General features: G+C 66.1%; 289 protein-coding genes, 9 tRNA genes, 1 other RNA gene and 2 pseudogenes. 205 read left to right on the forward strand and 96 right to left on the reverse strand.

Translation table 11 applies throughout. The features are described from left to right. Positions 1-27: 27 nt before the first annotated feature. From KA712_21075 to KA712_21090, 4 genes are all read left to right on the forward strand, one after another. Positions 28-1,386 carry a hypothetical protein gene (locus KA712_21075; protein ID MCG5055465.1) on the forward strand — a complete coding sequence of 453 codons (1,359 nt, stop codon included), beginning with the start codon at positions 28-30 and terminating at the stop codon, positions 1,384-1,386. A gap of 117 nt (positions 1,387-1,503) precedes the next feature. Then, complete coding sequence (gene mtnP, locus KA712_21080; GenBank protein MCG5055466.1) at positions 1,504-2,382, forward strand: S-methyl-5'-thioadenosine phosphorylase; 879 nt, start codon at positions 1,504-1,506, stop codon at positions 2,380-2,382. A gap of 197 nt (positions 2,383-2,579) precedes the next feature. Continuing rightward, positions 2,580-3,059, forward strand: coding sequence for a peptidylprolyl isomerase (locus KA712_21085; GenBank protein ID MCG5055467.1), 480 nt, complete (start codon positions 2,580-2,582; stop codon positions 3,057-3,059). Between the two features lie 64 nt (positions 3,060-3,123). After that, entirely contained in the window at positions 3,124-4,524 is a 1,401-nt protein-coding gene (locus tag KA712_21090; GenBank protein ID MCG5055468.1) for an HD domain-containing protein, read from the forward strand. Between the two features lie 23 nt (positions 4,525-4,547). On the opposite strand, the gene KA712_21095 is transcribed toward KA712_21090, so the two are convergent. Beyond that, positions 4,548-5,222, reverse strand: a complete 675-nt coding sequence (locus tag KA712_21095) for a hypothetical protein (protein ID MCG5055469.1) — start codon at positions 5,220-5,222, stop codon at positions 4,548-4,550. After that, complete coding sequence (locus KA712_21100) at positions 5,219-6,193, reverse strand: hypothetical protein (protein MCG5055470.1); 975 nt, start codon at positions 6,191-6,193, stop codon at positions 5,219-5,221. The genes KA712_21095 and KA712_21100 overlap by 4 nt, the downstream gene beginning before the upstream one ends. Positions 6,194-6,350: 157 nt before the next feature. Here KA712_21100 and KA712_21105 point away from each other — a divergent pair, with 157 nt between their 5' ends. From KA712_21105 to KA712_21115, 3 genes are all read left to right on the forward strand, one after another. Then, positions 6,351-11,222, forward strand: coding sequence for a hypothetical protein (locus KA712_21105; protein ID MCG5055471.1), 4,872 nt, complete (start codon positions 6,351-6,353; stop codon positions 11,220-11,222). After that, entirely contained in the window at positions 11,209-16,257 is a 5,049-nt protein-coding gene (locus KA712_21110) for a hypothetical protein (GenBank protein MCG5055472.1), read from the forward strand. The genes KA712_21105 and KA712_21110 overlap by 14 nt, the downstream gene beginning before the upstream one ends. Before the next feature lie 87 nt (positions 16,258-16,344). Then, positions 16,345-17,811, forward strand: coding sequence for a protein kinase (locus tag KA712_21115; protein MCG5055473.1), 1,467 nt, complete (start codon positions 16,345-16,347; stop codon positions 17,809-17,811). An 11-nt stretch (positions 17,812-17,822) separates the two neighbouring features. Here KA712_21115 and KA712_21120 read toward each other — a convergent pair whose 3' ends face one another. The 6 genes from KA712_21120 to KA712_21145 form a co-directional block, all read right to left on the reverse strand. Further along, positions 17,823-19,964 carry a DEAD/DEAH box helicase gene (locus KA712_21120; protein ID MCG5055474.1) on the reverse strand — a complete coding sequence of 714 codons (2,142 nt, stop codon included), beginning with the start codon at positions 19,962-19,964 and terminating at the stop codon, positions 17,823-17,825. A 57-nt stretch (positions 19,965-20,021) separates the two neighbouring features. After that, entirely contained in the window at positions 20,022-20,507 is a 486-nt protein-coding gene (locus KA712_21125; protein MCG5055475.1) for a hypothetical protein, read from the reverse strand. A 196-nt stretch (positions 20,508-20,703) separates the two neighbouring features. Then, positions 20,704-22,323, reverse strand: coding sequence for a protein kinase (locus KA712_21130; protein ID MCG5055476.1), 1,620 nt, complete (start codon positions 22,321-22,323; stop codon positions 20,704-20,706). A gap of 269 nt (positions 22,324-22,592) precedes the next feature. Then, positions 22,593-23,444, reverse strand: coding sequence for an acyltransferase family protein (locus KA712_21135; protein MCG5055477.1), 852 nt, complete (start codon positions 23,442-23,444; stop codon positions 22,593-22,595). A gap of 15 nt (positions 23,445-23,459) precedes the next feature. Then, positions 23,460-26,156, reverse strand: a complete 2,697-nt coding sequence (gene alaS / locus KA712_21140; protein ID MCG5055478.1) for an alanine--tRNA ligase — start codon at positions 26,154-26,156, stop codon at positions 23,460-23,462. Positions 26,157-26,298: 142 nt separating this feature from the next. Next, complete coding sequence (locus KA712_21145) at positions 26,299-27,558, reverse strand: type IV pilus twitching motility protein PilT (GenBank protein ID MCG5055479.1); 1,260 nt, start codon at positions 27,556-27,558, stop codon at positions 26,299-26,301. A 223-nt stretch (positions 27,559-27,781) separates the two neighbouring features. Between KA712_21145 and KA712_21150 the strand changes: the two genes are divergently transcribed. Continuing rightward, on the forward strand, positions 27,782-28,822 hold the full coding sequence (locus KA712_21150; GenBank protein MCG5055480.1) for a response regulator: 1,041 nt from the start codon (positions 27,782-27,784) through the stop codon (positions 28,820-28,822). 33 nt (positions 28,823-28,855) lie between these two features. On the opposite strand, the gene hpt is transcribed toward KA712_21150, so the two are convergent. Beyond that, positions 28,856-29,395 (reverse strand): hypoxanthine phosphoribosyltransferase, encoded by a 540-nt coding sequence (gene hpt, locus KA712_21155; GenBank protein MCG5055481.1) that lies wholly within the window; start codon positions 29,393-29,395, stop codon positions 28,856-28,858. Positions 29,396-29,503: 108 nt separating this feature from the next. On the opposite strand from hpt, the gene KA712_21160 reads away from it, so the two are divergent. From KA712_21160 to KA712_21430, 55 genes and pseudogenes are all read left to right on the forward strand, one after another. After that, the gene (locus tag KA712_21160; protein ID MCG5055482.1) at positions 29,504-30,853 is read left to right on the forward strand and encodes a tetratricopeptide repeat protein; all 1,350 of its coding nucleotides are present in this window, start codon (positions 29,504-29,506) and stop codon (positions 30,851-30,853) included. Positions 30,854-31,223: 370 nt separating this feature from the next. Beyond that, positions 31,224-31,296 (forward strand) — tRNA-Thr (locus KA712_21165). 56 nt (positions 31,297-31,352) lie between these two features. Next, positions 31,353-31,434 (forward strand) — tRNA-Tyr (locus tag KA712_21170). An 81-nt stretch (positions 31,435-31,515) separates the two neighbouring features. After that, a tRNA-Gly gene (locus tag KA712_21175) sits at positions 31,516-31,588 on the forward strand. Between the two features lie 45 nt (positions 31,589-31,633). Beyond that, positions 31,634-31,706: transfer RNA gene (locus tag KA712_21180), tRNA-Thr, on the forward strand. 51 nt (positions 31,707-31,757) lie between these two features. Next, positions 31,758-32,962: pseudogene (gene tuf / locus KA712_21185) on the forward strand (elongation factor Tu). A 126-nt stretch (positions 32,963-33,088) separates the two neighbouring features. Next, positions 33,089-33,161: transfer RNA gene (locus tag KA712_21190), tRNA-Trp, on the forward strand. A gap of 68 nt (positions 33,162-33,229) precedes the next feature. Then, on the forward strand, positions 33,230-33,586 hold the full coding sequence (gene secE / locus KA712_21195; protein ID MCG5055483.1) for a preprotein translocase subunit SecE: 357 nt from the start codon (positions 33,230-33,232) through the stop codon (positions 33,584-33,586). Positions 33,587-33,633: 47 nt separating this feature from the next. Further along, a complete protein-coding gene (gene nusG, locus KA712_21200; protein ID MCG5055484.1) occupies positions 33,634-34,176 on the forward strand; it encodes a transcription termination/antitermination protein NusG in 543 nt (180 codons plus the stop codon). A gap of 27 nt (positions 34,177-34,203) precedes the next feature. Beyond that, entirely contained in the window at positions 34,204-34,650 is a 447-nt protein-coding gene (gene rplK, locus KA712_21205) for a 50S ribosomal protein L11 (GenBank protein ID MCG5055485.1), read from the forward strand. Positions 34,651-34,684: 34 nt separating this feature from the next. Continuing rightward, positions 34,685-35,401, forward strand: a complete 717-nt coding sequence (gene rplA / locus KA712_21210) for a 50S ribosomal protein L1 (GenBank protein ID MCG5055486.1) — start codon at positions 34,685-34,687, stop codon at positions 35,399-35,401. A gap of 15 nt (positions 35,402-35,416) precedes the next feature. After that, complete coding sequence (gene rplJ, locus KA712_21215) at positions 35,417-35,932, forward strand: 50S ribosomal protein L10 (protein MCG5055487.1); 516 nt, start codon at positions 35,417-35,419, stop codon at positions 35,930-35,932. Between the two features lie 88 nt (positions 35,933-36,020). Next, positions 36,021-36,410: a 50S ribosomal protein L7/L12 gene (gene rplL / locus KA712_21220; protein MCG5055488.1), complete on the forward strand. Its 390-nt coding sequence runs from the start codon at positions 36,021-36,023 to the stop codon at positions 36,408-36,410. Between the two features lie 181 nt (positions 36,411-36,591). Continuing rightward, positions 36,592-40,806, forward strand: a complete 4,215-nt coding sequence (rpoB, locus tag KA712_21225) for a DNA-directed RNA polymerase subunit beta (GenBank protein ID MCG5055489.1) — start codon at positions 36,592-36,594, stop codon at positions 40,804-40,806. A gap of 48 nt (positions 40,807-40,854) precedes the next feature. Further along, positions 40,855-45,060: a DNA-directed RNA polymerase subunit beta' gene (gene rpoC, locus KA712_21230; protein ID MCG5055490.1), complete on the forward strand. Its 4,206-nt coding sequence runs from the start codon at positions 40,855-40,857 to the stop codon at positions 45,058-45,060. A gap of 354 nt (positions 45,061-45,414) precedes the next feature. Beyond that, positions 45,415-45,786 (forward strand): 30S ribosomal protein S12, encoded by a 372-nt coding sequence (gene rpsL, locus KA712_21235; GenBank protein MCG5055491.1) that lies wholly within the window; start codon positions 45,415-45,417, stop codon positions 45,784-45,786. A gap of 35 nt (positions 45,787-45,821) precedes the next feature. After that, entirely contained in the window at positions 45,822-46,313 is a 492-nt protein-coding gene (gene rpsG / locus KA712_21240; protein MCG5055492.1) for a 30S ribosomal protein S7, read from the forward strand. A 299-nt stretch (positions 46,314-46,612) separates the two neighbouring features. Next, positions 46,613-48,697 carry an elongation factor G gene (gene fusA, locus KA712_21245; protein ID MCG5055493.1) on the forward strand — a complete coding sequence of 695 codons (2,085 nt, stop codon included), beginning with the start codon at positions 46,613-46,615 and terminating at the stop codon, positions 48,695-48,697. 68 nt (positions 48,698-48,765) lie between these two features. Beyond that, a complete protein-coding gene (gene tuf, locus KA712_21250) occupies positions 48,766-49,962 on the forward strand; it encodes an elongation factor Tu (protein ID MCG5055494.1) in 1,197 nt (398 codons plus the stop codon). 30 nt (positions 49,963-49,992) lie between these two features. Then, positions 49,993-50,298 (forward strand): 30S ribosomal protein S10, encoded by a 306-nt coding sequence (gene rpsJ, locus KA712_21255; GenBank protein ID MCG5055495.1) that lies wholly within the window; start codon positions 49,993-49,995, stop codon positions 50,296-50,298. Positions 50,299-50,330: 32 nt separating this feature from the next. Continuing rightward, a complete protein-coding gene (gene rplD, locus KA712_21260) occupies positions 50,331-50,975 on the forward strand; it encodes a 50S ribosomal protein L4 (GenBank protein MCG5055496.1) in 645 nt (214 codons plus the stop codon). Between the two features lie 24 nt (positions 50,976-50,999). Then, positions 51,000-51,329 (forward strand): 50S ribosomal protein L23, encoded by a 330-nt coding sequence (gene rplW / locus KA712_21265; protein ID MCG5055497.1) that lies wholly within the window; start codon positions 51,000-51,002, stop codon positions 51,327-51,329. Between the two features lie 12 nt (positions 51,330-51,341). Beyond that, positions 51,342-52,175 (forward strand): 50S ribosomal protein L2, encoded by an 834-nt coding sequence (gene rplB, locus KA712_21270; protein ID MCG5055498.1) that lies wholly within the window; start codon positions 51,342-51,344, stop codon positions 52,173-52,175. 9 nt (positions 52,176-52,184) lie between these two features. Further along, positions 52,185-52,460 (forward strand): 30S ribosomal protein S19, encoded by a 276-nt coding sequence (gene rpsS, locus KA712_21275; protein ID MCG5055499.1) that lies wholly within the window; start codon positions 52,185-52,187, stop codon positions 52,458-52,460. Positions 52,461-52,534: 74 nt separating this feature from the next. Next, positions 52,535-52,870, forward strand: a complete 336-nt coding sequence (rplV, locus tag KA712_21280) for a 50S ribosomal protein L22 (GenBank protein ID MCG5055500.1) — start codon at positions 52,535-52,537, stop codon at positions 52,868-52,870. Positions 52,871-52,881: 11 nt separating this feature from the next. Next, positions 52,882-53,529, forward strand: a complete 648-nt coding sequence (rpsC, locus tag KA712_21285) for a 30S ribosomal protein S3 (protein MCG5055501.1) — start codon at positions 52,882-52,884, stop codon at positions 53,527-53,529. A 33-nt stretch (positions 53,530-53,562) separates the two neighbouring features. Then, positions 53,563-53,979, forward strand: coding sequence for a 50S ribosomal protein L16 (gene rplP, locus KA712_21290; GenBank protein ID MCG5055502.1), 417 nt, complete (start codon positions 53,563-53,565; stop codon positions 53,977-53,979). Beyond that, positions 53,976-54,197, forward strand: a complete 222-nt coding sequence (gene rpmC / locus KA712_21295; GenBank protein MCG5055503.1) for a 50S ribosomal protein L29 — start codon at positions 53,976-53,978, stop codon at positions 54,195-54,197. Before rplP ends, rpmC begins: the two co-directional genes overlap by 4 nt. 95 nt (positions 54,198-54,292) lie before the next feature. Next, positions 54,293-54,502: a 30S ribosomal protein S17 gene (gene rpsQ, locus KA712_21300; GenBank protein ID MCG5055504.1), complete on the forward strand. Its 210-nt coding sequence runs from the start codon at positions 54,293-54,295 to the stop codon at positions 54,500-54,502. A gap of 11 nt (positions 54,503-54,513) precedes the next feature. Continuing rightward, positions 54,514-54,882 (forward strand): 50S ribosomal protein L14, encoded by a 369-nt coding sequence (gene rplN / locus KA712_21305; protein MCG5055505.1) that lies wholly within the window; start codon positions 54,514-54,516, stop codon positions 54,880-54,882. Then, a complete protein-coding gene (rplE, locus tag KA712_21310; GenBank protein ID MCG5055506.1) occupies positions 54,882-55,541 on the forward strand; it encodes a 50S ribosomal protein L5 in 660 nt (219 codons plus the stop codon). Before rplN ends, rplE begins: the two co-directional genes overlap by 1 nt. A 21-nt stretch (positions 55,542-55,562) precedes the next feature. Further along, positions 55,563-55,961: a 30S ribosomal protein S8 gene (gene rpsH, locus KA712_21315; protein MCG5055507.1), complete on the forward strand. Its 399-nt coding sequence runs from the start codon at positions 55,563-55,565 to the stop codon at positions 55,959-55,961. 48 nt (positions 55,962-56,009) lie between these two features. After that, positions 56,010-56,546: a 50S ribosomal protein L6 gene (gene rplF / locus KA712_21320; GenBank protein ID MCG5055508.1), complete on the forward strand. Its 537-nt coding sequence runs from the start codon at positions 56,010-56,012 to the stop codon at positions 56,544-56,546. Positions 56,547-56,564: 18 nt separating this feature from the next. Then, on the forward strand, positions 56,565-56,930 hold the full coding sequence (gene rplR, locus KA712_21325; GenBank protein MCG5055509.1) for a 50S ribosomal protein L18: 366 nt from the start codon (positions 56,565-56,567) through the stop codon (positions 56,928-56,930). A 62-nt stretch (positions 56,931-56,992) separates the two neighbouring features. Next, positions 56,993-57,493, forward strand: coding sequence for a 30S ribosomal protein S5 (rpsE, locus tag KA712_21330; GenBank protein ID MCG5055510.1), 501 nt, complete (start codon positions 56,993-56,995; stop codon positions 57,491-57,493). A 35-nt stretch (positions 57,494-57,528) separates the two neighbouring features. Next, positions 57,529-57,714 (forward strand): 50S ribosomal protein L30, encoded by a 186-nt coding sequence (gene rpmD / locus KA712_21335; protein MCG5055511.1) that lies wholly within the window; start codon positions 57,529-57,531, stop codon positions 57,712-57,714. A 54-nt stretch (positions 57,715-57,768) separates the two neighbouring features. Next, positions 57,769-58,236: a 50S ribosomal protein L15 gene (rplO, locus tag KA712_21340; GenBank protein ID MCG5055512.1), complete on the forward strand. Its 468-nt coding sequence runs from the start codon at positions 57,769-57,771 to the stop codon at positions 58,234-58,236. Positions 58,237-58,280: 44 nt separating this feature from the next. Further along, on the forward strand, positions 58,281-59,627 hold the full coding sequence (gene secY / locus KA712_21345; protein MCG5055513.1) for a preprotein translocase subunit SecY: 1,347 nt from the start codon (positions 58,281-58,283) through the stop codon (positions 59,625-59,627). Between the two features lie 235 nt (positions 59,628-59,862). Beyond that, on the forward strand, positions 59,863-59,976 hold the full coding sequence (rpmJ, locus tag KA712_21350; GenBank protein ID MCG5055514.1) for a 50S ribosomal protein L36: 114 nt from the start codon (positions 59,863-59,865) through the stop codon (positions 59,974-59,976). 24 nt (positions 59,977-60,000) lie between these two features. Further along, positions 60,001-60,378 (forward strand): 30S ribosomal protein S13, encoded by a 378-nt coding sequence (rpsM, locus tag KA712_21355; protein ID MCG5055515.1) that lies wholly within the window; start codon positions 60,001-60,003, stop codon positions 60,376-60,378. A 24-nt stretch (positions 60,379-60,402) separates the two neighbouring features. Beyond that, positions 60,403-60,786 carry a 30S ribosomal protein S11 gene (gene rpsK, locus KA712_21360; GenBank protein ID MCG5055516.1) on the forward strand — a complete coding sequence of 128 codons (384 nt, stop codon included), beginning with the start codon at positions 60,403-60,405 and terminating at the stop codon, positions 60,784-60,786. A gap of 39 nt (positions 60,787-60,825) precedes the next feature. After that, the gene (gene rpsD / locus KA712_21365; GenBank protein ID MCG5055517.1) at positions 60,826-61,455 is read left to right on the forward strand and encodes a 30S ribosomal protein S4; all 630 of its coding nucleotides are present in this window, start codon (positions 60,826-60,828) and stop codon (positions 61,453-61,455) included. A 69-nt stretch (positions 61,456-61,524) separates the two neighbouring features. Continuing rightward, complete coding sequence (locus tag KA712_21370; protein MCG5055518.1) at positions 61,525-62,544, forward strand: DNA-directed RNA polymerase subunit alpha; 1,020 nt, start codon at positions 61,525-61,527, stop codon at positions 62,542-62,544. Between the two features lie 135 nt (positions 62,545-62,679). Further along, positions 62,680-63,177, forward strand: coding sequence for a 50S ribosomal protein L17 (rplQ, locus tag KA712_21375; protein ID MCG5055519.1), 498 nt, complete (start codon positions 62,680-62,682; stop codon positions 63,175-63,177). A 174-nt stretch (positions 63,178-63,351) separates the two neighbouring features. Further along, on the forward strand, positions 63,352-63,756 hold the full coding sequence (locus KA712_21380; protein ID MCG5055520.1) for a flagellar biosynthetic protein FliO: 405 nt from the start codon (positions 63,352-63,354) through the stop codon (positions 63,754-63,756). Then, positions 63,753-64,457 carry an EscR/YscR/HrcR family type III secretion system export apparatus protein gene (locus KA712_21385; protein MCG5055521.1) on the forward strand — a complete coding sequence of 235 codons (705 nt, stop codon included), beginning with the start codon at positions 63,753-63,755 and terminating at the stop codon, positions 64,455-64,457. Before KA712_21380 ends, KA712_21385 begins: the two co-directional genes overlap by 4 nt. Further along, positions 64,450-64,728, forward strand: coding sequence for a flagellar biosynthetic protein FliQ (locus KA712_21390; protein MCG5055522.1), 279 nt, complete (start codon positions 64,450-64,452; stop codon positions 64,726-64,728). The genes KA712_21385 and KA712_21390 overlap by 8 nt, the downstream gene beginning before the upstream one ends. 16 nt (positions 64,729-64,744) lie before the next feature. Then, on the forward strand, positions 64,745-65,563 hold the full coding sequence (locus KA712_21395; GenBank protein MCG5055523.1) for a flagellar biosynthetic protein FliR: 819 nt from the start codon (positions 64,745-64,747) through the stop codon (positions 65,561-65,563). After that, a complete protein-coding gene (locus KA712_21400) occupies positions 65,556-66,272 on the forward strand; it encodes an EscU/YscU/HrcU family type III secretion system export apparatus switch protein (GenBank protein MCG5055524.1) in 717 nt (238 codons plus the stop codon). Before KA712_21395 ends, KA712_21400 begins: the two co-directional genes overlap by 8 nt. A gap of 118 nt (positions 66,273-66,390) precedes the next feature. Next, positions 66,391-67,269 carry a UTP--glucose-1-phosphate uridylyltransferase gene (locus tag KA712_21405; protein MCG5055525.1) on the forward strand — a complete coding sequence of 293 codons (879 nt, stop codon included), beginning with the start codon at positions 66,391-66,393 and terminating at the stop codon, positions 67,267-67,269. A 25-nt stretch (positions 67,270-67,294) separates the two neighbouring features. Beyond that, positions 67,295-69,769: a primosomal protein N' gene (gene priA / locus KA712_21410; protein MCG5055526.1), complete on the forward strand. Its 2,475-nt coding sequence runs from the start codon at positions 67,295-67,297 to the stop codon at positions 69,767-69,769. Between the two features lie 10 nt (positions 69,770-69,779). Continuing rightward, positions 69,780-71,633, forward strand: a complete 1,854-nt coding sequence (locus KA712_21415) for a DUF4388 domain-containing protein (GenBank protein ID MCG5055527.1) — start codon at positions 69,780-69,782, stop codon at positions 71,631-71,633. 43 nt (positions 71,634-71,676) lie between these two features. Next, positions 71,677-72,615: a methionyl-tRNA formyltransferase gene (gene fmt, locus KA712_21420; GenBank protein MCG5055528.1), complete on the forward strand. Its 939-nt coding sequence runs from the start codon at positions 71,677-71,679 to the stop codon at positions 72,613-72,615. Positions 72,616-72,696: 81 nt separating this feature from the next. Then, positions 72,697-73,353 carry a ribulose-phosphate 3-epimerase gene (rpe, locus tag KA712_21425; GenBank protein ID MCG5055529.1) on the forward strand — a complete coding sequence of 219 codons (657 nt, stop codon included), beginning with the start codon at positions 72,697-72,699 and terminating at the stop codon, positions 73,351-73,353. A gap of 105 nt (positions 73,354-73,458) precedes the next feature. Next, positions 73,459-74,145, forward strand: coding sequence for a hypothetical protein (locus tag KA712_21430; protein ID MCG5055530.1), 687 nt, complete (start codon positions 73,459-73,461; stop codon positions 74,143-74,145). Positions 74,146-74,220: 75 nt separating this feature from the next. On the opposite strand, the gene KA712_21435 is transcribed toward KA712_21430, so the two are convergent. The 3 genes from KA712_21435 to KA712_21445 form a co-directional block, all read right to left on the reverse strand. Next, positions 74,221-74,294: transfer RNA gene (locus KA712_21435), tRNA-Pro, on the reverse strand. Between the two features lie 167 nt (positions 74,295-74,461). Beyond that, entirely contained in the window at positions 74,462-75,280 is an 819-nt protein-coding gene (locus KA712_21440; protein MCG5055531.1) for a uracil phosphoribosyltransferase, read from the reverse strand. 46 nt (positions 75,281-75,326) lie between these two features. Further along, a complete protein-coding gene (locus KA712_21445) occupies positions 75,327-76,223 on the reverse strand; it encodes a carbon-nitrogen hydrolase family protein (GenBank protein ID MCG5055532.1) in 897 nt (298 codons plus the stop codon). A 246-nt stretch (positions 76,224-76,469) separates the two neighbouring features. On the opposite strand from KA712_21445, the gene KA712_21450 reads away from it, so the two are divergent. The 13 genes from KA712_21450 (at position 76,470) to KA712_21510 (ending at position 89,950) form a co-directional block, all read left to right on the forward strand. Beyond that, positions 76,470-77,111 carry a ribosome maturation factor RimP gene (locus KA712_21450; protein MCG5055533.1) on the forward strand — a complete coding sequence of 214 codons (642 nt, stop codon included), beginning with the start codon at positions 76,470-76,472 and terminating at the stop codon, positions 77,109-77,111. After that, positions 77,108-78,562, forward strand: coding sequence for a transcription termination factor NusA (nusA, locus tag KA712_21455; protein ID MCG5055534.1), 1,455 nt, complete (start codon positions 77,108-77,110; stop codon positions 78,560-78,562). Before KA712_21450 ends, nusA begins: the two co-directional genes overlap by 4 nt. 104 nt (positions 78,563-78,666) lie before the next feature. Next, the gene (locus tag KA712_21460) at positions 78,667-78,891 is read left to right on the forward strand and encodes a YlxR family protein (GenBank protein ID MCG5055535.1); all 225 of its coding nucleotides are present in this window, start codon (positions 78,667-78,669) and stop codon (positions 78,889-78,891) included. A gap of 97 nt (positions 78,892-78,988) precedes the next feature. Continuing rightward, positions 78,989-81,814 (forward strand): translation initiation factor IF-2, encoded by a 2,826-nt coding sequence (gene infB, locus KA712_21465; protein ID MCG5055536.1) that lies wholly within the window; start codon positions 78,989-78,991, stop codon positions 81,812-81,814. A 2-nt stretch (positions 81,815-81,816) separates the two neighbouring features. Beyond that, the gene (locus KA712_21470; GenBank protein ID MCG5055537.1) at positions 81,817-82,140 is read left to right on the forward strand and encodes a DUF503 domain-containing protein; all 324 of its coding nucleotides are present in this window, start codon (positions 81,817-81,819) and stop codon (positions 82,138-82,140) included. 3 nt (positions 82,141-82,143) lie between these two features. Then, entirely contained in the window at positions 82,144-82,614 is a 471-nt protein-coding gene (gene rbfA, locus KA712_21475; protein MCG5055538.1) for a 30S ribosome-binding factor RbfA, read from the forward strand. 20 nt (positions 82,615-82,634) lie between these two features. Further along, the gene (gene truB, locus KA712_21480; GenBank protein MCG5055539.1) at positions 82,635-83,570 is read left to right on the forward strand and encodes a tRNA pseudouridine(55) synthase TruB; all 936 of its coding nucleotides are present in this window, start codon (positions 82,635-82,637) and stop codon (positions 83,568-83,570) included. Between the two features lie 169 nt (positions 83,571-83,739). After that, entirely contained in the window at positions 83,740-84,009 is a 270-nt protein-coding gene (rpsO, locus tag KA712_21485; protein MCG5055540.1) for a 30S ribosomal protein S15, read from the forward strand. Positions 84,010-84,297: 288 nt separating this feature from the next. Next, positions 84,298-86,415 (forward strand): polyribonucleotide nucleotidyltransferase, encoded by a 2,118-nt coding sequence (pnp, locus tag KA712_21490; GenBank protein ID MCG5055541.1) that lies wholly within the window; start codon positions 84,298-84,300, stop codon positions 86,413-86,415. A gap of 14 nt (positions 86,416-86,429) precedes the next feature. Next, positions 86,430-86,900, forward strand: a complete 471-nt coding sequence (gene dut / locus KA712_21495; GenBank protein ID MCG5055542.1) for a dUTP diphosphatase — start codon at positions 86,430-86,432, stop codon at positions 86,898-86,900. A 78-nt stretch (positions 86,901-86,978) separates the two neighbouring features. After that, the gene (gene argC / locus KA712_21500) at positions 86,979-88,052 is read left to right on the forward strand and encodes an N-acetyl-gamma-glutamyl-phosphate reductase (GenBank protein MCG5055543.1); all 1,074 of its coding nucleotides are present in this window, start codon (positions 86,979-86,981) and stop codon (positions 88,050-88,052) included. Then, positions 88,049-88,954 carry an acetylglutamate kinase gene (gene argB / locus KA712_21505; protein ID MCG5055544.1) on the forward strand — a complete coding sequence of 302 codons (906 nt, stop codon included), beginning with the start codon at positions 88,049-88,051 and terminating at the stop codon, positions 88,952-88,954. The genes argC and argB overlap by 4 nt, the downstream gene beginning before the upstream one ends. A gap of 72 nt (positions 88,955-89,026) precedes the next feature. Continuing rightward, the gene (locus tag KA712_21510) at positions 89,027-89,950 is read left to right on the forward strand and encodes a hypothetical protein (protein MCG5055545.1); all 924 of its coding nucleotides are present in this window, start codon (positions 89,027-89,029) and stop codon (positions 89,948-89,950) included. Between the two features lie 35 nt (positions 89,951-89,985). Here the strand turns inward: KA712_21510 and KA712_21515 are convergent, their stop codons facing one another. The 6 genes from KA712_21515 to KA712_21540 form a co-directional block, all read right to left on the reverse strand. After that, the gene (locus KA712_21515; protein MCG5055546.1) at positions 89,986-98,775 is read right to left on the reverse strand and encodes a S8 family serine peptidase; all 8,790 of its coding nucleotides are present in this window, start codon (positions 98,773-98,775) and stop codon (positions 89,986-89,988) included. Positions 98,776-98,852: 77 nt separating this feature from the next. Further along, positions 98,853-100,199, reverse strand: a complete 1,347-nt coding sequence (locus KA712_21520; protein ID MCG5055547.1) for a PIG-L family deacetylase — start codon at positions 100,197-100,199, stop codon at positions 98,853-98,855. 43 nt (positions 100,200-100,242) lie between these two features. Next, positions 100,243-101,535 carry a pyridoxal phosphate-dependent aminotransferase gene (locus KA712_21525; GenBank protein MCG5055548.1) on the reverse strand — a complete coding sequence of 431 codons (1,293 nt, stop codon included), beginning with the start codon at positions 101,533-101,535 and terminating at the stop codon, positions 100,243-100,245. A gap of 55 nt (positions 101,536-101,590) precedes the next feature. Beyond that, positions 101,591-102,892 carry a hypothetical protein gene (locus KA712_21530; protein MCG5055549.1) on the reverse strand — a complete coding sequence of 434 codons (1,302 nt, stop codon included), beginning with the start codon at positions 102,890-102,892 and terminating at the stop codon, positions 101,591-101,593. Positions 102,893-102,916: 24 nt separating this feature from the next. Further along, on the reverse strand, positions 102,917-103,660 hold the full coding sequence (locus KA712_21535; protein ID MCG5055550.1) for a hypothetical protein: 744 nt from the start codon (positions 103,658-103,660) through the stop codon (positions 102,917-102,919). 49 nt (positions 103,661-103,709) lie between these two features. Next, positions 103,710-104,642: an HDOD domain-containing protein gene (locus KA712_21540; GenBank protein MCG5055551.1), complete on the reverse strand. Its 933-nt coding sequence runs from the start codon at positions 104,640-104,642 to the stop codon at positions 103,710-103,712. Positions 104,643-104,829: 187 nt separating this feature from the next. Between KA712_21540 and KA712_21545 the strand changes: the two genes are divergently transcribed. From KA712_21545 to KA712_21635, 19 genes are all read left to right on the forward strand, one after another. Beyond that, positions 104,830-105,378 carry a flagellar basal body-associated FliL family protein gene (locus KA712_21545; protein ID MCG5055552.1) on the forward strand — a complete coding sequence of 183 codons (549 nt, stop codon included), beginning with the start codon at positions 104,830-104,832 and terminating at the stop codon, positions 105,376-105,378. An 11-nt stretch (positions 105,379-105,389) separates the two neighbouring features. Further along, positions 105,390-106,418, forward strand: coding sequence for a FliM/FliN family flagellar motor switch protein (locus KA712_21550; protein MCG5055553.1), 1,029 nt, complete (start codon positions 105,390-105,392; stop codon positions 106,416-106,418). A gap of 67 nt (positions 106,419-106,485) precedes the next feature. Next, positions 106,486-106,779 carry a flagellar motor switch protein FliN gene (fliN, locus tag KA712_21555; protein MCG5055554.1) on the forward strand — a complete coding sequence of 98 codons (294 nt, stop codon included), beginning with the start codon at positions 106,486-106,488 and terminating at the stop codon, positions 106,777-106,779. A gap of 10 nt (positions 106,780-106,789) precedes the next feature. Then, positions 106,790-107,968, forward strand: a complete 1,179-nt coding sequence (locus KA712_21560) for a flagellar biosynthetic protein FliO (protein ID MCG5055555.1) — start codon at positions 106,790-106,792, stop codon at positions 107,966-107,968. A gap of 56 nt (positions 107,969-108,024) precedes the next feature. Beyond that, positions 108,025-108,663, forward strand: a complete 639-nt coding sequence (fliP, locus tag KA712_21565; protein ID MCG5055556.1) for a flagellar type III secretion system pore protein FliP — start codon at positions 108,025-108,027, stop codon at positions 108,661-108,663. Beyond that, on the forward strand, positions 108,660-108,920 hold the full coding sequence (locus KA712_21570; GenBank protein ID MCG5055557.1) for a flagellar biosynthetic protein FliQ: 261 nt from the start codon (positions 108,660-108,662) through the stop codon (positions 108,918-108,920). The genes fliP and KA712_21570 overlap by 4 nt, the downstream gene beginning before the upstream one ends. Before the next feature lie 12 nt (positions 108,921-108,932). After that, on the forward strand, positions 108,933-109,679 hold the full coding sequence (locus KA712_21575; GenBank protein MCG5055558.1) for a flagellar biosynthetic protein FliR: 747 nt from the start codon (positions 108,933-108,935) through the stop codon (positions 109,677-109,679). 7 nt (positions 109,680-109,686) lie between these two features. Further along, complete coding sequence (locus tag KA712_21580) at positions 109,687-110,760, forward strand: EscU/YscU/HrcU family type III secretion system export apparatus switch protein (GenBank protein MCG5055559.1); 1,074 nt, start codon at positions 109,687-109,689, stop codon at positions 110,758-110,760. Between the two features lie 41 nt (positions 110,761-110,801). Then, entirely contained in the window at positions 110,802-112,844 is a 2,043-nt protein-coding gene (gene flhA / locus KA712_21585) for a flagellar biosynthesis protein FlhA (GenBank protein ID MCG5055560.1), read from the forward strand. Further along, a complete protein-coding gene (locus tag KA712_21590; protein ID MCG5055561.1) occupies positions 112,841-113,968 on the forward strand; it encodes a flagellar biosynthesis protein FlhF in 1,128 nt (375 codons plus the stop codon). The genes flhA and KA712_21590 overlap by 4 nt, the downstream gene beginning before the upstream one ends. Beyond that, complete coding sequence (locus KA712_21595; GenBank protein MCG5055562.1) at positions 113,965-114,858, forward strand: MinD/ParA family protein; 894 nt, start codon at positions 113,965-113,967, stop codon at positions 114,856-114,858. The genes KA712_21590 and KA712_21595 overlap by 4 nt, the downstream gene beginning before the upstream one ends. A 12-nt stretch (positions 114,859-114,870) precedes the next feature. Then, entirely contained in the window at positions 114,871-115,572 is a 702-nt protein-coding gene (locus KA712_21600; GenBank protein MCG5055563.1) for a sigma-70 family RNA polymerase sigma factor, read from the forward strand. A 9-nt stretch (positions 115,573-115,581) separates the two neighbouring features. Beyond that, the gene (locus KA712_21605; protein ID MCG5055564.1) at positions 115,582-117,096 is read left to right on the forward strand and encodes a GGDEF domain-containing protein; all 1,515 of its coding nucleotides are present in this window, start codon (positions 115,582-115,584) and stop codon (positions 117,094-117,096) included. A 253-nt stretch (positions 117,097-117,349) separates the two neighbouring features. Next, complete coding sequence (locus tag KA712_21610; protein ID MCG5055565.1) at positions 117,350-117,832, forward strand: tetratricopeptide repeat protein; 483 nt, start codon at positions 117,350-117,352, stop codon at positions 117,830-117,832. An 84-nt stretch (positions 117,833-117,916) separates the two neighbouring features. After that, positions 117,917-119,242: a glycosyltransferase family 2 protein gene (locus KA712_21615; GenBank protein MCG5055566.1), complete on the forward strand. Its 1,326-nt coding sequence runs from the start codon at positions 117,917-117,919 to the stop codon at positions 119,240-119,242. 18 nt (positions 119,243-119,260) lie between these two features. Continuing rightward, the gene (locus tag KA712_21620) at positions 119,261-120,028 is read left to right on the forward strand and encodes a hypothetical protein (GenBank protein MCG5055567.1); all 768 of its coding nucleotides are present in this window, start codon (positions 119,261-119,263) and stop codon (positions 120,026-120,028) included. A 64-nt stretch (positions 120,029-120,092) separates the two neighbouring features. Next, a complete protein-coding gene (gene rnc / locus KA712_21625; protein MCG5055568.1) occupies positions 120,093-120,839 on the forward strand; it encodes a ribonuclease III in 747 nt (248 codons plus the stop codon). A 164-nt stretch (positions 120,840-121,003) separates the two neighbouring features. Beyond that, a tRNA-Lys gene (locus KA712_21630) sits at positions 121,004-121,076 on the forward strand. Positions 121,077-121,118: 42 nt separating this feature from the next. Continuing rightward, positions 121,119-121,192, forward strand: a tRNA-Glu gene (locus KA712_21635). A gap of 133 nt (positions 121,193-121,325) precedes the next feature. On the opposite strand, the gene KA712_21640 is transcribed toward KA712_21635, so the two are convergent. The 5 genes from KA712_21640 to KA712_21660 all read right to left on the reverse strand — a co-directional run bounded on the left by KA712_21640 (position 121,326) and on the right by KA712_21660 (position 126,820). After that, positions 121,326-121,709 carry a 4Fe-4S binding protein gene (locus tag KA712_21640; GenBank protein MCG5055569.1) on the reverse strand — a complete coding sequence of 128 codons (384 nt, stop codon included), beginning with the start codon at positions 121,707-121,709 and terminating at the stop codon, positions 121,326-121,328. 58 nt (positions 121,710-121,767) lie between these two features. Further along, the gene (locus tag KA712_21645) at positions 121,768-122,517 is read right to left on the reverse strand and encodes a hypothetical protein (GenBank protein MCG5055570.1); all 750 of its coding nucleotides are present in this window, start codon (positions 122,515-122,517) and stop codon (positions 121,768-121,770) included. 87 nt (positions 122,518-122,604) lie between these two features. Continuing rightward, the gene (locus KA712_21650) at positions 122,605-122,901 is read right to left on the reverse strand and encodes a hypothetical protein (GenBank protein ID MCG5055571.1); all 297 of its coding nucleotides are present in this window, start codon (positions 122,899-122,901) and stop codon (positions 122,605-122,607) included. Positions 122,902-123,326: 425 nt separating this feature from the next. After that, positions 123,327-124,139: a DUF1080 domain-containing protein gene (locus KA712_21655; GenBank protein ID MCG5055572.1), complete on the reverse strand. Its 813-nt coding sequence runs from the start codon at positions 124,137-124,139 to the stop codon at positions 123,327-123,329. A 44-nt stretch (positions 124,140-124,183) separates the two neighbouring features. Then, positions 124,184-126,820 carry a hypothetical protein gene (locus KA712_21660; protein ID MCG5055573.1) on the reverse strand — a complete coding sequence of 879 codons (2,637 nt, stop codon included), beginning with the start codon at positions 126,818-126,820 and terminating at the stop codon, positions 124,184-124,186. 167 nt (positions 126,821-126,987) lie between these two features. Here KA712_21660 and KA712_21665 point away from each other — a divergent pair, with 167 nt between their 5' ends. Both KA712_21665 and KA712_21670 read left to right on the forward strand, forming a co-directional pair. Next, positions 126,988-127,272 (forward strand): hypothetical protein, encoded by a 285-nt coding sequence (locus KA712_21665; protein ID MCG5055574.1) that lies wholly within the window; start codon positions 126,988-126,990, stop codon positions 127,270-127,272. Between the two features lie 52 nt (positions 127,273-127,324). Continuing rightward, positions 127,325-128,206, forward strand: coding sequence for a fumarylacetoacetate hydrolase family protein (locus KA712_21670; protein MCG5055575.1), 882 nt, complete (start codon positions 127,325-127,327; stop codon positions 128,204-128,206). A gap of 33 nt (positions 128,207-128,239) precedes the next feature. Here the strand turns inward: KA712_21670 and KA712_21675 are convergent, their stop codons facing one another. Beyond that, complete coding sequence (locus tag KA712_21675; GenBank protein ID MCG5055576.1) at positions 128,240-129,973, reverse strand: protein kinase; 1,734 nt, start codon at positions 129,971-129,973, stop codon at positions 128,240-128,242. 101 nt (positions 129,974-130,074) lie between these two features. Between KA712_21675 and KA712_21680 the strand changes: the two genes are divergently transcribed. Genes KA712_21680 through KA712_21695 form a run of 4 tightly spaced genes read left to right on the forward strand, consistent with a single transcriptional unit; the run spans position 130,075 to position 135,592 of the window. Then, a complete protein-coding gene (locus tag KA712_21680) occupies positions 130,075-131,571 on the forward strand; it encodes a hypothetical protein (protein MCG5055577.1) in 1,497 nt (498 codons plus the stop codon). 11 nt (positions 131,572-131,582) lie between these two features. Next, entirely contained in the window at positions 131,583-132,788 is a 1,206-nt protein-coding gene (locus tag KA712_21685) for a hypothetical protein (protein MCG5055578.1), read from the forward strand. A 33-nt stretch (positions 132,789-132,821) separates the two neighbouring features. Further along, entirely contained in the window at positions 132,822-134,018 is a 1,197-nt protein-coding gene (locus tag KA712_21690) for an AAA family ATPase (protein MCG5055579.1), read from the forward strand. After that, complete coding sequence (locus KA712_21695) at positions 134,006-135,592, forward strand: hypothetical protein (protein MCG5055580.1); 1,587 nt, start codon at positions 134,006-134,008, stop codon at positions 135,590-135,592. Before KA712_21690 ends, KA712_21695 begins: the two co-directional genes overlap by 13 nt. Here the strand turns inward: KA712_21695 and KA712_21700 are convergent. After that, positions 135,551-138,517, reverse strand: coding sequence for an insulinase family protein (locus KA712_21700; GenBank protein MCG5055581.1), 2,967 nt, complete (start codon positions 138,515-138,517; stop codon positions 135,551-135,553). The two genes, KA712_21695 and KA712_21700, sit on opposite strands and share 42 nt — an antisense overlap. 200 nt (positions 138,518-138,717) lie before the next feature. Here KA712_21700 and KA712_21705 point away from each other — a divergent pair, with 200 nt between their 5' ends. Continuing rightward, positions 138,718-139,587: a fibro-slime domain-containing protein gene (locus KA712_21705; GenBank protein MCG5055582.1), complete on the forward strand. Its 870-nt coding sequence runs from the start codon at positions 138,718-138,720 to the stop codon at positions 139,585-139,587. 49 nt (positions 139,588-139,636) lie between these two features. Here KA712_21705 and KA712_21710 read toward each other — a convergent pair whose 3' ends face one another. Both KA712_21710 and KA712_21715 read right to left on the reverse strand, forming a co-directional pair. Next, the gene (locus KA712_21710) at positions 139,637-140,584 is read right to left on the reverse strand and encodes a P-loop NTPase (protein ID MCG5055583.1); all 948 of its coding nucleotides are present in this window, start codon (positions 140,582-140,584) and stop codon (positions 139,637-139,639) included. After that, positions 140,581-141,261, reverse strand: a complete 681-nt coding sequence (locus tag KA712_21715; GenBank protein MCG5055584.1) for a hypothetical protein — start codon at positions 141,259-141,261, stop codon at positions 140,581-140,583. The genes KA712_21710 and KA712_21715 overlap by 4 nt, the downstream gene beginning before the upstream one ends. 109 nt (positions 141,262-141,370) lie before the next feature. On the opposite strand from KA712_21715, the gene KA712_21720 reads away from it, so the two are divergent. Beyond that, positions 141,371-142,582 (forward strand): class I SAM-dependent rRNA methyltransferase, encoded by a 1,212-nt coding sequence (locus KA712_21720; GenBank protein MCG5055585.1) that lies wholly within the window; start codon positions 141,371-141,373, stop codon positions 142,580-142,582. Positions 142,583-142,695: 113 nt separating this feature from the next. Further along, positions 142,696-142,980 carry a hypothetical protein gene (locus tag KA712_21725; GenBank protein MCG5055586.1) on the forward strand — a complete coding sequence of 95 codons (285 nt, stop codon included), beginning with the start codon at positions 142,696-142,698 and terminating at the stop codon, positions 142,978-142,980. 4 nt (positions 142,981-142,984) lie between these two features. Here KA712_21725 and KA712_21730 read toward each other — a convergent pair whose 3' ends face one another. The 4 genes from KA712_21730 to radC form a co-directional block, all read right to left on the reverse strand. Beyond that, entirely contained in the window at positions 142,985-143,359 is a 375-nt protein-coding gene (locus KA712_21730) for a hypothetical protein (GenBank protein MCG5055587.1), read from the reverse strand. After that, positions 143,356-143,928, reverse strand: a complete 573-nt coding sequence (locus KA712_21735; protein MCG5055588.1) for a sigma-70 family RNA polymerase sigma factor — start codon at positions 143,926-143,928, stop codon at positions 143,356-143,358. The genes KA712_21730 and KA712_21735 overlap by 4 nt, the downstream gene beginning before the upstream one ends. A gap of 137 nt (positions 143,929-144,065) precedes the next feature. Further along, a complete protein-coding gene (locus tag KA712_21740) occupies positions 144,066-144,986 on the reverse strand; it encodes a hypothetical protein (protein ID MCG5055589.1) in 921 nt (306 codons plus the stop codon). 66 nt (positions 144,987-145,052) lie between these two features. Next, entirely contained in the window at positions 145,053-145,751 is a 699-nt protein-coding gene (radC, locus tag KA712_21745; GenBank protein MCG5055590.1) for a DNA repair protein RadC, read from the reverse strand. A gap of 407 nt (positions 145,752-146,158) precedes the next feature. Between radC and KA712_21750 the strand changes: the two genes are divergently transcribed. Together KA712_21750 and KA712_21755 are read left to right on the forward strand one after the other, a co-directional pair. After that, the gene (locus tag KA712_21750) at positions 146,159-146,368 is read left to right on the forward strand and encodes a hypothetical protein (protein ID MCG5055591.1); all 210 of its coding nucleotides are present in this window, start codon (positions 146,159-146,161) and stop codon (positions 146,366-146,368) included. Between the two features lie 44 nt (positions 146,369-146,412). Continuing rightward, complete coding sequence (locus KA712_21755) at positions 146,413-148,644, forward strand: ATP-dependent DNA helicase (protein MCG5055592.1); 2,232 nt, start codon at positions 146,413-146,415, stop codon at positions 148,642-148,644. A gap of 65 nt (positions 148,645-148,709) precedes the next feature. Here KA712_21755 and KA712_21760 read toward each other — a convergent pair whose 3' ends face one another. Continuing rightward, positions 148,710-150,647, reverse strand: a complete 1,938-nt coding sequence (locus tag KA712_21760) for a protein kinase (protein MCG5055593.1) — start codon at positions 150,645-150,647, stop codon at positions 148,710-148,712. A 249-nt stretch (positions 150,648-150,896) separates the two neighbouring features. On the opposite strand from KA712_21760, the gene KA712_21765 reads away from it, so the two are divergent. Then, the gene (locus KA712_21765) at positions 150,897-151,562 is read left to right on the forward strand and encodes a hypothetical protein (GenBank protein ID MCG5055594.1); all 666 of its coding nucleotides are present in this window, start codon (positions 150,897-150,899) and stop codon (positions 151,560-151,562) included. A gap of 28 nt (positions 151,563-151,590) precedes the next feature. Here the strand turns inward: KA712_21765 and KA712_21770 are convergent, their stop codons facing one another. The 7 genes from KA712_21770 to KA712_21800 form a co-directional block, all read right to left on the reverse strand. Next, positions 151,591-152,934, reverse strand: a complete 1,344-nt coding sequence (locus KA712_21770; protein ID MCG5055595.1) for a PQQ-dependent sugar dehydrogenase — start codon at positions 152,932-152,934, stop codon at positions 151,591-151,593. Between the two features lie 92 nt (positions 152,935-153,026). After that, a complete protein-coding gene (locus tag KA712_21775) occupies positions 153,027-154,154 on the reverse strand; it encodes a radical SAM protein (protein ID MCG5055596.1) in 1,128 nt (375 codons plus the stop codon). Between the two features lie 77 nt (positions 154,155-154,231). After that, the gene (locus tag KA712_21780) at positions 154,232-154,807 is read right to left on the reverse strand and encodes a tRNA-(ms[2]io[6]A)-hydroxylase (GenBank protein MCG5055597.1); all 576 of its coding nucleotides are present in this window, start codon (positions 154,805-154,807) and stop codon (positions 154,232-154,234) included. A 64-nt stretch (positions 154,808-154,871) separates the two neighbouring features. Then, entirely contained in the window at positions 154,872-157,562 is a 2,691-nt protein-coding gene (gene acnA / locus KA712_21785) for an aconitate hydratase AcnA (protein ID MCG5055598.1), read from the reverse strand. A 114-nt stretch (positions 157,563-157,676) separates the two neighbouring features. Continuing rightward, the gene (locus KA712_21790; GenBank protein ID MCG5055599.1) at positions 157,677-158,348 is read right to left on the reverse strand and encodes a hypothetical protein; all 672 of its coding nucleotides are present in this window, start codon (positions 158,346-158,348) and stop codon (positions 157,677-157,679) included. Further along, complete coding sequence (locus KA712_21795) at positions 158,345-159,802, reverse strand: sigma-54 dependent transcriptional regulator (GenBank protein ID MCG5055600.1); 1,458 nt, start codon at positions 159,800-159,802, stop codon at positions 158,345-158,347. The genes KA712_21790 and KA712_21795 overlap by 4 nt, the downstream gene beginning before the upstream one ends. Positions 159,803-159,816: 14 nt before the next feature. Beyond that, positions 159,817-161,340 carry a HAMP domain-containing protein gene (locus tag KA712_21800; protein MCG5055601.1) on the reverse strand — a complete coding sequence of 508 codons (1,524 nt, stop codon included), beginning with the start codon at positions 161,338-161,340 and terminating at the stop codon, positions 159,817-159,819. A 107-nt stretch (positions 161,341-161,447) separates the two neighbouring features. On the opposite strand from KA712_21800, the gene KA712_21805 reads away from it, so the two are divergent. The 3 genes from KA712_21805 to uvrA all read left to right on the forward strand — a co-directional run bounded on the left by KA712_21805 (position 161,448) and on the right by uvrA (position 165,107). Next, the gene (locus KA712_21805) at positions 161,448-161,681 is read left to right on the forward strand and encodes a BolA family transcriptional regulator (protein MCG5055602.1); all 234 of its coding nucleotides are present in this window, start codon (positions 161,448-161,450) and stop codon (positions 161,679-161,681) included. A 103-nt stretch (positions 161,682-161,784) separates the two neighbouring features. Next, complete coding sequence (grxD, locus tag KA712_21810; protein ID MCG5055603.1) at positions 161,785-162,114, forward strand: Grx4 family monothiol glutaredoxin; 330 nt, start codon at positions 161,785-161,787, stop codon at positions 162,112-162,114. A gap of 47 nt (positions 162,115-162,161) precedes the next feature. Continuing rightward, positions 162,162-165,107, forward strand: a complete 2,946-nt coding sequence (uvrA, locus tag KA712_21815; GenBank protein ID MCG5055604.1) for an excinuclease ABC subunit UvrA — start codon at positions 162,162-162,164, stop codon at positions 165,105-165,107. A gap of 16 nt (positions 165,108-165,123) precedes the next feature. Here the strand turns inward: uvrA and rnpB are convergent. From rnpB to KA712_21850, 7 genes are all read right to left on the reverse strand, one after another. After that, an RNA gene (gene rnpB / locus KA712_21820) (RNase P RNA component class A) lies at positions 165,124-165,500 on the reverse strand. Positions 165,501-165,581: 81 nt separating this feature from the next. Next, entirely contained in the window at positions 165,582-166,367 is a 786-nt protein-coding gene (locus tag KA712_21825; GenBank protein ID MCG5055605.1) for a hypothetical protein, read from the reverse strand. Between the two features lie 72 nt (positions 166,368-166,439). After that, positions 166,440-166,512 (reverse strand) — tRNA-Ile (locus KA712_21830). A 95-nt stretch (positions 166,513-166,607) separates the two neighbouring features. Beyond that, positions 166,608-167,411, reverse strand: a complete 804-nt coding sequence (gene uppP, locus KA712_21835) for an undecaprenyl-diphosphatase UppP (GenBank protein ID MCG5055606.1) — start codon at positions 167,409-167,411, stop codon at positions 166,608-166,610. A gap of 8 nt (positions 167,412-167,419) precedes the next feature. Further along, entirely contained in the window at positions 167,420-168,208 is a 789-nt protein-coding gene (locus KA712_21840) for a biotin--[acetyl-CoA-carboxylase] ligase (protein MCG5055607.1), read from the reverse strand. A 7-nt stretch (positions 168,209-168,215) separates the two neighbouring features. Further along, positions 168,216-169,070 (reverse strand): carboxylating nicotinate-nucleotide diphosphorylase, encoded by an 855-nt coding sequence (nadC, locus tag KA712_21845; GenBank protein MCG5055608.1) that lies wholly within the window; start codon positions 169,068-169,070, stop codon positions 168,216-168,218. A 70-nt stretch (positions 169,071-169,140) separates the two neighbouring features. Next, entirely contained in the window at positions 169,141-169,794 is a 654-nt protein-coding gene (locus KA712_21850) for an HAD-IB family hydrolase (GenBank protein ID MCG5055609.1), read from the reverse strand. A 275-nt stretch (positions 169,795-170,069) separates the two neighbouring features. Between KA712_21850 and rsmD the strand changes: the two genes are divergently transcribed. Genes rsmD through KA712_21865 form a run of 3 tightly spaced genes read left to right on the forward strand, consistent with a single transcriptional unit; the run spans position 170,070 to position 172,350 of the window. Beyond that, positions 170,070-170,630 carry a 16S rRNA (guanine(966)-N(2))-methyltransferase RsmD gene (gene rsmD, locus KA712_21855; protein ID MCG5055610.1) on the forward strand — a complete coding sequence of 187 codons (561 nt, stop codon included), beginning with the start codon at positions 170,070-170,072 and terminating at the stop codon, positions 170,628-170,630. Between the two features lie 11 nt (positions 170,631-170,641). Further along, positions 170,642-171,121, forward strand: a complete 480-nt coding sequence (coaD, locus tag KA712_21860) for a pantetheine-phosphate adenylyltransferase (protein MCG5055611.1) — start codon at positions 170,642-170,644, stop codon at positions 171,119-171,121. Between the two features lie 32 nt (positions 171,122-171,153). After that, complete coding sequence (locus KA712_21865) at positions 171,154-172,350, forward strand: pyridoxal phosphate-dependent aminotransferase (protein MCG5055612.1); 1,197 nt, start codon at positions 171,154-171,156, stop codon at positions 172,348-172,350. Between the two features lie 113 nt (positions 172,351-172,463). Here KA712_21865 and KA712_21870 read toward each other — a convergent pair whose 3' ends face one another. Next, positions 172,464-173,867, reverse strand: coding sequence for a sigma-54 dependent transcriptional regulator (locus tag KA712_21870; protein ID MCG5055613.1), 1,404 nt, complete (start codon positions 173,865-173,867; stop codon positions 172,464-172,466). Positions 173,868-174,308: 441 nt separating this feature from the next. On the opposite strand from KA712_21870, the gene KA712_21875 reads away from it, so the two are divergent. The 6 genes from KA712_21875 to KA712_21900 all read left to right on the forward strand — a co-directional run bounded on the left by KA712_21875 (position 174,309) and on the right by KA712_21900 (position 182,081). After that, on the forward strand, positions 174,309-176,129 hold the full coding sequence (locus KA712_21875) for a tetratricopeptide repeat protein (protein MCG5055614.1): 1,821 nt from the start codon (positions 174,309-174,311) through the stop codon (positions 176,127-176,129). A 128-nt stretch (positions 176,130-176,257) separates the two neighbouring features. Continuing rightward, entirely contained in the window at positions 176,258-177,628 is a 1,371-nt protein-coding gene (locus KA712_21880; protein ID MCG5055615.1) for a KamA family radical SAM protein, read from the forward strand. A gap of 108 nt (positions 177,629-177,736) precedes the next feature. Further along, positions 177,737-178,411: a hypothetical protein gene (locus tag KA712_21885; protein ID MCG5055616.1), complete on the forward strand. Its 675-nt coding sequence runs from the start codon at positions 177,737-177,739 to the stop codon at positions 178,409-178,411. A 106-nt stretch (positions 178,412-178,517) separates the two neighbouring features. Beyond that, complete coding sequence (locus KA712_21890) at positions 178,518-179,813, forward strand: citrate synthase (protein MCG5055617.1); 1,296 nt, start codon at positions 178,518-178,520, stop codon at positions 179,811-179,813. A 104-nt stretch (positions 179,814-179,917) separates the two neighbouring features. Continuing rightward, a complete protein-coding gene (locus KA712_21895) occupies positions 179,918-181,012 on the forward strand; it encodes an arginase family protein (GenBank protein ID MCG5055618.1) in 1,095 nt (364 codons plus the stop codon). Positions 181,013-181,022: 10 nt separating this feature from the next. Then, positions 181,023-182,081 carry a metallopeptidase family protein gene (locus tag KA712_21900; protein MCG5055619.1) on the forward strand — a complete coding sequence of 353 codons (1,059 nt, stop codon included), beginning with the start codon at positions 181,023-181,025 and terminating at the stop codon, positions 182,079-182,081. 75 nt (positions 182,082-182,156) lie between these two features. On the opposite strand, the gene KA712_21905 is transcribed toward KA712_21900, so the two are convergent. Beyond that, a complete protein-coding gene (locus tag KA712_21905; GenBank protein MCG5055620.1) occupies positions 182,157-183,119 on the reverse strand; it encodes a hypothetical protein in 963 nt (320 codons plus the stop codon). 479 nt (positions 183,120-183,598) lie between these two features. Beyond that, positions 183,599-183,925, reverse strand: coding sequence for a PilZ domain-containing protein (locus KA712_21910; protein MCG5055621.1), 327 nt, complete (start codon positions 183,923-183,925; stop codon positions 183,599-183,601). Positions 183,926-184,448: 523 nt separating this feature from the next. Between KA712_21910 and KA712_21915 the strand changes: the two genes are divergently transcribed. Genes KA712_21915 through KA712_21930 form a run of 4 tightly spaced genes read left to right on the forward strand, consistent with a single transcriptional unit; the run spans position 184,449 to position 188,671 of the window. Then, entirely contained in the window at positions 184,449-185,885 is a 1,437-nt protein-coding gene (locus KA712_21915; protein ID MCG5055622.1) for a hypothetical protein, read from the forward strand. Positions 185,886-185,901: 16 nt separating this feature from the next. After that, positions 185,902-187,098: a DUF1343 domain-containing protein gene (locus KA712_21920; protein MCG5055623.1), complete on the forward strand. Its 1,197-nt coding sequence runs from the start codon at positions 185,902-185,904 to the stop codon at positions 187,096-187,098. Positions 187,099-187,106: 8 nt separating this feature from the next. After that, entirely contained in the window at positions 187,107-187,661 is a 555-nt protein-coding gene (nadD, locus tag KA712_21925; GenBank protein MCG5055624.1) for a nicotinate (nicotinamide) nucleotide adenylyltransferase, read from the forward strand. Further along, the gene (locus KA712_21930) at positions 187,658-188,671 is read left to right on the forward strand and encodes a DUF2520 domain-containing protein (GenBank protein MCG5055625.1); all 1,014 of its coding nucleotides are present in this window, start codon (positions 187,658-187,660) and stop codon (positions 188,669-188,671) included. Before nadD ends, KA712_21930 begins: the two co-directional genes overlap by 4 nt. A 47-nt stretch (positions 188,672-188,718) precedes the next feature. On the opposite strand, the gene KA712_21935 is transcribed toward KA712_21930, so the two are convergent. The 5 genes from KA712_21935 to KA712_21955 all read right to left on the reverse strand — a co-directional run bounded on the left by KA712_21935 (position 188,719) and on the right by KA712_21955 (position 193,701). After that, complete coding sequence (locus KA712_21935) at positions 188,719-189,654, reverse strand: DNA adenine methylase (GenBank protein MCG5055626.1); 936 nt, start codon at positions 189,652-189,654, stop codon at positions 188,719-188,721. A gap of 2 nt (positions 189,655-189,656) precedes the next feature. After that, positions 189,657-190,505, reverse strand: a complete 849-nt coding sequence (locus tag KA712_21940; GenBank protein MCG5055627.1) for a uroporphyrinogen-III synthase — start codon at positions 190,503-190,505, stop codon at positions 189,657-189,659. A gap of 71 nt (positions 190,506-190,576) precedes the next feature. Continuing rightward, positions 190,577-191,683 carry an agmatine deiminase family protein gene (locus tag KA712_21945; protein MCG5055628.1) on the reverse strand — a complete coding sequence of 369 codons (1,107 nt, stop codon included), beginning with the start codon at positions 191,681-191,683 and terminating at the stop codon, positions 190,577-190,579. Between the two features lie 20 nt (positions 191,684-191,703). After that, complete coding sequence (locus tag KA712_21950; protein MCG5055629.1) at positions 191,704-192,606, reverse strand: carbon-nitrogen hydrolase; 903 nt, start codon at positions 192,604-192,606, stop codon at positions 191,704-191,706. Positions 192,607-192,720: 114 nt separating this feature from the next. Next, positions 192,721-193,701, reverse strand: coding sequence for a hypothetical protein (locus KA712_21955; GenBank protein MCG5055630.1), 981 nt, complete (start codon positions 193,699-193,701; stop codon positions 192,721-192,723). 206 nt (positions 193,702-193,907) lie between these two features. Here KA712_21955 and KA712_21960 point away from each other — a divergent pair, with 206 nt between their 5' ends. Both KA712_21960 and KA712_21965 read left to right on the forward strand, forming a co-directional pair. After that, positions 193,908-202,700, forward strand: a complete 8,793-nt coding sequence (locus KA712_21960; GenBank protein ID MCG5055631.1) for a hypothetical protein — start codon at positions 193,908-193,910, stop codon at positions 202,698-202,700. Between the two features lie 983 nt (positions 202,701-203,683). Continuing rightward, positions 203,684-204,478, forward strand: a complete 795-nt coding sequence (locus KA712_21965; GenBank protein MCG5055632.1) for a tetratricopeptide repeat protein — start codon at positions 203,684-203,686, stop codon at positions 204,476-204,478. Between the two features lie 47 nt (positions 204,479-204,525). On the opposite strand, the gene KA712_21970 is transcribed toward KA712_21965, so the two are convergent. Next, positions 204,526-206,037 carry an aldehyde dehydrogenase family protein gene (locus KA712_21970; GenBank protein ID MCG5055633.1) on the reverse strand — a complete coding sequence of 504 codons (1,512 nt, stop codon included), beginning with the start codon at positions 206,035-206,037 and terminating at the stop codon, positions 204,526-204,528. Positions 206,038-206,155: 118 nt separating this feature from the next. Between KA712_21970 and KA712_21975 the strand changes: the two genes are divergently transcribed. The 6 genes from KA712_21975 to KA712_22000 all read left to right on the forward strand — a co-directional run bounded on the left by KA712_21975 (position 206,156) and on the right by KA712_22000 (position 212,012). Further along, entirely contained in the window at positions 206,156-207,322 is a 1,167-nt protein-coding gene (locus tag KA712_21975; GenBank protein MCG5055634.1) for an acyl-CoA dehydrogenase family protein, read from the forward strand. Continuing rightward, positions 207,315-207,773, forward strand: a complete 459-nt coding sequence (locus tag KA712_21980; protein ID MCG5055635.1) for a cobalamin B12-binding domain-containing protein — start codon at positions 207,315-207,317, stop codon at positions 207,771-207,773. Before KA712_21975 ends, KA712_21980 begins: the two co-directional genes overlap by 8 nt. Before the next feature lie 20 nt (positions 207,774-207,793). Next, a complete protein-coding gene (locus KA712_21985; protein ID MCG5055636.1) occupies positions 207,794-209,062 on the forward strand; it encodes a cupin domain-containing protein in 1,269 nt (422 codons plus the stop codon). After that, positions 209,059-210,222, forward strand: a complete 1,164-nt coding sequence (locus KA712_21990; GenBank protein ID MCG5055637.1) for an acyl-CoA dehydrogenase family protein — start codon at positions 209,059-209,061, stop codon at positions 210,220-210,222. Before KA712_21985 ends, KA712_21990 begins: the two co-directional genes overlap by 4 nt. Positions 210,223-210,290: 68 nt before the next feature. Continuing rightward, on the forward strand, positions 210,291-211,184 hold the full coding sequence (gene meaB / locus KA712_21995) for a methylmalonyl Co-A mutase-associated GTPase MeaB (protein ID MCG5055638.1): 894 nt from the start codon (positions 210,291-210,293) through the stop codon (positions 211,182-211,184). Between the two features lie 63 nt (positions 211,185-211,247). Beyond that, entirely contained in the window at positions 211,248-212,012 is a 765-nt protein-coding gene (locus KA712_22000; GenBank protein MCG5055639.1) for a hypothetical protein, read from the forward strand. 40 nt (positions 212,013-212,052) lie between these two features. Here KA712_22000 and KA712_22005 read toward each other — a convergent pair whose 3' ends face one another. Both KA712_22005 and KA712_22010 read right to left on the reverse strand, forming a co-directional pair. Beyond that, a complete protein-coding gene (locus KA712_22005) occupies positions 212,053-212,466 on the reverse strand; it encodes an integration host factor subunit beta (protein ID MCG5055640.1) in 414 nt (137 codons plus the stop codon). An 89-nt stretch (positions 212,467-212,555) separates the two neighbouring features. Then, positions 212,556-214,373 carry a methylmalonyl-CoA mutase gene (locus KA712_22010; protein MCG5055641.1) on the reverse strand — a complete coding sequence of 606 codons (1,818 nt, stop codon included), beginning with the start codon at positions 214,371-214,373 and terminating at the stop codon, positions 212,556-212,558. Between the two features lie 2 nt (positions 214,374-214,375). On the opposite strand from KA712_22010, the gene KA712_22015 reads away from it, so the two are divergent. The 4 genes from KA712_22015 (at position 214,376) to bcp (ending at position 219,221) form a co-directional block, all read left to right on the forward strand. After that, the gene (locus KA712_22015) at positions 214,376-215,164 is read left to right on the forward strand and encodes an SAM-dependent chlorinase/fluorinase (GenBank protein ID MCG5055642.1); all 789 of its coding nucleotides are present in this window, start codon (positions 214,376-214,378) and stop codon (positions 215,162-215,164) included. Further along, on the forward strand, positions 215,161-216,015 hold the full coding sequence (locus KA712_22020; GenBank protein ID MCG5055643.1) for a hypothetical protein: 855 nt from the start codon (positions 215,161-215,163) through the stop codon (positions 216,013-216,015). Before KA712_22015 ends, KA712_22020 begins: the two co-directional genes overlap by 4 nt. A gap of 94 nt (positions 216,016-216,109) precedes the next feature. Beyond that, complete coding sequence (hrpB, locus tag KA712_22025; GenBank protein MCG5055644.1) at positions 216,110-218,677, forward strand: ATP-dependent helicase HrpB; 2,568 nt, start codon at positions 216,110-216,112, stop codon at positions 218,675-218,677. Positions 218,678-218,750: 73 nt separating this feature from the next. Then, positions 218,751-219,221, forward strand: coding sequence for a thioredoxin-dependent thiol peroxidase (gene bcp, locus KA712_22030; GenBank protein MCG5055645.1), 471 nt, complete (start codon positions 218,751-218,753; stop codon positions 219,219-219,221). On the opposite strand, the gene KA712_22035 is transcribed toward bcp, so the two are convergent. From KA712_22035 to KA712_22045, 3 genes are all read right to left on the reverse strand, one after another. Further along, positions 219,218-219,628 (reverse strand): hypothetical protein, encoded by a 411-nt coding sequence (locus KA712_22035; protein ID MCG5055646.1) that lies wholly within the window; start codon positions 219,626-219,628, stop codon positions 219,218-219,220. The genes bcp and KA712_22035 overlap by 4 nt on opposite strands. Positions 219,629-219,630: 2 nt before the next feature. Next, positions 219,631-221,025 carry a hypothetical protein gene (locus KA712_22040; GenBank protein MCG5055647.1) on the reverse strand — a complete coding sequence of 465 codons (1,395 nt, stop codon included), beginning with the start codon at positions 221,023-221,025 and terminating at the stop codon, positions 219,631-219,633. A 150-nt stretch (positions 221,026-221,175) separates the two neighbouring features. Next, complete coding sequence (locus tag KA712_22045; GenBank protein MCG5055648.1) at positions 221,176-223,455, reverse strand: AAA family ATPase; 2,280 nt, start codon at positions 223,453-223,455, stop codon at positions 221,176-221,178. Between the two features lie 136 nt (positions 223,456-223,591). Here KA712_22045 and KA712_22050 point away from each other — a divergent pair, with 136 nt between their 5' ends. From KA712_22050 to mnmA, 9 genes are all read left to right on the forward strand, one after another. Next, positions 223,592-224,149: a hypothetical protein gene (locus KA712_22050; protein MCG5055649.1), complete on the forward strand. Its 558-nt coding sequence runs from the start codon at positions 223,592-223,594 to the stop codon at positions 224,147-224,149. Between the two features lie 69 nt (positions 224,150-224,218). Next, a complete protein-coding gene (locus KA712_22055; GenBank protein MCG5055650.1) occupies positions 224,219-225,097 on the forward strand; it encodes a HEAT repeat domain-containing protein in 879 nt (292 codons plus the stop codon). Next, the gene (locus KA712_22060) at positions 225,094-226,953 is read left to right on the forward strand and encodes a PQQ-binding-like beta-propeller repeat protein (protein MCG5055651.1); all 1,860 of its coding nucleotides are present in this window, start codon (positions 225,094-225,096) and stop codon (positions 226,951-226,953) included. Before KA712_22055 ends, KA712_22060 begins: the two co-directional genes overlap by 4 nt. Positions 226,954-227,118: 165 nt before the next feature. After that, on the forward strand, positions 227,119-227,370 hold the full coding sequence (locus KA712_22065; protein MCG5055652.1) for a hypothetical protein: 252 nt from the start codon (positions 227,119-227,121) through the stop codon (positions 227,368-227,370). A gap of 14 nt (positions 227,371-227,384) precedes the next feature. After that, positions 227,385-227,522 carry a hypothetical protein gene (locus tag KA712_22070; protein MCG5055653.1) on the forward strand — a complete coding sequence of 46 codons (138 nt, stop codon included), beginning with the start codon at positions 227,385-227,387 and terminating at the stop codon, positions 227,520-227,522. A gap of 14 nt (positions 227,523-227,536) precedes the next feature. Beyond that, positions 227,537-228,130 (forward strand): AgmX/PglI C-terminal domain-containing protein, encoded by a 594-nt coding sequence (locus tag KA712_22075; protein MCG5055654.1) that lies wholly within the window; start codon positions 227,537-227,539, stop codon positions 228,128-228,130. A gap of 59 nt (positions 228,131-228,189) precedes the next feature. Continuing rightward, positions 228,190-229,356, forward strand: coding sequence for a cysteine desulfurase (locus KA712_22080; protein ID MCG5055655.1), 1,167 nt, complete (start codon positions 228,190-228,192; stop codon positions 229,354-229,356). A 238-nt stretch (positions 229,357-229,594) separates the two neighbouring features. Then, positions 229,595-231,961 carry a DEAD/DEAH box helicase gene (locus KA712_22085; GenBank protein ID MCG5055656.1) on the forward strand — a complete coding sequence of 789 codons (2,367 nt, stop codon included), beginning with the start codon at positions 229,595-229,597 and terminating at the stop codon, positions 231,959-231,961. Between the two features lie 88 nt (positions 231,962-232,049). After that, the gene (gene mnmA / locus KA712_22090) at positions 232,050-233,162 is read left to right on the forward strand and encodes a tRNA 2-thiouridine(34) synthase MnmA (GenBank protein MCG5055657.1); all 1,113 of its coding nucleotides are present in this window, start codon (positions 232,050-232,052) and stop codon (positions 233,160-233,162) included. A gap of 13 nt (positions 233,163-233,175) precedes the next feature. Here mnmA and KA712_22095 read toward each other — a convergent pair whose 3' ends face one another. Beyond that, entirely contained in the window at positions 233,176-234,927 is a 1,752-nt protein-coding gene (locus KA712_22095; protein MCG5055658.1) for a dihydroxy-acid dehydratase, read from the reverse strand. A 74-nt stretch (positions 234,928-235,001) separates the two neighbouring features. Then, positions 235,002-235,424, reverse strand: coding sequence for a hypothetical protein (locus KA712_22100; GenBank protein ID MCG5055659.1), 423 nt, complete (start codon positions 235,422-235,424; stop codon positions 235,002-235,004). 173 nt (positions 235,425-235,597) lie between these two features. Here KA712_22100 and flgG point away from each other — a divergent pair, with 173 nt between their 5' ends. From flgG to KA712_22170, 14 genes and pseudogenes are all read left to right on the forward strand, one after another. Continuing rightward, positions 235,598-236,383 (forward strand): flagellar basal-body rod protein FlgG, encoded by a 786-nt coding sequence (gene flgG, locus KA712_22105; GenBank protein MCG5055660.1) that lies wholly within the window; start codon positions 235,598-235,600, stop codon positions 236,381-236,383. 10 nt (positions 236,384-236,393) lie between these two features. Continuing rightward, positions 236,394-237,068, forward strand: a complete 675-nt coding sequence (locus KA712_22110; GenBank protein ID MCG5055661.1) for a hypothetical protein — start codon at positions 236,394-236,396, stop codon at positions 237,066-237,068. Continuing rightward, positions 237,065-237,778: a flagellar basal body L-ring protein FlgH gene (locus KA712_22115; GenBank protein ID MCG5055662.1), complete on the forward strand. Its 714-nt coding sequence runs from the start codon at positions 237,065-237,067 to the stop codon at positions 237,776-237,778. Before KA712_22110 ends, KA712_22115 begins: the two co-directional genes overlap by 4 nt. A 47-nt stretch (positions 237,779-237,825) precedes the next feature. Further along, positions 237,826-238,891: pseudogene (locus tag KA712_22120) on the forward strand (flagellar basal body P-ring protein FlgI). Beyond that, on the forward strand, positions 238,891-239,652 hold the full coding sequence (locus KA712_22125) for a M23 family metallopeptidase (GenBank protein MCG5055663.1): 762 nt from the start codon (positions 238,891-238,893) through the stop codon (positions 239,650-239,652). Before KA712_22120 ends, KA712_22125 begins: the two are co-directional and overlap by 1 nt. After that, positions 239,649-239,954, forward strand: a complete 306-nt coding sequence (locus KA712_22130; protein MCG5055664.1) for a flagellar biosynthesis anti-sigma factor FlgM — start codon at positions 239,649-239,651, stop codon at positions 239,952-239,954. The genes KA712_22125 and KA712_22130 overlap by 4 nt, the downstream gene beginning before the upstream one ends. A 2-nt stretch (positions 239,955-239,956) precedes the next feature. Then, positions 239,957-240,430, forward strand: coding sequence for a hypothetical protein (locus tag KA712_22135; GenBank protein MCG5055665.1), 474 nt, complete (start codon positions 239,957-239,959; stop codon positions 240,428-240,430). An 8-nt stretch (positions 240,431-240,438) separates the two neighbouring features. Next, the gene (gene flgK, locus KA712_22140) at positions 240,439-241,845 is read left to right on the forward strand and encodes a flagellar hook-associated protein FlgK (GenBank protein ID MCG5055666.1); all 1,407 of its coding nucleotides are present in this window, start codon (positions 240,439-240,441) and stop codon (positions 241,843-241,845) included. Between the two features lie 4 nt (positions 241,846-241,849). After that, positions 241,850-242,731 (forward strand): flagellar hook-associated protein FlgL, encoded by an 882-nt coding sequence (gene flgL, locus KA712_22145; GenBank protein MCG5055667.1) that lies wholly within the window; start codon positions 241,850-241,852, stop codon positions 242,729-242,731. Between the two features lie 134 nt (positions 242,732-242,865). Beyond that, positions 242,866-243,690 carry a flagellin FliC gene (locus tag KA712_22150; GenBank protein ID MCG5055668.1) on the forward strand — a complete coding sequence of 275 codons (825 nt, stop codon included), beginning with the start codon at positions 242,866-242,868 and terminating at the stop codon, positions 243,688-243,690. A 152-nt stretch (positions 243,691-243,842) separates the two neighbouring features. After that, on the forward strand, positions 243,843-245,177 hold the full coding sequence (fliD, locus tag KA712_22155) for a flagellar filament capping protein FliD (protein MCG5055669.1): 1,335 nt from the start codon (positions 243,843-243,845) through the stop codon (positions 245,175-245,177). A gap of 6 nt (positions 245,178-245,183) precedes the next feature. Then, entirely contained in the window at positions 245,184-245,582 is a 399-nt protein-coding gene (gene fliS / locus KA712_22160) for a flagellar export chaperone FliS (protein MCG5055670.1), read from the forward strand. A gap of 5 nt (positions 245,583-245,587) precedes the next feature. Then, positions 245,588-245,884: a hypothetical protein gene (locus tag KA712_22165; protein ID MCG5055671.1), complete on the forward strand. Its 297-nt coding sequence runs from the start codon at positions 245,588-245,590 to the stop codon at positions 245,882-245,884. 5 nt (positions 245,885-245,889) lie between these two features. Beyond that, positions 245,890-247,176 carry a glycosyltransferase family 2 protein gene (locus KA712_22170; protein MCG5055672.1) on the forward strand — a complete coding sequence of 429 codons (1,287 nt, stop codon included), beginning with the start codon at positions 245,890-245,892 and terminating at the stop codon, positions 247,174-247,176. Between the two features lie 3 nt (positions 247,177-247,179). Here the strand turns inward: KA712_22170 and KA712_22175 are convergent, their stop codons facing one another. Together KA712_22175 and KA712_22180 are read right to left on the reverse strand one after the other, a co-directional pair. After that, positions 247,180-247,719, reverse strand: coding sequence for an isochorismatase family protein (locus tag KA712_22175; GenBank protein MCG5055673.1), 540 nt, complete (start codon positions 247,717-247,719; stop codon positions 247,180-247,182). 72 nt (positions 247,720-247,791) lie between these two features. Next, entirely contained in the window at positions 247,792-248,646 is an 855-nt protein-coding gene (locus KA712_22180) for a hypothetical protein (GenBank protein ID MCG5055674.1), read from the reverse strand. 144 nt (positions 248,647-248,790) lie between these two features. On the opposite strand from KA712_22180, the gene KA712_22185 reads away from it, so the two are divergent. Then, positions 248,791-250,437 (forward strand): glycosyltransferase family 4 protein, encoded by a 1,647-nt coding sequence (locus KA712_22185; GenBank protein MCG5055675.1) that lies wholly within the window; start codon positions 248,791-248,793, stop codon positions 250,435-250,437. 27 nt (positions 250,438-250,464) lie between these two features. On the opposite strand, the gene KA712_22190 is transcribed toward KA712_22185, so the two are convergent. Beyond that, positions 250,465-251,454, reverse strand: coding sequence for a transglycosylase SLT domain-containing protein (locus KA712_22190; protein ID MCG5055676.1), 990 nt, complete (start codon positions 251,452-251,454; stop codon positions 250,465-250,467). Positions 251,455-251,725: 271 nt separating this feature from the next. On the opposite strand from KA712_22190, the gene KA712_22195 reads away from it, so the two are divergent. Next, entirely contained in the window at positions 251,726-252,322 is a 597-nt protein-coding gene (locus KA712_22195; GenBank protein MCG5055677.1) for a hypothetical protein, read from the forward strand. After that, on the forward strand, positions 252,319-253,872 hold the full coding sequence (locus KA712_22200; GenBank protein MCG5055678.1) for an FAD-dependent monooxygenase: 1,554 nt from the start codon (positions 252,319-252,321) through the stop codon (positions 253,870-253,872). The genes KA712_22195 and KA712_22200 overlap by 4 nt, the downstream gene beginning before the upstream one ends. A gap of 31 nt (positions 253,873-253,903) precedes the next feature. Here the strand turns inward: KA712_22200 and KA712_22205 are convergent, their stop codons facing one another. Together KA712_22205 and KA712_22210 are read right to left on the reverse strand one after the other, a co-directional pair. Next, on the reverse strand, positions 253,904-254,365 hold the full coding sequence (locus KA712_22205; protein MCG5055679.1) for a PilZ domain-containing protein: 462 nt from the start codon (positions 254,363-254,365) through the stop codon (positions 253,904-253,906). Positions 254,366-254,565: 200 nt separating this feature from the next. Next, positions 254,566-256,533: a hypothetical protein gene (locus KA712_22210; GenBank protein ID MCG5055680.1), complete on the reverse strand. Its 1,968-nt coding sequence runs from the start codon at positions 256,531-256,533 to the stop codon at positions 254,566-254,568. Between the two features lie 94 nt (positions 256,534-256,627). Between KA712_22210 and folD the strand changes: the two genes are divergently transcribed. From folD to KA712_22225, 3 genes are read left to right on the forward strand one after another with little or no spacing between them, the layout of a single operon-like run. After that, positions 256,628-257,491 carry a bifunctional methylenetetrahydrofolate dehydrogenase/methenyltetrahydrofolate cyclohydrolase FolD gene (gene folD / locus KA712_22215; protein ID MCG5055681.1) on the forward strand — a complete coding sequence of 288 codons (864 nt, stop codon included), beginning with the start codon at positions 256,628-256,630 and terminating at the stop codon, positions 257,489-257,491. Positions 257,492-257,539: 48 nt separating this feature from the next. Beyond that, positions 257,540-258,982 carry a hypothetical protein gene (locus KA712_22220; GenBank protein ID MCG5055682.1) on the forward strand — a complete coding sequence of 481 codons (1,443 nt, stop codon included), beginning with the start codon at positions 257,540-257,542 and terminating at the stop codon, positions 258,980-258,982. Next, a complete protein-coding gene (locus tag KA712_22225) occupies positions 258,969-260,780 on the forward strand; it encodes a HEAT repeat domain-containing protein (protein ID MCG5055683.1) in 1,812 nt (603 codons plus the stop codon). Before KA712_22220 ends, KA712_22225 begins: the two co-directional genes overlap by 14 nt. Here KA712_22225 and queG read toward each other — a convergent pair. Then, positions 260,768-261,838, reverse strand: a complete 1,071-nt coding sequence (queG, locus tag KA712_22230) for a tRNA epoxyqueuosine(34) reductase QueG (GenBank protein ID MCG5055684.1) — start codon at positions 261,836-261,838, stop codon at positions 260,768-260,770. The two genes, KA712_22225 and queG, sit on opposite strands and share 13 nt — an antisense overlap. Positions 261,839-262,068: 230 nt before the next feature. On the opposite strand from queG, the gene gap reads away from it, so the two are divergent. After that, on the forward strand, positions 262,069-263,097 hold the full coding sequence (gene gap / locus KA712_22235) for a type I glyceraldehyde-3-phosphate dehydrogenase (GenBank protein ID MCG5055685.1): 1,029 nt from the start codon (positions 262,069-262,071) through the stop codon (positions 263,095-263,097). Between the two features lie 84 nt (positions 263,098-263,181). Here the strand turns inward: gap and KA712_22240 are convergent, their stop codons facing one another. Beyond that, positions 263,182-264,180 carry a DUF523 and DUF1722 domain-containing protein gene (locus tag KA712_22240; protein ID MCG5055686.1) on the reverse strand — a complete coding sequence of 333 codons (999 nt, stop codon included), beginning with the start codon at positions 264,178-264,180 and terminating at the stop codon, positions 263,182-263,184. Positions 264,181-264,212: 32 nt separating this feature from the next. Here KA712_22240 and KA712_22245 point away from each other — a divergent pair, with 32 nt between their 5' ends. Then, positions 264,213-265,241, forward strand: a complete 1,029-nt coding sequence (locus KA712_22245; protein ID MCG5055687.1) for an RluA family pseudouridine synthase — start codon at positions 264,213-264,215, stop codon at positions 265,239-265,241. Between the two features lie 244 nt (positions 265,242-265,485). Beyond that, a complete protein-coding gene (locus tag KA712_22250; protein MCG5055688.1) occupies positions 265,486-266,361 on the forward strand; it encodes a CDP-alcohol phosphatidyltransferase family protein in 876 nt (291 codons plus the stop codon). 48 nt (positions 266,362-266,409) lie between these two features. Here KA712_22250 and KA712_22255 read toward each other — a convergent pair whose 3' ends face one another. Both KA712_22255 and KA712_22260 read right to left on the reverse strand, forming a co-directional pair. Next, positions 266,410-267,570: a thiolase family protein gene (locus tag KA712_22255; GenBank protein ID MCG5055689.1), complete on the reverse strand. Its 1,161-nt coding sequence runs from the start codon at positions 267,568-267,570 to the stop codon at positions 266,410-266,412. 10 nt (positions 267,571-267,580) lie between these two features. After that, positions 267,581-269,947 (reverse strand): enoyl-CoA hydratase/isomerase family protein, encoded by a 2,367-nt coding sequence (locus tag KA712_22260; GenBank protein MCG5055690.1) that lies wholly within the window; start codon positions 269,945-269,947, stop codon positions 267,581-267,583. A gap of 196 nt (positions 269,948-270,143) precedes the next feature. Between KA712_22260 and KA712_22265 the strand changes: the two genes are divergently transcribed. Genes KA712_22265 through mgtE form a run of 3 tightly spaced genes read left to right on the forward strand, consistent with a single transcriptional unit; the run spans position 270,144 to position 274,430 of the window. Further along, positions 270,144-271,652: a PEGA domain-containing protein gene (locus KA712_22265; protein ID MCG5055691.1), complete on the forward strand. Its 1,509-nt coding sequence runs from the start codon at positions 270,144-270,146 to the stop codon at positions 271,650-271,652. 2 nt (positions 271,653-271,654) lie between these two features. Beyond that, positions 271,655-273,022 carry a hypothetical protein gene (locus tag KA712_22270; GenBank protein MCG5055692.1) on the forward strand — a complete coding sequence of 456 codons (1,368 nt, stop codon included), beginning with the start codon at positions 271,655-271,657 and terminating at the stop codon, positions 273,020-273,022. A 43-nt stretch (positions 273,023-273,065) separates the two neighbouring features. Continuing rightward, complete coding sequence (gene mgtE, locus KA712_22275; GenBank protein ID MCG5055693.1) at positions 273,066-274,430, forward strand: magnesium transporter; 1,365 nt, start codon at positions 273,066-273,068, stop codon at positions 274,428-274,430. A gap of 51 nt (positions 274,431-274,481) precedes the next feature. On the opposite strand, the gene hemE is transcribed toward mgtE, so the two are convergent. Further along, a complete protein-coding gene (gene hemE, locus KA712_22280; GenBank protein ID MCG5055694.1) occupies positions 274,482-275,510 on the reverse strand; it encodes a uroporphyrinogen decarboxylase in 1,029 nt (342 codons plus the stop codon). Positions 275,511-275,595: 85 nt separating this feature from the next. On the opposite strand from hemE, the gene KA712_22285 reads away from it, so the two are divergent. Together KA712_22285 and KA712_22290 are read left to right on the forward strand one after the other, a co-directional pair. After that, a complete protein-coding gene (locus tag KA712_22285; GenBank protein MCG5055695.1) occupies positions 275,596-276,573 on the forward strand; it encodes a quinone oxidoreductase in 978 nt (325 codons plus the stop codon). Further along, positions 276,570-277,064 (forward strand): FKBP-type peptidyl-prolyl cis-trans isomerase, encoded by a 495-nt coding sequence (locus KA712_22290; GenBank protein ID MCG5055696.1) that lies wholly within the window; start codon positions 276,570-276,572, stop codon positions 277,062-277,064. Before KA712_22285 ends, KA712_22290 begins: the two co-directional genes overlap by 4 nt. Before the next feature lie 9 nt (positions 277,065-277,073). Here KA712_22290 and KA712_22295 read toward each other — a convergent pair whose 3' ends face one another. From KA712_22295 to KA712_22345, 11 genes are all read right to left on the reverse strand, one after another. Further along, positions 277,074-278,393, reverse strand: coding sequence for an MFS transporter (locus KA712_22295; GenBank protein MCG5055697.1), 1,320 nt, complete (start codon positions 278,391-278,393; stop codon positions 277,074-277,076). Between the two features lie 93 nt (positions 278,394-278,486). Further along, entirely contained in the window at positions 278,487-278,954 is a 468-nt protein-coding gene (locus KA712_22300) for a Mov34/MPN/PAD-1 family protein (GenBank protein MCG5055698.1), read from the reverse strand. A gap of 16 nt (positions 278,955-278,970) precedes the next feature. Further along, positions 278,971-279,984 carry a cysteine synthase family protein gene (locus tag KA712_22305; protein ID MCG5055699.1) on the reverse strand — a complete coding sequence of 338 codons (1,014 nt, stop codon included), beginning with the start codon at positions 279,982-279,984 and terminating at the stop codon, positions 278,971-278,973. A 2-nt stretch (positions 279,985-279,986) separates the two neighbouring features. Further along, positions 279,987-280,730, reverse strand: coding sequence for a hypothetical protein (locus tag KA712_22310; GenBank protein MCG5055700.1), 744 nt, complete (start codon positions 280,728-280,730; stop codon positions 279,987-279,989). A gap of 61 nt (positions 280,731-280,791) precedes the next feature. Beyond that, positions 280,792-281,067 carry a MoaD/ThiS family protein gene (locus KA712_22315; protein MCG5055701.1) on the reverse strand — a complete coding sequence of 92 codons (276 nt, stop codon included), beginning with the start codon at positions 281,065-281,067 and terminating at the stop codon, positions 280,792-280,794. 55 nt (positions 281,068-281,122) lie between these two features. Further along, the gene (gene thrC / locus KA712_22320) at positions 281,123-282,415 is read right to left on the reverse strand and encodes a threonine synthase (protein MCG5055702.1); all 1,293 of its coding nucleotides are present in this window, start codon (positions 282,413-282,415) and stop codon (positions 281,123-281,125) included. A 15-nt stretch (positions 282,416-282,430) separates the two neighbouring features. After that, positions 282,431-283,216 (reverse strand): HesA/MoeB/ThiF family protein, encoded by a 786-nt coding sequence (locus KA712_22325; protein ID MCG5055703.1) that lies wholly within the window; start codon positions 283,214-283,216, stop codon positions 282,431-282,433. Positions 283,217-283,227: 11 nt separating this feature from the next. Continuing rightward, positions 283,228-284,205 carry a cysteine synthase A gene (cysK, locus tag KA712_22330; protein MCG5055704.1) on the reverse strand — a complete coding sequence of 326 codons (978 nt, stop codon included), beginning with the start codon at positions 284,203-284,205 and terminating at the stop codon, positions 283,228-283,230. A gap of 17 nt (positions 284,206-284,222) precedes the next feature. Beyond that, positions 284,223-284,582 (reverse strand): CoA-binding protein, encoded by a 360-nt coding sequence (locus KA712_22335; GenBank protein ID MCG5055705.1) that lies wholly within the window; start codon positions 284,580-284,582, stop codon positions 284,223-284,225. A 14-nt stretch (positions 284,583-284,596) separates the two neighbouring features. Next, a complete protein-coding gene (locus tag KA712_22340) occupies positions 284,597-284,935 on the reverse strand; it encodes a hypothetical protein (GenBank protein ID MCG5055706.1) in 339 nt (112 codons plus the stop codon). Positions 284,936-285,055: 120 nt separating this feature from the next. After that, positions 285,056-285,388, reverse strand: coding sequence for a DUF721 domain-containing protein (locus KA712_22345; protein MCG5055707.1), 333 nt, complete (start codon positions 285,386-285,388; stop codon positions 285,056-285,058). A gap of 96 nt (positions 285,389-285,484) precedes the next feature. Between KA712_22345 and KA712_22350 the strand changes: the two genes are divergently transcribed. Further along, entirely contained in the window at positions 285,485-285,877 is a 393-nt protein-coding gene (locus KA712_22350) for a Rid family detoxifying hydrolase (GenBank protein MCG5055708.1), read from the forward strand. Between the two features lie 50 nt (positions 285,878-285,927). Continuing rightward, complete coding sequence (locus KA712_22355; GenBank protein MCG5055709.1) at positions 285,928-288,030, forward strand: carboxypeptidase regulatory-like domain-containing protein; 2,103 nt, start codon at positions 285,928-285,930, stop codon at positions 288,028-288,030. Between the two features lie 12 nt (positions 288,031-288,042). Here the strand turns inward: KA712_22355 and KA712_22360 are convergent, their stop codons facing one another. The 5 genes from KA712_22360 to KA712_22380 form a co-directional block, all read right to left on the reverse strand. After that, positions 288,043-288,990, reverse strand: a complete 948-nt coding sequence (locus KA712_22360; protein ID MCG5055710.1) for a hypothetical protein — start codon at positions 288,988-288,990, stop codon at positions 288,043-288,045. Then, on the reverse strand, positions 288,987-289,640 hold the full coding sequence (locus tag KA712_22365; protein MCG5055711.1) for a hypothetical protein: 654 nt from the start codon (positions 289,638-289,640) through the stop codon (positions 288,987-288,989). The genes KA712_22360 and KA712_22365 overlap by 4 nt, the downstream gene beginning before the upstream one ends. Positions 289,641-289,751: 111 nt before the next feature. Then, positions 289,752-290,870, reverse strand: coding sequence for a transglycosylase domain-containing protein (locus KA712_22370; GenBank protein MCG5055712.1), 1,119 nt, complete (start codon positions 290,868-290,870; stop codon positions 289,752-289,754). After that, on the reverse strand, positions 290,842-291,777 hold the full coding sequence (locus KA712_22375) for a hypothetical protein (GenBank protein MCG5055713.1): 936 nt from the start codon (positions 291,775-291,777) through the stop codon (positions 290,842-290,844). The genes KA712_22370 and KA712_22375 overlap by 29 nt, the downstream gene beginning before the upstream one ends. Before the next feature lie 66 nt (positions 291,778-291,843). After that, positions 291,844-292,839 carry a D-alanine--D-alanine ligase gene (locus KA712_22380; GenBank protein MCG5055714.1) on the reverse strand — a complete coding sequence of 332 codons (996 nt, stop codon included), beginning with the start codon at positions 292,837-292,839 and terminating at the stop codon, positions 291,844-291,846. A 91-nt stretch (positions 292,840-292,930) separates the two neighbouring features. On the opposite strand from KA712_22380, the gene KA712_22385 reads away from it, so the two are divergent. The 8 genes from KA712_22385 (at position 292,931) to KA712_22420 (ending at position 304,171) form a co-directional block, all read left to right on the forward strand. Further along, a complete protein-coding gene (locus KA712_22385) occupies positions 292,931-294,571 on the forward strand; it encodes a restriction endonuclease (protein ID MCG5055715.1) in 1,641 nt (546 codons plus the stop codon). Continuing rightward, entirely contained in the window at positions 294,549-295,262 is a 714-nt protein-coding gene (gene lipB / locus KA712_22390; protein MCG5055716.1) for a lipoyl(octanoyl) transferase LipB, read from the forward strand. Before KA712_22385 ends, lipB begins: the two co-directional genes overlap by 23 nt. Before the next feature lie 29 nt (positions 295,263-295,291). After that, on the forward strand, positions 295,292-296,446 hold the full coding sequence (locus KA712_22395) for a D-alanine--D-alanine ligase (GenBank protein ID MCG5055717.1): 1,155 nt from the start codon (positions 295,292-295,294) through the stop codon (positions 296,444-296,446). Then, a complete protein-coding gene (locus tag KA712_22400; protein ID MCG5055718.1) occupies positions 296,400-296,795 on the forward strand; it encodes a GNAT family N-acetyltransferase in 396 nt (131 codons plus the stop codon). Before KA712_22395 ends, KA712_22400 begins: the two co-directional genes overlap by 47 nt. Positions 296,796-296,800: 5 nt before the next feature. Continuing rightward, positions 296,801-297,769, forward strand: a complete 969-nt coding sequence (locus tag KA712_22405) for a HEAT repeat domain-containing protein (GenBank protein MCG5055719.1) — start codon at positions 296,801-296,803, stop codon at positions 297,767-297,769. Positions 297,770-297,819: 50 nt separating this feature from the next. Next, complete coding sequence (locus KA712_22410; protein ID MCG5055720.1) at positions 297,820-302,862, forward strand: sigma 54-interacting transcriptional regulator; 5,043 nt, start codon at positions 297,820-297,822, stop codon at positions 302,860-302,862. A 122-nt stretch (positions 302,863-302,984) separates the two neighbouring features. After that, positions 302,985-303,413, forward strand: a complete 429-nt coding sequence (locus tag KA712_22415) for a hypothetical protein (GenBank protein ID MCG5055721.1) — start codon at positions 302,985-302,987, stop codon at positions 303,411-303,413. A gap of 92 nt (positions 303,414-303,505) precedes the next feature. Then, positions 303,506-304,171, forward strand: a complete 666-nt coding sequence (locus tag KA712_22420; GenBank protein MCG5055722.1) for a hypothetical protein — start codon at positions 303,506-303,508, stop codon at positions 304,169-304,171. A gap of 93 nt (positions 304,172-304,264) precedes the next feature. On the opposite strand, the gene KA712_22425 is transcribed toward KA712_22420, so the two are convergent. From KA712_22425 to ftsY, 3 genes are all read right to left on the reverse strand, one after another. Beyond that, entirely contained in the window at positions 304,265-305,071 is an 807-nt protein-coding gene (locus KA712_22425; protein MCG5055723.1) for an outer membrane beta-barrel domain-containing protein, read from the reverse strand. 19 nt (positions 305,072-305,090) lie between these two features. Next, positions 305,091-305,981, reverse strand: a complete 891-nt coding sequence (locus KA712_22430; protein ID MCG5055724.1) for an outer membrane beta-barrel domain-containing protein — start codon at positions 305,979-305,981, stop codon at positions 305,091-305,093. A gap of 316 nt (positions 305,982-306,297) precedes the next feature. Then, entirely contained in the window at positions 306,298-307,314 is a 1,017-nt protein-coding gene (ftsY, locus tag KA712_22435) for a signal recognition particle-docking protein FtsY (GenBank protein MCG5055725.1), read from the reverse strand. Between the two features lie 481 nt (positions 307,315-307,795). Here ftsY and smc point away from each other — a divergent pair, with 481 nt between their 5' ends. Together smc and KA712_22445 are read left to right on the forward strand one after the other, a co-directional pair. Next, positions 307,796-311,554, forward strand: a complete 3,759-nt coding sequence (gene smc, locus KA712_22440) for a chromosome segregation protein SMC (GenBank protein MCG5055726.1) — start codon at positions 307,796-307,798, stop codon at positions 311,552-311,554. 107 nt (positions 311,555-311,661) lie between these two features. Continuing rightward, on the forward strand, positions 311,662-311,967 hold the full coding sequence (locus KA712_22445; GenBank protein ID MCG5055727.1) for a YfhL family 4Fe-4S dicluster ferredoxin: 306 nt from the start codon (positions 311,662-311,664) through the stop codon (positions 311,965-311,967). A 125-nt stretch (positions 311,968-312,092) separates the two neighbouring features. Here the strand turns inward: KA712_22445 and KA712_22450 are convergent, their stop codons facing one another. Then, a complete protein-coding gene (locus tag KA712_22450) occupies positions 312,093-313,034 on the reverse strand; it encodes a peptidyl-prolyl cis-trans isomerase (GenBank protein ID MCG5055728.1) in 942 nt (313 codons plus the stop codon). Positions 313,035-313,093: 59 nt separating this feature from the next. Here KA712_22450 and cmk point away from each other — a divergent pair, with 59 nt between their 5' ends. The 3 genes from cmk (at position 313,094) to KA712_22465 (ending at position 317,361) form a co-directional block, all read left to right on the forward strand. Beyond that, positions 313,094-313,789 carry a (d)CMP kinase gene (gene cmk, locus KA712_22455; GenBank protein ID MCG5055729.1) on the forward strand — a complete coding sequence of 232 codons (696 nt, stop codon included), beginning with the start codon at positions 313,094-313,096 and terminating at the stop codon, positions 313,787-313,789. Positions 313,790-314,035: 246 nt separating this feature from the next. Beyond that, positions 314,036-315,766, forward strand: a complete 1,731-nt coding sequence (locus KA712_22460) for a 30S ribosomal protein S1 (GenBank protein MCG5055730.1) — start codon at positions 314,036-314,038, stop codon at positions 315,764-315,766. 248 nt (positions 315,767-316,014) lie between these two features. Then, a complete protein-coding gene (locus KA712_22465) occupies positions 316,015-317,361 on the forward strand; it encodes an AI-2E family transporter (protein MCG5055731.1) in 1,347 nt (448 codons plus the stop codon). 16 nt (positions 317,362-317,377) lie between these two features. On the opposite strand, the gene KA712_22470 is transcribed toward KA712_22465, so the two are convergent. Further along, positions 317,378-318,223, reverse strand: a complete 846-nt coding sequence (locus tag KA712_22470) for a hypothetical protein (GenBank protein ID MCG5055732.1) — start codon at positions 318,221-318,223, stop codon at positions 317,378-317,380. 97 nt (positions 318,224-318,320) lie between these two features. Here KA712_22470 and KA712_22475 point away from each other — a divergent pair, with 97 nt between their 5' ends. The 10 genes from KA712_22475 (at position 318,321) to KA712_22520 (ending at position 332,567) form a co-directional block, all read left to right on the forward strand. Continuing rightward, entirely contained in the window at positions 318,321-318,956 is a 636-nt protein-coding gene (locus KA712_22475; GenBank protein ID MCG5055733.1) for a 7-carboxy-7-deazaguanine synthase QueE, read from the forward strand. A gap of 185 nt (positions 318,957-319,141) precedes the next feature. Beyond that, a complete protein-coding gene (locus tag KA712_22480) occupies positions 319,142-319,960 on the forward strand; it encodes a tetratricopeptide repeat protein (protein ID MCG5055734.1) in 819 nt (272 codons plus the stop codon). Positions 319,961-319,965: 5 nt separating this feature from the next. Beyond that, on the forward strand, positions 319,966-320,499 hold the full coding sequence (locus tag KA712_22485; protein ID MCG5055735.1) for a helix-turn-helix domain-containing protein: 534 nt from the start codon (positions 319,966-319,968) through the stop codon (positions 320,497-320,499). A 46-nt stretch (positions 320,500-320,545) separates the two neighbouring features. Beyond that, the gene (gene recO / locus KA712_22490; GenBank protein ID MCG5055736.1) at positions 320,546-321,340 is read left to right on the forward strand and encodes a DNA repair protein RecO; all 795 of its coding nucleotides are present in this window, start codon (positions 320,546-320,548) and stop codon (positions 321,338-321,340) included. A 74-nt stretch (positions 321,341-321,414) separates the two neighbouring features. Continuing rightward, complete coding sequence (locus KA712_22495; protein MCG5055737.1) at positions 321,415-321,801, forward strand: VOC family protein; 387 nt, start codon at positions 321,415-321,417, stop codon at positions 321,799-321,801. Positions 321,802-321,902: 101 nt separating this feature from the next. Next, positions 321,903-323,531, forward strand: a complete 1,629-nt coding sequence (locus tag KA712_22500; GenBank protein MCG5055738.1) for a glycine--tRNA ligase — start codon at positions 321,903-321,905, stop codon at positions 323,529-323,531. 189 nt (positions 323,532-323,720) lie between these two features. Then, a complete protein-coding gene (ppdK, locus tag KA712_22505; GenBank protein ID MCG5055739.1) occupies positions 323,721-326,753 on the forward strand; it encodes a pyruvate, phosphate dikinase in 3,033 nt (1,010 codons plus the stop codon). 83 nt (positions 326,754-326,836) lie between these two features. Then, positions 326,837-328,399 carry a hypothetical protein gene (locus tag KA712_22510; GenBank protein MCG5055740.1) on the forward strand — a complete coding sequence of 521 codons (1,563 nt, stop codon included), beginning with the start codon at positions 326,837-326,839 and terminating at the stop codon, positions 328,397-328,399. A gap of 44 nt (positions 328,400-328,443) precedes the next feature. Beyond that, complete coding sequence (locus tag KA712_22515; GenBank protein ID MCG5055741.1) at positions 328,444-331,527, forward strand: hypothetical protein; 3,084 nt, start codon at positions 328,444-328,446, stop codon at positions 331,525-331,527. Between the two features lie 197 nt (positions 331,528-331,724). Further along, positions 331,725-332,567: an SPOR domain-containing protein gene (locus KA712_22520; GenBank protein MCG5055742.1), complete on the forward strand. Its 843-nt coding sequence runs from the start codon at positions 331,725-331,727 to the stop codon at positions 332,565-332,567. Positions 332,568-332,610: 43 nt separating this feature from the next. Here KA712_22520 and KA712_22525 read toward each other — a convergent pair whose 3' ends face one another. Both KA712_22525 and KA712_22530 read right to left on the reverse strand, forming a co-directional pair. Next, positions 332,611-335,646: a BamA/TamA family outer membrane protein gene (locus KA712_22525; GenBank protein ID MCG5055743.1), complete on the reverse strand. Its 3,036-nt coding sequence runs from the start codon at positions 335,644-335,646 to the stop codon at positions 332,611-332,613. Positions 335,647-335,669: 23 nt separating this feature from the next. Beyond that, positions 335,670-338,519, reverse strand: a complete 2,850-nt coding sequence (locus tag KA712_22530) for a translocation/assembly module TamB domain-containing protein (GenBank protein ID MCG5055744.1) — start codon at positions 338,517-338,519, stop codon at positions 335,670-335,672. Positions 338,520-338,577: 58 nt separating this feature from the next. Between KA712_22530 and KA712_22535 the strand changes: the two genes are divergently transcribed. The 4 genes from KA712_22535 to KA712_22550 all read left to right on the forward strand — a co-directional run bounded on the left by KA712_22535 (position 338,578) and on the right by KA712_22550 (position 344,594). Continuing rightward, complete coding sequence (locus tag KA712_22535; GenBank protein ID MCG5055745.1) at positions 338,578-338,862, forward strand: hypothetical protein; 285 nt, start codon at positions 338,578-338,580, stop codon at positions 338,860-338,862. 9 nt (positions 338,863-338,871) lie between these two features. Then, positions 338,872-339,243, forward strand: a complete 372-nt coding sequence (locus KA712_22540) for a hypothetical protein (GenBank protein ID MCG5055746.1) — start codon at positions 338,872-338,874, stop codon at positions 339,241-339,243. A gap of 1,109 nt (positions 339,244-340,352) precedes the next feature. Beyond that, complete coding sequence (polA, locus tag KA712_22545) at positions 340,353-343,133, forward strand: DNA polymerase I (protein ID MCG5055747.1); 2,781 nt, start codon at positions 340,353-340,355, stop codon at positions 343,131-343,133. A 204-nt stretch (positions 343,134-343,337) separates the two neighbouring features. Further along, positions 343,338-344,594, forward strand: a complete 1,257-nt coding sequence (locus KA712_22550; GenBank protein ID MCG5055748.1) for a metallopeptidase family protein — start codon at positions 343,338-343,340, stop codon at positions 344,592-344,594. Positions 344,595-344,700: 106 nt separating this feature from the next. Here the strand turns inward: KA712_22550 and KA712_22555 are convergent, their stop codons facing one another. Next, positions 344,701-345,396, reverse strand: a complete 696-nt coding sequence (locus KA712_22555) for a DUF4115 domain-containing protein (GenBank protein MCG5055749.1) — start codon at positions 345,394-345,396, stop codon at positions 344,701-344,703. A gap of 115 nt (positions 345,397-345,511) precedes the next feature. Here KA712_22555 and KA712_22560 point away from each other — a divergent pair, with 115 nt between their 5' ends. The 4 genes from KA712_22560 to KA712_22575 form a co-directional block, all read left to right on the forward strand. After that, complete coding sequence (locus tag KA712_22560) at positions 345,512-347,188, forward strand: hypothetical protein (GenBank protein ID MCG5055750.1); 1,677 nt, start codon at positions 345,512-345,514, stop codon at positions 347,186-347,188. Further along, positions 347,185-348,366 carry a hypothetical protein gene (locus KA712_22565; GenBank protein MCG5055751.1) on the forward strand — a complete coding sequence of 394 codons (1,182 nt, stop codon included), beginning with the start codon at positions 347,185-347,187 and terminating at the stop codon, positions 348,364-348,366. Before KA712_22560 ends, KA712_22565 begins: the two co-directional genes overlap by 4 nt. A gap of 398 nt (positions 348,367-348,764) precedes the next feature. Further along, entirely contained in the window at positions 348,765-349,709 is a 945-nt protein-coding gene (locus tag KA712_22570; GenBank protein ID MCG5055752.1) for an SDR family oxidoreductase, read from the forward strand. Positions 349,710-349,719: 10 nt separating this feature from the next. Then, positions 349,720-350,401, forward strand: a 682-nt coding sequence (locus tag KA712_22575) for a DUF1732 domain-containing protein (protein MCG5055753.1), incomplete at its 3' end; no start/stop codon positions are given.

Below are 350,401 nucleotides of genomic sequence, written 5' to 3' on the forward strand. Positions count from 1 at the left end.
TGGCCGGGCTACCGAAGGAGACCTCAGATGAACACCGGATTCGCCAAGACCCTTGGATTCCTGCTCCTGGGAGGCGCCGTGGGCTGCGGCGCCGCCCCCGGCCAAAACGACAACTCTCTCCTGCAGGACGATCCCATCTCCCAGGGCGTTCTCAGCGAAAACGGTCTGTCCGCCATCAACGGCCTGTCCGCCATCAACGGCCTCGTGGCCACCAATGGTCTCATGACCACCAACGGCCTCGCCACCACCAATGGCCTCATGACCACCAACGGTCTCATGACCACCAACGGCCTCATGACCACCAACGGTGGCCGCCTCACGGTCAGGTACATCGCCAAGTGCGCGCTGGCCGCCAACGACTCGATCAGCAAACAAGACAACAACGGCAACTGGCACACCTTCCCCGGTGGCCTTGGTGTGGGCACCGGCTGGAAGAACGGCGCTTGTGATGCGCGCTGCCAGCAGCAGATCAGCGCCTGCGTGCTCGCACACCTCAACAGCACCGGCCAGAACGTGCCCATCTTCGTCACCGCCGACCCCGAGGACATGCCTTCGGTGGGCTTCTCCCTCGCTTACCAGGTGGGTAGCGACGCGCACATTCAGGAAGGCGTGTACATGGGCAACGTGTTTGCGTCCAACCCGCCCGTGGCTCATTACGCCAAGGGCCAGGGCTTCAAGGCCAACATCGCCGGCCGCCTGGGCGCCAGCTCTGGCAACCCCTACAAGCCCATCGAAGGCTACCGTGTGGACCAGGCCACCAAGTACACGGGCCTCGCCGAGCGCCTTTGCAGGCAAGTGCCGGTGGGTGATGGCGAGCACTACGATTACTCCTCCTGCGACTTCCACAGCGCGGCTTTCGGCGGTGGCACCTGGACCAACTGGCCCTACACGATGACCACCTACGTGAACTCCAACTACAACGGCGCCGTGACCCAGGACAACGTCTCCCGCACGCTCTCCTTCGAGGCCAACGCGGTTGGTACCGTCACCGAGAACCCCTCCGAGATCTGGACCACGTCGCACAACTTCGAGTTCGCGAACATCATCGATGCCTTCTCGCCTGGCAAGCTGAGCATCGAAACGGTCAAGGGCTCGAAGCGCCTGTGCGCCTACGACCAACGTGACACGATCACCATCACCAAGAACACGGGCGAGCCCTTCTCTCTCACCACCTTCGACCTCACGAAGCTCTGGGACGAATCTGCCGCCACCAGCTACCGCGTCTACGGCTACGTCAAGGGCCAGTCTGGCCGCCTCGTCAAGGACGTGTCCCTGCCCGCCTCGGGCACCTCCACCGTCAGCCTGTCGTGGAACAACCTCCTCAAGGTGGAAATCATCTCCACCACCGGCAGCACCTGCATCGACAACGTCAAGCTCAAGACCTGATCTCTCCCTCACTCCCTCCTCCCCCGAAAGCCGGCCTCACCCGCCGGCTTTCACCTTTTTCGGCGAGGCCGCTGCTAAACTGGGGCCGATGTCGTTTCTCCGTTGCAAGGTGCGCCCATGAACCCCGAGCCCAGCACAGCCGTCATTGGCGGCAGCGGCTTTTATGACCTGCCAGGCCTGACCGACCTCGAGGAGCTGAACGTCTCCACGCCCTTCGGTGCCCCCTCCGATGCCCTCCGCGTCGGCCGGCTCGGGGGCCGTCGCGTGGTGTTCTTGGCCCGCCACGGCCGCGCTCATTCGCTGCTCCCCGGTGAGGTGAACGCGCGGGCGAACATTTATGCGCTCAAGCAGGTGGGCGTGACCCACGTGGTCTCGGTCTCGGCCGTGGGCTCTTTGCGGGAGGCGATCGCCCCCGGGGATGCGGTGTTGCCTCATCAATTCATCGATCGCACGGAAGGGCGGGCGCGCTCCTTTTTCGGTCAAGGTGTCGTGGCCCATATTGCCTTCGCGGATCCCATCTGTATGCGCCTCTCGCGCTTGATGGAAACCGCAGCGCGTTCCCAGCCGGGCAACGTGCACGCGGGTGGCACGTACGTCTGCATCGAAGGGCCCCAGTTTTCCACTCGCGCCGAGTCGGAGCTCTGGCGCTCGTGGGGCGCCGCCGTGGTCGGCATGACCAATCTGCCCGAAGCTCGACTCGCGCGCGAGGCCGAGCTTTGCTACGCAACGCTGGCGCTGCCGAGTGACTACGACTGTTGGCGCTCGAGCGACGAGGCCGTCACTGCCCACGAGGCCTTCGAGACCCTCAAGCGCACCGTGGACAAAGCCAAGTCCATCGTGGCTCAGGCTCTGGCCGATATCGACCCTCGGCAGGGGTGCACCTGCCGTACGGTGCTCGACGCCGCTTTGGTGACGCCACCGGCTGCGTTCAGCCCCGAGGCCCGCAGCCGGCTTGCGGCCATCGTGGCGCGCCGCCTGGGCGCCGAAAGCGTCTAGACGAGGGCGCGGGCGCTTCACGCTTTGCCGGGTCGCTCCCGGGGAAATGCGGGCGGCCCCCTACCACCCGCCCGCATCACCCGGTAGGATTGACCTCGAGAGGGCCGTGAATCGACGGCCCTTCTTTTTTTTTCGGCGCCAGGGGGCCAGGTGAGTGAGGCGAGGCGCCGGCAGCGCCAGGAGACAAGGAGAGGACCATGCGGATTGAGAGCCGAAAAGTCGTCACGATCGATTACACGCTGACCGACGCAGAGGGCGAAGTGCTCGACACTTCCAAGGGGGCGGAGCCGCTCGTGTACCTGCACGGCTCCGGCATGATCATTCCAGGCCTCGAGGGCGCGCTCGAGGGCAAGGACGAGGGCGAATCGGTCACGGTGACGGTGCAGCCCGATGACGCCTATGGCGAGCGGGACGAATCTCTCCTGCAGGTCGTGCCGCGCGATCGCTTCGGCGAGGAAGACGTCGAGGCGGGCATGCAGTTTCGCGCGCGGGGACCCGAAGGTCCGGTGATGCTCACGATCGTCAAGGTCGAAGACGGCGGCGTGACGGTCGATGCCAATCACCCTCTGGCCGGCAAGGTCTTGTCCTTCGACGTGTCCGTCATCGCTGTCCGCGATGCCACGCTCGAGGAGCTCACCCATGGCCACGTTCATGGCGAAGGTGGCCATCATCACTGAACGGGCCAGTGAGGAGAGCGATACGCCGGCAGGGGCAGGCGAAAACGAAAACACACCTGTCCCCATGCCCACGACCCTCTCCGCAGCCTGCGTTCCCGAAGACGTGCTGGACGTGTGCAAGCGTCTTCAGGGCGCGGGATGGCAGGCGCACCTGGTGGGTGGGGGCGTCCGCGACCTGTTGCTCGGCCGCGTTCCTGCCGACTTCGACGTGGCCACGAATGCCCGACCCGAGGTCGTCATGCAGCTCTTCGGCGCCCGCTACGCGTTGCCCACAGGTCTGGCTCATGGCACCGTGACCGTTCTGGCGGGACGACCAGCTCGTCCCGTCGAGGTCACCACCTTCCGAGGCGAGGGCGCATACCTTGACGGCCGCCGCCCCTCGAGCGTCTCGTTCTCGGCCACGCTCGACGAAGATCTCTCGCGACGCGACTTCACCATGAACGCCATCGCGTTCGATCCTCTCGCCGACCTGGTGACCGATCCTTTCGAAGGGCGCGGGGATCTCGGGCGCAAGGTGGTCCGTGCCGTGGGCGATCCCGGCACGCGATTTACCGAGGACGGCTTGCGCCCGATGCGAGCCGTGAGGCAGGCCACCCAGCTGGGCTTCGTCATCGAGCCCGCGACGCTCGATGCGATTGAGCCCACGCTCCCTTCGTTCCGTAGGGTGTCTGCCGAACGCGTGCGTGACGAATTGTTCAAGATGCTCGCTGCGCCCGTTCCCTCGGGAGGAGTGCGCCTGATGGCGAGGACGGGGCTTCTGCAAGACGTGCTGCCAGAGCTTGCCGCGTGCCGGGGCCTCGCCCAGGAGCCCTTCCATGCGCTCGACGTGTTCGAGCATGCGTTGGCCACTTTGGATTCCTTGCCTCCAGAGCCGACGCTGCGGCTCTCGGGTCTGCTCCACGACGTAGGCAAAGGGCTTGGGCCCGAATCTTCGGCAAGCGGGGGGCCCCCCTTTGCCAGCCATGCAGCCGCAGGGGCGGCGATCGTCGGAAAGGTGGCCGAGCGGCTGCGGCTGTCTTCGGCTGAGCGCCGGCTGCTGTGCGACCTCGTGGGTGGTCACGAGTTCGACGATGCTCCTGGCCAAAGCGATGCCCAGCTGCGCGGGCTGCTCCGGCGCTGGGTGGCGGCGCCCGAGGGGCTCGCACGGGTGGCGGGGCACCTTGCGCTCTATCAGGCGAACCGCAACGCGCGGCACGCGCCTGCGCACAGGGACGAGGCTGCCGCTGCCTTCGTGGCGCGCCTGCACGCGCTCGTCGCCACGGCCCCCCCCCTGTCTGCGAAGGACCTGGCCGTCGATGGGCGCGTGCTCATGCAAGAGCTGGCGCTGCCTCCCGGCAAGCATGTGGGGCAGTTGCTCGAGCGGCTGCTCGAGCGGGTGCTCGAGGACCCCTCACTCAATACCCGGCCTCGGCTCTTGGACGAGGCGCGGGCTCTGCGTACCCCGGTGGCCCCGGTCGGCCCCTGACGGCTGTGGGGTTACGGCCCTTTTCAAGGTTCCCGGGTCAACGCGCGCAGGAATGCGGCGGCGTTGGCAGCGCTTCGCGGGCGGGCCCTTCGGGCTGTCGTTGCCACCTCGTCGTCAGAGGCCCGCCGGAGGGCCTCGGCGGCCACACCCAGGTCCTTCAAGCTGAGCTGTTCGTGCGCGAGGGGGCCGCGCCGCTCGCGGGGGACCGGCAGGCCTTGAGGCACACAGCTGAGGACGACGGGCCCGGTGACGGCCACCTCGATGGCCTCCGGCGCCGCTTCCACCCGCACGGCCCACACGACCGCGCGTTCGGTGTGCCCATCAGGCGCTGAAGGGATACGGGGGGCCACAGCGCCCACCTGGGACACGAAGGGCCAGCCGAGTACCCGGGCGAGGCAGGCGGGCACGAAGCCGCGGCCGCCCCGTCCCGAGCGCAGGCCGCCCAGCACGAGCGCAGGTGCGATCCGCAACACCGCGGCCGCGAGCACCTCCGCGCGGGCGCAGGCCGGCAGTGCGGCGTGCAGCTCCGGGGTGGTCACCTCGACCAGCCGGTGGGTGTCTGGGCGATCGGCGGGGCGCATCGACGTCGTGCCCACGTGGAGCGCAATCACCTCTGCCGCCGGCAGCGCCCGGGCCAAGGCCAGCGCCCCGCGGGTTGCCTGGCCGAGGGGCGCTTCCACGCAGACCACGACCTTCACGAGACGTGGCTCCCGGGCGCTGCCCCTGCGGCATGCACGAGGGCCTCGAACGCCGCGCGGGCCTCGCTTTCGGCCGCTTTCCAGCGTACCTCGCCTGGCGGTAAGGCGCGGGCACGCGGCCGAGGCGTGGCCAAGCCAATCCGGTGGCTCACGGCAAGAGCGAAGGGGGGCGGCCACGCCTGCTCGGGGATGCGGGTGGCCACCGCCAACACGCGCGGGCACAGGAGCCCCGCCCAGGCGCACGTCTCGGACGGCGACAAGTGGACCACGCCACCCGCCCAGGCCGCTGCGAGTGCGTCTGCCGTGGCACGGCCTTTGTCAGACACGAGCAAGGTGTGCGGGCTTCCTCCCCAGCCCGGTGCGTGGGCACGCGCCGCCACGCGGGGTGGCGGTCCCGACGGCACGGACAGCAGCTCGAGTTCGGCGTCGTGCCCGAGTTTGAGGGTTGGCGCAGGCCCGGCAGCCAAGGTACACACCACCACCCGATCGGCTTCGCAGCCGTCGAGTTCGTACTGAGTTTCGAGATCGGCGCTCAGCCGCGACAGCCGCAGCAGGCCGGATCCTGGGCCCCCTCGGGGTGCGCTCACCGTGATCTGCGCTCCGGGAAAGAAGGTCCCCGACAGGCGTGCTGCGAGCAAGGGCGCCAGCTGCACCCCTGCCATGCCCACCGGGAAAACGACGAAGCGCGGACGCAGCGTCGCGGCCACCCGCTCGAGGGTGTTCCCGTGTGTTTCGTACAGCGGAAGTACGGCGTCTGTGGCGAACGCAAGGCCCCGGTCGGCGCCGGCTTCCCCCAGCGCCTGCGCCACGGCGTCCAAGCGGCCGAGCGCGGCGGGGGGCACCGCCACCAGCCCGTAGACGGTGGCGCCGAGGGCGTTCGCGACGCCTCGTGCGCAGCCGAGGGCGTGCCGTGAGGAGGCGTCGGGCGCCAGTGCGGCGTCGAGCTCGACGTACACCACCAGGTTGGCCATCGGACCAAAAATCATAGGGGGCCGCCGGCTCGGGAAGCAAATACAAACCCCTCGAGGCCCGCAGGAACCAGGACATGACGAAGGTTGGACGGACCAGGGCGCAACCGTATACTGGCCCCGGTTCCGCTCCCCCAAACTCAGTCGACGATTTTTCGTTATGTCCTCGAGCCCCTCAGGTCCCGCCGACGCGTCGGCTCCGCTGGCTCCGGCGGCCCGAACGGCCTCGCCGGGCGGCGATCCCCGCGCGTCTGCGGCCAGCGCCGAGGTGGCCTTTTTCGAAGCGGAAGCCGAGGCGGCCACCGACAAGTCCAGGGCAGCCCTTTGTTTTTGGGAAGCGGGCCACATCCTCGAGTCCGAGCTGCGGCGGGAAAAATCGGCCGTGCGGGCCTACACGAAAGCGCTCACCGCCGACCCCACGTTTCAGCCCTCCGCCTGGGCACTGCGCCGCCCCCTGACGGTGCGGGGGCTTCACGACAACCTGCTCCGGGTCATCGAAGCCGAAGCCCGCTTTGCGCGCGACGTTCGCAAAGAGGATCGCGCCGACCTCATGCTCGAAAGGGGCCGCCTGCTTGCCCGCGTGGGGCGTGGCGACGAAGCGGCCGCAGCCTATCGTGGTGCCCTGGCCCTCCATCCGGGGCACCGCGCGGCAACGCTCAGCCTCTTGGGACACGCACTCGCAACCGGTGACGCGCGTGAGGCCGATGACTGTTGGCGCGCCCTCTTGGCGTTGGCCCCTCAGGCGGCGGTCCGTGCCGCCATCGGTTCGGCCATCGCGGGGTTTTGGTTGGTCTCTCCCTCGTCGGGGGCTTCTCTTGCCGAACGCGGGCGCCAGGCGTGGGAGGCGCTGTGGGCGGCCTGGGGGCCGGAGGTCTCCCACGAGGAGCTTCTCGTCGTGTGGGCCGATCGTCTGTGCGGCCTTTCGGGCGACGAAGCGTCACGGGTAGCGCTGGGGGAGCGGCTCGCATCGTTCGCGGCGCGTGGTGAAGTCCCACCGCGGACCCAGACTTTGCGTTTGCTTTCCCTCAGGGAGACGGCACACCGGCTCGCGGCGCGGGGTGCGCTCGACGAGGCGGCTGCCGCTTTGGACGCGGCCCTCTTGCTCGAGCCCGAGCACCCCGTGACCGCCGCCGATCGCCTGGACCTTGCGTCGAAGGCCGGGCGCAGCGACGTCTTCGACGCCTGGCCTGCGGAGGATCCCATCGTCCAGGCCGAGCTCGGCTTCCGTCGGGCCGAAGTGGCGCTCCGGCAGAGCGCCTGGGGCGAGGCCATGGCTGCCCTGGGGCTGGTCGCGCCCGAGCTTGGGCTCGAGGACCTCGTGTTCGTCGAGCGGATGCGCGCGCTGGCCGGCATGCAGGACGCTCAGGGCATGGCAGTCGCCTGCGAAGCCCATGCAGACGCCCTCCTGAAAGCGGCGGAGGCCGCGCGAGAACGCAAGGCGTTCGTCGAGGTGGCTCATCAGTACACGCGGGCGGGCGTGCTTTGGGAAACCGAGCTTGCCGACGGCGCGCGGGCGGAGCGGTTGTACGGGCAGTCTTTATCCCTGGTTCCGGGGTATCGGCCCGCGCTCGAAGGCTTGGCCTCTGTCTACACGCGGGACGGGCGATGGGATGATCTGGCGGCGCTCGTGGCCGCCGACGGGGCGGCGGCGACCACGCCCGCGCGGGCCCTGGCGCTCCGCGAAACACTGGTTCTACTCAACCGCGACTTGCTCTTCGATCTGCCTGCCGCGCTCGCCGTCCAGAGGACCCTGGCTGCGCCCCGGGCCGACGACGCCCGCGCCGCGTTCCGCTGGCTGGACCTCGCCGCTCCGCTCGCAGCGCAGGACCCGCAGGCCCAAGACGATGCGCTCGCCGCGCTGGAAAGGCTCGCGTCTCGTTCGCCCGCGCCGGCCGTACGCGCCGCCCTGGGGATCATGTCTGCACGCCTGGCGCAGGGAGGCGGGCGAGACGACGATGTGGACCCCTTCCTCGAGCGGGCGTTTGCCGCCGACCCTTGTTCCCTTGCGGCTTCGTTTCTCGAACGCCGGGCCCATCGCACGGCGGTACAGCAGCAGTCAGCGCTCGAGGCAGAAGCCGAAGCGTGGGCGAAGCGCCCCGACGGCGAGGCGCGGGCGCGGGCGCTGCGCTTTCGGCAAGCCTTTGGGGCGCTCGAGAGGGGGCAACCCTTCGACGCGCTCGCCGCGCTGGAGCCACTGGCCGTGGCGCAGGACGCCGCAGCGCGGGTGTGGCTCGTCGACGTCGCCCGGCGTAGCCGGGACCCGCAGCTCATCGCACGCACCCTGGACAGCCTCGCCAGGGAGGGGCCCCCGGCAGAGGGGGACCTCGAGCTACGGGTTCTACTGGGGGAGTTGTTCGAGGGCCTGGGTCGTCGGGGGGATGCCGCCCGCGTCTACGCCGACGTGCTGGCCCGCGCGCAGGCCTTCGTGGAAGGAGCGGACGGGGGAGCTTCGGCGCTGCGCTTGGCGGCGTCCGCCGCGTTCGGCTTGCTGCGAGCCTCCGCCGCGACGTCCGATCTCTCGTCTCTCGGTACGGCCCTGGTAAAGCTCGCGTCTCTGTGCACGTCCCCATTGGCGGCGTGGCTCTCTGCAGAGAGCGATTACGTGCGCCTCGTGGCCGGCGAACAGGTCGCAGCCGCGCCCGGCCAAGAGCCCGTGCTGGCATTCCTCGCAGCGGCGCGGGCCGCGGACGCTTCGGCAATGCCTGCGTGCTTGCGGACGCTGGCCGCCGTGTCGCCCCCGGGAGCCGGGCGGGCGCGGCTTTGGCTGCACCTCGGCCTCGCGGCCCGGCTTTCGGGGCAGGAGGGCGAAGCGCTCTTGCTGGCCGCCTACGAGGAGCACGCAAGCGGCGATCTCGAAGTGGCGCTCCTGGAGCTGCCGGAGGCGAAGCTCGACGCGTCTCGGGCCGCCGTGCTCGGCAGCGCGCGCTTGCGGCGTCTCTGCGCCAGATCCGCCGCGGGTGACGAAGCGAGTGGCGACTTGGGGGTGTTGGCCGCCCTCGACCGGGCCCACCGCGCCGAGACCGAGGGCAGCCTCGACATCGCGGCTGCGTCTTTTGCGCTGGCTCTCGAACTGCGCCCCGAATCTTTGGAGGCGCTCGACGGTCTCAGGCGCCTCGCCCAGCGGGCCGGTGCCCGTCGAGACGAGGCCGGCCTGCTGGAACGCTTGGGGGAGGCTTTCGTGGGCGGCGCCGCCGCCGCGACTTACTTCGCCGAAGCGGCTCTGCTGCTCGAGGCCGATGGCGAGGACGAGCACGCCATCCGGCTGTTCTACAAGGTGCTCGCCCGGGCCCCCGACGACGACGAGGCCTTCGCACGGTTGCGCCGGCTCCTTGCCAAAACAGGCGCGTGGCCGCGGCTCGAAGGTCTCCTGGGGTTCAAGCTCACGCGCCTCGGCCAACAGGGGCATCAGTGTGTGCCGCTTTGGCAAGAACGGGCGAGGGTGCGGGCCGAAGGTCTCGATGACGAGCGCGGGGCGCTCGCCGATTGGCAGAGGGTGGAAGCCATGGACCCCCGGGACTTTCAGGCGGCATTCCACCTTGGGCGGGCGGCGCGCAAGCGTGGCGCGCTCGGACCCGCCCGCGCGCGGCTCGAGACGGCGATGGCTACCGGCAGCCCAGAGCCCGGCGCGCGTTTGGCCTGCGCCGTAGAGCTCGCCGAGCTGTGCGAGGCGATGGGCGACCGCGCGGGCGTGCTGTCGGCCCTCGCGGCGCTCGACAGCGAGCACGCCCACGTCTCATTGCCCCTCGTGCAGAGGGCCGAACCTCTGTGCGTGAGGTACGGACGAGCCGAGCTGGCGGTCGCCGCCTACGAGACCTTGGGCAACCGCGGGCAGGGCGCCGAACGAGCGGCGATGTTCGTGCGCGCCGGCCAGCTGCTGCGCGATGGCGGCGCGCCTGGCAGAGCCGTGGCGGCTTTCGTCGAGGCCGTGAAGGCAGATCCCTTGTCGGATGCCGCCCGTGACTTGTTGTCAGCGGGGGGCGTTCCGGCCTCCGAGGGTGAGGCCCACGCGGCCCTTGCTTCGGCGCGGGACCAGGTGCTGGCGGCGTTGTGCGCTCCGCCTCCCGCCGGGGCAGGGGCGCCTCTTTTCGACGAGCCCCGCTTGCAGCTGCTCGCGGCCTACGGGCGGCTCCTGGACGAGCCCTGGCGGGTGGCCGTTGCCGAGCAGATTCTGTTGGTGATGGGGCAGGGGGCTGCCCGGGGCCGCGCCCGGTCGGTGGTGGGGAGCCTCGACGTGGCTCACCTGTTCGCGCTCGGCGCGGAGACTGAAGGCGCTTCGCCCTCCGTCGCCGCCCTGGCAGCTGTCTGGCCGTCCCTCGACCCTTTCGTGAGCCGCGCCTATGCGGCGCGCGACCCCGCGCAGGCGCCGGGGCGCGCGAGCCGCATCGACCACCGCGCCGATCCCCGCCTCGATTGGCTCGAGGCCGCGGCGAACACCCTCGGCCTGACCGCGCTCGTGGTGCATCAGGGCGGCAGCGACACGCAGGTGGCCCTGCCCGGTGGTGCCCTGCCCACGCTGGTGCTGGGCAGCGGCCTGGTGGGCGGCGACCCCGCGAGCCGCTTCCGCGTGGCGCGCGCGCTGGCGCTGCTCCGCCTGGGGGTGCCGTTCGCGGCCTCCGAGCCTGCTTCGGACGTCGACGCGCAGGCCCTCTGGGTGGAGGCGACGATCGCCACGGTGGCCCCCACGCGTGCCTTGGCCGCAGCCCGCGAGACGATGCCCGGTGCGTACCTCGCCCGGAACCTGCCGCGCAAGGTCCTCCGGACCGTGGCACCGCTCGACGAGGCCCTCGCGCAGGTAGGTCCGGCTGATGTCCGTTCGTGGCTTTCGCAAGTGCACCGGGCGGCGGACCGCTTTGCCCTCGTGGTGGCGGGCGACGCCGCCGAGGCCGCGTTTGCTCTGGCGGGGAGCCGCAGCCCGGAACGTGTCAGGGCGCATCCAGAGGTCGGCGCTCTCCTCCGTTTCGCCCTCAGTGACGCCCACCATGGCCTGCGTGTGAGACTCGGGCTTGGGAAGGAGACCCATGTCTCGCCCTAAGCCGCCGCTCGGGAGCACGGGCGAGGCCACCCCAGCGCCGCACACCGAGCCACCGCCCGGGTGGAACGAAGCCATCGACGCGCTTGCGGCGTCCATCGATGCGCTCGAGCCCACCAACACACCTCCCCTCGAAGTGCCTCCGTTCGCGGCGAAGCTCCCCGCAGTCGTGAGCCCCCTGCCTGTCGCGACCCGCCTGCCCAGCCCGCAGCCGCTGGGTCCTGCCCCTCGGGAGCCGAGCGCCCGCGACGAGAGCGGGGTGCTCGTGATTCCGGACCTGGCCGAGCTGTCGGCCTCCCTCGAGGCCGCCCGCTCCCCGGTGCTTCGCCCGGCTCCCGCGCCCTCTGAAGAAGCTGCTACGAACGCGACCCCACCGGACGGCGGAGGATCGAGCGGGGGGGAAGGCGAGGGGACCGATCCGTTGGGGCACCTCGATGTCGATCCCGCCGAGCTCCTCTTCCTCGAAGAAGCAGCCGCTCCGGTGGTCCTGGATCCCTTTGCCGACCCTCCGCCGCCCGAAGCGCCACGCGCGCTCGATGCGCCCCCGTCGGGCCCGGCGTTGCCCGTCGATGGTTTCGTCACGCGCACCGATTGGAGTCAGGTGCGCCTCGCAAAGGAGGCCCCGCCGGCGGCGGACCACGAGGCGCGCTTGGCGCTGCTCGCGGATGAACTGGAGGCTCGGCAGGCCGAAGGGGCCCCAGGGCCGCAGCTCGCGTGGGTGGCCGTAGAAGCCGCGCGGGCGGCCCACGTCGTCGGCGCAACGGCATCGGTCGAGCACTTTCTTGCTCGTGCCACCGCCGCGGCCCCGCAGGCGGTCGCGCCTCGACGGGAGAGGCTGCGCTCCACCAATGCGGCGGCGACGCAGGCCGCGCGGGCGCGGGCCCTCTCGGAGCGCGCCTTCGAGGTGAGTGAGCGGGCGGGCGCCGAATGTGAAAGCTACGCCGTCGTCGCACGCGCGCTGCGGGCTGCCGCGGGGGATCTGACGGATGCCGCCGGCCCCGGTCTCGAGGACCCTGGGCTGGCGTTGGCCGTGGCGTTCGCCGCGCTCGGCGGCGACGACGGGCTGCGTGCCAGCGAGGCTTTGGCGCAGGCCGGGCAGCGGCTTGGCGGCGAGGTCGGTGCCGCGCTCGTACTTGCGGGCGCGAGACTCATGGAGCTGAGGGGCCTCGGCGACCGAGGCGCCGCGCTGCGCGCCCGCGCCCAAACGTTGTTTCCGAAGGCGCCCGCTCTCTTGCTGGCCACCTTTCGTCTGGCGGGCGCTTTTTCGGCCGGCGACGCGCTCATGGCCGCAGAGTCGCTCCTGGGTCAGCTCGAAGGCGTTCCCGACTCCTCGAGGCTTCGCCAGGCCGTGGGCCGGTGGGCCGTGGCCCTCGCGGAGGCCCAGGGAAATCCCTTGCTGGCAGCCGAAGGGCTCGAGAGGGTGGTCGAGGGGCAGCCCCTCGTGGGCCTGTCGGTCGCGGAGCGCATGGCCCTCGTGCCTTTGCATTTTCGAGGCGTCGTCGACAACCCCGAGGGCTGGGTCGAGGGACTGCCACCTGAGGAAGGGGCCTTGTTCCTCACGGCCGTCGCGGAAACCCTGTTCCGGGACGCCCGTCCTACCGAGGCGCTGGCCATGCTCGAGCAGGCGCTCGGCCTTGCCCCGTCCGCCACCTTTTCCGCGCTCCTGGCGGAGCGCCTCGCCCCCGCGCTCCCGCAGGCGGCTGACAAGGTCCGCGCGTACCGTGCCTGGGCGCGCGGAGACGCCTCACGCGCGGGTGTGGCTTACCTCGAGGCTGCCGCCGCGGCGCCGGAGGCCGACCTCGAAGCCCTTCAGGATGCCGCTTTGGAGGCCTTGCCCGTCGACGGGGCTTTTCTCAGCTTCGCCTGGGCCGATCTCGCCGCGCACCGCTTTTCGCGCGCCGCTGCCCGCCTCGAGGCCGGCGCGGCCGCTTGGGCTGGGGCGGGCGACGCCACGCTGGCCGAGGCGCTGAGGGAAAGGGCCGAGGACGCGCGCCAGGCCGAGACCCCCGCGCTGGCCGTGGTCCGCGCCATGTCCCGGTCGTCATCGGCCGACGAGACCTTGGACCATCCGCGGGTGCTGGCCCGGGTGCCGCTCGACCAGGGCAATCCTCCCGACGCCGTCGCCGCCGCCTTCCGCTCCGCCGCCATGGCCAGCCGGTCCGTGAGCCTGCGGGTGATCGAGGCCGCCGGGTGGTTGAGGGCCGCCGGCCAGCGGCGGGCCGCCATTCAGCTCCTCAAGCCGCGCTGGGGGGAGGCCTCCCCCTCCGAGTCCGTCAGCATGCTCTTGCGGGTCCTTGCGAACCCCTTCGACGACCCCGTGAGCGCCGCCAGCGTGTTCGAGCGTCTCGCCTCCTCGTCCGCCACGTCCGACCACCGGGCGTTTTGGCTCTTGCGCCGCGCCGAGGCCCTCCTGGCCGACCAGCAGCATGCCGAAGCCGCCGCGGCGCTCGCTCAGATCGGTGCGGGACCCTTCCGCCTGGAGGCGGACGTGGCCCATCGGCGCGCGCTGTGGGCGGCGGGCGATCACGGTGCCCTCGATGCCCTCCTGCGAGACGAAGTAGATGCCTACGAGGGCGCGGGACAGCCCGAACGGGCGTCCCAAACTCTCATCGACAGAGCCCAACTGCGCGCTTCGTTCCTCGACGACTCCCAGGGAGCCTCCGCGCTTCTCGACGAGGCTCTCGCCTCATCGCCGCAGAGCTTGGCGGGGGCGTGGGCTCGTTTCGTGCTCGCAGCGCGGCTCGGCGACAGGCCGGGTATTCAGGTAGGCCTCGAAGCCTTGGCGTTACAGGGTGACCCTGACGCTGCGTTTTTATGCTTGCTCCACGAGGAGGCCGTGCCCGATGTTCCGCCCCGCGCGCCTCCCTGGCTACCCCTCGCTCTGGCCCCGCCCCACGAGGGCCGCCTCACCCTGCTTCAAAGGACCCTCTCGCCGATGGCGCCGTCCGCCGGCTGGCAGGCCGTGCACGCGTATGCCTCCGCGCGTGCCGATGGGGATCCTCGGCTGACCCAAGCCCTCGCGCTGCGCTGGGCCGAGTCCCTCGCGAGGGCCCGCGCTTTCGATCAAGCGCTTGCGCTCTTGGCCGAAGTGACGGCAAAGGAGCCCGCACATCTGCCGGCGTTGCGCCTCACAGCCCGGGTGGCCAGGGCGGCCGGCCAGCCCGCGCTCATGATCGAGCCTCTCGTGCACGCGGCCGAGACGGTCAGCTTGCCCCACCACCGCGCCCTTTTGTACCTCGAAGCGGGCGAACGGGCGCTCGAGGTGGGAGATGCCCGTGCCGAACCTTGCCTCCATGAGGTCCTGAAATCCGCGCCAGGCCACCCCGAGGCGTTTCGCCGGCTTTACGAGCGCCTCACGGCGCGCGGGGACACGGCGGCGCTGGCCGAGCTCCTGCGCGTACGTCAACAAGCGCCTTTGCCCGCCGCAGAGGCCGAGGCGCTCCGCCTCGAGCGCGCCACCTTGCTCGAGAGCCTGGGGGATCGCGCAGCCGCGAAGGCCGAACTTCGCGGGTTACTGGCGACCGATGCTCAGAACCTGCCAGCCCTGCGTGCCCTCGTCGAGTGCGAGCACAAAGACGGCGCCTACTCGGTGGCGGCCGAGCTGTCCCTGCGGCTGGCCCGCCTCGAAACGGAGCCGGACGCCCAGACCCTCGTTTTCCGACGTCTCGGCCAGATCTATCATCGCCGGCTTTCGGACCAGAAGCTGGCGGCGGGCGCCTACGAGCGTGTCTTGAAGCTCCTGCCCGACGACCAAGAGGCGCTGAACGCGCTTTCGGAAATCTACGCCAAGCAGAATGACCTGTCTCGCGCTCTCGCGGCCACGGCGCGGGCGGCCTCCGGGGAGACCGACGAGGGCCGCCGCCTCACGCTTCGCGTCCGGTTGGCCACCCTCCACGAAAAGAGCGGTGACGTGAAAGAGGCTGGAAATCTGCTCCGGCAGGCCCTCGACGAGGCGCCCCGCAGCCTGCAGGCCATCGGGGAGCTTGCGCGCTACTACGAGCGGCACAAAGACCTGGCGTCGCGCCGGGTGTTGCTCGACACCTCACTGTCGCGCTTGCACGATGAGCTCCGTCGCTTTCCGGGTGACCTCGCAGCCCTGCGCACCATCGTACCCGTGCTACGTTGGTGCGCCCGGGCCGCGGGCTCGGCCGCCACGGCGCAGTTGCTCGCGGCGCTCAGCGACGATTCCGGCGAGCGCCACGAACTGCGAGCCTGGGCCGTGCCCGCCGCACGAGGGCGCAAGTTGACGCCCCTCGTAAACCCCGAGGTGGACGAGATGGCGTACCCCGCGAACTTGCCGCCGGCGCTGCGCCAGGTGATGCGCGTCCTGGGGCCGGCGCTGTCCCGGGCCAGTAAGCCGGACCTGCGCCCCTACGGCGTGACCCGTGCAGATCGCGTCTCGTTAGGAGAGGGCCCCCGCGCGGTCATCGACGCCCTGGCCGTCGGGTTGGGCGTGAGGGGGTTCGAGGTGTTCGTGAGCGCCGAGATGCCCTTCACCGTCATCGTCGAGCCTGGTGACCCCCCCGCGATCATTCTCGGTCGCGAGGTCGTGGCCCAGGGGCCCGTGGCCCTGCGCTTCGCCGCCGGCTATGCGCTGCGTTTGGTGGCCACTCACTTCGACCTCTTGGCTGCCCGAGAGCCCGGCGCAGCGGCCCTCCTCACCGCGCTCGTCCGCCAGTTCGTTCCGGTGGCCACGTCCGACGATCCGGTCGACGAGGCACGCACCCTGCGCGCGTCCGAACGGCTCGCCAAGGCGCTCGGGCGTTCTCTTCGTACCGAGCTGCGCCCCTTCGTCACCGAGATGGCCAGCCCCGAGAGCCTCCGGGTCGTGGCTGATGCCGTCGAAGAGACCGCGGCGCGCGTGGGCCTCCTGGCCTCGGGCGACCTCGCCACGTCGCTTGGCGTTTACCTGGGAATGAAGGGGCTACCCTTGTCCGGCTCCTCGCTCGCGGGGTCTGCGGTGGCAAGCGCCTTGTTCGAGTTCGCGTTGTCCGCCGATTACGAGCTTCTCGTGCGGGCCCTCGACTCGGTCTCCTGAGCTCGCCGCTGCCGTCGCCTCACGCTTGCACGCCGGGATGCGCGCGAAGATCCCGCCCACCCGAAGGCCATGATACAGTGGGCGCCCATGGCTGTCGGCGAGCTTACCCCGCCACCTCAGGACGACCCTCTCGTCGGGAAGGTCATCTGCGAACGCTATCGTGTGATCAAGAAGCTGGGCGAGGGCGGCATGGGGGCCGTTTACCTGGCCGAGCACGTCTTCATCGAGAAGAAAGTCGCGCTGAAGGTGCTTGCACCCGAGCTGGCCCGCAAAGCCGAACTGACGGCGCGCTTTCTTCAGGAGGCCAAATCGGCCTCCCGCATCGGCCACGAAAACGTCATCGACATCTCGGATTTCGGGCAATCACCCGAAGGCTTCGTCTTTTTTGCGATGGAGTTCCTGCAAGGGCAAGACCTCGGACAGGTGGTACGAGCCGAAGGCGCCATGACGTGGCGTCGGGCCCGTCCAATCATCGTGCAGATATGCAAGGCCCTCGGCGCAGCGCACGCCAAAGGGATCATTCACAGGGACATGAAGCCCGAAAACGTCTTCATCATCGACCGGGGAGGCCGGGCCGATTTCGTCAAGCTCCTCGATTTCGGCATCGCCAAAGTTCAGACCGAAGCCGGCGACGACGGCCCGAAGCTCACCCGCACCGGCATGATCTTTGGCACGCCCGAGTACATGGCCCCCGAACAGGCCGAAGGGAAGGTCTGCGACCAGCGCGCCGACGTGTACGCCGTGGGCTGCATGATTCACCACCTCATTGCGGGCGAGGCGCCCTTTCAGGCAGAGAACTTCGTTGCGATGCTGACGAAGCATCTGCTCGAGACACCGAAGCCTCCCTCCCTCAAGCGCCCGGAGCTGGGCATTCCTCCGGAACTCGATGCGCTGGTGCTCAAGGCGCTCGCGAAGCAGCCGGCCGAACGGTTCCAGAGCATGGCCGACGTGCTCGCGGCGGTGGAGTCGATCTCCGAGACAGCCGGAGGACGTGGTCGCTCGCCCTCCACGCAGCCCGCCGCCCGAGGAAATCTCACGCGGCCTTTGGGTGGCTCCGATGGGATGCCCCTCATCGCCTCCAGCGGGCGCGTCTCGAACACTGAGATGATGGTGTCCGGCGGACCCGCGTTCGCCGACGCCCCGGAGGCCGTCGAGGATGACGAACGTGCCCCGAATCCGCGATCCGGAAAGGGCCTGCTGGTGATCGGTGGCATCGCGTTGGGCGCCGTGGTGGCTCTGGCCTGGTTGCTTCTCGGGCACTCGGCGCCCCCCCCTGTGGCAGGGCCGGCGCCGCTCCCCACGGCAGGGCAGGTCCCTGTCTCCCCCGTGACGGTCCCCGCGCCCGTGCCTGAGCCGGCCGCGTTGATCAAAGCGCAAGAAGCGGCCGAACCCGTGCCGCCCCCTCACCCCAAGCTCGATCGCCCCACCCGCAGGGAAGACCCACCCCAGCAAGCCATGCGGCCTGCTGCACCGAAGGGGCCGGAACCGCCCAGGCCCGGCAAGGCGCCGCAGCCGGAGACCCCAGCCGAACTCAAAGGGTTCCCCGGCGAGTAGAGCGGGACCGCTTACCTTCGTGGCTTTGCCGGCTCGCACACGAGCGCCCGGCCGTTGTGCTCCCGACCGTTGAGCGCCAACACCAGAGCTTCGGATTGACCCGAGGGGACGTTGATGTAGCTGTGCGTGTTCATCACTTCGATGTCCGAAGAGGGGACCACATGGCCCGCATCCTGAAGCAGGCTCGCCACGTCGTCGGCGCGTACGCGGTCCTTACGCCCGAGGTTGAGGTAAAGCCGGATCTCGTCGGCTCTGGCCTCTGAACGGCTCGGGGCCCGTGTCCGCGTTCGCTCCTGTACGGGCTCCTGCGCCTGCCGGGGCGACTCCTCCCCGTCTTCGTTCCACACCGACATGAAGTCGTCAGAGGCACGGATGTCGCGACCCTCTCGCACGGAAAGGGGGGCGGCCTCGACCGGCGTGATCTGAGGCGGGGACATCTCTTCCGCGGGTCGGTCACCTCGGCTCGCCATGGGCGCTTCGCTGACCAGCGGCTCTTTGTCGCCGTACCCAGGCTCTCGGTCGCGACGCACACGATCGCCCCGGCGCAGGCGGTCCCCGGGCCGAGCGCGATCCCGCTCACCGCGGCCCTCGGGACGCCGGCCACTGGCGTTGCGTCCACGCTCCCGATCCCCGTAGCGTCCGGCTTCGTCCCGACCCCGGTCCGAGAAACGCTCTCGTCGGCCCTCGCCCTCCCGCCGTGGGGTGGGTTCGTCCAAGCTGGTGGCAAAGCCGAGCGCCTCGCTCTCGGCCTCGGGCGTGCCCTGAGCCATGTTGTCGGCCACCGCTTCGGCCGCCGAGGGGCGGTTGCGGGTGTGGCTCAAGCGCTCCTTCAAGAGGCTAGCCAGCAGGTGTTCGGCGTCGAGTGCGGTCAACACGCGGCGGGCGAGGGCTCGCCACGAGAGTCCGGGTTCGGGCGCGAGGTCCTTGCGAAGCCGCTGCAGGCTTTCCCCTTCGCGGCGCGCCTGGATCTCGGCCTCCGAAGGCAGCGTGCGCTCCTCCGGCTTTATCTTGTAGAGCAGCTTGAGGTAGTAGAACGAACCCACCTCCGTGGGCCCGATGAGCGATACGGCCACGCCGTGGCGTCCCGCCCGTCCGGTTCGCCCGGTTCGGTGGATATAGGACTCGGGCGAATCCGGAAACGAAAAATTGAAGACGTGAGAGATGTCGTCGATGTCGATGCCGCGCGCTGCTACGTCTGTAGCCACCAGGAAGCGAATGCTTCCCTCGCGCATCTGCTTCATGACCTTTTCGCGATCGCTTTGTGACAGGTCGGAAGAGATAGCCTCGGCCTCCATGCCCTTGCTCCGCAGGAACTCCGCCACGCGCCCGGTCTCTTCCCGGGTGTTGCAAAACACGATGCCCCGGCCCGGGTTCTCGAAGGCCAAGATGCGCAGCAGGTCCGATTCGCGGTTCGCGCCGCTGACCGTGTAGTAGAGGTGGCTAATCTCGGCCACGCCCACGAAGTCGGCCGAGAGCTTGAGGTGCACCGGGTTGCGCAGATAGCGCCGCGCCAGGCGCTTGATGCCCTCGGGTAGGGTGGCGGAAAACAGCATCGTCTGCCGCTCCGACGGGGTGTGTTCGAGGATGCGCTCAATGTCTTCCTGAAAGCCCATCGAGAGCATCTCGTCACACTCGTCCAACACCGCGCAGCGCACGCGATCCAGCTTCAAGGTGCCCCGGCGCAGGTGGTCCAGGATGCGCCCGGGTGTACCGCAAACGATTTGTCCGCCGGCCCGCAACTGTTCGACCTGCTTGCCCATGGGCGCACCGCCGTACACGGGTACCACGGTCATGGGCCTGTGGGCCGCGATGCGCGCCATTTCGGCCGCCACCTGCAAGGCCAGCTCGCGCGTGGGCAGAAGCACGATGGCCTGAACGGCCTTCTCGTCGGGATCGACCACGCGATCCACCAAGGGGATCCCGAAAGCGGCCGTTTTGCCCGAGCCCGTGCGGGACTGCACCAGCGCGTCTCGACCCGATTGCACCACGGGAACCGTTTGGCGCTGCACCTCCATCGGAGCCGAAAAGCCCATGTCTTGTAGGGCCTGCAGCACCTCGGCGCGGAGTCCCAGGTCTGCGAAGGTGCCCCGATCGGCCTCCTCCTGCCCCTTGTCCGCCCCCCGTTCCTGTCGATCCGTATCGTTCTCGCTCATGGCTGCCTTCGTTCTTGTTCGTGCTTGTCCGTCGTGTCGACGAGGTCTCGTGCGCTCTCAGCGGATGTCCCGCAGGCGCTCGCTCAGTTTGTCCACCCGCGTGCGTACCTGGGACAGGCGCGGGGCCTGCTCGTTCCCGAAACGCTTGAGTTCGCGTGTGAAGGTGAGATGAACGGCGCCCAGCTCGTCGTAAACGGACGCCATGTCTTCGAGTTCTTTCCGCAGGGCGCGGCTCCGCGCTTCCTGAAACCGGCATCGTTGCCCAAGGCGGCTCCACCGCTTGCGCCAGAGTGCGCCTTCGTCACCCCAGCGCTGGGCTTCTGCCGGGTCGTAGCCGCCCAGCAGGTGATGAAAGCTCTCCAGGTGCTTCTCGAGTGCGACCTGCACGTCCGACAGCTCCTCCAAGCAGCCCTTCAACTCCGCCACCGTGATGGCCTCGCTTACCGGCGTGGCGGCTTCCACGGGGGGATTGCGTCGCCGGTAGATGGAGACACCCACCGACGTCAGCACGTACAGGCTGCCCAGCACGGAAAACGACAGCACCGACCAAGCCAAAAAGCGCCGATACGGTCGGTATTCAGAATTCCTGTCAGATCCCTGTGTAGACAATGGATGCCTTGACTCCCAGCGAGGAGCCGCGGTCCGGAGCGCCGGACGTGGTGCTGGGAGGACCGTACGGACCCGAACCCCGATTGTCAACAGGGCGGGTGCGCCTGGCTGGGCCAGCGCGGCCGCCTGCTCAGAAGCCCGGGCTGAGGTAGCCGTCTTCGTCTACGGTCGTTCGGGGCTTCGTGGGCTTTGGGGGCGGGGCCTCCGTGCCCTTGTCGTTCCGTGAACCCGTCGAGCCCCGACCGGGTCGGGTCACGGCCACCGGACGGCGGCCCGGCTCCTTCGCCGCGTCCTTGGGCGCTTCTTTTTCGGCCTCTTTGACCAGGCTTGCTGCGAGCTTGGCTGACAAGTCGGGCACCAGCGTCATCGTTTGGGTCTCGTATCCCTCTTTGTCGAAGGCGAAAGCGATCGCCTCCTTGCCTTTGGGAAACTCCAACTGGAACGGCGTGGTGCCGAGACGCTCACCCGAGTCGTTGCGGGAGACGGTGGCACCGCTTGGTTCGGACCTGAACATCACGGTCACGAGCTCGGGCACGTCCGGAGCGGCTTCAGCATTCGCCTCCGCCTGCGTCTCGGCTGCGGGCGGTGTCACCGTGGCCGAGGCGGGAGGGCCCGAAGGGCCGCGACCCAGCAGCAAAAACGCGGCGGTTCCCGCGACAAGGATGGCGCCTGCCACCCCGAACGCCAGGCCCTTGTGGGACTTCGGCGGGATGTCGAGGTCGTCCGCCAACTCGCCGTTGCCTTGTCCGAAGGTGGTGGGAGCAGGTTGTCGGCGGTTTCCTCCCTGACCGGGGGCGGCTCCGAACACCACCTGCCCGCTCATGGCTTCCGCCTCGCTTGGACGGGATGCGGGAGCCCCCTCCGCCGGCGCCGCTGATGGCACCGAGCCCCCGTTCAGCACGAAGCTCTGCGGGTCCAAAATGGCCGCTCGGAACTCCTTCATCGACTGAAAACGTTGGGCGCGGTCCTTCGCCAGCGACTTCAGCACCACCTTCTCGTGGTGCTCCTCCAGCGCGGGGTTGATGGCCCGCAGCGAAGGAGGCGCTTGGGTGATGTGCTTGACGATGATTTCACCGTAGCCCTCGCCCCCGAACGGCACCTTGCCCGTCATCATCTCGAACAAGATGACGCCCAAGGCGTAAACATCCGACCTTTGGTCGACATCGGCGCGGCCCTCGCACTGCTCGGGCGACATATAGTAGGGCGTGCCCATGACGGAGCCCGTCCGCGTCTTGTGGGTGACCTTTTCGTCCCCCTGCGTGAGCTTCGCCAAGCCGAAGTCCAGAACCTTGACGAAATCGACGTTCGCGCCGCGGTTGATGAGGTAGACGTTCTCTGGCTTGAGATCGCGGTGGATGATGCCGTGCTCGTGGGACGCCGCGAGGGCGTCCGCCACCTGCGCCGCGATCTTCAAGGCCCGCGCCGCGGGAAAGCGGTGTTCGCGGGTGATGCGGTCCGACAGGGCTTCACCCTGCAGGAACTCCATCACGAAGAAGAATTCACCCTCGTCGGTGTTGCCGAAATCGCTGATGTCGACGATGTGCTCGTTGCCGATCTGATTGACCGATTTGGCCTCGGTCATGAACCGCGACACCACCTCGGGGTTCTTCGAGAGCTCGGGGTGGATGGCTTTGATAGCCACCTTCTTGCCGATGACAGGGTGTTCGGCGAGGTACACGACCCCCATGCCGCCTTCGCCCAGTTTCGCGGTGATCTTGTAATTTCCGACAGTCTGCCCAACGGATATCATGGGAGAGCTAAGTCCTCACGCTTACGGGCTTTTCCGGGCCTTTGGGCAGATTCACCCATTTACTTGTCTTCGTCAAGATTGACCCCCAGCTTGAAGCCCGCCTACCGGTTAGACACCTCAGTAGGGCTTTTTCGTCAACCAGAACGGGTAAAGGGGTGCGGACGGTGACGTTTTTGCACCTACCCGCTGGCAAGGCTCGGGGGGGGGGATCAAGCCAGCCGGCGCGAGGCCGCCGTGCGGCCGGGTTGCTTCAGCCGAACCGGGTTGCTTCAGCCAAAAAAGATCGAACGCCGCTCGAGCAACATTTCCGCAATCATCGTGTCCACTTGCCCACGCACCTGCTCGGCCGCCTCCAACACGGCCGAAGTATCATCGAGCGCCATGGTCGGGGCCACGATCGGCTTTCCCACCTGGATGTGCCACTTCGTGGGAAGGGGTAAAAGACCCAGGGGACCCAGGAAGGGAAAGGTAGGCGTGATGGGGATGTAGGGCAAGCCGAGCCACCGGGCCGGGGCGGTGAGCTTGCCGATCACCGGGTGGATTTCCTCGGCCCCCACGATGGCCGTGGGGATGATAGGCACGCCGGCCGCGGCCGCCAAGCGAACGAAGCCTCCGCGTCCGAAGCGCGTGAGACGGTACCGCTCCCGGTAGAGCTTGCCCACGCCCCTCAGCCCCTCCGGAAACACCGAGACCACCTGACCCTCCTCGAGAAGGCGCGTGGCGTTTTCCATCGAGGCCCGTACGCCCCCGAAGCGGGCCACGACCGGTCTCATGACACGCGAGCGAAACGCAAAGTTCGCCACGAGGGGCCGGGGCAGGCGATGCTGGGGGTGGAGCTTGCGCACGCCGTAAGCAAGCATCATCCCATCGTAGGGTAGGCCCCCTGAATGGTTGGACACCATGAGCGCCGGCCCTGAGTCCGGGAGGTTTTCGAGCCCCGAGAGACGCACGCGGAAGTACCGCTCCCACAGAAAATCCAGCAGCGGTGTGACCTGCTCGAAGAAGTGCGGATCGAAACCAAGGTCCGGTTTCGTGGACGGATCTTCACCGTCCGACGTCCGGATGGCCTCGTATACGGCCTTGAGCGCGCCAAGGACCCGCGCGTCGGGAACGGGGAGCATGCGCGACCTCGAGGTTCAGCTTTTCGCGACGAGGTCAACCAGTGCCTGGCGCCACTGGCTCAGCACGGCGCCCAAGTCGGCAGGCCGGGGCCCGCCCCCTTGCGCCATGTCAGGTCGACCTCCGCCCTTACCATCGATGACCTTCACCAACTCGGACAAGGTTTTGCCCGCATGGAACCGCCCCACCAAGTCTTTGCTCACCACGCACACCAACGACAGCTTCTCCCCTTCGTCGCCCACCAGCGCAATGACGGCGGGAGAGAGCTTGTCCCGCAGCTTGTCGGCCGTTTCGCGCAGGATCTTCGCGTCGCTGACCGGGACATCGGTCACGAGGATCGAGACGTCGCCCACCTTCTGAGCGTGTGCGGTCAGATCCTTCCCTCCGCCCGAGGCCAGCTGAGCGCGCAGTTTCTCGATCTCTTTGTCCCGCGTGCGAAGGTCTCCCTGGAGACGCTCGAGTTTGGAAGACACCTCGAAGGGGCTGGCCTTGAGCTGTTCCGCCGAACCCAGGAGCTCGTGTTCCAGCTTGCGCACGAAACCCACGGCACCCAATCCGGTGACCGCCTCGATCCTGCGGACGCCCTGTGCAATGCCCGTTTCTTCTGTGATCTTGAAGAGGCCGATGTCGCCGGTCCGCGACACGTGGGTGCCTCCACACAGCTCCTTGCTCTCGGCCATGGACAGCACGCGAACGGTGTCCGCGTACTTCTCGCCGAAAAACGCGACCGCGCCCGCGGCTTTCGCTTCCGCGATCGGAAGCACCGCGGTCTCGACAGCATGGTTTTGAACGATGCGGGCGTTCACCAGATCTTCTACGCGCTCGCGTTCTTCCCGCGTGAGGGGCTGAAAATGGGAAAAATCGAAGCGGAGACGCTCCTCCGAAACCAGGGAGCCCTTCTGCGCCACGTGCTCGCCAAGCGTCGTACGCAGGGCCCAGTGCATGAGGTGCGTGGCCGAGTGGTTGCGTCGAACGGCGTTGCGGTGAGCTTCGTCCACCCGCAGGTCCAGCGCGTCACCCACCTTGACCTCACCCGACACGAGCGTGGCCACGTGCACCGACAGGCCGGGGACCGGCCGTTTCGTGTCGTCGATGCGCACGCTTCCCGCCGGGCCCGTCGCCACGCCGCTGTCGCCCACTTGGCCGCCCGATTCGCCGTAAAAAGGGGTTTCCGCGCAGACGAACGCAAAGGGGGTGGAAGCTCCGTCTGCCCCGACCCTCACTTGGTCCACTTCCCGGCCGTCCTGGACGAGGGCAACGACCTGCCCAGGCGCATGGCAGGCCTCGTAACCCAGAAACCGGGTGGTCCCCACGCGCTCGGCGATCGCTTGAAACACCCCCTCGACCGCGAGCTCCCCGGATCCCACGAAGGCAGCGCGCTTGCGCTGGGCCTCCATCTGCGCGTCGAATCCAGCTTCATCGACCTCCAGGCCTCGGCGGTTGCCGATGACCCGGGTGAGATCGAGAGGGAAGCCATAGGTGTCGTAGAGCCGAAACGCCAGCTCGCCCGGCACGGACGTGCCGGACAGGCGCTCCGTTTCCTCGGTCAGGATACGCACGCCGCGCTCGAGGGTTTCGCGGAAGCGTCGCTCCTCTTGCTCGGTGACTTCCAAGATGGTGCTGCGGCGTTCGTCGAGCTCGGGATAGGCGCTGCTCATCAGGTCAATGACCTGGCCGGTCAGCTTGGCGAAGAACGCGTCCTTGATGCCGAGGAGATCTCCGTGATAGATGGCGCGTCGCATTATGCGACGTAAGACGTACTCCCGGCGCGTCTTCTCGGGGAACACGCCATCGGCCACCAAGAACGCCGTGGCCCGCGCGTGATCGGCGATGGCCCGCATCGAAACCGACGATGAGTTCTCTCTGTAGTCGGTAGCGTCGAACGTCTTGGAGGACAGGCGCGCCACCGTGTCGACGAGAGGGCGTAAAAGATCCGTCTCGTAGTTCGAACGGTAGCCCTGCAGCACGGCGCAGAGTCGCTCGAGGCCCATGCCCGTATCCACGGAGGGGCGGGGCAGGGGCGTTCGCGTGCCGTCGGGGTGTTGCTCGTACTGCATGAACACCAGGTTCCAGACCTCGACCCAGCGATCGCAGTCGCAGGCCGGCCCCTGACACGGGCGTCCCGCCGCGACCTCGGCGCAGGGGAGGTCGTCGCCTTGGTGGTAGTGAATTTCGCTGCACGGACCACAGGGGCCCGTATCGCCCATGGCCCAGAAGTTGTCCTTGTCGCCCAGCGGGATGATGCGATCGTCAGGCACCCCGGTGATTGACTTCCAGAGCTGTCGAGCTTCGTCGTCCGAGTGATGGACCGTGAACACCAGTCGGTTGAGCGGCAAGCCGTACACTTCGGCCAGCAGCTCGTGCGCGAAGGTGATGGCACCCTCTTTGAAATAGTCGCCGAAAGAGAAATTACCCAACATCTCGAAGAAGGTGTGGTGGCGTGCCGTGCGCCCTACGTTTTCGAGGTCGTTGTGTTTGCCGCCCGCGCGCACGCACTTTTGTGCTGTGGTGGCCCGAATGCGCGCCCGTCGGGATTTCCCGGTGAACACGTCCTTGAATTGGTTCATGCCCGCGTTGGCGAAGAGCAGCGTGGGGTCGTTCTGGGGCACGAGGGAAGAACTCGCCACCTCTTCGTGGCCCTTGCTCACGAAGAAATCGAGGAAGGCCCGGCGGACGGCCGAGGCGTTCAGGAATGTGCTTGAGGGGTGCGGCATGAGGGGGCGAAATCTAGCAGAAACGCTTTGCGTTTGTGCCGCGATTGCCGCGGTTTGCCAGGGGCGGCCCGTGCAGGAGCGGTCCGTGCGGGCCGGGCCTGGCCAGGCGCCGGTGCTCGCTCAGCCCCGTGTTCTGTTCCCGCTACTCCTTGAAGCGGTCGATCTTGAATTCGTCAGACAGGGCGTTGGCCCCGACCCGGGTGGCGGTGACCTGGCGGACCTGCGTGTCCGCAACCCCACCCATGCGCGGGGTCGGGTCGTAAATTTCCTGCGCATAGGCACGCGAGGCTCCGGCGGCCCCCCCGTCTCCACCTGCGGAGGCGCCCTTGTTGAAGCCCCGGAAGTGCAACGCGAAGTCGTCGGGGTTCGTCGCGTTCCTCACCGCCTCGTCGTAGGTGATGATCTGGCGCTGGACGAGCTCTGTCAGTGACTGGTCGAAGCTGACCATGCCGTACGGGTCCCGTCCCGTGGCAATGGCGTCGCGGATCTCACGGGTACGTTTCGGGTCCGCTACGAGCTCCTTGACCCGGGCCGTGTTCACCAAGATCTCCACGGCCGGAATCATGCCTCGGCCGTCCGCTCGCGGAACGAGCCGCTGAGACACGACGCCCTTGAGCACCGTGAGCAGCTGCAGACGCGCCTGGCTTTGCTGATGAGGAGGGTAAAGCGAGATGATGCGGTTGACGGTTTCCACGGCATCGATCGTGTGGAGCGTGGAGAGCACCAGGTGACCGGTTTCGGCCGCGGTCATTGCGATCTCCGTGGTCTCGATGTCGCGCATCTCACCAACCAGCACCACGTCGGGGTCCTGGCGAAGGGCGGCCCGCAGCGCCCTCGAGAACGACGTCGTATCGAACCCCACCTCGCGCTGGTTGATGACGCTGCGCCGGTCCTTGAACGCGTACTCGACCGGATCCTCGATCGTGACGATGTGAGCCGCGCGGCGGGAGTTGATGAAGTCCACCATGGCCGCAAGTGTGGTCGACTTGCCGGACCCCGTGATGCCGGTGACCAGCACCAAGCCGCGCTCTTCGGCGGCCAGGTCCAGCACTTTGGGCGGTAGGTTCAGGGTCTCGAAGGGCGGAACGTCGGGCGGGATGAGACGCATGACCATGCCCACGGAGCCCCGCTGCTGGAACACGTTCACGCGGTAGCGCACACCATCCTGCGACGCATAAGCGAGATCCACGTCCCAGGTCTGCTCGTACTGCTGCCGCAAGCGTTCGCTCATGATCGCGTAAGCGAAGTTGCGCAGGACCTCCCGTGACAGAGGGGGCACGTCCCGGACGGTCCGGAGGTCGCCCTTGATGCGAAAGATCGGCGGCAGGCCGGCCTTCATGTGGACGTCCGACGCGCCAAGCTGGCGGGCAGCCTGGAGCACCCGGTCGAGAACGGTGGTCATGACGTGCGAGTTCCTCTCGAGGGGTGCCCCGGCGTAACCAAAACCGTTACGCGGGCCCGCAGAGCGACGCGCCTGCTGCCCTGCGACCCCCTTCTTCTTGATCGTGTCCCGGGGCGAGGAACTTGAGGTCGGCGTGAGAGCGTATGGACTGGGCTTCGGGGATGCCGTCAGGAGGTTGCGTCCAGTTTTTGATCTTTGCGTCCGGCTGCCCTAGGGTCTCGAAGTGACCAAGCGAAACCCTTGGACGGGTCAGGAGGTACTCATCGTCGACCAAGACGAGCGGGTGCTGCGCGGCCTCGAGAAGCTGTTTCGCGACATCGACATGCTAGTCACCGGGCTTTCGGACGTCGAACGTGCGAAGGACCAGCTGTCGAACAAGTTCTTTCCCGTCGCCCTCATCGACCTCGACACACCCGGGCCCGACAAGGGGCTCGAGCTGCTCGCCTTCGCGAAGGAGAAGTCCCCCGTAACCAACCTCATCGTCATGAGCGGCCGCCGAACCTTCGAGGCCGCTTCGACGGCGTTCCGCGCAGGGGCCCTCGACGTTGTGCCGAAGAGCCAGGATGCGGTGCTTTACCTTCGTGATCGCGTCATTCGTGCGTGTCAGGAAATCGAGGCCAAGACCGACACGCAACGCCTGCTCACGCAGCTCGGGGAAGTCCACGAAGACTTTCTCCGCGAGATGATGGACCTGTCCCGGCGCCTGGTGGATTTGGAAGACCGTTTGCTGTCGCGCGAGCAGGGCTCGTCCCCCTCGATGCACGAAATTGGGAACATTCCCGTGCTGCTTGTGGACGATGATGCCTCACTTTTCGGAGCCCTCGAGCGGCTCCTACCCGCCGAGAAAGGCTGGCGCATTCGGATTGCGCAAAGCGGGGGTGAAGCGTTGGACGCTGCGTCCCAGGCCCCCCCGCGCATCGCCGTCATCAAGGAGTCCTTGCCGGACTTGCCGAGTTCGATGGTGGTAAAAACCATCCGCAACGCCAGTCCCGAAGTGATGGTTCTGCTGTTCACGCCGCCGGCAGGCGCGACGGTGGGCGAGGTGAAGGTGGTCGAGAGCTCGCGGCTCATCACGCTCGTGCCCTCCTTCACGGACCCCACGCAACTGGCCTCGTCGCTCGAAGAGGTTCGGGAGGCCATCAAGCAGAAGGGCAAGGAGCGCAGGTACCTCAAGGTGTTTCGGCGCGACCACCTGGAGTTCATCAACCGCTACAACCGTCTACGGACCCGCCTGCAGACGCAGCTGGGGAAAAAGGACGAATGATGATCCCCACCCCCGACCTCGCGTCGCACGCGCTCAGGGGGGGGTGACCTTGAGCGCCCCGATATACGGAAGGTTCCGATAGGACTGAGCCGCGTCGAGTCCGTAGCCCACCACGAAGTGGTCTGGGATCGAAAACCCGACGAAGTCCACGTCCACCTCCACCCGACGGCGGCTCGGCTTGTCGAGCAGTGCCGCGACCCACACGCTGGCGGGGCTCCGGGCCGCCAGAATGTGGCGGAGATAACGCAGTGTGAGTCCGGAGTCGACGATGTCCTCGACGATGAGGACGTGTCGGCCCTCGACGGGCAGTGACAGGTCGCCTACCAATTCCACCACACCCGATGACTCGGTGCTGTCTCCGTAGCTGCGGAGGGTGAGGAAGTCGCACTGCAGTTCCCGAGAGATCCGCCGAACCAAGTCGGCGGTGAAGATGAACGCGCCTTTGAGGACACCCACCACGGTCAGCGGTCCCGGGGGAATACGGACCTGGATTTCGTGGGCGAGTTCCGCAACACGAGCCATCAAGGCGGCTTCAGAAATCAAGGGTTCGACAGGTTCGGTTTGGGGCTGCATGGGCCAGTATGGTGCGGGGGAGCGATCGGGCCCTGGGCCCTCGTACGGCCATGGGCGGGCGCGGTGTGGGAACCCAGAGGCCGGCAGGATGTCATAGAATCGATGCACATGGATCCCGTTCTGCGCCTCGATCCTTCTTCGGCGGCTCATCGCCCTTCGGCTGCGCCGGAACGCGCCCCCAAGGGCCGCTGGAGGTACGTATCGGCGCTACTCGTCGTGAGCGCCTTTTCAGGATGCGCCACCTCGCGGGGAGGGGCCGGGGAGGCACGATCCGAGCCCGTGCGCTACGACATGGAGCCCGTCGAGATCACGGCCACCCGCGAGGGCGCCGAGGTAACAGTCGACGCCTACGACGCGCAAGAGCTGTTCGAGCGCGCCAGTCAGGCCTACGCGGAGAAGCGATTCGACGACGCCCTTGGCCACTATCGCCGGCTGATGAAGTCGTTTGCCTCGTCGGCGCAGGCGAAGGCCGCGCAATACAATCTGGGACTCGTTCATCAAGACCAGGGTCAATGGGCGGAGGCCGCAGCCGAGTTCCGCAGGTTCATCGACGCTCATCCCGAGAGCCCCGACGTCAAGGATGCGTACTTCCAGCTGGGGATCTCCCTGGCGGAGGCAAAGCAGTGGCTGCCCTCGGAGCAGGTCTTCGTGACTCTCATCGAACGAAAGGACCTCACGGCCGACGACCGGGTGGAGGCCCTTACGCGTCGTGCCGTCGCCCGTTACAACCTGGATGACCTGGACACCGCCGAGTACGTGCTGCGAGAGGTCTTCTTTTTCAAGCGCCGGCTCGAGGTGACGAACGAGGAGCGGCTGGACACCGACTATTTTCTCGCGCTCGCGCAGCTGATGCTGGGCGAGATCTCCCACAAGCGCTCGAACGCCGTGCCGCTCAGGTGGCCCGAAAGCCAAATGAAGAAGGACCTCGAGGAAAAAGCCCGGCAGCTCCTTGAGGCCCGTCGGCGCTACATTGACGCGGTTCGCTACGGAAACGCGCGCATCGCTTCCATGGCCGCGTTTCAGATCGGGACGCTCTTCCAGGAGTTCTACGACGCCGTCATGGCGGTCCCCGAACCCACGGATCTCGGCGGCGACGACAAGTTGGAGCAGCGCAGCGTATACCGGGACGAGCTGCGTGACCGGCTGCGCATCGTATTGGAGAAGGCTCTGCGCGGCCACGAGCACAACCTCGAGCTCTTCGAACGCCTGGGCGTCGAGACCGAGTGGGTCACGAAGTCCCGTGAGGCCATCGACAAGTTGAGGAGCCTTCTCTTTCCGGCGCCGGGTCTTGAAGCGGCCAGGCCGGACCCCAAGGCACCCTCGAACGCCAACGATGAGCGCCCCGCTGAGCCGCCCGAGCCCACAGGAACGGAGCGACCCGCTCCCACCCTGGACGGTGCGGCCCCGGAGCGTCGAGCGCCGTCGGCACCTCCGGGTCCTGCCCGGCGCGTCCTCTGAACGAAGCGCGTCGGTGCCGCGCTCGGGCTCGCGCCGCGCCGCGCCCAATCTGGGGCATCTTTGCTACCGGGGAGCCACCAAGGACGGGAAGCTTGCAAAAATCCCCCGTAAGTCTTTGCCGAGCTGCCCCTAAGTCGCTATCTTCCGCGTCCCGCCGAACGCCGTGCAGCGGGACCCGTGGACCGATGTCGCTCATCGAAAAGTCTGTCTTTGGCTTCATCGGCGAGCCCAGAAATGCTTGACACGTCGCCGGGCGCGGAGTAAACGTTCGCGCTCTAAAAGCCCACGGGAGCTGTGCGCCCGAGGACACCTAAAACCTAAATTAGCGAGATCACATAACTTATCGGAGCGGGCGGAGCGAGCCGCAGGTGCTGGCGTAGCTCAATTGGTAGAGCAGCTGATTTGTAATCAGCAGGTTGCGGGTTCGAGTCCCATCGCCAGCTCGTAACGTAGAAGACCGGAATAAGCCTAATCAGAGCCTAGTTAATCAACACTTCCCGGAGGGATTCCCGAGCGGTCAAAGGGACCAGACTGTAAATCTGGCGCCTCAGGCTTCGAAGGTTCGAATCCTTCTCCCTCCACAACCCGGCCGTTCGTACCGCAACGAACTCACCACCACCCCAAAGACTCTTACGGAGACGACCACAGCTTAACCACCCACTGCGGGAGTAGCTCAACTGGTAGAGCTCCAGCCTTCCAAGCTGGATGTCGCGGGTTCGAACCCCGTCTCCCGCTCGGCAACACTCATCGACAAATAACGAACCTGTCCGAACGATATCCGCCCACCTAGCTCAGTTGGTAGAGCACGTCCTTGGTAAGGACGAGGTCACCAGTTCAATCCTGGTGGTGGGCTCGAAGGACATCGACCTAGAACCAAACGAAAGCGACCTGCGGGAGAGCAGACATGGCGAAAGAGAAATTCAACCGTACCAAGCCACACCTGAACGTGGGAACGATCGGACACGTCGACCACGGGAAGACGACGCTGACGGCGGCGATCACGAAGGTGCTGACCGACAAGGGTCAGGCGAAGTTCATGGCGTACGATCAGATCGACAAGGCCCCCGAGAGAACGGGAACGCGGCATCACGATCTACGATCGCCGCACGTGGAGTACGAGACGAACAAGCGCCACTACGCGCACGTCGACTGCCCCGGGCACGCTGACTACGTCAAGAACATGATCACGGGCGCGGCGCAGATGGACGGCGCGATCCTGGTGGTGAGCGGCACCTGACGGCCCGATGCCGCAGACGCGCGAGCACATCCTGCTGGCGCGCCAGGTCGGTGTTCCCGCGATCGTGGTCTTCCTGAACAAGGTGCGACATGGTCGACGCAGGAGACGCAGAGCTTCTGGACCTGGTCGAGCTCGAGCTCCGTGAGCTCCTGTCGAAGTACCAGTTCCCCGGCGACGACACACCGATCGTGCGAGGCAGCGCGCTCAAGGCGCTCGAGGGGCGACAAGAGCGAGATCGGGGTGGCGGCCATCGACAAGCTGATGCGACGCATGCGACTCGTTCATTCCTGAGCCGAAGCGCGAGATCGACAAGCCGTTCCTGATGCCCGTGGAAGACGTGTTCACGATCTCCGGACGTGGCACGGTGGTGACGGGACGCGTGGAGCGCGGACGCGTGAAGGTGGGCGAGGAAATCGAGATCGTCGGCCTCCGCGACACGCAGAAGTCGACCGTCACGGGCGTGGAAATGTTCCGGAAGCTGCTCGACGAGGGACAGGCCGGCGACAACGTCGGCGCCCTTCTCCGCGGCACGAAGAAGGAAGACGTGGAGCGCGGACAGGTGCTGGCGCATCCGGCAGCGATCAAGCCGCACACGAAGTTCGCGGGCGAGGTGTACGTCCTGAAGAAGGAGGAGGGTGGTCGCCACACGCCGTTCTTCAAGGGCTACCGCCCGCAGTTCTACTTCCGCACGACGGACGTGACGGGCAATGTGACGCTGCCGGCGAGGGAGGAGATGGTGATGCCGGGCGACAACGTCAGCATCGACGGTCGAGCTGCTCGCCCCGATCGCTATGGAAGAAGGCCTGCGCTTCGCGATCCGCGAAGGTGGCCGTACCGTCGGCGCCGGCGTGGTCGCGAAGATTCTCGAGTAGTCCTCGGACCAGACATTGAGAACATCTCCTTCACACGGGAGCGCGCGAGGCGGGGTCATCGACTCCGCCTGCGGGCGTTCTAAGCCCTCCTCGCAGGGGAGTTCGGTCCGTGTGGAGGGGGGACATAGGGCAGTAGCTCTAATGGTAGAGCAGCGGACTCCAAATCCGCGGGTTGGGGGTTCGAGTCCCTCCTGCCCTGCATTCGGCTCGCGCCACGTCGTGGCGGTCTGAAGCCTCATTGAAGACACCTCTGTCGGGAACCGGTTGATGGGATCCAACAAATACATCCATTTCTTCTTCGGCTGCGCGGCGCTGATTCTAGCGTTGCTGCTCTCGTTGAGCATCGACTGGGTCTGGAACTACTTTGCCAAGCCTCCTCAGCTGGCCGTCAACCTCATCGCGGTCGGCATCACTGCGGTTGTCACCCTGGTCGCCTACAGGAACGACAACCTCCACGGCACCGTCACGGACATCTTCCACGAGCTGGAAAAGGTCACTTGGCCCACCCGCAAAGAGACCTCCGCGGCAACCGTGGTGGTCATTGTGACGGTGGTCATTTCGGCACTGCTGCTGAGTGCAATCGACAGCGTGTGGTCGTTCCTGACGACAACGGTGCTCAGTTGAAGCCTCCGGTAGCAACACGACAGACGGTCGAGAAGACGGCGGACGTAATGAGCGAGAACACGGGCGAAATCAGAACGATGCGGTGGTACGTCGTTCACACCTACTCCGGACACGAGAACAAGGCCAAGCTCTCGCTGTTGGACCGTGTGCGCCAGGCGGGGATGGACGCTCGCTTCGGCGAGGTGCTGATCCCCACCGAAACGGTCAACGAGCTCGTCAAAGGGCAGAAGCGTTCGACGACGAGAAAGTTCTTCCCAGGCTACATGTTCGTTCAGATGGAGATGGACCAGGAGACGTTCCACCTGGTGAAGAACACTCCCAAGATCACGGGCTTCCTGGGCGGCACCAATCCGCAGCCCGTCAAAGAGAACGAGATTCAGACGCTCGCCGATGGTTCGCCCAAGGCGAAGTCCCGTGTCTCCTTCGACGAAGGAGAGACGGTTCGCGTGATCGAGGGGCCTTTCGCCAATTTTTCGGGCGAGATCATTGAGGTAAAGGCCGACAAGGAAAAGGTTCGAGTGAATCTGTCGATCTTCGGCCGGGCAACTCCGGTCGAGCTCGAATTCCGTCAGGTTGAAAAGACCGGCTAATTGCGCCGGATGATTTGGTGAATAGCGATGAAGAAGGTTCAAGGTTACATCAAGCTGCAGATCCCCGCCGGTAAGGCAAACCCGGCTCCGCCCATTGGCCCAGCACTCGGCCAACACGGCGTGAACATCATGGAGTTCTGCAAGCAGTTCAACGCCAAAACGCAGGCTCAGGCGAAGGAAGATCTGACGATCCCCGTGGTGATCACGGTCTTCTCCGATCGCTCGTTCACCTTCATCACGAAGACACCGCCTGCCTCGGTTCTCATCAAAAAAGCGGCGGGCCTGCCTACCGCGAAGAAGCCTGGTTCGGGTTCGAAAGAGCCGAACAAGGTGAAGGTGGGGAAGCTCACCAAGAAGCAGGTTGAAGAAATCGCCAAGACCAAGCTGTCTGACCTCAACACCACCGACGTGGAAGCAGCCATGCGAACCATCGCTGGCACGGCCCGTTCGATGGGTGTCGAAGTCGAGGCGTAAGTGCCGGGTCCGGTGAGGAAACAAGGAACACAACATGGGTAAGCACGGAAAGAAATTCCGGCGCTCGGCTGCGAAGGTCGAGACCGGAAAGCGCTTCACGCTCGACGAAGCGTGTTCGCTATTGCCAGAGACGAAGGTGGCGAAGTTCGACGAAAGCGTCGACATCGCCGTTCGCCTGGGCGTCGATCCTAAGCACGCCGACCAGATGGTCCGCGGCGCGGTGGTTCTGCCCCACGGCACGGGAAAAACGCTGCGCGTCGTTGTCGTGGCCAAGGGCGACAAGGCCAAGGAGGCGCAGGACGCAGGCGCCGACCACGTGGGTGCCGACGAGTTGGTGGAGAGGATCCAGAAAGAAAACTGGACCGACTTCGACTCGCTCGTGGCCACTCCCGACATGATGGGTCTCGTGGGTCGTCTCGGCCGTGTGCTCGGTCCCAAGGGGCTGATGCCGAACCCGAAGGTGGGGACGGTAACGCCCGACGTAGCGAAGGCGGTACGGGAGCTGAAAGCCGGTCGCGTGGAGTTCCGCGTGGAGAAGGCAGGCATCGTGCACTCCCGGATCGGGAAGGTCTCCTTCGGTCCGCAGAAGATCCGAGAGAACGCAAAAGCGCTGCTCGAGACCCTGATGCGTCTAAAGCCCTCGACAGCGAAGGGCGCGTACGTTAAATCGGTCAGCCTGTCAACGACGATGGGTCCTGGTCTTCGCCTCGACACCGCGCCGCTGATCGCCGAGCTCGAAGCTGCTCGCTAAGTAGGAGAGCCGACAGTGGACCGAACCCAAAAATCCGAATCGCTGGCCAGCCTGAAAGAGAAGCTGGCCAAGGCGCAGAGCCTGGTCATCGCCGACTTCCGAGGCCTGACGGTGGACAAAGACACCGCCATGCGTAACGAATTCCGCAAGGCAGGCTGCGAGTACAAGGTCGTGAAGAACAAGCTTCTCGGCCTGGCCGTGAAGGACACCGCCATGGCGTCCATCAAGCCCCTCTTGGCCGGACCGACCGCCATCGCCTACTCCTTCGAGGACGCGGGTGCACCTGCCAAGGTGCTGACCAAGTTCGCCAAGGGCGAGGAGAAGCTGCAGATAAAAGGCGGCTACGTGGACGGAAAAGCCCTCGATGCCAATGGCGTCGAGATGCTGTCGAAGATGCCCGGCAAAGACGAGATGCGGGCTACCTTCCTGGCGACCCTCAATGCCGTACCGCAGACGTTCATGCGCTTGCTCAACGCGGCCCCCCAGAGTTTCGTGTACCTGCTCAAGGCGCGCGAGGATCAGCAAAAGTAGTCAGTACCCCAAGAACCCATCGAAGCCGCCGCCGAGCGACGCGCATCAAGATTTCCCAAGCTGAGAAAGATAGAAGGAGACCCTTACAATGGCCGACGTGACCAAGGAACAAGTCGTTGATTTTCTCTCCCAGATGTCCGTGATGGACCTCGCCGCTCTCACCAAGGAGCTGGAGCAGAAGTGGGGCGTTTCTGCTGCCCCTGTGGCCGTGGCGGGCGTGGCCGCCCCCGCTGGAGGCGCCGGCGATGCCGCTGCCGCCGCCGAGCAGACTGAATTCACCGTTGTGCTCGCCGAGGCGGGTGGCAACAAGATCGGTGTCATCAAGGCCGTTCGCGAAGTCACCAGCCTTGGCCTCAAGGAAGCCAAGGACCTGGTTGACGGCGCTCCCAAGCCCGTCAAAGAGGGCGTGTCCAAGGACGAGGCTCAGAGCGTCAAGAAGAAGCTCGAAGAGGCTGGCGCCAAGGTCGAGATCAAGTAAATCCCTTCGGTTGCGAAATCTCGACTTGACGGCAAACCCGTCGACATTAGCCGGTGGTCGTCAGTTCACCCCCGGGGCTTCGACGCCCAGGGGGGAGGACTGTCGACCGTCGGCCATTTGCAGTCGCTTTGCAGTCGCTCCGATCGTTAGGGCCGTTTCGAGCGTATAAGAGGGAGAATCAATGGCGTCTCAGATCCAGAACAATTTCCGCGCGCGCAAGAGCTTCGCCAAAATTCGGAAGATCATCGACATTCCGAACCTCATCGAAATCCAGAAGCAGAGCTACGACAAGTTCCTTCAAATCGACATCCCTGCCGACCAGCGCGCGGACATCGGCCTGCAGGGTGTATTCAAGAGCGTCTTCCCGATCAAGGATTTCTCTGAAACGTCCTCGATCGAGTTTGTCAGTTACATTCTGGATCGGCCCAAGTACGACGTGGACGAGTGCCGGCAGCGCGGCATGACGTTCGCGGCTCCCATCAAGGTGACGGTACGCCTGGTCGTCTGGGACAACAACGACGAGACCGGCGCCCAGTCAATCCGCGACGTCAAGGAGCAGGAGGTTTTCTTCGGCGAGATCCCCCTCATGACGGAGAACGGCACCTTCATCATCAACGGCACCGAGCGTGTCGTGGTGAGCCAGCTGCACCGCAGCCCGGGTGTTTTCTATGACCACGACAAGGGTAAGACGCACAGCTCCGGCAAGCTTCTCTACAGCTGCCGCGTGATTCCTTACCGCGGTTCGTGGCTCGACTTCGAGTTCGACCCGAAGGACATCCTTTACGTGCGCATCGACCGCCGCCGTAAGCTTCACGCGACGGTGCTGCTGCGCGCCCTCGGCTACTCGACCGAAGAGCTTCTCAACTACTACTACGACACCGAGACCGTCTACCTGGAAGAGGGCAAGAAGTTCTCGAAGTCGCTGGAATTCGACCTTCTTCCTGGTCAGCGTGCGACGCGCGACATTCGCCACCCCGACACGCGCGAGATCTTGGTCAAGAAGAACCGCAAGTTCACGAAGCTGGCCATCAAGAAGCTCCAGGATTCGAACGTGCGCTCGCTCCCGGTCGAGGTGGCGGAGCTCGTAGGGAAGGTGGCGGCACATGACGTCATCGACGAGAACACCGGCGAGGTGCTGCTTCAGTGCAGCGAAGAAATCACGGAGTCTAAGCTTGACGAGCTGCGTGAGCACGGCATCGCCGAGTTCAAGGTGCTTTTCATCGACAACTTGAACGTTGGACCTTACCTGCGAGACACGCTCATCGCGGACAAGCTTCAGACGACGGAAGAGTCGATCCTGGAAATCTACCGTCGCCTCCGCCCGGGCGATCCGCCCACGCTCGAAACGGCGCAGAACCTCTTCAACAACCTGTTCTTCAATCCGGAGCGCTACGATCTATCCAAAGTGGGTCGTCTGAAGCTGAACTACAAGTTCAAGCTCGACGAGTCGTTGGACAATTGCGTCCTCACGAAGCGCGACATCCTCGAATCGGTGCGATATCTCATCGATCTCAAGAACGGTAAGGGGCAGATCGACGACATCGATCACCTCGGTAACCGTCGCGTGCGCGCCGTGGGCGAGCTGATGGAGAACCAGTACCGGATCGGTCTGGTTCGCATGGAGCGCGCCATCAAGGAGCGCATGAGCATGTCTCAAGAGATCGAGACGCTCATGCCGCACGACCTCATCAATGCCAAGCCCGTCTCGGCAGTGGTGAAGGAGTACTTCGGCTCCTCGCAGCTGTCGCAGTTCATGGACCAGACGAACCCTCTGTCGGAGGTTACGCACAAGCGTCGGCTCTCCGCCCTCGGGCCTGGTGGTCTCACGCGGGAACGCGCCGGCTTCGAGGTGCGCGACGTTCACACCACCCACTACGGACGCATCTGCCCGATCGAAACGCCCGAAGGTCCGAACATCGGACTCATCGCGTCGCTATCGACTTATGCACGGGTCAACGAGTTCGGATTCATCGAGACGCCCTACCGAAAGATCGAGAACAGCGGAGTCACCGACGACGTGCAGTTCTTCTCTGCTTTGCAGGAAGAAGGCCACTACATCGCCCAGTCGAACACGCTCATCGAGGACGACGGTGGTCTGGGTTCGGAGCTCGTCTCCTCTCGCCACAACGGCGAGTTCATGATGTCGCGCCGTGAAGAGGTGACGCTCATGGACGTCTCACCGAACCAGCTGGTCTCGGTGGCGGCGTCGTTGATCCCCTTCCTCGAGAACGACGACGCGAACCGCGCGTTGATGGGATCGAACATGCAGCGGCAGGCGGTCCCCGTGATCCGCACGCACGCGCCCCTCGTGGGCACAGGCATGGAGGGGATCGTGGCTCGTGACTCGGGCGTTACTACAGTGGCTCGCCGCGACGGCTACGTCGAATCGGTGGACGCCACCCGTATCGTGGTGCGCCCCGCGGAAGCCGACACCAAGGACCACCTTGCGGCAAAGCCCGACATTTACACGCTGAACAAGTTTCAGAGGTCCAACCAGAACACCTGCTTCAACCAAAAGCCCATCGTCCAAAAGGGCGACTACGTCATGAAGGGCGACGTGATCGCAGATGGCCCGGCCACCGAACGCGGTGAGTTGGCCCTCGGCGAGAACGTACTGGTCGCGTTCATGCCTTGGGGTGGCTACAACTTCGAAGACTCGATTCTGCTTTCCGAGAACATCGTGAAGCGGGACAAGTTCACCTCGATTCACATCGAGGAGTTCGAGTGCGTGGCTCGTGACACGAAGCTCGGAAAAGAGGAGATCACCTGCGACATTCCCAACGTGGGTGAGGAAGCCCTCAAGGATCTCGACGAGTCGGGCATCGTGCGCGTCGGCGCCGAGGTGAAGGCCGGAGACATTCTCGTCGGCAAGATCACACCCAAGGGTGAAACCCAGCTTTCTCCTGAAGAAAAACTCCTGCGAGCGATCTTCGGCGAAAAGGCCGGCGACGTGCGCGACACCTCGCTCAGGGTTCCGCCTGGCGTTCAGGGCATCGTCATCGGGGCTCGTGTGTTCGCACGCAAGGGCACCGAGAAGGACGAGCGGGCGAAGAGCATCGAGGATTCCGAGAAGGAGAAGCTCCTCGCAGACCAGCGAGACGAGATTCGCATCATCACCGAGCACTACCACGAGCGTATGCGCACGCTGCTCGTGGGAAAGATGACGGCCGTCAAGCTGGTGGACGAGAAGGGCAACGTTCTTGCGGCCAAGGGCCAAAAGCTCGAAAGCGGCACGCTCGATGCCATCCCGGCACGCCACTGGGCCGAGATTCAGATCGAGGGAGGAGACGTGGGCGAGCAGCTTCAGTCTCTGGCCAAGAGCCTCGATGAGGACGTTGGCCGCATCGAGGAAAACTACCGCGAGAAGATCAGCAAGCTCACGAAGGGCGACGAGTTACCGCCCGGCGTGATCAAGATGGTCAAGGTCTACCTGGCCATCAAGCGAAAGCTGTCCGTGGGTGACAAGATGGCCGGCCGCCACGGGAACAAGGGTGTCGTTTCGCGCATCCTTCCCGAGGAGGACATGCCCTATCTGCCTGACGGAACCCCCGTAGACATCGTCCTGAACCCGCTGGGCGTGCCCTCGCGCATGAATGTGGGTCAGATCCTCGAGACCCACATGGGATGGGCGGCCTTGGAGCTCGGAAAGCAAATCTCCGAGCACGTGGAGCGGGAATGGACCGGAGAGGCGCTTCGAGAGAAGCTGCGCAGGGTCTACACCGAGCCTGAGCACCTGGCTCTCATCAATCAGCTTCCCGAGGAGGAGCTGAAGCGCTGGGCCTACTCGGTACGAAGCGGCATCCATCTGGCCACGCCCGTCTTCGACGGCGCCAAGGAGCACGACATCACGGGTCTTCTTGCCGAGGCCGGACTGCCCAAGAACGGGCAAAGCATCCTGTTCGACGGCAAAACGGGTGATCCCTTCGATCACGACGTGACCGTGGGCGTGATGTACATGCTGAAGCTGCACCACTTGGTCGACGACAAGATTCACGCTCGGTCGATTGGTCCCTACTCCCTCGTCACCCAGCAGCCGCTGGGCGGCAAGGCACAGTTCGGTGGCCAGCGCTTGGGCGAGATGGAAGTGTGGGCGATGGAAGCTTACGGCGCGGCGTACTGCCTTCAGGAGTTCCTGACGGTGAAGTCCGACGATGTCGTTGGCCGTACCCGCATGTACGAGGCCATCGTCAAGGGAGAGCACACGCTCGAGCCGGGCTTGCCCGAATCGTTCAACGTGTTGCTGAAGGAGCTGCAGTCGCTGTGCCTCAACGTCGAGCTCATCGAAGACCCAAGCGCCCCGCGCAAGCAGGAGTCGACGGTTGAACTCATGGCCCGTGAAGTTGCGGCAAAGGCAGCGGCAACGGCAGCGGCCGAAGGCGCCGTTGGCGGCGAGTGAAGACGAGCGAGTAACCGCTAGAGAAATCGGAGAGTTTCCACAATGACGATGAAAGACATCTTCAATTTCTTCGAGAAGCCGAAAGATCCACTTTCCTTCTCGGCGATCCGCATCTCGCTCGCCTCACCGGAACGCATCCGGGAGTGGTCGCACGGCGAGGTGAAGAAGCCTGAAACCATCAACTACCGGACGTTCAAACCGGAGCGGGATGGTTTGTTCTGCTGCAAGATCTTTGGCCCAGTCAAAGACTACGAGTGCTTGTGCGGGAAGTACAAGCGCATGAAGCACCGCGGCGTCGTGTGCGAGAAGTGTGGCGTCGAGGTCATCCAGGCCAAGGTGCGCCGCGAGCGGCTGGGTCACATCAACCTGGCGACCCCCGTCGCGCATATCTGGTTCCTCAAGTCGCTCCCGTCGCGCATCGGCACCCTGGTGGACATTTCGCTGAAGGACCTCGAGAAGGTTCTTTACAGCGAGAGCTACGTCGTCATCGACCCGAAGCAGACAGGGATGCAGTCGGGTGAGCTCCTTACCGAGGAGCGTTACATCAAGGCCATCGAGCAGTTCGGCGAGGACGGGTTCTCGGCCGGAATGGGGGCCGAAGCCATCCGCGACATGCTCAAGAGCCTCGAGATCGACAAGCTCTCGGAGCAGCTTCGTCAGGAGATGCGGGATGCGACGAGCGAGGCGAAGCGCAAGAAGATCGCCAAGCGCTTGAAGGTCGCGGACGCCTTCCGTGAGTCCGGTAACAGCCCCGAGTGGATGATGCTGGAAGTGGTTCCAGTGATTCCGCCTGACCTGCGCCCTCTGGTTCCTCTTGATGGTGGGCGGTTCGCAACGAGCGATCTGAACGACCTTTACCGCCGCGTCATCAACCGAAACAACCGCCTCAAGCGCCTGCAGGAGCTGAACGCTCCGGAGATCATCATCCGGAACGAAAAGCGCATGCTTCAGGAAGCTGTCGATGCTCTTTTCGACAACGGTCGTCGCGGGAAGACGATCACGGGCCCCAACAAGCGCCCCCTGAAGTCTCTCTCTGACATGCTCAAGGGCAAGCAGGGGCGCTTCCGGCAGAACCTGTTGGGCAAGCGCGTCGACTACTCTGGCCGTTCGGTCATCGTTGTTGGCCCCGAGCTCCGGCTCCATCAATGCGGGCTCCCGAAGAAGATGGCGCTCGAGCTCTTCAAGCCGTTCATCTACAACAAGCTCGAAGAGCGTGGTCTCGTCACCACGATCAAGAGTGCGAAGAAGATGGTCGAGAAGGAGAAGCCCGAGGTTTGGGACATCCTCGAAGAGGTCATCAAGGAGCATCCCATCCTGCTCAACCGTGCGCCCACCTTGCACCGGCTGGGTATTCAGGCGTTCGAGCCTTTGCTCATCGAAGGCAAGGCGATTCAGCTTCACCCGCTGGTGTGTGCGGCTTTTAACGCCGACTTCGACGGCGATCAGATGGCCGTGCACGTCCCTCTGTCGCTCGAGGCGCAGATGGAAGCACGCGTGCTGATGATGTCCACGAACAACATCCTCAGCCCAGCTAACGGTCGTCCGATCATCCTGCCCTCGCAGGATATCGTTCTCGGCCTTTACTACATGACGCGCGAGCGACTGTTCGCGAGGGGCGAACACCGAGATCCAGGGAGCAGTACGGAAGAGCAGCTTCGCGGCGTGTACGCCTCGATCGATGAGGTCCGTGCGGCCTACGATCACGGCGAGCTCGATCTCCAGGCTGCGATCAAGGTTCGCATCGCGGGGAAGATCGAACTCACGACAGTGGGTCGCACCTTGCTTTACGACGGGATTCCTCCGGGACTGCCCTTCAAATTGGTTAACCGCGTCATGGGCAAGAAGCAGCTGGGTGATCTCATCGACGCCTGCTATCGCGCCTTCGGTCAGAAAGAAACCGTTCTTCTGGCAGATCGGTTGAGGTCCCTCGGCTACACCAACGCTACGCGCGCCGGTGCGTCGATCTGCGTATCGGATCTGTTGATTCCAGATGCAAAGACCAAGCTTCTGGATCAGGCCCAGGGCGATGTTCGTGAGATCGAGGAACAGTATACCGAGGGGCTCATCACCGACGGTGAGCGCTACAACAAGGTGGTGGATATCTGGGCGCAGGTTGCCGAGCAGATCGCAGAAGAGATGATGCGAGAGATCGGTACGGAAGAGGCCACCAACCTCCGAACGGGAGAGAAGCGTCAGACGCCGTCCTTCAACCCGATTTACATCATGGCGGACTCGGGGGCGCGTGGTTCGGCTCAGCAGATTCGTCAGCTGGCCGGCATGCGCGGCCTCATGGCCAAGCCCTCGGGCGAGATTATCGAAACACCGATTACCACGAACTTCCGTGAGGGTCTGTCGGTGCTCGAGTACTTCATTTCGACCCACGGTGCCCGCAAGGGGCTTGCCGATACGGCCCTCAAGACGGCGAACTCGGGTTACCTGACTCGCCGGCTGGTGGACGTGGCTCAGGACTGCATCATCGGTGAGAAGGACTGCGGCACGCTCGACGGCGTCGAGCTGACAGCGCTGGTCGAGGGGGGCGAAATCATCGAGAAGTTGGGCGACCGTATCCTTGGTCGCGTCTCGTCTGAAGACATCTTCGACCCTTACACGGGTGAGGTGCTGGTTCAGGCGGGTGAGGAGATCACCGAAGAGAAGGTTCGCGTGATCGAAGACGCTGGCATCGACAAGGTGAAGATCCGGTCGGTGCTGACCTGTGAGACCCGCCGAGGCACCTGCGTTCTTTGTTACGGCCGCGATCTGGCACGCGGATACATGGTGAACGTAGGGGAGTCGGTGGGCGTCATCGCGGCTCAGTCCATCGGCGAACCCGGCACGCAGCTGACGATGCGGACGTTCCACATCGGCGGTGTCGGTCAGGTACGTACGGAGCAGTCTCAGCTCGAATCACGCTACGATGGTATCGTGAAGATCGAGAACACGAACCTTGTCCACCGTGGCAAGGAGTGGATCGTCATGAACCGTCACGGCGAGTTCGTGATCCAGGACGAGACGGGCCGCGAGCGTGAACGTTACGGACTGACGTACGGTGCGCGCCTATACTTCGCCGAGGGAGACCGCGTCAAGGCCGGTCAGCTCCTTGCAGAGTGGGACCCCTTCTCTGTGCCCATCCTCACGGAAGTGTCCGGTGTGGTGAAGTTCGGCGACGTGATCGACGGCGTCACCATGACCGAACAGCTCGACGAAGTGACCGGCCTTTCTCGAAAGAGCATCACGGAGTCGAAGGATCCGGACTTGCGTCCCCGCATCTCGATCAAAGACGAGGGCGGAACCACCAAACAGATCCCGGGCTCGGACAACCAGGCCCGCTACTTCTTGCCGGTGGGCGCGACGATCGCCGTCATGGAAGGCGATACACTGGAGGCCGGCGACATCATCGCGCGTATCCCGCGCGAAACCACGAAGACCAAGGACATCACAGGCGGCTTGCCTCGAGTTGCCGAACTCTTCGAGGCGCGCAAGCCCAAGGAACACGCGGTGGTCACCGAGGTCGACGGCGTGGTTTCGTTCGGCAAGGATACCAAGGGTAAGCGCAAGGTCGTCATCACGCCGGACCATGGGGGCGATCCCAAGGAGTACCTGATCTCCAAGGGCAAGCACCTCTCGGTGCGAGAAGGTGACCGCGTGCAAGCCGGCGAGCCTCTGATGGACGGGGCAGCCAATCCGCACGACATCCTTCGAGTCCTGGGTGAGAAGGCGCTCGCCAAGTTCCTCGTGGACGAGATTCAAGAGGTGTACCGTCTGCAGGGCGTGAAGATCAACGACAAGCACATCGAGGTGATCGTGCGCCAGATGCTCCGCCGCGTCCGTGTTTCGGACGTGGGGGATACGAACTTCCTCATTGACGAGCACGTCGAGAAGTGGGCGTTCGTAGAGGAGAATGAACGGGTGCTCGCAAAGGGTGGACGTCCGGCGCAGGCCGAGGCTCTGCTGCTCGGCATCACTAAGGCGTCGTTGTCGACCGAGAGCTTCATCTCCGCATCCTCGTTCCAGGAGACCACGAAGGTCCTCACCGAAGCCGCAGTCAACGGTAAGGTCGATTACCTGCGGGGCCTCAAGGAGAACGTCATCATGGGCCGCCTGATTCCCGCGGGAACGGGTCTTGGAGCGTACAAGCGACTGACCATGCGGGTTGAGGAGCCTGAGGAGGCAGCCGCTCAAGCCATGGCGGGCAGTCTCGGACCCGTGCCGGCGCCCACCAGCGAAGGCGCCATGATGACTCAGGAAGATTACTAGGCAGACATTCACTGCTTGGTCGGGGCCTGTGTTCCCCCGGCAGCTGGGCCGGCACGCTGGGAGGCGTGACCGGCCCCTCTGTTGTCATCGTTCCGATCCATAACCTCCATCGATGAGATGGCGCAATGCGCTTCGCGCCCCAGGTCCTCGGAGGGCTGCAAAGCCGGAAGAAATCGTGTCGTTCTCTTGACTTCCCGTTGACTTCGTTGAGCCGATTCTTATAATCCGACCTCCCTCCATCCTAGGAGGGCCTGCAGACCCATGTGGGTGCGCATCTGGTCCCCAGGACCCGCACGCCGTGGAGTGCAGCTCGAAGCGAATCAAGTACAGGTTTTCAAAGGTCCTTCTGCAACGATGCCTACAATCAACCAGCTCGTCCGGCGCGGCCGCAGCCTTCAGCGCCGCAAGACCGCCTCTCCGGCACTCAAGGCTTGCCCGCAGCGCCGTGGCGTTTGCACGCGCGTATACACCACCACTCCGAAGAAGCCGAACTCGGCCCTCCGCAAAGTGGCGCGTGTCCGTCTGACCAACGGCATGGAAGTGACCACCTACATCCCGGGTGAAGGGCACAACCTCCAGGAGCACTCCGTGGTTCTCATTCGTGGAGGCCGTGTCAAGGACTTGCCGGGCGTCCGCTACCACATCGTGCGCGGCAGCCTGGACACGACAGGCGTGAACAACCGCAAGCAGGGCCGTTCAAAGTACGGCGCGAAGCGCCCGAAGTAATTTTCTCTGACAGCTAAGACTCGGAAAACGAAGCTATGCCCCGTAAAGGTGAAGTCCCAAAAAGAAAGCCACTTCCCGATCCGAAGTTTACGGATCAGCCGATGGAGGCTCGACGTCGCGTCACCAAGTTCATCAACACGGTGATGCTTTCCGGAAAGAAGGCGGTGGCCGAAGGAATCGTCTATGGTTCCTTTGACTTGGTCGCTGAGAAAGCCAAAGACGATCCGGTCAAGGTCTGGGACCGTGCGCTCCAGAACGTGCAGCCCCGGCTCGAGGTTAAGTCCCGCCGCGTGGGCGGTGCAACGTACCAGGTTCCGATCGATGTGCGCAACGACCGCGCCATGACTCTTGGCATGCGCTGGCTCATACAGGCTGCACGTAGCCGGAATGACGGCCGTACCATGGTCGAGAAGCTTGCCAACGAATTGGTCGACGCATCGAACAATCGGGGCGCGGCCGTGAAGAAGCGTGAGGACACGCACAAGATGGCCGAGGCCAACAAGGCCTTCTCGCACTACCGCTGGTAGTCGAACGTTTCGTCACCTCAAAGTGTATCTTTATCTTAAAACTTAATGTGAGACTCAGTTCCAGGCGCTGTCGTTGTGATGGCGTCTGGAGCCGAAGGTCGAGAAAATCGGCGCTCCGCGCGGGGGGTTGAAGGGAGAGTCTGAAGGCCAGCAATAGTCTTCAGGTTCTACCGTCAGCCAACCCTACCACCGCCCCGACGAAATCTCGGCCAGTCGATACCCTGACAACGGACCTCGCGGTGTCGTGACCTTTCGTCACGGGAAACATCGCCTGCGCGTTGGAAAGGACGTAACAAGCCGTGGTTCGTCAAACTTCCGTCGATCTGACCCGAAACATCGGGATCATGGCGCATATCGATGCGGGTAAGACGACCACGACCGAGCGGATTCTCTACTACACCGGCGTCTCCCGCAAAATGGGCGAAGTCGATGAGGGAACCGCCGTCATGGACTGGATGGAGCAGGAGCAGGAACGCGGCATTACGATCACCGCGGCCGCGACGACCTGCTTTTGGCGAGAACACCGAATCAACATCATCGACACCCCGGGCCACGTGGATTTCACCATGGAAGTAGAACGCAGCTTGCGCGTCCTTGACGGCGCGGTGGCGGTATTTTGCGCCGTGGCGGGTTTCCAGCCCCAATCAGAGACGGTGTGGCGCCAAGCCGAAAAGTACCGGGTGCCCCGCGTTGCGTTCATCAATAAGATGGACCGAACCGGGGCGAATCCCTGGCGCTGTGTCGACCAAATCAGGGAGCGGGCGAACGCCCATCCCGTGGTGACCCAGATTCCGCTCGGACTCGAGGACACCTTTACGGGCGTGATCGACCTTTTGACGATGAAGGCGCTCGAGTGGGTGGGGGACGTTACGGGTACGTTCTTTAACGTTCTCGAGATTCCCGCCGAGTTGGTTCCTTCCGCGAAGAAGGCGCGGGTTGCCATGGTCGAGGCCCTCGGAGAAGTCGACGACGAGATCCTGACCCTTTACGTCGAAGGTGCCGAGATTTCGCAGGAGCGGCTTCGTGCGGCCCTACGCCGGGCCACAATCGCGGGAAAAGCCGTGCCCGTGCTCATGGGGGCAGCGTTTCGCAACCGAGGAGTGCAGCCGCTTCTGGACGCGGTCGTCGACTACCTGCCGTCTCCCGCAGACCTACCTCCCGTGGTCGGTGTCGACCTCGAGGGACAAAGCGTGAGCCGCCCTGCTAGCCCCGATGCGCCCCTTGCGAGTTTGGCGTTCAAGCTCATGAGCGACCCCTACCTCGGGCAGCTCACGTATCTTCGGGTATACGCGGGGCAGCTTGCCGTGGGAGACACGGTGCTCAACGCAAGCAGCGGAAAACGAGAGCGGGTGGCGCGCCTCTTCCGCATGCATGCCAACCGTCGGGAGGAGATCAAGCTGGCCACGGCGGGCGATATCGCCGCTGCGGCAGGCCTGCGAACGACGGCCACAGGCGACACGCTCTGTGATGGGGCTGCCCCTATCAAGCTTGCCTTGATCGACATTCCGACGCCTGCGGTCAGGCTCACCATCGAGCCGAAAAATCAAGCCAGCGCGGACAAGCTCTCGGAGTCACTCAAGCGGCTGGCGCTCGAGGATCCTTCCTTCGAGGTCTCGTACGATAGCGAGACGGGGCAAACCATCTTGGCGGGGGTAGGGGAGCTACACCTCGAAATCCTGGTGGACCGGCTGGTTCGTGAGTTCGGCGTGGAGGGGAGGGTGGGGAGGCCACAGGTGGCCTACCGAGAGACCGTGACGCGTACCCAGAAGAACACAGTCCGGCACGAGGTCCAGGTAGGACTCCGGGGCCAGTTTGCTGAGGTGACGTTGCAGGTCGAGCCCAAGCCCCCCGGAACGGGATTGCTGCTCGTCGACGAGAGCAGCGACGAACAGATTCCGCGGGCCTTCCTGCCAGCCGTGCAGCGGGGGATTCGCAACGCCCTGTCCACGGGCTTCGTTGCGGGCTACCCGGTCACGGACGTTCAGGTCACGATCATGGGCGGGGCCTTCCACCCGGTGGACTCCAGCGAGCAGGCCTTCGAGGTCGCAGGGTCGTTGGCGGCGCGCGGCGCGGGACGCGACGCGACTCCCGCGCTCCTCGAGCCAATCATGACCGTCGAGGTCATGGTACCGACCGAGTTCACCGGTGAAATAACTGGAAATTTAATGTCGCGCCGAGGCCGAGTTCTTGGTATTGATGCGCGCGGCTCGGTCCAGGCCCTTACGGCGGAGATTCCTCTCGCCAACATGTTTGGGTACGCAACCGAGCTGAGGTCGCTCTCCCAGGGCCGCGCGACCTTCACCATGCAGTTTTCGCACTACGGCCCGGTCCCGTCTTCGGTCGCGGATTCCATCCTCGAGCGACTCCGAGGCCCGGTATCCTGAAAACCCAAAAGTCACCTTCACCTTCGAGCGAACCTCACAGCACCAGTTAAGTCTGGAGGACACCAGAAATGGCTAAAGAGAAATTCAACCGCACCAAGCCACACCTGAACGTGGGAACGATCGGACACGTCGACCACGGGAAGACGACGCTGACGGCGGCGATCACGAAGGTGCAGACCGACAAGGGTCAGGCGAAGTTCATGGGGTACGATCAGATCGATAAGGCCCCCGAAGAACGGGAACGCGGCATCACGATCTCGATCGCCCACGTGGAGTACGAGACGAACAAGCGCCACTACGCGCACGTCGACTGCCCCGGGCACGCTGACTACATCAAGAACATGATCACGGGCGCGGCGCAGATGGATGGCGCGATCCTAGTGGTGAGCGCACCTGACGGACCGATGCCGCAAACGCGCGAGCACATTCTGCTGGCGCGCCAGGTCGGTGTTCCCGCGATCGTGGTCTTCCTGAACAAGGTAGATATGATCGACGCAGGAGACGCAGAGCTTCTGGACCTGGTGGAGCTCGAGCTCCGTGAGCTCCTGTCGAAGTACCAGTTCCCCGGCGACGACACACCGATCGTGCGAGGCAGCGCGCTCAAGGCGCTCGAGGGGGACAAGAGCGAGATCGGGGTGGCGGCCATCGACAAGCTGATGGACGCATGCGACTCGTTCATTCCTGAGCCGAAGCGCGAGATCGACAAGCCGTTCCTGATGCCGGTGGAAGACGTGTTCACGATCTCCGGACGTGGCACGGTGGTGACGGGACGCGTAGAGCGCGGACGTGTGAAGGTGGGTGAGGAAATCGAAATCATCGGCCTCCGCGACACGCAGAAGTCGACCGTCACGGGCGTGGAAATGTTCCGGAAGCTGCTCGACGAGGGACAGGCCGGCGACAACATCGGCGCCCTTCTCCGTGGCACGAAGAAGGAAGACGTGGAGCGCGGACAGGTGCTGGCGCACCCTGGCAGCGTGAAGGGTCACAAGAAGTTCGCGGGCGAGGTGTACATCCTGAAGAAAGAGGAGGGTGGTCGCCACACGCCGTTCTTCAAGGGGTATCGCCCACAGTTCTACTTCCGCACGACGGACGTCACCGGAGATGTGACTCTGCCAGCGGGGGTTGAGATGGTGATGCCGGGCGACAACGTCAGCATCGAGGTCGAGTTGCTCGTCCCGATCGCTTGCGAAGAAGGTCTGCGCTTCGCAATTCGCGAAGGTGGCCGTACCGTCGGCGCCGGCGTCGTGGCTAAGATTCTCGACTAATCGTTCTTGAGTACCGAAGGGGGCTTGACCTTGACTCCGAAAATCCGAATCCGGTTGAAGGCTTATGACCACCGCTTGCTGGACCAGTCGGCCAGCGAGATCGTCGATACGGCGAAGCGCACGGGCGCAAAGGTGGCTGGCCCAATCCCGTTGCCCACCAAGATCAACAAGTACTGCGTTCTGCGCGGACCTCACGTCGACAAAAAGTCTCGGGAGCAGTTCGAGATTCGTACGCACAAGCGGTTGCTCGATATCCTCGATCCTACGCAGCAGACCTTGGACGCGTTGATGAAGCTCGACCTGTCCGCAGGCGTGGACGTCGAAATCAAGACCTAAGTCCGTAAGCATTGATATCCGAGGACAGACTGATGCAGCTCGACGTTGTCGATACTCAGGGAAATATAGTGGGCCAGATCGACGTGGCCGATGACGTGTTCGGTCGCGAGGTCAAGGAGCACCTCCTTTGGGAGATGGTCAAGGCGCAGCGCGCCGCGCGCCGGGCAGGAACTCACGACACGAAGACCCGCGCTGATGTGCGTGGCGGCGGGAAGAAGCCATATCGTCAAAAGGGCACCGGCGGTGCCCGGCAGGGTTCGACCCGCGCTCCCCACTACGTGGGCGGTGGCGTGGTTTTTGGTCCGCACCCAAGAAGCTATGCGTACACTGTGCCCAAGAAGGTGAAGAAAGCGGCTCTCGCCAGTGCCTTGTCTCTTCGGGCCCAGGAGAAGAAGATTGTCGTCGTGGAAGGTCTCTCTTTCGAGACGCCGAAGACGAAGGAAATGGCCGCCGTGCTCAAGGCCTTGGGGCTGCCCTCTGCGCTTATCGTCAGCGCCAAAGAGGCCGTGAATACCACGAAATCCGTACGTAACCTCAAGGACGCCAAGTGTCTGCCCCCAGAAGGGCTCAACGTCTACGACATCCTCGACCACGAAGGACTGGTGATATCCAAGGACGTCATCCGTGCCATCGAGGGTCGTGTGGTCGCCTCCGAAACTGCGGAGTCGGCGGCCTGAGGGCCGATTTAAAGGAACCGGAACATGCGCGCTGCAGAGCTCATCATCAAACGGCCTCTTCTCACCGAGAAGGGGAGCCGACTGAAGGAAACCGGTGGCAGCTCCGACGAGGGGCTGACGCAGGATCAGATCAAGTCCAAGGTGCTCTTCGAGGTCGTCAAGGACGCCAACAAGATCGAGATTCGTCACGCCGTACAGAAGCTGTGGAACGTGGAAGTCCTCAGCGTTCACACCCAGATCATGCCTAGCCGCGAAAAGCGGGTAGGGCGCTTCGTTGGTCGCCGCTCTCCCTGGAAGAAGGCGATCGTAACGCTGGCACCCGGGCAGTCGATCGAGTTCTTCGAGGGAGTTTAAAGAGGTTTCACGATGGGCATCCGCAAACTGAACCCAACCTCTCCAGGCGTTCGCTCACGCGTCGCCCCCGACTTTGCCGAGCTGACGGTTGGAAATCGTCCCGCGCGTGCACTGGTCGAAGGGAAGCCAGGCGTTGGTGGACGAAATAATTACGGTCGAATCACGTCGCGGTTCCGCGGTGGCGGACACAAGCGCCGGTACCGGATCATCGACTTCAAGCGTGACAAGGTGGGCGTTCCCGCTCGCGTTGCCACCATCGAGTACGATCCTAACCGCAGTGCTCGTATCGCGTTGTTGAACTACGCAGACGGCGAAAAGCGCTACATTCTGGCGCCGGTCGGCCTTCGCGTAGGGGACCAGGTTTTGTCGTCGCGGAATGCGGACATCAAGCCTGGAAACAGCCTCCCGCTTCGCTCGATCCCCCTTGGTACGATGGTTCACAACATCGAGATCAAGATCCACGCCGGTGCCCAGCTCGTACGGTCCGCAGGTGGTGGTGCCCAGGTCCTGGCGAAAGAGGGCGATTGGGGTCAGCTCCGCCTCCCCTCTGGCGAGGTTCGCCGCGTGCACCTCGATTGCCGGGCGACCATCGGGCAGGTCGGAAACGTCGAACACAACGCCTCGTCCATTGGCAAGGCGGGACGTAAGCGCTGGCTTGGACGCCGCCCACACAATCGCGGCGTCGTGATGAACCCGATTGACCACCCGATGGGCGGTGGTGAAGGCCGGTCTTCCGGTGGACGTCACCCCTGTTCTCCCTGGGGCCAACAGTCCAAGGGCCTCAAGACCCGCTCCAACAAGCGCACTGACGCCATGATCGTCCGCCGCCGCGGCCAGAAGAACTGAGAGTAGACGATGCCACGTTCAATCAAGAAGGGTCCCTACATCGATTCGCACCTGATCGACAAGGTGCTGGACCTGCAGCAGCAGAAGGGCAAGAAGGCGCTCAAGACCTGGTCGCGCCGCTCCACCATCGTTCCCGAAATGGTGGGTCTCACGTTCAACGTGCACAACGGCAAGAAGTTCGTGCCGGTCTTCGTTTCGGAGAACATGGTCGGCCACAAGCTGGGCGAGTTCTCGCCGACGCGAACTTTCCACGGCCACGCCGGCGACAAGAAAGACAAGAAGTAGGCAGGGCGCAAACTAGCGGACATGAATTCTTGGACAGCGCGACTGCGCTCTCCAGTTGGAACGAGGAACCAGACATGGCACAGGCAGTTCTAAGGCAGTTTCGCGAGTCGCCCCGGCGGCTACGCGTCGTGGCCGGAATGATTCGCGGCAAGAGCGTCGCTTCCGCACTCACTATCTTGAAGCTTCAGCAGCGTAAGGCGGCTGTCGTCCTCACGAAGGTTTTGAACTCAGCGGTGGCTAACGCCACCGAGAACGAGAAGGCCGACGCAGACAAGCTGTTCGTCACAAGAGTCTGCGTTGACGGCGGAACGGTTCAACGCCGCTTCATGCCGCGAGCGCAGGGGCGTGCGAACCGACTTAACCGCCGCACCGCTCACATCACCGTGGTCGTCGACTTGCCCGAGGAATAGAGGACACTCACATGGGTCAAAAAACACATCCAATTGGGTTTCGCCTGGGCGTCGTCCGCGGCTGGACCTCTAAGTGGTACGCTGACAAAGACTTCGCGAAGTGGCTTCATGAGGACGTAAAGCTGAAGGGCTTCGTGAAAAAGAAGCTCCACCACGCTGGCGTAGCAGCCGTCGAGGTCGAGCGCGCAGCGAACAAGATCAAGTTGAACATCTTCACTGCGCGACCCGGGATCGTCATCGGCAAGCGGGGCGCCGGCGTCGAGACCCTCAAGCAAGAGGTTCAGGCGCTCACGGAGAACGAGGTGTTCCTGAACATTCAAGAGGTGCGTAAGGCCGAGACCAACGCGCAGCTCGTTGCAGAAAACGTTGCGACCCAGCTCGAGCGCCGCGTTGCCTTCAGGCGTGCGATGAAGAAGGCCGTTCAAACAGCCATGAAGTTTGGTGCCAAGGGCATTCGGCTTTCCTGCTCGGGCCGCCTGGGCGGCGCCGAGATGTCTCGGTACGAGTGGTACCGTGAAGGTCGTGTGCCGTTGCACACGCTCCGAGCGGACATCGAGTACGGCACGGCCGAGGCGCACACGACGTACGGAGCGCTGGGCGTGAAGTGCTGGATCTTCAAGGGTGAGGTTCTGCCTCAGCGGAACGTGCGCCTGGCCTGACGAAGCGCACCGGAAAGAGATCAGGAGACGACAATGCTCGCACCTAAGAAACTAAAGTTTCGCAAGCGCTTCAAGGGCCGGATGACCGGCGAGGCGAAGGGCGGATCCGATGTGTCCTTCGGCGACTTCGGTCTGCAGGCGACGACCTGCGGCTGGATCACGGCTAGGCAGATCGAGGCGGCTCGTATCGCGATCAGCCGCAAGGTGAAGCGCGGAGGAAAACTGTACATTCGGGTCTTCCCAGACAAGCCCATCTCGAAGAAGCCGGCCGAGACCCGCATGGGTAAAGGTAAAGGTAACCCCGAGGAATGGGTGGCTGTGATTCGCCCCGGTCGGGTGATGTACGAACTGGAGGGCGTTCCCGAAGAACTCGCACGGGAGGCCTTTCTGCTGGCCCAACACAAGCTGGCCGTTAGGTCCCGCTTCGTAGCCCGGGAGCACGTAATATGAGCGACGTTTCTTTGAAGGACCTGCGCGGCACCTCGGTGGAGGAGCTTCAGCAGACGCTGGCAAAGCTGCAGCAGGAGAACTTCCAGTACAACTTTAAGAAGACCACGAATCAGCTGGAGAACACCATGCTGATCCGCAAGGCCCGTCGCGATATCGCACGGGTGATGACGCTTCTGAACGAGAAGCGTGGCGCTGCCAACGCTGGGCAGAAGGAGTAGCTCCCGTGACCGCAGAAACCCAGGGCGCTGAGAACAGCGCAGAGAAGAGCACCGGGCGACGACGTCGGCTGGTGGGTGTCGTGAAGAGCGACAAAATGGACAAGACGCGCGTTGTCGTGGTCGAACGTCGGACTTCACACGAGAAGTACGGAAAGTTTGTGAACCACCGTCGCAGCTACAAGGTCCACGACGAGAACAACGAGACCAAGGCGGGAGACCGCGTGGAAATCGTGGAGTGCCGACCGATGTCGCGTGACAAACGCTGGCGCCTGGCCCGGCTCATCGAACGGCCGGCAGAGGTTTAAGAGGTTCACCCATGATTCAGACAACGACCACACTCGACGTTGCGGACAACTCAGGCGCGAAGAAGATCATGTGCATTCGCGTGCTGGGGGGTACCCGTCGAAAGTACGCGTCGATTGGCGATGTAATTGTCGTGTCCGTCAAGGAGGCGATTCCGAACGCGAAGGTGAAGAAGGGGGATGTGGCGCGCGCGGTGATCGTCAGGACTCGCAAGGAGGTGTCCCGTGCGGATGGCTCCTACATCCGTTTCGACGCCAACTCGGCTGTGCTCGTCGATAAGGACAACGAGCCCATCGGCACCCGTATATTTGGCCCGGTGGCTCGCGAGTTGCGCGCCAAGCGTTTCATGAAGATTGTATCGCTCGCTCCGGAGGTTTTGTAATGGCTACCGAGGCAGCCACCGAGGCAAAGGCCAAGGGTGGTAAAGGCAAGAAGGGTGGCAAAGGCGCTGCCGTCAGCCGCATAGCTGAGAAGCAGACGGAGAAGCTCCGTCGGACGACTGTGGCTCGGCTTCGCCAGGTCTACCAAAACGAACTCCGGGAGAAGCTCCAAAAGGAACTCGGCCTGGCGAACGTCATGGAAGTGCCAAGGCTCGTCAAGGTGACCATCAACATGGGCCTTGGTGATGCGGTGGCCAACCCGAAGATTCTTGATTCGGCGGTCGAGGAGCTTGCGTTGATCGCTGGCCAGATGCCGGTCGTAACCCGAGCGAAGAAGGCGATTGCCACTTACAAGCTGCGGGAGGGCCAGAAGATCGGCGCCATGGTGACGCTCCGGCAGGACACCATGTACGAATTTCTGGACCGCCTGATCTCGTTCGCTCTCCCACGCGTTCGCGACTTCAAAGGCATATCGCCGAAGGGTTTCGATGGACGGGGCAATTTCACCATGGGTGTCCGGGAAGGAATCATCTTCCCGGAGGCCAGCTTCGAGGGTGCCGACAAGGCGCGAGGTATGAATATTTCGATTGTGACGACGGCCCGCACCGATGAGCAGGCCCGAGCTTTGTTGCGGCATCTGGGGATGCCCTTCAGGAACTGATTGTCAGGGTAGGAACGCATCATGTCGATGACAGATCCCATTGCCGACTTCCTTACGCGTATTAGAAACGCGATTCTCGCGCGCCATCAGGAGGCCGTGGCCCCCGTCTCCAAGTTGAAGAAGGGCATCGCCGAAATCCTCCAAGAGGAAGGCTACATCGAGGGCTATCAGCTCCGTGACGGAGAGGGCCCATCGGAGATCGTCGTGAAGCTCAAGTGGGCCCCCGGGCGCACGAATGCGATCACGGGTCTCCGGCGACGCTCGAAACCCGGACAGAGGGTTTACGTCAAGTCCTCGGACATCCCCCGGGTGCGCTCCGGATTGGGCGTTGGGGTCCTGTCTACCTCGCAAGGGCTCATGACCGACCGCGCAGCTCGCAAAGCTGGTGTGGGCGGAGAGCTCATGTTCGAGGTGTGGTAAGGCCGCTAGCGGCTGTATCCCTGAATTCGACGAACGAGGTCTTCATCAATGTCCCGCATTGGCAAGAAACCAGTCGTGATCCCCAAGGGGGTCACGGTGAACATCAAGGATGGTCTGATGACCGTCAAAGGCCCCAAGGGCGAGTTGGCGCGACCGTTTCCGGTTGACGTGGCTGCCTCGACAGAGGGCGACAAACTCGTGTTGACGCGCACAGGTGAGTCGCGAACGGAGCGTACGAACCACGGCATGGCGCGCGCGCACCTGGCAAACATGGTCAAGGGTGTCAGCGACGGTTGGACGCGTGAACTCGAGATCAACGGTGTGGGTTATCGTGCCGAGGTCAAGGGCGACGTGCTCAATCTCGTCCTCGGATACTCGCACCCCATCGACTACAAGCTGCCGAAGGGTGTAGGCGCCAAGGTCGACAAGAACCGCATCATCCTTTCGGGAGCTGACAAGGACCAACTGGGTCAATCAGCCTCGGAGCTTCGGAAGTTGCGGAAGCCGGAGCCCTACAAGGGCAAGGGCGTCAAGTACGTAGAAGAAGTGATCCGGCGCAAGGCCGGTAAGTCCGGGGCCAGTTAATCCCCATCGGAGCCGAATATGTCGATCAAGAAGATTGTCGATCCGCGAAAGCGGCGTCACCGCTCGATTCGCAAGCGCATCTCGGGCACTGCGGAGCGCCCCCGGCTGGTGGTGTTCCGGAGCGCGAAGCACATCTACTGCCAGGTGGTGGACGACTTGAGCAATCAAGTGTTGGCGTCGGCGTCGGACCTGGTTGGGAAGAAGACTCCCACGTCCCTCGAAGGCGACAAGAGCAATCGTGCCAAAGAAGTTGGCAAGTTGGTAGCGACGCGTTGCCTCGAGAAGGGTATCAAGCAGGTCGTGTTCGATCGGGCCGGTTACCTCTATCACGGCCGCGTTTCCAAGGTTGCAGAGGGCGCCCGCGAGGGTGGGCTGGATTTCTAGGAACGCCCGTCCGCCACGACGGTCATAGACGAGCGACAAGAGAGAAGAGAGCAGGAACGCACATGGCTATCAATTATGATGAGGTTGGCGAGCTGGTCGACAGCGTGGTTTTCATCAACCGCGTTGCCAAGGTCGTGAAGGGCGGACGTCGATTTTCGTTCTCAGCCCTGGTGGTCGTGGGTGACCAGAAGGGCTTCGTTGGCGCCGGACTCGGCAAGGCCAATGAGGTTCCAGAGGCCATCCGCAAGGGAACCGAGCAGGCCCGCAAGAGCCTGGTAAAGATTCCTCTGGTCAACGGCAGCATCCCCCACGAGGTGGTGGGAGAGTTCGGCGCTGGGCGCGTCGTTTTGCGCCCCGCACAGCCCGGTACGGGCGTGATCGCCGGCGGCGCCGTTCGCCCGGTGCTCGAGGTGCTCGGCGTTCAGGACATTCTGACCAAGTGCATCGGGACCAGCAACCCGCACAACGTGATTCACGCAACCATCAATGCGCTCCAGCAGCTCCGGAGTGCAGAGGACGTGGCGAACCTTCGTGGTAAGCCGGTTCAGGAGCTGTTCGTATAAGGCCCGCCTAAGCGGGACGGACGAACGAGGAAGCCATGGCGAACAAGTTGAAAGTGACCCTGGTGCGTAGCGGCATCAACCGGCAGGAACGACACAAGCAGACGATTCGTCGGCTGGGTCTGCGGAAACTGCATCACAGCAACGTGGTTCCAGACAATCAGGCCGTGCGAGGAATGATCCAGTCCGTGGCCCACCTGGTAAAGGTGGAACCAGCCGAGTAGGCTGGGGCCTATCGGACGGACACTCACAACCAGTCGAAATACAAGGCAAAGCAGATGGGTACGACTCTCCATACTCTCAAGCCGGCAGACGGTGCGACGAAGCGCCGTAAGCGGGTGGGTCGCGGTCCAGGATCCGGCCGTGGAAAGACCGCAACACGCGGCGTCAAGGGCCAAAAGGCCCGTACAGGTCACCACGGAGCGCGCTTCGGTTTCGAAGGCGGCCAGATTCCGATGCAGCGGCGCTTGCCGAAGCGGGGATTCAAGAACCCGTTCCGCATCGAGGTGTTCGCGGTGAACGTGGGCGACATCGATCAGCGTTGCGAGCCCGGCCGCTTGGACCTGGAGGCCTTGAAGGCCGCCGGCTTGGTACCGCGACGCTTCGACAAAGTGAAGATCCTGGGCACGGGTGACGTGACCAAGGCCTTCGTCGTCCAGGCAGATGCTTTCTCTGGTTCCGCGAAAGAAAAGCTCGAGAAGGCCGGCGGCAGCGCCGAGCTGGTCGCAGCTCCGGTTGCGGCTTAGTTCGTCAACACCAGATCAAGGCAGAACGGGTCAAGGAGACAAAGATGGCTTCGAGCTTTCAAGGTATCAGCAAGATTCCGGAGCTTCGTAGGCGAATTCTATTCACCTTGGCCCTCCTGGCCGTTTACCGGGTGGGCGTATTCGTAACGACGCCTGGGGTAGACCGCTCCGTGATGGACAAGATTGTCAATCAGTCCTCGGGCTCATTGCTTGGCATGTTCAACATGTTCTCAGGCGGTGCACTCGAGCAGATGTCGATCTTCGCGTTGGGCATCATGCCCTACATTTCGGCGTCCATCATCCTGCAGCTGCTCACGGTGGTCGTGCCAAAGCTCGACCAGATCCAGAAGGAGGGGGAGCTGGGCCGTCGTCGCCTCAACCAGTACACGAGGTACGGGACGATCGTCCTGTCGCTTGTGCAGTCGTACTTCATTGCGCGCTGGTTGGTTTCGAACAACGTCTCGTACGCGCAGCTCGGGCCTGTTGTCCCGAATCCCTCGTGGGATTTTTACGCGGTGACGATGATTTCGCTGACCACGGGGACCGCATTCATCATGTGGCTGGGCGAGCAGATCACCGAGCGCGGCATCGGTAACGGAATCTCTCTCATTATCTTTGCGGGCATCATTACAGACCTCCCGGACGCAACGGTAAAGTTGCTTCAAAAGGCCAGCGCCGGTGAGATAACGCTCTTCGCGTTACTCATCATTGCTGGGATCGTGGTCTCGGTGGTTGGGCTCATCATCTTCTTCGAGCGCGGTCAGCGTCGCATCCCCGTTCAGTACGCGAAGCGACAGGTAGGCACCAACGTCTACGGGGGGCAGTCGACCCACCTTCCGCTCAAGGTGAACACGGCCGGGGTGATTCCACCCATCTTTGCCTCGTCCATCCTGATGTTCCCGCAGCAGATTTCGTCGTTCATCGATCACCCCCTGGCGCGTGCATTCGCGGAAGTGATGCATCCGGGTGACTGGCGCTACAACGTTATCTACGTCTTTCTCATCATCTTCTTTTGCTACTTCTACACCGCCGTGACGTTCAACCCGGTGGATGTGGCCGACAACATGAGAAAGGCAGGCGGCTTCATCCCGGGCATTCGTCCCGGCAAGGCGACCGCCCAGTACATCGACAGCGTGCTCACGAAGCTGACCTTTGGGGGCGCTCTCTACATCTCGGCCATTTGCGTGTTGCCCAGCATCCTTTCGACGAAAATGGGTGTTCCCTTCTACTTCGGTGGGACAGGGCTCCTGATCGTGGTGGGCGTGGCTCTTGATACGGTGCAACAGATTGAGTCTCACCTGATCACCCGTAGCTACGAAGGCTTTGCGGGTCCCAAAGGACCGCGGATTCGTGGTCGTTCGACGCAGCCCGTCGGACCGGTCGAGGCATGAGCTTACGAGGACTACGTGCCGATGTGGCGCGCTCACAGAGCCTCCCAGAGACATTTTTTTGGGTTGACCCTTTAGATCCAGCAAACGCGTCTGGACTTGACTCTGGAGAGGTGATAGCTTCTCGCCCCATTTCGGTCGGTCGAGTCGGGTGTGCAAGGTCAGTGCCGTCGTACGTTTGGTCCGGTCCGGGGCAAAGCATGCGCGCCCTTCGCAGTTACAACCGCGGGAATTGATTATGAAAGTTCGAGCATCCGTCAAAAAGATTTGTGAGAAGTGCAAAGTGATCCGCCGCCGAGGTGTGGTGCGGGTGATTTGCAACAACCGCCGCCACAACCAGCGGCAGGGCTAACCGGGATACTGGAGAGAATCGTTCATGGCTCGTGTCGCAGGCGTCGACCTTCCCCGAAATAAGCGCATGGAGATTGCGCTGACCTACATCTATGGAATCGGAAAGCACAAGGCACGAATCGTGCTGGATGCCGCCGAGATCTCATGGGACAAGCGCAGTGACGATCTCGACGACAACGAGAGTCGTCGGATTCGCGAGGTGATCGAGAAACTCGACATGAAGATCGAGGGTGACCTTCGGCGTGAAATCGGCATGAACATCAAGCGTCTGATGGATCTTGGATGCTACAGGGGCCTGCGTCACCGTCGCAGCTTGCCCGTTCGTGGGCAGCGAACCCACACGAATTCGCGTACCCGTAAGGGACCGCGTAAGGGTCAGATCGCAAAGAAGAAGACGGCTTAAGACAACGGCTCAGAAGGCTGACGAATGGCTAGCGATAAAGGCAAAAAGAAGGTCCGTAAGAACGTCCAGAGCGGCAACGTTCACATCACGGCGACGTTCAACAACACGATGGTCACCATCACCGACGTATCCGGGAACGTTCTGTCCTGGTCTTCGGCGGGTGTCCGCGGTTTCAAGGGATCGCGGAAGTCGACCCCGTTCGCCGCACAGCTTGCGGCCGAGGATGCTGCACGCAAAGCGATGGACCACGGTCTTCGCAACGTGAACATCTTCATCAAAGGCCCAGGTTCGGGACGCGAATCGGCCCTCCGTGGTGTCGGCGCGAGCGGGTTGAAGGTGAACTTCATCCGGGATCTGACGCCCATCCCGCACAACGGCTGCCGGCCCCCCAAGCGCCGCCGAGTCTGACCTCCTTTTTACGACAACTGAGCGAAGAGAACACGAGACATGGCGAGATACATTGGACCAGTTTGCCGGTTGTGCCGCCGGGAAGAGACGAAGCTCTTTCTGAAGGGCGATCGTTGCTACACCGATAAGTGCGGTTTCGAACGCCGCGCCTACGCGCCCGGCCAGCACGGACAGTCCCGTCGTCGGAAGGTGTCGAACTACGGTGCCCAGCTTCGTGAGAAGCAGAAGGTGAAGCGTATGTACGGAATCGCTGAAAGGCAGTTCCGGGGCTACTACTTCAAGGCCGCGCGCATGAAGGGCGTGACCGGTGAGAATCTGCTCCAGTTGTTGGAGCGTCGTCTGGACAACGTGATTTACCGTTTGGGCTTCGCTTCGGACCACGCGGAAGCGCGTCAGTTGGTTCGCCACGGCCACTTTTTGGTGAACGGCAAGCGCGTGGACATTCCGTCGTTTCTGTGCCGCTCGGCTGACACAATCACGGTCCGGGATAAGTCGCGCAAGGTCACGCGCATCTTGGAGAGCGTCGGCACGGTTGACCGTCGAGGCGTGCCTCGGTGGCTCGAGCTCGACAAAGAAGGCTTCACGGGGAAACTGATCGACCTGCCGTCCCGTCAGGACATGACCATGCCGATTCGCGAGCAGCTCATCGTCGAGCTCTACTCGAAGTAAGCGTCGTGTAGGAACCCTGCTGGAACGGATTTGGAGGACTACGGAATGTCGACCGCCACCGATAACTCGATGCAACCCGCGACGAACTACATTGCCCGAAATTGGCGCGAGCTGATTCGCCCGCGGAAGTTGGAGACCGAACCGTCGACGGCCTCGGGGACTTACGCTCGCTTCACGTGCGAGCCGCTCGAGCGGGGCTTCGGCACGACGTTGGGCGTGGGCCTACGGCGCATTCTCCTCTCGTCTCTGCAGGGTTCGGCGATCATCGGTGTGAAGACCGAGGGCGTCCATCACGAGTTCACCTCCATCCCGAACGTGATGGAAGACGTGACGGATGTGGTGCTCAACCTCAAAGAGGTGATCGTCAAGGCCTACGACGTGAAGTCTCGGGTGCTCCGCCTCGAGAAGGATGGCGAAGGCAAGGTGACCGCGGGCGATATTCAGACGGTGGACGGCGTTGAGATCATGAATCCCAACCACGTCATCATGACCTGCGCGAAGGGCGCGCGCGTGCGGATGGAGCTGGAAATCGGATCCGGACGTGGCTACGTGCCGGCCGAGCGGAATAAACACCCCGCCATGCCAGTGGGGATGATCCCCATCGATTCACTCTTCTCGCCGGTGCGGAAAGTGAATTTCAACGTTACGAACGCTCGTGTCGGTCAGCAGACGGACTTCGATCGTTTGAGCCTGGAGGTTTGGACGAACGGTACGGTCAAGCCTGAGGATGCGGTGGCCTACGCCGCCAAAATCTTCAAAGACCAACTGTCGATCTTCATCAACTTCCAGGAAGTCGCCGAGCCGGTGGCTGAGTCCAAGGTGAGCGAGGAGCAGGCCAAGCTCCACGAGAACCTCTGGAAGTCGGTGGATGACCTCGAGCTGTCGGTTCGCTCCGCAAACTGCCTGCAGAACGCCAACATCCGGTACATCGGTGAGCTCGTTCAAAAGAGCGAGGCCGAGATGCTGAAGACGAAGAACTTTGGCCGGAAGTCGCTCAAGGAAATCAAAGAGATCCTCTCGGAGATGGGTTTGGCGCTGGGCATGAAGATCGAAGGTTGGCCCGGCGACGGTCCACCCAAGAAGGCCTGACACTGGCCGAATAAAGGAAGGCTAGACGGAGGCCTTCAGCAGATTCCCAGGGGTGCCCGGAAGCTGAGCATCCCGCTTACCAAGATTGTTGAGAAGGCTGAAGCGGCCTTCTGTGTAACGCCAAAAGGTCGAAAAATGCGTCATCGTAAAGCAGGTGTACATCTCTCCCGGACCCCGGCCCACAGGCGGGCTCTGTTCTCGAACTTGGTGTCGGCCCTGTTCGAGTTCGAACAGATCCGGACCACCCACGTGAAGGCTCGGGCCACGGCCCAGATTGCCGAGCGGACGATCACGATCGCCCGCCGCTTGGGCGACGTGCTCGTGAAGTCAGAGGAAAAGCGAACGCCGGAGGAGCAGGCCCGCGTGGTCCACGCGATGCGTGAAGCGCGCAAGGTGGTCAAGAGCCGCGCAGCCGTCCAGAAGCTGTTCGAGGAGCTGGCTCCCAGGTTCGCGGCCCGTCATGGCGGCTACACGCGGATCGTCAAGCTTGGACAGCGTCCCGGGGACGCAGCCCCTGTGTCTCTTCTCCAACTCATGCCGGATGGCGGTACAGCCAGTGCCGGGGGCGAAGCCAGCCCCAAGAAGAAGTCGGGCAAGAAGGCGGAAGCCAAGGCTGAAGCCGCTGTAGGCTGAGTCCCAGGATTCCCACAAATCGGCGCTTCCCTTCGGGGCGGCGCCGTTTTTGTTTGGGGCTTCGGTCTCGGGTAGGGTAGCTCGACGACTTGGGGAGGGCACGTAGTTCCCCGGCGGAGGAGGCCGGTTCGGGTCTTGTTGACTTGACGGCCCGGACCGCGCGAATAATCCGGCATGGCGGAATCAGCGGAGCTACCGGGATTGGGGAGTTCGCTGGCTGTGTCTTTTCTATCACTGGGTCTCGTGTGTCTGTTGGCCTATGCAGCCCTGCGTTGGTTGTCCAAGCGGGGTCAGCTCCAGGGGCAGAGAGGATTTCGGGTGCTGGCGCGATGCGCTGTGGAGCCGAAGCGTAGCCTGGTGGTGGTGGACGTGGCGGGGCGTGTGTTCCTCTTGAGCAGCGCGGAGGGGGGCCTGTCGCTCGTCGCGGAGCTCGACGCCAAGGATGCGGAGCGCCTCATGGCGGAAAGGCAGCCGCCCGGGTCGGGCTTGTGGGGGCTGCTGAAGGCAGGGACACAGCCAGCTTGGCCTTCCCGAGGCTCACCCGCGGCGCGGGAGACTGAGGACGAGGTGCGCTCGTGACGGGAGCGATCGGCCTTGGGTCGGCTGCCGGCAGCCAGCCGCTTGCGGTGCTGGTGGTTCTGGGGGTGCTGTCAGCCCTCCCGTTCCTGCTGTTGATGCTCACGAGCTTCGTGAAGGTTGCCGTGGTTCTGGCGATTCTGCGCAGTGCCTTCGGAGCCGCCCAGGTGCCTCCGGGGCAAGTCGTGACGGGGTTGGCCTTGGTGCTCACGGTGTTCATCATGGCGCCCACGGGCGAGCGGGTCTGGGAGGCGGTTCGGCCGATCTGGTCCGAGGCAGGCGAAGGCGCGCGGGCGGAGCTTCTGAGTGCCGAGGGACTTGGCGTGCTGGAGCGCGCGGGCGCTGCCGCCGCTGAGCCGGTTCGCGGGTTCCTGGAAAAACACGCGGCCGGGCGGGATCGTGAGACGTTCCTCCAACTCAGGCGGAGGCTGCGGGGAGGGGAGGTCGACGCTGCCGAGGGACGCGAGTTGTTGGTGTTGGCCCCTGCCTTTGCCGTTTCGGAGCTTCGTCGGGCTTTCGAGATGGGCTTTTTGATCTTCGTGCCCTTTTTGGTGGTCGACCTCGTGGTGGCGAGCTTGTTGACGGCCCTCGGATTCCAGGCCCTGACGCCGACGCTGGTCTCTTTGCCACTCAAGCTTTTGCTATTCGCCTTGGCCGACGGCTGGAACCTCGTGCTGCGCGGTTTGGTGGCGTCTTATGTCTGAGCCCGCCGGGATCGAGCTGGCTTTGCGAATTCTTCAGGAGGGGTTGCTGCTCTGCTTGTTGGTCGCGGCGCCGATTCTCGTGGCCATGTTGGCGACAGGGGTAATCACGAGTGCGTTGGGCGCGTTCACTCAGGTTCAAGACCACGCGGTGGGTTTCGTGCCTCGCCTGATTGTTGCCGTGATGGCCCTCGTGATCTTGGGGCCCCATCTGGGAGCCCAGGTGGTGCGCTTCGCGAGCGCCGTCTTCACGGCGGTGGGGCAGCTCCATTGAAGTAGGCCTTGCGGGCATGTTCGACCTCTTGGCCATCGCGCCCCTGGCGTTCGAGAGTTCCCTGGCCCGCTGGGCCTTGGTTGCGGCTCGGATCGTGCCGAGTGTCCTTCTCGTACCCGTGTTTGGTGCGCCGTCTCTTCCCTGGGTTTTGCGCTTGGGCTTGGGAGGAGCGCTGGCTGCTTGGTTCACAGGGGCCATGGCGTCGCAGCCCGCCTTCCTTTCCAAGGGGGTGGGAGGCGTAGGGTGGCTGGTTTCGTGGGCGTACGAGGCCACGCTGGGCCTCACGCTCGCGTTCGTGGTTTGGTGCGCCTTCGCGGCCGCGCGCCTGGCAGGCCAGCTCCAAGACCTCGCGCGGCGGGGGGACGAGGAGGGCAGCCTGGATCCCGTCAGTGCTGAACCGTCCTCGCCGCTTGGAAGCCTCTACGTGCTGTTGGCGGTGCTGATTTTTGCAGAACTCGGCGGTCCGGGGGCGCTGATCACGGCTTGGGGACGTAGCTTCGAGCTGGTTCCGCTCGGGGGGGGCGTGATGCCTTCGGGCGTGAAGCTCCTGGGGGCGATGGCTGGCATCGTGGCGGGTCTTTTCGAGGTGGCGTTAGGCCTGGCGGCCCCCGTCTGGGTGGCGGTTTGGCTCTCGGATGTCGTTTTCGCCGTGGCCGGCCGGCTGGGTGGGGGGATGGGACAAGCGGTGGTGGCGGGCGCGACCACGGCCGCTCCTTTGGTGGTCCTCGGCACGCTGCTTCTGGGGCTGGGCCTCGCGCGTGCGGCCCTCGAAGGCTGGGTCCTGCAGGTGCCCGGACTCGTCCTGTATCTGGCGAGGGTGTGGGCCGATGGCTGACGGGGCCCGCTCGCTTCCGGCCAGCGCCGCGAAGGTCGCGCGCGCGCGCCGGGAAGGAGACGTTCCGCACAGTGCGGTCGTGACGGGAGGCGCCGTCGTACTGATGGGGGTTGGCTTGGCGGGGGCGGGGGCAGCCGGCGCTCTGTCCTCGCTGCTCAGCTTGTTTCGCCGAGCCTTGGCGCGCGCGTTGGCGCCTTTGCCCTTCGACCCGTACGCGGCCGTCCGCGAAGCCCTCGCGGTGACGCTCAGCTGGCTAGGGCCATGGCTGGCGTTGGTCTTTGGGACGGCCGTGCTGGTGTCCGTGCTGCAGACGCGGCTCGCAGCGAGAACCTCCTGGAAGCGGCCAGCCCGAGGCCTTGGCCCTGGGGTCTTCGCGCCGTTCGTCAGCGGGGCTTTGTTGTTCGTCGGAGGCGTGTGGCTTTGGGGGGCGCGCGCGCAGCTTGTGTCGCTAGGACGCTTCGGCGTGTCGCTCACGAAGCGCGTGGTGGTGGCGGGCGCGCTGACGATGGACCTCATCGGGCGTTTGGGCCTGTCACTCGCCGCGCTCGCGGTGGCGGATGCCGTGTGGCAGTGGTGGTTATGGAGCCGAAGGCTTCGCATGAGTCACCGCGAGCAGCGCGACGAGCGGCGCTTCGACGAGGGGGATCCACTTGTGCGTCGAGAGCGTCAGCGCTTGCACCGGGACGAGGGATCCCCTCGAGCGCCCTGAGCCCTCGGGGTCCCAAGGGCCGTGGGTGGGTGGCACCCAGGCCACGAGGCACACCTTGGCCGCAAGGGTGCGGCGGGTCCTTCCCATCGCGGCGGGAGCCCGCTATCTTTGTTTCCGAATGGGACAATCAGCGAAGCGGGTGCGTAAAGCGGTGTTGCCGATGGCGGGCATGGGGACGCGGATGCTGCCTGCAACCAAGGCGGTTCCCAAGGAGATCTTACCGCTGGTGGACCGGCCGGGCGTGCAGCTCATCGTGGAGGAGTGCGTGGCCAGCGGCATCGAAGAGATCGTCTTCGTGCTCAGCCGCGGCAAGGCATCCTTGATGGACCACTTCGACCGCAACCTGGAACTCGAGGCTCTCCTCGAGAAAAAGGGCAAGTCGAATGACCTCGCCTTGGTTCGTGACCTGGCCACGATGGCGCGCTTTTCGACGGTGCGGCAACCTGAGCCGCTGGGCCTCGGGCACGCCGTTCTGTGTGCGTCCGCCGTCGTGGGCAATGAGCCCTTCGCCGTGCTGTTGCCGGACGACCTCATCGATGGGGACATTCCTGGCGTGCGGCAGCTCATGGATGTGTACGAGGCGCGCGGCGAGGGTGTGGTGGCGCTGTTGAACGTACCCGAGGGCGAGACTGACAAATACGGCATGGTGCGGGGGCAGTCCGTGGGCACGCGGGTTCACAAGTTGGATGAGCTCGTGGAAAAGCCAGCGACGTGGACTGACGATCGGCGTTTGGCTGTTGTGGGACGCTACGTTCTGCCGCCCGAAGTGTTTCAGATTCTGGAACATACGCCCCGGGGCCGAGGCGGTGAGATTCAGCTGACCGATGCCTTGGCCGTACTGGCTCGCGATCGGGGGCTCTACGGCATCGAGTTCGAGGGCGAGCGCTTCGATACGGGTGATCGCGTGGGGTTCGTCTTGGCTCAGGTTCATTACGCGCTCAAGCGCCCCGACTTGGCGCGGGACATACGGGCAGGCCTCGCGCGCCTTTTGGGGTGACCGCGTCTGTTGACGATCGCGCCGCATGAACGACTCTGACCGCGGCGGCCTCGTCGAGGTGGCGGTGGCCTTGCCGCTCCGCCAAACGTACACCTACCGTACGCGCGGTGCCGCCTTGCCTTTGGGAAGCCAGGTTGCGGTGCCGTTTGGGCCGCGGGTGGTGACGGGCTTCGTGGTGGGCCATCCTGAGTCGGCCCCCGATGGCGTCAAGGACGTGCTCGAAGTGCTCGACGCGGATCCCTTGTTGGAGCCGGATGTGCTGGCTCTGTGTCGATGGGCGGCAAGCTACTATCTCGCCGCCGTCGGTGAGGTTCTCAAGACGGCGCTGCCTCAGGGCCAGCGGGCCACGACCCGCAGGAGCGTGCGTCTGTCGCCCGAAGGGGAACGACTAGCCACTCTGCTACGCGCGCCCGCGCTTGCCGGGGGGTTGCCGCTGCTCGCGCTCGGTCTTGAGGATCGGGCTCTCCTGGCCCGCCTCGAGAAGCGAGGAGGACTTGGCCTCCGGGCGCTCCAGCGGGACCGTCACGTCGGAAGGGCTCGCCTCGATCGACTCGTGCGTGAGGGGCTGCTCGAGGTCGGGGACGAACTGACGGAGCGGCAAGCGGGGCCGCGGGTTCGGTTTGCCGTGGGGGTGGGAAGGGCCGACGCGGTTCCGAAAGATTTGGTGCGGGCGCGGGCGCAGCAGTCCCTCTGGCGCCGCTTGATGGCCTTGGGGCCCGTGGGGGTCGGGGTTGAAGCCTTGACGCCGCCCGAGCGGACCGCCTTGCGCGCGCTCGTGGGCCGCGGGCTTGCGCGCATCGAGGCGCGCGCGCCTGTCCTCGACGAAGGAGAAGCCCCAAAAACCTCTGTTTTGCCCGTGCTGAACCGACCGCAACAGGAGGCGTTCGAGGCCTTGACCACGGCGCTCGGCGAGGGCTTTGCTCCGTTCCTGCTCCAGGGCATCACGGGCTCCGGAAAAACCGAGGTCTACCTGCGGCTCATTGCCGAGGCACGTCGGGCGGGGAAGGGAGCTTTGGTGTTGGTGCCGGAGATCGCCCTCACGCCCCAGCTGGCGGCGCGCTTTCGGGCGCGCTTCGGGGACGACGTGGCGGTGCTGCACAGTGCGCTACCACCCGCCGATCGTCTGAGCGCCTGGCGGCGCTTGCGGGCGGGTCAAGTCGGCATCGCGCTCGGTGCGCGGTCGGCCGTGTTCGCGCCCGTACGCGAGCTCGGCGTGGTGGTGGTCGACGAAGAGCACGATCCTTCGTTCAAGCAAGACGAGGGTGTGCGCTACCATGGTCGCGATCTGGCGCTCGTCCGCGCGCGGCAGGCGAACGCCGTGGCCGTGCTGGGTTCGGCGACCCCCTCACTCGAGAGCTTTCAGAACGTGCATCAGGGGCGCTATCGGTGCTTGCGCCTGCCGGTACGTGCGGCGCCCGGGGCGGCTGAACGTCCCTTGCCCGCCGTGGAGATCATCGACCTTCGGCGGTTCCGGGTGGGCGCGGATGGCTTGCTGTCGAAACCCCTGGCCGACGCCATCGAGGCCACGGTGGCCTCAGGGGAGCAGGTGATCCTCTTTCTCAACCGACGCGGCTTCGCCACCGTGGTTTTATGTCGGGCCTGCGGACTCGTGCTGCGCTGTCGCGATTGCGATGTCTCGATGACTTATCACCGTGGGGTGTCCAAAGTCGTCTGCCACTACTGTGGCCGCAATGATCGGCCACCTGCGCGCTGCCCGTCCTGTGCACAGGCCTCGCTCGAGAATCTGGGCATAGGGACGGAGCGGGTCGAGGCGGTGATCCGGGATCGATTTCCGAACGCGCGCGTGGTGCGCCTCGATCGCGACACCGCGGGGCCGGCTGGGCGTGGCGAGCCACAGGAGGAGGCGAACCGGGGGCTCGAGCGCATCCTCGCGCAGGTGCACGCCCGTGAGGTCGACATCCTGGTGGGCACCCAAATGGTCACCAAGGGACACGACTTCCCAGGTGTCACACTGGTGGGCGTTTTGCAGCCGGATCAAGGCATGCATTTGCCCGATTTTCGCGCTGCCGAGCGTACCTTCCAGTTGCTCGAGCAGGTGGCGGGTCGGGCCGGTCGGGCGGAGCGGCCCGGGCGGGTGCTGGTGCAGACCTACAACCCAAAGCATCCGGCCATCGTGGCGCTCAAAACTCACGACTATGACGGGTTCGCGCGCCAAGAACTCGAACAGCGCAGGCAAACCGGCTTCCCTCCCTTTCACCGGCTGGTGGCTGTGAGGCTCGACGGTCCGGATCCCGAACTGGTCCAGCGGGTCGCGGCGGATGTGGCCACGCGGGCCCGCGCCGCCGGGGGGAGTGGGGTGCGCATTCTGGGGCCGGCCGAGGCACCGATTCCGCGCCTACGAGGGCGGGTTCGCTGGCAGGTGTGGCTGGCATCGCAGGGGCGTCAGGACCTGGTGGCCGCTGCCGAGGCGGCGGCCGCGGCCACCCTTGCGGGCGATGTGCGCCTGGCGGTCGACGTCGACCCCCAGAGCGTGCTTTGATGCGTGCGCCGTGAAGTTCCTCATCATCGCTGGCCCTTACGAAGCGGATCTGATTCGACGGGCGGCCGTGGCGGCAGCTTGCGAGGCCATTACGATCGAGGCGGGAGACTCTCTGTCCGGCTGGATCGCGGCGGCTCGGCCCGACGCACTGGTGGTCACGAGCAGGGCCGTCAAGGCGCGGATCTCGGACACCGTGGCGGCTCTGCGATCCTTTCCAGGGGGCAACGTTCCCATCGTCATGCTCTGCGACGAGGGAGAACGGGACGAGGCCGCCGCCGCGGCCGACGTGTGCTTCGTGCGCCCCGTGTCGCCTCGTGCGGTTGTGGAAGCCGCGCGCGAACGCGTGCGCCCTGGGGAGGGGGCGCCGCGCGCTTCGGCGATCGTCGAGGCTGCGGTGGATCCGCCATCATCCCCCAACCCAACTTCGGAGGCGCAGGCCCGCTCGCGTATCCTGTCGCCCGAAGGTGTGTCCATGCGGAGTCTGGCGCCTCTTCAGGTGGAACGCCGCCGCTTGCCAAGCGCCGCCCCCGATGCGCGCCCCGTCCCAGCACCGCTGTCGCGACGCATCTGCGACTCCATCGATGAGCTGCTCGACGCCGAGATGGAACGCGCTTTCGGCGAGGCGGGTTCACCCCGAGCCTCCGCGCCCCGGGACGAACACACCCTCGAGATGCCGCGGGACTTCGTCAACACTCTCCTGGCCGACGCGCGCCACCTGCTCGGCACGGCACCGGCATTTCCCGAGGCGCTTCGGGTGACCCGCGGCCGTTCGGTTTTTCCCTTCACGGGTGATCTCGGGACAACGCCCCTGGCGGCGCTGCTCGGGGGGGCTTTGCAAGAAGGAGTAACGGGCCGCCTGCGCGTACGTGTGGGGGATGCGGAGAAGTCCTTGTTTTTCGAGGCGGGCCGCCCCGTGTTGGCCGTTTCGAGCGCGGTGGCCGATCGCATGGTGCAGATGCTCGTACGCCAGGGCATGTTGTCGCTCGCGCAAGCGCGTGCGGCGATCGATGTGGCCACGGCGTCGGGGCGCCGGATGGGAGCGGTGTTGGTGGACCTGGGGTTCATCAAGAGCACCGAGCTTTTACCTGCGGTTCGCCAGCACTATGAAGACATCATCTTTTCCCTCTTCGATGTTCAGGAAGGCGGTTTTCGCTTCGAGCCCGGGGTCACGGCCGACCCGCGCCGCGTCCGGTTGCTGAGGCACCCCGCCGCGCTCGTGCTCGAAGGCCTCGGCCGCGCCTACGGCGAGATCGGGCTGGCGCACGACCTGGGCCAAGACGGCGAGGTGTGGCGCCTCGAGGTGGGCCTTGGGGCCCCCGACATTTTGTTGGAGGTGAGCAGCGAAGACCCCACGTTGTCTCGCGTGCCCGTGCTCTTCGATGGCGTGCGCTCTGTGGCCGCGGTGGTTCGCGCCAGCGCTCAGCCCCGCAAAAGTGTGTTGCAGGTGGCCCTGGTCTTGCGCGCCTTCGGCTTGCTCGTGCCTGTGCGTGCGGGCGAGGCCGTGACCTCCTGGGACGGGCCAGGCCCGCTGCAAGGCGGGGAGCCCGCCCGCGATCGGGAGATCGATCGAGGGCGCATCGCCGCGCGGGCGGCGCTCGTGCAAGAGGGCGATTACTACCAGGTGCTGGGCATCGCCCCTGGTGCCAGCGTGGGCGAGATCCGGCAGGCCTACGATCGCATCGCGCGGGAGGTCTCGCGCGGGCAGGTGGGTGAGGCCCTCGCCACGGAGCTGGCAGAGAGCCTCGAAGAGATCTGCGCCGCGATCGACGAGGCGTTGGTGGTCTTGACGGACACGCGGCTTCGCGCCGCCTACGATCTCCATCTGTGTCCGCCTCCGACCGCTGACACCCGCGCCGCTGGCTAAGCCCGCGCGCCGGGCCACCAGGTCGGCTGCTATAGCTCGGCGCATGCGCATCGTGTTTTTTGGTTCGCCCGCGTTTGCCGTGCCCGCAGCCGAGGCCGTGGCGCGGGATCACGAGGTGGTGCTGGCTGTGGCCCAGCCGGACCGGCCCGCGGGGCGCGGACAGAAAGTGCAAGCGCCGGCAGTGAAGGTGTGGGCCGAGGCCAACGGCGTGCCGGTCGCTCAGCCCCAGCGGTTGCGCGGGCCTGAAGGAGACGCTTTCCTGGAGCGGGTGCAGGTCCTGGCGCCCGACGTGTTCATCGTGGCGGCGTACGGAAAGATCCTGCCGCAAGCGCTGCTCGACGTACCGCACCTCGGTCCCTTCAACGTGCACGCATCGTTGCTGCCGAAGTATCGAGGGGCGGCGCCCATCCAGTGGGCCGTGATCCGCGGCGATGAAGAGACGGGGGTCACGATCATGAGAATGGAGGCGGGGCTCGACACGGGCCCGATGGTGGCGGTGTGCAAGGCGCCGATTGGCCCCTCGGACACTGCGGGAGCGCTCTTCGAGCGGCTCGCGGTCCTCGGCGCCCAGCTCATGGCTGATACGTTGCCCGCCATCGCGACAGGCAAGGCGACGTTCACGCCTCAGGACGAAGCCCAGGCCACGCTTGCGCCTCCGCTCACCAAAGACGACGGTCACCTCGACTTCAGCCAGCCCGCAGAGCGGGTGTCCGCTCGCGCCCGGGGGGTCGACCCCTGGCCCAGCGCTTACGCTCTGCTCGACGGCGCCCCCATCAAGCTTTTCGGCGCACGGGTCTTGGCGACACAGGCGGACGCCGCCGCGCCCGGGCAGGTCGTGTCTGCCGATCGCGAGGGGCTGGTGGTGGCCTGCGGCCCGGGGCTGTTGGCCTTCTCGGAGGTTCAGATGCCAGGACGCAAGCGGCTCCCGGTCGAGGCGGTGGTGGCCGGCCGGGGGCTCATGCCGGGAATGAAGCTGGTCTGATCTGCTCCGCCGGGTCTTCGCGACGCGTATCGCCGCCTCCGACGGATGACGGAGGCGGTTGCGGCTGGCATAAAGCAGGACATGGGCGTCAAGATTTCCCCCTCTTTGCTCTCGGCCGATTTTGGTCGGCTCGCCGAAGAGACCCGAGCCATGGAAGCGGCAGGAGCCGACACCGTGCACGTCGACGTGATGGACGGACGCTTCGTGCCCAACATCACCATCGGTCCGCTCGTGGTGCGGGCGATACGCAAGGCCACGAAGCTGCCGCTCGGTGTGCACCTCATGATCGTGGAGCCCGAGGCCTATGTTGCTGCGTTTGCCGAGGCGGGGGCCGACACGCTCTACGTGCACGTGGAAGCCTGTGTGCACTTGCACCGCAACCTTCAGCAGATTCGCTCCTTGGGCAAACGCGTCGGCGTGGCCCTCAACCCTCACACGCCGGTCGAGGCGATCCGATGGGTGCTTCCAGATGTCGAGTCGGTGCTGGTCATGACCGTCAATCCGGGGTTCGGGGGCCAAAAGTTCATCGAGAGCACCTTGCCGAAGATCCGTGAACTCAAGGCGGAGATCGAGCGACAAGGTCTGGAGGTGGAGATCGCGGTCGATGGTGGGATCGATCCCACGACGGCGCCCCGGGTGGTTGCTGCCGGCGCCACCAACCTCATCGCGGGCTCCGCCGTGTTCGGGGCGGCCGACTACGCCCAGGCCATCAAGGCTCTTCGCGGCGCCGCCGACTGAGGTGTCCGGCCGACCTTCGCGAAGCGCCTCGGCGCGCTCCGCGCGCGCGACTTGGTGTAAAGTCCTGGCCATCGTGTCGCCGCTTCCGGTCGCTCAGGTCTTGCCATGAAGTGTTTCGTCGAGTTCTTGCGTTGCCGGACCCCAGACGCAGAGGTGGAGGGGCCCATGCGGGCCCGCCGGGGGATCGTGGGCTTGGCGTTGCTCCTCTGCGGCGCGTTAGGGTTGAGCGTGTTTCCGTTGGCCTGCTCCGACGTTGAATGCGAGCCGGGCACGCTACGGATGGAAGCCACCCTTCCGCCGGAGCTGGCTGAAGACGTCGTGGTGGTGGAGCTGGCCTTCGAACTCGGGGGGCGCGTGGTGCACCAGCAGGCCTTGCCCGTAGCGCCCGGCGCCCGGTTGGCGCAGGCCGACGTGACGATTCCCGGGGGCTACCCCGCTGGCCAGCCGGTCGTGATCACGGCGGTTGCGAAGCGCGCCGATGGCGCCCCCGTGGGCACCTGGTTCGCTGCCGAGGTGCTGCCTTCAGGGTGTGCGGCGTTCGCGTTCCCGCTGGTTCCGGGTACCCTTGCGGACGGCGGAAGTTTGGACGGCGGCGGGTTTTTCCAAGACGCAGGGGCCGTGGACGTGTCTCGCGATGCGACCGTGTCAGTTGACGGAGCTCCCGCGGACGCGGCGAGCGACGACGCCTTGCCCCTGGACGCGTCCTTGGGGGATGCGTCCCCGGCGGATGCGTCTCCGGCGGATGCGGAGGTCGACGCTCAGCCGAGCCTCGACGCCCCCGCGCTCCCCTGACCCGAAACCGGCTTCATTCCGGACACCGGCACCAAAGAAAAACGGCGCCTTCTCGCTGAGAAGCCGCCGTTTTTGTCGGGGCGAGAGGATTCGAACCTCCGACCTTTCGGTCCCGAACCGAACGCGCTACCAGACTGCGCCACGCCCCGGATTCATTCAGTTTTTTGAGGCGAGAACTGTAGCACGCGCAAACCAGATCTCCGCAACAAAAATCATCGCCACCGGGGTCGCGGGCGTGGACGAGGGGGTCTCCTTCCTGTGGCAGTCTGACACTGTGACCACTCTGGTGCCGTTCGGCCCCGCGCGGCCGCCGCCATCATACGAAGCTGTTGTTCATGACCTCGCCAAGGCCGCCGGCTCCGGGCACGATGTAATGGTGGTCGTCGAGTCCGCGCTCGTCCTCCCAGCGGTCCCCCGGAGGCGCCGCGAGCACGTCGGTGGGCGACAAACCGCGGTCGAGCCGAAGCGCGTACACCTGCACGTGGGGATGCTTCCGCCGGACGTGGCGCAGGTACTCCGGCGTGACGATGAGATGCATGGCCACCGTCTTCCAGGGCTTGCCCTGCACTTCTGCGTCGTAGTGTTCGAGCACGGCCGTGACCGTGGAGCCCGTGGCTCCCATCGGGTCCGGGATCAGCATGACGGCGTCTGCCACGGGGCCGCCAATCTTCACCGCGCCGAGCGCAGCGCCGGTGACCTTGCCTTTCGTGTCGACCACGCGACCCAAGGACAGGTGATCCTGCCGAACGCCCTCAGCGGCCAACACCTGATTGAGGAAATCGTAGGTGACTTGGGCGGGCAGCAGCCCGGCCCGCGCAAGTGCCACCACCACGGCTTGGGTGTGCCGCTCGATGCCCGGGCCCTGCCACACGCCCGCCGGCGTTTTGTCGATCATGCGGGTCTCGACGGTGAGCTGCCGTTCGGGAAACTCCGCAGCGATCACGACGTGGGCCAGCAGCCGATAGAGCTCCCGCACCAGGTGATTCATCTCGGGCTGCACCACCCCCCGTTCCGAGGCCCGTGCCAGCATCGAGAGCGCCAAGGGGTCCGCCAGGATGTGGACCGCCTCGCCGTAGTGGTGGGCAATCTCGGCGGGCCGATAGGCAAAGCCTGTGTACTGGGCGTCGGTGGGCATGACGCGATTGTAAGCCGTGGCGCACGCCCCGCAAAACGGGGGGAGGTCAGGGCAAGCGGCGGTGGCCAAGACAGGGAAGCCGCTGCCGAAGTCTGTCCTGGTGGGCGAGGTCGATCGGTGCCAGGGCATAGCCGTCTTTGTCGCTGCAGTCAGCGAGCACCGTTCCCCATGGATCCACGATCAGGGCGTGCCCGTAGCTGGCGCGCGTGCCCCCGTGCTGGCCCCACTGCGCCGGGGCCAAGACGTAGAGCTGGTTCTCGATGGCCCGGGCGCGCAGGAGCACATGCCAATGGTCGGGGCCCGTTTGCCGGGTGAAGGCGGCAGGGACCGCGGCGAAGCGGGCGCCCTGGCGGCTTTGGTCCCGGTAAAGCTCGGGAAAGCGCAGGTCGTAACAGATCGAAAGACCTAGCCCTCCCCAGGGGGTCGCCGCGACCACCGGTGTCGCGCCTGGCATCACGTCGTCGGACTCGCGGAAGGTCTGTCCCCCGGGAACCTCGACATCGAAAAGGTGAATCTTGCGGTATCGCGCGACGATCGCGCCTTCTGGTGACAAAAGCACGCTGGTATTGCCGAGGCGCGGGGCCTGCCCGGGTGATGACGGTATCCGTTCGGGGAATCCTCCCAGAAGCAGGTGCACCCGGGCGTTGCGGGCCAGGTCGGTCATGCGGGCGAGGATAGGGCCGGGGGGGGTGGGCGCGTCGAGCGGCTCCGCCAACGCCAGCTTGTGGTCCCGCGCGCTCCCGAGATACGCGAAATTCTCGGGCAGACCCACCAGCTGGGCGCCTTCCGCGGCGGCCTGACGCACGAGCCGCTCACAACGGGTGAGGTTGTCTTCGACGTCCTCGGTCGAACAGACCTGCACTGCAGCAAAGCGGAGCGCAGAATCTAGGTCAGCGGCGGTCGGGGCGGCAGGGGCAGAAGGGCCGACAGATGAGGCGGTCATGCAGCCGAAACGCTACCATGCGCGGCTCCAATTGGCTGAAACCCAAGCGTTAACCGCGCTGTTGCCTTCCTGATGTCAGCATGATACAACTCCGCCTTACCTCACAAGGCACACCCTTCAGACTCCAGGGCGGGCGCCGACAGCCCGCCTTTTTTTTGTCCAAAATCCGCAGACACCGCACCCTGACCGGAGACCCCAATCCAACTCGCCACCCAAACGGTCGCTTTTCTGACGCCCCGAACGCCGATGAAACCTACCTTCGCAAATATTTGGAACCTCGCGGAACCGTATGTGAGGGACGCCGGCCTGGAGCTCGTGGAGCTGGAGTTTGGGCGGGAGCCTGAGGGGTTCGTGCTGCGGGTCTTCATCGATTTTCCCTGGTCCCCCGGGCCCTTTTTGCCGGAATCCGCGTCCACTTCCGGCCCCGCCGTGGCATCGGAAGGTGCGGGCCCAGCGGTGAGCGCCAGCGCCCCCGGCGAGGAGAGCGACCTCTTTCGCCCCCGCTACGTGGGCCATGGTGAGTGCGAGCGCGTCAGCCGAGACCTCTCGGCCGCTCTCGACGTCTCTCAGCTCATTCAACACGCTTATCGGTTGGAAGTCAGTTCGCCCGGAATCGAGCGTCCCCTTCGGCGCGCAGCCGACTTTCAACGATTCACGGGGAAGCGGGCCAAGGTCCGCACCCATCAGATGGTGGAGGGGCGGCGCAATTTCAGTGGGATGCTGCGCGGCGTCGAAGGTGACGTCGTGCTTATCGATTGTGACGGCCTGGCGTGCCGGGTGCCCCTCGCGGAAGTTGCGAAGGCGCATCTCGTACCCGACTGGGCCGAGGAGTTTCGGAAATCCGAAGCTCCGCCCCGACGACCGCAAGACGGAAGGAGCGCCTCATGAGTGAAGGTTCCGGACTGGGCCTGGTCCTCGACCAGGTTTCCAAGGACAAGAACATCGATCGGGAGATTCTGGTCGAGGCACTCGAGCAAGCCATTTTGATGGCCGGAAAGCGTGCTTTCGGCGACGATCGCGAGCTGGAAGCCAAGTTCAACGAGGAACTGGGCCAAGTGGACCTGTTCCAGATCATCGTGGTGGCGGATCCGGTTTCCCAGCCCGGCAAGGAGATCTCTCTCGAAGAGGCGGAGCGCTTCGGGCTGAACGCCGAAGTGGGCGACGAGTTGCTCTTCCAGATCTTCTACAGCGAGCGGGACCAGCGCCGCGCCGAAGATCAAGACGCGAAGTACAGCGGGCTTCTCAAGCTCAACCGGGCGTGGAAGACGTTCGGGCGTATCGCCGCGCAAACGGCGAAGCAGGTCATCCTGCAGCGTGTGCGCGAAGCCGAGCGTGACAACGTCTTCAACCAGTACCGCGACAAAAAGGGCGAGCTCATCTCGGGGATCGTCCGCCGCTTCGAGCGAGGCAACATCGTGATCGACCTCGGGGGGGCCGAGGCCGTTTTGCCGGTGCGTGAACAGGTTCCTCGCGAGTCCTACCGCGTGGGTGACCGCATCGTCACGTACGTGCTCGACATCGACAAGCAGGCGAGGGGACCCCAGATCATCGTGTCCCGGGGTCACAAGGGCTTGCTCGAGAAGCTCTTCGAGATGGAAGTTCCGGAGATCTTCGAACAGATCGTGCGCATCGAGGCCTCCGCGCGGGAGCCTGGGGCCCGGTCGAAGATCGCCGTGTCCTCGCGGGACCGCGACGTGGACGCCGTGGGCGCTTGCGTGGGCATGAAGGGCTCGCGTGTTCAGGCCGTGGTTCAGGAACTGCGCGGCGAAAAGATCGACATCGTGCCTTGGGACGCTGACCCTGCGCGCTTCGTGTGCAACGCGATTGCGCCCGCCGAGGTCTCGCGCGTGCTCATCGATGCGGCGTCTCACACGATGGAGCTCGTGGTGCCGGACGACCGGCTGTCGCTGGCCATCGGAAAGAAAGGCCAAAACGTGCGTCTCGCCAGCCAGCTGACGGGCTGGCGCATCGACATCCACTCCGAATCGAAGGTTCGTGAGTCCGAGGCCAAGTCTCGGGCTTCTCTGGGGGCCATCGAAGGGGTGGGTGCAGAGCTGGCCGAGGCTCTCTTCCGCGACGGATGGCGCTCTGCCGCCGAGATCGCGGCGGCGCAGCCGTCCGAGCTGGCCCACGTGATTGGCGACGACTCGACGCAAATTGCGGCATTGAAGGCGCAGGCAGCCCGCGCGGCCGAGATCGAGCGCAAGCGCGATGCCGAAGAGGCCGCGCGACGCGCCGCGGAACGCGCCGCGGCCGAAGCCGAAGCCGAAGCGAACGAGGCCGGCATGTCTGCTCCCGAAGGAGCCGAGGGGACCGATTCGGCTCACGGGCATCCTTGAGGGTGCCTGGGTCTGAGGTGGCGATCGCGAAGGGTATGGTCGAACGACTTGAGTCAGCTGAGTCCCAGGGCCCCACGCGTACGTGCGTGGGGTGCAAGAAGGCCATGTCTGCTCACGGACTTTCGCGCTTCGTGGTCACCGCCAACGGACAGCTCCAGAGCGATCGACGCAGGAACCAGCCCGGGCGAGGGGCCTGGATTTGCCCGTCCACGCCGTGTGTGCGAGCCGCGTTGAAGACCCGTGCGTTCCCACGTGCGCTGCGGAGCGCCGTGCAGGTGCCTTCCGAGATCGAACTTTTATCGCAACTTGGTATTGAACCGGCTATCTGATCGGCCCGGCTCTGTATTAGAAGAACAAAAGAACACTGACTGCGGTCTCGAGAGCCAGATCGGAACCTCGAGACCCCGCCGACGAGCCTGAGAGAGCATGAGGGTTTACGAATTAGCCAAAGAACTGGGCATTCCCAACAAAGACTTTGTCAACAAAGTCCAAGCCATGGGGATTCAAGTGTCCAACCATATGTCGGTGCTCGAGTTGGTGGATGCCGATCGGATCCGACGCAACCTCATCCGCGAGCGCCAGGAAAGTCTTGAAGAGGTTCGCCTCGACACGACGGTCATTCGGCGCCGCTCGCGCAACGCTACGGCGCCCTCGGCAGCCGGTGCGCGTGCCGCCGCTGCCCGCGTGAACGAGGTTCGGCCCGAACCCCCCGTGGTCGAGGCCCCGCCTGAGCCACCCCCGCCCGTCGTGGCTGCCCGCCCGGCGCCCGAGGTTCTGCCTCCGCCCCCCGCGCCTCCGCCTCCCCCCCCTCCCGAACCCATCAAGGCCGTGGAGGCGCCACCGGCGCCCGAACCCGAGCCACCGGCCCCAGAGCCTGTCCCCGTGGTGGTGGCAGCCGCCCCGGCACCCGCCCCCGCACCTCCGGAACCCGAAGCGCCCCCCGTGCGCGAGCCCGCGGCGCCTCCTGCCGTGGTGGCCGCGCCCGCAGCTCCCTTGGCCGGGGAGCCACCAGCGGCCCCGCCGGCGGCTCCCCCACCGGCGGCCCCCCCAGCGCCACCGGCGCCCGCTCAGGGACCTCCGCCGGTCATGGAGATTCGCGCGTTGCCGAATCCCGGTACACCGCCCTCGGCCGATGGCACCGAGCCGCGTCCGCGCTTCCGCCAGATTCCTCAGCCCGTCGTGACGGGCTCGGCGGCAACGGGTCAGTTCATCCAGCTGCCCGGCCGGGGCGAAAACAACAGCGTGCCCCGCGTCGAGATCCGCGACCGCGACGAAGAGCTTCGCCGTTTGGGTCGGGGCGTGATCGGGCGCTTGCCTCCTGGGCAAAACCGCTTCGGGGGACGGCCTCCGGGTGGCCCCGGCGGGCCTGGGGGCCGTAACCTCGGGCCTCCCCCTCGCAAGCGCCAAGTGGCCGCTGGCAAGAAGGTCAAACAGACCCAAATCACCACGCCGGCAGAACACAAGCGCGTCGTGCGGATGGCGGAGAGCATCACCGTCTCGGACCTCGCCCGCGAAATGGGCATCAAAGGCAACGAGGTGGTCAAGCGCCTGTGGGCTTTGGGCATGATGGGCATCAACATCAACCAGAGCATCGATCTCGACACGGCGATGCTCATTGCCAACGAGTTCGGCTGGCAGGTCGAGTCGAAGTCCTTCCGTGAGGAAGACATGCTGGGCTCGGAGGAAGTGGACGCGCCAGAGGATCTCGAGCCGCGAGCCCCTGTGGTCACCATCATGGGCCACGTCGACCACGGCAAAACCTCCTTGCTCGATGCCATTCGCAAAGCGAACGTGGCCGAAGGCGAAGCGGGCGGCATCACGCAGCACATTGGCGCTTACAAGGTTCACTCTGCGCAGGGTGACGTCACGTTCCTGGATACACCGGGCCACGAGGCGTTCACCGCCATGCGTGCCCGCGGTGCCAAGATGACCGACATCGTCGTGCTCGTGGTTGCGGCCGATGACGGACCCATGCCGCAAACCGTTGAGGCCATCAATCACGCAAAAGCGGCGGAAGTGCCGCTGGTCGTGGCGGTCAACAAGATAGACAAACCTGACGCCAACCCCGGCCAGATCCGGAACAAGATGATGGAGCACGGCTTGGTTCCCGAGGAGTTCGGCGGCCAAACCATCTACGTCGACGTTTCGGCGAAGACCAAGCAGGGCATCGACAAGCTGCTCGAAATGCTGGCTCTGCAATCGGAGTTGCTCGAGCTCAAGGCGAACCCCAAGAAGGCGGCGCGGGGGCACATCGTCGAGGCCCGGTTGGACCGCAACCGCGGCCCCATCTCCTCGGTGTTGGTCGAGTCGGGAACGCTGCGCGCGGGCGACCTCGTCGTGGCGGGTATCTTCTCGGGTAAGGTGCGCGCCATGATGGATGACCACGGCAAGCCCGTGGCGCAGGCAGGCCCCTCCACCCCGGTAGAGATCCTGGGCATCGACGGGGTTCCCGAGGCGGGCGATACCTTCAACGTGGTGTCCGACGAGAAGCTGGCCAAGCAGATCCTCGAGCATCGCCGGGAGACACGCCGCAGCCGTGACGCGGCGGCTTCGGCCCCACGGGGCGTCTCCCTGGAGAACATCCTCGACAAGATTCGCGAAGGCGAGGTCAAGGAGGTCAAGATCGTCCTCAAGGCGGACGTGCAAGGTTCGGCGGAGGCGCTCTCGGCGGCTCTCACGAAGCTTTCCACACCCACCGTCGGCGTGAACGTGATCTCGAGCGGGGTGGGTGGCATCACCGAGTCCGACGTGACCTTGGCCAAGGCCTCCTCCGCCATCGTCATCGGCTTCAACGTGCGCCCTGCGGGCAAGTCGCAATCCTTGGCTGAGCAAGAGGGCGTGGACATCAAGACGTACCAGGTCATCTACGACGCCATCGACGACGTGAAGAAGGCCATGGTGGGCATGCTCGAGCCGGTGGAGCGCGAGAAGCTCATGGGCAAGGCCACGGTTCGCCAGGTGTTCACCATCCCCAAGGTGGGGGCGGTTGCAGGCTGCATGGTGACCGAGGGCAAGATTCACCGTCGCAACCAGGTGCGCTTGGTGCGCGACTCGGTGGTCATCTACACCGGACGACTCGGCTCGCTTCGCCGCTTCAAGGACGACGTGAACGAGGTCGACAAGGGATACGAGTGTGGCCTCAGCATCGATGGCTACAATGACCTCAAGGACGGCGACGTGATCGAGTCGTTCGAGATCGAGCAGATCGCCGCTTCGCTCGACGCTCCGATCGGGGCGCCGGCGCAGACCTGACCGTGGTGGTCGGAATTGCGCGGCTGACGTTCTTCGTGCCGCACAGCCATTCTCTCAAGGAAAAGCGGATGGTGGTGCGGCGTCTGAAGGACAAGGTGCGAGCCCGGTTCAACGTGTCCATCGCCGAGGTTTCGGACCAGGACGTTTGGCAAAAGGGCGTGATTGGTGTCTCGCTGGTGGGGAACGAGTCACGCTTCGTGGGGCAGTGCCTCGACGAAGTGATTCGCCTCGTGCGGGCCGAGGCGGAGGTGACCAGCGTTGAGCGCGAGCTTCAGGTTCGTCATCAGCCGCTGGCCGAAAACGATTTGGGATTCCGTTACGAGTAAATCATGGCATCGGGTCGCGAACAGCGCATTGCTGAAGAAATCAAGCTGGCGATAGGCGACGCCTTGATACGCCAAGAGGTCAAGGATCCCCGGGTCTGGCAGGCTGGCATCATCACGGTGACCCACGTCAAAGTCACGGGCGATCTGCGTCAGGCACGGGCCCTGTTCATGGTCTACGGGGCCGACGAGGCCACGCTCGCCGGGGTTCGGGAGGCGTTGAACAAGGCGAGCGGTTTGTGGCGACGCAAGATCGGGAGCCGTCTGCGGCTCAAGTTCACGCCTACCGTGTCGTTCGAGGTGGATCGCGTGTTCGAGAGTGAGGCCCGGGTGGAGCGGGCACTGCACGACATCGCCCGCGAGAACGCCGAACGCGAGCGCGCCGAACGCGAGAACACCGAAGGCGAGCGCGCCGAGGACGAGTCTTCCCAGGGCGTGCCCCCCGGGCCGCCGTCGGACCCCGGGCGCAAACCGTAGGGTCGAGTCGCGCACCGCGTATGCCCGTTTTGGTGATCGACAAGCCGCTCGGCCTGACCTCCTTTGCAGTGGTCAAGTCCGTGGCCCGCCTGCTTCGGAGGTACCGTGCGGCCGGAGGGCGGGGCATGCCTGACCCGAAGCGAATCGGCCATGGCGGGACCTTGGATCCCATGGCGACCGGCGTGTTGCCGGTGTGCGTGGGAGAGGCCACGAAGCTCGCGCCGTTTCTTCTGGATGCCGACAAGGCCTACGAGGCCGTCATGAAGCTGGGTGTGCACACCGATACACTCGATGCGGAAGGGCAGGTGCTGCACACACGGGCCGTGCCGCCGCTCTCCGCAGGCGAGATCGAGGCTACGTTGGCTCGTTTTGTGGGCCCGCAACATCAGGTGCCCCCCATGTACGCGGCCCTCAAGCATCAGGGCAAGCCGCTTTATGCCTACGCACGCGAGGGTCAGGAGATCGAGCGTCAACCGCGTGCGCTCACGATCTTCGAGCTCGTCCTCCAAAGGTTCGAGCCTCCTGACGTCGTTGGCTTCTCGGTGCGGTGCTCGAAGGGCACCTACGTGCGGGTGCTGGCTTCGGACCTGGGCAACGCTTTGGGAACGTGCGCTCATCTGGTGGGGCTCCGTCGCACCCTGTCCGGGCCGTTTTCTCTTGCGCAGGCGATGACGCTCGCGGAGCTCGAGGCCCGTGCCGAGGCCTCCGAATCGTTGCCCAGCGTGTCACTCGCCGAGGCTCTTCGTCATCATGCCCAGGTCGCGCTCACGGCGACCTTGGTCGATCGCGTTACGAAGGGGCAGAAGCTGCCCTGGAGCGAGGTGGACCCGGAGGGAGCGCTCGGCCACGGGCACGTGGCTTTGCTTCGCCCGGACGGGTCCCTGGTGGCGGTGGCGTCGCGCGCCGTCGATGGGATGGCGTCTTTCCATCGCGTCTTCAACCCGGAGGTGGTATGAGCCCCGGGGCGTGCCCGGCGGGGGCGCCGGCCGGGCCTTTTTGCCCAAGGCGGCGTATTGACGCGCGAAAACGTCCACAGGCAGGCGCGCGGCGGTTGACTGAGTGAACTTTTCGTAGAACATTTGACCCCCAAAAAATCGGCACATCAAACCAACGAGAGCGTGATTCATGGCTTTGGCATCAGTCCGTAAGGCGGAAGTTGTAAAAAAGTATCAGCGAGCCCCGGTCGACACCGGCTCGCCCGAGGTGCAGATTGCGTTGCTTTCCGAGCGCATCAACCACTTGACCGAGCACTTCCGCACCCACAAAAAAGACCACCACTCGCGCCGTGGTCTGCTCAAGCTCGTCGGGCGCCGTAGGCGGCTGCTCGACTTCTTGCGCGGCGAAGACGTCGAGCGCTACCGCGTGCTCATTCAAAGTCTCGGGATCCGCAAGTAAGCGGTCCAGCTGGCTTTGGGGTCGGTCTTTGGCCGGCCCTCCCTTCATTTTCACTCACGCGCGCGGTTTCGCATACGGGCTGGGCACGGGCGATCGGCATAGGGCCGGTCGCCGGTTCGTGCCGGCGTACGCCGTGTGTTCGCGCGACATCAACCCGACCCCGGGGATGTGCGTTCGTCCTTTTTCCCGTCGGTTCGATGGGCCGTGGCATCCGTGCGGGTGCGGGCTTGTGGGAACGCCGAGACAAGGGAGCAACGCCTTCGGGGTCCGACTCCAGGAGCTGACGACATGTTCATTCGAGAAGGCGTAGATTTTGGCGGCAAGGAGCTCTCCATCGAGACCGGCCGCATGGCCAAGCAGGCCGATGGCTCGGTGCTGATTCGCTACGGCGAGTCGATGGTGCTCGTGACCGCGGTGGCGGCGAAGTCCGTTCGCCCCGGCATCGACTTCATGCCGCTGACCGTCGATTACCTCGAGAAGACCTCCGCCGCGGGAAAGATCCCGGGCGGGTACTTCAAGCGCGAGGGGCGGCTCACCGAGGTGGAAATCCTCACCTCGCGGCTCATCGATCGCCCGAGCCGTCCGTTATTTCCCAAGGGCTGGCGTTTCGACACCCAGGTCATCGCGATGGTGGTGTCCACCGATCGCGAAAACCCCACGGATGTGCTGGCGATGACTGGCGCGTCGGCGTCTCTCCATCTGTCCAGCATTCCCTGGGCGGGTCCCTACGCCGGTGTGCGCGTGGGCCGGGTCGACGGAAAGTTCGTGGTGAACCCCACGTTCGCCGAGCGCGAGAGGAGCGAGCTCGACTTCGTCGTGGCCGCGAGCCGCGACGCCATCGTGATGGTCGAAGGTGGCGCGAAGGAGATCTCCGAGGCGCTCCTGGTCGACTCCCTGATGTTCGCGCACGGTGCGGCCCAGCCCCTCATCGACCTTCAGGAAAAGCTTCGTGCGGCGGTGGGCAAAGACAAGCGCGTCTTCCTGCCCCCTCAGGCGGACCCGGTGCTCGTGGAAAAGGTGTTGGCCTTCGCCAACCCGAAGATCCAGGCGGCCATGGCCATCCGCGAGAAGCAGCAGCGCTACGGTGCGCTCGAGGCCGTTTCAACCGAAACGCTCGGCGCTCTGGCCTCCGAGTTCCCCGAGCGGGATGGCGAGATCAAAGAAGCGGTCGAGAAGGCAAAGAAGAAGCACCTGCGCAACCTGGTGCTGGACACGAGCCTGCGCATCGATGGCCGCCGAACTGCCGACATCCGCGCGGTCACCTGCGAGGCAGGCGTTCTGCCACGTACGCACGGCTCGGCTCTCTTTACCCGCGGCGAGACGCAGTCTCTCGTGACGACCACGCTGGGCACGAAGCAGGACGTGCAGTTCATCGATGGGCTTGTCGACAACATCGAGAAGCGCTTCATGCTGCACTACAACTTCCCTCCCTTCTCCACGGGTGAGACGAAGCCGCTGCGGGGCGCAAGCCGACGCGAGATCGGCCACGGTCACCTCGCGGAACGGGCGATCGCGCAGGTGCTGCCCGACGAAAAGAGCTTCCCCTACGTCATCCGCATCGTCTCCGAGATCCTCGAGTCGAACGGCAGCTCGTCCATGGCTTCGGTCTGCGGCGGCTCGCTTTCGCTCATGGACGCGGGCGTGCCCCTGAAGACGCCCGTAGCGGGCATCGCGATGGGCCTCATCAAGGAGGGTGAGCGCGTGGCGGTGTTGTCCGACATCCTGGGCGACGAAGACCACCTGGGTGACATGGACTTCAAGGTCTGCGGCACCAAGGACGGCGTAACGGCCATCCAGATGGACATCAAGATCGAGGGGCTTTCGCGTGAGATCCTCGAGAAGGCGCTCAGCCAGGCGAAAGAGGGGCGCTTCCACATCCTGTCGAAGATGGCCGAGGCGCTTTCGTCCTCGCGCTCGGAGCTGAACCAGTTCGCGCCGCGGATCACCACCTTGCGGGTGCGCCCGGAGCAGGTGCGCGACATCATCGGTCCGGGTGGCAAGACCATCCGGGGCATCATCGCCGAGACCGGTGTGGCCATCGACGTCGAGGACGACGGCACCGTTCACGTCGCTTCGCCCGACGCCATCGCCGCGAAGAAGGCGATCGACATCATCAAGGGTCTCACGGCCGAACCCGAGGTGGGTGAGTACTACATGGGCACGGTGAAGCGCATCGTCGACTTCGGTGCGTTCGTGGAGGTCTTGCCTGGAACCGATGGTCTCGTGCACATCAGCGAGCTCGACGCCGATCGCGTGCGGGCGGTGACCGATATCTGCCGCGAAGGCGATCAGATGTTGGTGAAGGTGATCGCCATCGATCACCAGACAGGCAAGATTCGCCTGTCGCGCAAAGAAGCGCTCGGAAAGAACCCGGACGAGGTTCTGGCGAGCCGCGCCGACGCTTGAGCGAGAGGCAGTTGATGACGGCCCCGCGAACGGCACCTCTCGTCCGCTTCGCGCGGCTGTCGCCCCACGCACGCGTGCCCCGGTACATGACGGCCGGGGCCGCGGGCATGGATCTGTCCTCTGCCTCCGAGGCGCCCCTCGTGCTTGCTCCTGGTGAGCGCCTGGCGGTGCCTACGGGCTGGGCCATCGAGCTTCCCTCGGGCTTTGAGGGGCAGGTGAGGCCGCGCTCGGGGCTTGCGAGCCAACGCGGGGTCACGGTGGTGAACGCCCCCGGGACGATCGACAGCGACTACCGAGGGGAGCTTCGGGTGCTGCTCGTGAATCTGGGGCGAGAGCCGCACACCATCGCGCTCGGCGATCGGGTGGCGCAGCTCGTGGTGGCGCCCGTGGCGCAGGCCGAGGTGGTCGTGGAAGACGACCCTGCGGCCTTGTCCGAGACGGCCCGCGGGGCGGGCGGTTTTGGTCACACGGGGCAGGGGGGCTGAGGCGGACCGTGCGTAGGCCTCGGTGCAACCGCACGTCGTGGTTGCAACCGGGGAGGCGCCTGTTAGATAAGGTGCGCCATGGCCACGGCGCAGATCAAGACGGGCATCGTTGGGGTTTCCGGCTATTCCGGTATGGAACTGGTGCGCCTGCTGTCGCGTCACCCTGGATTCTCCGTGGCGTGGGCCACCACCGATCGCTGGGCTGGAAAAACGCTGGGCGAGATGAGCCCGCTCGGCCCGTCGCTTTCGTCCCTGGTCTGCATCAGCCAGGAGGATGGGCTCGGGCGCTTCGGTGACGTGGAGCTGGTGTTTTTGTGCACGCCGCCCGAGGTCTCGATCGAGCTTGCGCCGAAGGTGCTGGCGGCTGGCGCGCGCGTGGTGGACCTGTCGGGCGGGTTTCGTCTGGCGGCCGAGGCCTATCCCCGGTGGTACGGCTTCGAGCATCACGCGCCGGCGTTGCTCTCCCAGGCCGTTTACTCCCTGCCCGAGGTGACCTTGGTGAAGAACGCGGAGCAGCTGCGGCAGGCCAAGCTAGTCTCGAACCCGGGCTGCTATCCTACGGCGTCGTCCTTGCCGCTCTTGCCCTTGCTGAGGGCAGGCATCGTGGAGCCCACGGGGGTCATCATTGACGCCAAGAGCGGGACCACCGGGGCGGGCCGCAAGGGCACCGAGGCGATGTCGTTTTCCGAGGTTGCGGACGACTTCCGGGCTTATCGCGTGCTCAAGCATCAGCATGCGCCCGAGATCGATCGCATCCTGGCCCTCGGGGGTGTGCCCGACGTGAAGGTGACGTTCACGGCGCACCTTCTGCCCGTGCGCCGCGGGATCTTGGCCACGGCCTACGGGCGCCTCGCCGATGGCGTGGGAGCTGATGCCACGAAGGCGGCGGAGGCAGCGCTGCAAAGCTTCGCGGCGGGACGCCCCTTCCTGCACGTGACCGAGCCCGAGGCGGTGACCTTGCACGCCGTGGTGGGAACGAACCGGGTGGTGATGGGTGTGCGCGCCGACCTCGAGCGCAAGATCGTGGTGGCCTTCGGGGCCATCGACAACCTCGTCAAAGGGGCCGCGGGCCAGGCCCTGCAGAACGCGAACCTCATGTTCGGATGGCCCGAAAGCACGGCCCTCGACACCTTGGTGGGACACCAGCCATGAGCACGATTACGACCGTCGACTCCACTCTCTCTGACGCCGCCCGCGAATCGCTTGCCGAAAAGCGCACGTTGGTGGTGGAAGCGCTTCGCTACATCCAAAAGTTCTCGGGCAAGCGCGCGGTCATCAAGTACGGCGGCGCGGCCATGATTGACCCGCAGCTCAAGCGCAGCTTCGCCCAGGACATGGTGCTGCTTCAGGCGGCGGGCCTGCGGCCCACGATCGTTCACGGCGGCGGGCCAGAGATCACGCGGACCCTCGACAAGATGGGGCAGACCACGGAGTTCTTCGAGGGTCAACGTATCACCGGCGAAGAAGACGTGCGCATCGTCGAGATGGTGCTCACGGGGCGGGTCAACACGGAGATCGTGGGGCTTCTCAATACCCTGGGGGCCACGGCGGTGGGGCTTTCGGGCAAGGACGCGCGCTTGCTTCAGGCGCGCAAGCTCGCTCCCGCACCGGGCAAGCGTGATCTGGGCTTCGTGGGCGAGATCGAATCGGTCAACGCCGAGATCCTCGACATGTTTGCGACGCGCAATTTCCTCCCCGTGATCTCGCCCGTGGGCCTTGGCTCCGACGGGGCCAGCTACAACATCAACGCCGACGTGGCCGCGGCTGCGATCGCGGTGGCCACGAAAGCGCAGAAGCTGATCTTCGTCACCGACGTGCCGGGCATCCTGGACGAAGCGGGTAACCTGATAAGCGAGCTCACCGGCGCCGAGCTTCGCGCGCGGCTTCAGGAGGGTGCGAGCGTCAAGGGCGGCATGCAGGTGAAGGCTCAGGCCATCCTGAACGCCCTCGAGGGGGGCGTGCCCGCCGTGCACGTCGTGGACGGTCGTGCGGCGCATAGCGTGGTGGTGGAGCTGTTCACGGAAAAAGGCGCGGGCACGCTGGTCCGGGCCTAGCCCGCAACGCGTGATGGGCCCGGCCCTTGACGAAGGCCGCTCGCTCGGGAGACCCTCACGGCGGAGGTCCCGATGTCGCGCGCGAAGTACCGAAGCTCCGTGTCTGGGTGCGTGGGTGTCGTCACCGCGCTTTGTTTGGTCGCCTGTGGAGGCGATGAGGAGCCGAAGCTTGTCTGTGGCGACGCGGACGAAGGGGAAGTGGGGCCGAACAACGCCCTGGAAGGGGCGCCCGAGGTGTCGTTTGGACGAGATGTTGCCGGCTGCGTCGACGTGGTGGGGGACATCGACCACTACCGGGTGGCCGTGCGTGGTGACAAGCCGGGTCTCATCACGTTCACGCTGACGCCGCGTCCACCCGACGCGGGCGCGTCCCCAGGCCGGATCTCCCTGGCGATGTTTTTGTCAGGCTCCTCGACGTCCATCGCGTCCTTCAGCGCAACCGAAGCGGGCGCCGCCCTGACTGGCTATCTCTCGGCGGCCGCAGGAAAGACATACGTCTTCAGGGTGCAAAACGCCTCGTTCACCACTTTTGGCGGGGCCTTTGGCTACGACCTCGCGCTCACCTGGGACGCATTGGACGACCGCTACGAACCAAACGATTTTTGGGGCGTGGCCCGTAGCATCGGCAGGGGCAAGACGATCAAGGGCCGCCTCTTTGCGGGCCATCAGGCGAGCAGCGCTCCTACGGTCCAGGACTTCGATGACTGGTACGCGGTGAAACTGTCGGCGGCGCCCGTCACGATTGCGGTGGATCCCGTCCCCGAAAACGTGGCCGCCCGCCTCGAGCTGCGAAACGACGCAGGCGCGGTCCTTTCGTGTCCCGGCTGTATTGGTCAGGCAGGGCAGCCCCTCGTGGTGTCGCTGGATGCCGTGGAGGCGGGAACCTATCGTGTCAACGTGAGCCGCCACGTCACGCCCATGGTGCCCAGCGTGGGGCTTGGCCCCCCTCCCGCGTTCGCGATCAAGGATTACGGGCTGCGGATTACTCAGCCCTAGGGCCTCGCCCGCGGAATGACGGTGCCCCGCCCGGTTCAGGGCACGTCGACTCTGGCAGCAGGTGACCAGTCGCTCAGGTTGCCGGCCTCGTCGGCGCTGCGCACCGCCACGCAGTGGGCCCCTGGCGCGAGCCCTGAAAAGCGGAGGCGCTCGGGTGTGCCCGCGGCCAGCGGGGACGCGGTGGGCACGGCGACCGAGGTGGCCGCGTCGAAGGGACATCCGCTCCTCACGAGCTCGTAGCGCGTGGCGCGGCCCAGGGGACCGTCGTCGGCCGGCGCCGTGAAGGCCCCGTAAGCCGTACCCGCGGCTTCGCCTGCCGTGTAGGCAAGCACGTCGCCCAGCACGGCGTAGTGAAGGCCGTTGTCGTGTGCGGCGAGCGTGGGGGCGCGGACCTCCACAAAGCGGGCCTCCGTGGCCGCAAAGGTCAGGGGTTCACGGGCCGAAGCGCCGCTGCCCGCCCACACGACGGTCCAGGCCAAGCCATCGGGACTGAGCGCCACCTCGAGGGCCCGCGGGAAAAGCTCCGCCTGACCGGCCGAGGGCGTCACGTCGATGCGGTTGACGGAGACCAGCTCGCCGAGATCCAGGCGGAGCCACTCGAGCTGGTTCTCGGTGCGCGCCAGGCTGGCCCACGCGGTGACCGGATCGCCGTCCAGGACGGCTTCGGCGGGGAACTGGGGCGCCTGCGCGCTCGAGACGGCCACCACCTCGGCGGCCAAGGGCTCGCCCCCCGGCCGTGGCAGCCGCATCTGCAAGTCGGAGACGGGCTCGGGGGCCGTGATGTCGGGCAGCCTGTCGGTGAGCGCCACGGCCACGTTGGACAGATACGACGTGTGCCCCGCCTCGTCGCGGGCCACGAGCCCGAAGCGGTAGAGCTTGCCCGGCGCGAGCCCCTCCACCGTAAAGCGCTCGCGGCTGCCTGCCGCGGCCGGAGGTGGCACCCCCGCGGCCTCGGTCGCCAGCGGGAAGTTCTGGGTCCCGAGCGCGTAGGGTGCGGACCGCAGCTCGTACGCGGTCGCCCGACCTTGGGTGTGGTCGTCGCCGGGCGCGGTCCACGACAGGGCCACGCGGTTTTGGCCCAGGGGCTCTGCCTCGAGGTCCACCACGGGCGCCGGGGGGACCGCGTTGGTGAGCGCCGGCACCAAAGTCGAGAGGGGGCCGAGGTTGCCGGCTTCGTCCACGGCTCGGAGAGCCCAGTAAAGTTGAGCTTCGCCTGCGAGCCCCGTCACCGTCATCGCCTGCAGGCTGCCCGGGGCCGCGGGTGTGGGGGCTCCTGGCACGAGGGTGGCCGCCGCGAGGCCTGCGGCGTCGAAGGGCGCCGGGCTGCGGTACACCTCATAGCGTGTGGCCACACCCTGGGTGCCGTCGTCCCCGGGGGCGACCCAGGAGAGCACGGCTCGGCCGTCCGTGGTGGCGGCTTCCTGCACCTGCAGCTCTGCCACGAGCGCGTAGTGCTGACCGAAGCTCGTGTTGGCTCCGTGCACGCTCAGGCGAACGAAGTGCGCCTTGCGCGCGGGGAAGCCCCACACGAGCCACGCCGCGTTCGAAGGGGAGAACTCCTCTTCGACGGCCACGGTGTCCCAGGTCTGTTTGTTCACGCTCGTCTCGAGCGAGAAGTCGCGTGGGAACAGCTGGGGATGGAACGGGTCGGGCAGCAGGCGGATGCGGTCGATCTCTAGGGCATCCTCGAGTTCCACCACCACCGTGTGGCTGGCGTCGCTCGTGCTCGGTGCCGAGGCCCACGAGGTGAGCTCGCGGCCGTCGATGAGGAGGCTCGCGTCCCAGGCGGGGCCGAGCATGCTGCTGGCCTGGGCCTTTGTAGGAAGCACCAGGCCGTCACGGGCCGCGGGCGCCTTCACGGCGAGGCTTCCCGGAGCGGCCGGTGCCGTGAGGTCGGGGGTGGTGGCGCTTGCGACGTTCGACAGGCTGCTCCAGGCGTCCACGTCATCTTTCGTCTTGAGCGCAAAGTGATACGTCGTCGACTCTTCCAGTCCGGAGATCGTGACCGTTTGGGGCGTTCCCGCCGTGGCCGGCAATGGCACGTTCGGCACCACCTGGCCCTGCGCGAAGGTCAGAGGCGTCAAGGGTTGCTTGCTCATCCGAAGGTCGTAGAGCTTGGCTTGCCCCTGGTTGCCGTCGTCACCGGGCGCCGTGAACGAGAGGGTGACTGTGCTGGCGCTGGCGGTGGCTTTCAGGTTCAACACGGCCGCCGGTGGCACGGCCCGCGTGCTGGCGCTGGCGCTGTTGCTGATGGGGCCCGCGAGCCCCTGATCATCGAGCGCGCGCACGGCGAAGTGGTAGGGCGTCTCGTTGTCGAGGTTGGTGAGGGTGAGCTGCTCGAAGCTGCCTGCGCGGGCGGGCTTGGGCAAAGCGCTGGTGACGGGCACGGCCTGGCCCCAGGTGTCGGCGGTGATGGGCGCTTGTGCGCGGCGCACTTCGTAGGCCGTGGCCTGCCCCTCGGCGCCGTCGTCACCCGGGGCCGTGAACGCCAAAACGACGCTCCCATTGCCGCTGCCCGTGCTGGCCACGAGATCGCTAATCGCGCCCGGCGGCACTTCGTCCACGGTCTCGGCGGTGAGCATGTTCGAGAGTAAAGAGGTGTTGCCGCGCTCGTCCTCCACACGTAGCGCCAGGTAGTAGGTGCGCGTGGACGCCAGTCCGGACACGGTCACGGTGTGCCGCGTGCCGGGCGCCGCGGGTGGAGGCGTGGGCACGGCAGTTCCGCTGGCAAAACGGCTCGCCGTGAGCGGCTGCTCGCTGAGGCGCAGGTCGAAGCGGCTGGCCGTGCCCGTTTGGCCATCGTCTCCGGTGGCCGTGAAGCTCACCGTCACGCTGGCGTTCGTGCGGGAGGTCAGGGCCAGATCCGTCACGGCGGCGGGCGCCACGTCCGGGGTGCGGGCCGAGGGACTGTTCGAGACCGGACCCAGGTTGCCGGCGTCGTCCCGGGCCCGCAGGGCGAAGTAGAAGGGGGCCTCGTCGGGCAGTCCCGAGGCGGTAAAGCTCTGTACGCCGCCCCCGGTCACCGGCGAGGGCGCCACCAGGGCAAGGCCCTCGAGGAAGTTGTGAGCGGACAGGGGGAAGGCCGCATAGCGAAGCTCGTAGGCCGAAGCTTTGCCCGTGTCGCCGTCGTCCCCGGGCGCCGTCCACGTGAGCGTCACGCTGCCCCGAGCGCCCCCGGTGCGGGCTTGCAGGTCGCTCGCGCCACTCGGGGCCCACTCGTCTGGCACGGTGACCTGCGCCACGTTGGAGATCGGCCCGGCGTTGTTGCGCTCGTCCACCGCCCGCAGGGCCACGAAGATCTTCGCGCCGGGGGTGACGCCCGAAAGCTTGAAGGTTTCGACGGTGCCTGGGGGGCGCGGGGAGGGCGCGCCGCTCGCGAGGGTGCCTTGCGTGAACGTGGCAGCACTCAAGCTCTGCGTGCTGTAGCGGATCTCGTAGGCGTGGGCGGAGCCTGTCGTGCCGTCGTCGCCGGGCGCGGTCCATTGCAGGGTCACGAACGCCGCGGAGGTGCCTCGGGCTTCGAGCGCTACGAGATCGGTGATGGCGGCGGGCGCCTCGTCGCGCGTACGCCCGCTGGCCACGTTCGATACGGCCGAGACGTTGCCCGCGGCATCGAAGGCGCGCAGAGCGACGTAGTAGACCGCCTCGGGCCCGAGATTGTCGATGTCCACCGTCTCGCGGGTGCCGCCCAACCGCGGCGTGCCCGTGGGCACGAGCGCGCCCGTCGCGAAGTTCGCCGCGGAAAGCGGGGTCTCCGACACACGCAGCTCGTAGCGGGCCGCTTGGCCAACGGGGCCGTTGTCGCCCGGCGCCGTGAAGCTCACCCGCAGCGCTCCGGGGCGGTCGACGAGCCCCGTGACCGCAAGGTCCGCGACCGGGCCTGGCGGCACATCGTCGAGGGTCGTGCCCCGTGCGTTGTTCGAGACCGCCGCGCGGCCGCCTTGGGCGTCGAGGGCGCGCAGGGCGAAATGATAGGTGGTGAGACCCGCAAGGCCCGTGACCGTCGCACGTTCCGGGCTTCCCGCGGCGCCGGGCGGGGCGAGGCCCGCGACCGGGGTGGCCGTGTCCCAGTTGCCAGCATGAATGCGACCCCGCGCGTAGCGCAGATCGTAGCGGGCCCCAGGCGCGCCGACCGTAGGGGCCGTCCACGTCAGCGTGGCGGCCTGGGCCGACAGGTTGACCACAGCAAGGTCCACCACCGTGCCCGGGGGCGCCGGCGCCGTGGTGGCGCAGGCGCTGTTCGACAGCTCCGAGACCAGCCCCACGTCGTCGTGGCTTTGCACGGCGAAGCAGTAGGACGTCTCGGGCGCCAAGTTCGCCACATCGAAGCGCTCGAGGGCGCCCGCACCGCTGGGGGACGGGACCCCCGCAAGGCTTTGAGCCTGCGGGAACGTGTCGGGCGACAGGGGCGTGTGCGCCTGCCGCAGGTCGTAGGCGCGGGCACGGCCTACCTGGCCGTCGTCCCCGGGGGCGGTCCACGTGAGCTGCAGGGCCGTCGTGGCGCTGCCTTCGGCGAAGAACGCAAGCTCACCGAGCGCGACGTAATGCGCGCCGCCGAACGCCTTGCCTCGCGTGACGACGAGGCGCGCCTGCCGTGCCAGAACCCGGCCAAGCGCCCAATCCTCGGCGGCCGCAGGGAAGCCAAACCCGGCCTCCGTCACCACGGGGATCCAGTCGCCCTCCGTATCGGGCCTCGTCTCCAGGCGGAAGTCGACGGGGAAGAGATCCTCGTAACCCGAGGCCGGCTGGAGGCGGACCGCACCGAGAGGCACGGACGCACCGAAGTCCACATGCACCATCTCGGTGGTCACCGTGGGGCGCGCGGGGGACAACCAGGCCGTGGCGACTTGACCATCGAAGAGGTTCTTTGCCTCCGTTTGGGCTGTGTAGGAGCCCGAACTCGCGAGCAGCGTGGACGCAACAGGAAGCTCTTGGTCACCGCTGGGGGCGTGCACAGCCAGGTCGGTGATGGCCGCGGGCGGTGTGCCGTCGAGCGTCTCGGCTGCGGCTGCGTTCGAGGCCAGCGAGCGGTGTCCGAGATCGTCCACCACCTTGAGCACGAAGTAATACTGTGTGTTCGGGCTGAGGCCCTCCACGCGCACGGTCTCCTTCGTTCCCGGAGCGCCCGGGGCCGGCGTGGGCGCGGTGGGGGCCAGGTCCCAGCGCTCGGGTGTGAGCGGCTGCGTGCTGTAGCGCAGTTCGTAGGCCGTGGCCGTGCCCTCGAGGCCGTCATCCCCTGTGGCCGTGAAGCTCAGGGTGGCGCTGGTGCGGCTCGAGGTCACGACCTTGAGGTCCATCACGGGGGCCGGAGGTATACCCGGCGTTTCGATCCACGCTTCGTTCGAAAGTCCGCTCACGTTGCCGGCGTCGTCGGTGGCGGTGAGCCTGAAGTAGTTGCGGCTTTCGCGGGCCAGCGGCGGAAACCTGAGCAGCTCCACGCGGCCACCCTGGGACGGGATGGGTGTGGGCAGGGGCTCGGCCGCCGCGAAATTCGCCTCGGAAAGAGGCAGGGGTGCGTGGCGGAGGTCGTAGCGGGTGGCGGTGCCCTCGTAGCCGTCGTCTCCGGGCGCCACCCACGTGAGGTCGATTTCCAGCTGAGGGGTCAGCGCAAAGACCTCGAGCTCGCCTATCCACACGTGCGCGGACGAGGCGCCAGGATCCACGCCGCGCTCGGTGACGTACAGCCGCAGGTAGCGCGTGCTGACGGGCGCGAACGCAAAGCTGTCCCAGCGCCCGTGTTGCCCCCGGTGACCTTGAACCGTGAGCAGTGTTTGCCAGCTGGCGGCGTCGGCACTCGCCTGGATCTGGAAGGCGCCGGGGTAGTGAAGGAGGTTGCCTCCCCCCTGGCCGGGGTTCATCCGCAGGCCCGTCACGGCGTGAACGTCTCCCAGATCCAGCACGATGAAAGCGGCGGTGGTGCCGCTGGCCGCGGCCGCGATCCAGGGTGTGTCGATGTTGCCGTCCAGCAGGCGGGCGGGCGGGGTGGACGTCGACAGCGAGGGGGAAGAGGCGCTCACGACCGGGTTGAGCTGGAACTCGGCCTGCGAGGCGTGAACGCTGAGATCGGACACCGTTGCGGGCGGGCTTTCATCTGGGCGGGCGTCGAGCCTGCCCATCACCACGTTCGAGATCGGTCCCGGTGTTCCCGTGGCGTCGAGCGCACGCAGCGCGAAGTAGCGATAGCCGTCGTCCTCGAGCGCGTCGATCACGGCGCGTTCGTCATGACCCGAGGGCTGCGGGGCCGGCAGGTCCAGCACCGGGGTGGCCTGGCTGAAGTTCCCCGGGGTGAGGGGCGATCGCGAGAACCGCAGATCGTAGCTTTGGGCCTGCCCCAAAGCGCCATCTCCCCCCGGCGCCGTCCACGCCAAGGTGAGCGTGTGCGGGCCCGCGCCGATCAGCCGAAGGTCCGTGACGGCCCCCGGAGGAATCGACAGGGGTGGGACGTACGCGATGTTGGAGATCGGGGACGCGTTGCCGCCGTCGTCGATGGCACGCAAGGCGAAGTAGTAACCACGCTCACCAGCAAGGCCGCTCACCATGACCTCCTCGCGGAGCCCCGCCACCGCCGGGGTCGGGGCGCTCACAACGGTAGCCTGCGCGAAGGTACTGGCTGTCAGGGGCGACTCCGAGACGCGCACGTCATAGCGGGCCGCCGCTCCTTCGGCTGGGTCGTCGCCGGGCGCCGTGAACGTGAGGAGGATCGTATCGGGATGCGACGACACCTCACGCAGCGTGACCTCGGCAAGGCCGGCATAGCCGTATCCCGAATCGTGGACGAAGCTGCGCAAGACCCGGACACGCACCGCCTGAGCGCGCGTGGCTGCGAAGTGGAGGGAGACGCGCTGGCCGGCCGTGGCCTTGGCCCCGCGCATGCCACCCACCGTGGTCCACGCGAGGCCGTCGATGGACACGTCGATGTCGAAGTCCACAGGAAAGAAGTCTGGGTAGGCCGTGGGGGCAAGCAGCTCGACACGGTCGACGAGGGCCGGGGTCGGCACACGCAGCACCAGGTGTTCCTCTTGCGGTACGAAGCGTCCGGGCGTCAGCCAGGCCGTCTGGGGGTTGCCATCGGCCGCCTGTGAGGCCGACCAAAACTCTGAAAACTGCCCGCTGGCCGCGCTCACCTCGAGGGGGACGATGGTGCCCGGAAGCGTCGAGGCGCGCAGGTCCACGACCTGCGGGGGCGGCGTGGCATCCACCGGAACCGCGCTCACCTCTGCCGAGGGCGGGCTTCGGTTTCCCGAACGATCGAGCGCGACGACCACGACGAACACGGCTTTGCCCGCCTCCAGGTCTCGCAGCACCAGCTGGGTTTGACCCGCGGGCACGTCCACAACGTTGGTGTGACCCCCGCTCGCAGGGCCAAAGTGCACACGGTAGCCGCCGAGGTCCTCGACCGCGACGGGCGCCCAGGACACCACGAGATCGTTGGCGGCGCCCGCGTGAACCTCGACATCGCGCGGGGCAGGGGGCGGCTCGCCATCGGCCATCACCGCCTTGAAGGCCGCAAGCCGCCCGCCGCTCGCCACTTTCCCCGTGAGCGCGGGGACCTTGTCCACGGTGGACAGCAGCCGTTCTTTGGCTTCTGCGGCCGTGAGGCTCGGCTTGAGTGACCACAAGAGCGCGGCCACCCCCGCAACGTGCGGGGCGGCCATCGAGGTGCCCTGAAACGAGGCATAGCGGTTGCCGGGAATGGTGCTGACGATGCCCACGCCGGGCGCAGCAAGGTGCACCTTGGTGGCGCCGATGTTGGAGAAGCTGGCGAGGGTGTCGCTGCTGCCCGTGGCCGCCACGCTCACCACGTTGTCGCCCCCGTAGTTCGCGGGATACGTGGGGTAACTGTCGTTGTCGTTGCCGTTGTTGTTGCCTGCGGCAGCCACGAAGAGACCACCGGCTGCACCCAGCTGGGTGATCGCATCCTGCAAGTAGCTGGCGTAGCAGCTGGGGCCCGCGCACCCCCAACTGGCGTTGACCACCTTGGCCTTGATGCGCGCGGCGTAGAGAATCGTTTGCGCGCCTGCCCACATCGTGCCGCCGCTGCTCCCCAGGAATTTCAGCGGCACGAGCTTCACCTTCCAGTTCACGCCCGCCACGCCCACGCCGTCGTTGCCCCGGGCGCCAATCGTGCCCGCCACGTGGGTGCCGTGGCCGTGATCGTCCATCGGATCGTTGTCGTTGCCGAGAAAGTCCCAGCCCCGCACGTCGTCGACATACCCGTTGCCGTCGTCGTCCTTGCCGTTGCCGGGCACCTCGCCGGGATTGCTCCAGATGTTGGGTGCCAGATCCGGGTGGGTGTAATCGATGCCCGTGTCGCTCACGCCCACCACCACGTCGGAAGAGCCCTGGGTGTGGGCCCAGGTCTGGGGCATGTGAATCTTCGACAACCCCCACAGTTCGCCGAAGCGCGGATCGTTGGGCGTCACCGGATCGGCGAAGAGCTCAACCAGGTAGTTCCGTTCCGCCGAGGCCACCAGTCCCGCCGTGCGCAGCCGGTCGATGGCCTCGTCAGCGGTCAGGGTGTCAGGCAGCAGGAGCCGCAAGAAGGGGTAGGCCGGGTCCGGGGCTTCGTCCACGGCCAGCGCGGCCCCGAAGCCGGCGACGAGGGTGGCGAAGGTCTCCCGGGTCACGCCTTCGGCGGGTCTCACCACCACCTCGTGAGCGATGTAACTCTGCCCCTCGGCGCTGGTCATGACCAGCCGGGTGGGCGAGGCGCGCAACACGGGGCCGCCTGCGGGGTCGTCGCCGCAGGCCACGAGGAGCCCCAGAACGGCGGCAAGAAGCCCCGGGATTGGGCTTGGCGCACACCTGTACCACGCGGGCTTCACGTGTCTTATAGTCGGTAATTCGGATTACCGTCTTTAGTCGCATTCGACGGCGCTTCGTCGGGGCTGCGCGCGGTGAGTCAAAAGGGCCGCTGACTGACGAGCGTGAGAAGGCCCGCCCGGTCGAGCACCAGGAACACCTCGTGGGCACGCACGCCGCGCACGAGGAAGTTGTCCCCGGGTAGACGCGTTGCGGGGCGGGTGCAGCGGGGGTCCACGGTGGCCGCGAAGTCGTGCTGGGCCGAGGGGGGCAGGCGTAGGTCGTGCATCGACTCGAGCGCCATCAGCTTGCGGCGCTGCAGGCCCACGCTGAGTGGGTGCGCGTAAAACGACGCCGCGGTCAGCGGCGCAGGTCCGCACCAAGGCGGTGGGGGAAGGGCTTCACCGGGAGCTCCGTAGGGGTAGCGGTCCCCGTCCGCGTGGTTGGTGTAGAGCAAAATGTGGGGCGACTGGCGGGTCTGTGCCAAGGCCTCGGCGAGGGCCACGGTTGTAAGCTGGTGGTCAGGGTGGTCGTCGGTGCGAGGGTCGGGGGTGACCACGATCGCGGGTCGTGTGCGCGAGAGCACGGACTTGAGGTCCATGACCAGGTGGCGCCAGGTGGCCTTGCGGCTCTCCACCGGCAGGAGCCGCCCCTGGTTCAAGCGGCGGTAGGGCAGCACGTCGTCATTGGTCACGAAGAGCTCGTTGACCGGGGTGTCGATCGCGTTGTGCATGGCACGCAGGCAGCCGTCGAAGTACCCAAGGTTAAAGGCGCGCCCGACGGGCACGCCGCCCTGCCACGGCACGGTCACGCTGTCGATCACCCGCAGCTCGCCCTTGAGCCGGTAATGCGCCTCGGGCTCGGGCGCAACGTCGCAGTATATCGGGGCCCCGGCGTTGCCTGCCGTTACCGTAAGAACGGTGCTGTGGCGATCGGCGTAAAGCCCGAAAGCCGCGATCTCGGCGTCGTCGGGATGGGGGGCGAGCACCAGCACGGCTTCGTGGAGCGGAAGCTGGTTGTGAAACGACGCCAAGGTGGCCAACGGCCCCACTAAGGACGCCTGCGGCGACGAGAGCGTGACCCGCGTGCCTGCGGGAACGCCGCGCAAGTCCGATACGTTCAACGCGCGGCGGCCGGTGCTCCCGCTGCCCAGCGATTGAGCGATCGCGATTCCCGGCGCGGCCACGGTCACTTCGACCGGGGCCCCTGGGGCCGCGCTGAGGCTCACGAAGAGCAAGGCGCTGTCTGCCATCGAGCTGCCGGGCCACAGGAAACTGGCGCTGCCGTTTGCCCCGGTTTCCAACGCCAACTCGTGGGTGACCACCCGGGGTGACGAAAACTGGTACGCGTGATCCGACCTGGGGTCACAGGTGGTGCGTGCCCAGACCTTCGCCGGCAAGGCAAGGGCGCAAAGCACCACCAAGAGGTTCCACGCAGGGACCTTCATGACATTTTCGCCGCGTCGCAAGTAAAGTTGGGTGCGAAGACGTTCAGGGCGCATGCGGCGGCACATCGCCGGCGGCGGCGCGGGCCACCAGTTGTTCGAGCCGGTCGAGGGCCGTTTCGAGCGACGACCGCTCGGGGCCGAACGAAAAACGCACGTAGTGGCGAAAGCGTGAGTGTACACCGCTGCGGCGTTTGCCGGGGTTGACGTCGAAAAACTCACCCGGAACCGTGATCACCTTTTCGCTGAGGGCTGCTCGAAAGAACCCCATGCCGTCGTTGAGTGGGGCGGGCAGGTGCGCCACGTTTCCCCAGACGTAGAAGGTTCCCTCGGGTGCGCGATCGAAGCGCACGCCCATGCGTTCCAGCCGGGCGAGCATGAGTTGGCGCTTGTCCCGGAACGTTTGATGGATCGCGTTGGTCTCGCGAATCACGTGGTCTTCTTCCAAAAGGGCCACCGCCGCCCGCTGCGTGGGACGGTTGCCGCCGCCATCCAGGAAGGAACCCGCGCTCGACACGGCGTCAATCACGGACTTCGGCCCCACGGTCCACGTCACGCGCCAACCGGGGTAGCGCCAGTTTTTCGTGAGCCCGTCGAAGATCACCACGGGGTCCCGATCCACATCCTCCACGTAGCGGGCGGCGCTCTCGATGGGAAGGCTGCCCGGCCGCGCCGTCCAGATGTAGTGAGAGTAAAACTCGTCGAGCAGCAGGCAACAATCGAGCTGGCGCGACAGCGCCACCCACTTCTCCAGATCTTCCCCTTGGACCAGCTTGCCCGTGGGGTTGCAGGGATTCGAGAGCAGCAAGGCCGCCAGACCGCGTCCTTGAATCTCGCGTTTCAGGTCCTCGGGCGAAAACGCGTAGCCGCGATCCCCCTCGAGCAAAATCGGTATGGCGGTGAACGCTTTGAAGATGTCCAGCAGTTCTTCGTAGGCGGTGTAATCGGGAAGAAAGTGCCCCAGGTTGATGGGGCCCAGGCTGGCGCAGGCGCGGGTCAAGGCCGTCCGGCCACCGCCCGAAACGCTCACGTTCTCGGCGGTGTACTGCGACTTGTGCCCTTTGCGGAAAAGAGCGTTGTAGAGGTTGGCGATCGCCTCACGGAGCTCCCAGATCCCCGGGATGGGCGCGTAGTCGAGGTCCCCCGGGTTCACCGGCACGCTCTGCACACGGGGGGGGGCGCCCGCCAGATCGTCCGTTTCCGGCTGCCCCTGGCCCAGGTTGCACCAGGTCGTGTCCGAGGGACGAAAGCCGGCCTTGGCGGCTTCCGTGGTCACGTAAATCACGCCCGTTCGGGGCACGGGACGGAAAGCAGACAAGGGCGAGGGATCGTGGCTCATGTGCGCGCCAAGCGTAGCAGGCGCGCACTTGCCCCGGCAATCGCCGCCACGGGGCTCAGCCCTGGTCGGCGACGTCCAGCGGGTGCGACATGAAAAAGGGCAGAGCCTCGCTCATGACGTCCAGATCGGGGTCGAGTTGTTTGCCGATGCCTTCGGTGACGGCGATGGCGATGTTCACCGTGGTGAACGAGGGGTTGAGCCGGATCCGGTGCTGGCGCACGATCGACAGGAGGTCCATCAAGACCCTGCCAACCTGGACCTGACCGAGCCTTTGACCCCAGTACCGTCCGACGAACTCGATGATCGCGGCGCGGTAGGCCTCGAACGCCTCGGGCTGGCTGGGGCGCTCGGTCGACAGGTCGAACATGATGCGCGCCATCGCGTCGCCATCGCGCTGGGCCCAGGCCCCGAAAAAACGCATGAACGCCTTGCGATGAGGCTCGTCGAGCTCACCCACCAGCCCCACGTCGAGCAGCGCCACCTTGCCCTGAGGCGTGACCAGGATGTTGCCCGGGTGCAGGTCGGCGTGTACGAAGCCATCCACGAAGATCATCTTGAGCAGGGCCTGCAGGCCGACGCGTGCGACGCGGTGAGGATCGAAGCGCGTCTCGCCAACCGAAAGAATCTTCGTGCCTTCCACGAACGACATGCACAGCACCCGCTCGCTCGAGAGCGCCTCGATCACCTCGGGGAAGGCCACGTCGGGATCGCCCTTGAAGTTCGCGCGGAAGCGCCGGTTGTTGGCGGCTTCGAGGCGGAAGTCGAGCTGCGCGAAAACGGCTTGGCCAAACTGCACCACGGCGCCCTCGGGATCCACCGCGCCGATCCCGGGCCAGCGCGCCGCTTGCCGCGCGGCCCACTGCATGACGGCCAGATCGAATGCGCAGATCTCATGCACCGCCGGGCGCCTGACCTTCACGGCCACGATGCGCCCGTCGTGAAGGCGCGCTTTGTGCACCTGAGACACCGACGCCGACGCCACCGGAACGGGCGCAAGCTCAGCGAAGAGCTGTTCGGGGGGACGGCCAAGGTCGGCTTCGAGCGTGCGGCGCACCTCCCGAAACGGGAAAGGCCCCACGTCGTCTTGCAGGCGCTCGAGCGCCTTCGTCACGTGCTTGGGCAGCAAGTCGGGCCGGGTGCTCATGATTTGCCCCACCTTCACGAAGGTGGCGCCGAGCGCGCGAAACAGTGCCAGCATGTTGTGCGCGAACCACTCGTTGCGCCGTTCGCGTCCGCCAAACCTCAGCCGCAGCCAGAGCGAGCCACCCAGCCATAGCAGGGTTTGTAGCGCGAACAGCCACCCGATGGTGAGGGCGCGCCCCAGCAGTCGACCTCGGCGGAGGGCAGGTTCACCCATGACCGAGATCATACCAGGCCCACGTCAGATCCGGATCCGCAGCGCCAATCCAGCTCCGAAGGTGTTTGCAGCATCGTCTCGTGTCACATCGGGAAGAACGAACGACAGCAAAAGGTCGGCCACCGTAGACAAGGTCCGATCGAAGCCCACGCCCAGGGGGATGGCCCAGTCCCCGGCCTGCGTGTCGAGGCGGGCACCACCGAGCACGCCCAGGTACCAGCCACCGCCCGCGTGGAACCAAAGGTGTGCCGGAAGACTCACCCAGCTCCGTGTCGGCTCGGAGAACAAGATGGGAACGTAGACCCCCGTGTTGAGGCGCACACTTCGTCCCCCTGAAAACCACACCGGTGCTGCGAGCATGAAGCCGAAGGGGCTATCGAAAGGTACGTAGAGGCGCGCCTCCAGCGCGAGCACCGGCAGCACCGCCTTGCGCAGGCGCAGCTCGGGGTTGGCAAAGGTCTGCCCGGCGGTGCCGAAGGTCTCGAAGTCGAAGAGCCGACCGAAGGCATCCGCGCCGAGGGCGCGCCCGTCAGGGGAGCGAACCCCCGTGCGCACGCCGATTTCGGTGCCGCTGCCGAGGCCGTAAGCCATCTCCAAGTTGACGCCCAGTCCCGAGCGTTCCGGGTCCTCGTCGTGTCCCAGGCCGAGCCCTGCGGTGAACTGAAGGCGGCCGTTTGGCTGAACCGCCGGAGCTGGGGCCGCGAGCGAGAGGGACGAAAGCGCGCACAAGCTGAGCCCACACGAAAGGGCAAGGGCGAGGGATCGCATGCCGCCAGGCTAGCAGGCGTCGTGACCCGCTCGATGGGAGCCAAAGAGGCTACAAGGGAACCCCGAGGGCCGCCGCCACCACGCGGGTCTCCTCGACCACTTCCGGGAGCACCTGAGCTTTCAGACCCAGGTCGAGTATGGGCTGGGCCTGCGCATCCATGGGGATCGGCGCGACGCCGACCCCGAGGGCGTCGGCCACGAGATCGGCCACGGCCACCAGGTTTGCAGCCAGGTAGTGTTTTCCCTCGTGCTTGTAGCGGTGATGGTGAAGGGCGGCGTCAGAGGTGGCGGGGGGAAGCTTCCAGCCACGGCAGGCCACGGCGCCCACCGCCGTGTGGTACTGCGCCGACTTCTCCAGCAGCACCCGGACGAGGTCCGGGTTCCCGAGCGTGTCGCGCGTCAGCAAGCCGGCCTTGGACGCCTCCTCGAAAATGAGCAGGTGCCCCACGTCGTGAAGCAGCCCTGCCAAGAAGGCGTAATCGGTGTTTCCCCCGAGCAGATGCGCCACCTTGCGAGAAGCCACGGCGGTCACGACGGCCCGGTTGCACAGTACGGTGATCTGCCGTTCGAGGCCGGGCACCCGGAACATGCGCGACGTGGTAATCACCATCAAGGCGATGTCGCGCACGGCTTCCATGCCGATGCGCACGGCGGCATCCCGAACGCTGCCGATGGGTGAGCGCGGGCTGTACAGGGCCGAGTTCGCCACCGAGAGCACCTGGGCACTCACGAAGGGATCACGGGCCACGACGCGCTCGATGATGGCCGCATCCGTGCGGGGCTCCTGGAGCACGCGCAGAAGCTCGGTGGCGACCTCGGGTAGGCTGCGCCGGGGCGGCTCGGACGTCGTGCTGAGCGTGAGGCCCACCTGGTCCAGCTCGAATCTCAGCGCGGCCACCTGCGGGTCTGGGGGCTTGAGCAGGTGCTCCACCGTGCCCGGGTCGCCTGGGACATCGAACTTGGACTGCGGGCCGGCAGGCATTCCTCTCGGTCATCGGCAGCTCGTCTATCGACGTTGAGGCCCACGCCCGCAGCGTGGAGGCCTTCGTCATGTCCCTGACGGCAGGACCGGGTGTCATCCTCCTGACACCACCGCTTTCAGCAGTTCCAGGGACTTGCGCCAAGTTTTTTCGCGGTATGCCGATTGCTTCGAGGCGAAGGGAGATTCCATGGCCGAAGCGGAAAAAGACAAAGGTGATGAGGCGGAAGCGGCGGCGCCCAAGAGCAAGCTGGTACCCGCGCTGCTCGTCCTGAACACGCTTCTCGTGGGAGGCGTGCTTGCGTTCACCATGCTGAAGAAGCCACCGGCGCCGGCCGCCCCCGCACCCGCTGCGGCTGCGGAGGGGCATGGGGAGGAAAAAGCGGAAGGCGAACACGGCGAGGCTGTCGAGGGCGGAGGGGCAAAACCCGGAGGCCTGGGACCCATCGTGGCGCTCGAAAACTTCGTGGTTCAGCTGCGGGCCGTGGATTCGGAAAAGTACGCCCACATCACGATCGAGATCGAACTCGGCGCCGAAAAGGACAAGGACCTCGTGGCCAACTACATGCCCCGTATCCGAGACAACGTCATCGGGTATCTGGCCGATCGCACGGCCGACGAACTGCGGGGCAGCGAAGGGATGGGCGCGGTCAAAGAAGAGGTCCTGCAGCGGCTGCAAGAAATCGTGCCCGGTCGCCGCATCCGCAACGTTTACGTCACCAGCTTCATCGTTCAGTAAAGATCCTCATCATGTCCACGTCTCGTCTCGATCAGAGTGAAGTCGATGCCCTGATGGCGGCCATACAGGAGGGCCGTGTGTCCTCCGAGGCGGGCGGCGGTCTCGGTTCCGGCCCGGTCATGAGCTATGACCTCACGAACCAAGACCGCGTCATCCGCGGCCAGATGCCGACGCTCGACTCGATCGACGATCGAACGGCCTCTTTGTTCGGGGGGGCTCTTGCGGCCCGCATTCGGCTCGACATCCGCGTGGTGGCCACGCCTGCCACCTTGCTCAAGTTCGTGGACGTTACGGCGCTGCTCACTCCGCCCGCCACGGTCGGCATGATGACCTTGGGGCCGGGCCATGGGCTTGCCGTGGCCACGCTGGAGCACTCCCTGGCCCGCGCGCTCGTGGCCGGGGCCCTCGGCGACCGCAAGGCCCGGGCCGACGCCACCGAACCGGTGGATGGAAAGAGTGACCTCACGAACGTGGAGCGCCTCGTGCTGCGCCACGTGCTGTCGCTGTTCTGCGATTCCATGGAGCAGTCCTGGGCCGAAATCCTTCCCATTCGCCCGGAGCTTCTGCGCTTCGAGACGGATCCCCGCATGGCCATGATCGCCGCTCCGAGCGACTTGGCCTTGCTTTGTGGCTTCGAGCTCTCCGGGGCGGCGAGCGGGCGGTTGCAGGTGATCATCCCCTATGCCACGGTCGAGCCGGTCAAGAAGATGCTTTCGTCGCCCCCTCGGCAAAGCGGCTCGATCGACCAGCGGATGGCCGCGCTGTTGGCCCGCGAGGTCACTCAGGTCGAGGTCGAGCTCAGGGCCGAAATTGGCCGTGCTCGTTTGCCGTTCTCCCAGCTGCTCGAGCTTCAAGTGGGAGATCTCATCTCGCTCGACCAGACCGAGGGCACGCCGATCCCCATCTTCGTGCAGGGAAAGCGCAAGATGACCGGATGGCCTCGGGTGTCGAGCGGCAGCATGGCCGTCGTCATCGAGCAGCCGGTGATGCCCGAGACCAGCACGGGTAAGCGGACGAAATCGTCGGCGGGAGCGTCCTGAGCTCCTGGCATCACATCTGCAAGAAAGGTTGTCTGCGACGGAAGTCTGACAACCCCGAGGTGCCTGGATGGATGCGAGCGACAAAAAAGACGACCCCGAGTCTCGGCGACTCGAAATCCTGTTGGATGTTCCGCTCGACATCTCGGTCGAACTCGGTCGCTCGCGCATGTCGATTCAAGAGCTCCTCAATCTTGGGCCCGGCTCGGTGGTCGAACTCGACAAAGTGGCGGGCGAGCCCCTCGACATCCTGGTGAACCAACGCCTCGTGGCGCGGGGCGAGGCCGTGGTGGTCAACGACAAGTTCGGTGTTCGCATCACGGACATCATCAGCCCGAGCGAACGCGTGGCCCGGTTGCGTTGAGGAGGTCGACATGTCGCCGCTCTTGTCTTTGCTCACGGTCACTGCGGGCCCGGTGTTCCTCCAGGATGTGGTCGCGGGCCCGGCCCCCCACGCCTACACCTTGCAGATCGAAGGCGAAGCACCGCTCGAGGCGTCACAGGTCAAGGGCCGTGTCGATGGTCGCCGTGTGACCGTCGACGTTTTCGGGGCCCGGGTCCGCAAGGACAAACGCACGTTTGGCCAGGGCGACGGCGCCGTGAGGGCTTACCGGCATCGAGACAGGGTCGAACTCGAGGGTCGCCTTCCTGACGGGGACTGCGAAGCCCGCGTCAACATTGCGGCAGGGCCCTCCGGGCGTGTTCTCGCCCGTGTCAGCTGCCCCGGCGTGAGCCGCGTCGTCTCCGCGCCTCCCGTCGTGAGCGCGCCGGCCGAGGTAAAGATCGCTCCCGAGCAAGAGGCGCTTCGTCAGGCGGTGGCGCTGGCTGCGCCAGTGCCCGAAGAATCTCCCCAGGCGATGCGCGCGGCGCCGCCATCGGCCGCCCAGAAGGACCCCGCGCCGAGCCCCGCCACCGGCGCACCCGCTGTCCCCACAGCCACCGAGGCGGCATCCTCTTCTGCCCCTGCACCCGGCGGGACCAATGCGACCGCGCCTCGGCCTGAGGTGTCCTCCACGACGCAAACGCTGGACGCGCCCAGCTTGTGGGGGAGCGCTCTAGGTGCCTTGCTCCCGGTGGGCGTGCTGGGGCTCGTCGCGTTTTTTGGATTGAAGCTCGCGCGCAAGCGTCGCGGGTTCGGGCGACACGTCCACATCGTCGAGACCACGCCCCTTGGTCCCAAGCGAGCGCTCATCGTGGTGCGGGTGGGCAACGAAACACTGCTTCTCGGCGCCAGCGAGGCCGGGATCTCTCTCATACAGGTCAGGCCCTCCGAAGCGCTCGTGGGCGAGGCCGTCGAGGCCGAAGCGCCTCGCTCCGTGGAGGCGGTGGCAAGCACCTGGACCGACACCTTGGTGGTCCCTGAACCGCTCGCGGAGCCCGAGACCCCCGGTCAAGTGAAGCTGCTCTCGCGGCTTTTCCGCAAGAGACGCCAGGACATTCCCGAGGCATGGCCCTTTGCCAACGTGCTCGACGCCAGCCTACTCGAAGAGTCCATCGAAGACCGCGAGCTGCGCGAAAAGCTGGCCATGGGTATGGAGGCTCGGATCCCGTGACCCCGACGGCACCCAGTACGCCAGGGCTCGCCGGCTTCATCGATGCGGCGAGCGCCATGGCTCCGGCCGGCGGCTCCACGGCGGTGAAGCTCTTCTTACTGCTCACGCTGCTCTCGTTCGCCACCGCCATCCTGACCTCCATCACGTGCTTCATTCGCATCGTCGTGGTGATGTCGTTCCTCCGACAGGCCTTGGGAACGCCGCAGTTGCCACCCACGCAGGTCGTCGTGGGCCTGTCGCTCTTCCTGACGGTCTTCATCATGACCCCGACCGCCACCGAGGTACACGAGAAGGCCCTTGTGCCCCTCTTCGCAGACCAGATCTCCTTGGGCGAGGCGCTCGAGCGCGCCGAAGGTCCCGTGCGGGGCTTCTTGATGAAGCACACCCACGTCGACGAGATAAGGTTGTTCTACGAAGTTTCGGGCCGGGCGCGTCCCCAAAAGGGTGACACCGTCCCGATGGCGGTGTTGATCCCCGCCTTCATGGTCTCCGAGCTCACGACCGCGTTCAAGATGGGGCTCTTCATCTTCATTCCCATGTTGGTGATCGATGTGCTCATCGCCGCCATCCTCATGAGCTTGGGCATGATGATGGTGCCACCGCAGATGGTGTCGTTGCCGCTCAAGGTGGGAGTGTTCCTGCTCGCGGGAGGTTGGCACTTGGTGGTTTCCTCTCTGGTGAGGAGCTTCGCGTGAACGACGTCTCGGCCGTGGCGCACGAAGGCTTCACTCTGCTGGGCGCCACCGGTGGCCCCCTCATTCTAGGGCTCTTGGTGGTGGGCGTGCTCATGGGAATCTTTCAGGCCACCACACAGATCAACGATCCCTCCGTATCGTTTCTCCCCCGTCTGCTGGTTGCCATCCTGGGCTCCTACTTCATGGGCGGATGGGTGCTCGAACGGTGCGCGAAGTACTTGGCCTCCGCGATCGAGCGTATCGCGGGAGGCGCGTAGGGGAGGTCTAGCGTGGAAGCCTGGCAGCCCCTCGTCCTTGGCTATTGGCTCGTGTTCCTGCGCTGCGGGGGGCTTTTCTTCGGAGCGCCGGTGATCGGCGCTCAGGCGATTCCCTCCAGCATCAGGATCACGGTAGCGTTGCCCGTGGCCTTTGCTGCCTTTGCGGGGGCCGGCTTTCCGCCCGACACGTCGGACAATCTCCTCGTTTACGCCCTGAGGTGCCTTTGCGAGGTGATCCTGGGCCTGGGAACCGGCATGTGCGCGCGCCTGGTGCTCGCGGCCTCCGCGGGCGCGGGGCACCTGGCGGGGCTCGCCATGGGGATCGGGTTCGCCCAGGTGCTCGATCCCAACGAGGGCGGAGATTCGTCTCCCACTGCCCAGATCACCAGTACGTTGTCCATGGTCATGTTTGTCGCCATGGGCGGCATGCAGACCCTCATCATTTGGCTGGGTCGTTCCCTGACGGACCTGCCACCAGGTTCCGCATTCGACCTCCAGCGCCTGGCGTGGGCCGTGGTGGCCAGCGGGCTCCACTCGGTGAGCCTCGCGGTAAAGCTGGCTTATCCGGTGCTGGCGGCGGTGCTGGTAGGGCAAGTGGGGTTGGCGATCGTGGGGCGCACGGCCCCACAGTTGAACATGTCGAGCGTGGGCTTCACCGTCACCATCGTGGCGGGAGCCGCCGTGGCTGCGGCCGTGACGCCGCAGATCACTGAGATCGCGGCGCGCGAAGCGCTGGCCGCCCTCACGCGGAGCCACTAGGAGCAGCGTGGCAGAGGACCAGGACGAACGCACAGAAAAGCCTTCGGGGCGCAAGCTCAGCGAAGCGCGCGCCGAAGGCCAGGTCTCGGTCTCACGCGATGCCCCTCAGTGGATGGGCATGGCCATGGGCACGGTGGCACTCTTCACCCTCGGAGGCAGTTTTCAGGAATCGCTGGTGGGGCTGCTCCGGGGCGCGACCATGATGATGGTCGACCCGGCGCCCGAGCGGCTGTGGCCCCTGCTGTCTGCACCTTTCGAGCTCGGATTGCTGATCTGCACCTTGGCTACGGTCGCGGTCATCGCCGGGTATCTGGTTCAGACGGGCGGCCACGTGTGGCCGAACCTCATCTTCAAGGGCTTTTCGGGCCTCCTGAGCTTGCAGGGACTCACCCGCATGTTCAGTCGTCGCATGCTCGTCGATCTTGGACTCTCGTTAGTCAAGACCGGCGCTGTCGTTTGGGTGTTCTGGACTGCCGTCAGTGCCGACTTTCTGTCGCTGCCTGCCATCTCTCTGGCACCGCCGGGTGAGCAGTTTCAGCTCATGTGGCGCCCCATTGCCCATGGCGCTGTCAAAGTCCTGGCAGCGATGCTGGTCCTCGTAGGTATCGATATTGCAATCTCTCGCTACCGGCACCTCAAGGGGCTGAAGATGACGAAGCAAGAGCTCAAACGCGAGGCCAAGGACGACGAAGGCGACCCACAAGTCCGTGGGCGCCGAAAGGCCAAACACCGAGAGCTCGCACGCGGGCGGGCCGCCGTCGAGGTGCCGCGCGCCGATGCCCTCGTCGTCAACCCCACCCACATCGCGGTGGCGATTCGTTATCGTCCTGGCAAGGACCCCGCACCCCTCGTCACGGCCAAGGGAAAAGGGGAGATCGCCGAGTACATGCGAGAGTTGGCACGCCAACACGGCATCCCCATCTACGAGGACATCCCGCTTGCTCGGCTCCTGCATCGCAAAGTGAAGGTAGGGCGTGCCGTGCCAGCCGAGACCTACAAGGCCGTGGCCGCGGTGCTTGCGTTCGTCTACCGCGTGACGCGTCGTAAGGCGCCGGTCGTCGGAGCTCAGGTCCAGCTGTGACGATCGAAACCGACAAGAGCATCCGTACCAGCCAGGCGTTGATGGCGGCGGCTGTTGTGGGGGTCATGTCGATCCTCATTTTGCCGCTGCCGCCGGCAGTGATGGACGTTCTTTTGGCGTTCAACGTCAGCATCTCGATCCTGATCCTTCTCATTTCGCTCGCGCTCAAGCAGCCGCTGGACTTCACGGTCTTCCCCAGCCTCCTCCTCATCACCACGCTCTTTCGCTTGGGGCTCAACGTGGCCACCACGCGGCTCATCCTGGGCAGCGGAGGCGAGGGAGCGGCCGCGGCAGGCAGCATCATCGAGGCCTTTGGTCGCTTTGCGGTGGGAGGCAGCCTCATCGTGGGGGCCGTCGTGTTCACCATCTTGATGGTGGTGAACTTCGCCGTGATCACCAAAGGCTCGGGCCGTATCGCAGAGGTGGCGGCGCGCTTCACGTTGGATGCCCTGCCCGGAAAGCAGATGGCGATCGATGCCGACCTCGCGGCCGGAAACATCACCGAGCAGGCGGCCCGCAGCCGGCGCGAAGCGCTGCAACGCGAGGCCGAGTTCTTCGGCGCCATGGACGGCTCCAGCAAGTTCGTCCGCGGCGACGTGGTGGCGGGCCTCGTCATCACCATCATCAACATCATCGGCGGGCTCGTGGCCGGCATGGCGCGCGATGGCCTCTCTCTTGCCGACGCGTTCGAGACCTACACCGTGCTCACCATCGGAGATGGTCTCGTCTCCCAGATCCCCGCGTTGCTGGTGTCCACGGCCGCCGGCATCGTGGTCACGCGGGCCGGCTCTGGCACACACCTGGGCATGGAAGTGGCCCAGCAGATCTTCGGCGAGAGCCGCACGCTTGGCTTCGCCTCCGTGATCCTCGCGATCTTCGCGCTCCTGCCGGGCATGCCCTTCATGCCTTTCATGGGCTTGGCGGCGGGGGGATTCGCCCTGTCGCGTCGCCGAAAGAAGGGCGCAGATGCCGCCAAACCCACGCCCGTCGAGAGCGACAAGCCCACGGGTGACCGGCTCCAGGATCTCATTTCCATCGACGTGCTCGAGCTCGAGGTTGGACACGCCCTGTTGCCGCTCATCGATCTCGAGCGCGGGGGCGAGTTGCCGGGCCGCGTGACCACCCTGCGGCGACAGATCGCCTCGGACCTCGGCGTGATGCTGCCCCCCGTACATCTACGCGACAACCTCAGGCTGGATGCGCACGAGTATCGCATTCGTCTGCGAGGCATGGAGATCGGCAAAGGGACAGCCTATGCCGATCGGCTCATGGCCCTCGATCCTGTCGGGGCGCAGCCACACCTCGAGGGGGTCGATTGTGTCGCCGCCCGGGAGCCCGCCTTCGGCTTGCCCGCTGTGTGGATCCCCACGGAGAGCCGCACCCAAGCCGAGATTGCCGGGCTCACCATCGTTGATCCTGCCTCCGTGCTTACGACCCACCTGTCGGAGGCGATCAAGAAGAACGCCCACGAACTCGTCGGGCGCCAAGAGGTTCAGGATCTGCTCGGTGTCGTCGGCAAGGAGTCGCCGAAGCTGGTCGAAGACGTCATCCCGAACACGGTCACGCTCGGCGAGTTCGTACGGGTGGTGCGCGGTTTGTTGCGCGAAAACCTCTCGGTTCGCGACCTCGGTAGTGTTCTCGAGGCCGTCGCCGATGCGGCCCCGCGCAGCAAAGATCCGGTGTTCCTCGTCGAACAGGTGCGTCGCCGCTTGTTTCGGCAGATCACGGGGCGGGTGGCCGACGCGATGGGCATGGTGCATGCCATCACGCTCGACCGCGAGAGCGAGGAGCTCCTGCGCAGGAGCTTGGGTGCCAGTGACGGCGAGGCCGTGTTGGCGCCCGATATCGACACGGCACGCCGGCTCGTGGCGGAACTGGAAAAGATGGCGGCCAGGCAGGCTGCGGAGGGCCGTTCGGCGGTGGTGATCACGTCGCCTGATCTCCGACGACCCCTCTTCGAGTTTGGCTCTCGCTTCGTCAACGATCTCTTCGTGATCACCGCGCGAGAGTTGACACCGGGCACGTCCGTGCAGCCGGTGGGTACGATCGAACTTGGCAACCGAGCCGTTGGGAGGGCTGCGTGAACGCTCAAGCACACAAGGACAACGCACAGGGTGAGATTCGCACCTTTCGCGCGACCAACACCCGCGCGGCCCTGGCAGCGATCAAGGCAGCCCTGGGGTCGGAGGCCGTCATCCTGGACACCCGCGAGGTCGGCGGCATGTTCGGCAAGCGGGAGATCGAGGTCACGGCAACCAAGGTGAGCGCGCCCGCGACCCCGGTGGGCGAGGCCCCGCGCCCCACCGACCGCGTGGGCTCCGCCACGGGGTGGGACGAGTTGTTGCGGGTGGCGCGGCGCCTGGAAACACAGCTCGACCGCATGCGCGAGACCCCTCCCAGCACCCCTGTGGGTGAGGGCGGCAACCCCACCGAGCGGGCGGCTGTGTACCAGCGTCTCGTGAGGCGCGGCCTCGAAGAAGACCTCGCCTTCGAGATGATTCGGCAAGCGGAGCGGCTGGGTTCAGGGGCGCGAAAGGGCGACTACCAGGAGGAAATCGCGCGCATCATTCGCAAACGGGTCGCCTGCACCCAGGCCCCCTGGCGTCAACCCGACATCGGCACCGTGCCGCGGCCCCGCTTCATGGCCCTGGTGGGGCCGACGGGTGTGGGAAAGACCACCACGATCGCGAAGATCGCGGCGCGCGCCCTGCTCGACGCGCACCTCAAGGTAGCGCTGATTACCGTCGATACTTACCGTCTGGGAGCCAGCGAACAGCTGGCCAGGTACGGAAAAATCATGGGCATCCCCACCCACCTCGCTAGCACCGAAAAGGCCCTCGAAGAGGCTGCCGAGAACTGCCGCGCGTTCGATCTGGTTTTGATCGATACCGCGGGTCGCTCTGACGCGGAAGCGCGGCGCGCACAGATGCGCCTTTTACGGGCGGTGCCCAAAGTCGAAACGCACCTCGTATTGTCGGCCGCGACAGGTGGCCGTGAACTCGGAGCGATGGCCGAGCGCTATGCCGAGTGTGCGCCGGACGCGCTCATCTTCTCCAAACTGGACGAGACTGACGGTCCTGGCAGCATCGTGTCGGCGTTCACGCAGCTGCCGCGGCCGGTGAGCTGCATGACGAACGGCCAACGGGTGCCCGAGGACATCATGCCCGCCTCGTCGAAGGGCATTGCCGGCATGGTTTTGGGCGCTTGAACGCGCAAGGAGGACCCGTGGATCAAGCTGAGGGGCTCAGGCAGTTGGCAGCAAAGGGGCGCCTCGGGCGCGCGCCCCTGCGGGTGTTCGCCGTCACGAGCGGCAAGGGCGGGGTCGGAAAGACCAACTGCACGGCGAATCTTGCGGTCCTTGCGGCCAAGGCGGGAAAGCGTGTGCTCGTGCTCGACGCCGATCTCGGGCTGGCCAACGTGGAGATCCTGCTTGGCATCAAGCCCAAGCATCACATCGGCGACCTGCTCTACAAGGGCGTCTCTCTCGACGACGTGATCGTCGCCGGGCCCCACGGAATTCATCTGTTGCCGGCGGGTTCGGGGGTGCAATCGCTCACCGATCTCGCGGACGAGGAAAAGATGCACCTCATCAACAGCCTCGACTCCCTGGAGGATCGCTTCGACGTCGTGTTCATCGACACGGGCGCAGGCATCGGCGACAACGTCATGTTCTTCGCAGGTGCGGCGCAGGAGTCGATCCTCGTGGTGAGCCCCGAACCCACGTCCTTGGTGGACGCCTATGCCGCCGTGAAGGTCCTCTCGCAGGACGCGGGCGTCAGCCGGTTCGCGGTTCTGGTGAACCCCGTGGTCGACGAACTCGCCGCTCGCGACATTTTTCCTAAACTGACCGGCGTGGCTAGCCGCTTCCTGAAGGCGAAGCTGCGCCTGCTCGGCTACGTGCCACGGGACGAGAACGTGCACAGGGCGGTCATGCACCAAAGGGCCGTGGTCGACATGTTCCCTTCGGCACCGTCCGCCCGCGCCTTCGCGAGCGCGGCGGAGCGGCTCTTCGACGTGGAAGGGGAGGCGAACCTGGAAAGCGGCCTCAAGTTCATGTGGCAGCGGCTGCTGCGCGAGTCACAGGCCGTTGCCGGATGACAGATCGCCGCGATGCACAGGGCCTTGGCCACATATGCGGCGAACCGCGAGGGCAGCGCCGACGACCTGCTCAAGCGCTACGGCACCTTGATCGATCGCATTGCGAGGCGCATTTGCTTCCGCACCGGCCTGCATAGCGTCTACGACGATCTCTGGTCGGCGGGTGCCGTGGGTCTCATCGAGGCAAAGTCTCGCTTCGAGGCAGACAAAGGGGCCTCGTTCGAGACCTTCGCCGGTCATCGTATCCGGGGCGCCATGCTCGACGAACTCCGCAAGCTCGACCACCTGCCACGCCGACTTCGGGCGCGCACGGACGAGGTCGAAAAGACGCGTAAATCGTTGTCCGAGGAGTTCGGCCGTGAAGCCACACAGGAGGAAGTGGCTGCGTCGCTCGAGATGGACCTCGAAGACCTTGGGGGGCTCGAGGCGTTGCGTTCGCCGCAGGTGCCGCTCGAGAGCGTTTTGGCCACGTTAACCTTCGAAAGCGGCGTGGATGACGATCTCGACAGGGGCAAGCTTTTGGCGCGCCTCGCCCGGGCGGTGGAAGCTCTGCCCGAACGGCTCCAGATCCTGGTCTCCCTGCACTATGTCGAGGGGCTCTCCTACCGCGAGATCGCGCACATCTTCGACGTGAGCGAGCCGCGGGTCTGCCAATTGCACGCCGACGCCATGAGGCGCCTACGGGAAACTCTGCGACCCGACGATGGTTCGTGATGGGGCAACGTGCTGAATCCGGTCCTTCAAGATAGACTCGAGAGGTGTCGCACCCTACCGGCACTTCCGGCTGTCGCGCTGCACGTCGTGCGGCTGTGTGAGCGCTCGAACTTCGACATGCACGATATGGTCCGGGCGGTCAGCAGCGACCCCGTGCTGGCCTCCAAGGTGCTGCGGCTCGTCAACTCGGCGTCGTTCGGCATCCGGCGGGAGGTCACGTCGATTCAGCAGGCCCTCATGTTTCTGGGTGCGAAGTCGGTGCGGAACGTGGCCCTTTCGTTCGCGCTGGTCAAGGACGTGCGCGACGCCGAAAAGCCAGGCTTCGACTACACCAGCTACTGGAAGCGCTCTTTGGTGTCTGCCGTTGCCGCTCGCGAGCTGGCCAAGGTGCTGAGGATCACGAGGGTCGAAGAGCCCTTTTTGGCGGCCCTGACCCAGGACATCGGCATGTTGGCGCTGGCCCAGGTCGAGCCCACCTACGGCGAGTTCCTGGCTTCGCACAGCGGGCCTCACGACGCCCTGCTCGAAAAGGAGAAGGCGCAGTACGGCGACAACCACGCGACCGTATCGCGTTGGCTGCTACGCCGTTGGCGCTTGCCAGAAGACATCCAGGCGATGGCCGCGCAAACGCATCCGCTCGAAGCTCCGCGCCCACGCAAGGGCGAGGAGAAGCTCGCGCGGGTGATGTCCTTGAGCGGACCCACGGCCGACGTGTGGCTCTCGAGTGACGCGGCTCTTGCAGCCCGGGCGCTGGCTGGTCTGGTGAACGAGATCTTGAGCATGGACGCCCATGGCCTCGAGGAGGTGTTCGCGAACATGGCCGAAGCGCTGCAAGAGGCCGCTTCGCTGTTCGATGTCGCCGTGGGCAGCAAAGACCAGATCGCAGCCACACTCGAACGGATCAAGGTGGGATTGGGCCCGGGGGAGATTGATACCTTCGACCCCGTTGCGGCCGCGCACAAGGCGTCGGAGTCCGCGCGAGATCCCGACGATCCTCTCGGAGACGAGCTGCGCATGCACGTCCTCAATCACTTCGAGGAGCCCCGCTTGGAACAGGCGTTGGGCTTGCTTTGCGACGAAGCGTCCCGCGCAGGCAAACCCTTGAGTGTGGCCGTGGTCGACATTGACGGGTTCGTGCGGGTGAACACCCAACTGGGGCGGGCAGTCGGAGACAGGCTGTTGAAGGTGTTGGGTCACTGGTTCAAGATGCGGCTGCGGGGACGCGACGTCGCCGCACGTTTCGAGGGGGCTGCGTTCGTTCTCTTTCTCGTCGAGACGCCGCTGGCAGGGGCCGATCTCGTGGCCGAGCGTTTGCGCCGCCAGATCGGCGAGACAGCCTTCGAGGTCGGCGTCGGACGGGCCGTGACCATCACCGCAACCTTCGGCTGCGCCGCCTGCGCGCCCGACACGAATACCCCTCGTACTTTGTTGGCGAAGGCCGGACAGGCGCTTCGGGTGGCCAAGGGCGAGCGAAGGGTTCGGGTGTCGTCGATTCCTGGTGCCCCTCGCCGATCCTTCGTTTGAAAGCGGCAAGCGCGTCAGCAATCGGGCGCGCGCCAGGTTCGCGCGCGAAGGGCAGGGCGCTTCGTCAGATCCTTGACGCCGCCTTTGCTGGGCGCCCGTCCGCTCCCGCTCAAGTTTCCTGGCGATTCCAACGACTTGAGTCCCACCAGGGCGGAGGATCAGGCGGTGGCCCCGGGGTTGCTTCAGGGAGATCCGACCGACGGTGCGAGACGACGGCAACGAGCGAAACGAGGAAACAATGCAGGCTACCGCGATGACACCCAAGGAGCGATTGGCCCCGATCGAGGCGCTGGCAGAGCAGGGGCGCATCGACGAAGCGCTCGCTCAGATCGAGGCGCTCGTGAAGGAGCTTCCCGAGCTGGTCGACGCCCACAACGATTTGGCGGTGCTCTATCACGCCAAGGGGCGGTACGAAGAGGCGAACGAAGCCATTGGCCGTGCGCTGAAGTTGGACCCAAGGAATCTCGGTGTTCAGCGTAACAACGTGGCGATCCAGATCGCCCGAGGCCGGCCTGGCGAGGCCGCCCGTGCGCTCGAGCCCGTGCTCGTGGGCAACCCGCGCGACGCAGAGGCGCTCGTGTTGGCGGGCGACATCGCGACCGTTACCGGGCGGCTCGAGGACGCGGTCGCCTTTTACCAGGCCGCGCTTTCGGTAGATCCCCAGCTTTCGGGAGCTGTGCGCGACAAGCTGTCCGCAGCCCAGCGGCAGCACGCGAGCGCCCCGCCTCGCGCCTGACTTCCAGCCGGACGACCCGCGCGCGTCGTCAAGTTCCGGGAGCAAGCGTTCGATAGGACACAGACGGGCTCGTCCCGCGAACTCATGAGCGAAGGGGATGTCTTCCGTCCAGAGGCCTGTGCAGCCTCATCCGAGATCGTGGAGATCGCGGGCGAGAGCTTGCTTGCTTATCCCGCGGGACGCCACGAGACGTTGAGGGCCTTGCCCCTCGCCGCCACCGTCCTTTTGCCTGTGTGGAACGAGGCGCCGGTGCTCCCTCGCGCTTTGTCTTCCTTGGCCGCACAGACCTGGCGCGACTTCGCGATCCTGATCGTCGACAACGCTTCGACCGACCAAAGCCACGCCGTGGCGAGGCGTTTCGTCGACGCGCACGACAACGCGGTCGTTTATCATCGAGGCCACGGCACGGGGCGCAGCTCGCTGTGGAACGTCTGTCTGGACCTCGCGTTCGGTGCATATACGAAGCTGCTCGAGGCACCTGATGTCCTGGCGCCGGGGTTCATGGGTGCGTCCGTCGAGGCGCTCGAGAGCGATCGGGACCTCAGCCTCGTGCGCACGGGTGTGTCGCTGCTTCGGGAGGGGCGGAGGGTAGAGGCCCCCGCGTTTTCGGCTTCGCGTACGATGACGGGGCCCGGCGCGCTGGTTCAAGCGCTCACGACGACCAACCTTCTCGGACCGCCGAGTGGTCAGCTGATGCGTCGCCATACCCTGGAGGTCCGTGGGCTTCGTTACCGCAGCGACCTTCAGCGTGGCGCCGCGACGGAGCTCGGCCTGCAGCTTCTCGTCACCGGCGATTTCGGATACGTACACGAACCGCTGGTGATCATCGACGAAGACTCGCCCCGTCCAGCGAACCAGTGCGGCGCCCGGGTATGCTTTCGGGATGAATGTGAGGCCAGGCTCTCGGTGCTTCGCGACGCGCGCTTGCCACTTCCGTCGCGGACCCTCATTCGCACCTTGAATCACCTGGCGACCCTCTTCGAGACCTACGCGGGTCGGGCCGAAGAAGAAGGCCAGGATGCCGAGATCGAACGCGACTATGCCGCGGCTGTCACCGAGCTGTCGGCGCTGTTGCAGCGGTCCGTGCACGCGCCTCCCACTGTGGCCGGTGCTCGGCAAGCAGAGGTGGCTCGTTTGCTCGCCGCGGCCGAGTCCTCCTTCCGCGCCCGCCACTTCGAGCCCGCCGCGCGGCAGCTTCGGCAGCTGCTGGCGGTATCGCCCTGTCACGCCGTGGCGCTCGTCGAGCTGGGGCGGGTGTGCCTCGCCTGCGCTGACCTCGACGGAGCGCGAAAGTACTTCCTCTCGGCGCTGGCCCTGGATCCCACCATCGACCTTTGGCCGCTGGAAGCACGGGCGCCCAGCGCGGCGGGCTCGGGACCCCAGGACCCCTTCGGTTTGGCGCTGCGCTGAGATAGTCTCAGGGCCCTCATGAGACTTCTTGCGCTCTTCGTGGGCGGCGTGCTCCTCGTGGCCGTGGCCCTGCAGTCGGTGGCGCTGTTCCGCGCCCGCAGCCGGCTCGATCTGCTCGAGCGCCGGTGGGCGTCGCTTTCCGAAGCGGCGCACGGCGATCTGTTCGCCCACGGCGACGAGGCGCTCGACGGGCTCGCCCCTGCCTCGGGATGGCAGAGCCAGCCCCGCACCCCGCCCCCTGCCTTCGCTCCGGCGATGGCCGCCCTCGGGGCTGCGGCGCAGAGGGCAGGGGGCCTTGGCAACGTGGCTGCCGCCTCGGATGAAGAGCTCCCGCTGCCCCCCGAGTTTGCGAACGCCGAAGCGCGCGCGCAGCTCACGGCCTTCGTTCGCGCTCAGATTGGTCGCGAGCGCGTGGACGAGGAGGTTGCGCTTCGCCAAAACGTGATGGACCGCCAGTCGCGCGCGCACAGCGAGCTGGCCCGCAAGCTCAACCTCTCGGGCGACACGGCGGGGCAGCTCGTGAGGCTCCTCGACGAGGAGCAACAAAAACGCTTGGATCTCGTGGCGCAGGCCCGGGACGGGGACATGGACCGCGGCGAGCTTCGCCAGCGAATGCGGCAGATCGGCCAAGAGGCGGGCGCGCGGGTCAAGGGGCTTTTGGGCACCGCGACGTACGAGGTCTACGAGAAGGCCCGGCGTGAGGAAGGAAACCCGTGGCGGCCCTCACGGGGGGATGGGCGCGCAGGTGACCCTGGCGCGCCTCCGAGGCCCAGCGCCGGCGATTGAAGCGCCCCTTCTGGCTTGCAGGGCTTTGCAGGATCTGAAAGTAGGTATACTCCTTACGGTTTCAATGTCCGATCACGACGCGTCGGCCTATAGCGCGTTGGAGCAGCAGCTTCAGCACCGGTTCCGCAATCCGGCCCTTTGCGAGCAAGCGCTCACCCACAAATCATGGGTGAACGAGAATCAAGAGGCGCGTCGGGCGCACAACGAGCGACTGGAATTTCTGGGAGACGCCGTGTTGGCGCTGGTCGTCAGCGACCTTCTCATGAAGCGTCACCCCGATAGCTCCGAAGGTGAGTTGTCGAAGACGCGGGCCGCCGTCGTGAACGAAGCGGGACTCACCCGGGTGGCCGAGGCGCTCAGCCTGGGACAGTGGGTGTTCCTGGGGCGGGGGGAGGAGCAGGCGGGGGGCCGGTCGAAGCCCTCCATTCTCGCCGATGCGCTCGAGGCCCTGATCGGCGCCGTGTTCGTGGACGCGGGCTTTCCCGCCGCCCATGCCACGGTGGACGGCCTCTTCGGCGAGCGCATCCTCGAGGCCCAGAAGGTCGCGGGGCGAGACTACAAATCCAGGCTGCAAGAATTGTCTCAGGCGGCGATGAAGGTGGCGCCGAGCTACACGGTCGTGGGGCAGTCAGGCCCCGAGCACGACACGATGTTCGAGGTGGCCGTGCAGATCGGGGGCAGAGAGTTCGCGCGGGCCAGCGGCCGCTCGAAAAAATCCGCACAACAAGCGGCGGCAGCGCGCGCTCTCGACATCCTCGAGCGAGAGACGGCGGGGCAGGGCCTGGCCAGCGACGGCTCGGTGGAACTCTAAAAGCATGGCCCTCCCGCTCACGGTGCCCTCGTGCACACGCGCGGCGGCCCGTGGCCGCGTCCGAGCCACAGGGGTGGCCCTTGGGAGCGCGGGAAAAATCAAACAATCCCTTCACCTGACCCCTTTGACACACGGAACACCCGTGGTACAAAACCACCCCTTCCGAGCCCATAGCTCAGCTGGTAGAGCTGCGGACTTTTAATCCGTAGGTCGCAGGTTCGATCCCTGCTGGGCTCACGAGCCTCGAACGTCTGAAAACCGAATAACTCAACGTCCTGAGACCCCATCGTCTAGACGGCCCAGGACATTGCCCTTTCAAGGCAAGAACGCGGGTTCGAATCCCGCTGGGGTCGCATCTTGTTCGCAGGAGGATTACGGGCCAATTCTCTCTGCTCCTCGCGTGCCTTCGGTGCGCCGCGAGGCGGACGGGTCCCGTGAGTGGCGACTTTTCAGAGACCAACGTGTGTGGGGTTGCCGGCGCTTGGTTCAGTTCGAGGGGCGCAAGCTAATGGCCTTTTCGGGACAGGCCACGACGCACAGCCCGCAGGCCCGGCATTGGTCGGCCCGCGGCGTATACGCTGCGCGTTTGCCGTGAACCCGCAGCTTCACGCGCGCGACGAACGACAAGGACTTGTACTCCTCGTCGGAGATCGCTCGCACCTCGAAGACGTCGTAGGGGCAAACGGCGGCACAGTCGGCCTTCCCTTCGCAACGGTTTCGGTTGACCACGGGCTGCCAGGCGCCCGGCTCCGCCTCACACTCACGGCCAGGGCGTTTCGGATGCAGGGCGGCCTTGCGAGCTTTGACGGGATCTTTGCTCTTCACGGTCATGCGGGCCACGAAGCGGCGGGCTGCGCCGACGCGGCCCACACTCTTGGTAGCACCGCCGCGCCTCTCGTCACAAGGGGAAGTGAGGAGTCGCTTGCGCCTACCGCTGTGCCGCTCTGAACGCGCGTAGCCGCGGGTTGCTGTGAACCAGCTCGTTGAACAGCAGGCCTCGGTACACCATCACGAAATGGAGGAACAGGAGCAGCACCGGCTTGAATACCCAGGGCGTCGTGACAAACAGGGTCACCGGGCCGTCGAGCGAGAACACGCGGGAAAAGAGCAACACGGCGTCGCCCGGATGCTGCACCCTCACGAGCCCTAGCGGGAGCAAGAGCAGCAGGGCAAAAATGACGTTGGGGAAAAACCAAGCCATCCAGTTGCGGGTCATGAATCGAGCCGAGTCCATCAAGAGCGCAAAGGATCGGCTGCTGCCCAGATACAAGAACTCGGGAACCGCATTGAAAAAGAGGGCAATGCACAAGCCAACCATGGCACCGATGGCATCGGCGCGGGGGCCTGCCGAGCCCGTCAGGATACCCGTCACCAAGCTGAGCAGCCACAGCGCGAACATGACGCTGATCACGTCCCAAAACTTCGCGCCAAAGCCCCGCGTGAGGTCGGCCCAGGCCGCCTTCTTCCCGGCCACGGCACCATCGAGCAGAGTGAGGTAGCTCGAAAAGCACGCCGCGGCCAGGAAGCCCAGCAGGAACCCTCCCACGAGGCTGCCCCCGAGAAAGCGGGCACCTAGCAACCAAAGGGCGCCGTAAAGCAGAACGGAGAACGCCACCGGCCAGGCGCGTAAGGCGTACTTCGAGGCCTTCTTGGCGACGTCGACGTAGATGCGGAACACGAAGGAAGTCTAGTAAACCGCTCGAGGAATGCGACTCTCCCCACGTGGGCTCAGGGTAGATCGACACGCGCCGCCCGAACCTCAGCTCTACTGAGCGGCGGCTTTCCGCGGAAGCCCGGCTTCGTCCTGCATGCCCTCACGCGCCCGCAGGAATTCCTGATCGACGGCGCGCAGCACACTCGTGATGGCCTTCGTCGCCGGCCGTCGGCGCTTGGCCACGGGGGCTGACTCGGGCTCCGCCGGGGGCGCGTCGTCCTCGGTGAAGACCCGGACGACGAAAGGCTTGCCCTTGTAGCGCTGCAAGCCCCAGGCAAGTGCGGTGTCCATGTCATCGAATCGCGCGACGGGTTCGGTTCCACCGGCGGGAATTACGGCAACGGTCATGAGGGTGTCCTTTCGTTCAGAACCGGCTTGGCGCTTTCGCGTGGCATGCCGGCAGTTCGGCGGTCCTGTGTTGGGTTTTCGGCGGCGGCTCCCGTGCGGTTGCGAAAAAACGCAAACGCTCGGCACGAAGCCCGGAGCTCACGCCGAAACAGAACTGCAACCCTCATGCCGGAAAGCGGCAAGGCGTGTGCGTACCCTCCCAGGCACGTTCTTGTCCCCGCGAAAGGCAGGGAAACACCCAGAGTCCCAGGGCCCTCAGGCCCTTCCGTAGGTCGAAACCAACACGCGAAAGCGACCATGTCCGGACGAAAATGTCCGTTTTTGGGCTCGGTTGACGAGGCCTCGACACGCTCGACGTCAGCGGGAGCGATGCCGAGCTCCACGAGTCATACGAGTCACAGCAGGTACCAGCCTGCTCCTCTCGCTCAATCCCGGTTCGATGTCTTCGCCGGCATCGGTCCAGCTGCCGCCGCTTTCGTACGGGGAGCCGCGAGCTTACGCACACGTACGTTCCGGTACCAAACGGCGTCTCCGTGGTCCTGCAGCAGCAAGCGCCCGCGGGCGTCAGTGCCGAAGCCCTCGATGTCCTTGTACTTGCTGGTGTTGATCAGCGCGCGCATCATTTGGCTGTCGCGATCGTACTCCACGACCTTGTGCCCATTGAGCCAGTGCTCCACGTGGCTGCCCTTGACCACCAAGCGCGCGTCGTTCCACTCCCCTATGGGCTTGGCCATGGCTTTGCTCGGCGGGATGAGGTCGTAGAGCGCGCCCGCGGTACGGTTGCCGGCAATGCCCTTCTTCGCGTCGGGATGCTTGTCGTCGTCGAGTATCTGCATCTCGAAGGCGAGTCCGTTGTGGCCTGACGACACGCGGGCTTCGTTGACCAGGTACTTGACCCCGCTGTTGCCTCCCGGGCTCAGCTTCCACTCGAGGCGGAGCTCGAAGTTGTCGAACTCGGCCTCGGTCACGATGTCTCCCGGCTTGTCGCTGTCGGGGCCAACGGGCTCGTAGGCAAGTGTGCCGTCAACCACCTTCCAGCCGTTCTTCGGCATCTCCGTCCGGTTGAAACCTCGCCACCCGTCCGTGGTCTTGCCGTCGAAGAGCAGGACGAAGCCTGCTCGTTTTTCCTCGGGACTCAACGTGTTGGGAGGCAGAGGGGCCGCGCTGGCGGTGCGCGCAGTCCACGAGGCCACACAAGCGAGGGCCACCAACACGAGGGGCAGGCGACGAACGGTCATTTCCCATCCATACCGCAGGACCCGGCCCTGGAAAAGAGCAGGACCTAGGCCCCGGTGCTGTGGGGGCTCTCGGGGCGTGGGTCCGCCCGGCCGGGCGTGAGCTGAAACACATCGACCAGGTGGGGGCGCAGCTGCTGGCCATCCGTGCTCGGCCGCTCGAGCCCGATCACGTACCCGGTCAACCGGTCGGGCTCCAGCTTGAAGCGGATGAAGTGGCGAAAGCGGTCGAGGTGCGCGGCTCCTCCGGCCTCGTTGTTGTGACCACCGAAGGCCAGTGTGGACGCGAGATACCAGCCGAACCAAATGCAGGTGAACATCCCGCCTGTCACGAAGGCGATGCCGAGGCGGAGGAAAGACACCTCGTACGCGGCGGGGCTGCGGATCGTGCCCCAAGCCACCAGCGCTCCGGCCAGCAACCACAGCGCAAAGAGGTGCTTGTCCCGGCCAAGGGTCACGAACCATGCCGCAGCCGCTCCTGTCGCCAGGAGGGCGAAAGCCAGCACGCCGGCCGTCCGCCAGAGCGAGCCGTCGAGCGCCAGCAACAAGGGAATCGTCAACTGAAGCGCTCCGAGAAAAAGCCCGAGCGCGCCAAAGCCCACGCAGGCGGGCCAGCGGCGCCCGGCGCCGGCTTGGAAGAACCCCAAGCCCGCGGGGCCGATACCCAGGAACAGGACCGTCAACAGGAACATGATGTCCGCGAGGGTCTGGGCGATGGCGTGAACGCCGTAGTTCGTGAGGCCGAACGCCGCCGAAAGAAGGCCTGTGCCCATCGCGATCCACACTGGCCAATAATCGACCCAGGTCACGGCCCGGTATTTGGCTTGCTTCGGGAGCATCGCCACGTAACCCGAGACCCAAAACCACGCCGCGGGCAAGGGCAGGGCGAAGCACAGCAACATCACGCTGTTCGGGAAGCCGTACCTCTTGGGGTCCTCGTGAACACCGCCCAAAAAGCGGTAGAGCAGGGCCAGCACGACCAAACTCGCCAACAGACAAAGCCCGGGTGGGCCGTAGCGTCTGAGCTTCACGACCTCGAAGCGGGCGAGCCGGCGCGGGGTGCGGGACAGGGCAAACACCCCCCCGAGGCCTGCGATGAGGACGACGGCGGCGGGAAGTTCAGCCGGAAGGGCGGTGCCGCTCGGCTGGGACACCTGCGCCTCCTCGGAAGCGAAGGGCGAGGGCGGTACCACCGCGGGGGCTAGCTGCCGGAACACCGACAGATCGCGCCGGGGAGCGCCAAGCCAGGCTGGGGCTTCGGTACCCAGCCTGGACAAGCCCTCCCCGAGCGCCGTCGAGAGGCCGCGTGTGTGAGGCGCCACGGCCGCGCCGAAATAGATGATCGCGGCGCAGACGGCGCCGATCAGCCAAACGTAGCCGCCCCGGAAGATGCGCCAGGGGCAAAGCAAGCGCAGGTTCGTCCGGCGGCACGACTCGGCTGCGCTCGGGTAAATCACCTGCGCCGGACGTGGCCAGGAACGCCCCGGGGATGCGGTGTCGCTTGCCGTTGCCCTCGAGGCAAGGCGCGTGTGTGTGGGATGCAAGAACGCACCGCCTCCCCCCGAGACCACCGAGGCGTAGTTCGGGACGTCGGGCACGTCGTGTCGCGCGTAGTGGTGAACGTCTCCGGCGATGTCGAGGTGAATGCTGTCGGGTTCGGGGACGTGGCCGTCGTCGAGAAAGGGCCGCTCGAGGCCGAGGGCCGCGAAGGGGGCGGTGGCCTGACGGTTCACCCGCTCGAAGACCGTGGTGGGCTCGGGGGTGGCCACGATCAGGCGCTTGGGACGCGTCTTGGCGCACAGGTCGAGCACGAAGCGCTTTTGGCGCCAATCGATGCGGCCGTTCTGGGTGTCCAATCCCCAAAACCACCACCCGAAGGGCAACTTCATCACGGCATAGCTGGCATCCTGCTTGCGCTCGAAGTCCGCCACCAGCGGCCGGGTGTCGAATTCCGATCCGTTGGCGCGGATCAGATGATTGAAGCCGAGGAGCGCGTCGTAGTAGTCGTGGTTGCCGGGGATCGCGAAGAGGTAGCGAGGGCGTCCATCCACCGCCAACGTGCCCTCCCTCTCCCGGTCGGCAAGGGCCCAGTCGAACGGTGCGGCGAAGCGTTCGGCCACGGTGGCTCGGTCTGCCACGTGATAGGCCGTATCTCCGCCCGTGAAAAGGAAGCGCCCTCGGCACAGGCGCTCCGCGCCCTCCGAAGCGCCCAGCGAGAGGTCTTTGCCCTCGCGGAAAAGGTCGCCCAGCAGAAGATAGGCGAGGCTGTACATGGCCATCTGGCCGTCGCCCGAATCAGCCAGGTAATCGAACCAAAAGGCTTCGGACTCTGGACTCTGCGAGGCGCGGGGCTCGAGTTCCGCCGACAAGTCGATCACGCTGGCCGGCATCCAGTCTCGATGATCGAGCTCGTTGCCGTTCGAGCTGTAGAGCGAGATCGACTTCATGTACGTGAGCAAGTCTCGCCCCAGCAACCAACTGACCGGGCCCCGAAAGTGGCGCTCGCCGTCCTCGCCCCACAGGGCGTGTCGCCGTCCCGAACCGTTGCCTCGCAGCAGCGCCCTCAGCCGGGCCGCGAACGAGGCGTAGCGAGGCTTGGCACCCGTGAGCTTCCGGGTGCGGGCCGCTGCCGCCGCGGGCGGCTGCGGGGCGGCGGGGACAGGGGCCACTTCGGGGCTGAGCATGCCCTATTGACGCAGAACGGAAGGGGAAGGCAACCCTTTTCTCGGGTGCACGAGGGCTGGCGTGGAGCGGCTCTTCCGTCCACGCGGCGCGCCTGGTGCGCCCGGGCGCGAATCGATCGAGACGGTACCTTCCCCGGGGTCCGGCATCGGGTAAACTGGTGCACCTCATGACCAAGGACACCATCGTCGCCATTCTCGAGACCGAAGGCTTCAAGGGCAGCAACAAGGGCTTCGAGTTGCCCGAGGGGCGCGAAATCGACTGCTTCATCCGATCTTCGGCCGATTTGCTCACCGTGGGCAAGGTTCACCGGATCGGCCTTCCTGAAACGTTCGTCGTGCTCGAGAACCGAAAGGGCGAGCGGTTCTTTTTCGCCTACGAAGACGTCGTGGGCTTCAAGCTGGGCAGCGACGAGGGCAGCAAAGTGCGTCCGGCAGCGGGCTTTTTCCGCTAGGGCCGGTGCTTCCGTGCGCGTCGTCCGATTCCTCAGACCCTCCGGAGCTCACATGCCCTGCATCGGGCTGCTCGCCGGGCTGGGAGATCACGTTCTGGACGTGAGCGCGCTGGCGGCCGCGCAGGGGCGCCACACGCCCGGCGACGATCTGGGCTGGTGGGATCTGGACGGCCCCCTCGGCACGCTGCTCGCAACGTCTTTCGAGGCGTGGCGTGCGGCGTCGTGGGGCCCGTTCTCCCAGGTGGAGCCCGACGACATCCTGCCTCTGCCCACCGTTCGGCTGTTGGCCCCGGTGGCCCGTCCGGGCAAGCTGATGTGCATCGGGCTCAATTACCGGGATCACGCTGCCGAGGCGAAGATGGACGTGCCGCGGGCGCCTGTGATGTTCGCGAAGTTCGGAACCTCCGTCACCGGCCCTGAAAGCGAGGTCGTGATTCCTTTTGGTTGTGAGAAGGCTGACTACGAAGCTGAGCTGGCGGTCGTGATTGGCCGGCGCGCGAAGCGGGTTCCTCCCTCCGAGGCCCTTCATCACGTCTTCGGCTACACCTGCTTCAACGACGTGAGTGCCCGCGATTTTCAGTTCGCCGATGGGCAGTGGGTGAGGGCCAAAGCCGCTGACACCTTCGCCCCCATGGGCCCGTTCGTGGCCACGGCCGCCGAGGTCGAAGACCCGCACGCCCTCCCCATCAAGTTCAGACTCAATGGCGAGACCATGCAAAACTCCAACACCGACCAGCTCGTGTTCGGAATACCCGAGATCATCGCGCACTTGTCGGCAAGCATGACCCTCGAGCCGGGTGACGTCATCGCCACGGGAACACCGCCCGGGGTGGGCTTTGCGCGAAGGCCTCCCGTTTACCTTCGTCCCGGGGATCGCATGGAGGTCGAGATCGCCTCGCTGGGAATCTTGGCGAACACGGTCACGCGCGACTGAGACGTATCTGGGGGAGGCCGCTCAGGCCGGGGCTCAGCGTAGCGCCATCGACCAGCTGGCGATCGTCTTGGCGCCGTCAAACTTCGGAAAGCCGAAGGTCTTCATGCGGCCCAACACGCAGCTGGGCAGCGCACCCTTCTGTTCCCCGTTCACTTTGACGGCCGACACATCGCCCGAGCCTCTCACCACGAACTCGAGGTCGATGCTCGACAGGCCCGGGCTCGAGCGCCGGGCCTCCATGATGCAAGGCACGAGCTTTCGGTAATTGCCCATCATGACCTTCTGGATGGTGCCATCGTCCAAGACCGCGTCGCCGCCGCCCTTACTCGCGTCCCCCAGCACCATGCCGCTGTTGAACTCGTCGCCCGCCCTGCCGGCCCCTCCTCCCGCTCGCCGTGCCGACCGAGCGCGCTGCGGCTGGGTGAACTCGATCTTCACGTTTTTCAGGAAGGCGTTGATGTCTTCCTCTTCCGCGCGGCTGGCGAGGGTGCCTTCTTGCTGGTTTTGACGGTTCACCACGTAAAACGCCAGCCCCGCAAGAACCACGGCGGCGGCGGCGCCGACCACCACCAAAGTGGCGCGGGATTTGTTTTTCTCTTGATGCGCGAGCGATTGATCCGCTTCCGCGCGGCGCGCGTGTTCTAGCGAACGTTGTGCTTGCCGCGCGAAATCTCCGAGCTGGGGGTGTTCTTGGATCCGGACCTGCTCGCCACTTTCCGTGTCGGTGAGTAGGTCGTTCGGTCCGAACGCGCCCTTGGCCAGTTCGGCCCGAAGCTGGTTCATCGTGAACGGACCAAAATCGAGCCTGCCCTTTTGGACGAGCCAGCGCTCCGCATCCACATCGAGGCCCGCCGCTTCTGCCACGTTGAAGGTCCGGCCCGTCACCCGGGGCAAGGCCAGGGCCGCGGGTGCGCGTTCAGCAGGGGCGACCGGCGAGCCGCCCGAGGCAAAGCCCAGGGCCGCACCCAACTCGTTGACCAACATCTGAGGTGAGCCCTGCCGCCCCATGGGACTGGACGCGAGCGCCTTGGCCACGACGGCGTCGACCAGCGCGGGCAGGCCCGGGACCACGTGGGAAGGCATCCGTAAGGGCGTGGCAGGTGGGGCCCCCGTCAGCATTTCGTAGAGCATGGCGCCCATCGAGTAGACGTCGGCAGCCGCGGTGGGTGGGCCCCCGCGCGCCAGCTCGGGCGCCACGTAGGGGCTTGGACTTTCCGCGGCCAGGCCCACCCAGGCGATCTCCGGCAACGCCTGGAACAAACCCAGATGCTCGATGACCACACGGCCATCCCGTCCCACGGTCACCGTATCGGGAGCAAGCGCGCCGTGGGCCACGGCTGCGTACGCACCAGCGAGCCCGTGCGCCAGGTGGCCCAGCACGGTGAACGCGGTTTGGGCCCCCACCGGTTGCCCCTGTTGCAGGTGAGCGGCGATGGCACGGCGTAGGGGATGGCCGTCCGGGTGCTCGCTGGCCACGTAGAACCAACCCGCGTCTTCACCGAAGGCGTGCAGGCGTGCCAGGTTCTTGTGAGGCACCCGCGAGACCCGGTCGAGATCCGCCGTCAGCACCGAGGTGCGCATGCCCAAGCGTTCAAGCGAGGTCAAAACCAACGTACACAGCGTATTCGTCTGCGCGTCGCGGGCTCGGTAAATGCCGAGCCCGGGGGCGCCCGCCAAAGCCTCTTCGAGGGCGAAGCGTCCGGCGACCACGGTTCCCCGCTGGGCCGGGGCACCCTCATTCGTTCCTGCGTTGGCCATCGACGTCATTGCCGGGGGTATATTATCGGATCTCGGTCCGTTTCCTTGTGTTTTACGCACGCGGCGGACGGGGGGCCCCTGGGCTCGCCAGTTCCTGATAGAATCAGCCCATGGTCGTGCGTGTGGCTCCTGGGCAGGTGCGGTTCGTGCTTCCGCACCTCACCGTCGATGCCCGGGGGGTGGCCTTGGGGCGCGATCTGGTCTTTCGTTTCGCCAGCCTCGACCGGCTCGTCACGTTTTTGCGCTTCGTAAGCGCCGAGCTCGGCTTCGACGAGCTCGGCACGAAGGTACAGATCCGCTTCGTGCGCGCGGCGCACGGGCCCCGCGAGGTTCTCTTCTTCGTCGAGCAGTCATCGCCGCACGTCACCGACACCTTGGCCCGGGCCGCGCGTAGCGCCGCGGGGCAAGCGTTCACGGGGGCAGGGCGGCATTTCGTCGCCCTGCGTGACGCCCACTCGCCCCTTGGTTACGACGTGGAGACGCTCGCAGCAGGGCCAGGTGATGTTCATCTCTACGCGCCGGATGTCGACAGCGCCTTCGTCTTCGAGGGAGAGCTCTCCTTGCGACAGCTCCTGCTGCGCCTCGAGTTGCAGAGGGTGCAGACGGGGCCCGAAAGCCTCACCAGCCGGCGGCTGCCGCCCGCGCTGTACGTCACCATCCGTCAGGGGCTCGGGCCCGCCTTGATCGAGTCACTTCATCATGCAGGGGTCCGCGCCAGCGCAGGTATCGTTTCGGCCTCGCACGTTCCCGGGGCCGCCTTGATGGAGCCTCGTTTGTGGTTGTTCAGGATCGAACAGCCGCCCGCTCGCCTCTCCGGCTTGCTGGCTCATACGCCGGGTCTTACGGCCTACGTGCCCGTGACCGACTCCGTCGCGGTGGCGCTCGGGTATCGGCACCCCATTCACCTCGACGCGTGTCGCAACGTCTTCGACGAGGCTTCCTTCGTTCTCTTTCCGCCGCCGCCGGGGGTGCCGCGCGTGGTGGCACCGGTGCCGCAGCTGCGTCTTCTCGACGACCTGGTGCGGGTACCTTCTACGGCAGCTCTCGCCCCTGCCTCGGCATCAGTGTCCGCCCCTGCGCCCATCGACCTCGAGACCCACCTCCGACTGGTTCGTGTTCCCCCGCGCGGTGAGGGGCCCGTGGGAACCTTGGTGCCTTGGACTCAGGTGGCTTGGGTGCAGCGGATCGGCGTGGGCTTACCCCAGCCCGCGCTGACCAGTTATCGGATCGTTGCGCTGCCCCAGGGGCTCCTGGTCGTGGCGGCGGAGAGCCTTCAGTGGTTTCCCTTTGGCACGCTCCTCACCTCCGTGGCGCGCGGGGTCCTCGTGCCCGTGGGCTTCGGCCTTCGACCGGCGGTCTCCCATGCCTTGCTGGAAGAGCGCTTGGGCACGGCAGACGGCTCGCTGGTGGTTTTCCCGGCGCCCGACGGAAAGCCGTTCAGGGTGGCGTCCGGTGACCTGGTTCCGCTCGAGAAGCACGTTTTGGGACATCTTCCCGTGGACCGGCAAACGCCCCGATGGGCCCTCGGAGAATCGGGCAGAGACGCGGGTGCGCCGGAGGTGCGCTACCGGGGAGGCCTCTCGATGCCGCTGTGGGGGCGAGGCTGAGCGTCCGGCTCATGCAGAACTTCATCGGCCAATTCGTTCTCCCTCTCGTCCAAGGTGGCGTGGTGGACGTGTCCCGCCCCTTCGGGCCTCGCACCTTCGCCAAGCTCGCCGCGCATCTGCGCGTGACCGAAGGGGAAGGCGCTCCAGAGGTCTCCGAAAGCACCGCCATCGTTCCTGCTCGTCGTCCCGGTGCCCGCGCCGCAAACGAGGCCCGGGATCGCGCGCTGTTGTCTTTGTCTCGGCGGCGGCTCGGTATGGGGCTTCTTCCTGGGTTGGCGCCGCCGGCGTTCGATGAGCCGAGCCTCCGACTGACGGTGGCGGTCCATAACTTGCTCGCCCTCGGGCACCCGGCACTCGCCACCGCCCCGGCGCGGGTGAGGGACCACATCATCGAGTACTCTGCGGAGCTGGCTGGTCTTGGGCCCCCCCTTGGTCCCGTGGCCGCCGTGAACCGACACACCTTGTTGGCCCGCCTTCCCGAGCTCGAGCGCCATGAGCACGAGGTGCGCAACTGGCTGGGTACACGTACGTTCGTGGGCCGCGAGCCGCCCAAGAGGGTGCTCTTGTGGCGACAACTGCGGCGGGTGCAGGTGGCGCACCAGCAGAAACGATGGCTGCGCGACGTGGGCGTTCCCAACGACGCGCGCCGCTTGTGGGAGGCGTTGTGCGTGGCGAACCCTCTGCTCGAAGCGCTCGAACCAGGTCGCCTGGATCCCCCTTTGTCCTGGGACCGCTTGCTCGAGATCTTGCGTTTCGCCCCCCTGGCCCGGGCCGTGGGCGCGCACCTCATCGGACAGGGGCTCGAAGCCTCCGCAGAGGCGCTCGTGGTGGCGCTGTTTCGCCACGGAACGCTGCGCGAGGGCAGCCGGCCAGGAGCCACGGTGGAGGCCGTTGCTTTCGGGATTCAGTTCCTGGCGCACCTCTATTGGCTCGCCACGGTGACCCGCGTCCCGGGGGACGCCGGTCCTGCCTTGGCTGCTTTGCTCTGCGAGGCCAGCCGGGAACCCCGGTTGCTCTTTCCTGCCGACGCGTTCGTCGCCAGCCCGATGGGCGACCTGCGCGCGCTGTTTTCGGCTCGCTTGGCAGCGCTTCGGCAACGCGCTCGCCTTCACGAGACCTATGTCGAGGACGCACGTGCCACCGTGGCACAGGCCCTGCAGGCTTTCTCGCCGGGCCGCAGGTTGGAGCGCGCGGAACCCTCACCTGATCGGCTATAGTCGGAAAGTACCTCGATGAATGCCCCCCATTCGATGATCGACAACCGGGCTCCTTTGGGCGCCGAGGGCGTTCGCCTCGGAGCCAAGCTTCGCGAGGTGGCCCGTGTGCTCGACGAGCGGTTCTTGGGTCGCGGCGAGGTGGTGCGGCTGCTCTTGGTCTGCTTGGTCGCGGGCGAGCACATGCTGATCGTGGGCCCTCCCGGGACTGCCAAGTCGGCGCTGCTGCGGCACCTCTCTCGCCTGGTCGACGCACGTTTTTTCGAGTACCTGCTGACGCGCTTTTCGGAGCCCAGCGAGATCTTCGGCCCGATCGACATCAAGGCGTTTCGCGAAGGCACCTACGTCCGTCGCACCGAGGCTATGCTGCCCGAGGCCGAGATCGTCTTCCTCGACGAGATCTTCAAGGCCAATTCCGCCATCCTGAACTCCCTGCTCTCGATCTTGAACGAGCGCCGGTTCTTCGTGGGCAGCGAGCGGCGCAAGGTTCCCCTGAGCTCGCTCTTTGGAGCCACGAACGAGGTTCCGAACGACGATGCCTTGGGGGCACTCTTCGACCGTTTTTTGATTCGTGCGGTGGCGGATAACCTCGACAGCTTCCACTTTCAGTCGCTCGTCGAGCGTGGCATCCGTAACGAAATCGCCGAGAGCTCGGGCGCCGACGCGCTCGTGCGCCCACTCGTGCACCTCGACGAGATTCGGGCTTTGCAGGGGCGCATGGATGCCGTGCTCCGGTTCCCGGACGATTTTCTCGTGCGCTATAAGGCCTTGATCTCGCAGATGCGGGCCGAAGGGGTGTCCATCTCCGATCGACGTGTCGTCAAGCTTCTCAAGCTCTTCGTGGCGAATGCACTGATGGACGGCCGCGGGACGGTGGATGAAAGCGACTTTTTCATTCTCAAGCACGTCTGGAACAGCGTGGATCAGGTTCCCTTGCTGGCCGAGATCGTGGAACCCGTGCTCGAGCGGCACTACCGTGAGCATCCAGAGGCCCGACGTCTCGACGTGGGCGTGGCCGATCTGGACACCTTGCTCGCGGAGCTGGGAGCCATCCGCAATCTTCTGCTCGGTGGCGAGACGCTCTCGGACGTGATGCTGTTCTCGCAGCTTCGGAACTTGCAGGACATTCGAGCTGCTTTGCAGGCCATTGACACCGACACCGCTCGCCGTATGGTGAGCGAGGTGGATAACCTGCTGGAAGGCGTGTTCGAGTCCTCGCGATGGAACGGGTAAAGCGACCCGCGGGCCGGGCACCTGCGTCACGGCCCCGTCCGGGTGCGAAGTCACCTCGGAAGGAGAGCGACGAACCGGCGCGTCGACCGCCCGCGGGTCCAGCGCGTGCGCGCCCCGAGCGCACCGCGGGCTCTCGTCCCGAGCGCACCGCGGGCTCTCGCCCCGAGCGCACCGCGGGTTCTCGCCCCGAGCGCACCGCGGGTTCTCGCCCCGAGCGCCCGGCCCGTCCGCCGCTGACGCTCGACGATGACGAGCGGCCCCGCGGGCGCGACCGCTTTTTGTCGGGCCCCCACGGGGTTCGTCACCGCACGTTCGATTCGCCATCCTTCGACGATTTTGCCTTCGATCCGTACGACGACGCCACGAACCGGCCAGGACCGGAGCGGCGAGCGTTTTCCACCTGGGAAGGTCCGGTGTTCACGGGCGGCGAACGGATGTTCGAGGCGCCCCTGCGGGCGCTGTTTGCGCTGGACGCAGACTGGAACCGCGCCCTCACGCACGGGTTCCATCCCTACGCGGCCCGCCTTCCGCCCTCGCTCGTGCGCCAGGCCGTGGCCACCTGGTCGAAGCCGGGCCACACGATCCTCGATCCTTTCTGCGGCAGCGGGACGGTCCTGGTCGAGGCCTTTGCCCAGGGGCGTAAGGCCCTGGGCTCCGACGCGAGCCCTCTGGCCGTTGCGATCTCCGAGACCCGTACTACCTTGCTGTCCAAGGAGGAGCGAGGCCTTTTGCTCACCGTGGGGACACGGCTTGCGGAAGAATCCGAAGATCGCGCCCGACGTCGCGTCAAGCTGCCCGCGATCTCTGCCTGGGCGCGACGTGAACACGCCCAGTTCTTTCCTCATGTTTTCCTCGAGCTTTATGGCCTCCGGGCGCTCGTGTTCGCTTACGATGGCCCTGCCGCCGTGGTGAGGGCCTTGCGCCTGTGCCTCTCGTCCATGCTGACGAAGTTCATGCGTACGGGACTTACGGCCCCGCGGGACGGCCAAGACAAGCGTATCGGCCGGGGCGTACCTTCGAGTTTTTACGGGCGTCGTGTGCAAGAGCTCGTTCGCCAGCTGGGCGCTCTGGCCGACGCGGTGCCGCCGGGCACGACACCCCCCGTGGTTCGTCAAGGCGACGCCCGGGACGTGCGAGGTGTACGCAAGGGCTCCGTGAATCTGGTGCTCACCTCACCGCCCTACGCGGGCGTTTACGACTACGGCGCGATTCATGCGAGCCGCTTTGCCTGGCTAGGGCTCGATCCCCGGCCCCTGTTGGCCAAGCAGGTGGGGGCGCGGTCGCACGGACTCGGTGCCGCCCCCGGACCTTGGCGTGAGGGCCGCCGCGCCTGGCTGTCCCAAATGGCGACGGCTCTGGCCCCTGGGGGATCGGCTCTGCTGATCGTGGGCGATGGGGTGGTGGCCGAGCAGCCCGAAAACGCGCAAGCCGCCATCTGGGCGGAGGCCCCCGCCGTGGGCTTGAGGCCCGTGGCGTGGGCGTCGCAGGATCGCCCCAGCCACGACAAACGCGTGCGCGACATCTTTGGCCGGTCACCGCGTCGTGAGCACGTGCTCTTTCTCGAGCGCGCCTGACCGCGGTGCCGCCTTCCCGCGGTTTTCCGCTCCTGCCGTGGAACGTGAGCCTTCCGGGCGAAGCACCGCGCGCATGTGATGTCTCGTATCGAAGACCTTCTTGGCCATCGCTTGAAGCCGCGATGTGGAGAGGGTCTCGATGCGAAGGGGGGCAGACAAGACGATGCGGGGATCGTCATCGAAGCGGGCGGCGTCCGCGAGCACGCGCAGCCAAAACCCGTTTTGCTGGAGATTCAGCTCGTGTTGTCGGCGCGCGGCCATCTTGACTTTGGTGACGTAGTCCTCGCTCAAGCCGTGCACGCGGACGGCCTCGAGTTCGCTCCGGACCACCTGGGTGAGCGCCTCCACCCGATCCGGCGCGCAGGTGAAGCTGATGCCTATCTGGTACTCCTGGCGAGGTCTGCGCGACAGGTTGTGGGACACATTGATGCTGTAGGTGCCCGAAAGCTCTTCGCGAACCACCTCGCGCAGCTTGATGCCGAGCGCGCTGGCCAGTGCGGCCAAATCCAGCTCTGCCTCCCGGGACCACGGCATTTTTCCCGTGAAGAGAAGTTCAACTTCCGCTTTGGGCTCGACGCCTCGCCGGACCTCTAGCTCGTGCCTGCCCGTAGCCAGCTTGGCGCCCACGTCTTTCCAGGTCTCTTTCGGTTTGGCGCTGGTACGACGCGGGAGCGGCGTGGCGGGCAGGGACGCAAGGTAGGCCTCGACCCACGGGCGCAGGGTCGCTTCATCCAGGTTCCCGACGAATACGAAGGTGAATCCGCTGGCATCGGAAAATCGCTCTCTGTAGAGCGCCAGCGCGCGCTCCATATCCACCCGCTCGAGACGTTCCAGACTGGGCGGGCGCCGGCGTGGGTGCCGGCCATGTAGCAATTCCGTGAGCGCGTCGGCGAAGGCTGCTCCTGGATCGGCGGAACGGTGTGCGAGGGCGGTTCGCTGCTGGGTCTTCCAGGCGGCAAAGGCGTCGGCATCGACCCGTGGCGCCGTAAAGGAAAGATGAATCAACTCGAAGAGGGACAGCAGGTCGCGGGGGGCGCTGCGGCCCGAAAGGCCCTCCTCGAGCTCACCGATGTAGGGGCCCACCGAAACGATCTTTCCCGCCAGGGCCTTTTCGAGCTCGACGGGCCCGAAGGTCCCAAGACCGCCCTGTTCGACAACGCCGTCGGCGTAAAGCGCCGTGGAATAATCGACATCGTTCACTCGGGAATGCCCACCCGGGCTCAGTGCCGTGAACAACACTTCGTCGTTCTTGAACATCGTTTTTTTCCACAGGACGCGGGCGCCGTTCGAGAGCGTCCAAGCGGTGACGTCCAGCTCCCCGATCGACGCCTCGTCGACGATGCGGCCGGGCAGGGGTGCGTGCGGCAACAGGGGGCCCTGCGCCACGCGGTCCACGAACGGTGCGAGGGGCTCGTGCTCCACCGCGGCGAAGGTGGTCAGCAGCGTGGCGGCTTCGGGCAACGCTGTGCCCGCGGGCGCAGAAAGCAAGAGCACGCGGTTGCGCGTGGCTCCCGCCCGGGCCATCCGATTGAGCTCGTCCAAGGTCACCGTCGGCAAGATCTCTTCGTGCAAGGCCAGCTCAGCCTCGATGCCCGGCATGGCCTCGCCCGTCAGGGCGTTGCGCACCATCTCGTCGGCAAGCCGTGATGAGAGGGTCTTCGTTTTTTCCTCCGTCAGGCTTTGCAGGGCTCGCAACAGACTCGCTTGCGCCCGCGAGAGTTCGGTGGGGGTGAAGCCGTGCTTGTCCACCCGCTCCGTTTCGCGAGCCAGCGCAGCCAGCGCTTCGGTGCTCTTGGCCGGGTCCACGATGGCCATCTGGACAAACACGTCGCTGGCACGCACGAGGCGTTCCGTTCCCGAGAACGCCGCCAAAAACGGGGGCTCCGCCGTCTTCGTCAGCTCGGCGAGCCGCGCGTTCATCATGTCGTGAAAGAGGCTTTCCAGCACCATGCGGCGGTAGTCTTCGCGTGTCGCCTTGCCCCGCGCGGGCATGGTGTGGACCACGCTCAGTGTGCTCTGGGCCAGCTCCTTGTCGGTCACCACACTGACCCGGGGCTCATCGTGTGCCGGCACGGGAAAAGAGGGGCGGGGCCGGGGCGGGTTTGGGTTCGTGAGCGGCGTGAAGAGCTTCTCGATGAGCGCCTTGACCTTTGCACCATCGAAATCGCCCACAGCCACCACCGACATCAACTCTGGGCGGTACCAGTCTTCGTAGAAGCGCTTGACCGTGGCGAGGGAAGCCGTCTCCAAAACCTTCTTGTCGCCGATCGGGAGTCGGTTGGCATAGCGGCTACCTTTGAACAGCACGGGGAGCTGTTGGTCCATCACACGGGTCTCGGCCCCGCGACCCATGCGCCACTCCTCCACCACCACGCCTCGCTCCTTGTCGAGCTCCACGGGGTCGAAGGTCACGGCGCTGGCGAACTGTTGGAGGATGAGCAGGCCCTGTTCCAGCAGGGCGGGGTCGTCTGTGGGCACCTCCAGCATGTAGACGGTTTCGTCGAATCCCGTGTAGGCATTGGTGTGCTGGCCAAACTTCACCCCTGCTTTCTCGAGGGTGTTCACAATCTCCTGCTTCTCGAACAAGCGGGTCCCGTTGAAGGCCATGTGCTCGATGAGGTGGGCAAGTCCACGTTGGTCGTCGTCTTCCAGCACCGAGCCTGCGTTGACGACGAGGCGCAGCGCGGCGCGCTTGTCCGGGCGCGCATTCTCGCGCACGTAGTAGGTCAGCCCGTTGGCAAGAGTCCCTTTGTCCACGGCGGGATCGAGAGGGAGCGGCGGCAACGCCTGAGCTGGCAGCCCGGTCGGTGCCTCATCTGGGGCTGCCGGCGTCTGCTGTGGGGGTACGTGAGCGCAGGCGAAGAGCCCCGCGGTGGCCATCGCAATGAGCAGGTAGGGGGAAGCTTGTCGTCGTGGGGTGTACATGGAGTTGAGCGAAGCCTGGGTGGAGGTGCGAGCGAAAAGGGAAGAGTGTGCGATAGATCACCGAAAGGTTTCAGCGCGCATTGGTACCCTCTCTGAAAAAATCTGAGATAGACTAAGAGGGTTTTTTGATGGTCCGGGCGAGATGCCTCCACGTTCAACCGAACGGGCAGCGGACACATTCCATCAGCAAGGAAGTTCATATGCAGATGCACGTCGTTGCGGGTCGTTGGGCCGTGTTGACCCTCGCGTTTGCCGTTGCGAGCGGCTGCGGGGCCGAACGCGGTGAGGGGTCCGGGGTCGGGGGCAACGGACTCGGTGGAAGCGCGGGCGCAGGGAACTCGTCGCCGTCCGTCAGGGGCGGCCGCGGCGGTTCGGCGGATTTCGGTATCGACTTTCCCGACAAACTCGAAGGTGGGGGGGGCAACGGTGGCCAGGAGACTTCCGATGATTGCGGCCAACTGGTGGCCATCGTAAGGGACATGTCCGACACGCACGAGGATTTCGAGCGGGGGGAGTACAACCTGGGCCTCTTGCAGGGGCTCGTGAAGACCTCCTTGGATGCCGATGGCAAGCCAGCCTACGCCCACAATGGGGCTACACGCATCACGAGTCAGCAGACCTTCTCGCAGTGGTACCGAGACATTCCGGGCGTCAACGAACGTTTCGAGGTTCCCTTGCCGCTGCAGCAGACCTCCGCGGGCGTTTTTGTCTACGACAACGATTCGTTCTTTCCCCTGGATGACAAGGGTTTCGGCAACCAGAAACGAATCCACAACTATCACTTCACGACCGAGATCCGCGGCGGCTTCAAGTACCGCGGTGGGGAGAAGTTCAAGTTCCGGGGTGACGACGACGTTTGGGTTTTCGTCAACGGCAAGTTGGCCCTGGACTTGGGTGGCGTGCACGGAGTCGAAACAGCCACCATCGACTTCGACACGCGGGCACGGGACCTCGGCATCGAGGTGGGCAAGACGTACACCTTCGACGTCTTCCATGCCGAGCGCCACACCAAGGCCTCGAACTTCAGGATGGAAACCTCGATCGAGTGCCTCACCGTTCCCGTCTTGTGAATGCGGCGGAACGAGCGCCGCGCCGAGCGGCGCTCATCTGCGGGGTGAGTTAGAGCGCTTCGGCAAGCGCTCGCGTTTCCGCAGGTCCCATGGACTCCGCAAAGAGCCGGGGCAAGGTGACGAGGGGAAGGCCAACGGCCTGTGTCAGCCGTTGCAGGATGGGCTCGGCGTCCTTGCGTCGTGAAGCCAACGCGCGCACGCCGGCCAAGGTGCTCTCGAGGGCGGGGTCCGAGGCGGGCTCCCCTGCGGCGTCCAGGACCTGCGTGAGTTCGGGTGCCGCCCAGGAGGCATCGGGCACGGCATTGACCACGAGCGGCCCCATGGGTAGGCCTTGCCCGCGCATCGATACTACCAACTCGAGGGCTTCACGGGCGGGCAGCTCCTCCGCCAAGGTGACCACGAGCATGGCCGCACGCGCAGGGTCATGCAGCAGGTCGAAAATGCTCTGCGCGTCCTGCGTGAGCGGCCCTTTCGGCATGGCCGTCACGAGGGAGCCGGGAATTTTGAGCATGGTTAGCGCGTGGCCAGAAGCAGGCCCGTCGAGAATCACGAGGTCATAGCGAGGACGAGCTCCTCGGCTCTCGGTCGTGTGGTACCAGGCTTTACCGAGCATCGAGTAGGCGTACAAGCCGGGGACGGCCGCCAGGAACGCGCGCACGGGGCGGTTCTCGAACACCACCTTGTAGAGCGCTTCGATGCGCAAAGTCAAAAGGCCGTACTCTCGTAGAGCGTCCGTGGGGTTCATGTTGACGGCATCGATGTGCTCATCGATCGTCTGAATGGCGCTGCCGAGGGGCTCGCGGGTTCCGAGCAGGCGCCCCAGCCGACCCTGCCCCAGTGTTTCGGCCACGAGCACGCGTTTGCCTCGCGCGGCGGCCGCGAACGCCAGCGCCGCCGCCACGGTGGTTCGGCCCACGCCACCTTTGCCCGAGACCACCAGCAGGCGCCGGGTGAGCAGAGCTTCGATCGGGGAAGGGGAAGGCGCGGAATCCGTCATGGCAACCGACTGCCCAACGAAATCCCAGCCATCACCAGGTCTCCGAACACCCTGCGGCTTTGCCCGTCGCTGGTCGCGAAAGCGGCGTCGCCCAGCATGCCTTGATGGTCGAGCCTGAGGTTGAGGTAGGTTTGGCCTTGCACCACGAACTGTAAACCAATCGCGGCGTGTCCGTAGGCGCGGTAGGCGCGGTCCGAGCCTGGCCGGAACGATCGCTCTGGGGAGTCGAAGAAGCCCACGGCCAAGCCACCGCCCAGCCCCCCCCAGGGGCGCCAGCGTCCTGCCAGGAGGGTCGCAACCTGAAGCACGCCAAAGGTGTTTTCTGTAATCTCCCTCTGCCCCTCGAAGGATTCTTCCGTTCCGTTCGGGAGTACACGCACCCCCACCACCTCGCGTTGGTGATGGGCGTACCCGAAGTCGAGGGCGGTCCCGAATTCAAAGTGTCCGCAGGGCAGCCCGTAGCGCATCCCGAGCCCAAAGCCGAAGCCAAAGCCAAGGGCAGGGCCTGCTTCGTCGGAAGCCGGCGCGGGGCGGTAGGTGAGGCGCACGGCGGCCTCGGTCCAGACGGGCGGGGGCGGGGGCGGTGTCTGCGCCGCCGAAGGGCCGGGCGCCAGCGCTTCGGCCTGGGCGAGGAGCACCGCCACTTGCAGCAGGGCCGAAGGCATCAAAGGCGACACGTGCGCGTTAAGCTAGTCAATCGTCGACCGGATCTCAACCAGGGCGCAGCTTTGAACGTGCGGCAGGGTTTGCGTTCACCTGCGGCATCGGGTAAGCGGGGGCGGCACCATGAGCCACACCGAAGCCTCCCCGACTCCCTCCGCCGACCCCAACGGCCGCGTCATCTTGCGCAAGGGACGGGCTCGCCCCCTGTGGTTTGGTCATCCCTGGGTCTACGCCAACGCCGTCGAGAAGGTCGAAGGCACCCCGGAGCCGGGAGACGTCGTGTCGCTGGTCGACGGCGATGGCCGGTTCATCGGTCAGGGACTTTGGAACCCGCGCTCCCAGATCCCCGTCCGCGTACTCACGCGGGACGACGAGGCCCTCGACGCGGCCTTTTTCGTGCGCCGCCTGCAGGAGGCGCAGTCCCGTCGTGCGGCCATCGGGCTGCCGAACGAAGACACCACCGTTTACCGTCTGGTCAACAGCGAAGGCGATCAGCTACCCGGGCTGGTGGTCGACGTTTACGGTAAAGCCGTGGCGGTACAAATCACCACGCTTGGTCTTTGGCAACGCCGGGAGTTGGTTTTCGAGGCGCTCGCCCAGACGCTGGCGCCCGAGGCGATCTACCAGGTCGCAGCCGGCAGCTACGCAGAGCTCGAGGGCTTCGTGAGTGTGGCGGGCGTCGCGCGCGGCCCCTCGCACACCAGCGTCTCGTGTCGCGAAGATGGGATTGCGCTCGAGGTCGAGCCGCTGGTGGGCCAGAAGACGGGGATGTTCATCGACCAGCGGCCGGCCCGCCAAAGGGTGGGGCAGTGGGCGCGGGGGCGCCGGGTGCTCGACTGTTACGCCTACGCAGGAGGTTTTGCGTTGCAAGCCGCCCGTGGCCAGGCCGCCTCGGTGACTGCCGTGGATTCGAGTCCGCGGGCCGTGACGCGCATCGAAGCCCACGCCGCGGCCAACCAGGTCGCGGTCACGGCGGTCGAAGCCGACGTCTTCCGCTTTTTGCAGGCGGCCACGCCAGGGGCCTACGATCTCATCATCGTCGACCCTCCCAAGTTCGCGCGGGCGCGCAAGGATCTGGAAGCCGCACGCAAGGGGTACGAGCGTCTCAACACCCTGGCTCTTCGCGCTGCGGCGCCCGGGGCGCTCGTGGTGTCCTGCTCGTGTTCGCAGAACGTGTCGGGCGATGATCTCGAGCGCATTGTCGCTGCGGCGGGAAAGGCTGCAGGTCGGCGTGTGACCCTGCTCGAGCGTCTTGGGCCGGGGGCTGATCACCCGCTTCCCCCGGCCTTCCCTGAAGGTCAGTACCTGAAGGTGCTGTGCGCTTACGTCGACTGAGCGCCTGGTCGCACGTTCAGGTGGGCGTGGCGGCGGGAAGGTTTTCGCAGCAGAAAACTTTTTCTGGAGATCGGCGCTGGTAGGCTTCCGTGAAACATCACGGGGTAAATGGCATGACCCAGTCGATCAAATTGCGCGCAGTTTTGAGGGGTGAGCAGATGTTGGTGGGCGTCGAGGGAGGCTTCATTCGGCGACCTGTGCCCGAGGACGGGGTGGTGGTCTCTACCGATCACGACGAATTCTTTCTTCCCGAGGACAAGGTCATCGAGGCCTTGAGGGCTCTCGAGCGGGTGCGGGCCACCGAACTGCCTGCAATACGGCCAAAGCGTACGCAGCAGATGGAGCTGCCTGCGTCTTCGGCCCTGCTCGCGCAGGCGAAGGCCGGATCGAAGTCCTGAAGCTTCAGGGCGCTGGGGTCACTTCGGTCGGGCTGCTCTGCATCGTCACGATGTAGTAGACCAGCATCGTCACGATCATCACCAGCGAGATCCATTCGAAGGGCACGCGGCCGAACAGAAGTTTGCGCTTGCGGCCGAAAAAGCGGCCGCGAGACCGCGTGCGAATCTGTGACTGAATGTCGCTGAGGAAGGTCGGGGGCGCCGGTTGGCGCAAGCGGCTGAGTTGACCCACGGTGGTCTGAAGGGCGTTGAAGGCCTGCTGGCAGCGGCTGCAGGCCTGTACGTCTGCCAGGAGTGATTGACGTTCGTCTTCTGACAGCTCGTCGTCGAGCAGGGACGAGAGGCGTGCCTGGGTACGGTCACAATCGTGCGCAGTCATTTCGTATGCCGTTCGATGAGGGCCTTGAGCGTCAAGCGAGCGCGGTGCAAGCGCGACTTCACCGTACCCTCGGGCAGGCCTGTAATCTCGCAGATCTCCTCGTACGCTAGCTCCTCCACGTCACGCAGAACCAGCAGCAGACGGTGCTCCTCATCGAGCTCGGCAATGGCGCGCTCGAGCAAGGATCCCAGCTCGGCCGCCTCCATCAGGGCGTCGGGTGAGGCCACGTGCGCCTGAAGGGAACGGGGCTGATTCGAGGGCAGCTCGTCGTCGGCTTGCTCGCCGCCGACGCCGGGACGTCGGGCAAGGTACTTGATGCGATTTTTCGCGTGGTTGGCCGCTATGCGCAGCAGCCACGTCGAAAACTTCGACTCTCCACGGAAAGTCTCGATGCTCTTGAACACCGTGACGAACACCTCCTGCGCGATGTCTTCTGCCTCGCTGCGGTTGCCCACGAGGCGTGCGACCAGGTTGAATACGCGATCGCCGTAGAGACGAACCACCTGCGAAAAGGCTTCTTCGTCCCGTTCTCGCAAGCGAGCCAACAAGAGGCGTTCGGAGACGCTCATCTCGGCGGCCCGACATCGAGGGTGAACGCGTCGAAAAGCGGCCTCCACGCGGGAGTAGACACCGCAGGAAGAAAGAGGTTCCCGGATCTCGAACGAAGTGGGGAGATACCCATGCGCCGCCGCCCGGCCCTTTTGGCTCAACCCGGGTCGACGGCGCCGGTGGCGGCGAAGAGCCGCGCGCTGATGACGAACACCGTCAACTTCGGGTCACCCGAAAGATCACGGGAGATACCCACGTCGACCGCCCCCAGTTCCGAGATCGCAGACGCGCCCGCAGAGACATAGCCAGCCTCTCGCGGGCCATTGCGCCCGCCCCCCACGCGAACCGCGACGCCGCCGTCCGTCAGGTACTCGACCCCTCCCATGAGGGAGGTCAGGGTCTCGCGCGTGTCGTCGTACGTCGTGAAGTCGAACACCGTGTCAAAGGCGAGGGTGACCTTCGCCAGAGGCGCGTAGGCTGCCCCCGTGCCCAGCGCCACCGGGGCCAGGGCGCTGTCGAGATCGGCGAGGTTGTATCCCACCACGGCGAAGTTGAGCGCCTCGAGCACCCTTATGGTCGCGCCCAGGTCGAAGGTGAATCCCCTGGTTGTCTCTTCGGGGAGATCGGGTTGGCCTTCCGGAGGTGCGAGCGTCGAAGCGCTCCAGAGCCGATAGTACTTCGCCTGCCCGCCGAGGAAGACGCGGCCTCCGAAGGGGATCGAGACCGCCAGGCCCGCTTCGTGGCCCGTGAGCTTCGCGTTCCCAGGCTTGGCGCTCACGTAGGTGTAATGCAAGCCTGCGGCGATGCCGGTGGCCGAGGTGGAATCGACGACGGAAAGGTGGGGCCGGTGGGAGGAGGGATCCGACGTCAGCTGGTAGCCCGCTTCCACCGCATAGGCGCGCGCGAGCGCCATGCCCGAGGGGTTGAGCATGGGCCCAGCGTCGCCGGTGGCCGCGGCACGCAGGGCTCCGCCCATGCCCACGGCCCGCGTGCCGATGTAGTCCGGCCAGGTGGCGTACGCCTGCCGGCCGAAGCCCAGCGTGGCGGCTACCAGCAGCGTCGAGGCAACGATTCGCATGCGGGGCATTGTAGCCAGGTGGCGGCACGAAAAAAGCCGAGGGGCACGATTTCTAGCTGCGGGCCCTCATGCCCAGCCTCGTTCGGCGAAGCTGGTGAATCCCTCCGAGGCGACCACGACGTGGTCCAGTACGGAGATTCCGCAGAGCTCACCCACTTTGCGGAGGCGGTCGGTGAGTTCGATGTCTTGCCGGGACGGCGAGGGATCGCCGGAGGGGTGATTGTGGCAAAAGATCACCGAGGCGACCGCGGCGCGAATGAGGGGGCGAAAGACGTCGCGCGGATGCACTTCCACCCCCGTCAGGGAGCCGCGGGCGACGCAGAGCTCGATTTGCACCCGGTTGCGCACGTCGAGGCCCAAAGCCCAGAACTCCTCCACGGGGAGCAGCGCCAGCCGGGCGCGTAGATGTGTCCAGACATCGGAGGCCCGTCCGAGCGGGCGCCCTCGACAAGGCCGCTTTCCAGACACTCTGCGGCCGAGCTCGAACGCCGCCTGGAGCACACACGCACGCGCCTCGCCGATGCCGGGGGCGTTCTGAAGCTCGGAAGGAAGGGCGCCGGCGACACCAAAAAGCCCACCGAAAGCGGCCAGGAGCCCTTGCGCGACGGCGGGAGCGCTGGCGCCGGCCGTGCCGCTCCCGACGAGAATCGTCAGCAGTTCCGTATCCGAGAGGGCGCCCGGACCCATGGCCTGGAGCCGCTCGCGAGGGCGCTCGGAGGCTGGCAGCAGGGACAGGGAGAGATCGTTGGCGGGGCAGCTGGTCATGCGTAGGGCCTCCTGCACGCGGTGTGCCGACGGGTCGATCTCCGACAATCCTGACGGCCGTCTGAAACTTCTTGTGTGCGGCTTGCACATGTGTGCTACCTTGGCCATGCAAACCCGCAAAAGCGGGCTCGGTTCCGCCCCATGCGTACCGAGCCGGCGGTTCAGCGAGGCTCGCGGCACTTGTCTGCCAGGGCAGTTGGGTTGCGGCAAGGGCAGGGGGCGGAGCCACACGGCGAGATTTGAATCATAGGAGTTCATCCTGAGTAGCGACGCACGTTGGGAGGCCTCGGACGACGAGGTCTCGCCTGCAACGATAACCCCCCAGTCCACCCGCGACCCTCGAGACGAAGAAGACGCTGAAGAGGCCCTCTCCCTGGGCTCCGAGGACGAATCGGACGATGACTCGTATGACGACGACGATTCTGACGACGAGGACGGGGACGACGACGATTCTGACGACGAGGACGGGGACGACGACGACTCTGACGACGACGAGGACGACGAGGACGGGGACGACGACGGGGAAGAGGAGGACGACGACGAGGATGATGAGGAAGAGGACGACGACGACGACGACGATGAGGACGACGACGAGCCCACAATCGTCATCCGTCTGAGCGAGGAGGAAGAAGAAGAATCAGACTTCTCCGAGCCACCGGCCATGGTGGTTCACCCAGGGCTGTTGGTCTCCGCAGCACCGGAGGAGGAGCACGTTCCCTCGCCGGCCCTCGAGAAGGCGCTGGTCCAGCTCCGTGAGGTCTTCAAGATCCAGGCGCTACGGCCGGGCCAGGCCAAGATCATCGAGTCAGTTTTGGCAGGCCGAGACACCCTGGCCGTCATGCCAACGGGGTCGGGCAAGTCGCTCACCTACCAGCTGCCCTCGCTGGTACTCGACGGCCCCACTTTGGTGGTCTCTCCCTTGTTGGCTCTCATCGAGGACCAGTACACCAAGCTCGTGAAGCTCGGCGTACCGGTGGCGCGCATCGATTCGAGCCGAACCGTCAAGGAACGCAACGCCGACCTCGAGGCGGTCCGCGAAGGGAAGATCAAGTTGATCTTGATTACCCCCGAGTCCGTGGGATCGCCAGCCATTCAGGAGCAGCTGGCCGGCGTCAAGTTCAGTCTGTTCGCCGTGGACGAGGCCCACTGTGTGTCCCAGTGGGGCCACGACTTCCGCCCGTCCTATCTGGGACTGCGTCGGGCCGCCCAGGTGCTCGGTCGGCCCCCCATTCTGGCCCTTACCGCCACGGCTACACCGGCCATCGCCGATGACGTCCTGGTGCAACTCGGGATGAAGGACTCGGAGGTCTTCCGTGTGTCCTTCCATCGGCCGAACTTGGCCTTCGACGTTCGCAAAGTGGCCGGCGAGGCGGACAAGCTCCGTCTGCTCGGCAAGATGATTCAACGCCTCCGGCGTCCGGGCATCATCTATTGCGCCACCACCCGCGCCGTGGACGATCTCTTCATCGCTCTCAAGGCGGGGAAGGTCCCCGTCGAGCGCTACCACGGCAAGATGACGGCGGGTGAACGCGAAAGGGCGCAAGCGTCGTTCATGCAGCATGGCCGCAAGGTCGTGATGATCGCCACGAACGCCTTTGGTCTCGGCATCGACAAGCCCGACATCCGTTACATCATCCACTACCAGATGCCGGGGTCACCCGAGGCCTACGTGCAGGAGGCTGGGCGGGCGGGTCGTGACGGCAAGCTTGCCCGCTGCATTCTGCTCTTCCAGCCTGAAGACATAGACATTCAAGAGTACTTCCTCAAGGAAGCACACCCCACGAAGAGCCAGGCCCAAAAAGTGGCCCATGGCCTTTATGCCTGGAGCGATGAGGGCAAAGAGGTCTCCGTCCGAGATCTGGCCATGTCGCTCGCCTTGCCTGAGCGACGGGTGCGCGTGGTGCTGTCGGTGCTCGAGGGCATGGGCGTGGCCGAAGAGGTCAAGGCCTCGAAGTGGCAAGGTGTAAATCCGCGCCCCGCGCGGGAAGACATCGACAAATCGGCGAGCGTGTTCGAGGCGCGCCGAATCTCCGATCGGCGCCGGCTGGCCGACATGCTCGCCTACATGAACGCGAACAGCTGCCGCGTGCAGATGTTGCGGGAATACTTCGGCGAGCCCGCCGGACAGCGCTGCGGATTTTGCGACGCGTGTGCGGGGCTCGACAGCGAACTCTTCGACCCGGGCGACGCCGATGGCCGTACGAGCCTGCACGACGCCACTGACTTCAAGGGGAAGAAGCGCAAGCGCAAGAAGAAGAAGGGGGGAACCGTCGCGCCCGTGGTGATCGTGCCCGAGCGCACCTTTCAGGTGGCCATTCCCGAGCCTCTTCCGCCTTTGCCGTCCGTCCCTGTGCCCCGGGCTGCCGAAAGCGAGTCGTATGTCGACGAGGCGCTGTGGGCGGTCGACGCAGCGGCAAGCCCGCTGCCAGGAGAAGCCATCGTCGAAGGGGAGACTGACCTCTGGTCTTCTGAACTATCGCCGGGTGACCAGCCTGAAGCTCCGCTGATGCAGACGGTTCCGGAAGCGCTCGATGACGGCGTGTCCGCCGCTGCGGGGTTGGCCCCCGATGACTTCGACGGCGCCTGGGCTTCCGTGAGGGACGCAGCGTTGCGGCCCTTCACGGAGTGGCTGGTTCCAGAGCCGGTGTCGCTGCCCGTCTTGGTGGCCAAGCCCGTGGTCAACGGGCACAGCCCCAAAAAAGCCTCGAGTGGGGGCGGCCAGGACGAAGGCCGTCATGGGCGTCGTCGGCGAAAAAAGAAAGAGCGAGGCAACAAGCAACAGCGTCGCGAGCGCCGGAACCCTCGGGACCGCGGTCATCGTGGTCGCGATCGCGATCGAGACCGCGAACGCGGCCCCCGGTTGCCGGGCTTCTACAACCCCGGCGGGGACTAGCACTCGCGTCGCACAGATGCCCCCCGTCTTCGAGGACGAGGGGGCGCGCCTGCTGGTTGGCCGAATCACAGTCCCAGCATGCGCTGAATGAAGTTTTTCTGCTTTTTGGGTGGTGGCCGCTTTCGCAAGGCGACCGACACGGATTGATTCTTCCGGGCCGAAACCGTGAAGCGCTTCTTGGCGGGCAAATAGCCCTGCTTGATGAAGGTGAGCTCGTAGGTGATGCCTGCTTTGAACCTCAAACTCATGGGCGCACGGCCAAATACGCGCCGCTTGAGCTTCACCACGGCCCCTGAAGGGCGTGAGGCCACCTTCACCGAAACGATCGGGGCTGGTTTCGGCGCAGCGTTCGGCTTTCCCGCTTTGGAGGGCGTGGTTGGCGCCTTGCGGGTGGGCAAAAGGACCGCGTCCTCGGGGTCGTCACCGATGACCTTGTCCGCGAGGTCTTTCTCGGCCTGTGCGAGCAAGCTCTCTTCGTTGTCCGATTCGTCTTGGTCCGGGTCTTGGTCAGACGTTGCCGCCGGTACCTGCCCGGACGGGCTTGTGTCGGGTGCAGCGGCGTCTGCGGACGCCGACGGCGCTGCACCCTCGTCTACATCACCGTAGCTCTCTGCGCGTCCCAGGAGCCCTACGCCTTGCGGGGCCGGGGTCGGCACGAACGGCACGTTGGTCGCCCGTCCGTGTTCGCTGCCCCCCACGTCGGGAGGGGATGTCTCGTCGCGACGGACCAGCAGGCCGATGGCGATGCCGATCGAGGTCAGGAGGCCCAGAGTGCCAAACATCCGGCGAGAGCTACGCTGTGACGAAGGCGTTGGGGCGAGCGACGGGGGTTGCGATGAGAGGCGCTGTGTCCCGGCGGTTTGGCCCGTCGGGGCGAAAGCCATGCTTTCGGGTATCGCGGAGGCGCCCGGGGCGGGCGGAGGCGCCGACCGCGAGGCTGACTGAGACGAGGCCAGGGTCGCTCCGAGCGCCACAGACTCGGGCAACGCCCCCATCGTCGAGGCCTCGAACTCGATGTCTTGATCGCCCAGCTCCATCGTGTCGTCGGGGCTGTGGGTGGGAGGCGGCAGCCTTCCGATCGAGGGAACGTGATCACGGGTTTCAAGGTCGGCAAGCCACCGCTTGAGCTCGGTCTTCCCCGACGCGCCGAACACCTGCCTCTGCACGTCTTCGATGACCTCCAGCATGGCATCGGCGGTCTGAAACCGTAAAGCGGGGTCGAGCTTCATGGCGCGCTGGATGAGCGCCGCCACCTCGGGGGCGATCCGCGGGTTGATTCGTTCAGGGGGAGGAAAGTCGGCCTTTTGGACGCGGAGAATCGACTCGAGGTCCGTCGGGGCCTCGAAGGGGCGCTTGCCCGTGAACATCAGGTAGAGGAGCGTCCCGATGGAGAAGAGATCGCTGCGGGCGTCGATGGCCGTGCCCGAGGCCTGCTCCGGAGACATGAAGGCCAGTTTCCCCTTGATGACTCCCTGGACCGTGTTTTCCCGCTTGGTCATCGCCTTGGCGATGCCGAAATCGGTGAGCTTGACCTCGCCCTCGGCGCTGACGAGCACGTTGTGGGGGCTGACGTCCCGGTGAACGATGCCCATCGGCTTGCCCCCGCGCGTGCGGCTGTGTGCGTAGGCCAGCGCCCGGCAGACCTCGCCCACGATGAAAAGCGCGAGCGTGGGCGAAAGCTCGAAACCGGGGAGGGCCTTGACTCGGTTCAGGATCTGGTTGAGGTCCCACCCATCGACCAATTCGAGGACCAGGTAGTAGTGGCCCTTGGCCTGTCCGAGGTCCAGCACCTGGACGATGTTCGTATGGGTCAGCGACATGGCCACGTGGGCCTCGTCGATCATGAGGTTTTTGAACTGCGGCTCGACGAGCAGCGTGGGCAAGATGCGCTTGAGCACCACCGGGCGCTCGAAGCCCTCGACCCCGTGCTGCGTGCCGGCGTAAATCTCCGCCATGCCGCCATCGGCGATCTTGCGGCTGATCCTGTAGCGACCCTTCGCCATGTGCGGTTTGGTTCGAGCACGGCGCCTCATCACCGGCGCCCGCTAAAGTTATCCTGATTCCGCCAGCTTAGGTAGGGGCGTGGAGCAAACCCCTGCTGCTTTGGGGGTTTTGGAGCCTAGGGCGGGCCGGCCGGGCGAATTTCTCGTTTCTCCCAGCCCGGGGCGGGGGCGGGCGCGCGGCCGGTTGCCGTCGCCTGAAGGCGGCACTATGGTTACCGGGTAGGCCCCATGTCGTCCAGGAGGTTCGCGTTGCCACGAAGGGTTCGGACGGTCTTTCGAGGTCTCGATGGGGCCCTCTGTGTCCTCTTGGGCCTGGTGTCAGCGGCCTCGGGCCTCGCCGCGTGCGGAGGCTCGAACATGGGGCTCCAGGAACTCAAGGGGGGCATTGAGCTCGGGGTGCGTCGGGGGGCGGCGTGGACCACCTTGACAGTCAAGCCCCCTTACGTCATTGGCCCGCGGACGAACTTGAAGCTCGAGCGGGGTGTCTTCAGCGGGAACATCGATGGGCGCGGCGTAAAGCTCTACGTGGACGAATCGGGGGTCCATGGGCAGGGTCCTTTCGGCAACGTGAACGTCGAGATCTTCGACGGGCCAGACTCGATGACCATCGAAGGCACGTGGAACGATAGCCGGGTGCACTTCAAGGTGACCGAGGACTCCTTCCGGGGCACGATCCCGGTGTGGAACAACAACGCGGGTCTGCTGCGCGACGTAGAAAGCTGTCAGTACGTGCTCGACAAGGTCGACGTCGACGGTAGCCGGATGGGTTTTTCGACCTGCAACAATCTTCCTGAAGACACGCGCATCGAGGTGCCGGCTGCCGTGCAGGATTGGCTGACGCGGCCGGAGCTCACCGCCATCCTGCTTGCGCTGCTGTCGTCACCGCCCACGACCTATCTCGAGCGCTCCTTCTGAGGTTGTGGGACCCGTCGCGGGCGCGCCCTCATTCCGGATCGATGCGATAGACGTTTCCTACGATGTCGCTCAGATAAAGTTCACCAAGGGCGTCTTCCCCGAAGCTTGCAAGGCCTTGAATGCGCGTGGTGTCGCTGGCGAGGTCGGCGGTGAGCTCAACTTCGCTCGTTGCCTGTCCTGCCACCTGGACGAAAGACCAAACTTGGTTGGTGTTGTGATCGCCGTAGAGATAGCGGCCTGCAAGGCAGGGAATAAGGCGACCTCGATAGACGAACCCGCCAATGACGGAGCGACCAGGGTTCTGACCGTTTCGTAGAGGTGGGTTTTCGTACTCCGCAAGCGGCAAGAGCTTGCCCGTTCGGTCGCAGTCGGGCGCGCCAAAACAATGCGTGCCTTCCATGACACTCCAGCCGAAATTCAGACCCGCTTTTTGTTCGGCCGCCGGAACCACGTGGACCTCCTCCCAGTCGCCCTGTCCCACGTCGCCGATGTACAAGTCCCCGTTCATGCGGTCGAAGGACCATCGCCACGGGTTGCGTAGACCAATGGCCCACACGTGAATGCCCGCCGGCTCGGGCATGTTCCCGGTGGGCCGGGCCCGGGGATCCTCCACATCGATCCGGAGCATTTTCCCGAGGTCCGTGCGTACGTTTTGGCCCGCCTTGAAGGGATCGTTCGCGGCGCCGCCGTCCCCGATGCCGGCGTAGAGCAGGCCGTCCTTGCCGAAGGCCATCATGCCGCCATTGTGATTTCCGTGCGTGGAGTGCGCGACCACGACGAGCGGCGTGAGACTCGGCTCGGCGCGCTCTGGGGTGGCGCCCCGCTCGCCCTCTGCCACCACGAGGTCCCCCCCCTGGCCCTGCGAGAGCGGGTCATTGCCTCGCCGCGTGTAGTAAACGAAAAAGCGGCCGTTGTCGTCGTACTGCGGATGAAACGCAAGCCCCAAGAGGCCCCGCTCTCCCGCGTCCTCCAGTACCGAACGCCGAAGGTCGAGAAAGGGCGTTTCCAGCAAGGTCCCTCCGGCGACCACCTGAATCAGCCCCTCTCGTCTGACGACAAAGAGCGGTGCGCGTTCGGTAGGCTGGGTCACGTAGACCGCCGCGCCGTCAGTCTTCGCCACGCGCGTGAGCTTGAGCTTCGGCACGGCGGTGCATGCGGCGGTAGGTGGAGCGCCGCCGGCGCCTGGTGCGACGTTTCCACCGCCAGCGTCCGAGCCGCCGTTGCCGGCTCCATCGGCCCCGGCAGCGCCTGCGTCGAGGCCGGAGCGACCCTCATGGCCGTTGCTACAAACGCTCGACCCGACCAGGAGGGCGGCAAGAGCACCGAGGGCGGTCAGCCCGTGCCGGGCTCGAAGCAAATGTCCATTCGTCATGGCAGGTGCACCTTTGTCAGCGGGCCAGAAGGCGACCGGGGCGGGAGCGCCGGTTGATCCAGGATAGCGACCCCCAGGACCCGACGAAAGGCTCAACCAGGCTCGCGCGTTTTGACCTGTACCAAGCGGCCGCCTTCCTGGGTGGCGGCAAGGGTCCCGCAGGCGGCTCCAATCTCCTTGCCCCCGGAATAGCGGCGCACCGTGGGGATGCCATGGACCGCGAGCACGTCGCGAAAGCCCTTGAGCTCGGCCTCGTCAGGTGGCAGGTACTGCCCCGAGGGATCCGTCACGTCGATGAGGTTCACCTTCACCCTCAGGCCTGCCGTGAGGTCCACGAGTGCCTGCGCTGTCTGCGGCGCGAGGTTCACGCCACCGATGGCCACATAGGCGAGGGTGACGCGCTGTCGTGTGGCGTTGGCGTAGGCCCGAATGCTCTCGAAGAGCTCAGGCAGGGACCAGCGCTTTTCAATGGGCATCAACTGCGCGCGAAGGTCCGACGTGGGGGCCCCGAGGGAGAACACCAAGCGAAAGTTATGACCCTCTTCGGTGTAGCGCCGGATCATGGGCACGACGCCCGCCGTGGAGATCGTGATGGCCTTGGCCGCGATCGCAGGACCTGCGGGTTCACAAAACACGCGGGCCGATCGAAGCACGTTTTCGTAGTTCAAGAAGGGCTCGCCCATGCCCATGAACACGATTCCCCGGATGGGTTTGTCCGCTTCTTCGGCCACTTTGCGGTGTTGGGCGAGGATCTCCCAGGTGGAGAGATTGCGGATTCCCCCTAGTTTTCCCGTGGCGCAGAAATCGCAGGCCAAAGCGCAGCCGACCTGACTGCTGACGCAAAGGGTGTACTTCGCCGTGGGAAGGGCTTCGAGCGCGGCCGCTCGACCTTGCTTTCGTCGCTCCTTGAGCGCACGGGCGTCTTCAGCGTCGGGCAGAGGAATGCGGACGGCCTCGACGGTACGTCCGTCGTGCAACCGAAAGAGGTACTTGGTGAAGCCGTCCTCGCTTTGCCGCCGTTCGACGATCTGGATGTCTGCGAAGCGTGCATTCCGCTCCAGCCATTTGCGTGCCGGCGAGGTCAGTCCCGCCAGTCTGTCGAAGTCCGTTCGCCCTTCGCGGTGGACGCGCGCGAACACCCTTCGGGCGACTTCCCTCGAGATCCCCTGCGCGCCGAGAGCGCGCTCGGTCTCGGTCATGTCCATGTTGCGCAAATCAATCGGAGCGTCGGGCTCGGGCGCACACGAGGTGAAAGCGGGTGAGATTGGCAGGTTCGTGGTCATGAGGTCTCGGCGGCTCAATGCACCCGGCAGCCAAAGCCGAGGTTTGCGATGATACCCGCCTCGCGGGTGGCCATGGCATCGAGCCGTTGCTGGACCTCCGCCTGGGGCATGTACAAGGTGGCGAGGTCGACGAAGATCGAGGCGTGGCGTTCCTCGGCGTTGGCCAGCACCTGATAGAACTCTGCGAGGCGCCTGTCGCCCGCCTGTCGGAAGCCGGCAGCCAAGAGCTGCAGCCGCTCGTGGGAGCGAGCCTCGATGAGGCCCGCCACCAGGAGCAAATCGACACGGCGTTCCGGCTCACCGCTGGCCACCCCGGCGAAAAGCGCCCGTGTGTAGTTGTTTGCCATGTCGGTGCGCGGGGTGAAGCCGCGTTCGGCCAGAAGGACAGAGACCTGCACCACGTGGCTCGTTTCTTCGTGGGCCAAGCGCGAGAGCGTCTCCACGAAGTGGTGGTTGTGGGGGTACCGGCGCACGAGCGACAGCGCGTTTTCGGCGGCTTTGCGCTCGCAATGCAGGTGGTCAGAAAGCAAGCCTGCCAGGTCGGCCGTGCTGGCCTCGAACCATCCTGCACGTGTGGCTGACTTCAACATGGCGAGGGGGCGGACGGGAAGCAGCCGCACCCGAGAGGATGCGGCCGCGTCGGTGGGTCTGGGCTCAGGCGGCGCCCTTGAGCATGCGGCGGAGCACGTAGAGCAAGATGCCACCGTGCCGGTAGTATTGCGCTTCCTGGGGCGTGTCGATCCGCAGACAGGCCTTGAAGTGTCCCGTGCCGCCATCGGGGCGCGCGAAGTTCACCGTCAGTTCGCGCTTGCCCGAAAAGTCGTCGAGCACGCTTGGCAGGCCGATGGTCTCGAAGGTCTCTTCGCCCGACAGACCCAGGCTACCGACCGACTCACCAGGCAAAAACTCGAGGGGCAACACGCCCATGCCGATCAAGTTCGATCGGTGGATGCGCTCGAAGCTTTCGGCGATGACCATGCGAACACCCAAAAGGTTTGTGCCCTTGGCTGCCCAGTCGCGGGACGAGCCCGTGCCGTATTCCTTGCCGGCCAAGATGACGAGCGGGCGCCCGTCGAGCTTGTACTTCATCGCGGCGTCATAAATCGACATCACCTCGCCAGTGGGCAGGTAGCGAGTGACGCCGCCTTCAGTGCCTGGGGCCAGCAGGTTGCGGATACGAACGTTCGCGAAGGTGCCTCGCACCATCACCTCGTCGTTGCCCCGACGGGCGCCGTAGGAGTTGAAGTCCTTCGGATCCACGCCCCGCGCGACCAGGTACTGGCCTGCAGGGCTATCCTTCTTGATGTTGCCGGCCGGCGAGATGTGGTCGGTCGTGACGCTGTCGCCCAAAACTGCCAGCGCATGGGCGCGCGCGATGTCCACGACGTGCCCGGGCTCTTCCGTCATGTCGCCGAAGAAGGGCGGATTTCGCACGTAGGTGCTGTCGTCCTCCCACGCGTACGTGGCGCCGGTGGGCACCTCGAGCCCGCGCCAGGCCGCATCGCCCTCGAACACGCGTCCGTAGGTCTCCTTGAACATCTCGGCGGTGATGTTCTTGGCCACCACAGCCGCCACCTCTTCCTGAGAAGGCCAGATGTCTGCGAGGAACACCGGTCGTCCGTCGCTGCCGGTTCCCAGCGGCTCCTTCGTCAGGTCGATATCGACCCGGCCGGCCAACGCCAACGCCACCACCAGCGGGGGCGACATCAGGTAGTTGGCGCGCACCTCCGGGTGTACACGACCCTCGAAGTTGCGGTTGCCCGAGAGCACAGATGACACCACGAGGTTTCGTGCGGCAATGGCTTTCGAGATCGAAGCCGGCAGCGGCCCCGAGTTGCCGATGCAGGTCGTGCAACCGTATGCGGCCACGTTGAAGCGAAGCGTCTCGAGGAAGGGCAGGAGGCCCGCGTCCGAAAGATAAGCCGTGACCACCTGACTGCCAGGCGCGAGGGAGGTCTTGACCCAGGGCTTCGTGGAAAGCCCCTTTTCGACGGCCTTTTTGGCCAGGAGGCCTGCTGCCACGAGCACGTTGGGGTTCGACGTGTTCGTGCAGCTCGTGATGGCAGCGATGACCACCGAGCCGTTCTTGAGTTCCGGTTCGATCCGGTCGGCGTCAGCCGGGGGTTCGTCCTTGGGGGGCTTCGTGAGGGATGCGACGGCCGCCGCAAACGAGCGCCCGAGCTCGGGCAGGGCGATGCGGTCCTGCGGGCGCTTGGGTCCCGCGACGGAAGGCACGATGGTGCCGAGGTCCACCTCGAGGATCTGGGAGTAGGCGGCTTCGGGCGCTCCGGGCTCTGCCCAGAGCCCCTGGGCCCTGCAGTATTGTTCGACGAGCGCCAGGTGCTCCTCCGAGCGCCCCGTCAAGCGCAGGTAGCGAAGCGTCTCGTGATCGACCGGGAAAATGCCGCAAGTGGCACCGTACTCCGGCGCCATGTTCGCGAGGGTCGCACGATCCGAAAGCGGGAGACTGGCCAGACCGGGGCCGAAGAACTCGACGAACTTGCCCACGACGCCCAACTTGCGGAGCGACTCGGTCACGGTGAGCACGAGGTCGGTGGCCGTCGAACCTGCCGGTAGCTTCCCCGAGAGCCGCACACCCACCACCTGGGGTATCAGCATGGGACTTGGCTGCCCGAGCATCGCGGCCTCTGCTTCGATGCCACCCACGCCCCAGCCGAGGACGCCGAGACCGTTGACCATCGTGGTGTGCGAGTCCGTGCCTACGAGCGTGTCGGGATACGCTTGGCCGCTCTCGTTCGCAAAGACCACGCGAGCCAGGTACTCGATGTTCACCTGGTGGACGATGCCGGTATCCGGCGGTACGACCTTGAAGTTGTCGAAGGCGTCCTGTCCCCAGCGCAAAAAGGCGTAGCGCTCCTTGTTGCGCGAAAACTCGATTTGGTTGTTCAGCGTCAGGGCCTGGGCATGCCCGGATTCGTCGATCTGAACGGAGTGATCGATCACCAACTCGGCAGGAAGTAGGGGGTTCACCTTGTTGGGGTCGCCCCCCATCCGCACCATCGCGTCCCGCATCGCGGCCAGATCCACGACCGCAGGGACTCCAGTGAAGTCCTGCAAGATCACGCGGGCCGGGGTAAAGGCGATCTCCACGCTGGGGACCGCTTTGGGGTCCCACTTGGCAAGGGCCTCGATGTGCGCCTTCGTCACGGACACGCCGTCCTCGAGCCGCAGCAGGTTCTCGAGCAGGATGCGGTGGGCGAACGGAAGGTGCTTGATGTCGAACCCCGCGGCCTCGACCGCGGCCAAGCGGAATACCTCGTAGGTTTTGTTGCCTACCGACAGGGACGAGCGAGCTTTGAAACTATCGAGCGACGACGTGGACATGGGCGCGTGTTTTAGCACGACTTGCCGCGTTCCCGTCAGCAATCCAGGCGGCTTTCGTGCCCGGTTTTTCGTAGGACCCCAGGGCTTGCGGGCCGCCGCCGGCGAGCCCTCGGCTCACCGCCACAGACGGTGCGCGGGGCGCGCTTCCTTGAGCTCGCCCGGCTGGACCCCATCGACGAAAGCCCGGGCGGGCGGCTCGGTCCCGAAGCTCCGCATCAGGGCGCCGGCGGCACCGAGCACGCCCAGAAGAACCGCGCTCGTGCCGAGCGCCCAGGGCAGCAACTGGGTGCGCCGCAAGGGGCCAGGCACGCGCAGGGTGACCTGCTCGAGCGTGCGCTCGGGGCCCCCACGATAGGGCGTGACCGCCGCCGGTGCCAGCAACACCCCGTCGACTTCCAAGGGGACCCCCGGCCTGATGACGATTTCCTCCACCGAGACGACTCCCGAAAAACCGAAAGAATGCGCCACCTCCCGCGCCCCTGACGAGCCCGGGCCGAAGAGCGTGGCGAGTGCATCCAGCCGGGCGTGGCGCCCATCGATGCGAACCCGCTCCGCGGCAAAAGCGGGGGAGTCACGAAACTCGACGTCGAAGGCCTCGTCGCTCACCAGGTCGTGAACGAACACGTTCGACGGCATCACCTCGGTGACCCGCAGACGCCAATGTACGCAGGGGGTTCGCGAGGCGGGCGCCTTCAGAAGCTGGGTGGCAGGCACTGCGGTGCCCATGCGGACCTGCCAACGCAGGTCCATGTTTCCGTCGTGCATCGGAATCAGGCCTCTCGTCATTCGGGCTCCCCGGTGTCTTGGCGAGGCGTGTGCCCCTGGGCGTACTCGTCCAACTTTCGGTAAAGGGTACGACGATCCAAACCGAGGCGCTGCGCCGCCCGGGTCTTGTTGCCGCCTTCGGCCTCGAGCACCTTCTCGATGTACCGGCGTTCGAGCTCGTCGAGCGTGAGCCCTTGAGCCAATGCCTCCGCCAGGCGGTCGGAGGAGGGGCGCGCTTTCCAGCTTGCGGGCAGATCGCCCACGGCAATCATCGGGCCGCGCGCCAGCGCCACAGCGCGTTCCACCATGTTCTCGAGCTCTCTCACGTTGCCCGGAAACGAATAGGTCGCCAGGATGCGGCGAACGTCCTCGTCGAACCCGCGGGCGGTCTTTCCGGTGCGCTGGGCGGCGCGGGCCAGGAAGTGTTCGGCCAAAGGCAACACGTCCTCGGGCCGTTCGCGCAAAGGCGGGATCTTCATCTCCACGACGTTGAGCCTGTAGTAAAGATCTTCGCGAAAGCGGCCTTCGCGCAAGAGCAGCTCGAGATCGCGGTTCGTGGCGGCGATCACCCGCACGTCGACGGATTGAGGCCTGGCCGCCCCCACGGGCCTCACCTCCCGCTCCTGAAGGGCGCGCAGCAGTTTGGGCTGCACGCTGGGGGGCAGGTCGCCCACTTCGTCGAGAAACAAGGTGCCCCCTTGGGCCTCGACGAAGAGGCCCGTTCGATCGGCATGTGCATCGGTGAAGGCGCCCCTCCGATGTCCGAAGAGCTCGCTCTCGATGAGGTTCTCCGGAATCGCTGCGCAATTGACGGCCACGAAGGGGCGGTCGCGGCGGGGGCTGCCGTGGTGGAGCGCACGGGCCACGAGTTCCTTCCCTGTGCCCGATTCTCCCGTCACGAGCACACTCACCGCCGAGCCGTCCAGGCGGCGAATCAACTCGAACAGCTCGCGCATGCGAGGAGAGCGACCAATCAGCGCACGGGCGTGTGAGGTGTCCCGGCCCGTGGAGAGGAGCTCGGGCACCACCCCTCGCTCGGCCAAAGCCCGCTCGATCGTGCGCAACAGGTCTTTGAACTCGAAGGGCTTCGTCAAATAGTCGAACGCCCCCAACTTCACCGCCCGGATCGCCGTGTCGATCGAGCCGAACCCCGTGATGGTCACGACCAGAGGTCGCGGGTCCAACGCCTGGATTTCTCGAAGCAGGTCGAGACCGTCGATGTCTGGCATGCGCACGTCGGACACCACCACCTGGATGTCGCCGCGCTGTAAACGCTGGAGCGCCCCGCGACCTCCCGTGGCCACCTCCACCGGAAAGCCCTCGTCTTCGAGCTCTTCACGCAAAAGGTCTCGCATGGCCTCGTCGTCGTCGACCACCAGCAGACGGGCCCGGGGGCGTCCGGCGGTGGAGCGATGCCCGGCTTCACGCCCCGCGGACCGCGAGCGCGCGAGTGCGCTGGCGTCATTGCTTACCATCCGACAGGCCCCATCTAGGGATCGTTGCTCATTACGCTCCGGGGGGCAAGCGGGGTTCTCGAGGTCGGGTCAGAAGACAGCGGCAAGAACACCCGAAACGCAGCCCCCCCCTGTGGGCGATCTCCTACTTCCATCCACCCGTCGTGGTCCTTTACGATCCCCTGGCTGACCGCCAATCCAAGGCCCGTGCCTTGACCCAGGTCCTTCGTGGTGAAGAACGCCTCGAACACCCTGTCGCGGTCTTCGGGTGGTACGCCGGGCCCGGTGTCTGCCACCTCGAGCATGAGGAAGGGCAGGGGGGGCGCAAGGGCCAGTCCTTCCTTGCGCCTCGAAACGGTTTCCACGGTTACCTCCAGGACCCCACCGCCCGGCATGGCCTGCAGGGCGTTGTTGAGGAGGTTCAAACACACCTGCTGAATCTCGGCAGGGTCACCAGGGATGGGGCCCACGTCGGGCGCAATGCGTACCTCCGTCGTTACGTTTTGTCGCATGACGCTTTCGTCCACGAAGCCAAGCGCTTCCTTTACCGCCGCGGGAACGTCCACCTCGGTCAGGGCGGGGCGGCTCTTGCGGGAAAAAGACAACATCTGGCGGATGATGCGTGTGATGCGATCTACTTGACCCGCGATGATCTCAGCGTTTTTGGCCACTTCCGCGGGGTCGCTGGCCCTCTTGTCGAGTGCGCGCGCCCGGCCCCCTATCACGCCGAGGGGTGTTCCAAGCTCGTGCGCGATCTGAGCCGCCATCTGGCCCATGGTTGCGAGCTTCTCCGAATGCCGCAGCCGCGCTTCGAGGGCTGAGCGCGCCGTCGTGGCCCTTTCGCGCTCTGCCCGGGCCTCCCGCAGCGATTCGGTCATGGCGTTGAAGCGGCCGGCCAGAATGCCGATTTCGTCGTCGCGCTGAGGCAGGAGCGCCCGGCTGAGATCGCCCTGGGCCACACCCTCGATGGCCTCATTGAGGCGCCGGAGGGGCCGGACCACCCCGCTGCGGAGGAGCATGAGCATCGCTATGCCGAACCCCGCCAGGCCGCCGACCAACCAGGGCAGAGCCTTTTTCAAGCTTGCCCAAACCGCTGCGTCGATGGCCGAGGTGGATCTTCGGAAGCCCAAGACCGCCCTGACCCTGCCTGCCTCTGATCGAGGTGCGTCGGAGAGAGGAACGGCCATCGCGAAGAACGGAGCGCGCCCGGCAGGCGCGAAGAACGAACCGATGGGTTTGTGTTCGATCTGGGCGGCTTCCACGAGCTGACTCCAACCGCCGTTATCTGGCCGGTCGGGCCCCGTCCAGATCAGGTCCAACGTGAAGGGGGAGATCGCCGCTGCCAGGGCGCCGCGCCGCTCCGCAAGCCTCGCTTGGACCCCGTCGGCGTCGAGGGGCTCCAGAGCCACCTGGAGGGCGCGGGCCACTTGCCCGGCGCTCAGCTTCAAGTCTTGCTCCAGGTCGGCCCGGCGGAAACGCGTGAACGACCAGGCCGACAGCCCCAATGTGGCTGCCATCATCAGCGTCGTGAGCAAGGCGAGGCGGGGTCCCAGGTTCATTCCGGTATCTACATCTTACGCAGAGCTACGATGCTTGTGCGCCCACCCAACACCGGTGACCCCCCATTCCCTGAGACCGGAGGGCCTGCTATACGTGCCTCGTGGCGATGAGCGCGAAAGAGCTGGAGAAGCGGCTGGCCGAGGCCTTTGCCCTGGCCGAGGTCGAGGTGAAGGACCTGACGGGAGGAGGCGATCACTTCGCGGCCACCATCGTCAGTGCCGCCTTCGTCGGCAAACCGCTCATCCAACGCCACCGCATGGTGTACGCCGCCCTGGGCGACGCCATGAAAGGCGACATTCACGCGCTGGCCCTCACGACGCGCACACCCGACGAACCCTGAGCCCCCACAGCTTGGCCGTAGGCGGTGTCGATTGGCCGGCAGAGTCTCGCCGGAATCGCCGGGCGCCGCGGCTGCATCCAATGCCCACCCACGAGGAATGCACATGAGCCAACTTCCCGAAGATTTGAAGCAGCGCCTGGAAGAGACTGTCAACAAGGCCCCCGTCATGCTGTTCATGAAGGGTAACCCCTCCATGCCCCAGTGCGGATTTTCCGCTGCCGTGGTGGCAGTGCTCAAGGACGTGGGCGTGCCTTTCGGAACGTTCAACATCCTGTCCGACCCCGACATTCGTGAGGGGCTCAAAGTTCACTCGAACTGGCCCACGTACCCTCAGCTCTACGTCAAGGGTCAGCTCGTCGGCGGGTGCGACATCGTCCGCGAGATGCATGCCAAGGGCGAGTTGGCCCCGCTCCTCCACGCGGCCCAGGGTTAACCCACGTGAGCGGGGCCGGACAGCGGGGCAGGGGGGCACCCCGCCTCGTGAAGAGCAAGCCCAGTCAGGCAGCGCGGCCCTCGAAGGCCGCTCGCTCCGAGCCGGTCCACGAGCCCGACTTCATCCAGGTTCGCGGCGCGCGCGAGCACAATCTGCAGATCGACGAGCTGCGCATCCCCAAGCGGCAGCTCGTCGTGTTTACGGGTGTGTCGGGATCGGGCAAGTCATCGCTGGCCTTCGATACCCTCTACGCCGAGGGGCAGCGTCGCTACGTGGAGTCTCTGTCGTCGTATGCCCGGCAGTTCCTGGGTCAGATGGAGAAGCCGAAGTACGAATCGCTTCGCGGGCTGTCTCCCACCATCGCCATCGAGCAAAAATCGGCTTCGTCGAACCCGCGTTCCACCGTGGGAACCGTGACGGAGATTTACGACTATCTTCGTGTCTTTTACGCGCGGGCGGGCGAGGCGCGATGCCATCTGTGTGGGGGCGCCGTTGCGGCGCGCTCGGCCGCCGAGATCGTGGACGAGCTGCTCGGCTTGGCGGCGGGGACGAAGGCCACGCTCATGGCGCGCAAGGCGGACAACCGCAAGGGCGAGTTTCGCGATGTCTTCGACGACGCGCGCAAGGCAGGGTACGCACGGGTGCGCGTCGATGGCACTTTGCAGCGCCTCGATGAAGTTCGCGGGCTCGAAAAAAACAAAAAACACACGGTGGACATCGTCGTCGATCGCGTCACGATCGAGCCGGCCAGCCGCGCACGGATCACCGACTCGGTGGAGGCGGCTTTGCGTGAGGGGCAGGGCATGCTGGTGGCGGCCGTGGAGGGCGAGCGCACGGACCGGACTTACAGCGAGAGCCGCGGTTGTGGCAGCTGCGGCGCCAGTTTGCCGGAGCTCTCTCCCCAGTCCTTCTCGTTCAACAGCCCACTCGGCATGTGCATCGACTGCAACGGGCTTGGCTCGTCCCTGGAGGTCGATCCGGAGCTGGTCGTGCCAGACCCGTCATTGTCGATCGGCGAGGGCGCCATCGAACCGTGGGGTGAGAAGGCGGGGAACGAGCAGGGGTGGACGTCGAGCATCGCCAAGGCTCTCCACAGGCAGTTCGCCATTCCGCTCGACAAGCCCTGGAAGAATTTGACCGCGCGCCAGCGGGAGATCGTGCTGTTTGGGACGGGAGTGGACCGGCTGGATGTGAAGTGGAAGAGCGCAAACAGCGCGGGGTCGTGGGCCATGAAGTTTCAGGGGGTGGTGAACACGATCAAGCGGCGCATGCAGGAGACTCAGTCGGAAAACATGCGCCAGTGGTACGCGCGCTACTTTCGTGAGACCGCGTGCCGGGCCTGCCACGGCCAGCGGCTCCGGCCGGAGTCACGTGCGGTCGTTTTGGGAGGCAAGCGCATCGTCGAAGTCACGGCGATGACGGTGGCCGAGGCGGCGTCTCACTTCGCCTCGCTCGATCTCTCCGGCGCCAAAGCGCGGATCGCCGAGGAGATCCTCAAGGAGATTCGTAACCGCCTTGGCTTCCTGCTCAACGTGGGCCTCGAGTACCTGACCCTCGATCGCGCGGCCGCCACGCTCTCGGGCGGTGAAGCACAGAGAATCCGGCTCGCGTCCCAGCTGGGCTCGGAGCTGTCGGGCGTCATGTACGTGCTCGACGAGCCCTCGATCGGACTGCACCAGCGAGACAACCGCCGGCTGATTGAAACCTTGCGCCGGCTTCGAGACCTCGGCAACAGCGTCCTGGTGGTCGAGCACGACGAAGAAACGATCGACGCCGCCGATTGGGTCATCGATTTCGGACCGGGCGCAGGGCGCCTGGGTGGGCACGTGGTGGCCGCAGGCACCCCCGCCGAGGTAAGGGCCAACGCGGGCTCGTTGACGGGCCGATACCTGTCGGGGGCAACACGCATCGAGGTCCCCTCCTTGCGGCGCCCGGCGTCCGGGCACCTGCTCGTAAAGGGGGCGCGCGAGAACAACTTGAAGGGCATCGACGTCGAGATTCCCTTGGGTGTGTTCGTGGCCGTTACGGGGGTGTCGGGAGCCGGTAAGTCGAGCCTCATCGACGGCATCTTGCGGCCCGCGCTGCGCCGCAAGCTCATGGGCGCAAGTGATCCCGTAGGCAAGGTCGACGGGCTCGAGGGCGTCGAGCAGCTCGACAAGATCATCGACATCGACCAAAAGCCCATCGGTCGCACCCCGCGGTCGAACCCCGCCACGTACACCAAGGCCTTCGATCTCATTCGCGACATTTTCGCCGAGACAGCCGAGGCGCGGGCTTTTGGCTACAAACCCGGCCGCTTCTCGTTCAACGTCAAGGGAGGACGCTGCGAAGCCTGCGAAGGCGATGGCGTGAGGAAGGTCGAGATGCACTTCCTTCCTGACGTCTACGTGACGTGCGAGGTGTGCCGTGGTCGACGCTACAACGAAGCCACCTTGAGGGTTTTGTGGAAAGGGCTCTCGATCGCCGACGTCCTCGAAACGTCGGTTGCCGATGCGCGCCACCTGTTCGCGCATCACAGGCAGCTGTCCTCCATCCTTGAAACGCTCGACGACGTGGGCCTTGGGTACATCCATCTCGGGCAAGCGGCCACGACCCTTTCCGGCGGCGAAGCCCAGCGCATCAAGCTGGCGCGGGAGCTTGCCAAGCGCGACACGGGAAAGACGCTCTATCTGCTCGATGAACCCACCACCGGCCTGCACTTCGAAGACGTCCGACGCCTTCTCGTGGTTTTGGGTCGGCTGGTCGATGCCGGGAACACGGTGTTGGTCATCGAGCACAACCTCGACGTCATCAAGGCGGCGGATTGGCTGATCGACATCGGCCCCGAGGGCGGCGCGGCAGGAGGGAAGTTGGTGGCCGCTGGCACCCCTGAAGCCGTGGCGCACACCGGGGACTCGTACACCGGGCAGTTCCTCGCGCCACTTCTCCGAACGGTCGTCGCGCCGCCACTGGCCAAGGCTCGCCGCCGCGCCCGCACGCGGGCCGCCGTGTGATGGGTGTAAAGCTTCTTGTCGGAGCCGGACTATAAGCCGGGTTCTGTTCCCGCGTTCGTTGCCTGGCGCGGGAGAAGGTCATTCATCTAGGCCGTCCGTTGCCGGGCGGCTCGAGCGACCAACTGGAGATCTGGAATCGGTGTGGGCCACACCGGCGGGTCACCCCGCGATCCCCGACCGGTCTTGCTCCGGGTGGGGTTTACCGTGCCCCTCTCGTCACCGAGAGGGCGGTGCGCTCTTACCGCACCTTTTCACCCTTACCGGCCGAAGCCGGCGGTTTGTTTTCTGTGGCACTTTCCTTCGAGTCACCCCGACTGGCCGTTAGCCAGCACCCTGGCCCAAGGAGCCCGGACTTTCCTCGAGGGAAACCCTCGCGACCTTCCGTCCGGCTCCGGCAAAAAGCCGAGGCATGATGACAGGCCGTAGAAGATCGTGCCAGGCTGCACCCGGCTTAATCTTCAACGCGCGCCAGAGTCAGGCAGATTCTGCGGGAGAGGCGGCGCCGCTCGACGTTCCTGCACCGCCACCGTTGCCCGACTCGACGCCTTCGTCCTTCAGCAACTCCTCCCAGAAGATGATGCGATGGCAGTAGGGGCAGCTCTCGATGGTGAGACCACGCCTCAGCACGTTGAAGAGCTGAGGAGGAATATTCATGTTGCAAGCCGTGCAGGAGCCCGCGCGCACTGGCGATATGGCAAGGCCTTTTTTGTTCCGGATCACGGCGTAGCGTTTGAGGACATCCGGCCTCAGGTTACGGGCCAACCCCTCACGCTCGCTCGCGAGCCCGGCGAGTTCCGCACGAACGCCCTCGAGCTTCGCCTCGGCTACGGTCCTGTCGGCGTTGACAGCCTCACGAAGCTTTTCCACCTCGCCGGCCCGCTCCGACAGCACGGACTCCTTCGAGTGTATGGCTTCGAGCAGCTTCTTGATTTCGCCTTCCCGGCTCTGGAGCATTTCCCGCGTTTGCTCGATTTCCCGCTGGGCGGCGTTGGCTTCACGGGGGTTCTTTGCCTGCGAGAGCTTTTGTTTTGCGCCGGTGACCTGGGCGCCCTCGAGCTCCGAGAGGCCGCGCTGTTCGGCCAGGTACTTTCGTGTGTCCTCGAGCTGGCTTCGTTCGGAGGCGAGCAGCGCCTCCACACGAGCGAGGTCGTTTTCCGTGGCTTTGATCTTGGCCGGGATGGCCTCGAGCGATTCATTCAGATCTTTGATCTTCGCGTCGTGTTTCTGCAGTGCTTCAAGCCACTTCAACTGATCGCGCAACGGGATTCCTCCGGGTCAGGATACAAAGGGACGAGACGGGAAACGAACGGAAAGGCACCGCGGGTGGGGCTGTGGGCCCACTAGGATTCGAACCTAGGACCAGGCGGTTATGAGCCGCCAGCTCTAACCGCTGAGCTATGGGCCCGGTATTGGTGTTTTCCATTACGTCAAGGGCGGCAATCTACTCCCGGCGCCCATCTCTGTCCAGGTTCACGAGCCCTTGCCGGGTCGCACGGGCGCTCACGACCACCAGTTCGACAGCAACCCGGCCACCAACAGCAGGCCCAAGGCGATACGGTAAACGACGAACGGCAGCACGCTGCGGGTTCTCAGGAAGCGAATCAACCAGGCGATCGCGGCGTAGCCCGAAACGGCGGATACCGCCAGGCCCAAGAGCAGAACCCCGCCGCTGATGTTCTGGGCGCGCAGGACATCGGGCAGCTCGAAGATCCCTGCCGCGGCGATGGCCGGGACCCCCAACAAAAAGGAGTATCGCGCCGCGGCCTCTCGGCGCAGCCCGAGGGCCATGGCCGCCATCAACGTGATGCCCGAGCGAGAGACCCCCGGAACGAGGGCCAGCGTTTGCGCCAAGCCCACCAGCAGCGCGTCCCGCATGCCCGCGGTGGCGATGTCTCGCTCTGGCGTCACGCGCTTTTCCACGAACGCCATGAGCAAGGCGACGATGACCAGCGTGGCCGAGATGACCCACAAGGAACGCAGCGGGCCTTCGATGGCATCCTTGAACAGCAGGCCCGCTACCCCCACGGGGAGGGTCCCCACGACGAGTTCGAGCAGGCGGCGCCCGTCTGGGTCTTGCAGGGGGCGGGGCCGAGTCCACGCGCGGAGCATGCGGAGCAGGTCGGGCAGGAAGTACCCCACCACCGCCGCGAGCGTGCCCAACTGAAGGACGGCGGTAAAGGCCGCCCCGGCATCAGGCCAGCCGAGCACGGCGGGCACGATACGAAGGTGCGCCGTGGACGAAATCGGCAGGAATTCAGTGAGGCCTTGCACCAGGCCGAGCAGCACGGCTTCGAGCGGAGTCACGAGCGGCTTTATAGCTTCGTCACCACCTCTCCCGAAAGGACCGCGTGGCGCTTTCCTGATTCGTCCTCGATCAAGAGGGCGCCTGTGGCATCGACATCGACGGCGTTACCGAAAAGGTACGCCCCGCCCCGTTCGACCCGGCAGGGTTGCCCGAGCCACGCGAAGGACCGGAAGGCCGCGATCGCCATGGGTGGCCCCTCGCGCGTGAAGGTCTCGTAGGCGGTCTCGAAGCGATTGAGGAAAGCTGCGAGCAGCTCGAGGCGGGTAGGGGCAGCGTCGCCCGCGATCTGTGCCACCGACGTCGCTATGTCCGCGAGCTCTACCGGGAAGGTGCGCAGGCCCACGTTGACGCCCACGCCGATCACCAGGTGCCGAATGCGGTTCTCGAACGTCGCCATCTCGGTGAGGATCCCGGCCGCCTTCTTGAAGCCAGACGGGGTGGGCAACACCAAATCGTTTGGCCACTTGAGGCGACAGCCCACGCCGAAGTCCCCTAAGCTCTCAGCCAGCACGGCCCCCGAGAGCAACGTCAGGGGCGGTAAAGAGGAAGGTGGCAGCGTGGGACGCAAGAGCAGGGAAAAGTAAAGGTTCGTTCCCGCCGGTGAATGCCACACGCGGCCCAGGCGGCCGCGCCCGCTGCTCTGGGCGTCCGCGGTGACGAGCGAACCCTCGGGGGCGCCTTCGTCGGAGGCACGCGCGAGTTCGTCATTCGTCGATCCGCAGAGCTCGAAATGGCGGTGCGTCCGACCGATCCACGCCGTCGTGAGCCGCTGGGGCAGCTCGAGTTCCCAGTTCATCTCGTCGTCACGAAGGTAAAAAGTCGAGCGCGATGTCCACCGCGCGTGCCGCATGGGTGAGGGCGCCCACGGAGACGAGATCCACGCCCGTCTCCGCGAAGCTGCGAACCGTCGCAAGCGTGACCCCGCCCGAGACCTCGAGGAGGGGCACACTGCGGCCGCGGGCGTTGCGGCGCTCGACGGCTACGAGGATGTCGGTCCGCGTGAAGTTGTCGAGCAGGACGATATCGGCCTCGGCCTCGAGCGCCTCGTCGAATTGAGCCAGGGTGTCGACCTCGACCTCGATTTTCAATCCGTGCGGTGCCTGTTTCCGGGCGGCGTGCACCGCGGCCGCGACGGACCCCACGGCGGCCACGTGGTTGTCTTTGATGAGAACACCCGAACCGAGGTCGAAGCGGTGGTTGCGACCGCCTGCCACGCGAACGGCATATTTTTCGAGGGCGCGGTACCCCGGCGTGGTCTTTCGGGTGTCGGTGACCTGCGCGCGGGTTCCCTCGACGGCCGCCACGAAGCGCGCGGTTTGTGTGGCCACCCCACAAAGACGCTGAAGGAAGTTGAGGGCCGTGCGCTCCGCCGCCAGCACGCCGCGGGCGGTCCCTTCGACCGAAGCCAGAACGGTCCCCGCTTCGGCTCGGTCGCCCTCAGCCACGAGCCCGCAGAAGCGCACCTGGGGCTCCACCCGCTCGAACACCAGGGCCGCCAAAGGCAGGGCGGCCACCACGAGCGGCTCCCGAGCCACCAGCTGGGCTCGTGCCCCGATCTCGGCGGGAACGCTGACGACGGAGGTTACGTCTCCGCGTCCGAGGTCCTCCTCGAGCGCCAAGTCGATCAATCCACGGGTATGTGGCGAATTCCAGGGCAACACGAGGCGTAAGCTATTCGGTTGCGCCTCGAATCTCAATCTCGGTCGCCCTGGCCCGGCGACGGCCGCCTTAAAGCCAGCTTTCGATCGGCCAGCCTCGCAACCGGGCTGCCCGTCGAAGCCGAGGGTCGGGGTTCACCACGATTCGATTTTTGACACGCTCGAGCATGGGCAGGTCTGTGTACGAATCCGTATAGAACCAGCTCTCCTCGAGATTCAGCGCGAACCGAGAGCCAAGGCTCTCGGCCCAGTGAATCTTTCCTGCACCGTAGCAGGCGGGACCCAGCAGCCGGCCCGTGAAGAGGCCCTTTTCGACCTCCAGTTCTGTGGCGCCCACAGCGTCCATGCCGAGCGACCTTGCCACGGGCTTGACCACGTAGGCCGGAGACGTCGACAAGATGGCCAGGAAGCGCCCCCCCGCGCGGTGATCCTCGACGCGGCGAAGGCCCTCGGGGAGGAGCCTTGGCAACACCGTGTCCTCCACCCACCGCTGGCACATCTCGGCGAACTCGTCCTCGCGTTGACCGCGCAGCATCGTCACGACCCGGCCTGCGACGGCAGGGAGGTCCAGCAGCGCGAAATGGTACCGCGCCATCCAGGTGAGCGCCTGGAGCGCCCGGGCCAGGGAAAGCTCTCCGCGCCGACGCATGTGACCGACGAAGAGCCGCCCGGTGTTCACCGGGACCAGCGTGCGGTCGAGATCGAAAAAAGCGACGGGGCGCAAAGTCATACCTCGGTGGGGGCTCGGCCACGCCCCGGAGCCGTGCAGAAAGGACGGCCGGGAGGAGTGTACGAGGTGCGCGGTCAGAGACCTAGCTGTTCCTAGAATTTAGGATGGTTTTCGGGCGTTCAGGTTTCAGTCTTGAGCGTGCAGCGTGACATCTCGCCACCCGATCCGTGGCGTATGTCACGACCCTGAAACGCCTTGGCCTCGGCCCAGCGAAACACATGTCGGTTTGACTTCGCCCCAGGCCCGCGGTAAAGAGCGCGCCAGTCATCATGCGGCTCACCGGGGGCCTTGACCGAGGGCGAAAGCTCAAGGCTCCACGCGGTCTAAAAACTCGACCCACAGCGTCCAAGGTACGCGAGGCGGTGTTCAACATCCTCGGGCCGCCGCCAAATGGCGACGTCCTGGATTTGTTCGCCGGAACGGGTTCCCTGGGCATCGAGGCACTCTCCCGGGGCGCGGCCTCGGCCGTGTTCGTCGAGCGTGACAGCCGGGCGCTTGCGGCGCTGCGGAAGAACTTGGCCGAGCTCGGCCTTCAGCAGCGCGCCGCCGTCGTGGGACGGGACGTGCTTCAGGCGCTCGCCAGCCTGGCCAGCGAGGGCCGCCGCTTCGCTTGGGTGTTCGTCGATCCTCCTTACGCCGCAGGCGAGGTCGAGCACGTGCTGCGCGCTCTCGGCTGCCACGGCCTGGCGGCCGGGGGTGTGGTCATCGTCGAGCACGACAAGCGCAGCGTGCCGCCGGACGAGAGCGGGGGCTTGATCCTGACCGACCGGCGTTACTACGGTGACACCGGACTTTCCTTTTACCGATGCCAGCAAGGGCTTGCCGCGTGAGCGCCGCACCCATGGTGGGCATCTACCCGGGCACGTTCGACCCCATCACGAACGGGCACGTGGACATCCTCAAGCGGGCCGTACGGCTATGCGACAAGGTGATCGTGGCCGTGGCACACAACGTGCGCAAAGCGCCGCTTTTCTCGGTGGAGGAGCGCGTCGAGATGGTTCGCGCGGCTGTGGGTGACCTCCCGAACCTCGAGGTAGACGCGTTTTCTGGTCTTCTCGTTGATTACGCACGCCAGCGCGGCGCCCGCGCCATCGTGCGCGGCCTGAGAGCCATCGCCGATTTCGAGTACGAGTTCCAGTTCGCGCACATGAACCGGCACCTCGCGCCCGACGTCGAGACCATTTTTTTGATGACCAGCGAGGAGAGCTTTTATGTTTCTTCGTCTCTGGTAAAAGAGGTGGCCAGCATGGGCGGCGACATCAACCGCATAGCGCCGCCTGCCGTCGTGCGGGCCCTGCACGAGAAACTCAACCGTCGCTGAACGAAAACCCCTGGCCACGTGGATCGACACTCATGAAACTCTCGAAGCGTCTGGACGTCATTGAACCCTCGATGACCCTCAAGGTCACCCAACGGGCAGCTGAGCTCAAAGCTCAGGGCGTGGACGTGATCAGCTTCGGAGCCGGTGAGCCCGACTTCGATACGCCCGCGCACATCAAGGAAGCCGCGAAGAAGGCCCTTGATGCGGGCGCGACCAAGTACACCGCGGTGGCCGGCACGCCCGAGCTCCGCAAGGCCGTCGCAGCCTGGTTCTCGAAGGACCACGGTCTCGATGTGTCTCCGTCCGAAGTGATGGTCTCGGCGGGTGCCAAGCAAGTGATCTACAACGCGTTCCAGGCCGTGCTGAGCGAGGGTGACGAGGTCATCCTGCCGGCGCCCTATTGGGTGAGCTACTCTGAGATCGCGAAGCTCGCGGGGGCAGTCCCCGTTCCCGTCGTGTCCACCGCGGCCGACAATTTCGTGGTCCGTCCCGAGGCCATCGCGAAGGCCATCACACCCAGGACCAAGCTCATTCTGGTCGTGTCACCCAGCAACCCCACGGGCGCCGTCTACGACGAGCCTACCTTGCGGGGCATCGCCGACCTCGTGGTCAAGCATGACCTGTGGATGCTGACAGACGACATCTACCGCTACCTTTGCTACGGAAACGCGAAGTTCGTTCAACCGGCCACCTTTGGCCCCGAGGTGCGCAAGCGCACCATCATCGCCGATGGGGTGTCGAAGGCGTACGCGATGACGGGCTGGCGCATCGGGTTCGCTTGCGCCCCCAAGGAGGTGATCGAGGCCATGGGCACGCTCCAGGGGCAGTCCACCACGAACGCCGCAGCCGTCAGCCAGGCGGCTGCCTTGGCGGCGATCAGCGGTCCTCAAGACGAAGTCGAGCGGATGCGCCTCGAGTTCGACAAGCGCCGCCAGTTCATGGTGAAGGGACTCAACGCGATCCCGGGCGTCTCCTGTGTCGAGCCGATGGGTGCTTTTTACGCATTTCCCGACGTTTCGGCCTACAACGGCAAGACCACGCCAGGTGGCAAGTTGATCAAGGACGATCTCGATCTGTGCGAGTACCTGATCAGCGAGGGGCGGGTCGCTCTGGTGCCAGGAAGTGCCTTCTACGCCCCGGGCTTCGTGCGCCTTTCCTACGCAACGTCTCAGGCAAACATCGAAAAGGGCCTCGGGCGCATCGCCGAGGCGCTCGCCCAGCTCAAGTGAGCGAGGCCCTGCGGGCCTGGTGAGCCCCTGCACCTCGTCTCCTTGGACCGGACATCCTGAAACGCCCGCCTGCCGCCAAGGCGCTGCGTGCCGGCGTTTTCGGGAGGCCCCTATCATACGGTGTGGGGCGTAAGCCGTTTACGGCGCAGCTTCTCGACCAGGGTCGTGCGGTTGAGCCCCAGGAGCTCTGCGGCCTTGTTCTTGTTTCCCCCCGTGCGTTCGAGTGCCTCGGCGATCATGCGTTCTTCCACGGCCTCGAGGATGGTCTTGAGGTCGGTGGCTCCTGCTTCTTCGGGAAGCGAGGGGATCACGCCGCTGCTCTGGCTGCTCTGGGCAGGCGCGGCGCTCGTCTGAAGCAGCCGGATGTTCGACGGCAGATCCGAGACGCCGATACGGCCGCTGCCCTTCATGATGACGAGGCGCTCGATGAGGTTCTCGAGCTCACGAATGTTCCCTGGCCAGCTGTGTCGCTTCAGCAGATCCAGCGCGGGCGGCTCGAGTCCCAGGATGGCCCGCCGGTGATGTTGGTTGGCGCGTTTCATGAAGTGCTCGACCAGAAGCGGGATATCGGCCGGGCGGGATCGCAGGGGCGGCATCTCGATCGGAATCACGTTCAGGCGCCAGTAGAGATCAGAGCGGAACCGGCCCGCTTCGGCCTCGGCGGCCAGGTCACGGTTCGTCGCTGCAATCACGCGCACGTCAATCTGCACCGGGGCTTCTTGTCCGACCGGGTAAAGTTCGCCTTCCTGAATGACGCGCAGGAGCTTGGCTTGCACGCCCATCTCCATCTCGCCAACTTCGTCGAGGAAGATCGTGCCTCCGTCTGCTTGGCCGAATCGCCCCGTGCGGGCGTTGTTGGCGCCCGTGAAGGCACCTTTGGTGTGCCCGAAAAGCTCCGACTCGACCAAGGTCTCGGGGATCGCTGCACAGTTGACCGCCACGAAAGGCGTCTTCGCGCGGGGCGAACCCGCCACGATGGAGCGGGCCACGAGCTCTTTGCCGGTGCCCGACTCACCGGTGATGAGTACGGTACACGAGGTGTCCGCGACTTGCGCGATCATCGCGAGCACAGGCATGATCGCAGGGTCTTCCCCGAGAAGCCACGGCGCGAAGCGATCCCTCCAAGCTGAGGGATCGAGGATCGGGGGCGGCGTTTTCTCCGAGAACCCGAGGACGTGATCCAAGACCTCCTCGAGTGCCGGAAACTCGAAGGGCTTGATCAGGAAGTCTCGGGCTCCGGCCCGCATGGCCCGCACGGCATCGGGGATCTCCGCGCTTCCGCTCATGACGATGACGGGGGTGCTTGGGCTGTGGCGCCGGGCGGCTTCCAGGATCTCGAAGCCGTTCACCTCCGGCATGCGAAGGTCGGTCACGATCACGTCGAAGGTTCCGTTCGCGACGTGACCCAGGCCCTGCGGGCCGTCCGCTGTCACCACGTCGAAGGAAAGGGTGCGCAGCAGCCTGGCCAGGCCTCGGCAAAGCGAGTCTTCGTCGTCGCAGAGTAGTAGCTTTCTCACCAGAGCTCCAGGGGAAGTAAGGGCAGGGGACCGGAGGCGAGGCGTAGTCAGACAGGGGCGAAACGGGGGCGAACTAGGTGGTTCGATCACCCCCGCCCACGAAGGCGCAGATGTAAGTTAAGTGGCTGTAATCTTGACTGAAAGAGCATAGGCCGCGCCACGCCATTATGGCACGGGTTCAATTTTTGGGTCAAGCCGATGTGTAAGGCGGCCGATAGTTGACGGTTTATTCCCGCGCCCAGGGAGCGGTGCTTCTCAACACGAGCGCGGGTGCTTTCGGGGTGCGCGCCAACGCAATTCACTTGGCTCCCGACGCCCCGGAATACGACCCGCTCGGACGCGTTGGCGCCGCATGCGGTGGCTTTGTCTCTCGATCCCGCTCACATCTGGAAAAGCGGCATTTTTCCCTCACGCACCCACTTTGGTGCATACACTTCGCCCGTGACCGACCCGGCGAAATCATTGTTGCTCCGTTTCGAGCGCGCACTGCACGAGCTCGACGCCTCCGTGGATCTGCAGCCTGCTTCGGCGCAGGCCGATGTCGCAGGCCGGCTCTCCGCCCGGCTCGGGCGGCCCGTCCCTCAGGGCGTTGCGGCCTTCTTTGGTGCCTACGACGGCGGCACCATTTCTCGGAAAACGGGCGAGCAGGGTCAGGCCGAACTTCTGGTCAGGTTCATCACCTTCGACGAGGCGGTTTCGCTCTGCGAGCAGGGCGGTGCGTCTCTCAAGGGGCTGTGGCCGGTACTCCAGCGCGGGGGGCAGATCGTGGCGCTCGACGCTGAAGCGCCCACGACCGAAGAGGCGGAGTGGCCGGTCGTGCAGGTAGCTGACCGGAGCGTGGACCGGCTCGGCTCGTCGCTGCTCCGCTTTTTGCTGGTGCTGATGGCGGAAGCCGCCTACGAGCTCCGCATGCCCGACGAGCGCCCGGAACCGGAGGGGCAGCAGGATACCGAGTTGCGACTCCGCCGGCTGGAGCTGGCGCGTGAGCGCTGCGACCTGGACCCTCAGCTCTCCGACCACTGGGTGGACTTCGCCGACTTGCTGGAAGAAGCGGGCGATAAACGAGGGGCACAGCAGGCACTCGAACGGGGCCTGGCCGCAGCGCATCCTCCGGGCCCGGCGTTGCTGACCGGCCTCGGCTTTCGTGCTTTGTTGGCAGGCGACCTGGAGGCGGCCCGCAACGCGCTAGAAGACGCCGTGTCTCTCGAGGCCATGACCGCCAGGGATGACGATGCCCGTCTCGACGCGGCGGCGATGCTTCTGCTCGTCGCCAAGGAGAGCGGCGACTCGCAACTGGGTAAACGGGCGCGGTCGACGCTGAAGAACGCCATGGCCGCCACGGGGGCCTACTGGCGGGCCGAGGCCGTGCGCGCCCTGGCGGTGGGGGACGGGACGAGGGCCGACCTTGCTCTTCGCCTGGTGGACCTCCTCATCCCCGAGGATACCGACGCTGCGGTCCTCGCCGGCGCGAGCCCGGCCGTTCGCGCCTCCGTGGCGGCCATCGTACGGGCCCGGACGGCGCTCGACGACGGTGACTTCGACGCCGCCGCCCGAGCGGCCCGCGAGGCCATCGGGGCCTGCGGGAGTTTGGCCATCGCGCACGCGTTGCTGGCAGAGGCGCTCAATGCGCTTCGCAGCAAGCAGGCCGTAGACTACGCCCGCCGCGCCATCGAGCTGAACCCCGCTCTCGTCGATGGCTGGCGCGAATTGGGTGATGCCCACATCGAGGGCCGCAACATGGCTTCCGCCATCGAGGCGTTCGATGAAGGCATAAAGCGAGACCCGGCTTACGGTCTATTGCATGCAAAAAAAGCTCAGGCGCTGCTCGAGCAGGGCCGGCGTATCGAGGCGCTCGAAGCGATAGGCAACGCTAGCGAACTTGGGGGGGATGCGTTCTTTCTGGCTGCGGTGCGGGGTGACATCCTGTCCGCGATGGAACGGCACAAGGAGGCGGCGGAAAGCTACGATCAGGCGCTCATCTACGAGCCCGAAGATCACTGGACGCTGCACCAGGGCGCGCTGGAACACGCTCAAGCGGAAAACCTCGAAAGGGCTGCGGAGCTCTTCGAGTTGGCGCTGCGCCACGACCACGACGGTTGCCATCAGACGCTCATCGACTATGCGCAGCTCATGCGGCAGGCGGGGCGGATCGGGGACGCGGTTCGCTTGTACCGACGTGCCGTGGCCGCGGCGCCCTACGAACAACAATGGCGTACTTGGCTCAAAGAGGCAGAGGCCGAACTCAAGGCAGCGCCGAACTGACCTTCGTTCGTATTTGAAGACGGGGCGTTACCCACAGGACGTCACCCGGCGGCACGAAGTGGGCGTATGAATTGGCCTATGATCGGAGTGGGCGCTACCCTTTGTTTATGAGCGGTCAGTCGTTGCCGATGGCGCCGATGGCTTTGGCCGCCCCGACAGGGACAGGGCAAAAGCCTGCCGCGGGCCCCGAGGCCGTCCAACACCGCGAGCTCCTCGACGGGGAGTTCTGGAGGCGCATCCCTGCCTACGCGGATGTGGGGCGGCAGGAGTTTTACGACCACCAGTGGCAGGCCAAGCACAGCATCACCAGCGTGGGAAAGTTGCTGTCCGCGGTGCAGGCGTTGGTTCCCCCTGCCTTCATTGCGGATGCGGAGGAGGGGTTCCGGCGTGCGCCGATGTCGGTGCGTGTGTCACCTTACCTCCTCTCTCTCATCGACTGGAGTGACCCCGTCGCCGACCCTCTTCGCACTCAATTCATTCCTCTGGCCAGTAGCCGTCTTCCCGACCATCCCAAGGTGGACCTTGACAGCCTTCACGAGCGGAAAGACGCGCCTGTCCTCGGGCTGACCCATCGCTATCCCGACAGAGCCCTTTTCCTGCCCCTCGACATGTGCCCCGTTTACTGTCGTTTCTGCACCCGCAGCTACGCCGTGGGGCGCGACACCGAGGAGGTCACCAAGTTCCAGCTGAGGGCCAACCCGGAGCGATGGGGCCAGGCTTTCGCCTACATCGCCTCCCGCCCCGAGGTGGAGGACGTGGTGATTTCGGGAGGCGATTCCTATCAGCTGCGGCCCGACCAGCTCGAGCACATCGGAAACAGCCTCCTGGCCATCCCCCACGTGCGGCGGATGCGCTTTGCCACGAAGGGGCCTGCCGTCATGCCCCAGAAGATCCTGACGGACGAGGACTGGACGGATGCGCTGACACGGGTGGTCGAACGCGGCCGCCGGCAGCACAAAGACGTGGTGCTGCACACGCACTTCAACCACCCGAACGAGATCACGGAGCTCACGCGCGCCGCGATGAACCGGCTCTTCGAGCGGGGGATCTACGTGCGCAACCAGACGGTCCTTCAGCGGCGGGTCAACGACACTCCGCAGATCATGACCCTGCTCGTGAAGCGGCTGTCTTACGTCAACGTTCACCCCTATTACGCGTATCAACACGACATGGTGAGAGGCGTGGAGGACCTGCGGACCCCGCTTTGGGTGACGCTGGACCTCGAAAAGCGGGTGCGCGGAGCGACCACGGGCTTCAATACCCCAATTTTCGTCGTGGACGCGCCGGGCGGTGGCGGCAAGCGCGACGCCCATTCGTTCGAGCATTACGACAGGACCACGGGGATCTCGGTGTTCACGAGTCCCGCCGTGAAGCCCGACGAGACGTTCTACTACTTCGACCCGCTCGACACCTTGCCCGAGGAGGGGCAACGGCGTTGGGCCGATCCTTTGCAGCACCAGGCGATGATCGAAGAAGCCGCGGCGGCGGCGTCTCGGTAGCGGAGGTTTGGCGCCACCAGGTGCTAATGTTGTCCGATGTCCGGAGGATGTACGAACTGCGGCCGCAAGGGGGGCTGCGACTCGCGAAAGCACGAGATGATGGCGGAGGTGCAGAAGGCCCTCCAGCAGCTTTATCCCACGGGACGCTGGGACCAGCGTGACCACGGTGCCGGGCCCTTGGCGGGTGGGGGGCCTGCGGCGCAGTTTGGACCTGCCCTGGCCGAGGCACTGTCTCAGCGGCTCAAGGCGTTCGCCTTGTTCTGCCCCGGAGAGCCCGAGGACTTCAGCGACTACGTTTACGTTTTATGCCTGGGGCGGAAGCCCTGTCTCCTCGAGGCCCGCGAGGGTCTGACCTCGGCCGAGAGCGTGATTGGTGAAAACGTGGGCGCGCGCGTGCAGGAGCTCTACCTCCGGGTGTCGCTGTCGACCCTGGCGCCCTTCGCAGCCGTGCAGGAGCTGCGCATGGAATTGGTCGCGCCCCGGCCGGGCGAACGCGACTGGCTGCTGCAGCAGCAGTCGCGGGCGGGCGTATTCGACCCTGTGTTGCTGCCTCGCTATCAGAAGCTCGTGGCGGTGCTTACCGAACACGGCGTACGAAACGTGGATTTCGGCGAGATCGACGAGGCTCCCGAAGGCTTCGACGGAGACGCCCATTTCGAGCGCTTCGGGGTGCCCGCCACCACGGCCAACTACCTTTTCTTCGCAGGTCCGACGGAAGGGCTCGGCGCCGAGGTCATTCACGCGACCGATGTCTCTCTCGTCCGACACCTACCCGAAACCTAAATCGAGAGGCGCGGCCAGGCTGGGAGGATTTGTGAGATGCGCTATAGACGTTCCTTGGCGATTGGATATCCTCGGTTAGCCCGAAGATTGCTTTGATTTTGGAGGAATGCGCGTGTCTCAAAAAGCCCAGTTGGTCCTTGATGGCAAGACGGTTGACCTGCCTGTCGTGGTGGGAAGCGAGCAAGAGCACGGCCTCGACATCCGGAAACTGCGGGCCGAAACGGGCTTCATCACGCTGGACCCGGGGTTCGTCAACACGGGCTCCACGACGAGCGCCATCACCTACATCGACGGTGACACAGGGATCTTGCGCTACCGGGGCATTCCGCTTGAAGAGCTGGCGGCAAAGAGCACCTTCGTCGAGGTCTCTTACCTGCTGATCTACGGGAAGCTTCCTACAAAGACCGAACTCGAGAACTTTCGCGCGCTCATCAAGCGGCACTCGATGCTTCACGAAGACATGAAGCACTTCTTCGACGGCTATCCCTCGACGGCGCATCCGATGGCGATTCTGTCTGCCATGGTGTGCTCCCTGTCGGCGTACTACCCCGACTCCCAGGACGTCCAAAATCAGGACGCCAACGACATCCACATCGCCCGCTTGCTCTCGAAGGTGCGCACCATCGTCGCATACTCGTACAAGAAGTCGATCGGGCAGCCGTTCATGCACCCGAAGACCTCTCACAGCTACGTGGCGAACTTCCTGCAAATGATGTTCGCGGTTCCCACGGAGCCCTACGAAGTGGACGAGGAGGTCGTGCGCATGCTGGACGTGCTTCTGATGCTCCACGCCGACCACGAGCAGAACTGCAGCACCTCCACCGTGCGGATGGTAGGCAGCTCTCACGCCTCCGTCTACGCCGCCATCTCTGCCGGCATCTGTGCGTTGTGGGGGCCGCTTCACGGCGGCGCCAACCAGGAGGTGCTCGAAATGCTCGAGGCCATCGAGAAGGACGGGGGAGACCACAAAAAGTTCATCGAGCTGGCGAAGAACAAAGACTCCGGCTTCCGCCTCATGGGCTTTGGCCACCGCGTGTACAAAAACTACGACCCGCGGGCCCGCATCATTCGTGAACAGGCCGAGAAGGTCTTGGCGCGCCTCGGAAAGAGCGATCCCCTGCTCGACATTGCCCGGCGTCTGGAAGAGGACACCCTCAAGGACTCCTATTTCGTGGACCGCAAGCTGTTCCCGAACGTGGACTTTTACAGCGGCATCATCTACCGCGCCCTCGGCATTCCCACGAACATGTTCACGGTCATGTTCGCTCTGGGGCGCATGCCGGGCTGGTTGGCGCACTGGCGCGAGATGCTGGCGGATCCGCAGACCCGCATTGGACGCCCACGTCAGATCTACACGGGCAACACGCTCACCCACTACGTGCCCGTGGAACAGCGATCCTGAGGGGCCTCGAAGCGACGCGCACGTGGTCTGAGCACCATGGCGCGTCGCGCGTTTTGGGGCGACTCACCTGGCGGGGGGGGCCGAGGGCGGGATACGATCACAGCATGGAGCCGCTTCGGTGGATGCTGCGACCCGCCGGCGGGGGAATCTATACGGTCTCCACGGGGCGGGCACGGCAAGCCGAGTTGCAGCAAAGGCTCTACGGTGTCGCAACGCCCGGAGAGGTCGAAGCGGCCTGGATAAATGATCTGTCGACCTTGTCGAGCGCGCGCGGCGCGGTGCTTGGGATCCCGTCTGACGTGGGGGCGGGGTTAGTCAGGGGCGCCGCCTATGGTCCCGAAGAGCTCCGCCGCGCCTGGCTCGCCCTGGACGCCCGGGGTCCTCGAGGCGTTCCTGGACTCCGGGACGTGGGCGACGTGCGGGTCGTGCCGCAACTGCTCCACGATGAGATGCTCGCGCCGGTTCAGGTTCAGGCCACGAGACACGCCCTTTACCCACGGGACGAGGTGCCAGCCGCTACGGCAAGCCAGCTGCCCGTGTCGCCCCTTTCGATCGCCGAGCGGGTCATCGACGAGCTTCTGACGTGCAACCCACGCCTCAAGTTGCTGGTGCTGGGCGGGGACCACTCCGTAGCATGGCCGGTGGTGGCGGCCCTGAGCCGACACGTGAAGGAGCCCTGGGGGATCGTGCACTTCGACGCCCATACCGATCTTCTCCCCTCCAGGCTGGGCATCCGGCATTGCTTCGCCACCTGGGCATTCCACGCCCTGGCGCTGCTGGGTGATCCGGCCCGCATGCTCCAGATCGGCATCAGGGCATCCGGGCGCGAGCGGGGGCATTGGGAGTCGCAGCTGGGTGTTCGGCAGCTTTGGGCCGAGGAGGTGAGGGCGCGCCCGATTCCGGACACGGTTTCGCAGGTGGTCGACCACCTCGCGCGGACGGGCATAGAGAAGGTTTACATTTCGAACGACATCGACGGGACCGATGCCCTGGTGGCCCCGGCCACGGGAACCCCAGAGCCGGCGGGGCTCGCGCCCGAGTTGGTCGAGGCCGTCATCGCCGCGATCGGGGCCCGATTCGACATCCTGGGCGCGGATCTGGTGGAGGTGGCTCCGCCGGTGGGGGACCCCGACGGTGCAGCGCGCACCTGCGCGCTTGGCGCGCGATACCTGGTGGCGTCCGCCGCCGCAATGCTGTAGAGACCGGCGAATGATCCACGACGAAGCTTCCGACGGAACGGGTGGGCCCATGGATGAGCGCTTGGGGCAGGCTTGGGCTCTGCTCGAGGCCGGCGACGCCGAGGGCGCGCGTGCGCTGGTGAAGACCTTCGTCGCCGAGGAGGGCAGCGAGGCTGACGTGCTCCTCCTTCTGGCCGCCTGTGCGCGCGAGGAGGGCAACGACGATGAGGCGCTCGAGGTGCTGGGGCGGGCCTCCGCTCGGGATCCCGAGTGGGCCACCCCGCATCTTTGGATGGCCGAGCTGCTCTTGTTGCAAGGCCGCGGCGTCGAAGCCCTCAAGCACGCCCGCAAAGCCGTTGACCTCGCTGAGGATGAAGACGAGTTTCTTTCGGCCGTCGTGTTCCGCGCGAGCCTCGAATTGGAAAGCGACAATCCGGCTGCAGCGAAGGCGGCTCTGGACGAACTGCCGCCGCCCGAGGTGTTGGCCGGAACGCCCGAGGTTGCCATCGATGCAGCCGAACTCCACCTGTCTTTGGGTCAACCGGCGCGTGCGCGGGCCCTCGTGCAGTCTCTCATCGATGCCAACGAGGACGAAGAGACCTTGGCCGATGCGTGGCATACCATGGGGCTCGTGGAAGAGGCCAGCGGAGACGAGACGGCCAAGCGCCGCGCTTGGGTGCGGACCCACGAGCTGGACGAGCGCTTGTCAGCGGAGAACGAGACGTTCGCCGCCGACGCCGAGGAGGTCCAGGCCATCGCGGCGAGTGCATTCGAAGAGCTGCCTGCGAAGGCTCGCAAGCTTCTGCAGAATGTTCCCATTCTGATCGACGACCGACCCGGCCGAGACGAAGTGGCCGAGGGACTCGATCCGCGTCTTCTGGGGTTGTTTCGGGGCTTGCCCATGCCCGAGGAAGAGACGATGGGCCCTGGGCCCGGGCTGAGGCAGATTGTGCTGTACCGACACAACCTGCAAAGAGTGGCGCCTGACGACATGTCGCTCGCCGAAGAAATTCGGGTGACGCTTCTTCACGAGACGGGTCACTTCTTCGGCCTCGACGAGGACGAGCTCGAAGCCCTCGGCCTCGACTAACAGTGCAGTAAAGAAAAGCCCCCGCGGGTAATTTCCCTGCGGGGGCCCTCGCGACCTCCTCGAAGCCCGAGAAGGCTAGAGCGCGAAGAGGTCGGGCCGGGCGGCGGCCTTGTCGACGGCCTCCACCAGTTCTTTCTGCACCTGCTCCAGGCGCTTGATCGTGCGTTGAATCGCCAGGTAACGCAGCTTGTACGCCTCCATCCGCACCTGCTCGGGTGAGCCCGACATTGCGGCATCGAAGAGGGGCGTTGGTTTGATGGGGACCACCGTGTTGCCCTCGGGCGTGGGGGCGATCTTGCGAGTTGTCCAGCTGGCCCCGGTGGAGGCGCGAATTTGGAAGGCCTCGATGTCCTTGCCCGGACAGTCGGAACCGCCATCTTTGCACACGGGAGAGCCCACCTCCACGAGGTTGGCGATCGCAAGCACACCTGCCCGGTCGAACACCACGCCGTAGTTGGCAGAACCACCTTCAGCGGCCTTTTCGGCGGCTTTTTTCTCGAAGGCCTCAAGCGACTCCTTGTCGGCCTGTGTGCGGCGTACGTGCTCGTCGACCTCACCGTAGAGGGCAATGGTGTCGTAGTAGTACGACATCAGGTTGTCGACCACGAGGTCAGGAAGGCGGTAGTAGTCCACCTTGAAGATACGGGTGGTGCTGGGTTTGTTCTTGAGGTCGAGCTTGGACAGATCTTCCACCACCTTGGGGTCGTAGCCAAGAGGGTCGTTCTTGAGGCGCTGCTGGCTCAACGCGACGGCGTCGCGGATGGCGGTGACGTTCTTCTGGATGCCGTCCAGCTCGACTTTCACGACCTTCGCCGCCTGGTTGGCGTTGTTGTACGCCCGGCGCGCCACGGAAGCGGCACCAAGCCCGTACCCCGCGGCCACACCCACGGTCACGAGCACCAGGGCAATGATGATACCGGTGCGCCCTCCGCGCTCTCGCACGTTCTCGACCGGCACGCCGTCGTCGACGGGCCGTAGGTCGAAGAGCTGCGGTTGGCCCGGCGCAGGACGGAACGAAGCATAGGGGTCGGGCGGCATCGCCTGCGGAGCCATCGCAGCCCCGGGCGCGACGGGAACCCCACTGGGTGAGCCGCGAAGCCCCCCGTTGCCCGGCGAGCTTGGGGCCGGAGCGCGCACCTGAGGCTGACCGAGAGCCTGGGGCATTTGTGCCGCCACGGGCGCCGGGAGGGGCTGCTGGAGGCTCGGAGCACCCGCAGCGCCAGGCGCGCCCCCCGCCGATGCCCGCCGGTGCGGCTCCCGGCTTGAGCAGGCCAAGTCGCGCTTTCAGATCGGCAATCTCTCTTGCCGGTTTCTTCGGCTGGTCCAACAGACGTCCTCCCGAAATGATTGAGTCGAGGGCGCGAACGAAGCGGCCCGTGCTGACACTGAAGCAGCGAATATCATCGCGGGGGCGGCAGCAGTGTCAAGGGAATAACTTCCCCGGACATAACGCGAAGTTGTGCACCGGGCGATCAGCAAACGAGGGAAGGCCCGCGGTCTCACACCGCCTTCTGTGCTCAATTGCTGGCGAGAAAGCTGGCGAGCCGTTCCTGCGACGAAGACGGGACGTGGGTGAAGCGAACGGCTACCTCGCCCTCGCCTTCTCGGATGACCTCTCCCGAAGCCGTAAGGACGTCCTCGCTCCCCGGCAGTTGGAACTGGAGGCCGATGTACTGTGTGTCGATGTGAGGACCAAGGAGGGTCTGGAGGCGCATGCCCGTCATGCTCACATCGCGGGCGACGCACAAGTAAGGGTGTCCTCCCAGAAAGCGGTTCATGAAAAGGTCCACGGGGGCGCGGGTGTCCCGGCGACGATCCGAGGCTTGGGTGTCGGTGGAAGTCATGCACGTTCTCCTGAAGGGGGGGGTGATCGCCGGTTGAAGGTGGCCAGGACGATCGTTAGTCACAGGTACGACATGTAATACCATGTCGGATTCTGTCGCAAGTTTTACTCTGCGAACTCGTGCTGCCCCCCCTAGCGGTGACCTTCCTCCCACGGGACTGTTGGACGGAACCGGTCAAGTTCGGAAGACCACCGGTCGAAGAGCACCCCGCGGGCGGGCCGAGGCTCGCTTGCGTGTCGTCGCCCGACGCCATTCGCGGACATCCCTCATGCCGTGACCATGAACGCGGGCTCCGAAAACAAAACCTCCTGCACACTTGACTCGCTGCGCACATCCAACTGATAATCAAGAGAAGAAGTTTCTGACCCGTAAGAGGCGGGCCTTGGCTCGACCGGAAGACTCATCTGGAATCAGCTTCCGAAATCGAACCCGTCCCCGGGGCCTTCAGCCTCGAACTCTGTATCGTTCTCTCCCTAGCTTCGTCGTTTGATCGTTTGCGCATCCACCAGAAGGAGCGATTGGTATGTACCGTTTCCAGATAGGGCTCATTGCCGCCGGGGTGTTGTTGGCTTCGACCGTGGCCGTGTTTTTGGGCGTGACCTCGAATTTGGACGCCGCAGCCGAGGCCCAGGCCAAGGCCAAGGCCACCCGATCCGCCGTCGTGTTCCAACAGTTGAGCCGCCTCGAGGGCCTGGACTTCGCAAACGCGGCCGGAAAGTTCGCTGCCCGCGAGGCGATGCCGAAAGTGTTCCTCGAGTCGGACGAGACCGAGCGACGGAAAGCCGCGTTCACCCAGGCCGAGACGGTCCAAAAGTTGTTGGAGGCGGACGCTCGTCGCGCTGCAATCGTGGCTGTGCTCGATAAGGCGGGCAAGGTCATCGCGCGCGACCTGAACCCCAATGCCATGTACGGCGACAACCTCTCTGACAAGCAGGTCGTGCAAGAAGCGCTCGCGGGGCGTCCGGCGCTCGACGTTTGGAACTTCGCCCGGAGCATGACAAGGGTCTCCGTGGCCCCCATCAAAAGTGGCTCGGAGGTGGTGGGTGCGTTGCTCCTCGGTTACGTCATGAGCCATCAGGAGGTCCGGAACCTCAGCGACCTCGTCGGCGCTCCCCTTGCGGTGTTTCACGAGGGCAAGGTCCAGACCTCGAGCTTCGTCACGTCCGAAGGCAAAGAGGACGGCAACAAAACCCAAGCGGTGTCGTCTGTCCTTTTCGGGGCCGACAAACCGGCCGATATGGCGCTGGCCAAAGGACAAGCCACCGAAGCGATTGACGTTGCGATAGACGGCACGGCTTACGAGCTCGTCGCGGCTCCGATCGTTGGCAACATGCAGGACAAAACGGCGGGTGTGGCCGTGTTGGTCCCAAGGGCCCAGGGCGCGAACCTGGCCTCGATGGCGGGTGGTCAGATCTGGCTTCTGGGTCTCATCGGCGTGCTCGCGGTGGTCTTCGCCGCCGCGATGACGGCACGCCGTTTCGTGCGTCCCCTGGACAACATCGAAATGGGCGTGGCCGAGGTCATCAACGGCAACATCGACTACACCTTCAAGCCCGTGGGCCCCGACTTCGAGGGTCTCTCGAACGGCCTCAACGTGATGCTGGCCCGTCTTCTCGGACGCGACGAGCCGGACGAGGACCAGGTAGAGGAGGAGGAAGGTACGAGGTGGAAGGCCGAGCAAATGGTCATCGAAGAGGGTGAAGGCCAGCCCCCGGGTGTAGACCCGCAGGCGCTCGCGCAAGAGAGCGAGGCTGCGTACTACCCGCGCTTGTTCAACGAGTATGTCACCGCGCTTCGGAACGCAGGTGTACGGGCCGACGGTGTCAGCGTCCAGTCCTTCACGGCCAAGCTTCGGCTCACCGAGGGTGGGCTCAAGCGAAAGTGGAAGTGTCGGATGGTGCGCTTCGTGATGGTGGCCAGCGGCGAGACCATCGTTTTTCGTGCCGTGAAGATCGCCTGACCGCACGGCTTGAGCCATGTTGGTTGCGAGCGGGCTCGACGTGTTGTGCGAGGATCGCCTGGCGCTCTGTCGAGGGCGCCGGGTTGGTCTTTTGTGCCATCCCGCTTCCGTCGCAGGTGACCTCACCCACGCACTCGATCGCCTGATCCAGTTGGGAATCCGTCCGGTTCGCCTCTTCGGTCCGGAGCACGGAATTCGGGGCGAGGCCCAAGACATGATCGGGGTCGATGCGGGTCGCGACCCGCGAACCGGACTGCCCGAAATAAGCCTCTACGGAGATACGTTCGCCTCGCTCGTTCCGTCCCAGACCTCGCTCTGTGATTTGGACGTTCTGCTGATCGACCTTCAGGACGTGGGGAGCCGCTATTACACCTTCATCTGGACGATGGCGCTCGCCATGAAGGCGGCCGCCGAGGCGAAGGTGATGGTGGTGGTGCTCGATAGACCGAACCCGCTCGGCGGCGAGGCCATCGAGGGGGGAGACGTGGCCATCGAGTCCTTCGTGGGCCTGGGGTCGATCCCGGTGCGGCACGGGCTGACTCCTGGGGAAGTGGCCCGGCTGATCAAGGCGGGCCTGCCTTGGGGAGCTTCCCGCTTCGGGCTCCCCCTGGACCTGGAACTGGAAGTGGTACCGCTTCGGGGCTGGCGGCGCACCATGGCCTTCGAGGAGACGGGCCTGCCCTGGGTTTTGCCTTCCCCAAACATGCCCACCGTGGACACGGCCTTCGTGTATCCGGGCCTGTGTTTGCTCGAAGGAACGAACCTTTCAGAGGGCCGTGGGTGCACCCGCCCGTTCGAGATCTTTGGAGCGCCTTTCGTCGACGGTCATGCACTGGCCGAGGCCCTTGCGGGCGATGGTCTGCCGGGCGTTCGGTTTCGTCCGCTCACGTTTCGGCCCACGTTCCATAAGCACGCCGGGCTGCCTTGCGGGGGGGTTCAGGTCCACGTGAGCGACCGGGCTGCCTTTCGGCCTTATCTGACCGGCGTGGCCATTCTACGGCAGCTGCGCCGACTCTGCGGTGAGGCCTTCTCGTGGCGGACCGAGCCCTACGAATTCGTGGCGGACCACCCGGCCATCGATCTGCTCACGGGAAGCGCCGCGGTGAGGGAAGGGGTAGATGCCGGGGCCTCGCTCGGCGATTTGGAGCAAACCTGGCGGGCGGCCGAGGCGGCCTTCCCCGAGCGACGTGCGCCCCACCTGCTATACCCGTAGCAGGAGCCATGCACGTCGCCCTATTCGGGGGCAGCTTCAACCCTCCCCACGTTGGCCACCAGTTGGCGGCGCTGTACGTCCTCGAGACTGCGCCTGTCGATGGTTTGTGGCTCGTGCCCTGTTTTCAGCACGCGTTCGACAAGGCCCTCGAGCGCTTCGAGTACAGGGTGAAGATGTGCGAGCGCATGGCGGCGGCGCTCGGGCCGCGGGTGCGGGTAGAGACGATCGAGGGGCAGCGGGGGGGGGTGAGCCGCACGCTGGATACGGTCAAGGCGTTGCGTGTGGCCTATCCCGGGGTGCGGTTCTCGCTGATGATCGGGGCTGACTTGCGGCACGAGCGCTCGACCTGGTACGGAGCCGACGAACTCGCGACGTTGGTAAACTTCATCGTGGTGGGGCGCGCCGGCGCAGACCCGGACGCTGCGGTTCAGATGCCCGCCGTGAGCTCGACGGAGGTCCGGGAGCGCCTCGCACAGGGCAAGCCCGTCGACGCGCAGGTGCCGCGTGCCGTGCTCGACGTGATTCGTGCCCACACGCTTTACGGGTTTCGGGAGGCGCGATGAGCGACACCGCGGAACTCGACCCTGCGAGTCCCACCCCCTTGGTCACGTTGGTGGGTGCAGGTCCCGTGGGCGCGGGCCTTGCGGGCAAGCTGGTCCGCTCGGGGGTGCCCGTGGCGGCTCTTTACGGGCGAACCGAACGCCAAGCGATGGAGGCCGCGATCTCGGCAGGCGTGCTGGGTCTTTGCGAGGATGTCTCGGAGCTCGTTCGGGGGGCCGACGTGGTGATCGTGGCGGTCTCAGACTCCCGCATCGGCGAGGTCGCAGAGGCCTATGCTCGAAAAGGCGTGATCGGGAGCAACCAGGTGGTGCTTCATACGTCGGGGGCGTGGGCCGCCGAAGAGCTTCTCGCAGGGCTCCGCGGAAAGGTGAAGGGCCTGGGAACGCTTCACCCCCTGGCCTCGCTCTCCCAACGCGCTCAGGCTCATGCGCGTTTGCATCAGGCATCCTTTGCGGTCGAAGGGGACGACGTGGCCCTGCCGGTGGCGAGGCGATTGGTGCATCGCATGGGGGGAACGCCCATGGCGCTTGCGCCCGGAAAAATGCCGCTTTATCACGCCGGGGCAGCCATTGGCTCGAACCTGGTGGTGGCTCTCGTGGACCTGGCTCGCAGGGTGCTCACGGCGGCCGGAGTGGACCCGTCTCACGTGGTGCCCGCCCTGGTCCCCTTGCTGCGCAGCACAGCCGACAACCTCGCGCGCCAGGGACTTCCTCAGGCCCTGACCGGGCCCGTAGCCCGGGGTGACGTGGGCACGGTCGAACGACATTTGCACGCACTCGAGACCGCTCTTCCCGACGTGGCGGCGCTTTACCGGCGCCTGGGGCAGGAGGTGCTTCAGGTGGCCGAAGCGCGGATGCCCGAGCTCGAGGGCAAGGTTCGTGAGACTCTGCGGGGGCTCTTTCGCCCCGATGGCACGCCAGCCGACGCAGCCGCCCCGGGCGATGGACCGCAGAAGGAAGGATCGGGGCGCCCCGCAGCTGCTTCCCGGAGGAAAGGCAACGGAAGGGCGTGAGCGCAGCCTCGGGACTTCCCGGGGATCGGACGAGGTTTCGTGGCCCGTCAACGCTTGGAGGCTCTGGGGGGACGGTAGTTGAGGACCACCAGCTCGGCGACGGGACCCCGGCGGTCAGCCCGCGTGTTGATGGCTCGTCGCGCGGGGACTTGGTGTACGTCGAAGGCGCGGTAGAGACGCCGGACGAACGGGGTATCGCTGTTGGAGAGCATCACGTGGCAGCCGCGTGCGCCCAGCGCTCCGTACACCTCGGCCAGGGCCTCCTGATCTTCGCGCGAAAAGCTGTGAGCGGTGTAGCTCGTGAACGAGGCCGATCCCGAGACGGGATCGTAGGGCGGGTCGAAGTAAATGAAGTCGCCCGCCCGGGCCACTTTCAAGACGTGGGCAAACTCGCGCGTTTCTAGCTTCACACCGCGCAGGCAGGCACGCACGGCTTCCAGGTTGCGGGTGTCATAGACGCCAGGGCGTACGTAGCGGCCCATCGGCACGTTGAACTCGTTGCGGCTGTTGACCCGGTAAAGGCCGTTGTAGCAGGTCTTGTTCAGGTAAATGAAGCGGGCGGCGCGGGCTGCCTCGGAGAGCGTTTCGGGCCGCTGGGCACGGACCTCGTAGTAGTGATCCTCGTTGTGAAGGCTCTTGTGCCGTGCCAGCAGCTCGAGCACCGCGGGCAAGTCGTTTTGAAGGGACTTGTACGTGGTGATGAGCTCATCGTTCCGATCGAAGAGCCAGCAGCGCTTGGGGCGCAAGACATGCTTGACGTGGAAGAATACCGCGCCGCCACCCACGAAAGGCTCGATGAAGCGCTCCACTTGGCCTGCAGGGGGATAAAAGGTCGCGAAGCGCGTCAGGAGCTGCGACTTGCCCCCGGCCCACTTCAAAAAGGGGGAAGCAGGGTGGTTCGGCTCTTCGCCCTCACTGCGGCGGCTGCGGCCTGCGTAGGGGGCAGGGGCCTCCTGGGCCCGCTGAGGTCGTGTGGCAGCCACGGTCAGTCTTCGCCCGGGGCGGGCGCGCCGGTTGTGCCGAGGGCTGCCGTGAGAGCGTTGGTGAGACGCTTCATCACGAAGCTCTTTTCGGGCATGACGTCGGTGTCGACCCCGCGATCCGCAAGCGCTTCGGCCACCACGGGGCCCACGCTGGCGACGAGGCTTTTCGACAAGCCCTCGACCAGCGCCTCGCGCAGTTGCCGCGCTTCGGCTACCTGGAAGAGACGGTCGACCTGGGAGGCGCTGGTGAACGCGATCGCGTCGATTCGCCCCGCCTGGAGGCCGTCGATGAGCGCGGCCACCCGGGTCTCGTCGGAGGCAGGCGCGTAAATGTACGGAGCGACCGGCGTTGCGAAAGCGCCCGCTTCCGCCAGGAAGGTCATGAGGGGCAGATTCGGCTCGGTGCCGTAGAGCTGAACGCCCACCCGTCGACCGCGGAGGTCAAGTGGCCTCAGCGTCTCGATGACGCCGGCCGTGGTGGGCACGGCCGCAGGCAGGTCCGTGCTGAGCTTCAGCTCGTGAAGGGCCCGGGCCGGCTTGGGACCGCGGGTGATGCGACGGACGCGGGCGAGCGCCTCGGTGACGGCTTCGACGCGGCCCGCTCGGGTGGCTCGGCTCACCAAGCGCCGAAGGCCCTCGCCTGTAAGAAAAATGACGTCGTCAAACCCCCCTGCGACGAGGGTGTCCAGCCAGGCGTCGACCGGTGCGGGATCCGGGGCGTCGAGAATCGAGACCAGTGGGCAGCGCAACGTCTCGGCGCCATCGGCCTCGAGCAGCGCGGCCAATCGGTCGAGCTCGCGGGTTTCGGGGAGGGCGACCAGCCGGCCGGCCAGGGGGTGTTCGTTCTGCATGAGCCTTCGCGGGGGGATTTTCCAGGCCACTTGCAGGGAAGGCAAGCTCCCTGGCGGCGATCTTTTCGGGATCAAGGCCGCGGCTGTTGCTGGCTGAGGCAGTGCAAAGTACCGAAGCCCCAGACCAGATCTACGGCGTGCACTCCCACCACTTCGCGACCGGGGAACAGCTCGGCCAAGAGGCCAAGGGCCTGGCGGTCACGCGGATCGTTGAACGTGGGCACCAACACCACCTGGTTCCCGATGTAGAAGTTCGCATAGCTCGCGGGCACGCGATAGCCCTTGAAAAACAGGGGGCTCGGCATGGGCAGAGGCACCACGTTCAGGCGACGGCCATCGGCCAGGCGTGCGCTCTGCAAACGCTCCCAGTTCTCGGAGAGAGGCCTGTAGTTCGGGTCGTGGGCGTTCGTCTCTTGGCACAGCACGACCGTGCCCTCATCGACGAAGCGGCACAGATCGTCGACGTGGCCGTGCGTGTCGTCCCCGGCTATGCCGTGCCCGAGCCAGATGGTGTGAGGGGCTCCGAGAGCCCGGGCGAAGAGGGTCTCGTAGTCGATGCGGGTCCAGCCTGCGTTTCGCACCTGCACCTTGGGGTCGAGCAGGCACTCCTCGGTGGTGAGAATCGTCCCCTTGCCGTTGACGTCGATGGCGCCCCCTTCGAGCACCACGGGCCGGCCGGCCGCCTCCACGGGAAGCAAGGGCACATCCAGCGCCTTGGCGGCTTTGGCGGCGACCTTTGTGTCCTTTTGCCAGTCAGGGTACTTGGCCCAAGCGTTGAACTTGAATCCTGCGATGGCCACGCTGGCCCGGCGCCCCTTCTTTTGGCGCACGAAGATGGGGCCAAAGTCTCGGGCCCACACCCGGTTCGTGGGAAAGCGACGAAAGTCCAGCTGCGAACGGTCGACGTGTGCAGCGTCCAGGACCCGCCGCGCTTTGGCTTCGTGGGCGGCGTCGTTGACCAGAAGATTGACCCGTTCGCCGGGGGTGAGGAGCCGCACGATTTCGGCCCACACCCAGGGGATGGCCCCGAATTTTCCGGGCCAGTCGCGCGTGTTGTGGGGAAAGGCCAGCCAGGTGGCCTCGTGAGGTTCCCATTCGGCGGGCATGACGCCGAGATCACTCCCCGCGGGGACGGGGGCGGATTCGGCCAGGCGGGCAGGGCGCTTGCGGGGGGGCATGGGCGTTCGAGGGGCGTGAATCAACGGGGGGGCTGGTCGAGGAAGCGGCGGGTGATGTCACCGTAGGCGTCGATGCGGCGATCCCGCAGGAAAGGCCAACCGCGCCGCACCTCCTCGATGCGTGCAGGGTCGATCTCGACGAGCAGCGTCTCTTCACGATCGGTCGACGCCTCGGCCAGGATCTGGCCTTGTGGGTCACACACGAAGCTCGTCCCCCAAAACTCGAGGCCGGCCTGACCGGGCGGGCCCGGTTCGTGGCCCACGCGGTTGACAGCTGCGACGTAGACGCCGTTGGCCACGGCGTGGCCGCGCTGGACGAGCTGCCACGCTTGTCGTTGCTGCACGCCGTACTCCGCCTTCTCGAGGGGATGCCAGCCAATCGCGGTGGGGTAAAAGAGCACCGACGCTCCCTGAAGGGCAGTGAGGCGTGCCCCTTCCGGGTACCACTGGTCCCAGCAGATGAGGGTGCCGATGCGGCCTGCCTGCGTGTCGAAGGCGCGGAAGCCGAGGTCACCGGGGGTGAAGTAGAACTTTTCGTAGAAGGCGGGGTCGTCGGGGATGTGCATTTTGCGATACACGCCCACCGTTTGGCCGTCGGCGTCGATGACCACGAGGCTGTTGTGGTAAAGGCCGAGAGCCCGCTTCTCGAACAACGGCACCACGAGGGCCACTTTGTGGCTCCGTGCCACCTCGGAAAAACGCGTGGTGGAGGGGCCCGGAATCGTCTCTGCCAGGTCGAACAGCTCCGCATCTTCTTTTTGGCAGAAGTAGGGGCTGCGGTAGAGCTCGGGAAGGCAGACGACCTGGGCGCCCGCCCGCGCCGCCTCGGCGACCTTTTCGGCGGCCTTATCTTCGTTCTCGGACGGTTTGTCCGACATCGCCATCTGCAGCAAACCCACCGTGAACTTGCGTGGAACCGACATGCGCTTCCTGTTAGCAGAAACGAGGGGCGGGGGGAACGGCTCGGGCTCGCCATTTCGGCAACGCTTGCTCCGGGCTCCTTCCCGGCTCGGGTGGGGCCCAGGCTCGACTGGCCGTCAGGACGACTTGAGCGACTTGGCCAGCTGAACTTGCCCCGGGGGCAAAAGCTTGAGCGCCTCCTTGAAGGTCTTGCTCTTGAACGCTTCTTGTTCCTTCTCCGCGGCTTTGTCGGTGGTGGTGTTCATGCCCAGTCTTTGGAAGGTGACGGCCGCGTGCGCTGCAATCTCCTCTTGAAGGGAGGCGAACTGGGACTCGAAAACGTTTTTGGACATCTGGATCCTCACCACCGGCGTGTCTTGGTGAAGGCCGACGAACGCGAAGGTTTTAAGGTCGGGGGCCCGCCGGAACATGGACGTGGTGAACTCGATCCAATAGGTCATGGCCTTGTTGAACGAAAGGGTTGGCGCGTAGCTGTCCTTGCCGTCTTCGAGGAAGGGAAACTCGACCACGGCGGAGCGGGACGCTTCGTCGAGCGTTAGCTTCGGTTGGTGTGCGAAGCCCTCGTCGACGCGAACCGCTGGTTTCGGGGTCTCCACGTGGCAGGTGTCTTGGGGGTCCTCGACCGGTGCCCGGTTCAAGCTGGCGTCGAACGCGCGTTCGACCGCTTGGGGGAAGGTCAAGGGTACGGCATTGTCGCAGGTGGGCCCTTGGCGGCCCCGCGGGCGCTCGACGATGGCCAGGGGCTTGACGTTCGCTTTGGCGTCGGCTTCGGAGGCGAACACTTCGGCGCGAAACTCCACGGGCTCGAACGCACCCCGGGTCATTGCCCAGGCATACAATGTGTGTAGGACCGGGTAGACCTGTTGGCGGTCCGCGGGCTGGTTGAGCGCCGCTTTGAGGCTGACGACCTGGCCGTCCGACGGCCCGCTGACCTCGTCCGCGACGATCTTGAACGAGGGAACGCCGCCGGGGATCTTCGGCTGGTCGCAGCAGGTCTTGGGCTCGCTTTGTCGAGAGGCAGGGCAGGCTGCGGCGCCGAGCGCGCAGGCCAGGGTCAAGGCCGACAGGGGGGGCACGCTGAACGGAATGCGGCGCATGGAGGTCTCCAGGGGCAGACGAGGATCCCATGACCGTACCACCGGGTGTAGGGAGCCTCCAAGCGCGAAAAAACCGAGCTCAACTGGCAGCCAAGGGCGTGTCCAGGGCGCGGTGGGGGCCTCGTTTCCCGTGCGCGGTGAATCACCGACCTCCGTGTCCACGCCGTTTCGGTGGTGGGTCATGGGGTGTATAGTCCGTGGGAACGATGGACGCTGACGTCACGACTGCCCTGGCCGCCCTGAAGACCAATCCCGACAGCGCCGAGGCGCTGTCCAAACTTCAGAAAACGGCTGACGAACTGGGTGAGGCCAAGACTTGGGAAGAGGCCGCCAATCTGTACGAGACGGCCTTGAAGACGGCTCGCCGCGGGACGGGCGAGCAGACCTTGCTCGTGGCTCTGGGCAACGTGTACTGGAAGCGGCTATCCAAGATGGAAGAAGCCGAAGGGATCTTTCGTCGCGCCCGCAAAGCCGATCCCCGTGCGCCCGAAGTGCTCGCGTTTTACCGGGCGTTTCACACCGCGCGCAACGAGATTCCCCAGCTCCTCAACGTGTTCACGCAGGCGCTGCGCGCCGAGACGGATGCCGCCGCGCAGACGCAGCTGTCTGTCGAGATGGCGAAGCTGGCGGAGGCAGAGCCTCGCACGATCGAGAAAGCCATCGACATCTGGAAGAGCGTACTCCGCAAGCAGCCGAACAGGGAAGATGCGTTCGAGGCGCTGCATCGCCTGTACGCGAGGGCCGAGAAGTGGAACGCGCTGCTCGAGCTTCTCAAGGAGCGCCTGGAACGGCTCCCGGACGATGCCGTCGAGGAGAAGGTGGCTCTCCACGAGGAGATGGTGCCGATCTACCGGGATCGCATGAAGCTGGACCCGATGGTTCAGAGCGCGTACCTGGCCATCCGCAGCTTGAAACCGAACCACCAGCCCACCCTCGAGGCCCTGACGGAGTGGTTCGAGAAGAAGTCTCGCTGGGCGGATCTCGTCGATGTCCTCAGCAGCCGGGCCGAGGTGGCCACGGAGCCGGCGGAGAAGGTTGCCTTCTACCGCCGCGTGGCGGCCCTGTGGGCTGAGAAGCTGGGCAAGCCTCAGAACGCGGCCGACGCCTACGAGAAGATCCTGCAGCTCGAGCCAGAGGACGCGGCCACGACGGCCGCCCTCGTCGACCTCTACACGAAGGGGCGCAAGTGGCGCTCACTGGTCGACCTGCACCGGCGGCTGCTCGCGTCGCTCCCCGTGGGCGAAAAACGACCTCGCCTGGTCGAGATGGCGCGCTTGGCTTCGGACAAGCTCAGCGACGAGAAGCAAGCCATCGAACTTTGGAACGAGGTTCTCGAACTCGACGAGAACGATGCCGAGGCGCTCGCGGCGCTGGGCGGGCTTTACGAAAAAGAGCGCTCGTGGGCGCCACTCGCCGAGGTGCTGGGCCGCCAGGCGAAGTTGATGGCGGACGACGCGGCCCTTGCAGGCCTGCTCGAGCGGCGCGGCCTGCTCTTGGCGGAACGCTTGGGGGCGCTCGAGGCCGCTGCCCGTGACTTGGAGCGCGTGCACGCTCTCGCTCCGGACAATCACAAGGTCTTCCGCGTCCTGCGGGAACTTTACGGCAAGCTGAACGACTACGCCGCCCTCGAGACGCTGTATGCCCGGCGTGACCAGTGGAGCGAACTGTGCGACGTGATGACGGATCTGGCGGAGGGCTTGTCGGATTCCAAGGCTGCCGTTGCGCTGCGGGAGCGCGTGGCACAGGTCGCGATCGAGAAGCTCAACCAACCTGAACGTGCCATCAAGTCGTACGAGCGCATCGTGGGTATCGAGCCCGAGAACCGACGTGCGGTGGACGCGTTGGCGGGCCTCTATCGGAACACCGAGAAGTGGTCGCGCCTGCTCGAAACGTACGAGCAGCGGCTGGGTAGCGGCGAAGGCGTTGCACAGGAAGCCGGCGGCAAGCGCAAGCGCAAAGACGGGGAGGGGGAGAGGGCCCCCCTGCCGGTACCGGAGCAGCTGACCTTGATGGCCGAGGCGCGTCGTCTCTGTGAGGAAAAGCTGGGTTCGAAGGCGCTTGCGTTCAAATGGGGGCTCCGCGGCCTGGAGCTTGCGCCCGGGGACGTGGCACTCTTTTCGGAGGTGGAGCGACTGGGGCGCGACGGCGAAGAGTGGGAAGCGCTGTCCGACCTTTACGGCCGGCGCCTCAAGCTGGGGACCGAGGGCGCGGAGCGGGCGACGCTGCTCCGAAAAGCCCTCGTCCTGGCGACCGGGAAGACCAAGCGCCCCGCCGAGGCTCGCCGCTTGGCGGAGGAGCTGCTGGCCGTCGCGCCGGGTGACGACGAGGCCGAGAGCGCTTTGCAGCAGCTCTTCGCCGCCGAGGAGAAGTGGCCCGAGGTTGTCGAGGTGATGCATCGCCGACAGGCCAAATTGGCGAGTACAGGCGGGTCGACGCTTTCACAAGCGGAGCTGTTGGTCGCCGCGTCCAAGGTGGAGGAGGAAAAGCTTGGCCGCTCCGAAACGGCCCAGTCGACGTTGCGGGCGGCATTGCGCCTGGATCCCGGGAATCCCAAAGTGCTCGCGGCCCTGGCGCGGGTGAGTGAACACCGCGGCGATCACGCGGGTCTTGCCGAGGTGCTCGAGCAGCAAGCCGCGCAGGCAGCGGGGGCAGATCGCCTGTCCCTCCTTTTACGGCTTGCCAACCTCCAAGAGCAGCGGTTGGGGGATCGTGCGGCGGCACGCGCCACGTACACGCGGGCCCTCGCGGAGGGGCCCGACGTGCCGGAGGTGATCGCGGGCCTCGAACGGGCCTTCGATGACGACGGGCTACCCGCGGACGAGGTCGAGCCCATCGCGAGCCATCTGGCACGCTACTACGAAGCCACCGAAAAGTACGACCGCTGGACCGAGGTGCTGCAGCGTTTGTCTGGCCTTGCGCGAGATCCAGCGCAACGTCTCAAGTACCTGCACAAACTCGCGGACATCTATGAAGGACCGGCGGCCGACCGCGCCGCGGCTTATCAGCCGGCGCTCCAGATCTTCGAGCTCGATCCCGCTGACGACGGCAATCTGGCGCGGCTGCTGCGCCTCTCGGCGGAGACCGGCAAACAAGACGACCTGGTCGCGGCGTTCTACCGCGTCCTGGCCCACACTCACGAAGGGGCCTCGAGGGCAAAACTGCTGGGGCACCTGGCCGAGCTCGAGGAAAAACACCCTGGGCATGAGCCCAAGGCCGAAAAGGCCTACCGAGAGCTGCTCGCGATCGATCCCGGGCATGACAAAGCCCTGTCGGCCCTGACGAAGCTGCTGCGGGAAGGCGAGCGGTGGGCCGACCTGCGCGACCTGCTCGACGCGCGGGTTGCGCGTGCCGAGGTCAAGGACCAGTTGGCCCTCTATGGCCAGATCGCCGAAATCGACGAGACGTTGCTCGGAGATCGGGAACACGCGGTGGGCGTGTTCGAGAAGCAACTCGAGCTCGAGCCGGGCAACCTTGCCCACTACCACGGTCTCGAACGCCTTCTCACCGCGCTTGGCCGGTGGAACCAGTTGGCGGACGTGTTGGCCCGTGAGGCCGCGCTGGTCCCCAGGGCTGACCAAGAGGCCATCATTCTGCGCCGCGTGGAGGTGCTCACCGACAAGATCGGCGCGTTCGACGACGCGCTCGACATTCTCGGGGACATCTTGAAGGCGGACCCCGACCACGATGACGCCCGCCGGGCAGTGGAGCGGCTGCTGCGGAAGCCGAAAGCCAAGCAGCGCGCCGCGACCGTGTTGGGGCCGCTCTACAACCGGGCGGGAAACTGGGAAGGCCTGGTGGAGGTGCTCCAAATTCGGCGTGCTTCCTTGTCGGGAGCGAAGGCCGTTGCGGCGTTGGCCAAGGTGGCCGAGATCCAAGAGACGAAGCTGGCTGACGAGGCGAGCGCGCTGGCCACCTGGCAGAGCGTGCTCGACATGGACCCAGGCAATCGCGACGCTCTTGCGGCCGTCGAGCGGCTGGCCTCCATGCTCGAGCGCCCTTCGGCGCTCGTGGACCTCCACCTCGAGATCGCGGCGAAGAAAGATGCCGACGATCTCAGGGGTCGGGCGGAGAGCTTGACCCGCGCAGCCCGTCTGTGTGTCTCGAGCTTGGGAGATCGCGCCCGCGCCGCACAGATTTGGCAGCAGGTCCTGGACCTCGACCCTGCCAGCCACGAGATGGGGCGGCCGGCCGCCGAGGCTCTCGAAGCGCTTTACCCCCAGATTGGGGAGTATGCCCGGCTCGTGGAGATATTGCAGGCCAAGCTCGAGTGGGAGGATCGCCCGCAGGAGCGCGCCGAGCTGCTCGTACGCATCGCGGACCTGCACGACAAGGCGCTTGGAAACGCCGAGGCGGCGGTCGACTGCCTACGGCATGCCTTCGAGTCGACACCTGACGATCCGAAGCTGCTCGACCGCATCGAACCCGTGTTCGAGGCGCGTGGTGAGTGGCGAGATCTCATCGTCGTTCTCGAGCGCCGGATGGCGCTGGCGGTGGGCAACAAGGCGCGGAGGGCGCTGCGATGGCGTATCGCCGAGATTCAGGAACAGAAGCTCGAGGATCTCGACGAGGCGATCGCGACGGTCTCGGCGAACCTTGACGAGGTGGGGGGTGAAAAAAAGGCGCTCGACGTGCTCGAGCGGCTCTACGAGAAGAAAGAGGCTCACGGCTCCCGGCTCGAAGTTCTCGAGCGTCGGCTCACGCTCACGGAAGGTTCTGAAGAAAGAATCACCTGGCTTCGGCGAGCGGCCGCCTTGCTCGCCGGTCCGCTCGAGCAGCCGACCGACGCGCTCGAGAAGTGGCGTGAAATTCTCACCCTGGCGCCGGAGGACGCGGGCACGATCGATTGCATCGAGACCTTGCTGGCTCATGACGATCTCGAGTTACGACGGCAGGGGGCCGAGACGCTCGAGACCGTGTACGAGCTGCGGAGCGATTGGCCTTCGCTGGCCCGGGTGCTGGAGATTTACGTGGCGGTCGAAGACGACCGACGCGCACGCATGCGGCACTGGATGCGCCTGGCGACCCTGCGCCGTGACCAGCTGAGCGACGACGTCGGGGCACTGGCGGCCTTCGGAGACGCGATTCGTGATGCGCTGGGAGAAGACGAGATCACGGAGCTGCTCGACACCTACGAGCAGCTTGGGCAGAAGCTGGGCAAGATTCCCGAAGTGGTTCGGCTTTTCGAGGAGGTCGAACCCGATGTTTTGCGCGAAGACGTCAAGCTGCGCATCGAAAGACGTATCGCTACTTACGCGCGGGAGCGGGGCGACCTCGGGACCGCGGCCGAGCGCTACCTGAGCATCCTCGACCAAGCGCCCGACGATGACGAGGCCCTGGCGGGACTCGAAGGGATCTATCGCACTCAAGGCGATCACGACCGGCTCTACGAGCTGGTGTTGCGCCGGGCTGAGCTGGCCCTGGATGCCCCCGCGGCGGAGCTGGGGCTGCGCGTCGAGGCAGGGGCCCTGGCGGTCAAGCTCGAACGCGCCGACGACGCCATCACGGCCTACGAGCGCGCACTCGAGCTTTCGCCTCAAAACCGCGACGTCATTGCGGCCCTCCAGGGCCTCTACGAGCAGACAGAGCGCTGGGTGGACCTGCGTGAACTCCTCGAGCGCCGCCTCTCTGCGAAGCTCACGTCCAGCGAGGCGATCGAGATTCATGAGCGCATGGCCAGACTCGAGATCGACGAGCTCGGAAACTTCGTGGCGGCGGTCGAGCATCTCAGGCAGGTCTTTCACCGCGATCCCGACCACGTCGCAGCCATCGGTATGGCCGAGACGTTGCTGCAAGAACCGGAAAGCGTCATGGACGCGGCAGCTTTGCTCGAGCCCGTGTACGTCAAACGCAACGCGTGGGACCGCTTGGTGGCCATCGACGAGGCCCGACGGGACCAACTGGACGACCCGACCGCACGTGTCGTGTACACGCGCCGTATCGCGCGCGTCTACGAGGAGAACGTAGAGGACCTGGGCAAGGCCTTCGAGTGGTACGGCAAACTCTTCCTCGAGGTGCCAACCGAACGGGCGGTTCAAGAGCAGCTCCTGAGGCTGGCCCCGAAGCTCGATCGCTGGCGTGAGCTTGCCACGCTCCTCGACGACTACCTCTACGATGAGCTTTCCGAGGCGCCCGAGGTCTTGGCCAACGTCAAGCTGGCCGCCGAGATTTGGGACAAGCATCTCGAGGATCGCGACGCCGCTCGCAAGCACTACCGCCGCTACTTGGACGCGCAACCTGGCAACGCCAAGGCTGTGACTCTGTTCGAGCAGGCCCTCGAGCGCTGGGAGGCGTGGGGAGATCTGCTCGACCTCATCGACGACGAGATCACGAGGGCCGAAAACACGGCCGCGCGGGTGGCGTTGCTCAAGCGTAGCGCCCGGGTCGCCGAGCAGAAGCTGGGCGATCGCGACCGTGCGGCACGTACGCTGCGCAACCTGCTGGACGAAGCGCCTCATGATCGGCAGGCCGCAGACGAGATGGAGCGGCTCTACCGTGAGGACGAGCGCTGGGGCGACTTGGCCGACCACCTGATCTGGCGGCTCGAAGTCGAGACGGATGCGGGAACCCGCAGGCAGATTCAACTGCGTCTGGCTGCGCTCTACGCCGATCCCTTGGCGAACGTGGAGACCGCCCTGGACATGTACGGTCAGGTGCTCGCGAGCGATCCGCACAACGCGCCGGCGCGCACGGCCCTCGAAGGCTTGTTGAGCGACCCCGGATTGCGGCTGTCGGCCGCGACTCAACTCGAGCCTTGCTACCGCGAGCTCCAGGCCTGGGACCGTCTGGTTCCGGTGCTCACGATTCGCCTGGAGGACGGCGACGAACCCGGCGAGCAGTTGCTGCTTCTGCAAGAAATTGCCGTGCTCGAGGAGCGTCTCGGGCACAACGACAGGGCCCTCGAGGCCCGGGGCCGGGTGTGGCTCGAGGACGTGGCCAACGAGGGCGCTCTGGCTTCCCTCGAAGCCGCGGTCCCCGCGGCGCGGGCTTTCCCTCGGTTCGTCGAGCTGCTTCTCGAAGGGTCCGAATCAGCACTCGATCCCGACTTGCAGGGACGGCTCTTGGGCAAGGCTGCGATGGTGCTGGAGACCCACGTGGGCGATCGGGCCCGCGCGATCGAGACGTGGCGCCGCGCGCTCGAGGCCAACCCCGAAAACGAGAATGCCTTTGTGACCCTCGAGCGCTTGCTCGAGACGGATGGTCGGACGGCCGAACTCGTCGGGGTCCTCGAAAAACACGCAGACGCGGCACTCGACGGAAACAACCGTCTGCGGCTCACCAGGCGGGTGGCGCGCTTGGCCGAGGGGGAGTTGGCCGATGCAGGCCGGGCGATCGCGGCGTGGAATCAAGTCCTCGACCTCGCCGACGGCGACACCGAGGCGCTCGAATCCCTTGCGCGGCTCTTCGAGAGCGCCGAGCGGTGGCCAGCCCTCGCAGAGGTCTATCAACGGCAGATCGATGCCTCCCAGGACGTGCAGCAGGCGCGCGCGCTGCGCTTCGCCTTGGCGGCACTTCTCGAAATGCGGCTGGACGATGCGGCCGAAGCTGCGGCGTGCCTGCGCCACGTCCTCGACGAGTTCCCCGGCGACGCCGAGGCGCTCGACGGGCTCGATCGGCTGTACACACGCGAGGGGCAGAACCTCGAGCTGCTCGAAATCCTCGATCGACGCGCGCAGGTGGCGACCTCGCCGGCGGATGCGGACGCGTTTGCCTTTCGGGCGGCCGCCCTGGTCCACAAGGACCTTTCGGATCTGCACGGGGCCATCGAGCGCTATCAGCGCATCGTCGAGCGCACTCCTGCCTTCAAGCCGGCGCGAGAGGCCTTGTGGAACCTCGCGACCGACGAGGACGCGCGCCCGGCTGCGATCGCAGCGCTCGAGCCGTTGCTGCGTGCCCAGGGGGCGCACGCCGAGCTCATCGACCTCCTCGAGATCAAGGCCCAGTCCGAGACGTCCCCTGCGGCCCGGATTGCGGTGTTGTCGGAGATGGCGGGTATCGAGGAACACGTGCGCAGCGATCTGGTGAAGGCATTTGCCCTCTGGGTACGGGCCTTCAAGGAGGACTCGGCCGACGAGGAGGTGCGCGAAAGCCTCGAGCGGGTGGCGCAGGCGCGCGGAGATCACGCCCGCCTCGCCAAGATCTACGAAGAGCAGCTCGACGAGGTTTACGACACGGACCTTCAGCGACAGCTGGCCTTGCGCTTGGTCGACCTCTACGAGCTTCAGCTTCGCGACCCGGACAAGGCTTTGGCCGCCCTGCGAAAGGCGCTCGAGCTCGGCGGGGGCGACGAACTGGCGGTGCTTGGCCGCATGGAAGCTCTGCTGCGCCAGCGGGCGAAGTGGCCCGAGTTGTCGGAGATCCTGCAGAAGAGCGCGGAGGCATCGCTCGATCCCTCCGAACAGGCGCAGGCACTGGCGGCGCTTGGCCAGGTGCGCCTCGAACGTCTCTCCGATCGGCGGGGCGCCTTCGAGGCCTTTCGTGACGCCCTCGAGCGCGCGCCAAGCCATGCGGAGGCCTTGGCTGCCTTGCGCAACTTGATGCGACACGAAGAGCTGCGGGCAGACGTCATCGATGTGCTGGAGCCGCTCGCCGAAGCGCGCGGTGACCACGCCGAACGGGTGACGCTTTACGAGCAGCGGGCCGCGCTGGCCGATGACGAGGGTCGCGGCGGCAGGCTGGTGGCGGCGCGTGGGCGACGTGGCCGAGGCCGAGCTGCGCGATCCGTCCCGGGCGCTGACCGCCTACGGAAAGGCCTTGGCCCTGGATCCAGAGAACCCCGAGTTTGCGGACGACGTGGCCAGGGTGGGGGGGGAACGCCCCGGCCCAGGCCGCGCGCCTCATCGAGGCGGCTCTTGGGAAAGTCAGCGGCAGCGCCATGGTGGACCTGGCCCTTCGGGCTGCCAAGCTCTTCGAGAGTGCTGAGGACGCACCCTCGGCAGGGGCGGCGGAAGCCCTGTACAAGAAGATCTTGGCCGAGGACAGCGAGAATGCCGTCGCTTTGACCTCGCTCGAGGCGCTCTATCGAAAGAAGGGCGATCGTGCCCTGCTGGCCCGAACCTTGGAGCAAAGGGCTGAGGTGGAGCTAGAGCCCTCGGTCCGGGTCGCGCTCTTGTCAGAGGCGGCTTCGTTGCACGAGCAGCGAGGCGATCTCGAGAGCACCATCGCGGCCTGGGAGGCCGCCCGGCAGGCCGACGAAGGCACGGTTCCGGTCTTGCGCGCTCTCTCGGCGCTTTACGAACGCGAGGGACGGCACGAAGCATGGGTCGGCGTGCTCGAGGAGCTGGCTCACCTGCTCGACGAGCCGGGGGAACGTTCGCGGGCGTTCGTGCAGATTGGCAATCTGCGCGCGCAGTCGCTGCGAGATCTCGATGCTGCCGCGCAGGCGTACCGTGAGGCCATGGACATCGATCCCAGCAACGTGGCTGCTTTGCACGCGTTGGCTGCGCTGGAGGAGCAACGCGGGGATTGGAGCGCTCTCGAGGACGTGTTGTTGCAACGGATGGGAGCGGCTGAAGAGGCCGAGCAGAAACAGCTGCTTTTCCGGTTGGCCGACAACGCCCAGCGCCGGATGACCGACGAGGACCGGGCCTTCGGCTACCTCCGGCAGGTCTTGGATCTGGATCCTAACGACACACGCGCCTTCGAGGGCATCGAGAAGATCCTCTCGTCGGGGCAAAGGTGGCACGACCTCGTGGATCTGTTCGAGTCCCGCGCCGAGGCTGCACGTGCGGGCGGCGACACCGACGAGGAAAAGCGGCTGCGCTTGGCCGTGGCGGAGATTTGGTCCGAAAAGTTGGACGCGCCGGACAGTGCCTGCGAGTCGGTCGAGGCACTCCTCGCGAATCACCCGAACGATCTGCCCACGCTCGTCACCTTGGGGGGCCTTTACGAACGAGCCCAGCGCTACGAGGAGGCATTGGGCGCCCTGCGCCGGGCGGAGGCTGCCGGTCCCCGCGGGCGTACCGCTGCAGACCTACACTTCCGTATGGGGCGCTTGCTGCAAGCGCAAGGGGCCGAGGCGCCCGAGGTGCAGGCGGAGTTTCTGCGCGCGCTCGAGTCCGATAGCTCCCACCGCGAAGCCTTGGGGGCGCTCGAGGGCATGGCTCGCGCCGCGAACCTCCCGTCAGACCTCGTTCAGCTGCTCGAGATGCGGGCGTCGGTGGCAACGGAGGCCGCGGAGCAGGTGCCTCTTCTCAGGGAGATCGCCGACCTTTACCGCGGCCCGCTGGGGAACGCGGCCGCGGGTCTTCCGGCGCTGGAAAAACTCACCGCTCTGGTTCCCGACGACCTCGAGGTGCGGGAAGCCTACGGCCAGGTCTTGATTTCGGTGGGGCGGGTGGAAGAGGGCGAAGGTCTGCTCGAATCCCTCATCGAAGGGCTCATGCAGAAACGACAGATGAAGGCCGTCGCGCGCCTGCGGGGCACTTTGGGACTGGCGGCCGAGGCCCGCGGAGACGTGGCGAAGGCGCTGGCGCATCTCGAAGCGGCCCAGCAACTCGACGCTTCGTCGCCCAGGGTGGCGGTGGCGCTTGGGCGCTTGGCCGAGTCAGCGGGGGATCTACAAAAAGCCTTCAAATATTATCGAAACTTACTTCTGCTCTCGTTCGACGAAGGGGCAGCCGGCATCACGAAGCCCGAGGTGTATCTGGCGCTGGCGCGGCTGCACCTGGCCGAAGGCGAAACGTCGAAGGCCCGCGGCATGGTGGATCGCGGTCTGGGTGTAGCCCCGAACCACCCCGATCTGAAGCAGCTCTCAGAGGCGTTGAAGCGGGCGTCGTAAGCGGGGACCGTGGGCTCGTCCCGGTGGCCTCACACCGGGTCGCCCCTCTAACCGTAGACCTTGCGCATGAGAAAGCGCAACGCGCGCCGCACGCGCGGGCGGTAGGGGTACCGTAGCTGGCCCATGAGCGCCCGCGTGAGCGGTCCGAAGAGGGGCCGGTCTTCGATCACCGTCTCCGTCCAACAGAACTGTCGGATCGCTTCGTGGCCATGCCGCACGCCGAGCCCGCTTTGCTTGATCCCGCCAAGCGGGGACTCGACGCAAAAATAGTGCACCGCCGTGTCGTTCAGGCATACGTTGCCCGTCTCGAGCTGGCGAGCCACCCTGCGGGCTTCGGCCGTGCTGCGCGCGAAAACGGCCCCCGAAAGACCGAACGGCAGGGCATTGGCCACGCGTAAGGCTTCGTCTGCGTTGGCCACCGCGATGACAGGCAGCACGGGCCCGAAGGTCTCCTCCTTTGCCACAGTCATCTCTGGGGTGACGCCCACCAGCAGGGTTGGCGAAAAAAAGCAGCCGGGGCCCGGGCGCTGCTCGTTGCCTACGAGAACTCGGGCGCCCGCCGCCACCGCCTGGTCGATCTGCGCTTGCCACCGCTCACGCAGGGGCGCGAAGATAGTGGCCCCCACGTCGGGCTCTATGTCGGGCGGTCCCACCCGCAGCTGGGCGATTTCTCGAGCCAGATGTGCCGTCAAGGCAGACGCTGCGGTGGCTTCCACCAGCACACGTTCGGTGCGAATGCAGGCCTGGCCGCTGTGCATGAAGGCGCTCCAGACGATCGCTCGTGCTGCGTCTTTCAGGTTGGCGCCCTCGAGCACGATGGCAGCACTTTTCCCACCCAGCTCCACCACCGCGGGAATCAGGCGCGCGCCGGCCGCCGCTGCCACCTTCCGCCCCGCCTCCACGCTGCCCGTGAAGAAAATCATGTCGACGGCCTCCACGAGCGCTTCACCGGTCTGTGAGTCTCCGGTGACCACCTGAAAGACGTCGGCGGGCAGCCCCAGCTCATCCCACAGCGTCTTGACGTGCAAGGAAGACAGGGGTGTCAACGGGGATGGCTTGAGCACCACGGCGTTGCCGGCGACCAGCGGCGCGACGGTGTCGGCAAAGTTGTTCAAGAGGGGCCAGTTCCAGGGCCCGATCACCCCCACGACTCCGCGGGGGTGTTGGAGGATACGGGCACGCTTGTTCGCAAAGAAAAAGGGGCTGCGGCATTCGTCGCCGAGCGCACGCGCGCCGGCGCGGCCTGTCAGGTGTCGGATGAGCTCGCAGGTGTACAGCACTTCGATGGCCTCGGCTTCGTGGGCGGGCTGCCCGCTCTCCGCCGTCAAGGTGTCGACCAAGGCCGTATCGCGCGCCAGGCGGGCGCTGAGGCTCCGCAGGGCGGCCCGCCTGCCGGCAAGCCCCAGGGCGGCCCACCCGGGCTGCGCGCGGCGCGCCCTCTGCACAGCGGACGCCACGTCGCTGGCGCTGGCGACGCTCACGTGCCCAAGCGACCCCCCAGTGGCGGGGTTGCGAATCTCGAGCCGTCGGGACGCAGGGGAGGGGGGCGCAGGTTCCACGGTTTTACTATCCCGCAATCACGGCAGCGGAGCCACGGCCGCGCACCGGTTCGCGCGCAGGTAGGTGTCGTGTCGCCCTGGGAGCGAGGGGATTTGTCGCGTAAACTATCGAGAAACCATGCGATTCGAGCCGTCTGCGGAACAGGCCCTCGTGGCCCGCACCGCCCGCGCCTTCGCCCAGGATGTGCTGCTGCCCCGGGCCGCGGCCCGGGATCGCGCACACACCTTTCCCGAGGAGGAGATGCGGCGCATGGCAGAGCTCGGGTTGGTAGGCCTGACGGTCCCGCCGAGCGAGGGCGGGGTGGGCATGGGCGCCTTGGCACAGGCCGAAGTGGTGGCGGCGCTCGCCGAGGCGGATGCGTCCGTGGCGGTGACCTTGGCCGTGACGAACATGGTGGCCGAGAGCCTCGCGCGCGAAGGCGATGCCCACGTCAAGGCGCGCTTTTTGCGTCCGCTCTGCGCGGGCGGTCTCGTGGCGGGTGCGTTCGCGCTCAGCGAAGCGGGAGCGGGCAGTGACCCGGCGGGCATGCGGACCCTTTGTCGCAAGCACGGCGGCGGGTACCGTCTCGACGGGAGCAAACAGTGGATCACCTCAGGGGACCGGGCCGGGGTCTTCGTGGTCATGGCCCGTCACGAAGGGCCGCCGGGGGAGCGGCCGCGGTTCTCTGCGTTCGTTCTGCCCGCAGGCACGCCGGGGCTTTCCGTAGGGCCGCCCGAAAACAAGCTTGGACAGCGCGGGTCGACCACGGTGCCCTTGACTCTCGAGGCCGTGGATCTTCCCGCGCACGCGCGGCTTGGCGCCGAGGGCGACGGCTTTCGCATCGCCATGGCCGCGCTCGATGGCGGTCGCATCAACGTGGCCGCCATGGCCGTGGGCGTTTCGCGTGCCGCGCTGGGGGCGGCTTTGGCGTACGCCCAGCAGCGTGAGCAGTTCGGGAAGCCCTTGTCCGCGTTTCAGGCAATTCAGGTCTCCTTGGCGGACGCGGCGACCCAGCTCGAGGCAGCGTGGCTGATGGTGGCGCGGGCCGCCTGGGCGAAGGACGCGGGATTGCCGTGCACGCAGGCCGCCGCGGAGGCCAAGTTGTTTGCCAGCGAGGCGGCGCAGCGGATCTGCGATAGCGCCTTGCAGGTCCATGGCGGTTACGGGTACACACGGGAGTTTCCCGTGGAGCGCTTTGTGCGCGATGCTCGCGTCATGACGATTTACGAAGGCACCAGCCAAATTCAAAAGCTGGTGGTGGCCCGCCACGTCCTGCAGGCGCTGAGGGAGACGCAACATGTCTGAACCTGTGGGACGCCGGTTGCGGATTCTCGTGGCGAAGCCCGGCCTCGATGGTCACGATCGGGGGGCAAAGGTGGTGGCCCGTGCCCTGGCAGATGCCGGTTACGAAGTCATCTATACGGGCCTTCACCAGACCCCCGACATGATCGCAGCGGCCGCGGTGCAGGAGTCCGTGGACGCGGTGGGGCTGTCCATCATGTCCGGAGCTCACATGACCCAGTTCCCGGCGGTCAAGCGTGCGCTCGAAGCCAGGGGCGCGGCCGACGTACCGGTGTTCGGCGGAGGCATCATCCCGGACGAAGACGCGGAGAGCCTCATTTCGTCCGGCCTCGCCGCCGCCATTTTCAAGCCGGGCACGTCCCTGCAGCAGATCGTGAATTGGATCGAGACGACCTTGCGTCCAGCCTTGAACGAACCCTCTTGGCCCCCTCCCCAGGATCTTCCACCCGCATGAAACCGCCTATGCCACGACGAATGACTCTCTTTGCCGCGGGCGCCCTCGTGTTCCCAGGTGCCGCTGTTTTTGCAGCTCCGGAGCCGCCCACCGAAGCGCAGCAGGTCATGGCCGCTGTCGAGAAGGCGTTGCAGCGGCACGCGGGCGACGTACACGCCTGCTTTGGCAGGGCTCTGGCAGACCGGCTTGACGTGGCGGGAAAGCTCGAGCTGGACGTGACCGTGGGCGCCGGGGGCAACGTCAAAAGCAGCGAGGTCACGGCGAAGTCCGACGCGGTTCCCGAGGGCCTCGCCGCCTGCGTGCGGGAGGCCTCGTCGACCTGGCAGCTCGAAGGCATCGAACCCGGGGCGTCGGTCGTGTTGCCCTTCACTTTCGCAGGCCAGGCACACCAGTTCGTGGTGAATGCCGCCGACGTGCCCGCGCGCCCCGAAGCCCGAGGCAAGGTGGTGCCTCCCTTCCAGGTGAAGATTCTCGCCGATCGCACGAACGTGCGGGCGCGCCACATGGCCGTCACCCACCTGACGATAGCGCCCGCCAACCGCGTGGCGATGCACAGGCACGCGGAGAGCGCGAAGATCCTCTTCGTCCTCAGTGGAGCCGCCCGCGTTCTGGGTCCCAAGGGACAAGATCCCGTCAAGCTTTCCGAGGGAGATGCCGTATTCCTTCCCAGGGGGTACCCCCACGTGATCGAGAACATGGGGCGTCAGATTCCAGCCGTGATGCTCCAGGTGTTTTCGCCTGCAGGGCCCGAGCTGGTCTACCGTGACCCGAAAGATCCCTTGGGGCGCGCGGCCTTCGAGGTCCTTCGCGGCGCGGCGCCGGGAGCGCCGCCCGGGGCCGAGCTTGCCGTGGTTCGCAAAGACGAGGGCGCCTCGAGCCCGCTTGCCGGGGGCAAGGGGCAGCGCCGTTTGGTGTTCGATCCGAGCGCCACGGGCGATGCCTCGCTCGCGCTCGAGGTGGCGGAGTTCGCCCCCGGGTCGAGCTTGCCGCGCCAGCTTCATCCAAGCTCCGAGGCCTTCATGTGGGTCGTGTCGGGGGGAGGTGTCGTAAAGGCCGGCGCCGAGGATGTGTCATTTGGCGCGGGCCACGCGGTCTTCGTACCTGCCGGACAGCCCTATACGCCCCGCTTCGAGGGCGAGGCTCCGACGGTCGCCGTCCGACTCTTTGCGCCCGCAGGCCCCGAACACGCGCCGGGGCAGCCCGCCTCCGCCCCCGGTGCGCCGGCATCAAATCCCAAAACTCCCTCCGCGGCTCCCGCGGTCAGCCCGCAACCTGGAAACAACCGATGAACTTCACCTTGAACGAAGAGCAGACGCTGCTGCAGCAATCGGTACGCGAGTTCTGCCAGCGGCACATAGTCCCCTTCGCAGCCACGTGGGACGCCGAAGAGCGATTTCCCCTCGAGGTGATCGCGCCCATGGCTGAGCTTGGCCTTTTGGGTATGCAGATCCCCACCCAGTACGGCGGTTCGGGCATGAGCACGCTCGACTACGTCGTGGCTCTCGAGGAGGTGGCGAAGGCCGATGCGTCGATGGGGCTCACGATGGCCTCCCACAATTCACTCTGCACCGGCCACATCTTCCAGGCCGGTAACGAGGCCCAAAAGCGCACGTACTTGCCGCAACTGGCTTCGGGCAAAGTTCTCGGGGCGTGGGGGCTCACGGAGCCTGGGTCGGGATCCGACGCAGGCGCGGCGCGCACGCGGGCGACCCGCAAGGAGAGCCCGGGAGGGGCGGTGACGTGGTCTATCTCGGGAAGCAAGACCTTCATTACCCAGGGAAGCGTGGCCGGCATTTACACGGTTCTCGCCTCGACCAGCCCCGAAAAAAAACAGCGGGGGCTCACGGCCTTCGTCATCGAAAAGGGCACGCCGGGCTTCCGGGTGGGGCGCAAGATAGAGAAAATGGGCCTTCATGCCTCCGACACCACGGAGCTCATCCTCGAGGACGTCGAGGTGTCGGACGCCCAGCGGCTGGGAGAGATCGACGCTGGTTTTTTCGACACGCTCAAGATCCTCGACAAGGGGCGCGTGGGCATCGGCGCGTGGGCAGTGGGCATAGGCACGGCCGCCTTCGAGGCCGCGCTTAAGTACGCCAAGGACCGTGTCCAGTTCGGGCGCTCGATCGCCAGCTTCCAGGCGATCCAGCACATGCTGGCGGACATGGCCACCGACCTCGAGGCGGCGCGTTTGCTGGTGTGGCGTGCGGCGTGTCTGTTGGACGAAGGCCAGAAAATGACCCGCGAGGCTTCGGTGGCGAAATACTTCGCAGGCAAGGCGGCCATGCGCGCTTGCAATGCGGCCATCCAGATTCATGGCGGATACGGCTACACCCGCGAATTCCCCGTGGAGCGCTTCTTCCGGGACGCCAAGCTCGCCGAAATCGGTGAGGGGACCAACGAGGTGCAAAAGATGGTCATCGCGCGCGAGTTGCTCAAGGACGTGGCGTGAGTGCAGGGGGTGGCGTTCCCGCGGCGGCCGAGATTGTGGCTGGCCAACCGCGGGCGCTGGCCCGGCTCATGCGCGACCTGGAAAACGGAGTGCCTGCCGCTCGGGTGTGCCTGGCCTCGCTGGCGGCGCACCTCGGGCGCGCCTTCGTGCTGGGGGTCACGGGGGCTCCAGGCGCTGGCAAAAGCACCCTGGTGGATGCTCTGCTCGTGGCTTATCGGGCGCGGGGCCAGGCGGTGGGTGTGGTGGCCGTCGATCCCTCGAGTCCGCTTTCGGGGGGAGCTTTGCTGGGAGATCGGGTCCGCATGCAGCGGCACGCCACAGACGACGGCGTCTTCATTCGCTCCCTGGCGTCGCGAGGAAACTTGGGGGGGCTGTCGCGAGCCACCGAGGACGTGGTGGACGTGCTCGACGCGGCAGGGTTCGGGGTGGTGATCGTGGAGACGGTGGGGGTGGGGCAGGACGAGGTCGAAGTGGCGGCCCTGGCCGACGTCACGCTGGTGGTCACCGTGCCGGGCCTCGGCGATGGCGTTCAGGCGCTCAAGTCGGGTTTGCTCGAGTTGGCTGACGTGTTCGTGGTCAACAAGGCGGACCGCGAGGGGGCTGACCTCGTCGAAAAAGACCTTCAGACGATGTTGGCGCTCCGGGGCGTGGGCCCGAAGGACGTGCCCATCGTACGCACACAGGCCTCGGCAGGCGTGGGTGTGGAGCGGCTACTCGACGTGCTCGAGGCCCGGCGTGTGACCCTCGATCGACAGGCGCGAGAAGCCCGCCGGCGTCGCCGGACCGAGCTGCGTTTGCGTGCGGCGGTGCTTTCCCGGATGGCAGTGTTGGCTGACGACGCGGCGGGGGGCGCCGCGGGCTGGGCCGCCCGGGCGGAGGCTGTCATCGCAGGCCGCAGCGCCTTTCACGAAGCCGTCGCGGGGGTGTTCACGAACCTACGCTTGCCTACGTCGTCAACCTGACGAGAGGCCTACCTTCGTGCGGGGCGATTCGTGGCCCGCGCGCCCCGGTGATACGATGAAGACGTGAAGCGTGTTCCTTGTCGGGGAGGGCTTCGGCCCGCGTGCGGTGGGTCGGTCATTGCCCTTGGGGTGGCCGGCCTCATCTCCATGGGCTCGTTCGGCTGCGGGTTGCTCGACCTCGAGAGCTTCCGAGGCATCACGTTCTCTCTGCCCGAAAAATCCTATGCGGTGGACACCGCAGACCCGAAGTGGAAAACGCCACCGTCCGGGACCGCGCCCACTGTGACGTGTGGGCCGGGTCGGGCCACGCAAGATTGCTGTGCGCTTCCGGAGCCCCTCAGTAGCACCTTCGCCATCGATTGCCAGAAGTACCCGTTAGTGTGTTGGAACGGTCAGTGCGCGTTCCAGTTCACCTTCGAGATGGACTCCCTGGTGGACCTGAAAAAGGAAGTCCCCCAGCTGGCGTCGACCGCCACCTCGGCGCTGTCCGATATCGTACTCAAGAACATAAAAATCACCTTGAACAACGGGCTGAACATTCCGCTGCCCCCCATAGAGGTGTTCGTGGCCCCCCAGGACGCCGCGAGCGGGGCCGATCCCCGGGCGAAGAAGATCGCTGTGGTGCCGGCACATCCCGCGGGATTCATGGGCACCGAAACCTATGAGGTCGACGCCGCGGGGCAGGCCGCGTTTTCTCAGTTTGCGACCAACTTTCAAACTCCGTTCAAGGTGATCGCGCGAACCTTGGTCACCATCGAAGCCGGGCAGTCCGCCCCTTCGGGTAAGGCCACCGCGAAAATCGGAGGGCAGGTGGAGGCCAAGATCTAGGGCCGCGGGGCCTGGCCCGCCAGGGCGTAGGCCCTCTCGGTCAGGAACGCGAATCGCCGCCGGCGGCCGCCGCCAGTGGGGCCACCTCGCGTTCGACAGTCTGGGGCGCTTTTTCGGCCACGGCGATCACGCGTCCGACCTCGCCACGGGATCCATCGGAGCGCCTTGCAGACAGCCTGCCGTTGTTCACCCGCTCCTTCAGCTCCTTGCCCACCTTGAAGAAGGGCAGGCGCTTCGGGCGCACCGGAACGGCGGAGCCGGTGCGGGGATTCCGCCCTTCGTAGGCCTTGTATTCGCGAATCTCGAAGCTGCCGAAGCCGCGGATCTCGATGCGCTCACCTCGGCGTAGCGAGGCCTCCATGCTGTCGAACACGGTGTTCACCAGCAGTTCGGCGCGCCCCTTGGGGAGCTTTTGCGTTTCACACAAGATTTCGATGAGGTCCGACTTCGTCATTTTGAGAATCCCGCCCCCGAGCTAGAACATCGCGAAAACTGGACCGTTCTTTAGCTTAGACCACTTGTTCCGTTTTGCGCAATAGGACATTACGCGGATTGTTGGTGTTCGCCGAACACCTGCCGCAGGACGTCCGCGATCTCGCCCAAAGTGGCCCCAACCTTCACCGCGGTCAAGATAGCGGACACGAGGTTGTCTGTCCCCCTTGCGGACTCTGCGAGCTGGCTCAACGCCTCGCCCGCCCGTGGGCCGCGCACGCTCCGGTGGAGGCGTACCCGTGCCGCCTGGGCGGCTTCCACGGCCGGATCCAGGCGGTGAAGCGGAGGGATCCCCGAAGGCTCGTCGCTTGGGGCGCCGGCGCTGCCTTCCGTCCCGGAGACGAAAGCGTTTTGTCCCACCACGAGCACGTGGCGGCTCTCCAGAGCCAACTGGTGGGCGTAGGCGCGCTCCTCGATGAGCCGTTGCGGGAAGCCGGCCTCGATGGCGGCCCGCATGCCTCCGCGGGCGGAAATCTCGTCCATGAGGGCAAGGGCGCGGGCTTCGAGGTCGCTCGTGAGCGCCTCGACGGCGTAGGCCCCCCCGAGGGGGTCCACAATGTCGCCCACGCCGGATTCGTGAGCCAAGATCTGTTGAGTACGTAACGCCAGGCGGGCCGAGGCCTCCGTGGGCAGCGCCAGGGCTTCATCGTAGCCGTTGGTGTGGAGCGACTGCGCGCCCCCCAGCACGGCGGCGAGGGCTTCGACGGTGGTGCGCACCACGTTGTTGAGTGGTTCGTGTGCCACGAGGGTGGAGCCCGCCGTTTGGGCGTGAAAGCGCAACCCCCACGAGCGCGGGTCCTTGGCCCCGAAGCGTTCACGCATCAGCCGCGCCCACAGGCGCCGCGCGGCGCGGAACTTGGCCACCTCCTCCAGTAAATTGGCGTGTGCGTTGAAGAAGAAAGACAGGCGCGGCGCGAACTCGTCGACATCGAGCCCTGCGGCCAGGGCCGTTTCCACGTAGGTCACGCCGTTGGCGAGGGTGAAGGCGACCTCTTGAACCGCGTCGGACCCGGCTTCCCGGATGTGATAGCCACTCACGCTGATGGTGTTCCAGCGGGGCAGCTCGGCGCGACAGAACGAAAAGGTGTCGGCGATGAGACGCAGCGAGGGGCCTGGCGGATAGATGTACGTGCCCCGAGCCACGTACTCCTTGAGGATGTCGTTTTGGATGGTGCCGGAGAGCTGCGCACGCGGGGTGCCCCGTTCGTCCGCCACCGCGACGTAGAGCGCCAGCAGCGTGGCCGCCGTGGCGTTGATGGTCATGGAGGTCGACACCTTGTCGAGCGGCAAGCCATCGAGCAAAACCCGCATGTCGTCGAGCGTGGCGATCGACACGCCGGTGCGGCCCACTTCGCCCGCGGCCAGCGGGTGATCGGGATCGCGCCCCATTTGGGTGGGCAGATCGAAGGCCACGGAAAGCCCGGTCTGGCCCGCGGCCAAAAGGAACTTGTAGCGTTGGTTGGACTCCGCCGCCGTCCCGAAACCGGCGTACTGTCGCATGGTCCAAAGCTTGCCGCGGTACTGCGTGCCTTGAACGCCGCGGGTGAAGGGGTACGCGCCGGGGTAACCGAGGGCCTGCGCAGGCTCGAAGGCGCGTGCGGCCAGGTCGCTTTCATCGAAGACGTCCGGCAGAGGGATGCCCGAGGGGGTCTCGAACGAAGGCTTGCGCAAGCCCCGCGCCCGGGCGGGTGCGAGAACGTCCCGTTCCCACGCGGCGCGTGCGTCGGGGGGGAGGGGTGGTTTGGAGGACGTGGACACCCGTGGAGTGTGCCGCCCCTCGGCCTTTCCCGCGAGAAACCTGTCCCGGCGGAACGCCTTCGACGCGTGAGGTCTCGCGAGGCGGGTGAAGAGCGGTACAATCGCGGCCATACATGTCAATCGTTACGTTCACGACCGATTTCGGGTGGGCCGACGGCTACGTGGGAGCCATGAAGGGCGTGGTGCTGTCCCGCGCCCGGGGCGTCACGTTGGTCGACATCTGCCACGAGGTTCCGCCGCAAGACGTGGCGGCGGGTGCCTTCGCGTTGGCCCAGGCGGCGCCTCATTTTCCGCCCGGAACCGTTCACGTGGCGGTCGTCGACCCCGGCGTGGGCGGCGCACGGGCCGAGGTGATCGTATTGGCGAAGAACCACCTGTTCGTGGGTCCCGACAACGGCCTTTTGACGCTCGTGGCTCCCCGGCCCGACGCGATCTTTGCCATCGAGTCGCCTGCTTTTCGTCGCCATCCGGTCAGCCCCACCTTTCACGGACGCGATGTCTTCGCGCCTGCCGCCGGGCTTTTGGCAGCGGGCGTGCCTCCCGAGGAGGCGGGGCGCATGATGTCGACCCTGGCGCCGCTTGCCAATGCGGTGGGGGCCGAGGCCGATGGGCACGCCCATGTGGTTCACGTGGACCACTACGGCAACGTGGTGACGTCTCTGCGTCAGGAGGCGTTGCCCCCGGGGGCCCGTTCGGTGCGCATGTTCGTCACGCGCGACGAAGGTCCCTTGCCGCTCCAACTTCCCGTGAGAAAAACCTTCGCGGACGTCGACCCCGACGCGGCTTTGGTCTACGTCGGTTCGGCGGGGCTCCTCGAGATTGCCGTACGCAACGGGTCGGCCGCTGCCCGCTTCGGCCTACGAAGGGGCGTCAACCTGAGCATCGAGGTCATCGAGACATGACTCGCCTGGAAACGCTCGTGGGCGTGGTGGGACTGCTCGTCACGTCGGGGCTGGCCTGCACGGTGGGCAGCGGCAGCGGAGACGCGGCGGGCCCCCTGTTCGTTCGCTCGTGCGGCGCATTCGGGGGGCCGGTCGACGTCAACGACCCTTCGACATTCAAGGTGTTCGATCTGGACCCGTCGTTTTTTGCGGGTGAGCCCGTCGAAGACATTCGCGAAGGCGAAAAGACCAACCGCCTCATGATTCGCCTGCAGCGCGATGGCGGCGGCATCGAGAACAGCGACACGCTGTTTTTCGACGTCGTCAACTCGCGCGAGGTGGCCCGGTGTGTGCGCGGGCGGAAGCTTCTGTCCACGAGCGGCGTGCTGCTGCCCGATTACGACGCCCGCGTGTGCTACTGGCCCTCGCCCGAAGGCCCCGCCCGTCTGCGCGTGGGCCCCACGGACTACGTACGTGCCCATCTCGCCCCATACCGAACGTGCCGCTCGAGCGTTGCACCCCAGGTCGTGGTGGGCACGGCCGTTCCTTGTACGCCCGCTCAGGGGCAGACCAGCTGCCCGGCGGACGATCCCGACAGCTGGGAGTCGTTCATCGAAGTGCGCGCCTTCGGCTCCGCCTTCGTGGATCCCGGCACGCCGCCCACGGATCGCCCGGAGGTCGAAGGAAGCTTCAAGGTGGACTTCGGCGGCCGCATTTGGGCGCCCAGGTTCCGGCTGACTGTGCGGGACGATCAGCTCATCGACCCGGAGCCAGGGGTCGCCGGCCCTCTGCGCCCGGACGTCCTGGGGACCATGGAGGGCTTTTTCGACTTCGACCTCGAGCGCGGGCGCGCCGTGCAGACCTTCCCCTGAGGCTTGCCAACCGTCTCGGTCTTCAAGCCGTCTCAGCATCCGTGAGCAGGGGGCTTTGCGGCGGGCGTGGTAGCGACTAGAAGGACGGCTGTCCATGTCGCGTCCGCTTCCCGCCCTGCCCATCGATTCTTTGCTGCCCGAACTCGTGGCCCTCGTGCGCGCGCGGGGCATGGTCGTGCTCGAGGCCCCCCCGGGCGCCGGCAAAACGACGCGTGTGCCGCGGGCCTTGCTGGATGCGGGCCTCGACGCGCAGGGGGAGATCGTGGTCCTACAACCGCGAAGGCTGCCCACCCGGCTTTCGGCCGAGCGGGTGGCCGAAGAGTTGGGCGAGGCGCCGGGCGAGCGCGTGGGGTACACCGTGCGCTTCGAGGACGTGGCGGGGCCGCGGACGCGGGTTCGTTTCGTCACCGAAGGGGTCTTGACCCGGCGCTTGCTGGCGGACCCGCAGCTCGAGGGCGTGGGCACCGTGGTGCTCGACGAGTTTCACGAGCGGCATCTGGCGACCGATCTCGCGCTCGGGCTCCTGCGAGACCTGCGGGCCCGGGCACGCCCGGACCTCCGCCTGGTGGTGATGTCGGCCACGCTGGATGCCGAGCCCATCGCCCGTTTTCTGGGTGATGCCCCCCGGCTGCGCAGCGAAGGACGGCGCTTCGAGGTGCAGGTCGAGCCTCTGGCTCAACCCGACATCCGGCCCCTGGCCGACCAGGTCGCGGCGGCCGTGCGGCGGCTCATCCAGGAGGGGCTCGACGGCGACGTGCTCGTGTTTTTGCCGGGCGCCGGGGACATCCGCCGCTGCGCCGAAGCCCTCACCGAGCTGGCTGGACGCCATGATTTGTTGGTGCTGCCTCTGCATGGCGATCTGCCACTCGCGGAGCAGAACCGGGCGGTTCGCCCCGCCGATCGACGCAAGGTGATCCTGTCGACGAACGTGGCCGAAACCTCGGTCACCATCGATGGGGTGGTGGCGGTCATCGACTCTGGCCTGGCCCGCGTGGCCTCGCACTCTCCGTGGTCCGGGCTGCCGGTGCTCAAGGTGGCACCCGTGAGCCAAGCTTCGGCCATTCAACGCGCGGGCCGAGCGGGACGTACCCGCCCGGGTCGGGCGCTGCGTTTGTACACGCAGCACGACTTCGAGGGCCGCCGGGCCTACGACGTGCCGGAGGTGGCGCGGCTCGACCTCGGCGAAGCCGCTTTGGCGCTGCACGCCCTGGGCGTCGAGCGCCCCGCCAACTGGAGCTGGTTCGAGTCTCCCCCCGTGCCGGCCCTCACGGCGGCGGAGACACTGCTCGAGGGCCTGGGCGCGCTCGACGGCGCGGGAAAGCTATCTTCTGTGGGGCGCGCGATGCTGAGGCACCCCGTGTACCCGAGGCTGGCGCGCATCCTGGTCGAGGCCGAGCGGCTCGGGGTCAGCGAGCCGGCGGCCACGTTGGTCGCGATCCTGGGGGAACGAGACATCCGGCGCCGCGCCCGGGTGGGGTTCGACGGGCAGGGGGGGCGGCCCGGGGGGGAAGAGACGGCGGACGTCTTCGAGGTCTTGGACCTGTTCGAGCAAGCGGCAGCCGCGCGCTTTCATGCGGGCAGTCTGCGCGGCCTGGATCTCGAGCCTCGCGCGGTGGAGGCGGTACGCAAGGCCGCACGTCAGCTGGGGCGGGGCGGGGTGACGCGGCCGATGCGCACCCTCGACGAGCGTGACCACGCGCTCTCGAAAGCCCTGCTGGCGGGCTTCGTGGATCGGGTCGGCAAGCGGCGGGCGGGGCCTCAAAGCGACGTGGTGCTCTCGGGCGGGGGCTCTGCCGGTCTCGGCGCACGCCCTGAAGGGCCGTTGCTGGTGGTGCTCGACGCGCAGGAGGTCGACCTTGCGCGGGGGCGCGGGGGCGTCCGCGTGCGCCTTGCCGCGCCCATCGAAGCAGACTGGCTCATCGACTTGGCGCCGGAGCAGCTCGAAGAGGACGAGGCCTTGAGCTTCAACCCGCAAACGGAGCGTGTCGAGCGGCTGAGCCGCTTGCGCTATGGCGCGGTGACATTGGATGAGACACGTCGGCCGGCCGAGCCGGGCCTCGAGGCCACACGGATCCTGGCCGAGGCCGCCGCCACCTCAGGCGCAGGGCTGTTCGGCGAGGGCACGGGGCTGCAAACGCTGTCCCTGCGCCTTGCGCTCTTGCGTGCGCATCTGCCGGAACTCGAGGTGCCCGAGCTTGACGGCGAGGGAGAGCCGTCCGCGGCGTTGCTGGAGGCGCTGTGTGAAGGCTGCACCAGCTTCGAGGCGCTGCGCGCCCGAGACCCGCTGGCCTCGCTCGTGGCAGGGCTTCCGCCAAACGTGCAGGCTCGACTGCCGGTGGACGCTCCCCTGCGCGTTCGTTTGCCGGGCGGTCGTGAGCTTCCCGTTCACTACGAACCCGACCGACCGCCCTGGGTCGAAGCGCGCTTGCAAGATTTCTTCGGCATGGCCGAGGGGCCCAGCATTTGCCGCGGCCGTGTGCCCCTGGTGTTGCATCTGCTCGCGCCCAACCATCGTGCCGTCCAGGTCACGCGCGACCTCGCCAACTTTTGGCGCCAGCACTACCCGCCGTTGCGCCGGGAGCTCGGCCGGCGGTACCCGCGGCACGCCTGGCCCGAAGACGGCGCCACGGCCAAGCCCCCGGAACCCAAGGGGCGACGGTAGCATCAGGGAGGTCAGACGCCTTGCGCTGCGCCGGCGATGCGCTTTACTCCCCGCCCAGGAGGCAACCGGACGCATGGCGATTGAAGTTGGCAAGAAGGCACCCGCGTTTTCGCTGAAGAACCAGGCGGAGGACACCGTGAAGCTGGCTGACCTTGCGGGCCAGTGGGTGGTGCTCTACTTCTATCCGAAGGACGACACGCCCGGTTGCACCACCGAAGCGTGTGAGTTCACGGAGGGGCTTGCGGGGTTCGAGAAACTGGGGGCCGTGGTGTACGGGTGTAGCCCGGATTCACCGGAAGCTCACCAAAAGTTCATCGCCAAGCACAAGCTCGGGGTGGGGCTGCTGTCGGATCCCACGCACGCCATGATGGAGAAGTACGGCGCCTGGGGTGAGAAGAACATGTACGGCAAGATCACCACGGGCGTGATCCGGTCGACCGTGATCATCGACCCCAGCGGCAAGGTGGCCCACCGCTGGGCCAAAGTGAAGGCTGCGGGACACGCGCAGGCCGTCGCCAACAAGCTCGAAGAGCTGCAAGCCTAAAACGGCACGCACCCGAAGGGCGCCCCGGGCTGGAAAGACGAAAGGTCGAAGCAACGCCACCCCGGGGGACAAAGGGCTGGCGCCTGCTCGCAGCCCACCTGCGAGCACACCCCGCCCGTCGTGCCGGGGGCGATCAGGCAGACGCTGGTGGTGGGGCTTTGGCAGTCCCGGTGGCTGATCCCGTCCTCGCAGGGGGTTCCGAAGCCAATGCCGTCTGCACCACCGCTGTCCGATGCCGCGCCGGCGTCGGGGGCGGCGCCGGGTTCTGGCAGGCACTGTCCGTAGGAAAAGCGGTAACCCACGTCGCAGCGGTCCTCGGGCTGGCAGCTGGCGACGAGCAAGGCGGCCCCAAGCGTCGAGGCTGCAAGTAGGCGGGAGAGCCAGGGCGTCGTGTGGGGCAGCGGCATGGTCAGAAGCTCAGGACGAAGCGTGACGAAAAGAACCCCAGGCTCACGTTGTCGCCGTAGACGCTGTCCAACACCGACAGGACGTACTGGGTTTTGATCTGGGCGACCTGCGACAGATAGATGTTCACGCCCAACGAGAAGGCATGCCCCCGGTCGATGAGGTCGGTGCGCTTGTTCGCGTCGATGTATTCCACGTAGACGAGGGGCTCGATGAGGTTGAATCGGTAGGCGGCGAGGGCGTAGCCGTAAATTTCGGTGCGGTTCGGCTCGGTGGCGGCCGGGTTGACCAGGACGCGCGGGTAGAGTCCAGGGTCGTGAGTGACCCTGCGGATCACCGCCTCCGTTCTCACCCGCAGGCCTTTCCAGTCGACCGAGAGGTCGGCCCCGAACGAGGTCTCCTGGCGTCCGATGGTCTGCGTGATGTCGATCCCCAGGTTGCCGCCCGCGTCCACGACCACCGCGCGCTGCTCGTCCTCCGACGTGCCGTGAAACACCGAGATTCCCAGCGTGGGGCGAACGCTTCCAAAGCGGCTGGCGCTCAGGCGGCCTCCGAGCGCCTTGTCATCGGTCAGGTCGAACTGAGACGCCGTGCGGCCGTTGCTCACGTACGCGCTGTAGCCCAAGGTGAGATCATCGCGGGTGAAGCGGCCGAACGCGTGCACACCCGTCTGCTGCCGCAAAATGGCCTCGTTGAGCAGAAAGCTCGGCATCAGCAGTGAGATCAGGGTGGGGGTGCCGTGATCGATGTTCCAGATCCCCCAGGGCGTGAGGAAGTACCCTGTTTGGATGGTGAGCCGGGCATCGTAGTGCCATTCCAGGACAGCCCGTTCGATGATGATGGACCCCAAGCGCACGATGCTCCGCCCCGAGGCGCTGGTGCTGTCGATGAGGCTCGTGTCTTGCCTGCGGGCCGGTCCGATCCCTCCCACGGTGACGTTGCCGTGCGGGTGGAGGGAAAACCGCGTTTCGAGCAGCGCCCGCCATTGTGGCCGAGGGCGCGCGTCGAAATACAAGTTGTTGTTGCCGCTTATGAACGTGGTCTCCGACGAGCCCACGAGCCCCTTGACCAGCGGATCGGGGGACAGGTACCGCTGCAGGCCCATGTCCATGAAGCCGTAGACCGAGATCGCACCGGGGCGTTGCTCCTGATCGCCGGCCGCCAGAGCGCCCAGGGTGTCGTCGATTTGGCTGGCCAAGGACGCGTCCAGCAAAGCGGACTGCGCTGCCACCGTCTTCTCCAGGGTCTCGATGCGTGCCTTGAGCGCGGCAGCCTTTCTCTCTTCGTCACTGGGCGGCGGAGCGACCGCGTGGACGGGGGGCGTGTCCTCCGCACGGCTCGTGGCAGGCGCCAGGATGAGGCTCCCCAAGCCCACCAAGATGAGGCGAGTGGCGCGCATCAACGGCTTGGCTTTCCCGGCGCAGCACGCGCCTGCTTCCCCCGCCGCAGCTGCCACGAAGCCAAGGGCATCGAAACCACCATCCGTCGCAGGGCTGCATCGGTAGGTGTACGAAAGAGTTGAGCCCCGGCGCCGGGCTCGGCGGGGGCATCACCTCCCGAGGAGCACGCGCAGCTGCCCGCGCTCGTCGAAGCTCACGAGCGCGTGCATACCGGGCCTGAGCTGACCCTGCACGATCTGGGCAGCCAGGGGGCCTTCAACGAGCCGCTCGAACGCGCGGCGCAAGGGGCGCGCGCCGAGGCTGCGGTCGAGGTCCTCGGCCAGCACTTGGTCGATCACCGATTCGTCGATGCGGAAGCTGATGCCCCGTTCACTCTCGAGCCGGGCGCTCGAGGCCTCGGCCACCTTGCCCACGATCGCGCGCAGGTCCTTTTCGCCGAGCGTGCCGTAGCACAACACCTCGTCGATGCGGTTCCACAGCTCGGCCGGCAGCCGCGACCGCGCCAGCGCCAGGACGGTGCTCTCCGCGGGAGAGCGGCCTTGACGAAACAGCTCGCTGCCCAGGTTCGACGTCATCACGATGGCTGCGGCTGAAAAGTCGACGGTGCGACCGCGGCCGTCGGTGAGGCGCCCGTCCTCGAGCACCTGAAGGAGGAGCAGGAGCACGTCGCGGTGGGCTTTTTCGAACTCGTCGAAGAGCACCACCGAGGCCGGCCGCCGGCGGATCGCCTCGGTCAGTTGTCCCCCTTCTTCGTAGGCCACGTAGCCTGGCGGGGCGCCTACCAGGCGGGCCACCGCGTGCGCTTCGTTATACTCGGACAGATCGATGCGCAGCAGGGCCGACTCACCGTCGAAAAGCGCATCGGCCAGGGCACGTGCGGTCTCCGTCTTGCCCACGCCCGTCGGGCCCAGGAGCAGCAAAGAGGCCAGGGGGCGCTTGCCCCGAAACCCGGCGTGGCTCCTGCGCAGCAGATCGGCGATGCGCCCTCGCGCGCCGTCGTGACCCACGATGCGCGTGGCCAGGAGCTGCTCGAGCCGGCGGTACCGATCGTCGTCCGTGCGCAGGAGCTGGCTTGCGGGCACGGATGCCGCATCGGCGATGACGGCGGCGATCTCGTCGTCGGTCACCAACGCCGCCCCGAGGCGCTGCGCCCGCGCGGCCGCCAGATCGGCAATGGCGAGCGAACGTCCCGGTTCGCTGCGATCCGAGGGATAGCGTGGCGAGAGCCTCACGAGGGTACGGGGGGTTTGTGGCGCGAAGCGGAGCTGGCGCGTCTCGGAGAGTGACGTCAGGCCCGCCTCAATCATGGCGGTAAGGGCGTCGGGGGCGGGGGGCCCCAGCGTGACCCGCTCGAGGTTGCTCGTCAGGTCGGCCGCATGCACCTCCAGGCGGCGCAGGTCGGCGGGGGTCGCGGTCAGGACGAAGCGTCGACCCGCGCGCGCAGCGGCCAGGAGCTGGGGCGGGCCGTCGCTGCCCTCGGCACCCAGCACACTCAGGCCGTCGAGGGCCACGATGGCGCTGGGCGGCGCGGTCCGGTGAAGGGTCGAGAGCCAACTACCCGGGCTGCCGCCCGCGGGCCCCTCGGCGGGGCAGAGCAGGGGCTCGGTCAACGAGGCTGAGAGGGCTTCGAGCAGTGTGGTGCGCCCCGAGCCAGGCTCGCCCACGATGCAAGGCACCCGGCTCGGGTGCGCGCGAACGAGGTCGAGCAGGCGCCCGAGCTCCCTATCGCGGTGCAAAGGCAAGACCGGCGGTGGCCCGAGAGGAACGAACGCGGGGGGCGGCTCGGTGTCGACGTTCAGGCGTCCTGCCGGCGCAGGCTCCATGGCCTGGCGAGGCGAGGCGACCGGCACCACGGGGGAGGGCACAGGGGCCGGGGCCACGGAGCGGGGCGCGGCGCGAAAGGCCGCGGCGCTGCCTGCGCGCACGGGGGCGATCTCGCGCCCCCCGGCGCGCTCGATGTGCCGGTCTCCGAAACGTCCGGGGCCCGTCAGCGCTCGCATCACGACGGAGCGGACCCGTGCCGGGTCGTGGCCCGCCAAGCGCAGCAGATCGAGGCCTGCGCCGCCGCTGCGAAGAATCGCCAGCAGCAGGTGCAGGGACGAGACTTGTTTCGCACCCAGATCCCGGGCGATGGCAACACTCGCGTGGGCAAGCTGCAGGAGCGCATCGAGAGGCTCGGGGCGGACCTCACCCAGAAAGGCTTCGAGTCGCCCCGAGTTGAGGCCTCGTTGCTGGAGCAGGCGGGCTGCCGCCCCCCCCACGCGCACCAAGGCCAAGAGCACGTCGGCCGAGCTGGGGGCCCGTCCCGTGTACGCGGCGAGGCGCTGGCTCTCCAGGAGCGCAGCGGTATGGTCGGCGGTGGGCGCAAGGCCGTCCGCCCCACCGAGGGGCACGGAAGTGCCGGCGGAATCCGAGGGCCCTACCAACATGTAGGTCCACGCTAACAGGGCCGGGGCTTCGGTCAAAAAAACGCGCCCTCTTGCGGCTCCCGGGCCACTTCTTGATAAGGTGGACCAACGTCCCAATCCGTCATCTCGTTCGTTGAGGGGAGGAAAACCCAACGCCATGAAATCCCGCGCTCGATTGTTCTTTGGGGTTCTCACAGGTCTCGTCATCGCCACCGGGGCGGGGCGGCTCATGCCCTCTGCGTTCGCGGGCAAGAAGCCCGAGGACGTCTTCAAGGGCCAGGTGGTCGTCACGAAGAAGCGTCTGCCCTCCAAGTTTTCCTCAGGCGAAGCTTTCATTTCGGCAATCAAACAGTCGAAAACAGACAAGATTTGGCCGAAGGAACAGAAGGGTAACGACGACGCGACCTGGAAGGTCGAGTACGTGGCGTTCTTCGCCCGGCCGCTCGATGACTTCGAGGTGATGGTGAAGTTCTACGACGTCACGGGCGGGACCCGTAGGTACGTCGCGGGAGACGCGCAGATGACCCGCGAACGCGGGACCCGGGTGTTCGCCTCCGACATGGAGCTGTCGAAACCCGAGTTCGACGCCAACCGCAAGTACCTGATGGTGCTCGAGTCACACGGTCGCACCGTGGCGCAAACGACCTTCTGGTTGCGGGGCAAGGGGGAGGAGTACTCCGGGAAGGTCGAGTTCAGTGACGGTGAGGCGAAATAGGCTGTCGGACCGCGGGCTCGTCCCGCGATTCATTTGACGCCCCGGCCGCCCTCGCGTTAAGACCGGCCCGTGCGGTCCTGGTTTCGCAAGTGCGTAGTGGCAGCGTTGGTCTGGGTGTGGGTGGGGAGCGCGCCGGCGCCGGCGCTGGCGCGCAGGCCCTCGCGGCCCGCGGCCCCAGCTGCGTCCAAGGGGGAGGCTTTGCGCCCGGCAGGTCCTGCGCGCACACCGGTGAGTGAAGCCGAGCTCGAGACGCTCAAGCGCGCTCTGGTGGGCTCCGAGGCCGATGCCGCCGAGACGGCTGCGCAGCGGCTTGGCGGAACGGGCCAGGAGGCCGCCGTCGACGCCCTGGTCGAGGCCTTGGCACTCGGCACGTGGCCGCAGCTGACGATCCGGTACCTCCAGGCCCTCGGGCGCCTCAACCATACGAAGGCGCTACAGGTCCTGGTTCTCTACGCAGGCAACCGACACCCCGACGTGCGTGTGGCGGCGGTGCAGGCGCTTGCCCCGATGCAGGACGACGGAGCCGCGGGCCTGCTCATCGAGCGCTTGGGCGATGCGGACGCTACGGTGCGAGCCGCGGCCGCCGCCGCGCTCGCGGGCCGCAAAGACGTGCGCGCCGTGCCGCGCCTGTTTCAGCTCGTCAAGAGGAGCGACGTCGGAGCGGCCGTCCCGCTCGGCCTTTTGGCCCCTCTCGACCTGGCACCTCAGGTCGCCGAACTGCGCGGCACCATCGATGACGGCACGTTGTCGAGTGCGCTGGCGGAGTTTCTCAAGCGCTCCGATGCGCCCGACCGGTTGCGCGTGGATCTGGTGCGCACCTTGGGGCGCGTTCCCGGTGCCGAGGCCACCACGGCCCTGGTGGAGTACCTGGCCTCCGTGCCCGAGGGCGAAGCGCGTCCCTCGAAAGAAGAGGCAGAAACGTTGCTCGAGCAGAGGAGCGCGGAATGAAGAGCTTGCGGAACCGGGCCCTTGTTTTGGGCTTCTCGTGCACCCTCCTCGGCTGCGCCACGTCGGGGGGGGCTTCGGATGGCTTTGGCAGCGCGGGTGATCCCGGGCAGGTGGCTGCGGCCCTCGCCCGATCGAGCGCCGTACCTTCGACCCCGCGCAACGCGACGGGACGGGCTTTGGCCTTGCTGGCCGGAGAGAGCGGCAGCCAAAGCGTCTTGGTGGCGGTGGACCTGGAAGACAACCGCGTGATCTGGTGCGTCCCGGCCGAGGTCGACGTGCGTGCCGAGGTGGGGCGGGAGGTGGTCGTTTACGGCGATCCCGCAGGCGCTTTGGTGGGCCTCGACGTTCGCACGGGACGCGAGATGTGGCGCGTGGCCTCTCCGCGTCTAGGCACTGGGCCGGCAACGCTGCTCGGGCACGCCGTCGACGGCGAGGGTGTTTTCGCCGTGTACAAAGGGCCGCCCGGCGCAAGCCCGCCCGCGGTCATTCTGGGCCTGTCCGAGCAAGGGACGCAGCGGTTTCGCCGTCCGCTCGACGAGCGGGTGGGAGCTCCAGCTGCCCGGGGCGGCGTGGTCGCTGTTCCCCAGCGCTCTCAATTCGTGACCCTGCTCGATGGACGCACGGGTGAGTCGCTCGCGGACATTCTCGCCCGCGACGAGGCGGCCGCCTTCGTGCGGGGCTTGCCCGAGGGCTTCATGTACGGATCTCAGGGTGTGTTCGTGGCGTCGAGGAAAACCGCGCTCGGCACCCACGCGGGAGGCGGGTACCTCAAGGCGAAGCTTCCCGAGTTCGTGCGCCCCGTCTACCACTACGACATGTACAAACCGGCACACGCCCGCCACTCGGCGATCGATAGGAACCGGCTGCTGTGGCGCGTGTCGGGCTCTCCCGACGCTCCCGCGTTCCGCAACGGTCAGGTCGTGGTGCACAATTTCCGCTTCTTTTTCGGGTTGGACGCCGCCACCGCGGATCTGACCTGGGCCTACAGCCACCCGCGGCTCGACGCCATTGGCGCCGTCCATACGGGACCTGCGCTGGTCTTCGCGGACGCCGAGGGTAACCTGGGCGCGCTCGAGGCACGCTCGGGGCGCCTCCTGATGAGCGCCGCGCCCGCGGGCTTGGGGGCGCTCAAGGTTCGAGGGGCGTCCTTCGATGCGGAGGGGTTTGGCAAACCCGGCCCTGGTGCACAGCCCTCCGTATCGATCTCGGAGGCGCTCAAGGCCATCGCGCTCGATCCGGACAAGCGCTTTCACGACGTGCAGGTCTTTGCAATCGAGCAGCTCTCGCGGTCGGAGGCACCGGGCGTCACGGCCGCCTTGCTGGAGGTGCTGCAACGGGGCGAGGGCGAACCCTACCTGCTCGAGAAGGCTGCCGACAGCCTCGTCGAGCGGCAGGATCCGCGCTCGCTGCCGCTCTTTTTGGAGGCCATCGAGGTCAAGCCCGATTACGCCGAAGGTCGCGCGCCCCAGCGGCTCGAGCTCATCGCCCGGGCGCTGGCGAAGCTGGGGGCCCGGGACGCCATGCCGGCGTTGGTCGACCACATTCGCTTGCCGCAGACCGACCCCAGCGCCGTGTCCGAAATCGCCGCGGCCGTGATCGCTCTCGAGGCCAAGGAGGTGATAGCCGCCTTCCGTGACTACCTCAGCCAATACCGGGCGGATCCGGCCTTTATGAGTCAGCCTGGTGCTCTCATTGCGGCCGCCAACGTGCTCGCGAGGTTGGGCGATACGCAAGACCGGACCTTGCTCCTGTACGTGGCCGAGGAGCCGAAGACCCTCTCGTCGCTCAAGGTCGCCATCGAGCGCCTCCTCGCGGAAAGTAGCGGTGGGCCTGAGGTGACGCCGCGGGCGTATTGAAGCAAGACGCACTCAAACCGGCGCACGGAGGTGCCGACATCCTAGTGGGGACGACTCTGGCGGCGAGAATGGTCTTTGGTGCAAAGCGATTTACATGTTTTCGTGTGCACGGGGCCCGTTTGCGGCGACGAGGGGACAGCTTTGTGCGACGCGACACGATGTCTCGTGGACGAGCGAGGCTGGTCGGAGTCCCTGCAGGTTCACCGGGAGATTTGTTTGGGCTATTGCCACCAAGGCCCCAACGTCATGCTCGCCGTGGGGACCAACGCCTTCGGCCACGCGCCGGTGCCAGGTTCCCCGGGCAGCGAGATCTTCCACGAGGTCGACCTTGCACGGCTGACGGCGCTGCTCGCAGCGCGCAGGGGCGAGGGGCAGGTGGCTCCGGCCGCGGAACCTGGAACGAAGCGTGGAGGGTGAAGGACTTTCCCCCGATGACGAAGCTGTTGTATGGTGCACCTCGACAATCGGCCCGCCACGCCGGCGGGGTGGTGGGCACGGGGTGGCGGTTGCCCGAGGTGGGCGCCCGAAGGCAGTGTGCGGGAATTGCGGAACGCCGCGAAGTGGCATAAGGATTCATTTGGACATGCGGAACGCTCAACGGACGCTTGGCCTTTTTGCAGGCCTGGGATTTGCGACGCTCGTAGGCTGTAACAACTCGGCCAACCAGGAGCTCATGACGAGGCTCAACGAGGCTGGCGACAAGCTGCTTGCGTGCAAGAAGGAAACAAACGACCTCACGAACGAGGTCAAGAGCCTCAAGCGTCAGCTGGCCACGGCGATGGCCGATCCCAGCAAGCTGGTCCTCAAAGATCCCGAGATCATCGAGCTCATCGCCGACCTACGCGGGGGCGAAGGTGGCGAGATCGGGGTGGGCAAGGGCGACCTGAACCCGGCCGCAGCCAGCAAGATCGTGATGGACGGCGCCCGGGCTTTGCAGCAGTGCTACGAGCGGGCGCTCAAGAAAAATGCCTCGCTGCAGGCGAGGGCGGGGGTGCAGCTCCTGCTCGGGCTTACCGTAGACGCGGGAGGCAGGGTCAACGACGTTTCGGTGCGTCCCTCGATCGACGCGAGCCTCAACGAGTGCATCGAGAGCGTGGCCAAGCGCTGGAAGTTCCCCAAGTTCACCGGCGACGCCGTGACGATCGAGCAGAAAATCATGCTCACGCCCAAGACCTGAGCCGGGCGCCCCTTCGAGAATTGCGCGCAGGCTGCGGGGGCGTCACCCTTGCGGGTTCCATGAGGCGCCTCTATCTCGACCACAACGCCACGACCCCCATGGGCGTTGCCGCCCGCGAGGCGTTCATCAATGCGCTTGCGGACTGGGGGAACCCCTCGAGCGTGCACACCCTCGGAAGGCGGGCGCGCAACGTCGTGGAGACGGCGCGGCGCCAGGTGGCGGGGCTTTTGGGCTGCGACACCGACGAGCTCGTGTTTGTATCGGGTGGGACCGAAGGAGACAACCTCGCCATCCGGGGCTTGGCGCTTGCGGCGCGGGCACAGCGCCCCCCGAGCGACAAGCCTCCCCACGTGATCTCGACACGCCTCGAGCATCCCGCCGTGAGGGGCGCGTTGAACGAGCTGGTGCGCGAGGGGTTCGAGCTGACGGATCTACCCGTCAGCGCCGAGGGGATGGTAAACCCCGAGACCCTCGCTGCCGCCTTGAGGCCCGAGACGGTTCTCGTGAGCGTGGCCTTGGCCAACCATGAGGTGGGCGCCTTGGCCCCCGTGGCGGCGCTGGCGGCCCGCGCGCACGCCGCGGGCGCTTGGTTTCACACAGACGCGGTGCAGGCGGCTGGCCGCATCCCCGTACGCTTACGCGATCTGGGGGTGGACGCGGCCACCGTGTCCAGCCACAAGCTTCACGGGCCAAAGGGCGTGGGGGCGGTGTTCGTGCGGAGGGGCCTCGTGCCGCACCCGCTGGTCACCGGCGGCCATCAGGAGTACGAGCGGAGGGGGGGCACCGAGAACACGCCGGCCCTGGCGGGTTTTGGGGCCGCGTGTGCCGAGGCCGAGGTGCGCCTGGAGGCGGACGCTGCCCAGACCGCGGCATTGCGAGACCGTCTCGAAGGCCAGCTGCTGGCGATCCCTGGTGCCCGGCGGCACGGGCCTGCCGCGGACCGCCGCGTGCCGGGGACCCTCAACGTCGGTTTCGGGGGGGCGCGTGGCGAGCTGGTGGTGATCGGTCTCGATCTCGAAGGCGTCTGCGCTTCGACGGGCGCGGCGTGTACCTCGGGCTCGGTCGAACCCTCGGCGGTTCTGCTGGCCATGGGCCTCACCGTGAAAGAGGCGCGAGAAGCGGTGCGGTTTTCGCTGGGCCGCGAGACGACCCTCACCGAGGTGGACGAAGCCGCGGCCTTGGTGGCCCGGGTGGTGGAACGGGTCAGGGCGGCGGCCGACAAATGAGGCGCCTGCCCCGACGCAGGCCATAAGGCCTCGCGTGCACGGCCGCATCGAGCAAACTGTCCACAGGACATCTTGTTCGGATGCTCAACCTGAGCGAAGTTGAGTCCCTTGATTTCGTTCAGGTTTTGGGTGGCCCCGGCTGTGTTCCTAGGTGCGAACGTGCTCACATGAACCCGCGCATCGGCCCCTTGCTCGAAAATTTCACGCCTCGTCCGCAGGCGCGATACGTGCTCGCTCCATGACGGTGGCTTCGGCCGGACTTCACCCCGACTCCGGGGGCCCATCCGCGCGTACGGCAGGGGCCTGGCCCTTCGTCCCCCACGTGCGCCTGTTCACGGAGCGCCTGGTGGCCGCGGCGAGCCTGGGCGCGCGGGAGGAAGAGGTGCTTGCTGCGGTGATCGAGCTTGGTTTCGTGTATGGCAGCACCCGCGTGGGAGCGAGCGCGGCGTGGTCACCCGATGCCGCTCGCGTCACGCGGGATTTTGGCGCCGAGGCCCGGGCACGACAGGTGTTGGAGAGCTTCGGCCCCGTCGAGCTCTCCGTGCTCGACACCCACGAAGCCCCCCTGGGCTGCAAGGCCGGCTACGTGGTGGGCATCGACGCCGACGACGCCGCTCGGTGCAGCTTCACGGCGTCCGCCCTCCCTCAGCTGCGGAAGCTGGGGTTCTCCGTGGAGCTGGCCCCCGATTATCCGTGGCAGGTCGTGGCCTCCGAGACGGCGTGGTACGCGAACGTGAGCGCCACGGACCCTCCCCCGGGCGACGAAAAGCCCGACTGGTTCAGCCTGGAGCTGGGGATCGAGCTGGACGGACGCAAGGTCAACCTGTTGCCAGCGCTTCTCGATCTCATCGAACGGGGCGGCGGGCCCGATGCCTTCGATACGCTCGTGCCGTGTCGGGGACGGCCCGTGGCCATCCCGGTCGACGACAATCGCTTCGTCTTGATTCCCCCTGAGCGGCTCCGCGTTCTCTTCAAGGTCTTGACCGACCTTTACCGGTTCGAAGGGGACGGAGACGCCGTGAAGTTCACGGCCATGCAGGCTCAAGCGTTGGCCGAGCTCGAGGGGGCGTTCGGCGGCGACCATTCCCCGGGTGAGCTGCGCTGGGAGGGCGCACAAGAGGTCCGAGACAAGGGCCGTGCCTGGAGCCTGAGGCCGCGGATCGATCTCGAACCTCCCAAGGGTCTTCAAGCCACCTTGCGTTCGTACCAACAAGAGGGCCTTGGCTGGCTCCAGCACATACGAAACAGCGACGCCGGCGGCATCCTGGCCGACGACATGGGCCTTGGCAAAACCCTCCAGACCATCGCGCACATCGCCGCTGAAAAGGAGGCAGGCCGCCTGGATCTGCCCGCCGTGGTGGTCACCTTGACGAGCCTTTCGGGAAACTGGCGCAGGGAGATCGAAAAGTTCGCGCCAGACTTGCGTGTCGTGGTGATGCACGGGCCGCAGCGCAAGAGCCTGCGCTATCTCGCCCGGAGAACCGACGTGGTGATCACCACGTATCCCCTGTTGGTGCGGGACGCGGACTTTTACGAGTCGACGCCTTTTCACATGCTGATCTTGGACGAAGCGCAGGCCATAAAAAACGCGCGGAGCCAGGCGCATCAGGCCGTCAAGACGGTCAACGCGCGGCACCGGCTGTGCCTGACGGGCACGCCGATCGAAAACGGCCTGGACGAGCTGTGGGCCCAGTTCGATTTCCTGATGCCCGGCCTGCTCGGCAGCGCCGATTGGTTCAAACAAAAATACGTGGTGCCGATCGAGCGAGAAGGCAGCCGCCGGAGGCTCGAGGAGCTCCGCGGGCAGGTCTCGCCCTTCATGCTCCGGCGCACGAAGGAGCAGGTGGCCACGGAGCTGCCGCCCAAAACCGAGATCGTGCGGCCGGTGGAGCTGCGCGGACCGCAGCGGGACCTCTACGAAAGCATTCGTCTGGCCGCGCACGCCCAGGTACGCCAGGCGATCTCCGAAAAGGGGTTTTCCGCGTCGTCGTTCACCATCCTCGACGCGCTCATGAAGCTGCGCCAAGTGTGCTGCGATCCGCGCCTCGTGCCGCTCGAGTCGGCGCAGTCCGTGAAGAACTCGGCCAAGTTCGAGACCCTGATGGAGCTTCTCGAGCAGCAACTGCCGCGGGGCCGACGCGCGCTGGTGTTCTCTCAGTTCGCGTCCATGTTGAATCTGATTGGGCAAGGCCTCACACAGCGGGACATTCGTTTCGTATCCCTCACGGGGGCCACCCCGAACCGTCAGAAGGTGGTGGATGCGTTCGAGGGTCGCCAGGTGGACGTGTTCTTGATCAGCCTCAAGGCCGGGGGGACCGGTCTCAATCTGACCAGCGCCGATACGGTGATCCACTACGACCCGTGGTGGAACCCCGCCATCCAGGCCCAGGCCACGGACCGGGCCTATCGGATCGGGCAGACCAAGCCCGTGTTCGTCTACAACCTGATCGCCGCAGGCAGCGTCGAGGAGCGGATGCTGGGCCTGCAGCGCCGCAAAAAGGCCTTGGCTGACGGCATTCTGGGCGACACCCGCGCCCAGGGCGCGCGGCTGACGCTGGACGACGTGAACGGCCTGATGGCGCCCTTGTCCGACGGCGACGGCTGACGGGCCTTCCGGGGCGTGGGCAACTTCGTCGATGAGGTCGCCTCGACCTTGGGCGTGGGCTATAGTGCTCCGCCTCCGAGGTGATGTGATGGCGCGCGAACGCATAGTTGTGGCCATGTCCGGCGGGGTCGATTCGTCGACCGCGGCGGGCGTTCTGTGTGAAGCCGGATACGACGTGGTGGGGGTGACGCTGAAGCTCTATGACGCTTCGGGTACGGCGGCGAGCATCGGGGGCCGCTGCTGTAGCCCGCGTGACATCGAAGACGCGCGCGCCACCGCGGCCCAGCTGGGATTTGCCCACTACGTGCTCGACGAGGTGGAGGCCTTCAACGAGTCCGTGATCGACGACTTCGTCAGCGAGTACAGCGCCGGCCGCACACCGAACCCCTGCGTCAAGTGCAACGAGAAGATCAAGTTTGGTCCGCTCGTCGCCTTCGCCAACGCGGTGGGGGCGAGCCGCCTGGCCACCGGCCACTACGCGCGGCTCGCCGAGGGGCCTTCAGGGCCGCGTCTCTTGAGGGCGGTCGACGAGGACAAGGACCAGTCGTACTTCCTCTTCGGGGTGCGTCCCGAGCTGTTTCGGAAGGTGATGTTTCCGCTCGGCGATCTGCGCAAAGAACAGACCCGTGACGTGGCCCGGCGGCTGGGCTTGCCGAACTGCGACAAGCCCGATTCCCAGCAGCTGTGTTTCATCCCGGATGGTGACCACAAGGCCTTCATCACGAAGCGCGGTGGCGGTGGTCGAGCGGGAGCCGTGCTGAACGAAAAGGGCGAGACCCTGGCGCAGCACGAAGGCACCCACCACTTCACCGTCGGACAGCGCAAAGGCCTTCCAGGTGTCGATGGGGTGAAGCGGTTCGTCGTTCGCATCGATCCGGCCACGGGCACCGTCTACACGGGACCCCGGGACCAGCTGGGGCGTCGCGAGGTCGGGGTGGAAAGCATGCGGTGGTGGGGACCCGTGCCCACGGCGCCCGTGCGGGCCGCCGTGCAGATCCGGCATCACAGCAAGCCCCGCGCGGCCGTGGTGCATCCGGAGGGGCCTGACGCCGCCTTGGTGGTCTTCGACGATCCCCAGGAGGGCGTCGCCCCGGGACAGGCCGCGGTGGTGTACGGAGACGAGGTCGTTTTGGGGGGCGGCTGGATCGCGGCGGCCCCGCCACCAAGGCCGGAGCCGGTTGCCGTCCGGCCCGAGGCGTAAGCTTCGCGCCCGCTCAGTGATTGCCCCGCTCGGGCACCTCGGCCCCGCTGCCCCCACGCAGGAAATCGAAGTCGCAGCCCTCGTTGGCTTGCAAGACGTGGTCGCCGAAAAGTTTTGCGTACCCACGGGTCGCTGTGGCCGGGCGAGGCGAAAAGGCAGCCTGGCGTCGGGTCAACTCTTCGGGGCTCACCTCGAGGTGCAGCGTTCGTGCTGCCACGTCGAGCGCGATGACGTCGCCCGTGCGCACGAGCGCCAGGGGCCCCCCGATCGCCGCCTCGGGCGCGGCGTGCAGCACGACCGTTCCGTAGGCGGTGCCGCTCATGCGTGCATCCGAGATGCGAACCATGTCCGTGATCCCTTGCTGCAGGATCTTTTTGGGCAGAGCGAAGTTGCCGACCTCCGGGAAACCTGGATAGCCCCTGGGGCCACACATCCTCAGGACGAGCACCGCGTCGGGGGTTACGGGCAACGCCGGGTCGTCGACGCGCCGGTGGTAGTCGTCCATGTCCTCGAAGACGAGGGCGGGCCCCCGGTGCTTCATCAGGCTGGGTGAGGCCGCCGAGGGCTTGAGAACGGCTCCATCCGGGCACAAATTGCCCCGGAGCACAGCGATGCCGCCTTGGTCCTTGAAGGGCGCGGCCAGGGGGCGAATTACGTCGCGGTCGTAGCAGGGGGCGTCCTTGACGTTCTCCCAGAGGGTCTTGCCGTTGACCGTCAAGGCGTCCTTGTGAAGATGGTCTGCGAGCTCCCGCAGCACGGCTGGCAGCCCGCCCGCGTAATAAAAATCTTCCATCAAAAAGCGGCCCGACGGCATGAGATCGACCAGGCAAGGCACGTCGCGGCCCAGGCGGTCCCAATCGTCGAGGCTGAGCGCGACGCCCAGCCGACCCGCGAGGGCCAGCAGATGCACGACCGCGTTCGTGGAGCCGCCGATCGCGCCGTTGACCCGGATGGCGTTTTCGAAGGCCGCCTTGGTGAGCACCTGCGACAGGCGCAGATCTTCGTGGACCATTTCCACGATGCGGCGACCGGTCAGGTGCGCGAGCACCGCCCGCCGCGCGTCCACCGCAGGGATGGCGGCGTTGGTGGGGAGGCTCGCGCCGAGAGCCTCGACCATTGACGCCATGGTGGACGCCGTACCCATGGTCATGCACGAGCCCGGGGAGCGTGACATGCACGCCTCGGCCTCGTGGACGTCGGCCTCGGTCCAGGCGCCCGTCTTGAGCTTGCTGGTGATCTCCCAGATGGCCGTGCCCGACCCGATGGTTTTGCCGCGAAACCGGCCATTCAGCATGGGCCCACCGGAAAGGGTGATCGTGGGCAGGTCGCAGCTGGCGGCCCCCATCATCAGCGCGGGCGTGGTTTTGTCGCAGCCCACGAGCAGCACCACGCCGTCGACGGGGTTGGCGCGGATCGTCTCTTCCACGTCCATGCTCGCCAAATTGCGAAACATCATCGTGGTGGGACGCATGAGCGTCTCGCCGAGGCTCATCACGGGGAACTCGAGGGGAAACCCGCCCGCCTCGTAGACGCCGCGCTTGACGTGATCGGCCAGCTGGCGCAGGTGCCCGTTGCACGGGGTCAGCTCTGACCAGGTGTTGCAGATCCCGATGACGGGGCGCCCATCGAACAGATGAGACGGGTGCCCTTGGTTGCGCATCCACGAACGGTGCACCAGGCCCTCGGGTTCGGGGCGCGCGAACCAACCGGCGCTGCGGAGGGGGCGTCGGCCAGCTGGCCGTTTGGGATCGCCTGCGTCTGACATGCTCGCATTCTCGCGAGCCGCCCTCGGGACGCAAGCGTCTTGTGGGGCGCTTTTTCGGCAGCGCCCCAAGGCGCTCAGCCGGCCCGGCGGTGGCGGCGCATCAACACGAGATCGTCGACCTCGCGGGCGGCCTTCTGGTCGCCGGCGCGGACGAGTTCGTCCCGCCGGGACTCGGCGATACGACGGATGGCCTCGGCCCGGGCGTGCACCGAAAGGTAGCTCGTGCGCGAGGACCCCTGGGCCGTCCGGGCGGCCTGCAGGGCGCGCTCGGCGTCCACGACCGAGCGGCGCGCATGGCCGTGAGCGCTATCCACCAGCTCCCAGAAGCCGGCCGGCCCGGCCGCGCGATGGTCGGCGAGAGCCCGGTGTCGGGCCTGCTCGAGCGCGTCTTGTGAATCGCTCAGCTTCCGGTTGGCTGCCGCCAAGGCCTGCAAGCTGCGCTCTTCGCGGTTTTCTTCCAGGCGCACCACGGGATCGAGTCGCGTGCGGGGAGGCATCGGGAGGAAGTCATCGGCAGCTGCGGGAGGGCGCTTGAGCGGGCTGCGCACCGGTGTCCAGCGCAGAGCACGTCGAGACAGAAGTGTGGCGCAACGGCTTGGCCCTGGTCTTGCTGCTGGTCTCGACAAGGCAGAAACGTGACGGAGGGGAACAACCCTCGAGGAGATCGACGATGCTGCGTTCGCTTTACACCGCCGCCACCGGCATGGAAGCCCAACAGTTCCAGATGGACACGATCGCCAACAACCTGGCCAACGTGAGCACCACGGGCTTCAAGCGCAACCGCGCGCAATTCGAAGACCTGCTCTCCGAGACGCTGCAGCCGGCCGGCGCTCCGACCCTTCAAGGGGGGGGGCGACCTTCCCCCCTGCAGGTGGGCCTGGGCGTGCGCACGGTGTCCTCGACCCGCAGCTTCTCCCAGGGTGACATGGTGACCACGAACAACCCCCTGGACCTGGCCGTGATGGGCGACGGGTTCTTCCGGGTTCAACGCACCAACGGCGAGCTCGCCTACTCGCGTGCCGGCAACTTCCGCATCGACTCGGCCGGCAGGCTCTCCACCCAGGCCGGCGAGCTGGTGGACCCGGGCATCACGGTGCCCCAGGACGCCACAGAGATCACGGCGCGTCCCGAGGGCATCGTGACGGCGAAGGTGGCCGGCCGTGAGGAGCCCCTCGAACTTGGGACCCTCGAGCTCGTGATGTTTTCGAACCCCGAGGGGCTCGAGGCGATAGGGGGGAACTTGCTCCGGTCCACGGTGGCGAGCGGCGTTCCCATCATGGTTCGCCCGGGTGAGCAAGGCGCTGGCACCATCTTGCAGGGCTTCACCGAAGGCTCGAACGTCAAGGCGGTCGAGGAGATGATCGGTCTCATCTCCACCCAACGCTCGTACGAGCTCAACTCGAAGGTGATCTCGACAGCGGATCAGATGCTGCAGCGCTTGACCAACCTGCGTTGAGACGACGGCCATGAAGTTCGGCGTATCACATCTGCTCGCGGCGGCGCTCGTTTGGGGCCAAGCCGCACCGGCACGCGCCGTCGATCGGGGCCAAACGCACGAGCAGGTGCGCGCCCTCGTGGAGCAGGCGGCGACAGGCGCGGTGACCCTGGCCGAAGCGCGGGTGACGATTGGGCGCACCACCGTGCGCCTGCCTCGCGGGTGCAAGGCGCTTGCTGCCGTGGTCGATCGACCCATTCAGGGCTCTGGCACGCTGGTGGCGAAACTGAACGGCCAAAACCGGGAGCAAGAGACCTGTGCGGGATGGGTTCGCGCGGACGTGACGGTGACCGCGCCCGTGATGATCGCAGCCCGGGTGCTGCGGGCTGGCGAGCCGCTCGACCTGGCCACGACGGTGGAGTGGAGGGAGATCGGGCCCGGGGCGACGCCGGCGGTCCCCAGAGCCGGGGCCTTCGCTGCGCGCACATTGATGGCCGGGCAGGTGCTGGACGCCGCCTCGGTGCGCGCCGATCGGCTTGCCTCGGGAGGTCAGGTCAAGGTGACGGTGCGCTCTGGGGGCGTGACGATCGAGCAGTCCGGTCGCCTCGTGTCCTGCGGCGCTGACCGCACGTGCGCGGTGCTGCCCTCGGGCAAGCACGTCGAAGGCGTGATGGAGGACGGCCGCCTGGTCGTACGCGCGCCATGAGGGCAGGGGCTTGCCGGGCTCTCCTGGGGCCCTTCCTTGCGCTCTTCCTTGCATGGGGACCTGGCTGCGGCAGCGGCCACATCAACGAATATCAACCGAAACGACGAAAGTACGATTTGCCTGCGGAACAACAAGACGTCGACAAGCCCTACTCGGAGGGCAGCCTTTGGCTTCCGGGTCGGCCTGCGTCCATGTTGTTCACGGACGCCCGCGCGCTGCGGGTCAACGACATCGTGGTGGTAAAGATCGAGGAGGTCGCCGACGCTCACCGTCGGGCCGACACCAACCTGGATCGAGAGTCCACCGCCGAGGCCAAGATTGACGCCTTTTTGGGCATGCTCAAGAAGCTTGAAGGCATCGACCCGGACTTCGAGGCCAAGCTGGCCGGCGGCTCGAAGAGCAGCTTCAAGGGCCAGGGGCGCACGGCACGCAGCGAGTATTTTCAGGCCACCGTGCCCGCCACCGTGCGGACGGTGCTGCCGAACGGGAACCTCTTCGTGGAAGGCCATCGGGTCATTTTGGTGAACAGCGAAGAGCAGCACTTCTACATTTCGGGCGTGGTGCGTCCCATCGACATCGACCAGGAAAACAGCGTGAAGAGCTCGATGGTCGCTGACGCGGAGATCGAGTTCGTTGGTAAGGGCGTGCTGACTGAAAACCAGCGTCAAGGCTTCCTGTCGCGCTACCTCGGGTGGTTATGGCCGTTCTGACGAAGCTCGGCCTGCGGCGCCTGGGGGCGCTCGTGGGGCTCGTCGCGATGGGCGCGGCGGCCGGCCCCGCGTTCGGCGTTCCGGTGCGCATCAAGGAGCTGGCCGCGGTTCAAGGCGTGCGAGAGAACGCGCTTTACGGCTACGGTCTTGTGGTGGGGCTGCGGCAGACCGGCGACACGGAGCGCGTGTTTTTTACGTCCCAGTCGATCAGCGGCATGCTGGGCCGGGCTGGGCATCCGCATCGATCCCCGCGACGTGCGCGTGCGGAACGTGGCTGCGGTCATGGTCACGGCGAAGCTGCCCACCTTTGCGCGGCCAGGCGCCAAGCTCGACGTGCACGTGGCGTCCATGGGTAACGCCACGTCTTTGCTGGGCGGCGTTCTGTTGGTCACGCCGCTCACCGGGCCTGATGGTCAGGTGTATGCGCTGGCGCAGGGCCCCGTGCAAGTGGGGGGCTTCGACGTGTCGGCCGCGGGCTCGCGTTTTCAAAAGAACCAGCCCACCTCGGGGCTCGTCCCGGGAGGCGGCACGGTGGAACGCGCCGTGACCCCGCGTCTGGACGGGGGGGTCGTGCTGCTCGGTCTGCGCTCACCCGATTTCACCACCGCCAGCCGCATCGCCCAAAGCATCAACGCGGCGTTGGGTGAGGGAACGGCCACGCCTCTCGATCCCGCCGCGGTCGAGCTGAAGGTGCCTGAAGCCCAGAAGGCCAACCCCATGGCGATGCTGACGCAGATCGAGGCCCTCGAGGTCGAAGCCGACCAGCGGGCCCGGGTCGTCGTCAGTGAGCGCACGGGCACCGTGGTGGCTGGCGAACGCGTGCGCATCCGCCCCGTGGCCATCGCTCACGGGGGGCTGACCATCGCGGTCAGCCAGACCCCCTTCGTCTCGCAGCCAAACGCCTTTGCCCAGGGGCGAACGGTCCAGGGCAACGTGGCCAGCGTCGAGGCCAAAGAGAAGGCGGGCCCCGTCGTGGGCTTGCCGGCCACCAGCACCGTCGAAGAGCTGGTCAAAGCGCTGAACCTCCTGGGTGTGACCCCCATAGACCTCGTTGCCATTCTCCAAGCGCTCAAGGCGCAGGGGGCTCTCGATGCCGATCTGGAGGTTCTGTGATGCGGGCCGTGGGGGACCTGGACGAGGCGGTCCGGGCGCTCGAGGCCACGCTGGCCCGGCAGCTTCTGCAGGCCAGCAAAGCCTTCGGCGGAGGCGACGGCCCGGGATCCCAGATTCGTACCGACATGTTCATCGAGACCTTGGCGGACGTGCTGGCCGAGGGCCAGGGCCTCGGTCTGGGGCCGCTCCTGCGCGCCTCCCTTGAAACTTCGGGTGCCGAGGCCACCGAGGTGCTCTCGCCGCTCGGCGAGTTCGGTCGCCCGCGAGGTTTGAACGGGTTGACGGGGGCTCCGCTTGCGCTTCCGGCCGAAGGGGAGGCAGGGGCTCACCCGCGGGTCTCGAGCGAGTTTGGTAGGCGCGTGGACCCCCTTGCGGGGGATGGGCGCTTTCATGCAGGCATCGATTTGGCCATGCCCGCCGGGACCCCGGTGAGGGCGGCCCTCGCGGGCGTGGTGAAGGGGGCGGGCGCGCGGGGCGGCTATGGCAACGCCGTGGAAATCGATCACGGCAACGGATTAACCACGCTCTACGGTCACAACGCACATCTGGAGGTCGAACCAGGGCAACGGGTCAAGGCGGGACAAATCATCGCGGAAGTGGGACAGTCGGGGCGAGCCACCGGGCCACACCTACATTTGGAGGTCCGGGTGGATGGAAAACCGACGAATCCACGGGCGGCACTTAATGCCTACCGCGTCCGTGTCGAAGACACAGTAGCGGCCGAATGGCCGCTGTCTCCAAAGGAAGGAGACAAGCGATGAAAGTCACCAACGACAAACCCGTCACCCAGGTCGACAGGACACCCGCCGCGGACGCTGCCCACCAGCAGCAACAGCGCGTGGGGGCCAAGCCGGATCGTGTGAGCGTCGAGCAGACACGAACCGCGGCCGAGATGGCACAAAATGCCAAAAAGGCCGTCAACGAAGACCGGGAGGCGCGGCTCAAGCGACTGGAGGCATCCGTCAAAGGCGGAACCTACAGGCCCAATCCGTCTCGCGTGGCCGAGGAGATCCTCGCCCAGGCCGAGCTGGACGCAAGGCTGCGCGCCCTTTTCATGGGTTGACGATGGAACACATAGAACGAGCGATTGTCACCAGCCAGGCCCTCGAGCAGACGCTGGAGGAGGAAGTTGTACGCGCCCGGAACCAGCGGGTGCTCATCCGAAACTTCGACGCGCAAGCGTTGCTCGACCGTGCTGCGGTTCGGGAGGCGTGGAACCGTCGCGTACGAAGCCTTCAACAGGAGCTTGGCGGGCACCTGACGGAGGTGGCCGAGCGGTACGGCCTGAGGGAGGTCACCATCGAAAGTCTAGCCCTCGTGGTGGAGGATCCCGCGCGCCGCTTGGCCGATAGCCTGGCGCACATCAGGGCGTTGGCAGGCACGCTCAACGAACTGGACGCGCTGAACCACCACCTGGCCCAAAGAGCGAGCGCGGTGGTCAGAGGGTTCCTGGGCGCGCTGACGGGTGGCAACGCCACCTATAACCAGAGGGGGGAGTCGCGGCCGGTGACGGGGTCCACTTATTCGGGGACTGCTTAGGAGCCATCATGGCCGACCTGCTCTCGATTCTCAGCCAGGGCGCCAACGGACTTTCGGCCCACCGGGCTGCCGCGCAGACGGCCGCCCACAACATTCAGAACGTGAACACCGAGGGTTACTCGCGACAGCGGGTCGACCTCGAGACCTTGCCGGCCGAGTATCTGCGGAACACTGCCTACGCCGGCATGGGTGTCGCCATAGGAGCGATCTCACAAAGCCGCGACGCCTTCCTCGAACGTCAGGTTCCGGCCACCCTGCGAGCTCAGGCGCAATACACCGCAGAAAGCAGCAGCCTGAGGTCGATGGTGGCGCTGAACCCCGAATCGACGGGAGGCCTCACGGAGGCGTTCTCGGCCTTTTACCGCGACATGCGCATGCTCTCGCAGAATCCGAGCCAGGCCGGTCTGCGCGCGGCCGTCACCGGCGCCGCCCGCAATGTGGCCTACGCGTTCAACCGAACCGCCAACGGCATTCAGTCGGCGCAAGCCGGCATCGACACACAAGTCGAGCAGAGCGTCGAGGAAGCGAACCGGATGGCCACTCGGGTGGCCAACCTGAACGGCGAGATCGCCAAGGCACGCGCCATGGGCGGTGAACCGAACGATCTGCTCGACCAGCGCCGCCTGGCCAGCGACCGGCTCTCGGAGCTCCTGGGTACCTATCCGGTGCCCGATGCCGCTGGCAACCTCAACATGGCCTTGCCTGGGGGGCTCGTGATCGTGAGCGCCAATGAGGCGTCCACCCTCACCGCAGCTGCGGATCCCAACAACGCCGGACGGCTCTCGGTACAAGTCACGCGCATCGGCACCCAGACCACGGAGATCTTGAGCTCCCGTTTGCTGGGCGGTGAGGTGCGTGGCTTTCTCGACGCGCGGGACGGCACCCTGCAGCAAACGCTAAATGCGCTCGACACGCTCGCCTTCGACTTTGCGAACAGCGTCAACACCCAGCACCTGGCGGGCTTCGATCTAAATGGCAATGCAGGGCAGCCGATGTTCGACGTGGGCGTCACCTCCGATGGCACCGCGGGAACGCTTTCCGTGAGCGCCGCCCTGATCTCAGACCATCGTCTTTTGGCCAGCATCGGCGCAGCCGGCAACGGGCCCGGCGACGGGAGCAACGTGCTGGCCCTCATTGCGACGGAGTCGCAGCTGCTTTCCGGGGGGGAGACGGCCGTGGGCGCCCTGTCGTCGATCATCTCCAGCTTCGGCGCACGAAGCCGCGAAGCTGAAGCCCGCGCCCAGCAAGAGTCTGCCATTGCCAGCAACCTGCGCGCGATGCGGGAATCCGTGTCCGGTGTGTCCATCGACGAAGAGATGGTGAACATGACCAAAGCACAGCGCGCCTTCGATGCGGTCAGCCGCGTGATCCAGACCGCGAACGAGATGATGCAAACCCTCATGACCCTGAAGTGAGACCATGCGTGTCACCGAGAAGATGATGTTCGAGACCGGCCGGGTGAATACGGGCCTCGCCCGAACCAAACTCGAACAGGCCGTGGCGGAGGTGAGCTCTGGCAAGCGCATTCGGCACCCGTCGGACGATCCCGCAGGCTCAGCGCTGCTCACGCGCGCCCGCCTCACGCACGACCGCTTCGAGGCCATCAAGGACACCGTGGGTCGCGCTTCAGACGAACTAAACATCGCCGAAGGGGTGATGGGTGAGCTCTCCAACGTGGTCCAGCGGGGACGAGAGATGGCCATGCAGATGTCCAGCTCGCAGTTTGGTCCGGACGACCGGGCAGCCTCGGCTCAAGAGGTCGACGGGCTCTTGCAGACCCTGGTGGGGCTCATGAACACCGAGGTGGCGGGGCGCTACATCTTCGGAGGCTTTCAAGATGGCGTGCCGCCCTTCGACGCCAACGGAGGTTACCTGGGCGACGCGGGCGTGCGGCAAGTGGAAATTGCACCAGGCGTCTTCGAGCCCGTGTCGTTGCGTGTGGACGTTGCCGTGAAAGGTGCGGGAGGTGGCGTGGATATCCCACGCGTGCTGAGCGATTTTGCAGCCGCGTTGCGGAGCAACGACATCGCTGGGATCCAGGGCGCCCTCGAGGGCTTCGACAGCAGCCTGACGCAGGTGTCGGCCGCCCGTATGGACGCGGGGGCAAGCCTGAACATCCTGCAAACAGCCGAGCAAGTCTCCATGTTTGGGCGCGACCATATGAAGATCCAGCTGGTGGAGATCTCGGAGACCAACTTGGCCGAGTCCGCCACACGGCTTGCCCTGGCCAACACCGCGCTCGAAGCCGCCATCAGCGCGACCGCGCAAAGCTTCCGTTTCACTTTGTTGGACAAGCTCTAAAAAAGCACCTTATCGCCGCTCGCGGCCGTGACGAAACACCAAGTGAAGGCGGACGGGTTGTCCGCTGAGACGCCCGGGCCGGGACGTCAGCAAGTTTCAAAAAGCGGAAAACCCGAAGCAAGGAGTCAGTCACCATGGGCATGTCAATTCAAACAAACGTCAGCTCGCTCGAAGCCCAGCGTCAGTTGTTCAATACTCAGCTGTCCCTCGATAGCTCGCTGTCGAAGTTGTCGTCCGGTTACCGCATCACCAAGGCGGGTGACGACGCCGCCGGCCTCGCGATCAGCAGCAACTTGCAAGCGCAGATCCGCTCCTACAACCAGGCCTCACGCAACGCCCAAGACGGCGTGTCGCTGATTCAGACCGCAGAAGGTTCGTTGAACGAATCCACCAACATCCTCTCTCGTCTGCGTGAGCTGGCATCCCAGGCGTCTTCGGCAGGCGTGGGCAACACCGAGCGCTCCTACATCCAGAACGAAGTTGGGCAGCTCATCTCCGAAATCGATCGTATCGCCAACTCGACGGAGTTCAACGGTCAGGCCCTTCTGAACGGCGCCACCACGCTGACTTTCCAGGTGGGTATCCGCAACGTCGATGCAAACGACCGTATCGCGGTGTCCACCGTGAACGCCACGGCGACGTCACTCGGCATCAACTCTCTGTCGTTGTCCTCGCAGACCGGTGCACAGAACGCGCTCGGCACGATCGACTCGGCCATCAACTCGATCAACAGCAACCGCGCCACGCTGGGCGCCGCGGGCAACCGGTTCACATCGGCCCTCAACTCGATTCAAATCCAATCGACGAACATTTCCGCCGCGAACAGCCGTATCCGCGACGTCGACGTGGCCGAGGAGACCTCGAAGCTGACCCGGGCGCAGATTCTCCTCCAGGCGGGTGTGTCGACCCTCTCACAGGCCAACCAGATTCCGCAGATCTCGCTCCGGCTTCTCGGCTAGCCTCCCGCGTGTTTGGCCGCGGCGCCCCGGGGTCTCCGGTCTACGCCGCGGCAGGACTCAAGTTTTCGGGTCAAAGGGCCGCTGTCTCTGGTCGAATCCCAGAAAAGCGGCCTTTTGTGTGACGGGAGCGCCCCTGGCACGAGGAGACGAACATGGCAGAGGCAACGTTCAGGGCTGGTGGCATCGTGTCGGGGTTGGATACAAACTTCCTCGTCGATCAGCTCACGAAGCTCGAGTCGATTCCCCTCGATCGCCTGAGGAGCCGGCAGGACGCGTTTCGGCGGCAGGTTTCTGCGATCGGGGATCTCACCTCGAAACTCGATGCCGTCAAGTCGGCGGCCGCCAAGCTGGCGGCGGACGGTGGTCTCGGGGTCAAGTCGACGACCACGAATACGGCGTTCTCCGTCACCCCGGGCACGTCGGCGGCCGCGGGGCAGTACGAGGTTCAGGTCACCAATCTGGCCACGAACGCCCGGGCATTGTCAGGCTCTGTGGCGCCCGAAGCGGAGATCCGGTCTGGAACCCTCACGGTCGGTATCGAAGGTACGAACTATGACATCACCATCAACGAGGGGGATGATCTGGCCACCGTGGCCGCGGCCATCAAGGATTCGGGCGCGCCCGTCTCGGCGGTCGTACTGAACGATGGCACGAACGACTTCCTTAGCGTCGTTCGCAAAGACTCTGGCTACACGGTGGGTTCGAGTGCGGCGGCCGCCCTGACCCTGACGGCGAACCAGACTGGAGGCTCAGGAACCAACCTGTCGTTCACCGTCACGCAACCGGAGAACGCCACGTTCGTCATCAACGACCTACCGTTTACCCGTACCAGCAACACGGTCACGGATGCGGTTCCTGGGACCACGCTGAACCTGATCGAGGAAGGGGGGGCCAGTGAGAAGCTCGTGCTCGAAAACGACACGACGAAGACCGCCGCGAACCTGAAGGCCTTTGTGGATGCCTACAACAGCGTCATGTCGGCTGTGTCGAGCAACCTCAAACCCTCTGCGGGCACGGATCGGTCACGGACGCTGGCGGGGGACGGGTCGCTGCGCTCGTTGCAGCAGGGGATGCAGGGGCTCCTCACCTCCGTGGTGGGCGGCCTGGGGGGTGTTCGTACGCTGGCGGACTTGGGGCTCAAGACGAGCCAAGCCGACGGAACACTCACCATCGACAACACCACGCTCGAACGGGCGCTCTCGAGCGACGCCACGGCGATCAACGAGATCTTTTCTACCGCCACGTCTGGTGTGTCGGACCTCGTCGACGGCTTGGTCGATCGCTTCACCGACCCTCTCGATGGTGTGCTTACTGCGCGGAAGAAGGGTATTGACGCGCAGGTGCGAGGGCTAGACACACAGCTAGACAGCATGCAGTTGCGGATCGACGCCTTCCGCGAGGCGCTCGTTACCCAATTTACGGCGATGGAGAAGATCGTGGCGGGGCTAAAGGTCACCGGTTCGTATCTGTCTTCGCAAGGGGGATAGTGATCCATGAATCCAATCAACAAGTACGCACAAACGCAAAACGCCACCGCCTCGAAGGAGCGCTTGATGGTGCTGCTTTTCGAGGCGGGCCTGCGCCACATCCGGAACGGCGCCCAGGCGCTCGAGAACAGCCGCTACGATGAGGCGGTCACCCCGCTCACGAAGGCGTCGGATATCGTGATGGAGCTTTCGAGGACGCTGGATCACTCACGCGCGCCTGAGCTGTGTGCGACGCTCAAAGACCTCTATGGCTTCATCAACGGTCGTTTGGTGAGCGCGACGGTGGGCCTCAATGCTCAGTCCGCACGTGAGGCAGAGCGGGTGTTTGGTCCTCTCGTCGAGGGCTTTCAGGGTGCCGTGGCCAAACTGCAGGCCGAAGGGCAGTTGGCGGCGGGGGCACGCTGAGCGTGATGGGATCGGCCGAACTTGCGCCCTTGTTGGCCTTTCGTACGGCGCTGTCTCAGCTCGAGTCGCATCTGTCGGAGGGACGATGGCAGGAGGCAGGTGAAGCCGGGCAGGCGCTCGCCGACGCCTGTGAGCGTTGTCAGTCGGCAGGCATCCGGTTGTCGCCCAGTGCCCTGACCGATGCCAAGACTCTCTTCGAGCGCTGCGTGACCTTGACGGCGCGCTGGCAGACACAACTACACACTGACGCACAGCGTGCGAGCTCATCGGCGCGCGCGCTCCACTCCTACAATCAAGGCTGACCATCGTGTCCCAAACGCAGCGGTCCGTCGACTGGTTCGCGCCGTTCAATCCGGCGGGTACGCGTATCTCGTTGTGCATGATCGTCCGCGACGAAGCGGAGCTCTTGCCTCGCTTCCTCGAGCGGGCCCGAGGGGTATGGGATGAATTGGTGATCGTCGACACGGGATCGCGAGACGAGACCGTCGCCATCGCGAAGGCAGCCGGCGCGCGGGTCCTACACCGAGAATGGGATCACAGCTTCGCGGCGGCCCGGAACTTCGGGTTGAGAGAGGCGCGGGGAGACTGGATTCTCTTCCTCGACGCGGACGAGTTCATCTCGGACGCTCTCAAGAGCGAAATCCGGGCGATCGCAGGGAATGCCGCTGTTGGGGCGGCCACGGTGGTGATGCGCAACGAGCTTCCCCACGGAAACGTACACGTCTCGAGTTTGCTCAGGCTATTTCGGCGTTTCGGCGAGGCCCAATTCCGATTCCCGGTACACGAGGAGGTTTGGAGCTCTCTCGAGCCTTGCTTGAGGCGCTCGGGCCAGCGCGTGGCGACGCTCGGAGGCATGGTGGAACACCTCGGCTACAAACCCGAGCGGGCGCTTGCCAAGAATAAAAAGCAGCGAGACGTGGCGCTGCTCGAGCGGTGTCTGAAGACCGATCCGTTTGATCTGTACAGTTGGTACAAGCTGCTCGAGGTGGCGCAATTCTGGAAGGATCCGGAGCTGCTGACGGGCACGGCGAACGCCTTTCGGGTTCTCCTCGACAAACAAGGCGTTTATGCCCTGGCGGGTTTCCCTTTCGCCGGGGAACTGCTCGTCCTCCTGAGTGAGGGTCTGTTCCGCTACAATCCGGAGGGCGCCTTGGCATTCCTTCTGCCCTTCGGAGATCGGATCTCGCCGAGCGCCTCGTATCACCTACGTACGGGCGAACTCTGGGAAGAGGCGGGCGAGCCGATTCGGGCCGCTGCCGAGTTCTGCAAGTGCCTGGCCCTCGACGAGACCACCCGCGACAGACAGTTGGCAAGCACCCGCCCGTTGCTGGGCTTGGCGAGGTTGGCGCTGGCCAAAGGCGATCTGTGGGAGGCCTGGCGCCATACGGAGACCGCCCTGCGGCTCAATCCTTGCGATCGAGAGGCCCTGCTCTCGGCCGTCGTCATCTGCCGGCAGGCGGCCGGACACGACGGCGTCGAGGACTTTGTCCGGGCTTACGAGGCCGTTCACGGCGCGACCCTCGCGCTCAGCAGCACGCTTGCAGAGCTGGCGACGAATCCGGGCTGGGTGGTGCGTCAGGCCGCCGTGGCTTGACCTTCAGCGGAGGCGCTTCGACAGGGACTTGAAGTCGTCCGTGCCGGCCACCTTGAGGGCGTCGAAGATCACGGTCTCGGTGATCGTCACCACGCCTCCTAGCTCCTGAATCATGCCGAGACCCCGCGCACGGTGGCCAAGGCGGCGCGAGAGTACGGCGTCCTCGGGCACGTGCACGTGGCGCCCACGCGCCAAGAGCCCGCGAACCGTCTGATACACGCATACGTGCGTCTCCATGCCCGTGACCACCCACCGGGCTCTTTTGATTCCGGCGAAGACCTGCTCGAACTCCGGGGCGTCCGTGGCAGCGAAGTGAAGCTTCTCGAGTTTGGAGACGAGTTCAGGCTTCGCCGCCAAAGCCGACGCCACTGGCGACACGGTGGTCCCGAGGCCCTTTGGGTATTGTTCGCTCACGAGGATGGGCCAGCCCTGTCGATGGGCAAGCTCGATGAGCAGCAGCACGTTGCGCTCGCAGGCCTCGCGCTCCGGCTCGGGCATCGCGGCCGCCAGCCGCTCCTGGAAGTCGACTATGAACAGAGCCATCTCGTCCGGTACGACGAGGTGGCGCGGGGAGGGGGCGTTCATGCCTGGAAGTCTAGCAGGGCCAGAAAGAGACTAGGGTGTACCGAAACGGTCTGCGAAGTAGCGCTCGAGCCTCACCATCAAGAACGGCAAGTCCGGCACGAAGAAGAGCGTCTTTTGGTAGTCGGTGGGGTCGTAGGGCAGGGCGGTCGCCACGTCCGGATCGAAGGGACGCATGAACGCATCGCTAGCGAAGCGGCCGAGCTCCCCGAAGGAAGATAGAAGCCCCGCGCCATAGGCCTTGGGCTTTCCTGACTCGAGCAACACACCAAACTCGGACGTGTACCAGTAAAGGCGCTCGAGTTCGTCGATGCGTGAGGAGGGGGCGAGGTTGGCCACCCGGCCGAAGAGACGGTTCAAGGCAGCCAGTTCGGGATTGCACAGGGACGCGGCGTGCCCCAGCACCTCGTGGATGAGGTCGGGCTCTGGCGTGTAGAGCGGGCGACTTCCATGGCGGATGTACTGGGTGGATAGGAAAACTGAACTGGCGAGCTGCGACAAGAAGCGCTGTGACGTGACCAGCCCGGCGACGGGCTGCATGCGAAACCCCGTCAAGGACTCGAGACGCGCGCTGACCTCTGCCAGCTGGGGCAGCTCCTCAGCGGACAGATGGAGCCGCTCGAGACCTTGCAAGTACCCCTGGCACGCAAAACGCTGGTGAACGGGGCGCAGCCGCCGCCACACCGTTGCCCACACGAGCTTTTCGTCGGCCGTGTAGTCGATGCGAGGTGCTGGTTCGCCAGCCGTATGCGAAAGGGCCACGCTGGCGATCTGGTTGCGTCGCGCCCGGTAGCCGGCATCCCGAAAGCCCGGATGGTCTCGGTCGAGGGCGACCAAGTCGGAAAGGCCGGTCGGAGTCCCACTGAATTCTGAGGCACTCGACGTCATGAAATCCTCCGGCCGCAGCCGCTCGCCCCCGTGCCTCCCTTCGACGCTGCGACGTTCTACCTCCAGTGTACCGCGGCAAAGAGCCGCGCGCCGCAACTCCGAAAGTTGACGGGGTCGAAAGCTTGGGGGTTCCATAGCACAAGCATGCACACTCTGGGCACTTTCATCGAACCAGGCATCGAGGCCGGCGGGCGAGGTGCCGATGGGCTCCTCGTCGGTCGGCGCGTGGCGAACGATGCGTTCTTGCGGGCGCTGATCCGGCACGCGGACGTCGCACGTTTCCTGCTCTTCGTGGGTGAAGAAGCGCAGCGACCAGGCGTTCAACAATTCGTGAACTCTTTGAACTCCGACGATGCGGCTCGTGTCGAGGTGGCCCACCGGTTGACGCTTCCCGACCGCCTCGCTGCTGGTGAAATCTCGGTGCTGCACCACGAGAGTCACTGGGGGTGGTTCTTCGATTTGGTGGCGCTGCGCGACCGCTTCGCGTCGGTACACGTCCCCGTCACGGGACAAATCCATAGCCTCTCGTACCCGCGTATGCTCGAAAGCTACTTGCGCGGCGTTCTTGCCCCTCCAGGTCCAGGAGACGCGGTGTTCTGCTCGAGTGCAGCGGGACTGGCCGCGTTCGAGGCGAGCTGGAAATATGTGGCGGAACGCTGCGGATCGGAGGCCGTCCTCCTGAACTGCGAAAAGCCACTGATTCCGCTAGGCGTGGATCTCGACAGTCTCGATCGCGGTGCGCAGACGTTTCCGCGTGACGCTCTCCGGGCGCGCCTTGGGCTCTCGTCACAGGCGTGCGTCGTGCTGTCGATGGGACGGTTTTCCGAATACGACAAGATGGATCTCTTCCCGGTCGTGCGCAGCTTCTCGTGGCTCGTGCACAGCGAACCTTCTCGCGACCTTCACTTGGTGCTCGCGGGTGCACGGCAGGGCACCTCCACGTCCGACATGGTTGCCTTGTGGGCCGCAGCCATGGGCGTCGCCGATCGCGTGCATCTGGTCATCGACTTCCCGCCCGAAGAAAAGGGGGGATGGCTGTCGGCTGCCGACGTGTTCGTTTCGGCCAGCGACAACGTCCAGGAGACCTTTGGGCTTTCGGTCATTGAGGCCATGGCCATGGGCTTGCCGGTCGTGGTTTCGGACCTGGACGGCTACCGGGACACCGTTACCGACAAAGACGTGGGGCTCCGGGTCAGGACGCGTCCGGAAGCGGATCTTGGCCTGCTTCGCCAATTTGGGATGACGCTCTTCGAGCGGCCCCTCCACCTTCTGCTGGGGCAATCGGTGAGTGTCGATCCGTTGGCCCTACAGGCGGCTCTGGCCACGCTCTGTGGAGACGGAGAGGTCCGTCGGGCGATGGGCGAAAGGGCACGAAGTCGTGCCAGGGTAACGTATGGATGGGAGCGGGTCGTACCACGTTACGAGGAGGTATGGAGACGCCTTCGTCAGAGGGCGCCGCAGCGGGTGCAGGCCGAACCCTTTGCCCTCGACTTCGGGCACGTATTCGCAGGGCACTTTGCGCCGCCGGAACACGCCGCCGAAGATCGGCCGCTGCGCCTTTTCGGGGACCCGAACGCCATGAAGTTTCACGTACACCCGGAGCTGCGCTCGCTCTTCACGGAAGCCGACGTCAGCCACGCGCTGGGGCTCCTCCGTGGGGGGACGTGCACCCGGGCGGAGCTGCGGGAGCGCCTACACGCCTCGCGCTTCGAACGGAGCGTTCGCGGCACATTGGCCGCGCAGCTGATGGTCTCCTGGCTTCTCAAGCAGGGACTGGTTTGCGAACACTGAGCTTCTGCGCTCAGCGGACCAGCGCGGTCAGTGAACGAGGCTGGCCAGGTTTCTACACGAAGGGCCGGCGGAGGCATCGATGATCTCCACCAGTTCCTTGTAGCGGGTTTCAACGGGCCGGTCGGCGGTTCGTTCGCGGGAGCCGCGGTCGTGGATCGTGATCCGTCCGTGTGACAGCTCGCGGGGCATGCCCATCCCCATCGCTTTGACGAGGGCGTAGTAGAGCACCGCCACCCGGTGAGGGTAGTGGCGCGCGTAACCCTGCGAGAGGTAAACGGGGCCGTGGTTGTAGTGGGCCCAGTACGCGTGAGTCTTGTGACGACAGCGCGTATTTCTGACCACCACGGTCACCTTGCCATCACGGCCGCGTCTGCGTTCCTCGACCCGTTCGATGCCTGCACCGTTGCGGTAGTGTGCGAGCTCCTTGGCGCCCATCTCGATGTTGTCGAGGGGGTTCATGATGCTGGTCCAAGGAAGGCCCCGCACGTTTCCGTTCGTGCACATGCCCTTGGGGTCCATCAGGCAGCGAATGCCCATGAGCCCCCCGTCCCGGGCGTACACCGTCTCGCCCCGGACGGACGTGGCGACGGCCTTTTCGTCGAGATTGCTCTCATTGATGGCCACGGCCAGCAGCAACGCAGGGTTAAGGCCAAACTCATCCGCTGTCCGCAAGAAACCTTCAGCGATTTCATTGCAGAAAGGCTCGTCCCAGCCCGGCCGGTGCCAGCGCATCTTCTCCTTCAGCTGGCAAATCGTTTGCGCCAAGCACGACGTATCGACCTGCTGTGGGTCGCCGACGACCTTCGCAGGGGCCGAGCCCCTATTCATGGGGCCCGACGAAGCGGCATGTCCCACCGCCTTGGCGGGCGCCTCGGCTCCCACGACGCCTTCGTCGATGGGGCCACACGGCTTGGCTCCGGGGGCTTTATGGGCCGACGTCTGCCGCACGGCAGAGCCTGCGTGCGCAGCGGGAAGGCCGTAACAGGCGCCTGCGACAGCCAGCAGGGCGCTCACCATTTTCCTTGAATTCGACGGAAGCAAATTTTTTATCCCGGTTGTGAACTCTGAGTGGCTCGAAACTCGATGCGCGAGTCTTCGGGGCGTCAAAGCAAAACGGCCGCCTCATGTTATCACTGGGGCCGGTAAGGGATACGGTCGAGAGTCGTGGATTTATTGGTTTGCCAGGCCCGAGTCAACCGAAATCAGCCGACACGTCTCGACATGCCACCACCCCGAAACCGCCAAATTCTCGCAAGTATGCGAAATTCTGCGATAGTCCCCGTCTCCCATGAATTTCCCTTCGACTCGCGATCCGTTGCGCCCGAGCCCGCTCGACGACGGCGCAATCGATGCGCTCTGGATGCACGCTGCGGGCCAACTGGGATTTACAGTCACGCGAACCCAGGCCGCTTACGCGACCAGTGACGGCCGAGGTGGCATCGGAGTGGGAACGCGACAATCACTCGACGTCGACGATTGCGTCGCTCAGTTGGTCCTGCACGAGCTCTGTCATGCGCTGGTGGAAGGAGAGCCGGGACTTGCCCTGGTCGACTGGGGGCTCGACAACACGAGCGATCGGGATGTGGATCGAGAGTACGCGTCCTTGCGTTTGCAGGCGCATTTTGCGGACGCGCAGGGCCTGCGCCTGCAGATGGCGCCCACGACGGAGTGGCGGCCCTACTACGACAACCTTCCCGAAAACCCCCTCGCGGGGTCCGATGAGGCCGCGCACCTGGCGAACCAGGCCCTGCGGACCGCTCTGTTTCGCTCGTGGGCACCGCTCATCTCGAAGGCCATGGAACATACGAGGCTTCGACTCCAAGCCCTCGGTGCGCGCGTCGTCGTGCACTCCGAGTTCACGATTGCGAGGTCAGCCCGCGCATGACGTCTCTCGAGCTCTTCGTTCCGCTCTCCGCAGCCGACGAACCGCTTTCTGTGTTGGCCGCGCGTGCGCTCGGGTGGGCACCGTCGGCGGTGGGGGAGGTGAGGGTGGTGCGCCGCGCTTTGGACGCACGAAAGGGGCGTCCCGCGGGGTTCCGTGTGCGCGTGGACGTCGCTCGCGCTGGCGAGGTGCTTGCCCCCCGGGTGGAGCCGCAGCGTGAACCTGTTGCTTGGCCCAGCGGAAAAGCGCCCAAGCGTGTGGTGATCGTGGGCGCAGGCCCCACGGGAACGTGGGCGGCGCTGCGGCTCATCGAAGCTGGGTTCGCGCCCGTCATCATCGAACGTGGCAAGCCCGTACAACCTCGTCGCAAAGACCTCGCAAATCTTCAGCGCGGAACCCTCAATCCTGAATCCAACTACTGTTTCGGTGAGGGTGGTGCGGGAACATATTCGGATGGCAAGCTCTACACGCGTTCCAAGGACCGTGAGGGCGTCTCGCGGATTCTCGCCGACCTTCGTCGTTTCGGTGCTCCCGACGAGATCGAGATCGAAGCGCGTCCTCACGTGGGATCGAATCGATTGCCGAAGGTGCTGACGGCCCTTCGCAACCACATCGAGGCGCATGGAGGGCGATACCGGTTCGAGACCACGTTTGCGGGGCTGCGCTCAACCGACGGACGCATCGTCGCGGTGAGGCTGGCCGGTGGCGATGAGGAGCCGGCCGATGCCGTGGTTCTCGCCGTGGGCCACTCCGCCCGCCCCGTGTACGAATGGGCTGCGGCCACGGGGGTGCCCATCGAACGAAAGGCATTTGCCTTGGGTGTGCGGATGGAGCATCCCCAGCCCCTCATCAACCAAATGCAATACGGGCCAGCGGCCGAACACCCGGCGCTGCCCGCGGCATTTTACGAACTGAAAGCCGAGGCCAGCGGCCGCGGGGTCTACAGCTTCTGCATGTGCCCTGGTGGATGGATCGTGCCGGCGGCAACGGAGGAGGGCGGCGTGGTGGTCAACGGCATGAGCCTCTCGCGCCGTGATTCTCCCTTCGCGAACTCGGGATTCGTGGTGACCGTTGCGCCTGAAGATTTCGGTCCTGCCGGAGCAGGACCTCTCGCGGGTGTGAACTTCCAGCGTGCCGTCGAGGAGGCGGCCTTCGCGGCCGGTGGAGGTTCGCTGAAGGCGCCTGCCCAGCGTGTGACCGATTTCGTTGCCGGGCGACAAAGTCGTGATGTGCCCCCGAGCAGTTACCGTCCGGGGCTTACGCCTTATCCTCTTTCGCGGGTACTTCCAGCCGCGGTGGCGGACGCTTTGCGTGGGGGCTTGCAGCATCTCGTTTCACGCTTGCCTGCGCTCGGTCACGGCGACGGCATTCTCGTCGGGGTCGAGTCACGGACGAGTGCGCCCGTTCGTCTTCCTCGCGATCCCCTCACGCTGCAGTCGCCTGGCATCGCGGGGCTTTACCCTGGGGGCGAAGGCGCCGGCTACGCCGGAGGCATCGTGAGCGCTGCGCTCGATGGTGTCCGGATCGCCGAGGCGATCTTGCGCGCTGGTTGAGCCTTACGACCACCAGCGGTCGGCGGCGGCCTCACCGCCGAAACGGATCGTCGAGGTCGTTGGGTTCGGGCGCCGGCGTTTCGTCGTCGAAATCAGCCGACTCGGCGCCTCGGGGACTCAGGGTGCCGTCGAGAAACTGCAGGAACATATCGAGGTAGCTGTCTTGTTCGTCTGTCACGTCCTCGAACATCGCTCCTACCTGATACGAAGCGCCGATCCGGGTGCACCAGACCACGCGGGCGGGCAGAACGAGCGGCTCGGAGTAGGCCCCGTGCCCGAAAGCAAGGACCAAACTGACCGTCTCGACGCCGCCGACGTTCATCGGCGCCGCCGAGATCAAGCAGATGCCCGTAAGGGACAGGTCGCGGGTGCGGGCCTTGAAGTCTTTGGTCCCGCCTCGCTTGACCGTGGCCTCAACGTCGACGCTGAAGCGCGGATGTTTACGGGCCTCACCTTTGCCGCCCACCGTGTCCCTCGGGTTGCCCAAGCTCATCTGCCCTGGCCTCTCTCGGCGAACGCGTCGCTGAACTTGACCTTCTCCTGTCGGCCGCAGGGACGCCCGTCTCGTTTACCAGGGTTCGTCGAGTCGATTTTCTTCATGGGCCGGGAGCTGGCTGCGCCCTTCCGTCATGGTAAGCGAAGAACGTCGGCGCCGCCAAACCGGCCGGGTGCACACAGGGGACCTGCTGCCCCCTACCGGCAAGCCCCGGCGTGGCCGCCGGTGAGCGCGTCGAGTTCCGCACCGATCTCGAGCGCGCGGGCGCCGTCTTCGGAGCTTTCGGCGGACGACGCTCCTGCCCCTGCGAGCGCGGCAGCCTCGCGGGCCGCGGCCGCGTGGCGGCGCCGCTCGAAAAATAGACGGTTCACCAGCGCTTCGAGCTCCCGGCGGGCGTCGGCGACCCGTGTAGCGGCCATGGTGGCCGCCAGCTCGTCGGGGCTGTAGACCGCTCGTGCGAGGTCCCAGGTGGCGCGCACCTCCACGCGCAAATCGTCGACTGTGTCGAGCCCGAGCGGTGCCAAGATGGTGTCAGGCTCGAGGTCGAGCGACTGGTTGCGCCCAAGCCGCTTCTCGGCCCGCAGCCGCAGCTCGGGCAGCCAGGCCGCTCGGCGTGCCCGCCGCATGAGGGACTGGAGCCGCTCGGGTTCGACCATGGCCAGGGCGATGGCGGCCCGCCGGAGTTCGGCGAGGCATGCAGGGGGACGTAGGGTTTCCCGCATTCCGCCCCTGCCGTTGGCACCACCACGAGGGCCTCCGGTCCAGGCGTCCGCCCTGGCGTCGAGCGCGAGTCGGCTTCGGCGAACCCACGGGCGCGGGGGCACCGTCCGCGGGCTGAGTGGAAACTCGGCGCCCAGAGTGGCTGCCAAGTCCTGACGTTCCGTTCCTCCGAGGAGCTGCCCGTGCCGCGCTTCGGCGGCCACCCAAACCGTGGGCAGCCAGCGTTGCCAGGCCGGCGGTGAGACCAAGGGTTGCGCCGACACGGTCTCTGTGGCGACCCGCGCCGCGCGTGAGTCGTCGCCGCCGAGCCGCCACAGCCCCAGGGAGCTGCCCAGCCAAACGCCTTCCGGCCCTTGGGCGGCGGCCAGCACTGGGGTGCCCCTTGCCACGGGTACGGGCACCCAGGAGGTGCCTCCGTTGGCGGAGACCGCGGCGCCAGCGCCCCGTTCGTCGAAGCTGACGAGCGCATCCGGCGTGGCGGCCCCGCACCACAGGCGCTCGTAGGGGGCCCCCCGCCCCACCTGGGCAAACCGAAGGAGGTCGTCGGACTCCGGTGCGGCCTCGACCCTCGAGGAGAGCAGAAACAGACCCTCGTGGGTGTCCACGAGCGCGAAGGCCCCACAGCCCACGAGGCTCCGGACCTGCCAGGGCAAGGGCACCGGCCCCCGTGGGCCTTGCCAAGCCGCGGTCTGTCCCACCCGCCACAGGAACGTGCCCTGCGGGCAGCTTCGCGGTGAAGCGGCCGAGGCCGCGCCGGGAGGCAAAACCGCGAGTTCGTCGGGCGCCTGCGGCAGGGTGACGCACACCGAGGCGTTACCTCCCTCCGTCTCGATGCCGAAGATGCGGTTCGCCGCCGCGGCCGCCAAGAACCGCCCGTCGGCTCGGGCTGCGAGCGCCGTCACCGCCGTGGGCAGCCGTGCGATGAACGTGGCCTGGCCGGGGACGGGCAACGCGTACACCCGGGCGCCACGACTCGCAAACGCCAGGTGTACCCCCGCGGCCACTCTGACCGGGGAGGGGGCCTCGGGGGGCGGCCGGTCGGCCTGCGGTGTCTCGAGCGGACGGTCGCGCACGGAGCGCATCTCATCGAGCCAGGCCTCGGAGGCGGTGGTGTCCCTTTGGCCTTCGGGGATGCCGTAGCGGTCGAGCAGGGCCTCGTCCGCCTGGCGCCGCTGCGAAGCGCCAGGGGCTGTCAGGGGGATGTCGGGGTCGTCGGCGAAGGCCTGCCGGTGGGTCAGGCCCGCAGTGTCGACCCACAGCAGGCCTTGGTCCGTCGCGGCGAACACGTGTTCCGCCGTGGCAACGAGGGCGAAGACCGTGTCCGGAGCGACCACGTCTGCGGCGCTGTGGGCGATGATGTCTGCGGCCCCCGCTGGCCGTCCTGCCGGCGCGAGGGCGATCACCAGCAAAGGCGCGAGCGCCGGGGTGATGTGCTTCGGGTCCATGCCGCGCTTATCGGGGGGCAAGCCAGAAGGTTGCTCGAGAAACGCTCGAAAAATCGCCTTGTGCGATCGGGGCCCTGCGTGCTAACCGCACCCCATGTCGGCACGCCTCATCGATGGCAAGGGACTCGCGGCGCGCATCCGCACCGCTCTCAAAGACGAAACCGAGGCTCTGTCCCGCGCGGGCACCCAGCCGGGTCTCGCTGTGGTGTTGGTGGGCGACGATCCCGCGAGCCATGTCTACGTTCGCAACAAGACCAAGGCCTGCGCCGAAATCGGCTTTCGCGCGTTCGACCACCATTTGCCTGCGACGACCTCCGAACCCGAGCTTCTCGCGCTGGTCCAGGCGCTCAATGCTGACGCCGCGGTCGATGGCATCCTCGTGCAGCTGCCCCTGCCAGCCCACATCGACAGCCGCAAGGTGCTCTTGACGATTGACCCCCGCAAGGACGTGGATGGCTTCCACCCCGATAACCTGGGGCGCATGCTCATGGGAGAGCCCCGCTTCGTGCCCTGCACCCCCGCCGGGGTGATGCGGCTTCTCGAGGACGCGCAGGTTCCGCTCGAGGGGGCCCGGGCCGTGGTTCTCGGGCGCTCGAACATCGTGGGCAAGCCCGCGGCCATGTTGCTCACGGCTGCCAACGCCACGGTGACCCTTTGCCACTCGAAGACGCGCGACTTGGCCGAGCTGGTGAGGTCGGCGGACGTTCTGGTGGCGGCGATCGGTCGGGCCCGGTTCGTCGAGGGCAGTTGGATCAAGCCCGGTGCGGTGGTCATCGACGTGGGCATGAACCGCGACGAAGACGGCAAGCTTTGCGGTGACGTCGATACGGACGCGGCGGCCGTCCATGCAGCGGCCATCACGCCGGTGCCGGGGGGCGTAGGGCCCATGACGATCGCCATGCTGATGGAAAGCACCTTGGCGTCGGCGCGCCGGCGGGCGGCCGGCCGCAACGGGTAGCGGCCGGGGCCGGCGCGCACCCTTCGGGAGTGCGGTACGCTAGGGGCCATGGTTTTTGCAGCGGGGGGGCGAGAGGGCGAGGCGCTGGCGATGGCCGAGCTCGGCCGCCAGGTCGCCACCCTCGTGTTCTCGGCGCTGGCACCGCTTGCGGGCCCGGCCGCCGTGGCGCAGAGCCTCACGTGTCGGAACGCGTTGGCTCGGCTCGGCCTCGAGCCCCCACTTTTCGTCGTTTACGACCTGCAGCGGATGCTCTCGGGCGTGCAGCCTCCCAGCGACGAGGAGCTGGCGGCCCGGGGTGGGCGCCCTTCCGATCGGCGCGCCGCGGACCTCTGCACGCGCTACGTGGCGCTCCTGCGTGCCCTGGCCGAGACGCCGTCCCTGCAGGCCATGGTCCGTCGTCCCTTGCCCGTCGAGTTCGAGGCGGTGCTCGTCGCCCGCATGCTGGCTGATGTCTACCGCCGCTGGGCGGGCTCGGGCGTGCGTCCGGTTGGGGTCCCGGAGTTGCCCACGGCGGCGGGCGTGCTGGGGCTGTCACCGGCCGAGCTGGCCGCGCGTTTCGACCCGGCCTGGGCCCTCGGGTTCTTGAGCCACCTCGTCAGCCAGCGAGACCTGGTGCTGGCCCGCTGCGAACAGATCGACCTTGGGCCCTTGCGCCTGCTGGGCATGTTTTCGGGGGCGGCGCCCACCGACCTGCTCGATCTTTACAACCTCCTCGGCAGCCCGGTAGGGGGTCGTGCGGTCGAGTTCTCGCTGCAGCTCTTGCCTTCCGTCCTGGAGACCAAGCGCTCCACCGCCGCTCAGCGCTTTTCCATCGACGGTTACGCTTCGGTCGAGCGAAGGGGCAGCATCGACGCGCTCTTGCCTTCCGAGCTGGCGCACGACAGTGACATCTTCGCGCAGAAGGTCCTGGGTGACGAACTGCTCTACTACGGTCACGAGAGGCGGCTCGAGACCGTCTCCCGCGAACACTGGGTCCTGGTGGATGCCTCGGCTTCCATGCGGGGCTTGAGAGAGGTATGCGCACGGGGCTTGGCCGTGGCGTTGGCCAAAAAGCTCAGCCTTCAGGGGGACGTGGTCAGCTTTCGCTTCTTCGACAGCCGTCTGCACCGCCGCATTCCCGTGGGCGCCGCGGCTGGCCACGAGCTGCCCCACATCTTGTCGTTCCGGTCGGAGCGGGGGCGACACTACGCGCGCGTGTTCGAGGACGTGCTGGCCGACGCGCGTCGGCTCCAGCGGCGCGGGCCGCGGGAGCTCGCCATCACCTTCATCACGCACGGCGAGTGCCACGTGCCCGTCGATCTCGTCGAGAGCCTTGCGGAGCAGGCGCGGCTCTACGGGGTGTTCGTGCTGCCCTCGCGGCCCCTGGCGCTGCCGTACTTGCCGCTTCTTCACCGGCACCAGGTGGTGACCTCGGCGGACTTCGCGGCGCCCGAGCTGCGCAAACGCAAGGCCCTTGCCATCGTGGAGGATGTTGCGCGTGCCCACACGTGACGAACTCGAGGCTAAGGAGCGCGCCGACCGTGCGCTGCGGGCCGGGCAAGCGGCCGAGGCCCTTGGCCTTTACCGAAGCTTGCTTTCACGCGTGGCCGTCTTCGAGCCGGGCCTTTACGAAAGCTGGCTCGAGGGCGCGCTCGGCGCTTACCGCGCTTTGAAGATGCCGCGGGCGGTGGGCTTCATTCAGCTTGCGCTGCGGCGGTTCACGGAGGTCGAGGCGGCCCTGCAGGTGGCAACGGACCCCGTGCCGTGGGCGCTGGCGCTCGCCCGCCAAGGACGTCGCCGCGAGGCCGCCCAGGGACTCGCGCGGGCAGGGTTGTGGGTGCTTGCGGCGCGGGAGCTCGAAACGGCGGGTGACCTGCCCGGGGCCCGCACGTTGTGGGAAAAGCTCGAGCGGGATCCGCGGCTTCGCCGCCGGCCTTACGAAACAGCGCTCGTTTATCTCATGCTCGCGCGCCTGGAACGTGCGCTCGGAGAAGAGGACGCCGCCGGCCAGCACTTGTGCCAGGCGGTGTCTCGCCTCGAGGCGCTGGCCGACGAGTACGAAAGTGGTGGGCAGCGCGAACGCGCCTTCGACTGCTACTTGCTGATCCTGCGGGTGGGGCAGGGGCCAGGAGGTGCCTTCGAGAACCTCGCCGAGGGCTACGTCAACGCGATCCGGATCTTGGTGGCTGACGGCCAACGCGACTTCGCTTTGCAGTACATGGACGATTTCATGACGGCTGCCGCGAAACGCATGGAGTTTCATGCGGCGGCGACGATCGCTCTCGATGCCGCCGACTATAGCCGCCGACATGGTCTGGCCTTCGAGCAAGACTTCCTTCGCAAGGCGGTGGATCTCTGGTGCGCGGCTGCGGCGCAGGGGCTTTCGCAAGCCCAGGCCCCCGAGCTGGCCGAAAACGCGCTGGCTGCGGCGCTGGACGCCGCGACTTCGCTCGGCGACGGCCCCCTCATGGGGAAGGTCTACGAGGACCTGGCGAAGCTGCCTCTCGATCCGGCGCGCACCGCCCGGTACGCAAGCCTTGCCGAGCGTTACGCGGGGGCGGTGCAAAGCGCGGCGCCTCTTGCCGCCCTGCCTGCGGCGTTCAAGAGCGCGGGCGCTTATCAAGACATCGCCTGGCAGGACCTCGTCGAGTGGGAACTCGACGGAAACGTCGAGGCGACCCTGTCGGTGGTGGTCGTCGAGCGCACCGACCACGTGCGTTTCGTACGTGCGGCGCTCCTGGCCCTGCTGACCGCCGTCACCGAGCCACGCTGGCTCGAGGTGCCGGACGCTGCGCGCGTGGTGATCGCGGGGCTTGGTGACGTGGAGGTCTACGAGGTCTTGGCGCCGCTCGAGCGCCTCGCCCGGCATGCTGCCCCCGAGGTGCGCGCGGCGGTGATGGGAGCCGTGGGGCGCGTCCTGTGCAAACGCAGCTTCGCCACCATTCGCGCCGGGCTCGAGGATCCGGACGAGCGGGTGAGAAGCGAATCGCGCCGGGCCCTTCGAGGGCTTCATTTCCGAGACGGGCTCGAGCCCCTGGCCCGCATTCTGCGTGAGGCCGGCGACCCCCTCGTGCGCGAGGCCGCGCTGGCTGCGATCGCGGACGTGCCCATTCTCGAGGCGGCGCTGGTGCTCCTCGACGTCATTCGCGAGGAAGAGGGGCCGCTGCGCAGCCTGGCTGTGGAACGCCTCTCCACCTTCCCCAGCCTGGGCCTGGCGCCCCACGTGCGGGCCCACGCGGAGGTGGCCACCGGCGGGGCTCGGCAGAGCCTGCTCGCGGTGTTGAGCGCGCTCGAGGCTTACCGCCCCTGACCTGGTGGGCGGCGAGGAGGCGAGGCGCTCGCAGCTTCGGCGGACTCGGTCGCGGCCCGCAGCGTCTCGGTCCGCTGCAAAAGCCGCGCGAGCGCCCAGTCTGCCGCCTCGGCCACCTGCGGTTCGGGATCGTGGCGCAGCGCCTCGAGCAGTGTCCGTGCCGCCGTTTTACGGGCAGCTCCGAGGGCCAGCACCGCGTTTCTTCGGAGGCCGACGTACCCGATGCGGGGCAGAGCCGTTCCGGGGCTCAGGCGCTCCCAGTCTTCGCGCGAAAGAGTTGCGAGCGCTTCGAGGGGCCATGCGGAGAGGGGTCGTGCCGCCCCCGCCGGGTCCTGCAACGAGGGCACAGGGCGACGGTTGTAGGGACACACCTCCTGGCAGATGTCGCAGCCGAAGGCGCCGGCGCGGAAGCCGGGGCGCACGTCGCGCGGGACAGCACCTCTGTTCTCGATGCTGTGGTAGGCGATGCACTTGCGCGCGTCCACGACGCGAGGTTCGGGAAACGCCTCGGTGGGGCAGGCCTTTAGGCAACGGTCACAGCTGCCGCAGAGATCCTCTCCGGGCGTGTCGTAGGCGTCGACGTCACGGTTCAGGAACATCACGCTCAACGTGAGCCATGATCCAAGCTCGGGGTTGATGAGACAACCGTTCTTGCCGACCCATCCAAGCCCCGCGCGTACCGCCCAGGGGCGCTCCATCACGTGGCCCGTGTCGACGCAGGCGTAGCTCCACAGCCCGGGATCCAGCTGCAAAAGGCGCTTGCGCAGGCGCTTGAGCCGATCGCGGTGCGTGTAGTGATAGTCCCGCCCACGTGCGTAGCGGGCGAGGGAACTCACCTCGTCAGCCGGTCGGTGGTAGGGGATCGCGAGGGCCAGCACAGCCCGAATCCCGGGCTGCACGCGGCTGGGGTCGAGCCGGGCCGCCGCAGTTTCGGCCATCCACGTCAGATCCGCCGCGTAGCCGGCTGCCAACCACCGCATGAGCGGCTCGGGGGGCAGCGGCTCGGCCCGCGCGAGGCCGGCCAGGGCGAAGCCGCAATCGCGGGCCGCCTGTTTCACCGCAGAGGCCGCAAGGACGGGCGGTGGGGCGGCGACGGGCGCGGGGGGTGGGGTAGGTGGCTGCAAACCCGCGGAAGGATAGCGAACCCCGCGTCTGCAGGCGGAGGCGATGCGTGCGGAATTTTTTCCACAAAGCGTCGCTCCGGAAGCGACATTCCGTGCTAGAAGTCGCTCGGTTTCACGGGACGTGGCGCCGCCGCGGCAACTGGAAACGAGGAGCAAACGAAAACATGGCTACGCGAATTGCAATCAATGGTTTCGGGCGGATTGGCCGCCTGGTCTTCCGCGCTCTGTACAGCCAGGGGCTGTTCGGTAAGGACTTCGAGGTCGTGGCCGTGGGCGACATCGTCCCCGCCGACAATCTCTCTTACCTTCTCAAGTACGACTCGGTCCAGGGTCGCTTCGAGGGTGAGGCCGGCTTCAAGTCGGACGAGGTGCTCACGGTCGACGGCAAAGAGGTGAAGGTCGTCAGCGCCCGCACCCCGGCGGAGCTTCCCTGGAAAGATCTCGGCGTCGACGTCGTGATCGAGTCGACGGGCTTGTTCGTCGACAAGGAAAAGGCTCAGGGGCACATCGATGCGGGCGCCAAGAAGGTCATCATCTCCGCCCCCGGCAAGAACGAAGACATCACGGTCGTGATGGGCGTCAACGAGGAAAAGTACGACCCGAAGGCGCACCACGTGGTCTCGAACGCGAGCTGCACCACGAACTGCCTGGCGCCTCTCGTGCACGTGGTCCTCAAAGAGGGCTTCGGTCTGACCGAAGGTCTCATGACCACCGTCCACTCGTACACGGCGACCCAGAAGACGGTCGACGGCCCGAGCCGTAAGGACTGGAAGGGGGGCCGCAGCGCCGCCATCAACATCATCCCGTCCTCCACCGGTGCCGCCAAGGCCGTGGGGCTCGTGCTGCCGCAGGTGAAAGGCAAGCTGTCCGGCATGGCCTTCCGCGTGCCTACCCCCACCGTCTCCGTGGTCGACTTGACCTTCAAGACCGAGAAGGCCACCAGCCTCAAGGAGCTGAACGCGGCTCTCAAGGGCGCCAGCGAGACCTACCTTCAGGGGATCTTGGGCTACACGGATGAAGAGGTCGTTTCGAGCGACTTCATCCATGACAAGCGTTCGAGCATCTACGATGCGGGCTCGTCCATCGAGCTGAACCCGAACTTCTTCAAGCTGGTCAGCTGGTACGACAACGAGTGGGGCTACTCGAACCGCGTGGTCGACCTGCTCAAGTACATGGTGGCCAAGGGCCTCTAATCCGGCGTCGGAGCTTGGCTCCGCACACGCGAAAAACCCCGCTTCGGCCTTGCCGGGCGGGGTTTTCGCGTTTTTCGGCGGGGGTCAAACGCGGTTGCGCAGCATCATTTCTCGCGGATGCGGTTCGAGGTAGGTTTGGCCCTCGAGGTAAGCCACCTTGTGCCGCCGGATGTGGTGCTTGAGCAAGGTGAGCGGAACGACGAGCGGACTTTGCCCTTTCCGGTGGTCTTCGATGAGCTGGGCCAACTCGGCCTTGTCCTCCGGATCGAGCATCGGACGGAGGTACCCGGCCATGTGCTGCATCACGTTTGCGTTTCGTCCCGGCGTGGCCCGCTTCGTCATGGCCTGCATGAACCCGGTCTCGTAGGCCGCGCGCAGGGCGGAACGGCTGTGGTGTTTCGACTCGGCCACCAGCTTTCCCAGGGACCGGTACGCCTCCACGGAGTGCGCCATCAGCGTGAGTTTGTGGGCCGTGTGGAACGCCACGAGGTCGCCCAGCTTCCACGAGCCGGCCCACAGAGCCTTGAGGCGGTGGTACGCGAAGAGCCTCTCGATGAAGTTTTCTCGCAAGGGGGGATCGGAGAGTCGCCCCTCTTCCTCGATGGGCAGGTTGGCAAAGCGCTCCCGCAACGCGGCGGCAAACAGCCCCACGCCTTCTTTGGAGGGGGCCCCCAATCGTCCCTGCGCGTCGGGAGGCGGGTAGAGCTTCACCCGTTCCATCCCGCAGCTTGGCGAGGCGCGCTTGAGCACGTAGCCGTCGAGGTCCTCGTCTTCGAGCTCCGCCACGCGCTTGCGCGCGAAGCGTTCCATGCGCGTGGTCCAGTCCTCACCGGAGTCGGGCGCGATCATGTGCGTCCGACCGTCTCCCAGGCGTTGCAAGCGCACGATGGGGCGCGGAATGCTCATGCCTACCTCCACCTCCGGGCATACCGGGACCCAGGTCACGTAGGGCGCAAGTACGTCCATGAGGAAACCGTCACGCTTGTGCTGACCGTCGAAGCGCACCTTGGCACCCAGAAGGCAGGTCGAGGCACCCACGCGCAACACAGGTCGAGTTCCGTCCTCAGACTTCGCAGCAGCCATATCCATTCCAGGATACGCCGACCTGGCGGAACGTGCGCGGCTTGGGTCGCATCCGGTTGGCTGCGCCGGGTGTGCCTGCTACGTTCGGTCGCTTCATGGAGGAAGACGAGCCGCGAGCGCCCGCCCCGCCGAAGCCCGCGTCCGGGAGCTTGCCCATTCGCGCCCGCACGGAGTTGTTTCGGGTGGGCGAAGACGAGACGGGGATGCGGCTCGACCAGGTGCTGCCCCGCCACGTCGCCGATCTGTCGCGGCGGCAAGCGCGAACGCTGCTCGATCTGGGCGGCGTGTTCGTCAACGGTGTGCGGACGAAGGTGGCCAGCCGCCTCGTGGCCACGGGGGACGAAATCAAAGCCTTCATCGGGGGGGCTTTGGCGCGCGCACAGAACCGGGTAGGGGAGGCCGCCCGCGCTCACGACGCTGAGAGATTGCCCTCGTTCACGGTTTTGTTCGAGGACGCTGACCTGGTCGTCGTGAACAAGCCGGCCGGGCTCCTGACGGCCCCCACCCCCGAAAGCGACCGCAACAACTTGGCCGACCTCCTGGCCCGACGACACGCGCGCCGCCAGACCCTCTTTGTGGTGCACCGCATAGACCTGCAAACGAGTGGGGTCTTGGTGTTTGCGAAAACACCCCAGGCCAACAGACGCCTTTCGGAGCGCTTCGCGGCCCACGACATCGACCGTGCCTACCTTGCCGTGGTCGCCGGGGCGTTCCCCGACGACCTTCGCACGATTGACCGCGCGCTCCGAGGGAAGCGGGCCGTGACGCACGTCGCGGTTTCGGAACGTTTCGGGACCTTCGCGACAGCCTTGACGGTGACCCTCGAAACGGGACGCACCCACCAAATCCGCCTTCACGTCGGCGGCCTCGGCCACCCGGTGTTGGGAGATCCCGACGTGGCGCGTGCGAGCGTTCGCGGCCCGCGGCCGCCCCGTATGGCGCTGCATGCCGCGCGCCTCGGCTTCTTGCATCCCGTCACCGGAGCACCCCTGAACTTCGAGGCGGAGCTGCCGGCCGATTTGGCCAAGTGGATGGAGCGGCTCCGTGTTTCGTCCCCGTGACGCAGAGCGAGCTTGGCCCTGAACCTCGGGCCCCAAGGCGGCTGCTGCGCCCCCAAAAACGATTCACGTTGCAACTTACGAGGGGGTCTGGCATCTCACACCCAAAGCTGATGACTTGCTTACCTTGGGGACCCCTTGGGGCGCTGACTGGGCGGGGGGGAGATGCGATGGCGGCTCATTTGCAGAGACACTTGTCGTTCGGGCCGATGGGCGATGGGGAGGTCCGGGCGAAAGGATTGACACCTTGAGCGTCGATACATGGACTTCCTTCGGGCTGCTCGGCCTGGTGCTTACGGCCACGGCGGCCTACTTGCTCCGGCTTGCGTGGTTGGGTCGAGCCCGGGCGAGCCGATTGGACAAGGACGGCGGCAGCGCCCTGCTCTCCGTCCCGGTGATGGAGCTTGGTTACTGGCTGCTGCGGCCCATCGTGTCGTTGCTCGACCGGCTGGGCGCAACCCCGAACGGCGTGACGGTCTTCGGGCTCTTTCCCGCGGCGCTTGCCGGATTGTTCGCCGTGCAGGGCTGGTTTGCGCTTGCGGGGCTCTTCGGTATGGTCGGGGCGTTCTGCGATGCGCTCGACGGCCTCCTGGCCCAACGTCAAGGCGGCTCGACCCGCGGCGGTCAAGCCCTCGACTCGATCTTGGATCGCGTGACCGAGTCACTGCTCTTCGTTGGGGTGGCGGTGTACTTCCGGGAGCAGCCTTGGATTTTGGGCTTGTGCCTGATGGCTTTGTCGGGCGCTTACCTGACGAGCTATGTCTCGGCCAAAGCTGAGGCCATGCAGGTGTCAATACCGCGCGGGGTTATGCGACGCGCCGAGCGTGCCGTTTACTTGCTGACCGCCGCAGGCTTCCTGCCGCTTTGGGCGCTGTGGATTGGCCCCGAAGGCTCCTTTGCTCTCCGGCATTTGCCGCTGGTGACGGCCTTGGGGCTCATCGCTCTCGGCGCGAACCTTTCCGCCTTCGTTCGCATCCGGGCGCTTGTGCGCGTACTGGGGCCGGCCTCCGCCGAAGTGACACCCGAGCCCCTGAGGAATGGACGGCCCGCCACGCAGGAGTTCCCGCCGCTGTCCGCGCCTGCGCCGCGTGCGGCCACGGCCGACGGCCGCGGGGTTGTTTGACCCCGCACCGTAAACCGTGGCGAAGCGTCGTTCTCGGGCCCGGGTGGCTCAGGCCCGCTCGATGAGGCCTGCAGCGCCCATACCGCCGCCGATGCACATCGTGAGCACCGCGTAGCGGCCCTGGCGGCGCTCGAGTTCGTGCAAGGCCGTCGCGATCTGGCGGGCCCCCGTGCATCCGAGCGGATGACCCAGGGCGATGGCGCCGCCGTTTACGTTGACGCGCTCCTCGGGCAGGCCCAGCTCGCGCATGCAGTAAAGGGCCTGCGAGGCAAAGGCTTCGTTCAGCTCGAAAAGGTCGATCTGGTCCACCTTCATCCCCAGCAGATGCAGCAGTTTGCGAACCGCGGGTACGGGTCCCGTTCCCATGATGGCCGGCGGCACCCCCGCCACGGCGAAGCCGCGAAAGTAAGCGCGCACCTTCTTGCCTGTGTTCCGAGCCGTATCGGCGTTCATGAGCACCACGGCCGCGGCGCCGTCGTTGAGGGGAGACGAATTGCCCGCCGTCACCGAACCCGTGGGGTCGAAAGCGGGTGCCAGGGTCTTGAGACGCTCGAGGGATGTGTCGCTGCGCGGCCCCTCGTCTCGATCCACCGTGGTCGCGATCCAACGGTCGTCCTCCCAGACCCGGGTGTCCACGGGAACACACTCGGCGGCCATGCGCCCCTCGTCCCAGGCTGCCACGGCCCTTTGGTGACTGCGCAGCGCAAAGGCATCCTGGTCCTCGCGTGAGACGTTGAACCTGCGCGCCACGTTTTCGGCCGTGTTGCCCATCGGGATGTAGGCATCCGGGAACGTCTCGACCAAGGTGGGGTTCAGCGCCACCTTGTTGCCACCCATGGGGATCATCGACATGGACTCGACACCGCCCGCGATGGCCGCGTCGATGGCGCCGAGGGCGATGCGCTCGGCGGCGATCGCCGTAGCCTGCAGGCCGGAGGCGCAAAACCGGTTGACCGTCATGGCGGGCACCTCGTCCGGCAGCCCGGCGAGATGGCCAACCAGGCGCGCGACGTTCAGACCTTGCTCACCTTCCGGAAGGGCGCAGCCGAAGATGAGGTCTTCGGGGATTGCGCCCTCCACTTCGGCACGCCGTAGGGCCTCCTTGACCACCAGAGCGCCGAGATCGTCGGGGCGGGTGTTGCGAAGATTGCCCTTAATCGCACGCCCGATCGGGGTCCTGACAGCAGATAGTATCGCGACGTCTCGCATGGTGTCTCCGTTAGTTGCGCAGGGGCTTGCTGGTGGTGAGCATGTGCTGGATGCGGGCGCGGGACTTTTCCTCGCCGCAGAGCGAGAGGAAGGCCTCCCGCTCGAGGTCCAGCAGATGCTGCTCGGTCACGCGGGCGCCCGGCGCCACGTCCCCACCCGATAGGATGCGCGCCAGGTGGCTTCCGATTTTGGCGTCGTGCTCACTGATGCGGTGAGCATCCGCCAGGTTGTGGAGGGCCGCCTTCATGGTGGCGGCGCCCGTGGTGCCCACCACCTTGACGCGGCGGGGAGGGGGCGGGCGGTAGCCGGCCCGGGCGAGCCCCAGCGCGAGCTGCTTGGCGTCGGCCAGCAGGGTGTCGCGGCTCATCGATACCGAGTCGTGCGCGTGCAGGTAGCCGAGGTCCCGCCCCTCTTCGGCGCTCGTCGACACCCGGGCGGTGCCGAGATACTCGAACGGCTGGCGCACGAGGGCGAGCAGGTCAACGTTCGGGTTCGTGTCGGCCAGTGCCGACGCGCGGGCCGCCATCTCCATGCACCCGCCGCCTGCGGGAATGAGGCCCACCCCCACCTCCACGCAGCCCACGTAAAGTTCGGCGGCCGCCCGCACGTGCGGGCATCCCAAAACCACTTCGGCGCCTCCACCCAGGGCCAAACCGAAGGGCGCACACACCACCGGTACGCGGGCATAGCGGGTCCGCATACAGGCGTTTTGAAATCCGATCAGAATCTGGTCGACGGCGGCGTAGTTGTTCTGGGACAAGCCCACCATCAGCGAAAATAGGTTGGCTCCCGCGCAGAACGCGTCGGGCGCTTCGTTACCGATGATGAGGGCCACGCCGTCACGCTCGGCGCGCTCGACGCCCTTTTGCATCATGCTGACGATGTCGGCATCGATGGCGTTCATCTTCGCGTGGAACTCCACGCAGAACACGCCGTCGCCGAGATCGAGCAACGACGCGCCGGCGTTGCGTTCCACCTCGCCGCCGAACGCACGCACCTCCTCGAGCGAGAGGCGGCGTTCGTCCTGCGGCACGGGGTGGTACCCCCCACGGACCGCCAGCTGCCGCAGCTCGGTGGGTGTCTCGCGTTCGTAGAAGTGGGTTTCGCCTGCGGCCACGCGTTCCTTCACCCAGGCGGGCACGGCGAGACCCGCCGCCTCCATCTTGGAGATCGTCTCGGGCACGCCCAGCGCGTCCCAGGTCTCGAAGGGGCCCCGCTCCCAGCCGAAGCCCCACTTGAGAGCCCGGTCCACGTCCACCACGCTGTCGGCGATGTCTCCCATGCGGTTGGCGGCATAGATCAGCGTTTCGTAGAGCACCTGACGGGCGAGGCTCGAGGCCCGGTCGTCTCCGTTCACCACACGGCGGATCCGCTCATCGAGGTCATCGACGCCCTTGGTCGCACCGATCGAGGCAAAACGCGGCTTCGTCAGGGGCTCGTAGGCGAGCGTGGCGAGGTTGAGCTGAACGATGCCCGCGCCCTCTTTTTTGTAAAATCCCTGCTTGGTTTTGCTCCCCAGCCACTTGCGCTCCACGAGCTCTTTGAGCACGTCAGGAAGCGCGAAGACCTCCCGGCGCTCATCGTTCGTGAGGGCCTCGTGGCAGTTGTTGGCGACGTGCACCAGCGTATCCAGGCCGACCACGTCGGCCGTCCGGAACACCGCGCTCTTCGGGCGGCCGAGTGGCTTGCCGAAGATGGCGTCGACTTCTTCCACCGTGTAGCGCTGTTCCACGGCCAGGGCCAACGTGCGCATGAGCGAGAACGTGCCCACGCGGTTGGCGATGAAGTTGGGCGTGTCCTTGGCTCGCACCAGCCCCTTGCCGAGGTAGGTTCCGCAGACCTGTTCGGCCAGGGCGACCGCCGCGTCCGAGGTCTCTTCGCCCGTCACCACTTCGACCAGCTTCAAGTAGCGGGGCGGGTTGAAAAAATGCGTGATCAAGAAGCGCTGCTTGAATGCGTGGCTTCGGCCCGCGACCAGCTCGGCCAGCGGCAACCCCGACGTATTCGAGGCGATCACGGCACCCCCGCCCAAGGCGTCGAGCTTTTCGTAAAGGGACCTTTTGATCGCGAGGTTTTCGATGACGGCCTCGACGATGAAGTCGCAGGCGGCGGCGCGCCCGAGATCGTCATCGAGGTTGCCCACGGTGACGAGGGGCTCGAAGCGCTTGGAGAAGAAACTGGCGGGTTTGCTCGCCTTGGCCCGCGCGAGCCCGTCACGCGCTATCCGGTTTCGGGCCCAGGCATCGCCGGGGGGCGCATCCCTTGGCGCGATATCGAGCAGCAACACCTTGAATCCCGCGTTCGCCAGGTGGGCGGCGATGGCAGCTCCCATCACGCCAGCACCCAAGACAGCGACCTCGTCGATCGGCTTGGCCATGAGGACAACGATAGCTCAACATGCCCGCGGATGCGCGGTTCGGCAGCGGGTGCCCGTGCGACAATCTCGTGCAGAGGGCGAGCCATGATGCGCACAGGAGCCGCTATGTGGGACGGTGTACCCGAACGTGAAACCTTCATCGCGTGAGGCCCAACACTCTTGATTGCGTCGCGTCCATGACGCAAGCTGCGGGGCCATGATTCGAGCTTGCAGCATCGTTGGATGCGCCACCTTGTGGGTGGCTTGGGTGGTCACGACGGCGGGGCCTGTATCCGCCCAGGAGGCGGGGGCGGAGGGGGCAGCAGCGCCGGCGGCTTCAAGCGCTCCTCCCGCAACGGCAGCGCCCGTCGCGGACGCGGAGCTTCAGGCCGCGAAGGCCGAGTTCGAGGAGGCGCAACGCCTCTTCATCAAAGAGCAGTTCGACGGAGCGGCCGCGAAGTTCGTCTCGGCTTACGAGAAGAAGCCCTACGCCGCGTTTCTGTTCAACGCGGCCGTGGCGTACGAGCGGAGCCAGCGATGGGAGCTGGCCATCGACTACTTTGAGCGTTACCTCGACAGAAACGCCGAGGCCAAGGACAAGCGGGACGTCGAACTGCGACTCCAGGGCCTGCGGCGCGTGCTGGCAGCCAGCCAGGCGCAGCCGACGCCCGAACCCGGTCAGGCCCCTGTGGCGCCGGCCGAGGTGGCCATGTTGCCGGCGCTCGAGACGAAGGGTCTCGTGATCATCGACTCGAAGCCGAAGGGCGCCACGATTTACCTGGAAGACAAAAAGAACGGGCCGCTCGGCACCACGCAGTGGGAGGGCTCCCTCGAACCTCGACCGGTGAAGGTCATTCTCGAGTCCAAGGGCTTCAAGCCCGAGACACGGCTCATCCATCCCCGTCCGGACAAGATCCTCGAGGTCTACATCGCCCTGTCCGAAGAGCACTTTTTGGGGTGGGTCGAGATCGCCTCGAACGTGGCGGGCGCCGACGTCTTCCTGGACAAAAAGGAAATCGGCGCCATCGGGCGTACCCCGTACACGGGGCACATCAAGCCAGGCAACCACACCGTGTGGGTCGAAAAAGCCGGTTACGGCACCGTGAAAAAAGAGATCGTCGTCGAGCCGGGAACGGCCACCACGCACATGATCGACCTCGAGAAACTTTCGGTGGGCTGGGTGGCGGTGGTGGGCAAAAAGAGCCGGGGGGGCAAACTTTACGTCGACGACAAACTGGCCTGTACGACGCCTTGCCAAGCCGAAGCCATGCCTGGGTCTCACCAGGTGAGGGTGGAGCTTGCCGGCATGGAGGACTACGAAGCCACGCTCGAGGTCAAACAGGCGGTGCAAACCCTGGTCGAGGTCCAGTGGAGCCCCGAGCCACCCCGCGGGCGCGCCTGGACCACGGCAGTCATCTCGGCGCTTTTCCTGGGAGGCGGCGTTTATGCGGGGCTGCAATCCCAGGATCGGGAAAAGGGCCTCAAGGACGACATCAAGGCCGGCGCGCTCATCGACAACAACGATCCCCGTGTCCAGGAGGGCAAGATCTGGGCGATTGGCGCGAACGTCGCCTTCGGCATCAGCGCCATCACCGGGATCATGTCCGTCTACAACTTCCTTCGTTCGGGCCCCCCCAGCCAGGGCGAGCTCGACGAAAAAAACATTGCCATCACGCCGGTGGGTCTGCCCGGGGGCGGCGGACTCTTCGCGACGGGGAGGTTTTGATCATGAACTGCTTTCAGCGTGTGCTGTTTTTTTGCCTGACCTTGGCCCCTGTGGTCTCTGGATGCGACTGGCGCAAACTCGACGAGGCCGTCGAGAACGCCCCCGTACGGAGCACCGAGGCTCCTTCCGATTATCTCGGCACGGACGTGGGCCGGCTCGTCGTGGCGTTGCCCCCGCCCGATGACAAACCCGAAGTGTCGGCACGGTTTTTGGTCGCCTCCGTGACCAAGGTGGCGGCAGCCCTCATCGACGTCGACCGCTTCGGAAAGACGACGGCCTATAACGTGCCGGATACGGTTTTGGCCCCGCTGGCGGGGCAACCTGCCACCGCGCTCGCCGCGGCGGCGCCCCGACCCGATGAAGGTGTGCCCTCGGTTCTCATCGGCACAGCGCGCTTCAAGGTGGCCGACATCCCGTTCGGAGGCGTCTTCCGCCTCTTGATTCAGCCAGGTCCCACGTTCCGCCTGGCCGACCAGCAGGTTCAGGCGCCTCTGACGTTGGCAGGTGACCCCGCGACAGGGGCAAAAGGCTTTGGTCGTGGGGTGGCGACCGGAAACGTTTCAGGGCTGCCGCAGTTCGAGGACTGGGTGATCCAGGCCGATTTTGGGGTGACCCTCGTCGAGGACGGGGCGCTCGCGGTGTTGACGCCTGCGAGCCGCTGTCTCGTTGCGCCCGACCTCAACCGGGCTTTGATCTACCAGCGTGGACTCAATCCGGCGATCGGTGACTTCATCCCCGAACTGCCCGGGGGCGAAATCGCGGTGGGCGTTCCTGCCGCCGCGGGGGCAGGTGCGGTGGTCCTGCTCTCCCGACAGCCGGCCGAGCTCGATTGCCCCCTGTCGATCTCCGTCCCGGGCCTGCCCACCTTCGGCTCGTCCGTGGCGGCGGGGTTCGTCAACGCCGACGCCTTCGTGGACTTGGTCGTGGGGGCACCGCCGTCACAGGTGCTCGTTTTCCTCGGACCCTTCAACCCTGCCGTCCCTCCGGTACCGGCCGTCGTTTTCACGGCGCCACCCGACGCCACGCAGGCGGAGTTCGGCGCGCGTGTGGCCCTCATCGAGGCCGACGGTGTGCCGGGCCTGGAGGTCGCCATCGCGGCACCGGCCTTCCCCGCAAGCGGGACCCTTGGGGCCGGGGCGGTGTACCTTTACAACGTCAACGCTCCCGCGTTGCCTTTCGCGGTGGTGACCGATCACGATCCCGAGGCGAACGCGGGCTTGGGAGAGGGACTGGCCGTTGTGCCGGTTCGCAACGCGAGCTGCGTGCAGGGCGCCGTTCGCCACATGTTGGTAGCCGGCGCGAACGAAGAAGTGTTCAGCTACTACAAGTTGCCCGGGGCCTTGCCCGACATCCGCTGCTTGACCCCCTAGTATGTAGGGGCGCAGCCGACCTTCGCCTGACACTCTATCGGGCATGACCATGCGGCTTGCCAGCCTTCTTGGCCCCGATCTCGACGAGGAGCTCCTGACCGATCCAGCGCAGCTGGCTGAGTTGGCCGACGAGCTCCACGCCGCGGATCTGTCCGAGCTCATCGCCGAGCTCGAAGACGGGCCTGCGATCAAGCTGCTCACGAACCTGCCCCGCGATGCGGTGGCCGAGGCGCTCGACTCCATGGAGCCGGGCCGCCGGGCCGAGCTGGTTCAGCAGATCGACCGCACCGTGGCGGCCGAGCTGGCCGACCTGATGTCGGCCGACGAGCGCGTCGACCTTCTCCAGGAGTTCGAGGAGGACGTCCGCTCGGACATCCTCTCCCGCATGGACAAAGAGGAGCGGCAGGACGTCCGCGACCTCATCCATTACGGCGAATCATCCGCCGGTGGTCTGATGACCACCGAGTACGTCACATTGTCCCCCGAAGTGACGGTGGAAAAGGCGATCGAGCAGGTCCGGCGCACGGCCGAGGAAAAAGAGACGATCTACGAGGCGTTCGCGGTCGATCCCAACGGCACCCTCGTGGGGGCGGTGTCCTTGCGGGATCTCGTGCTCGCGCCGGCCACGAAGAGAATCTCTGAGATCATGGAGGCCGACGTGGTCTCGGTGCCGGCCGAGATGGACCAGGAAGAGGTTGCGGGCATCTTCCAGCGCTACGACCTCCTGGCCCTGCCGGTAGTGGACGCTCATCACAAGCTGCTCGGCATCGTCACGGTCGACGACGTGGTGCACGTGCTCAAGGAAGAGCAGGCCGAGGACATTCAAAAATTGGGCGCCGTGGCCCCCACGGAAGGTAGCTACTTCGATACGGGCTTTTGGACATACCTGCGGAGCCGGGCGGTGTGGCTGGTGGTGCTGTTCATCGGACAGAGCTTCACCGTGAGCGTACTCAAACACTACGGCACGGTCACGGCAACCGTCGTTGCGCTCACCTTCTTCATTCCCCTCATCATCTCTTCGGGCGGAAACACGGGCAATCAGTCCGCCGCCCTCGTCATCCGCGGGATGGCGCTGGGAGAGTTCGAGCTAGGCGATGCCGTGAAGATCCTGTCGCGCGAGATGCGCATGGGCCTGGCTCTAGGGACCATTCTAGGCGGCCTTGGCATGATCATGGCCACGTTCATCGGCAGCGAAGAGGGATACCGGTTTGCCCTCGCCGTGGGTACCGCCCTCATCGCCTGCGTCACCTTGGGTTCGGTCGTGGGTGCGGGCATGCCGCTCCTGATCAGGCATCTGGGCATGGACCCCGCCGTGGCTTCGGGGCCGTTCATTGCGTCCATGCTCGACGTGATGGGTATCTTCATCTACGTCGAGACGGCCGTGCTGATGCTGGGCCTCCGGCACTGAGCTGCGCAGGCAAATGGCGCCAAGGCCCGGGGCCTGAGGACCTCGCTGGACTTACCCGTTTTTGACCGTGTGAACCAGCGCTTCCACGGTTTCGAGCGGTGTATCGGGGTAGATGCCGTGTCCGAGGTTGAACACGTGTCCGCGCCGCTGCCCTTGCTCGATGATACGACGGGCTTGGGCCACGACCTCGTCCCGCGGCCCGAGCAACAGAGCCGGGTCCAAATTGCCCTGGATGGCGGCGTCCGGCGCCCCCCCTGCCGCCAGCCGCAGGCGCGCCTCGGAGAGGGGAAGGTGCCAATCGATGCCGTAAACGTCGGCGCCCACGTTGGCCACCCGATCGAGCAGGGTGGTGGCGCCGTTCGGGAAGTAGATGACCGGCACGCCCGAGGCTCTCACGGCCTGCACCAGGGCGCGCGTGGGGGGCAGCACGAAGCGCTCCCAGTCTTCTGCCGACACCACGCCCACCCAGGAATCGAAGATCTGAATCGCCTGGGCGCCCGCCTCGACCTGAGCCAGGAGATAACGGGCGGTGGTCTCCGCCAGCTTGTCCAGCAGACGCCGGCTGGCCTCGGGGGCCGTATAAAAGAGGCGCTTCGTTTCGATGAAGCGTTTCGAGGTTTTTCCTTCGATCGCGTAGGTAGCCACCGTGAACGGCGCCCCCGCAAACCCGATGAGCGGGGTGTTCAGCTTGTCGAGCTCGGGGCGAAGCCGCTTGATGGTTTCGAGCACGAAAGGCGTGCCCTGTGCAGGGGCGAAGTCGTGCAGCCGTTCGACATCGCTGGCAGACCGCACCGGGTTGGCGATCGAAGGGCCGAGTTCCGTGAAGGCGACCTCGAGACCCATGGGTTCGAGCGGAACCAGCAGGTCGGAAAAGAGAATCGCCGCATCGAATCCGAACCGGCGCAGCGGTTGAAGCGTGACCTCCGCCGCCAGGGCGGGATCCTTGCACAGGTCCAAAAAGGACACGTTGGCGCGGAGCGCGCGGTACTCGGGCAGATAGCGCCCTGCCTGCCGCATCAGCCACAGGGGTGGACGTTCCGTGGTTTCACCGCGACAGGCTCTCAGGAAAAGGGGTTCCACCCGGTGGTTTCTAGCCCAGCTTGAAGGCGCCGTCCAACGCGACGACGCGGCTTGCACCGAAGGGGTGGGGCGCTATGAAAAATGCATGTCGCGTGCCGTGCGAGTGTACGAGTTCGGGGGGCCCGAGGTCTTGCGCGTGGAAGAGGTCACCGTGCCCCCTCCCGCGGGGCACGAGGTGAGGGTGCGCCACACGGCCGTGGGTCTCAACTTCATCGACGTCTACTACAGGACGGGCCAGTACGTGCCTCCGGGGCTGCCCTTCGTACCCGGCCTCGAGGCGGCTGGTGTGGTGGAGGCCGTGGGGGAGGGCGTGACGGGCTTCGCGGTGGGCGACCGCATTGCGTATGCGGGTGGGCCCCTCGGCGCCTACGCCGACGTGCGCCTGCTACCGGCTGAGCGGGCCATCAAAATCCCCCCCGAGATCGCCGACGACACGGCGGCGGCGATGATGCTCAAGGGCATGACCGCACAGTATCTGCTCCGTCAAACCTACCGCGTGCAGCCCGGCGACTTCGTGCTCTTCCATGCCGCCGCAGGGGGCGTGGGTCTCATCGCTTGCCAGTGGGCAAAGCATCTGGGTGCTACGGTCATCGGAACGGTGGGCTCGGCCGTCAAGGCCGACGTGGCGCGGGCGCATGGGTGTGACCACGTGATCGACTACACCCAGGAGAACTTCGTCGCGAGAGTTGCCGAGGTCACCGGCGGCAAGAAGGTCTCCGTGGTCTACGACGGTGTGGGCCGCTCGACCTTCGAGGGCTCGCTCGATTGTCTGCGCCCTCGCGGCATGATGGTGCTCTTCGGTCAGTCGTCAGGGAAGGTGCCTCCGGTCGACCTGGGCGTGATTGCTGCCAAGGGTTCGCTCTTCGTGACGCGTCCGTCGCTCTTTGCCTATACGTCGACACGCGCAGAGCTGGAAGCCTGCGCAGGCGAGCTCATCGAGGTGGTACGCCAAGGCGCGGTGACGATTCCCGTGGGCGCCCGGCGCGCCCTGTCCGATGTGGCGGCGGCTCACGAGGCCCTGGAAGCGCGCCTGACCACGGGCGCTACGGTGTTGACCCCGTGAACGCTCGGGCGCTCCGGGGTCTCTGTCCCGTGCCCGCCCTCGTGCTCTTGGGGTGTGTGGGGACCGGCCCGAACCTCGAGGGGCTCGGCCACTCGCCCCAGGCCGAGAGGGCCAAGGCTCTGGATCCTGCGTTCGCCACACCTCCGCCGGATGCGGAGAGGTTCGCCTCGGGGGTGGCGAAAACAACCTTGCGGCCCGGTACGGGCACCCTCATGCCGGATCCGGGTAGCCTCGTGCGCGTGGAGTTCGAGGGCTTCCGGGCCAATGGCACGCTCTTCGATTCCTCGAAGCGCAAGGGCAAGCCGCAGATCTTCGAGCTTTCCGAGACCGTGCGTGGCCTCTCGGAGGCGCTCACCCACATGGTGGAAGGGGAGGTTGCGCGCTTTTGGATTCCCGGGCACCTGGCCTACGGCGACAAACCCGAAGATCCCCGTCTGCCCGCCGGGCCGCTGGTCTTCGAGCTCGAGCTGCTCAAGATCGTGCGTCGCTGAGCGCGGGGTCTAGCGACCCCGTGAGGGGGCCGCAGCCGTTCGGTAGAGCAGGGCGGCCACGAGCCCCAGGCTCGCGAGCACGAACCAGGCGCCCCGCGGGGAGATCGTCTCCAGCAGGAAGACGCCGAGCACGGGGCCCAAGGTCTGAGCCGCACCCTGAAACAGGCCGAACACGCCCGTGTACCGGGCCACCTTGTCAGGCGGGGCCAACGCCGTCACTCTGGCCTGCTGCGCAGGCGCCGTCAGGATCTCGCACAACGTGATGAGTCCCACGCAGGCCAGCAGGGACAGGTAGTTCCACGCCAGTCCACACGCGGCGAACGCCACCATGTAGCCGACCGAGCCGATCACGAGCGCCTTGGCCGTTCCCCAGCGCCGAATCAGGCGCACGGTGGGCATCTGCAGCAGCACGACGAAGATGGCGTTGAGTGTGAACAGCGTGCCAACCTGGGCGCGCCCGAGGCCCACGTACTTCGCCGCAAAGACCGACATCATGTGATACATCTGCGTTTGCAGCATGAAATAGGCGAGCGACGCCATCAGGAAGCGCAGGAACACGGGGTCGCCCCCCGAACTCAGCACCTCGAAGAGCTTGGGCGTCTGCCGAGGGGCCTCGGGGCGGGTCTCGGGAATCAAAAAGGCAATCGCTGGCGCCAGCAACGTGAAAGGCGCGCACACGTAAAAAAGGGTCGAGAACTCGGCGTCAGCTGCCAACGTGGCCACGAGAGGACCCGCCACCCACCCCAGGCTGCTGCCCACGCGGTGAAACGAAAAAGCGGCCACACGTTCTTCCCGCGAACTGAGCGAAGCCACCACGGCCCACGCCACCGGGTCGTAGAACCCGCGCAGCGCCCCGTTGAGCACCGCCAAGACCCCAATCACGGCAAACGAAGCCTGCTGGCCAATGGCATAACCCAGCACCGCCAAATTCACGGAGCGCACCACCATGCCCCAGACCAGCACGGGGCGGCGCCCCAGCTTGTCGGCCAGGTGCCCCGCCAGCCACTGCATGGCCGCGCAGCCGGCGCTCGACAGGGCCCACAGACCCCCGATACGCAGCACGGACACCCCGCGATCGACCGCCAGGTGCATGGCCAAAAACGGCATGACCACGGCGAAGCCCGCGGTGACGATGAACCGCACCGCGGCCAAGAGCCAGATGCGCGCATCGAGGTCGGGGATTTGCAGAACCGGCGCGACCGCAGCGGGTATGGTGACGCGCCGAACGGGAAGGGCCTTCGGCGTGGGGGGCGTGGGCTCGCGGAGCGTTTCGGGCGCACGCGCAGGCCGAGCCTGAGGCTCGAGCGGCTTGGCGCCAGACGCGGTCACACTCACAGGCGCATCATCGGCAGATGATGCATCTGCCTTGATCGCCGCGCGCGTGGCCCCGCGGGTGGGGGAACCGTCAGCGAATCCTTGCGTTCAACCGTAGCGCTTCACTTCGACGTACGACTTGGCCTCGGCGTCCCAGGCGAACTGCACCGCGCCCTCGACGCCGTGGGCCTGCGCGTCGATGACCAGGTACTCCACCGGGTAGGCGGGCTCGTCGCCCATGCGGGCAGCGGCTTGGTCGGTGTCGCTGAAGTAGGCACCCACGTTCGCGTGGGAGTGGTAGATGATCTTGGCAGGCTCGTCGCCCCGAAGGCTTTTTTGTAGCTTGAAGATGTCACCGGCGTCGAAGTTGTAGGCGGTGCGGGCGTCGCGTGGGAACTGCGCGGGATCCTCGGCGTGCAGCTCGTCTTGGATGTTGCGGCAGGCCTGGGCCCGGGTGGCAAGGTCGCTGTCCTTGGGCCCAAAGACGATCCCACAGCATTCCTTTGGATAGTCCCGTCGTGCGTGCGCGTAGAGAAGGGCGAGGGCTTCGGGGGTGATCGTGGGGTGCTTCGACATGGGGGCTCGTGGCGGTTCAGCGGTTGCGTTCACGCGGCTCGACAGGTGCCTCGAAGTAGCGATCGGCGCGGTCGGGAAACACTGTCACGATGACACCGGGCTGGCCTTTACGGGCAAGGGCTTGGGCAAGGCGAACGGCCCCGGCCAGGGCCGCCCCCGAAGAGTGCCCCGCCAGGATGCCCGCCTCCGCGCCGAGCCGCTCGCTCACGTCCCAGGCCTCGTCGGTAGGCATCGGCAGCACGCCCGTGAGCTCGTCCGGGTGGTAGATGCCGGGCACAATCGAGCTGGCCATGTGTTTGAGCCCCTCGAGTCCGTGAAGCGCATCGTCAGGTTCGACGGCCCAGATCTCCACGGCAGGGTTGTGGGCCCGCAGACCGCGCCCGGTGCCCATGATCGTGCCGCTCGTGCCGATGCCCGCCACGAAATGGGTCACGCGCCCCTCGGTCTGTTCCCAGATCTCCTGCGCCGTGGTCAGCTGGTGGCCGCGCGGGTTCGATTCGTTCGCGTACTGGTCCGGATAAAAGTACCGGCCCGGCGTGTCTTCGACGAGCTTGCGGCACAGCCGAATGGCACCATCCGAGCCCTCGAGCTCGGAAGAGAACACCAGCTGCGTGCCGTAGGCCTGGGTGATCTTCTTGCGCGCCCACGACACGTTGCCTGGAAGCACCAGCGTCACCTCGAACCCCAGCGCGGCGCCGATGAGTGAGTAAGCGATGCCGGTATTGCCCGACGAGGCGTCGATGAGGCTTCTGTCCGGTGTGAGGCGGCCCGCGGCGAACGCATCGCGAATCATCTGGCCCGCCGCGCGGTCCTTGACGGAGCCCCCCGGGTTCATGAACTCGCACTTGGCCCAGATCTCCACGCCGGGAAAAGGCGCATCGAACGCCGAGAGCCGCACGAGGGGTGTACGGCCGATGAGCTTCGTAATGTCGTCGGCCACACGTGCCCGCGCGCGGGCGACGGGCTCGGGCTCGGAAGCATAGTCGTCGTCGTGCAAGGCGGGTTGCGAAACGGCGGTCGCGGTGCTCATGGCTATGCGGGCTCGGTGGGAGGGTTCGGGGGCCAGGGAATGTTCTGGGTCACGGGCGGCGCATTGAAGGGCGCCAACGGCAGACGAAGGTGGCGCATCACGCCGGTGGCTGTCGCGGCTTCGTCTCCCGGAGGCCTGCCTGCCAGGACCCACAGGGCTTCGGCCGCTGCCAGCGTGCCAGCGAGCACGGCGCCGCTTTGGTCAGGGGTGTCGGGGGACGAGACCGAAGGCGGCGGCACACTCGGCGCCTGCGCGCCAGACGGACCTGCAGGACGCAGGGAGAGGAGGTCGAGGGGCGTGTCGCTGTCGCGGCTTGGCGCCCTTGCCACCACGGCGGGCATGCCGAGGTCGCGGCATGCGAGCACGAAGGCGTCGTCCTCGAAATCTGCGCGCACACCTACTGAGATGCCGCCGAGAGCGATTTGCCACGCCGTGCCTGTCAGCGGGCGGGGCACGAGGGTGAAGTGGGCTTGCGGCAAAGCCTGGCGCAAGGCCTCGACGAGGCGAAGTGCGGCAGGGGTTGCCCCGTTGGCGTCGGGCCCGTCAGCCACCACCGCAAAGCGCGTGACACCAGCGAAGCCGAGGTAAAGCGCCGCGGTCTCGAGCGCCAATGACGCCCCCTGTGGCTCCCCGTGGCGCGCAAGCACCAACAGGACCGTCGCACGCAGGAAGCGTTCCTGTCCTTCGGGCCCTATCTCGGGGAGCGCCACGTGCCGGGCGTAGCGGCGCGCTTCGGCGGGGTTCATGGGCACACTTGCCGCCCCCGCCTCTCCGCCGAGGGAGGGAGCGGGGCGCGTGAGGGCGTCTTTAGCAGCCGCCCGCGATCGCGGGAACGATGGAGATCTCGTCGGCGTCGTTGACGGGGGTCTCCAGGTTCTGCATGAAACGGATGTCTTCGTCGTTCGCGAAGATGTTCACGAAGCGGCGCACCTTGCCCTGATCGTCGCAGATGCGCTCTTTGATGCCGGGGTACTGAGTTTCCAGGTTGCTCAGCACCTCGCCAATGTTGGCGCCGCCGGCCTGGACCTCTTCGAGGCCGTTGGTGAGTTTGCGCAGCGGGGTGGGAATGCGGACGGTGGGCATGAACGCGGTCTCCTTTTCGGCAGGTCGGTCTGGTTAGGCAGTTGCCATCGAGGGGTTATGAGAGGTACCCGGTGAACGTGCCACTGCCGACGAGTTGGTCGAAGTCGGTGAGTTTGGGGCCAATCAAGCTGGGCTTGCGCACCCGCTCGACCAGGGGGTCTTGCGTCTTGAGGCCCTGGCCCGTGATGCAGATGACCACGGGTCCATCGTCGGCCCCGATCCGCCCCTGCTCCACCAGCTTCTTCGCCGCGCCCAGGGTGACCCCCCCGGCCGTCTCGGTGAAGATGCCTTCGTGTTCGGCCAGCGCCAGGATGGCATCGCAGATGTCGTCGTCGTTCGGTAAGGCGGCGAAGCCCCCCGAGCCCAACATCGTTTGGCGGGCGTAGATGCCGTCTGCCGGGTTTCCGATGGCCAGGCTCTTTGCGATCGTCTGTGGGGTCTTCACGGGCTTCACGAAGTCGCGATCCTCGACCACCATCGAAGCGATGGGGCCACAGCCCGCGGCCTGCGCGCCGTGAATCTTCGTCGAGCCCCGGGCTTCGACGAGGCCCAGCTTCGTGAACTCCTTGAAAGACTTGTCGATCTTCGTGATGAGAGAGCCGCCTGCCATGGGCACCACGACGTGGGCTGGCAGTTTCCATCCGAGCTGCTCGGCGATTTCGTAGCCGAAGGCCTTGGAGCCCTCGGCGTAGAACGGACGCAGGTTCACGTTGACGAACCCCCACCCGTACTTACCGGCGATCTCCGAGCAGAGCCGGTTGACGTCGTCGTAGGTGCCGCTGACCCCGACGACCCGCGCGCCGTAGACGCTCGTGGCCAACACCTTGGCGGGTTCCAGGTCGTGAGGGATCAGAATGACGGCGGGCATGCCCACAGAGGCTGCCTGCGACGCGGTGGCATTGGCCAGGTTGCCCGTGCTCGCGCAGGCCACCACCTTGATGCCGAACTCGCGGGCCTTGCTGATGGCCACGGACACCACGCGGTCCTTGAAGGAGAGGGTGGGGTAGCTGACGGAGTCGTTCTTGAGCCACAGCTCTTTGACGCCCAGCCAAGCGGCGAGCCGGTTGGCCTTCACGAGCGGCGTCATGCCCGTCTGCGCCCCCACGGTGGGCGGACCATCGATGGGCAAAAGCTCGGCGTAGCGCCACATGGAGGGCGCGCGGCTCTCGATCGTCTTGCGCGTCAGCGCACGGCCGATGGCCTCGTAGTCGTAGGCGATCTCGAGTGGTCCGAAGCAGTATTCACAGACGTGAACGGGCTGCTTTGGGTATTCGTTGCCGCACTCGCGGCACTTCATGCTCTTGACGAACGACGCTTCGCTTTGGTTTTGGACGGACGCAACGGTCATAAAGCGGCTCTCCACTCAATCTTCACGGTGTGTTTCGGACCTGCACGCCGAGGGGCCGTATGCCCCGGCGTCGAGTTGGGTGATCGGGACCGGGGGCGCCTCACCACACACCCCGCATGTGGGGTTGGGTCGAAATGTGATACTGCGCATGGTCATCGCGGGCGAATCATAGCGGACAAGTCGGCCTGAAAAGGCAGGAGTCTTACCACAAAGTAGGCGAATCGCCTCGTGCGCCTGCAGGGCTCCGATGACACCAGGCACGGGCCCCAGCACCCCCGCCTCGTTGCAGCTGACGGCTTCAGCACCCTGGGGGGGCAAGTCCTCGAACAGACAGCGGTAGCAAGGGCGGCCTCCGGCAGGAACGGTGACGAGCTGGCCCATCGTTCCCACCGCGGCCCCGTGCACCAGGGGGCGCCCCGCCAGCACGGCGGCGTCGTTGACGAGAAACTTGGTCTCCAGGTTGTCGGAGCCGTCCAGGATGACCTGGTGGGCCGTGAAGAGGCTGAGGGCGTTGTCCACGGTGAGGCGGGTCTCGAGGCCTCTGACCTTCGTCGCCGGGAATCGCCGCGCCAAGGTGGCCGTCAGGGACTCCACTTTGGGCCGTCCCACGAACTCGTCCCGGTGAAGCACTTGGCGGTGCAGGTTCGACTCGTCCACCACGTCGTCGTCGAGCACGGTAAGCGTTTCGATGCCTGCGGCTGCCAACGCGAGCACCGCCCCGCAGCCAAGCCCCCCCGCACCTACGATCAGGACCTGCCCCGAGGGCATCGATGTGGCGATCCGTGGTCCGGAGGCGCTCATGAGCGCGGCCTTCAGGGCGTGCGCGGCTCGTGAGGAGCCAGGTCGGGGTACTGACGGGCGAAGGCTTCGTCCGTGCTGAAGTAGCGCTCACCCGTGTCACACAGAACGGTGACGACCGTCTTGCCAGGGCCGAGAGCGGCCGCGACGTCGAGCGCCACCTTGACCGCGGCGCCTGCCGAAACACCCACCAGGAGGCCTTCTCGGCGCGCCAGGTCCAGCTTGGTTCGTTGGGCGTCGTGCTCGGAGACCGTGCGAATCTCGGACAGAAGCGCCCGATCCAGGATGTCGGGAACGAAACCGGCACCGATGCCGTCGAGCCGATGCTCGCCCGGTGTTCCCCCGGAGAGCACCGCGCTTCGTTCGGGTTCCACGGCGATGAGCGCCACGGCCGGGTTGACATGCCGGAGGGCTTGGCCCACCCCGGTGATGGTTCCCCCCGTGCCCACGCCCGCAACGAAGGCGTCGGGGCGGCGCCCGTCGAAGGCCTCGAGCTGCGCGAGGATCTCGGGCCCCGTGGTCCGCCGGTGGGCCGCCGGGTTCGCCGGGTTCTTGAATTGTTGCAGCATCACGAAGCCAGGGTTTTCCTGGCAAAGTTCCGTGGCCTTTTGAACCGCCCCCTTCATGATCTCCGCGGCGGGGGTCAGGTAGAGCTCGGCCCCATAGGCCTTGAGTAGCATGCGCCGCTCGAGCGACATGTTGTCCGGCATCGTCAAGATGAGCCGGTACCCCTTCACGGCGGAGACGAGCGCCAAGCCCACCCCCGTGTTTCCCGAGGTGGGCTCGACGATCACCGATTGGCCTGGGATCAAACGCCCTTCGCGTTCCGCGGTTTCGATCATCGAGAGCGCCACGCGGTCCTTCACCGAGCCGCCCGGGTTGAAGTGCTCACACTTGGCGAACAGATCAGCCGAGCCGGGACGCGGCAGGTTGCGCAGGCGCACGAGGGGCGTGCCGCCGATGAGCGACAGCATGTTCTTCACCACGGGCAGGTCGGGCCGGGAAAGCGTCACGGGCGTTCTCCGATGTCCACGATACTGCATGCGTTGATCGGGTCGAGCCCCAAACGCTCGGCTTCGGCGATCAGGGCGTCGCTTTCGGCGCCTGGGTTCACCCAAAACTCGCGGGGCGCGAGCGCCCGAACGGCAGGCAACAAGCCAAGGCCCACGTGGGGCGGCACGTAGAACGACACCCTGTCGACAGGGCCGGTCACGTCCTCGAGGCGGGGCCTCACAGCGAGGCCGGCGATCGTGGTTTCGTGAGGGTTGATGGGGATGACCGTCCACCCTTTTTTTGCGTACGCGCGCACCGCGCGGTGTCCGAACTTGTTCGGATCGGACGAGGCACCCACGATGACCACGGTTGGCATGGCGGGTTCCCGGGCTAGGAGGAGAGTTCCTCGGCGGCAGCCGAGCGGCCGCATTCAGAGCATCGACCGTTCTCACCGATGACCCCCACGCACGCTCCGTCGGGGCAGAGGCGGCGGTGCGGATCGAAGCCGTCGTTCGTGGCTTCCTGTACGGCTGACGGGGCGTCTTCGGGCGGCGAATCAGCCACGGGCTCGGCCGCCGTGACCATATCGAACACGGGCACGTCGTGGGGGCCCCACACCTTCCCGCACGCGGAGCAGCGGTTACCGGCATCGAGGAGGCCCGTGCAGGCGCCATCCGGGCACAACCTCCGGGCCGTGGGGTCGAACGGTGTTTCGTCTTCAGTGGTCATGGGCATGCAAACGGAGGTGACTCCAAGGCATATAAAGGCGCATCGCTCATGTCCACCCTGCTCGCCCCGCCGTGGGGGAGGTGCGGCTCCCTTGGCCTGGTCGCTGCGGGGGCAGGGGCCTCACTCTTCGAGCGGTCCCACGCGCGTGCGCACGTCGCGCACCAGGGTCTCACCGAGCTCCACGCTCATGCGTTCCATGAGCGTGCGCTTGAGCAGCGACAGCTCCTGAGCCAGCGCCGAACTTTCGAGCCGCACGATCAGGGTGCCGTCTTTGAGGCGCTCCGGGCGGGACTGCCTTGCCAAGAGAGGGCCGGCGGCCTTGTCGTACGCCATGAAAACCCGCTGTTCCACGCCTCGGCCAGCGCCGCCCATCCGTTGCACGACTTCGGGCAGGAGGTCGGCGAAGCTCTGGGGCGCAGGCATGTGGGGGCGGCGCGGGCCTCGCTTCGTCACGCCTCGCTCATACGTCCGGTCGACCTGGGACGCAAGCGCCGCGCCTCGGGGGCGGCACGATTGGTACCCCCGGGTGAATCGGCTATCATCCGCCCCATGGCGCACACCAAGGTTTCCACCACGGCAGCTCCTGCGGCCATCGGGCCCTACGTCCAGGCCAAGGTCGCGAGGGGGCAGCGCTTCGTGTTCTGTTCGGGACAGATTCCCCTCGATCCGGCCACGGGCGCGTTCGTGGGCGACGGCGATGTGGTGGTGCAGACGCACCGGGTAATGAAGAACCTCGAGGCGGTCTTGGCGGCCGCAGGCGTGAGTTGGGCCGAGGTGGTCAAAACCACCATTTTTCTCGTCGACATGGGAGATTTTGCTGCGGTCAACGAGGTCTACGCTTCGTACGTCGGGGCCGAGCCGCCCGCCCGCGCGACCGTTGCCGTGGCCGCGCTGCCCAAGGGGGCCCGGGTCGAGATCGAAGCCCTGGCCGTCGCCGATTGAAGGTCGGCGGCGCGTCGGGAGAATCCAGCTTGCCATCGCTGCGCGCTCCGATGGGGGCAAACCCTCGGTGCCTCTCGTACCTCCTGTTCGTGGCGGTGGGGACCAGTGTGTCCCTGGGCGCCTGCCGCCGGGCCCCCCCCACAGACGCTGCGTCTCCTGCCGAAGCCGGGACCGCACGTTTGTCGGGGAGGGTGTCTGCCGAGGGGCTCGACGCGCGCCTCCGCGTCACGGTGCAGCTGCGTCGGGGGGATGAGGTTGAGCCACCCGTGGCCGAGGCCACGCGGGTGGGCCCAGGGCCCTTCGCTTTCCCCGACTTGCCCCCGGGAGACTACGTTCTCAGCGCGTCCGCCGAGGGACGGGCGGGGGCCGTCGTCCCACTCTCACTTCGGGCGGGTGAACGGGTAGGCGCGGTCCTGGTGCTCCGTCCTGCGGTCACGCTCGAGGGCGTCGTGGTGGACCGGCGAGGCCGTCCCGTGCCGGGTGCGCTGGTGCTGCTGTGGCGAGGGGCCGCGGCCGGGCACGGCAGCCAGGAGACGGTCACCGACGAGGCGGGGCGCTTTTCGGTGCCGGGCCTCGCGCCAGGCACCGTCTCTCTCCTCATCCAGGCCCCGGGGATTGGGTCCGTCATGTGGGAGGCCCTGGCCCTGCCGTCGCGGGCCCTCTCCGTGCAACTCGAGGGGCAAGGGCTGACCCTTGCGGGGCGCCTGGTTTCGCCCGCGGGCGCCGCGGAGCCCTTCGGGCAGGTGGTGGTCCGTCTCGGGGGCGCGGGGGCGCGTCACGTGCGGAGCGCAAGACCCGACGCCGAGGGGCGCTTTGCCTTCCATGGACTCGGCCCGGGTGACTACGTCCTGCGCGCTGGGGGTCTATCCACGGCGTCGGCGCCCCGGGCGCTGCGGCTCATCGAGCGGGACGAGGAGGGTATCAGGCTCGAACTCGGTCCTGGACACGTGATCTCGGGCCGCGTGGTGGGGCGCGAAGGCGCGAGGCCCCTCGCCGATGCGGACGTCGTGGTTCAGTCCGTGCCCGCGGACGACTGCCCCGAGGTGGTGAGGTCAGACGTCGTCGGGTACTTCGCCACGGTCGCTCTTCCTCGGGGACGCTACGCGGCCAGCGCGCGTCTACCCGGATACGTCGCGGGTCAGCCCGTCACTGTGGAGGTTTCCGGCAAACCTTCACCGGCGACGCTGACGCTCGAACGTGCGGCCCGGGTAAGAGGGCGGGTGGTTGATGCAAAGGGTCGTCCCTCCGCGGGAGTCGAGGTGGGGCTCACCTTGGCCGAGTCTCGCTTTCCTCGAGACCGGGTGCCGGTACTTTCAGGGCGTTTGCCTCTGGCCGCCGAGGCGGCGGCGCTCGGGGCGCGGTTTTCGCTTCAGGCCGACGGCCACCGAAGCGCGACCACGGATGCGGGGGGCGCCTTCACCCTCGGCGACCTTCGGCCAGGGCGATACGGCCTTCTCGCGCGCGCAGCGGCGGGCGAGCAGGCGGACGCGCCCCGCCGAGAGGTCGCAGCGGGCGCCGACGTGGATTTCGGGGTGCTGACCCTGTCATCAGCGCCGCCTCGTGAGCCGCCTGCCGCTCCTTCGGCGCCAACCATCGTTCCTCTCGGACGCCGCGAGGTCGAGGGCATCGTCAGAGATCCGATGGGGCGCCCCCTTGCCGATGTCGCTGTGTCGATTCGCCCCGGGGACCCTGACGCGCTGCCGCTGGCGTCGGCCATGTCGGACTCTGCGGGCCAGTTCACGCTTCGGGGCTTGCCCAAGGAGCCTTTGTGGCTCCGTGCTCAGAATCCTTCCTTCGGCCTGCTGTCGAGCCGTGTGCCGGAAGAGGCCACACGGCTCTCTCTCGTTTTCCCCCGTCCCGGGGGCGTCGAAGGGGAGTTGCTCGATGATCGGGGGCGCTTCCTCTCGCGAGGCCGGGTCACACTGACGGGCCCGGAAGGCCTGGAGGGGCCTCCCGTGCTGATGACGGGAGCGGGTTTCAAGGCGCTGGGCCTTCCGCCGGGAACGTGGACCTTGAAGGCAGAGGTGCCAGGCTTTGTGCCCAGCGAGAGGCGGGTCGAGGTGCCTTCGGGCGCATCGGCGCGGGCGCCCTCCGTCACGGGCCTCAGGATCGAGCTGCGCCCGCAGATCGGGGCCCAGGCCCCGCGCCGCTGAGTCCGTCTCGCATCAAACTCTTCGTTGTTTACGGCGGCGGCACCGGCGGCTCCCGCCGAGCGCCGCGGCCCCCAGGACGAAGAGGAAAAAGGCGGGTGTCTTCGGCGTTGCGCCGTAGCTGCACCCCCCCAGAAACCCACTGTCGTCCGAGCCGCAGGCAGATTTGCCGTCGTCTGGATACACGGCGCAGACGGCCTCCCGGTCGTCCGCAGCCAAGCTTCGGCGCTCGGTGTCGCCCGGCGCCACGATGGCGGCCATGGTGGTCTCCTGGACCTCGGGCGGCCCTGGACACGGAGGCACGGTGTTGCCCCGGTGGTCGGTGAGGTTCACCTGGCCCCCCCCGTCGCACGTGTGATCCAGACCGACGACGTGACCCAACTCGTGCGTCAGCGTGTTCTGGAGGTCATGGGTGTTGCTGCTGCGGCGCAGGTCCGGGTTCGCCACCAGGTCGGCCCAGGAGGGTCCGGTTCCGTTGATCTCGATGTCCGTATCGACGATTTGGCCCGTGTTGCGATCGGCGAACACGGACGTGATGGCCAGTGCGTTCGAAGGGTAGGGCAGGCGGTCGACCTCGTCGCGTGCCGTGCGACCCCAGAAGCTCCCGGTAAGGAACTGAACCTTGTTGACGCGATCGGCCTCCACGAAGCCCTTGGACGCTGGAGACGCGACCACGGTGACGGACATCTTCGTGCAGGCGACACGCGACGAACTCCAGGCGGCCGCGGCTTCGTTCGTGGCTTGACGGAAGAGGTCGCTCGAGACGCTTGCCGGGGTGCTCCCGACGAGCACCTCCAAGCCGACGCAGGGCTGACGCCAGGTGAGCGGCAAGCCGCTGCCGCTCGCCAGCGTTCGCACGTAGGCTGCAGCGGGAGGAAGGGGGCCGAAAGAAAGCCAAGAGAAGGCAACCACGCCGAGGCAGGTTGACCACCGAAGCCAGGGGCGCGCGCTTCCGGGGCTCATCGTGTCTCGCCCATCAGCAGGCGCACCTGCCGGCGGAGATCCTCGAGAGGGACCGCATTGTCCCCAGGCGCCGTCTTCCACGTGCCATTGGGCGCCTTCAGGACGGCAGCCGAGCGGTCACCCGGACTTGCCAAAAGGCGGCCGCTGCCATCGGCGCTCACGAGGCGTTTGCCCTGGCCAAGTCCCGTCAGGCCGAAGCCGAACTCAGGGCGGGAGGCGTCGTGTGCCCGAAGGAAAAGCACGGCCCGCTCGCCCACGACGAACGAAGGCAGTCCGTGCACCCGCATCTCGAGGTCACCCACCACGCCGCCCGGCTGCACGATCTTGAGGGTGCGCCGCTTGCCCAGCAGGGCGCCTTTCCACGGCTCTTCCACTTCGACTGTCACCTCAGTGCGGATTGCGCGGGCATCGGTCTCCATCTTCGAGACCACCGCGGTGACCTTGCCGAAGACGATGGTGTCGCTTTCTGCCGTGAGGGCGGGAAGCTCCATCGCCATCACCACCGAGGCGAGCCCCCTCGCGGGGGCCGAAAGCCCGAGAAGCAGCGAGGTGCCGCAAGCGGCCCGCACGAGGTCGCGCCGGGTCGTTGCTTGGGCGAAAAAGGGCCTGGGGGGCCGAACGTGTGGCGACGCGGGAGGGGGCTTGTTCATGGCGCTCGAGCGGCAGTCTACGAGGTGGATGGGATCATCGGAAGGCGCTGGCCGGTCTGAAGGGACCGAAACTCTGGACACCGACCCACACCGTCTCGGGCGAGCCGCCCCTCAAATCTTTCGCAACTGTAGCTTCGCGCCCCGGGCTGCCGCGACGTCGGCAGGGGAGAGATGCCCCCGGCGACCCATGATGCCAACCAGGTCGTAAAGCCGTGCCAGCCAGCCCTCGTCGACCGAGCCGTCGCGGAAACGTCGCGCAAAGCCGCGGGGATTCGGCGGCAGCGAAGCGAGGTGTGCCGCCTCGAGGGGCGTGAGCGCCTCCGGTGCCTTGCCAAAGTAGACCCGCGCCGCCTCTCCAACCCCGTGGATCCCGGGCCCTAGCTCGACAAGGTTCAAGTAAAGCTCGAGCATCCGGGGCTTGGGAACGAGGGCATCGAGCCGCCAGGTCAGGACCGCTTCGGCCAGCTTCCGGGCCAGGGTTCTTTCGTGCGAGAGGAACAGATTCTTGGCCACCTGCTGGGTGATGGTGCTCGCCCCGCGGGCCAGGCGCCCCCGTTCGAGGTTGTGAACCAGAGCCCGCCTCATGTGTTCGGGCTCGAAGCCATGATGCAAGAAAAAGCCTGCGTCCTCCGCTGTCAGGAACGCGGCGCGCACGTGGGGGGGGATGCTTTGCAGAGGCGTGAAGCCGGGCTGTCGGGGTGACAAGGGGAGGTCGCTGCGCGTGGAAACGGGCGCCGCGCCTGTCTGGAGCGGGGAGAGATCCGCAGCGAGCGGTTCTGGGTCTCGGGTTACGTGGCACAGCGAAGGAAAGCGCACGTCCAGGGCAAGTTTTTCCCAATCGGCGGCGTCGAAGGTCACATCCATGGCCGCCGCCAGCCGCCCCTCGAGGGCAAGCCCCCACAGGGCCCCGCGCAGCGAGCCAGGGGCATGGCCCACCAGGTCGCTGCAAGGCCAGTCGCTGACTTGGAAGGAGAGACTTCCGCTCGGGGCCTCGCCCCCTTGTACGAACCCCATCACGGCGACGGGAAGGCCGGGGAACCCGAAGCGCCCCGCGTCGATCTGCCAGCGGCTCTGGCGAGGGAAGAAGCGCCCCTGGGAAGCTGCCTCGAGCCGCACATCCCGCCAGCTCTGCCGGTCGAGATCGGGGTGATGGAGGGAGATCTCCTGCACCTGGCCCTCGAAGCGCCACGCGAGGCCCTCGTCACCAGGGGCCTTGTCTGCAGCGAGCATGAAGCTCGTCGTCGCCCGGTCGACACCGAGGCCCCCGCCCGTCGAGCCAGGGTGCGAGCCCCGCCAGCGGCAACGCGTCGCCTTGGACCTCGAAGCTGAGTCCTCGCGCCCCCCTCCGCGCGTGAAGCCCGAGGGCGCTTGCCAACGCGTCTGCCTGAGCCGGCCGCACGTCCAGGCTGAAGCCGTCGTCCCGCGCGCTCGCATCCAAGCGCAAACCTCTCAGCAGGGGCGCCGCACCTGGAAGGCGCACGTCGAGATCCTCGCCGCGTAGCAAGAGTTCGCGTCCGAGTGTTGCCTCGACTGAAAGCAGGCCCAGCTGTGCCGTGGCCACTCCGGCCAGGTCCGCGGTCACCGCCTCGAGCGTGGCTTCCACCTGCTCACCCGCGGCCGAGATCCGGAGCCCCTTGCTGCGCATGGCCAGGCGGCGGCCTCCGGGTAGTTGGACGAGCGCCGTGGCGCGGCCCGAAACCACCTTCACCTCGCGCCGCCACAGGCTGCCTGAACGGGCGGTGACTGCGGGGGCCGCTCGGGGTCGCAGGGGCGAACCGCGATAGCCCCTGAGGTTGTCCGCCTGGGGGGCCACCAGCAGCGTGAGCACGAGTCCCTCGATGGTCACCGCCGCAGCGCCCCCCTGCGTGACCTCCAGACGCTCGATGGAGGCGAGGGGCTCGCTGGCGAACGGGGCGCGGCCGAAGACCGTGACGTCCCGTGCGACGGCGACGAGGGTGCCATCGCGCCAGGAGGGGTAGAGGGCTCCCAGCTCCACCCGGAGGCCTGTTGTTTCGAGGACGTAGGAGGCCAGGAGGGGCCTTGCGAAGGCCCACCAGAACACCAACCCGAACGTGGTGGCAGCCGTCAGCGTGCCCACCAGGAGACGGTGCCAACGCCTTTGCTTCGCCGTGGACATGGCCGAAGAGCCCTATCGGTAGGGGCGCCAGAATGTTGACCCCCGGCGGCCGGGGCGCGCGCCGCCCTAGTGGGCCGTCACGAGGGGACCAGTCCGTCGCTCCGGGCCGCCAAAGCTCACCTGGTGCTGTCTGCGGTTTTCACGCGTGCCTTGCGCCCGAAGAGCCGCACCCCGAAGCAGCCGGCCCACCAATTCGGCGAAGCCGATACCGGCCAGCTTCGCCAAGCGGGGCAGGGGACTCGCTTGTGTCATCACGGGCATCGCGTCGACCTCGCGGAGGATCTCGTTGCCGCGCTCGGAGACCTGGATGTGCACCAGGGCCGCGCCGGTGCAACCCAGCGCTTCGTAGGCCTGCGTGGCCAAGCGCAACACCGAGCGAAGGCGCTCGGCCGGAAGCCGGCAGGGTACGGACGCACCGGTCAGACCCACGCCCGCCGGGCCTTCGGCCAGCCCGGAGCGCACGAGCTCGAGTGCGCCCAGCGGCTCACCGTCGAGGACGCCTACCTCCAGGGTCCGACCCACGAGGTGCCGTTCCACCAGAGCCAGGTCATCGACGCGCACCACCTCGTCGAGGGCCGTCTCGAGCTCGAGCTCGTCGAAGGCGACGTTCTCGGCAAAGGGCAGCCTCCCGTGGACGGGGCGCAGGGCGACCGGGAAACCAAACTGGCCGTGTGTGTCCACGATGTTCTCACCACTGTTTCCGTCAAAGACGTATCCCGCGGCGGTCGGCAAGTTGTGGAGGCGAAGAACCTCCTTGGTCTTGATCCGGTGCGAGGCTACCGCCGCAGCGGTTACACCGCAGCCAGTGTAGGGAATTCCCAGGATCTCGAGGAAGCCCTGAAGACACCCGTCGTCGCCCAGGCGACCCTGCAAGGCCAAGAACGCAGAGGAAATTCGTGCCTGGCGCACGGAGAGGTCGAGCTCTTGGTCGAGGAACACGGGCACGCCCTCGTGGCCCAAGCGGGCGAGAGCTGCCGAGATCGCCTCGCCCTGTCGCAACCCCAACTCGCGCTGCCCTGGCCGCCCGCTCAAGAAGATTCCGATCCGTTGCTTGCCCTGCATCTCTTCACGGGTACCCCCGCGTTACGTGGCGGTCAAAAAAACGCCCAGCCAGCCGGATGCAATCGCCGCTTTTGTGGTAAAGAGTGCCGCGATGACGTTTCTAGAAGCCGCTCTGCACATCCTCGGCAGAGAGGGAAAGCCCCTCCATTTCAAAGAGCTAACGGAGAAGGCCGTCAACAAGAAGCTGCTCACCTTCGTGGGGCGTACGCCCGAAGTGACGATGCAGACGCAATTGACCGCAGCCGTGAAGAAGGCCCCAGGTAACCCCTTCGTGCGGGTGAAGCCGGGCGTGTTCGGGCTGCTGCGCTACCCAGAGATCGGGGAACTCGAGCCGGTGGCCGAGGTCGTGGCGCCCGAAGAGGCCCCGCTCGTCGCAGAAACCTCCAGCGAGGCGGAGGCCCCTGAGGCCCGACGCCGGAGAACCCGCCGGGGACGGCGGGGTCGCGATCGCGACGAGAGTGCCGAATCCGAGGCTCCGGGCCGTCAGGGGCCAGGAGACGACAGTCCCGCCGTGGCGACTGTCGAGGAGCTTGAGGAGCGAGGGGCTGAGATGGGCTCGAGCCGCCCTGAACCCTTGCCGCTGCCCGCTCCTCCGAGAGCGTTTGTCTCGAAGGGCGTCGAGGCCGACGCGCCTGGCTCCGACGAGGCCGGGCATGAGGACGACGACGGTGAACTCGCCGAGGGTGACGAACTCGCCGCCGGCGAAGCCGGAGGAGCTGAGGGCGATGGCCCAGGCCGCCGCCGCCGCCGCAGGCGTCGTCGCCGAAGGGGAGGGGCTGTGGATGCCAACGGGCTCGCGGTGGAGCCAGGCAGCTTCACGGACGATTTTGCTTCCTTGCCCACGGATGGTGCGGGCGACGGCGACTTCGGCGTGGGAGTTCCCGAGGGCGCGCCCGTCGTGGAGGCGGTGTCTGAAGGGCCGCGAGACGTCCCCACGGTCTCCGATGACGGTCCTGGTCGTCGCATCATGGCGCCGCTCGACGCCGCCATCGAGGTGCTGCGCGGCCAAGCGCCCGGGCGGGGCGTGCACGTCCGTCAGATCGCAGACACGGCCGTGCGGCGTCGCCTGGTTCACGGTGAGGCCCACGAGGCGTGGCGGGTCATGCGTGCAGCGCTGGCTGCCGAATCCAAGGAGCGTTTGCGTGCCGGCCTGCGCCCGCGCATCCGTGCGGCAGGCAGCGGTCTTTTCGCTCTCGCGCGTCGGCCCGCCGACATGGATCTCGAAAAGGCCGAGTCGGTGTACGGAGAGGCGGTCCGCGCCTTGCGGGAACGCACGCTCGCGTCGCTCGAGCAGCGGCTGGGCGAGCTTGCCAGCGGCGCCTTCGAGGCCCTGGCCCGGGTGCTCTTGCAGCGTGAAGGCTTTGGTCCCGCCACCTTCGTCAAGCGCGTCGAGGGCACCGTTTATCTCGAAGCTTTGCGAGGGCGTGGTTGGAAGCCATCGAAGTGCCTCGTGGCGCTGCGATGGGGCTCTTCGCCCGCAGGGCGTCGGGCGGTGGGTGAGCTGCGCGCAGGCGTGCGGGCGCGCAACGCCGACGAAGGCGTGCTGTTGCTGGCTGGCCGGTTGTCGGAAGAAGCCATCCGCGAGTGGAAGCAGCCCGGCCCCCCCATCGAGGTGGTCGACGGCCCGGCCATGTCCGAGGCCTGTGCGCGCCACGGTGTGGGCGTCATCAACGCGCAGGTGAACGTCGATTTCGTCGACGCCGACTTCTTTGCCGAGCTCTCGGAGGGCTGACAGCTCGAACACAAGCGCTCCGGCTCCCTCACGAGCCGGGCGCTGGTGCTGGCTGGGGCGGCGCCCCTACGATCCTGTTGCGGCTCTGCAGGAGCGGCTGCGCGAAGAGGTCTTCACGGGTGGTCCCGAGACCTTGGTCCTCGTCGAACACGATCCGGTGATCACCCTCGGGCGCTCCGCCGCTCCTGAGAACGTGCTGGTGGAGCCTGAGCGCCTCGAAGCCATGGGTGTGGCTCTTCGCCACACGCGTCGGGGCGGCGACGTCACCTACCACGGTCCCGGGCAGCTCGTTGGCTATCCGGTCTTCCGTCTGGACAAGGGGGTTGTCGCTCACGTCACGTCCATGGCCGAAGCCATCCTGGCTCTGCTCGAAGGTCTGGGGGTCAAGGCCGAATTTCGGCGCAGCGAGCCCGGGATTTGGGTGGGCAACGACAAGGTGTGTGCCTTTGGGGTGCACGTGCGCAGACGGGTGGCAATCCACGGCTTCGCGCTCAACGTCGCAACTGCCCTCGACGCCTACGCGCTCATCGTTCCTTGCGGGCTTAAGGACAAGGGCGTGACATCGCTCGCGGCGCTGACCGGCCGCACGTTCCCACTGACCACACTACTTTCACGGTTGGTGGTCGCCTTCGAGACCGCGTACGGAATGTCCCTTCACGAAGTCTCGGCCGATGTGGTTGCAGGCTCGTGAGACCTCACGCTAGACTGACTCCAACACACGTGGGCCATACACTCGAGGGACGTATCGTCGTTGCCTTCAACCGTGACTTCGAGGAGGCCAAGGGCGACCCTGAAAACCGCGCCCGCGAGGATGTGGTCGGCACGGCCCGTGACGTGGCATCGGCCCTCGCGGCAGCAGGCTTCGAGGTCGAGACCCTGGGCGTGACGGATGACGTGGGAGCAGCCGTCGACGAGATAGCGTCCTTGGCGCCCGATGCGGTCTTCAACCTCTGCGAGTCGTTTGGCGGCGAGGGCCGCTTCGAAGCGGTTTTTCCCCTGCTCCTGGACCTTTCTCAGCTTGCCTTTACGGGCTCGACGGCACCCACGTTGATGCTGGCGGTCCACAAAGACCGCACCAAGCAGATCCTCCAAGCCTGCGGCGTGTGTACGCCTGCAAGCCTTCGCGTGGACGGACCGTCCGTGCCCTCCACCTTCGAGATGCCCGGTCCGATGATCGTGAAGCCCTCGCGCGAGGACGCGTCGGTGGGGATCAGCAACGACTCGGTCGTGGCGACGCGCGCAGCGCTCGAAAGGCAGGTGGCCTACGTCTGGGAACGCTACCGTCAGCCCGTGCTGGTCGAACAGTACATCGACGGCCGCGAAATCTACGTGGCCAAGCTGGACGGCGGGCGCGAAGAGGCCTCCTGCATCTTGCCGCTCTTCGAGGTGGACTTCGGCGGACTCGCCGCCCATCACCCGCGGGTGGTCACCTTCGAGGCGAAGTGGCGTGAAGAGTCGGCTGCGTACCATGGAACGCCTACCCGTCCCGCGGAGCTGCCGGCCGCGGTCGTGGCGCGGATCGAGGCGGTGGGCCGGGCTGCCTTCGCCGCCCTCGACGTGCGGGATTACGGCCGCGTCGACGTCAGGTTGGCGGACGATGGCACTCCTTACGTCATCGATGTAAACCCAAACTGTGACCTATCGTCCGTTGCGGGCTTCGCCAAGGCAGCCCTCGAGGGGGGAAGGTCCTACGAAGCTCTCATCCAACACATCGCGCGGCTTGCCCTCGCACGGAAACATGCAGACACGATCCCCCTTGCCCCACGATCGAGACGCCCTCGCGACGCTGCTGTCGGACCCACCCGACAACCCGTTTCGCGACGAAGAGGTGGCGTGCGCGCTGGATCTTCTCGCGGCGGTCCTGGAGCCACCTGAGGGCAACACCTACGAGGCGCTGGTTGGGGTAGACGAGACTGATGCCCCCCTGTCCTACGCGTGTTTCGGTCGAATCCCGATGACCGATGCCACCTACGACCTGTACTGGATGGTCACCAAGCGCCAGCGGCGTGGAGAAGGTCTTGGTGCAAAGCTGCTGGCGGCACTCGAGGCTATGCTGGGGGCCCGGGGGGCGCGAACGGTTCGCATCGAGACCTCGAGCCTGGAGGGCGCAGGCGGTGCGCGCCGCTTCTACGAGCGCAACGGCTACCGTGTCGTGGGCGTCATCCCGGACTTCTATCGGCCCGGTGATGACCTGGTCACGTTGACGAAACGACTGGAGCGCTGAGGCCGATGCCGTTCGCGCAAGCCCGGGGGCCGGTCCGACTGACATGGGCCCAGGGCGCGTGCGTTTTGGGACTCGTGGCGCTTGGGGCTTGCAAGCCGAAGAGCGAGACGCAGCCAGGGAGCGAGCCTCACTTCGCCACGCCGATCCTCGGCGACGTGCTCGTCAAGCGGCTGGGCCCCGCCGATGAACAGCTGGCAGGGGTGGCGTTCGATGACCGCGCGATGTCAGGGCAAGCGCGTGAACGACTGGAGGCGTCCCGGATCTTTGCGCCCAGACCTTCTGAAGCGGCGGGCGGGGGATCCAGCCGCTCGGCGAACCCCGAGGCCACGGTGTTGGCGGCATACGCCGTCGAGAACGTTTGGGCGGAGGGCAAGGGCCTTGCCCGCGCTCTGGTTCGTCTCAAGGTGGCGGTCAAACCCAGCCGCCTCGCGGATCCGTATTGGGCCGAGGACGTCGAGGCCCAGGGCGAGATCCCCTACGACACTGCGCCCGAAAGCGCCCCACCAGCCCGCGCTTTCACCACGCTCGTGTCTCGCATGATGACGGAGATGTTGGATGAATACATCGCCCGGCAGCAGCTGCGCAGGGCGGAGGACTCGGTCCTTTTGGCAGCTCTGAAGGAGCGACAGAGCGCCCATCTCGAAGACGCTCTACGCATCGCAGGAAGGCGCAAGCTCCAGGCCGCCGTGCCCGCCCTTTTGGAGCTGCTCAACGACGAGCGTGAACCCGTGCGCGATGCCGCCCTCGGCGCTTTGCTCGAGATGCGCGAGCGAAGGGCCGTCAAGGTTCTCACTACCAGCCGCTCGATGCACGACACGCGTGAAATGCGGAAGATCCTGAACGCGATCGCCGTTCTCGGCGGCAACGAGGCGGTTTCGTACCTGAACTTCGTTGCGGATGCTCACGAAGATCCGGAGCTGCGCGCCTACGCTCGGGAAGCCCTCGGCAAGCTCACCCCTCGTCCTGAAAACTAAGTTGGCGGAGTTTCCTGGGCGATGGCCTGGAGCTCCGGTACACTGCCGGGATGCAGGCCAACTCCGTTGGCACGGGGCCCGCCCTGACGGCCGATGCCGGAGAGGGCGATGCGTCCGCGCCTTTGCTCGATGGTCGCTTTCAGGTGCGGGGTGCCTTGGCTGCAGGCGGGCAGGGCGAGACCCTCAGGGCATGGGACCTCAGGGAGGGGAGCCCGTGCGTCATCAAGTTTGCACCCCGCCTCGACACGGGGCTCGGACGCGAATTCGAGGTCCTGCGACGCTTGTGCCATCCCAACATCGTCCGCGTCCGCGCGTTCGGTACAGCGGTCCGGATCCCGAGTCCGACCCCCGGCGCTCCGCTGACTCCCTACCTCGTCCTGGACGCCATAGAGGGGCAGTCTCTGGCTGATGGCCCTGCCGCGGGGATCAGCCCCCCGCGTCTGTGGGAACTGGCGACAGCGCTCACCGATGCTCTCGGCTACTTGCACGAACGGGGTGTTCTGCACGGGGACGTCACCCCGTTCAACGTTCTCGTCGAGCGCACGACGGGCCGGGTCGTACTCGTCGATTTCGGGCTCTGCGGGAGCCCCAAGAGCCCCGGGCATGCCCGCCCGGGGCTTGCCTCGGGCACGCCTGGTTTTGCCGCACCCGAGGCGCTCCTGGGGGCGGCGACGGCGCGCTCCGACTTGTTCGGCCTCGGCGCGACGCTGTGGTGGTGCCTCGGGCGACAGGCGCCCTACGGCGAAGGAGGCGAAGGCGTGGCCCGGCTCTTTGCACGCCAGCCGCCCCGGTCCCTCGCACCCGCGGGAGAGCCCCTGGCGCAGGCCCTGCAGGACCTGTCCCGGCAGCTGATCGCGTTTGCGCCCGACGAGCGTCCTGCCAGTGCCCGTGACGTGAGCGCCCGGCTTGCCCGCATCGCTCAGGCGCACGGTTTCGGGGCCCCAGGACCCGAGGGTCTATCGGCGCCCCCTCCGTTTCGAGGTGACCGCCTGGCCGGGCTCTTCACCGGCCGCGCTCGCGAACTGGACGCGCTCGCGCGCGTGTTCGATGACCTGCTCGCCGGGCAGTGTCCCCGGACGGCGGTCATCGTGTCGGGGCCCGAGGGAAGTGGCCGGCGCAGTTTGCTGGGCGAAGCGCTTCAGCGTGCGCGTCGTGCGGCGCTGGTGCAGGGCAAGCCTGCGTTGCGGGTGCTCACCCCCGAGGAGGTGCTGCGAGAGGCCGGCGCGGGCCCGCGGTTGGCTGGCGCCCCTGCCGATCAGACCTACGCGTGGTTTCGGGCCCAGGTGCTCTCGGCGTCCGCGCGCGTGGCCGAGGTCGCCCCCCTCGTCGTCTGGGTGGATCCGGCGGCCGACGCCGTTTTGGGGGGAGCGGATCTTTCTTCGTGGCGTGGCCTGCTCGCCGCCCAAGAGCCAGGGCGTGTCCTCTTTGTTGGCCCGGGGCCGCCCGGTGCGGTGGCCGAGGCCTCCGGGGAAGTCGTTTTGGAGTTGGCATTGTCCCCCCTGCGGGCAGAAGATCTGGCCGCTCTCTGCGCGGAGGCGGGCCTGGCGCCGGGGCCATCAGAGCAGCGCCGTCTCCTCGAACGCTCGGGCGGCAACGCCGCCTTGTTGACGCACCTGCTGCGCCAGACGGGGGAGGGAACGAGCCTCGCCGGCGCGGATGAGGCGCCGCCCGAGGAGATCTTGAGAGGTAGCTTCGCCCGGTTGTCTGACGAGGCCCAGGCGGCGGTGCTCGAGGCCTGGTGGGAGCTCCCCGCGGCGGGCGTGCCCACAAACCGTTTGGGCGGCCCCGGGCGGGACGAGGCTTCGCGCGCCGGGTGGCTGGTGCAGGATGACTTCGGATCGTGGCGCCTACCTTCAGGGCTGCATCATTCCGCTGTGTGGGGAGCCTCGCAGCCTCCGCCGGGTCCGCGCGTGGCCGCCCTCGCGGCAAAGGCCCGGCAGGAGGCGCGAGACGTCAAACGCGCCGAGGCCTTGCGTCTTCTCGGTGCCCCCTCCGAAGCTCGAGAGGTGTTCTTTGCCGCCGCCGGAGCCCAGGCAGAGCGCGGTGCGGTGGCCGAGGCCCTGTGGTGCTGGGAACGGGCCCGCGCGCTGCCGGAGCCCTGGCCCTCCGAAGCGGCGACGGGCTACGCGGAGGCGTTGGGCGCCGTCGGGCGCTACGAGGACGCCGCCGCCTGGCTCGAAGCGCAGCCCGAGCCCGCGTTGCCCGCAGGGCGCGCCCGGCGCGCAGAGGTCCACGCCGCCCTGCTACGGCGGCGGGGCACCCTGCACGCCGCGCTCACCCGCCTCGAACGCACGCGAGATGCGCTTTCGACCCCCGATGGCGCCGACGCCAGGGCCCGGCTGGGCGTGCAGATGGGCCGCCTTCTCATCGCGCAGGGCCGCTTCTCCGAAGCCTGGGAGGCGGTGGTCGCGCCGGTCCCGGACGCGGCCAGAGGGTTATGGCTCGAGACCCGCGCCCTGGCCGCAAGCTATCTCGGGCGCGCCGCGGAGGCCGAAGAGGCTCTACTGGCATGGGCGCATCTGGCCCGGGAGCGCAACGACACCCCGTTGGCCGCTCGGTGTGCAGCGGTGGAGGGGCTGCATGCCCAGTTGCTCGGCCAGCCCCGCCGGGCCGCCGAAGCCTACCTTCGTGCCTACGAAGCTCACGTCCGCACCGGTGACGTTCACGGCGGCGCCAACGCGCGGCTCAACTTGGCGATGGCCAACGCCGAGCTTGGCTTTTTCACCGTCGCGCTCGAGGCCTTTCGCGACGCCCATGCGCAGCTGCTTCGCCTGGGCGCTGACCGGGACGCGACCTTGGCCGTGTTCAACGCCGGTCTGCTCTTCGCCCGCCTCGGCGATCAACGGGCGGCCGAGGCCGCCTGGAACCGCGTGCACGGGGTGGCCGTGCCGGGCGATCCCGCCGTGACCGCCTGGGCCGAATGGCTGAGCGCCGAACGGGCTTTGGCGAGGGGCGCGTTCACAGACGCTGCGAGCGCCTGGGCCCGCGCCTCCGCGTCGTTCGCCAAGACGGGTGATCCCCACCAGGCTACCCTGGCCAGCTGGCGACGCGTCGACGCGCTCGCCCAGTCGTCCCGTCATGCGGAAGCCTACGAGGAAAGCCAGAAGCTCGCGGTTCCGTCCGCCGGTGCCGAAGTGGTGGCGCTGGCCCGCTGTCGGCTGGCGCTGGCGGATCCCTCGTCCTCGGCGGCGCTCGTGCCCGAGGCGCGTCGTCTTGCCTCCCTCGCCGACACGCAGAGCCGCCAGGGGCGCACCCCGGCAGCTTTCCGCAGCGCGGTGGTCGCCGCACGCGCCTTGCTTCAGGCGGGGCGCGGGGCGGCGGCCCACGCGCTTGCGCGGCAGGCCCGACACTCTTTGGAGGAGCTAGTGATGAACACGCCCCCGGAATATCAGGCGGCCCTCGACGCGGACGCGGACGCACGATGGTTGGCCACGTTCTCCACGGAACCCTCGCCGCCCTCGCCACGAGGGTCACCAGGACCCGAAGTGACGGCACAGCGGCTAGCCGAAGCGCAAGCGCGCCTTCGCCGCTTCGTACGCTTGAGCAAACGCCTCAACGGCGAGCTCCGCTTGCCCCGCTTGCTTGAAACCGTGCTCGACACCGTCATCGAACTCACCGAGGCCGAGCGAGGCTTCCTGCTGTTGCGGGACCCGCAGGGCCAGCTTACGGTCCGGGCCGCACGCAACATCGACCAGAGCTCCCTTCTGGGTGAGTCCCTGGCCTTCTCGCGCTCCATCGCCGACCAGGTGGCGGCCAGCGGCAGCCCGGTCGTCACGGTCGACGCGGCTCACGACGACCGCTTCCGGCAAGCGCTTTCGGTGAGTGACCTGCAACTACGCTCCGTTGTGGCCGTTCCCCTCACCATCAAGGGTGTCGTGGAAGGCACCATCTACGTCGATAACCGCCTTCGTCAGGGGGTGTTCGACGAGGAGGCCGTGAACACCCTGCTCGATTTCGCCGAGCTTGCGGCCTTGGCGGTGGGAAACGCCCGATTGGTGCAGGAGCTCCGTCGTCGGGATCGCCTGATCGAGGGGCTCAACCGCCGCCTCACGGCCGAGCTGGCCGTCCGCAAGGAAGAGCTCTCGTCGATGCGTGTCGAGCTCAACGAAACACGCGAGGACTTCGTCTTGCGCTACGAGTACGGGAACATCGTGGGACGGTCGGTGCCCATGATGTCCGTGTTGAAGTTGCTGGACCGGGTGAGCGACACCCAGCTCCCGGTGCTCATTCAGGGCGAAAGCGGCACGGGCAAGGAACTGGTCGCCCGCGCCCTTGCGGCCAACGGTTCGCGAAAGGATCAGCCCTTCGTGAGCGAAAACTGTGCGGCGATCCCGGAGACTCTCCTCGAATCCACGCTCTTTGGCTACGTGCGGGGTGCCTTCACCGGCGCCGAGCGGGATACGCGCGGCCTGTTTGCGATCGCCAACGGGGGCACCTTGTTTCTCGACGAGGTGGGCGAGATGTCGCCCGCTTTGCAGGGCAAGCTGCTTCGGGTCCTGCAAGAAGGGGAGTACCGTCGCGTGGGCGGCCAGAAGACGGAAACCACGGATGTGCGTCTCGTCGTTGCGACCAACCGAGATCTTCAGACCCTCGTGAAGGAGGGCCGCTTTCGCCAGGATCTGTACTTTCGCCTGGCGGTCGTGCGCGTGGACCTGCCCCCTCTGCGCGCGCGCGGCGAGGACGTCCCCCTGTTGGTCCGGCACTTCCTGTCGCGGCTGCAAAAGCAAGCGGGCGTGCGGGCGCGGCAGATCAGCGCCGAGGCGCTGTCGAGGCTCTGTGCCTACTCTTGGCCTGGCAACATTCGCGAGCTCGAGAACGAGATCGCACGGGCCTCGGCGTTTGCCGACGAGACCATCGGTGTGTCAGACCTGTCACCGCACGTGGCTGCATCGGCACTCGTCGCGTCGGCCGCGCCTTCCTTCGACGTCGACGACCTCAAACTCAAGCCTCGGGTCGAACAACTCGAAAAGGGGCTGTTACGAGACGCGCTCGACAAGTGTGGGGGCAACCAGACGCGCGCTGCGGCCGCACTGGGCTTGTCTCGCTTCGGGCTCCAGAAGAAACTCAAGCGCTACGGCCTCGAGACAGCTTGATGGGGACGACAACTAAGTTGTCATCTCCTGATAGGTTCGTTGACGGTTCATGCCCTAAGTCCTTGATTCAACATCGTATTGGTTTGGTTCCGTCTTTGCTTTGTCCCTTCACAGAGTTTCTCATGCAAGCGATCGGGTATCTTCAGCGCGACGCGTCTATGAAGCGTCGGAGCGGCCTCGGGCTCTTCGGCCTCGTAGGGGCAGCCCTGGGGCTCGTGGGGTGCAATGCCAACTTCATTCCTGTTCCTCCGCCTGGCGACCCCACCTTCGAGTCGGTGCAAGTCACCGACGGCACGGGCGCTACGCGACAGGTCTGGCAGGTATCCGGGGGGCCCAGCGATGCCCTCAAGAACGCGCGGGTCTATGTCTTTAACGCTTCGGTTGGGGAGGGCGTGATCACACGGGCCTCTGAAACGGGCACCTACGCAACGGGCCTGCTCGACGGCGAGCCTGGAGACCGCATCGAGCTCCACTACGAGACGCCCGAGGAGAAGAGTCCCCTCATTTGTCGCCTGCTCGTCGCCGGCCCTGCCAAGACACCTTGCCCCTGAGCAAGGGGGCTCGATGCCTGATCGGGGCGGATGGAGCGGCTCGACCTTGTAAGGTCACAAGAACCGACCGTGACAGCCGATGAGGTGAAGCGATGCTGTTTCGCAAAACCGAGTTCGAGCGGCTCGATGAGGAGTTGGTGCGGGCGGGGCAGGCGCTTGCCGATGTCGAGCGGGCGCGTCGCCATCTGGCTCAGACGCTGGAAGAGCTGAGGGCGCTCGACGACCGTGCCCAGGCGCTCTCGGAGGCCGAGCGGGAGATCCTGCACGAACTCGAACGCCTCAGCAGCGCGGGGTGGTACGCGATTTACAACTCCGTGCTGGGAACGGCCGAGGACAAGCACGAGGTGGGAATGGCAGCCTTGCATCGCGCTCAGGACGAGCGCAAACGAATCGAGCGCAGCCGCAAGACCCTGCAGCAACGCCTGGAGGACCTGCTGAGACAGACCCAGACTCACGATGACGCCCTGTCACGGTGGGACCGAGCGGTGGCCGCCAAAGAGGCGCTCCTTCACGCGCAAGATACGCCCTCGTCCCGCCGGCTCGCCGAGGTGGCAGCTACTGAGCTCCAGGTTCGTGCGAGCCTGGAGCGCCTCGACCGTGCGATCCGCGCGCGGCAGGCCCGGGGGGCCTCCGGTCGTGAACTCAAGATGCTGCAGACCGTTTGGCGAGAGACCCTCGCCCGCAAAGCCGCCCTTCGCGAGGAGCGGAGGGCCATCGTGCTCGACGGACTCGATTTACCCTGGCGTCTCGCATCCTGACTGGGACGCTCGGCTCCCGCTTCGATAGTTCGAAACGAACAAGGCGCCGAGCACGAAGGCACCCGGCGCCCACCACTCGACCCGAAGTCCGCGCTAATCGGAGATCTTGGGCATTGTGGGGAAGAAGACCGTGAGGTTCAGGCCCAGGATGTAGTTGTGCGTGAGTTCGTGGTCTTTGTCGTCCACGAAGCTATCGGCGTTCACGTCCTGGCCCGCCCGGTTCGTGTTCACGACCACATCCTTGACCTCCAGGTTCACGGCCAGGAAGTCCTTGATGAAGGCATGCATGCCCAGACCCAGACTTCCGCCCAGCTTGGTCCCCACGTCGGGGCAAGAGGCGGCAGCTGGCATGGCGCATTCGTCTTTGTCGGCCGCGAAGTTCGCGCCGCCCAGGCCCGCCAGGGCATAGACGTCGTAAGCAGCGAACCACTTACCAAACAGAGAGAGTTTGCCGGTGATGGGGGTGATTTCCGCGTGAAGCCCGAACACCTGGCTCATCTTGTTCATCGAGCCCAGGGCGTTCTCTGCGCTGGGGGCCCGGTCGTCGGCCATCCGCGCCTTCAGGCTCTTTTCGAGATTGTCGGTGAGGCCGGTCTTGAAATCGGGCGTGAGATTGTGGCCGAGCGTCCCTGAGATGGCCAGCCAATCGTTCAGATGGAAGGCAAGCCGCAGATTCACGAACAAGGCGTTGTAGAAGTCCGCAGCGAGAGAGCTTCCCAAACCAGCGCCCATTTCGAAGCGCTGGGCAAGGAGCTCCGCTCGTTGGCGAACGGCAGGCGCTCCCTCGAGGGGGCCCTTTCGATCGGCAAGCTCTTGAGCTGAAGCCACGTCTGGCGTCAGCAGGAGGAGGGAAGCGGGGAGGACGGACGCCAGCGTGAAGGCGAGCAGTGACTTTTTCATGTGTCGAACTCCGCGGGCCTTAACGGGGGGTACGGTAATCGAAGGAGGGCGGCAGGTAGAAGCCGACCCCTACGTACAACATGAGGTTGTGAACGAACTGATCCTCGGCGTTGTTCTTCACCTGATTGATCGGCTCATTGCCACGGTTGGTGGGCTCGAACTTGTCGTTGAACACAAAGTCTCGCAGCGCCACGTTCAGCGTCAGCCAGTCGAGGACGTAGAGCCGACCGCCCACGCCCACATTGGCCGTGATGGCGTTGGTCGAGAACGTTTCGTCCCCCCCCTTGCGTGGGATGATTTCGGTTTGGGTCATGCCCACGCCTCCCGAAACGAACCCTTCCCAGTGCATCAGATGGCGGTTGAAGACAGTAAACTTCCCGTACGCGGGCAGGTACGTGAAGTTCAATGCCGCCGTCCAGATGTACTTGTTCAGCGTGGCAATGCGGTTGTACTGCAGGCCCACGAGGCCTTCGCGCTCGGTCCGCTCCTTGAGGAAATACATGCCCTGAAGGCCCACGGCGAAGACTTCGCTCAGGAAGTAGTTCAGGTCACCCCCGAACGCCCAGTGCCGAATCAGTGTGTCGTTCACGGACACGCCCGTGAGAGGCTGCAGCTCGAGCCGACCCGACTTCAAGAACGGTCGCCGCTGCACGACCACGATATCCGTGGCCGTCGCGCGGGTGGACTGTCCGTCCTCAGCCTTGGCAGGTGCCTGGGTCCGAGGCTGGCTGTCGAGCAAGGGATCGTCGCCCAGAGGGTCCGCTCCAAGGTCGGGCTCGTCATTGCGAGCGCCGCCGGTAGACTCGATGGGAGCAGGTTCTGCGCCTTGAGCTCGTGCGGGGGCGGGGTGGAAGGTGATGCCCCAAACGAAGGCCGTGAGAAAGAACAGGCCAGATGAATGTCGCCTCATGTTTTCCCTGTGTGGGTCCTGTTTGCCTGGAGTTGCCAGCGATACCCAGAAGTGCTGAACGTCCACTCTGGGTGGCAAAAACGGAAGTAGTTTCAAGAGGTTAAGGCGAAACTAAAGATGTCGCACTATATCACGGACACCGATCCACAAACAATTAAAATGGCTTCGGTGACGGGCGCGACGGCCTACAATGCCACAGGTAGGTATCGCGAGGGAAGCGTGGGGTTCATGCTCTCGTCAGAAGGTGTCGAATCGCGGCCCGCAAAGGTCAAAAATCGTGGGCCCGCGAGGCCCTTGGCTGCCTCTGCACTCTGCCTCAGGACGCTGCCCCGGCCTCGGGCGCTTCGCATTCATCGCGATCGTATAGAGCGTCGACGAACTCGTGTACGTCAAAGTTCCTCAAGTCTTCCACGCGTTCTCCCACCCCGATGAAGCGCACGGGGATCTTGAGTTGGTCCGCGATGCCCAAGATCACGCCCCCTTTGGCCGTGCCGTCCAGCTTCGTCAGCACGATGCCCGTGACCTTCATTGCCTGGGTGAAGATCTGGGCCTGCGAAATGGCGTTCTGCCCGCTGGTGGAATCAAGCACCAGCCACGTTTCGTGGGGCGCGCCGTCCATCGCCTTGCCCAGCACCCGTCCGACCTTTTGCAGTTCGTCCATGAGGTCGGTCTTCGTGTGAAGCCGGCCGGCGGTGTCGGCGATGACCACGTCCATGCCTTCGGCTTGGGCGCGCTTGATGCCCTCGAAGAGCACGGAGGACGGATCGGCGCCTTCCTTGCCCTTCACGACGGGGCACCTGGTTCTTTGTCCCCACACCTCGAGTTGCTCGACGGCTGCCGCCCTGAAGGTGTCTCCCGCCGCCAAAAGCACCTTTCTGCCTTCGGCCGTGAGCTTGGCCGCCAGTTTGCCAATGGTGGTGGTTTTTCCCGTGCCGTTCACCCCGATCACCAGGAGGACGAAGGGCTTGACCCGTGACGGCTCGAACGCAGGTGCATCCACGGACAGGATTTCGGCCGTTCGGGCCTTGAGGAACGCCCACACCGCGTCGTTGTCCGTCAGCTCCTTGCGGGACAGCGAGGTTCGGAGCTCGTCCATCAACCGTTGTGCGGTCTTGACGCCGATGTCTGCCGTCAGCAAGACCCGCTCGATCTCCTCGACGATGCCGGGGTCGAGCTCTTTTTTCCCGGCGAAGATCTGTCCGAGCCGGGCCACCCAGGTCGAGCGGGTCCGCGCGAGGCCTTGTTTGAGGGCCTTTTCCGACTTGGGCTGGGCCGGGGCTTCAGGGGCGGTCGGGGGACGCGGTTTATCGAGCGGCAGCTCGTTCCGGGGCATCCCGGGCGCCGGGCCAGGAAAGGGCACGCCCCTTCCGGGAGGTTCTGGCTGTGCCTCCGTAGGCGCAGCGTCCGCGGGGGCATCTGCCTCACGTGGGGCTTCCGCTTCGTCGTCCAACAGAGCCTCGAGGTTTCGCCCGCGACGGCTGACCGATTTTGGCTCGGATTCCTCGATCTGTCGGCGGCGTGCGGCCCGGGCTCGCTTGGCAACGAAGTACGCAGCCGCGCCGGATCCCAATACCCCAGTCGCAACGATTATTAAGGAAACCAGATCGGACGTCGGGGACTCCATGGCGGCGCCCAAAATAGCAAAGCTTGGAGCAAAGCGGCAGTCAGCACGCGAACTTCCCCAGAACGCGTGTCCGCTCTTTACAGGAAGCGCCCGGGGGTGTTACCTAAGGCCATGGCGTGACCGGTATGGTCATATATGGTCACGGCCTCGTTCGGCCGACACACCCTCCTCACCACCAACGCGGGCCCCGATGAAAATAAAAAAACTCGAGATCACGGGCTTCAAATCCTTCGTCGACCGCACGGTCGTCACCTTCCCCGACCCGATCACGGCCATCGTAGGCCCGAACGGCTGTGGAAAGTCGAACATCGTCGACGCGATCCGTTGGTGCATGGGCGAGCAGTCCGCCAAGCACCTGCGGGGCCGCGCCATGGAAGACGTCATCTTTGCAGGCTCGGAGTCCCGGGGCCCTGCAGGGCTGGCCGAGGTGTCCTTGACCTTCGACGCCCGCCACATTGCCTCGGACGCCGCCCCGGGGGGCGTGCCCTGGGGGGTCACGGGGCCCGAAGAGATCGTGATCACCCGTCGCCTTCATCGGGACGGCACCAGCGAGTACCTGCTCGGAGGGGTGCCTTGTCGTTTGCGCGACATCGTCGACTTCTTTCTGGGCACGGGCGTGGGCACGAAGGCCTACTCCATCATCGAGCAGGGACGGGTGGGGTTCATCGTGTCCTCGAAGCCCGAAGATCGCCGAACGCTCATCGACGAAGCGGCTGGCATCACGAAGTACAAGGCCAAGAAGAAACAGGCTGAGCGTCGCATGGAGTCCACGCGACAGCACCTGCTGCGGGTCTCCGACATCATCGGTGAGCTCGACAGCCGGCTTCGGTCTTTGCGTCTGCAGGCGCAGAAGGCCGAGCGGTACAAGAAGTACAAGGGTGAGCTGCGAGACCTCGAGCTGTGGGAGGCTTCGCACCGCTTCCTCGGACACTGGGCGGAGGACAAGACCCTCACTGCCAACCGTGAGGAGCTGGGTGCCGAACACGAGGACAAGGCGCGGACGCTCGAGGCCGATGAGGCTCAAATCGGGGCCGAGCGTTTGCTCCTGTCGGGGGAGTCGGCTGAGCTTTCAGCTGCGAAAGATGCGCTTTTCGAGCTGTCGAACAAAGCCCAGCTCGGCATGCAGCGGGCTCAACACTACGAAGACGAAGCCCGTCGCCTGACCGAACAGGCCGAGAGCGCTTCGCGCGAAGTGGAGGAGCTCCGGGCGCGCATCGAAGAGAACCGTGAGGCGATCGCCGAGCTGGAGTTTCAGCTGTCATCGCTGGCGGACGAAGCCGAGCAGGCGCAGGCCGTCTACGCTGAGCAGGAATCCGTTTACGAAAGCCTTCGTGGCGAGCTGTCGCGTGCCCGCCAGCAGGTCGAAGAGGCCTCGCGGGTCGCCGCGGCGGCCCGAACGCGCATCGCGCGGGCGGAATCCGAAGCGGAAGCCGCTGCCGCCCGTCGTCAAGATTTCGCGCGCCGGATCGAGGCCGTTTCGGCCGAAGACGAAGACGCTCGCTCGCAGCTCGAGGCGGTGGAAGTCGAAGCGGTCATGCTCGAGGAGCGACAAGGCGTGATTGGGGCCCGACAAGGGGATCTCGCCGCCCGCAAGCTCGAGGGCGAGCAGGAGCAGGGTCGTCTCAAGGACGACATATCCCGGTCCGAAATGCATCTCGAGACGCTGCGTGAGGAGGCCCATCGCCGCCGCAGCCGCCTCGAGTCCTTGCGCGAGATCGAGGCTCGTTACGAGAGCTTTCAGCGGGGCGTGCGCGCCATCATGCAGCGCTGTGCTGAGCCCGGGCAAGACGCGGTGGGTGAAACGCGTCCCTGGACTCTGGGCGGCTCCGTACGCGGCCTCGTAGCCGACATCGTTCAACCCCCACGCGACCTCGAGACCGCCGTCGAGGCGGTGCTGGGTGATCGCCTCGGGAACATCGTGGTCGAGTCTCACGAGGTGGGGGTGGAAGCCATTTCCTACCTCAAGGAGCGGAGCGAAGGGCGCTCCAGCTTCATCCCGATGACCCTGCGCACACCGCAGGCACCGGGCGAGGTCGTGTTCGACGCCCTCGGCGGAGGCGGCGTGCATCACTCGCCCGCAACCACCGTCTGGCCCGTGGGCGAAGGCATCAAGGGACCCTTGCTCGAGCTGGTGGGATACGACCGCCAGTACGACAACGTGGCGTCGTACCTGCTGGGCGACGTGCTCGTGGTGGACAGTTTGGACCGCGCGCTGTCTCTGTGGCGGGACCAGAAGACCGACCACACGCTGGTGACCTTGGAAGGCGAGGTCATCGACCCGCAGGGCGTGGTCACCGGCGGAGCGCGTGAGGCCGCGACCAGCGGCATCTTGAGCCAAAAGCGCGAGATTCGTGAGCTCGAGGAACTCGTGGCCAACATCGACCGCGACTTCGAGGCGGCCATGGAGCGCCACGTGGCGCTCAAACAGCAGTTGGCCGAGGTGGTCGACCGCCTCCAGGCCGTGCTCGCGGAGGATCGGGAGCTCCAGATGGAGAAGCTGGCCGTGGGCAAGGATCTCGACCGGATTCGCCGGGAACGCGATCAGTTTGGCGCTCGCCGCCGCAGCCTGAACGCGAGCGTGGAAGATCTCCGCAAGGCCGATACGCAGGCGGCCGAGCGCGCTGAGCAGCTGCTATCCCTGCTCGAGGAAGAGCGCGTGAGAGCCGAAGAGGCCGAACGAGATTCTGAGACGCGGCGTGCGGAGGCCATGGAACTCGCCGAGCGTCTCGACGGAATGGTCGAGGCGCTGAGCGATCTGAAGGTATCGGCCTCCTCGGCGACGGAGAAGCGGGCCAGTGCGACCGCCACGCTCGAGCGGCTGCGCCGGGAGACGCAGGAACAGACCTTGCGCGTCGAGCGGCTGACCTCGAGCGGCAGCGAGCAGTCCGAGCGTGCGACCGTGCTGGGCGAGGACGCCCTGCGCCTGCGCGAGGAGGCTTCCCTGCAAATGGCGGAGGCCGAGGCGCGGGCGCGAGAGCATGCAGAGCGGCAGGGGGCCCTGGAAGAGCGCAGCTCAATCTTGGCTCGGCATGAAGCCGATACACGGGCCCTGCGGCAACGGGTCAACCAGCTCACCGAAATGCTCTCGGAGCTGTCGCTTCGCCAACAGGAGGTTCGCCTCAAACGTTCCGCAATCGAGGAGCAGATCCAGGGTCGCTACCGCGACGTGGTCCTTCTCGACATCGTCTACGACCATCACCTCCGGCCTCCCGTGGGCGACGAAGAGGCAGACCGCATGGACCAGCTGCGCGGCCTCATCGAGCGTATGGGGGAGATCAACCTGACCGCCATCGAAGAGTCGGAGACGCTCCAGAAGCGCTTCGATTTCCTCACCAGCCAGAAGGACGATCTCGAATCGGCTTTGTCGCAGCTCGAGACAGCGATCGACAAGATCAACAAAACCTCGCGGTTGCGGTTCCAGGAGGTGTTCGAGGCGGTGAATACGAAATTCCAGGAAGTTTTCCCCCACCTCTTCGGAGGCGGAAAAGCCAAGCTATCGCTCACCAACCCCGAAGACATGTTGGAGACAGGCGTGGACATTTTCGCCAACCCGCCTGGAAAAAAGATTAGCCAAAACATCGAGCTGCTCTCCGGCGGTGAGAAGGCTCTGACCGCCGTGTCTCTGCTGTTCGCCATCTTCCTCGTCAAGCCGTCGCCTTTCTGCATCCTGGACGAGGTGGATGCGCCACTCGATGAGGCGAACGTGGGTCGCTTCTCGGAAGGCATCCGGGAGATGACGGACCGCTCGCAGTTCATCGTCATCACGCACAACAAGCGGACCATGGAGATCGCCGACCGGCTCTGCGGTGTGACGATGGAAGAGCCCGGCGTCTCCAAGCTGGTCGCCGTGAACCTCCGGGGTTCCCAGACCGGTAAGGCCCGTATCGCGACGGACACGAGGCCTGCCGAAGGTGCCGATTCCGCGGAGGCGGTGCCCACCTCGGCCTGAGGCGGGGGCTCTCAGCGGAGGAATTTCTCACCGGACTCGAAGGCAAACAGCGTTCGAGAATTGACCTTCCCGACGCCCGTTTCTAGACTGCCGCCCACGATCTCCCCATGGCCACCCATATCACCGAAGAATGCATCAACTGCGGCGCTTGCGAACCCGAGTGCCCGAACGAAGCCATTAGCGAGGGCGATGACATCTACGTCATCGACCCGAACCTCTGCACCGAGTGCGTGGGCTTCCACGACCACGAGGCATGCCAGGCTGTCTGCCCGGTCGAATGCTGTTTGCCCGACCCGAAGCGGCCCGAAACGGAAGCCGATCTCCTCGTCCGCGCCCAAAAGCTGCATCCCGACCAGACCTTCCCGGCACTGGACGTTTTGCCAGCATCCCTGTCACGTTTCCGCAAAGCCTGACCTTGGCTCGCCGGGTGGGGCAGGTCGCCGCTTCGGCCGCGTCTGCCCCCTCCGCACCCAGCTCCGTGAAGGTCCGTCCCGTTCCCTGCGAACGAACACCTGCGGTCCGACGGGGCCAGGTACGCTCAACGCAAGCTGGTCTTGACGAGCGGGTCAGGCGTCACCACGACGCGTGCTTGCCGGCCGAGCTCATCGGTCGTTTCCATGAAGTGCCGTTGCCGCCAGGGCCCCAGAATCGACCTTCGGAGCTCGTCTTCGGCCTCCTCGAACGGGGTATGACGGGCCGACCGCTCTCCCAGGTAGAGGGCAACGTGAAATCCTGCCGCGTCCTCGATGACGGGAGTCATCTCTCCCGGGGCCGTCAGCTTCTGGACCGCCTCTCCCACGGTTTTCGAGTAGGGTTGGTCATCCGTCTGCCAGGTCACACCGAGCTTGAGGTGACGCTCGGACCACAACGGCTCCTGGGTCAGCGAGCGCCAGGCCTCGGGAGAGTGAGCGCTGCGTCGCGAAAGCTCCTCGGTCAGCTCTTGTGCCCAGACCCGGGCTCGGCTCCGCTGCTCTGGTCCCTGCCGCTCGAACGCGTAGAGATCCAGCATGGCCACGCGCACGAGGCGCGAATGCACGAAGCCGTCCTTCATGCGTCCATAGACCTCCTGCAGGACGGGCCTCGGTATATCGCTGGGGCCGATTCCGGTCTCAAATTCCCGTTGTAGGTAGAGCTGAGCCATGACTTGCTTCATGGCGAGCCGCGCCGGCTCGTCGTTGGCCAGTCCGCGGGCTTCAGCTCGGGCGGCGAGAGCTTCCAGAGTGACCAACACGTCGAGGGCTTCCCTCGGGCTCGCTCCCGTGGCTTCTGCCTGCCGTTTCACGTCCGATTGGAAAACGGCGACCCTGCCGACGCGAGCCACCACCCCGTCACCTGGGCTCCGCGGACCGTAGCTCGTGGGCGGGGCTGAGAGCGGCTCGTCGGAGGGCGCTTTTCGGCAGGCCCCGAGGCCAACGTGGAGGGCCACGACCACCCACACGGCGAGCGGGATGCTTCGATCGTCTCCGGTGTTCGACGGCACCCCTTGAATTTACACCCGGATCGCCCCCACCCCGAAAAGCGTGCTACGTTGCCCGCCCGATGAGCGAGACGCAGAGCCCCTTCGTCGTTACCATCGACGGCCCTGCAGGAGCGGGAAAGTCCACGACCGCCCGCCTCCTCGCGCATACCCTGGGTTTCGTGTTTTTGGACACGGGGGCCATCTATAGGACCGTGGCGCTCGTCGCACGCCAGCGAGGCGTCTCTTGGGACGACGCCGAATCGCTCGGGCGCCTGGCGGCCGCACTCGAGCTGAGGTTCGAGAATAACCGGGCAGCGGAAGAGTACGGCACGCGGATCATTGCCGATGGCCTGGACGTGACGAACGAGATTCGTTCGCCCGAAATCTCCCAGGGCGCCTCGCGGGTCTCCGCCCACGGCCCCGTTCGGGAGGCCCTGCTGGGCCTCCAACGCCGCGTGGCCGCCGGAGGCGCGGTGGTGGCCGAGGGGCGCGACACCGGGACGGTGGTTTTCCCTGACGCCCGCGCGAAGTTTTACCTGAACGCCGATGCACGGGTGCGGGCCGAGCGAAGGGCGGCCGAGCTGGCGTCCCGGGGCGTGCACGTGTCCGTCGACGACACGCTGGCGGACATCTTGGAGCGCGACGCACGGGACGCAGGTCGCGCGGTTGCCCCGTTGCGCCGGGCCGACGACGCCCTCGAGATCGATACGGGGCACCAAGGCCCAGCCGAGGTGGTCGCGCGCATGGTCGGCGTGGTCAGGCTCCGCGGCGGGTAGCCCGCGTCATGGTTCGAGAGGCCATGCGCCTCGGCAGCTCGGCCTGATGCAGCGTCCTGGTACGCTGCGGCTTCCAATTGACATATCCCTGGCGGGACGGTAGTTTTCGCGCCCCCCTCGGATCTGGCGAATGGTCGGTGGATTCGGTTCGAGCACTCGAGACGCGGAGTGACCCTTCGGGGGATGGGCAAAGCCGCACGGCCGTCCGGCACAACGCAGGCCGACGCCGCACTTTCAAGGATCTATATGGCTTCAATTCAAGAGACCAACCTCCCCGAGGAAGAGAACTTCGCAGCCCTGCTGGAAGACTTCTTCCGTGAAGACAACCTGAAGGAGGGTGACATCGTCAAAGGACGGGTCATTCAGGTTGGCAAGGAATTCGTGGTCGTCGACATCGGCTACAAGTCCGAAGGCACCATCCCCCTGCACGAGTTTTCGGACGCAGAGGGAAAGTCGGACGTCAAGGCGGGGGACGAAGTCGACGTGTTCCTCGAGGCCCGCGAGGACGAAAACGGACTCTGCATCCTGTCCAAGGAAAAGGCCGATCGCCTCAAGGTGTGGGACGAGATTTCGGCAGCCTGTGAGCGCGACGAGCTCATCGAAGGCACCATCAGCGCCCGCGTGAAGGGTGGCCTGTCGGTCACGATCCGCGGCGGCGTGAAGGCCTTTTTGCCCGGCTCGCAGGTGGATCTGCGCCCCGTGCGCAACCTGGACATCTACCTTGGCCAGCAGCACCGCTTCAAGGTCATCAAGTTCAACAAGAAGCGCGGCAACATCGTGCTCTCGCGTCGTGTGCTGCTCGAAAAAGAGCGCGCCGATCTCAAAGAGCAGACGCTCGACCGGATCAAGGAAGGTCAGATCGTCGAGGGTGTGGTCAAGAACCTCACCGAGTACGGCGCCTTCATCGATCTCGGCGGCATCGACGGCCTCCTGCACATCACGGATATGTCGTGGGGACGCGTTACGCATCCCTCCGAGCTCTTCCAGGTGGGCGACCACGTGCGCGTCAAGGTGCTCAAGTTCAACAGCGAGACGGAGCGTGTCTCGTTGGGCCTCAAGCAGATGAGCGAGGATCCTTGGACGAACGCAGCCGAGAAGTACCCGCCCGGCACGGTCGTGCGCGGCAAGGTCGTTTCGCTCAAGGATTACGGCGCCTTCATCGAGCTCGAACAGGGCATCGAGGGCCTGGTGCACGTCTCCGAGATGTCCTGGACCCGGCGCGTGAAGCACCCGTCGAAGGTCTTTGCGATCGGCGACATGGTGGAAGCGGTGGTGCTGGACATCGACCCCACGCAGAACCGCATCAGCCTCGGCATCAAGCAGCTCGAGCCCAATCCGTTCGCCACGCTCAAGGAGAAGTACCCTCCGGGCACGGTCGTACGGGGAACGGTTCGCAACATCGCCGACTTCGGTATCTTCGTCGAGATCGAAGAGGGCATCGATGGCCTGGTCCACATCTCGGACCTGTCCTGGACCCAGCGGGTCAAGCACCCCTCCGAGCTCTTCCAAAAAGGCGAAGAGGTCGAGGCCGTGGTTCTCAATATCGAGTTCGACGGAGAGAAGCCGAAGGTGTCCTTGGGCATCAAGCAGCTCGTGCCCGATCCGTGGGATCGGATTCCCTACGACTACACCTCGGGCAAGATCGTGGAGTGCAAGGTCCTCAAGGTGCTCGACTTCGGTGCCTTCGTGGAAATCGAGCGCGGCGTCGAAGGCCTCATTCACGTGTCCGAGTTCTCGGACGAGCGCGTGGAGGATGCCAAGACCTTCGTCAAGCCTGGTGACACGCTGAAGGCCGAGATCATCTCGGTGGATACGGCTGAGCGCAAGATTGGCTTGTCCTTCCGCGGCGCGAGCCGCGCCGAGGAGCTGGCCGACGTGCAGGGCTTTACCGGCGGCGTGCCCACGGCAACGCTCGGCGACGTCATGCGTGAGAAGCTGGCGGGCCTGGCCGCAGCCTCGAAGAAGAGCAAAGAGTAAAGAGAACAGAGTAGAAGGGCACAGCTGAGCCGGGTGGGTGCCGGAGACAACCTGGAACCCTCTGCCTGGCTCGGCTCTACCGAATGACTCGAGAGCGTACGCCCGGAGACGAAAACGCACCGACGGCTGAAAAGCCTTCGGATGCGGGGTCGTCGCCCGGGCGTTCGCCTTTCGAAGAGCAAGGGACGTCCCCGAAAGACGGATCCTTCCGGGGGACCTGGCGAGAATCAGCTCGCTCTCTGCGGGTGATGGCGTGGTTCAAGCGGTTCGCGAAGCTTTGGGGCTTCGCCCTCTTTTGCCTCTTCGTGGTCTATTTCTTCAGGCACATCGCGCTGCCTTTCGTATTTGCGATCCTGGTGGCCTACCTTTTGGCCCCCGTGGTCGATCGCATGTGCCGGGTCACCCTTGGGGGGCGACAGGTGTCTCGCGGGGGGGCGGTGGCTTTGCTTTACGCTGTGATGCTCATGATCCTGGGCGCCGGTGTTTCGTTCGTCATCCCGCGGCTTTCAGGGGATTTCGCCCGCCTTTTTCGCGAGGCTCCAGCGCTCTTCGAACGGGTCAATCAGGAGTACCTTCCCCGCGTCGGCGCCTGGGTGGATCGCAACCTCGGGGCGGGCGACGAGGAGCCCGCGACCATCTCCGGGCGGCCGCCGGAACCCGGGACTCCTCCCGACGATACGTTTGTGGAGCCAATGGCCGATGGTCGGTATCGGCTGCGTCTGGGGGAGCTGAGCAGCCGATTGAGTTTTCAGATCCGAAAGGGAGAAGAGGAGGGGACCTACTTGGTAGCTCCCTATCGCCCCCACGAGGTGGACCGGGTGACGGGCGGGCGTTGGGAGCGCTCCATCAAGCGCTGGCTCGAGGAGAAAGTCAGGGGGACTGAGGACGAGACCCGCCGTGCGCTCGAGTACGGGAAAAAATTCGTTACCGCCACGGTCAATGGCCTGTGGAAGCTGACACTGGTGTTGATGCTGGCCGCCTTCATCCTGATCGACTTGGAGAGGGTGCGGGGGTTCATTCGTTCGTTGGTGCCCGAAAGCTATCGCTCCGACTATGATCGCATCGCCCGCGGTGTCGACCGGGGGCTGTCGGGCGTGATCAGGGGCCAGCTCACGATCTGCGTGATCAACGGTGGGCTCACCTACGTGGGTTTGCTGATCTTCAAGGTCAAGTACCCGTTGCTGCTTGCGGGCATCGCGACGGTCATGAGTCTGATTCCGATCTTTGGCTCGTTCTTGTCGAGCATTCCGATCGTCGCCATTGCCATCATGTCGCGCGGCGAGTTCGACGTGATGCTGGGCGTTTACGTCGCGGGCTGGATCGTGTTCATTCACCTCATCGAAGCAAACTTTCTCAATCCAAAGATTTTGGGCACCTCGGCGCGCATTCATCCCGTGTTGGTGGTCTTCGCCTTGGTCGCGGGAGAACACACCTATGGACTCGTGGGTGCGCTCTTCGCCGTACCCGTTCTCTCGATCGTGCAGACGGTATTCATCTACCTGCGTCGTCAGCAAGGCCACGAAGATGAGCCTGACGGAGACGACGGACCGTTCCCGGGACAGCCTGCCCCCTCCGGACGCCTGGGCGCCGCCTGACGCAGAGGTCGTCGGCTCAGTTCGGGAACACCCGAAGCGAGCGGTCCGGGTTCACGACCAACGAGTGGCCCTCGGGCACCCGCGCCCAGCCCGTACGGGGCTCGAGCTTCGAGTCGGCTTCGATCACGACGGCGCGAATGTCGGGATGGCTCACGCGTCGCGGCGCTTCGGTGTACCCGCGCCGCCGTGGGCAGGTGGAGTTCGAGCAATCGCCCACGCCCGTGACCTCGAGGTACTGCATGGGAAACCCGCGGGTCTCTGCCACCAAGCTTCGCCCGTTCGTGACCACCAAGGCCAGGTCGGGGACAGAGGCCACCCCGGCGGCGGAGAGCAGCTTGTCACAGAAGCCCACGCTCTGGTGCAGGGCGTGCTGCACGAGACGGCTCTCCGGCACGCGCACGTCGAGCAAACCCGCGTCATGCAGAAAGGCCAGGAACAGGTGAAAGAGATGCTCATCGGGCGAGCGCCCCCGGATGTTTCGACGCAGAAACTCGGGCACGCTCTGCAGCAGCCGCTCGCGCACCAGGTCGAATCCTTCGACGGAGCCGATCGCCCCGAAGAGCCACGACCGAAACCTGAACGGATCGCTGTTCTCTGCCGCGCCGACGCTTCCGTCCTCGAGGCCCACGCGGCCCACGACCGCATCGGCCCTCATGCCACGGGTCAGGGCGTAAAAGTCGACCTCTTCGCTCTCGGGGCGGGGCCGCTTCTGTAGCAACACCTCGTCGCCCTGGACGAAGCCCAGCCCCCAGCCGTCGGGGTGCAACGGGTCTTTCCAGTAGAGCGCCGGGCGCGCCTGGAAGAGAGCGCACGACAGCAGTTCGGGTTCGTTTCCGCTGTACGCGATGAGATGGTTCACCATGAGTCAGTATATCGTTTGACGCCCAGAAGGCCGAATCGTTCCACGAATTCCCCGGGCATACCGGGAGCGAGCGGCTTGTTGTAAGGTGCGCTCCCGTATGCGCATCACCGAGATTTACACCAGCGTCCAGGGGGAAACGCAGTACGCGGGCCTTCCCTGCACCTTGATTCGCACGACGGGCTGCGACCTTCGCTGCACCTATTGTGACACCGCCTATTCCTTTCATGGCGGCAAAGACATGTCTGTCGACGAGATCGTCGCCGAGGCCGAGTCTCTGGGCCCCAAGTTGGTCTTGCTGACAGGAGGTGAGCCGCTGCTCCAGCGAGACATCGTTGCCCTCTCGGAGCGTCTCCTGGCGCTGGGATTCGACGTCATGATCGAGACGGGAGGGGCGCATCCGGTGGGCGCGCTGCCTGCCGCCGTCGCGAAAATCGTGGACGTGAAGACACCCTCGTCGGCGGAGTCGCACCGCAACCATCCCAAGGCGCTCGAGGGGCTGGGCCCGAGGGACGCCGTGAAGTTCGTGCTGGGAGACGAAGCTGATTACGTGTGGAGCAAAGATTTCATTCAACAGAGGGACCTGGCCGCGCGGGTCCAGGTGTTGCTCTCACCCGTCCACGGGAAGCTCGATCCACGGCAGCTCGTTTCGTGGATGTTGCGGGACCGGCTTCAGGCCCGACTGAACCTCCAGCTCCACAAATACATCTGGGGCGCTGACGTACAGGGTGTGTGATGGGGCAGACCGGTAACGGGGGGGGAGTCGAGACCACCCCAGGCGTCACAAAACCCACTCGTCGTCAATTTTTTCAATTGACCGGTTTCGGGGCGCCTGTTAGCGTCGCGGCCGCGATAATCAACCGTAACCACTCAAGATTTCTCGCGAAACGAGAAGGGAGCTTGAGAAACATTTTGGCAACCTTGGCAACCACGAGCGCCCTGTTGACGGGGCTTGCCTGCGCTTCGCGGCCCAAGCGGGACCCGGACCAGTCGTACAAGCTCTTCCAGGTCGCCGTCAGCTCTTACGAGGCGAACCGCCTGGAGGCGGCCGTGGGCGAGCTCGAGCAGGCCCTCAAGGCGGACCCCCAGAATGCCGAGGCGCATAACATGCTCGGCATCATTGCCCTGCGTCAAGGTGCCGATTTTGAAGCGCAAATCGAGTCTCTGAGCTGCGTGCGGGGCTCAGACGCTGAGCTCGTGCGTCAGGACGCGACGCTCGAGTTCAGGAAGGCCCGGGGCGAATTCGAGGCGGCAGCTGCGCTCGAGCCCGATTTTGCGGACGCCTGGAACAATCTTTCCGTGGCTGCCCTGAACCTGCAGGACTGGGACCTCGCGGCGCGTGCGGCGCTGAGCGCCCTGAAAGTAGGCACCTACGGGGAACCCCACGTGGCAAGGGGAAACCTGGGGTGGGCGTATTTCCACAAGGGCGAGCTCCAAAAGGCATGGCGTGAGCTTCAAGACGCGGTGGCCCGTCAGCCTGGCTTTTGCGTGGGTCGTTACCGACTGGCCAAGGTGCTGGTGGAGCGAGGCCAGGTGGCCGACGCCGACGAGCATCTGGCCGTCATCGTGGCGGACGCACGATGTCCGATACAAGAGGCTTTCCTGTTGGCGGGAATGGTGGCACAAAAGCGCAGCGATACGGATCGGGCGGTGGAGTTGTTCGAGCGGTGTACCCAGCTCGGAGCCAAGAGCTGCGTGGCGGGTGAGTGCAGACGTTACGCCGAGATGATTCAACGATGACCGAGATGGTGCGAACTGGGGACGAAAGACACTTTGGCGCGTTTTTGCGCGAGGCGCGGGAGCGTCAGAAGATTTCGGCTGCCGAGGTCGCGGAATCCATCAAAATCTCGCAGAGCTGCCTCGCGGCCCTCGAACGTGCGGCGTGGGATGAGCTGCCGCCCGAGATTTTCGTGCGGGGCTTCGTCAAGACGTATGCCCGTATCCTGGGTGTAAACGAAGGGGAACCGCTCAACCTTCTGGACCGGGAGGTCTCGGCTCGGCGGCGATCGGATGACGAGTTGCAGGTTCCGGTGGTGTCCGGCGCCACGCACGAGCTTTTGCCCGTCGATGCTCCCCCTGTTGACCCAGACATCGCCCGCCGACCTGTGGGACTGGCGCTGTTCGTTGTCATTGTGTTGGTCATCTCGATCGTCGCGCTGTCGTATCTGCTTCATCAGCCAGCGCCTCCCGGGGAAGGGCTGAGCTGGGGGCCCTCCCAGCCTTGCGAGGTCGCAGGCGGACAGGGCACCCCTCGTCCAGTCCTCGATCCACGGGCCTGAGGCCCGGGTTCGCCCTGCGCAGCAGGAGGTCTGCTACGCTCGCAACGTGCAGCCCCTGCACGAAACGGACGCCATCGTGCTTCGAGCCGTCAATTTCGGCGAAGCTGACCGCGTCGTGACGCTCTTTGGCCAGGGCACGGGCAAGGTATCGGCCCTGGCACGAGCAGCGCGAAAGAGCCGTCGTCGCTTCACGGGCCTGGGGGCCGTGGCCAGCGGCCGTGCGACCCTACGAGAGCGGGCAGGGGACCTTTGGTCTCTCGAGACCTTCGAGGTGACGAAGCCCCGGCGGGAGCTCGCGGACGACCTGGTCAACGCCGCCCATGCCGCGTATGCGTGCGAGTTGTGCGAGCGCCTCTCGGCAGAGCACCAGGTAGACCCCCAATCGTTCGCGTGGCTCGATCAGATGCTCGATCTCCTGGCATGCGGGGCGGCGTCGGCCGAGCGCCTTCGGGTCTTCGAGTTGGGCCTGCTCGAGACCCTGGGGATCGCCCCCTCCTGGGACGCCTGCGCAGCCTGCGGTGCTGCCGAGCTTGTGCGCACGGGGGCGCGTTGGGTGGAGGAGTCGTGCCTGCTCCTTTGCCCGAGCTGTGCCACCCGTGGCATCCCGCTTCCCGCCGACCTGCTCGCCGCCCTGCGCCAGCTGGCCTCTCTCCCTCTCGCAGAGGCGGGCAGCCTGCACTTGCCGGCCGAGTTGAACCGCGGCTGTCGAAGAGTGCTTCATCCGTTCATCGAACGACAGGCGGGGGGGCCGCTGAAATCCCTCGCGTTTCTTGCCAAGCTGGCGCAGGGAGGGCGAGCGACGGCCGCTGGCCCCGCCCAGAAGGAACCCATCGGCTCATGAATCAACGCGATGTCCCTGCCCCCTCCTCCGTCCCCTCGGCTGACCGTAGCCCGGGCCCTTCTCATAAACCACCCTTGATCGGCATCCGCCACGTGGCGCTCTTCACGCCGGACCTCGAGGCAACCTTGGCCTTCTGGCAAGAGGTGATGGGGTATCGCATCGAGTGGCACCCCGACCCTGACAACGTGTACCTGACCTGCGGCGGGGACAACCTCGCCCTCCACCGTCGCGGGGTGGAAGGCGGGCGCGAACGGCTCGACCACGTGGGCTTGGCCGTCCCGTCTCCCGCAGACGTCGACGCCTGGGCGGAGCGCCTCCGTGGCTTTGGGACGCCCCTTCAGACAGAACCGCGGACCCACAGAGATGGCGCCCGGTCGTTCTACTTCAAGGACCCGGGAGGCGCCTTGATTCAAGTGATCCATCACGGTCCCCTCTCCGAGGAAGGGCGCGTGGCGCCCTGAGAGGGAGTTACGTGCGCCCGGAACCGGATCAAAGCCGCGGCGGTTGAAGGGAGCCACGACCCTGCAGCGAGCTGCGGGGAACGTGCTAAATTGCGCGCCCCATGCCAGCCGCTTCTCTCGACCAAATCGTCAGCCTCGCCAAGCGCCGCGGGTTCGTGTTCCCCTCGTCCTCCGTCTACGGAGGTCTCGCCAGCACCTGGGATTACGGTCCGCTGGGCGTCGAACTGAAAGCCAATGTCAAGCGCGCCTGGTGGAAGTCCGTCGTTCACGATCGCGATGACATGGAAGGCCTCGACGCGGCCATCTTGATGAACCGGCTCGTGTGGAAGTACTCCGGACACGAGGCGACGTTCTCCGACCCCATGACGGACTGCCGGGCGTGTAAAGCCCGCCCTCGGGCCGACCACCTGTTCGAGGCAGCCAAGGGCCGAATCCCCAATGGCCTGGCCGAGATCAACGCCGCCATCGAGGCCAAGGAGCTTGCTTGCCCCAAGTGTGGGGGCAAGGACCTCACTGCCGCCCGGCCGTTCAACCTTATGTTTCGGACCACCGTGGGCGCTGCCGCCGACGAAGACACGGGACTTGCTTATCTGCGCCCCGAAACGGCCCAGGGCATCTTCGTGAACTTCGGGAACGTTCTGGACACGATGCGCCGCAAGTTGCCCTTCGGCATCGCTCAGGTGGGCAAAGCGTTCCGGAACGAGATCACGCCCGGCAACTTCACCTTCCGAACGCGCGAGTTCGAGCAGATGGAGATCGAGTACTTCGTTCGCCCCGGGGAAGACGAAGCCGCCCACAAGATGTGGATCGAGGAGCGACAGAACTGGTACCTGCAGCTCGGCTTGTCACGGGACCGTTTGCGGGCCCGGGCCCAGGGCCGTGACGAGTTGGCCCACTATGCCAAAGGGTGCGTCGATCTCGAGTACCGTTTCCCTATGGGATGGAGCGAGCTCGAAGGCATCGCGAACCGTACGGATTTCGACCTCAAGGCCCACAGCCGCACGACGGAAAACCCCGACGCTCTCGGGGAGCTCACCTATTTCGATCTCGAGACGAAGCAACACATCGTGCCCTACGTGATCGAGCCCTCGGCCGGCGCAGATCGCGCCACCTTGGCGTTCCTCTGCGATGCCTACGAGGAGGCGCTGGTCAAAGAGCTGCCGGCCGACCTCGTAGACCAACTCAAAGCTGGGGTGGAGAGCTTCGCAAAGTCGGTTGCAAAACGTGACAAACTCGACAGCGGCATCCGGGATCGTCTGGCAGGCGCCGCCGAAGAGGTGGCCAAGGACGTTTCGGGCCAGTTTGGTGCCCTCTGTGGACTGACCGCTGACACCGAGGCACAGAACATCGAGGTCATGAAGAAGCTGAAGGGGCAAGTGACGAAGGCGGCCGAAGAGTACGCCCGTACCGTCCTTCACTTGCATCCCCGGCTCTCACCCGTGGCCGTCGCGGTGTTTCCCCTCAAGAAGAACGAGCCACGGCTCGTCGACATGGCGCGCGGTCTTCGGCGGGAGCTCCAATCGACGGGTCTGCGGGCCGTCTACGACGACACGGGCGCCATCGGTAAGCTTTACCGTCGGCAGGACGAGATCGGAACGCCTTGGTGCCTCACGGTCGATTTTCAGTCGCTCGAAGACCAGACCGTCACCCTGCGCGATCGCGACTCGATGCGCCAGGAGCGTCTGCCGGTCTCTGATTTGCCGGCCGTCCTATCGGGACGCATGCGCTGAATCTCCTGCTGTGAGGGGGACCCGCTCCTTTTCGCGGTGCCTGGTCTCGCAGGTCGCGCAGCGACCGCAGGCCAGGGCATCGCGGAGAGAGCGGGGCGCAGGATGAAGGGAGAAAGGCGTGTCTTCTTCATCATGTCGCGCGCTTCCTTCTTTTCTTCCGCGCGAAGCCCTGGTAATACTGCGCGCGCGATGTCATCCGTCAGCAAAGACAAGTCTCCCTCGTCGAAAAAGTCCTCGTCCAAATCCGCCTCGGCGGCTCCTGCCAAGAATGGTGCCCAAAACGGCGCCAAGCACGCTGCCCGCGCCAACGGCGCCAAGCGTGCCGCAGGCAAGCCGAAGGCCACGAAGCCGGGCGCAACCGCCAGCTCGTTGAAGGCCGAGGCCCAGAAGCTCTCCAAGACCGTCAAGAAGACGGTCACGAAGGAGGTCAAGAAGCTCGGCGCTTCCGTTCGCGCCAGCGCTGAAAAGATCTCGACTGCGGTCAAGGTCAAAGCCGGCAAGCGCATCTTCTTCTTCGGAAACGGAAAGGCCGAGGGCAACAAGGAGATGAAGAATCTCCTCGGCGGCAAGGGAGCCAACCTCGCCGAGATGACCAACATCGGAGTCCCGGTTCCTCCCGGTTTCACGATTACCACCGACGTGTGCGTCGAGTTCATGGCGAACGGTCGGAAGTTCCCGAAGGGACTCGAAGATGACGTGAAGAAGAACGTCGCCCTCGTGGAGAAGTCGCTCGGCAAGAAGTTCGGCGACCCCAAGAACCCCTTGCTCTTCTCGGTCCGGTCGGGCGCCCGCGCCTCCATGCCCGGCATGATGGACACCATTTTGAACCTGGGTCTCAATGACGAGGTGGCGGCAGGCCTCGCCAAGGCTTCGGGTAACGAGCGCTTCGCCTACGACAGCTACCGTCGCTTCGTTGCCATGTACGGTGACGTCGTCCTGGACCTCAAGCCCGAGAACAAGGAAGACATCGACCCATTCGAGGAGTTGCTGCACCGCAAAAAGAACGCGGTGGGTGCCAAAAACGACTCCGACCTGTCGGCACAGGACCTGAAAGAGCTCGTCGCTGACTTCAAGGCCGAGATCAAGAAGCGCAAGGGCGTCGACTTCCCTCAAGATCCCCACGAGCAGCTGGCGGGTGCCATCCGGGCCGTGTTCAATTCATGGGAGAACCCTCGCGCCAACGCGTACCGCAAGCTCAACCACATCCCCGCAAGCTGGGGAACTGCCGTCAACGTGCAGGCGATGGTCTTTGGCAACAAGGGAGAGAAGAGCGCTACGGGCGTGTGCTTCACCCGTGACCCTGCGAGCGGGGAGAACGTCTTTTACGGCGAGTTCTTGATCAACGCCCAGGGCGAAGACGTGGTGGCCGGCACCCGGACGCCCGCCAAGATCGTTGAGCTCGAGAAGTCTTTTCCGAAGGCCTACAAGCAGCTCTACGACATCCGCAAGAAGCTGGAAAAGCACTACCGCGACATGCAGGACATCGAGTTCACCATCGAAGACAGCAAGCTCTTCATGCTCCAGTGCCGCAGCGGCAAGCGGACCGGCCTTGCCAGCGTGCGGATCGCCGTCGAGATGGTGGAGGAGAAGCTGATCAAGAAGGAAGACGCCGTTCTGCGTGTGGAGCCTGAGGCTCTGAACCAGCTGCTTCGTCCCGTATTCCAGCCCGCCGCAAAGGTTCAGGCCGTCAAAGAGGGGCGTCTCTTGGCCAAGGGCTTGCCTGCGGGGCCCGGTGCCGCCACGGGCCGCATCGTCTTCTTTGCCGAGGATGCGGTGGAGTGGGCCGCCAAGGGCGAAGCCGTCATCCTTTGCCGGCACGAGACCTCTCCGGAGGACATTAGTGGCATGCACGCCGCGGAGGGCTTCTTGACGTCCTTCGGTGGCATGACCTCCCACGCCGCACTCGTGGCGCGGCAGATGGGCAAGGTGGCCATCGTGGGCTGCGACGCCGTCAGCTTCGACTATCGCGCCCGCACCATGACGGTCGAGTCGGGTAAAGGCAGCACCAAGGTCTTCAAGCAGGGCGACTGGGTCTCGCTCGACGGATTCGCCGGCGAAGTGCTGGAGGGACGGGTCGACACCACGCCTTCCGAGGTGATTCGGGTCCTCATCGAGAAGGACTTGGAGCCCAAGAAGGCGCCGCTGTTCCAGCAGTACGCCAAGCTCCTGTCCTGGGCGGACGGATTCCGCAAGCTGCAAGTCAGGACGAATGCCGACCAGCCGGACCAGGCTGAAGCGGCTGTGGCCTTCGGCGCGCAGGGCATCGGTCTGTGTCGCACGGAGCATATGTTTTTCGGTGAGGGCAAGATCGAGCCCATGCGGGAAATGATCGTTGCTGAAACCGAGGAGGAGCGTCGCGCCGCTCTCGACAAACTCCTGCCTTTGCAGCGGGAGGACTTCGCGGGTCTGTTCCGTGCCATGGGCAAGCTGCCCGTCACCGTGCGCACGTTGGATCCGCCTCTGCACGAGTTCCTTCCCCACGACGAAGCTGGCCAAAAGGAGCTCGCGAAGATCTCCGGCAAGAGCCTCGAGCAGATCAAGAGCCGGGTCGCGGATCTTCACGAGTCGAACCCCATGCTGGGCCACCGTGGCTGCCGCTTGGGTATCTCGTACCCCGAGATCACCGAGATGCAGGCCCGGGCGATCTTCGAGGCCGCCTGTGACGTGGCCGACGAGGGCATCGATGTGGTCCCCGAGATCATGATTCCTCTCGTGGGTACGAAGAAGGAACTCGACCTCCAGACCGACTTGGTTCACGAGATTGCCAAGGAGGTCTTCAAGGCGAGAGGCCGTAAGGTGAAGTACCTGGTGGGAACGATGATTGAGGTCCCCAGGGCAGCCGTGACCGCCGACAAGATCGCCGAAACGGCCCAGTTCTTCTCGTTCGGCACCAACGACCTCACGCAAACCGCGTTCGGCTTGTCTCGTGACGACACGGCGAAGGTGCTGGCCACTTACAAGGACAAGGACATCTACGCGGTGGATCCTTTCGTCTCGGTCGACCGAGAAGGCGTAGGGGCTCTCATGAGGATGGCAGTCGAGCTGGGCAAAAAAACCCGCCCCGACATCAAGCTTGGCATTTGCGGCGAGCAGGGCGGTGATCCATCCTCGGTGGAGTTCTGCCACCAGTTGGGATTGAACTACGTCTCTTGCTCACCTTATCGATTGCCGATCGCACGGCTGGCGGCGGCCCAAGCGGCTCTCAAAGAAGCCAAGCGCTAAAGAGCGCGAGGCATCGAGTTACCGCCAAGGTCCCGTCCAAGTCTGAACGTAAGCGGCCCCGGCCGCACATGAAACCAAAGCTCATGTCATCGTTGGAAGCCCTCACCCCTGGCCGCGACGCCGGGGGCGGGGCAGGGGCCTTCGAAACGAAGCGTGCTCGGCCGGTCTGGGCCGGTGCGCGCCGGCATCGGGACGTGCGCGCCGTCTCTTTGCCCCTGTCCCTGCCTCTCCTTGCGGCGGTTCTGCTTGGGCTCACGGCTCCGGCGTGCTCGTTGGGAGGGGAGAGCGGCGTGGCTCCGCCGCTCAACCGCATCTTCCTGCCGACGGGCCTGTCCGTGTCGTCGTCGGGCCGGTGGATGGCCGTGGTCAACTCGAACTCCGACCTGCGCTACAGCTTCGGAACCGTGCTGCCACTCGACCTGGACGCCGCGGAAAAGGATCGTGCCGAGTCGTGGCAGGACTGCCCTGCCGTCGACTTTCGTCCTCGCGAACCTAAGGAGAGTTACTGCTGTCGAGACCTGCTCGACCGTCGGGTACTCAACTGCGATGAACGCCCCTACGCCAGGTCGAGCCAAACGGTGCGCATCGGCAGCTTTGGTACGGAGCCCACGGTGCAGCGCTTCGTGCGCAGTGGCCGGGTGGTCGATCGCTTGTTTTTCGGCGTGCGTGCGGATCCGTCCATCACCTTCGTCGACTTGACGGAAGAGGGCGACCAGATTTCGCTCCGCTGTTCGGGGCCCGTCAACGGAGCTGAAGCGCCCCGTGCGAATGCGCGCTGTGACGAAACCTACAGGGTTGAGACCGGCACGCTCGAGGGCCAGTCCGTCAATCTGCCCGAAGAGCCCTATTCTCTCCTCTTCAACCCGTCGCTGGGTGTTCTTTACGTCGGCCACCTGTTCGGCGGCTTGTCCGCCCTCGATGTTTGTGGCCCGGGTGACGGCCGAGTTCCCCGGCTGGCGGCGGTGCTTCGCGGCGTTTACGGGGGTGAGAACAGCACGGGCGTTACGTCAGTCACGTTGGCGCGGCCGAGTGATCCTGCGGCGCCGGTCTTCGCGACCGCACGCCAAGGATTCAACCTTGGTCAGGTGGTATTCCGCTCCCCCGCGTCGGCCTCCGCCTGTACGGAGGGCCGGGACCTCACGCTGGTGGCGTCGGCGCCAACGGCGGCGGCAGCCTTCATCCCGCGCGGCTCCGAAACGCGCGGTCTCGTCTTCCAGCCCGAGCGCCAACGAGCCTTCATCTTGCACCGAAACTCCGGCGGCAATCCTGCAGCTCTCGTCCGGGCGGACATCAGCGACGCAGGTGCGGGTCGGTTCACCTTCCGGCCAACGGAGACAATCGACGTGTGCTCGGGACCCGCGCAATTGGCCCTTCACGATGGAGGGCGGGGGGCCCGCCTCTACGTGCCCTGCTTCGATTCGGGCCAAATATACGTTGTCGACCCCGACCTCATGGTGGTCACGAACATCGTCGAGACGGGTCGAGGGCCCGCTTCGGTGACCTTCGATCCCTCTGATCCCGGTCTGGCTTACGTGGTGGGCTTCATCGACAACAACGTGTCCGTGCTAGACCTGCGGCCGGGGAGCCCCACGGAATTGCGCATCATCCAGCGCATCGGTTTTCCCCGAACCAGCAATCAGCTATGACGACCCGGCGAGCTCGCGCATTCTCCTCAGTTGACGTTCTTGGCTTGGGTCTCGTCGCGTGGAGCGTCGTGTCCTGCGGACAGCAGCCCGTGGTCGTTCCCAGCCGCACGCTGGATCGCCCGACCGACATGGCCTTCGTTTGCTTGCAGGCAACCCCTGCGGGGGCGGCGTCCCTGGTCACGGCACGCCCCGCGAACGCTTGTCCCACGGCGCCCCAACAAGGTGATGCGCGTTCTCAGTTCTTCGCGCCCCGCACGACGGCCGCGGTGGGGCTAATCACGAACTCCGCGCGAGGTGAGCTGGGGGCGGTGGACTTCGATCGCAAGCGCGTCGTGGACCTGGACGAAGCCGTGCCGGGCTTCACGATGCTTCCCGTGGGGCAACTTCCCGAATCCGTCGCGGTGAGTTCGGATGGGTGCAAGGCGCTGACCGCGAACCGAGGCTCTTGCGATCTGAGCGTCGTCGACAACACACGCCTGCTGGCGAACCTCTTCGACGAGGGGGAGCCCAGCACGGGGCGCGGGCCCGTCGTGAACGACGTATCGGTGATTACAGATAGCGGCCCTCTGCGGGCTCGCCCCGGCACGGTGGCTTTCGTTCCTGAACCCACGGCGGCGCTGAGCGGCGCCGTCAACGCGTGCCAGATCGCGGGCAGCCTGGCCCTGGGCCAGGATGATGTTCGACCTTGGCAAGCGGTTGTAACCTTTCCGACCTGTGGCTTGGTTGCGCTCGTCGACGTGCCCACGGGGCGCTTGGTGGATAGTGTCTACGTACGTCCTGACGGCGTTGTACCCGCGGGAACGAACCCTGAGTGTCCGGCTGAGTGCGGAGGGCCCGTGGCGTCCGGGCCCGATGCCAGCCCCGGGACTGATGCCGCCCTCGACGGCGACGCCGCTTTCGGCGGCGAGGCAACCCCGGGGCGGGTACGTGTCGAGGCTCTGAGCTTCTTGCCGTATCTGGCCCCCACGGACGGCCGTGCGGCTCAGCGGCTCTACGTGGGCGGTCGGAACGCCGACCTTTTGGTGCCACTCGAGGTCGAGGACGGGAGGCGGCTCGTGGCGCCGCGGCCCCCGCTTCTGCTGGCCGAAGGGGCAGGGGGCGTGCTGCGCGTGCGTCCCTCCGTGGACCCTTTCCAACCTCCCGAAACCCCGTGGGTGGGCGATCTCGGAAGGTTCGTTTACGTCGTGACGGGTGATGGAACGGTCCGCGTCGTGGATGTTTCGGCGGCGCTCGCAGGCACGGGACGCGAAACCGAGTGCGACGCGAACGTGGATACGGCTGTTTGGGCGCAGAACCCGACTTTACCGAAAGGCTGCGCTCTGGTGGCGCTGGGGTTGCCGAGGGTCATTGGGGCCCGGGGGCCAGGCCTCGCCTCGCCACCGCTGGCCGCGGGGGTCGACCTTCCGCGCCCGGCGGCGGTGGACGTGGCCTTTTTCGCGGCCAGCCCGGGTGTCCCTGAATCTGAGGTAGGGCGTGGTCTCAATGGGGCGTTCGCTTTGGTGATGCTTTCGAATGGGGACCTCGTCGTGGTGAACGTGGATTCAGGGCAGTTGGTCTCTTTGGACCCCGCGGTTCCACCCACGAAGCCGCCCGCACATAGCATCCGTAACGGTCTCAACTTCGTCACCCTCGAAAGGGGCGGCGGTCGGCCTCGGGTTCAGGGGCAGCCTACCTACGGGCTCTCGACGAACGATCTTCCCTTTGCGACGAGGCCGCAGCTCTCCCGCACGCTGGTTCCCCGTATCGAAACGTTTCCGGGCGTGGAGGATCCCTATTGCTCGCCGTTGGCGGCCCTCGGAACGCCTGTGGATATCGCGGCCTGTTTCCCCCGCCCCAACGAGACCGTGGGGCAAAGCTGGGCGATCATCTGGGAAGGCACCCTTCCTGGCACGCGTCGGGTCACGGGGCGCTTCCTGCCTCCGCCGGCAGCGTCACCGGCCGCGGTGGGGCTGTGGGACGATGCCGGGGCAACGTTCTGCGCCGCGGGCGTCGAAGGCGACGATCGCTTGCAGCTGATTGGTTGCGAGGTGGACACGGACTGCGGCTCTGCCGAGGTCTACCGGTGTGTGCCGTCGGTGGCCGGGGCAAGCGGCCTTTGCGCGCGGAGGGAGATGGCGGCTGCCGTCGAGGCGAACTGTCAGAGTTTTCTGCTCAGCCGGCGTCGTTATCTCGTGCTCGAGGCCCGCCCGCAGCAGCTGGTCCTCGGTTTGGCACTCGATGAGTTGCCGCGGCCGTCCTTGCTCGCCGATCCCACGGTGCCGGGTGGCGCACGGCCAGGGCCTTGCGCGAGCGATGCCGATTGCCGACCTCCCGGTGCGCCGGAGGGGTATGTCTGCACCGCGGCCACCCCCGGCAGCGGCCCCCGTTGCTTGATGCCCTGCTCGGACTCGCCGTGCCGGCCCGGGTTCGTTTGCGAGACGGTGGAGGGGGGGGCGCGTTTTTGTGCCGAGGCGCCGGCATTCGTTGATCCAATCTGTCTCGCCGAATCCAGCGTGTACCGGGTGCAGGCCGGGCAGTCGTTTCTCGTCCAGGGCAGCTTCAGCCCTCGCATCGAGACCTCGGTGGAGACGGCGGGGGTGTGCCAAGCGAAGCTGACCCGAGACAGCCGTGCCGTGAATCGCATCCCTTTTGCTGCAGCGGCTTGCAGCACGCCGCCCGGGCCGACATGGCAGGCGCTTCGGCAAGCGCCCAACGCCATGAACGGCTGGCCCAACCCCTGTTTGTATGTGGGAACCAATGCCGATGCCGCCCAAGTGGGTGACGACCCAGCGGCCTTGCATGTGAAGGCCCTCTTCGAGAACGCAGACGCGCGCTTCATCTTGACGAATCTCGAGCAGCCCTTCGGAGACGGAGCCAACGTGGCGTTTACGGTACGAGGCGGCTTCTCGCCAGATGCCGTCATCGTGGGGAGTACCTTCCCTGAAATCGCCGTGCCCACGCGCCTTCTGCGTGGGCCCGGATTGGTGCCGGCCGCGCGCAACGACACGGGCACCGCCGTTTATCCCTACGTATACATGGTCGATAGCGGTCGCGTGGGGAGCAACCAACGAGGCCAGATCCTGCGCATCGACACCCGACGTGCGGGCTTCGACACAGCACGGTCCTCGAATTCCTTCGAGGTCCAGTAAGGCTGTACGACCCTGGTGCCGATGCTCCGGATGCCGCCTGGGGCGTCTAAGTTGACAAACCCCTCTCAGAGGGCGATCAACTACATGTAGGATTGAGTCGCTGAGCGTCCCCGGAACCTCCCGGCCACGTGCGAATTTTTGGGAACGGGACGTCTACCGGCGATGGTAGGCGGAGCTGGAAGGCACGAGGAACCACAATGCGATACACTGCTTCCGCGGCGATGGAGGATCGAACCCTGCGCGACGTCGAGCGCTGGAAGGACAAGATCGAGATTCGCCTCGACAACCGCCAGGTATTCTTCCTGTTCTTCGGAAGTGCGTTAGTGGCCTGCTTGCTCTTCATCTTGGGTGTAGTGGTTGGCAAGCGGCTGGAATCCCGAGGACGGGCGGCTTCGCCCGAGATCGAAGACCCCCTCGCTCTTCTGGATAGAATCGCGGCCACCCCGGGTGTGTCCGAGGAAGGGCTCACCTTTCCCAAAACGTTGATTCAAAGCGGTACAAAGCCGAAGGCCACGCGCGGAGAACGTGCGCAAGCAGTCCCCCCGCCGGTGCAGAAGCCCGCAAGGGCCGAGGAAGCTCAAGTCGAGGGGCTCGCCAGGGCGGCGGACGTGACCGAAAGTCCTGCGTTGCCCCCGAAGGTGGCCCCTGTGGCCGAAAAGCCCGCACCTACGCCAGCGGCCCCGCAGGCTACGCGCCCCGAGCCGGTTCGCGAGGCTGTGGCCAAACCAGAGCGTCAGGCGGGGGCGCCCGAAGAGGCTCCCGCCCGGGGGGCCGAAGCGCCGAAGTCGACGAAACCCGAGCCTGAAGCGAAGGGGAAGTTCACGCTTCAGCTGGCGTCCTTCCAGAGCCGCGAGGAGGCGGAAGCGTTCATGGGCAAATTCGCGGGAGAGTCTGCCTTCCTCGTCAGCTCCGACATTCCAGGCAAAGGCGTCTGGTTCCGCGTGCGGCTCGGGAACTACGCCACGAGCGAAGCTGCGATGCAGGCCAAGGCTGACTTCGAACGCAAGCATCACCAGATCGCCTACGTCGCTCCCCGCTAGTGGCCGCTCATGCTGCCCGACCGCGATCGGAGCTTTCGGAGCGTCAGAACATCAGTCCCACGTTGAAATGAAGTCGGCCTAAGCGGCTGTCCCCCGGTCCCGGATCGAGCGGCCAGGCCCAGGCGATGCTCAAGTCGCCCACAGGGAGCTTGAACACCAGAGGCGTGATTCCAGCGCCGTGCCGAAAACGACCGGCGCGCACGGCTGCGAGAGAGTCTTCGACGATGCCTGTGTCCAGGAACACCCCCGCATAGAGCGGTCCGGCGAGCTGCACCTGCAAGTCCAGGTTGCTGAGGATGCGAAGGTTACCTCCGAGAGGGAAGTACTGGACCAGAGTCAAGCCGTTGGCCACGGGGTATTCGCGCACCTCGGTTCGGGCGCGGTCGAATTGATAGCCCCGAAGGGTCGTGTCGCCGCCGGCGGCAAAGCGTTCCACCTTGGGCAGGAGCGTCGAGCCGTCGAGGGGAACGCCTTGGGCGTAGCGCAAACCATGGCGGAGCGACCAGCGGCGCGACAAAGGCACCACCGACAGGCTTTGCACCTGCACCTTCACGAAGGTGTTCTCTCCCAGGCCAAGGGACAGGGCAGGGGTGGCCAGCTCGGCGAAGCCACTCAGTTTGAAGCCCTGTTGCGGGACCAGCCGGTTGTCGAATTGCAGGTACTCGAAGCCAACGCCCGCGGCGCCCACCAACGCGCTGATGCGGGCCGTACGGGCGTTTTCGTCGGCGCCCGAGCCCCGAACCAGAAACTCCGTGCCGCTGCTGTCTCGAAGCTGGTACCGGGCGAAGCTATCGAAGCCGGGAAAAAGCTGGCGGAGGATCGTCACTGAGGCCGTGCCCACTCGGGTGTCGCCGAGCCGCTCGGTTTCCCGGGCCAGGTAGTCGGCGGCCAGCTGGAGGCGAAAGAGCGTGCCCGCAAGCCGGGGATCCTCAAAATCTGCCGACAGGCTGCGAAGGTTCTGGCCCCACCGTCCCGTCGAGCGCAGCAGGTAGCCGCGTCCCAGGAGGTTGCCGTGGTCGTATCCGCCAGAAAAGTATAACCCCAGGGGAAAGGTCGCTCCCGGGGCCTTTTGGTCTGTGGAGCCGCCTACACCGAAGCGAAGGACCCCGTAATGATCGTGGCGTTCCTGGACCTGGATGACCATGGGCACGGTCTTCAGGCCGGCCTCGAGACCCGGAAAGGACACGGGGCTCGCGTTGGTGAAGTATTGAAGCAAAGCCAGGTTGCGTTGGCCACGCTCGATCGTGGTGGTCGTCAGAACGTCGCCGGGGCGGGTGGTCACCCATTCGAGGATGGTCTCGTTCCGGGTCAAGAAGTTCCCCCGGATGAAGATGGGCCCCACCTTGACCCTCGAACCCGGCGCCAGGAACCACGTGATCTCGCGATCGTTGCCCCGGGCTTCCACCTCCGATACGGCTGCTCCGTAGGGGTGGCCTTGGTCACGCATGAGTCGCTCGAGCGCCCTCTCGTCGGCTTCGAGCCGCCCGGGTACGAACCTTTGGCCTTCGCGGGTCAGGATCGAGCCCGCCAACACTTCGTCCGTCCACGGCAGGGGAGGCGCGTGCGTGGCCACGAACGTGACCCGGGTCACCTTGAGCACAGGGCCTTCAGTGATCGTGAACCTCACGAACAGGGAATCCGTGTCCCGCCAAAGCTCCTGGTCGTCTTCGCTCTCCAAGCTCTCGAGCGGGCGATAATCGCCTTCGCGAGGCGCGACCTCGACGGTCACCTTGGTGGGGCCAAAGCCACTATCGGTGTAGTGATCCCGTAGCCGAAGCGCATCGTTTTCGAGCTGTCGTAGCGAGGCGTAGCCGCCTCCGCCAAGACCGAGATGCCCGTACCACGGAAAGGGCTGAACACCCACGACGCCCTGAAGGCGCTCTGTCGAAAGCGCGCGATGGCCTTTGAAAGTCACCTGCTTGACGCGGATGCGGGGCCCCTCTTCGATGGTGAAGATCACGCGTTCGAGATCCTCGGGGCCTTTTTCCCTCCGCGCCGAGACCTTCACGAGCATGTTGCCGCGCTGCCGATAGAAACTGGCCAGCGCGCCTCGGCTCTCCGCCATCTCGTAGTCGTCGAAGACGCCTCGCTCGAAGAAGGTGAGCTGGTCTCGCAACTCCGCGTCGGCGCAGCAGTCATTGCCTTTGAACACCACCTGTACCTTTTTGAACGGCTCGATGAGGAGACGGAGGGGCACGTTGTCTCGGCCGGTGCGGGCGGCGGCCTCGGGATCGAAGTCAGGCAGAACACGGGCGGCCGGGTAGCCCATCGTGCGGTAGCGCTCCACGAGCTTCGCGGTGTCGAGCCGCAGCTGTGAGCGCGTAAACGGACTCTCGTCGAGCCACAGCAGATACCACTTGTAGTGCCGAAAGATCTCTTCGATTTCGTCCTTCGGCACCAAGTTGGGACCGTCGATGGTGATGGGTCCCACCGGGTAGTCTTTGCCCAGCTCGAGCCGCACGTAGAGGTTCACGGGTGAAGGCCGTCGGGGCGTGCTGTCGAGCTCTATCCTTGCCTTTGCGTCGAGGTATCCCTGCGACTTGAGATACGTCTCGATGCGATCGATCTCGTCGTGGAGCCAAGCCTCCCGCAAGGCGCCCTCGGGGGGAAGGGACTGCCCCGGGCGTAGGGACAGGCGGCGAATGATCTCGTCCTGGCGGAGGGGCCAGTTCCCCTTGACGAAGATGTTGCGCAGGCGATCGTAGGGCGTGAGCGTCAGACGTAGCCATACGGACCTGCCTGCCGGGCGCAGCTCGATCTCGACGCCGTAGCCGATGGCGCCGAGAGCCTTTTCGATGCGGGGGATCGTGCCCACGGGCGTGCCCACGGCGTCGTAGTCTCCCGAGACCACGAACGGACTGCCGAGCGGAGACCAGGCCTCGAGCAGCGCCTCGAGGTTGGCCTTTGGGTCGATGAGATCGCCTTCGATCTCGAAGCCCGCCACGGTCGCAGGCGGGGCGGCCGGCTCGGCCTCGGCGGGGGGCGCCTCGAGTGCCGGCGCTGCGTCTGCAGCGGGTTGGGCGCGCAGTCCGCCGGGCGCTGGCGTGAGCAGAGCCGCGAGACAGACTATGAAGGGCACACGAGGCACAGCGGGACGGGAGGCTACGGCAGGTCGAAGCGCACGGGCCACTCGACGAAGACTTCCATGTTCAACGAGCGGTTGGTTTCCGTGATCCCCTGTTGGGGCAACACCAAATACTCTGCGAACGTTCGGAAGGAAACAAAATCTGCCAGCCACACGCGGCCTTCGCCCCGGGCTTGCCGTTGCCCCTGGAAGCCTTGCAGGTAGTTGAGCTGCAGCCGCAGGTAGCGGCCCGCACGACCGAACACACGCACCTCGACGCCGTCCGGACCGATGGTGGGACGGAGCTGAAGCTTGTCTCCCGTGAGCAGACTGAGGGTGTCGCTGATGTAGGGCTGCAGAAGGTTGTCGACCAAGTCGCGTGTCACGTTGCCGGCCATCTGGAATCCGGTGTCGAGGTTGCGCCCCAAGTTGGGGCTGCTGGTGCCGAACCGAACGGAGGACGTCGAGGAGCGGCCCGAGAGCAGCAGGAGGAGGGTCTCGTTCTGATTGAGCCCCGTATCCGTCGTGGAGAAGGTGATCTCCGCTTGGCTCACGGGCCCCCGGATCCGCATGCGCACGTTGTGCTCGTTGCCGTCCGAGTCGGTGACCAAACTTTCTGCCTCGAGGTTGAGCTCGGGGGTGTTCTCGCCCAGGGTCTTCGTTCCCACGAAGACGATGGAGTTCGCCACAGGCACGAGGTCGAAGTAGCCGCGGGTGCCTGTCCCCGGAACCTTGAAGCGGCCGTCGGTGGGGAGGATGGCGCCGTCGAGGCGGGGATCGCCGGCGGTGCCGCCCACGTGCAGATCGACCACCGCGTAGATTTCGGGCGCCACGTTGTTCTGAATCAGGAAGGTGTCACCGATGGTGCGGACGCGCAGGTCGAGGCGCATGTCGTCGAGGAGGGGGTTGGGGGCTTGCCGGCCGTACGCCTCACCACGGAGTCGGCTCGAGATGGCCAGGTCGCGGATGGCCACGTCTTGCGAAAAGCGGCCGGTAACCACCCGAACGTCCCCCCGCAGCGTGAGTTGCTGTCTGAGATCGCCTTCGAGTTCGAGGTCGAAGCCGATGTCGTCCAGCGCGAAGACGCCGGGTGAGCGGTACGCCAAGCGCTCTCCCCGCACCGGCAGGCGCGCGTACTTCACCACGGGCTCGGGGAAGAGTTGCTGGAAGACGAGGCGTCCCGGTTCGGCCCCAGCGCCGCCAATCGTGATGACGCCTTGGTCGTCGATCGTGGCCCTGAGCTTGTCGATGCGGGCTTCGCGAGGGTTGACCGACAGCTCGGCGCTTTCCACGCGGATCAGCCGACCGAGGTCCCGCATGCGCAAGGAGACACCTTTGGTTTCGACCTTGGCGTCGAAGTCGGGCTCGGTCGGTGTGCCGCCTATGCGCCCCCGGAGCTTCAACTGCCCCTCGGCCTCCGTGATGGCCTTGGGTGCAAGGAGGGGCAGGATCTTGGCATCCAGGGTGCCGTCGGCTCCGATGCCGTAGCGGGTGACTTGGTATTTATCGTCGAAGGCGGCGCGACCCTGCAAGAGCAGGTGTGAGTCGCCCACTTCCACCACGAGCTTGTGGAGCTCGATGTCCCTGCGTCCCATCGTCACGCGACCCTGGGGCACGCGCACCGGGAGATCGAGCGTGGGCAGACGGATCTCCACCGGCAGCGCCACCGTCACACTCCCCTGGACCTCCGGCCGGTTCAGGGCCCCCGTCGCCCGGAGCGCCAAGGTAATGTTGCCCTCGGATCGCTGGACATGAGGTTGCAGCGCTGGGGCGAGCAGGGCCAAATCCAACTGGCCACGAACCACCACCTGATCGAGGCGTTCGCCCTCGAGGCGGCCGCTCAACTCGAGCACGCCCCCCGTGGTTTCGAGGCGTGTGGGCGCGAGCTCGATGCGATCGCCGCGCACCCGTGCCACGACGGGACCGTCGTTGCGGACCTCGAGGGGGGAGCCGCCTCCCAGCAGATCGTTGCGCGGGCGAGAGACCATCCGGAGCTGGTCGAGCCGGGCGTCGAGAGCCAGCGGCCGACCGGGAAGCAAGGCGATGTCCACCTGGCCGGAGACCCGGGCGTTGAACCCGACGCGCTCCGCGACTTCGGGCGCCAGCTCGTGAACGAGGAGGTCCTGGAACGCCAACTGGGCTGTCATGTGCGGTCCTGCACGAGCCAAGGCCACCTCGGCCTGGAGGTCGAAGCGGTCGAAGAGTCGTCCCGACACGCGGGTGCCCCCGCCCGGGCGGGGCGCAAGCGTGAGATGGGCGTCGCCAAGCGCGCGTCCGTCGAGAACGCCGCGGGTCAAGTCCACAACCCCGGAAACTTGCGGCGCTGCCGGCGAGCCCTTGATCTCGAGCTTTGCGTCGACCTTTCCCTCGAGCGCGGGCGCACTCTGTACGCCAGGAAGGTTGGCAAGCGGAAACCCGATGACGTGCACCGACCAGGCCATGGCTTGCCCCTTGTCCAGGCTCAAGCGACCCTCCAGCACCACGGCTCCGCCCACCTCCCGCTCGAGCCGGGTGGAACGCAACACCAGCTCGCGGGGACGTGCCATCACCTCGAAGCCACGGATCCGCCAGGTTTGCCCCAAGATCTCGAGCGTGGTGTCGGGGGGCAACTTCAACGAGCCCGTGAGCGCATCGGCGGGCCCCTTGGCCCAGCCTTCGAAGGAAAACTGGCCCGCCAGCTCGGGTGAAGCGAGGAGGGTGCCGAGATCCAGCCGGCGTCCCTGCACCTTCACGTCGAGCACCGGCGCTTTCAGCAGGTTTTCGAGGGAACCCTGAAACAGCCGCGCCTCGCCCGAAAGCGCGACGTGGCCGCCGAAGAGACCCCCTTCGAGCGCATCCACCCGCGCCACCCCGTCCTCGAGGCGGAACTTGGCTTTGAGGTTCGGCACGGCGGTCGTTTCGTTCAGCGCCACGCCCTGCGCTGTTGCGTGCCCCGCGATCCGGGGATTGTCGAACGAACCATCGAGGCGCAGCTCGAGCTCGAGCGGAACGAGGAAGCTGCGGGGGCGGGTTCAAAAAAGCGAGCGCTTCGGGCAGGTCACGAGCTACGGCAGACACAGTCACGCCGAGAAGCTTTTTGGCCAGCTGCACACGCCCGCGCAGCTCGGCGCTGGCGCCGGGGACGGCGATGCGGAGATCTTGGGTCTCGATGCGTTCGGGGGATGCCAGCACCACGCCGTCCAAAGTGGCCGAGCGGGGCAGCCCCGCGGCCTGGTGGCGCTGGATGGATAGATTCTGGAGGTGCACGCGCCCTTCGCTGCGCGCAAGGTCGAACGCGGCCTTGACCCGTCCGTTCACGCGCGCCCCAACTTCGGCCGCCAGGGCCCGTGGCACGAGGGCGTCGTTCATCACGTGCGAAAGGCGGAGGTCGGCGGTGGCCTTGTTGCCCACCAAAGCGGCATCCAGGTTCACGCGGCCGCCTTCGGGCACCTTGAAATGCAAATCCTCGACCTTCACCGACAGGGGTTCGCCGGCGGAGAAGCGCAACGACAAGCCAAGGTTTTCTGCCCGGGCTCCCCGGTAGCCCACGTTGAGCCCAGCCACCTCGCCTGCGATCGCGATCCGTGTGAAGGGCTCCGTCAAGGCGAGTTTCACGGTGGCTTCGGGACCTGACACGCTCAAGCCTTCGATGGCGTGGCCTTTCACCACAGCTGAAAGCGCATCGCCCGCTTTGTCGAAGGCGGCGCTCAGGTCGATGCCTGGAGGGGCATCGTCGTAGATGTGGGTGAAAAATCCCTTGCCGCTCAAGACCGAACGGCCCGTCCGCCCCGCTTCGACCTCGATGAAAATGTCGTTGGGCCACGCGCGTGTCGTGGCGACCCTCGCCACCTTCACGTCGTCGAAGGGCAAGATCTCGTTTTCCAGAATGCGAAGGTACCCCCCCTTCCTGGCGTGAAGCCGCTGGGCGTCCCATCCCACGAAAGACCCGTCGATGATCAGGCTGGCGTCACCGTGTACGTCTTCCAGGCGCAAGCCCCAGGCACCAGGAAAGTCGAACTCGGCGGTGAGGCCCTCGAGTCTGGCGTTCACGATCTCGAGCACGAGCCCCGCGTCCATGGGGGGGCTGGCCTCCGGGGATGGTCTGGAGGCAGGTGCCTTCGCCGGAGGAGGGGCCGGGGGCATCAGGGCCGCGAGAAACCCAATGGCCGTTCCATCCTTCGTGTCCCCGAAGCGCCAGTGAGACCCAGGACCGATCACCACGTCCAAGAGCCGCACCTTTCCGCCGAGGGCGGATCTCAGGGGCAGGCGGGCATCGAGGCGGCTGACGGACAACACGCGTGTGCCGTCTGGGTCGTCGATCGTGACGTCCTCGAGCACGAAGGGGGTAGGGGCGTCTGTGATGACGTCCCACAGTGCACGCGCAGGCCACCGGATCGCGCCCACCTGGATCTTCCCCGGTAAGCCGAGACCGGCCACTGTCTTCGTCACCAGGGCTCCCAGACGTGGCCCCTGAAGCAAAAGCACTGCGGCGACCACAGCGCCCCCGAGCGCCAGCGCCATCGTGGCCGCTGCCCCCTTGAGGAACCGCCGGCGCTTTCGTTTTGGTGGGGAGGTGGAGCTTTCGGGCACGAACGGCAGAAGTATCGCTTGCCGGCGCCAGGAGACCAAGCCGGCCGGAACGCAGATGTGGACTCCTTGGGACGCAGATCTCCCGCGCCGCGGGAAAGGCGGCCCCACGAGGGTGCCCCGCGGAGGCGGCCTGGTAAAGTGCTCGGCTCGCCATGCAGGGCACCCTCTACATCGTCGACGCCTACAACTTTCTGTTTCGCGCCTTCCACGCCATGCCGCCGCTCACCAACAGCCGCGGTCAGCACACGGGCGCCATCTTTGGCTTGTGCCAGATGCTGCTCAGGATCGAACGCGAACACGAGCCTTCCCATCTCTGCGCCGTGTTCGACGCCCCCGGGAAGACCTTCCGTGACGATCTCTTCCCCGCCTACAAGGCCCATCGGCCCCCGATGCCCGCGGAGCTCTCCGAACAAATCGCATCGGTGCCTCAGGTGCTGGCGGCCTTCGGAATCTCCACGTTGACGGTCCCAGGCGTGGAGGCCGACGATGTCATCGCGACGGTCACGAAGCAGGCTTCGGCTCGAGGTCTAAAGGTGGTCATCTGCTCGTCGGACAAGGATCTCATGCAGCTTCTGGACGAGTCGGTCTCTCTGCTCGACACCATGAAAAACAAGCTGCTCGGGCCTTCCGACGTCGAGCAAAAGTGGGGTGTGCCCCCGGCGAAGGTGGGCGATGTGCTCGCGCTCGTGGGAGACAGCGTCGACAACGTTCCCGGCGTGCCGGGCATCGGCCCGAAAACCGCCGCCGAGCTGATTCGCAGCTACGGCGATCTCGACGCCCTGCTGGCACGGGCAGACGAGGTCAAGGGCAAGCGGGGCCATGCTCTGGTCGAGTGCCGGGACGCGGTACGTCTCTCGCGGCGTCTCGTTGCCCTCAAAGACGACGTCCCTCTGCCGAAGCCGCTCGACGCGCTGGCACGCGTGGCACCCGACCGTGAGGCGCTCTACGGATTGTTTCGTGACTTCGAGTTTTCCCGGCTCATGGTGCAAAATGCGCCGCTCGCGCAGGCCGTTGCAGCTTCGCTCCCACCCGGGGGTGCGCCTCCGCAGGACCCGGCCCGCGTGCCCCCGCCGGAATCAGCTCCTCACTCGGAGCTTCACGCCCCGGCCTTGCCGCCCCTCATCGAGGTCCGCATCGTGGGCACCGCCTTCCCGCTGCCGGCCCTGGTAGAGGCGCTCGTGGGCGCCTCCGATATCGCAATCGTACCCTTTACCGACGGCTCGGACGCGCTGCGGGCTGCGTTGCTGGGACTTGGCTTCGCTTGGATGGAAAACGGGAGCCTCAGTCGGGCCTATGTTCCGGTCGCGTCGCGAAGCTCGTTGCTGTCACAGCAGGCGGGACTGGACGAAACGGTGGTGCTCGACGCCTTGGCTCCCCTGTTGGTGGCGGCGACCCCTCGGAAGAGGGTCCACGACGGCAAAGCGCTGGAGGTTCTCCTGGGCGTACGGGGCCTCGCGCTCGCAGGCGTCGGTTCCGACAGCCTGCTCGCGGCCTATTTGCTCGACGCCGCCCGCCCGAGCTACGAGCTCGACAAAGTGGCGCACGCCGAACGCGCCTGCGCAGCCGTGCCCCGGGAGCAATGGTTGGGAGCGGGGCGTACGGCCGTGGACGCGACCGACGTGGGGGTGGAGGTCGTTGCCTCGCATGTGGGAAGCGAAGCCGCCGCCGTGTTCACGCTCGGCGCCATCCAGGACCCAAAGCTCGCCGCATCAGGCCTCGAGCGGCTTTACCGCGACGTCGAGCTGCCTCTGTCACGCGTACTGGCGCGCATCGAACAGCAGGGCGTGCGTATCGATACGGGGTTCCTGCGCGCGCTGGCTCAAGAGACCGCCGCCGCGATCGCTGCGCTCGAGCAGGAGATCCACGCCATCGCGGGCGCCTCGTTCAACATCGGTTCCCCGAAACAGCTGCAGAAGATCTTGTTCGAGAAGCTCGCGTTGCCCGTGCTTCGCAAGACCAAGACCGGAGCCTCGACCGACGCCGACGTCTTGGAGGAGCTTGCCAGCCTGCATCCGGTTCCGGCCAAGATCTTGGAGTACCGCACCCTCACGAAGCTCAAGGGCACGTATCTCGACGCGCTTCCGGCGTTGGTGAACCCGCGCACGGGGCGCTTGCATACCACCTTCAATCAGGCCGTGGCCGCGACGGGCCGGCTGTCGTCGAGCGACCCGAATCTGCAGAACATCCCGATTCGAACGGAGCTCGGGCGTCGCATTCGGAACGCCTTCATTGCCGAGCCGGGGCACCACATCGTTTCGGCGGACTACTCTCAGATCGAGCTGCGCATCCTCGCGCACTACTCACAGGATCCTGCCTTTCTCGACGCCTTTCGGAAGGGCCAGGACATTCATTCCCGCACGGCGGCCGAGGTGTTCGCCGTTCCCCTCGAGGCGGTCTCGTCCGAACAGCGCCGCATCGCCAAGGCGATCAACTTCGGTCTGGTGTTCGGACAAACCGATTTCGGGCTCTCGCAGGCTCTGCGCATTCCCCGCGCGGAAGCCAAGGCCTACATCGAAAGCTACTTCGCCCGCTATTCCGGGGTCAGGACATACATGGAGCGGGCGATCGCTGATGCGCGCGCGAAGGGCGAGGCCAGCACCTTGCTCGGCCGCCGGCGTCCCATTCCGGAGCTGGCAGCCAGCCGAGCCCCTCAGCGCTCCCATGGGGAGCGGATCGCTCGCAACACACCGATTCAGGGCTCAGCCGCCGACATCCTCAAGCTCGCGATGATCCGGGTCGACCACGAGCTCGGTGCCTTTGCAGGAGCTCGGCTCCTTCTGACCGTCCATGACGAGCTCGTTTTCGAGATCCCGGACGCTCAGGTCGAATCGTTTCGTCCCTGGATCAAGGCGGCCATGGAGCAGGCCTACGTTCTGGATGTTCCCTTGGTTGTCGATGTAGGCTCTGGGCTTACTTGGGGCCAGGCCCACTGAGAGCTGTCGCTCGGACGGTGCGACGAGCAGCAAGTGGCGATATCCTAGGGAGGCATGAGCTTCCGGGCGTGGCTCGACTCCGCGAGGGCAGCAGGCCTTGGTCTGTTGGCCCCGGCACTTCTTGCCGGGGTGCCTGTGGGGTGTCGCGGGGAGTCGCGACCAGCGCCTGGGCCCCCGGCAGGCGGTGGGGGCCCCGGCGCAACCTTGGACCTTCTGGTCCCCGAGCTCTCCCTGCCCACCGAGGAACGCGCCGTGCAAGCGGTCGCGCCGCCGGTCACGGCCCCACCGCGCGCGTTGCGCCGTTGCTTTGACGACCTGCCGGTGTGGACCGAGTCTGCCGTGCCCGACCTGCTCGACCGCGCCGCTGCCTATTTCGAGGCCGACGACGCCGCAGGCGCACTGGCCTGTGCGGAAGAAGCCGCACGCCAGGCGCCACGGTCCATCGAAGCGCATCACGATCGGGCCGCGGCCCTGATGCGCCTGGGGCGCTTGGACGACGCCCGCGAAGCGGTGACCCTGGTTCTGGCGATGGCGCCTCAAGACACGCAGGCGCTCGAGTTGGCGGCGGACCTCTACGTCAACCATCTTGCGCCGTCATCTGAGCGTGCGGCCATTGGCCTTGCGTATGCGCGGAGAGCGAGTCGTGGTGCGGGGGGTATGCGCGCGCGCGTCGCCCGGGTCTCGCTTCTGGAGGGCCAGGCGCTCATTGATCTGGGGCAAGCCCATCAGGCCCTTCGACCGCTCAGCCGTGCGGTGGCCATGGCCGACGGCGACCTGCGTCCGGCGGCGACCTACGAGCTGTCCGTGGCTCTCTTCGAGCTGGCGCGCTTCGATGAGGCGCGCGAACAGCTCGAAGCGGTGCTCGCTCTCGAGCCCGATAACGCGCATGCCCTCTTTCACATGGGCCTGGTCCTCGAGCGAGCCGGTGCCCTCGTCGAAGCCGACGCGGCCTTCGCGCGGGCCTCAGAGCTCGCCCCCGACAGTTTTCCGCCTCTGCTTTTGGTCTCTCCGAGGGACTTCGAGGAACGTGTCCGCCAGGCACTCGCGGCCCTTCCGCGCGAAGCCCAGGAAAGTCTCCACGACGTACCGGTGGAGACGGCGGACCTGCCAGCCCTTGACGATCTCGTGGCAGAGTCACCTCCGCTGTCGCCAACCATCCTGGGCCTGTTCCGGGGCCTGCCCCTGGGGCGGCACGCGGGACCCCAGGTAGGCACGACCGCAGCCCGCACCAAAAAGGGCCGAAGCACGTCGGGTCGCGTGCCCCCTGGCATCACGGCCGCGGCGTCTCCTGCACAGTACAGCGCCCCGGAGCGCGCGATCTTGCTCTACCGCCGGAACCTGCTGCGCACCGCGCGAACGGACGCGGAGCTCGACGAAGCCATCGCACGAACCTTGCTCCACGAGGTGGGTCACCTTCAGGGGGAGGATGACGGCTCCCTGCGCGATCGCGGTCTAGAGTGAGCGAAGACCCAGATCGTCGATCGGGTCTTCGAAAGAGAAAAGCGCCCGCGCGCGCCCTCCGTAAAGGGGAGGGTGAGGCGTCGCAGGCGCCGACTCCCGGGCGAGGTCAGTTGCCCAGGTTGAGCTTTTCAGGCGCCTTGCCCTCGAGCTCGATCATCTGAGAGTCACTGGGGAGTACCGCGTTGCCCTCCATGAGCACCTTGCCCTCGGCATCCTGAAAGCGTTTGTGAGCGATGAGGCCGTTCGAGGCCGCGAAGCCCGTGACGGAGTTGATACCGAAGGTGCCGGTCACCACGTACATCTTGCCGGCTTCTGCCTTGAGCGGCTTCGGGCGGTCGGTCTTCCAGTCCTTGGTGGGATAGTCGGCGACCAGAAGGGCGCGTTCCTTCCTGCCATCGGGCGTGTCCGACACGAAAAAGTGCGGCTGGTCGCAGGGGCGGCACGTGGTGGCCTCTGCCTCGACGGCGGCCTTCTTCTTTTTGCTCGCGCGCTCGTTGCACTTGACCAACTCCTCGGGGCACTCGTAGACCTCGAGGAGGTAGGCCTTGACCTGAACGTCTTTGTCCAGGTACTTGCTCATGGACTTTCGCAGCCCGTACACCGAGAACTCACCCGTGTCGTACTTGAGCGGAGCCCGCTTGATGTCGTCGAAATTGGGCGAAGGGGGCAAATTCACCTTCACATCGGGAAGCGCTTCTCCTTGAGCCTGAGCCATCGGGGCCTTTAGGACCACCGGCAGGGCGCTCGTCAGAATGATACCTAAGGAAAAAAACGAGGTGTGTTTCAAGACGTTTCGCGCCATGCGGACTCAATCCTCCTCGATCACCAGTAACATGCGTGTCTTTCGCTTACAAGCGCAGGCTTCTGCGGGGGTAACCCGTCAATCGACTGACGGGGCTTGCCTTTGGGCGTGGGCCTTGGTTGGCATCACCTTGCTCGCCTTTCTTCCCCTTTTTTCGGGGTGCCGGCGGGGACGCCACGGGAAGTCGACCTCGGGAGTCCAGGCCCCTGTCGTCCGTGCGCCTTTGCCGGATCCTGGCGGTGAGGTGCTGGCCCGCGCCCTCACGCTGCCGTACCCGGAGCACTTTGCGTCCGAGGCCGACGCGCCAGCCTCCGGGGGGATCTTGAAGGTCCACCTCGACGTCGAGCCCCCGCACCTCAATCCGCTCATCGACAACAACCAGGCGATATCGACGGTGACGCACGGCCTTGTCTACGAGCCGCTCGTGACCTGCCGTGGCGATCGCCCCGCTCCGGGATTGGCCGAAACCTGGGACACGAGCCCTGACGGGCTGAGGCTCAGCCTCAAACTCAAGGATGGCGCGACATGGCACGATGGCCGCCCCGTCGCACCGGTGGATGTGCAGGCCACCTTCGAGCAGCTCCTGCGCAGCAACACGCGCCAGCCTCTCTTCAGGACGTGGCTGCGCGACGTCGAGGCGGTGGAAATCGCTCCCGACCGCACCATTCGCTTTCGCCTGTTGCGGCCCTCGCGACAGGCCTTGCATGCTCTCTGTGAAATTCCCGTTCTGCCCGCCCTCGCCGATCGGGGCACGGCCGCCGAGAAAGCCCAGCTGGCGCGTACACCGATTGGCAGCGGGCCCTTCAAGGTGGTTGGCTGGGAACGAGGCCACCGGATCAAGTTGGCGCGCAACGAGAGCTATCATGGTGTCGTGCCTCACCTCGGCGAGCTGTGGTTCGAGATCGACGGCGACGGCGCCCGCGCGATGATCCGCACGAAACGCGGGCAAATCGATATCCTGCCTCAGGTGCTACCGGTGCATTTCCCAGAGCAGCTTCAGCCTGCGGCCTTGGGCCCGCAGCTCGAGGTTTACCGGCTGCAACCCCTCAGGTTCGCCTACGTGGTCCTCAACACGCGGCGAGACCCTCTCTCCGACGCCCGGTTTCGCTGGGCGCTTTCGCGCCTGTGGCAACGGGAGCGGCTGGCCAAGGAGTTGCACGAGGGCCTCGCACGGCCCCTCGGAGGCCCGCCCTTTGGCGAGACCCCTGCCACGCCCTTTGACCGCGCGGCCGCGAGCGCGGCGCTCGACGACGCCGGATACCGGGACCTCAACGCCGACGGGGTCCGCGACCGCAATGGCGCGCCCATTCGGCTGACGTTTTTGCACGTCGCGGGATCGAAGATGGTGGCCAAGGAGGCCCATCAGTTCGCGCTCGAGTTGCGCCGCGCAGGGGTCTTGCTCGACGTGGTTGCGCTCGATCCCTCCACCTTCATGTCCCGTCTTCGCGAAGGTGACTTCGACTTGGCGCCCCTCGTGTGGGAAGGTGCCCCCGGGGAGGACCCGCGCGCCTCATTCGGTCCCGACGGCGTGTTCAACTTTGGGGGCTACCACTCGCCGCAGCTGCAAGGGCTGCTCGACGAATGGGTGCTGGCGCAAACACCGGAGGCCCGCGCCGAGCTGCGGGCGAAGTTGGCCCACCTGCTCGCCACCGAAACCCCCGCGATCTTCCTGTACCGCTTCGACACCCTCGCGCTCGTGTCCAAGCGGGTGCGCGGGCTCGCGGCCGAGGGTGACCGTTTCGATTATCGTCAGGTATGGCTCACCGAAGGCCGCGACGACCCGGGCGAATGAGGACGCGGAGTCCACGCCTCGGGTTCGGGCGGGTGTCCCTGCGCGCGATGGCCTGGGTGTCGCTGTCGTGGATCCTGGCTCCCGGGGCCGTCCACGCCGAACAGGGGCGCTGCCCAGGGCCGGTCGTGCGCGCCCCCGCGACGGCGTCCCCGTTGCCAGGGTGGAAACACAGCACCTACGACGGTGCGGCCGAGGCCGTTCGTGCAAACCAAGAGGCGGACGCGCTCGTGCTCGCCCGTCGTTACGACGAGGCGGACCGCCTCCTCGCGCGCGCGAGTGCGCTCGACCCCGGCTGGTTGATGCCGCGGTTGCGGCGCGCGGGTCTCCTCGTACGCAGAGACCGGCTCCACGAAAGCGCGCGGGTGCTTGGGGCGCTGCTCGAGGAGGGTTTCGTGCCCTACGAAAGGCTCTCGCGGGAGGCTGTCGACCTCGTGGCCTTGTGGGCAAGAGCCGACGAAACTGGGCTGTCTCCTTTGGTCAAGGAGGCGTCACGCACGTGGTCCGCGTACGTTCGCAGCGGTGTGCTGTTGGTTTCGCGCTTGCGTCCCGCCGTGAAGCTGGCATCCGAGGACGGCCCCTTACCGCTGCTCTTGAATCAGGAGGTCGTCTCGTGGAACGCAGAGACGGGGCGGTACTTCCAGGTCACAGCGGAGCGGGGGCAGGTTCTGGTGGCTCGGCCCACGGCCGACAACCGCGCTCTGCTGTTCCTGACGGCCACCCGCGTGCGGCGGCATCGCGGTTCGTTGCGCGCCTTCGAGGGCGTCGTGGTTCACTGGCTTTCCCTCGACGACTTGAACCAGCATCGAAGGATCCCTATCGCCGACCCCGTCGCCGTCGCCGCCGTGGGCTTCGCCGAGGACGGCGGTCCTACCGTGACATTCGAGAACGAGGGCCGTCGTTGGTCCTGGCCAACGGTGGCGGAAGACATCGGCGAACGTCAGGGCAGGGGAGGGCGGCGTGCGCCGGGCGGACGCATTCGGCTGACGGTCGACGGGGTAGGTCCCTCCACCCGCACGGTTGGAACGGGGCCATGCCGGATGCATCTCGAAGACGATCCCGCGAAGCGGCTTGGACCCACCGTCAAGGTGCGCGGCGTCCCCCCGCGGCGCTTGCCTTCCCCACATGGCCTGGCCCTTTTTGGACTGCCCCTTCCGGGCGAAGCTACGCCCCTTCCGTGAGGACCATGTTCGAAAACTTGGCGCCGGTTACATGTAGGGTAACATCGCCTAATGAAGCTCGAACGGCGTCACGGTCTTTTTGGCATTGCCCTTCTCGGTACGCTCCTCACCGCGGTCCTGCTGGCCCGAGGCTCTGTGGCGGCGACCCCCAAGCCCGCCCCGCACGGCGATTGGGAAGCGGTGTCCTATCCCGCCTTGGATAGGCTCATCGCTCAGCGCGCCGCTGACGCGCGTGCAAAGACAGCGTCCGCCCGTCAAACTCCCCGATGAAAGTCGTTCCGGGCGGGTGTCGGGGTGGGCCCGCAGTGGGGATGTTGGCGTAGGCGTTTACGTTTTGGCGATCTGTGTTACGGTCCCCGGCCGCGGCACCGTCCGCCTTTCGAATCAGGTGGTGACTCATGGCTAGAAATTTCCTTGTAACCGGCGGTGCCGGCTTCATCGGCTCCTCGCTCGCGCGCGCCCTGGTGCAGCGGGGCGACAACGTGAGGATCATCGATGATCTCTCGTCGGGAAAACGAGACAACTTGGCCGACCTGCAAGGCAAGGTCGAGCTCATCGAAGCCAGCATCCTCGACAACGGCGCGCTCGAAGCGGCCATGGCCGGGGTCGAGGTGGTCTATCACGAGGCCGCGCTTCCCTCCGTGCCCCGTTCGGTCGCAGAGCCCGTACCCAGCCACGAGGTCAATGCCACCGGCACCCTCAGGGTGCTCGAGGCCGCGCGCGCGGCCAAGGTGCGGCGGCTGGTGTACGCCGGGTCGTCTTCGGCCTATGGCGAAACCCCCACGCTCCCAAAGGTGGAGTCCATGCCGTGCTCTGTCTTGTCCCCCTATGCCGCGTCGAAGCTGGCAGGGGAGCAGTATTGCCAGGTGTGGAGCCACGTCTACGGACTCGAGACGGTGACCCTGCGTTACTTCAACGTTTTCGGCGCACGCCAGGATCCGAACTCTCAGTACGCCGCCGTCGTGCCCAAGTTCGTGACGGCCGCCCTCCGGGGAGAGTCTCCCGTCATATTCGGCGACGGCCTGCAGTCGCGCGACTTCTGCTACATCGACAACGTCATCGAGGCGAACCTCAAGGCCGCCGACGCGACGGGTGTGTCCGGCCAGGTGTTCAACGTCGCCTGCGGCCTCGCCGTCACCCTGCTCGAGGTGGTGAGCGCGGTGGGCAAGCTCCTCGGAAAAGACCTGGTCGCGCAGCACGCCGCGGCGCGGACCGGCGACATCAAGCACAGCCTGGCCGACATCACGAAGGCCAAGCAGATGCTGGGCTACACGGCCTCGGTGGACGTATACGAGGGTCTGCGTCGGACCGTCGAGTGGTACAAGGCGAAGGCCTCTGCGTAGCGTTTCGCTCATGAACAGCATGACTGGGTTTGGCCGCGCTACGGCCGATTCTTCCGCCGGCCGCGTGAACGTGGAGCTGCGATCGGTCAACCACCGGGCTCTCGACATCAAGGTGCGGGCCCGCGACGTGGACGGGGCGACGGAAGCGGCCCTCGTGGCAGCCGTCCGAAGCGCGCTTTTGCGCGGCTCCGTTACTGTCAGCCTCGACGTGGACAGCGGCTCGGGCGTGCTCGTGGACGAGGCCTACTTCAAAGGCCTGGCGGAGGCTGTGGAGCGGGTGAGGTCCAGCCTGGGCCTCATCCAACCCGCCAGTTTGGAGACCCTGGTCGCCTTCGCAAACTTGGTCCGGAGCGAGGGAGGGTCGGCCCGCCCGCGCATGTCCTGGGACGATGTGTCGCCCGCCTTCGCGGAGGCACTCACGCTCCTTCAGGGCAGCCGGCGTCGGGAGGGCGAGGCGCTCGGTCGCGACCTGCGGGAGCGCCACGGAAAGCTCGCGGAGCTTGCTTCTGCCCTCGAGGCCCGCACGAGCGGGGCGTCAGCGCGCGCCGTGAGTCGCCTTCGCCAGCGGCTTTCGGCCTTGCTCGAGACCCCCGAGTTTGACCCCCAGCGGCTCGCCCAGGAAGTGGCCGTTCTCGCCGACCGCAGTGACGTGACGGAAGAACTCGTGCGCCTGCGCGCCCATCTCGAACACC

Source organism: Myxococcales bacterium (assembly GCA_022184915.1).
Classification (GTDB): domain Bacteria; phylum Myxococcota_A; class Polyangia; order Fen-1088; family Fen-1088; genus JAGTJU01.

What these genes read in the sequence shown, in the direction of transcription:
- KA712_22050 (MCG5055649.1), top strand. Translation starts at nt 223,592, where the DNA reads ATGAAATCCCGCGCTCGATTGTTCTTTGGGGTTCTCACAGGTCTCGTC.
- bcp (MCG5055645.1), top strand. Translation starts at nt 218,751, where the DNA reads ATGGCGATTGAAGTTGGCAAGAAGGCACCCGCGTTTTCGCTGAAGAAC.
- KA712_22255 (MCG5055689.1), bottom strand. Translation starts at nt 267,570, where the DNA reads ATGCGAGACGTCGCGATACTATCTGCTGTCAGGACCCCGATCGGGCGT.
- fmt (MCG5055528.1), top strand. Translation starts at nt 71,677, where the DNA reads ATGCGCATCGTGTTTTTTGGTTCGCCCGCGTTTGCCGTGCCCGCAGCC.
- priA (MCG5055526.1), top strand. Translation starts at nt 67,295, where the DNA reads ATGAACGACTCTGACCGCGGCGGCCTCGTCGAGGTGGCGGTGGCCTTG.
- KA712_21655 (MCG5055572.1), bottom strand. Translation starts at nt 124,139, where the DNA reads ATGACCGTTCGTCGCCTGCCCCTCGTGTTGGTGGCCCTCGCTTGTGTG.
- KA712_21725 (MCG5055586.1), top strand. Translation starts at nt 142,696, where the DNA reads ATGACCCAGTCGATCAAATTGCGCGCAGTTTTGAGGGGTGAGCAGATG.
- KA712_22150 (MCG5055668.1), top strand. Translation starts at nt 242,866, where the DNA reads ATGGGCATGTCAATTCAAACAAACGTCAGCTCGCTCGAAGCCCAGCGT.
- KA712_21135 (MCG5055477.1), bottom strand. Translation starts at nt 23,444, where the DNA reads ATGCTCCCCGTTCCCGACGCGCGGGTCCTTGGCGCGCTCAAGGCCGTA.
- rpsS (MCG5055499.1), top strand. Translation starts at nt 52,185, where the DNA reads ATGCCACGTTCAATCAAGAAGGGTCCCTACATCGATTCGCACCTGATC.
- rpoC (MCG5055490.1), top strand. Translation starts at nt 40,855, where the DNA reads ATGAAAGACATCTTCAATTTCTTCGAGAAGCCGAAAGATCCACTTTCC.
- KA712_22095 (MCG5055658.1), bottom strand. Translation starts at nt 234,927, where the DNA reads ATGTCAGACGCAGGCGATCCCAAACGGCCAGCTGGCCGACGCCCCCTC.
- KA712_22355 (MCG5055709.1), top strand. Translation starts at nt 285,928, where the DNA reads ATGGGGGCAAACCCTCGGTGCCTCTCGTACCTCCTGTTCGTGGCGGTG.
- KA712_21760 (MCG5055593.1), bottom strand. Translation starts at nt 150,647, where the DNA reads ATGGCGAAGGGTCGCTACAGGATCAGCCGCAAGATCGCCGATGGCGGC.
- KA712_21720 (MCG5055585.1), top strand. Translation starts at nt 141,371, where the DNA reads ATGAGCCACACCGAAGCCTCCCCGACTCCCTCCGCCGACCCCAACGGC.
- pnp (MCG5055541.1), top strand. Translation starts at nt 84,298, where the DNA reads ATGTTCATTCGAGAAGGCGTAGATTTTGGCGGCAAGGAGCTCTCCATC.
- KA712_22470 (MCG5055732.1), bottom strand. Translation starts at nt 318,223, where the DNA reads ATGGTGAACCATCTCATCGCGTACAGCGGAAACGAACCCGAACTGCTG.
- KA712_21780 (MCG5055597.1), bottom strand. Translation starts at nt 154,807, where the DNA reads ATGTTGAAGTCAGCCACACGTGCAGGATGGTTCGAGGCCAGCACGGCC.
- KA712_22340 (MCG5055706.1), bottom strand. Translation starts at nt 284,935, where the DNA reads ATGACCACTGAAGACGAAACACCGTTCGACCCCACGGCCCGGAGGTTG.
- KA712_21800 (MCG5055601.1), bottom strand. Translation starts at nt 161,340, where the DNA reads ATGAACCTGGGACCCCGCCTCGCCTTGCTCACGACGCTGATGATGGCA.
- rsmD (MCG5055610.1), top strand. Translation starts at nt 170,070, where the DNA reads ATGCGGCTCACCGGGGGCCTTGACCGAGGGCGAAAGCTCAAGGCTCCA.
- KA712_21975 (MCG5055634.1), top strand. Translation starts at nt 206,156, where the DNA reads ATGCGATTCGAGCCGTCTGCGGAACAGGCCCTCGTGGCCCGCACCGCC.
- KA712_22460 (MCG5055730.1), top strand. Translation starts at nt 314,036, where the DNA reads ATGGCTTCAATTCAAGAGACCAACCTCCCCGAGGAAGAGAACTTCGCA.
- KA712_22410 (MCG5055720.1), top strand. Translation starts at nt 297,820, where the DNA reads ATGCAGGCCAACTCCGTTGGCACGGGGCCCGCCCTGACGGCCGATGCC.
- KA712_22185 (MCG5055675.1), top strand. Translation starts at nt 248,791, where the DNA reads ATGCACACTCTGGGCACTTTCATCGAACCAGGCATCGAGGCCGGCGGG.
- KA712_22415 (MCG5055721.1), top strand. Translation starts at nt 302,985, where the DNA reads ATGCAAGCGATCGGGTATCTTCAGCGCGACGCGTCTATGAAGCGTCGG.
- KA712_21085 (MCG5055467.1), top strand. Translation starts at nt 2,580, where the DNA reads ATGCGGATTGAGAGCCGAAAAGTCGTCACGATCGATTACACGCTGACC.
- KA712_21670 (MCG5055575.1), top strand. Translation starts at nt 127,325, where the DNA reads ATGCCCTGCATCGGGCTGCTCGCCGGGCTGGGAGATCACGTTCTGGAC.
- argB (MCG5055544.1), top strand. Translation starts at nt 88,049, where the DNA reads ATGAGCACGATTACGACCGTCGACTCCACTCTCTCTGACGCCGCCCGC.
- mgtE (MCG5055693.1), top strand. Translation starts at nt 273,066, where the DNA reads ATGACCATGCGGCTTGCCAGCCTTCTTGGCCCCGATCTCGACGAGGAG.
- KA712_22555 (MCG5055749.1), bottom strand. Translation starts at nt 345,396, where the DNA reads ATGGCGCGAAACGTCTTGAAACACACCTCGTTTTTTTCCTTAGGTATC.
- KA712_22425 (MCG5055723.1), bottom strand. Translation starts at nt 305,071, where the DNA reads ATGAAAAAGTCACTGCTCGCCTTCACGCTGGCGTCCGTCCTCCCCGCT.
- KA712_21680 (MCG5055577.1), top strand. Translation starts at nt 130,075, where the DNA reads ATGGTCGTGCGTGTGGCTCCTGGGCAGGTGCGGTTCGTGCTTCCGCAC.
- rplF (MCG5055508.1), top strand. Translation starts at nt 56,010, where the DNA reads ATGTCCCGCATTGGCAAGAAACCAGTCGTGATCCCCAAGGGGGTCACG.
- KA712_21650 (MCG5055571.1), bottom strand. Translation starts at nt 122,901, where the DNA reads ATGACCGTTGCCGTAATTCCCGCCGGTGGAACCGAACCCGTCGCGCGA.
- nusG (MCG5055484.1), top strand. Translation starts at nt 33,634, where the DNA reads ATGAGCGAGAACACGGGCGAAATCAGAACGATGCGGTGGTACGTCGTT.
- KA712_22370 (MCG5055712.1), bottom strand. Translation starts at nt 290,870, where the DNA reads ATGCTCGCTGCAGACAAGGCCCCTGGTGACGAGGGCCTCGCGTGGCGC.
- rplB (MCG5055498.1), top strand. Translation starts at nt 51,342, where the DNA reads ATGGGCATCCGCAAACTGAACCCAACCTCTCCAGGCGTTCGCTCACGC.
- KA712_21910 (MCG5055621.1), bottom strand. Translation starts at nt 183,925, where the DNA reads ATGACTTCCACCGACACCCAAGCCTCGGATCGTCGCCGGGACACCCGC.
- KA712_21440 (MCG5055531.1), bottom strand. Translation starts at nt 75,280, where the DNA reads ATGCCCACCGACGCCCAGTACACAGGCTTTGCCTATCGGCCCGCCGAG.
- KA712_22565 (MCG5055751.1), top strand. Translation starts at nt 347,185, where the DNA reads ATGAGGACGCGGAGTCCACGCCTCGGGTTCGGGCGGGTGTCCCTGCGC.
- ftsY (MCG5055725.1), bottom strand. Translation starts at nt 307,314, where the DNA reads ATGCCCCGGAACGAGCTGCCGCTCGATAAACCGCGTCCCCCGACCGCC.
- KA712_22210 (MCG5055680.1), bottom strand. Translation starts at nt 256,533, where the DNA reads ATGGACCCGAAGCACATCACCCCGGCGCTCGCGCCTTTGCTGGTGATC.
- rpoB (MCG5055489.1), top strand. Translation starts at nt 36,592, where the DNA reads ATGGCGTCTCAGATCCAGAACAATTTCCGCGCGCGCAAGAGCTTCGCC.
- KA712_21945 (MCG5055628.1), bottom strand. Translation starts at nt 191,683, where the DNA reads ATGCCCCCCCGCAAGCGCCCTGCCCGCCTGGCCGAATCCGCCCCCGTC.
- KA712_22080 (MCG5055655.1), top strand. Translation starts at nt 228,190, where the DNA reads ATGAGGCGCCTCTATCTCGACCACAACGCCACGACCCCCATGGGCGTT.
- argC (MCG5055543.1), top strand. Translation starts at nt 86,979, where the DNA reads ATGGCCACGGCGCAGATCAAGACGGGCATCGTTGGGGTTTCCGGCTAT.
- KA712_22405 (MCG5055719.1), top strand. Translation starts at nt 296,801, where the DNA reads ATGCCGTTCGCGCAAGCCCGGGGGCCGGTCCGACTGACATGGGCCCAG.
- KA712_21390 (MCG5055522.1), top strand. Translation starts at nt 64,450, where the DNA reads ATGTCTGAGCCCGCCGGGATCGAGCTGGCTTTGCGAATTCTTCAGGAG.
- radC (MCG5055590.1), bottom strand. Translation starts at nt 145,751, where the DNA reads ATGACCAGCTGCCCCGCCAACGATCTCTCCCTGTCCCTGCTGCCAGCC.
- KA712_22070 (MCG5055653.1), top strand. Translation starts at nt 227,385, where the DNA reads ATGACGAAGCTGTTGTATGGTGCACCTCGACAATCGGCCCGCCACGCC.
- rplW (MCG5055497.1), top strand. Translation starts at nt 51,000, where the DNA reads ATGCGCGCTGCAGAGCTCATCATCAAACGGCCTCTTCTCACCGAGAAG.
- KA712_21550 (MCG5055553.1), top strand. Translation starts at nt 105,390, where the DNA reads ATGTCCACGTCTCGTCTCGATCAGAGTGAAGTCGATGCCCTGATGGCG.
- KA712_21740 (MCG5055589.1), bottom strand. Translation starts at nt 144,986, where the DNA reads ATGCGAATCGTTGCCTCGACGCTGCTGGTAGCCGCCACGCTGGGCTTC.
- KA712_22060 (MCG5055651.1), top strand. Translation starts at nt 225,094, where the DNA reads ATGAAGAGCTTGCGGAACCGGGCCCTTGTTTTGGGCTTCTCGTGCACC.
- KA712_21660 (MCG5055573.1), bottom strand. Translation starts at nt 126,820, where the DNA reads ATGCTCAGCCCCGAAGTGGCCCCTGTCCCCGCCGCCCCGCAGCCGCCC.
- KA712_22380 (MCG5055714.1), bottom strand. Translation starts at nt 292,839, where the DNA reads ATGCAGGGCAAGCAACGGATCGGAATCTTCTTGAGCGGGCGGCCAGGG.
- KA712_21965 (MCG5055632.1), top strand. Translation starts at nt 203,684, where the DNA reads ATGGGGCGCTTGCTGCAAGCGCAAGGGGCCGAGGCGCCCGAGGTGCAG.
- KA712_22335 (MCG5055705.1), bottom strand. Translation starts at nt 284,582, where the DNA reads ATGCCAACCGTGGTCATCGTGGGTGCCTCGTCCGATCCGAACAAGTTC.
- KA712_21445 (MCG5055532.1), bottom strand. Translation starts at nt 76,223, where the DNA reads ATGACCGCCTCATCTGTCGGCCCTTCTGCCCCTGCCGCCCCGACCGCC.
- KA712_21980 (MCG5055635.1), top strand. Translation starts at nt 207,315, where the DNA reads ATGTCTGAACCTGTGGGACGCCGGTTGCGGATTCTCGTGGCGAAGCCC.
- gap (MCG5055685.1), top strand. Translation starts at nt 262,069, where the DNA reads ATGGCTACGCGAATTGCAATCAATGGTTTCGGGCGGATTGGCCGCCTG.
- KA712_21600 (MCG5055563.1), top strand. Translation starts at nt 114,871, where the DNA reads ATGCACAGGGCCTTGGCCACATATGCGGCGAACCGCGAGGGCAGCGCC.
- KA712_21700 (MCG5055581.1), bottom strand. Translation starts at nt 138,517, where the DNA reads ATGTACACCCCACGACGACAAGCTTCCCCCTACCTGCTCATTGCGATG.
- KA712_22305 (MCG5055699.1), bottom strand. Translation starts at nt 279,984, where the DNA reads ATGAGCACCGCGACCGCCGTTTCGCAACCCGCCTTGCACGACGACGAC.
- hrpB (MCG5055644.1), top strand. Translation starts at nt 216,110, where the DNA reads ATGTCGCGTCCGCTTCCCGCCCTGCCCATCGATTCTTTGCTGCCCGAA.
- ppdK (MCG5055739.1), top strand. Translation starts at nt 323,721, where the DNA reads ATGTCATCCGTCAGCAAAGACAAGTCTCCCTCGTCGAAAAAGTCCTCG.
- secY (MCG5055513.1), top strand. Translation starts at nt 58,281, where the DNA reads ATGGCTTCGAGCTTTCAAGGTATCAGCAAGATTCCGGAGCTTCGTAGG.
- rpsD (MCG5055517.1), top strand. Translation starts at nt 60,826, where the DNA reads ATGGCGAGATACATTGGACCAGTTTGCCGGTTGTGCCGCCGGGAAGAG.
- KA712_22045 (MCG5055648.1), bottom strand. Translation starts at nt 223,455, where the DNA reads ATGTTGGTAGGGCCCTCGGATTCCGCCGGCACTTCCGTGCCCCTCGGT.
- rpmC (MCG5055503.1), top strand. Translation starts at nt 53,976, where the DNA reads ATGAGCGACGTTTCTTTGAAGGACCTGCGCGGCACCTCGGTGGAGGAG.
- infB (MCG5055536.1), top strand. Translation starts at nt 78,989, where the DNA reads ATGAGGGTTTACGAATTAGCCAAAGAACTGGGCATTCCCAACAAAGAC.
- KA712_22445 (MCG5055727.1), top strand. Translation starts at nt 311,662, where the DNA reads ATGGCCACCCATATCACCGAAGAATGCATCAACTGCGGCGCTTGCGAA.
- dut (MCG5055542.1), top strand. Translation starts at nt 86,430, where the DNA reads ATGACGGCCCCGCGAACGGCACCTCTCGTCCGCTTCGCGCGGCTGTCG.
- KA712_21865 (MCG5055612.1), top strand. Translation starts at nt 171,154, where the DNA reads ATGAAACTCTCGAAGCGTCTGGACGTCATTGAACCCTCGATGACCCTC.
- KA712_22430 (MCG5055724.1), bottom strand. Translation starts at nt 305,981, where the DNA reads ATGAGGCGACATTCATCTGGCCTGTTCTTTCTCACGGCCTTCGTTTGG.
- KA712_21950 (MCG5055629.1), bottom strand. Translation starts at nt 192,606, where the DNA reads ATGTCGGTTCCACGCAAGTTCACGGTGGGTTTGCTGCAGATGGCGATG.
- KA712_22365 (MCG5055711.1), bottom strand. Translation starts at nt 289,640, where the DNA reads ATGAACAAGCCCCCTCCCGCGTCGCCACACGTTCGGCCCCCCAGGCCC.
- nadD (MCG5055624.1), top strand. Translation starts at nt 187,107, where the DNA reads ATGCACGTCGCCCTATTCGGGGGCAGCTTCAACCCTCCCCACGTTGGC.
- rpsQ (MCG5055504.1), top strand. Translation starts at nt 54,293, where the DNA reads ATGGACAAGACGCGCGTTGTCGTGGTCGAACGTCGGACTTCACACGAG.
- rplD (MCG5055496.1), top strand. Translation starts at nt 50,331, where the DNA reads ATGCAGCTCGACGTTGTCGATACTCAGGGAAATATAGTGGGCCAGATC.
- alaS (MCG5055478.1), bottom strand. Translation starts at nt 26,156, where the DNA reads ATGCCGCACCCCTCAAGCACATTCCTGAACGCCTCGGCCGTCCGCCGG.
- KA712_21685 (MCG5055578.1), top strand. Translation starts at nt 131,583, where the DNA reads ATGCAGAACTTCATCGGCCAATTCGTTCTCCCTCTCGTCCAAGGTGGC.
- KA712_21955 (MCG5055630.1), bottom strand. Translation starts at nt 193,701, where the DNA reads ATGCGCCGCATTCCGTTCAGCGTGCCCCCCCTGTCGGCCTTGACCCTG.
- KA712_21100 (MCG5055470.1), bottom strand. Translation starts at nt 6,193, where the DNA reads ATGGCCAACCTGGTGGTGTACGTCGAGCTCGACGCCGCACTGGCGCCC.
- fliN (MCG5055554.1), top strand. Translation starts at nt 106,486, where the DNA reads ATGGATGCGAGCGACAAAAAAGACGACCCCGAGTCTCGGCGACTCGAA.
- KA712_21695 (MCG5055580.1), top strand. Translation starts at nt 134,006, where the DNA reads ATGGAACGGGTAAAGCGACCCGCGGGCCGGGCACCTGCGTCACGGCCC.
- KA712_22135 (MCG5055665.1), top strand. Translation starts at nt 239,957, where the DNA reads ATGGAACACATAGAACGAGCGATTGTCACCAGCCAGGCCCTCGAGCAG.
- rpsH (MCG5055507.1), top strand. Translation starts at nt 55,563, where the DNA reads ATGTCGATGACAGATCCCATTGCCGACTTCCTTACGCGTATTAGAAAC.
- KA712_21770 (MCG5055595.1), bottom strand. Translation starts at nt 152,934, where the DNA reads ATGACGAATGGACATTTGCTTCGAGCCCGGCACGGGCTGACCGCCCTC.
- KA712_22300 (MCG5055698.1), bottom strand. Translation starts at nt 278,954, where the DNA reads ATGTCGAAGCACCCCACGATCACCCCCGAAGCCCTCGCCCTTCTCTAC.
- KA712_21535 (MCG5055550.1), bottom strand. Translation starts at nt 103,660, where the DNA reads ATGCGATCCCTCGCCCTTGCCCTTTCGTGTGGGCTCAGCTTGTGCGCG.
- flgG (MCG5055660.1), top strand. Translation starts at nt 235,598, where the DNA reads ATGCTGCGTTCGCTTTACACCGCCGCCACCGGCATGGAAGCCCAACAG.
- folD (MCG5055681.1), top strand. Translation starts at nt 256,628, where the DNA reads ATGTCGGCACGCCTCATCGATGGCAAGGGACTCGCGGCGCGCATCCGC.
- KA712_22385 (MCG5055715.1), top strand. Translation starts at nt 292,931, where the DNA reads ATGACGTTTCTAGAAGCCGCTCTGCACATCCTCGGCAGAGAGGGAAAG.
- rplO (MCG5055512.1), top strand. Translation starts at nt 57,769, where the DNA reads ATGGGTACGACTCTCCATACTCTCAAGCCGGCAGACGGTGCGACGAAG.
- KA712_22285 (MCG5055695.1), top strand. Translation starts at nt 275,596, where the DNA reads ATGTCGCGTGCCGTGCGAGTGTACGAGTTCGGGGGGCCCGAGGTCTTG.
- KA712_21880 (MCG5055615.1), top strand. Translation starts at nt 176,258, where the DNA reads ATGGCGCCGATGGCTTTGGCCGCCCCGACAGGGACAGGGCAAAAGCCT.
- KA712_21985 (MCG5055636.1), top strand. Translation starts at nt 207,794, where the DNA reads ATGACTCTCTTTGCCGCGGGCGCCCTCGTGTTCCCAGGTGCCGCTGTT.
- KA712_21665 (MCG5055574.1), top strand. Translation starts at nt 126,988, where the DNA reads ATGACCAAGGACACCATCGTCGCCATTCTCGAGACCGAAGGCTTCAAG.
- KA712_21750 (MCG5055591.1), top strand. Translation starts at nt 146,159, where the DNA reads ATGACGACGACGATTCTGACGACGAGGACGGGGACGACGACGATTCTG.
- smc (MCG5055726.1), top strand. Translation starts at nt 307,796, where the DNA reads ATGAAAATAAAAAAACTCGAGATCACGGGCTTCAAATCCTTCGTCGAC.
- KA712_21960 (MCG5055631.1), top strand. Translation starts at nt 193,908, where the DNA reads ATGGACGCTGACGTCACGACTGCCCTGGCCGCCCTGAAGACCAATCCC.
- KA712_21145 (MCG5055479.1), bottom strand. Translation starts at nt 27,558, where the DNA reads ATGACCACCGTTCTCGACCGGGTGCTCCAGGCTGCCCGCCAGCTTGGC.
- KA712_22270 (MCG5055692.1), top strand. Translation starts at nt 271,655, where the DNA reads ATGAACTGCTTTCAGCGTGTGCTGTTTTTTTGCCTGACCTTGGCCCCT.
- KA712_22075 (MCG5055654.1), top strand. Translation starts at nt 227,537, where the DNA reads ATGCGGAACGCTCAACGGACGCTTGGCCTTTTTGCAGGCCTGGGATTT.
- flhA (MCG5055560.1), top strand. Translation starts at nt 110,802, where the DNA reads ATGGCGGCGGCTGTTGTGGGGGTCATGTCGATCCTCATTTTGCCGCTG.
- KA712_21115 (MCG5055473.1), top strand. Translation starts at nt 16,345, where the DNA reads ATGGCTGTCGGCGAGCTTACCCCGCCACCTCAGGACGACCCTCTCGTC.
- rplV (MCG5055500.1), top strand. Translation starts at nt 52,535, where the DNA reads ATGGCACAGGCAGTTCTAAGGCAGTTTCGCGAGTCGCCCCGGCGGCTA.
- KA712_21610 (MCG5055565.1), top strand. Translation starts at nt 117,350, where the DNA reads ATGACACCCAAGGAGCGATTGGCCCCGATCGAGGCGCTGGCAGAGCAG.
- KA712_21430 (MCG5055530.1), top strand. Translation starts at nt 73,459, where the DNA reads ATGAAGTGTTTCGTCGAGTTCTTGCGTTGCCGGACCCCAGACGCAGAG.
- KA712_21540 (MCG5055551.1), bottom strand. Translation starts at nt 104,642, where the DNA reads ATGCCTGCCGGCCCGCAGTCCAAGTTCGATGTCCCAGGCGACCCGGGC.
- thrC (MCG5055702.1), bottom strand. Translation starts at nt 282,415, where the DNA reads ATGACCGTTGCGTCCGTCCAAAACCAAAGCGAAGCGTCGTTCGTCAAG.
- KA712_21380 (MCG5055520.1), top strand. Translation starts at nt 63,352, where the DNA reads ATGGCGGAATCAGCGGAGCTACCGGGATTGGGGAGTTCGCTGGCTGTG.
- KA712_22220 (MCG5055682.1), top strand. Translation starts at nt 257,540, where the DNA reads ATGGTTTTTGCAGCGGGGGGGCGAGAGGGCGAGGCGCTGGCGATGGCC.
- KA712_21690 (MCG5055579.1), top strand. Translation starts at nt 132,822, where the DNA reads ATGATCGACAACCGGGCTCCTTTGGGCGCCGAGGGCGTTCGCCTCGGA.
- KA712_22040 (MCG5055647.1), bottom strand. Translation starts at nt 221,025, where the DNA reads ATGCGCGCCACTCGCCTCATCTTGGTGGGCTTGGGGAGCCTCATCCTG.
- KA712_22130 (MCG5055664.1), top strand. Translation starts at nt 239,649, where the DNA reads ATGAAAGTCACCAACGACAAACCCGTCACCCAGGTCGACAGGACACCC.
- KA712_21090 (MCG5055468.1), top strand. Translation starts at nt 3,124, where the DNA reads ATGCCCACGACCCTCTCCGCAGCCTGCGTTCCCGAAGACGTGCTGGAC.
- KA712_22195 (MCG5055677.1), top strand. Translation starts at nt 251,726, where the DNA reads ATGAATTTCCCTTCGACTCGCGATCCGTTGCGCCCGAGCCCGCTCGAC.
- KA712_21895 (MCG5055618.1), top strand. Translation starts at nt 179,918, where the DNA reads ATGGAGCCGCTTCGGTGGATGCTGCGACCCGCCGGCGGGGGAATCTAT.
- KA712_22315 (MCG5055701.1), bottom strand. Translation starts at nt 281,067, where the DNA reads ATGCCCACCGTCCGCATTCCCACCCCGCTGCGCAAACTCACCAACGGC.
- truB (MCG5055539.1), top strand. Translation starts at nt 82,635, where the DNA reads ATGCCCGTTTTGGTGATCGACAAGCCGCTCGGCCTGACCTCCTTTGCA.
- KA712_21405 (MCG5055525.1), top strand. Translation starts at nt 66,391, where the DNA reads ATGGGACAATCAGCGAAGCGGGTGCGTAAAGCGGTGTTGCCGATGGCG.
- KA712_21840 (MCG5055607.1), bottom strand. Translation starts at nt 168,208, where the DNA reads ATGAACTGGGAACTCGAGCTGCCCCAGCGGCTCACGACGGCGTGGATC.
- KA712_21160 (MCG5055482.1), top strand. Translation starts at nt 29,504, where the DNA reads ATGGATCCCGTTCTGCGCCTCGATCCTTCTTCGGCGGCTCATCGCCCT.
- KA712_21105 (MCG5055471.1), top strand. Translation starts at nt 6,351, where the DNA reads ATGTCCTCGAGCCCCTCAGGTCCCGCCGACGCGTCGGCTCCGCTGGCT.
- rplR (MCG5055509.1), top strand. Translation starts at nt 56,565, where the DNA reads ATGTCGATCAAGAAGATTGTCGATCCGCGAAAGCGGCGTCACCGCTCG.
- KA712_21395 (MCG5055523.1), top strand. Translation starts at nt 64,745, where the DNA reads ATGTTCGACCTCTTGGCCATCGCGCCCCTGGCGTTCGAGAGTTCCCTG.
- KA712_22020 (MCG5055643.1), top strand. Translation starts at nt 215,161, where the DNA reads ATGACTCGCCTGGAAACGCTCGTGGGCGTGGTGGGACTGCTCGTCACG.
- rplL (MCG5055488.1), top strand. Translation starts at nt 36,021, where the DNA reads ATGGCCGACGTGACCAAGGAACAAGTCGTTGATTTTCTCTCCCAGATG.
- KA712_22085 (MCG5055656.1), top strand. Translation starts at nt 229,595, where the DNA reads ATGACGGTGGCTTCGGCCGGACTTCACCCCGACTCCGGGGGCCCATCC.
- cmk (MCG5055729.1), top strand. Translation starts at nt 313,094, where the DNA reads ATGAGCGAGACGCAGAGCCCCTTCGTCGTTACCATCGACGGCCCTGCA.
- KA712_21900 (MCG5055619.1), top strand. Translation starts at nt 181,023, where the DNA reads ATGATCCACGACGAAGCTTCCGACGGAACGGGTGGGCCCATGGATGAG.
- rplP (MCG5055502.1), top strand. Translation starts at nt 53,563, where the DNA reads ATGCTCGCACCTAAGAAACTAAAGTTTCGCAAGCGCTTCAAGGGCCGG.
- KA712_22310 (MCG5055700.1), bottom strand. Translation starts at nt 280,730, where the DNA reads ATGAACCCCGCCGAAGCGCGCCGCTACGCCCGGCACGTGGCGCTCCCC.
- KA712_22165 (MCG5055671.1), top strand. Translation starts at nt 245,588, where the DNA reads ATGGGATCGGCCGAACTTGCGCCCTTGTTGGCCTTTCGTACGGCGCTG.
- meaB (MCG5055638.1), top strand. Translation starts at nt 210,291, where the DNA reads ATGCGCGACCTGGAAAACGGAGTGCCTGCCGCTCGGGTGTGCCTGGCC.
- KA712_22510 (MCG5055740.1), top strand. Translation starts at nt 326,837, where the DNA reads ATGTCATCGTTGGAAGCCCTCACCCCTGGCCGCGACGCCGGGGGCGGG.
- KA712_22110 (MCG5055661.1), top strand. Translation starts at nt 236,394, where the DNA reads ATGAAGTTCGGCGTATCACATCTGCTCGCGGCGGCGCTCGTTTGGGGC.
- KA712_22015 (MCG5055642.1), top strand. Translation starts at nt 214,376, where the DNA reads ATGTCAATCGTTACGTTCACGACCGATTTCGGGTGGGCCGACGGCTAC.
- KA712_21890 (MCG5055617.1), top strand. Translation starts at nt 178,518, where the DNA reads ATGCGCGTGTCTCAAAAAGCCCAGTTGGTCCTTGATGGCAAGACGGTT.
- flgL (MCG5055667.1), top strand. Translation starts at nt 241,850, where the DNA reads ATGCGTGTCACCGAGAAGATGATGTTCGAGACCGGCCGGGTGAATACG.
- rnc (MCG5055568.1), top strand. Translation starts at nt 120,093, where the DNA reads ATGTCCGATCACGACGCGTCGGCCTATAGCGCGTTGGAGCAGCAGCTT.
- KA712_21450 (MCG5055533.1), top strand. Translation starts at nt 76,470, where the DNA reads ATGAAACCTACCTTCGCAAATATTTGGAACCTCGCGGAACCGTATGTG.
- mtnP (MCG5055466.1), top strand. Translation starts at nt 1,504, where the DNA reads ATGAACCCCGAGCCCAGCACAGCCGTCATTGGCGGCAGCGGCTTTTAT.
- KA712_22190 (MCG5055676.1), bottom strand. Translation starts at nt 251,454, where the DNA reads ATGGTGAGCGCCCTGCTGGCTGTCGCAGGCGCCTGTTACGGCCTTCCC.
- KA712_22570 (MCG5055752.1), top strand. Translation starts at nt 348,765, where the DNA reads ATGGCTAGAAATTTCCTTGTAACCGGCGGTGCCGGCTTCATCGGCTCC.
- KA712_21735 (MCG5055588.1), bottom strand. Translation starts at nt 143,928, where the DNA reads ATGAGCGTCTCCGAACGCCTCTTGTTGGCTCGCTTGCGAGAACGGGAC.
- rpmD (MCG5055511.1), top strand. Translation starts at nt 57,529, where the DNA reads ATGGCGAACAAGTTGAAAGTGACCCTGGTGCGTAGCGGCATCAACCGG.
- fliP (MCG5055556.1), top strand. Translation starts at nt 108,025, where the DNA reads ATGGCTCCGGCCGGCGGCTCCACGGCGGTGAAGCTCTTCTTACTGCTC.
- KA712_22375 (MCG5055713.1), bottom strand. Translation starts at nt 291,777, where the DNA reads ATGTCCACGGCGAAGCAAAGGCGTTGGCACCGTCTCCTGGTGGGCACG.
- rpe (MCG5055529.1), top strand. Translation starts at nt 72,697, where the DNA reads ATGGGCGTCAAGATTTCCCCCTCTTTGCTCTCGGCCGATTTTGGTCGG.
- KA712_22005 (MCG5055640.1), bottom strand. Translation starts at nt 212,466, where the DNA reads ATGACGAAGTCGGACCTCATCGAAATCTTGTGTGAAACGCAAAAGCTC.
- rbfA (MCG5055538.1), top strand. Translation starts at nt 82,144, where the DNA reads ATGGCATCGGGTCGCGAACAGCGCATTGCTGAAGAAATCAAGCTGGCG.
- KA712_21130 (MCG5055476.1), bottom strand. Translation starts at nt 22,323, where the DNA reads ATGATATCCGTTGGGCAGACTGTCGGAAATTACAAGATCACCGCGAAA.
- KA712_21460 (MCG5055535.1), top strand. Translation starts at nt 78,667, where the DNA reads ATGTCTGCTCACGGACTTTCGCGCTTCGTGGTCACCGCCAACGGACAG.
- KA712_21075 (MCG5055465.1), top strand. Translation starts at nt 28, where the DNA reads ATGAACACCGGATTCGCCAAGACCCTTGGATTCCTGCTCCTGGGAGGC.
- KA712_21525 (MCG5055548.1), bottom strand. Translation starts at nt 101,535, where the DNA reads ATGAGCCACGATCCCTCGCCCTTGTCTGCTTTCCGTCCCGTGCCCCGA.
- KA712_22420 (MCG5055722.1), top strand. Translation starts at nt 303,506, where the DNA reads ATGCTGTTTCGCAAAACCGAGTTCGAGCGGCTCGATGAGGAGTTGGTG.
- KA712_21400 (MCG5055524.1), top strand. Translation starts at nt 65,556, where the DNA reads ATGGCTGACGGGGCCCGCTCGCTTCCGGCCAGCGCCGCGAAGGTCGCG.
- KA712_21905 (MCG5055620.1), bottom strand. Translation starts at nt 183,119, where the DNA reads ATGCCGCCCGACCCCTATGCTTCGTTCCGTCCTGCGCCGGGCCAACCG.
- flgK (MCG5055666.1), top strand. Translation starts at nt 240,439, where the DNA reads ATGGCCGACCTGCTCTCGATTCTCAGCCAGGGCGCCAACGGACTTTCG.
- mnmA (MCG5055657.1), top strand. Translation starts at nt 232,050, where the DNA reads ATGGCGCGCGAACGCATAGTTGTGGCCATGTCCGGCGGGGTCGATTCG.
- rpsM (MCG5055515.1), top strand. Translation starts at nt 60,001, where the DNA reads ATGGCTCGTGTCGCAGGCGTCGACCTTCCCCGAAATAAGCGCATGGAG.
- nusA (MCG5055534.1), top strand. Translation starts at nt 77,108, where the DNA reads ATGAGTGAAGGTTCCGGACTGGGCCTGGTCCTCGACCAGGTTTCCAAG.
- KA712_21520 (MCG5055547.1), bottom strand. Translation starts at nt 100,199, where the DNA reads ATGAAGGTCCCTGCGTGGAACCTCTTGGTGGTGCTTTGCGCCCTTGCC.
- KA712_21795 (MCG5055600.1), bottom strand. Translation starts at nt 159,802, where the DNA reads ATGGTAAGCAATGACGCCAGCGCACTCGCGCGCTCGCGGTCCGCGGGG.
- KA712_21920 (MCG5055623.1), top strand. Translation starts at nt 185,902, where the DNA reads ATGTTGGTTGCGAGCGGGCTCGACGTGTTGTGCGAGGATCGCCTGGCG.
- KA712_21990 (MCG5055637.1), top strand. Translation starts at nt 209,059, where the DNA reads ATGAACTTCACCTTGAACGAAGAGCAGACGCTGCTGCAGCAATCGGTA.
- KA712_22180 (MCG5055674.1), bottom strand. Translation starts at nt 248,646, where the DNA reads ATGACGTCGAGTGCCTCAGAATTCAGTGGGACTCCGACCGGCCTTTCC.
- KA712_22115 (MCG5055662.1), top strand. Translation starts at nt 237,065, where the DNA reads ATGAGGGCAGGGGCTTGCCGGGCTCTCCTGGGGCCCTTCCTTGCGCTC.
- KA712_22100 (MCG5055659.1), bottom strand. Translation starts at nt 235,424, where the DNA reads ATGCCTCCCCGCACGCGACTCGATCCCGTGGTGCGCCTGGAAGAAAAC.
- KA712_21705 (MCG5055582.1), top strand. Translation starts at nt 138,718, where the DNA reads ATGCAGATGCACGTCGTTGCGGGTCGTTGGGCCGTGTTGACCCTCGCG.
- KA712_21940 (MCG5055627.1), bottom strand. Translation starts at nt 190,505, where the DNA reads ATGCAGAACGAACACCCCCTGGCCGGCCGGCTGGTCGCCCTCCCCGAA.
- KA712_21675 (MCG5055576.1), bottom strand. Translation starts at nt 129,973, where the DNA reads ATGACGTCGATGGCCAACGCAGGAACGAATGAGGGTGCCCCGGCCCAG.
- tuf (MCG5055494.1), top strand. Translation starts at nt 48,766, where the DNA reads ATGGCTAAAGAGAAATTCAACCGCACCAAGCCACACCTGAACGTGGGA.
- fliS (MCG5055670.1), top strand. Translation starts at nt 245,184, where the DNA reads ATGAATCCAATCAACAAGTACGCACAAACGCAAAACGCCACCGCCTCG.
- KA712_22200 (MCG5055678.1), top strand. Translation starts at nt 252,319, where the DNA reads ATGACGTCTCTCGAGCTCTTCGTTCCGCTCTCCGCAGCCGACGAACCG.
- KA712_22205 (MCG5055679.1), bottom strand. Translation starts at nt 254,365, where the DNA reads ATGAGCTTGGGCAACCCGAGGGACACGGTGGGCGGCAAAGGTGAGGCC.
- KA712_21530 (MCG5055549.1), bottom strand. Translation starts at nt 102,892, where the DNA reads ATGGGTGAACCTGCCCTCCGCCGAGGTCGACTGCTGGGGCGCGCCCTC.
- KA712_21755 (MCG5055592.1), top strand. Translation starts at nt 146,413, where the DNA reads ATGGTGGTTCACCCAGGGCTGTTGGTCTCCGCAGCACCGGAGGAGGAG.
- rpsC (MCG5055501.1), top strand. Translation starts at nt 52,882, where the DNA reads ATGGGTCAAAAAACACATCCAATTGGGTTTCGCCTGGGCGTCGTCCGC.
- KA712_22010 (MCG5055641.1), bottom strand. Translation starts at nt 214,373, where the DNA reads ATGGCCGCGATTGTACCGCTCTTCACCCGCCTCGCGAGACCTCACGCG.
- KA712_21915 (MCG5055622.1), top strand. Translation starts at nt 184,449, where the DNA reads ATGTACCGTTTCCAGATAGGGCTCATTGCCGCCGGGGTGTTGTTGGCT.
- KA712_21370 (MCG5055518.1), top strand. Translation starts at nt 61,525, where the DNA reads ATGCAACCCGCGACGAACTACATTGCCCGAAATTGGCGCGAGCTGATT.
- grxD (MCG5055603.1), top strand. Translation starts at nt 161,785, where the DNA reads ATGAGCCAACTTCCCGAAGATTTGAAGCAGCGCCTGGAAGAGACTGTC.
- KA712_22500 (MCG5055738.1), top strand. Translation starts at nt 321,903, where the DNA reads ATGCCAGCCGCTTCTCTCGACCAAATCGTCAGCCTCGCCAAGCGCCGC.
- rpsL (MCG5055491.1), top strand. Translation starts at nt 45,415, where the DNA reads ATGCCTACAATCAACCAGCTCGTCCGGCGCGGCCGCAGCCTTCAGCGC.
- KA712_21545 (MCG5055552.1), top strand. Translation starts at nt 104,830, where the DNA reads ATGGCCGAAGCGGAAAAAGACAAAGGTGATGAGGCGGAAGCGGCGGCG.
- KA712_22485 (MCG5055735.1), top strand. Translation starts at nt 319,966, where the DNA reads ATGGTGCGAACTGGGGACGAAAGACACTTTGGCGCGTTTTTGCGCGAG.
- acnA (MCG5055598.1), bottom strand. Translation starts at nt 157,562, where the DNA reads ATGTCCACGTCGTCGCTCGATAGTTTCAAAGCTCGCTCGTCCCTGTCG.
- KA712_21620 (MCG5055567.1), top strand. Translation starts at nt 119,261, where the DNA reads ATGAGACTTCTTGCGCTCTTCGTGGGCGGCGTGCTCCTCGTGGCCGTG.
- KA712_21120 (MCG5055474.1), bottom strand. Translation starts at nt 19,964, where the DNA reads ATGAGCGAGAACGATACGGATCGACAGGAACGGGGGGCGGACAAGGGG.
- hpt (MCG5055481.1), bottom strand. Translation starts at nt 29,395, where the DNA reads ATGCAGCCCCAAACCGAACCTGTCGAACCCTTGATTTCTGAAGCCGCC.
- rpmJ (MCG5055514.1), top strand. Translation starts at nt 59,863, where the DNA reads ATGAAAGTTCGAGCATCCGTCAAAAAGATTTGTGAGAAGTGCAAAGTG.
- KA712_21790 (MCG5055599.1), bottom strand. Translation starts at nt 158,348, where the DNA reads ATGACGAGAGGCCTGATTCCGATGCACGACGGAAACATGGACCTGCGT.
- KA712_21510 (MCG5055545.1), top strand. Translation starts at nt 89,027, where the DNA reads ATGTCGCGCGCGAAGTACCGAAGCTCCGTGTCTGGGTGCGTGGGTGTC.
- KA712_22475 (MCG5055733.1), top strand. Translation starts at nt 318,321, where the DNA reads ATGCGCATCACCGAGATTTACACCAGCGTCCAGGGGGAAACGCAGTAC.
- rplN (MCG5055505.1), top strand. Translation starts at nt 54,514, where the DNA reads ATGATTCAGACAACGACCACACTCGACGTTGCGGACAACTCAGGCGCG.
- KA712_21110 (MCG5055472.1), top strand. Translation starts at nt 11,209, where the DNA reads ATGTCTCGCCCTAAGCCGCCGCTCGGGAGCACGGGCGAGGCCACCCCA.
- coaD (MCG5055611.1), top strand. Translation starts at nt 170,642, where the DNA reads ATGGTGGGCATCTACCCGGGCACGTTCGACCCCATCACGAACGGGCAC.
- KA712_22325 (MCG5055703.1), bottom strand. Translation starts at nt 283,216, where the DNA reads ATGAGCGCCTCCGGACCACGGATCGCCACATCGATGCCCTCGGGGCAG.
- KA712_22350 (MCG5055708.1), top strand. Translation starts at nt 285,485, where the DNA reads ATGGCGCACACCAAGGTTTCCACCACGGCAGCTCCTGCGGCCATCGGG.
- KA712_22465 (MCG5055731.1), top strand. Translation starts at nt 316,015, where the DNA reads ATGGCGTGGTTCAAGCGGTTCGCGAAGCTTTGGGGCTTCGCCCTCTTT.
- KA712_21615 (MCG5055566.1), top strand. Translation starts at nt 117,917, where the DNA reads ATGAGCGAAGGGGATGTCTTCCGTCCAGAGGCCTGTGCAGCCTCATCC.
- KA712_22125 (MCG5055663.1), top strand. Translation starts at nt 238,891, where the DNA reads ATGCGGGCCGTGGGGGACCTGGACGAGGCGGTCCGGGCGCTCGAGGCC.
- rpsG (MCG5055492.1), top strand. Translation starts at nt 45,822, where the DNA reads ATGCCCCGTAAAGGTGAAGTCCCAAAAAGAAAGCCACTTCCCGATCCG.
- KA712_21805 (MCG5055602.1), top strand. Translation starts at nt 161,448, where the DNA reads ATGAGCGCGAAAGAGCTGGAGAAGCGGCTGGCCGAGGCCTTTGCCCTG.
- fliD (MCG5055669.1), top strand. Translation starts at nt 243,843, where the DNA reads ATGGCAGAGGCAACGTTCAGGGCTGGTGGCATCGTGTCGGGGTTGGAT.
- KA712_22360 (MCG5055710.1), bottom strand. Translation starts at nt 288,990, where the DNA reads ATGAGCCCCGGAAGCGCGCGCCCCTGGCTTCGGTGGTCAACCTGCCTC.
- secE (MCG5055483.1), top strand. Translation starts at nt 33,230, where the DNA reads ATGGGATCCAACAAATACATCCATTTCTTCTTCGGCTGCGCGGCGCTG.
- rpsK (MCG5055516.1), top strand. Translation starts at nt 60,403, where the DNA reads ATGGCTAGCGATAAAGGCAAAAAGAAGGTCCGTAAGAACGTCCAGAGC.
- KA712_22035 (MCG5055646.1), bottom strand. Translation starts at nt 219,628, where the DNA reads ATGCCGCTGCCCCACACGACGCCCTGGCTCTCCCGCCTACTTGCAGCC.
- KA712_22520 (MCG5055742.1), top strand. Translation starts at nt 331,725, where the DNA reads ATGCGATACACTGCTTCCGCGGCGATGGAGGATCGAACCCTGCGCGAC.
- rplQ (MCG5055519.1), top strand. Translation starts at nt 62,680, where the DNA reads ATGCGTCATCGTAAAGCAGGTGTACATCTCTCCCGGACCCCGGCCCAC.
- KA712_21730 (MCG5055587.1), bottom strand. Translation starts at nt 143,359, where the DNA reads ATGACTGCGCACGATTGTGACCGTACCCAGGCACGCCTCTCGTCCCTG.
- KA712_21710 (MCG5055583.1), bottom strand. Translation starts at nt 140,584, where the DNA reads ATGACGGATTCCGCGCCTTCCCCTTCCCCGATCGAAGCTCTGCTCACC.
- rpsO (MCG5055540.1), top strand. Translation starts at nt 83,740, where the DNA reads ATGGCTTTGGCATCAGTCCGTAAGGCGGAAGTTGTAAAAAAGTATCAG.
- KA712_22265 (MCG5055691.1), top strand. Translation starts at nt 270,144, where the DNA reads ATGATTCGAGCTTGCAGCATCGTTGGATGCGCCACCTTGTGGGTGGCT.
- KA712_21930 (MCG5055625.1), top strand. Translation starts at nt 187,658, where the DNA reads ATGAGCGACACCGCGGAACTCGACCCTGCGAGTCCCACCCCCTTGGTC.
- KA712_22240 (MCG5055686.1), bottom strand. Translation starts at nt 264,180, where the DNA reads ATGGCTGCTGCGAAGTCTGAGGACGGAACTCGACCTGTGTTGCGCGTG.
- rplA (MCG5055486.1), top strand. Translation starts at nt 34,685, where the DNA reads ATGGGTAAGCACGGAAAGAAATTCCGGCGCTCGGCTGCGAAGGTCGAG.
- rplK (MCG5055485.1), top strand. Translation starts at nt 34,204, where the DNA reads ATGAAGAAGGTTCAAGGTTACATCAAGCTGCAGATCCCCGCCGGTAAG.
- KA712_22260 (MCG5055690.1), bottom strand. Translation starts at nt 269,947, where the DNA reads ATGGCCAAGCCGATCGACGAGGTCGCTGTCTTGGGTGCTGGCGTGATG.
- polA (MCG5055747.1), top strand. Translation starts at nt 340,353, where the DNA reads ATGCAGGGCACCCTCTACATCGTCGACGCCTACAACTTTCTGTTTCGC.
- rplE (MCG5055506.1), top strand. Translation starts at nt 54,882, where the DNA reads ATGGCTACCGAGGCAGCCACCGAGGCAAAGGCCAAGGGTGGTAAAGGC.
- KA712_21560 (MCG5055555.1), top strand. Translation starts at nt 106,790, where the DNA reads ATGTCGCCGCTCTTGTCTTTGCTCACGGTCACTGCGGGCCCGGTGTTC.
- KA712_22175 (MCG5055673.1), bottom strand. Translation starts at nt 247,719, where the DNA reads ATGGCTCTGTTCATAGTCGACTTCCAGGAGCGGCTGGCGGCCGCGATG.
- rpsE (MCG5055510.1), top strand. Translation starts at nt 56,993, where the DNA reads ATGGCTATCAATTATGATGAGGTTGGCGAGCTGGTCGACAGCGTGGTT.